At 71.5% G+C, this 461373-nt stretch carries 422 protein-coding genes, 5 tRNA genes, 8 pseudogenes and 2 riboswitches (1 of these 437 running past the window's edge); of the genes and pseudogenes, 254 read left to right on the forward strand and 181 right to left on the reverse strand.

Annotated features, from left to right (window positions below):
• Nucleotides 1-30: 30 nt before the first annotated feature.
• Genes O7629_RS02740 through O7629_RS02750 form a run of 3 tightly spaced genes read right to left on the reverse strand, consistent with a single transcriptional unit; the run spans nt 31 to nt 1860 of the window.
• A complete protein-coding gene (locus O7629_RS02740; protein WP_278167278.1) occupies nt 31-612 on the reverse strand; it encodes a DUF5709 domain-containing protein in 582 nt (193 codons plus the stop codon).
• A 28-nt stretch (nt 613-640) separates the two neighbouring features.
• Nucleotides 641-1108 (reverse strand): hypothetical protein, encoded by a 468-nt coding sequence (locus O7629_RS02745; RefSeq protein ID WP_278167279.1) that lies wholly within the window; start codon nt 1106-1108, stop codon nt 641-643.
• 2 nt (nt 1109-1110) lie between these two features.
• Complete coding sequence (locus tag O7629_RS02750; protein ID WP_278167280.1) at nt 1111-1860, reverse strand: ATP-binding protein; 750 nt, start codon at nt 1858-1860, stop codon at nt 1111-1113.
• Nucleotides 1861-2180: 320 nt separating this feature from the next.
• On the opposite strand from O7629_RS02750, the gene O7629_RS02755 reads away from it, so the two are divergent.
• Entirely contained in the window at nt 2181-3548 is a 1368-nt protein-coding gene (locus O7629_RS02755; RefSeq protein ID WP_278167282.1) for a glycosyltransferase, read from the forward strand.
• 131 nt (nt 3549-3679) lie between these two features.
• Here the strand turns inward: O7629_RS02755 and O7629_RS02760 are convergent.
• From O7629_RS02760 to aroA, 4 genes and pseudogenes are all read right to left on the reverse strand, one after another.
• Nucleotides 3680-4462: pseudogene (locus O7629_RS02760) on the reverse strand (hypothetical protein); the annotation flags it as partial.
• A gap of 84 nt (nt 4463-4546) precedes the next feature.
• Nucleotides 4547-5338: a histidinol-phosphatase gene (gene hisN / locus O7629_RS02765; RefSeq protein ID WP_123605243.1), complete on the reverse strand. Its 792-nt coding sequence runs from the start codon at nt 5336-5338 to the stop codon at nt 4547-4549.
• Nucleotides 5339-5404: 66 nt separating this feature from the next.
• Nucleotides 5405-6607 (reverse strand): ribosome small subunit-dependent GTPase A, encoded by a 1203-nt coding sequence (locus tag O7629_RS02770; protein WP_278167285.1) that lies wholly within the window; start codon nt 6605-6607, stop codon nt 5405-5407.
• A complete protein-coding gene (gene aroA, locus O7629_RS02775; RefSeq protein ID WP_278167287.1) occupies nt 6580-7878 on the reverse strand; it encodes a 3-phosphoshikimate 1-carboxyvinyltransferase in 1299 nt (432 codons plus the stop codon). The genes O7629_RS02770 and aroA overlap by 28 nt, the downstream gene beginning before the upstream one ends.
• A gap of 48 nt (nt 7879-7926) precedes the next feature.
• Here aroA and O7629_RS02780 point away from each other — a divergent pair, with 48 nt between their 5' ends.
• From O7629_RS02780 to O7629_RS02805, 6 genes are all read left to right on the forward strand, one after another.
• Complete coding sequence (locus O7629_RS02780; RefSeq protein ID WP_278167289.1) at nt 7927-8697, forward strand: SOS response-associated peptidase; 771 nt, start codon at nt 7927-7929, stop codon at nt 8695-8697.
• 251 nt (nt 8698-8948) lie between these two features.
• The gene (locus O7629_RS02785) at nt 8949-9344 is read left to right on the forward strand and encodes a WhiB family transcriptional regulator (protein ID WP_278167290.1); all 396 of its coding nucleotides are present in this window, start codon (nt 8949-8951) and stop codon (nt 9342-9344) included.
• A gap of 50 nt (nt 9345-9394) precedes the next feature.
• Nucleotides 9395-10108, forward strand: a complete 714-nt coding sequence (locus O7629_RS02790) for an alpha/beta family hydrolase (protein ID WP_278167292.1) — start codon at nt 9395-9397, stop codon at nt 10106-10108.
• Between the two features lie 450 nt (nt 10109-10558).
• Complete coding sequence (locus tag O7629_RS02795) at nt 10559-11260, forward strand: sigma-70 family RNA polymerase sigma factor (protein WP_278167294.1); 702 nt, start codon at nt 10559-10561, stop codon at nt 11258-11260.
• 5 nt (nt 11261-11265) lie between these two features.
• On the forward strand, nt 11266-11550 hold the full coding sequence (gene rsrA, locus O7629_RS02800; RefSeq protein ID WP_278174373.1) for a mycothiol system anti-sigma-R factor: 285 nt from the start codon (nt 11266-11268) through the stop codon (nt 11548-11550).
• A 347-nt stretch (nt 11551-11897) separates the two neighbouring features.
• A complete protein-coding gene (locus O7629_RS02805) occupies nt 11898-12113 on the forward strand; it encodes a biotin/lipoyl-binding carrier protein (protein ID WP_123605236.1) in 216 nt (71 codons plus the stop codon).
• A gap of 68 nt (nt 12114-12181) precedes the next feature.
• Here the strand turns inward: O7629_RS02805 and O7629_RS02810 are convergent, their stop codons facing one another.
• Entirely contained in the window at nt 12182-13918 is a 1737-nt protein-coding gene (locus O7629_RS02810; protein ID WP_278174374.1) for a tetratricopeptide repeat protein, read from the reverse strand.
• A gap of 348 nt (nt 13919-14266) precedes the next feature.
• On the opposite strand from O7629_RS02810, the gene O7629_RS02815 reads away from it, so the two are divergent.
• From O7629_RS02815 to O7629_RS02840, 6 genes are all read left to right on the forward strand, one after another.
• Nucleotides 14267-15337, forward strand: a complete 1071-nt coding sequence (locus tag O7629_RS02815) for an SIS domain-containing protein (RefSeq protein ID WP_278174375.1) — start codon at nt 14267-14269, stop codon at nt 15335-15337.
• A 40-nt stretch (nt 15338-15377) separates the two neighbouring features.
• The gene (locus O7629_RS02820) at nt 15378-16895 is read left to right on the forward strand and encodes a PAS domain-containing sensor histidine kinase (protein ID WP_278167295.1); all 1518 of its coding nucleotides are present in this window, start codon (nt 15378-15380) and stop codon (nt 16893-16895) included.
• Between the two features lie 355 nt (nt 16896-17250).
• The gene (locus O7629_RS02825) at nt 17251-18942 is read left to right on the forward strand and encodes a nitrite/sulfite reductase (RefSeq protein WP_278167296.1); all 1692 of its coding nucleotides are present in this window, start codon (nt 17251-17253) and stop codon (nt 18940-18942) included.
• A 19-nt stretch (nt 18943-18961) separates the two neighbouring features.
• Nucleotides 18962-19126 carry a hypothetical protein gene (locus tag O7629_RS02830; protein ID WP_278167297.1) on the forward strand — a complete coding sequence of 55 codons (165 nt, stop codon included), beginning with the start codon at nt 18962-18964 and terminating at the stop codon, nt 19124-19126.
• The gene (locus O7629_RS02835; RefSeq protein WP_278167298.1) at nt 19123-19884 is read left to right on the forward strand and encodes a phosphoadenylyl-sulfate reductase; all 762 of its coding nucleotides are present in this window, start codon (nt 19123-19125) and stop codon (nt 19882-19884) included. The genes O7629_RS02830 and O7629_RS02835 overlap by 4 nt, the downstream gene beginning before the upstream one ends.
• Complete coding sequence (locus tag O7629_RS02840; protein WP_278167305.1) at nt 19866-20624, forward strand: CbiX/SirB N-terminal domain-containing protein; 759 nt, start codon at nt 19866-19868, stop codon at nt 20622-20624. Before O7629_RS02835 ends, O7629_RS02840 begins: the two co-directional genes overlap by 19 nt.
• An 85-nt stretch (nt 20625-20709) precedes the next feature.
• On the opposite strand, the gene O7629_RS02845 is transcribed toward O7629_RS02840, so the two are convergent.
• Nucleotides 20710-20967 carry a WhiB family transcriptional regulator gene (locus tag O7629_RS02845; RefSeq protein ID WP_123605230.1) on the reverse strand — a complete coding sequence of 86 codons (258 nt, stop codon included), beginning with the start codon at nt 20965-20967 and terminating at the stop codon, nt 20710-20712.
• A 425-nt stretch (nt 20968-21392) separates the two neighbouring features.
• Nucleotides 21393-22343: a diacylglycerol kinase family protein gene (locus O7629_RS02850; protein ID WP_278167306.1), complete on the reverse strand. Its 951-nt coding sequence runs from the start codon at nt 22341-22343 to the stop codon at nt 21393-21395.
• A 42-nt stretch (nt 22344-22385) separates the two neighbouring features.
• On the opposite strand from O7629_RS02850, the gene O7629_RS02855 reads away from it, so the two are divergent.
• Nucleotides 22386-22775: a hypothetical protein gene (locus tag O7629_RS02855; RefSeq protein WP_278167307.1), complete on the forward strand. Its 390-nt coding sequence runs from the start codon at nt 22386-22388 to the stop codon at nt 22773-22775.
• Between the two features lie 49 nt (nt 22776-22824).
• Here O7629_RS02855 and O7629_RS02860 read toward each other — a convergent pair whose 3' ends face one another.
• Entirely contained in the window at nt 22825-23238 is a 414-nt protein-coding gene (locus O7629_RS02860; RefSeq protein WP_278167309.1) for an ATP-binding protein, read from the reverse strand.
• 183 nt (nt 23239-23421) lie between these two features.
• Nucleotides 23422-23829: a superoxide dismutase, Ni gene (gene sodN, locus O7629_RS02865; RefSeq protein ID WP_123605226.1), complete on the reverse strand. Its 408-nt coding sequence runs from the start codon at nt 23827-23829 to the stop codon at nt 23422-23424.
• 109 nt (nt 23830-23938) lie between these two features.
• On the opposite strand from sodN, the gene O7629_RS02870 reads away from it, so the two are divergent.
• From O7629_RS02870 to O7629_RS02880, 3 genes are all read left to right on the forward strand, one after another.
• On the forward strand, nt 23939-24268 hold the full coding sequence (locus O7629_RS02870) for a S24/S26 family peptidase (RefSeq protein ID WP_278167312.1): 330 nt from the start codon (nt 23939-23941) through the stop codon (nt 24266-24268).
• Nucleotides 24269-24408: 140 nt separating this feature from the next.
• Nucleotides 24409-25575, forward strand: coding sequence for an NADP-dependent malic enzyme (locus O7629_RS02875; RefSeq protein ID WP_278167314.1), 1167 nt, complete (start codon nt 24409-24411; stop codon nt 25573-25575).
• 54 nt (nt 25576-25629) lie between these two features.
• Nucleotides 25630-26592 (forward strand): zinc-binding dehydrogenase, encoded by a 963-nt coding sequence (locus O7629_RS02880; RefSeq protein ID WP_278167316.1) that lies wholly within the window; start codon nt 25630-25632, stop codon nt 26590-26592.
• Between the two features lie 25 nt (nt 26593-26617).
• On the opposite strand, the gene O7629_RS02885 is transcribed toward O7629_RS02880, so the two are convergent.
• On the reverse strand, nt 26618-27577 hold the full coding sequence (locus tag O7629_RS02885; protein ID WP_278167318.1) for a chlorophyllase: 960 nt from the start codon (nt 27575-27577) through the stop codon (nt 26618-26620).
• A gap of 136 nt (nt 27578-27713) precedes the next feature.
• Here O7629_RS02885 and O7629_RS02890 point away from each other — a divergent pair, with 136 nt between their 5' ends.
• Nucleotides 27714-27878: a hypothetical protein gene (locus O7629_RS02890; protein WP_278167320.1), complete on the forward strand. Its 165-nt coding sequence runs from the start codon at nt 27714-27716 to the stop codon at nt 27876-27878.
• Between the two features lie 28 nt (nt 27879-27906).
• Here O7629_RS02890 and O7629_RS02895 read toward each other — a convergent pair whose 3' ends face one another.
• From O7629_RS02895 to O7629_RS02925, 7 genes are all read right to left on the reverse strand, one after another.
• Nucleotides 27907-29025, reverse strand: coding sequence for an acetate kinase (locus tag O7629_RS02895; protein ID WP_278174376.1), 1119 nt, complete (start codon nt 29023-29025; stop codon nt 27907-27909).
• Between the two features lie 5 nt (nt 29026-29030).
• Nucleotides 29031-31094 (reverse strand): phosphate acetyltransferase, encoded by a 2064-nt coding sequence (pta, locus tag O7629_RS02900; protein WP_278167322.1) that lies wholly within the window; start codon nt 31092-31094, stop codon nt 29031-29033.
• 80 nt (nt 31095-31174) lie between these two features.
• Entirely contained in the window at nt 31175-31351 is a 177-nt protein-coding gene (locus tag O7629_RS02905; RefSeq protein ID WP_199757927.1) for a DUF6104 family protein, read from the reverse strand.
• A 13-nt stretch (nt 31352-31364) separates the two neighbouring features.
• Nucleotides 31365-35264, reverse strand: coding sequence for a multifunctional oxoglutarate decarboxylase/oxoglutarate dehydrogenase thiamine pyrophosphate-binding subunit/dihydrolipoyllysine-residue succinyltransferase subunit (locus O7629_RS02910; protein ID WP_278167324.1), 3900 nt, complete (start codon nt 35262-35264; stop codon nt 31365-31367).
• Between the two features lie 226 nt (nt 35265-35490).
• Nucleotides 35491-36318: an ABC transporter permease subunit gene (locus tag O7629_RS02915; protein ID WP_278167325.1), complete on the reverse strand. Its 828-nt coding sequence runs from the start codon at nt 36316-36318 to the stop codon at nt 35491-35493.
• Nucleotides 36315-37229 (reverse strand): ATP-binding cassette domain-containing protein, encoded by a 915-nt coding sequence (locus O7629_RS02920; protein ID WP_278167326.1) that lies wholly within the window; start codon nt 37227-37229, stop codon nt 36315-36317. Before O7629_RS02920 ends, O7629_RS02915 begins: the two co-directional genes overlap by 4 nt.
• 26 nt (nt 37230-37255) lie before the next feature.
• Nucleotides 37256-38014 carry a hypothetical protein gene (locus O7629_RS02925; protein ID WP_278167327.1) on the reverse strand — a complete coding sequence of 253 codons (759 nt, stop codon included), beginning with the start codon at nt 38012-38014 and terminating at the stop codon, nt 37256-37258.
• Nucleotides 38015-38117: 103 nt separating this feature from the next.
• Between O7629_RS02925 and O7629_RS02930 the strand changes: the two genes are divergently transcribed.
• From O7629_RS02930 to O7629_RS02975, 10 genes are all read left to right on the forward strand, one after another.
• Nucleotides 38118-38903, forward strand: coding sequence for a GNAT family N-acyltransferase (locus tag O7629_RS02930; protein WP_278167328.1), 786 nt, complete (start codon nt 38118-38120; stop codon nt 38901-38903).
• Entirely contained in the window at nt 38903-39868 is a 966-nt protein-coding gene (locus O7629_RS02935; RefSeq protein ID WP_278167330.1) for a lysophospholipid acyltransferase family protein, read from the forward strand. The genes O7629_RS02930 and O7629_RS02935 overlap by 1 nt, the downstream gene beginning before the upstream one ends.
• An 89-nt stretch (nt 39869-39957) precedes the next feature.
• The gene (locus tag O7629_RS02940) at nt 39958-40659 is read left to right on the forward strand and encodes a response regulator transcription factor (protein ID WP_278167332.1); all 702 of its coding nucleotides are present in this window, start codon (nt 39958-39960) and stop codon (nt 40657-40659) included.
• Nucleotides 40656-42272, forward strand: coding sequence for a HAMP domain-containing sensor histidine kinase (locus O7629_RS02945; RefSeq protein WP_278167334.1), 1617 nt, complete (start codon nt 40656-40658; stop codon nt 42270-42272). Before O7629_RS02940 ends, O7629_RS02945 begins: the two co-directional genes overlap by 4 nt.
• Nucleotides 42273-42334: 62 nt before the next feature.
• Nucleotides 42335-43900 carry a trypsin-like peptidase domain-containing protein gene (locus O7629_RS02950; RefSeq protein ID WP_278167335.1) on the forward strand — a complete coding sequence of 522 codons (1566 nt, stop codon included), beginning with the start codon at nt 42335-42337 and terminating at the stop codon, nt 43898-43900.
• A gap of 103 nt (nt 43901-44003) precedes the next feature.
• A complete protein-coding gene (locus O7629_RS02955) occupies nt 44004-44459 on the forward strand; it encodes an SRPBCC family protein (protein WP_278167336.1) in 456 nt (151 codons plus the stop codon).
• A gap of 127 nt (nt 44460-44586) precedes the next feature.
• Complete coding sequence (locus tag O7629_RS02960; RefSeq protein ID WP_278167337.1) at nt 44587-48066, forward strand: cyclic nucleotide-binding protein; 3480 nt, start codon at nt 44587-44589, stop codon at nt 48064-48066.
• Between the two features lie 84 nt (nt 48067-48150).
• A complete protein-coding gene (locus O7629_RS02965; protein ID WP_233606460.1) occupies nt 48151-48306 on the forward strand; it encodes a hypothetical protein in 156 nt (51 codons plus the stop codon).
• Nucleotides 48307-48410: 104 nt separating this feature from the next.
• Nucleotides 48411-49253 carry a hypothetical protein gene (locus tag O7629_RS02970; RefSeq protein ID WP_278167338.1) on the forward strand — a complete coding sequence of 281 codons (843 nt, stop codon included), beginning with the start codon at nt 48411-48413 and terminating at the stop codon, nt 49251-49253.
• Nucleotides 49254-49377: 124 nt separating this feature from the next.
• A complete protein-coding gene (locus O7629_RS02975) occupies nt 49378-50748 on the forward strand; it encodes an ABC transporter ATP-binding protein (RefSeq protein WP_278167339.1) in 1371 nt (456 codons plus the stop codon).
• Nucleotides 50749-50791: 43 nt separating this feature from the next.
• Here the strand turns inward: O7629_RS02975 and O7629_RS02980 are convergent, their stop codons facing one another.
• Nucleotides 50792-52375 (reverse strand): serine/threonine-protein kinase, encoded by a 1584-nt coding sequence (locus tag O7629_RS02980; protein WP_278167340.1) that lies wholly within the window; start codon nt 52373-52375, stop codon nt 50792-50794.
• Between the two features lie 203 nt (nt 52376-52578).
• Here O7629_RS02980 and O7629_RS02985 point away from each other — a divergent pair, with 203 nt between their 5' ends.
• The 5 genes from O7629_RS02985 to O7629_RS03005 all read left to right on the forward strand — a co-directional run bounded on the left by O7629_RS02985 (nt 52579) and on the right by O7629_RS03005 (nt 59677).
• Complete coding sequence (locus O7629_RS02985) at nt 52579-53415, forward strand: patatin-like phospholipase family protein (RefSeq protein WP_123607137.1); 837 nt, start codon at nt 52579-52581, stop codon at nt 53413-53415.
• Nucleotides 53415-54437 (forward strand): 1-acyl-sn-glycerol-3-phosphate acyltransferase, encoded by a 1023-nt coding sequence (locus tag O7629_RS02990; protein WP_278167341.1) that lies wholly within the window; start codon nt 53415-53417, stop codon nt 54435-54437. The genes O7629_RS02985 and O7629_RS02990 overlap by 1 nt, the downstream gene beginning before the upstream one ends.
• A 10-nt stretch (nt 54438-54447) precedes the next feature.
• Nucleotides 54448-54768: a divalent-cation tolerance protein CutA gene (cutA, locus tag O7629_RS02995; protein WP_123605207.1), complete on the forward strand. Its 321-nt coding sequence runs from the start codon at nt 54448-54450 to the stop codon at nt 54766-54768.
• A 124-nt stretch (nt 54769-54892) separates the two neighbouring features.
• Nucleotides 54893-58408 carry a hypothetical protein gene (locus O7629_RS03000; protein WP_278167343.1) on the forward strand — a complete coding sequence of 1172 codons (3516 nt, stop codon included), beginning with the start codon at nt 54893-54895 and terminating at the stop codon, nt 58406-58408.
• Nucleotides 58409-58651: 243 nt separating this feature from the next.
• Nucleotides 58652-59677, forward strand: a complete 1026-nt coding sequence (locus tag O7629_RS03005) for an acyl-CoA desaturase (RefSeq protein WP_278167345.1) — start codon at nt 58652-58654, stop codon at nt 59675-59677.
• 298 nt (nt 59678-59975) lie between these two features.
• On the opposite strand, the gene O7629_RS03010 is transcribed toward O7629_RS03005, so the two are convergent.
• Nucleotides 59976-60752 carry a hypothetical protein gene (locus tag O7629_RS03010; RefSeq protein WP_278167346.1) on the reverse strand — a complete coding sequence of 259 codons (777 nt, stop codon included), beginning with the start codon at nt 60750-60752 and terminating at the stop codon, nt 59976-59978.
• Between the two features lie 239 nt (nt 60753-60991).
• Entirely contained in the window at nt 60992-61825 is an 834-nt protein-coding gene (locus O7629_RS03015; protein WP_278167348.1) for a hypothetical protein, read from the reverse strand.
• 98 nt (nt 61826-61923) lie between these two features.
• Here O7629_RS03015 and O7629_RS03020 point away from each other — a divergent pair, with 98 nt between their 5' ends.
• Together O7629_RS03020 and O7629_RS03025 are read left to right on the forward strand one after the other, a co-directional pair.
• Nucleotides 61924-62217: a 4a-hydroxytetrahydrobiopterin dehydratase gene (locus tag O7629_RS03020; RefSeq protein ID WP_278167350.1), complete on the forward strand. Its 294-nt coding sequence runs from the start codon at nt 61924-61926 to the stop codon at nt 62215-62217.
• Between the two features lie 74 nt (nt 62218-62291).
• Nucleotides 62292-63407 carry an FHA domain-containing protein gene (locus tag O7629_RS03025; RefSeq protein ID WP_278167351.1) on the forward strand — a complete coding sequence of 372 codons (1116 nt, stop codon included), beginning with the start codon at nt 62292-62294 and terminating at the stop codon, nt 63405-63407.
• Nucleotides 63408-63419: 12 nt separating this feature from the next.
• Here the strand turns inward: O7629_RS03025 and O7629_RS03030 are convergent, their stop codons facing one another.
• Genes O7629_RS03030 through O7629_RS03040 form a run of 3 tightly spaced genes read right to left on the reverse strand, consistent with a single transcriptional unit; the run spans nt 63420 to nt 64522 of the window.
• Nucleotides 63420-63869 carry a Uma2 family endonuclease gene (locus tag O7629_RS03030; RefSeq protein ID WP_278167353.1) on the reverse strand — a complete coding sequence of 150 codons (450 nt, stop codon included), beginning with the start codon at nt 63867-63869 and terminating at the stop codon, nt 63420-63422.
• On the reverse strand, nt 63859-64146 hold the full coding sequence (locus O7629_RS03035; RefSeq protein ID WP_278167355.1) for a hypothetical protein: 288 nt from the start codon (nt 64144-64146) through the stop codon (nt 63859-63861). Before O7629_RS03035 ends, O7629_RS03030 begins: the two co-directional genes overlap by 11 nt.
• Nucleotides 64136-64522: a hypothetical protein gene (locus O7629_RS03040; protein WP_278167357.1), complete on the reverse strand. Its 387-nt coding sequence runs from the start codon at nt 64520-64522 to the stop codon at nt 64136-64138. Before O7629_RS03040 ends, O7629_RS03035 begins: the two co-directional genes overlap by 11 nt.
• Before the next feature lie 142 nt (nt 64523-64664).
• Here O7629_RS03040 and O7629_RS03045 point away from each other — a divergent pair, with 142 nt between their 5' ends.
• From O7629_RS03045 to O7629_RS03070, 6 genes are all read left to right on the forward strand, one after another.
• Entirely contained in the window at nt 64665-65438 is a 774-nt protein-coding gene (locus O7629_RS03045) for a helix-turn-helix transcriptional regulator (RefSeq protein WP_278167358.1), read from the forward strand.
• Complete coding sequence (locus O7629_RS03050) at nt 65425-65619, forward strand: DUF397 domain-containing protein (protein WP_278167360.1); 195 nt, start codon at nt 65425-65427, stop codon at nt 65617-65619. Before O7629_RS03045 ends, O7629_RS03050 begins: the two co-directional genes overlap by 14 nt.
• Before the next feature lie 227 nt (nt 65620-65846).
• Nucleotides 65847-66209, forward strand: a complete 363-nt coding sequence (locus tag O7629_RS03055) for a hypothetical protein (RefSeq protein ID WP_278167362.1) — start codon at nt 65847-65849, stop codon at nt 66207-66209.
• The gene (locus O7629_RS03060; protein WP_278167364.1) at nt 66209-66910 is read left to right on the forward strand and encodes a nucleotidyl transferase AbiEii/AbiGii toxin family protein; all 702 of its coding nucleotides are present in this window, start codon (nt 66209-66211) and stop codon (nt 66908-66910) included. The genes O7629_RS03055 and O7629_RS03060 overlap by 1 nt, the downstream gene beginning before the upstream one ends.
• Nucleotides 66907-67101: a DUF397 domain-containing protein gene (locus O7629_RS03065; RefSeq protein WP_278167365.1), complete on the forward strand. Its 195-nt coding sequence runs from the start codon at nt 66907-66909 to the stop codon at nt 67099-67101. The genes O7629_RS03060 and O7629_RS03065 overlap by 4 nt, the downstream gene beginning before the upstream one ends.
• A gap of 14 nt (nt 67102-67115) precedes the next feature.
• Complete coding sequence (locus tag O7629_RS03070; protein WP_278167367.1) at nt 67116-67634, forward strand: GNAT family N-acetyltransferase; 519 nt, start codon at nt 67116-67118, stop codon at nt 67632-67634.
• 23 nt (nt 67635-67657) lie between these two features.
• Here the strand turns inward: O7629_RS03070 and O7629_RS03075 are convergent, their stop codons facing one another.
• The gene (locus O7629_RS03075) at nt 67658-68221 is read right to left on the reverse strand and encodes a Uma2 family endonuclease (RefSeq protein WP_278167368.1); all 564 of its coding nucleotides are present in this window, start codon (nt 68219-68221) and stop codon (nt 67658-67660) included.
• A 292-nt stretch (nt 68222-68513) separates the two neighbouring features.
• Between O7629_RS03075 and O7629_RS03080 the strand changes: the two genes are divergently transcribed.
• The 3 genes from O7629_RS03080 (at nt 68514) to O7629_RS03090 (ending at nt 70332) form a co-directional block, all read left to right on the forward strand.
• A complete protein-coding gene (locus tag O7629_RS03080) occupies nt 68514-68867 on the forward strand; it encodes a helix-turn-helix transcriptional regulator (protein ID WP_278174377.1) in 354 nt (117 codons plus the stop codon).
• The gene (locus O7629_RS03085) at nt 68821-69720 is read left to right on the forward strand and encodes an ImmA/IrrE family metallo-endopeptidase (protein ID WP_347403654.1); all 900 of its coding nucleotides are present in this window, start codon (nt 68821-68823) and stop codon (nt 69718-69720) included. Before O7629_RS03080 ends, O7629_RS03085 begins: the two co-directional genes overlap by 47 nt.
• Nucleotides 69721-69981: 261 nt before the next feature.
• Entirely contained in the window at nt 69982-70332 is a 351-nt protein-coding gene (locus O7629_RS03090) for a hypothetical protein (RefSeq protein WP_278167371.1), read from the forward strand.
• Between the two features lie 40 nt (nt 70333-70372).
• Here the strand turns inward: O7629_RS03090 and O7629_RS03095 are convergent, their stop codons facing one another.
• On the reverse strand, nt 70373-70624 hold the full coding sequence (locus tag O7629_RS03095; RefSeq protein ID WP_278167372.1) for an SRPBCC domain-containing protein: 252 nt from the start codon (nt 70622-70624) through the stop codon (nt 70373-70375).
• A gap of 24 nt (nt 70625-70648) precedes the next feature.
• Here O7629_RS03095 and O7629_RS03100 point away from each other — a divergent pair, with 24 nt between their 5' ends.
• Nucleotides 70649-70807 (forward strand): hypothetical protein, encoded by a 159-nt coding sequence (locus O7629_RS03100; protein WP_278167373.1) that lies wholly within the window; start codon nt 70649-70651, stop codon nt 70805-70807.
• A gap of 51 nt (nt 70808-70858) precedes the next feature.
• Here O7629_RS03100 and xylB (O7629_RS03105) read toward each other — a convergent pair whose 3' ends face one another.
• Nucleotides 70859-72244, reverse strand: a complete 1386-nt coding sequence (xylB, locus tag O7629_RS03105; protein WP_278167374.1) for a xylulokinase — start codon at nt 72242-72244, stop codon at nt 70859-70861.
• A gap of 104 nt (nt 72245-72348) precedes the next feature.
• On the reverse strand, nt 72349-73272 hold the full coding sequence (locus O7629_RS03110; RefSeq protein WP_347403655.1) for an oxidoreductase: 924 nt from the start codon (nt 73270-73272) through the stop codon (nt 72349-72351).
• 103 nt (nt 73273-73375) lie between these two features.
• On the opposite strand from O7629_RS03110, the gene O7629_RS03115 reads away from it, so the two are divergent.
• Nucleotides 73376-74200 (forward strand): helix-turn-helix transcriptional regulator, encoded by an 825-nt coding sequence (locus O7629_RS03115; protein WP_278167375.1) that lies wholly within the window; start codon nt 73376-73378, stop codon nt 74198-74200.
• Between the two features lie 38 nt (nt 74201-74238).
• On the opposite strand, the gene O7629_RS03120 is transcribed toward O7629_RS03115, so the two are convergent.
• Nucleotides 74239-75417, reverse strand: coding sequence for an MFS transporter (locus O7629_RS03120; protein ID WP_347403712.1), 1179 nt, complete (start codon nt 75415-75417; stop codon nt 74239-74241).
• Entirely contained in the window at nt 75414-76043 is a 630-nt protein-coding gene (locus O7629_RS03125) for an XRE family transcriptional regulator (protein WP_278167377.1), read from the reverse strand. The genes O7629_RS03120 and O7629_RS03125 overlap by 4 nt, the downstream gene beginning before the upstream one ends.
• A gap of 124 nt (nt 76044-76167) precedes the next feature.
• Between O7629_RS03125 and O7629_RS03130 the strand changes: the two genes are divergently transcribed.
• Complete coding sequence (locus O7629_RS03130; RefSeq protein WP_278167378.1) at nt 76168-76467, forward strand: SelT/SelW/SelH family protein; 300 nt, start codon at nt 76168-76170, stop codon at nt 76465-76467.
• Between the two features lie 103 nt (nt 76468-76570).
• Entirely contained in the window at nt 76571-76945 is a 375-nt protein-coding gene (locus tag O7629_RS03135; protein ID WP_278167379.1) for an NPP1 family protein, read from the forward strand.
• A gap of 66 nt (nt 76946-77011) precedes the next feature.
• Here O7629_RS03135 and O7629_RS03140 read toward each other — a convergent pair whose 3' ends face one another.
• A complete protein-coding gene (locus O7629_RS03140) occupies nt 77012-77182 on the reverse strand; it encodes a type II toxin-antitoxin system Phd/YefM family antitoxin (RefSeq protein WP_278167380.1) in 171 nt (56 codons plus the stop codon).
• Between the two features lie 31 nt (nt 77183-77213).
• Here O7629_RS03140 and O7629_RS03145 point away from each other — a divergent pair, with 31 nt between their 5' ends.
• Together O7629_RS03145 and O7629_RS03150 are read left to right on the forward strand one after the other, a co-directional pair.
• Complete coding sequence (locus O7629_RS03145; RefSeq protein WP_278167381.1) at nt 77214-78422, forward strand: transposase; 1209 nt, start codon at nt 77214-77216, stop codon at nt 78420-78422.
• A gap of 53 nt (nt 78423-78475) precedes the next feature.
• A pseudogene (locus tag O7629_RS03150) lies at nt 78476-78904 on the forward strand (NPP1 family protein); the annotation flags it as partial.
• Nucleotides 78905-79147: 243 nt separating this feature from the next.
• Here the strand turns inward: O7629_RS03150 and O7629_RS03155 are convergent.
• Nucleotides 79148-79321 (reverse strand): hypothetical protein, encoded by a 174-nt coding sequence (locus tag O7629_RS03155; protein WP_278167382.1) that lies wholly within the window; start codon nt 79319-79321, stop codon nt 79148-79150.
• Between the two features lie 237 nt (nt 79322-79558).
• Here O7629_RS03155 and O7629_RS03160 point away from each other — a divergent pair, with 237 nt between their 5' ends.
• Entirely contained in the window at nt 79559-80146 is a 588-nt protein-coding gene (locus O7629_RS03160; protein ID WP_278174380.1) for a hypothetical protein, read from the forward strand.
• A 100-nt stretch (nt 80147-80246) separates the two neighbouring features.
• Here O7629_RS03160 and O7629_RS03165 read toward each other — a convergent pair whose 3' ends face one another.
• From O7629_RS03165 to O7629_RS03175, 3 genes are all read right to left on the reverse strand, one after another.
• Nucleotides 80247-80735, reverse strand: coding sequence for an SRPBCC family protein (locus O7629_RS03165; protein WP_278167383.1), 489 nt, complete (start codon nt 80733-80735; stop codon nt 80247-80249).
• A gap of 24 nt (nt 80736-80759) precedes the next feature.
• Complete coding sequence (gene prfH / locus O7629_RS03170; RefSeq protein ID WP_278167385.1) at nt 80760-81380, reverse strand: peptide chain release factor H; 621 nt, start codon at nt 81378-81380, stop codon at nt 80760-80762.
• 124 nt (nt 81381-81504) lie between these two features.
• Entirely contained in the window at nt 81505-82332 is an 828-nt protein-coding gene (locus O7629_RS03175; protein ID WP_278167386.1) for a DUF72 domain-containing protein, read from the reverse strand.
• Nucleotides 82333-82567: 235 nt separating this feature from the next.
• Between O7629_RS03175 and O7629_RS03180 the strand changes: the two genes are divergently transcribed.
• Together O7629_RS03180 and O7629_RS03185 are read left to right on the forward strand one after the other, a co-directional pair.
• Nucleotides 82568-83257 (forward strand): HNH endonuclease family protein, encoded by a 690-nt coding sequence (locus O7629_RS03180; RefSeq protein ID WP_278167387.1) that lies wholly within the window; start codon nt 82568-82570, stop codon nt 83255-83257.
• A gap of 67 nt (nt 83258-83324) precedes the next feature.
• Nucleotides 83325-83963 carry a hypothetical protein gene (locus O7629_RS03185; protein ID WP_278167388.1) on the forward strand — a complete coding sequence of 213 codons (639 nt, stop codon included), beginning with the start codon at nt 83325-83327 and terminating at the stop codon, nt 83961-83963.
• Nucleotides 83964-84054: 91 nt separating this feature from the next.
• On the opposite strand, the gene rocD is transcribed toward O7629_RS03185, so the two are convergent.
• The 3 genes from rocD to O7629_RS03200 form a co-directional block, all read right to left on the reverse strand.
• Nucleotides 84055-85269 (reverse strand): ornithine--oxo-acid transaminase, encoded by a 1215-nt coding sequence (gene rocD, locus O7629_RS03190; protein ID WP_278174381.1) that lies wholly within the window; start codon nt 85267-85269, stop codon nt 84055-84057.
• Nucleotides 85269-86078: a dimethylargininase gene (gene ddaH / locus O7629_RS03195; RefSeq protein ID WP_278174382.1), complete on the reverse strand. Its 810-nt coding sequence runs from the start codon at nt 86076-86078 to the stop codon at nt 85269-85271. Before ddaH ends, rocD begins: the two co-directional genes overlap by 1 nt.
• A 313-nt stretch (nt 86079-86391) precedes the next feature.
• Nucleotides 86392-87030, reverse strand: a complete 639-nt coding sequence (locus O7629_RS03200; protein ID WP_278167389.1) for a hypothetical protein — start codon at nt 87028-87030, stop codon at nt 86392-86394.
• A gap of 168 nt (nt 87031-87198) precedes the next feature.
• On the opposite strand from O7629_RS03200, the gene O7629_RS03205 reads away from it, so the two are divergent.
• Nucleotides 87199-87714, forward strand: coding sequence for a MarR family transcriptional regulator (locus tag O7629_RS03205; RefSeq protein WP_278167390.1), 516 nt, complete (start codon nt 87199-87201; stop codon nt 87712-87714).
• Here O7629_RS03205 and O7629_RS03210 read toward each other — a convergent pair.
• Nucleotides 87676-88443 carry an MBL fold metallo-hydrolase gene (locus O7629_RS03210; protein ID WP_278167391.1) on the reverse strand — a complete coding sequence of 256 codons (768 nt, stop codon included), beginning with the start codon at nt 88441-88443 and terminating at the stop codon, nt 87676-87678. The genes O7629_RS03205 and O7629_RS03210 overlap by 39 nt on opposite strands.
• A 113-nt stretch (nt 88444-88556) precedes the next feature.
• Here O7629_RS03210 and O7629_RS03215 point away from each other — a divergent pair, with 113 nt between their 5' ends.
• Complete coding sequence (locus O7629_RS03215; RefSeq protein ID WP_278167392.1) at nt 88557-89405, forward strand: DNA-formamidopyrimidine glycosylase family protein; 849 nt, start codon at nt 88557-88559, stop codon at nt 89403-89405.
• Between the two features lie 10 nt (nt 89406-89415).
• On the opposite strand, the gene O7629_RS03220 is transcribed toward O7629_RS03215, so the two are convergent.
• The 4 genes from O7629_RS03220 to O7629_RS03235 all read right to left on the reverse strand — a co-directional run bounded on the left by O7629_RS03220 (nt 89416) and on the right by O7629_RS03235 (nt 93690).
• Nucleotides 89416-90060, reverse strand: coding sequence for a DUF1707 domain-containing protein (locus O7629_RS03220; RefSeq protein ID WP_278167393.1), 645 nt, complete (start codon nt 90058-90060; stop codon nt 89416-89418).
• A 64-nt stretch (nt 90061-90124) separates the two neighbouring features.
• Complete coding sequence (locus O7629_RS03225) at nt 90125-91504, reverse strand: FAD-dependent oxidoreductase (RefSeq protein ID WP_278167394.1); 1380 nt, start codon at nt 91502-91504, stop codon at nt 90125-90127.
• 1 nt (nt 91505) lies between these two features.
• A complete protein-coding gene (locus O7629_RS03230; protein ID WP_278167395.1) occupies nt 91506-92780 on the reverse strand; it encodes a glutamate--cysteine ligase in 1275 nt (424 codons plus the stop codon).
• Between the two features lie 121 nt (nt 92781-92901).
• Nucleotides 92902-93690, reverse strand: coding sequence for a hypothetical protein (locus tag O7629_RS03235; RefSeq protein WP_278167396.1), 789 nt, complete (start codon nt 93688-93690; stop codon nt 92902-92904).
• Between the two features lie 430 nt (nt 93691-94120).
• On the opposite strand from O7629_RS03235, the gene O7629_RS03240 reads away from it, so the two are divergent.
• Nucleotides 94121-95539, forward strand: coding sequence for a carbohydrate-binding protein (locus O7629_RS03240; protein ID WP_278167397.1), 1419 nt, complete (start codon nt 94121-94123; stop codon nt 95537-95539).
• Here the strand turns inward: O7629_RS03240 and O7629_RS03245 are convergent.
• Nucleotides 95514-96644 (reverse strand): aldo/keto reductase, encoded by a 1131-nt coding sequence (locus O7629_RS03245; RefSeq protein ID WP_278167398.1) that lies wholly within the window; start codon nt 96642-96644, stop codon nt 95514-95516. The two genes, O7629_RS03240 and O7629_RS03245, sit on opposite strands and share 26 nt — an antisense overlap.
• Nucleotides 96645-96732: 88 nt before the next feature.
• On the opposite strand from O7629_RS03245, the gene O7629_RS03250 reads away from it, so the two are divergent.
• The 4 genes from O7629_RS03250 (at nt 96733) to O7629_RS03265 (ending at nt 100954) form a co-directional block, all read left to right on the forward strand.
• The gene (locus O7629_RS03250; protein WP_278167400.1) at nt 96733-97344 is read left to right on the forward strand and encodes a TetR/AcrR family transcriptional regulator; all 612 of its coding nucleotides are present in this window, start codon (nt 96733-96735) and stop codon (nt 97342-97344) included.
• A 264-nt stretch (nt 97345-97608) separates the two neighbouring features.
• Nucleotides 97609-98826, forward strand: coding sequence for a hypothetical protein (locus O7629_RS03255; RefSeq protein ID WP_278167401.1), 1218 nt, complete (start codon nt 97609-97611; stop codon nt 98824-98826).
• An 83-nt stretch (nt 98827-98909) separates the two neighbouring features.
• Nucleotides 98910-99407, forward strand: a complete 498-nt coding sequence (locus tag O7629_RS03260; protein ID WP_278167402.1) for a DinB family protein — start codon at nt 98910-98912, stop codon at nt 99405-99407.
• Between the two features lie 140 nt (nt 99408-99547).
• Nucleotides 99548-100954 (forward strand): cellulose binding domain-containing protein, encoded by a 1407-nt coding sequence (locus O7629_RS03265; RefSeq protein WP_278167404.1) that lies wholly within the window; start codon nt 99548-99550, stop codon nt 100952-100954.
• Nucleotides 100955-101015: 61 nt separating this feature from the next.
• Here the strand turns inward: O7629_RS03265 and O7629_RS03270 are convergent, their stop codons facing one another.
• From O7629_RS03270 to O7629_RS03290, 5 genes are all read right to left on the reverse strand, one after another.
• Nucleotides 101016-102989, reverse strand: a complete 1974-nt coding sequence (locus O7629_RS03270) for a heavy metal translocating P-type ATPase (protein WP_347403713.1) — start codon at nt 102987-102989, stop codon at nt 101016-101018.
• Between the two features lie 431 nt (nt 102990-103420).
• On the reverse strand, nt 103421-104113 hold the full coding sequence (locus O7629_RS03275; protein WP_278167408.1) for a DedA family protein: 693 nt from the start codon (nt 104111-104113) through the stop codon (nt 103421-103423).
• A gap of 61 nt (nt 104114-104174) precedes the next feature.
• Nucleotides 104175-105242, reverse strand: coding sequence for a LacI family DNA-binding transcriptional regulator (locus tag O7629_RS03280; protein WP_278167409.1), 1068 nt, complete (start codon nt 105240-105242; stop codon nt 104175-104177).
• Between the two features lie 246 nt (nt 105243-105488).
• On the reverse strand, nt 105489-105953 hold the full coding sequence (locus O7629_RS03285; protein WP_347403656.1) for a hypothetical protein: 465 nt from the start codon (nt 105951-105953) through the stop codon (nt 105489-105491).
• On the reverse strand, nt 105946-106314 hold the full coding sequence (locus O7629_RS03290) for a hypothetical protein (protein ID WP_278167410.1): 369 nt from the start codon (nt 106312-106314) through the stop codon (nt 105946-105948). Before O7629_RS03290 ends, O7629_RS03285 begins: the two co-directional genes overlap by 8 nt.
• A 199-nt stretch (nt 106315-106513) precedes the next feature.
• On the opposite strand from O7629_RS03290, the gene O7629_RS03295 reads away from it, so the two are divergent.
• From O7629_RS03295 to erm, 4 genes are all read left to right on the forward strand, one after another.
• A complete protein-coding gene (locus O7629_RS03295) occupies nt 106514-107197 on the forward strand; it encodes a hypothetical protein (RefSeq protein ID WP_278167411.1) in 684 nt (227 codons plus the stop codon).
• Between the two features lie 28 nt (nt 107198-107225).
• Nucleotides 107226-108146: a Gfo/Idh/MocA family oxidoreductase gene (locus tag O7629_RS03300; RefSeq protein ID WP_278167412.1), complete on the forward strand. Its 921-nt coding sequence runs from the start codon at nt 107226-107228 to the stop codon at nt 108144-108146.
• A gap of 28 nt (nt 108147-108174) precedes the next feature.
• On the forward strand, nt 108175-108303 hold the full coding sequence (locus tag O7629_RS03305) for a hypothetical protein (RefSeq protein ID WP_278167414.1): 129 nt from the start codon (nt 108175-108177) through the stop codon (nt 108301-108303).
• A gap of 206 nt (nt 108304-108509) precedes the next feature.
• Nucleotides 108510-109379, forward strand: coding sequence for an ErmE/ErmH/ErmO/ErmR family 23S rRNA (adenine(2058)-N(6))-methyltransferase (gene erm, locus O7629_RS03310; protein ID WP_278167416.1), 870 nt, complete (start codon nt 108510-108512; stop codon nt 109377-109379).
• A 33-nt stretch (nt 109380-109412) separates the two neighbouring features.
• Here the strand turns inward: erm and O7629_RS03315 are convergent, their stop codons facing one another.
• Together O7629_RS03315 and O7629_RS03320 are read right to left on the reverse strand one after the other, a co-directional pair.
• On the reverse strand, nt 109413-110768 hold the full coding sequence (locus tag O7629_RS03315) for an Hsp70 family protein (RefSeq protein WP_278167418.1): 1356 nt from the start codon (nt 110766-110768) through the stop codon (nt 109413-109415).
• The gene (locus tag O7629_RS03320; protein WP_278167420.1) at nt 110752-112830 is read right to left on the reverse strand and encodes an Hsp70 family protein; all 2079 of its coding nucleotides are present in this window, start codon (nt 112828-112830) and stop codon (nt 110752-110754) included. The genes O7629_RS03315 and O7629_RS03320 overlap by 17 nt, the downstream gene beginning before the upstream one ends.
• 384 nt (nt 112831-113214) lie before the next feature.
• On the opposite strand from O7629_RS03320, the gene O7629_RS03325 reads away from it, so the two are divergent.
• Nucleotides 113215-113805 (forward strand): TMEM165/GDT1 family protein, encoded by a 591-nt coding sequence (locus O7629_RS03325; RefSeq protein ID WP_278167421.1) that lies wholly within the window; start codon nt 113215-113217, stop codon nt 113803-113805.
• Nucleotides 113806-113880: 75 nt separating this feature from the next.
• Nucleotides 113881-114273, forward strand: coding sequence for a cupin domain-containing protein (locus O7629_RS03330; protein WP_278167422.1), 393 nt, complete (start codon nt 113881-113883; stop codon nt 114271-114273).
• Between the two features lie 46 nt (nt 114274-114319).
• On the opposite strand, the gene O7629_RS03335 is transcribed toward O7629_RS03330, so the two are convergent.
• The 7 genes from O7629_RS03335 to O7629_RS03365 form a co-directional block, all read right to left on the reverse strand.
• On the reverse strand, nt 114320-114742 hold the full coding sequence (locus O7629_RS03335) for a hypothetical protein (protein ID WP_278167423.1): 423 nt from the start codon (nt 114740-114742) through the stop codon (nt 114320-114322).
• A 21-nt stretch (nt 114743-114763) separates the two neighbouring features.
• Nucleotides 114764-115315 carry an ATP/GTP-binding protein gene (locus tag O7629_RS03340; RefSeq protein WP_278174383.1) on the reverse strand — a complete coding sequence of 184 codons (552 nt, stop codon included), beginning with the start codon at nt 115313-115315 and terminating at the stop codon, nt 114764-114766.
• Nucleotides 115316-115376: 61 nt separating this feature from the next.
• Nucleotides 115377-115892, reverse strand: a complete 516-nt coding sequence (locus tag O7629_RS03345) for a DUF742 domain-containing protein (protein ID WP_278167424.1) — start codon at nt 115890-115892, stop codon at nt 115377-115379.
• Nucleotides 115889-116365, reverse strand: coding sequence for a roadblock/LC7 domain-containing protein (locus tag O7629_RS03350; RefSeq protein WP_278167426.1), 477 nt, complete (start codon nt 116363-116365; stop codon nt 115889-115891). The genes O7629_RS03345 and O7629_RS03350 overlap by 4 nt, the downstream gene beginning before the upstream one ends.
• Nucleotides 116362-118962 carry a nitrate- and nitrite sensing domain-containing protein gene (locus tag O7629_RS03355; RefSeq protein ID WP_278167427.1) on the reverse strand — a complete coding sequence of 867 codons (2601 nt, stop codon included), beginning with the start codon at nt 118960-118962 and terminating at the stop codon, nt 116362-116364. Before O7629_RS03355 ends, O7629_RS03350 begins: the two co-directional genes overlap by 4 nt.
• A 34-nt stretch (nt 118963-118996) precedes the next feature.
• Complete coding sequence (locus O7629_RS03360; RefSeq protein ID WP_278167428.1) at nt 118997-120175, reverse strand: hypothetical protein; 1179 nt, start codon at nt 120173-120175, stop codon at nt 118997-118999.
• Between the two features lie 446 nt (nt 120176-120621).
• Nucleotides 120622-122028: a trehalase family glycosidase gene (locus tag O7629_RS03365; RefSeq protein ID WP_347403657.1), complete on the reverse strand. Its 1407-nt coding sequence runs from the start codon at nt 122026-122028 to the stop codon at nt 120622-120624.
• 248 nt (nt 122029-122276) lie between these two features.
• On the opposite strand from O7629_RS03365, the gene O7629_RS03370 reads away from it, so the two are divergent.
• Nucleotides 122277-123011 (forward strand): aldo/keto reductase, encoded by a 735-nt coding sequence (locus O7629_RS03370; protein WP_278174386.1) that lies wholly within the window; start codon nt 122277-122279, stop codon nt 123009-123011.
• An 83-nt stretch (nt 123012-123094) separates the two neighbouring features.
• Here O7629_RS03370 and O7629_RS03375 read toward each other — a convergent pair whose 3' ends face one another.
• The gene (locus O7629_RS03375; RefSeq protein ID WP_278167429.1) at nt 123095-124219 is read right to left on the reverse strand and encodes a cellulose binding domain-containing protein; all 1125 of its coding nucleotides are present in this window, start codon (nt 124217-124219) and stop codon (nt 123095-123097) included.
• Between the two features lie 92 nt (nt 124220-124311).
• Nucleotides 124312-125085 carry an IclR family transcriptional regulator gene (locus O7629_RS03380; RefSeq protein ID WP_278167430.1) on the reverse strand — a complete coding sequence of 258 codons (774 nt, stop codon included), beginning with the start codon at nt 125083-125085 and terminating at the stop codon, nt 124312-124314.
• A gap of 64 nt (nt 125086-125149) precedes the next feature.
• On the opposite strand from O7629_RS03380, the gene eda reads away from it, so the two are divergent.
• The 4 genes from eda (at nt 125150) to ctaD (ending at nt 130285) form a co-directional block, all read left to right on the forward strand.
• On the forward strand, nt 125150-125848 hold the full coding sequence (gene eda / locus O7629_RS03385; protein WP_278167431.1) for a bifunctional 4-hydroxy-2-oxoglutarate aldolase/2-dehydro-3-deoxy-phosphogluconate aldolase: 699 nt from the start codon (nt 125150-125152) through the stop codon (nt 125846-125848).
• A gap of 89 nt (nt 125849-125937) precedes the next feature.
• Nucleotides 125938-127065 (forward strand): sugar kinase, encoded by a 1128-nt coding sequence (locus O7629_RS03390; protein WP_278167433.1) that lies wholly within the window; start codon nt 125938-125940, stop codon nt 127063-127065.
• 177 nt (nt 127066-127242) lie between these two features.
• Complete coding sequence (locus O7629_RS03395; RefSeq protein WP_278167435.1) at nt 127243-128358, forward strand: FAD-dependent monooxygenase; 1116 nt, start codon at nt 127243-127245, stop codon at nt 128356-128358.
• A 166-nt stretch (nt 128359-128524) separates the two neighbouring features.
• Nucleotides 128525-130285 (forward strand): cytochrome c oxidase subunit I, encoded by a 1761-nt coding sequence (gene ctaD, locus O7629_RS03400; RefSeq protein WP_278167436.1) that lies wholly within the window; start codon nt 128525-128527, stop codon nt 130283-130285.
• Nucleotides 130286-130427: 142 nt separating this feature from the next.
• Here the strand turns inward: ctaD and O7629_RS03405 are convergent, their stop codons facing one another.
• The 4 genes from O7629_RS03405 to O7629_RS03420 form a co-directional block, all read right to left on the reverse strand.
• Nucleotides 130428-131624, reverse strand: coding sequence for an MFS transporter (locus O7629_RS03405; protein WP_278167437.1), 1197 nt, complete (start codon nt 131622-131624; stop codon nt 130428-130430).
• A gap of 81 nt (nt 131625-131705) precedes the next feature.
• On the reverse strand, nt 131706-132290 hold the full coding sequence (locus O7629_RS03410) for a nicotinamidase (RefSeq protein WP_278167438.1): 585 nt from the start codon (nt 132288-132290) through the stop codon (nt 131706-131708).
• Nucleotides 132291-132368: 78 nt separating this feature from the next.
• Entirely contained in the window at nt 132369-133658 is a 1290-nt protein-coding gene (locus O7629_RS03415) for a nicotinate phosphoribosyltransferase (RefSeq protein WP_278167439.1), read from the reverse strand.
• Entirely contained in the window at nt 133655-136330 is a 2676-nt protein-coding gene (locus O7629_RS03420) for a LuxR family transcriptional regulator (protein WP_278167440.1), read from the reverse strand. The genes O7629_RS03415 and O7629_RS03420 overlap by 4 nt, the downstream gene beginning before the upstream one ends.
• A 173-nt stretch (nt 136331-136503) precedes the next feature.
• Between O7629_RS03420 and O7629_RS03425 the strand changes: the two genes are divergently transcribed.
• From O7629_RS03425 to O7629_RS03530, 22 genes are all read left to right on the forward strand, one after another.
• Nucleotides 136504-138030 carry a hypothetical protein gene (locus O7629_RS03425; protein WP_278167441.1) on the forward strand — a complete coding sequence of 509 codons (1527 nt, stop codon included), beginning with the start codon at nt 136504-136506 and terminating at the stop codon, nt 138028-138030.
• A 49-nt stretch (nt 138031-138079) separates the two neighbouring features.
• The gene (gene clpS, locus O7629_RS03430; protein ID WP_278167442.1) at nt 138080-138370 is read left to right on the forward strand and encodes an ATP-dependent Clp protease adapter ClpS; all 291 of its coding nucleotides are present in this window, start codon (nt 138080-138082) and stop codon (nt 138368-138370) included.
• A complete protein-coding gene (locus O7629_RS03435; protein ID WP_278167443.1) occupies nt 138367-138876 on the forward strand; it encodes a DUF2017 domain-containing protein in 510 nt (169 codons plus the stop codon). The genes clpS and O7629_RS03435 overlap by 4 nt, the downstream gene beginning before the upstream one ends.
• Before the next feature lie 89 nt (nt 138877-138965).
• Nucleotides 138966-139457, forward strand: coding sequence for a M67 family metallopeptidase (locus O7629_RS03440; RefSeq protein ID WP_278167444.1), 492 nt, complete (start codon nt 138966-138968; stop codon nt 139455-139457).
• Nucleotides 139458-139518: 61 nt separating this feature from the next.
• A complete protein-coding gene (locus tag O7629_RS03445; protein ID WP_278167445.1) occupies nt 139519-139836 on the forward strand; it encodes a MoaD/ThiS family protein in 318 nt (105 codons plus the stop codon).
• 10 nt (nt 139837-139846) lie between these two features.
• Nucleotides 139847-140812, forward strand: a complete 966-nt coding sequence (locus O7629_RS03450; protein ID WP_278167446.1) for a pyridoxal-phosphate dependent enzyme — start codon at nt 139847-139849, stop codon at nt 140810-140812.
• 260 nt (nt 140813-141072) lie between these two features.
• Nucleotides 141073-141819, forward strand: coding sequence for an MBL fold metallo-hydrolase (locus O7629_RS03455; RefSeq protein WP_278167447.1), 747 nt, complete (start codon nt 141073-141075; stop codon nt 141817-141819).
• A 98-nt stretch (nt 141820-141917) separates the two neighbouring features.
• The gene (locus tag O7629_RS03460; RefSeq protein WP_278167448.1) at nt 141918-143069 is read left to right on the forward strand and encodes a glycosyltransferase family 1 protein; all 1152 of its coding nucleotides are present in this window, start codon (nt 141918-141920) and stop codon (nt 143067-143069) included.
• Nucleotides 143070-143186: 117 nt separating this feature from the next.
• A complete protein-coding gene (gene rph / locus O7629_RS03465; protein ID WP_278167449.1) occupies nt 143187-143915 on the forward strand; it encodes a ribonuclease PH in 729 nt (242 codons plus the stop codon).
• Nucleotides 143912-144541, forward strand: coding sequence for an RdgB/HAM1 family non-canonical purine NTP pyrophosphatase (gene rdgB, locus O7629_RS03470; protein ID WP_278167450.1), 630 nt, complete (start codon nt 143912-143914; stop codon nt 144539-144541). Before rph ends, rdgB begins: the two co-directional genes overlap by 4 nt.
• A 122-nt stretch (nt 144542-144663) precedes the next feature.
• A complete protein-coding gene (locus O7629_RS03475; RefSeq protein ID WP_278167451.1) occupies nt 144664-146388 on the forward strand; it encodes a glycosyl hydrolase in 1725 nt (574 codons plus the stop codon).
• Between the two features lie 181 nt (nt 146389-146569).
• Nucleotides 146570-148507, forward strand: coding sequence for a hypothetical protein (locus tag O7629_RS03480; protein WP_278174387.1), 1938 nt, complete (start codon nt 146570-146572; stop codon nt 148505-148507).
• A gap of 111 nt (nt 148508-148618) precedes the next feature.
• On the forward strand, nt 148619-149167 hold the full coding sequence (locus O7629_RS03485; RefSeq protein WP_278167452.1) for a DapH/DapD/GlmU-related protein: 549 nt from the start codon (nt 148619-148621) through the stop codon (nt 149165-149167).
• On the forward strand, nt 149160-150908 hold the full coding sequence (locus O7629_RS03490; protein ID WP_278167453.1) for a lipopolysaccharide biosynthesis protein: 1749 nt from the start codon (nt 149160-149162) through the stop codon (nt 150906-150908). The genes O7629_RS03485 and O7629_RS03490 overlap by 8 nt, the downstream gene beginning before the upstream one ends.
• A gap of 46 nt (nt 150909-150954) precedes the next feature.
• On the forward strand, nt 150955-152199 hold the full coding sequence (locus O7629_RS03495; protein WP_278174388.1) for an O-antigen ligase family protein: 1245 nt from the start codon (nt 150955-150957) through the stop codon (nt 152197-152199).
• On the forward strand, nt 152196-153695 hold the full coding sequence (locus O7629_RS03500; RefSeq protein WP_278167454.1) for a lipopolysaccharide biosynthesis protein: 1500 nt from the start codon (nt 152196-152198) through the stop codon (nt 153693-153695). The genes O7629_RS03495 and O7629_RS03500 overlap by 4 nt, the downstream gene beginning before the upstream one ends.
• 7 nt (nt 153696-153702) lie before the next feature.
• Nucleotides 153703-154605: a sulfotransferase domain-containing protein gene (locus tag O7629_RS03505; protein WP_278167455.1), complete on the forward strand. Its 903-nt coding sequence runs from the start codon at nt 153703-153705 to the stop codon at nt 154603-154605.
• Nucleotides 154602-155939 (forward strand): hypothetical protein, encoded by a 1338-nt coding sequence (locus tag O7629_RS03510; RefSeq protein WP_278167456.1) that lies wholly within the window; start codon nt 154602-154604, stop codon nt 155937-155939. The genes O7629_RS03505 and O7629_RS03510 overlap by 4 nt, the downstream gene beginning before the upstream one ends.
• A 366-nt stretch (nt 155940-156305) precedes the next feature.
• Entirely contained in the window at nt 156306-156788 is a 483-nt protein-coding gene (locus O7629_RS03515) for a UDP-N-acetylglucosamine--LPS N-acetylglucosamine transferase (protein WP_278167457.1), read from the forward strand.
• Nucleotides 156789-156864: 76 nt separating this feature from the next.
• Complete coding sequence (locus tag O7629_RS03520) at nt 156865-157488, forward strand: glycosyltransferase (protein WP_278174389.1); 624 nt, start codon at nt 156865-156867, stop codon at nt 157486-157488.
• On the forward strand, nt 157485-158408 hold the full coding sequence (locus O7629_RS03525; RefSeq protein WP_278167458.1) for a glycosyltransferase family A protein: 924 nt from the start codon (nt 157485-157487) through the stop codon (nt 158406-158408). The genes O7629_RS03520 and O7629_RS03525 overlap by 4 nt, the downstream gene beginning before the upstream one ends.
• 476 nt (nt 158409-158884) lie before the next feature.
• Nucleotides 158885-160153, forward strand: coding sequence for a DUF4143 domain-containing protein (locus tag O7629_RS03530; protein WP_278167459.1), 1269 nt, complete (start codon nt 158885-158887; stop codon nt 160151-160153).
• Between the two features lie 102 nt (nt 160154-160255).
• On the opposite strand, the gene hutH is transcribed toward O7629_RS03530, so the two are convergent.
• The 7 genes and pseudogenes from hutH to O7629_RS03560 form a co-directional block, all read right to left on the reverse strand.
• Nucleotides 160256-161797 (reverse strand): histidine ammonia-lyase, encoded by a 1542-nt coding sequence (hutH, locus tag O7629_RS03535; protein WP_278167460.1) that lies wholly within the window; start codon nt 161795-161797, stop codon nt 160256-160258.
• Entirely contained in the window at nt 161785-162969 is a 1185-nt protein-coding gene (gene hutI / locus O7629_RS03540; protein ID WP_278167461.1) for an imidazolonepropionase, read from the reverse strand. The genes hutH and hutI overlap by 13 nt, the downstream gene beginning before the upstream one ends.
• Entirely contained in the window at nt 162969-164288 is a 1320-nt protein-coding gene (locus O7629_RS03545; protein ID WP_278167462.1) for a formimidoylglutamate deiminase, read from the reverse strand. Before O7629_RS03545 ends, hutI begins: the two co-directional genes overlap by 1 nt.
• Nucleotides 164289-164344: 56 nt before the next feature.
• Nucleotides 164345-165637 carry an allantoate amidohydrolase gene (locus O7629_RS03550; RefSeq protein WP_278167463.1) on the reverse strand — a complete coding sequence of 431 codons (1293 nt, stop codon included), beginning with the start codon at nt 165635-165637 and terminating at the stop codon, nt 164345-164347.
• A pseudogene (hutU, locus tag O7629_RS03555) lies at nt 165634-166815 on the reverse strand (urocanate hydratase); the annotation flags it as partial. The pseudogene hutU and the gene O7629_RS03550, both read right to left, overlap by 4 nt.
• Nucleotides 166816-166929: 114 nt before the next feature.
• A pseudogene (locus tag O7629_RS33585) lies at nt 166930-167385 on the reverse strand (urocanate hydratase); the annotation flags it as partial.
• Nucleotides 167386-167406: 21 nt separating this feature from the next.
• Nucleotides 167407-168330 (reverse strand): MurR/RpiR family transcriptional regulator, encoded by a 924-nt coding sequence (locus O7629_RS03560; RefSeq protein ID WP_278167465.1) that lies wholly within the window; start codon nt 168328-168330, stop codon nt 167407-167409.
• 131 nt (nt 168331-168461) lie between these two features.
• On the opposite strand from O7629_RS03560, the gene O7629_RS03565 reads away from it, so the two are divergent.
• Nucleotides 168462-169331, forward strand: coding sequence for an MOSC N-terminal beta barrel domain-containing protein (locus O7629_RS03565; protein ID WP_278167466.1), 870 nt, complete (start codon nt 168462-168464; stop codon nt 169329-169331).
• A gap of 129 nt (nt 169332-169460) precedes the next feature.
• Nucleotides 169461-170450, forward strand: coding sequence for an expansin EXLX1 family cellulose-binding protein (locus tag O7629_RS03570; RefSeq protein WP_278167467.1), 990 nt, complete (start codon nt 169461-169463; stop codon nt 170448-170450).
• Here the strand turns inward: O7629_RS03570 and O7629_RS03575 are convergent.
• The 3 genes from O7629_RS03575 to bcp form a co-directional block, all read right to left on the reverse strand.
• On the reverse strand, nt 170436-171002 hold the full coding sequence (locus O7629_RS03575; protein WP_278167468.1) for a GNAT family N-acetyltransferase: 567 nt from the start codon (nt 171000-171002) through the stop codon (nt 170436-170438). The genes O7629_RS03570 and O7629_RS03575 overlap by 15 nt on opposite strands.
• A gap of 44 nt (nt 171003-171046) precedes the next feature.
• Nucleotides 171047-171120, reverse strand: a tRNA-Leu gene (locus O7629_RS03580).
• Between the two features lie 86 nt (nt 171121-171206).
• Nucleotides 171207-171698, reverse strand: coding sequence for a thioredoxin-dependent thiol peroxidase (gene bcp / locus O7629_RS03585; protein ID WP_278167469.1), 492 nt, complete (start codon nt 171696-171698; stop codon nt 171207-171209).
• A 133-nt stretch (nt 171699-171831) separates the two neighbouring features.
• Between bcp and O7629_RS03590 the strand changes: the two genes are divergently transcribed.
• The 4 genes and pseudogenes from O7629_RS03590 to O7629_RS03605 all read left to right on the forward strand — a co-directional run.
• Complete coding sequence (locus O7629_RS03590; protein ID WP_278167470.1) at nt 171832-172575, forward strand: energy-coupling factor ABC transporter permease; 744 nt, start codon at nt 171832-171834, stop codon at nt 172573-172575.
• On the forward strand, nt 172572-172967 hold the full coding sequence (locus tag O7629_RS03595) for a PDGLE domain-containing protein (RefSeq protein ID WP_278167472.1): 396 nt from the start codon (nt 172572-172574) through the stop codon (nt 172965-172967). Before O7629_RS03590 ends, O7629_RS03595 begins: the two co-directional genes overlap by 4 nt.
• Nucleotides 172968-172973: 6 nt before the next feature.
• A complete protein-coding gene (gene cbiQ / locus O7629_RS03600; protein WP_278167473.1) occupies nt 172974-173744 on the forward strand; it encodes a cobalt ECF transporter T component CbiQ in 771 nt (256 codons plus the stop codon).
• 41 nt (nt 173745-173785) lie between these two features.
• Nucleotides 173786-174553 (forward strand): annotated as a pseudogene (locus O7629_RS03605) (ABC transporter ATP-binding protein); the annotation flags it as partial.
• On the opposite strand, the gene O7629_RS03610 reads toward O7629_RS03605, so the two are convergent.
• From O7629_RS03610 to O7629_RS03620, 3 genes are read right to left on the reverse strand one after another with little or no spacing between them, the layout of a single operon-like run.
• Complete coding sequence (locus tag O7629_RS03610) at nt 174533-175684, reverse strand: hypothetical protein (RefSeq protein WP_278167474.1); 1152 nt, start codon at nt 175682-175684, stop codon at nt 174533-174535. The pseudogene O7629_RS03605 and the gene O7629_RS03610 sit on opposite strands and share 21 nt — an antisense overlap.
• Before the next feature lies 1 nt (nt 175685).
• Nucleotides 175686-176396: a thioredoxin domain-containing protein gene (locus O7629_RS03615; protein WP_278167475.1), complete on the reverse strand. Its 711-nt coding sequence runs from the start codon at nt 176394-176396 to the stop codon at nt 175686-175688.
• A gap of 32 nt (nt 176397-176428) precedes the next feature.
• A complete protein-coding gene (locus O7629_RS03620; protein ID WP_278167476.1) occupies nt 176429-176893 on the reverse strand; it encodes a MauE/DoxX family redox-associated membrane protein in 465 nt (154 codons plus the stop codon).
• Between the two features lie 180 nt (nt 176894-177073).
• On the opposite strand from O7629_RS03620, the gene O7629_RS03625 reads away from it, so the two are divergent.
• Both O7629_RS03625 and O7629_RS03630 read left to right on the forward strand, forming a co-directional pair.
• Entirely contained in the window at nt 177074-178729 is a 1656-nt protein-coding gene (locus tag O7629_RS03625) for a copper resistance protein CopC (RefSeq protein ID WP_278167477.1), read from the forward strand.
• A gap of 13 nt (nt 178730-178742) precedes the next feature.
• The gene (locus tag O7629_RS03630) at nt 178743-179579 is read left to right on the forward strand and encodes a YcnI family protein (protein WP_278167478.1); all 837 of its coding nucleotides are present in this window, start codon (nt 178743-178745) and stop codon (nt 179577-179579) included.
• On the opposite strand, the gene O7629_RS03635 is transcribed toward O7629_RS03630, so the two are convergent.
• The gene (locus O7629_RS03635) at nt 179533-180723 is read right to left on the reverse strand and encodes a glycosyltransferase 87 family protein (protein ID WP_278174390.1); all 1191 of its coding nucleotides are present in this window, start codon (nt 180721-180723) and stop codon (nt 179533-179535) included. The two genes, O7629_RS03630 and O7629_RS03635, sit on opposite strands and share 47 nt — an antisense overlap.
• 174 nt (nt 180724-180897) lie before the next feature.
• Here O7629_RS03635 and orn point away from each other — a divergent pair, with 174 nt between their 5' ends.
• Together orn and O7629_RS03645 are read left to right on the forward strand one after the other, a co-directional pair.
• Nucleotides 180898-181488 carry an oligoribonuclease gene (gene orn, locus O7629_RS03640; protein WP_278167479.1) on the forward strand — a complete coding sequence of 197 codons (591 nt, stop codon included), beginning with the start codon at nt 180898-180900 and terminating at the stop codon, nt 181486-181488.
• A gap of 129 nt (nt 181489-181617) precedes the next feature.
• Nucleotides 181618-181693, forward strand: a tRNA-His gene (locus O7629_RS03645).
• 98 nt (nt 181694-181791) lie between these two features.
• Here the strand turns inward: O7629_RS03645 and O7629_RS03650 are convergent.
• Both O7629_RS03650 and O7629_RS03655 read right to left on the reverse strand, forming a co-directional pair.
• A complete protein-coding gene (locus O7629_RS03650; RefSeq protein ID WP_278167480.1) occupies nt 181792-183108 on the reverse strand; it encodes an Ig-like domain-containing protein in 1317 nt (438 codons plus the stop codon).
• 222 nt (nt 183109-183330) lie between these two features.
• Nucleotides 183331-184611: an Ig-like domain-containing protein gene (locus O7629_RS03655; RefSeq protein ID WP_278167481.1), complete on the reverse strand. Its 1281-nt coding sequence runs from the start codon at nt 184609-184611 to the stop codon at nt 183331-183333.
• 186 nt (nt 184612-184797) lie between these two features.
• Here O7629_RS03655 and O7629_RS03660 point away from each other — a divergent pair.
• The 3 genes from O7629_RS03660 to O7629_RS03670 all read left to right on the forward strand — a co-directional run bounded on the left by O7629_RS03660 (nt 184798) and on the right by O7629_RS03670 (nt 186795).
• Nucleotides 184798-184873, forward strand: a tRNA-Lys gene (locus O7629_RS03660).
• A gap of 276 nt (nt 184874-185149) precedes the next feature.
• Entirely contained in the window at nt 185150-186250 is a 1101-nt protein-coding gene (locus O7629_RS03665) for an XRE family transcriptional regulator (protein ID WP_278167482.1), read from the forward strand.
• Nucleotides 186247-186795, forward strand: a complete 549-nt coding sequence (locus O7629_RS03670) for a hypothetical protein (protein WP_278167483.1) — start codon at nt 186247-186249, stop codon at nt 186793-186795. The genes O7629_RS03665 and O7629_RS03670 overlap by 4 nt, the downstream gene beginning before the upstream one ends.
• 140 nt (nt 186796-186935) lie before the next feature.
• Here O7629_RS03670 and O7629_RS03675 read toward each other — a convergent pair whose 3' ends face one another.
• The 4 genes from O7629_RS03675 to O7629_RS03690 form a co-directional block, all read right to left on the reverse strand.
• Complete coding sequence (locus tag O7629_RS03675; protein ID WP_278167484.1) at nt 186936-188051, reverse strand: type I restriction endonuclease; 1116 nt, start codon at nt 188049-188051, stop codon at nt 186936-186938.
• A gap of 377 nt (nt 188052-188428) precedes the next feature.
• Nucleotides 188429-190984, reverse strand: a complete 2556-nt coding sequence (gene valS, locus O7629_RS03680) for a valine--tRNA ligase (RefSeq protein ID WP_278167485.1) — start codon at nt 190982-190984, stop codon at nt 188429-188431.
• Nucleotides 190985-191098: 114 nt separating this feature from the next.
• Nucleotides 191099-194731: an AAA domain-containing protein gene (locus tag O7629_RS03685; protein ID WP_278167486.1), complete on the reverse strand. Its 3633-nt coding sequence runs from the start codon at nt 194729-194731 to the stop codon at nt 191099-191101.
• The gene (locus O7629_RS03690) at nt 194731-195108 is read right to left on the reverse strand and encodes a hypothetical protein (protein WP_278167487.1); all 378 of its coding nucleotides are present in this window, start codon (nt 195106-195108) and stop codon (nt 194731-194733) included. Before O7629_RS03690 ends, O7629_RS03685 begins: the two co-directional genes overlap by 1 nt.
• Before the next feature lie 249 nt (nt 195109-195357).
• On the opposite strand from O7629_RS03690, the gene O7629_RS03695 reads away from it, so the two are divergent.
• Together O7629_RS03695 and O7629_RS03700 are read left to right on the forward strand one after the other, a co-directional pair.
• Nucleotides 195358-196335: a trypsin-like serine protease gene (locus O7629_RS03695; RefSeq protein ID WP_278167488.1), complete on the forward strand. Its 978-nt coding sequence runs from the start codon at nt 195358-195360 to the stop codon at nt 196333-196335.
• A 172-nt stretch (nt 196336-196507) separates the two neighbouring features.
• On the forward strand, nt 196508-196951 hold the full coding sequence (locus O7629_RS03700) for a carboxypeptidase-like regulatory domain-containing protein (protein WP_278167489.1): 444 nt from the start codon (nt 196508-196510) through the stop codon (nt 196949-196951).
• A 27-nt stretch (nt 196952-196978) separates the two neighbouring features.
• Here O7629_RS03700 and O7629_RS03705 read toward each other — a convergent pair whose 3' ends face one another.
• Entirely contained in the window at nt 196979-197809 is an 831-nt protein-coding gene (locus O7629_RS03705; protein ID WP_278167490.1) for a TrmH family RNA methyltransferase, read from the reverse strand.
• Nucleotides 197810-197918: 109 nt separating this feature from the next.
• Here O7629_RS03705 and O7629_RS03710 point away from each other — a divergent pair, with 109 nt between their 5' ends.
• Complete coding sequence (locus O7629_RS03710) at nt 197919-198737, forward strand: phytanoyl-CoA dioxygenase family protein (protein WP_278167491.1); 819 nt, start codon at nt 197919-197921, stop codon at nt 198735-198737.
• A gap of 478 nt (nt 198738-199215) precedes the next feature.
• On the forward strand, nt 199216-200520 hold the full coding sequence (locus O7629_RS03715) for an RICIN domain-containing protein (RefSeq protein WP_278174391.1): 1305 nt from the start codon (nt 199216-199218) through the stop codon (nt 200518-200520).
• 152 nt (nt 200521-200672) lie between these two features.
• Here O7629_RS03715 and O7629_RS03720 read toward each other — a convergent pair whose 3' ends face one another.
• Complete coding sequence (locus O7629_RS03720) at nt 200673-204227, reverse strand: ThuA domain-containing protein (protein WP_278167492.1); 3555 nt, start codon at nt 204225-204227, stop codon at nt 200673-200675.
• 535 nt (nt 204228-204762) lie between these two features.
• Here O7629_RS03720 and O7629_RS03725 point away from each other — a divergent pair.
• From O7629_RS03725 to O7629_RS03750, 6 genes are all read left to right on the forward strand, one after another.
• A complete protein-coding gene (locus O7629_RS03725; RefSeq protein ID WP_278167493.1) occupies nt 204763-206253 on the forward strand; it encodes a sugar ABC transporter ATP-binding protein in 1491 nt (496 codons plus the stop codon).
• Complete coding sequence (locus O7629_RS03730; RefSeq protein WP_278167494.1) at nt 206250-207224, forward strand: ABC transporter permease; 975 nt, start codon at nt 206250-206252, stop codon at nt 207222-207224. Before O7629_RS03725 ends, O7629_RS03730 begins: the two co-directional genes overlap by 4 nt.
• A 2-nt stretch (nt 207225-207226) precedes the next feature.
• A complete protein-coding gene (locus tag O7629_RS03735; RefSeq protein ID WP_278174392.1) occupies nt 207227-208204 on the forward strand; it encodes an ABC transporter permease in 978 nt (325 codons plus the stop codon).
• Between the two features lie 10 nt (nt 208205-208214).
• On the forward strand, nt 208215-209396 hold the full coding sequence (locus O7629_RS03740; protein WP_278167495.1) for a substrate-binding domain-containing protein: 1182 nt from the start codon (nt 208215-208217) through the stop codon (nt 209394-209396).
• Between the two features lie 32 nt (nt 209397-209428).
• A complete protein-coding gene (locus tag O7629_RS03745) occupies nt 209429-210307 on the forward strand; it encodes a sugar phosphate isomerase/epimerase family protein (protein WP_278167497.1) in 879 nt (292 codons plus the stop codon).
• Nucleotides 210308-210509: 202 nt separating this feature from the next.
• Nucleotides 210510-212255, forward strand: coding sequence for an RICIN domain-containing protein (locus O7629_RS03750; RefSeq protein WP_278167498.1), 1746 nt, complete (start codon nt 210510-210512; stop codon nt 212253-212255).
• A 27-nt stretch (nt 212256-212282) separates the two neighbouring features.
• Here O7629_RS03750 and O7629_RS03755 read toward each other — a convergent pair whose 3' ends face one another.
• The 7 genes and pseudogenes from O7629_RS03755 to O7629_RS03785 form a co-directional block, all read right to left on the reverse strand.
• A complete protein-coding gene (locus tag O7629_RS03755) occupies nt 212283-213614 on the reverse strand; it encodes an MFS transporter (protein WP_278174393.1) in 1332 nt (443 codons plus the stop codon).
• Nucleotides 213615-213642: 28 nt separating this feature from the next.
• A complete protein-coding gene (locus O7629_RS03760; RefSeq protein ID WP_278167499.1) occupies nt 213643-214845 on the reverse strand; it encodes a cytochrome P450 in 1203 nt (400 codons plus the stop codon).
• Between the two features lie 46 nt (nt 214846-214891).
• Complete coding sequence (locus O7629_RS03765; protein WP_278167500.1) at nt 214892-215614, reverse strand: DUF5825 family protein; 723 nt, start codon at nt 215612-215614, stop codon at nt 214892-214894.
• A gap of 91 nt (nt 215615-215705) precedes the next feature.
• Nucleotides 215706-217565: pseudogene (locus O7629_RS03770) on the reverse strand (RiPP maturation radical SAM C-methyltransferase); the annotation flags it as partial.
• Between the two features lie 97 nt (nt 217566-217662).
• The gene (locus O7629_RS03775; RefSeq protein WP_278167501.1) at nt 217663-217821 is read right to left on the reverse strand and encodes a hypothetical protein; all 159 of its coding nucleotides are present in this window, start codon (nt 217819-217821) and stop codon (nt 217663-217665) included.
• Between the two features lie 5 nt (nt 217822-217826).
• Nucleotides 217827-219659 carry a prolyl oligopeptidase family serine peptidase gene (locus O7629_RS03780; RefSeq protein WP_347403714.1) on the reverse strand — a complete coding sequence of 611 codons (1833 nt, stop codon included), beginning with the start codon at nt 219657-219659 and terminating at the stop codon, nt 217827-217829.
• A gap of 170 nt (nt 219660-219829) precedes the next feature.
• On the reverse strand, nt 219830-220258 hold the full coding sequence (locus tag O7629_RS03785) for a hypothetical protein (RefSeq protein WP_278167503.1): 429 nt from the start codon (nt 220256-220258) through the stop codon (nt 219830-219832).
• 573 nt (nt 220259-220831) lie between these two features.
• Between O7629_RS03785 and O7629_RS03790 the strand changes: the two genes are divergently transcribed.
• The 7 genes from O7629_RS03790 (at nt 220832) to O7629_RS03820 (ending at nt 232791) form a co-directional block, all read left to right on the forward strand.
• Nucleotides 220832-222160: a hypothetical protein gene (locus O7629_RS03790; RefSeq protein ID WP_278167504.1), complete on the forward strand. Its 1329-nt coding sequence runs from the start codon at nt 220832-220834 to the stop codon at nt 222158-222160.
• Entirely contained in the window at nt 222157-224037 is a 1881-nt protein-coding gene (locus tag O7629_RS03795; RefSeq protein ID WP_278167506.1) for an AAA family ATPase, read from the forward strand. Before O7629_RS03790 ends, O7629_RS03795 begins: the two co-directional genes overlap by 4 nt.
• Before the next feature lie 47 nt (nt 224038-224084).
• Nucleotides 224085-224588 carry an FHA domain-containing protein gene (locus O7629_RS03800; protein ID WP_278167507.1) on the forward strand — a complete coding sequence of 168 codons (504 nt, stop codon included), beginning with the start codon at nt 224085-224087 and terminating at the stop codon, nt 224586-224588.
• Entirely contained in the window at nt 224585-225331 is a 747-nt protein-coding gene (locus O7629_RS03805; protein ID WP_278167508.1) for a protein phosphatase 2C domain-containing protein, read from the forward strand. The genes O7629_RS03800 and O7629_RS03805 overlap by 4 nt, the downstream gene beginning before the upstream one ends.
• Nucleotides 225332-225342: 11 nt before the next feature.
• Nucleotides 225343-227376 (forward strand): protein kinase, encoded by a 2034-nt coding sequence (locus O7629_RS03810; RefSeq protein ID WP_278174394.1) that lies wholly within the window; start codon nt 225343-225345, stop codon nt 227374-227376.
• A gap of 111 nt (nt 227377-227487) precedes the next feature.
• Nucleotides 227488-230172, forward strand: a complete 2685-nt coding sequence (locus tag O7629_RS03815) for a CHAT domain-containing protein (RefSeq protein ID WP_278167510.1) — start codon at nt 227488-227490, stop codon at nt 230170-230172.
• A gap of 63 nt (nt 230173-230235) precedes the next feature.
• Nucleotides 230236-232791, forward strand: coding sequence for a CHAT domain-containing protein (locus O7629_RS03820; protein ID WP_278167512.1), 2556 nt, complete (start codon nt 230236-230238; stop codon nt 232789-232791).
• Nucleotides 232792-232835: 44 nt separating this feature from the next.
• On the opposite strand, the gene O7629_RS03825 is transcribed toward O7629_RS03820, so the two are convergent.
• Nucleotides 232836-233912, reverse strand: coding sequence for a LacI family DNA-binding transcriptional regulator (locus O7629_RS03825; RefSeq protein WP_278167513.1), 1077 nt, complete (start codon nt 233910-233912; stop codon nt 232836-232838).
• A gap of 220 nt (nt 233913-234132) precedes the next feature.
• Here O7629_RS03825 and O7629_RS03830 point away from each other — a divergent pair, with 220 nt between their 5' ends.
• Nucleotides 234133-235500: a PHB depolymerase family esterase gene (locus O7629_RS03830; protein ID WP_278167514.1), complete on the forward strand. Its 1368-nt coding sequence runs from the start codon at nt 234133-234135 to the stop codon at nt 235498-235500.
• 63 nt (nt 235501-235563) lie between these two features.
• Here the strand turns inward: O7629_RS03830 and O7629_RS03835 are convergent, their stop codons facing one another.
• Both O7629_RS03835 and O7629_RS03840 read right to left on the reverse strand, forming a co-directional pair.
• A complete protein-coding gene (locus tag O7629_RS03835) occupies nt 235564-235998 on the reverse strand; it encodes an Imm1 family immunity protein (protein ID WP_123600277.1) in 435 nt (144 codons plus the stop codon).
• Nucleotides 235995-236798 carry a DddA-like double-stranded DNA deaminase toxin gene (locus tag O7629_RS03840; RefSeq protein WP_278167515.1) on the reverse strand — a complete coding sequence of 268 codons (804 nt, stop codon included), beginning with the start codon at nt 236796-236798 and terminating at the stop codon, nt 235995-235997. Before O7629_RS03840 ends, O7629_RS03835 begins: the two co-directional genes overlap by 4 nt.
• Before the next feature lie 129 nt (nt 236799-236927).
• On the opposite strand from O7629_RS03840, the gene O7629_RS03845 reads away from it, so the two are divergent.
• Entirely contained in the window at nt 236928-238223 is a 1296-nt protein-coding gene (locus O7629_RS03845) for a Gfo/Idh/MocA family oxidoreductase (protein WP_278167517.1), read from the forward strand.
• 12 nt (nt 238224-238235) lie between these two features.
• Complete coding sequence (locus O7629_RS03850; RefSeq protein ID WP_278167519.1) at nt 238236-239330, forward strand: Gfo/Idh/MocA family oxidoreductase; 1095 nt, start codon at nt 238236-238238, stop codon at nt 239328-239330.
• Nucleotides 239331-239441: 111 nt separating this feature from the next.
• Here the strand turns inward: O7629_RS03850 and O7629_RS03855 are convergent, their stop codons facing one another.
• Together O7629_RS03855 and O7629_RS03860 are read right to left on the reverse strand one after the other, a co-directional pair.
• Nucleotides 239442-240398, reverse strand: coding sequence for a DUF559 domain-containing protein (locus tag O7629_RS03855; RefSeq protein WP_278167521.1), 957 nt, complete (start codon nt 240396-240398; stop codon nt 239442-239444).
• Between the two features lie 266 nt (nt 240399-240664).
• Nucleotides 240665-241315: a hypothetical protein gene (locus tag O7629_RS03860; RefSeq protein WP_278167522.1), complete on the reverse strand. Its 651-nt coding sequence runs from the start codon at nt 241313-241315 to the stop codon at nt 240665-240667.
• 44 nt (nt 241316-241359) lie between these two features.
• Between O7629_RS03860 and O7629_RS03865 the strand changes: the two are divergent.
• Nucleotides 241360-241598 (forward strand): annotated as a pseudogene (locus tag O7629_RS03865) (GntR family transcriptional regulator).
• Nucleotides 241599-241624: 26 nt separating this feature from the next.
• On the opposite strand, the gene O7629_RS03870 reads toward O7629_RS03865, so the two are convergent.
• The 3 genes from O7629_RS03870 to O7629_RS03880 are packed head-to-tail and all read right to left on the reverse strand — an operon-like array spanning nt 241625 to nt 244109.
• Nucleotides 241625-242086: a type II toxin-antitoxin system VapC family toxin gene (locus O7629_RS03870; protein ID WP_278167523.1), complete on the reverse strand. Its 462-nt coding sequence runs from the start codon at nt 242084-242086 to the stop codon at nt 241625-241627.
• The gene (locus O7629_RS03875) at nt 242070-242702 is read right to left on the reverse strand and encodes a hypothetical protein (protein ID WP_278167524.1); all 633 of its coding nucleotides are present in this window, start codon (nt 242700-242702) and stop codon (nt 242070-242072) included. Before O7629_RS03875 ends, O7629_RS03870 begins: the two co-directional genes overlap by 17 nt.
• Before the next feature lie 3 nt (nt 242703-242705).
• On the reverse strand, nt 242706-244109 hold the full coding sequence (locus tag O7629_RS03880; protein ID WP_278167525.1) for an IS701 family transposase: 1404 nt from the start codon (nt 244107-244109) through the stop codon (nt 242706-242708).
• A 367-nt stretch (nt 244110-244476) separates the two neighbouring features.
• On the opposite strand from O7629_RS03880, the gene O7629_RS03885 reads away from it, so the two are divergent.
• From O7629_RS03885 to O7629_RS03935, 11 genes and pseudogenes are all read left to right on the forward strand, one after another.
• Nucleotides 244477-244623, forward strand: coding sequence for a hypothetical protein (locus O7629_RS03885; RefSeq protein ID WP_278167526.1), 147 nt, complete (start codon nt 244477-244479; stop codon nt 244621-244623).
• 325 nt (nt 244624-244948) lie between these two features.
• The gene (locus tag O7629_RS03890) at nt 244949-245554 is read left to right on the forward strand and encodes a DUF4956 domain-containing protein (protein ID WP_278167527.1); all 606 of its coding nucleotides are present in this window, start codon (nt 244949-244951) and stop codon (nt 245552-245554) included.
• A complete protein-coding gene (locus tag O7629_RS03895; RefSeq protein ID WP_278167529.1) occupies nt 245551-246411 on the forward strand; it encodes a polyphosphate polymerase domain-containing protein in 861 nt (286 codons plus the stop codon). The genes O7629_RS03890 and O7629_RS03895 overlap by 4 nt, the downstream gene beginning before the upstream one ends.
• A gap of 266 nt (nt 246412-246677) precedes the next feature.
• A pseudogene (locus O7629_RS03900) lies at nt 246678-246875 on the forward strand (chitobiase/beta-hexosaminidase C-terminal domain-containing protein); the annotation flags it as partial.
• 114 nt (nt 246876-246989) lie between these two features.
• A complete protein-coding gene (locus tag O7629_RS03905; RefSeq protein ID WP_278174395.1) occupies nt 246990-248615 on the forward strand; it encodes a CotH kinase family protein in 1626 nt (541 codons plus the stop codon).
• Nucleotides 248616-248735: 120 nt separating this feature from the next.
• Nucleotides 248736-249566, forward strand: coding sequence for an IS5 family transposase (locus tag O7629_RS03910; RefSeq protein ID WP_278167530.1), 831 nt, complete (start codon nt 248736-248738; stop codon nt 249564-249566).
• Nucleotides 249563-249970, forward strand: a complete 408-nt coding sequence (locus O7629_RS03915; RefSeq protein WP_278167531.1) for a hypothetical protein — start codon at nt 249563-249565, stop codon at nt 249968-249970. Before O7629_RS03910 ends, O7629_RS03915 begins: the two co-directional genes overlap by 4 nt.
• Nucleotides 249971-250128: 158 nt before the next feature.
• Nucleotides 250129-250548: a cold shock domain-containing protein gene (locus tag O7629_RS03920; protein ID WP_278167532.1), complete on the forward strand. Its 420-nt coding sequence runs from the start codon at nt 250129-250131 to the stop codon at nt 250546-250548.
• A 219-nt stretch (nt 250549-250767) separates the two neighbouring features.
• Nucleotides 250768-251880, forward strand: a complete 1113-nt coding sequence (locus O7629_RS03925) for an endo-1,4-beta-xylanase (protein WP_278167534.1) — start codon at nt 250768-250770, stop codon at nt 251878-251880.
• 393 nt (nt 251881-252273) lie between these two features.
• The gene (locus tag O7629_RS03930) at nt 252274-253080 is read left to right on the forward strand and encodes a polysaccharide deacetylase family protein (protein WP_278167535.1); all 807 of its coding nucleotides are present in this window, start codon (nt 252274-252276) and stop codon (nt 253078-253080) included.
• On the forward strand, nt 253077-254018 hold the full coding sequence (locus tag O7629_RS03935; RefSeq protein WP_278167536.1) for a glycoside hydrolase family 16 protein: 942 nt from the start codon (nt 253077-253079) through the stop codon (nt 254016-254018). Before O7629_RS03930 ends, O7629_RS03935 begins: the two co-directional genes overlap by 4 nt.
• Nucleotides 254019-254048: 30 nt before the next feature.
• Here the strand turns inward: O7629_RS03935 and O7629_RS03940 are convergent, their stop codons facing one another.
• The 5 genes from O7629_RS03940 to O7629_RS03960 are packed head-to-tail and all read right to left on the reverse strand — an operon-like array spanning nt 254049 to nt 260912.
• On the reverse strand, nt 254049-256415 hold the full coding sequence (locus tag O7629_RS03940; RefSeq protein WP_278167537.1) for a hypothetical protein: 2367 nt from the start codon (nt 256413-256415) through the stop codon (nt 254049-254051).
• A complete protein-coding gene (locus O7629_RS03945) occupies nt 256412-257767 on the reverse strand; it encodes a hypothetical protein (RefSeq protein ID WP_278167538.1) in 1356 nt (451 codons plus the stop codon). Before O7629_RS03945 ends, O7629_RS03940 begins: the two co-directional genes overlap by 4 nt.
• Entirely contained in the window at nt 257764-259077 is a 1314-nt protein-coding gene (locus O7629_RS03950) for a glycosyltransferase family A protein (protein WP_278167539.1), read from the reverse strand. Before O7629_RS03950 ends, O7629_RS03945 begins: the two co-directional genes overlap by 4 nt.
• Nucleotides 259077-260036 carry a glycosyltransferase gene (locus O7629_RS03955; RefSeq protein WP_278167540.1) on the reverse strand — a complete coding sequence of 320 codons (960 nt, stop codon included), beginning with the start codon at nt 260034-260036 and terminating at the stop codon, nt 259077-259079. Before O7629_RS03955 ends, O7629_RS03950 begins: the two co-directional genes overlap by 1 nt.
• 3 nt (nt 260037-260039) lie before the next feature.
• Nucleotides 260040-260912, reverse strand: coding sequence for a glycosyltransferase (locus tag O7629_RS03960; RefSeq protein ID WP_278167541.1), 873 nt, complete (start codon nt 260910-260912; stop codon nt 260040-260042).
• A 471-nt stretch (nt 260913-261383) separates the two neighbouring features.
• On the opposite strand from O7629_RS03960, the gene O7629_RS03965 reads away from it, so the two are divergent.
• Complete coding sequence (locus O7629_RS03965; RefSeq protein WP_278167542.1) at nt 261384-263216, forward strand: glycoside hydrolase family 6 protein; 1833 nt, start codon at nt 261384-261386, stop codon at nt 263214-263216.
• A 120-nt stretch (nt 263217-263336) separates the two neighbouring features.
• Here the strand turns inward: O7629_RS03965 and O7629_RS03970 are convergent, their stop codons facing one another.
• From O7629_RS03970 to O7629_RS03980, 3 genes are all read right to left on the reverse strand, one after another.
• Nucleotides 263337-263648: a hypothetical protein gene (locus O7629_RS03970; RefSeq protein WP_278167543.1), complete on the reverse strand. Its 312-nt coding sequence runs from the start codon at nt 263646-263648 to the stop codon at nt 263337-263339.
• A 153-nt stretch (nt 263649-263801) separates the two neighbouring features.
• A complete protein-coding gene (locus O7629_RS03975) occupies nt 263802-264404 on the reverse strand; it encodes a hypothetical protein (protein WP_278167544.1) in 603 nt (200 codons plus the stop codon).
• A 10-nt stretch (nt 264405-264414) separates the two neighbouring features.
• Entirely contained in the window at nt 264415-265029 is a 615-nt protein-coding gene (locus O7629_RS03980; protein WP_278167545.1) for a hypothetical protein, read from the reverse strand.
• Between the two features lie 335 nt (nt 265030-265364).
• Between O7629_RS03980 and O7629_RS03985 the strand changes: the two genes are divergently transcribed.
• The 4 genes from O7629_RS03985 to O7629_RS04000 are packed head-to-tail and all read left to right on the forward strand — an operon-like array spanning nt 265365 to nt 269334.
• Nucleotides 265365-267953, forward strand: coding sequence for a nitrate- and nitrite sensing domain-containing protein (locus O7629_RS03985; protein WP_278167546.1), 2589 nt, complete (start codon nt 265365-265367; stop codon nt 267951-267953).
• A 23-nt stretch (nt 267954-267976) separates the two neighbouring features.
• Complete coding sequence (locus O7629_RS03990; protein ID WP_278167547.1) at nt 267977-268375, forward strand: roadblock/LC7 domain-containing protein; 399 nt, start codon at nt 267977-267979, stop codon at nt 268373-268375.
• Nucleotides 268365-268751 carry a DUF742 domain-containing protein gene (locus O7629_RS03995; protein ID WP_278167548.1) on the forward strand — a complete coding sequence of 129 codons (387 nt, stop codon included), beginning with the start codon at nt 268365-268367 and terminating at the stop codon, nt 268749-268751. The genes O7629_RS03990 and O7629_RS03995 overlap by 11 nt, the downstream gene beginning before the upstream one ends.
• Nucleotides 268732-269334, forward strand: coding sequence for an ATP/GTP-binding protein (locus O7629_RS04000; RefSeq protein WP_278167549.1), 603 nt, complete (start codon nt 268732-268734; stop codon nt 269332-269334). The genes O7629_RS03995 and O7629_RS04000 overlap by 20 nt, the downstream gene beginning before the upstream one ends.
• Here the strand turns inward: O7629_RS04000 and O7629_RS04005 are convergent.
• Genes O7629_RS04005 through O7629_RS04020 form a run of 4 tightly spaced genes read right to left on the reverse strand, consistent with a single transcriptional unit; the run spans nt 269313 to nt 272964 of the window.
• Nucleotides 269313-270023, reverse strand: coding sequence for an LUD domain-containing protein (locus O7629_RS04005; RefSeq protein ID WP_278167550.1), 711 nt, complete (start codon nt 270021-270023; stop codon nt 269313-269315). The two genes, O7629_RS04000 and O7629_RS04005, sit on opposite strands and share 22 nt — an antisense overlap.
• Nucleotides 270016-271506 carry a lactate utilization protein B gene (locus O7629_RS04010; protein WP_278174396.1) on the reverse strand — a complete coding sequence of 497 codons (1491 nt, stop codon included), beginning with the start codon at nt 271504-271506 and terminating at the stop codon, nt 270016-270018. Before O7629_RS04010 ends, O7629_RS04005 begins: the two co-directional genes overlap by 8 nt.
• 50 nt (nt 271507-271556) lie before the next feature.
• Nucleotides 271557-272291: a (Fe-S)-binding protein gene (locus tag O7629_RS04015; RefSeq protein WP_278167551.1), complete on the reverse strand. Its 735-nt coding sequence runs from the start codon at nt 272289-272291 to the stop codon at nt 271557-271559.
• 4 nt (nt 272292-272295) lie between these two features.
• On the reverse strand, nt 272296-272964 hold the full coding sequence (locus O7629_RS04020; RefSeq protein ID WP_278167552.1) for a GntR family transcriptional regulator: 669 nt from the start codon (nt 272962-272964) through the stop codon (nt 272296-272298).
• A 167-nt stretch (nt 272965-273131) separates the two neighbouring features.
• Between O7629_RS04020 and O7629_RS04025 the strand changes: the two genes are divergently transcribed.
• The 3 genes from O7629_RS04025 (at nt 273132) to O7629_RS04035 (ending at nt 277889) form a co-directional block, all read left to right on the forward strand.
• Nucleotides 273132-274202 (forward strand): lactonase family protein, encoded by a 1071-nt coding sequence (locus tag O7629_RS04025; protein ID WP_278167553.1) that lies wholly within the window; start codon nt 273132-273134, stop codon nt 274200-274202.
• A gap of 256 nt (nt 274203-274458) precedes the next feature.
• A complete protein-coding gene (locus tag O7629_RS04030; RefSeq protein ID WP_278167554.1) occupies nt 274459-276162 on the forward strand; it encodes a substrate-binding domain-containing protein in 1704 nt (567 codons plus the stop codon).
• A gap of 272 nt (nt 276163-276434) precedes the next feature.
• Nucleotides 276435-277889 (forward strand): sugar transferase, encoded by a 1455-nt coding sequence (locus O7629_RS04035; protein ID WP_347403715.1) that lies wholly within the window; start codon nt 276435-276437, stop codon nt 277887-277889.
• A 58-nt stretch (nt 277890-277947) separates the two neighbouring features.
• On the opposite strand, the gene O7629_RS04040 is transcribed toward O7629_RS04035, so the two are convergent.
• A complete protein-coding gene (locus O7629_RS04040) occupies nt 277948-279162 on the reverse strand; it encodes an ROK family protein (RefSeq protein ID WP_278167555.1) in 1215 nt (404 codons plus the stop codon).
• Nucleotides 279163-279236: 74 nt separating this feature from the next.
• Between O7629_RS04040 and xylA the strand changes: the two genes are divergently transcribed.
• On the forward strand, nt 279237-280424 hold the full coding sequence (xylA, locus tag O7629_RS04045; protein ID WP_278167556.1) for a xylose isomerase: 1188 nt from the start codon (nt 279237-279239) through the stop codon (nt 280422-280424).
• Between the two features lie 50 nt (nt 280425-280474).
• Complete coding sequence (gene xylB, locus O7629_RS04050; protein ID WP_278167558.1) at nt 280475-281893, forward strand: xylulokinase; 1419 nt, start codon at nt 280475-280477, stop codon at nt 281891-281893.
• 382 nt (nt 281894-282275) lie between these two features.
• Here the strand turns inward: xylB (O7629_RS04050) and O7629_RS04055 are convergent, their stop codons facing one another.
• The gene (locus O7629_RS04055) at nt 282276-282551 is read right to left on the reverse strand and encodes a hypothetical protein (RefSeq protein ID WP_278167560.1); all 276 of its coding nucleotides are present in this window, start codon (nt 282549-282551) and stop codon (nt 282276-282278) included.
• Nucleotides 282544-282930 carry a hypothetical protein gene (locus O7629_RS04060; RefSeq protein WP_278167562.1) on the reverse strand — a complete coding sequence of 129 codons (387 nt, stop codon included), beginning with the start codon at nt 282928-282930 and terminating at the stop codon, nt 282544-282546. Before O7629_RS04060 ends, O7629_RS04055 begins: the two co-directional genes overlap by 8 nt.
• A gap of 189 nt (nt 282931-283119) precedes the next feature.
• Here O7629_RS04060 and O7629_RS04065 point away from each other — a divergent pair, with 189 nt between their 5' ends.
• On the forward strand, nt 283120-283905 hold the full coding sequence (locus O7629_RS04065; protein WP_278167563.1) for a helix-turn-helix transcriptional regulator: 786 nt from the start codon (nt 283120-283122) through the stop codon (nt 283903-283905).
• The gene (locus O7629_RS04070; RefSeq protein WP_278167564.1) at nt 283896-284081 is read left to right on the forward strand and encodes a DUF397 domain-containing protein; all 186 of its coding nucleotides are present in this window, start codon (nt 283896-283898) and stop codon (nt 284079-284081) included. Before O7629_RS04065 ends, O7629_RS04070 begins: the two co-directional genes overlap by 10 nt.
• 167 nt (nt 284082-284248) lie before the next feature.
• On the opposite strand, the gene O7629_RS04075 is transcribed toward O7629_RS04070, so the two are convergent.
• Nucleotides 284249-284842, reverse strand: coding sequence for a TetR/AcrR family transcriptional regulator (locus O7629_RS04075; RefSeq protein WP_278167566.1), 594 nt, complete (start codon nt 284840-284842; stop codon nt 284249-284251).
• An 80-nt stretch (nt 284843-284922) separates the two neighbouring features.
• Between O7629_RS04075 and O7629_RS04080 the strand changes: the two genes are divergently transcribed.
• A complete protein-coding gene (locus O7629_RS04080; RefSeq protein ID WP_278167568.1) occupies nt 284923-285777 on the forward strand; it encodes a DUF2306 domain-containing protein in 855 nt (284 codons plus the stop codon).
• Nucleotides 285778-286153: 376 nt separating this feature from the next.
• Here the strand turns inward: O7629_RS04080 and O7629_RS04085 are convergent, their stop codons facing one another.
• On the reverse strand, nt 286154-286519 hold the full coding sequence (locus O7629_RS04085) for a hypothetical protein (protein ID WP_278167569.1): 366 nt from the start codon (nt 286517-286519) through the stop codon (nt 286154-286156).
• A 70-nt stretch (nt 286520-286589) separates the two neighbouring features.
• Between O7629_RS04085 and O7629_RS04090 the strand changes: the two genes are divergently transcribed.
• A complete protein-coding gene (locus tag O7629_RS04090) occupies nt 286590-287993 on the forward strand; it encodes an MFS transporter (RefSeq protein ID WP_278167570.1) in 1404 nt (467 codons plus the stop codon).
• On the opposite strand, the gene O7629_RS04095 is transcribed toward O7629_RS04090, so the two are convergent.
• From O7629_RS04095 to O7629_RS04135, 9 genes are all read right to left on the reverse strand, one after another.
• Nucleotides 287962-289650 carry an alpha-amylase family glycosyl hydrolase gene (locus O7629_RS04095; protein ID WP_278167572.1) on the reverse strand — a complete coding sequence of 563 codons (1689 nt, stop codon included), beginning with the start codon at nt 289648-289650 and terminating at the stop codon, nt 287962-287964. The two genes, O7629_RS04090 and O7629_RS04095, sit on opposite strands and share 32 nt — an antisense overlap.
• 113 nt (nt 289651-289763) lie before the next feature.
• Entirely contained in the window at nt 289764-290786 is a 1023-nt protein-coding gene (locus O7629_RS04100; protein ID WP_278167573.1) for a LacI family DNA-binding transcriptional regulator, read from the reverse strand.
• Nucleotides 290787-290836: 50 nt separating this feature from the next.
• Nucleotides 290837-291805: a carbohydrate ABC transporter permease gene (locus O7629_RS04105; protein WP_123600331.1), complete on the reverse strand. Its 969-nt coding sequence runs from the start codon at nt 291803-291805 to the stop codon at nt 290837-290839.
• 5 nt (nt 291806-291810) lie between these two features.
• Nucleotides 291811-292875 (reverse strand): sugar ABC transporter permease, encoded by a 1065-nt coding sequence (locus O7629_RS04110; protein WP_278167576.1) that lies wholly within the window; start codon nt 292873-292875, stop codon nt 291811-291813.
• An 89-nt stretch (nt 292876-292964) separates the two neighbouring features.
• Entirely contained in the window at nt 292965-294311 is a 1347-nt protein-coding gene (locus O7629_RS04115; RefSeq protein ID WP_278167578.1) for an ABC transporter substrate-binding protein, read from the reverse strand.
• A 163-nt stretch (nt 294312-294474) separates the two neighbouring features.
• A complete protein-coding gene (locus tag O7629_RS04120; protein ID WP_278167580.1) occupies nt 294475-294933 on the reverse strand; it encodes a TspO/MBR family protein in 459 nt (152 codons plus the stop codon).
• A gap of 186 nt (nt 294934-295119) precedes the next feature.
• Entirely contained in the window at nt 295120-295263 is a 144-nt protein-coding gene (locus tag O7629_RS04125) for a GPGG-motif small membrane protein (protein WP_199757467.1), read from the reverse strand.
• Nucleotides 295264-295312: 49 nt separating this feature from the next.
• On the reverse strand, nt 295313-296002 hold the full coding sequence (locus O7629_RS04130) for a metallophosphoesterase (RefSeq protein ID WP_278174397.1): 690 nt from the start codon (nt 296000-296002) through the stop codon (nt 295313-295315).
• A 29-nt stretch (nt 296003-296031) separates the two neighbouring features.
• A complete protein-coding gene (locus O7629_RS04135; RefSeq protein ID WP_233605682.1) occupies nt 296032-296322 on the reverse strand; it encodes a hypothetical protein in 291 nt (96 codons plus the stop codon).
• 263 nt (nt 296323-296585) lie between these two features.
• Between O7629_RS04135 and O7629_RS04140 the strand changes: the two genes are divergently transcribed.
• Together O7629_RS04140 and O7629_RS04145 are read left to right on the forward strand one after the other, a co-directional pair.
• Nucleotides 296586-297269 (forward strand): dTMP kinase, encoded by a 684-nt coding sequence (locus O7629_RS04140; protein ID WP_278167582.1) that lies wholly within the window; start codon nt 296586-296588, stop codon nt 297267-297269.
• A gap of 435 nt (nt 297270-297704) precedes the next feature.
• Nucleotides 297705-298703 carry a sigma-70 family RNA polymerase sigma factor gene (locus tag O7629_RS04145; protein ID WP_278174398.1) on the forward strand — a complete coding sequence of 333 codons (999 nt, stop codon included), beginning with the start codon at nt 297705-297707 and terminating at the stop codon, nt 298701-298703.
• Nucleotides 298704-298827: 124 nt separating this feature from the next.
• Here O7629_RS04145 and O7629_RS04150 read toward each other — a convergent pair whose 3' ends face one another.
• A complete protein-coding gene (locus tag O7629_RS04150) occupies nt 298828-299754 on the reverse strand; it encodes an NlpC/P60 family protein (RefSeq protein ID WP_278174399.1) in 927 nt (308 codons plus the stop codon).
• Nucleotides 299755-299797: 43 nt separating this feature from the next.
• A riboswitch (cyclic di-AMP (ydaO/yuaA leader) is annotated at nt 299798-299944 on the reverse strand.
• A 459-nt stretch (nt 299945-300403) separates the two neighbouring features.
• Between O7629_RS04150 and O7629_RS04155 the strand changes: the two genes are divergently transcribed.
• Nucleotides 300404-300940 carry a DUF6232 family protein gene (locus O7629_RS04155; RefSeq protein ID WP_278167583.1) on the forward strand — a complete coding sequence of 179 codons (537 nt, stop codon included), beginning with the start codon at nt 300404-300406 and terminating at the stop codon, nt 300938-300940.
• A 47-nt stretch (nt 300941-300987) separates the two neighbouring features.
• Here the strand turns inward: O7629_RS04155 and O7629_RS04160 are convergent, their stop codons facing one another.
• Nucleotides 300988-301869 carry a helix-turn-helix transcriptional regulator gene (locus O7629_RS04160; RefSeq protein WP_278167585.1) on the reverse strand — a complete coding sequence of 294 codons (882 nt, stop codon included), beginning with the start codon at nt 301867-301869 and terminating at the stop codon, nt 300988-300990.
• A 246-nt stretch (nt 301870-302115) separates the two neighbouring features.
• Here O7629_RS04160 and O7629_RS04165 point away from each other — a divergent pair, with 246 nt between their 5' ends.
• Nucleotides 302116-302331, forward strand: a complete 216-nt coding sequence (locus tag O7629_RS04165; RefSeq protein WP_278167587.1) for a DUF397 domain-containing protein — start codon at nt 302116-302118, stop codon at nt 302329-302331.
• 126 nt (nt 302332-302457) lie between these two features.
• Here the strand turns inward: O7629_RS04165 and O7629_RS04170 are convergent, their stop codons facing one another.
• A complete protein-coding gene (locus O7629_RS04170) occupies nt 302458-302787 on the reverse strand; it encodes a DUF3817 domain-containing protein (protein ID WP_278167589.1) in 330 nt (109 codons plus the stop codon).
• A gap of 26 nt (nt 302788-302813) precedes the next feature.
• Nucleotides 302814-303248 carry a hypothetical protein gene (locus tag O7629_RS04175; protein WP_278167590.1) on the reverse strand — a complete coding sequence of 145 codons (435 nt, stop codon included), beginning with the start codon at nt 303246-303248 and terminating at the stop codon, nt 302814-302816.
• Between the two features lie 151 nt (nt 303249-303399).
• Between O7629_RS04175 and O7629_RS04180 the strand changes: the two genes are divergently transcribed.
• Together O7629_RS04180 and O7629_RS04185 are read left to right on the forward strand one after the other, a co-directional pair.
• Entirely contained in the window at nt 303400-303759 is a 360-nt protein-coding gene (locus O7629_RS04180; RefSeq protein ID WP_278167591.1) for a DUF6158 family protein, read from the forward strand.
• A gap of 3 nt (nt 303760-303762) precedes the next feature.
• Nucleotides 303763-304092 carry a hypothetical protein gene (locus O7629_RS04185; protein WP_278167592.1) on the forward strand — a complete coding sequence of 110 codons (330 nt, stop codon included), beginning with the start codon at nt 303763-303765 and terminating at the stop codon, nt 304090-304092.
• A 51-nt stretch (nt 304093-304143) separates the two neighbouring features.
• Here the strand turns inward: O7629_RS04185 and O7629_RS04190 are convergent, their stop codons facing one another.
• Nucleotides 304144-304347 (reverse strand): hypothetical protein, encoded by a 204-nt coding sequence (locus O7629_RS04190; RefSeq protein WP_278167594.1) that lies wholly within the window; start codon nt 304345-304347, stop codon nt 304144-304146.
• Between the two features lie 6 nt (nt 304348-304353).
• Nucleotides 304354-304566, reverse strand: a complete 213-nt coding sequence (locus O7629_RS04195; RefSeq protein WP_278167595.1) for a hypothetical protein — start codon at nt 304564-304566, stop codon at nt 304354-304356.
• Between the two features lie 140 nt (nt 304567-304706).
• Between O7629_RS04195 and O7629_RS04200 the strand changes: the two genes are divergently transcribed.
• The gene (locus tag O7629_RS04200) at nt 304707-304997 is read left to right on the forward strand and encodes a GlsB/YeaQ/YmgE family stress response membrane protein (protein WP_123600346.1); all 291 of its coding nucleotides are present in this window, start codon (nt 304707-304709) and stop codon (nt 304995-304997) included.
• Nucleotides 304998-305132: 135 nt separating this feature from the next.
• Here the strand turns inward: O7629_RS04200 and O7629_RS04205 are convergent, their stop codons facing one another.
• Nucleotides 305133-306218 carry a 3-deoxy-7-phosphoheptulonate synthase gene (locus O7629_RS04205; RefSeq protein WP_278167596.1) on the reverse strand — a complete coding sequence of 362 codons (1086 nt, stop codon included), beginning with the start codon at nt 306216-306218 and terminating at the stop codon, nt 305133-305135.
• Between the two features lie 364 nt (nt 306219-306582).
• Here O7629_RS04205 and O7629_RS04210 point away from each other — a divergent pair, with 364 nt between their 5' ends.
• The 4 genes from O7629_RS04210 (at nt 306583) to O7629_RS04225 (ending at nt 310797) form a co-directional block, all read left to right on the forward strand.
• Nucleotides 306583-307737, forward strand: coding sequence for an alkaline phosphatase PhoX (locus O7629_RS04210; protein WP_278167598.1), 1155 nt, complete (start codon nt 306583-306585; stop codon nt 307735-307737).
• 56 nt (nt 307738-307793) lie between these two features.
• Entirely contained in the window at nt 307794-308039 is a 246-nt protein-coding gene (locus tag O7629_RS04215) for a hypothetical protein (protein WP_278167600.1), read from the forward strand.
• Between the two features lie 125 nt (nt 308040-308164).
• Complete coding sequence (locus O7629_RS04220; protein WP_278167601.1) at nt 308165-309457, forward strand: pitrilysin family protein; 1293 nt, start codon at nt 308165-308167, stop codon at nt 309455-309457.
• Nucleotides 309454-310797, forward strand: coding sequence for a pitrilysin family protein (locus O7629_RS04225; RefSeq protein ID WP_278167602.1), 1344 nt, complete (start codon nt 309454-309456; stop codon nt 310795-310797). The genes O7629_RS04220 and O7629_RS04225 overlap by 4 nt, the downstream gene beginning before the upstream one ends.
• Before the next feature lie 26 nt (nt 310798-310823).
• On the opposite strand, the gene O7629_RS04230 is transcribed toward O7629_RS04225, so the two are convergent.
• Entirely contained in the window at nt 310824-311888 is a 1065-nt protein-coding gene (locus O7629_RS04230) for a hypothetical protein (RefSeq protein WP_278167604.1), read from the reverse strand.
• Nucleotides 311885-312304: a PadR family transcriptional regulator gene (locus O7629_RS04235; RefSeq protein WP_278167605.1), complete on the reverse strand. Its 420-nt coding sequence runs from the start codon at nt 312302-312304 to the stop codon at nt 311885-311887. The genes O7629_RS04230 and O7629_RS04235 overlap by 4 nt, the downstream gene beginning before the upstream one ends.
• 294 nt (nt 312305-312598) lie before the next feature.
• Here O7629_RS04235 and O7629_RS04240 point away from each other — a divergent pair, with 294 nt between their 5' ends.
• The 4 genes from O7629_RS04240 to O7629_RS04255 all read left to right on the forward strand — a co-directional run bounded on the left by O7629_RS04240 (nt 312599) and on the right by O7629_RS04255 (nt 315088).
• Nucleotides 312599-312868 (forward strand): hypothetical protein, encoded by a 270-nt coding sequence (locus O7629_RS04240; RefSeq protein WP_278167607.1) that lies wholly within the window; start codon nt 312599-312601, stop codon nt 312866-312868.
• A gap of 10 nt (nt 312869-312878) precedes the next feature.
• Nucleotides 312879-313190 carry a TraR/DksA C4-type zinc finger protein gene (locus tag O7629_RS04245; protein WP_278167609.1) on the forward strand — a complete coding sequence of 104 codons (312 nt, stop codon included), beginning with the start codon at nt 312879-312881 and terminating at the stop codon, nt 313188-313190.
• A 120-nt stretch (nt 313191-313310) separates the two neighbouring features.
• Nucleotides 313311-313937 carry a GNAT family N-acetyltransferase gene (locus tag O7629_RS04250; protein ID WP_278167611.1) on the forward strand — a complete coding sequence of 209 codons (627 nt, stop codon included), beginning with the start codon at nt 313311-313313 and terminating at the stop codon, nt 313935-313937.
• 125 nt (nt 313938-314062) lie between these two features.
• Nucleotides 314063-315088 (forward strand): aspartate-semialdehyde dehydrogenase, encoded by a 1026-nt coding sequence (locus O7629_RS04255; protein ID WP_278167613.1) that lies wholly within the window; start codon nt 314063-314065, stop codon nt 315086-315088.
• A gap of 51 nt (nt 315089-315139) precedes the next feature.
• On the opposite strand, the gene O7629_RS04260 is transcribed toward O7629_RS04255, so the two are convergent.
• Nucleotides 315140-316225, reverse strand: coding sequence for a PP2C family protein-serine/threonine phosphatase (locus tag O7629_RS04260; protein WP_278167614.1), 1086 nt, complete (start codon nt 316223-316225; stop codon nt 315140-315142).
• A 212-nt stretch (nt 316226-316437) separates the two neighbouring features.
• On the opposite strand from O7629_RS04260, the gene O7629_RS04265 reads away from it, so the two are divergent.
• Together O7629_RS04265 and O7629_RS04270 are read left to right on the forward strand one after the other, a co-directional pair.
• Nucleotides 316438-316854 (forward strand): CBS domain-containing protein, encoded by a 417-nt coding sequence (locus O7629_RS04265; RefSeq protein ID WP_278167615.1) that lies wholly within the window; start codon nt 316438-316440, stop codon nt 316852-316854.
• Nucleotides 316855-317011: 157 nt separating this feature from the next.
• Nucleotides 317012-318319 (forward strand): NAD(P)/FAD-dependent oxidoreductase, encoded by a 1308-nt coding sequence (locus O7629_RS04270; protein ID WP_278167617.1) that lies wholly within the window; start codon nt 317012-317014, stop codon nt 318317-318319.
• Nucleotides 318320-318334: 15 nt separating this feature from the next.
• On the opposite strand, the gene O7629_RS04275 is transcribed toward O7629_RS04270, so the two are convergent.
• Genes O7629_RS04275 through O7629_RS04285 form a run of 3 tightly spaced genes read right to left on the reverse strand, consistent with a single transcriptional unit; the run spans nt 318335 to nt 320174 of the window.
• The gene (locus O7629_RS04275; protein ID WP_278167619.1) at nt 318335-319018 is read right to left on the reverse strand and encodes an ABC transporter permease; all 684 of its coding nucleotides are present in this window, start codon (nt 319016-319018) and stop codon (nt 318335-318337) included.
• The gene (locus O7629_RS04280) at nt 319015-319839 is read right to left on the reverse strand and encodes an ATP-binding cassette domain-containing protein (protein ID WP_278167621.1); all 825 of its coding nucleotides are present in this window, start codon (nt 319837-319839) and stop codon (nt 319015-319017) included. The genes O7629_RS04275 and O7629_RS04280 overlap by 4 nt, the downstream gene beginning before the upstream one ends.
• Nucleotides 319836-320174, reverse strand: coding sequence for a PadR family transcriptional regulator (locus O7629_RS04285; protein ID WP_278167623.1), 339 nt, complete (start codon nt 320172-320174; stop codon nt 319836-319838). Before O7629_RS04285 ends, O7629_RS04280 begins: the two co-directional genes overlap by 4 nt.
• A 118-nt stretch (nt 320175-320292) precedes the next feature.
• On the opposite strand from O7629_RS04285, the gene O7629_RS04290 reads away from it, so the two are divergent.
• Both O7629_RS04290 and ahcY read left to right on the forward strand, forming a co-directional pair.
• A complete protein-coding gene (locus O7629_RS04290) occupies nt 320293-320958 on the forward strand; it encodes an NADPH-dependent F420 reductase (RefSeq protein ID WP_278174400.1) in 666 nt (221 codons plus the stop codon).
• 114 nt (nt 320959-321072) lie between these two features.
• Entirely contained in the window at nt 321073-322542 is a 1470-nt protein-coding gene (gene ahcY / locus O7629_RS04295) for an adenosylhomocysteinase (protein ID WP_278167624.1), read from the forward strand.
• A gap of 27 nt (nt 322543-322569) precedes the next feature.
• Here ahcY and O7629_RS04300 read toward each other — a convergent pair whose 3' ends face one another.
• Nucleotides 322570-324021, reverse strand: a complete 1452-nt coding sequence (locus O7629_RS04300; protein WP_278167626.1) for a glycoside hydrolase family 3 N-terminal domain-containing protein — start codon at nt 324019-324021, stop codon at nt 322570-322572.
• Nucleotides 324022-324200: 179 nt separating this feature from the next.
• Here O7629_RS04300 and O7629_RS04305 point away from each other — a divergent pair, with 179 nt between their 5' ends.
• The 4 genes from O7629_RS04305 to O7629_RS04320 all read left to right on the forward strand — a co-directional run bounded on the left by O7629_RS04305 (nt 324201) and on the right by O7629_RS04320 (nt 327641).
• Complete coding sequence (locus O7629_RS04305; RefSeq protein WP_278167628.1) at nt 324201-325376, forward strand: ROK family transcriptional regulator; 1176 nt, start codon at nt 324201-324203, stop codon at nt 325374-325376.
• Between the two features lie 85 nt (nt 325377-325461).
• Complete coding sequence (locus tag O7629_RS04310; protein WP_278167630.1) at nt 325462-326259, forward strand: ABC transporter ATP-binding protein; 798 nt, start codon at nt 325462-325464, stop codon at nt 326257-326259.
• A 12-nt stretch (nt 326260-326271) separates the two neighbouring features.
• Nucleotides 326272-327162 carry a ribokinase gene (locus O7629_RS04315; protein WP_278167632.1) on the forward strand — a complete coding sequence of 297 codons (891 nt, stop codon included), beginning with the start codon at nt 326272-326274 and terminating at the stop codon, nt 327160-327162.
• 71 nt (nt 327163-327233) lie between these two features.
• Entirely contained in the window at nt 327234-327641 is a 408-nt protein-coding gene (locus O7629_RS04320) for a YccF domain-containing protein (RefSeq protein WP_278167634.1), read from the forward strand.
• A gap of 104 nt (nt 327642-327745) precedes the next feature.
• On the opposite strand, the gene O7629_RS04325 is transcribed toward O7629_RS04320, so the two are convergent.
• Both O7629_RS04325 and map read right to left on the reverse strand, forming a co-directional pair.
• Nucleotides 327746-328381, reverse strand: a complete 636-nt coding sequence (locus tag O7629_RS04325) for an SRPBCC family protein (protein ID WP_278167635.1) — start codon at nt 328379-328381, stop codon at nt 327746-327748.
• A 100-nt stretch (nt 328382-328481) separates the two neighbouring features.
• On the reverse strand, nt 328482-329255 hold the full coding sequence (map, locus tag O7629_RS04330; RefSeq protein WP_278167637.1) for a type I methionyl aminopeptidase: 774 nt from the start codon (nt 329253-329255) through the stop codon (nt 328482-328484).
• 77 nt (nt 329256-329332) lie between these two features.
• Here map and O7629_RS04335 point away from each other — a divergent pair, with 77 nt between their 5' ends.
• Nucleotides 329333-329599: a helix-turn-helix transcriptional regulator gene (locus O7629_RS04335; RefSeq protein WP_278167638.1), complete on the forward strand. Its 267-nt coding sequence runs from the start codon at nt 329333-329335 to the stop codon at nt 329597-329599.
• 3 nt (nt 329600-329602) lie between these two features.
• Here the strand turns inward: O7629_RS04335 and O7629_RS04340 are convergent, their stop codons facing one another.
• Complete coding sequence (locus tag O7629_RS04340; RefSeq protein ID WP_278167639.1) at nt 329603-330370, reverse strand: hypothetical protein; 768 nt, start codon at nt 330368-330370, stop codon at nt 329603-329605.
• Between the two features lie 4 nt (nt 330371-330374).
• On the reverse strand, nt 330375-331004 hold the full coding sequence (locus O7629_RS04345; protein WP_278167640.1) for a DUF6232 family protein: 630 nt from the start codon (nt 331002-331004) through the stop codon (nt 330375-330377).
• A gap of 94 nt (nt 331005-331098) precedes the next feature.
• Between O7629_RS04345 and O7629_RS04350 the strand changes: the two genes are divergently transcribed.
• From O7629_RS04350 to O7629_RS04365, 4 genes are all read left to right on the forward strand, one after another.
• The gene (locus tag O7629_RS04350) at nt 331099-331872 is read left to right on the forward strand and encodes an enoyl-CoA hydratase-related protein (RefSeq protein ID WP_278167641.1); all 774 of its coding nucleotides are present in this window, start codon (nt 331099-331101) and stop codon (nt 331870-331872) included.
• Between the two features lie 168 nt (nt 331873-332040).
• Nucleotides 332041-333663, forward strand: a complete 1623-nt coding sequence (locus tag O7629_RS04355; RefSeq protein WP_278167642.1) for an acetolactate synthase — start codon at nt 332041-332043, stop codon at nt 333661-333663.
• A 159-nt stretch (nt 333664-333822) separates the two neighbouring features.
• Nucleotides 333823-334902 (forward strand): ATP-binding cassette domain-containing protein, encoded by a 1080-nt coding sequence (locus O7629_RS04360; RefSeq protein WP_278167643.1) that lies wholly within the window; start codon nt 333823-333825, stop codon nt 334900-334902.
• A complete protein-coding gene (locus tag O7629_RS04365) occupies nt 334899-335714 on the forward strand; it encodes an ABC transporter permease (protein WP_278167644.1) in 816 nt (271 codons plus the stop codon). Before O7629_RS04360 ends, O7629_RS04365 begins: the two co-directional genes overlap by 4 nt.
• A 39-nt stretch (nt 335715-335753) precedes the next feature.
• Here O7629_RS04365 and O7629_RS04370 read toward each other — a convergent pair whose 3' ends face one another.
• The 3 genes from O7629_RS04370 to O7629_RS04380 are packed head-to-tail and all read right to left on the reverse strand — an operon-like array spanning nt 335754 to nt 336933.
• Entirely contained in the window at nt 335754-336179 is a 426-nt protein-coding gene (locus O7629_RS04370) for a PLD nuclease N-terminal domain-containing protein (RefSeq protein ID WP_123600376.1), read from the reverse strand.
• A 36-nt stretch (nt 336180-336215) separates the two neighbouring features.
• Nucleotides 336216-336551, reverse strand: a complete 336-nt coding sequence (locus O7629_RS04375) for a DUF202 domain-containing protein (RefSeq protein WP_278167645.1) — start codon at nt 336549-336551, stop codon at nt 336216-336218.
• Nucleotides 336544-336933, reverse strand: coding sequence for a DUF202 domain-containing protein (locus tag O7629_RS04380; RefSeq protein ID WP_278167646.1), 390 nt, complete (start codon nt 336931-336933; stop codon nt 336544-336546). Before O7629_RS04380 ends, O7629_RS04375 begins: the two co-directional genes overlap by 8 nt.
• A gap of 33 nt (nt 336934-336966) precedes the next feature.
• On the opposite strand from O7629_RS04380, the gene O7629_RS04385 reads away from it, so the two are divergent.
• The 3 genes from O7629_RS04385 (at nt 336967) to O7629_RS04395 (ending at nt 339349) form a co-directional block, all read left to right on the forward strand.
• Entirely contained in the window at nt 336967-337371 is a 405-nt protein-coding gene (locus tag O7629_RS04385) for a hypothetical protein (RefSeq protein WP_278167647.1), read from the forward strand.
• 221 nt (nt 337372-337592) lie between these two features.
• Nucleotides 337593-338372 (forward strand): electron transfer flavoprotein subunit beta/FixA family protein, encoded by a 780-nt coding sequence (locus O7629_RS04390; protein ID WP_278167648.1) that lies wholly within the window; start codon nt 337593-337595, stop codon nt 338370-338372.
• A 14-nt stretch (nt 338373-338386) separates the two neighbouring features.
• A complete protein-coding gene (locus O7629_RS04395) occupies nt 338387-339349 on the forward strand; it encodes an electron transfer flavoprotein subunit alpha/FixB family protein (protein WP_278167649.1) in 963 nt (320 codons plus the stop codon).
• Between the two features lie 60 nt (nt 339350-339409).
• On the opposite strand, the gene O7629_RS04400 is transcribed toward O7629_RS04395, so the two are convergent.
• Together O7629_RS04400 and O7629_RS04405 are read right to left on the reverse strand one after the other, a co-directional pair.
• Nucleotides 339410-340138 carry an anti-sigma factor gene (locus O7629_RS04400; RefSeq protein ID WP_278167650.1) on the reverse strand — a complete coding sequence of 243 codons (729 nt, stop codon included), beginning with the start codon at nt 340136-340138 and terminating at the stop codon, nt 339410-339412.
• Nucleotides 340092-340778, reverse strand: coding sequence for a sigma-70 family RNA polymerase sigma factor (locus tag O7629_RS04405; protein ID WP_278167651.1), 687 nt, complete (start codon nt 340776-340778; stop codon nt 340092-340094). The genes O7629_RS04400 and O7629_RS04405 overlap by 47 nt, the downstream gene beginning before the upstream one ends.
• Nucleotides 340779-341031: 253 nt before the next feature.
• On the opposite strand from O7629_RS04405, the gene O7629_RS04410 reads away from it, so the two are divergent.
• The 12 genes from O7629_RS04410 (at nt 341032) to O7629_RS04465 (ending at nt 355024) form a co-directional block, all read left to right on the forward strand.
• Nucleotides 341032-341868 (forward strand): DUF4397 domain-containing protein, encoded by an 837-nt coding sequence (locus O7629_RS04410; protein ID WP_278167652.1) that lies wholly within the window; start codon nt 341032-341034, stop codon nt 341866-341868.
• A gap of 50 nt (nt 341869-341918) precedes the next feature.
• Nucleotides 341919-342515, forward strand: coding sequence for a class F sortase (locus O7629_RS04415; RefSeq protein ID WP_278174401.1), 597 nt, complete (start codon nt 341919-341921; stop codon nt 342513-342515).
• A gap of 58 nt (nt 342516-342573) precedes the next feature.
• The gene (locus O7629_RS04420; protein ID WP_278167654.1) at nt 342574-343770 is read left to right on the forward strand and encodes a cysteine desulfurase family protein; all 1197 of its coding nucleotides are present in this window, start codon (nt 342574-342576) and stop codon (nt 343768-343770) included.
• Between the two features lie 62 nt (nt 343771-343832).
• Entirely contained in the window at nt 343833-344906 is a 1074-nt protein-coding gene (gene mnmA, locus O7629_RS04425; RefSeq protein ID WP_278167655.1) for a tRNA 2-thiouridine(34) synthase MnmA, read from the forward strand.
• Between the two features lie 59 nt (nt 344907-344965).
• Complete coding sequence (locus O7629_RS04430; RefSeq protein ID WP_278174402.1) at nt 344966-346012, forward strand: methionine synthase; 1047 nt, start codon at nt 344966-344968, stop codon at nt 346010-346012.
• A gap of 89 nt (nt 346013-346101) precedes the next feature.
• A complete protein-coding gene (locus O7629_RS04435; protein ID WP_278167657.1) occupies nt 346102-346263 on the forward strand; it encodes a hypothetical protein in 162 nt (53 codons plus the stop codon).
• 111 nt (nt 346264-346374) lie between these two features.
• Nucleotides 346375-348561, forward strand: coding sequence for an NAD-dependent DNA ligase LigA (gene ligA / locus O7629_RS04440; protein ID WP_278167659.1), 2187 nt, complete (start codon nt 346375-346377; stop codon nt 348559-348561).
• A 239-nt stretch (nt 348562-348800) separates the two neighbouring features.
• Nucleotides 348801-350996 (forward strand): EAL domain-containing protein, encoded by a 2196-nt coding sequence (locus O7629_RS04445; RefSeq protein ID WP_278167661.1) that lies wholly within the window; start codon nt 348801-348803, stop codon nt 350994-350996.
• An 81-nt stretch (nt 350997-351077) separates the two neighbouring features.
• A complete protein-coding gene (gene gatC / locus O7629_RS04450; RefSeq protein ID WP_278167662.1) occupies nt 351078-351377 on the forward strand; it encodes an Asp-tRNA(Asn)/Glu-tRNA(Gln) amidotransferase subunit GatC in 300 nt (99 codons plus the stop codon).
• 3 nt (nt 351378-351380) lie between these two features.
• On the forward strand, nt 351381-352859 hold the full coding sequence (gene gatA / locus O7629_RS04455) for an Asp-tRNA(Asn)/Glu-tRNA(Gln) amidotransferase subunit GatA (RefSeq protein ID WP_278167663.1): 1479 nt from the start codon (nt 351381-351383) through the stop codon (nt 352857-352859).
• 43 nt (nt 352860-352902) lie between these two features.
• Nucleotides 352903-354408: an Asp-tRNA(Asn)/Glu-tRNA(Gln) amidotransferase subunit GatB gene (gene gatB / locus O7629_RS04460; protein ID WP_278167666.1), complete on the forward strand. Its 1506-nt coding sequence runs from the start codon at nt 352903-352905 to the stop codon at nt 354406-354408.
• Nucleotides 354409-354493: 85 nt separating this feature from the next.
• Nucleotides 354494-355024, forward strand: a complete 531-nt coding sequence (locus tag O7629_RS04465) for a hypothetical protein (RefSeq protein WP_278167667.1) — start codon at nt 354494-354496, stop codon at nt 355022-355024.
• Nucleotides 355025-355050: 26 nt separating this feature from the next.
• Here the strand turns inward: O7629_RS04465 and O7629_RS04470 are convergent, their stop codons facing one another.
• Together O7629_RS04470 and O7629_RS04475 are read right to left on the reverse strand one after the other, a co-directional pair.
• A complete protein-coding gene (locus O7629_RS04470; protein ID WP_278167669.1) occupies nt 355051-355245 on the reverse strand; it encodes a DUF397 domain-containing protein in 195 nt (64 codons plus the stop codon).
• The gene (locus tag O7629_RS04475) at nt 355236-356027 is read right to left on the reverse strand and encodes a helix-turn-helix transcriptional regulator (RefSeq protein ID WP_278167671.1); all 792 of its coding nucleotides are present in this window, start codon (nt 356025-356027) and stop codon (nt 355236-355238) included. Before O7629_RS04475 ends, O7629_RS04470 begins: the two co-directional genes overlap by 10 nt.
• Before the next feature lie 183 nt (nt 356028-356210).
• Between O7629_RS04475 and O7629_RS04480 the strand changes: the two genes are divergently transcribed.
• Both O7629_RS04480 and O7629_RS04485 read left to right on the forward strand, forming a co-directional pair.
• Nucleotides 356211-356558 carry a hypothetical protein gene (locus tag O7629_RS04480; protein ID WP_278167672.1) on the forward strand — a complete coding sequence of 116 codons (348 nt, stop codon included), beginning with the start codon at nt 356211-356213 and terminating at the stop codon, nt 356556-356558.
• Entirely contained in the window at nt 356551-356907 is a 357-nt protein-coding gene (locus O7629_RS04485) for a hypothetical protein (RefSeq protein ID WP_278167674.1), read from the forward strand. The genes O7629_RS04480 and O7629_RS04485 overlap by 8 nt, the downstream gene beginning before the upstream one ends.
• A gap of 144 nt (nt 356908-357051) precedes the next feature.
• Here the strand turns inward: O7629_RS04485 and O7629_RS04490 are convergent, their stop codons facing one another.
• Entirely contained in the window at nt 357052-358734 is a 1683-nt protein-coding gene (locus tag O7629_RS04490; RefSeq protein WP_278167676.1) for a metallophosphoesterase, read from the reverse strand.
• A 44-nt stretch (nt 358735-358778) separates the two neighbouring features.
• Entirely contained in the window at nt 358779-359966 is a 1188-nt protein-coding gene (locus O7629_RS04495; RefSeq protein ID WP_278167678.1) for a PQQ-dependent sugar dehydrogenase, read from the reverse strand.
• Between the two features lie 219 nt (nt 359967-360185).
• Here O7629_RS04495 and O7629_RS04500 point away from each other — a divergent pair, with 219 nt between their 5' ends.
• On the forward strand, nt 360186-360485 hold the full coding sequence (locus tag O7629_RS04500) for a DUF1540 domain-containing protein (RefSeq protein ID WP_123600394.1): 300 nt from the start codon (nt 360186-360188) through the stop codon (nt 360483-360485).
• Nucleotides 360486-360595: 110 nt separating this feature from the next.
• On the opposite strand, the gene O7629_RS04505 is transcribed toward O7629_RS04500, so the two are convergent.
• Nucleotides 360596-361630: a hypothetical protein gene (locus O7629_RS04505; protein ID WP_278167680.1), complete on the reverse strand. Its 1035-nt coding sequence runs from the start codon at nt 361628-361630 to the stop codon at nt 360596-360598.
• 314 nt (nt 361631-361944) lie between these two features.
• On the opposite strand from O7629_RS04505, the gene O7629_RS04510 reads away from it, so the two are divergent.
• Entirely contained in the window at nt 361945-362871 is a 927-nt protein-coding gene (locus tag O7629_RS04510) for a 2-hydroxyacid dehydrogenase (RefSeq protein WP_278167681.1), read from the forward strand.
• Here the strand turns inward: O7629_RS04510 and O7629_RS04515 are convergent.
• Nucleotides 362865-363311: a PH domain-containing protein gene (locus O7629_RS04515; protein ID WP_278167683.1), complete on the reverse strand. Its 447-nt coding sequence runs from the start codon at nt 363309-363311 to the stop codon at nt 362865-362867. The two genes, O7629_RS04510 and O7629_RS04515, sit on opposite strands and share 7 nt — an antisense overlap.
• A 190-nt stretch (nt 363312-363501) precedes the next feature.
• Between O7629_RS04515 and O7629_RS04520 the strand changes: the two genes are divergently transcribed.
• Nucleotides 363502-366174, forward strand: a complete 2673-nt coding sequence (locus O7629_RS04520) for a bifunctional diguanylate cyclase/phosphodiesterase (RefSeq protein ID WP_278167685.1) — start codon at nt 363502-363504, stop codon at nt 366172-366174.
• A gap of 47 nt (nt 366175-366221) precedes the next feature.
• On the opposite strand, the gene glyA is transcribed toward O7629_RS04520, so the two are convergent.
• A complete protein-coding gene (gene glyA, locus O7629_RS04525) occupies nt 366222-367487 on the reverse strand; it encodes a serine hydroxymethyltransferase (RefSeq protein WP_278167686.1) in 1266 nt (421 codons plus the stop codon).
• A gap of 67 nt (nt 367488-367554) precedes the next feature.
• Nucleotides 367555-367640: riboswitch (ZMP/ZTP riboswitch) on the reverse strand.
• 171 nt (nt 367641-367811) lie between these two features.
• Complete coding sequence (locus tag O7629_RS04530; RefSeq protein WP_278167687.1) at nt 367812-368831, reverse strand: LacI family DNA-binding transcriptional regulator; 1020 nt, start codon at nt 368829-368831, stop codon at nt 367812-367814.
• Nucleotides 368832-369197: 366 nt separating this feature from the next.
• Between O7629_RS04530 and O7629_RS04535 the strand changes: the two genes are divergently transcribed.
• From O7629_RS04535 to O7629_RS04560, 6 genes are all read left to right on the forward strand, one after another.
• Entirely contained in the window at nt 369198-370478 is a 1281-nt protein-coding gene (locus O7629_RS04535) for an extracellular solute-binding protein (RefSeq protein WP_278167688.1), read from the forward strand.
• Between the two features lie 124 nt (nt 370479-370602).
• Nucleotides 370603-371571: a sugar ABC transporter permease gene (locus O7629_RS04540; RefSeq protein ID WP_278167690.1), complete on the forward strand. Its 969-nt coding sequence runs from the start codon at nt 370603-370605 to the stop codon at nt 371569-371571.
• Nucleotides 371572-371681: 110 nt separating this feature from the next.
• Nucleotides 371682-372524, forward strand: coding sequence for a carbohydrate ABC transporter permease (locus O7629_RS04545; RefSeq protein WP_278174403.1), 843 nt, complete (start codon nt 371682-371684; stop codon nt 372522-372524).
• Between the two features lie 56 nt (nt 372525-372580).
• On the forward strand, nt 372581-375127 hold the full coding sequence (locus O7629_RS04550; protein WP_278167691.1) for a glycoside hydrolase family 2 protein: 2547 nt from the start codon (nt 372581-372583) through the stop codon (nt 375125-375127).
• On the forward strand, nt 375124-376098 hold the full coding sequence (locus O7629_RS04555) for an ROK family protein (protein ID WP_278167692.1): 975 nt from the start codon (nt 375124-375126) through the stop codon (nt 376096-376098). The genes O7629_RS04550 and O7629_RS04555 overlap by 4 nt, the downstream gene beginning before the upstream one ends.
• Nucleotides 376099-376132: 34 nt before the next feature.
• Complete coding sequence (locus O7629_RS04560; RefSeq protein ID WP_278167693.1) at nt 376133-378154, forward strand: cellulase family glycosylhydrolase; 2022 nt, start codon at nt 376133-376135, stop codon at nt 378152-378154.
• Between the two features lie 92 nt (nt 378155-378246).
• Here the strand turns inward: O7629_RS04560 and O7629_RS04565 are convergent, their stop codons facing one another.
• Both O7629_RS04565 and O7629_RS04570 read right to left on the reverse strand, forming a co-directional pair.
• Nucleotides 378247-378432 carry a DUF397 domain-containing protein gene (locus O7629_RS04565; protein WP_278167694.1) on the reverse strand — a complete coding sequence of 62 codons (186 nt, stop codon included), beginning with the start codon at nt 378430-378432 and terminating at the stop codon, nt 378247-378249.
• Complete coding sequence (locus tag O7629_RS04570) at nt 378429-379214, reverse strand: helix-turn-helix transcriptional regulator (protein WP_278167695.1); 786 nt, start codon at nt 379212-379214, stop codon at nt 378429-378431. Before O7629_RS04570 ends, O7629_RS04565 begins: the two co-directional genes overlap by 4 nt.
• 449 nt (nt 379215-379663) lie before the next feature.
• On the opposite strand from O7629_RS04570, the gene O7629_RS04575 reads away from it, so the two are divergent.
• The 4 genes from O7629_RS04575 to O7629_RS04590 all read left to right on the forward strand — a co-directional run bounded on the left by O7629_RS04575 (nt 379664) and on the right by O7629_RS04590 (nt 383491).
• Complete coding sequence (locus tag O7629_RS04575; RefSeq protein WP_278167696.1) at nt 379664-380533, forward strand: hypothetical protein; 870 nt, start codon at nt 379664-379666, stop codon at nt 380531-380533.
• Between the two features lie 37 nt (nt 380534-380570).
• Complete coding sequence (locus tag O7629_RS04580; protein WP_278167697.1) at nt 380571-382112, forward strand: sigma-70 family RNA polymerase sigma factor; 1542 nt, start codon at nt 380571-380573, stop codon at nt 382110-382112.
• Between the two features lie 99 nt (nt 382113-382211).
• A complete protein-coding gene (locus O7629_RS04585; protein ID WP_278167698.1) occupies nt 382212-382787 on the forward strand; it encodes a GNAT family N-acetyltransferase in 576 nt (191 codons plus the stop codon).
• Nucleotides 382788-382867: 80 nt separating this feature from the next.
• Entirely contained in the window at nt 382868-383491 is a 624-nt protein-coding gene (locus O7629_RS04590; RefSeq protein WP_278167699.1) for a hypothetical protein, read from the forward strand.
• 36 nt (nt 383492-383527) lie between these two features.
• On the opposite strand, the gene dinB is transcribed toward O7629_RS04590, so the two are convergent.
• Together dinB and ilvD are read right to left on the reverse strand one after the other, a co-directional pair.
• Entirely contained in the window at nt 383528-384805 is a 1278-nt protein-coding gene (gene dinB, locus O7629_RS04595; protein ID WP_278167700.1) for a DNA polymerase IV, read from the reverse strand.
• Nucleotides 384806-384915: 110 nt separating this feature from the next.
• A complete protein-coding gene (gene ilvD / locus O7629_RS04600) occupies nt 384916-386763 on the reverse strand; it encodes a dihydroxy-acid dehydratase (protein WP_278167701.1) in 1848 nt (615 codons plus the stop codon).
• 150 nt (nt 386764-386913) lie between these two features.
• Here ilvD and O7629_RS04605 point away from each other — a divergent pair, with 150 nt between their 5' ends.
• The 6 genes from O7629_RS04605 to serA all read left to right on the forward strand — a co-directional run bounded on the left by O7629_RS04605 (nt 386914) and on the right by serA (nt 396311).
• The gene (locus O7629_RS04605) at nt 386914-389241 is read left to right on the forward strand and encodes a bifunctional diguanylate cyclase/phosphodiesterase (protein WP_278174404.1); all 2328 of its coding nucleotides are present in this window, start codon (nt 386914-386916) and stop codon (nt 389239-389241) included.
• Nucleotides 389242-389438: 197 nt separating this feature from the next.
• On the forward strand, nt 389439-391325 hold the full coding sequence (locus O7629_RS04610; RefSeq protein ID WP_278167702.1) for an acetolactate synthase large subunit: 1887 nt from the start codon (nt 389439-389441) through the stop codon (nt 391323-391325).
• A 49-nt stretch (nt 391326-391374) separates the two neighbouring features.
• Complete coding sequence (gene ilvN, locus O7629_RS04615) at nt 391375-391890, forward strand: acetolactate synthase small subunit (RefSeq protein WP_123600415.1); 516 nt, start codon at nt 391375-391377, stop codon at nt 391888-391890.
• Between the two features lie 103 nt (nt 391891-391993).
• A complete protein-coding gene (ilvC, locus tag O7629_RS04620) occupies nt 391994-393007 on the forward strand; it encodes a ketol-acid reductoisomerase (protein ID WP_278167703.1) in 1014 nt (337 codons plus the stop codon).
• A gap of 177 nt (nt 393008-393184) precedes the next feature.
• A complete protein-coding gene (gene mpgS, locus O7629_RS04625) occupies nt 393185-394420 on the forward strand; it encodes a mannosyl-3-phosphoglycerate synthase (RefSeq protein ID WP_278167704.1) in 1236 nt (411 codons plus the stop codon).
• A 292-nt stretch (nt 394421-394712) separates the two neighbouring features.
• Nucleotides 394713-396311, forward strand: coding sequence for a phosphoglycerate dehydrogenase (gene serA, locus O7629_RS04630; protein WP_278167705.1), 1599 nt, complete (start codon nt 394713-394715; stop codon nt 396309-396311).
• Nucleotides 396312-396374: 63 nt separating this feature from the next.
• On the opposite strand, the gene O7629_RS04635 is transcribed toward serA, so the two are convergent.
• Nucleotides 396375-396743 carry a hypothetical protein gene (locus O7629_RS04635; RefSeq protein WP_278167706.1) on the reverse strand — a complete coding sequence of 123 codons (369 nt, stop codon included), beginning with the start codon at nt 396741-396743 and terminating at the stop codon, nt 396375-396377.
• Nucleotides 396744-396989: 246 nt separating this feature from the next.
• Nucleotides 396990-397913 carry an FAD:protein FMN transferase gene (locus O7629_RS04640; RefSeq protein WP_278167707.1) on the reverse strand — a complete coding sequence of 308 codons (924 nt, stop codon included), beginning with the start codon at nt 397911-397913 and terminating at the stop codon, nt 396990-396992.
• Nucleotides 397914-398132: 219 nt separating this feature from the next.
• On the opposite strand from O7629_RS04640, the gene O7629_RS04645 reads away from it, so the two are divergent.
• Both O7629_RS04645 and O7629_RS04650 read left to right on the forward strand, forming a co-directional pair.
• Entirely contained in the window at nt 398133-399164 is a 1032-nt protein-coding gene (locus tag O7629_RS04645) for a 3-isopropylmalate dehydrogenase (RefSeq protein ID WP_278174405.1), read from the forward strand.
• Between the two features lie 360 nt (nt 399165-399524).
• Entirely contained in the window at nt 399525-400622 is a 1098-nt protein-coding gene (locus tag O7629_RS04650) for a branched-chain amino acid aminotransferase (RefSeq protein WP_278174406.1), read from the forward strand.
• Between the two features lie 60 nt (nt 400623-400682).
• Here the strand turns inward: O7629_RS04650 and O7629_RS04655 are convergent, their stop codons facing one another.
• Both O7629_RS04655 and O7629_RS04660 read right to left on the reverse strand, forming a co-directional pair.
• Nucleotides 400683-401423: a tyrosine-protein phosphatase gene (locus tag O7629_RS04655; RefSeq protein ID WP_278167708.1), complete on the reverse strand. Its 741-nt coding sequence runs from the start codon at nt 401421-401423 to the stop codon at nt 400683-400685.
• A gap of 97 nt (nt 401424-401520) precedes the next feature.
• Nucleotides 401521-401982, reverse strand: coding sequence for a PRC-barrel domain containing protein (locus O7629_RS04660; protein WP_278167709.1), 462 nt, complete (start codon nt 401980-401982; stop codon nt 401521-401523).
• A 336-nt stretch (nt 401983-402318) separates the two neighbouring features.
• On the opposite strand from O7629_RS04660, the gene cimA reads away from it, so the two are divergent.
• A complete protein-coding gene (gene cimA / locus O7629_RS04665; protein ID WP_278167710.1) occupies nt 402319-403923 on the forward strand; it encodes a citramalate synthase in 1605 nt (534 codons plus the stop codon).
• Between the two features lie 55 nt (nt 403924-403978).
• On the opposite strand, the gene O7629_RS04670 is transcribed toward cimA, so the two are convergent.
• The gene (locus O7629_RS04670; protein WP_278167711.1) at nt 403979-404986 is read right to left on the reverse strand and encodes an endonuclease/exonuclease/phosphatase family protein; all 1008 of its coding nucleotides are present in this window, start codon (nt 404984-404986) and stop codon (nt 403979-403981) included.
• Nucleotides 404987-405191: 205 nt separating this feature from the next.
• Here O7629_RS04670 and O7629_RS04675 point away from each other — a divergent pair, with 205 nt between their 5' ends.
• The 5 genes from O7629_RS04675 (at nt 405192) to arfB (ending at nt 409658) form a co-directional block, all read left to right on the forward strand.
• Nucleotides 405192-406238 (forward strand): MoxR family ATPase, encoded by a 1047-nt coding sequence (locus tag O7629_RS04675; RefSeq protein WP_278167712.1) that lies wholly within the window; start codon nt 405192-405194, stop codon nt 406236-406238.
• Nucleotides 406235-407239: a DUF58 domain-containing protein gene (locus O7629_RS04680; RefSeq protein ID WP_278167713.1), complete on the forward strand. Its 1005-nt coding sequence runs from the start codon at nt 406235-406237 to the stop codon at nt 407237-407239. The genes O7629_RS04675 and O7629_RS04680 overlap by 4 nt, the downstream gene beginning before the upstream one ends.
• Nucleotides 407239-408201 carry a VWA domain-containing protein gene (locus O7629_RS04685; RefSeq protein WP_278167714.1) on the forward strand — a complete coding sequence of 321 codons (963 nt, stop codon included), beginning with the start codon at nt 407239-407241 and terminating at the stop codon, nt 408199-408201. Before O7629_RS04680 ends, O7629_RS04685 begins: the two co-directional genes overlap by 1 nt.
• An 85-nt stretch (nt 408202-408286) precedes the next feature.
• Nucleotides 408287-409183, forward strand: a complete 897-nt coding sequence (locus O7629_RS04690; protein WP_278167715.1) for a trypsin-like peptidase domain-containing protein — start codon at nt 408287-408289, stop codon at nt 409181-409183.
• 46 nt (nt 409184-409229) lie between these two features.
• Nucleotides 409230-409658, forward strand: coding sequence for an alternative ribosome rescue aminoacyl-tRNA hydrolase ArfB (gene arfB / locus O7629_RS04695; RefSeq protein WP_278167716.1), 429 nt, complete (start codon nt 409230-409232; stop codon nt 409656-409658).
• Between the two features lie 34 nt (nt 409659-409692).
• On the opposite strand, the gene O7629_RS04700 is transcribed toward arfB, so the two are convergent.
• Nucleotides 409693-411237, reverse strand: coding sequence for a S8 family serine peptidase (locus O7629_RS04700; protein ID WP_278167717.1), 1545 nt, complete (start codon nt 411235-411237; stop codon nt 409693-409695).
• Nucleotides 411238-411513: 276 nt separating this feature from the next.
• On the opposite strand from O7629_RS04700, the gene O7629_RS04705 reads away from it, so the two are divergent.
• The 14 genes from O7629_RS04705 to O7629_RS04770 all read left to right on the forward strand — a co-directional run bounded on the left by O7629_RS04705 (nt 411514) and on the right by O7629_RS04770 (nt 430360).
• The gene (locus tag O7629_RS04705) at nt 411514-415017 is read left to right on the forward strand and encodes a diguanylate cyclase (RefSeq protein ID WP_278167718.1); all 3504 of its coding nucleotides are present in this window, start codon (nt 411514-411516) and stop codon (nt 415015-415017) included.
• A complete protein-coding gene (locus O7629_RS04710) occupies nt 415014-415523 on the forward strand; it encodes a hypothetical protein (protein WP_278167719.1) in 510 nt (169 codons plus the stop codon). The genes O7629_RS04705 and O7629_RS04710 overlap by 4 nt, the downstream gene beginning before the upstream one ends.
• 65 nt (nt 415524-415588) lie before the next feature.
• Complete coding sequence (locus O7629_RS04715; protein WP_278167720.1) at nt 415589-416491, forward strand: 3-methyladenine DNA glycosylase; 903 nt, start codon at nt 415589-415591, stop codon at nt 416489-416491.
• 193 nt (nt 416492-416684) lie between these two features.
• Nucleotides 416685-416873 (forward strand): thiazolylpeptide-type bacteriocin, encoded by a 189-nt coding sequence (locus O7629_RS04720; RefSeq protein ID WP_278167721.1) that lies wholly within the window; start codon nt 416685-416687, stop codon nt 416871-416873.
• Between the two features lie 80 nt (nt 416874-416953).
• Nucleotides 416954-417142 (forward strand): thiazolylpeptide-type bacteriocin, encoded by a 189-nt coding sequence (locus O7629_RS04725; RefSeq protein ID WP_123600435.1) that lies wholly within the window; start codon nt 416954-416956, stop codon nt 417140-417142.
• Between the two features lie 142 nt (nt 417143-417284).
• Entirely contained in the window at nt 417285-418214 is a 930-nt protein-coding gene (locus tag O7629_RS04730) for an ABC transporter ATP-binding protein (protein ID WP_278167722.1), read from the forward strand.
• 1 nt (nt 418215) lies between these two features.
• Nucleotides 418216-418971 (forward strand): ABC transporter permease, encoded by a 756-nt coding sequence (locus O7629_RS04735; protein WP_278167723.1) that lies wholly within the window; start codon nt 418216-418218, stop codon nt 418969-418971.
• Entirely contained in the window at nt 418968-421691 is a 2724-nt protein-coding gene (locus O7629_RS04740) for a lantibiotic dehydratase (protein ID WP_278167724.1), read from the forward strand. The genes O7629_RS04735 and O7629_RS04740 overlap by 4 nt, the downstream gene beginning before the upstream one ends.
• Nucleotides 421684-422877: a lantibiotic dehydratase C-terminal domain-containing protein gene (locus O7629_RS04745; RefSeq protein ID WP_278167725.1), complete on the forward strand. Its 1194-nt coding sequence runs from the start codon at nt 421684-421686 to the stop codon at nt 422875-422877. The genes O7629_RS04740 and O7629_RS04745 overlap by 8 nt, the downstream gene beginning before the upstream one ends.
• Nucleotides 422877-424886, forward strand: a complete 2010-nt coding sequence (locus tag O7629_RS04750; protein WP_278167726.1) for a hypothetical protein — start codon at nt 422877-422879, stop codon at nt 424884-424886. The genes O7629_RS04745 and O7629_RS04750 overlap by 1 nt, the downstream gene beginning before the upstream one ends.
• 2 nt (nt 424887-424888) lie before the next feature.
• Complete coding sequence (locus tag O7629_RS04755; protein ID WP_278167727.1) at nt 424889-426874, forward strand: TOMM precursor leader peptide-binding protein; 1986 nt, start codon at nt 424889-424891, stop codon at nt 426872-426874.
• Nucleotides 426875-426882: 8 nt separating this feature from the next.
• A complete protein-coding gene (locus O7629_RS04760; protein WP_278167729.1) occupies nt 426883-428088 on the forward strand; it encodes a nitroreductase family protein in 1206 nt (401 codons plus the stop codon).
• Entirely contained in the window at nt 428085-429869 is a 1785-nt protein-coding gene (locus O7629_RS04765; protein WP_278167730.1) for a thiopeptide-type bacteriocin biosynthesis protein, read from the forward strand. The genes O7629_RS04760 and O7629_RS04765 overlap by 4 nt, the downstream gene beginning before the upstream one ends.
• 146 nt (nt 429870-430015) lie before the next feature.
• On the forward strand, nt 430016-430360 hold the full coding sequence (locus tag O7629_RS04770; RefSeq protein ID WP_278167731.1) for a winged helix-turn-helix domain-containing protein: 345 nt from the start codon (nt 430016-430018) through the stop codon (nt 430358-430360).
• A gap of 11 nt (nt 430361-430371) precedes the next feature.
• Here O7629_RS04770 and O7629_RS04775 read toward each other — a convergent pair whose 3' ends face one another.
• A complete protein-coding gene (locus tag O7629_RS04775) occupies nt 430372-431733 on the reverse strand; it encodes a radical SAM protein (RefSeq protein ID WP_278167732.1) in 1362 nt (453 codons plus the stop codon).
• A 174-nt stretch (nt 431734-431907) separates the two neighbouring features.
• Nucleotides 431908-432099 (reverse strand): hypothetical protein, encoded by a 192-nt coding sequence (locus O7629_RS04780; RefSeq protein WP_278167733.1) that lies wholly within the window; start codon nt 432097-432099, stop codon nt 431908-431910.
• Between the two features lie 213 nt (nt 432100-432312).
• On the opposite strand from O7629_RS04780, the gene O7629_RS04785 reads away from it, so the two are divergent.
• Nucleotides 432313-432906 carry a helix-turn-helix domain-containing protein gene (locus O7629_RS04785; RefSeq protein ID WP_278167734.1) on the forward strand — a complete coding sequence of 198 codons (594 nt, stop codon included), beginning with the start codon at nt 432313-432315 and terminating at the stop codon, nt 432904-432906.
• Between the two features lie 49 nt (nt 432907-432955).
• On the opposite strand, the gene O7629_RS04790 is transcribed toward O7629_RS04785, so the two are convergent.
• Entirely contained in the window at nt 432956-434155 is a 1200-nt protein-coding gene (locus O7629_RS04790; protein WP_278167735.1) for a hypothetical protein, read from the reverse strand.
• Nucleotides 434156-434352: 197 nt separating this feature from the next.
• Here O7629_RS04790 and O7629_RS04795 point away from each other — a divergent pair, with 197 nt between their 5' ends.
• From O7629_RS04795 to O7629_RS04805, 3 genes are all read left to right on the forward strand, one after another.
• Complete coding sequence (locus O7629_RS04795) at nt 434353-435156, forward strand: fumarylacetoacetate hydrolase family protein (protein WP_123600448.1); 804 nt, start codon at nt 434353-434355, stop codon at nt 435154-435156.
• A 78-nt stretch (nt 435157-435234) separates the two neighbouring features.
• Nucleotides 435235-435309: transfer RNA gene (locus O7629_RS04800), tRNA-Gln, on the forward strand.
• Nucleotides 435310-435421: 112 nt separating this feature from the next.
• Nucleotides 435422-435494: transfer RNA gene (locus O7629_RS04805), tRNA-Glu, on the forward strand.
• A 156-nt stretch (nt 435495-435650) separates the two neighbouring features.
• On the opposite strand, the gene O7629_RS04810 is transcribed toward O7629_RS04805, so the two are convergent.
• Complete coding sequence (locus O7629_RS04810) at nt 435651-436337, reverse strand: IclR family transcriptional regulator (protein ID WP_123600449.1); 687 nt, start codon at nt 436335-436337, stop codon at nt 435651-435653.
• A gap of 49 nt (nt 436338-436386) precedes the next feature.
• Between O7629_RS04810 and leuC the strand changes: the two genes are divergently transcribed.
• The 3 genes from leuC to O7629_RS04825 all read left to right on the forward strand — a co-directional run bounded on the left by leuC (nt 436387) and on the right by O7629_RS04825 (nt 439366).
• The gene (leuC, locus tag O7629_RS04815; RefSeq protein ID WP_278167736.1) at nt 436387-437844 is read left to right on the forward strand and encodes a 3-isopropylmalate dehydratase large subunit; all 1458 of its coding nucleotides are present in this window, start codon (nt 436387-436389) and stop codon (nt 437842-437844) included.
• 37 nt (nt 437845-437881) lie between these two features.
• The gene (leuD, locus tag O7629_RS04820; RefSeq protein WP_278167737.1) at nt 437882-438469 is read left to right on the forward strand and encodes a 3-isopropylmalate dehydratase small subunit; all 588 of its coding nucleotides are present in this window, start codon (nt 437882-437884) and stop codon (nt 438467-438469) included.
• 237 nt (nt 438470-438706) lie between these two features.
• A complete protein-coding gene (locus O7629_RS04825; RefSeq protein WP_278167738.1) occupies nt 438707-439366 on the forward strand; it encodes an HU family DNA-binding protein in 660 nt (219 codons plus the stop codon).
• Between the two features lie 141 nt (nt 439367-439507).
• Here the strand turns inward: O7629_RS04825 and O7629_RS04830 are convergent, their stop codons facing one another.
• The 5 genes from O7629_RS04830 to cofC all read right to left on the reverse strand — a co-directional run bounded on the left by O7629_RS04830 (nt 439508) and on the right by cofC (nt 445605).
• Nucleotides 439508-440404, reverse strand: a complete 897-nt coding sequence (locus O7629_RS04830; RefSeq protein WP_278167739.1) for an NUDIX domain-containing protein — start codon at nt 440402-440404, stop codon at nt 439508-439510.
• Nucleotides 440392-441921, reverse strand: coding sequence for a CYTH and CHAD domain-containing protein (locus O7629_RS04835; RefSeq protein ID WP_278167740.1), 1530 nt, complete (start codon nt 441919-441921; stop codon nt 440392-440394). The genes O7629_RS04830 and O7629_RS04835 overlap by 13 nt, the downstream gene beginning before the upstream one ends.
• An 83-nt stretch (nt 441922-442004) precedes the next feature.
• Nucleotides 442005-444152, reverse strand: a complete 2148-nt coding sequence (locus O7629_RS04840; protein WP_278174407.1) for an RNA degradosome polyphosphate kinase — start codon at nt 444150-444152, stop codon at nt 442005-442007.
• 519 nt (nt 444153-444671) lie between these two features.
• Nucleotides 444672-444869, reverse strand: a complete 198-nt coding sequence (locus tag O7629_RS04845) for a cold-shock protein (RefSeq protein ID WP_278167741.1) — start codon at nt 444867-444869, stop codon at nt 444672-444674.
• A gap of 1 nt (nt 444870) precedes the next feature.
• Nucleotides 444871-445605: a 2-phospho-L-lactate guanylyltransferase gene (gene cofC, locus O7629_RS04850; protein ID WP_278167742.1), complete on the reverse strand. Its 735-nt coding sequence runs from the start codon at nt 445603-445605 to the stop codon at nt 444871-444873.
• Nucleotides 445606-445742: 137 nt separating this feature from the next.
• Between cofC and O7629_RS04855 the strand changes: the two genes are divergently transcribed.
• The 6 genes from O7629_RS04855 to O7629_RS04880 all read left to right on the forward strand — a co-directional run bounded on the left by O7629_RS04855 (nt 445743) and on the right by O7629_RS04880 (nt 450382).
• The gene (locus tag O7629_RS04855) at nt 445743-446483 is read left to right on the forward strand and encodes a lysophospholipid acyltransferase family protein (RefSeq protein ID WP_278167743.1); all 741 of its coding nucleotides are present in this window, start codon (nt 445743-445745) and stop codon (nt 446481-446483) included.
• Nucleotides 446480-447484, forward strand: a complete 1005-nt coding sequence (locus O7629_RS04860; protein WP_278167744.1) for an NAD(P)H-dependent glycerol-3-phosphate dehydrogenase — start codon at nt 446480-446482, stop codon at nt 447482-447484. Before O7629_RS04855 ends, O7629_RS04860 begins: the two co-directional genes overlap by 4 nt.
• Nucleotides 447485-447524: 40 nt before the next feature.
• Nucleotides 447525-448652, forward strand: coding sequence for a cystathionine gamma-lyase (locus tag O7629_RS04865; protein WP_278167745.1), 1128 nt, complete (start codon nt 447525-447527; stop codon nt 448650-448652).
• Between the two features lie 64 nt (nt 448653-448716).
• Entirely contained in the window at nt 448717-448977 is a 261-nt protein-coding gene (locus tag O7629_RS04870) for a hypothetical protein (RefSeq protein ID WP_278167746.1), read from the forward strand.
• Nucleotides 448978-449337: 360 nt separating this feature from the next.
• Nucleotides 449338-449811 carry an NUDIX domain-containing protein gene (locus tag O7629_RS04875; RefSeq protein WP_278167747.1) on the forward strand — a complete coding sequence of 158 codons (474 nt, stop codon included), beginning with the start codon at nt 449338-449340 and terminating at the stop codon, nt 449809-449811.
• Nucleotides 449812-450034: 223 nt separating this feature from the next.
• A complete protein-coding gene (locus O7629_RS04880; RefSeq protein WP_278167748.1) occupies nt 450035-450382 on the forward strand; it encodes a hypothetical protein in 348 nt (115 codons plus the stop codon).
• Between the two features lie 759 nt (nt 450383-451141).
• Here the strand turns inward: O7629_RS04880 and O7629_RS04885 are convergent.
• The gene (locus O7629_RS04885) at nt 451142-451342 is read right to left on the reverse strand and encodes a DUF397 domain-containing protein (RefSeq protein WP_278167749.1); all 201 of its coding nucleotides are present in this window, start codon (nt 451340-451342) and stop codon (nt 451142-451144) included.
• Entirely contained in the window at nt 451339-452214 is an 876-nt protein-coding gene (locus O7629_RS04890; RefSeq protein ID WP_278167750.1) for a helix-turn-helix transcriptional regulator, read from the reverse strand. The genes O7629_RS04885 and O7629_RS04890 overlap by 4 nt, the downstream gene beginning before the upstream one ends.
• Nucleotides 452215-452634: 420 nt before the next feature.
• Here O7629_RS04890 and O7629_RS04895 point away from each other — a divergent pair, with 420 nt between their 5' ends.
• The 3 genes from O7629_RS04895 to O7629_RS04905 form a co-directional block, all read left to right on the forward strand.
• On the forward strand, nt 452635-454371 hold the full coding sequence (locus tag O7629_RS04895; protein WP_278167751.1) for a LamG domain-containing protein: 1737 nt from the start codon (nt 452635-452637) through the stop codon (nt 454369-454371).
• Between the two features lie 99 nt (nt 454372-454470).
• Nucleotides 454471-461259: a polymorphic toxin-type HINT domain-containing protein gene (locus tag O7629_RS04900; protein WP_278167752.1), complete on the forward strand. Its 6789-nt coding sequence runs from the start codon at nt 454471-454473 to the stop codon at nt 461257-461259.
• Nucleotides 461260-461373, forward strand: the beginning of a protein-coding gene (locus O7629_RS04905; protein ID WP_278167753.1) for a DUF4262 domain-containing protein. Its footprint extends 417 nt past the window's final position; the window shows 114 of its 531 coding nt (coding positions 1-114); it begins with the start codon at nt 461260-461262; its stop codon lies beyond the right edge, outside the window.

The raw sequence follows: 461373 nt of genomic DNA on the forward strand, positions 1-461373 counted from the left end.
CGGGCGGTCGGCCGACCGGCGACGCTGCGGTCAGCGGTCGATCGGGTGGTCCTCGGGGGCCTCGGTCTCGTGCACCGCCAGCTCCTCGGCACTGGCCCCACCACCGGCGGCCCCGGCGTCGGCCGCCACCGAGTCCGGTTCCTCGTCGGTGTGCGCTCCCTCGTCGGCTTCCACCAACCGTCCCACCATCCCGTTGTCCGCCCCACCGAGCCGGCCGTGGTCGTAGAGCGAGACCGGTGAGTCCGGATCCGAGTACGGGCCGGGGTCGAGCACGTCGGCGTCGCGTTGCGCCTGGGCGGCGGCCTGTTCGCTGTTGGCCTCGTCGCCGAGCGCCTGGTCGACCGGCCCGCTGAGTGGATCGTCCACCGGCCTGCCCAGCGCCTCCCGGGCGAGTTTGTAGTCCAACGACTCCCCGTCGAGCTGCTCCTGGGCGGTGTTGCCGAAGTGGTCCACCGCCACCGGCACGTCACCCGGGATGCTCTCCGGGTCCGGGCCGTCGGCCTCGCGGCCGCTGGCCACGTCGTCGTACGCGGTCGAGTCGTCGTCCGCGGTCTGCGGGATTCCTTCGGACTCCGGGTCGGAAACCGGCCGGGGGAAGTCGTCTGTACGCATGCCGTCCCATTACCCGGGTCGGTGGCGGTCACACACCTGGTTGGGGCGGGTCGGGGCGGCGTCGCTCCGGCGGCGGGCTGTCGTCACCGTCCGCGCCGGTCGGCACGGCCGGGTCGCCGACCGGCGCCGCCGGCGTCGCCGTGGTCCGACCGGCCGGCACCTGGTACGGGTGCGAGGCGGTGGTAGCCGATGATCCGCTCACCACGTCGGCGGCGAACTCCTCGTCCGCCGGTCGTCCCGGGTGGTACCCGAGGTCGGTTCCGGGCCGTTGGCCGGCCGGCGCCACCGCTGGCCGTACCCGCACCGGCCCGGTGGCCGCCGGGCGCGTCGCCGGCTGGTCCATCGCGGCTTCGGCCGTCGGCTGGTCCACGGTCGGCCCCGTCGTGACGTCGGTTCCGCCGGACCTGGTCCGCCTGCCGACCAGGTAGCCGACCGCCACCCCGGCCAGCAGCAGGGCGAGCCGGGCCGGGCCGGTCGAACTGTCGCGCCGTACCACTGTCAGTCTCCGTCCTGTGGATGGTCCGCCGGATCGATGGCTGCCCAGACGAGTTTGCCGCTCCGCAGCCGGGTGCAGCCCCACCGCCGCGCCACCGAGTCGACCAGCAGCATGCCCCGACCGCCCAGCGCGGTCGGGGCCACCGGCCCCGGCCCGGCCGGGGTGGGCAGGCCGTCCGAGCCGTCGCGCACCGACATCCGCAGTCGGCCGTCCCGCAGACCGATCCGCACCGACATCGGCGTACCGGCGTGCACCACCACGTTGTTCACCAACTCGGTGAGCGCCACGGCGGCCGGATCGACCAGCTGCGGCAGCTCCCACCGGCGACAGCCCTCGGCGAGCAGCGCCCGCGCGGTCCGCGCCGCTCCGACGACCGGATCCAGCTCGGCGCTCAGCGGCGCGGCCGGTGGCGCGCCGGCGATCAGAGCCTCCGCCAGCGTGACGTCGGGCAGTACGGTCAGCCCCGCCGCGGACCAGGCCGGGCCGGTGCCGGGCGGCGCGGCGCAGCAGACGAAGCCGCCGGCCGGCCAGTCGGCGACCGTCCGGGCGACCTCGCCGAGCCGCAGCAACGCGCCGGGCGCGACGTCGCGTACCGCGGAGACGTCCACCGCAACCGGGGCCGCCCGGTCCGCCAGACAGTCCAGCAGCGCCGTTCGGACGTCGTCGACCGCGTGCCGGTCCAGCACCCCGACCAGCCGGATCACCGGATCGGTCGGGTCGCACTCCAGCGCGCATCGCAGGTCGGTAGGCACGTTCCTCCTCCCGGCGCCCCGCACCGGCCCGGCACTGCGGACATCAGCACCGGTCGTCCGCCGCCCCGACGTACCCGTTGGGCGGAAGCGGCTGCTCTGCGTCCCAGTCGCTGCCATGCGTACGGGTACCCCGATTTGGGCGTGTCATACCACCGGTGTGGGTCGTCGCACCTCACCCGTGGCTCTCACCCGAGGGTGGTGCTCGTCGGAACCGGAGGAATCCTCGTACCGCAGGGGTTAGAAAGAACCGCTAGCACCCGTGACGAGCAACGGAGGTGAAGATGCGCGTCGGTCTGGTGTCTGCCCACGATGGAGCTGCGATGGGCCACCCCGTACACCGTGACCTCGCACAGCGTGACCCCGGACGTCTCGACACCGCCGGGCAGCCGGTCACCGGCACCCGGCAGCACATCGCCCGGCTCGCCACCGAACTGGCTGCTCTCGGTCACGAGGTCCGGGTCTACCAGCGGCGGACCGGGCCGGACGAGCCGGACGGCGAGTCGTCGGACGGCTACCAGGTGATCCGGGTGCCGGTCGGTCCGCCGACCCGGCTGGGCACCGCCGAACTGCTGGCCCACCTGCCGGAGTTCGGTCGCTGGCTGGCAGGTCAGTGGGACGACGGGGAGTGGAAGCCGGACGTGGTGCACGGGCACTTCTGGCCGGGTGGTCTCGCGGCGGCCAGCGCGGTCGGCCGCAGCCGGATCCCGCTGGTGCAGACCTTCCACAGCATCGGTAGTCAACAGCAGCGGCAGTTGGGTCCCGGCTACCAGGGTCCGCGGCAACGGATCGCGCTCGAGCAGGCGCTGTGCCGGGTGGTCGACGCGGCCGTCGCGCAGTGCACCGAAGAGGTGGACGAACTGGCCCGGATGGGACGCGACCGCGCGTCGGTCGCGATGATCCCACCTGGGGTGGACACCACCCGGTTCGCGCCGGACCCCGCGCCGCCGGTACGGCGGCGTCGCCGGCTGCTCGCCGTCGGCGACCTCACCCCCGGCTCCGGGCATGACGAGCTGATCGGCGCGCTCCGGCTGGTCGGCGACGTCGACGTGCTCATCGTCGGCGGGCCCGACCGGGCCGAGCTGGCCGGGCACCCGGACGCCCGGCGGCTGCGGGACGTGGCCACCCGGTACGGGGTGGCCGACCAGATCGAACTGCTCGGGGCGGTGCCGGCCGGGGAGATGCCGCAGCTGTACCGGTCGGTCGACGTGGTCGCCTGCACCAGCCGGTACGTGCCGGTCGGCACGGTGGCGTTGGAGGCGATGGCGTGCGGCGTGCCGGTCGTGGGGTACGCCCACGGCGGGGTGGCCGACTGCGTGGTGGACGCGGTGACCGGTCGGCTGGTGCCGCCCGGCGACGTCCGGGCGCTCGGCGTCGCGCTGCGGCGGCTGCTCGCCGACGAGGCCGAGCGGTTCGCGTACGGGCACGCGGCGGTCGACCGGGTCCGGTGCCGGTACGGCTGGGACCGGACCGCCGCCGCCATCGAACGGCTTTATCAGCGGGTGCTCGGGTCGCGCCACGGCGGCCCGGTGCCGGCCGGGTCGAGCGGCGTCGTCTCCGGGCAGTTGCCCGACGGTGATTCGGTCGAGCCGGTCGACGTGGAGATCGATCTGGCGGCGATCGATGCGACCGCGCCGGCGGAGGCGACCGCACCGGCGGAGGCGACCGCCACGCCGGTCCGGGCCGGCTGACCGGTGCTGTTCCGGGCCGGCTGACCGGTGCTGTCGATGTCTGGCCCGACGCTGACCCTGACCGACCGGCCTGTCTGACCCGGGCCGCCGGCCCAGGCCGGCTGCGCGGTCTCGGGTGCGTGCTGAGTCGTCGCGTACCGGGTCAGACCGAGCACGGCGGCCAGCGTGATGAGGAAACCGACCGCGGCCAGCCACTCGCGCCCGGGCCAGATCTTGTCGTTGAGCAGCAGCAGGCCGACGATGGCGGCCGGTACCGCGCCCGCCGCGTCCATCGCCGCGATGGCGGCGGTGACCGAACCGCGCTGCATCGCCAGGCCGATCAGCCACTGACCGATGGCTGAGTGCACGATCAGCAGGTAGAGCAGCGGTTCGGTGACCAGGTCGCGGTAACTGGCGGTGCCGGCGAGCGGCCGGGAGGCGACTGCGGCGGCGGAGAAGGCGAACCCGGCGAGCAGTCCGAGCAGGACGGCCGCGGCCGGGCCGTGGAGTCGGGCCGCCCCGGCACCGAGGGCGGCGATCAGCAGGCCGGCGAGGGCGATGACGGCCACCGCACGGGGGCCGAGCGGGTGCGCCGGCGCGGGTCGGGCGGCGACGACCAGCGCGGTTACCCCGACCAGCAGCAGCACCAGCAGGACCACCTCGGCGGTCGGCAGCCGCCAGCCCAGGGTCAGTACCCCGAGCAGCGCGGTCACGCCGAGGGCGGCGGCCACGCTCGCCTGGACCAGGAACAGCGGCAGGTCCCGCCGGGCGAGGAAGGCCAGCACGAAGGCGAGGCACTGGCAGCCGAGGCCGATCAGGTACACCGGCTGCCGGACGAGTCGCAGCAGCAGACCGGGGTCGAAGCAGTGGCGGACCGTGGTGCGGGCGGCGGCCACCGCCTGAAAGAGGTGTGCGACGCCGTAGGTGGCGATCATCGCCGCGAGAAAACACCAACCGGTCGACGTCACCCGGCGAGGATAGACGGTCGCTCGATTTGCTCCACCTGAGACCGGCTACGGTCAGCTGAGCCGGTGCAGCAGGTCGGAGTGCAGCCTGCCGTTGCTGGCCACGGCGCTGCCGCCGGCCGGGCCGGCCCGGCCGGTCAGATCGGTGAAGGTGCCACCCGCCTCGGTGACGATGGGGATCAACGCGGCCAGGTCCCACAGCGACAGCTCCGGTTCGACCATCGCGTCCACCGCGCCCTCGGCGACCAGCATGTAGCCGTAGAAGTCCCCGTAGGCCCGGCTGCGCCACACCGACCGCATGATGTCCAGCATGGCCGGTAGTCGCCCGGACTCCTCCCAGCTGGTCAGCGAGGAGTAGCAGAAGCTGGCGTCGGCGAGGCGGCGGACCCCGGAGACCTGGATCGCGGTCGCGGCGGCCGTGTGCCGTCCTGCGTACGCTCCGTGACCGATCGCGGCCCACCAGCGTCGGCCCAGCGCCGGTGCCGAGACCAGGCCGACCACCGGCTGGTCCCCTTCCATCAGGGCGATCAGCGTCGCCCAGACCGGTACGCCCCGGATGAAGTTCTTGGTGCCGTCGATCGGGTCGATCACCCACTGCCGGTTGCCGGGTCCCGCCGCCGCGACCGACGCGCCGAACTCCTCACCCAGCACGCCGTCGCGGGGTCTGGTCCGGGCCAGGGTGGCGCGCAGCGCCTTCTCTACGGCGGTGTCCGCGTCGGAGACCGGTGTGAGATCCGGCTTCGCTTCGACCCGCAGGTCGAGCGCCCGGAACCGGGCCATCGACATCGAGTCTGCGGTGTCGGCGAGTAGATGGGCGAGGGAGAGATCGTCGGCGTACCGGGCCATGGCGGGAAAGGTATCTGATTACTCACCGCAATGGTCGGATGTCCCACCGCGTAGGGTTCGGCCCGCTCACTCGCGGGTCGCGGTACGGCCGGTCTCGGTATCCCCGGACCGCGAGTCCAACAGCCGCCGGTACGACGCCAGCCGGCGCGGATCGGCGTTGCCGGCCGCCACCCAGCCGGCCAGCCGGCACTGGCCGGCGTCGCCGGTGTGCTCGCAGTTCGGCGGGCAGTCGAGGCTCCCCTCGACCAGGTCGGCGAAGCCGTGCAGCAGGCTCTCGGCCGACACGTGGGCCAGCCCGAAACTGCGTACGCCGGGCGTGTCGACGATCCATCCGGGGTCGCCGGCCGGAACGACCCGTGCGTCGGCCCGACTCCCCGTACCGGCACCGTCGTCGGCCGAGGTGTCGGCATCGTCAGGCGACGCGCCGGGGTACGGCAGCCGCAGGGCTACCGCGCTGGACGAGGTGTGCCGTCCCCGGCCGATCGCGCTGACCGTGCCGACCGCTCGCAACGCCTCCGGCACGAGCCGGTTGACCAGCGTGCTCTTGCCCACCCCGGAGTGCCCGACCAGCACCGAAAGTCGACCGGCCAGGCGGTGCCGCAGGTCGGCCAGGTCACTGCCGGGTCGGCACAGCACGTACTCCAGGTCGAGGTCCCGGTAGTAGTCGACGACCGGCGCCGGGTCGGCCAGGTCGGCCTTGGTCAGGCAGAGCAGCGGGTCGATCCCGGCGTCGAACGCGGCGACCAGGCAACGGTCGATGAACCCGGTCCGGGGCGGCGGGTCGGCCAACGCGCTGACGATCACCAGTTGGTCGGCGTTGGCGACGACCACCCGCTCCAGCCGGCCCTCCGGGGTGGTCTCGTCGTCGTCGGCGGTACGGCGCAGCACCGAGGCCCGTTCGTCGATCCGGACGATCCGGGCGAGACTGCCGGCGTCACCCGAGACGTCGCCCACCAACGCGACCCGGTCGCCGACCACCACCGCGCGCCGACCGAGCTCCCGGGCCCGCATCGCGGTCACCACCGGCGGCGGGTCGGCGACCGGCTGCGGAGCCTGCGGGCCGGTGAGTACGCAGCCGTAGCGGCCCCGGTCGACCGTGACCACGAAACCGTCGACCGCGTCGTCGTGCGCCGGCCGGGTGCGGGTACGCGGCCGGGACGACCGGCGCGGTCGTACCCGCACGTCGTCCTCGTCGTACTCCCTGCGCCTGCCGGCCAGGATCTGCTCCTCTCCCGTCGCGGTCAGTTTCCTGCCGCCACCGCCGACCATAGTGCCGGAAACTCCGGCAGCGTCTTGGCTGTGCACGCGACGTCGGTCAACTCGACGCCCGGCACCGCCAGGCCGAGCACGGCGGCGGCGTGCGCCATCCGGTGGTCGTCGTAGGTGCGAAACACCGCGCCGTGCAGCGGTTTGGGGGCGATCTCCAGCCCGTCGGGCAGCTCGGTCACCGCGGCGCCGAGCCCGGTCAGCTCGGCGGCGAGTGCCGCCAGCCGGTCGGTCTCGTGTCCACGGATGTGGGCGACGCCGGTCAGCCGCGACGGCGCGTCGGCGAGCGCGGCGAGCGCGGCGAGCACCGGGGTGAACTCGCTGACCTGGCGCAGGTCGACGGTGACGCCGTGCACCGTGCCGGTGCCCCGGACGGTCAGCCCGTCGGCGTCGACCGTGGCCGAGCCGCCGAGCTGCTCGATCAGTTCGATCAGCTGGCCTACCGGTTGGGCGCTCCGCGTCGGCCAGTCGGCCAGCGTCACCGTGCCGCCGGTGACCAGCGCGGCGGCGAAGAAGGGCAGCGCGCCGGACAGGTCGGGCTCGATCGGCCAGTCCCGCCCGCGCAGTTCGCCCGGCTCGACCCGCCAGGTCCGCGGCACCGAATCGTCCACCACCGCGCCGGCGGCGCGCAGCATCTCGACGGTCATCGCGATGTGCGGGGCGGACGGCAGCACCGCCCCGGTGTGTCGGACCAGCACCCCACCGGTGAACCGGGGCGCGGCCAGCAGCAGGCCGGAGACGAACTGGCTGGACTTCGAGGCGTCGACCTCGACCGCACCGCCGGGGACCTGTCCGGTGCCGTGCACGGTGATCGGCAGCCCGCCGGTCGGCGCGGCGTCGATGCGCAACCCGAGGTGGCGCAGACCGTCGAGCAGCGGGCCGAGCGGGCGGGCCCGGGCTTGCGGGTCGCCGTCGAAGGTGACCGGACCGTCGGCCAGCCCGGCCACCGCCGGCAGGAACCGCATGATGGTGCCGGCGAGACCGACGTCGACGTGTGTCGGGCCGTGCAGTGCGGCCGGGACGACCGGCCAGCGCTGCGCGGAGCCGGTCTCGATCCCGGTGCCCATCGCGGCCAGGCCGGCGGCCATCAGCGTGGTGTCCCGGGCCCGGAGCGGGCGGACGACGCCGCCGGGGGCGGTGCCGAGCGCGCTCAGCACCAGGGCGCGGGCGGTCATCGACTTCGAGCCGGGCAGTCGGAGGGTGGACCGGATCGGCCCGGCGGCGCGGGGTGCGGTCCATGGCTGGTGCGGCGGGACACTGCTGAGTTCAGGCACCCGTACAGTGTGCCAACCACGCCGGGCCGACCAACTAGCCTGGGCACCATGTGTGGGCGGTACGCGACCACGCGCAGCGCGGCGGATCTCTCCGCGTTGTTCGAGGCGCTGGACGACACGGGCGGCTCGCTGGCGGCCGACTACAACGCGGCACCCACCGATCCGGTGCCCATCGTGCGGCTGTCCCGGGGTGACCGGACCGATCAGCCGCAGCCGGCCGCCGAGCCGGCGGCCGCCCGACGGGTGGTGAGCGTGGCCCGGTGGGGCCTGGTGCCGCCGTGGGCGGCCGACCCCCGGATCGGCACCCGCATGATCAACGCGCGGTCGGAGACGGTCGCGTCCAGTAGGGCGTTCGCGCCCTCGTTCGCCCGTCGTCGCTGTCTGGTGCCGGCCGACGGCTGGTACGAGTGGGTACGCCCGGCCGGTGCCCGGCGCGGTGGCGGGCAGCCGTACTTCATGACCCCGGTCGACGGCCGGGTACTGGCGTTCGCCGGTCTCTGGTCGGTTTGGGGCCGGCCGGACCCAATGATCACGAGCAGTGTGATTACCACCGCGGCGGTCGGGCCGTTCGCCGAGGTTCATGATCGAATGCCGCTGTTGCTGCCGGAGGACCGCTGGGCCGAATGGCTCGACCCGGAAGTGGACGGCACCGCCCTGCTGGCTGCGCCGGATGACAATTACCTCGACCACATCGAGATTCGGCCGGTGGGTACGGCGGTCGGCAACGTCCGTAACAACGGCGCTGAACTGGTGCGACGGGTCGCTCCGGGGAGCGGGTCGGGGCCGGCCGGTCCGGCGCCGCATCCGGAGCTCTTCTGACCCTGCGGATGGTACCGCTCCCAGGCCCGGCGGTGACGCGGGGGTCCTACTTTCGGTGATCAGCCGACCACGCGGGCGGGGGTTTGCCAGTGTTGGGACCGAATCGCCGGGACGTATTTTCCCCAGAATCGATGCAGGCCCTTGTCTATGCCTGCCGAAGTGCGATAGAAACCAGCGCCGACAGTGGATTCCGATTCGCCGCAAACCAACGACGTTGATCAATGTCTAAGATCCCACGGGGGAGGTGGGTAATGACACGGGCGCGAATGCCCCGTCCACATGAGGTCGCAGCCGCGCGGCGCGACCCCAGGCTGCTCACAGCGATGGCGGAACGCCGCCTCGACGAGGCCTGGCGGACTCGCGGGGTCTGTCAGAGCGTCGACCCGGAGACGTTCTTCCCCGCGCCGAGCGAACCGGCCGACGCCGCAGTCGCGCTCTGCCGTACCTGCCCGGTCCAGGGGCCGTGCCTGGCCTGGGCGCTCGACGCCGGGGACAGCCACGGCGTCTGGGGGGCGACGACCCCGCGGGAACGCCGGGCCATGCAGGTGGCCTGGCGGGGCTCCGGTGGTGGTCCGGATCCCGGTCCGGTCGACGAAGCCGGCCCGCCGGTCCGCGACCGGTTACTCACCCTGGTGCCGCTGAGCTGATCGGGGCGTTGCCAGGCGGGTACGCCCGGCGGTCACGGCACAATGGTCCGGTGAAGCGAAGCGACCCGGACCAGCCGAAGGCGATGGACCCGGGGGAGCCGGTGGGTCGGGGCGAGCCGGCCGACCCGGGCGCACCGGTGGGCCCGAGCGCTGACCGGCGGTCGGTGCCGACGCCGCGCGGCACCGCCTGGGTCGACCTGACGGTGCCGTCGGTGCCCCCGGCCGGTCTGCTGGTGCTCGGGCACGGTGCCGGCGGTGACGTGACCGCCGCCGACCTGTCGGCACTGCGCTCGGCGGCGTCCCGGGCAGCGGTGGCGGTGGCCCTGGTCACCCAGCCGTACCGGGTCGCCGGTCGGCGGGCTCCCGCGCCGGCGCACCACCTGGACGAGGCCTGGCGTGCCGTGGTCGCCGAGGCGGTCGCCGGATTCACCCCCGCGCCACCGCTGATCGTCGGCGGACGGTCCAGCGGCGCGCGGGTGGCCTGCCGTACGGCTGCGGCGGTGCACGCCGACGCGGTCGTTGCCCTCGCCTTCCCGCTGCACCCGCCCGGGCGGCCGGAGCGGACCCGGGCGGACGAACTCGACACCGGCCGGCCGACCCTGGTGGTGAACGGCGATCGGGACCCGTTCGGGGTGCCGCCCCCGGCGGCCGGCCGCGACGTGGTGATCCGGCCGGGTGAACGGCACGATCTGCGGGTCGACCCGGCCGGCACGGCCGACGTGGTGGTCGACTGGCTGGTCCGGCACGGCTGGGCGGGCCGGTGACCGCACGCCCGGGCCGTGTCCGGTGTCCGGTACCCGTCGTTGCATCGGGTGTCCGCGACGCCGAGCCGGCGTCCGGAACGCCGCGGTGGCGACACCGCCGCGGGAACTCCCAGGCCCTTCCCGGTTCCGGAGCCCGTCACCGGGTTCCGGGGCCGGGACGGGTTGGAATGCGCTACCACCCGGCCCGCGTTACTACCCCGGGAGCTCAGTCTCGACGAAGGGGTGGAACCGGTGCGCATCCACATACGCGGCGCGACGCAGCCCGCGGGCCAGCACGACGGGGGCCGTCGGCTGCGGGACGCCTTCGAATGGTCACCCGAGTTGCGGACCCTGGAAGGGCTTGCCGCGCCGGGGCCGTCCCGACCCCATGGACCGGTCCGGCCGGCGTCAGCCGCCCGACGGGTCGGTGAGCCGACCCCGCGCCGGACAGGTCAGCCTGTCACCCGACCGGTGAGTACGGGCACACCTGGTCGAACCGCGACGGCCGGTCAGCCTTTGCGCGTATCCTCGGCGGGACAGTCGAGGGGGGACGAGCGGTTGACCCGATCAGAGCGGACAGACGAGCGGCGCGCGCGGTTCGAGCGTGACGCGTTACCCTTCGTCGATCAGTTGTACGCGGCCGGGCTGCGAATGACCCGTAACCCGGCCGACGCCGAGGACCTGGTGCAGGAGACATACCTGAAGGCGTTCTCCGCCTTCCACCAGTTCGAGGAGGGCACCAACCTCAAGGCCTGGCTGTACCGCATCCTGACGAACACCTACATCAACTCCTACCGTCGGCGGCAGCGCCAGCCGGTGCAGGCGCCGACCGAGGAGATCACCGACTGGCAGCTCGCCGCCGCCGAGTCGCACACCTCCAGCGGACTGAAGTCCGCCGAGACCGAGGCGCTGGAGCGGCTGCCGGACAGCGACATCAAGCAGGCCCTGCAGCAACTGCCCGAGGATTTCCGGCTCGCCGTCTACCTTGCCGACGTCGAGGGCTTCTCCTACAAGGAGATCGCCGACATCATGGGGACTCCGATCGGGACGGTCATGTCCCGGTTGCACCGCGGGCGGCGGAATCTGCGCGGGATGCTGGAGCGCTACGCCACCGATCGCGGCCTCAACCGGGTCCGCTCGACCAAGCCCGCCGCGGCCGGCCAGGAGGTGTGACGATCGTGCAAGGCGGTGACTCGTTCGACCAGGACTGCCGTCAGGTGCTCGCCGAGGTCTACCTCTACCTGGACCTGGAGTGTGCCGAGGAACGGCGGGAACTCATCCGGCACCACCTCGACGAGTGCTCCCCGTGCCTGCGGGAGTACGGCATCGAGCAGGAGGTCAAGGCGCTCGTCGCGCGTTGCTGTGGCAACGAGACGGCGCCGGCCGAGTTGCGGGACCGGCTGCGCGCCAAGCTCAGCGAGTTCGTGTTCGACACGGACTCGCGGGAGTACCTGCCGGACTGACCCTGCTGCGGGTCGCCGGTCGGGTGGCCCGACCGGCGACCCACCGGCATCAGGAGTTGGGGCGCTTGCCGTGGTTGGCGGCGCTCTTCTTACGTGCCTTCTTCTTACGAGCCTTCTTGGCCATCGGTCCTCCCGTCGGACGGTGTCTCCCGTAGACCGGGAGCTGACCCGTTGATGCTAGGCCGGTCCGGCGAGCGGCATGCGCGACGGGCACGTCATTGGATACCTTTCGCATGTCGCAACCGGCACATGCGGGACGGGCCGGTGGTTACGGGACGGGCCGGCCGGTGGGCCGGCGCGAGGGACGGGCCGGCCGGTGAGCCGGGCGTACGGAGGAGGGCCGGCCGATGGCCGAAGAGATCCGGGCCGAGATGGTAGCCAACGTCTGGAAGGTGGTGGCCGCCGCCGGCGACACCGTTTCCGACGGCGACACCCTGGTGATCCTGGAGTCGATGAAGATGGAGATCCCGGTGGTCGCCGAGTCCGACGGGGTGGTGCAGAAACTCGCCGTCGACGAGGGCGACGTGGTCCAGGAAGGCGACCTGATCGCGGTCATCGAATAGGTTTCTCGCGGCCCGGTCGATTTCTTACGGACCGGTCGGACGGGGGATCGCGTTCGGCCGGACGGGGATCAGGCTCGGCCCAGCAACCGACGGATCAGACCGGGCCGGCGCTGGCGTGGGATCCGCGCCGACCGGCCGGCGATCCGGCGTGCCGTGCTGGCGGTGTCCGGGTCCAGCTCCGGGGTGGCCAGGGCCAGGTGGGCCAACGACCACAGGATCGGCACGGTACGGTGCCCGGCGACCTCCACCGCGTCGGCGAGCCGCTCCGCCACCACCCGGGCCACGTCGGGGCGTACCTCCGGATCCACCCAGGCGGCGGTGACCAGGGCGAACAGTGCGGCCTCGGCGGCCCAGTCCTCGACGCCCCAGGCCACGTCGACGAGCACCCGGCGCCGGGTCGAGTCGGGCCAGGGTTCGTCGGTGCGGTGGTGCAGCATGCCCAGGCAGGCCCACACCTGCACGCACCGCAGCCAGCCGGCCGGGTCGGTGCCGGCCGGATCCGCTGGCGGCGGTGGGTGTACCAGCAGGCCGAGCAGGTCGTCGGCGTCGAGGGTGGCCAGGATCACCGCGCTGTCGTACGCGGCCGGCGGATGGTGCCAGACCGGCTGGGCGATCTGCCGGATTCGCTCGCACGCCTGCGGTGACGGGTGGTCCAGCGCCGGGTCGGCCTGCCAGCCGGCGTAGCGCCAGAGCTGCCGTACCGAGGTGCGGCGTGGCTGACGGGGATCCGGTGTCGGGGTCCGCTCCACGGTGACCGGTAGCCCGGGCAGGGCCGTGCCGAGCAGCCGCATCGCGCTGGGCGGCTCCGGCTGGCGCAGCGACAGCCGGGTCGGCACCAGCCCACGGGTGAGTGCCCGTTCGAGAGTGGCGACCACCGGTCCGCCGGCCGCCGGCAGCCGGGCCAGCCAGGGCCGGTCGTGACAGCACTCGGCCAGGTCATGGTGTTCGTGCGAGTCGTCCGGGTGGTCCCGCTGGAAGTCCGCCAGGGCGATCAGATGGCGTAGGTCACCGTCCCGGCGGTAGCGCAGCCGGTACGCGGTGTGCACCGCGCAGTCGAAGGTGGGGTTGCGGGCCAGCGCCCGCTCGATCCAGTCGATCGCCTCGTCGAGGCGTCCCGCGTCGGCGAGGGTGCCGGCGATGTCGGCGTAGATGGACAGGTCGTCCGGGTCGTGGGCGCTCGCTCGGCGCAGGGCGGCGATCGCCGCACCGGTGCGCCCGGCGCTGCGGTACGCGTACCCGAGCCACACCTCGGCCAGCTTGGACGGCTCGGCGCGGACCCCCTGGCTCGCCCAGTCGAGCGCGGTGGCGATCTCCCCGAGCCGCCGGGCCAGCGCTGAACTGGCGCCGAGCAGCAGGCCGTGGTCGGGGTGTGCGGCGGTGGCGTGCCCGGCGAGCCGCAGGTACGGCAGCAGGGGCGGCCGGTCGGCGGCGGGTACCGGGTCCGGCACGCTGGCGCAGATCTGCATCAGCACGATGGCGATCTGGTCCGGGTCGAGCCGGGCCGGCAGGTCCTCGGCGCCGACCCAGGGCACCCCGGCCCAGTCCACGGTCGGCGCGTGCCCGGTCGCGGCGGCCAGCAACTCGAGCCCTTCGCCGGCCCGGCCGGCGGCGGCCAGCAGATGCGCCCGGGCCACCACGGCACCGATGAAAACCTGCTCGTCCAGTGGGAACAGGTCGAGACCTCCGCCGGTGCGCGCAGCCAGCCGGGTGAGCATCTCATGCACCTCGGGCATGGTCGGCGCGTGCGTGATCGCACCGGCGACGTGGTCGGCGGCGTGCCGGTAGTCACCCTCGTCGAGTGCCATCCGGGCCAGTGCCAGCTCGCCCTCGGCCGCCAGCCGCGGGTCGTGCAATCCCTCGGACACGTTCTTCCGATCCTCGTAGCGTGATCGTCCCCCCTGGCTCCGGCAGCCTAGGGCACGAAGCGCCAAACGTCGCACCCTGCGCATTACTGCTCGCTTCATTGCGTCACGTGGCAGAAAAGTGCAAGAATGCTCACTGTTCGAGCGGGATCGCGCAGACAGGGAGGCGTCGTGACGCAGCGGAAGCCGGTGTCGGACCAGCCTGGGACGGCTGACCGGGCAGCTGACGGGGCACGGGCAGCTGACCGGGCAGGCACCGCCCGGCCCGGTACCGCCCGGCCCGGTGCCGGGATGGCCGCCGACATCGCCGAACAGCCGGCCGGCTACGCCCGGCTGCTACAGCCGGCGTACGCCGACCCGATCGCCGAGGTGGCGGCGGCGATCGCCGCCCGCCGCCCACGCCACGTGGTGTTCACCGCCCGGGGCACCTCCGACCATGCCGCGCTGTACGCCGCGTACCTGACCGAGATCCGGCTCGGGCTGCCCGCCGGGCTGGCCTCACCGAGCGCCGTGACCCTCTTCGGCGCCCGCCCCGACCTGCGGGACGCGCTCGTCGTCGGGGTCAGCCAGAGCGGCGGCTCACCGGACCTCGCCGAGGTGCTGGCGGTGGCCCGGGAGCAGGGCGCGCTGACCGTGGCGGTGACCAACACCCCCGAGTCGCCGCTGGCCGCCGCCGCCGAGCTCACCGTCGACATCGCCGCCGGCCACGAGCGGGCGGTCGCCGCCACCAAGACGTACACCGCCGAGCTGCTCGCCTTGCTGATGCTGGTCGAGGGGATCCGCGCCGGCGACGGGACGCTGCCGTCCGACGAGCGGGCCGCCCTCGACGCCCTGCCCGGGCTCGCCGACCGGGTGCTGGCCGATCCCACCGCCGCCGAGCTGGCACCGCGCTACCGGTTCGCTGCCCGGCTGGTCACGACCGGGCGCGGGTACGGCTACCCGACCGCGCGGGAGACCGCCCTGAAACTGATGGAGACGTCGTACCTGCCGGCGCTCGCCTTCTCCGGAGCCGACCTGCTGCACGGCCCGCTGGCGATGACCGACCCCGACGTGCCGGTGCTGGCCGTGGTCGGCTCCGGGCCCGGTGGCACCGCCATGCGCGACGTGCTGCGCCGGCTCGGTGAGCGGCGGGCCGACGTACTCGCCATCGGGGCCGGTGCCGCCGCCATCGGTGCCGGCCCGGCCGGCCCGGCTGCGGTGACCGGCCCGGCCGCAGTGATCGGGGTGCCCGACGTCGACGAGCGGTACGCGCCGCTGCTGGACATCCTGCCCGCGCAGCAGTTGGCCCTGGCCCTCGCGCTGGCCCGGGGCGAGGACCCGGACGCGCCCCGTGGGCTGGCCAAGGTCACCTCCACCCGGTGACGGCTGTGCCCGCCCCGCCGCCGCATGGCAGGCTACGAGGGTGTCCACCCTGCGTGATCTCGTCGAGGAGCACACCTCCCTGGGGCCGGTCGACATCGACCACCTGCACCGGCTCGCCGGGGAGTGGCAGCTACTCTCCGACCTGTCCTTCGCCGACCTGCTGCTCTGGGTGCCGGTCGACGCCGACAGCTCGTTCCTGTGCGTGGCCCAGGTCCGGCCCACCACGGCGCCGACCGCCTACCAGGACGACCAGGTCGGGCGGACGGTGGACGGCCCGGAGGTGGCGCACCTGACCATCGCCTACGACCAGGGTCGGATCTGGCGCGAGGGCGACCCGGTCTGGTACGGCAACACGCCGGCCCGGCACGAGGCGATGCCGGTCCGGATGCGCCCGGCCGTCGGGGAGACCGGGCGGGTGATCGCGGTGGTCGGCCGGGACACCAACCTGTCCACCGCCCGCACCCCCAGCCAGCTCGAACTGAACTACCTGACCACCGCCGACGACCTAGCCCAGATGGTCGCCGACGGCACCTTCCCGCCGGCCCGGCACCCGGGCGAGACCACCTCGGCGCCCCGGGTCGGCGACGGGCTGATCCGGCTGGACGCCAGCGGCAAGACCACGTACGCCAGCCCGAACGCCCAGTCGGCGTTTCGCCGCCTCGGCTTCTCCGCCCACCTGGTGGGTGAGGACCTCGCCGCGCTGTGCCACCGGCTCGCCGACGACCCGCTGGAGGGCACCGACGCGGCCAACCGGATGCTGGCCGCGCTGCGCGGCGAGGCGCCGGCCCGCAAGGAGATCGAGGCCCGTGGCGCCACCATGCTCACCCGGGCGCTGCCGTTGATGCCGGCCGGCGTGCCGATCGGTGCGCTGGTGCTGGTCCGCGACATCACCGAGGTACGCCGCCGGGACCGGGCGCTGATCACCAAGGACGCCACCATCCGGGAGATCCACCACCGGGTGAAGAACAACCTGCAGACCGTTGCGGCGCTGCTGCGGCTGCAGGCCCGTCGGGTGGAGCAGCCGGCGGCGCGGGCGGCCCTGGAGGAGTCGGTACGCCGGGTCGCCTCGATCGCCCTGGTGCACGAGACCCTCGCCATGTCCAGCGACGAGGCGGTCGAGTTCGACGGCATCCTGGACCGGGTGGCCAGCGCCGCTACCGAAGTGGCCGCCACCGAGGTCGAGGTGGTCATGCGCCGGGAGGGCACGTTCGGCGTACTGCCGGCGGAGATCGCCACCTCGCTGGTGATGGTGCTCAACGAGCTGCTGCTCAACGCGGTCGAGCACGGCTTCCCACCGGCCGGCGAGGGCGGCGGGGCGTCGCAGCCGGCCGCCGAGGTGGTGGTGACCGTGCACCGGTTCCGCAAGCAGTTGCACGTGACGGTGGTCGACAACGGTCGGGGACTGCCGGCCGAGTTCGACGCGACCGCGGGCGGCCGGCTCGGCCTGCAGATCGTGCGGGCCCTGGCCACCGGCGAGCTGCGCGGCACCATCGAGCTGCGCAACCGGGCGGGCGGCGGCACCGAGGCGGTGCTGGTGGTCCCGCTGGCCCGCAGGTGACTCCCTGACCCCCCATCGGCCGCAGCGGACTCCCTGACCCCGCCGGCCGTAGGTGAGCCGGCCCACAGCCCGCCCGTCATGTGGGACGTCGGCTACGGTGCGCTGGTCTGACCGGTACGGATGTGGCAACATTCGTGCCATGACCGCTGCCGTTGAGCGCCGCTTCGTGGCCCGCCGCCACGTCGATTACGGTCGCGTCCGCAGCGCCATCTGTCCGGCCGACTGAGGCACGCCCGACCTTTTTGTGTTCCGGGCGGCATCCCGCGCCGGCCTCCTCCCTGGCCCAGTCGTCGACGACGACGCAGGCGCCCGTGCCGCCCACCGAGATCGACCCGCAGACACGGAGGACGCCGCGATGGCGCGCAGCAGCACCCCGACCCGACCCGGCCGCCGGCGCGGCGAGGGGCAGTGGGCGCTCGGGCACCGCGAGCCGCTCAACCCCAACGAGCGAACCAAGAAGGACGACGATCCGCTCAACGTCCGGGCCCGGATCGAGACCATCTACGCCCACCGGGGCTTCGCCTCGATCGACCCGGCCGACCTGCGCGGCCGGTTCCGCTGGTGGGGCCTGTACACCCAGCGCAAGGCGGGCATCGACGGCGGGCGCACCGCCGTGCTGGAGCCGCACGAGCTGGAGGACGAGTACTTCATGCTCCGGGTGCGCATCGACGGCGGCCAGCTGAACCTGGCCCAGCTGCGTACCATCGCCGACATCTCGCAGCGGTACGCCCGGGACACCGCCGACGTCACCGACCGGCAGAACATCCAGCTGCACTGGATCCGGGTCGAGGACATGCCGGCGATCTGGAAGGCCCTGGAGGACGTCGGGCTGGAGACCACCGAGGCGTGCGGCGACTGCCCGCGGATCGTGCTCGGCAGCCCGGTCGCCGGCGTCGCCGCCGCCGAGAAGATCGACCCCACCCCGGCGATCGACGAGATCGTCCGCCGGTACGTGGGCAGCAAGGAGTTCTCCAACCTGCCCCGCAAGTTCAAGTCGTCGATCTCCTGGCTGGCCGACACACCGTACGAGGTCAACGACATCTCGTTCGTCGGCGTCGACCACCCCGACCACGGCCCCGGGTTCGACCTGTGGGTCGGTGGTGGGCTGTCCACCAACCCGATGATCGCCCAGCGGCTCGGCGTCTGGGTGCCGCTGGCCGAGGTACCCGACGTGTGGGCCGGCGTGGTCGGCATCTTCCGCGACTACGGCTACCGCCGACTGCGGCACCGGGCCCGGCTGAAGTTCCTGGTCGCCGACTGGGGCACCGAGAAGTTCCGCGAGGTGCTGGAGAAGGAGTACCTGGGCCGGACCCTGCTGGACGGGCCGGCTCCGGAGCTGCCGGCCAAGCCGATCGACCACATCGGGGTGCACCCGCAGGCCGACGGCCGCCGCTACGTCGGAGTTGCCCCGGTGGTCGGGCGGGTCTCCGGCAGCCAGCTCGCCGCCCTGGCCGACCTGGCCGCCGAGCACGGCTCGGACCGGGTGCGGCTCACCCCGTACCAGAAACTGCTGGTGCTCGACGTCGCGCCGGACCGGGTCGAGTCGCTGGTCACCGGGATGCGCGCGATCGGGCTGGAGGCCCGGCCGTCCACCTGGCGGCGCGGCACGATGGCCTGCACCGGGATCGAGTTCTGCAAGCTGGCCATCGTCGAAACCAAGCGGCGCGGTGAGGAGCTGGTGGCTCACCTGGAGCAGCGGCTGGCCTCGGCCGGTCTCGCCGAGGACGCCGACATCTCGATCCACATCAACGGCTGCCCGAACGCCTGCGCCCGTACCCAGGTCGCCGACATCGGGCTCAAGGGCCAGTTGGTCGTCGGGCCGGACGGCCAGCAGGTCGAGGGTTACCAGATCCATCTCGGCGGTGGCCTGGGCATGGCCCAGGGGCAGACCGCCGGCTTCGGGCGCAAGGTGCGAGGGCTCAAGACCACCGCCGACGAGCTGCCCGAGTACGTCGAACGGGTGGTCCGCCGCTACCTGGCCGGCCGTACCGACGGCGAGACGTTCGCCAGGTGGGTCGTCCGGGCCGACGAGGAGGAGTTGCGATGAACGAGCGAGGTGAGGTGCGGTGAGCACCGAGACACGCGCGGCACCGCTCTACTGCCCCTACTGCGGGGAGGAGAACCTCCGCCCGCACGCCGACGCGCACACCGCCTGGGAGTGCCACGCCTGCGCCCGGGTCTTCACCGTCAAGTTCACCGGACTGCTGGCCCGCAAGGGGGTGTCCCGATGAGCCCGGTGCTCGCCGCGGACCTGAACCTGATCCGGCTCGGTCCGGCCGCCGACCAACCGCCGACCCGGCGCAGCCCCGCCGAGCTGCGGGCCCTCGCCGAACGCGCCGGCCGGGAGCTGGACGGCGCTCCGGCCGAGGAGATCGCCCGGTGGGCGGTGCGGACCTTCGGCGACCGGTTCTGCGTGACCAGTTCGATGGCGGACGGGGTGCTGGCGCATCTGGTCTCCCGGGTGGCGCCCGGCGTCGACGTGGTCTTCCTCGACACCGGGCTGCACTTCCCGGAGACGCTGCGGGTCCGCGACCAGGTGGCCGCGACCATGCCGGTGAACCTGCGGTCGATCCGGCCCCGGATGACCGTCGGCCAGCAGGACGGCGAGTTCGGTCCCCGGCTGTTCAACCGGGCGCCCGACGAGTGTTGCGCGCTGCGCAAGGTCGAGCCGCTGGAGCGGGCGCTCGGCGACTACGATGCCTGGGCCGCCGGGCTGCGCCGTGACGAGTCGCCGACCAGGGCGAACACCCCGGTGGTCGGGTTCGACGCCCGACGCGGCCGGGTCAAGGTGAATCCGATCGCGGCGTGGACCCAGGCGGACGTGGACGCCTACGTGTCCCGGTGGAACATCCCGGTCAACGAGCTGTTCAAGCAGGGTTACACCTCGATCGGCTGCTGGCCGTGCACCCGGCGTACCACCGCTGGCGAGGACCCACGGGCCGGCCGTTGGGCGATGTTCGAGAAGACCGAGTGCGGTCTGCACGTGTGACCGGGCCGATCGTGCTGGTGGCGCACGGCAGCCGGGACCTGCGGGCGGCGACGGCGACCCGGGCGCTGGTCCGGGCGGTCGCTGCGGCCCGGCCGGGGGTCGACGTCCGGGCGGCGTACCTGGACCACGCCGGACCGCGTCCCGGGGCGGTGCTGGCCGACCTGCAGGCTGCCGGCTATCCGGCGGCGACGGTGGTGCCGCTGCTGCTGACCGAGGCGTTCCACGGCCGAGTGGACATTCCCGAGGTGGTGCGGGCCGCGTACCGGGACGGGCTGCGGATGCCGGTGACGACGACCCAGGTACTCGGCCCGTCGGTCGGCTCCGGCGCGGTGGACCCGCTGTTGACTGCCGGGCTGCGGCGGCGACTCGCCGAGGCCGGCACCGGCTGGGACGCCGTGGTGCTCGCCGCCGCCGGCACCCGGTCGGCTCCGGCCCGGGAGACGGTGGCGGTGGCCGCGACGGCGTTCGGTGCCGAGGTCGGGGTGCCGTGCGTCGAAGGGTTCGCGTCGGCGGCGCCGCCGACCGCCGGGGCGGCGGTCGAGACCCTGCGTGCGGCGGGTGCCCGGCGGGTCGCGGTGGCCGCGTACTTCCTGGCACCCGGCCTGCTCTACGACACGGCGATGGCGTCGGCCCGGCAGGCCGGCGCGGTCTGTGTGGCGGCGCCCCTGGCCGGCGCGCCGGAACTGGCCCGGCTGGTGCTGCGGCGGGTCGACCGGGCGGCCGCGCCGGCGCCGGTCTGAGTGCGGTCGCCGCAGCGCAATGTACGACGGCGCCCCGGAGTCAGTTCCGGGGCGCCGTACGGACGTCGCTTGGTGGTCGGGTGGGTCAGGCAGTTTGAGCGCGCAGGACGCGCAGTCCGCCGCGACGCTTGACGGCGCGCCGCTCCTCTTCGCTCATCCCGCCCCAGACGCCAGCGTCCTGTCCGGACTCCAGCGCCCACTGCAGGCACTGGTCGGTCACGGAGCAGCGCCGGCAGACAGCCTTGGCCTGCTCGACCTGCAGGATCGCGGGGCCGGACGTCCCGATCGGGAAGAACAGCTCCGGGTCCTCGTCGCGGCAGACAGCATGGTGACGCCAGTCCATGGCGGCAACACTCCTCATTCTGGATCGGTGGCGGTAAATGCTCCGGTCTTTCTTTATGCGCCCGCGCAGTCGGCCACAACGGAATGCATCCGTCGGATCGGCAGCGCGTTAGCAGGCGTAAGCCTGTGGAACGTTGCTCCTAGCTGCCGCGTGGCGAGCGCATCCAGGCAACGTCCCGGGGTGAATCGGTCCGCTTGTGAATACTTTCACGAACCCCTGCGATGTCAAGAGCAGCGCTCAGAAAAAGTCCAATCGGGTGAGCAACGTCACGACCCTTTTGTCCGTTTTCTGACGCTCACCGACACCCGGAGTGCGACAGTCAAGAATCAATGTAGTACGGTCCGCCCCGCAGTGCAGGCATTTCAGCCACGTGTCTTCCGTGCCTCCGGTCACGCTCCGCAGTCGAAGCTCAGTTACGGAGCGTGTCAGAAGACCACCCGCAAGGCCTCTCGGACCGCCGTGAAACGGACTTTGAGCCGCTCCCCGAGATAATCGCCGTCGAGTTGAAAGGCCTGCGGTTGTGTTGCGGATAGCGTAAATTCGGACAAATCGTGCAGGCGGACGAGCTGGCGGCCGCGCGGATCCGGTCGGCTGGCGGCGACCTGGGCCAGAGTGCGGGTGGTGCTCGGCACATGCAATTGGCGAAGCGCCATCACGTCCAGGCCGAGATCGAAGGACGCCTCCGGATTCGGATTGATCGCCCGTTCACCTATGAACGTCCACGGCGCGGTGTTCTGGACCACGACGGTGGCGAGTTCGGCCGCCACCGGCTCGCCGGCCCGCTCCAACCGGATCGCCGGATGCCGCCGGTCCATGCCAATGAAGAACTCGCTGACCATCGAACGCAGGTAGAGCCCGACGGTCGACCGGCGCCCGCGCAGCCGGGCCCGCTCGACCTGCCGGATCACCGCCGCGTCCAGCCCCAGCCCAGCGCAGAAGGTGAAGTACCGGTCGTCGGCGCGGCCCAGACCGACGGTACGGAACCGCCCGGACCGCAGACCCTCCAGCAGTACGCTCGTCGCCTCCGGCCACTGCGGCGGCAGCCCCACCGCACGAGCGAAGACGTTCGTCGAGCCGAGCGGCACCACCGCCAGTGCCGGCAGCCGGTCCGCCGCCGGACCCGGCAGCGTCTCCCTCGCCGGAGCAGACGTCATCAGGCCGTTGACGGCCTCGTTCACGGTGCCGTCGCCGCCCAGCGTGACCACCACGTCAAAGCCGTCCTCAGCGGCCGCCCTGGCCAACGCGACGGCATGCCCGCGCCGGTGGGTGGACGCCACCGACAGGTCGACTTCGCTGCGCAACGCCCGGACGATCACGTCCCGGGTGCGCTCGCTGGTGGTGGTGGCCTTCGGATTGACCACCAAGAGGGCCCGCATGGGCGGCACTTTATCGCGAGCCGTCGCGGGTATCGTGACGCCGTGACCATCGACGCACAGCCCACACCGGCGACCCTGCGGTGGGCGGTGTGGGCGTTGGCCGGGGAATCGGTGGCCGTCGGGCTGGTCGCCGGCTACCTCGCGTACCAGGACGTCACCAGCACCGCGACCGACCTCGCCTCGGCGCTGATCGTCACCGGGTTCGCCGTCGGCGGCGCGGTGCTGCTGGCGGTGCTGGCCCGTGCCGTGGCCCGCCGCCGCAGCGCGGCGCGGGCACCGGCCATCGTCGCGCAGTTGATGCTGCTACCGGTCGGCTATTACATGATCGTCGGCGGCCTGGCCTGGCTCGGCGTGCCGCTGATCGGGCTCGGGCTGGTGGTGACCGCTCTGCTGGTGGCCCCACCGACGACCCGGGCCTTCGGGCTGGAGTGACCAACCGAACACCGGCGGGACGGCCGCCGGTGGAGAACTCCTGCGGGGGTCAGCGGCCGCCGGACCGGCGGGTGAGCAGTCTGATGCTGGCCTGGCCGCTGCTGGCGGTCGCCGACGCCGAGCTGGTCAACGCCCGGAGCACCTTCCAGGCGAAGGAGGAGTCCGGTGGCAGCCGGGCATCGCGTACCGTCGCGACGGCGACCTCGACGGTCAGCGCGTCGTCGGTCACCGAGAACCGGCACTGCAGGTCCGCGTCGCGGGTGGCGACGGCGAGCAGCATGGCGCAGGCCTCGTCGACCGCGATCCGCAGATCCTCGATCTCGTCCAGCGCGAAGTGCAGGCGTGCGGCCAGCCCGGCCGTCGCGGTACGCAGCACGCTCAGGTAGCCACCGTCGGCAGGCACGGTGAGCAGCACCACGTCATCATCGACGGTCGGCTCGGATTGTGTGACCAGCGAACTCATCCCGGATACCCCCGCGTGGACTCTACCGGTTGACGTCTATCCCTGCGGTGTCATCCGGAGCGATTCGTCGTCCGACCGAGCCGGGCGGGTGGTACGCGGCACCTACCACGGCCTCGGCGGGGCGGCCCGTGCCCGGCGGACCCGGCCGGCCGGTGCGCGATGCGCACCGGCCGGACCGACGGATCACGCCTGCTTGGTCTCCCAGAAGATCTTCGCGATCTCGTCGATCTTGACCAGCAGCTCGTCCGCCTTGGCCGGGTCGACCGACGCCTTGGTCCCGCCGCCGCCACCGGCGAGCTTGGTCGCCTCGTTGAACAGCTGGTGCAGCTGCGGGTACTTCTCGAAGTGCGGCGGCTTGAAGTAGTCGGTCCAGAGCACCCACAGGTGGTGCTTGACCAACTCGGAGCGCTGCTCCTTGATGATCAGCGCCCGGGTGCGGAACTCCGGGTCGGTGTTCGCCTGGTACTTCTCCGCGATCGCCTTGATGGATTCGGCCTCGATCCGGGCCTGCGCCGGGTCGTAGACGCCACAGGGCAGGTCGCAGTGGGCGCTGACCACCGTGCGCGGAGTAAACATGCGTAGAAGTCGCATCAGGACCCTCCGTGTGTTGGCCGGCGGCACGATCGCCGGCACGCGTAAGCTGGAGGATGATCCTCCCTGGCGACCCTATCGCGCATCGGGCTCGCGGACCGGGCGGGAGGTGCAAGTGCTTTCACCACTGTTCGCCGTGCTCGTGCACGGACCGTCGATGGCCCCCACCTTGCGGCACGGCGACGCGCTGCTGGTCCGCCGGGGCGGGCGGACGGTCCGCCCGGGGGACGTGGTGGTCGCCACCTTCCGGTCCCGTCCTGGACTGCTGGTGGTCAAACGAGCGGTACGGGCCGAATCCGGCGGTTGGTGGTTGCGCGGGGACAACGATCTGGTCACCGACGACTCGCGCGCCTTCGGGGTGGCCGACGTGCGTGGCCGGGTGCTGTGTCGCTACTGGCCGCGGCCACGCCGGGTGGGCCCGGGTCACCGACTGCTGTGAACCACTTCGCAGGAAACCGCGCTGTGTGACACTATGCTCGACACGGAATCCGGGTGACCCCCGCAGCGCCTTCGCCGGTCAACGCTGACCTCGCGCCGAGCCGGCGGCTATTTATCACGCTCAACGGCTCTGGAGTCACCATGTCTACTGTGGCAATTTCTGACCCGGTCTTCGACCTGCATCGGGGCGGCAAGATGGCGATCACGCCCACCGTCGCACTGGCCGACCGGGACGACCTTTCACTCGCGTACACGCCGGGGGTGGCCCGGGTGTGCGAGGCGATCGCCGCCGATCCGACCCTGGTCGACGACTACACCTGGGTGTCGCACACGGTCGCGGTGGTCACCGACGGCACCGCGGTGCTCGGCCTCGGTGACATCGGCCCACGCGCCGCGATGCCCGTCATGGAGGGCAAGGCGGTGCTGTTCAAACAATTCGGCGACGTCGACGCGGTGCCGATCTGCCTGGACACCCGGGACATCGACGCGATCGTGGCGACGGTCACCGCCCTGGCGCCATCGTTCGGCGGGATCAACCTGGAGGACATCAGCGCGCCACGCTGCTTCGAGATCGAGCGCCGCCTCGACGAGGCGCTGCCGATCCCGGTCTTCCACGACGACCAGCACGGCACGGCGATCGTGGTGCTGGCCGCCCTGCGCAACGCGGTGGCCCTGCTGGACCGCAAGCTCGGCGACCTGCGGGTGGTGGTCAGCGGTGCCGGCGCGGCCGGCGTCGCGGTGACCCGGATGCTGATCGCCGGCGGCGTCGACCCCGCGAAGACCGTGGTCTGCGACTCGCGCGGCATCATCCACTCTGACCGGGCGGACCTCACCGGGGTCAAGGCCGAGTTGGCCGCGATGACCGCCGCCTGTGCCGGTGGCATCGCCGACGCGCTGGTCGGCGCCGACGTGCTGATCGGCCTCTCCGGCGGAAAGATCGACGAATCGGCGGTCGCCGGCATGGCACCCGGCGGGATCGTCTTCGCGCTGGCCAACCCGACGCCCGAGGTCCACCCGGAGATCGCCCACCGGTACGCCGCCCTGGTGGCCACCGGCCGCAGCGACTTCCCCAATCAGATCAACAACGTGCTGGCCTTCCCCGGCGTGTTCCGGGGTGCCCTGGACGCCGGTGCCACCCGGATCACCGAGGGGATGAAGGTGGCCGCCGCCGACGCGATCGCCGGCGTCGTGGCCGACCTGCTGCAACCGGAGGCGTTCGTGCCGTCGGCACTCGATCCTCGGGTCGCGCCGGCGGTCGCCGCAGCGGTCGCCGCCGCCGCCCGCCGCGACGGCGTCGCCCGCCGCTGACCTGCGGTGCCGGCCGGAACGCACGGCGCGCCGGCCGGCACCACGGCTGCTAGCGTGCGGTGCATGCGAGCTGTCTTCGCCTCGACCGTCGACGCCGACGACCCGCTTGCCGCGCTGCGCGTCGGTGAGCTGCCCGAACCGGACCTGCCCGCCCCGGACTGGACAGTGGTCGAGGTCCGGGCCAGCTCCCTCAACCACCACGACCTGTGGTCGCTGCGCGGCGTCGGGCTGCCCGCCGACCGGCTGCCGATGATCCTCGGCTGTGACGCCGCCGGGGTCGACGACGCCGGCAACGAGGTCGTCGTCCACTCGGTGGTGCCCGACCCGGCGGACCCGCGCGGCATGTCGATCCTGTCCGAGCGCTACCCGGGCACGTTCGCCGACCGGGTCGCGGTGCCCCGGTCGAACCTGACCCCGAAACCCACCGAGCTGACCTTCACCGAGGCGGCCTGCCTGCCCACCGCCTGGCTGACCGCGTACCGGATGCTGACCACCCGGGGCCGGGTCGACCAGGCCGAGTCGGTGCTGGTCCAGGGGGCGGGCGGTGGGGTGGCGACGGCGGCCGTGGTGCTGGCCGTCGCGTTGGGCAAGCGGGTCTACGCGACCAGCCGGGACGCCGGAAAGCGGGAGCGGGTCGCCGCGCTCGGTGCCACCGCCCTGGCGCCGGGCAGCCGACTACCGGAGCGGGTCGAGGTGGTGATCGAGACCGTCGGCGCGGCCACCTTCGACCATTCGATGAAGTCCGCCGCGCCCGGTGCCCGGATCGTGGTGTCCGGTGCCACCAGCGGCCACCTGCCCGCCGTCGACCTGCGCCGGGTGTTCGCCATGCAGCTGGAGATCCTCGGCACCTCGATGGGTACCCCTGACGAGCTGCGGGATCTGCTGGCGCTGTGCGCGCAGCGGGGCATCCGGCCGGTCGTCGACACCGAGTACGCCTTCAGCGAGGTACGCGACGCATTCACCCGGCTGCACGCCGGCGGCACGTTCGGCAAACTGGTGCTCGACCACCGGCGCTGACGGGCCGGGTCACCGACGGGCCGGGTCAGAGCTGGTTGTCGAAGACGGCGACCCCGGCCGGCGGGTCGTCGGCCAGCCGCTGCCGGGCGGCGTCGTCGCCGTACAGCGTCCACCGCAGGAAGTCGGTGCTGGTGCCGAGCACCACGTCGTACGCCGGGTTGCCGGGCCGCAGCAGCGACTGACCGTGGTCGCCGTCGGGCAGGCTCAGCATCGCCTTCGGCCACGGCACCCGGTCGTACGCCGCCTTGCCCGACGCGTACGACACCACCTCGTCCAGCTCGCCGTGGATGAACAGCTGCGGTGCGGCGGCCCCGCTGAACGCCGTACCGACGCCGAGCGCGCTGCCGGCCAGCACGACGCCAGCGTCCAGCCGGTCGTCCCGGGCGGCGGTGAACAACCCGACGGTGGTGATACCACCGGCCGAATGCCCGGCGGCGGCGACGCTTTCGAGGTCGAGCCGGCCGGCGAACTCGTCACCGTCGCGGCCGTCGAGCGCCAGCAACTCGTCCAGTACGTGCGACGCGTCCGCCGGCTGGTTGAGCACGTCCAGCGCGTTGCCGCCGGAGCCGCCCTGACTGGTGAACGGGTAGGTCGGGGCGGCGACGACGAACCCGGCCGCCGCCCACTCGGACAGCACCGTACGGTAGTCGGCCGGCTTCCCGCCGAGGCCGTGGCTGAACAGCACCACCGGGTACCGGCCGTCTCCGCCGACCGGGTACCAGACGGTGACCGGCAGCGGCCGGTCACCGCGGTTCAGAGCAAGGGTGCGGGTCCCGACGTCGAGTCGCCGCGTCGGTGCCGGTCGGCCGGGCCGCTGGTCGGGCTGCGTCGATGTCGAGTCAGGCTGTCCCGTCTCGGCGGCGGGCTGCGTCGACGTCGGGGCGTCGGCCACCGGACCGGGCACGGCGGTGCCGCAGCCGGTCAGCGAGGTGGTGAGCAGACCGACGGTGAGCAGGCCGGCTACCGCCGGACGGAAGTCACGCATTGGACGATTGTTACCGGCATCCGCCGGGTCGACCACCGGCATCCGCCAGGTCGGTGACCGGCGTCCGCCGGGTTGATCACCGGCTCGCGCCGGCCGGTCGTGGCAGCGTCCGGCCGACTTCGCTAGGGTCTTCGTCATGTCTGACGAGTACGTCGATCCGAGCGGCAACACCGAGGCCTTCCGGGCCTTCCAGACCTCGCCGCCGCCGGTCGCCGACCAGCCGTCCCGGCTGCCGCTGATCATCGGTGTCGCGGTGGCGGTGGTGATCGTGGCCGCGATCGCCCTCTGGCTGGTGCTCTGATCCTTCTCCGGCCCCGCGGCGGCCAGGATCAGCCGTCGGTCAGCACCGCCCGCGTCTGACTGGCGATCTCGTACTCCTCGTCGGTGGGGACCACCCACACCTGCACCGGCGTGCCGTCCGGGGAGATCATCCGCTCGCCTTGGCCCTCGTCGTTGCGCCGCGCGTCGACCTGGACACCGAGCCGGTCGAGCCCGGCCAGCGCCGCCGCCCGCACCGGCCCGGCGTTCTCGCCGACCCCGGCGGTGAAGACGATCGCGTCGACCCGACCGAGCAGCGCGTGGTACCCGCCGACGTAGAACCGGATCCGGGCACAGTAGATGTCGAAGGCGAGCCGGGCCGCCGGATCCCCGTCGGCGCGTCGGCGCAGCACCTCGCGCATGTCGCCGGCCCCGGTCAGCCCGACCAGGCCGCTGCGCTGGTTGAGCAGCCGGTCGACGTCGGCGGTCGACCAGCCGGCCACCCGTTCCAGGTGAAACACCACCGCCGGGTCGAGGTCGCCACTGCGGGTGCCCATCACCAGACCCTCCAACGGTGACAGCCCCATCGAGGTGGCCACGCTGCGGCCACCGGCCACCGCGCAGGCGCTGGCCCCGTTGCCCAGGTGCAGGGTGATCACATCGACGTCGGCCGGTGCCCGGCCGAGCAGGGCGGCGGCCCGCCGGGACACGTACGCGTGCGAGGTGCCGTGGAACCCGTACCGGCGGATGCCGTACCGCTGCGCGACGTCGGCGTCGATCGCGTAGCTGGCCTGCTCCGGCGGCAGGGTGCGGTGGAAAGCGGTGTCGAAGACCGCGACCTGCGGCACACCGGGCAGCAGCCGGCGGGCCTGGGCGATCCCGGTCAGGTTGGCCGGGTTGTGCAGCGGAGCGAGCGGCACCAGCCGCTCGATCTCGGCGACCACCTGGTCGGTGATCAGCGTCGGCTCGGCGAACCGGACACCGCCGTGCACCACCCGGTGCCCGACCCCACCGAGCCCGGTCAGGTCGACCCGTTCGGCCATCAGCCGCAGCGCGGCCGCATGGTCGGCCGGCCCGCCACCGGGCTCGCCGATCCGTTCCACGGTGCCCTTGTCGACCACCTTGTCGCCGTCGAAGAGCTGGTATTTCAGCGACGACGAGCCGCAGTTGAGCACCAGGATCCGGGCCACGTCGCTCATCGCGCGGCCGCCTGGATCGCGGTGATCGCCACGGTGTTGACGATATCGGGCACGGTGGCTCCCCGGGACAGATCGTTGACCGGCCGGCGCAGACCCTGCATGACCGGCCCGACGGCGACCGCACCGGCCGAACGCTGCACCGCCTTGTAGGTGTTGTTGCCGGTGTTCAGGTCGGGGAAGACGAAGACGGTGGCCCGGCCGGCGACGTCGCTGCCGGGCAGTTTGGTGGCGGCGACCGTTGGGTCGATCGCCGCGTCGTACTGGATCGGGCCCTCGACCAGCAGGTCCGGGCAGCGCTTGCGGACCAGGTCGGTGGCGGCGGCGACCTTGCGGACGTCGTCGCCGCTGCCGGAGGTCCCGGTGGAGTAGGACAGCATGGCGACCCGTGGCTCGATGCCGAACCGGGCGGCGGTCTGCGCCGAGCTGACCGCGATGTCGGCCAACTGGTCGGCGTCCGGGTCCGGGTTGACCGCGCAGTCGCCGTACACCAGCACCCGGTCGGCGAGCAGCATGAAGAACACGCTGGACGCGACCGACACGTCCGGCAGCGTCTTGATGATCTCGAAGGCGGGGCGGATCGTCGCGGCGGTGGTGTGGGTGGCCCCGGAGACCATGCCGTCGGCGTGCCCGACGTGCACCATCATCGTGGCGAAGTAGTTGACGTCGCCCATCACGTCGTGCGCCAGCTCCCAGGTGACGCCCTTGTGCCGGCGCAGCTCGGCGTACCGGGACGCGAAGTCGTCGCGCCACGGGCTGACCGCCGGGTCGACGACGCCGACCCCGTCGATCTGCACGCCCAGCTCGCGGGCCCGGCGGCCGATGTCGTCGGCGTCGCCGAGCAGGGTCAGGTCGGCGACGCCGCGCCGTAGCAGGATCTCGGTGGCCCGCAGGATCCGCTCGTCGGTGCCCTCCGGCAGCACCAGCCGGCGGCGGGCGGCCCGGGCCCGGTCGATCAGCGCGTACTCGAACATCATCGGGGTGACCCGGGCCGACCGGGTCACGTCCAGCCGGCGGGCCAGCTCGGTCGTGTCCACGCTGGACTCGAAGGCGCCGAGCGCCGCCTCCACCTTGCGAGGGTTCGCGGTGCTGGGCCGGCCGGAGATCCGTCCGGCGGTGGCGACCGCATGGAAGCTGTCCGCCGGTGCGGACAGCACCGCCAGGTTGGTGCCGAGCCGCTCCACCAGGCGCATCGCCCGCGGGTCGGGCCGTTCGCCCAGGGTCAGCGCCACCCCGGCCAGCGACACCAGCCCGGCGGCGTGCGCCGCGCTGACCGCGACCAGCAGGTCCGCCCGGTCGCCAGGGGTGATCACCAGTGCGCCGTCGACGAGATGGTCCAGCAGCACCGGCACGTGCGCCGCGCCGACCACGAAGTCCAGCACGTCACGGCTCAAGGCGGTGTCGTCGCCGGCCAGCACGGTGGCGTCGAGGGCGCCGGCGACCTCGGCGACGGTCGGTGCGGAGACGGCCGGGATCTCCGGGATGGCGTAGACCGGCACCGGCAGCGTCGGCGTCACCACCCCGGCGTCGACCCGGTTCGCGATCACCGCCAGCACCGTCGCACCGAGCTCGGTCAACGAGTGGTACGCGCTGCGGGCCGCGCCGGCGACCTCGGCGGTGTCCCGACGGATCCCGTCGACGAGAGCCACCACCACGCTGCCGAACTCGGTGGCCAGCCGGGCGTTGAACGCCAGCTCGCGGGGGAGACCGCCGTTGTCGCCGGTGTCGTCGAAGTCGCTGCCGATCACCAGCACCGCCGGGCAGCGCCGCTCCAGTTCGCGGTACCGGTCGACGATCCGGGAGATCAGCTCCTCCCGCCGGCCGTCGGCGACCAGCTCGGCCGCCTCGGCGTAGCTGGCCCCGTACAGCTGGCCGTCGGGCAGGTCGATCCGGTAGCGCTCACGCAGCAGGGTCAGGGTCGCGTCCGGGCCGGCGCCGGCGAGCAGCGGCCGGAACACCCCGATCCGTTCGACCCGGCGGGACAGCAGCTCGGCCAGGCCGAGGGCGACGGTGGACTTGCCGCCACCGGGGCCGAGACCGGCAAGGTAGACACTTCGCGCCACCGCCCCAACGTACAAGGCGCAGGCGCCCGGAGTCTGGTGACCTTGGTCCCGGCCCGGGTGGGTCCAGCGTCAGCTGGTCGTCAGTCGTCCTCGTCGTCGAGCCGGGCCAGCCAGGTGGCGAACCGTTCCACCGGGGTCTCGAACTCCGGGTGCAGGTCGACGAAGTCACGCAGCCGTTCGGCGAGCCAGGAGATGGCCACCTCCTCCTCGCCGCGGCGCTGCGCCAGTTCCTCGATGCCCCGGTCGGTGAAGTACACGTGTGCCCCCCGGTCAGCGTCGCGGCAGCGCGGCGTCGATCAGCGCGGACTGCTCGACGTCGTGCAGCTTCGTCGAGCCGACCGCCGGCGCCGCCGCCGCCGGCCGGGAGATCCGCCGCAGCCGTACGCCGTCGAGATGCTCCAGCAGGTTGAGCGCGACGAACGACCAGGCACCCTGGTTGGCCGGCTCCTCCTGGACCCAGGCGAAGTCCTCGGCGTTCGGGTAGCCGGCAAGCGCCGCCCGGATCTGCTCCACCGGCAGCGGGTACAGCTGCTCCATCCGGACGATCGCGGTGTCGGTGTCGAGCTGACCGTTGCCGCCGGCGACCGCGTGCCGTTCGGCACGGGCCTGCAGCAGGTCGTAGTAGATCTTGCCGGTGCACAGCAGCACCCGCTTGACCGCCTCCGGCCGGCCGTCGGCCACCGGGTCCGGCAGCACCGGCTGGAAGGTGCCGGAGGTGAAGTCGGCGACAGAGGAGACGCAGAGCTTGTGCCGCAGCAGCGACTTGGGGGTGAACACCACAAGTGGCTTGCGCTTCGGCGACAGAGCCTGCCGGCGCAGCAGATGGAAGTAGTTCGCCGGGGTGGACGGGATCGCGACGCGCATGTTGTCCTCGGCGCACATCTGCAGGTAACGCTCCGGACGCCCGGACGTGTGGTCCGGGCCCTGACCTTCGTGGCCGTGCGGCAGCAGCAGGGTCAGTGCCGACCGCTGCCCCCACTTGACCTCGCCGGAGGAGACGAACTCGTCGACGATCGACTGGGCACCGTTGACGAAGTCGCCGAACTGCGCCTCCCAGAGCACCAGCGCCTCCGGGTTCTCCACCGAGTAGCCGTACTCGAAGCCCATCGCCGCGTACTCGCTGAGCAGTGAGTCGTGCACGAAGAACCGCGACTCGTCGGTGACCAGACTGGCCAGCGGCAGGTAGTCCCGCCCGGTGCGGGCGTCGACCACCGAGGCGTGCCGCTGTACGAAGGTGCCACGGCGGGAGTCCTGGCCGGCCAGCCGGACGGTGACGCCGTCGGCGAGCAGCGTGCCGAACGCGACGATCTCGCTGAAGCCCCAGTCGATGTCGCCGGAGACCGACATCTTCGCCCGCCGCTCCAGCAGCTGCTGGATGCGCTTGTGCGGGGTGAAGCCCTCCGGCAGGTCCACGTGCGCGTCGCCGACCGCCCGCACGGCGGCGGCGTCCACCGCGGTCGCCACCTGCGGCTCCGGCTCCGGCTGACGGCTGGGCAACCGGCTGGTAGCCGAGGTGGCGGCGTCCCGGGTCGCCTTGAACACCTGCTCCAGCTGGGTCTGGTAGTCGCGCAGCAGCTCCTCGGCGTCGGTGATGGTGATGTCACCCCGGCCGATCAGCTCCTCGGTGTAGAGCTTGCGGACGCTGCGCTTGGAGTCGATGATCGCGTACATCAGCGGGTTGGTCATCGACGGGTCGTCGCCCTCGTTGTGCCCGCGCCGCCGGTAGCAGACCAGGTCGATCACGACGTCCTTGTTGAACGCCTGGCGGTACTCGAAGGCGAGCCGGGCGACCCGGACCACCGCCTCCGGGTCGTCGCCGTTGACGTGGAAGATCGGCGCCTGGATCATCCGGGCCACGTCGGTGGAGTAGAGCGACGAGCGGCTGTGCTCCGGCGCGGTGGTGAAACCGACCTGGTTGTTGACCACCACGTGCACCGATCCGCCGGTACGGTAGCCGCGCAGCTGCGACAGGTTGAGCGTCTCGGCGACCACGCCCTGCCCGGCGAACGCGGCGTCACCGTGTACCAGCAGCGGCAGGACGGTGTAGCCCTCCAACTTGAGGTCGATCCGGTCCTGCTTGGCCCGGACGATGCCCTCCAGCACCGGGTCGACCGCCTCCAGATGCGACGGGTTGGCGGTCACCGACACGGTGATGCCGTGCTCGCCGTCCGGGGTGGTGAACTTGCCGACCTGACCGAGGTGGTACTTGACGTCCCCGGAGCCCTGAGTGGACTTCGGGTCGAGGTGCCCCTCGAACTCGGAGAAGATCTTCTCGTACGGCTTGCCGACGATGTTGGCGAGCACGTTGAGCCGGCCCCGGTGGGCCATGCCGATGACCACTTCGTCGAGGTCGGCCCGGGCCGAGGACTGCAGGACCTCGTCCAGCAGCGGGATCAGCGACTCGCCGCCCTCCAGTGAGAAGCGTTTCTGCCCGACGTACTTGGTCTGCAGGAAGGTCTCGAACGCCTCGGCTGCGTTGAGCCGGTTGAGGATGTGCTTCTGCTCGGCCGCGTCGGGCTTCTCATAGCCGCGTTCGATGCGTTCCTGGATCCAGCGGCGCTCCTCCGGATCCTGGATGTGCATGTACTCGATGCCGACCCGACGGCAGTAGGAGTCGCGCAGCACGCCGAGGATCTGCCGCAGCTTCATCCGCTGCTGGCCGGCGAAGCCGTCCACCGGGAAGGTGCGGTCCAGGTCCCACAGGGTCAGGCCGTGCTGCAGCACGTCCAGGTCCGGGTGCTTGCGGATCTTGAACTCGAGCGGGTCGGTGTCGGCCATCAGGTGCCCGCGCACCCGGTACGCGTGGATCAGCTCGTTGACTCGCGCCGTCTTGTTGATCTGCCCCTCGGAGCTGACCGCCACGTCGCGCACCCAGCGCACCGGCTCGTACGGGATCCGCAGCGCGGTGAAGAGCTGGTCGTAGAAGCCATGCTCGCCGAGGATCAGCTCGTGCATGGTCTTGAGGAACTCGCCGGACTGCGCACCCTGGATGATCCGGTGGTCGTAGGTGCTGGTCAGCGTGATCACCTTGCTGACCGCCAGGTCGGCGAGGGTCTCTTCGGACATTCCGGCGTACGGGGCCGGGTACTCCATCGCGCCGACGCCGATGATCGCCCCCTGCCCGGTCATCAGCCGGGGCTGGGAGTGCACCGTGCCGATGCCGCCCGGGTTGGTCAGCGAAATCGTGGTGCCGTTGTAGTCGTCCATGGTCAGCTCGCCCCGGCGGGCGCGGCGGACCACGTCCTCGTACGCCTGCCAGAACTGCCGGAAGTCCATCTGCTCGCACGCCTTGATCGACGGCACCACCAGGGTCCGGGAGCCGTCCGGCTTGGCCAGGTCGATGGCGATGCCGAGGTTGACGTGCTCCGGCGCGACCATGTTCGGCTTGCCGTCGATCTCGGCGAACGAGTTGTTCATCTCCGGGTGCTCGACCAGCGCCCGGACCATGGCGTACCCGATCAGATGGGTGAAGCTGACCTTACCGCCACGGCCCCGGGCCAGGTGATTGTTGATCACGATGCGGTTGTCGACCAGCAGCTTGGCTGGGACCGCGCGCACGCTGGTCGCGGTCGGCACCGCCAGCGACGCGTCCATGTTCTGCACGATCCGGGCGGCGACCCCGCGCAGCGGCGTCTGCCGGCTGCCGCCGGCCATCGAACCGTTGCCGGCGGGTGCCTTGTCTGCTGCTGCCTTGTCCGCTGGTGCCTTGGTCGCCGTTTTGGTCGCGGCGGACCGGCCGCCGGTGGACTTGCCGGCGGCGGTCTTTCCGGTGCTCTCCGTGCCGGCGGCCGGCCTGGTCGGTGCTGCCTTGCCCGCCGGTGCCGTCCTGCCGGTCGGCGCGTTCGCCCGGGTGGGGCTGCTCTTGGCCGCGGCGGGCTCGGCCGCCCGGCGGGTGGTCCCGCGACCCGGCGCGGACGCTTCGGTCTGCTGGACGGACCGCGCGGCCGGCGCGTCGGTGCCGGCCCGGGCGGCGGCCGTGGTCGCCGTCGCGGCGGCCGCCTCGGTCGGCGAGGCGACCTGCTCGGGGCTGTAGTCGGCGAAGAAGTCGTGCCAAGCCGGATCTACGCTGGCGGGATCGGTGAGATACTTCTGGTACATCTCATCGACGATCCACTCGTTCGGGCCGAAGCCCGCCAGCGGATTGTCCTGCGAAGTCTGCTGGGTCGACACGGCCGGTAATCGCCTCTTTCACGCGGTCGGATTTGTCACGCGGGGGACGCCACCAGGGTCGGGGCGCTGGTCGGGGACGGCTACCAGGCTACGCCGTACGCCGACGGGCGGCATTGTCGCATGCGGCTCGTGTCACTTTTCACAACGGTTGCCCCAGCCGTACCGGCCGGCACGGCGGTTGCCGTACCGGCCGGAATGGCAGGTCAGTAGTGGTATGCCCGACCGGTCAGGAGATGTCCCGACGGCGGGTGATCACCGTACCGACGATGCCGGTCAACAGCGCGTAAGCGATCAGGATCAGCGCACCGGTCCACCGGGGTGGGCTGTCCGGCAGGTCGGTGCCGGCGACCATCAGCTGCGACGCGATCGAGGGCACCAACCACTGCAGGTCACTGATCCAGTCGCCGAACCGGGACGCCAGCGTGGCCAGGATGATCGCCGTGCCGAGGTAGCCACCCAGGTAGAGCAGGATCGCCGAGACGGTGGCCCCGAGCTGGCTGCGGATCAGCACTCCGAAGCCGACCCCGAAGATCGCCCACAGCAGGTAGGCCAGGCCGTTGAGCCCGACCGCCTCCCAGACCGCGCCCGAGCCGAACTCCGGACCGATGTCGAAGGTGGCCAGCACCAGCGCGCCGGCGATCAGGTTGACCACCGTGGTGATCAGCCAGAAGACGAAGCCGAGCAGCGACGCGGCGGCCAGCTTCGCCAGCACCACCTCGGTACGTCGAGGGCTGGTCAGGAAGGTCGTGGTCGCGGTCTGATGGAAGTACTCGTTGGTCACCACGATCACACCGAGCAGCATCACGACCAGCAGCCCGAAGAACTGGCCGTTGGTGTAGAGGTTGGCCGCCAGCGCCGGCGCCTCACTGACCGCGCTGAGCACCTCGTCGTTCTCCGGCGTCGTCGGGCCGAACCGTTCCGGGTCGGACAGCACGCTGGTCTGCACGTAGTTGACCAGCAGGGTGACCGCCCACAGCGGCAGGTAGATCAGGCCGAAGACCCACCAGGTGGCGGTGGTGGTGATCTTGAGCAGCTCGCTGCGTACCAGGTTCATCGGATGGCCGCCTTCGCGCTGGTCAGTTCCAGGAAGACCCGTTCCAGGTCGGGTCGTTCGGTGCTCAACTCGTGCAGCTCGACGCCCTCGGCCAGCGCGGTCCGGCCGACCGTCGGCGCGTCCACCCCGACGACCAGCAGCGCACCGTCCGGCGCGGTCTGCACCGTCGCCTCGGCCCGGCTCAACGCCGCCGTCAGCTTCTCGCCGTGCGGCGTGCGGACCCGGATCGTCGGGGCACCGGACATCGAGGCCATCACCTCGGCGACCGGACCGTGCCGGACCAGCCGACCAGCCGCGATGATCACCACGTCGTCGGCGAGCAACTGCATCTCGGCCAGCAGGTGGCTGGAGACGAGCACCGTACGGCCCTGCGCGGCGAACGACTTGAGCAGGTCACGCATCCAGCGGATCCCCTCGGGATCCAGGCCGTTGGCCGGCTCGTCGAGGATCAGCACCTTCGGATCGCCCAGCATCGCCGCGGCGATCCCCAGCCGTTGCCGCATGCCGAGCGAGTAGCCCTTGAACTTGCGCTTCGCGGCCGGCGTCAACCCGACCAGGCCGAGCGTCTCCTCGGCGCGGCGCAGCGGGAACCCGGCGGCGGCGCAGATCACCCGCAGATGGTTGATACCGGAGCGGCCCTTGTGCGCGCTGGACGCCTCCAGCACCGCGCCGACGTGCCGCAGCGGATCGGTCAGGTCGGCGTACCGCCGCCCGCCCACGGTGGCATGACCGCTGGTCGGCGTGACCAGGTTGAGCATCATCCGCAGGGTGGTCGTCTTGCCGGCCCCGTTCGGGCCGAGAAAACCGGTCACCCGCCCCGGCTCCACGGTGAACGACAGATCGTCGACCGCGCGGACGTTGCGGTACTGCTTGGTCAGCCCGGAGACGACGATGCGTCCGTCCTCCGACATGTGGCTCCTCTCGTCACACCGCCCCGTCATCCGGCGGCGGGGCCGGCGATGGCGATCCAGGTCGCCCGGGCCGCCGCCAGCGGTTGTCCCGCAGCATCGTAGAGCGTCGTGCGTACCTCGGCCTTGCGGCCGCTGGTTCCGAGCAACTCGCCGACCACCACGCAGCGTTCGCCCGGTGCCGGCAGCGCGGCCACCGTCGCGGTCATCCGGCCCAGCAGGTACGGCCGGTCGGGGGCGAGCACCGTCCAGCCGCCGGGGCAGTCCAGCGCGGCCCAGACCGTCGGCACCGTACGGTCGTCCGGCACGACGAACGGCGCGGCGGTGCGTCCGTCACCCACCGGCCCGGGAAACACCCGCAGACCGTCGGGGTGCCGTGGGCCGCAGACGTAGCAGTCCGGGAACGGATGCGCGTCGTGGCCCGGGTACCGGGCGCTGGCGGCCTCCGCCGTGGCCAGATCGACCGGCGGTACGGTCGGCCCGCCCACCGGGCCGCCCGAGCCGTCGACCGGGCCGGTCAGGCCGTCGATCGGGCCGTCGACCGCCTCGGCCTCGGCGATCAGCGTCACCGGATCCGCGCCGGCCTCCACCCGCAGCGTGTCCTCGGCCGGGCGGACCACCCGCAGTTCGGTGTCCAGCGGCGGCGGCCGGCGCAGGGTCACCCGGACCGGTCGACCCCCGACCACGGTGGCCGGCTCGGCGCGCAGCAGCGCCTGGGCGAACCGGCCGGCCGCGTACCCGCCGTTGGCGGAGCCGGTCGGGCCGTTGAACCGGGCAGAGATCAGCACCGGACCATCCTCGCAGTCGGTCGCCACCGCCGTTCACCGGATCGACACCGGTGCCATCCGCTGTCGACACGTCGACGGTTCCGGGGCACCTTACACACATCTCATGGCCGTGTTGCTGACCGCCGCCACCCCAGCCAGGACCAGCGAGTATGTCGTCTCCGTCGCCGACGACCCCGATCAGGTCGCCGCCGCGCAACGACTGCGTCGCCAGGTGTTCGCCGCCGAGTTCGGTGCCGGTTCCGACCCCCGCTCCGGCGGGGTGGACGCCGACCGGGACGTGGACGGGTTCGACGAACACTGTGACCATCTGATCGTCCGGCACGGCCGGACCGGTGCCGTGGTCGGCACCTACCGGCTGCTGCCGCCGGACCGCGCCGCCCGGCTCGGCCGCTGGTACGCCGACACCGAGTTCGACACCAGACCGCTCCGGCTGATCGGTGACCACCTGGTGGAGGCCGGCCGGGCCTGCGTGCACCCCGACCACCGGGGCGGCGCGGTGATCAACCTGATCTGGGCCGGCATCGCCCGCTACCTGCGGGAACGTGACCTGCGCTGGCTGGGCGGCTGCGCCTCGGTGCCACTGCACGACGGCGGGGCGAGCGCCCACGCGGTCTGGCGCACGGTCCGGGACGGGCACCTGGCCCCGCCGCTGCTGCGGGTGCGGCCCCGCCGCCCCTGGCTCGCCGAACCCGAACCGCCACCCGCACCGGTCCTGCCGAGGACCGGTCGGGTCGGCATGCCGCCGTTGCTGCGCGGCTACCTGCGACTCGGTGCCTGGGTGTGCGGCGAACCCGCGTACGACCCCGACTTCGCGGTCGCTGACCTGTACGTGCTGCTGTCGCTGGACCGGACCGATCCCCGTTACCTGCGTCACTTCCTGGAGCTGTGATGGCACCGCGACCGCTCGGCAGGTCACCGCGACCCCTCGGCAGGTCACCGCGACCGCTCGGGCACGGCACCTTCTGGCGACCCCGATCCGGGTGCGGTGCCGGCTGCCTGCCGCCCCCGCCCACCGTGCCCGCCGCCGACCGGCTCACCCGGCTGACCCGGCTGACCGGCGTGCTCGGCATGCTCGCCGCCGGGCTGGTCCTGCTGGTGCTGCTGCCGCTGCTCACCCGGCGGCTGCGTCCGGTCGCCGGGCGGCTGTGGGCCCGCGGACTGCTGCGTACGCTCGGCGTCCGGCTGCGGCTGGTCGGCCGGCTGCCGGCCCGGGCGGCGCTGCTGGCCGCCAACCACGTCTCGTGGCTGGACACCCTGGCCATCCTCGCCGTCACCCCGGCCCGGCTGCTGGCCAAGCGGGAGATTCGCGGCTGGCCGGTGATCGGCGCGCTGGCCCGGGTCGGCGGCACCCTGTTCATCGACCGAGACCGGCCCCGTACGCTGCCCGGCACGGTCGCCGACGTCGCCGCAGCGTTGCGCGCCGGCCACCAGATCGCGGTGTTCCCGCAGGCCACCACGACCTGCGGCACCGCCGGCCGGGCCACCTCCGCCGGCCGGTGCAGCTCCGGTGCGCCGCGCCCGGCACCGTTCCGCCCCGCGCTGTTCCAGGCCGCCCTCGACGCCGAGGTGCCGGTCGTCCCGCTCACCCTGACGTACCACTTCGCCGGCCCGGCCGGGCCGGCGGCGACCGGGGTGGCAGCGACCGGGCCGGTGCCGACCAGCGTGGCGGCGTTCATCGGGGACGAGGCGTTGTGGCCGTCGGTACGGCGGGTGCTCGGGCTGCGGGATCTGGTGGTGACGCTGGACGCCGGCGCACCGCTGCCGCCGGACCGGTCCCGGCACCGGCGGGCACTCGCCCGGCTCGCCGACCGCGACCCGGCACCGACCCGCTCTGCCCTCGACCTCGTCGGCTGAGGTCACTCGTCCCGGACGTCGAGCTCACTCTCAGCTGATTGTCAGCGGCTCCCCAGGCCGAACCCAGACCGATCCGGGATGATGCGGTCATGACCGCATCGCAGACCGAGGCGAAGCTGCTCGTCGTCGAGGACGACCCGAACATCCTCGAACTGCTCTCCGCCAGTCTGCGGTTCGCCGGATTCGACGTCACCACCGCGACCAGCGGCAGCGCCGCGCTGAACGCCGCCCGCGAGCGCCGGCCGGACCTCGTGGTGCTCGACGTCATGCTGCCCGACCTGGACGGCTTCGAGGTGATCCGGATGATGCGGGAGGCCGGCACCCGTACCCCGGTGGTCTTCCTCACCGCGCGGGACGCCACCGACGACAAGATCCGCGGGCTGACCCTCGGCGGCGACGACTACGTCACCAAGCCCTTCTCACTGGAGGAGCTGACCGCCCGGATTCGGGCGGTGCTGCGGCGTACCAGCAACGGCGGTCAGACCTCCTCCCGGCTCACCTTCGCCGACCTGGAACTGGACGAGGAGACCCACGAGGTCTACCGGGCGGGCAACCGGGTGCAGCTGTCACCGACCGAGTTCAAGCTGCTGCGCTACCTGATGCTCAACGCCAACCGGGTGCTGTCCAAGGCGCAGATCCTCGACCACGTGTGGAACTACGACTTCCGGGGCGACGACAACATCGTCGAGTCCTACATCTCGTACCTGCGCCGCAAGATCGACAACACCCAGCCCCGTCTCATCCACACCCTGCGTGGCGTCGGCTACGTGCTGCGCAAACCAGCGGCGTGAACAGGCCGACGCTGGCAACCGCCCCGGTGACAGGCTGGCTGCGCGGCGTACCGCTGCGGGTCAAGCTGGTCACGTCGGTGCTCAGCCTGGTCCTCACCGCGCTGCTGGTGATCAGCGTGAGCAGCGCGTTCTTCCTGCGCAGCTACCTGGTCGACCAGATCGACACGGACCTGCGCGACTACGTCGTGAAGCTGCGCGACGACGTGAGCAAGGCGCAACGCCTGCCGGTGTGGGACCAGCCCGCCTCGGTCGACGCCCCGCTGCCGACCAACTACCTGGTGGTCGTCTCGTACCAGGACGGCCCGCTCGGCGGGCCCTACTACGACGACGACCGGATCGCCACCGGCGAGCTGCCGCGCTGGCCGGCCGACTGGGACGGCTTCGCCGCGCTGCAGGGCGAGCCGAAGACCGTGTACGCCCGCAACGGCGCCCCACGCTGGCGGATGCTCTACGCGTCGCTGCCCACCGGCGACGTCATCGCGGTCGGGCAGAGCCTCGTCGACGTCGACCGGGCGGTCAGCCGGCTGGTCTGGATCGACATCCTGGTCGGTATCGGAGTGGTGACGCTGCTGGCACTGGCCGGTGCCGCGATCGTACGGACCAACCTGCGGCCGCTGGTCGAGATCGAGCAGACCGCGGCGGCCATCGCCGCCGGTGACCTGAGCCGGCGGGTGCCCGACCCGGAGCCGGGCGCGCACGTGCCGCAGACCGAGCTGGGCCGACTGTCCCGCACGCTCAACGCGATGCTGACCCAGATCGAGGCGGCGTTCACCGCGCGGGCGAGTTCTGAGTGGGCGGCCCGGATGGCCGAGGCGTCGGCCCGGGAAGCCGCCGTCGCGGCCCAGTCCTCGGAGACCCGGGCCCGCCGGTCCGAGGAGCGGATGCGCCAGTTCGTCGCCGACGCCTCGCACGAGCTGCGTACCCCGTTGACCACCATCCGCGGCTTCGCCGAGCTGTACCGGCAGGGGGCCGCCGCCGCGTCGCCGCAGGAAGCGGCCCGGCTGGTCCGCCGGATCGAGGACGAGGCGGCCCGGATGGGTCTGCTGGTGGAGGACCTGCTGCTACTGGCCCGCCTCGACCGGGAACGCCCGTTGGATCTGGCGCCGGTCGAGCTGCCGGTGCTGGCCAGCGACGCGGTGCAGGCGGCCCGGGCGGTCGACCCGCAGCGCCGGGTGGAGCTGGACATCGGGCCCGGTGCCGGCCGGCTGGTGGTGCTGGGCGACGACGCCCGGCTGCGTCAGGTGATCGGCAACCTGATGACCAACGCGATCAACCACACCCCGGCCGACACGCCGGTCACGCTGCGGTTGCGGGCCACCGAGCCGGGGTTCGCCACGGTCGAGGTGGCCGACGAGGGGCCCGGTCTCACCCCGGAGCAGTCCGAACGGGTCTTCGAGCGGTTCTACCGGGCCGACGCCGCCCGTACCCGCAGCACGGAGCGGCCGACCGGCACCGGACTCGGGCTGGCGATCGTCGCCGCCCTCGTCGTCGCCCACTCGGGCACCGTCGAGGTGCACAGCGAGCCCGGCCAGGGTGCCACCTTCCGGGTCCGGCTTCCGCTGGCCGACACCGACCTCGCCGACACCGAATCCATCGACGATGGCGAATCATGATTTTCAGCAAAGCCTCAGCCGCAAATCAGGTGCGTCAAAGTGCCGGGGGGCAATCTGAATACATGAGCGAGCACGAGACCACGCCGCCGGCGGAGCCGTCGGACAAGGCTCAACCGCCGGCCAGCCCTTGGCAGGCCCCTGCCGCGTCGGGCCAGCCCGACCCGGCCACCGGTCGTTCGTCCACCGACTGGACGCCGACCAACCAGCCGTACGCCGGCTCACCCGCACCGGCCCAGCCCGCGCCCAACTCACCCGCAGCTGAGGCGCCCGCGTCGGCTCAGCCCGCGTCTGAGGCGCCCGCGTCGGCTCAGCCCGCGTCTGAGGCGCCCGCGTCGGCCCAGCCCGCGTCGGCCCAGCCGGTCACCGGACCGCCGCTCGGCGGCCAGCCGCAGGCCGGCCCGTACGCCCCCGGCTACGCCCAGGTGCCGTACGGGCCCGGCCAGCACGGGCAGTGGAGCCACGGCCAGCCGTACGCCGGCCACGGCTACAGCCAGCCGCACGTCAGCTGGTCGCCGCCGCCCGGCGCCGCCGCCCAGGCTGGCGCCCAGCGACCGCCGAACCGGGTCGGTCGGATCGTCGCCGGCTCGGCGGTCGTCCTCGCCCTGATGCTCGGCTCCGGTGCGGTCGGCGGTGCGGTGGTGGCCGCCTTCGACAACGGCAGCGCGGCGCCGGCGGTGCAGACCGGCAGCAACGGCGGCGGCAGCGCGGCACCGGTGATCGACCGCTCGTCGCTCGCCGAGATCGCCGACGCCGTCCAGGACAGCGTGGTGTCGATCTCCACCGGCTCCGGTGAAGGCTCCGGCGTGGTGCTCAACGCCGAAGGCTTCATCCTGACCAACAACCACGTCGTCGAGTCGGCACGCGGCGGATCGGTCACCGTGTACTTCGCCGACGGTGGCTCCGCGTCCGGCAGCGTGGTCGGCACCGACGCGCGTACCGACCTGGCCGTGGTCAAGGTCGACGACGTGGACGGGCTGTCCCCGGCGACCCTCGGCGACAGCAGCACGATGCGGGTCGGCGACACCGTACTGGCCCTGGGCAGCCCGCTGGGTCTGCAGGGTTCGGTGACCGCCGGGATCATCAGCGCGCAGGACCGCACCATCTCGGTGGGTGGCGGCCAGCAGCAGAGCCCGTTCGGCGGCGGCGGTCAGGTCAGCTCGATGTCCGGGCTGCTGCAGACCGACGCCCCGATCAACCCGGGGAACTCCGGTGGAGCCCTGGTCAACACCAACGGTGAGGTGATCGGGATCAACACCGCGATCGCCACCTCCGGGCAGGGCGAGGGCAACATCGGCGTCGGCTTCGCGATCCCCAGCAACAAGGCCAAGGACGTGGCCGAAGCGCTGATGGCCGGCGAGGAGGTCAGCCACCCGTACCTCGGGGTGAGCGTGACCGCGGCCGACGGCGGCGGCGCGTTGATCGCAGCGGTCGAGGACGGCAGCCCGGCTGACCAGGCCGGCCTGGCCCAGGGCGACGTGGTCGTGCAGATCGGCGACACCCCGGTGAACGACTCGGACGACCTCGTCGCGGCGGTGCAGTCCGGCCAGGTCGGGGAGCAGATCGAGATCACCTACGAGCGCGACGGCGAGGCGCGGACCGCCTCCGCCACCCTCGTCGACGCGCCGTGACCACGACATGACGACAGATTGACTTGCCTCCCCAGAAAAGAGCGGCGGGTGGTGTGACCAAGGGGGTTGGTCACGCCGCCCGCCGTTCGCTAGCTTCCCTGACGTGCGCACCGAGACCTTCACCGACCGGTTCACCGTCGCGGCGGCACCGGACCGGGTGCACGCCCACCTGGCCGACCCGACCAACCACGTCGGGCTGTCGCCGCTGATCGTCGCGGTGCGTGACATCGAGTCGAGCACCGACGCCGACGGCCACCCCGTGCTGCGGTACGTCGCGGTGGAGCGGTTCAAGATCGTCGGACCGCTGCGGTACGACAACATCCTGCACGTCCGACAGACCGAGACCGATCCGGGCCGCCGGCTCGTGATGCAGGTACGCAGCCCGGCGCGGGTGTCGGTGCGGTTCGTGATGGAGACTGAGCCCGACGGCACCGGATCGGCGGTCACCGTCACTGTGAGTCTCACCATGCCGACCCTGCTGCGCTCCTATGTGGTGCGCACGGCCAGACGGGTGCAGATGTTCCGGGCCCGTACCCTGGCCGAAAGGATGAGCGGCTGACCCCGGCGTAGTCGATCGACGAGACTTTTTCCGCACGACATGCTGTCCGAAAGCGGTCGAGCAGTCGCGTGCGGTCGACAAGGCGGTCTAACCTGCAGCCGCGAGTAGCGGCGGAGGAGCAGGCACAGTGACGGTCGTCGAGACCAGGATGAGCGTGTGGGAGGCCCTGGCCGGCCGGGCACCGGGCCAGCCGGTCGCCCCGGCCGACGCAGGCCTGTGGGACGCCGTCGTCGAACGGCTCAACCCGGCCCGGGCCCGGCCGGTGCTGCGGTCCGGCATCGAGCACGTCGAGCTGACCTCGGTACGCGGGATGCCGTACGTGATGCTCCGCTCGCCGGACGGTCGCGGTGGTGCCTGCTACCTGCGGCTGGCCCCGGACGAGTGGCGGCTCGCCCAGCTGATGGACGGCAGCCGTACGGTGGCCCGGCTGGTCGCCGAGTTCGCCCGGATCGCCGGCCGGCTCGCCCCCGACCAGGTCACCCGGGTCGTCGCCGACCTGGCCGGCAACCGGATGCTCGCCGAGTTGCCGGTCGACGCGTTCCGACCGCTGGCCCGGGTGCACCGCCGGCCGTGGCCGCTGCGGTTCGGTCGTACCCTGCTGGCCGTGGCGCAGGGCCGGCGTACCGTGCTGGCCGACGTCGACCCGCTGGTCGGCGCCCTCTACCGGGGCGGCGGCCGGTTCCTGTTCACCCGGCTGGCGGCGGTGCTGCTGGCCGTCGTCGCGCTGGTCGGGTTCGCCGCGTTCTGCTGGACCTGGTGGCGCGGCGAGCAGGCGGTCTTCCTCACCGGCGGGTCGTACGCGGCCGGCGCGGCGGTGCTGCTCGGGTTGAACGTCGTCGCCCTCGCCTGCCACGAACTCGGCCACGCCCTGGCCACCAAACACGCCGGCCGCCGGGTGCCGGCCGCCGGATTCCTCATCTACTTCGGCATCCCGTCGGTCTTCGTCGACACCACCGACGTCTGGCTGGCCGGCCGCCGGCAACGGCTGATCACCACCGCCGCCGGGCCGGCCGCCGGGCTGGTGCTGGCCGGCGTCGCCGGCATCGTCGGGCTGATCTTCCCGGCCGCCGCGCCGTGGACGTTCAAACTCGCCTTCGCCTGGTATCTGAACGCCCTGTTCAACCTCAACCCGTTTCTTGCCCTCGACGGCTACTACCTGTTGATGGACTGGCTGGAGATCCCGAACCTGCGCACCCGTGGCCTGGCCTACGTCGTCGGCCGGCTGCGCCGGCGCGGCCCGCGCTGGTCGGCGCTGGACCGGGAGGGCCGGCTGGTCGCCCTGTACGGGATGCTCGCCGTGCTCTGGGTGGTGATCGCGGTCAACCTGTTCTGGCGGATCTGGACCGACCGGGTCGCCGGCCTGGCCCTCGGCCTGTGGCGGTCCGGCTTGCCGGCCCGGCTGCTGCTCGCCGCGGTGGTCGCCGGTCTGGCCGCCCCGCTGGTCTACCTGGCGGCCGGCTGGCTGGCCCGGCGCTGGCGGCGGCTGCGCGGCGCGTTCGCCGAGCGGCGGCACGCCAGCGACACCCCACGGCGGCTGGACGCGCTGCGCGCCAGCGCGCTGCGGACGCTGCCGGCCAGCGCGTTGAACCGGCTCGCCGCCCAGGCGCGCTGGGTGCACCCGCGTACCGGTCAGCAGCTCGTCGCCGCCGGCGCCGCCCAGCCGGCGGTCTACGTCGTGGTCGACGGCGCGGTGGAGGGCCGCGCGCCCGGCGATCCGGCCGGCACGGTCCGGCAGCGGCTCGGACCGGGCGGTCTGGTCGGCCTGGCCAGCGCCCTGACCGGTACGCCGGCCACGCTCACCTGGCGTACCGCCGGTACGACGCTGTTGGCGCTGCCGCCGACGGCGGTCGCCACGGTCGTCGGCCCGCTGCCCGGTCCGCCGCCGGCCGATCGGTCCGCCGCCGAGTCGCTGTTCGCCGAGACCCCCGCGCTGTCCGGGCTGACCCCGGAGGACCGGCTGGGACTGGTGTCCCGGGCCCGGCCGGTGTCGTTGCCGCCCGGCGCGCCGGTCCGGCTGTCCGGCCCGTACGACGCGGTGGTCCTCGAATCGGGCGTGATCGCCCTGATGGACGGCCTCGAACTGCGCCGAGGCACGATGATCGGCCCGGTCGGCGCCGACCCGCCGGACGTGGTCGCGACCACCCGTACGCAGACCCGGCTGTGGCAGTTGCCGGCCGTCGCCGGGCTGCCGATGCTGCTCGGCGCGGCACCGTCGCAGGTGGCCGAGGCCGCCGCGGCGACGGTACGCGGAGGTCCGCCGACCAGCGGCGTGCATCCGCCCGCCGACTATCCGCCGCTGGCCGCCCCGCCCGGCCCGCCACCACCGGGGGACGCCGACGACCGGGTGGACCGCCGGTTCGAGCGCCGGCTGTGGTGGCTGGTGCTGCTCCTGCTGCTGTTCGCGTTGCTGATCAGCGGCGGCAACCTGATGCCCGGACCGGCCTGGGCGGAAATGCCGGCCGACCGGGCGCTGCTGCGGGCCGAGCGGGGCACCGTCGAGGTACGCACCGCCGGTGGGCGGCTGCTGACGTTGCGCGACGGTGCGGCGGCGTACGTCGCCGAGGGGGACCGGATCGAGGTCGCCGACCGGTCGGCCGGTGAACTCGTCTTCCGTGGCGGGGCCGCCACGGTGCTCTGCGCCTGGGTCGAAGCCGAGGTGGGGGCGCTGCGGAGCGTCGGCACCCGGCCGGTCGCGCCCAGCGGGGAGCTGACCCTGGACCGGGGCCGGATCCTGGCCGACACCGCCAGCGTCTCCGGTGCCTTCCGACCATTGGCGATGACCGTGATCAGCCAGGATGCCGTACTCGCCAACCGGGGTGAGGCCTGGTTCGCGGTGAACGCCGGAACGGCCCGGGTGTCGCTCGGCGAGGTGCGGCGCAACGGGGTGTCCCTGCGGGCCACCGGGGAGCAGCTCGGCTGCGGTGACGGCCGGGTGGTCGACCCGCCCGGCGGTACGCCGAGCGCTCCCGCGCCGGGCGCCACGAGTGGATCACCGACCGTGCAGAGCCCGTCGCCGGATCTCTCCGCGACCAGCCAGCCGACGCCGGCCCCGGCGCCGAACCCCGGCGTGACTCGCCAGCCGCAGCCGCAGCCGACCACCCCGGCCACGCCGCCGAGCCCGCCCGGCCCGCCGCCGACCAGCGCCCCGCCGCCGACCACGGCAGCGCCGACGACCGATCCGCCGACGTCGTCGCCGACCAGAACGCCGCCGCCGACCAGCGAACCACCGCCGACCACCGAGCCGCCCCCGAACGAGCCCCCGACCATTTTCTGGGAGATCCAGCCGCAGGGCCGGATCACCCAGCTGGTCAACAACGAACCCTGCAGCGATCACCCGACCAGCGTGCGCTGGATGGTGGTGGTCTCCGACGACGCACCCGACGGGCTGACCGTCGTCGCGCGGCAGAGCGGACCAGTGGAGAAGACGGAGACCTTCAGCGGCGCCGGGACACACAGCGGCTCCATCGGTCCGGTGGCCAGCCGGCAGGGCGCCGGAGGGATCGTGACGATCACGGTCACCGTCACGGACAGCGGAGGACTCAGCCGCCAGGTGGAGAGCAAGGTAGAGGTCGTCGACTGCGGGAATGAACCCGGCGTTGTGACGTAGAGATCGATCCGAGCGGAGATACAGGTGCTTTGTTGGTTCTGCCCGAAGGCGGCCCGGGGTGGTTGCCGGTTCTGCGGCCGAGGCGTGTGTGAGGACCACGCCCGTTTCGGGCCGTACCTGCTGGAGGTGCACCGGTCGGAGCGCCGGGGCCGGGCGGAGGGGTTGGTCGTCGAGGACGCGTTGCAGTGCGGCACCTGCCGGCCCAGGCCGCAGCCCGTACCGATGCCGGAGCTGGACTGACGGCGGACCGTCCGGTCACCGGTGGCCCGCGCCGGCCGCTGCCGGGCTCGTGGCGGATGGCCGTCGCGGACTACCCTGGAGCGACATCGACGAGGGGAACGGCGATGAGTGACTTCGACACCGTGCTCGAACGCCTGCTGACCGACCCTGGCTTCGCCGCCGGGCTGGCCGCCGACCCGACGACGGCGCTTGCTGGCTATCAGCTCACCGCAGAGGAGCAGGAGCTGCTGCAGACCCAGATGGGCGGTGCCGCGACCGGCCCGACAGCGGCGGTGGAGACGCGGGCGAACCAGTCCAGCGCGTTCGGGCTGCTGAGCCCGTTGACCGGGATGATGGGCGGCTTCGGCGACATCGGCGCGGCGGCCGGTGCCGTCGACGAGGCTCTCGGCTCTGCCGGTGCGCAGAGCGGCTTCGGTTCGGCTGGAGCGCAGAGTGGTTTCGGCTCCGCCGGGTCCGGCGGTGGGCTCGGTTCGGCCGGTGCGCAGAGCGGCTTCGGCCCGGCCGAAGCGGACAGCGGTTTCGGGGCCCGGCCGGACGCGGTCGGCCCGTCGGCGCCGGAGCGGCCCGCCGGATTCGGCCCGGCGCCCCAGCAGGTCGAGCCGGCGGTGCCGGAGGACTACCGGACCCGGGTGGACGTCGACGGCGACGGCGAGTGGGACCGGCACATGGTCCGGGGCCGAGCGGACGGCGGGGTGGACATCCTGGTCGACCGGGATGGCGACGGCCGGGTCGACTTTGTCGGCCGCGACGACGACGCCGACGGTCTGGTCGACTCCGCGGCGTACGACACCGACGGTGACGGGTTCTTCGAACAGACCCACTACGACGACGACGGCGACGGGTGGCTCGACCGCAGCGTCACCAACCAGCCGCCGAGCACCGAGCCGCCCCCGGTCGGTGGTGGGTTGATCGGCGACAACCTGCGGCTCCCGGAGGAACTGGGCTGACCTTCCCGGCGGCGGCCGCCAGCAGCGGTGCCGACGACCGCTCACCGGCGGGCGTGGGCCGTCCGCCGACAGGGACTGGCGCCGATGGCCGCCGGGCCTGACGATGGGGTCAGGAGGTGATCGCGTGGTCGCCATCGCCACCGACCGACTGACGAAGGTCTTCGACGACGGCACCGTCGCAGTCGACGGGGTGAGTCTCGCGGTCCCGTCCGGCCAGTTCCTGGTGCTGCTCGGGCCGACCGGATGCGGCAAGTCGACGATCCTGCGGCTGGTCGCCGGGCTGGAAACGCCGACGTCCGGGCACGTGCTGATCGACGACCGGGTGGTGGACGGCTGGTCGGCGCAGCGACGACAGGTGTCCATGGTGTTCCAGGACTACGCGCTGTACCCGCATCTGACGGTCGCCCAGAACATCGCCTTTCCGCTGCGTATGGGTCACGGCCCGGCGGTGGAACAGCGGATCCGGCAGGTGGCCGCCGAGCTGGGCATCGCCGAGCATCTGCACCGGCAGCCCGCCGTGCTGTCCGGTGGGCAACGTCAGCGGGTCGCCATGGCCCGGGCCATCGTGCGCCAGCCGAAGGCGTTCCTGCTGGACGAACCGCTGTCCAACCTGGATGCCGGGCTGCGGGCCGAGTTGCGTGCCGATGTGACGGCGCTGGCCCGCCGGCACGGGGTGACCACCGTCTACGTGACCCACGACCAGACCGAGGCGCTGACCATGGCGGACCAGCTCGCGGTGCTCCGCAAGGGCCGGCTGCAGCAGATCGGGCCGCCGGAGCAGGTGTACGGTGACCCGGCGAACCTGTTCGTCGCGGCGTTCCTCGGCACCCCACGGACCAGTCTGCTGCAGGGGGCGGTCTACGCCGAGCCGGACCGGGTGGTGATCGACCTCGGTTCGCAGGTGCTGGAGTTGCCGGTGGGTGACGCCCGGGTGGCCCGGCTGGCCGAGCACCACACCGAGCGGGTCACCGTGGCGTTGCGGGCCGACGCGCTGTACCCCGTACCGCCGACCGGCGCTGACCCGGCGCGGCCCGCCGGCCCGGACCCGGCCGGGTCCGACCGGATGCTGTCGGTCACCCTGCGCGGCACAGTCCGGGCGGTGGAGAACCTCGGCCACGAGGCACTGGTCTGGGTGGACACCGGCGGCCTGCCCACCTCCCCGGCCGAGTCGCAACTGGATCTGCCGGATCCGCAGACCCACCTGGCCGAGCTGCTGGCCGAGGATCCGCCGCCCCGGCACCAGCTGCGGAAGACCATCGCCCGGATGATCCCGCAGCAGCGCCGTCCGGACCCGCCGGCGACCGCTCGGACCCGGTACGGCTTCTACCCGGTGTACGAGCCGGATCCGTCCGACCCACCGGACGGTGACGGTGACGTCGTGGTTCGGGTGCCGGCGACGGCACCGCCGCAGCCCGGCGAGACGATGACCATGGCGCTGGACCTGGACCGGCTGCTGCTGTTCGACCGGTCCGGGCACCGCATCCGCCTGCACTGACGCGCCTGTACCGCGACCCGGTTGGTGCCGTGGCGGCCGGCGGTCAGACGGCGGCACCGGCCAACTGGTCCAGTGCCGAGTCCAGCTCGTCGGCGTACGCGTAGGTGATCGCGCCTTCGTCGGCGCGGATCCGCACCTTGCGGCGCAGCTGGTCGACGTCCCGGTCGATGTCGGCGGTGCCACTGGTCAACGAGGTCCGCAGGTTGCGGACCAGGTTCTGCAGGTCGAGGCCGGCGTCGCGGCGGATCGCGCCGTCCGCCAGCCCGTCGTCGATCACCTGACCGAGCAGAGTGATCGCCTCGTCGACGGTCGGAACGACCGGCCCGGTCGGTGCCGGTGCGGTGTCGGTCGCCGCAGGGGTCGGCGCGGCACCGGTGGCGGGCGCGTCGGTGGGCGGTGCGTCCGCCGACGGCCCCGGCTGGGTCGGCTGTGCCGGCGGGGCGGGATCGGCGGGCGTACCGGTGGACTGCGGTTGCCCGGCGGGCGGCGGATGGTCGCTGCCCGGCCGCCGCAGCACCTCGGGCTGCAGCAGCAGGATCACGGCGACCGCTACGGCGCCGACCACCAGTAGCGTGGCGACCCTGGAATCGAGCCGGCCGAACCACCGTCGACCGTCGACAGCCGGCGGCCCGGCGTCGGCGGCCGGTATTGCGGGGTCGGGGGCGGGTATTCCGGGGCCGGGGTCCGGCGGCCCGGCGTCGGCGGCCGGTGTTTCGGCGTCGGCGGACGGCGCAGCGTCGGACCCGGCCATCGTCGGCAGGGTCATCGTCGGCGCGAGCATGGTCGCCGCCTGCGGATCGGCCGGTAGCAACTGGTCCCGCAGCGCGGCGCCGACCTGGTGCGCGGTGGGGCGGCTCAGCGGGTCCCGGGACAGGCAGCGCAGGCAGATCTCGGCGACCGGGGTGGGCAGTCCGGGCACCGTCAGCGGCGGGATCTCCTGATCGAGTGCGCGGTGCAGGTCGTCCCACGTGTCGGCGGGGTACGGCACCCGGCCGGTGAGGGTCTCGTAGAGCAGGACGCCGAGCGAGTAGACGTCGGTGGCGGGCTGTGCCGGTCGGCCGTCGAGGCGTTCCGGCGCCACGTACGCCGGGGTGCCGAAGGTCTCGCCCTCCTCGTCCTCGTCGGGGGCGCCGATCTGGGTGGCGATACCGAAGTCGAGCACCTTGGCGCCGATCGAGGTCATCATGATGTTCGCCGGGGTGACGTCGCGGTGCACGATGCCCAACCGGTGCGCGGCGGCCAGTGCCTCGGCTACCTGGGCGCAGGTCTCCACCGCCGCCGGCCAGGTCAGCGGGCCGGCGGTGAGCCGGGCGTCCAGCTCCTCGCCGGACAGCAGCTCCATCACCACGAACGCGGTGACGGTGCCGTCCGGTGCGACCGCCTCGCCGTAGTCGTGCACCGCGGTCACGTGTGGATGGATCAGCTGGGCGGCGGACCGTGCCTCCTCCCGCACCATGGTGCGGAACCGCGCGTCGGCGGCCAACGACGCGGCGAGCACCTTGACCGCGACCACTCGGTCGAGCACCTCGTCGCGGGCGCGCCAGATGACCGACATGCCGCCGGCACCGATCCGGTCGATGAGACGGTATCTGCGGGCGAGCAGTTCGCCCGCTTGCAGCGATGCCATCGTTGTCGCACCTGCCTGGGGAGTGGAGGTCGTATCAGGCTGCGCGAATTGGCACGTCCTGTCAACGGCACGTTAAACAGGCGAACATTTATCATTTAACCCGACATAGGTCAGGATTGCCGATGAGCCGGTAATACCGACCGAGCCCCGGCGGTGAGCCGACCCCGACCGGCGGCGATCGGGCCCGTGCCAGGATGAACGCCATGGTCAACGGTCCGGTCGCCTTCGTACTGGGCGGCGGCGGGGTGCTCGGCGCGGTCGAGGTCGGCATGCTGCGCGCCCTGTTCCGCTCCGGCATCGAGCCCGATCTCGTCGTCGGCACCTCGATCGGCGCCGTCAACGGCGTACTGGTCGCCGCCGACCCCTCCGAGGCGGTCACCCTGCGGCTGGTCCGGCTCTGGGCCTCCCCGGAGGCCAGCGAGGTGTACGGCGACTCGATGGCCCGCCAACTGCGCCGGTTCGCCGCCCGTACCCACCTGCACTCGCCACGGCCACTGCGCCGGCTGCTGGAGGCCGAACTGGGCGACACCACCACCTTCGCCGACCTGGCCGTGCCGTTCCACTGCTGTGCCGCCAGCATCGAACGCGCCGCCGAACACTGGTTCGACACCGGCCCGGTGGTGCCGGCAGTGCTCGCCTCGGCCGCGGTGCCCGGCCTGCTGCCCCCGGCCGAGATCGACGGTGAGCACTTCATCGACGGCGGGATCGTCAACTCGATCCCGATCGGCAAGGCCGTCGAAGCCGGGGCGAAGCGCGTCTTCGTGCTCCAGGTCGGCCGGATCGAGCGGCCACTCAGTGCGCCCCGGCGGCCCTGGGAGGTCGCCCAGGTCGCCTTCGAGATCGCCCGCCGGCACCGGTTCGCCCGGGAACTGGCGGCGCTCGGTCACGATGTGGAGGTGCACGTACTGCCGACCGGTGGGGGAGAGACACGTGACGACACACCCTGGGCGTACCGGGACATGACTGCTGTCGGCCGACGGATCAGCCGCGCCTACACCGCCTCCCGGCGCTACCTCAAGACCAACGTGGCCGGCTGCTGATGCCGCTGCCACCCCGCTGGGTACGCCGGACACTGCTCGCCCCGGCGGTACCGCTGCTTGCCGCAGCGGTGCTCACCACGCTGCCGTTCTGGATCTTCCTGGCCGCCGCCGCCTCGCTGCTGGTGCCCGGCCGGCTGCGGGTGTTGCGACTGTTCTGGGTCGCCGTGGTCTATCTGCTGTGGGACACCGCCGCTCTGATCGCCCTATTCGGACTCTGGCTGGCCTCCGGCTGCGGCTGGAAGATCCGCAGCCCGGCCTTTCAACGCGCCCACTATGTGCTGACCGGTTGGTTCCTGACGTTCTTCTTCTGGCATGCCCGCTGGGCGTTACGGCTGAGTATCGACGTGGTCGGCACCGATCCGGACACCGCGCTGCCCGGCCGTCCCGAGTTGGTGGTGTCCCGGCACGCCGGCCCGGGCGACTCGTTCATCCTGATCCACGGCTTGGTCAACTGGTTCGACCGGGAGCCGCGGATCGTGCTCAAGGAGACCCTGCAGTGGGATCCGGCGATCGACGTGCTGCTCAACCGGCTGCCCAACCGGTTCATCGCCCCTGGTGACCGGCGCGCCGAGCCGGTCGAGACCCAGATCGCGCATCTGGCGACCGGGCTGGACGCCAACGACGCGTTCGTCATCTTCCCCGAGGGCGGCAACTTCACCCCGGGCCGGCGCAGCCGGGCGATCGAGCGGCTGCACGCGTTGGGACTGCACGGGATGGCGGCCCGCGCCGAGTCGATGCGGCACGTTCTGGCACCGCGCCCCGGCGGCCTGCTCGCCGCGCTGGACGCGGCCCCGGACGCGGGCGTCATCTTCGTCGCGCACACCGGTCTGGACCGGATGCTGACCGGCGCCGACGTGTGGCGGGAACTGCCGATGGACAAACGGATCGTGATGCGGTTCTGGTCGGTGCCGCCCGAGGAGATCCCGGCCGGCCGTGACGAACGCATCGAGTGGCTCTACGACTGGTGGGCGCGGATCGATTTGTGGATCGAGAAGAACCGCTCGGACACCTTGAGGGCGTAGGGTTCGCCCTGTGGATCAAATCTCCGTTGTGACGACGGTGGTGGATGCCCGTTCGGTCGCCGAGGTGCTTGCCGCATCCGCGGTGGCCGGCCGGTTCGCCGCCTGCGCCCAGATCGGTGGTCCGGTGGCCAGCACCTACTGGTGGGAAGGCCGGGTGGAGACCACGAAGGAGTGGTCTGTGCAGTTCAAGACCGCCACCGACCGTAGCGACCCACTGGTCACCTATCTGCGCACCGCGCACCCCTACGACGTACCCGAGATCCTGGTTGCCGTCATCGAAGCCGGCAATCCCGATTACGCCCGGTGGGTGTACGACCACACCCGTCCCTGAGTCGTTCCTCAGTCGTCCATTCGTGGTCGGCTGGTCCTGAACCGTCCGTACCCGAGTCGTCCGCTCGGTCGGACTGAGTACCCGCACTCTGTCGGTCACCCGGCCGGGCGACGACGATGCGGTCATGAGCAGTACCGCGAAAGCCCACTACCCGTGCCCAGCCTGCGGCACGCCGGCGAGCCTCGCCGCCGGCTGCCCGGGCTGCGGCCGGGGGCCCGACCCGGTCGCCGCCGAGGTGATCCGGCTCGACGGCGAGATAGCCGGGCTGGCCGCCCGCGTCGAACAGGCCAGGTCCGCGTGGGCCACGCTGAGTGGGCAGTTGCACGCCGCGCAGGTCCGCCGGCAGCAGTTGGCGGTCCAGGTGCAGGCAGCGGTACGGGCGACGACCGTCCCACCGGCCCGACCGGCCGCCGCGCCGGCCGCCGCGCCGGCCGCCGCACCAGCCGCCGCACCGGCCGCCGCGCCAGCCGGCCCGCCACCCCGGCCGGAGACCTCAACCCGTACCGTGCAGACCATCCTCTTCGTCCTTGGTGGACTGCTACTCGGCACCGCCGCGATCGTCTTCACCGCGGTCGCCTGGGCCAGCGTCGGCGTCGGCGGCCGGGCCGCGATCCTGGCCGGCGTCACCGCCGTACTGCTCGCCCTGCCGCCGCTGGCCACCTGGCGCGGCCTGCGCGGCACCGCCGAGACGTTCGCCGCGCTCGGCCTGCTGCTGGTGTTGCTGGACGGCTACGCCGCCCGCTACGTCGACCTGTTCGGCGCCGCCGACCTGCCCGCCGCCCGGTACGCCGCCGTGACCTTCGCGGTCACCGGACTGGTCGCCGCCGGCTACCACCTGATCACCGGACTGGCCGCGGCCCGCTTCGCCGCCCTGCTCGCCGCGCAACCCGTGCTGCCGCTGCTCGCCGTCGACCTGCGCGCCGACGCCGCCGGCACCACCCTGCTGCTGCTCGGCACCGCCCTGGGCACCCTGGCGATGATCGCGCTCACTCCGCCGGCCCGGCTGGCGCTGCGGATCACCGGCTGGGTGGCCGTCGGCCTGGCGCTGACCGCCGCCGGGATCGCCGCCCTGGCCGCCGTCATCCTCGGCCACCCGTCCGGCGCTCCCGCCCTGGCCGGGTTGCCGCTACTGGCGGTCGCCGCCGTGCTGGTCGTCGCCGGCCGGCTCACCGGCGTACCGGCGCTGCTGGCGATCAGCCTGGCCGGGCTGGCGCCGGCGGTGACCATCGCCGTGGTCCGGGCCGGCACCGAACCGGCACCGTCGCGGGCTCTGGCCATCGTCGCCGGCACCACCGTCGGGCTCGCCCTTGCCGGCCGTTACCTGCGTGGCCGGCTGCCGGCGGTGGTCCGTACCGGGCCGTGGGCGGGTGCGCTGCTGGTGACCGGGCTGCTCGGGGTCGGCGTACTGCTGACCGCTCTGGCCGTCGCCGTCGAAGCCATCGCGGCGGCCCGCCCGCTGTGGCGGGCCGGCGCCGGCCCGGTCGACGCGCCCGGCGACTGGCAGTTGCCGTTCGCCGTCGTCGCGGTCACCGGCGCGCTGATCCTGCTGCTGCCCCGGGCGGTCCGGCCGGTGCTGCTCACCGTCGGCGCCGCCACCGGGCTGCTGACCGTACCGGCGGCGATCCCGGTGCCGTGGTGGGCGGTCGCCGCCGCCGGCCTGGCCGGTGGGGCGGTGGCGGCGGTACGGGCCGCCCGGTCCCGGCATGCCGTCGTCGCGTTGCCCAGCGCGGCCGTCGCCGCCCTGCTGACCGGCCACGCGCTGCTGGTCAGCGCCGGCCGACCGGCCGTTGCCACGACCGCCGTCGCGGTCGTCGTCGGCACGGCGCTCGCCGTCGCCGCCGTCGCCCGCCGCGCCGTGCGACGACCCGAAGCCCGCTGGTGGCAGGCCCCGATCGGCGGCCTCGGCGTCGCCGTCGCGGTGGCCGGCTGGCCCGCCCTCGTCGCGCTCGCCGTGCACACCCTCGACACGTCGACGGGCTGGCCGGCCCGCGCCGGAGCGGCCGCCGCCATCGGGCTGCCGGTCGCGCTGGTCGCGCTCCGCCGCTGGTGGCCCGGATACCTCTGGTACGCCGGGGCGGCGCTGCCGGTCACCGTCGTCGGCACCCTCGTCGCCCCGACCGTCGGCACCGTGCCGTACGCGCCGGGGGAGTCCACCGGCGGGTACGTCGCCGCGGCGGCGCTGCTGCTGGCCGTCGCCGCGACCCTCGTCCCCCGTGGCGTGCTGCGGTTGCTGCTCACCGGCGCCGCCGCGGCGCTGGCGCTGCCGGCGGCAGTCAGCACCCTGCCGGTGCTGGCGTCGCTGCTGCTCACCCCGTACCGCTGGCTGGACGCCAGCTGGGCCGGCGTACCGGCCGGGACCGGACTCAGCCCGACGCTGCCGGTGTCGGTCCCCGCCGCCGGGGCAGTCACCCTGGCCGTGCTCGCCGCCGCCGTCACCGTGGCCGCCGTGGCCGGGCACCGGGCGCGGTACGCGGTGCTGGCCGGCGGCCCGGTCGCCTTCGTCGCCATGCTGGCCGCCCTGGCCAGCGCCGGTACGCCGTGGCCGGTGGTGCCGGCACTCAGCCTCGCCGCCGGACTCGCCGGGCTGGTGGTCGCCGCCCGGTCCACCGCCGCACCGCAGATGGCGGTCACCATGCTGGTCGGCGCCCCGCTGACCGGGGCCGGGTTGGCCGGTCTGCTGCCCACCCGGGTCAGCACCCTGACCGCGTTGGCCACCGTGGTGGCGTGCGCCGCCGGAATCGGCGCGGCGGGTCGCCGTACCCCGGTGCGGGTGGCTGCCGGGGTCGTCGCTGTGGTCGCCGGCGGTGTTCTCGCCGCGACCGCGGTGCGCGCCGCCGACCTGCCGGTCCGGGTCGGTGGGTACGCGGTCCTCGCCGTCGCCGCGCTGGCCCTGGCCGTCGGTGCGGTACTGACCCTCCGGTCAGCCACCGGGGGCGTACGGGGGCGGGCCGAGTCGATCGGAGTCGAAGTGGCCGGGCACGCCGCCGCTGGCGCGGCCCTGCTGATGACGGTCGGCTCGGCCCGGTACGCCGCTGGGGTCTGCACCCTGTGGGGCGTCGTGCTGGGCGCCCGGGCCCTGCTGGCGACCACCCACCCGGTGCCGCAGCCCGGGGGATGGCTGGCCGTGCCGCACCAGCCGTGGGCGCTGGCCATGACGGCGCTGGCCAGCGAGATCGTCGCCTGGTGGCTGCTGCTGAGCAGTGCGCAGGTGGCGCTGACCGAGGCGTACACGCTGCCGCTGGCCCTGGCCGCGCTCGGCGTCGGCTGGCTGACTCTGCGCGCCCACCCGCAGCGTTCCAGTTGGCTCGGGTACGCCCCCGGCCTGGCCGCCGCCCTGCTGCCCAGCCTCGGCTCGGTGCTGGTCGCCGACGGTCAGCCGGTGCGTCGGCTCCTGCTCGGGGCCGGGGCGGTGGCGGCGGTGCTGCTCGGTGCGGCGCACCGCCGGCAGGCCCCAGTCATGATCGGCGGTGCGGTGCTGGCGGTCCTCGCGGTGCGGGAACTCGTCGCCGTCTGGGACCTGCTGCCCCGGTGGAGCTTCCTGGCCGTCGGCGGCCTGGCGTTGATCACTCTGGCGGTCACCTACGAGCGCCGTCGCCGGGACCTGCGCAGACTGCGTACTGTTGTCGGCCGGATGACCTGACCGGGAGGGGGCTAGCGTCACCCGGGTTCCGGGGGCAGACAGGATTACCCTGCGCCACGGATGCCCGCAGACTGGAAACGCCGTCGGTCCTGCAAGCCCTGGTCCTGCAAGCCCCGGCACCAGCCACCCCGGCACCAGCTACCACCCCTGGCACGGCCACAATTTTCTGGCACGGCAACCACCCCGGTACCGCCACCCCCGAATCGCCGGCCCACGGGCCGGGTTAGCCACGGAAGGCATTCGATGACTGCTGCCGCACCCACCCGTACCAGCCCCCGCCCGCGGGGCAGCGACTACGCCGACCTGTCGCGGCGGGTGAGTCAGGTCGGGCTGCTGGACCGCCGACCAGCCTGGTACGCCGCCCGGATCGTGCTGACCGTCGGGGCCTACCTGGCCGGCTGGGCGGTGCTGCTGGTCGGCGGGGACAGTTGGTGGCAGCTGCTGACCGCCGTCGGGTTGGCGGTCGCCGCCACCCAGGTGGCGTTCCTCGGCCATGACGCCGGACACCGGCAGATGTTCCGCACCCGTCGGGCCAGTGAGACCGCCGGCCTGCTGCTCGGCAATCTCGGGGTCGGGCTCGGCTACGGCTGGTGGATGGACAAGCACACCCGGCACCACGCCAACCCGAACCACGTAGACGACGACCCGGATGTCGGAGCCGGAGCGCTGGTGTGGACCGAGGAGCAGGCCGCCGCGACCCGGGGCTTCGGCCGCTGGCTGGCCCGCCGGCAGGCGTACCTGTTCTTCCCGATGCTGCTGCTCGAAGGCCTGTCGCTGCGGGTGGCCAGCATCCAGGCGGTGATCAACGGCCCGGTGAAGCGGCGCGCCGTGGAGGGGGCGCTGCTGGCGGTGCACACCGCCGCGTACCTCGGGATCGTCTTCGCGGTGCTGTCGCCGGTGCGGGCGGTGGCCTTCATCGTGCTGCACCAGGCGCTGTGGGGTCTCTACATGGGGTGCGCGTTCGCGCCGAACCACAAGGGGATGCCGATGTTCGGCCCGGACGACGACCTGGACTTCCTGCGCAAGCAGGTGCTGACCTCCCGCAACGTGCGCGGCGGCTGGTTCGTCGACCTGCTGCTCGGTGGGCTCAACTACCAGATCGAGCACCACCTGTTCCCCAGCATGCCGCGGCCGCATCTGCGGTACGCCCAACCGATCGTGCGCGGCTACTGCCAGGAACGCGACCTGCCGTACACCGAGGCCGGGCTGATCGACTCGTACGCCGAGGCGCTGCGCCACCTGCACTCTGTCGGCCAGCCGCTGCGCTGAGTCGGCCGGCTGCCGCCGCTGCGTTGAGTCGGCCGGCTGCCGCCGCTGCGTTGAGTCGGCCGGCTGCCGCCGCTGCGTTGAGTCGGCCGGCTGCCGCCGCTGACCCACCCGGCTCCGCTCCCCGCCGTACCCATGATCAGTTGATGAAAATTCGGTCTGCTGCCGGCGTGTCGCCCAGCTCAGCATCAAGTGATCATGATGACCGCTGGGTAGCAAGCGCGGGGCCACCCCAGTGGGTGGCCCCGCACCGTCGGTCGGCCTAGCGCTGCCTGCCGGTCGGCCTAGCGCTGCCTGTCGATCAGACGTCGAACAGGTCCAGCATGTCGTCCGACATGTCGATGATCTCGCCGTCCGGCTTCTCGACGGTCACCGGCTCGCCGAAGTTGGCGTACCCGATGGTGATGGTGCCGGAGGTGGCCGACACGCTCTCCAGGTCGATGACCATCTCGACCAGCCGGCCCTCGGCGTCGAGCGTCGCGGTGAACGGCACCGCCTTGGCGGCGTCACCCAGATCGGCGAGCATCTCCTCGTCGGCGCCCGGCGACTGGGTCATGTCGATCGAGCCGGCGATCTCGGTGTCGGTGGACCACTCGGCCTCGGCGACGCTGCCGATCAGCTCGGCCGGGTCACCGGTCGGCATCATGCTGAAGCCGGCACCGGCAGGAAGCTTCGAGGTGTCCGACTTCATCCACACGTCGGCGAGCTCGTCCATGTCCGTGCCGCCGAGCTGCATGTAGATGTCGGTGCCGAGCTGGCGAAGAACGATCTTCACCGTGTCGCCGTCGGCACCCATGTTGATCTCGATGTTCGACTTGTCACCGGCGGGGTCGACGTCGCCGACGACCTCCATCAGGACGCCGTCGGTCTCGGTGCCCAGGCTCATGGTGAGCCGGGCGCTCTCCTCGGTGCTCTTCCCAGTGGCGGCGGCGATCGCCTCCGTGGCGTCACCCCGGTTGTCGGCGGCACCGGCCTCGGCGCTGCTGCCGGTCGCGGGTGCGTCGGTGTCAGCCGTGCCGCCGCAGCCGGAGACCGCGAGCGAGAGCGCGGCGACGACGCCGATTCCGGCATGCGTCAACCGTCGAATGTGCATGGAAATGTTCCGTCCCCTCGTGAATGCAGCCGGCGGGAGAACGCCACGACGGTGGCGTCTTCGACGTTGTGCCGTACCACTGCGGTAGGGCTTCCGCCGGCTGATGCCGCGCCAGCCTACCGGTCGGGTCCGGTCCGGGGTGGACCGCTGGCGAGCGGTGCGCGGTCCGGTGTGATCGGTGCGCGGCCCGGTGCCGGTCGGTGCGCGGTCCGGTGCCGGTCGGGTCACTCGTCGAGCGCGGCTACCATCGCCTCCGGCATCGGCACGATCTCGCCATAGGTGGGGGCCTCGATGGTCTCGGCCCGGCCGAAGTTGCCGAGGCGCAGCCAGATCGTCGGCACCTCAGGCAGCTGCTGCTCGTCGCCGAGAGACAGGTCGACGAGCCGGCGCTCCCTGTCGATGGCGGCGGTGAACGGCACGGCGCGGATCATGTCACCCAGCTCACCGGAGTCGCCGAGGTCACCGGAGTTGCCGAGGTTGGGCAGGGCCACAGAGGACCATCCGGTCAGGTCGACGGTGCCGGCGATCACGTTCTCCCCGGTCCACTCGGCAGCGGTGACGCCGCGGAGCAGACCGTCCGCGCCGATCAGGTCACCCCTGGCCATCGTGTCGAGGGTGCCCCCGGGTGGTAGGTTCGCCCGCTCGGTGTGGAACCAGACTCCGGCCTGCTCTCCGCTGCCGCTCATCAGGTAGAAGTCTTCTTCCAGCAGGATCATGGTGATCATTACCGTGGACCCGTCCTCCTGGAAGTAGGACTCGACCTTGATCCGTTGGTTCTCCGGGTCGATCTCGGCGTGCGCCTCGGTCGTCTCGCCGGACCGGCCGGACATGACGAACCGCACCCTGGCGGGCTGCTCCTGGGCCTTGCCGATCGCGGCGGCCAGCGCCTGCGTGGCGTCGCCGTGGTCGTCAGCCCGGTCGTCGGCGGAGCTGGCCGAGGCTGTGGCCGTCGGGTCCGGGTCGGTGGCGGGGCCCGACCGGCCACACCCGGTGACGATGAGGGCGAGTGAAACAACAAGCCCGCCGACAATTGCAGTGGTTTGCCTCGTTTGTGGCATTTATGCCTTCTCAAACAGGAATGACTGATGCCGAGACAACCTACTCGCCGCGACCCGCGTGCCGATCAGCTGGGCGAGACAGACGGTAAGGTCACCGCATGGCAGAGGTGCTGGACACCGCACAGGTGCAGGCCGCGCTCGCGGAGCTGACGGACTGGGTGGGCGACCCCGAGGCGATCGCCCGTACCGTTTCGTTGGCGACCTTTCCCGACGCGGTCGCCGTGGTGACCCGGGTGGCGATCACCGCCGAGGAGATGGACCACCACCCGGACATCGACATCCGGTGGCGGACCCTGACCTTCCGGTGCCGCACCCACTCGGCCGGCGGCACCACCGCCCTGGACATCGAGTTGGCCCGCCGCATCGACGAGATCGTCGCGGCGCAGGGCTGACGGGGGAGCGGACACGGTGACATTCCAGACCGGGAGAGGTACGCGGTGGGATTCCTGACCGGGGGAGGTACGCGGTGAGATTTGAGGTCAGCAAGGTGCTCGACGCGATCGAGCGCCGACTCAGCACCGATCCGGCGACCGCACGCGCCGTCGTGGACCTGGCCGAGGTCGTCCGGTACGTCGACTTCGACAACGGCCGACCGGCCAACATGCTGCGCCTCGGGCAGCTGATCGACGCCCTCGGCCGCAGCGTCGCCGAGGAGAACGTCCCGGTGTACGTGGTCGTGCACCGCGGCCTGCTCTCCGACGCCGACCTGACCTCCAACGAACGGATGGTCGCCCGCCGGTGGTCCGACGACGGCCTGGTGGAGGTGCTCGCCGACCCCGCCGACCGGCTGCTGGAGGTCGCTGAACTGCTCGGCCTGCCGGTGCTCAGCCGCCACCGGTTCGACGGCATGCGCGGGCGTTACCAGTGGCTCAATCAGCCTGGCCGGCTGCTCGCCCCGCTGCCCGGCCACGGCGGCCCGGCGCTGACCGCCCGCGCCGGCGGCGGCAACACACCGGCGACCGCTGAACCGTCGCCGGCCGGTGCCCAGCTGCTGGCCCGGCTGTGGAGCTGCCCCGACCCGGAGTGCGCGCTGTTCGGCCGGATGCGGGTCGGCCGCCCCGGCGGGCAGCCGCCGCCGACGCTGCGTACCGGCCAGCCGACCTGCCCCCGGCACGGGGAACGGCTCACCGAGACGGGTGCCCGCCCGCCGGCCGAGGTGCTGTCGATCCGGATCGACGGCATGGTCCGGCAGCGGTTCGTCGTCTCCGCCGACCACCCGATGGTGGTCGGCCGGGCACCCGAACGCGGCGAAGGCATCATGCTCGGCCAGTGGCTCACCGAGGAGGCGCGGCGCTGGATCAGCCGCAGCCACGTCCGGTTCGAGCTGCACGGCAGGGACCTCGTCGTGCAGGACGTCAGCACCAACGGCACCGGCGTACGGCCGGGTGGCTCGCCTGACGACGACGAACGCCGCACCATCAAACGCCAGGCCCGGCCGCTGCAGGCCACCGACGTCGTCGAGCTCTACCCGGGGGTGCACATCGCCCGGTCGAAGGTCTGGGCCACCGGTGGCGTGGCGAACCCGACGTCGGTGATGGCAGACGCGCCGACCATGGCGCTGCGAATGATGGACCGCCCCTGACCCCTGTCTCGCTCAGCCGAGGTGGTCGGCCGGGGACGTCTGTAGCAGCCAGGCCAGCGGCATCTTGGCGCTCTCCTGGTAGGTGCCGTGCGCGGCGAGCCGGTGCAGGGTGACGGTCTGCGCGCCGTCTCGGTCGACCACCCAGTACTGGGGGATGCCCGCCGAGGCGTACTCGCGGACTTTTGTCACCGCGTCGATGCCTTCCGAACCGGGCGAGACGATCTCGATCACGAGCACGATGTCTGCCACCGCTGACCAGACGCTCCTGGGCGGAGGCTTTTGCCAGACGCTGATGTCCGGGATCCTGCCCCCGTCGCCGTCTGGCCCGGGGATCCGGACCCCAGCCGCCTGAAGAACCTGCTCTGCCGGCCAACCCGCCATGATGAACCAGGCGCACAGCCGGCTGGCGGTCATCGCGTGCGCGGAGTCGAGCGGTACGGCCGGCGTGTGTTCAGTGCTCATGAGGCTGATTGTCGTAGGTCTCGCCGTTGACGGGGCGGGGGCGCTCGACGACACCGGGGCGGGTCAGCGCGCTCTTGTAGACCGCGATCGCCACCATCCGGCCGTCCCGGCCATTGGCGACGACGGTGCCGATGAGACCGACGACCTGCGACTGCTCCTGGTCGAGCCCGTAGCGGATGTCGGCGACCCGGACGATCATCGACCGGTCGGCGTACACCCAGTCGGCCTTGCCGAGGCGCAGCGTGTCGCCGACACGGAGCAGTTCGTTACGCGACATCGTCACCATCCCCATTCCCATCGGCTTCGTCGTCGGGGGTCACCGGAGGCCACAGGCCGGCGAAATAGAGTACGGCCATCACCCGTCGGGCCTTTCCCGGATCGTGCCGGCGCAGCACCGCGAGCGCCTTCGTGAACGGCTCGCAGAGCGCGGCGGAATTGCACACCCGGCATTCGGCGAGTCGGCTCGGCAGATGGGTGCTGACGATCTCCCGCGCCCGCCGTACCACCGGGTGATCAACTGACAGGCGGACGCTGTTCGGCAGTGGCGGCCGGTTCGGCGTCGGATCATGATCCTTTTTCCCGCCGGGTGGCGTGCCGATCGAGGTGTAGCGGGCGAGGCGGGGTGTGCCGCCGATTCCGTCGTTGCGCAACACGTGATCTCCCTTGCCGTCGTCGAAGCGCCTGTGGCGATTTCCACCCTGGACTGTGCGACCTCGACACGGAATACTCAGTTCACCGATTGCCGTGCGTCAGTCATTCCAGCGCGTACCAGTGGATTCCAATGGAGGCCAGGAGATGAGTGAACTTCAGGATCTGTTGCGCAGTGAGCGCCTCAAGCGCAATCTGACCCAGGCCCAGGTGGGTGAGGCCATCCGGGTCAGCAATTCCCTCATCGGCGCGTTCGAGACCGGCAAGTCGATCCCGCTGCCGGACACCGCCGTCGACCTCGACCGCATCTACGAGACCGGCAACCAGATCCAGCGGCTGTCCCGGACCGCCCGGGAGGACGCGCAGGCCCTGTGGCTGCGCTCCTGGCTGGAGAGTGAGCGCCGGGCGCTGGTGCTGCGCTCGTTCCAGCCACTGGTGATCCCGGGGCTGCTGCAGACCGAGGCGTACGCCCGCGCGGTCCTCGCCGCCGGCACCCGCACCCGGCGGCGGCTCGACGAGGCGCTCGCCGTTCGACTGGAACGCCAGTCGGCCACGCTGGACCGCGACGAGGACATCCAGTTCACCTCGATCATCGCCGAGGCGGTGCTGCGCGTGACCGGCGCGTTCATGAAGGACCAGTTGGAGCACCTGGTCGACATCGGCCACCGTCCGGATGTGCAGATCCGGGTGCTCCCCGCCGATGTCGGCATGCACGTCGGGCTGGCCGGCGCGTTCGTCATCGCCTGCCTCCCCAACGACCGACGGATCGGCTACCTCGACGACCATCTCGGTGGCCGGATCGTCACCGAGGCTCAGGACGTGCTCGACCTGGAACAGTCGTGGGATGCTGTGTCGGGACTGGCGCTCACCGTCAGCCAGAGCCGCGATCTGATCGTGAGGATGATCGATGAACACGAGTGAGCCGATCTGGCGCAAGTCCAGCCGCAGCAGCCCGAACGGTGGCGACTGCGTGGAGGTCGCCGACAATCTGCCGGGCCGGGTGCTGGTCCGGGATTCGAAGGACCGGGCCGGTGGCACCCTGGCCTTCGCGTCGGCCGCCTGGTCCGTCTTCGTCGCCCACACCCCGTCAGCCGTACGCTGACCCACCCCCACCGCCGCCCCACCCAGCCCACGGGCATGTGCACTCCGCCGACCGGCTCGCCCTCATCTCATCAGCGGGCGAGCCGGTCGGACACCATCGAGTGCCCGGTGGCGGGACAATGCTGGTGTGGCAGCGTGTGCTGACGGCGCGTTGGCGGTGAGCCGAGCGCGCCGTCGTTATGATTCGTCGTAGTCGACGATGTGTTGGCCAGGATCGGGGACTGGGACGTGGACGAGTTCAGCAGGGCGGGGCGAGGCGCGCCAAGCGGGTCGCGTTACGCCGACCAGCGTCCGTACGTGGTCAGCGACCACCTCGACGATCTGCATGGGCCGGTCAGTGGGCAGATTACGTTGAGTAAGAGCCTCGACTGGTCGGGGCGAGCGCGGTACGACCTCACCAACCCTCGCCGGCTCGCCAGCATGTACGAGACAGTGCTCCGCGAAGCCACGACAGTGGATGACCTTATTCAATGGTTGGACGGCCCGACGCTGGTCCGCCTCTGGCCTACGCTGGTCCTGCCTCCACAGGTCCGGCAGGCGTGGGAGTCCAAGCACCAGGTTCTCGCGCATGCCCGGCAGGCCGCCGCGTAGTGCCGCACGAGACTCACCCACTCCATCGACAACTGGCTGAAATCGGTCTGCGGGCGGGCGGACCCTTCGGCTTCGCGTTGGCCGGCGGCCATGCTGTGGCAGCGCATGGGATCCTCGATCGGCCGAGTGAAGACGTCGATCTCTTTTCCGACTGGCAGCGTCGCGCCGACTTTCCCCAAGCTGTTGACGTCCTCATCGCTGCCTACGAAGCCGAAGGATTCAACGTCACCGTCGATCTTCGGCTGGACACTTTCGCTCGACTGCACATCAGTCACGGCGATTCCCCAGGCGAGCAGCACCGCGTCGAACTTGTCGCGAACTGGCGCGCGCAACCGCCCGTCGAGATGCAGATCGGCCCGGTGCTCCACCCTGACGATGTGATGGCAGGCAAGATGGACGCGCTCTACAACCGCGCGGCAGCACGCGACTTCCTCGACATCGACGCCGCCGTAACACGTGGCCGGTACACCCATGACAAGCTCTGCGCGCTCGCCGCAGACGCAGATGCTGGCTTCGACCAGCAGCTCTTCGCGCAGATGCTCGGCTCGATCGCTCGGTTCGATGACCAGGACTTCATCGACTACGGGCTCGACGCCAACGATGTGGCCGCATTGCGTGACCGGTTCAGCACCTGGCAGGCTCGGATCCGGGCCCAGCTCTCCGGAGTCGCACCGCGATCTGAACGTGAGGATGATCGATGAACGCGAGTGAGCCGATCTGGCGCAAGTCGAGCCGCAGCAGCCCGAACGGCGGCAACTGCGTGGAGGTCGCCGACAACCTGCCGGGCCGGGTGCTGGTGCGCGACTCCAAGGACCGGGCCGGTGGCACCTTGGCCTTCGCGCCGGCCGCCTGGTCCGCCTTCGTCGCCCACACCCCGTCAGCCGTACGCTGACCATCGGGGCCGGCATGCGCCCGCCGGAGCTTCCGTCGACGCCGGTCGGCCTGACGCCGGTCGACCGGTCGCACCGTGCGGTGCTCGGCAACCTGGGGCAGCTCTACCGGTACGACCTTGCCGAAGCGTATCGCCACCTGCCGAACGCGGACGGCACCTACCACAACCGCCGTCTCGACCGCTTTCTGGCCGGCGCGGATCCGGACACTCGGGCGTGGCTGATCACAGTGGCGGGAGAGCTTGGCGGATTCGTCATGGCGGGCCGGGCGGATGAGATTGCCTTGATCAACGATTTCTTCGTGGTCCGGCCGTTGCGGCGGACTGGGGTAGGACGTGTGGCGGCTGGCCAGGTCATCGCCGAATGGCCGGGCCGGTGGAGGATCGCCTTCCAGGCGTACAACCCTGGGGCGCAGGCGTTCTGGCAGCGGGTGGCGACCGACGCGGTGGGACCGCACTGGCACCGGTCCGAGGTGGCGTCGGTGCCGGGCGCACCTGCGGATATCTGCCTCAGCTTCGACACGTTGCGCCGATGACTGACCGGGTCACCTGTGCGGCGCTAGAAGTCGAGCAGGGCGTCGGTCGTGACGTCGATCGGGAACGGAAGGTCGGAGGTCAGCCGCTGTCCGTCTGCGGCGACCGAATGTTCGACGTAGTGCTCGCCCTCCAGCCGGAACAGTCGCAGCGTAAGTGCTTCGTACTCGACCATGTCGGGCTCGACGAGTAGGTACCAGCCGATCCGCGCGGCCGCGTAGAACTGCATCTTCTGTACGCGGTCGGTGGCGACACTGCTCGGCGAGGTCATCTCGCCGGCCAGGACGACCTCGTGTGCGTCGGCGACGCCACCGAGTCGCCCGACCTTCGCCACCACCAGGTCCGGGATCACGATCCGGTTGGCGGCCAGTCGTACGTTCACCGCCTCGTATGCGCGCAGACCCGCCGACCGCGCGGCCGGCCGGATCGCGGTCAGGAGGAGGAACGAGATGTCCTGATGGGGTCGGTCCGGTGTCGGGTGCACCCACAGCCCGCCGTCGATCAACTCGATCCGGTTTCGGGTCTCCCCGAGCGCGAAGTACTCGGACTCGGTCCACGGCTCGGGGTGATCAAGTGCGGCAACGCTCATCGGCAGACTCATTTCCTGACGGAGGCTGCCACAAGCCTCCCACCACCGCGTGCCGCCGAGCCGGCGATCGTCGGCGAGTCGAGTAGGTCAGGCCCGGGATAGCCACGCCCTGACGGCGCTCCTGACCACTCGGGTGGCGGGTCAGATGTCGGCCGGCCGCCACGAGGTCGATGCAGCGCCGGGCTCTGGGAGGGTGGGTGGCTGTGACGGTGGTACAAGACGGGAGGCCCTGAGCAGAGGTAGACTGAATCACTGCGCGGGAAATTGATTCAAGTCGGGAGGGGTGGCGGCAATGAGTACTGGTGCCCGGATCGAGCGTGCCCGGATCGCCGCTGGTCTGAGTCAGCGAGCTCTCGCCGAACGTTCAGGCGTCTCGCAGTCGACCCTGTCGCGCATCATCTCCGGCGACCGGGTGGCCAAGATGCCCGAGATCGTCACTATTGCCTGGGCCACCGGACACACCGTCGCTCAACTCACCGGGGCGGTGGCGGTGGCGGACCGGGTCCAGTTCGCGGCCAGGGCGACCGGTGGTTCGGACATGGAAGGGATGAGGCAGGCCCTACTAGGGTTTCTGGAGCTCGATGACTATCTTCACCAATATGCCATCCCGGCCGTCAGCGACATCGGTTCCGGGCGTGACACCTGAAGCACAGGGACGCGCGGCGGCCAGCCGTTTCCGCCTGGAGCACCACCTCGGGATTCAGCCGCTGGGTGATCTCGTCGCGGTCATTGAACAGGCCACCGGCGTCGATGTGGCGGTCCTTGACGCTGGACCGGATGAACACGGTCTGACCATGTGTGACCCGGCCCACGGCACTGTGTTCATCGGCGTCGCCCGGACCCGGCACCCGATGCGGCAGCGCAGCACGCTCGCCCACGAGCTCGGCCACGTGCAGTTCGGTGACTGGGCGGCAGACGGTGCCGGCAGCTGCGGCCAGCGGTCGCCGGTGGAGGTTCGGGCCGATGCTTTCGCCCGGCACCTGCTGCTGCCGCTGGACGGTCTGCGGCAGTTCCTCGCGGACCTGCGGGTGACCGATCGGTCCGTGCTGTCCGCCGTCGTCCAGCGCTACCTGGTGTCTCCAGCCGTTGCCGCCATCGCCTTGGAGCAGGCCGGGTACATCGACGCGGGCAGGAAGGCGGAGTGGATGGGAGTGACGACCCCCCAACTCGCTGTCCGCTTCGGATGGATCGACCAGTACAACGCACTACAGGCTGACTCGAACCGACGGCGGGCGCCACAACGACTACTGTCCCGGGCAATCGAGGGTTACGCGGCAGGTGTGCTCTCCGCCCAGGTCATCGCCAACCTGCGCGGAGTCGCCCTCGAAGCAGCCGAAGTGGAACTGGCCGAGGCTGGGATCGGGCCTGCGCCCCAGCGGACGATCTGGGCTGATCCGGCGAACCTGCCGGATGTCGGAGTCGATTTGACGGAGCTCGACGATTACCTCCGCGACGCGGGCGACGGTGAGGAGTGGGCCACGGAGACAGGGAAGCAATGAGCCCACGGCCGATCATCGATGCAGGCCCTGGTCTGAACTTCCTGTCGATCAACAAGGAACGGCTCCTCATCGGTGTCCTCGGGCCGTTGAGTGCCCCGGAGACGGTGCAGGACGAGGTGCTGCGCAAGGCGCGGGCGGACCCACGATTCCGTACGGCAGGCAGTGCGTGGCGCAAACTTACGCCACGGTGGATCCAGGTGCTGTCTGACGATGAGACGCCGGAACTCGCGGTGGCCGTACGCCCGGATTACCCAGCAACCAATGCAGAAACGGATGCAACAGCCGAGGGATCTGGGCGAGATCATGGTGGTAGCGCATGCTGTCGTCGCAGCAGAAGCGGGCGAAGCGATGTCCGTGCTCATCGACGACGGAGCGGGAGCCCGGATCGCAGCCGCTGAAATTGGTCGGTTGCGACAGCTCCATGCCGCCGGGCGGCCAGTTGGGTCGATCCGCCTGGTCAGCACGCTGACGGTGCTGCAGCGGGCGGCCGGTACGCAACATATTCCCGACCGGGCCGCCATGCGTGACATCTACCAGCGTCTCCGTGGCTTGGACGACGGGCTGCAGCCGATCGAGGCGACGCCACTGCTGTCTCCCAGCCATTGGGCGTGACCGGCCTCGGCCGGTCGGCGCAGGTTACTGCTCCGCGTAGTTAGTGCTCGACGTACGTGGCGAGGTTCGCCAGCGAGGAGGCGAGGCCGGCGGCGTGGTCCGCCGCGCTGATGCCGGCCGGTACGTCCTCGGCGCGGATCGCCACCCGAGTGCCGCCGTCGACGGCGGTCGCTTCCCAGGTCATCGTCATGGTGCCGGCGTACGCGGGATCGTCGGCGACGAAGTCGACGGCCTGCACGACCCGTACGCCGGGGACGATGTCGACGAAGCGGGCGCCGTCGACCGCGTCCACCGGATCGGTCAGACGTCGAACGTCATGAACTACCGGATGGTCGCCAAGGACACCATCGAGGAGAAGGTCATGGCGTTGAAGCAGCGCAAGGCCGAGCTGTTCAGCAGTGTGCTGGACGGGGGCGAGTTCGCCTCCGCGCAACTGTCCGCCGCCGACATCAGGGACCTGCTCGACCTCGACTGAGCCGACCTGGCACCGGGGACCGGATCGGGCCGGCGCGCGCGGCGGCCGGCGTCAGGTCAGCAGCGGCAGCGCCCGGTCGCGGACGTCGACGTAGCGTTCGTGCACCTGCGGGGTGGCGGCGGCGGTGACCTCCTCGGCCTCGACCGGCCACTGTGGCGGCTCGGCGGCACCGGACAGCGCCCAGGCCGCCTGCCGGGCCGCGCCGAGCGCCACGTACTCGGCCGGGCGCGGCACGCTCACCGGCGCGCCGAACAGTGCCGGCGCGATCGCCCGTACCGCCCGGGACTGGGCCGCGCCGCCGACCAGCAGCACCCGGTCGACCGGCACGTGCTGGGCGCGCAGCGCGTCGAGGGCGTCGGCGATGCCGCCGAGCATGCCCTCCACCGCCGCGCGGGCCAGGTTCGCCGCCGACGCGTTCGCCCGGGTGATCCCGGCCAGCAGGCCGCGCGCGTCGGGCAGATTCGGGGTGCGTTCCCCGTCGAGGTACGGCAGCAGCGTCAACCCGCCCGCACCCGGCGACGCCGACAGCGCCAACTCGTCCAGCTCGGCCAGCGACCGGCCCAGCAGGTCGGCGACGGTGACCAGTACCCGGGCCGCGTTGAGCGTGCACACCAGCGGCAGGAACCGGCCGGTCGCGTCGGCGTAGCCGGCCACCAGCCCGCTCGGATCGGCGGTCGGCACCTCACTCACCCCGGACACACATCCCGAGGTGCCCAGCGACACCACCACCTCACCGGGGCGCAGGCCGACGCCGAACGCCGTACCCATGGTGTCGCCGGTGCCGGCCGACAGCAGCGCGCCGGACGCGGTCTCACCGACCACCTCCGCCGGACCGGCGACCCGGGGCAGCGCCACGTCCCGGCCGAACGCGAGCCGCACCAGGTCGCGCCGGTAATCCTCGGCCGCCGCCGACCAGTAGCCGGTGCCGGAGGCCTCACCCCGGTCGGTCGTCGGCGCTCCGCCGTCGGCGCGCAGCCGGTGGGTGAGCCAGTCGTGTGGCAGCAGCACCGTCTCCGTCCGGGCCGCGAGCTCCGGCTCGGCGCGGGCGAACCAGCGCAGCTTGGTCACTGTGAAGCTGGCCACCGGCACCAGGCCGACCGCGTCGGCCCACGCCTTCGGGCCGCCGAACTCGTCGGTGAGGTCGACCGCGGCCTGCGCCGACCGGGTGTCGTTCCACAGCAGGGCGTCCCGGATCACCTCGCCGGCGTCGTCGAGGCAGATCATGCCCTGCTGCTGCCCGCCGACGCCGATTGCGGCGACCCCGTCCAGCAGCCCGGCGCTGGCCTGCTCCCAGGCGGCCCACCACACGCGCGGGTCGACCTCGGTGCCGTCCGGGTGCGGCGCGCGGCCCTCGCGCAGCACCTCACCGGTGTCCGCGTCGCAGACCACGACCTTGGTCGACTGGGTCGACGAGTCGACCCCGGCAACTAGCGTCAACGCACACCTCGCACGTGTCGAGCCCTACGGTCAGCCGAGGTCGACCTTACGCCCATCGATGAACTGGTCCAACGGTGATTCCTGCGGCGGGTAGAGAGCGGCGGTCAGAGGTACGTGACGCCGGTGAGCCGGGCCGCCGCCGCCCACATCCGGCGGCCGTTGCCCGGATCCCGGGCCTGATCGCTGGCCCGCACCTCGGTGACCGGGCCACGGACCTCCTGGAACCCGCCCGGCCCGAAGAACTGCCCGCCCCGTACGCCGGGGGCGGTCGCCGCGTACAGCTGGGGTCGGGCCCCGGCCTCGACGTCGCTGACGATGAGTGAGGTGAGCCGGCTTGCGGTGCGCATCAGCCGGCCCCGGTCGGCCATAGCGCGCGGGGTCAGGTTGGTACGGGTCATGCCGGGATGGGCCAGCACGCTGACCACCGGCGACCCGGTGGTACGCAGCCGGCGGTCCAGCTCCAGGCCGAGGATCGTGCCGACCAGCTTCGACAACGCGTACGCCCGGTTTCCGTTGTAGGAACGCTCCAACATCAGGTCATTCAGGTCGAGATTGCGCCATTTGTGAACAATCGATGACACGGTGACCACCCGGGGCTCCTTGCCGGCGACCAGCCGGTCCAGCAGCAGGCCGGTCAGCGCGTACGGCCCGAGCGCGTTGGTGCCCACCTGCAGGTCGAACCCGTCCACGGTCAGCGGCGGTCGCGGGCCGGTCAACACCAGCCCGGCGTTGTTGACCAGCAGGTCGAGGTTGCCGGTGAAGTCGGTGGCGAAGGCCCGGATCGAGGCGAGTGACGCCAGATCCAGCCGGCGTACCTCGACGTCGGCGCCCGGCACCTCGCGCCGGATCGCGGCGGCTGCCTCCTCGCCGGCCGCCACGTTGCGTACCGCCAGCACGACGGCGGCCCTGTGCCGGGCCAGCTCCAGCGCGGTGACCCGCCCCACGCCGGAGTTCGCCCCGGTCACCACCGCGCGCCGGCCGTGCTGGTCGGGGATCTGCTCTTCAGTCCAGTTCCGTATGTCCTGCATGACCGCCGACGCTAGGTAGCCGGACGGGCTGCTGGAGAGACCTGGCGAACCTGGGACCACGGGACCTACCCTGCGGGGTGCGTCGACCGGCACACTCGATGGTGTGACGAGCACGGTCTACGCCCGCGAGCTGGCCGACTTCCTGCGTCAGCGGCGGTCCCGGCTGCGGCCGGAGGAGATCGGACTGGCACCCGGCCCGCGTCGGCGGGTCGCCGGGCTGCGCCGCGAGGAGCTGGCGCTGCTCGCCGGGGTGAGCACCGACTACTACCAGCGGCTGGAGCAGGGCCGCGACGTTCGCCCGTCCGACGACGTGCTGACCGGCATCGCCCGCGCCCTGGCGCTCAACGCCGAGGAGACCCGCCACCTGCGGGCGCTGGCCCGCCGGGCGCAGCAGCCCCCGAAACCACGACGGCGTACCAGGGAAACCGTCCCGGAGAGCACCCACCGGCTGCTGCACAGCCTGCACACCCCGGCCGTGGTGGTCAGCCGGCATCTGGACCTGCTGGCCTGGAACGCCATGGCCGCCGCCCTCTACCCGGGTATCGGGCCGACCAACGCGCTGATCGACATGTTCGAGCATGCCGAGGCGCACGGCCGCTGCCCCGGCTGGGAGGAGACGGTGCTGGACTACCTGGGCTTCCTGCGGGCGGCGGTCGCCGCCGACCCGGAGCACCCGCGCGCCCGGGAGATCGTCGGCACGCTCAGCATCCGCAGCGAGGAGTTCCGCCGGCTCTGGGCCCGCCACGACGTACGCGAATCGGTCAGCGGCAGCAAGACGTTCCCGCATCCACAGGTCGGTGAGCTGCGGCTGGACTGGGACGCCTACACCCCGCCGGGGCGCACCGGCCCGATCCTGATCGTCTACACCGCCGCGCCGGGCAGCGCCGACGCCGAACGGCTGCAACTGCTCAGCGCGTACGCGAGCTGACGTCGTACGCGAGCTGACGTCGTACCCGAGCTGACGTCTCACTGGGTGACGGGTACTGCCGGGTCGGGTCGGCGGCGGGCGAGTAGTAGCAGGCCGAGCGTTCCCACGTAGAGCAGGGCGCCGACCGCGTACGGCATCCGGTAGCCGGCGTGCTGGGCGGCGCCGAGGACCGGGCCGGCGAGCAGTGCGCCGGTGGGGATGGCGTTCGAGTAGAGGGTGGAAGCCCGCCCCTGGTGCCGGGGCAGCATGTCCTGCATGTAGGTGATGCCGAGGCCGCCGAGCGCGGCGATCGACGCCGCGTTGAGCAGCTGCGCGACCAGCAGCGGCCACACCTGGTGCGAGACCGCGACCACCGTCATGTACGCCGCCCCGCAGCCGGCGCCGACGAGCAGCAGCCGGTGCACCGGGAGCCGGGTGGACAGCCAGCCGAAGCCGAGAATCAGCGGGATCTCCAGCCCGGCACACAGGCCAAGTAGCAGACCCGCGGTCCCGACACCGGACCCAAGCTCCCGGGTGACGTGCAGCGGCAGGGCCTGGATGGCGAGGTTGCTGGCGGACCAGGTCAGCACGAACGCGGCGACGCTCAACCAGATGGTCCGGCGGGGGGCGTCCGCCCCGTACCGCTGGGTGTCCCGCAGCTCACCGACGTCCGGGCGACGACGGTGCCGGAAGGCGAGCAGGACGACGCCGGCGGCGACGGCGTACACCACGGCGGACGCGGCGTAGGTGAGCCGGAACCCGCCGGTGGTGAGCAGCAGCGACGCCAGCGGCGGGCCGGCGACCCAGGCGATGGAGAACAGCGTACGGAAGGTGCTCATCGCCATCGCGATTCGCGCGGACCCGGCCAGCGCCTCCCGGGCGTAGGCGAACATCTGCGGGACCATCACCTGCGCCGACGCGGTCAATGTGACCGTGATGAGCAGAAAGACCGGGAAGTCCCGTACGACCGAGGTGAGCGCGCTGGATAAACACCCGGCCGATGCGGCGGCGACCAGCAGCCACCGGCGGCTCGGCAGCCGGTCGGACAGCCGTCCGACCACGGTGGCGATCACCACCGCCGAGACCGGGGCGGCGACCAGGCACAACGCGATCTGTCCGGCGCTGGCCCGGACCGCGTCGTCGAGGAACAGGGTCAGGTACGGCGAGGCCATCGCGGTCGACAGACCGACGGCGACGCAGACGAAACCGAGCGCGGCCCAGATGCGTACGCGGTTCAGGGCCTACCACCATTCCTGGCCCGCTCCCCGGTCCGCTCCCGCGCTCGCTCCCGGGGGCGGGCGCGCAGGTGGGCGCGTTCGCCCTGTTGGCCGAAGAGGCTGAGGAACTCGACCGGCTCGTCACCGACCGCGCCGAACCAGTGCGGCACCCGGGTGTCGAACTCCGCCGCCTCGCCGGGGGAGAGGATCAGATCGTGCTCACCGAGCAGGACACGCAGCCGCCCGTCGAGGACGTACAGCCATTCGTAGCCTTCGTGGGTCTTCAGCTCAGGCTCGCGGCGCGGGCTGCGTGCCGGGATGATCAGCTTGTACGCCTGGATGCCGCCCGCCCGCTGGGTGAGCGGAAGGACGGTCATCCCGTGCCGGGTGACCGGCCGCAGGTGGATGCGCGGGTCGCCGGTCGGTGGCGCGTCGACCAGCTCGTCCAGGCTGACACCGTGGGCGCGGGCGAGGGGCAGCAGCAGCTCCAGGGTGGGCCGGCGGGTGCCGGATTCCAGCCGGGACAGGGTGCTCACCGAGATGCCGGTGGCGGCCGACAGCTCGGCGAGGGTCGTCTCGCGCTGTTTGCGCAGCGCCCGCAGCCGGGGGCCGACCGAGTCGAGAGCATGGTCGAGGTCGTCGTCCATGCCGCCCAGTTTGCCAGACCAGCAAGGGCATTTGCCGGTACGGTGGCCCGCCCGACGGTGCCCTGCCGGACATGCCCGGCACCGACCTTGTCGACCCGGTGTCCGGCGCAGGCATACTCGGTTGGTGACCACTACCAAACAGCCACGGTTGGAGATCGAGTACTGCACGCAGTGCCGTTGGATGCTGCGCGCCGCGTGGACAGCTCAGGAGCTGCTCACCACATTCGCGCTGCGGCTCGGTGAGGTGGCGCTCGTGCCGGGCACCGGCGGGGTGTTCGAGGTCCGGCTGGACGGTGAGACGATCTGGTCGCGCGGGGAGAGCGGCTTCCCGGGAATCCCCGAGCTGAAAAGACTGGTACGGGACCGCATCGCGCCCGACTTCAGCCTTGGCCACACCGACCGGGCCCTGCCGCACGGGCTCTGATCCGCCGCTCGGCTGTGCACCGTACGGCCACCGGTAGTCAACTCCTTGGATATCGACGTCGACCACAATACGCTGGTCACTTCGGTCATCCAGGGAGGCCGCCTTGCACCATTCCGCCAGCCTGAACCGTACGGCGATCCGCAGCCGGACCTGGATCGCCGCCGCAGCGCTATCCACCGCGCTGGTCGTCGCTCCCGCCACGGCCGCGCGGGCCGCGAACCTGCCCAACCTGCCCCAGTCCGCCGGCGGCTACGAGCTGACGTTCGCGCCGGCCTACGACTACGACGGCGACGGGTGCTACCCGGTCGCGGCGATCGCCCCCGACCGCACCCTCAACGGCGGACTGAACACCACCGGGGCGGTCAACGGCAACTGCCGCGACCAGTCGGATCTCGACCGGACCCAGACGTACGCCAGGTCGAAGTGCAACAACGGCTGGTGCGCCATCGTGTACGCGAGCTACCGGAATGCGGGCTAGTGCTCCGGCCTTCAGGCCGGGGGTGAAGGACCGTGCTGGGAGGGCCGCCATGGCCCGGGCAGTGCCCTAACCCGGCCGGTTCTGCCGCTGGTTCCACCACTCGTAGGGCACCAGCACGGCGCGCGGCTCCCCGGACTTGGTGATGATCGTGTGCTGGCCTGCGTAGTGGGCGGCGTCGACCAGTTTCCCGAGTTCGGGTCGGGCGTCGCGGGCACCGATGGTCTGCGGCTCGTCCATTCGGCGAGGGTACCGGGTGTAAACTGTGTACATGCAGCTTCGGTACAACTTTCGTCTCTATCCCACCCCGGGGGAGCAGGCGGCGTTGTCCCGGGCGCTCGGCTGCGCGAGGGTGGTGTTCAACGACGGGCTCAGGCTGCGTCAGCAGGCATACGAGCAGGGCTTGCCGTACGTTTCGGACGCCGACCTGTCGAAGCGGGTCATCACACGGGCCAAGGCGACGCCGGAACGGGCGTGGCTGGGCGAGGTGTCGTCGGTCGTGCTTCAGCAGGCTCTCGCGGATCTAAACACCGCGTACCGCAACTTCTTTGCCTCGGTCACCGGCAGGCGCAAGGGCCGCAAGGTGGCCCGGCCCCGCTTCCGGTCCCGCAAAGACAAGCGGCAGGCGATCCGGTTCACGAAGAACAGCAGGTTCAAGGTCTGCGACAACGGTCGCCTGCGGTTGCCGAAGATAGGTGACCTGGAGGTGCGCTGGTCGCGGTCGTTGCCGTCCGAGCCGTCGTCGGTGACGGTGGTCAGGGACACGGCCGGACGGTACTTCGCCTCCTTCGTGGTGACCACGCCCGGGGACGAGGCGCTGCCGCCGGTCGACTCCGAGATCGGGATCGACCTGGGCCTGACGCACTTCGCCGTCATGTCGGACGGTGCGAAGGTCACCGCACCCAGGTTTCTGCGGCGAGCTGCCCGCAAGTTGAAGCGCCTGCAGCAGGCACTGTCGCGCAAGCAGAAGGGGTCGAACCGGCGCAGGAAGGCCGTCGTCAGGGTTGCTCGGGCGCACTCCCGGGTGGCCGACACCCGCCGGGACTGGCAACACAAGCTGTCCACGACGTTGATCCGCGACAACCAAGCGGTGTACGTCGAGGACCTCGCTGTTGCCGGGTTGGGTCGTACAAGGCTGGCCAAGTCGGTGTACGACGCCGGCTGGGCGCAGTTCACGACCATGTTGGAGTACAAGGCCGCCCGGTACGGGCGCACGTTCGGCCGGGTGGACCGTTGGTTACCGTCGACCCGGATGTGCTCGGTGTGTGGCCGGGTCAACGACAAGATGGCGCTCGACGTCAGGTCGTGGTCCTGTCCCTGCGGGGCCGTTCACGACCGGGACGTCAACGCCGCACGCAACATCAAGGCCGCCGGACGGGCGGACTTCAACGACCGTGGAGCGCAGGTAAGACCGGCACCCGTGCCGGCACCGCGCCGAGAAGCGGTAACCCATCGGGAGTTCACCCCTTCGGGGGTGTAGCAGACCGGAATCCTCTTCCTTCAGGAAGAGGAGGACGTCAATTCGAGAAGGACCAGGTCCTGCCGGGCTGCTGCGGTCACCGGCACGACTGGGAGCACGTCGTCTCCTGGGTGAACCAAGCGTCGGACCGGGTCGACTACGTGTCCCGGACGGTGCACGGCGAGGTGCAGACCTATCCGCGATCCTCGGTGCGGTTCGACGGCACGCATCCAAAGGTCGTCTACCACAAGGAAGGCGCCTTCGGCTCGCACAACTTCCGGCCGGCGGACAGCAACGACGACCCGCCGGAGAACCACTACGGCACCTGGCGGTTTCCGCCGGTCGTCGACTGGAGCGGCTGGCCCAGCACGGCGCTGCGGGACCGGTTGATGACCGCCGACTTCGGCTCCGCCAGCATCAAGATCACCGATCAGGACGACCGGTTCCGTAACCTACTGAACAGGTCGAAGCCGGCAGGTATCCCCTTCGACCCGTGGGCTTGACCCATTTTGAACCATGATGTGCTGCGGTACATCCTGATGCCGCAGGTGCATCTTGATGCACCTGTGGCATCAGGTTCGCGCCTAGGCCAACCAGCCCTCAGCGGGCTGTACGAGGGCTCTGGTGCGGCCCGGTCTTCCGCCACGTCGCCAGTGGGGCTTGAAGCGTTCAGGCTGCCTTTGGGTGCCAAAGGTGACGCTGCGCGCCGAACGTGCGCGGTTCCTGAGGCTCAGCCCGGCTGAGGCTCAGGCCGGGCATGGAATGATCCGGTGGGCGGGGTCGTTGTGCATGGTCGCGCCACGCACTCCGGCCCGCAGCCGCCAGGCGGCAGTCAGGCTCCGTGCCGGCCCGGTCAGTGGATCGGGTCGGTGGGCCCGGTCGGGAATCGTCGGCGGGTCGGCGTGGTTGTACATGGTCACGGCGCGCAGCAGCGCACCCGCGCCCCACCCCCTGGGGCGTGCCGGAGCCGCCGCGAGCCGATGACCGACCCGGTACCGCGCCGCACCCCGCACCCCGCACCACAGACGACCCGTACCGCGTCTGAGATCCCGTACCACCCGGATGACCGTTTACCGCGCACCCGCCCGCCCGTGACGGCTGCGCCCCCTCGGAAAACGGAAGGTGGACCCCCCATGACCACGATCATCACCCGCACCCTGCGTACCAGCCTGCGGACCACCGCCCTCGGCATCGCCGGGCTGACCCTGGCCGGCGGCGCAATCGCCGCCCCCGCCCTGGCCGCCGACCACGCCCCCACCGCCCTCGCCGCACCCGTGGCCGCCGCCAGCAGCGACAGCGTCGACACCGACAAGCTGACCCCGCACGGCGTGCAGGGCGAGCAGTCCCGAATCGACCTGTCCAGCGAGCAGACCGACAACGTCAAGGGCATCATCGCCGCGACGAAGAAGGCCGGCATGGACGAGCGGGCCGCCGTGGTCGCCATCGCCACCGCCCTGCAGGAGTCCAAGCTGGAGAACCTCGGCCACCTCGGTGACCGCAACGACCACGACTCGCAGGGCCTGTTCCAGCAGCGCCCCTCCTCCGGCTGGGGCACCGTCGAGCAGATCACCGACGTCGAGTACTCCACCACCGCGTTCCTCAACGGGCTCAAAGCCGTCGACGGCTGGCAGGACATGCCACTGACCCAGGCCGCCCAGACCGTGCAGGTGTCGGCGTACCCGGACCACTACGCGCAGTGGGAGACCCAGGCCGCCGAACTCGTCGCCCAGCACTGGAACAGCTGACCCGAGACACCCGGAAGCCCAGCGTGAGGGCCGGACCCCGTACCCCGGGGTCCGGCCCTCACGCTGCGTCGGGCCCCGAGGCGCTGAGAATCGACCGGGATCAGTCGGACAGTGACCGGCGGGCGGCGGCGACAACCTCCGGATCGGCGCAACCGGCCGCGTAGCCGGCGATGCGGCGGCGGATGTCGCGGCCCAGCAGCCACACCCCGACCCGGTCGGCGATCGGGCGCAGCGGCGCCGGCCGGCAGCGGAAGCTGTACCGCCAGGTCGCCACCGTGTGACCGGGCTCGGAGGCCGGGGCGAACCGCCAGCCGCCGGCGAACATCTCGAAGAACCACGGCCCACGGACCATCTTCATGCCGACGTTGGTCGGCGGAGCGTACGAGACGTACTCGCTGATCATCGTCAGGCCGTGCCGGGACCGGGTGAAGGTGCGGACGCCCTTGCCGGGGCGGGTGGCACCGTTGACGAAGTGCTGTGCCCGGATGAACGGGTCCCAACGGTGCCGGACCGGCGTGGTGGTCTGGGACACCGCGAAGGCGAGATCCGGCGGTACGGGGACGGTGACCGCTGCTTCTACCACAGGCATCGGCCCATCATCGGCCACCGGCGGTCAGGTGCGGCGCGGGCGCTCGATTCGGACGGGATTGCCTCTCACCAGTGCGTCGTGCATCCGCCAGCGATCGGTCTCCATCGCTTGCGACGCCACCAGGTCACCGTGTTCGAGCCGGTCGCGGAGCAGCCGCAAGGCGATGCGACGGTTCAGTTGCGATCGCCGTTCCGTGTCGACCACGACCACCAGCCCGGACGGCCGGTGGGTGGCCCGCACCGCCGTGCTGGCTTTGTTGCGGTGCTGGCCACCGGGCCCGCCGGTGCGGCAGGCGACGATATCGACGTCCGCTTCCCGGAACACGGTCGGGGTCGGGCTGGCCTGGCACGGCTGGGCGGTGACGTACCAGTTCTTCCGGCCATGCCCGGTCCGGTAAGGGCTCGGTGCCTGCCAGCACAGGGTGCCAGTCCAGGAGGTGGCGAACTCCTCGGTTCCACTACCGCCGATGCGGACCAGCGCCGACCGGTAGGTGCCCGGCCGGTCGCCGCCGACGGTCCGGGCCCGGCGGGTGGTCAGCCGCTGGGCGGCGGCGTCGGCTTCCAGCCGGCACAGCAGTTGGGCCACCGCCCAGGAGCATTCCTGTGGACCACGCCCGGCGGACAGCAGCAGGGACGCGGTCGTCACCGCTGGCCCCGGCCACGGCGCAGGGCGTCGGCGCGGGACATTTTGCTGCCGGCTCCGTGCGCCACCGAGTAGTTGGCGTCCGGTCCGGCGTGCGGGTCAACCGATGTGGTCCGAACGACGCAGGTCAGAACAGGGTCAGCGGCTGTGCCGGGATCGGCTCGGGCAACGGGTCGAGTTGCGGCAGTGCGGCCCGTACCTCGTCATGGAAGCGGCGGGCCAGGGTCGGCGCGTCGGCGTTGTCCGGGGTGTGGATGAACACCGTGGGCGAGCGGCCCTGCCGCAGCCAGGACACCGATGCCTCGACCCAGTGCCGCCAGCCGGCGACGGTCTGCTCGACGTCGTCGCGGCCGAGGTAGCGCACGATCGGCCGGTCGGTCAGTGCCCGGGTGCGCAGCGGGGCGCGGGGCTTCTTGATCCACGCGTCGCGTTCGGCGTCGCTGGTCGGCTCGGCGGCGAAGAACGTCGTGGTGTCGAACGGAACCCACTCGGCGTCGACGTCGCTCAGTACCCCTTCGAGTAGCCGGGTCGCGGCCGGGTCGGTGAAGAACGCCGGGTGGCGGACCTCGACGGCGTACCGGTGATCGCGGGGGAGTCGGCGCAGGAAGCGGGCCAGGGCGGGCACGTCGTCGGGGCCGAACGACCCCGGCAGTTGGGCCCAGATCGCATGGGTACGCGGTCCGAGGGGTGCTATCGCGTCGAGGAAGGCGTTCAACGGCTCGTCGGCGTCGGTGAGCCGGTGTTCGTGGGTGACGGTCTTCGGCAGTTTGAGCACGAAGCGAAAGTCGGGGTCGGTCTGCGCCGCCCAGGTGGCGGCGGTCTCCCGGGTCGGGGTGGCGTAGAAGGTGGTGTTGCCTTCGACGGCGGTGCACCAGGCGGCGTAGTGGCGTAGCCGTTCGGCCGGCGGCAACGGGTGCGCGATCAGTCGCCCCTGCCAGGACTTGTGCGTCCACATAGCACAGCCAACGTGCAGCCGGGGTCTGGTCGGCGACGGGGAGGCGGTGTCGGTGTTCGGCACGGCGACAACGATAGAGCCACCCGGTTGGAGCGCTGGACTTAACGCCGTATTCATCGACCTGTCTTGATCAAGGTAATTGAGAAGCTTAGATTCCCGGTGTCGACCTGCCCGCCGTACCCCCAGGCCGGAGCACCCGACCCGGCCGCGGTGGGCAGCGACGCCAGGAGCTCCCATGGCCCGCCGCACCGTCAGCGCCCGTCCCCCAGCCAGCGTCCGCCCCACCATCGGTGTCCGTCGTGCCGTCAGCGCCGCCGTGGCCGCGACGATCGCGGTCATCGTCTCGCTCACCCTGACCGCTGTCCCCGCCCAGGCCACGCCGCCCAACATCCCGTCGTACAGCACGGCGCTCAGCCGGCTGAACTCGCTGACCGTGGCCGCCGAGTCGCACCAGTCGAGCTACAGCCGGTCGTTGTTCCCGCACTGGATCACCATCACCGGCAGCTGCAACACCCGGGAGCAGGTGCTCAAGCGCGACGGCAGCAACGTCGTGGTCAACAGCAGTTGCTACCCGACCTCCGGGTCCTGGTACAGCCCGTTCGACGGGGCCACCTGGACGCAGGCGTCGGACGTCGACATCGACCACATGGTGCCGCTCGCCGAGGCGTGGCGTTCCGGTGCCTGGGCCTGGTCCACCGCCCGGCGTCAGACGTACGCCAACGACCTCGGCGGGCCGGAGCTGTGGGCGGTCACCGACAACGTCAACCAGGCCAAGGGCGACAAGGACCCGGCCGACTGGCAGCCGCCGCTCGTCTCGTTCCGTTGCACCTACGCCCGGGCCTGGATCCAGGTGAAGTGGTACTACGACATGACAGTGGACAGCGCGGAGAAGTCCGCCCTGTCCGGCATGCTGGCCACCTGCTGACCCGGCGGCGTACTGGCCACCCGCTGGCCTGACCGACCTGTCGGGCAACCCGGCTACCCTGCCCCGCATGAGTCTTGCGGTAACGGTCGGGATCACCACGGCACTGTCCGGCATTGACGACGAGGGGGCGGCGCGTAGCCGCGCCGCCCTCGACCAGTTGAGCGCCGCGCTGGCCGCCGAGGGCGTCAGCTGGCAGGAGCAGTACGTCGCGGCGGTGCCGTCGACCCGGCCGCACCTGCGTAGCCTGCCGACCAGCTGGCTGCACCAGCTGCGCCGGGTGCTGGCCCTGGTGGATCTGGGCCGGCCGGTCACCCCGATCACCGACGCGAGTGGGCTGATCGCGGACCGGGAGCTGATCGACGATCAGGCGTCGATGCTGGAGTCGCACCTGCTGTGCCACTCCGACACCGCCGGCTACTACGTGCCGGCCGATCTCGGCGACCCGGTGTTCCTGCCGGCCGAGGCCGGGGTGGCCGGCGGCGGCATCGTCGGGTCGGGTCAGGGTCTGCTCGCCGAGCTGCGGCGCTGCGCCCCGGCGATCGGCGTCCGGCTGGACCCGGCTGGGGACCTGCCGGACACCGAGGCGGCCCGGCTGTTCGCGGTGCCCGACGGCACCGACTTTTCCGCCGAGACGCAGGCGTGGCTCACCCTGCACGAGGCGTGCCGGGCGAGCATCTCCTGCGGCCGGGCCATCGTGTTCCACTGACTGACCCGGAATTTGACCCCGACCCTGACCGTGCCGCTGGACGACCGGCTTCCGGCCGGGCGGCGCATCGCCCCCCGGCCGGCCGGTGTGCTCAGCGCAGCACGTGGGAAAGCTGTTCGATGGCGAAGTCCACGTCGGACGCTTCGACGACCAGCGGCGGGGCCAGCCGGATCGTCGCACCGTGGGTGTCCTTGGCCAGTACGCCCCGATCGGCGAGCCGTTCGCAGGCCTGCCGACCGGTCGTCCGCCGTGGGTCCAGGTCCAGCCCGGCCCACAGCCCGCGACCGCGGACGGCGAGCAGTCGGCCGTCGTCGCGCAGCGCGTCGAGCCCGGCGTGCAGCCGGGCCCCCAGCTCCGCCGAGCGCCGCTGGTACTCGCCGGTGGCCAGCAGCCGGACCACCTCGGTGGCGACCGCGCAGGCGAGGGCGTTGCCGCCGAACGTCGAGCCGTGCTCGCCGGGGCGCAGCACCCCGAGCACCGGTCGGTCGGCCACCACCGCCGACACCGGCACGATGCCGCCGCCGAGCGCCTTGCCCAGGATGTACATGTCCGGCACCACGCCCTCGTGGTCGCAGGCGAACGTCGCCCCGGTGCGGCCCAGGCCAGACTGGATCTCGTCGGCGAGCAGCAGCACGTCGTTGCGGGTGCACAGGTCCCGTACCCCGGTCAGGTAGCCGTCCGGCGGCACCACCACGCCCTGCTCGCCCTGGATCGGCTCCAGCAGCACCGCGACGCAGGTCTCGTCGATCGCGTCGGCCAGCGCGGCGAGGTCGCCGTACGGCACGATCCGAAACCCCGGGGTGTACGGCCCGAAGCCGTCGCGGGCCTCGGCGTCGGTGGAGAAGCTGACGATCGTCGTGGTCCGGCCGTGGAAGTTGCCGTCGGCCACGACGATGGTCGCCTGACCGTCCGGTACGCCCTTGACCTGGTAGCCCCACTTGCGGGCGACCTTGATCGCGGTCTCCACCGCCTCGGCGCCGGTGTTCATCGGCAGCACCATGTCCTTGCCGCACAGCTCGGCCAGCTCGCGGCAGAAGTCGGCGAACCGGTCGTGGGTGAACGCCCGGCTGGTCAGGGTGAGCCGGTCCAGCTGGGCGTGCGCGGCGGCGGTCAATGTCGGATGCCGGTGGCCGAAGTTGAGCGCCGAGTAGCCGGCCAGGCAGTCCAGGTAGCGTCGGCCGTCGACGTCGGTGACCCAGGCGCCGGCGGCCTCGCTGATCACCACCGGTAGCGGGTGGTAGTTGTGCGCGGTCCAGCGTTCCGCGTCCCGTACCGCCCTCGGTGTCCGCAGCATCCCGTCGACGATCATCGGCTCGACCCCCTCAGCTCCAGGGTGCAGCATTTCGGGCCGCCGCCGGCCTTGCGCAGCTCGGACAGGTCGACCCCGATCGGGTGATAGCCGCGTTCGCGCAGCGCCGCCGCCAGCCCGTCGGCCTGCACCGGCAGCACGACGTGCCGGCCGTCGCTGACCGCGTTGAGGCCGAACGCGGCGGCGTCGGCCAGGCTGGCCGTGACGGCGTCCGGGAACAGCCGGCGCAGTACCGCCTGGCTGCCGGGGGAGAACGCCTCCGGCAGGTACGCGATGGTCCGCTCGTCGATCACGGCGAGCGCGGTGTCGAGGTGGTAGAAGCACGGGTCGACCAGTTGCAGGGTGACCACCGGGCGGCCGAACACCTCCTGGGCGTGGGCGTGCGCGGCGTGCGAGGTGCGGAACCCGGTGCCGGCCAGCAGGTAGTCGCCGACCACCAGGAAATCGCCTTCGCCTTCGTTGACGTGTTTGGCCTCGTGCACCGGGAAGCCGGCCTGCTCCAGCCAGTCGCGGTAGGCGGGCGCCTCGTCGGCCCGCTGCGGCTCGCGGAACTGCACGGCCAGCGCCCGGCCGTCGATGACGGTGGCGCCGTTGGCGGCGAACACCATGTCGGGCAGGCCGGGCAGCGGCTCGATCTCGTCGACCGTGTGGCCCAGTTCCAGGTACGTCCGGCGCAGCTGGTCCCATTGCGCGATCGCCAGCTCCCGGTCGACGGGGCGGGCCGGGTCCATCCACGGGTTGATCGCGTATTCCACGGCGAAGTACGTCGGCCGGCACATCAGGTACTGCCGGTGGGTGGCGTGCATCGTCATGCGACTGGCTCCTGGGGTCGAAGGCGCGCCTCGGCGGTGGCCGTGGGCTGGCGCTTGTTCTCCACGCTAAGGGCTGGGACCCGCAGAAACCATTGTCAGGAGTTGCTTGTAGCGGCGAATCATTGCGTCATTGCCGAGTACCACATGTGTTTTGTTGCGTACACATGCTTTCGGGGGGCGACCACGCCGTCGCCCCCCGAAGATGCGGTGCCCGGTGAATCACCGGTCCGGTCGGCCCTCTTGCGGTGAACCACCGCTGCCAGGGCCCTGTGGGCGGTGAACCACCGTCCCGACTCACGATTGCCCGTCAGAAGATTCCGACAAACTGTGAGTCAAGCCACTGCCGTACCTGCTGCACCATGTCGGTCTCGGTGGTCAACCAGCTCAGCGCGCCGGTCAGCGCCAGGCTGCCGATGATCATCGTCCCGAGGGCGAGGACGATGCCCATCAGCGCCTCGGTCCGGCCGGCGATGTGCCGGCGGGCCGTCGCCGAGATCCCGCCGAGGCCGGTGGCGAGGGCGATCACCCCGATCGCGATGCCGTACGGTGCCAGCGGTCCGGACAGCACGAACAGCGCGCCGGTGACCCCGGTGATCAGGCTGACGGTGGCGAGCAGGCTGGCCCGGGGCCGGGGGCCGGCCGGTGCCGGCGGGGGAGCCGGCCGGGGGTCGCTGCCCTCCCGGGTGGGCGGCTCGGGGCGCGGTCCCGGCGGTGTCGGCCGGGTGGCCGGGTCGGTGACCCCGGCCCGCGTGCCGCCCCGGGTCGTGTCGGCTCGCGTCGTGTCGGCCCGGGTCGTGTCGGCCCGCGTCCTGTCGGCCCGGGTCGTGTCGGCCTCTGCGGCGTCGGCCGTGCCGGTCGCGGTCGCGGTGGTAGCGCCGGTCGGTGGCGGGTTGTCCGCCGGCCGCGTCGGCTCCGTGCGCCGGGACAGCGAGGGAATCCTGACCATGACAGACCTCCTTATCGGTACGCCGGACCGCACTGCGGCTGCGCGGGTCTCCGGCGGTTGTCGGCTTGCAGTACCCGGATGTCCGGTCCGCCACACCAGTCACGGTCAAGCGGGTGGCGATACCCTCGGACGGTCAGGTTCCGATCATGGGCGGGTGTAGCGGTGACGGTGAGGCCAGCAGGACCGGAAGCGGATCATAAAACGCGCGGTCCCGACGATCCGCCGGAGCTCACGGACTACTTCCGTCAGCTGCTGTGGCAACGGCACATCGTCGGTCTCTGCCGCGCCGGGGCTGCGGCGACCCGCATCGGTGAGGCCGCCGCCGCGCGTACCGGCCGTAACCTCACCCAGTTCCTGGTGCTGGGCATGCTCGACGCCACCGGTCCCCGTTCCCAGCAGGAGCTCAGCGACGGGCTACGGACCGACCGGACCACGATGGTCGGTACGGTCGACGCGTTGGAACGCGCCGGTCTGGTCACCCGCCAGCGCAATCCGACCAACCGGCGGGCGTACATCGTCACCATCAGCCCGGCCGGTCGGGCGGCCCTCGCGACGATCTCGGCCGACGCGGCGACCCTCGAGACCCGGTTCTTCGAGCGCCTCACCGCCGACGAGCGGAACCAGTTGGTCGGCCTGATCGGCAAGCTACTGATCGGTGCCGACGCCGGCCCGACGACGGGTTAGTCGGCCGCGCCCGGCCAACCGGCTGAGCCGCTTCTCCTCCCTTGCCGCCCAGCGGGCGACCCGGCGCGGGTCGAGCGGGCCGCCGTGCCCGACGTGCAGCGTCGCCGGGCCGAGGGCCAGCATCCGCCGCAGGCTGGCGAGGTTGCCGACCGGGTCATCGTGGAACGGCGGGTTGGCCGGCCGGCTGCCGAGCAGGCCCAGCATCGAGCTGGCGACCAGGTCTCCGGCGACGAGGTCGCCGTCGTCGGTCAGCACTGAGATCGAACCGGCGGTGTGGCCCGGGGTGGGCACGATCCGGCCGGCCACGCCGTAGTCGTCGAGCCGCAGTTCGCCGTCGATCAACAGGTCGGGTTCGACCGGCCGGACCGGTCGGTCGAGCACCCCGGTACGCATGATCAGCCGCCCGGTCGGTCCGGTCGGCAGATACGGCCGCCGGCTCGCGCCGGCCCGGTACTGGGCCAGGTCGGCGACGTGCCCGGCGACCGGTGCCCCGGTCAGCTGGTGCAGTCGGGCGGCGGAGCCGAAGTGGTCGGTGTGCCCGTGGGTGAGCACGATCAGTGCCACCTCGGAGGGGTCCACCCCGTGGCGGATCAGACCGGTGTGGATCTTTCCGGCGCTGCCGGGCATTCCGGCGTCGACGACCACCGGTCGGCGGCCGAGCAGGAGATAGGCGTTCACGCTCCGGTTGCCGGTGACCGGGATCGGCAGCACGGTGGTGGGGGTGGGCACGGGACCTCCGAACAAGCGACGAGGTAATCGTCAGGTGATCAACAGTTGACCAACATACAATCAGCTGGGTCTGATCATGGTCAAGCCGACTGCGGCCGATAGGCTCTGCTGCCATGCCCGAAGGCCACACCATCCACCGGCTGGCCGCCCACCACCACGCCGTACTCGGCGGAGCACAGGTCGTCGCGACCAGCCCGCAGGGTCGGTTCACCGCTGGCGCCGCCCGGCTCACCGGCGCCACCCTCGCCGCCACCGAGGCGTACGGCAAACACCTGCTGCACCACTACCAGGGTGGTCCGGGCGGCGGCATCCTGCACGTGCACCTGGGCCTCTACGGCACCGTCGCCGACGGGCCGGGACAGCCGCCGGCACCGGTCGGGCAGATCCGGCTGCGGCTGGTCGGCGGGCCGGCAGCGACAGCCGGCGCAGCCGCCCGACAGCACTGGCTGGACCTGCGCGGACCGGCCGCCTGCGAACTGCTCACCGAGGCGGAGGCCGACGCCCTGCGCGACCGGCTCGGTGCCGATCCGCTGCGCGACGACGCCGACCCGGACACTGCCGGCGGCCGGATCCGGCGCAGCGCCAGACCGCTCGGCGCGTTGCTGCTCGACCAGACGATCGTCGCCGGGGTCGGCCTGGTCTACGCCACCGAGGTGCTGTTCCGGGCCGGGATCGCGCCGACCATGCCGGGCCGGCGGCTGACCGCCGACCAGTGGCAGCGGATCTGGGCCGACCTGGTCACCCTGATGCGGATCGGGGTGCGCCGGGGCCGGATCGACACCGTACGCGACGAGCACCTGCCGGAGGCGATGGGCCGGGCACCGCGCAACGACCGGCACGGCGGCGAGGTGTACGTCTACCGGCGCGCCGGCCAACCCTGCCTGTGCTGCGGCGCCACCGTGGCCGCCGGGGTGCTGGCCGCCCGGAACACCTACTGGTGCCCGACCTGCCAACCGGGCTGAGCCGCCGTCGTCACCACCATTTGCGCTTCGGCGGCCGCACCACGACCGAGCCGAAGATCACGTTGCAGACCAGCTGGATGACCGGGGCACCGGGCCGGGGCGGTGCGGTCAGCTTCGACTTCTTGTCACCGAACACCGCCGTGCCGGTCATCCGGACGTCGACCCCTTCCGGCACGTACACGGTGACCGAGCCGAAGATGGCAGTCGCCTCGATAGTGGTCACCTGATGCTGGATCTGGGCGTCCTGCAACTCGATCTTGCAGTCGCCGAAGACCGCCCGCGCCTCCACCCGGTCCGGCACCAGCCAGTGTCCCTTGCGCACCTCGTCACCGAAGATCGCCACCATCCGCTCCGCCGGGGCGGGCGGCGTCGCGCCGCTGCCCGGCACCGCCGGGTACGCCGGACCGCGCGCCGCCAGCGCACCCGGCCCGGCGGCGGCCGGCAGCCCACCCGACGACTCGGTGGGCAGGTCGGCGGTGAGCCGGGCCAGCTCACCCCGGGTCTTGGCCTGATGCGCCTCGGTGGCCCGGTCGGCGTACTCGTCGAGGGTCAGCCGGCCTTCCGCGGTCGCCTGGCCGAGCAGCTCCACCACCTGCTCCCGCTCGGCGTCGGAGACGCGCAGGTGATCGCCGCTGGGATGGGTCGCCGGGTCCACCCGCCAAGCCTAACGGCCACGCCCAACGGCAACCGCCACCCGCCCGGTCCGCGCGGGCGCCGGCTCACGGGGTCTCGGCGACGGCGTCGTTGGCCCGCCGGGCGGCGACCAGCACCGGATCCCAGACCGGCGAGTACGGCGGGGCGTAGCCCAGGTCGAGGGCGGTCATCTCGGCCACCGACATCCGGTTCCACACCGCGACGGACAGCACGTCGATCCGCTTCGCCGCCTCCGAGGTGCCGACGATCTGCCCACCCAGCAGCTGCCCGGTGTGCTGCTCGGCGATCAGCTTTATCGTCATCGGGGCGGCACCGGGGAAGTAGCCGGCCCGGTTGTTCGACTCCACGGTGGCGCTCACATAGGCGTACCCGGCTTTCGCCGCCTCGCGTTCGAGCAGTCCGGTGCGGGCCACCTCCAGGTCACAGACCTTGGTGATCGCGGTGCCGATCACCCCGGGGAAGGTGGCGTAGCTGCCGCCGATGTTGATCCCGGCCACCCGGCCCTGCTTGTTGGCGTGGGTGCCCAGCGGGATGTGCACTGGCTGGCCGCTGACCCGGTGGAAGGTCTCGACGCAGTCGCCGGCCGCCCACACGTCGGGCACCCCGACCACCCGCATCTGCAGATCGGTACGGACGCCGCCGGTGACGCCGATCGGCAGGCCGGCCTGCTCGGCGAGCCCGGTGTTCGGCCGTACACCCAGACCCAGCACCACGACGTCGGCCGGCACCGCGCCGTCGTCAGTCAGCACCTCGCAGACCCGCCCGTCGCGTTCGTGCAGGCCGGTGACTGACACGCCGGTACGTACGTCGATGCCGAGCGCGACCAGCGCCGAGCGGACCAGCGCTCCCATGTCCGGGTCGACGGTGGACATCGGTTGCGGGCTGCGCTCCACCAGGGTCACCGCCAGCCCGCGCCGGATCAACGCCTCGGCCATCTCCACCCCGATGTACCCGCCGCCGACCACCACCGCCCGGCGCGGCGCCGGTTCCTGGTCGAGCCAGTCCCGCAGCGCCGCGCCGTCGTCGAGGGTCTGCACCCCGAACACGCCGGCGGCGGCGTTGCCCGCCCACGGCGGCTGCGCCGGCGCCGCTCCGGTGGCGTACACCAGGGTGTCGAACGGCTCGCGGACCTCCCGTCCGCCGTCGCCGAACGACGTGGCCACCACCTCCCGCGCGGCCAGGTCGATCCGGGTGACCTCGTGCCGGATGCGGACGTCGATGTGGTGGTCGCGGCGGAACGTCTCCGGGTCGCGGACGATCAGCTCCTGCGGGTCGTCGACCAGGCCGGAGATCCAGTACGGGATTCCGCAGGCCGAGTACGAGGTGAACCGGCCCCGCTCGAACGCGACGATGCTCAGCTCGTCGGGGCCACGCAGTTGCCGGGCCTGAGACGCGGCCGACATGCCGGCCGCGTCACCACCGATCACCACCATCCGTTGCGCCATCTCACATCTTCTCCAGTCGGGTCCGGTCGGACCAGGTCAGCGGTCCGGCGGTCGGTCCGGCGGGGGGATCGGCGGCCGGCCCGGCGGTCGGCCCGGCAGGGGGATCGGTCACGTGCGGCGGTGCCGGGATGATCGACCTGCTGCGGGTCTGCGCGGCCAGATAGTCCACCACGGCGCCCAGGTCGCCGCTGCCGGCGTGCACGGCCCGCTGCCGGGCCGCCCCGGTGCCCCGGGCCCGCAGCCGGCCCAGCAGCGAGTTCACCAGCGCGACATCGCCGTGCCGGTCGAGCTCGGGGCGGACGGTGTCGACCAGCCGGCGCAGCAGATGCCAGCCGGGACGCAGCGCGGGTGCCCCGGTGGTCAGGTCCACGGCCTGCCCCTCCAGCCCGTCGTGCGCGGCCCGCCAGTGGGCGGCGACCAGCACATGATGCTCCACGTCGACCGGTGGCCGGTCCTGTTCCACCGCGGTGAGCGCGGTGCCGACCAGACCGCGGACCAGCGCGGCGAGCAGGATCGTGTCGTCCAGGCTCGGGCAGACGTCGCCGATGCGGACCTCGACGGTGGGGTAGTGCGCCGACAGTCGGGCGTACCAGTGGAGCATCCCTTCGTCCAGGATGAGACCGGCGGTGGTCAAGTCGTCGACCAGCGACCGGTAGTGCTCGTACGAGCGTAACCGTGGGGCCGGGGCAACCGCCGGCCAACGCTGCCACATCACCGACCGCCAACTGGCGTACCCGGTGTCGACGCCGTGGAAGAACGGCGAGTTGGCGGTCGTCGCCTGCAGCACCGGCAGCCACGGGCGGAGGTGGTTGAGCACCTGTACGCCGACCTGCTGGTCCGGGACCGCGACGTGCACGTGCAGCCCGTTGGTGCCCGGGCCGGGCAGCAGCATCCCGTACCGTTCGACGATCCGGTGGAAGCGTGGGTCGTCGACCACGTCGGGCTGCGGTCCGGCGACCGGTGCGGTGCCGACGGCGATCAGCCGGACACCGGCCCGCTCGGCGGCGTCGGCGACCCCGGCGCGCAGCGTCCCGAGAGTACGCCGCAGCGCCCGTAGGTCCAGGCCGGGTGGACTGCCGATTTCGATCTGGCTGGTCTGGAACTCCCGCTGCACCTGCCCGCGCAGCTCCGGCGGGATCTCGGCGAGCACCGCCGCGACCGCCGGTGCGGCGGCACCCGACCGGCGGTCGACGAGCAGGAACTCCTCCTCCACACCGACGGTCAGCGCGTCGGGCCGGTGCCGGGCCGGCGCGGCGGCGACAGTACTGCTGGTCATCGGGCCATCCTGCGCCTTCGGGCGACCCGGCGGTACGGCTTTGCGGTGCCGCCGGCCGCGCCGGTCGGCTCAGGGTTCGCGGGTGGGCGGTCGGTTCAACGTTTGCGGGTGGGCGGTCGGCTCAGCGTTCGCGCCGGGGTGGCCGGGGCAGCGGCAGGTCGTGCCGACCGGCGATCAACTCCTGGACCCGGATCTTGGCCAGGATGATCGGTTGCCGGTAGCGGCGCTCGCGGTCGGCGGACCTGGCTCGCCGCCACTCGGCCCAGCGGCTCTCGCCCCGGTAGAACCAGCGTGCCCAGGGCGCGTGCGGCCGGGCCAGCCGCAGCGCGCCGACGATCAGCAGGACCGGCAGGAACAGTCCCAGCAGCCCGGTCCAGATCTTGCCCTTGAGCAGGGTGATCGCTGCCAGCACCAGGTTGATCACGATGAGCGCGGCGCCAGCGAACTGTGCCGGGTCGGTCTCGCCGGTGAGGAATTCGTTGGCCCCCAGCGGTCGCAGGCCGAGTAGCAGCAGCCCGGAAACGGCGACCGCCACGAAGACCGCGTCGATCGAGGTGCGGCCGCGCTCCGACCAGTAGACGTCGCTCAGATGCAGCAGCAGGGCGAACTCGTCGAGCACCAGCGCGGCGCCGACGCCGAACAGCGCGGCCGCCACCGCTCGCCACCCGGTCGTCTCCACCGGGATCGCCAGCCCGGCAACCCCGGCGACCAGCATGAAGACCACCCCGAAGACGACGTGATGGATGTGCAGGTCGCCCCGGGTGACGTTGCCTGGCCACCAGCGCACCTGGGCCCGGATCATCCGGACCGAGAAGCGGATGAACGCGAAGCCGAGGACGACGCCGACGAAGAAACAGAACAGCGGCAACCGGCCGGTCGAGACGATGGTCTGCTCGAACCAGCCGTTCACCGGACTCCTCCATGCGACCCGCGCACCCTGTCTCCTTATCCACTGCTATGCAGGGATTTACCTGACTTTACGAGCTGTCCGGCCTGGCCGGACGGTGTCTCCAAGGGTGCCGGTGGTCCGGTCGCCGCCCCCGCCGAGGCTGCCGGATCGGTTCAGAGCCAGTTTCCACGCCGGTTGCGACATCGACATCGGTTGACAAGTCCGGCCTTCCGACGTACAACTCCTGAGAGCGCTCTCCCAGATTGTTGAGCGGTCCCCGACCGTCCCCATCAGTCCTGATGTCCCAAGACCGAAGATCGACAACCGCACCGGAGAGAACGCTCTCAGCCGGTCGACGGCATCTGCCCTGACCCGGACCAAGAATCGGCGACCGGCCACCCCCCCAGCAGCAGGCCGTGACCGGCCCATACCCCCAGCAGAGAGGCCAGTGATGAACTCACCCCCGCGACGCCCTCGTCGCCGCATCCGTACCCGGATCGTCGCCGCCGCAGCCGCGCTCACCGCGACCGCCGTCGTCACCTCGGTCACCGCGCACGCCAACGCCGCGATCCCGCCCACCCCCAGCGGCTGGGACCTGGTCTGGAGCGACGACTTCACCGGCGCCGCAAACACCCTGCCCTCGTCGGCCAACTGGATCATCGACACCGGCACCAGCTACCCCGGCGGCCCGCCGCAGTGGGGCACCGGCGAGATCCAGACCTACACCAACAGCACCGCCAACGTCCGGCACGACGGCAACGGCAACCTGCGGATCACCCCGATCCGCGACGGCGCCGGCAACTGGACCTCGGCCCGGATCGAGACGGTACGCAGCAACTTCAAGCCGCCGTCCGGTGGCGTGATGGCGATCGAAGGCCGGATCCAGGTGCCGAACGTGACCGGGGCCGCCGCCTCCGGCTACTGGCCGGCGTTCTGGGCGCTCGGCTCGCCGTACCGGGGCAACTACCAGAACTGGCCGGCGATCGGCGAGTTCGACGTGATGGAGAACGTCAACGGGCTGAACAACGTCTGGGGCGTACTGCACTGCGGCGTCGCTCCGGGCGGACCGTGCGACGAGTTCAACGGCATCGGCGGGTCCCGGGCCTGCCCCGGCGCCTCCTGCCAGTCGGCGTTCCACACCTACCGCTTCGAGTGGGACGCCAGCGCCAGCCCGCAGCAACTGCGCTGGTACGTCGACGGACAGCACTACCACACGGTCACCCAGGGGCAGATCCCCGAGCCGCACTGGTCCAACATGACCACCCACGCCGGCTACTTCATCCTGCTCAACGTGGCGATGGGCGGTGCCTTCCCGAACGGGGTCGCCGGCTCCACCACGCCGACCGCGAACACCGTCTCCGGCGTACCGATGCTGGTCGACTACGTGGCGGTCTACACCCGCGGCGGGTCGAACCCGCCGCCCACCACGCCACCGCCGCCGACCACGCCGCCGCCCGGCGGTGGGGTGAACGCGTACGCCGCGATCCAGGCCGAGTCGTTCAACGCCCACAACGGGGTCGGGACCGAGGCGTGCAGCGAGGGCGGCCAGAACATCGGCTGGCTGGCCAACGGCGACTGGGCCCGCTATGACAACGTCGATTTCGGCTCGACACCGCCGCGTGACTTCGTCGCCCGGGTCGCCTCCGGTGCCGGTGCCGGGGTCAGCGGCCTGGTCCAGGTCCGCATCGGCAGCCCGACCGCCGCGCCGATCGGCAGCTTCGCCGTCGGTGACACCGGCGGCTGGCAGTCCTGGCGGACGGTGCCCGGCAACGTCTCCGGGGTGACCGGCCGGCAGACGGTCTACCTGACCTTCAGCAGCGGACAGCCGAACGACTTCGTCAACGTCAACTGGTTCCACTTCCGCCGCTGACCTCGACGGGGAGCCCGGCCGATCGACCCGCTTCGGTGGGGCGAGCCGGGCTCCCCTGGCCCGCGATGCGCGCGAGCGGCGACGGGTTCAGCCTGGCGAAGCCCTCCTGCCGCTGGTAAGGGAAGTACGGGTAGGGGGCGGTACGGCTGCTGACGGCGTCGAGCCGGGTCACCTGTTCGGGCGTCAGGGACCATCCCACGGCGTCGATGTTCTGCCTCAACTGCGCCTCGTCCCGGGCACCGATGATGACGGTGGCCACGGTGGGCCGTCGCAGCAGCCAGTTGACCGCGATCTGCGGCACCGCCCGACCGGTCTCGCGGGACAGTTCCTCGAGCACGTCCACGACGCGGAACAGGTGCTCGTCGTCGACCGGCGGACCGTAGGCGGCGGTCGCGTGCAGCCGGCTGGTGGGCGGTGGTGGTGTGTCGCGGCGGATCCGGCCGGTGAGCCGTCCCCAGCCGAGTGGGCTCCACACCACGGCTCCGACGCCCTGGTCGAGGCCCAGCGGCAGGAGTTCCCACTCGTAGTCCCGACCGATGAGTGAGTAGTAGACCTGGTGTGCCACGTACCGGCGGCGGTGGTCCCGGTCGGCTGCGGCGAGGGACTTCATCAGCTGCCAGCCGGCGAAGTTGGAGACGCCGAGATAGCGGATCTTCCCGTCGCGTACCAGGTCGTCGAGGGTCGCGACGACCTCTTCGACGGGTGTCGCGGCGTCGAACGCGTGCAGCTGGAACAGGTCGATGTGGTCGGTGCCGAGCCGGCGCAGCGCCGCGTCGACCGACCGGATGAGCCGCGTGTGTGAGGTTCCCGCGTCGTTCGGGCCGTCGCCGGTCGGCAGGCCACTCTTGGTCGAGATCAGCACGGCGTCGCGCCGGCCCTTGATCGCCTGCCCCAGCACCTGTTCGGACGCCCCGTCGGAGTACACGTCCGCGGTGTCGAACATGGTCACTCCGGCGTCGAGGCAGATGTCCACGAGGCGTCGTGCCTCGCGGGCGTCCGTGTTGCCCCAGGCACCGAAGAGTGGTCCGGAGCCGCCGAAGGTGCCGGCTCCGAAGCTGAGGGCGGGCACGGTTAGCCCGGATGCTCCGAGTCGTCGGTACTCCACGGTGGTGTCCTCCTTTAAAGGAACTGTGGTTCCGTTAGTGTGCGCTAGATTAGCAGCCAGTCGCCGCTAAGGAAACTGGAGACCCGTTATGACCGTCGGTGCGATCCGACCCGGCGGGCGGACCGCCCGGGTCCGCGCCGCCGTGCTCCGCGCTGCCGGTGACGCGCTCGTCGAGCACGGCTTCGACCGTCTCGACCTCGCCGACGTGGCGCGCCGCGCCGAGGTGGGCAAGACAACGGTCTACCGCCGCTGGGGCACGGTCGCCGGCCTCGTCGCCGACCTGCTGACCGACATGGCGGAGCAGTCACTGCCGCGGGCCGACACCGGATCGCTGATCGAGGACCTGCGGGCCAACGCCCGGCTCGTGCAGCGCACCCTGGTCGATCCGCGGCAGGGTGCCCTCTTCCGGGCGGTCATCGTCGCCGCGACCTGCGACCCTCGCGCCGCCGAGGCGCTGCACCGCTTCTACGCCGTCCGCATCGCCGAGTGGGCACCCTGCGTGGAGCAGGCCGTACGGCGGGCGGAACTGCCTCAGGGCACGGACGCCGCCGAGGTCATCCGCGCCGTCTCGGCACCGCTCTACTACCGGCTGCTCGTCAGCGGAGACCCGGTCGACGAGGCAGCGGCGGACCGGGCCGCCGAAGCGGCGGTGGCAGCGGCCCGCGCCGGCGTCTACGCGCCTGCCGGTGGTCTCAACTAGAAACAGGTCGGCCCAACCGAAATAGGCGTGACGCGCCAACTGTCAACAGCCCGACGCTCGGGGTCGTAAGTGCGACATCGACGGAGTCGTCGAATTGACAGATAGTTATTCCTGGATGGGTGCCGTCAATTCCGCGTATCTTTTGCTCAGGGTTCCCTCAGAAATTCATTATGGTTTCGCGGAGTTTCGACTCGGATAGGCATCCATGCTGGAGCTAATTCCACACAGCGGAAGAGACCGTCAATCTTCGAGGAGAACAGAATCATGACCAAGACTGCCATCGGACGTTCGGCCGCAGGCGCCGTCCACCGTCGGAGCCGTGCCACCGCGCTGCTGGCCGCGTCGTTCGCCGGCTGCCTGCTCGGCGCCGGCCTCGGCGCCGGCGCCGCGCACGCCGCACCGCTGCCCGGCTGCGGCATGGCGGCGGTGTTCGACACCGAGATCCACTGGGGTAGCAGTTCCAATCCGTGGCACGGCGACGCCGATCTGCACCTGCTGCTGGACAACCGGAAAACCATCGTCGACGGCGAGACCGTCCCGGCGGGTACGCGGCTGACCTGGGCCGGCCCGAATGGCAATGCCGACATCACCTTCGGTGCGGACGGTACGTTCACCGGCAGTGCCCGGTTCCCGGGTGAGGGTGGCGTCGGCTACCGGGGCACCCTCGCGGCGTCCACCCCGGTGGCCTGCGACGAGCCGGCGACCTACGCCGCTGAGATCCACTGGGGCAGCAGTTCCAACCCGTGGCACGGCGACGCCGAGACGACGATCATGGTGAAGAACCGGCGGACCATCGTGGACGCCGAGTCGGCTTCCGCAGGCACGCAGTTGACCTGGGCCGGCCCGAATGGCAATGCCGACATCACCTTCGGCGAGAACGGAATGTTCACCGGCAGTGCCCGGTTCCCAGGTGAAGGCGGAGTGGGCTACCGGGGCAGCCGCAAGGCGGTCTGTGACGTGGCGGTGTTCGACACCGAGATTCACTGGGGTAGCAGTTCCAATCCGTGGCACGGCGACGCCGATCTGCACCTGCTGCTGGACAACCGGAAAACCATCATCGACGGCGAGACCGTCCCGGCGGGTACGCGGCTGACCTGGGCCGGCCCGAATGGCAATGCCGACATCACCTTCGGTGCGGACGGTACGTTCACCGGCAGTGCCCGGTTCCCGGGTGAGGGTGGCGTCGGCTACCGGGGCACCCTCGCGGCGTCCACCCCGATGATCTGCGACGACGCAGCGGTCTTCGCGACCGAGTACCGGCTCTCCCCACTGCCGTGGACCGCGGACACCGACCTGACCGCGATGATCAGCAACCGCCGGGTCATCGTCGACGACCAGACCATCCCGGCCGACACGACCCTGACCTGGACCGGCCCGCAGGGTGACGCCAACATCACCTTCCGGGCGGACCGCGACTTCGCCGGCACCGTCGAGTACCCGGGCACGCCCATCGAACTGCGCTACCGCGGCACCGCCCGCTGACCCAACCCCGCCGGCCCCGTGGCACCCGCTGCCACGGGGCCGGCCTCGCGCCCGTACTCCCGGTCGGCTGGGATGCTTCGGGCATGCCTTCCTACCCGCCGACGTTCGCCGACCAGGTCGTCACCCAACCGCTGCGCGCTCAGTTCGAGGCGTTCCTCGACGAGCACCGCAGCGCACTCAACCGCTGTCTGGACGGGCTGACCGAGGAGCAGGCCCGCCGATCGTTGGTCGCCTCCCGGACCACGCTGCTGGGTCTGGTGAAGCACGCGACCTTCGTCGAGAAGGTCTGGTTCGACGAGGCCGTGACGTGCCGGCCGCGTACGGAGCTCGGGCTGCCCGCGACGGCGGACGAGTCGTTCGTCCTCGCTGCCGACGACACGATCGCCAGCGTCCAACGCGCCCACCGCGAAGCCTGCGAAGCGTCCCGCCGGGCGACGTCGTCCCTGGAGTTGGACGACATCCTGCACGGCAACCGGCGAGGTCCGCTTCCGCTGCGCTGGGTGTACCTGCACGTGCTGCGCGAGCTCGCCCAGCACTGCGGGCACGCGGACATCCTCCGCGAGCAGCTCGCCGACGAGTAGTACGCGCCCACCGGCCGCCGCGCACCGGGCCTGTCCGCCGCCGCCCACCGGCCTCCGCCCTCCATCCCTTGCCAGGGTGTTTACAAAACTGTTAAGAGTCTTAATAATTGCCGCACTGGTGCTTCGAGGGAGGGATGTCGATGAAACCCGTACGGATAGCCGCCCCGGTGCTGGCTGCGGTCCTCGCTGCCGCAGGGGTGATCTGGGCGGCCGGCCCGGCCCTGGCCGCCGGCCCCACCGCGACCTTCGTGAAAACCTCCGACTGGGGCAGCGGCTGGGAAGGCAAGGTCACCGTCGCCAACGGCGGCGCCACCGCCATCACCGCCTGGACCGTCGCCTTCGACCTGCCGGCCGGCACCACGGTCGGCACCTACTGGGACGCCCTGCTCAGCGTCTCCGGGCAGCGGTTCACCTTCACCAACCGCAGCTGGAACGGCCACCTCGTGCCGGGCGCGTCGGTCTCGTTCGGATTCCTCGGCAGCGGGCCGGGCAGCCCGACCAACTGCACCCTCAACGGTGCGCCCTGCGGCGGCCAGCCGCCGCCGACCACGGCCCCACCCACCACCGCGCCACCGACTACCGCGCCACCCACGACTGCGCCCCCGACGACGGCACCACCTCCCACCACGCCGCCGCCGACCGACGACGGGCTGCCGGAGCACTTTCTCACCGGGTACTGGCACAACTTCGACAACCCGGCCGTCGAGCTGCGGCTACGCGACGTGCCGGCCGAGTACGACCTGATCGCGGTCGCCTTCGCCGAGGCCACCAGCACCCCCGGCGCGGTCAGCTTCGGCATCGACCCGGGTCTGTCCGCCTCGCTCGGCGGCTACACCGACGCACAGTTCAAGGCCGACGTCGCCACCCTGCACCAGCGCGGCAAGAAGGTGATCATCTCGATCGGCGGGGAGACCGGCCGGGTCGCGGTCAACGATCCCGCGTCCGCCACGGCGCTCGCCGACAGCCTGCACCGGCTGATCCAGGACTACGGCTTCGACGGTGTCGACATCGACCTGGAGAACGGGCTCAACCCGACCTACATGGCGCAGGCGCTGCGCGCGCTGCGCAGCCGGACCGGGCCGGGGCTGATCATCACGATGGCACCGCAGACCATCGACATGCAGTCACCGTCGGTGTCGTACTTCAAACTGGCGCTGGACATCCGCGACATTCTGACCGTGGTGCACACCCAGTTCTACAACTCCGGGTCGATGCTCGGTTGCGACCAGGCGTTCGCCTACAGCCAGGGCACGGTCAACTTCATGACCGCACTGGCCTGCCTGCAACTGGAAGCGGGCCTGCGGCCCGACCAGGTGGCTCTCGGCCTGCCGGCAGGTCCGGGAGCGGCCGGCGGCGGGATCGTCGCCCCGACGATGGTCAACCAGGCACTCGACTGCCTGGCCCGGGGCACCAGCTGCGGCAGTTTCCGGCCGCCGCGCACGTACCCCGGCATCCGGGGTGCGATGACCTGGTCGATCAACTGGGACGTGACCAACGGCAACGGGTTCGCCCGTACCGTCAAGCCGCACCTGGCGACGCTGCCCTGACCGGCGGCCCGGCCACCCGCGCGGGTGGCCGGACCGGACGACCCGGCCCGGCCACCCGCCGCTACCCCTCGTCCGGGGCGAGCTGCACCCGGCGGAGCAACTGCGCGTTGAGGGCGACCACGATGGTGGACGCGGACATCAGGATCGCCCCGACCGCCGGGCTCAACGTCAGCCCGGCCCAGGCCAGCACGCCGGCGGCGAGCGGAATCGCGACGACGTTGTAGCCGGCGGCCCAGCCCAGGTTCTGCAGCATCTTGCGGTAGGAGGCCTTCGACAGCCGGATCACCCCGGTGACCCCGCGCGGGTCGGACGAGGCGAGAACGACTCCGGCGGACTCGATCGCGACGTCGGTGCCGGCCCCGATCGCGATGCCGACGTCGGCACGGGCCAGCGCCGGGGCGTCGTTGACGCCGTCGCCGACCATCGCCACGGTCAGCCCTCGGGCCTGCAGATCCGCCACCGTCTTGTCCTTGTCGGCGGGCAGCACCTCGGCGAAGACCTCGTCCACGCCGGACCGGAAGCCGAGATCGGCAGCGACCGCCTCGGCGACCGGCCGGGCGTCACCGGTGATCATCATGATCTTGTCGATGCCTTGTCGGCGCAGTTCGGCGATTGCCTGCCGGGCCTCGGGCCGGACCTCGTCGGCCAGCCCGATCGCACCGAGCACCTCGGCGCGGCCGCCGTCGAGCCGCAGCAGATGCAGTACGGCGGCACCACGCTCCGACCAGCCTTCGCTGGTGGCGGTCAGCTCCGGCGGGACTGAGGCGTCGAGTTCACCCAGCAGCGCTGGGCCGCCGACGGCATAGTGGGTGCCATCCACGTTTGCCTGCACGCCCCGGCCGGTCAACGACCGGAAGTCGGTCGCGGCGCTCATCGGACCGCGTCCGGTGGCGGCGGCCACGATGGCCCGGGCCAGTGGGTGCTCGCTGTCGGCTTCCACCGCTGCGGCCAGCCGCAGTACGTCGTCCTCGGTGTGCCCAGGTGCCGCCGCGACCCCGGTGACGGTGTGCGCGCCCCGGGTCAGGGTGCCGGTCTTGTCGAACAGCACCGCGTCCACGGTCCGCATCCGTTCCAGGGCCAGCCGGTTCTTGACCAGGATCCCGGCCTTGGCCGCCACGGCCGTCGACAACGCGATCACCAGGGGGATCGCCAGGCCCAGGGCGTGCGGGCAGGCGATCACCAGTACGGTGACCGTCCGTACCACGGAGTCGTCGAGGCTGCCGAACGCCCACCAGGCGGCGAAGGTCAGCACGGCGGCGGCCATCGCTACGTAGAACAGCAGGGCGGCGAACCGGTCGGCGAGCATCTGGGCCCGGCCGCTCGAGGCCTGGGCCTGTGCGACGAGGCGTTGGATGCCGGCCAGGGCGGTGTCCTCGCCGACGGCCTCGACCCGTACCCGGACAGCCGAGTCGGTCGCGACGGTGCCGGCCACCACCGGGTCACCGACGCGTCGGTGCACCGGCCGGGACTCTCCGGTGATCATCGACTCGTCCATCTCCGCTTCGCCGTCGGTGATCCGCCCGTCGGCGGGCACCCGGGCACCGGAGCGCACCAGCACCAGATCCCCGGCCCGCAGGTCGGCCACCGTGACCTGCTGGACCTGCCCGTCGTCGGCGACCCGTTCCGCGTCGTCGGGCAGCAGCGCGGCCAGCGCGGACAGCGCCCCCTGCGCCTGGCCGATCGCCTTCATCTCCTGCCAGTGGCCGAGCAGCATGATCGTCACCAGCGCTGCCAGCTCCCACCAGAAGTCCAGGTCGAAGGCGCCGATGCTGGTGGCCAGCGAGGCCAGGTAGGCAACGGTGATGGCCATCGAGATCAGCAGCATCATGCCGGGCGCGCGGTCGCGGACCTCGCGTACCCCGCCGACCAGGAACGGCCAGCCGCCGTAGAAGAACACCACCGAGCCGAGCACCGGGCCGACCAGGGACATACCGGGAAAGTCCAGCGAGTAGCCGAACCAGTCCATCACCATGTGACTGGTGACCACGACTGGCACGGTCAGCGCGAGACTCAGCCAGAACTTGCGGCGGAACATCTCCGGGTCGTGCCCCGCGTGCTTGTCGTGCCCACCATGGCCACCGTGCCCACCATGGCCACCGTGGCCGCTATGGCCACCGTGCTTGTCGTGGCCGGTGTGCTCGTCGTGTCGGGTTCCATCCGTTTCCACGTCGCCACAATACCCCCTAGGGGTATATCCGCAAGGGGTTTCATGAACCTCGTGGTCGACCTGTGCCACAGCGGGTTGGACGGGAGGCCCGGCGGTGGTTACGCGTCGGCCGACACGGACGCCGCGACGATGTACGCCCGGAGACAACCATGTGGGTTCCCTCGATGCCCGTGGTCATCCGACGCAGACTCGTCCCCCGCGCGGCTCCGGGGAACCCAAGGTGTCTCCGGACGGGTACCTCGTCCCGATGGGGTCACGCTGAGTCAATTGCTCGGGGCCTTATCGTCACCACCGACAGCTCACCGGCTGAACCGCCCCGGGCGATCAGGGCGACGGTCGGCGGCCGCCGCCGCCCGGCGGCGGCGGCGCCGAACCTGGCCGACCACCCAGTAGACGACCAGTCCGCCGAGCAGTACGAAGACCGCCACGTCGAACCAGCGGCTGTACCGCTCGACCTGTTGCCACTGTGAGCCGAGCGCGAACCCGGCGCCGACGAACAGCGCGTTCCACACCCCGCTGCCCAGCGTGGTGAAGGCGCTGAACTGGGTCAACGGCATCCGGTCGGCACCGGCCGGCACCGAGACCAGGCTCCGCACGACCGGCACCATCCGGCCGAACAGCACCGCCCACCGCCCGTACCGGTCGAACCACCGGTCGGCCTTGTCCAGGTCCTCCAGATCAACCAGCGGCACCTTGTCCAGCCAGCGTCGCAGCCGTGCCTCGCCGATCGCCGCGCCCAGCCAGTAGAGCAGCAACGCGCCGGCCAGTGAGCCGAGCGTCGCCCCGACCCAGACCCCGACCAGGTTCACCCGGTCCTGACTGGCCAGGTAGCCGGCCATCGCCAGCACCACCTCGCTGGGGATCGGCGGGACGACGCTCTCCAGCGCCACCAGCAGGCCGACCCCGAGCTCACCCAGCCGGGCGATGACATCGGCCACCCAGCCGGTCAGCCCGCCGATCTGGTCCGGTGGGGTGTCGACGGTGACGGCCATGGCGCTCCCTGCGTCGAGGTAAGCCCATCGGGTACCCGGCGGCCGGTGGCGCTACACCTGCTCAACGACCGGCTACGCCCTCATCCGGGTACCGACCGGCTACGCCCTCATCCGGGTCAACCATTGCCGACGGGCGTCGACGTACCGAACTCTCCCGCACCTGCAGCTTGGTGGGCAGGGTGACGGTGGTCGCGGCCCGGTCGGGGTCGGCGATCCGCTCGATGAGCAACTGGGCGGCGGTCTCTCCCAACTGGTACGTCGGCTGGGTCACGGTGGTCAACGCGGGCCGTACCAGATGCGCCCACGGCAGGTCGTCGAAGCCGACCACACCCATCTCCGCCGGCACCGGGATGCCCTGGTCGACCAGGCACTCCACCGCACCGACGGTCATCAGGTTGTTCGCCGCGAACAGCGCATCCGGTCGCGGTCGTAGCCGCAGCAGCTCCGTCATCGCCCGGTAGCCACCGTCGGAGCGGAAATCGGCATGGCGGACCAGCTCCTCCTGGTACGGCTGCCCGGCATCGGCCAGTGCCCGCTGGTAGCCGCCCAGCCGTCGGCAGGCGGTCCAGACGCCGCGTCGCCCGGTGATGCAGGCGATCCGCCGGTAGCCGGAGTCGAGCAGGTGCGTGGTGGCCAGCCGGGCGCCGTGCTCGTTGTCCACCAGTACGGTGTCGATCCGGCTGCCGTGCAGCTGCCGGTCGACCACCACCACCGGCACCCGGGCGGCGGTGAGCTGCCCCAGATCGGCGGCCGGCCCGGACGGGGCGATGATCACCCCGGCGACCTGTTCGGCGAGGACGGCGTTCAGGTAGCGGGTTTCCTTGGCCGGATCCTCGTCGGTGTTGCACAGCACGACCGAGTAGCCGGCCTGCTGGGCGAGGTCCTCGACGCCGCGGACCAGGGCGGTGAAGAACGGGTTGCCGATGTCGCTGATCACCACCGCCCACAACGTGGTCCGGCTGCGGCGCAGGTTGCGGGCCACCGCGTTGGGCCGGTAGTCCAGCTCGCGCATTGCCCGCCGGACCCGGTCCGCCAGCGCGGGATCCACGTTGGTGTGGCCGTTGACGACCCGGGAGACGGTAGCTGGGGAGACCTCCGCTTTCCGCGCAACGTCATAGATGGTCGCCATCGTTCATCGCCCTCTTCACTTGCTCCCGACCCGGGGGTGCCGGTCACGGACCCGGGACGATGATTACAGACCGGGTACGGAGCGCGATGGTCCACCAGTTCGGACATCCAGGACGTAACGCATGCAGTCCGGCGCTGAGCTGCTATGCAATGACCGTCCACTGTCGGGATACCGACACCCGTGGCGGGCTCCACACCGGACGCCGGCCAGCCGGCGTCCGAACCAGCCCGAGCGTCGGCGGCCGAACTACGCCGTCGCGTCGGCGTCCGGACCTGCCGAGGTTCGGCTGCGCCGCAGCCACAGCAGCCCGATCACCGGCAGCACCAGCGGGATGTAGCCGTACCCGCTGCCAAAGCCCGACCAGACCGTCTCGTCCGGAAACGCCGCCGGCACCGCGAGACTCGCCGCGCCGATGCCGAGTACGCCGACCAGCTCCACCGTGCAGCAGCCGTACGCGATCCGCCGGCCGACCGGGCCATCGATGATCAGCCCGGCGGCCGCCACCAGGTACACCACTGCGGCGAAGGCGGAGAGCAGATACGCCACCGGCGCCTCGCCGAACCGGGTGGCGATCTGCACGCCGGCCCGGGACGAGGCGGCGATCGCGAAGAGAATGTAGACGCCGATCAGCACCCGGCCCGGCCCGCTGCGGGTCCGCGCCGTCCGCTCGGTGCGCGCCGTCCGGCCATCCGTCGACGTCGGGTCAGCCACCGCCGACCGCCGTCCAGGTCTGCTGCAGCCGGACCACCAGCACCGGGATCACCAGGGCGAAGACGCCGACGGTCAACGAGCCCCACCGGGTCGGCTCCATCCGACCCAGCACCCCCGCCATCGGCGGCAGGCTGAGCGTGGTGATCAGGTAGCCGGCGAAGACCGGTGGTTCACCGGGACGCTCCCCGCCGACCAGCGCCACCACGGCGGCCACGGTCAACGCGAGCAGAGCCACCTCGACCACCGCCAGCCCGCCGTACTGGATCAGACCCGGCGGCCGGTCCAACGCCGCGCAGAGCAGCGCCCAGCCGGCGACGGCCAGCGCCCCGACGATGACCACGGCGGCGATCGGCCCGTTCACCGCCGCACCACCGGCTCAGCTGCCACAGTCACGCCGAACACCCTACTCACCAGCTACCGCGACCCGTCGAGGTGCGTCCCGGCGGGCTCGCGAGGCGTTACCGGGCGACCCGATCCGCCGTGTCCGGACGGTGGCTCTCGGTATCAGTCGGAGTCTATAGTCAGTCCCGGACGGTCCGATCCACCCTGGGGAGGGCGTGGTGGTTGGCGTCGGCATCTGGGGCCTCCTGATCGCCAGCTGTCTCGTCTTGCTCGCCCTGCTCGCGCTGGCCGCGTTGGCCGCCCGCGCGGCGGAGCACCCGGCCGACCGGCGGGCGCTGCGGGCCGAAGCCGACGAACTCGCCGCCGAGGCGCAGGCCATCGCCGTCGCGGCCGACAACGCCCGGACCGCCGCCGACCAGCTGCGCGACCGGGCGGCCGCCGCCGAGCTGGCCCGCGACGACGCCTGGCAGCGGCAGGAAACCGCCGGCCGGGCCTATCAGCAGGCGTTGCTCGCCGACCAGGAGGACCGGCCGGCGGCCGTCGTCACCGGTGCGCCGCTGCCCGCCGAGCACGGGCGCGACGTCAGCCGGGCCGCGCTCACCGCGTACCGCCGGGGCGACATCTCGGTGCAGCAACTGCGTACGGTGTGGCGACGGGCCGGTGGCGCGCCGCCGGATCCGACGGCGGCCGACCGGGCCGACCGGGCCGTCGACCGGCACCGCGTCCGCGACCAGGCGGCCCGCCGGGAGTACGACGTGGTCGCCGCCGCCGCACGTCGGGCCGTGGAAGCGGCCTACATCGCCGAACTGAGCGCCGCCGCGCTGGCCGAGGAGGCGGCGGCCGCCGCAGCCGACGCCGAGGAGGCCCGCTACGTCGCGGACCGGGCCGAGCGGTCACACTGAACTCCGGTCGACGAAGGGAAACGCGGCGATGGCATTGCGGTTCGGTCTGTTCGGCACCGGGCACTGGGCGGCCGAGACCCACGCGGCCGGGCTCGCCACGCACCCCGGCGCGGAGCTGGTCGGGGTCTGGGGACGGGACCGGGCGAAGGCCACGGCGCTGGCGCAGCGGTACGGCGTCGCGCCGTACCAGGACGTGGACGCGCTGCTCGCCGACGTTGACGCGGTCGCCGTCGCCCTGCCGCCCGACGTACAGGCCGGGATCGCGGTCCGCGCCGCCGACGCCGGCCGGCACCTGCTGCTGGACAAGCCGCTGGCGCTGACCCTGCCGGACGCCGACCGGGTCGTCGCAGCGGTCGACCGGCGGGACGTCGCCTCGGTGGTCTTCTTCACCAGCCGGTTCAACCCAGCCATGATCGACTTTCTGGCCCGGCCGGCCGACGGTGCCTGGCACGGTGCCCGGGGAGCGCTGTTCGCAGCCATCTCCGAGCCCGGCAATCCGTACGGTGCCTCGCCCTGGCGGCGTACCTACGGCGGGCTGTGGGACATCGGCCCGCACGTGCTGTCGGTGCTGCTGCCGGTGCTCGGCCCGGTCGCCCGGGTCGCCGCGATGCCCGGCCCGGCCGGCGGGGTGCACCTGCTGCTGCGGCACACCGGCGGGGCCACCAGCACGCTGTCGCTCAACCTGGACGGCCCGGTGGCGGCGAAGACCTTCGACGTCACGTTCTTCGGTGAGCCCGGGATCGTGCCGGTGCCGCACCGGGACGTGACCACCGGGCAGGCGTTCCACGCGGCCATCGACGCGCTGCTCAAGCAGGTCACCGCCGGGGCGCCGGGGCACCCGTGCGACGTACGGTTCGGCCGGCAGGTGGTGGCCGTCCTGGCCGCCGCCGACACCGCCCGGGCCGAGCAGCGCACCGTCGACGTCCCGGCTGGAAAACCGGTCGCCTGAGCGATGCCCGCCGGTTAACCTGCCAGGCGTGTCGACCACCTTCCAGGCGCTGATCCTGACCGGCGGTACGCCGGCCGGGTGGTGCCAGTTGCTGACTGCCCGCCCGCGTGCCCGGCGTCCCGTCCTGGCCTGCGGCCAGTTCGCGCCCGGCAGCTGACCGGCAGCTGACCGGCACTCCGCCGGACACCAGCGCTGCCGATCCCGATCCCCCGTCGGCCCACCGACGGGTACCCGTCGCGCGCGAAGCACCCCGCCCCGGCCAGGGCGGTCCGAGTCCTGCCCTTTCTGGACCGGCCGCCGGACCGGCGGCCGGTCCGTGAACCGCCGAGCCGGACCCTGCCGGCCGGCAGACTGGACCTGGCCGTGCCTCGCCACCACCGCAAACCTGACCCGACGGGCAACTTCGACCCGACCAGAAACCTTGACCCGACCCGGGTCGGTGCCGCCACCGGCGGCGCCCGGACCCGTCGGGTCTACTCGCAGACCTTCCTGCACGACCGGTCGGCCATCGACCGGGTGGTCCGGGCCGTACGGCCCACGCCCGGTGAACTGACCATCGAGGTCGGTGCCGGAACCGGGCAGCTGACCCGGGTGCTCGCCCGGGCGCTCGCCCGGGTCGACGGCCGTCTCCTGGCGTACGAGGTCGATCCGAATCTCAGCGCGCGCCTGGCCCGCCGGTGCGCCGATCTGCCGAACGTGACGCCGGCACCCGGCGACTTCCTGGCCGCCGAACCGCCGGCCGAGCCGTTCGCGGTGGTCGGCAACATCCCGTACGCCGCCACCGCGCCGATCGTGCGGTGGTGCCTGCACGCGCCCCGGCTGCGCGCCGCCACCCTGGTGACCCAGTTGGAGTACGCCCGCAAACGCACCGGCGACTACGGTCGATGGAGTCTGCTCACCGTCCGTACCTGGCCGGAGTTCGACTGGCGGCTGGCCGGTCGGCTGCCGCGCACCGCGTTCCGGCCGGTGCCCCGGGTGGACGGCGCGATCCTGCGGCTGGCCCGCCGACCGGCGCCGCTGGTGCCACCGGCCGCGATCGCGGCGTACCAGGGGCTGGTCGAGCTCGGGTTCAGCGGTGTCGGCGGTTCGGTGCCGGCGTCGCTGCGGCGTGGCTTTCCCGCCCGGCGCGTCGACGCGGCGCTGCGGGCCACCCGGATCCCGGTCGACGCCCTGGCCGGCGAGATCTGGCCGGAGCAGTGGCTCACCCTGTTCCGGCTGATCACCGCCCGCTGACCCGTCGCCCGGTGGCGGTGGTGCCTTACCGCCTCAGCCGGTGGCCAGCGCCAGCCACTGGTGGCTGGTGACCTCGGCGCTGGGCGGCACCAGCAGCCGGTCGAGTGTGCCCGGCGTCGCGGCCACCAGATCCCACAGCGCGCCGCCGGGCAGCCGGACCCGGGCCAGCGGGGTGCCCGCCGGATACGGCTGGCCCGGCACCACCAGCCAGCGATGTAGCCGCGCGGACCCGCCCGGGATGCCGAACGACAGCGGAACCATTGCGGTGGTCTCCGTCGACGCGCGGATGGTCCGTGGGCCACTGCGCGGCAGCCACCGGGCGGCACCGTGCACGGTCGCCAGCTCCGGCTCCTCCACCTGACGCAGCGGGCGCTGGAAGGCGTCGTGTACCGCCTGCGCCACGGCAGGCATCCGGGCCCCGCCGCCGACCAGCAGCACCGATCCGATGCTTGCCGGTGGCACCCCGACGGCGGCCAGCATCTGCCGGCAGCAGGCGATCGTGCGGTCCAGCAGCGGGGCCACCAGCTGCGCCAGGTCCGCTCGGGTCAGCCGGTACGCCGGGGTGTCCGGCAGCAGGAAGTCCTCCACCGCCGGGGTGTCGCTGAGCTGGTGCTTGATCCGGTTCGCGAAGTCGGTGACCGCCATGCCGAGCCGCAACGTGGCCGGGGCGGACTGGCTGGCTGCGGCACTGGCCAGCAGCGGCGCCAGCCACTGCTGGCCGTCGGCGTGGATCCGTCCGGCCAGCAGCGCGTCGATGTCCCGGCCGCCGCAGTCGTCGATCGCCGCGTGTCCGAGCACCTCGTGCCAGCGTTCGTCGATGCGCACCAGTGCCGTGTCGAAGGTGCCTCCGCCCAGGTCGTAGACCAGCACCAGCTCGCCGGGGACCGGCGGTGGGCCGGCGACCGGGGCGAACGCGGCCGCGACCGGCTCCGGCAGCAGCTCGACCGGGCCGAGACCGGCCGCTTCGGCCGCGGCGATCATCTGCGCGCGACGCGGGTCGTCCGGGCCGTACGACGCCGGAACCGTCACCACGGTCCGGTGCACCGGGGCGCCGTACCGCCGCTCGGCCTCCGCCCGCAGCGCGGTCAGCACCGCCGCGACCTGCTCGATCGGCCGGAACCGGCGGTCGCCGAGCGTCATCGGCACATCGGCGGCCATGCCGCGTTTGAACTCGGCGGCGTACGCGGTCGGCTCGGACCGCTTCCGCCGCTCCGCCAACGCGCCGACGATCATGCTCTGGCCGTCCCAGTGCACCGCCGACGGCCAGGTCGGCGCGCCGGTGACCGGGTCCGGTACCAGCTCGCCGGTCTCACCGGTGACCACCATCGCGGCGGAGGAGGAGGTGCCGAAGTCGACCACCAGGACGGGCTGGTCAGACATCCCAGACATCGATCAGGCTCCGCTCGTTGGACTCCCAGTTGGCCAGCAGGTGCCGGCTGTCGGCGCTGAACCCGACCCGGACCCGCTGCCCGGTGCCACCCAGCACCCGGAACAGCTCCTGCCCGGTCGACGTGTCCTGCAGGACCACCGCGGCGATGCCGTCGAGCGCGTCGGCGACCGCGGCCCGTAGTTGCCCGTCGGCGCTGACCGCAGCCGTGCCGAACCCTTCCCGCCGGCTGTGCTCGGCGAACTCCGGCATCCGCTGCTCCCACCGGTCGTCGGTGATCCGGTCGATCTGGCTGCCGGTACGCAGGTCCCACAGGGTCGTCACGGTGCGCCGGTACCGACCTACCGCCTTCGCCCGGCCCTCGGCCGCCGCCCGCCACCCGGTCTCGTCGATCAGCACCCGGTGCGGCTCGCCCGGGTCGCGGAACCGGGCGCTGAGCTTGCCGGTCTCGATGTCCCACACCGAGATGAACCCGTCCGTGGCCCAGGCCACCACCGCGAGCCGGCCGTCCGGGTCGACGAACACCCGGCCGGTCGGCTGTGCGCCGGCGGTGTGCTCCGGGCGGAACTCGGCGCGGACCATGTCGTCGGCGATCGCCCGGAGCCGGACCAGCCGGGCCGCCGGGTCGCACTCCACCAGATGCTCGCGGTCCGGGGTGAGCAGCCAGCTGCCGGTGGACTCCAGGTGCCGCCGCCGGGGCGGCGGCTGGCGCTGCAGGGCCACCGCGTCCTTCGCGGTGGCCACCACCAGGACCGGGCCGACCAGGTCGCCCGGGTACGCCTGCTGGCCCAACTGCCGGCCGTGCTGGGCGGCGGTGAGCTCGAAGACCCGCTCGTCGGGGGTACGGATGTGGGCGAGCACCGCCCCGGCCGGGTAGGGCTCGCCCGGCGGCACGCACCAGCGCAGCAGCCGGGCCCGACCGCCCGGGATCTCCCACGAGGTCGGCTCGGTGCGCCACCGCTGAGGCTCGGCGGTGACGGTGCGACCGCTGGCGCCGGCCGCGAACCGGGCCGCGCCGCGCAGCACCGCCAGCTCCGGGTCCGGGCCGCAGCGCAGCGGCCCCGGCGACCCGGCGTCGATGATGCCGAGGCCGGACCGCAGCGTGGTGTGCACCGCCGGCAGGTAGGCGTTGCCGCCGGCGACGACCACCGCGGCCAGGTCGGCCGGTGCGGCGCCGACCGCGCCCAGCACACCTGCGGCGCCCTCCACCAGCCAGCGCAGCGCCGGTTCGGCGAACGCGTCCAGCCAGGCCCGGGTCAGCCGGTACGGCGGGGTGAGCGGGGTGAGGTGATCGACCACCTCGTCGGCGTCGACCAGTTGGTGTTTGAGCCGGCGGGCGAAGTCGATCGCCTCGTGGTAGGCGCGCAGCCCGGCGTCACCGGGTGCGGCGAGCATCGGCTCCAGCCAGGCCCGCCCCTCGGTACGCAGGTCGTTGATGAGCAGCGCGTCGAGCTCCTGCCCGGCCGGGCTGGTCTGCTGAGCGAGCTGGACGGTGTGGCTGCCGTACACCTGCACCAGCGCGACGGTCCAGGTCGCGCCGAGGTCACAGACCAGCACCAGCGCGCCGGCCGGCAGGTTGTCGCCGGTCGTCGGGTCCAGCGCCGCCGCCACCGCGCTGTCGATCAGTTCCACGTCGCGGAACCCGGCGGCCGCACCGACGGCGAGCATCGTGTCCCGACGGGGATCGCCGGGCAGGTAGTCCGCCGGCACGGACAGGGTCAGCCGGTCGATCTGACCGACGTACAGTTGGCGAACCTCGTTGGCGACCACGGTGAGGTACGCGGTGAGCGCCTCGGCGCCGGTGACCTCCCGGTGTTCCAGCCACATGGCCGCCTGGGCGTCGACGGCCCGGCGTGGCCCGTCGATGTACCGCCGCGGCATGGCCCGCTTACGTACCTCGGACGGGGTGCCGACCAGAAATCCCTCGTCCGCCAGACACACCGACGACGGCCAGCTGGTCGCTCCGCTGGCCGGTTCCTTGACCAGGGTCGTCTGGTCCGCGACGACCAGCGCCACCCGGGTGCCCGAGGTGCCGACATCGACCACCAGGATCGGCTCGGTCATGTTCCCGCCCTCACCACAGCAGTTCGGCGATTGATCGTCCTGAAAGTTCCGGGACAGTGTCCGTGAGTGCCGCCGTCACGTCCACCCTGGGCGATGTGCGCGGTACGCCACGGACAGGGGTGAACGTAACGGAAACTGGTCGCGTTGGTGGACCCGCCCCCGTGTGTTCGGTCACCAACCGCGATCGTCGCTGCTGGAACCGCTAGACTCGGCGACTGCGAAGGGGAGTAGCTCCCAACATCGCGGTCGACACACTGGTGCTGCGCACCCGGCCGCGGCGACCCGGCGGTACGTCGTCGGGTGGGCGAGACCTTCGACCCAGGCTGCAGCAGCCGGGTCGAGGTCCGCGTGCCACGATCCGGCCCCGACCGGATGAGAGGCACCATGGACGGCTTCCTTGCGGCGACCGCGATCAGCTTCGGCGTGATCTTCGTCGCCGAGCTGGGCGACAAGTCACAGCTGATGGCGTTGACCTTCGCCACCCGATTCAGGACCTGGCCGGTGCTGATCGGCATCACCGCGGCCACCGCCGTCGTGCACCTGGTGTCGGTCGCCCTCGGATACGGCCTCGGCGTGGCCCTGCCCACCGGCTGGATCGCGCTGGCCGCCGCACTGGCGTTCATCGGGTTCGGCTTCTGGACGCTGCGCGGCGACACCCTCACCGACGAGGAGTCCCGCCGGGCGCAGCGGACCACCAGGACGGCGGTGATCGCCGTGTTCACCGCCTTCTTCCTGGCCGAGCTGGGGGACAAGACGATGCTGGCGACGATCACGTTGGCCACCCGGCACGGCTGGTTCGGCACCTGGCTCGGCTCCACGCTCGGCATGGTCGCGGCCGACGCGCTGGCCATCGTGGTGGGCCGGCTGCTCGGCCGGCGGCTTCCCGAGCGGGTGATCGCGTACGGGGCGGCCGCGCTGTTCTTCGCGTTCGGCTGCTGGCTGCTGGTCGAGGCGGTCGTCGAACTGGCCGCCTGACCCAGCGCCCGTCGATGTCGGCCGGGAGCGCGGCAACACGCGTACCGACGGCCGGTCCTGGGTACGTTGAGCGGTATGCAGCACTTCACGATCGCCACCGTCGCTGAGCAGAGCCCCGACTTCCGCCGGGTGCTCTGGACCGGTGAGCACTCCCAACTTGTGATCATGACCATTCCGCCGGGCGGCGAGATCGGCGAGGAGGTCCACGAGGACATCGACCAGATCCTCACCTTCGTCAGCGGTGTCGGCGAAGCGCTGGTGGCCGGCGAGCGGCAGGCCGTCGCCGCCGGTGACCTGGTCGCCGTGCCGGCCGGCACCAAGCACAACTTCGTCAACACCGGCCCCAACCCACTGGTGCTCTACACCGTCTACGGTCCGCCGGAGCACGCCGACGGTGCGGTGCACCACACCAAGGAGGAGGCGGACGCGGCGGAGGCGTCCGGCCAGGACGAGCCGCCCACGTCGTGACGGCGGCCTCCGCCGTACACCTCGGCCACCCGGCGACGAGGCCGGTTCAGCCCTCCGTCGCCCCGTTGAGCAGTGACGGATCGCGTCGGATCAGCTCTGCCAGGCGGGCCGCCGGACCGTCCTGGGCGGGCTGTCCGCGCGGCGGCCACTCCGGTGGGCGCCCGGCGGTCGGCACCCCGGGCGCCGCCGGGTCGCCGGACGGCGGGTTCGGCCCCACCGCAGGCGTACCGCCGTCGACCGTCACCTGCACCCGGCCGTCCCGGTTGCCGACGGTGAGCTGCACGGCCTGACCGCCGTCGGTGAGGTGGACCGTCGCGGTCAACCCAGGGTGGCGCTCGACCACCTGCCGGACCGCCGCAGCGATCTCGTGCGCCGCCGACGCCGTCCGGTCGTTGCCCTGGCTGACCCGCTTCTGCAGCTGGTCGCGTCGGGCGAGCCGGGCGAGCGCGTCGTCCAGGTCACCACGCATCTGTCCTCCTCTGCTACCACCTCAGGATGGCTGACTCCGTACCGCTCGGTCCAGCGCCCGGTCCAGGACCACCAGCAGGGCGTCCCGGACCGACAGTCGGTCGCGGGCGTCGTACGCGACGACCGGAACGGCCGGGCCGGTCGCCAACGCCCACCTGACCTCGTCAATGCTATGACCAAGGCGGCCGTTGAAGGTATTTACTCCCACCACGAACGGCAGCCCGGCCCGCTCGAAGTAGTCGACGGCGGGGTAGCAGTCGTCCAGGCGTGAGCTGTCCACCACGACCAGTGCGCCCAACGCCCCTCGGGCCAGGTCGTCCCACATGAACCCGAAACGGGTCTGACCCGGGGTGCCGAACAGGTACAGCTTCAGACTCCGGTCGATCGTGACACAGCCGAAGTCCATCGCGACGGTCGTGGTGGTCTTGCCGGACTCTGTGCCGGGATCGTCGACCCCGACGGAGACGGCGGTCATCTCCGCCTCGGTGGTCAGCGGGACGATCTCGGAGATGGCTCCGACGGTGGTGGTCTTGCCGACCCCGAAGCCACCCGCCACGACGATCTTGACCGGGATCGGCGCGGTCCGGGGTGCGGCGCGGTGCCGGGCTGTCGGGGGCGGTCCGGCGGTCGGACGGTCAGGAGATGGCACGTAGTCCACGGATCACTCGCAGGATGGTGTCGGCATCGGCAGGGGCGTCGACGTCGGGTACGTGGACGTCGAGATGGGCGGAGGCGCGGAGGTCGCCGACGAGCACCCGGGTCACCCCCAGGTGCAGCCCCAGCCGGGCGGACAGTTCCGCGACGGAGATCGGGTCGGCGGCGAGCGAGATGATCGCCCGCAGTTCAGGGGCCAGGCCGGATACCGAAGGGCCGGGGTCGAACAGGTCCGGTACCCGGGCGGTCACCTGCGTCTCCAGGTTGATGTCCGGGTCCGCCCCGGTGACCCGGCCGGCGGTCAGCACGAACGGCCGCAGCGTCGTCGGCGCGGCGTCGCCGTCCGACCGGTCCGGCCCGCCGCCGTCGGACTCGCCGACGCCGGGCAGACCCCCGCCCGCCGCCGGGGTGTCACCCGACGGCGGGGTACGCAGGTAGGGGCGGATCCGCGGCTGCGGATCGACCGGCTCGTCCGCCCCGTACGGCGGTCGGGTCACGACTGGACGGAGTTCTTCAACTCGGCGATCAGCCGGGGAGTGAGCGGGCCGCCGGCGCGCCCGGCGAACAGGGTCATCTCGTAGGCGACGGTGCCAAGGCTGGCCGAGCGGTCGGCGATCACCCCCAGCACCGACCCGGAGCTGATCGAACTGACCAGCAGGTAGCCGTCGGCCATATCCACCACCACCCGGTTCAGCGTGCCGAGCGAGTACCAGTTCGCCGCACCACCGGCCAGGCTGGTCATGCCGGACACCACCGCCGCCAGCCGCTCGGCGTTGGCCCGGTCCTTGATCGCGGACATGGCCATCAGCAGTCCGTCGGAGGAGACCGCGATGGCTTCGCGGACCCCGGCTGTACTGGATGTGAACGAGTCCAGCAGCCAGTTGAAGGTCTGCGCTTCGGCGCTCAGCGAGCCGTTGCCGGCCGGGGCCGTCGGGCGTTCTGCGGTGTCCGGCGTGTAGGGACTGTTCATCCGTGCGTTCCTTTGCTGCCGTGCTGGAAGGTGGTGGTGATCTCGGTGAGCGCGCGCTGTACGCCCGTCTCGAATTCGTCCAGGGACTCCTTTGCCTGCTGTGGGTCCGGTGGCCAGGGCTGGCGGTTGCCGGGGGATGCGCTGGCCGGCGGCGGGTCGGGCAGGCTCGCGCCGGGCACCCGCTGGGTGAGGCGGTCCGACCCGGCGACCGTCGAGTCCTGCGCCACTTCCCGCTGTGCCCGCCGTACCCCGGCCTCGAACTCCTCCAGCAGCGCTCGTGCGGCGACCGGGTCGGCCGGTGCGTCGCTGAGCGCCGCCGGTCCGCCGCCGACCGGGTGCTGGGCGCCGGGAACGCGTTGCCGCAGCGGCCCACGTCCGACCGGCTCGGCGGCCGGCGCCGCCGTTGGCTGGTCCGGCGCCCCGGCCGGTTCGACCGCCGTGCCGAACGCGTTCCACGGGGTGCCGGTGCCAAGTGACCGGGTGGCCCGCTGCACCGCCGACGAGTCGAAGCTGGCGCCGGAGCCGTCCGGTCCGCCGGTGCGGACGCTGGCCCGGGCGACGGTCCGGTCCGGACGGAGCCCGCTGGCGCCCGTCGGCGTCGCGGCCGCCGGCCGGTCCCCGGGCGGGGTGTCCCCGGGCGGTCCGCCCGGTGTGGTGCCGATCAGCACCGCGTCGGCCGGGACCGTACCGGGCAGCGGCGCGATGGTGGGCGCGACCGCTGGTGACCGGCTGGTGGAACCGGCGGCCATGGCCGGTCCAGGGGCGGCGGTGGCCGGCACGATCAGATCGGGTCCCAAGTCGACCGTGACCGTGACCCCGCCGCCCGGCGTGGCGGTCAGTTCGACATCCATCGCATGCCGGCGGGCGAGCCGGCCGACCACGAACAGTCCGAGGACCTCGGTCGGTACCAGGTCGAGCCGTTCCCGTCGGGTCAGCCGGGCATTCTCCTCGGCCAGTCGCTCCGGGGACAGCCCGAGCCCTCGGTCGATGACGCTGACCCGCAGACCGTCGTCGAGCGGCCCGGCGGTCACGGTCACCCGGGTGTGCGGTGGCGAGAAGACGGTGCCGTTCTCCATCAGCTCGGCAAGTAGCAGCACCAGGTCGGCGATGACCGACGGCTGCAGGGCGTACCCGGCGGGTGCCTGCACGTCGACCCGGGTGTAGTCCTCGATCTCACCGAGCGCGAGTCGGATGACGTCGGAGACCGGCAGTGGGGCCATGTGCTCCTCGGCGCCGGTCGCACCGGAGAGCACCACCAGGCTGCCGGCGTTGCGCCGTAGCCGGCTGGAGACGTGGTCGAGCCGGTAGAGATGCTGCAGCCGACGCGGGTCGGTCTCCTCTCGCTCCAGCCGGTCGATGATCGCCAACTGGCGGCCCACCAGGTTCTGCGTCCGCCGTCCGACGTGGCCGAACATCTGTGCCACGTTGCGTCGGCTCGACACCTGCCGCTCGACGAGCCGGGCGGCGGTCTGCTGGACCCGCTCGAAGGCGCGGGCCAGGTCGCCGATCTCGTCGGTGGCGGTCACCTCGACCGGGTCGAGGCGTACCGGGTCGGGGCGTTCCGACTCGTCGTCGGCCACCCGTACCAGCTCCGCCTCGGCGATCCGGGCGACCCGGTCGGCCGAGAAAGTGAGCCTGGCCAGCGGCTGGGCGACCGATCGGGCCACGTACAGGCTCAGCGCGACGACCACCAGCAGGACCAGCAGCGCCCCGGCCACCACGCCGTACGCGGTGAACAGAACCTGTTCCTGCCGTCGGGTCACGTCGACCGTGACGTCGATGACGATCTTGCGCTCGACGAACCGGCCGAGGGCGATCAGTGACTCCAACGACGGGAACAACGTGGCTGCGGACAGACCGGCCAGCACCTGCGCCGGGTCGACCGGGGAGCCGTTCTGCGTGCCGGCCTGTGACGCGTCGCTGAATCCGCTGCCGAGCCGCTGGTCGAGCGCCTCCTCGACCAGGCTGTAGAGGGCCACCTGGTCGGCGGTGGCGAACCGGCTGAACCGGGCGGCGTGCTCCTGAGTGGTGACCAGGCTCAGCGCGTACCGGGTGGCGGCCTGCGGGTCGCGGGACCCGACCACCAGCAGCATGTGGGCCGCCCCGGCGCTGATCGCGGCGTCCAGCCGCAGCGCGGCGTCCAGCGCCACGATCTGGCGTCCCTCGGGGGTGGCGACGTCGGCCGAGTCGACCAACTTCAACCCGTCGAGCAGCCGCTCGATGAGATCGCCGTACGCGGTCATCACCTGATCGCTGTCGGCGGTGCGGTCGCGTACCGCGGCCCGGACCTCGGCGAGGCCGTCCACCGCGTCGACCGCCGCGGCCAGCTCGGCGTCGAGCTGGCCACCCAGCTCGGCCCGGATGTCGGCGATCCGGTCGGTGACGGCCGCCTCGTGCAGCACCAGCCGGGACCGGTCCACGCTGTCCAGCAGGTAGCCGATCGCCAGCAGACGTTCCTGCTGCAGGTCCTGGGCGAGCGAGCCGATCTGGCCACCGGCCTGCACGGTACGGACCGTGTCGGCGGCCCGGCCGGCCAACGCGGCGCGGTCGATCACGATCGGCACCGCCAGGGCAGCGACCGCGATCAGCGGGATCATGACCAGCAGGGCCAGTTTTCCCCGGATCCGGAGCCTATCGAGCAGCAACGGTCGGCCCCCATCGTCCGGTGCCCGGGGCAGCGGTGCCGGCGGGCGAGCCGCCGTGCGCCGTCGGGTCGAGTTCCGGCCAGCGGGTCGGCTGGTCCGCCGTGTCCGGCCGGGGCTCGGCCGGTCCCGGCGGGTGGCCGGTCCCGGCGTGGCCGGCCGCACCGGTGCCGGGCTGGCCGGCGGCCGACGCGGGCTGGCCGAGGTAGGCCATGACCATCGGGGCTACGGCCAGGGCGAAGGCCACGACGAGGGCGCCGACCGAGGCCCACTGGCCGCGTTGCAGGGCGCTGATCCGGTCGGCGATCAGACCGTCCAGCTCGGCGAGCATCGTGCCGGCGAGTTCGGCCGCCGCCACCTGGGCGTCGCCGCGGAGCCCGATGAGCGGATCGAGATCGGGCAGCGCGGCCCCGCCGCCCGGTGTGTCGGCCCCGCCCCCGGACACGACGTCCGCGGTGTTCACCGCGGCGGCGGCCGCGGCGAGGGCGTCCATGCTGCGTCGGAACCGGTCGACCTGGGTGAGCAGGTTGCTGCTCATCGTCCGGCTGTCGGTGCTCTCCACCGCGGCCTGGACGTTGTCGGCCAGGTCGTTGGCGGGGGAGAGCACGTCGCTTGCCGCGCTGATCAGCTCGACCAGCGCCAAGGGCCGGTCCTGCGCCGGCCGGGTGGGCAGCAGCACGGCGAGGTCCGCGAAGCGTCCGGTGGCGACGATCGCCTCCGGCAACTCCTCGGCCGCGCCGTCCTGCAGGTGGTAGGCGTCGCCTTCCGGATCCCTGATCAGGTTCGAGCTCTCCCGCACCCGGTCGTACTGGGCCAGCAGCAGGTCGGTGGCCTGGCGGTACGCGTCGAAGGCTTCGGCCGGCCGGCTGAACTGCCGGTCCGACAGGGATTCCACGGTGGAGCGGAGCGTCGCCCACCGTTGCTGGGCCCGTAGTGACGCGCCGATCCGCTGGTCGACCTCGGTGACCGCGTCGAGGGCCCGGAGCAGCGCCTCGTCGTTGACCGGCTGACCGGCGACGGCCGCTGACTGCGCGTCTACCAGGGCCACGGTCAACTCGTTGAGCGCGCCGAGATACGCCACGCCCTCGCGTTCGTGTTCGGCGAAGGCGATGTCCGCCGAGGTGCCGCGCCACAGCTGCGTGAACAGCACACAGACGGGTACGAGCATCAATACGGTGATGGCTGATCGGAGCAGTGCCCCGTCGAGCCATCGCTTCCGGCGTACGGCGTCCTGTGCGGGTCGCCGTACGGCATTGTGTGCAGGTTGCATCGCCCACCCCCCTGGCGGTAGCAGCGAATTACGGCGGACAGCGTCGAGTGCGCAGGATCGCGTCGTTCGTGCGGCCCGCCGGCAGGGAAAGATAAATGCCCTGCCGGCGGGCCGGAACCATCCGTGAGGCCGCCAGTCGCGCACCGTACGGTCGACTCGACCGTACGGTGCGAAGACAGCTACGAGCAGTGACAATCCGTCGTTCAGCAACCGTTTTCTGTCTGATTTGGGCCTTATGTCAGAATCAACGGTATCTGCGGGTGGTCAGCCGAATGGGTATTGGTATCGGGCAGACTGTCGGATCGGCGCTGGTCGACACGGCTTACCCTACTACCGGGTAACGGCTAATCGACCGGACCGCTGACCGGCGGAACCGTCCCTTCGCCAAGCAGATCGAGCACCAGCGCCGCAGTCCAGCTGAAAGCCGCTGAGCCGACCCCGTCGCCGGTCTCCGGGTGGAAATACTCGTAGTAACCGGACCGGCGGACCAGTTCCAGCATTGCGTCACGCAGCGTTTCGGCCTGATCCAGATGGCCGTGCTCCCGAAGTCCCCGGCGGAGCAGCCAGTTGATGTTGATCCACACCGGTCCGCGCCAGTAGCGCACCGGGTCGAAGTCGGCAGCGGACCGGTCGTAGCTGGCCACCGGCATCGACGCGGACAGCCCGAACCGGTGCGACTCGGCCGTCGCCACCAACGCCGCGACTCGGTCCGGCGGTAGGTCGGGCAGGATCAGCGGGACCAGCCCGCTCACGCAGCGTGCCGGACTGAGCCGTCCGGTCCGGACATCCCGGGCGTGGTACATGCCGGTCTGCGGGTTCCACAGTTGGTCGTCGACCGCCCGGGTGATCCGCGCGGCTCGGTTCAGGTGGACCGCCGGGTCGGCGCCGATCACGGCGGCGATCCGGGCGAGCGCGTGTTCGGCGGCGGCCAGCAACGCGTTGAAGGTCGGACACTCGACCACGAAGTCGTGGCGGGCGGCGAGCTCGTCGTCCCGGTAGCCGCCGTCGCGGTACGCCAGCGCCAGCGCGACGAACCGGGCGTAGTCCTCATCGGTCGGCCGGTGGGCCGCCGCGGCCACCCGGTTGTCGTGCCGCTGCCGCCCGACGAGCACGCCGAGGTCGGCCGGTACGGCGGCCAGCGCCGCGTCCCAGGCCGGGCTGTTGTCCAGGCCGGACTCCCAGGGGTGCACGATGCTGGCCAACCCGTCCCCGCTGGCGTCGCGACAGCTCGACAGATAGTCCTGGGCGGCGACCAGCCGTGGGTAGAACCAGCGCAGCTCAGCTTCTGCCTGCGGCCCCGGCGCCCGTTGGTAGATCTCCCAGACCGCGAGGGCGTGGGCGGGTGGCTGGACGATGCCGGTGCCGTCCGGGTGTCCGGGACGGCGCAGTGGCACCTGCCAGAAACCCGGTCCGGGAAAGTAGTCGCGTTCGGCGACGTCGGGATCGAAGACGATGTGCGGGACCCGTCCGTCCGGCCACTGCGCCAGGAACAGGCTGCGCAGGTCGTGCCAGGCCCGATCGGGGTCGATCCGGGCCAGGCCGATCGCGATGAACGCCGCGTCCCAGCTCCATTGGTGCGGGTAGAGGGTGCGCGACGGCACGGTGTGGTTGCGCGACCAGTTGGCGTCGAGTACGGCTCTGGCCATGTGCCACAGGTCGGCGGGCGTGCGTTCGGTGAGTTGTCCGGCCGGCGGCCGGTCCGCGACCGGGAGGCTCGCCATGGCCGTGTGGGCGGTGCTGATACTGCTCATTCTTCCGTCCTGGTCAATCTCCTGCCGGGCCGTCGGCCAGGCAGGAACCACCGCCAGCGGTGGGGTGGTAACGACGAATGTACGCGCGGTGAACAGCATGTGCCCTTGTCGTAGACGGCGGTAGGGTCTGTCGGCTACCGGACGATGAGTCGTCCGGTCAAGGAATACGGGCAGGTCGAAGGGGGTAGGCGGGGAGGATGGCAACGCATGGTGAGCAAGCTGTGGCAACTTTGCCGTCCGGGGCCGGGATGCCGCTGCTCGGGTTCGGCACCTGGCAGGCGTCGGGCGACGCCGGGTACCGGGCGGTCCGGGCGGCGTTGGACGCCGGCTACCGGCACGTCGACACCGCCACGATGTACGGCAACGAGGCCGAGGTCGGCCGGGCGATCAAGGACAGCGGAATCGCCCGAGACGAGATCTTCGTCACCACCAAGCTCCCGCCCGAGCGGGTCGGACAGGAGGCGGAGACGCTGGCCGCGAGCCTGGCCGCGCTGGGCACCGAGTACGTCGACCTGTGGCTGATCCACTGGCCACCGGCCGGTGGCGCCGGCGTGCCGACCTGGCGCGAGTTCGTCGCCCACCGGGACACCGGTGCGGTCCGGGCGATCGGTGTCTCCAACTACGGCCTCGACCAGATCGACGAACTGACCGAGCGGACCGGGGTGGTGCCGGCGGTCAACCAGGTGCCGTGGGCACCGGCGATGCATGATCCGCGGACGGTGGCCGAGCACCGCGACCGCGGGGTGGTACTGGAGGGGTACAGCCCGTTCAAGAACACCGACCTCGCCGACCCGGTGCTGGCACGGGTCGCCGCCGCCCACCAGGCGAGCCCGGCCCAGGTGGTGCTGCGCTGGCACATCCAGCACGGCATCGTGGTGATTCCGAAGTCCGTCACGCCGGAGCGGATCCGCACCAACGCCGACGTCTTCGGCTTCACCCTCTCCGCCGACGAGATGGCCGCAGTCGACGCCCTGCGCGACTGAGGCCACGATGCCCCGGGGCGGTGCGGGCCGGCCGCGGTGGGGGGCCTCACCCCCCACCGCGGCCGGCCCCGGCGTTTTGCGGATCAGCCGGTGGTGCAGGTGGTGCCGTTGAGGGTGAAGCTGTTCGGTGAGGAGTAGCTACCGCTGTAGCTGGCCTGGTAACCGAACGAGGCGGTCGCCCCAGGGGCCAGCGTGCCGTTCCAGCCCACGTTCCGAGCGGTCACCGACGATCCGCTCTGGGTGACGGTGGCGTTCCACGAGTTGCCGACCGTCTGCCCGCCCGGCAGTTGGTAGGCCAACGTCCAGCCGTTGATGGTGCCGCCACCGGTGTTGGTGACGCGTACGTCGGCGGTGTAGCCGTTGTTCCAGGTGTTCGCCGTGTAGCTGACCCGGCACCCGCCACCACCGGGCGGCTGACTGGTCGGTGGGGCGGTGGTCGGCGGTGCGCCGCCGGTGGAGACCGAACCGGAGAAGGAGTTCACCCCGAGGCCGACGCCGCCGTTCCACGGCTCGAAGCCGGCCTGGACGCTGGTCAGGTACCAGGAGTTGGTGATCTGCCCCCGGGCCCGGACGTCGGCGATGAAGTCGAGCACGTTGAAGCTCCAACTGGTGATCGACGACGGGGCCAGGTAGGACACCACGTTGTTGGAACCGTTGCTGCCGGTCCAGACCTGCCAGCTGCGGCCGGCGACGGTGGCGTTGCCGACCGGTGATCCGATCGGCTGGATGGAGCCCTGCCGGTGAAACCAGATCATGATCTCCATCTGGCTGACACCGTTGGTGCGCGGGGTCGGGTCGAGCCAGATGTCGTACGAGGCGTTGTACGTCCCGTTGCCGACGTACTGGTAGTTGATGCTGGTCGGTGCGTTGCTGATCCGGCTCACCTGGACCGGCAGGTTGGTGCCGGGGGAGCAGTTGGTGTAGTGGCAGCCGTAGAAGATCGACGGGTACGACACCGGTGCGCCGTTGGTCGGCGAGCTGCCTTGCTGCGAGGTCACCGAGAAGCCGGTGTCGGTCACGTTGATGCACTGTTCGGCGGTGGTGCCCCAGCGGTTGTTCTGCACCACGTAGCGACCCTGGATGGTGGTGCTGCCGTACTGTTCGCAGATTCGCGTGTCGGCCTGGGCTGGCGTAGCGGCGACCACGGTGACGAGGCCGCCGGTGAGCAGCAGTACGGCTGCGGCGGCGGCGCGGATCGGACGTCTCATGGTTCTCCTTAGACCGTGGAGACGGCGGGTAGGAACCAACGTCGCGGGAGCGCTCCCATCACGGTAGATCACATCGACGTGCATGAAAAGAGTCAGTGGGAGATCAGCCCGCGGGCGGCGGCCACCTGGTCGGCGGCGGCCCGCAGCGCCTCGACCATCCGGGCTTCGCCGGCGGCGTCGATCCGGTTCGCCGGGACGGACAGGCTGATCGCGTCGCCGGCCGGCCGGCGCAGCGGCATCGCCATCGCCAGGCAGACGATCCCCTCGGTGTTCTCCTCCCGGTCCACGGCCCAGCCCTGGGCGCGGACCTCGGCCAGGGCGGCGTGCAGGGCGGCCGGGTCGGTGATGGTACGCCGGGTCATCCGGCGCAACGGCCAGCTCAGCAGCTGGTCGACGGTGTCGTCCGGATGTTCGGCGAGCAGCGCCTTGCCCAGTGCGGTGGCGTGTGCCGGCAGGTGCCGGCCGATCGCGCTGTACAGCCGCAGCGGGTGCACCGACTCGCGCTTGGCCAGGTAGACCACGTGCGGGCCGTCCAGCCGGCCGAGATGGACGGTCTCACCGAACTGCCCGGCCAGCGCGTCGAGTACGCCGTCCAGCAGGCTCACGGCGTTGTCGGCGGCCAGGTACGCCGCGCCCACCTGCAACGCCCGTACGCCCAGGCCGAACCGGGTGCCGGTGGGATCGGTCTCCACCCAGCCGCGATGCATCATCGTGCGCAGGATCCCGTGCAGGCTGCTCTTCGGGATCTGCAGGATCCGCGCCAGTTCGCCGAGTGATCGGCGGTCGGGGGTGGCGGCCAGCGCCTCCAGTACCTCCAACGTCCGGCCGGCGGACTTCACCGGCTGGAAACCCTCCTGCGCCGCCATGGCGGTCACTCTAACCAGCGCCGCACCGGTTGACAGCGATGCGCCACCGAGTATGGTCACGTACGTGACCGATGTTCATGATGCTGAACGTGAGTCAACCGGCCGCGAGACCGACCGGGGCGCGCACGACGGCGGCGACGTCGTCTCGGTGATCGGTGCGGGGCGGATCCTTCCGGTGGTCGTCCTGGCCGATCCGGCCGGTGCCGCGCCACTGGCCGAGGCGCTGCTCGCCGGCGGGCTGCGTACCGCCGAAGTGACCTTCCGTACCCCGGCGGCGGCGGACGCCATCGCGGCGATGGCCGGGCACCCCGGCATGCTGGTCGGTGCCGGCACCGTGCTCACCGTCGAACAGGTCGACCGGGCGGTCGACGCCGGCGCCCGGTTCGTGGTCAGCCCTGGTTTCGGACCGGCCGTCGTGCGCCGCTGCCAGGAGCTCGACCTGCCGGTCTTCCCCGGGGTGTCCAGCGCCACCGAGATCCAGATGGCCCTCGACGCCGGGCTGGACACGGTCAAGTTCTTTCCGGCCGAGCAGCTCGGCGGGGTGGGCATGGTGTCCGCGCTCGCCGCGCCGTTCCGGTCGGTGCGGTTCATCCCGACCGGCGGGGTGAGCCCCGCCAACGTCGCGGACTACCTGGCCCACCCGGCGGTCCTCGCCGTCGGCGGCACCTGGATGGTCGCCCCCCGCCTGCTCGACGCCGGCGACTGGGCCGAGGTGACCCGGCTGACCGGGGCCGCGGTCGCCGCCGCCCGTGCCGCCGACTGACCGGCCCGACCCGGCGTGGAACCGACCTTGACCAGGACCGGTTCGACCGCGATCAGGACCGGTCCGACCGTTGACTGAGGAGTCGTGAGATGGCCGAACAGCACCCCGCCGACCGCGCCCCGCTGCACCCCCGGCCGGCCGCCGACTGTCGCTACGACCTGATCTCGCTCGGCGAGGTCATGCTGCGGCTGGACCCGGGGGAGGGACGGGTGCGCACCGCCCGCAGCTTCCGGGCCTGGGAGGGCGGCGGCGAATACAACGTCGCGCGAGGGCTGCGCCGCTGCTTCGGCCTGCGTACCGCGGTCGTCACCGCGTTCGCCGACAACGAGGTCGGCCGCCTGCTGGAGGATCTGGTGCTGCAGGGCGGCGTCGACACCGCCTACGTGCGCTGGCTGCCGTACGACGGGATCGGCCGGACCGTCCGCAACGGGCTCAACTTCACCGAGCGCGGCTTCGGGGTGCGCGGCGCGGTCGGCACCTCCGACCGGGGCAACAGCGCGGCCAGCCAGCTGCGCCCCGAAGACGTCGACTGGGACCACCTGTTCGGCACGCTCGGCGTGCGTTGGCTGCACACCGGCGGCATCTACGCGGCCCTGTCGCCGACCACGCCGGACACGATCGAGGCGGCGATGACGGCCGCCCGCCGGCACGGCACGATCATCTCCTACGACCTGAACTACCGGCCCAGCCTGTGGAAAGCGGTGGGCGGACAGCCCCGGGCGCAGGAGGTCAACCGGCGGCTGGCCGGCTACGTCGACGTCATGATCGGCAACGAGGAGGACTTCACCGCGAGTCTCGGGTTCGCCGTACCGGACACCGACGAGAGCCTCACCGACCTGGAGGTCGCCAACTTCCAGCGAATGATCACCGAGGTGACCGGGGCGTACCCGAACTTCAAGGTGGTGGCGACGACGCTGCGTACGGTGCGTTCCGCGACGGTGAACGACTGGGGTGCGGTCGCCTGGTCGGCACCGACCGGTTTCGTGTCCGCCACCCACCGGCCGGGCCTGGAGATCCTGGACCGGGTCGGCGGCGGTGACAGCTTCGCGTCCGGCCTGGTCTACGGCCTGTTGGAGCAGGGCGACCTGGCCGTCGCGGTGGAGTACGGTGCCGCGCACGGAGCGCTGGCGATGACCACCCCAGGGGACACCTCGACGGCCAGCCTCAAGGAGGTGGTGGCGCTTGCCGGTGGCGGTGGGGCGAGGGTGCAGCGCTGAGGGTCCCGCCGGCACCGCTGAGCCGTTAAGATTTCCACCAGTGGATGTTGACCGGCGCCGTGGCGGGTGGCATTCGCGGGGAGCAAACAGGGCGGGATGGGCCTACCGCGGGCGGTGTTGCTGGCAGTAGTCTCTTGGCTTCAATGAGTGTCTATTCCCCCGGAGGCGGCGCGGACCATGGCTCAACCACCCGTGCGCGTGCTCGTCGTCGGTGCCAGCGTCGCCGGGCTGGCCGTCGCCCGGGCGCTGCGGCTGGCCGGCATCCGGCCCGATCTGGTGGAGAAGCTGGCCCCGACCGTCGTCGCCGGCGCCGGGATCTTCCTGCCCGGCAATGCCATCCGCGCGCTGCGCGAGCTCGGGCTGGACAATCCGTTGCGCCCGCTCGGCGCGGTGATCCGGCGGCAGCGGTTCCTCGACGCCACCGGCGCCGAGCTGTGCTCGGTCGATCTGGAACAGCTGTGGCAGGGCGTCGGGCAGTGTCGGGTGCTGCCCCGCGCGGACCTGCACCAGGTGCTGCTCACCGGCGCCGGCGGGGAGGTGCGGTACCACACCGAGGTGTGTGACGTGGAGGTTGGCGACGAGACCACCAAGGTCGCCTTCGGCGACGGCTCCTACGCCGAGTACGACCTGGTCGTCGGTGCGGACGGGCGTCGGTCAGCGGTCCGTCGACTGGCCGAGATCGGTGGCGCGCCGCACCCGGTCGGCCAGATCGCCTACCGCAGCGTGGTCAGCGGCGGTCCGGAGATCACCGAGTGGACCGCACTGCTCGGGCAACGGTCCGGCATCGCGCTCGCCCCGATGGGCTACGGCCGGGTCTACCTCTACGCCGACGAGCCGCTGCCGGCCGGCTCCGCCCCGCCCGCCGACCCGTTGGTCCGGCTCCGCCAGCTCCTCGGCGACTACGGCGGGCCGGTGCCAGCGGTCCTCGACGCGGTGGAGAAGGTACAGGTGGCCGTCACCGACGAGGTGGAGCTGGGCGGCTGGTCCCGAGGCAACGTGGTGCTCGTCGGGGACGCCGCCCATGCGACCGCACCGACCCTGTCCCAGGGGGCGGCGATGGCGTTCGAGGACGCGCTGGTCCTGGCCGAGGAGCTACGTGCCGCGCCGACGGTCGTCGAGGCGCTCGCCAGGTACGAGAGCCGGCGTCGGCCGCGTACCCAGTGGGTGCTGGACCGGACCCGGGACCGGGACCGGACCCGCGACGTCGCCCCGGTCCTGCGCGACCCGGTGCTGCGGGCCAAGGGCGGCACGATCTTCCAGGAGCACTACCGGTTGCTCGTCGACCCGGTGTGACTCGACCCGGTGTGACTCGCCCCGGTGTGAACCGTCCGGCAGCCCGCAGCGGTGCAGGCACCCGGCGTGCGGACCGGCGGTGAACGGGGACTATCCTGCCTGCGAGGCACGGCCAGCGGATCATCAACCCGGGCGCCGTGGGATTGACGAGAACCGGAGGCCATTCGTGACCACCGTCGCACCGAAGCCGATCGCCAGCCGGCCCTTCCCGGTCCGCAGGCCGGTCCGCGGCTCGGCCATGGCGCGGCTGCTGCGCACGACCGACGCGAAGCAGATCGGGATCATGTACATGATCACCGCCTTCGCGTTCTTCATGATCGGTGGCCTGATGGCTCTGATCATGCGTGCGGAGCTGGCCCAGCCGGGGATGCAGTTTCTCTCCCCGGAGCAGTACAACCAGCTGTTCACCATGCACGGCACGATCATGCTGTTGTTCTTCGCGACGCCGATCGTGTTCGCCTTCGCCAACTACGTTACGCCGATCCAGATCGGTGCGCCGGACGTTTCCTTTCCCCGGCTGAACAGCTTCGCCTACTGGCTGTACCTGTTCGGTGGCACTTTGGCGATGGGTGGCTTCCTGACCCCGGGCGGCGCCGCCGACTTCGGCTGGTTCGCGTACACCCCGCTGAGCAGCGTCGAGCACTCCCCGGGCGTCGGCGCCAACATGTGGATCGTCGGACTGGCGATCTCCGGTCTGGGCACCATCCTCGGCGCGGTCAACATGATCACCACGATCCTGACCCTGCGCGCGCCGGGCATGACCATGTTCCGGATGCCGATCTTCACCTGGAACATCCTGGTCACCAGCCTCCTGGTGATCATGGTCTTCCCGCTGCTGGCCGCCGCGCTGTTCGCGCTCGCCGCCGACCGCATGCTCGGTGCCCACGTGTACGCGCCGGAGACCGGCGGGCCGCTGCTGTGGCAGCACCTGTTCTGGTTCTTCGGCCACCCCGAGGTGTACATCGTCGCGCTGCCGTTCTTCGGCATCATCAGCGAGATCATCCCGGTCTTCTCCCGCAAGCCGATCTTCGGCTACAAGGGTCTGGTGGCCGCCACGATCGCGATCGCCGCGCTGTCGATGAGCGTCTGGGCGCACCACATGTTCGCCACCGGCGCGGTGCTGCTGCCCTTCTTCAGCTTCCTGAGCTTCCTGATCGCGGTGCCGACCGGCATGAAGTTCTTCAACTGGATCGGCACCATGTGGCGGGGGCAGATCAGCTTCGAGACGCCGATGCTCTGGTCGATCGGCTTCCTGGTCACCTTCCTCTTCGGCGGTCTGTCGGGTGTCCTGCTGGCCAGCCCACCGATCGACTTCCACGTCTCGGACTCGTACTTCGTCGTCGCCCACTTCCACTACGTGCTGTTCGGCACGATCGTGTTCGCGGTCTTCGCCGGCATCTACTTCTGGTTCCCGAAGTTCACCGGACGGATGCTCGACGAGCGGCTGGGCCGGGTGCACTTCTGGCTGACCTTCGTCGGCTTCCACACCACCTTCCTGGTGCAGCACTGGCTCGGTGCCGAGGGCTTCCCCCGCCGGTACGCCGACTACCAGGCGATCGACGGCTGGACCACACTCAACATGATCTCCACGGTCGGCTCGTTCGTCACCGGCATCTCCACCCTGCCGTTCCTGTACAACGTGTGGAAGTCGTACAAGGCCGGACCGCTGGTCGAGGTCGACGACCCGTGGGGCCACGGGAACTCGTTGGAGTGGGCGACCAGTTGCCCGCCACCGCTGCGCAACTTCGACCGGATGCCCCGGATCCGCTCCGAGCGACCGGCGTTCGACCTGAAGTTCCCGGAGCTGGCCGCCGGCCACCACTCGGTCGCCGGCCCGCCGGAGGGCGGTGCCAAACCGCTGACCAGCGAGTCGGACGGCGGTGCCACATACCAGGAGGACACCGCCAGCAACGTCGACCGGCGCTGACCCACTGGCCGGCGCTGACCGAGCGGCCGGCATTGACCCACTGGCCGGCGCTGAACCACTGGCCGGCGCTGACCCACGAGCGACCTACGACGCGGCCCCGGGCGACATCGCCCGGGGCCGCGTCGGGTGTTCGGGCAGCCCGTCACCGCGGTGCCGGCACCCGGTCCGGCACCGGCCGGCGGCGCCACCGCATCGCGACCATCGGCAGCGCCAGCAGCAGCCCCGCCGCACCGATCGCCACGAACCCCCACGTCGGCGTACTGGCGTCGATCACTGCACCGGTCAGCGGCGCCCCGACGGCCATGCCCACGGTCAACGCCGAACCATGCAGACCCATCGCCTCGCCGCGTACCGCCGCCGGGGCCAGCCGGGCGACCGCGTCGGACGTGGCGGCGATCGTCGGCGCGCAGAGCAGCCCGGCCGGGGCCAGGGCCAGGGCCAGCGTCCACCAGTGCCCGGCCCCGAGCCCGACCGGGACCGTGGCGGCGGCCAGCGCGACCATCAACCAGACCGGCGGCACCGGATGCCGGGTCGCGCCGTAGGCGAACCCGCCGACCAGGGAGTACGCCCCCCAGCCGACGAGCACGACGCTGGTCCAGGCCAACTGGTCGCTCTCCCGCAGGGCGGCGATCAACGCCACGTCGGTGCCGCCGAGCACCAACGTCGACGCCGTGCCGACCGCGAGCACCCCGAGTAACTGCGGGGTCAGCCAGTCCCGGCGGGCGATCCGAGCGCCAGTCCGGTCGGCTTCCTCGTGCCGGGCCCGGATCGGCGGGTCGACGACAAACAGCGCCAGCCCGGCGGCGACCAGGCCAGCGCCGACCGCGACCATCGCGATCCGGGGGGAGACCGCGGTGGCGAGCAGCACCGCCAGGGCCGGTCCGACCATGAAGGAAAGCTCGACCGACATCGAATCCAGGGCGTACGCCGGACGGCGCTGCTCCGCCGGGACCAGCGCGGCCAGCGACTGCCGGATCACCGAGAACACCGGCAGGCTGAGCAGGCCGGCGACGACCGCGGCGACCAGCAACGCGGGGTACGGCAGCGCCTGCGCCACGGTCCAGAAGACGCCCTGGGCGGCGACCGAGACGGCCAGCGCCGGACGTAACCCGCGTCGGTCGACCAGCCGACCCAGCAGCGGTGCGCCGATCGCGGCCCCGATGGTCAACGCGGTACCGGCCAGACCGGCGGCGGCGTACCCTCGGCCCAGGCCCAGCACCACGTACAGGGTCAGCGCCACACCGGCGGCGGTGTTCGGCATCCGGGCCAGCACCGACAGGGCGAGCAGCCGGGCCACCCCGGGCAGCGCGAGCGCCTGCCGGTAAGGAGTCAGATTCATCGGCGGTGTTACCTCCGGCAGGCATCCTGCCCGCCGGGTACGACACCGGCCAGCCGATATCCGGGCCGCCTGTCCGGCGGGTCAGGCCGGACGCAGCACCGGGGAACCGGTCAACGTCACCCCGGCGGCCCGCATCGCGTCCACCGCCACCTCGGTGGTGTCCCGGGCCACCCCGGCGGTCAGGTCGAGCAGCACGGTGGTGTCGAAGCCGGCCCGGGCGGCGTCCAGCGCGGTCGCCCGTACGCAGTGGTCGGTGGCGATGCCGACCACGTCGACCCCGGTGATACCGCGTTCCCGCAGCCAGTCGGCCAGGCCGGTGCCGTCGTCGCTGTGGCCCTCGAAGCCCGAGTAGGCCGCCGCGTACTGGCCCTTACGGAAGACTGCCTCGATCCGATCGGTGGCCAGCCCGGGATGGAACTCGTCCCCGCCGGTGCCCACCACGCAGTGCGCCGGCCAGGTGTCGACGAAGTCCGGCGGGTCGCCGAAGTGCGCGCCGGGGTCGACGTGGTAGTCCTTGGTCGCCACCACATGCCGCCACCGCTGCTGCGGTGCCTCGGCGACGGTCCGGGAGATCGCCGCCGCCACGTCGGTGCCGCCGCCCACCGCGAGCGAGCCACCTTCACAGAAGTCGTTCTGTACGTCAACGATGATCAGTGCCCGGTGCATGCTCGTCGTCCTCCTGCTACTGACTTCTGAACGGTCGGTTACCGGCCGCTACCGGTCGCGCCGGTCGCGGCCCGGCGGTCACTGGTCGGCGGGCACGACGGTCACCGGGATGGCCGGATCTCCGGCGGACAGTTTCAGCCCTTCCCACGGTATCGAGATCAGGCAGCGGCGCAGGTGCTCGCGGGACTCGTCGAGGGTCGGCCGGGTCAGCGCCTCGCCAGCGGCGACAAAGGACCGTTGCAGCACCCGGTCACCGTTGGCCCGGTCCGGCACCCCCTGCGAGACGACGATCTCCTCGATGGCGGTGCCGGTCGGCTTGTGCCGGCGTACCGCCACCTTCCGGCCCCCGACGGTGGCCTTGTTCTCGGAGCGCTTGACCACCGGCCGGCCGTCGACCTCGACCAGCTTGTAGACCAGCCGGGCGGTCGGCGCGCCGGACCCGGTCACCACGGCGGTGCCGGCACCGTACATGTCGACCGGCTCGGCGGCGAGCGAGGCGATCGCGTACTCGTCGAGATCACCGGAAACGATGATCTTGGTCTCGGTGGCACCGAGCGAGTCGAGCAGCTCCCGGGACTGTTGCGCCAGGACCGACAGGTCACCGGAGTCGATCCGGATCGCCCGCAGGTCCGGCCCGGCGACCTCGATCGCGTTACGGATGCCCTGGCTGATGCTGTAGGTGTCGACCAGCAACGTGGTGTCCCGCCCGAGCGTGGCCACCTGCGACGCGAACGCCGCCCGTTCGTCGTCGTGCAGCAGGGTGAACGCGTGCGCCGAGGTGCCCGCCGTCGGGATGCCGTACCGGGCACCCGCCGCCAGGTTGGACGTGGCCGCGAAACCGGCCAGGTACGCGGCCCGGGCCGCCGCCACCGCCGCCTCCTCGTGGGTGCGCCGCGAACCCATCTCGATCACCGGCCGGCCGCGGGCGGCGGTCACCGCCCGCGCCGCCGCCGCCGCGATCGCGCAGTCGTGGTTCAGCACCGACAGCACCAGAGTCTCCAGCAGGACGCACTCGGCGAACGTGCCGGAGACGGTGAGGATCGGCGAGTTCGGGAAGAACAACTCTCCCTCGGCGTACCCGTCGACGTCCCCGGTGAACCGGTAGTCGGTCAGCCACTGTGCGGTGCCGGCGTCGACCACCGCGCGGTCCCGCAGGTGTCGGACGGTCTCCGCGTCGAAGCGGAAGTCCCGGATCAGGTCGACCAGCCGACCGGTGCCGGCCACCACACCGTACCGGCGGCCGGTCGGCAGCCGCCGGGCGAAGACCTCGAACACGCAGTGCCGGTGCGCGCTGCCGTCAGCCAACGCGGCGGCGAGCATGGTCAGCTCGTAGTGGTCGGTCAGCAGAGCAGGGCTGGAGCTGGTCACCTGGCTACTGTACGGCCGCCCGGCCGGTGCGGCCCGGCCTGGCCCGGTGGCCCCGGCTCGTCGGGCAGGGCGCGCACCGCCTCGGCCAGCTCGGCACGCCCGGTCACGCCGAGCTTGCCGTACGCCCGTTGCAGATGGTTCTCCACGGTGCGGGGCGACAGGAACAACCGCTGGGCGATCTCCCGGCTGGCCACGCCGGCCGCCGCCAGCTTCGCCACCTGGTGCTCCCGGCCGGTCAGGTTGGGCTGGCCGGCCAGCAACGCCGGGGTACGCACGTCGACGCACTGGCCGAGCGACCGGCCGAGCAGCACGTTGGTCTGCCCGGTGACCGGCGACCGGGCCAGCCGCTGCCGCCGTACCGCCATCGCGGCGGACTCGGCGGCGAACAGGTGCAGCCCGAGGCCGGCGAAGCCGCTGGCGGCGCGCAGCAGGGCACCGTACGGTCCGTCGGCGGCGCCCTGTGCCTGGCGCAGGACCAGCGGCGGCAGTGGGCCTTCGACCACCTTGGCGAGCTCGGTCAGCCGGTCCACCGCCAGGTCGGCCCGGTCCAGCCGGACCAGGTCGTGCAGCACCATCACCTCGTGGCCGGCGAAACCGTCGGTACGCAGCCGGGCCGCCAGCTCCCGCAGCATGCCGACCGCGCCGGTGACGTCCCCCTCGGCGACCGTCACCCAGCAGCGCGCCTGTTCCCGCCACGGGTACAGGATGGCCATTCCGGGTGTCTGCGCCCGGTCCGAGTCGGCCATCGCCGCGGCGGCCTGGGCCGCCTCGCCCCGCAGGGCGGCCGCGTGTGCGCGTTCGGCGTGGGCCAGCCCGGCGTACACCCGGCCGGTGGCCAGCGTGGCGCACGCCTGCAGGCTGTGTCGCAGCGCGTCGTCGAGCCGGCCGCGCAGCCGGGCGGCCTGCGCCCGGATCACCGACAGGTATCCGGACCCGAGCCGGAAGTCACCGGCGTCGGCCAGGTCGGCGAACTCCTCGGCGACGATCGCCTCGATCCCGGCCAGGTCACCGGCGAGCACCAGCCGGGTGCCGCGGGCGAGTTCCAGCGCCAGCTGCAGGTAGGGAAGTTCGGTACGCCAGTGCGGCGCGTCGGCCTCGACCCGGGCGATGGCCCGGCCGCTGCCGGTCAGGTCGCCCTGTGCGGCCTGCAGGTGGGCGATGGTGCACTGGGCCAGCCCGTGGGCGGCGTGACTGGCCGCCGGCCGGTCGAGTACGGCGCGGGCCAGCCGCAGCGCGGCGTCACACTCCAGCCGGTGCAGCCGCATGATCGCCTCGAACGAGTCGACCCGGACCCGCTCGGCCGGGTCGGTCAGCTCGCGGGCACCGGCCGCCAGGTCCTCTAGCGTCGACTCGTTGCCGAGCCCCCAGTAGGCAACCAGTCCCAGCACCATCAACCAGCGGCTGCGTCGTTCGTCGGTGGTGACCTCGTCGCGGACCGCCTCGATGGTGGCCAGGGCCCGCTCCGGCTCGTCGCGGAACATCAGGATGGTCGCCCAGAGCTCGGCGGCGTCGAACCCGCCGCCGGCGTCGAACGCTCGGGCGGCCAGCCGGTCCGCCAGTGGGACGTCGTACCCGGCGAACGCCCGGCCGGCCGCGCTGAGCAGCATCGCCGGGTCGTCGGCGGTGTTCGACTCGAGCCGCCAGACGGCGACCCGCAGTAGATCCTCCCGGCGGCGCGCCCCTACTCCGTCCACGAGCGAAGCGAGCTGCGCCTGCAGCCGCTGCGCCCGGGTGACCGGGCACCGGCGGCGTACCACCTCGCCGTACAGCGGATGGGCCATGTGCACGTCCTGCCGGCGGTCGGCGACGTCAACCCGGATCAGTCCGCGTTCCTCGGCGGCCTCCACGTCGGCGTGCCGGCTGGTCCGCAGCAGCAGCCGCAGCCCGATCGGCTGGCCGAACGCCACCAGCTCGACGACGCCACGGACCGGCGGGCTGAGCTGGCCGATCCGGGTGTCGATCAGGTCAGTCAGGCTCGGTGCCAGCTCCAACCGGCCGGTCCACCGCCACACCCCGTACGTCTGGGTCAGCTCCTGCCCGGACTGGGCGGCGATGACGAGCTCCCGCAGCAGCAGCGGGTTTCCCTCGGACAGCCGCCACAGCCGTTCGGCCGAGGCCGGGTCCAGCGGCCCACCGAGCAGTTCCATCAGCAGGCCAGTGCTGTCGACGACGTCCAGCGGCGCCAGCTCGTCGTGTACCACCAGATCGTCGGCCCACAGTGCCCGGATCGGCAGCGGCACCGGCTCGCCGCGAAGCAGCGTACCCAGCACAGTGGCCTGACCGGAGCGGGCGATCAGGTTCGTCACCGCCGCCGAGGAGGGGTCGAGCAGATGCGCGTCGTCGATGGCGAGCACGATCGGCCGGCCCGCTGCCCGTTGTCGCAGCGACTCGACGGCCCACCGCAGTAGCGCCGAGGGGGACAACCCGGGTGGCTGGTCCGCCGGGAGCACCTGGGCGAGGCCAGCGAACGGTAGGCCGGCGGCGCTGACGCTGCCCGAGGCGAACCAGACCGCGTACGTCTCGGTCGGCAGTCTACCTACGACTTCACGTAACAACCGGCTCTTGCCGATCCCGGCGGAGCCACTGAGGATCAGGCCGCGACCGCCGTCGGTGGCGGCGGCGAACAGCCGGTCGAGCTCTTCGGACCGTCCCACGAAGCTCCACAGGCCCATGGCAGGGGAGCATATAGAACGGTTGCCAAGGGGGAAGGGCCGGTCACGGATCGCAGTTGAGTATGAAGTGTTCGATCAGTTGAGTAGCGATAGTCGTCGCTGCGTAAGTGATTGTGCACGTAGCGTCGGTGTACTGGTATTTCGTGGCGATGACGCCCGAAGGAGCTCATCTTGTGGAGTCCGTGACAGTACCGTCGAATCGCCCGGCCACCCGCGCCGCCGCCCGCGTTCCCCGGCAGCGCAGGCAGCCGCGCGGCCCGGGTGACCTGGCTGTGGATTTGCCGATGGCCGCCCCGGTGCCGCCGCCCCCACCGGCCGACGAACCGGTCGCGGCCGTCGTGGTCGGAGCCGCCGCCAGTAGCCGCTCGGCCGTACTGACCGCGTTTCTCGACGGTGAATCGCTGCCCGACCTGCGTCCGCCCGAGAGTTTCCTGGTCGTCCGGCACGGTACGGTCGAGCGGATCGCGGCATTTCTGCCCGGCTGGTCGCAGCCATGGATCGTCCCGGCGCGGTCAGCGCGGTCGGCGCGGTCCGGTGCCGGCCTGGCCCTGCCCCGTCCACCGCGCCGGGTCGAGGTGATCCGGCCGGATGCCTCGCTGCGCCGGCTCAGCCTGGTCGATTCGCCCGACCTGGAGACGCTCCGGTCGGCCGGCGCGACGGTGCTGCTCGACGCGGCGGTACGCGGCGGCGCGCTGGTCTTCGTGGTCGGTGCCGGGCCGCCGCCCGGGCAGATCGAACACGAACTGCTACGCCGGGCGCTGGGTGCCGGTGTCGCGGTGTTCGTCGCTATCACCGCGGCCGGCGTACAGAGCGCGGGCGAGTCGTTCCAGCGGGCGGAGCTGCTCGCCGCTGTTCCGGAGCTGGAACAGGCACCCTGGCATTCGGTCGACGCGGCAACCGGCGATGCGGTGTTTCTCCGCCGGGAGGTGACCGACTGGGCAGCCCGGGAGGCGCTGCACCGGGCCGGCGCCGGTCTGGCCGATCAGCTGGCGTTCGACGAGCCACTGACACTGCCGTCCGGCGGGCCGGCAGTCGACTGGTCCGAGCGGCTGGACCGGGTGGTGCGACGGATCGGCCAGCGGGTGCGGCACACCCTGGCGATCGAGTTGGCCAACCTGCACCTGGCTGCCGTCCGCGAGCTGTTGTTCGGCGGTGGACCGGCCGGGATACCCGGCTTCCTGGACCGCGAGCTGCTGACCCTGTCGTTGCACGCCAGCGCGGCCTGTGCCGTGGGCGTGGACGACGCGGTGGACGAGGTGGTCGAGCAGGTGTTCGGGTCCGACCCGGCACAGCGGCTCGGACCGCTGCTGCGCGAGCAGCTCCGCGGCCGGCTGCTCGGGGATCCGCCAACGGCGGTCGCGGAAGGACTCCTGACGACCGCCGCGGGCCGGTGCGAGCCGGTGCCATCCACCGTCGCCGGGCCGTCCACCGTGGTGGTGGATGTCTTCGCCGCGTACCCGGTGCAGCGGTCCCGGTGCACCGTGCCGCCGATCGGCGTCGCGCTCGCCGCCGACTGCTGGCATCCGCGCGGTGGACCTTCCGGGATGGCGCCGGACCAGGCCCGGTCCTGGATCCAGCAGGCGCTGCGGGCGGTGGAGATCGCGCTGTCCCAGGAGATCGCGTTGCGGTTCGCCGCGGTACGGCGTGGCCTGGCCAACCTGTTGGCTGATGCGATCGACAGCGGCGACGCGCCGGGCTGACCGCGGTGGGCGTTGTCCGCCCCGGCCCCACCGGTGGCACGATGGGGGAATGGCGGCTCCCCAGGTTGCTCCGGTCGAGACGCCGGACACGGTCGAGATGCCAGGTGACGAACGCCTGTGGGTGACCATCGTCTGGGACGATCCGGTCAACCTGATGACGTACGTGACCTGGGTCTTTCAGAAGTTGTTCGGGTACAGCCAGGCCAAGGCGGAGGAGTTGATGCTCGACGTGCACAACAAGGGCCGGGCGGTGGTGTCCAGCGGGGCCCGCGAGCGGATGGAGCTCGACGCGTCCCGGCTGCACGCCTACGGGCTCTGGGCGACGGTCGACCGGGCATGAGCATGTTCCGGCGCCGCAACGGGCGCGTCGTCGCCGTCTTCTCCCCCGACGAGGTACGGGTGTTGCGCAAGGTCGCCGGTGAGGTGGTGGGCCTACTCACCGACGGGTTCGAACGGGACGACCCAGTGGTCGACCGGCTGTTTCCGGACACCTACCCGGACGATCCGGCGAGCTCGGCGGAGCTGCGGCGGTACACCGAGAGCGACCTCAAGACGGCAAAGATCGACCAGGCGGGCGCGGTGCTCGCCGCGTTGCCGGCCGACGCCGACGACACGGGCGCGGAGGTCCGCCTGGACGGCGAGGCGGCCGAGGCGTGGCTGCGCGCGATCAACGACGCCCGGCTGGCGATGGGCGTCCGGTTGCAGGTGCGGGCCGACACCGATCTCGGCGCTGAGCTGGCGGCGGCCGAGCGGGACGATCCGTCGTCGAGCCGGCTGTTCCAGCTGTCGGTCTACGCCTATCTGGGCTATCTGCAGGAGTCCCTGCTCGGCGCGTTGCTCGACTAGCGTCGACGAGTGTCGACGAGTGCGGCCAGCGTGACGACCGCCACGGGCCGGCCGGGCCGGAGAAGCGGAGAAGGCGGTAGGCTGGGGTGGTGCTGAGCATCGACCGGTCGATCATCGACGCGATCGTCGCCCATGCCCGCCGGGACCACCCCGACGAGGCGTGCGGCGTCGTCGCCGGTCCGGCCGGCTCGGACACGCCGACCCGGCACATCCCGATGCAGAACGCGGCCCGCTCGATGACGTTCTACGAGTTCGACTCGATGGAGCAGTTGCATCTGTGGCGGGAGATGGACGACCGGGACGAGGAGCCGGTGGTGATCTACCACTCGCACACCGCGACCGAGGCGTACCCGTCCCGCACCGACGCGGCGATCGCCGGCTGGCCCGAGGCCCACTACCTGCTGGTCTCCACCCGTGACCCGGAGGTCACCGAGATCCGGTCGTTCCGCATAGTGGACGAGGTGGTGACCGAGGAGCCGGTCAATCTCATTGACGCCGGTGTCGACCCGCACGCGGTGCAGTCGTACCTGTTCGGGCAGACCCCGACCACGGTCGACTACGAGTGTTCGTCCGGCCGCTGACCCCTGGCGCCGTACCGCACCGCAGTCTGGTCCGACCTACCGTTGCAATAGGAGCACGTCAATGTCTATCGAAGTTCGCGTCCCCACCATCCTGCGCAGCTACACCGGCGGCGCCAAGGTCGTCGAAGGCAACGGGGACACCCTCGCCGCCCTGTTGGACGACCTCGACGCCAAGCACTCCGGCCTACGTGGCCGGCTGGTCACCGACGAGGGCAACCTGCACCGGTTCGTCAACATTTACGTCAACGACGAGGACGTCCGGTTCCTCGGCGCGCTCGAGGCCAAGGTCGCCGACGGGGACACCGTGACGATCCTGCCCGCGGTTGCCGGCGGCGCGGGCGACGTCGCCTCGGCCGCCACCAGCACCGTCAGCGGCTGAGCGGCCCGCCATGACGCGCTACGACAGTCTGCTCGACGCGTGTGGCGGCACCCCGCTGGTCGGCCTGCCCCGGCTCTCCCCGGTGGTGCCCGACGGGGCACCACCGGTACGGCTGTGGGCCAAGCTGGAGGACCGCAACCCGACCGGCAGTGTCAAGGACCGGGCGGCCATGTTCATGGTCCGCGCCGCCGAAGAGGCCGGGCGGCTCCGGCCCGGGGACACCATCCTCGAACCCACCAGCGGCAACACCGGCATCTCACTCGCCATGGTGGCGAAGCTGCGCGGCTACCGGCTGGTCTGCGTGATGCCGGAGAACGTCTCCGCCGAACGGGTCCAACTGCTCCGGATGTACGGCGCCGAGATCATCTTCTCGCCGGCCGCCGGCGGCTCCAACCAGGCGGTGGCCACCGCCAAGCAGATCGCCGCCGAGCACCCCGACTGGGTGATGCTCTACCAGTACGGCAACAGCGGCAACGCCCAGGCCCACTACGAAACCACCGGGCCGGAGCTGCTGCGCGACCTACCCACGGTCACCCACTTCGTCGCCGGGCTCGGCACCACCGGCACCCTGATGGGTACCGGGCGCTACCTGCGGGAGAAGGTCGACGGCATCGAGGTGGTCGCCGCCGAGCCCCGCTACGGCGAGCTGGTGTACGGGTTACGCAACATCGACGAGGGCTACGTGCCGGAGCTGTACGACGCGAACGTGCTGACCCGGCGGTTCTCGGTGGGTACCCGCGACGCGGTGCTGCGGACCCGGCAGCTGGTCGAGGTGGAGGGGCTCTTCGTCGGCTTCTCGACCGGCGCCGTACTGCACGCCGCGCTCGCCGTCGCGCACGAGGCGGTCAAGGCCGGCCGCCGCGCCGACGTGGCGTTCCTGGTCGCCGACGGCGGCTGGAAGTACCTCTCCACCGGTGCGTACGGCGGCACGCTGTCCGACGCAGAGGAAGCGCTGGAAGGTCAGCTCTGGGCCTGAGTCGCACCGGTCGGCGCGGTCTGCGGCCTGCTGCTCCGGTGCAAATGATTGGTTGCGCTATGGGCGATCCTGGGGCGGGTTGTCGAAGTCGCTCCAGTTGTTCGCGCTTCGGTGTCACGTTGACGACAAGTTGCAGCGGATCTTTCATTCCGCCGCTGGCTGCGGCGTAGGCTGCCGAGCGTGGCAGAGCCGCTGGTGGAGATCTTCGATGGCATGAACGGCGCATCGCCGGTGTCTCACCGCGACCGTGGGAACAGTTGATGCGTCTGACCGTACTCGGCTGCGCCGGGAGTTTCCCCGGGCCCGAGGCCGCCTGTTCGGCCTACCTGATCGAGGCGGACGGGTTCCGCCTGCTCGTCGACTTCGGCTCAGGTTCGCTGTCCGCCCTGCAGCGGTACGCCGGCCTGCACGCGGTCGACGCGATCCTGCTCACCCACCTGCACTGCGACCACATGCTCGACGCCTGCACCTACGTGGTGGTGCGGCGCTACGCCCCGGACGGCCCGTACCCGCCGCTGCCGGTCTACGCCCCGGCCGGCGCGCCCGACCGGATCGCCACCGCGTACAACATCAGCGGCGAGCCGGTCGACGACGTCTACACCTTCTACGGACTGCAGCCCGGCAGCTTCCCGATCGGCCCGCTGCAGGTCACCGTCGACCGGGTCAACCACCCGGTGGAGACCTACGGGGTACGCGTGGAGCACGGCGACCGGGTGCTGACCTACTCGTCGGACACGGCACCCTGTGAGGCGCTGCTGCGGCTGGCCCAGGACGCGCACGTCTTCCTCTGCGAGGCGAGCTACCTCGACGGGGTGGACAACCCGCCGGACCTGCACCTGACCGGCCGGGAGGCCGGGGAGGCCGCGACCAAGGCGGGGGTCGGCCGGCTGCTGCTGACCCACCTGGTCACCGCCTGGGGCAGCGAGGCGTCGACGTTCGAGGCGGCGGCGTCGAGCTTCGACGGGCCGGTCGAGATCGTCCGGGCCGGCGCCCGTTACGAGGTCTGACCGGCAGACATCGGCCAACCGCTCTCTTGCCGCAGAGTTCGCCCGCTGGTCAACGCGGCGTAGCCTCGGCCACCCGCACGGGCGAGACCGTGACACCCATGCGCGTCGCGATCGTCACCGAGTCCTTCCCGCCGGACCTCAACGGGGTGGCGCACTCCGTGGTGCGGGTCGCCGAACACCTGGTCGCCCGCGGGCACGAGCCGTTGGTCGTCGCACCGGCGCCGGCACCGGCCGCCGCCGAGCGGGCGGAGGCCGGCGCCCACCCGTACCCGGTGGTCCGGGTGCCGAGCCTGCCGGTGCCGCTCTACCGCAGCTTCCGGCTCGGCCTGCCGAGCCGCCGGCTCACCGAGGTGCTGGCCGACCACGCCCCGGACGTCGTACACCTGGCCAGCCCGTTCGTGCTCGGCGCGCGAGGGCTGACGGTGGCCCGCCGGTTGCGGCTACCCACCCTGGCGGTCTACCAGACCGACGTGGCCGCCTACGCCCGCGCGTACCACCTCGGGTGGAGCGTGGCGACGGTCTGGCGCTGGCTGCGCGAGATCCACAACGCCGCGGACCGCACCCTGGCGCCGTCGACCGCCGCGGCCGCCGACCTGACCGCCAACGGCATCGACCGGGTACGCATCTGGGGCCGCGGCATCGACCCGGTCCGGTTCGCCCCGGCCCACCGCTGCGAACGGACCCGCCGCGAGCTGGCCCCCGGCGGTGAGACGCTGGTCGGTTACGTCGGCCGGCTCGCCGCCGAGAAGCGGGTGGACCTGCTCGCCGAGACCAGCCGGCTGCCGGGCGTACGGGTCGTGGTGGTGGGTGACGGACCGGCCCGTAAGGAGTTGGAACGCGCCCTGCCGGCGGTCCGCTTCCTCGGTGCCCGGCACGGCCGGGACCTGGCCCGGCTGTACGCCAGCTTCGACGTGTTCACCCACACCGGGCCGCACGAGACGTTCGGTCAGACCGTGCAGGAGGCGCAGGCCAGCGGCGTACCGGTGGTGGCGCCGGCCGCCGGCGGGCCGATGGACCTGGTGACGCCCGGGGTGACCGGGCTGCTGGTGCCACCCGGTGACCCGACGGCGCTCGCCGGGGCGGTCGCCGGGCTGGTCGCCGACCCGGCCCGTCGGGCCCGGTACGGCCGGGCCGCGCGGGCCGCGGTCGCCGGCCGCACCTGGGCGGCGATCGGCGACGAGCTGATCGAGCACTACCGTGCCGTGCTGGACGTACCCGGCGTCGTGGCCCGCCTGCCGGTCGCCGCCTGAGCGGACCGGTCCGGTCTGTGACCCGGGCGGTTTCGCGCCGCAGGGTGCCGACGGGGCCCGGGCGGTCCGGTGTGACCCGGACGGGGCCCGCAGCGGCGCGGCACATAGGCTCTGCGCATGGCACGACCCGACGGACGCACCCACGCTCAGCTACGACCGGTGACCCTGACCCGCAACTGGAGCATGCACCCGGAAGGGTCGGTGCTGGTCGAGTTCGGGCAGACCAAGGTGCTCTGCACCGCGAGCGTCACCGAGGGGGTGCCCCGCTGGCGGAAAGGGTCCGGACTGGGCTGGGTGACGGCCGAGTACGCCATGCTGCCGCGGGCGACCACCACCCGGTCGGACCGGGAGAGCGTCAAGGGCCGGCTGGGCGGCCGGACCCACGAGATCTCCCGGCTGATCGGGCGCAGCCTGCGCGCCGCCGTCGACCTGAAGGCGCTCGGGGAGAACTCGATCGTGCTGGACTGCGACGTGCTGCAGGCCGACGGCGGCACCCGGACCGCCGCGATCACCGGCGGTTACGTCGCGTTGAACGACGCGGTCAGCTGGCTGGCCGACCGCAAGGCGCTCAGCGGCAAGCCGGACCGGGTGATGCGGCGCTCGATCGCGGCGGTCAGCGTCGGCGTGATCGACGGCGAACCGCGGCTGGATCTGTGTTATCTGGAGGACGTCGCGGCCGACGTGGACATGAACGTGGTCTGCACCGGCGATGGGGACTTCGTCGAGGTGCAGGGCACCGGCGAGGCGGCGGTGTTCGGCCGGGACCAGCTCGACGCCATGCTCGACCTGGCGGTCGCCGGCTGCGCCGAGCTGACCGCCGCGCAGCGTAAGGTGCTGGACCGGTGAGCGCGGCACCGGCCGGGCGTACCCGGCTGCTGCTCGCCACCCGCAACGGCAAGAAGCTGACCGAGCTGCAGCGGATCCTGGACACCTCGCTCGGTGCCCACCGGGTCGAACTGGTCGGGCTGGCCGACCTGGAGCCCTACCCGGAGGTGCCCGAGTCCGGTCTCACCTTCGGCGAGAACGCGCTGCTCAAAGCCAGGGAAGGCTGCCGGTACACCGGGCTGCCGACGGTCGCCGACGACTCCGGGCTGGCCGTCGACGCGCTGGGTGGGATGCCCGGAGTGTTCAGTGCCCGGTGGTCCGGCCGGCACGGTGCCGACCTCGCCAACCTGAAGCTGGTGCTGGCCCAGCTCGCCGATGTGCCGGACGAACACCGGGCAGCGTCGTTCGTCTGCGCTGCGGCCCTGGTGCTGCCCGGCGGCAAGGAACACCTGGTCGAAGGACGCCAGTCCGGCCGGCTGTTGCGCGCCGGTCGCGGCGACGGTGGCTTCGGTTACGACCCGATCTTTCTCGGTGACGGCCAGGACCGGACCAACGCCGAGCTCAGCCCGGCTGAGAAGGACGCGATCAGCCACCGTGGCAAGGCATTCCGGTTGATGGCGAAGGTCGTCGCGAAGACCCTCGGATGACGCCGGTAAATTTAATTAGTGCTTAGATCTCTGGTTACGCGGCGTACATCTGAGCTCACCCCCGTTAGGCTCGCGCGGCAAGCTCATGCCACAGGGGGGCTGTTTTCTTGAGTAGACACAGATTGAGCGACGCCATCGCGCGTACCGGGTCCGGCCGCCGCCGGCTCATCGTCGGCGGCGTGAGCGCCGCGCTGCTGGCCGGCATGGTGGTCACCGCCCTGCCGTTGCTCGCCGACGACGAGGTCACCGTTTCGGCCACCGCGGACACCACCGCCACCGACGTGCCGCAGGACGGTGACAACGGGGCGAAGACCACCCTGGCCACCTGTCCCGCGCTCTGCGAACGCAACCCGCGGGGGGCCCGGGACGCGATCGTCGAGTTCACCGTCGACGAACTGCCGAAGACCGTCCGCAACCTGCGGGTCCGTCTGCAGTTGTACTCCTGGCAGGACCTGGACGCGCAGGTCACCGCGTACCGGACCGCAGTGGACGCCCGTCAGCCGCGGCCGTCGCTGGCCGGGGCGGACGGGATCGCCCGGACCGTCGACCGGGCACTCGCGACGCTGCCGACGGTCCGTAAGGGTTACAACGAGTGGGACGTGTCCGCGCAGGTCGGCGGCAACGGCACCTACACGTTCGCGCTGCGCCAGACCGGGCTGAACCAGCGTGTCTACTGGCCGTCGGTCGAATACCGCGACCAGTCGATCCGGCCCCGGCTGGTGATCAGCTACGAACCGGCGGCGGACGCGCCCAGCACTCCGCCACCGGCTGCGGCGCCCACTCCGTCCGCGCCGCCGAGCGCGCCGGTGCCGACCACCGCGGCCCCGTCGGCGTCCGCGTCGGCGTCCGCTTCGCCGACCGTCGCGCCCAGCGCGTCGGCAAGTCCGCCGGCCCCCGGCGCCGGCTGCGGCTCGGTGTCGGACCTGCTGGTGCCCGCCTGCGGTGCCTGGTGGGGGATGTACTCGCCGACCAGCGCCGCGAAGGGCTGGAACCACGGTGGTGCGGTCGCCGAGGTGGAGGCGCAGGTCGGGCGCAAGTTCGACATCGTGCACCGCTATCACGACTTCTCGAACGCCGGCAGCAACGGGGCGTTCCCTGACAAGTTCGAGCAGGAGCAGATGCGCGGCGGCCGGTTGATGTTCTTCGCCTGGGAGTCCCGGATCTTCTCCTCCGGCACCACGTTGAGCTGGCGGGACGTCTACAGTGGCCGGTATGACTCGGTGATCGACGACGTGGCCGGCCGGATCAAGGCGACCGGGGTGCCGGTGTTCATGGGCTTCGACCACGAGCCGGAGGACGAGCCGGCCAAGGGCAGCGATGCCGACTTCGTACGGGCCTGGCGGCACGTGCACCAGCGCTTCGCGAAGGCCGGCGCGGACAACGCGGTCTGGGTGTGGGTGATGATGGGCTGGTCGGGCCATTACGACCGGTACGCCGGTCTCTACCCGGGTGACGCCTATGTGGACTGGGTCGGCTACGACCCGTACAACTTCTACGCCTGCAACGGTGGCAAGACCTGGAAGGACCCACACACCACGGTCGGCGGGTTCTACCGGTGGCTGGACGAGCACCGCATCGGCGTGGGTAAACCCCGGATGCTGGCCGAATTCGGCAGCAACTTCCACCCGGACGACCCGGCAGCCAAGCAGCGGTGGTTCGAGCAGTTCCCGGCCGCGATCAAGGCGCATCCGAAGATCAAGGCGGTGGTCTACTTCAACTCCGCCGGATCGACGAGCACATCGGCCACCTGCAACATGACGATGAACCACAACCCGTCGGCGCTGGCCGGATTCACCAGGGCCGGCAAGGATCCGTACTTCCGGCAGCCGTTGCCGGGCCGGAGTTGACCTGGTAGGACGTTCCGCAAAACTGGTAGAAACCCGATCGGCCGCCGTCCGATCGGTGGATGTCTGACCCGGCTGGGGTTGGCGCACGCTGTCTGAGACAATTTCCCATCTGGAGGGAAGCGTGAACCAATCCCAGCCTGGCTGGCGTCTGTCCAGCGGCCGTCGCGTGTGGGCATCGTCCCTGGTCGCGACCGCTGTAGTGCTGACACTGATCATCGACGCGACGGCTGCGGGCGCCGCCGTCGTCCCCACCCCGGCTCCGGCCACTCTGGTCTCGACCAACCCGGCGGACCACACTCCACATGCCCGCAACGGCGAGGCCCGAGCGTTCGCCGAGATCGGTGGCGTGATCTTCGTCGGTGGCACCTTCACCGAGATCCGGCCGACCAGTTCGGCGACCTGGCAGGCCCGGCCGTACCTGTTCGGCTACCAGCGGTCCACCGGCGCGCTGGTCGCCGGCTTCCAGCCCGACCTGGACGGTGCGGTGAACTCCCTCGAGGTCACTCCGGCCGGTGAGCTGATCGTCGGCGGGGTCTTCCGCAACGTCAACGGAGAGGCCCGCCGCAATCTGGTCGCCCTCGACCCGGCGACCGGTGCCACGGTGTCATCCTGGGAGGGCCGCTCCGACGGCGGAGTGGTCCGCGACATGGAGGTCAGCGGCGACTGGCTCTACATCGGTGGCGCGTTCAACTGGGTCAACGGCACCCAGCACGCCGGGCTCGCCCGGCTGGACGTGGACACCGGCGCGATCGATCCGACCTTCGCGGTCGACATCGCGGTCGGCCGGCACGACGTGCCGCCGTACGTGTGGACGCTCGACGTCGCGCCCGACGGCGACACGCTGGTCTTCGGCGGCAACTTCCGTGAGGTCGACGGCCTGACCCGGGAGCAGATCGCGATGGTCGACCTGACCGGTACCCCGACCCTGGTCGACTGGGACAGCAACCACCGGTTCGCGCCGAACTGCTCCTGGCGGACCTTCACCCACTACGTGCAGGACATCAGCTTCGGCGACGACAGCAGCTACTTCGTCGTCGGCACCAACGGTGGCTCGGGCTGGCCGACCGCGTACTGTGACGCGCTGGCCCGCTACGAGACCGCCACCCGGGGCAGCGGCCTCAACGCCACCTGGCTCAACTTCACCGGCAATGACACCATCACCTCGGTGGTGGTCCGCGACGGCATCGCTTACACCGGTGGGCACTTCCGCTGGCTGAACAACCCGAACCGCAGCGACAACGCTGGCGACGGCGCGGTCGACCGACTCGGTATCGGTGCGGTGACGGTGGCGACCGGAATGCCGGTCAACTGGAACCCGCGACGCAGCGGCGGATCGGCGCTGCCGGCCGGTGCCAGCAGCTGGGGTTCCGCGGTACCGGTGCTCTGGTTCGGCTCCGACGGCCTCTACTTCGGCCACAACTCCGACGGCATGGGCAACGAGTACCACGGCCGGCTGGGTATGTTCCCCGACGCGGGCGGGCGGACCATCGTGCCGCGTAACCCACCGACCGACAGCACCGGCTACCTCTACCTGGCGGCGGCCAACGGCGACCTGACCAAGGTACCGTTCGACGGGGCCACGCTCGGCGCGGCGACCATCACCAACCAGCCCAACCTGGTCGACGCCGGCGCGGTGTGGCGGGTGCACGACCGAATCTTCTGGGCCCGCCCGGTCGCCGGCACCGAGACCGGCAGCCGGCTGGACATCTCGATCTTCAACGGCAGCAGCGTCGGCGGGCCGTGGGAGAGCTCGGGCTACAACTCCTGGTTCGACGCGTTGTCGCTGAACGCGGCGTTCTACCTGGACGGCCGGCTCTACTACACCCGCTCCGGCAGCGGCAACAACCAGCTGTTCTACCGGTACTTCGAACTCGACGGCAACTATCTCGGCGCCACCGAGTTCACCGTGCCGACCGACGGCGTCACCTGGAGCTCGGTCCGTGGCATGGCCTGGGTGGCCGGCAGCATCGTGTTCGGCTCGTCCGACGGGCGGCTGCGAGCGGTGCCGTTCGATCCGACCGCCGACGTCGCGGTGGCCGGCACCTCGGTGACCGTGCTGGCCGAGCCCGACCCGGCGCTCGACTGGACCAACCGGTCGATGTTCTTCGCGGCCGAGTGACCTGGCGGTAGACCGCCCGGTGACCGGAGGTGGGCCGGCGGCAGCACCGAGGCTGCCGGCCCACCGGCCATTTTGTATGGTGAGGCATCGTTGCACAGGGGAGGCGGACCGGTGGGGTCGAGCACACGTCGGCACGGCGCGTTGCTGCGGGTGTTGTTCGCCGTCAAACGGACCTACTACCAGCTGCGCTATCCCCGGCTGCGGCTCGGCCGGGACGTCGAGATCCGGGGCCGGGTCCGGCTGCGCCGAGGGGTACGGGTGACGATCGGCGACCGGACCCGGCTCAACAAGCTGGTCCGCTTCGCCGGCACGGGTGAGGTCACCGTCGGTGCCGACTGCCTGCTCAACGCCACCTGGATCGGCAGTTGGACCAGCGTCGAGGTCGGCGACCGCTGTCTGCTGTCCGACTGTGAACTGATGGACAACGACTTCCACAATCTCCCGCCGCAGCTGCGGCACGCACCGCCCGGCCCGGCGACCCGGGCACCGATCGTCGTCGGGGACAACGTCTGGATCGGGGCGCACGTCCTGGTGATGAAGGGCGTCCGGATCGGCCACGACAGCGTCGTCGGGGCCGGCACGGTGGTTCGCGTCGACGTACCTGACCGGGTCGTCGTGATCGGCAATCCGCAGCAGATTGTGAAGAAGTTCGATGAGTGACCAGCCAGCCCGGACCGTGACCCTCACCGACCTGCTGCGGATCCCGAGTCTGCGGTGGATGACGGTCGTCGCGGGTGCCGCGACCGGCCTGCTGTTGGCGATCGGCTACCTGGTGGTGGCCCCACCCGCCGCCTCGGCCACCGCGGTCGTCGCGGTCCGGCCGGTGGTCACCGACGCCTTCACCTATCCCGGGGCCGGTGCCGACCGTTCGGTCAACATGAACGTCGAGAGTGGCATCGCGGCCAGCACCGAGGTGCTTTCCCGGATCGCCGAGGCCCGGTCCTCCGACGTCGTGGAGGTCCGCCGGGCGCTGGAGATCGAGGTCCCCACCGGCGGCCAGATCCTACGGTTCACCTACTCGACCGGCACGGTCGACGACGCCGTCGACACCGTGAACCTGGCTGCCGCCACCTACCTGCAGGTCCGCCAGGAGATGTACGAGCGGCAGCGGACCGACATGCTGGCCTCCTACGACGAGAGCATCGTCAAGGTCGCCGAGCAGCAGGACGCGGCGCAGAGTCGGGTCGCCAACGCGAACAGCACCCCGGCGGCCGACGCCGCGCTGGCCGAGTTCGGCTCGCTGAGCAACCAGCTGACCGAGCTCAACGCGGCCCGTACCGAGATCGCCGCGATCGACGTCACGCCCGGCTGGATCACCCAAAGTGCCCAGCAGCAGCTGTCCACCGACGGTCCGCCCGGGATCCTGTACCTGGTGGCCGGTCTGCTGGTCGGCGCGGTGCTCGGGGTGCTGCTGACCTACCTGCGGGAGTCGGTGGACCGGCGGATCCGCAGCGAGGCGGAGGCCAGCGAGGTCGCCGGGCTGCCGCTGCTGGGCACCGTACGCCGCCGCGGGTTGCGGGTCGACGCGCGTACCGTCGATGCCGACGTCCGGTACGTCGGCATGGCCATCGCCGAACAGCTCCGCCAGGCGGTCCGTACCCCGGTGGTGGTGATCTCGTCGCGCAACCGGGAGGACACCACCCCGATGACCGCGAGCCTCGCCGTCGCACTCGCCGCCGACGGGCGGGACGTCTACATCGGCGACGACAGTCACCGGGTGACCGCGCTGCGCGACGCGCTGCTCGCCGACCGGCGCCGGGTGCCGTCCGGGCCGTTCGTGCCGGCCCAGCCGGGTGGCGCGGCACCGGCCCAGTCGGGTGCTGCGGCACCGACCCAGCCGAATGCTGCGGCACCGGCCCAGTCGGGTGGCGCGGAGCAGCGTCCCGGCGACAGCGGCGACCCGGAGAGCACCCTGATCTTCTCCCTGCCCAACGTCGACCAGGACCGCACGGTGATCCTGCCCCGGGTGACCGACACGGCGGACGCCCCGGCGGGTCCCGCCCGGCGCCCGTCACCCCGGCCGACCCCGGGTACCGGGCAGTCCCAGCCGTCGGGCGGGGACCGGTCGGCGGCCGGCGATCGCCCGGCCGGTGACGGCGGCCCGGTGGTGGCCACCATCCCGGTCCGTACGCTGCCGGCGGACGCGCTTACCGTCGGGGCCGGCATGGTCCGGATCGGCCTGTACGCCCAGGCACCGCGCGACGGGGGGATCGTGCTGTTCAACGCCCCACCGGCCGAGTCGGACGAGCGTGGCGTGCGGGAGGCGCGGACCGGCACCGCGATCGTCGTGGTCGAGCGGGACCGTACCCGGCTGGCCGACCTGCGTCGGTTGACCGACCGGTTGCGCGCCGCCGGGGCCGAGCCGCTCGGCTTCGTGCTCACCGGCAGCGGCCGTGGTTGACCAGGCCCGGCACCCCCCGGCGCTGCCGATCTGGCCGCTGTGGCTGATGTTCGGCCTGGTGCCGGTCTGGTGGCTCAGCGGGCTGTTCTACTTCGGCTGGCCGGTGTTCGGCGCGCTGCTGCTGATCGTCATGTTCGTCCGGGGACGGATCCCGTTGCCCGCCGGCGCCGGGCTCTGGCTGGCCTTCCTGGCCCTCGTGGTGGTCAGCGCCACCCAACTGGCCGACGTCGGCGCGCTGCTCACCTTCACCTTCCGGTTGTTGTTCTACGTCACCGCGATCGTCGTCTGCTGCTACGTGTACACGATGGCGCGGGAGCGGGACGCGTTGACGGTGGTGCTCGGCCCGCTGTGCGCGTTCTTCGTCGCCCTGGTGTTGCTCGGCTGGCTCGGCCTGCTGATGCCCCGGTTCGGCATGGTCACCCCGTTCGAACTGGTGCTACCGGGTGGGTTGTCCGGCAACCCGTTCATCCGGGACATGGTGCACGCCCAGGCGACCGAGTACAGCGCCCGCTCGACCAATCCGATCTTCCGGCCGGCGGCCCCGTTCGCCTACACCAACACGTTCGGCAGCACGTTTGCCATCACCCTGCCGGCGGTGGTGGCCTGCCTGCTGCTCGGTGCCCGAGGGCCGGCCCGGACGGTCCTGCTGGTCGCCCTGCCGTTGTCGCTGCCGCCGGCGTTCCTGACCCTCAACCGGGGCATGTTCCTCAGCCTCGGCGTCGGGCTGGCCGTGCTCGGCCTGCGGGCCGCGGCCCGGGGCAACGTCAAGGCGTTGGCGTCCATGCTCGGGATGCTGGCCGTCGGCGGGCTGGTCACCCTGTTCATTCCGATCGGCGAACTGATCGAGCGCCGGGTGAGTGTCAGCGACACCAACACCGACCGGCTGTCGCTCTACCTGGAGGTGCTGCGCTGGGTCCAGCGGTCGCCGCTGCTCGGTTTCGGTGCACCGGTGCAGGTCGACACGGTCACCGCCGACGCGCCGATCGGCACCCAGGGCCAACTGTGGGCGGTGCTGTTCAGCCACGGTATTCCGGCGTTGGTCTGCTTCATCGGCTGGTTCGTGATCGTCGGGCTCCGCTGCTGGCCGGCCCGGACGGCGGCCGCGCAGTGGCTCTCCGTCGTGCCACTGATCGGCCTGGTCCAACTGCCCTTCTACGGACTGGTCAACCAGAACCTGACTGCGATCTTCTACGTCGCCGGGGTGGCGTTGGTGCTCGTCGACCGGGAACGTCCGGGCCGCCCGCCCAGTCAGCGTCCAGTCCCGCAGCCTCTGGCCGGGGCCGTACGGTGACCGCCGCCACCGATCAGCGGGAGACCCGGCGTAGCGCCCGCAGCGGCGCCATCGGACTGGCCGGCGCGGCGGTCAGCGGGCTGTTCGGCTTCGTCCTGGCGGTGGTCATCACCCGCGGCTACGGGCCAACCGGCGCGGGCGCGTTCTTCGCCGCCGTCGGACTGCTCACCGTGGCCACTGCGGTCTGCACCCTGGGGGCCGAGACGGGACTGCTCTGGGCGTTGCCCCGGCGCCGTACCGGCGCCACCGGGGACGCCGCCCGGATGCTGCCGGTGGCGTTGCTGCCGCCGCTGGTGTTCGCCATCGTGGTGGCCGTCGTCGGGCTGCTGGTCGCCCCGCAGCTCGCGGACGGCCTGTTCGACCGGGCGAGCACGGAGACCGTACGCCTGGTTCAGCTCTGCGCGGTCGGGTTGCCGGTGCTGGTCGCCACCGGTCTGATGCTCGCGGCCGTACGCGGAGTCCGACCGATCGGCGGCTACGTGGCGGTGCAGTTCTTCCTGCTGCCGATCGGCCGGCCGGTGCTGGTCGGCCTCGCCGCGCTGGCCAGCGGCGCAGTGCTGCTCGGGTTGGCCGGCTGGCTGGTGCCGGCGCTGGCCGCCCTGCTGGTCTGCGCCGGTCTGGTCGCCGGACCGCTCGGTCTGGGGCGCGGCGCCCGACTGCGTGCCGGGTCGGCGGACTGGCGTGGCTTCTGGCGGTTCGCGCTGCCGAGGGCCGGCTCGGCCGCCATCGACGCGGGCAGCATGTGGATCGGGGTGCTGCTGGCTGTCGCGCTGGCCGGGCAGGCCGAGGCGGGCATCTTCGGCGCGGTCGGTCGGTACATCCTGGCCGGGCAGCTCGCCCTGCAGGGGCTGCGGGTCGCGGTCGCGCCGCAGCTGTCCCGGCTGCTCGGCGCGGACCGGCCGGCCGAGGCGGCGGCGGTGCACCGGCAGACCACCAGCTGGGCGATCGTGCTCTCCTGGCCGGTCTATCTGCTGCTGGCGGTCTTCGCGCCGGGTTTCCTGAGCATCTTCGGGCCGGAGTTCGCCGCCGGCGCCACGGCGATGACGGTGCTGGCGGTCGCGATGCTGGTGAACGTCGCGGTCGGCAACGTGCAGACGTTGTTGCTGATGAGTGGTCACAGCGGCCTGCACCTGGTGGCCACGCTGGTGAATCTGACGGCGACGGTGTCGTTGGCGTTCTGGCTGGTGCCCCGGCACGGGGTGCTCGGCATGGCGGTGGCCTGGGCCACCGGGATCGTGCTGGAGAACCTGATCGCGGCGACCGCCGCCCGGCTGGTGGTCGGGCAACCACTGGTGGACCGCCCGGTGTCGGTGGCGGCGGCGGCGACGTTGGCCGGCGTCGGGGCGGTCAGCGTGGTCGCGGTCGCTGCGGCCGGCCGGGACGTGGCCGGCCTCGGTACCGCGTTGGCTCTGGTCGGCGCGGTCGTGATCGTAATGTCGGCGCTGCCGGGTGTGCGGCGCCGGGTGTGGCGCAGCGTCAGACAGAGAGGTGGGTGAGACGGCCATGGCGTCCATCAGGGACCGCATCAAGCAGGCGGTACCGACCCAGGTGACCGACCGGGTACGCGAGTCGATGGTGCACTACGGAGTACGTACCAGTCACCGTCGCCCGCTGCCGGACTTCCTGATCATCGGCACGAAGCGCGGCGGCACCACGTCGCTGTGGAACTACCTGATCCAGCATCCGCTGGTACCGCGGCTCTTCCCGGCCTGGAACACCAAGGCCACCCACTACTTCGAGGAGCACTGGTCGCGGGGGGAGGCGTGGTACCGGTCGCACTTTCCCACCGAGCGTCAGCGCGCCGCGCTGACCGCCCGGTACGGCGGCCCGGTCCGTGCCGGTGAGGCCGCTCCGCTGTACATGTTCCACCCGACGGCCGCCGAGCGGGTCCAGCAACTGCTGCCCCAGGTACGGCTGATCGTGCTGCTGCGCGATCCGGTGGAGCGGGCGTACTCGCACTGGAAGGAGCGGCGGACCGAGGGCAAGGAGCCGCTGGACTTCCCGCAGGCGTTGGCGAGCGAGCCGGAGCGGACCGCCGGTGAGCGCGACCGGCTGATCGCCGACCCGAACTACTTCTCCGAGCCGTACGACTGGTACACCTACCGGGCGCGCGGGCGCTACCTGGAGCATCTCGAGCCCTGGCTGGACCGGTTCGACCGCGCCCAGTTCCTCTTCCTGACCAGCGAGGAGTTCTACCGCGACACCCGGTCGGCCTATCTGCGTACCCTCGATTTCCTCGGCCTGCCCGGGCATGAGCTGCCGACGTTCAAGGTGTACAACGACCGCCGGTCGGCGCCGATGGACGACGCGCTGCGTGCCGAGCTGACCGCCTACTACCAGCCGCACAACGAGGCGCTGGCGCAGCGGCTGGGGTTGCGGCTGGACTGGGCCGGGTCGCCGCGATGACCGGCACCGACCCGCGTCGCCGCGACGACGGTCTCGGCTGGGTGACCCGGGCGGTCTTCCCGGACGAACGGGTGCGGCTGACGCTGCTGCCGGCCGGGGCGTCGCAGCCGGCGCTGGATCCAGCCGACCGGCTGCTGGCCCGGTACGCGGTGGTGCCGTCGCCGGCCCGGGCCCGGTTCCTGTTGCCGTTGGGGCCGCGTCGGGTGACCGCCGCCTCGGTCTGGGCGTACAACGCGCTGCGCCCGCTGCGGGTGCGGCTGCCCCGGGCGTTGCTCGGTCTGGCGGCCCGGACCGGGGTGCTGCAGGTGACCCGGCCGGCGGTGCTGACCGTGTCGGCCGGGCCGGAGCCGGCCGGGCAGTTGACGCTGGTCGACCATCTGGCGGCGCACTCCGGCGGGGCGCGCTGGTACGCGGCGATCGGGGTCCGTCCGCCGGACCCGAACCACAAGCCGACGGTGCAGCTGTTCGACGAGGCCGGCCGGCCACGCGGCTACGCCAAGATCGGTTGGAACGACGCCACCCGGGAACTGGTCCGTGCCGAGGCCGCCGCGTTGGCGGCGGTGGCGCCGGTCGCGGGGGTGGGCGACCATCCGGTGGTGCCGAGGTTGCTGGCCGCAGGCGAGTGGTCCGGTCAGGCGGTCACCGTCGTCGAACCGCTGCCCGCCGACGTGCGGGGGGTCGGGGTGGGCGAGCCGCCGCAGGTCGCGGCGGTGCTGGCGGTCGCCCGGCGGGGTGGTGCGCCGGCCGCGCCGCGGCCGCTGGCCGGCTCGGCATTCCTGGACCGGCTGCGGCGGACGGCCGCTGCGGCCGCCAGTGACCCCGACGGTACGGCGGCGGCCGGTCGACCCGACGGTACGCCGGCGGCCGGCGGGCCTGCCGCCGGCGCCGCCGACCCGCTGGCCGGACGCCGGCTGGCAGCGGCGGTGGAACGGCTGGCCGAGCGGTTCGAACAGGTGCGGGTCGAGTTCGGTCACTGGCACGGCGACTGGGTGCCGTGGAATCTCGGCCGGTACGCCGGCCGGCTGGTCGCCTGGGACTGGGAGCACAGTGGCCCCGAGGTACCGGTCGGCTTTGACCTGGCGCACGATGCCTTCCAGCGCAAACTGGTGCTCGACGGGGCTCCGGCGGCGAGCGCGGCGGCTGCTGTGGACGCCCAACTGCACCGGCTGGCCCCAGCGTTGGGTGTGGACGCCGAGCGGCGGCGGCTGATCGTCCAGAGTTACCTGATTGAGATGTGGCTACGGACCTGGCGGCTGGCGGCTGGCGGCGCCGGTTGGAATCCGGCGCTGCACCCGGCGCTGCTGGACGTGATCGAGCAGCGGGGCGCCGACTGACAGTTGCCCTGGATCGTCTCATATATTGAGACACCTTTGTCGTGTGCCCGACGTCAGGATTGTCGATCATGTGATTGCCAGCTTGTCGGCGGTGGCGCCGGGGGTCTGCTTACCTACTAATCCTATCGAACGGATAGAAGATCTCTCACATTCTTGGGCACGGATAGTAACTGCTTGTTGGAATGCTCAGTTGTCGGACGGTTTCGGTGTGTAGTTGCGAACTGTGGTGATCGGGGATGTTGTCGCAGGTCAAGTGGATCGACGGGAAGGTGTCAAGCGACCTCCGCCAATTTTCTTTCCGGCCGTGGTCGCATATATTGTTAATCCAAACAGCGGTTGGCCGGCTAGTGAACTCTGGGGGCGTCTGTGGCCAACAACGTGCCTGACGTTGACAGTGCACCCACGCTCCTGCTCGTCGGCTCGAGCGGTGGTCACCTCGCGCAGTTGCTTGCGCTCGAGCCGTGGTACGTCAACCGAACCCGGTGCTGGGTGACCTTCGACACGCCGGACGCCACGTCGCTGTTGCGTGGCGAGGATGTCATGTGGGCGCACCATCCGACGACCCGGAACCTGCGGAACCTGGTCCGCAATGCCCGGCTCGCCGCGCGGATCTTCCGGCGGCGGCGGGTCGCCGCCGTGATCACCACCGGTGCCGGAGTGGCCTTTCCCTTCGTGTTTCTTGCCTGGTTGCGCGGGGTGCCGGCGATCTACATCGAGGTCTATGACCGCATCGACACGGCGACGCTCACCGCGCGGCTGTGCCGCCCTTTCCTGTCGGCGATGCTCGTGCAGTGGGAGGAGCAGCGGCGCCAGTACCCGGAGGCGACCGTCGTCGGCAACCTGCTATAACTGTGCGCATTTATAAACGACGATGACATGTCAACGTAACAAGAGTAGAAGTGGCCAGGTCAAGGAGTTGATCGTGGTGGAATCCGCGTTGTCGAACACCGGGCCGACCAGCGTCGCCGCACGAATCCCCCGGCAGCGCGGTGGGTCGCGTACCGGCACCATCCTGGTCGCTGTCGGAACCGACCGGCACCGGTTCGACCGGCTGATCGGCTGGCTGGAGGACTGGCACGCCGCTGCCGCCGACCGAGCCGAGCTGATTGTGCAGTACGGGCACAGCCGGGCACCGGAGCTGGCCGGGGCGATCGACTTTCTCGACCACGACGCCCTGCAACAGGCTATGCAGCGGGCCACCCTGGTGGTGTGCCACGGCGGCCCGGCGACCATCCTCGAAGCCCGTCGGCACCGGCATCTGCCGATCGTCGTACCCCGGGATCCCACTCTGGACGAGCACGTCGACGACCATCAGATGCTGTTCGCCCGCCGGCTGGCCGACGCCGGGCTGATCCGGCTCTGCCAGTCGCGTACGGCGCTGTTCGAGGCGCTGGAGGCCGGGCTGCGCGCCCCGGCGAGCTTCGGCGTCACCGCCGACGCCGGCACCGACACGGCACGACTCGCGGCCGTCGCCCGGGTCGGCGAGATCATCGAAGGGCTGATCTCGTCGGCGAACCCGCGCCGCGTGCTCAGCCGGCGGTCGCGTTGACCGCCGGCCGGGCCCCGACGATCAGCGTCGTGGTCCCCACCCGGGACCGGCCCGAGCTGCTACGCGAGGCCATCGCCGCGATTTGCGAGCAGGACTATCCGGCACCTGTCGACGTGGTCGTGGTCTACGATCAGTCCACCCCGGACACCACGCTGGCCAGTGACGACCCGCACCGGCCGGTCCGGGTGATCAGCAACGGCCGGACCGCCGGCCTGGCCGGTGCCCGCAACAGCGGCATCCTGGCCGCGACCGGCGAGCTGGTCGCGTTCTGTGATGACGACGACCGGTGGCTCCCCGGCAAGCTCGCCGCCCAGGTCGACGAGCTGCTCGCCCACCCGGACGCCGAGTTCGTCAGCTGCGGCATCCAGGTCAGCTACGACGGCACCGTCAACGACCGGGTGCTCGACCTCGACAGCGTGTCGCTCGCCGCGCTGCTGCGGGACCGGATGACCGAGCTGCACCCGTCGACCTTCCTGATCCGCCGCGCGGCGCTGGTCGACGGCTTCGGGCTGGTCGACGAGGAGATTCCGGGCAGCTACGCGGAGGACTACGAGTTCCTGCTCCGGGCCGCCCGCAGCGCGCCGCTGCGCAACCTACGTACGCCGTACGTGCTGGTCCGCTGGCACAAGCGGTCCTATTTCGCGCAGCGCTGGGACACCATCGCCACCGCCCTGCAGTGGCTGCTGGACCGCTACCCGGAGTTCGCCACCGAGCCGGCCGGCGAGGCCCGGGTCGCCGGACAGATCGCCTTCGCCGAGGCCGCGGCCGGGCACCGCCGCGGGGCGATCCGCTGGGCCCGGCACACCCTGGCCCGCAACCCGCGCGAGCCGCGCGCCTACCTCGCCCTCGCCGTCGCCAGCCGAGCGGTACGGCCGGACCTGGTGCTCCGTACCCTGCACAAGCGCGGCCGGGGCATCTGACACCGGTACGTGCCGCCCTGCTCGCCGGTGTCCACTAGGTCGCCTTTGGAGGTTGATTGGTGGGGTTCGCCGCTGCCGTTGGTGCTTGATTCAGTTCGTACTCAGATTCTTCCCATATTTACGCTCTGGCGTCTTTTGGTGACGCTGTGGTCGCCGTAGGGTGCTGGCTACCTGTGTTGATCTTCGGGGTGGCTATGTCGGATCGTCGGGCTGGTCGGGTGTGGTTGTCGGGTGTGCCGTGCCGGGTCGCTGGGGTGACGGTGGTGGTGGCGTCCGCGTTGGTGGCTCCGCAGGAGGTGGCTGCGCCGGTGGGGACGGCGGTGGAGCCGGAGGTGGCCCAGCGGTCGGTGCCGGTGGCGGAGCATGTGCCGGCTGGGGTGGACGGCGAGGCGTCGCTGGCGGATTTGCCTGCGATTGGCAGACTAGAACCTCTGCGATTGGCAGACTATGGGTCCTGCGTTTAGTAGAGTGCCTCTGTGGTCGAGTATCGGCGCCGCGTCCTGGACGGCACGCTGGATGAGCTTCAGCCGCATCTTCGTGCCTTGTCGATCCACGGGCCGAAGGGGGTTGGGAAGACAGCGACGGCGATGCAACGAGCCGCGTCGGTCATCGATCTCAGTCTGGCCGCCCAGCGCGAGATCGTCACGGCTGACCCGTCGATCCTGACCCGGCTGCCGGGGCCGGTGCTGGTGGACGAGTGGCAGCGCCTGCCCGAGGTGTGGGACTACGTGCGGCGTGCCGTCGATGCCGGCTCCCCGCCCGGTCACTTCATTGTCGCTGGAAGCTCGGCACCGCGGGGCGCAGTCGTCCACTCCGGTGCCGGGCGGATGGTGCCGATGCGGATGCGGCCGCTGAGTCTGGCCGAGCGGGCCATCGAAACGCCGACCGTGAGCCTGGCGGCGCTGCTGGCGGGCGACCGCGTCGTCGGCGGTGCCACCAAGCTCCGGTTGACGGACTATGTCGAGGAGATCGTGGCGTCGGGCTTTCCTGCCATCCGTGGATTGCCGCCTCGGGTGCGTCGAAGGGAGTTGGACGCGTACCTGGACAACGTCGTCCAGCGGGAGTTCCCCGAGCAGGGCTATCCGGTTCGCCGGCCGGCCGTGCTGCGTGCGTGGCTAGCCGCGTACGCGGCCGCGACATCAACCACGACGGCGTACTCGAAGATTCTCGACGCGGCAACCGCCGGGCTGGCGAACAAACCGGCCAAGGAGACCACCCTCGCCTACCGCGACGCCCTGACATCACTGTGGCTACTCGATGCGATACCGCCGTGGATTCCCAGCCACAACCACCTGGACCGGCTCGGCCAAGCGGCCAAACACCACCTTGCCGACCCAGCGTTGGCTGCCCGGCTGCTCGGGCTCGACGGCGCCGCGCTGTTGCGCGCCGAGCAGGGCAGCACGGACCGGCCAGAAGGCACGATCCTCGGCGCGCTCTTCGAGCACCTCGCCGCGCTGAGCATTCACACCTACGCAGAGGCCGCGGAGGCCCGAGTTGGTCATCTGCGCACCCGCAACGGCGATCACGAGGTGGACCTGATCGTCCAACACGCGGACGGCCGAGTGCTGGGTGTCGAAGTCAAGCTGGCCGATCGCGTCGAGGACGCCGACACAAAGCACCTGCGATGGCTCCGCGACCGCATCGGCAAGGAGCTGATCGATGGAATTGTCGTGTACGCGGGCGAACACGCCTTTCGGCGCCGCGACGACATCGCGGTCGTACCGCTGGCCCTACTCGGCCCGTGACCCTGAACGAGGCACCATCCGGCGCGGGTCGGCGGCAGCGACGTCATGCGCGAGCAGCTCACCCACCTTGTGTCCAGCAGACAGGCGAACGTCACCGTCTGGTCAGTGCAGGGGGCCGATCTCGGATTCGATCGCGGTGCGCAGCTCCCGGCCGGCGACCACGTCTCGGACGGCTTCCAGCACCGGGGCCAGGAAGATGTCCGGCCCCGGCTGACCGGCCAATGCGCCGACCAGCTTCACCGCCGCCTGGCCGGCCGGCGACGGCCGTAACGGGGCGCGCAGCTGCAGACCGCGTACCGCCGCCAGCAGCTCCACCGCCAGCAGGCTGGTCAGGTTGTCCAGCACGGTACGCAGCTTGCGGGTCGCCGCCCAGCCCATCGACACGTGATCCTCCTGCATCCCGGAGGTCGGCACCGAGTCCACCGAGGCCGGTGCGGCCAGCCGGCGGTTCTCCGCGACGATGCCGGCGGCGGTGTACTGGGCGATCATCAGCCCGGAGTTGACCCCGGCGTCCGGGGACAGGAACGCCGGCAGGCCCCGGGACCGGTTCACGTCCAGCAGCCGGTCCACCCGGCGTTCGCTGATCGACCCGACCTCGGCGGCCGCGATGGCCAGGAAGTCGGCGGCGAAGCCGAGTGGCGCGCCATGGAAGTTGCCGGTCGACTCGACCCGTCCGTCCGGCAGCACCACCGGGTTGTCCACCACCGACCGCAGCTCCCGGCCGGCGACCGTGCCGGCGAACGCCAGCGTGTCCCGGGCCGCCCCGGCCACCTGCGGCGCGCACCGCATCGAGTACGCGTCCTGCACCGCGTGCAGCAGATCGTCGCGGTGCGAGTCCATCACCGCCGAGTCCTGCAGCAGCCGGTGGATGTTGCCCGCCGACACGCCCTGACCGGGATGCGGCCGGATGGTGTGCAGGTCGGCCTGGAACGGCCGGTCCGAGCCGAGCATCGCTTCGATCGCCAGCGCGGCGGTGACGTCGGCCATGGTGAACAGGTGCCCGGCGTCCTCGACCGCCAGCAGCAGCATGCCGAGCATCCCGTCGGTGCCGTTGATCAGCGCCAGCCCCTCCTTGGCGGCCAGCTCCACCGGGGCCAGCCCGGCCCGACGCAATGCCACGGCGCCGTCGACCCGGTCCCCGGTGTCCGGGTCCCGCGCCCAGCCCTCGCCCATCAGCACCAGCGCGCAGTGCGCCAACGGCGCCAGGTCACCGGAGGCACCGAGCGACCCGTGCTCCGGCACCCACGGAGTGATCCGATGGTTGAGCAGGTCCAGCAGCGCCTGCGCGAGCAGCGGACGCACCCCGGAACGACCCAGCGCCAGCGACCGCACCCGCAGCACCAGCATGGCCCGGACCACCTCGTCGGGCATCGGCGCGCCGACCCCCGCCGCGTGCGAACGGATCAGCGCGTGCTGCAGCTCCGAACGCCGGTCCGGTGCGACGAAACTGCTGGCCAGCGCACCGAACCCGGTGGAGACGCCGTACACCGGGCGGCCGTCGCGTTCGATCGACTCGACGATGTCGCGGCTGCGGGTCATCGCCGCGACCGCACCGGGGCTCAACTCGACCCGTGCCCCGTCCCGGGCCACCGCCCGCACCTGTGCGGCGGTCATCCCGTCCGGTTCGATCGTCACAGTGGACATGTCGGTACTCCGTCGTGCAGGACCTGATGGATCAGCGGCACACCCGGCCGGTAGGCCAGGTGCAGATGGGACGGTGCCTCGAGCAGCAGCAGGTCGGCGCGGGCACCCGGGCGCAGCACGCCGACGTCGGCGCGGCGCAGCGCTCGGGCACCGCCGGCGGTTGCCGCCCAGACCGCCTCCGCCGGGGTCATCGCCATTTCCCGGACCGCCAGCGCCACACAGAACGGCATCGACGTGGTGTACGACGAACCCGGGTTACAGTCGGTGGCCAAGGCCACTGTGGCGCCGGCGTCGAGCAGCCGGCGGGCGTCCGGGTACGGCGACTGGGTGGAGAACTCCGCGCCCGGCAGCAGCGTCGCCACCGTTGACGACCCAGCCAGCGCGGCGACGTCCGCATCGGACAGATAGCTGCAGTGGTCGGCGCTGGCCGCCCCCAGCTCCACCGCCACCGCCACCCCAGGGCCGGGACCCAGCTGGTTGGCGTGCACCCGTAACCCCAGGCCGGCCGCGGCCCCGGCGGCCAGCACCGCGCGGGCCTGGTCGGCGTCGAACGCGCCGCGTTCGCAGAACACGTCCACCCAGCGGGCGTACGGGGCTGCGGCGGCCAGCATCGGGCCGGTGACCAGATCGACGTAGCCGTCGGGGCGGTCCGCGTACTCGGCCGGCACCACATGGGCGCCGAGGAACGTCGTCTCGTCGGTGAACTCCGCCGCCACCCGCACCGACCTGGCCTCGTCGGTGACGCTGAGCCCGTACCCGCTCTTGATCTCGATCGTGGTGCTGCCCTGCCGCAGCGCCTCACGGCGCAGCCGCCCGACGGTGCAGCGCAGCTCGTCGTCGCTGGCGGCGCGGGTCGCCGCCACCGTGGTCCGGATGCCGCCGCCGTCGTAGCGGACCCCGGCCATCCGGGCGGCGAACTCGCCCGCCCGGTCCCCAGCGAAGACCAGATGCGCGTGACTGTCCACGAAACCGGGCAGGCCGGCCCGGCCGCCCGCGTCCAACCGCCGGTCGGCGGCCGGTGCGTGCGCCGCGCGCCCCACCCAGGCGACCCGGTCGCCGTCGACCAGCACCGCCGCGTCGGTGAGCAGCCCAAGCGGCCCGCCGTCGTGCGCAGGGTCGTTGGTGACCAGCTCCCCGATGCCGGTCACCAGCAGCGTGCCGCCCGCCGCCATCACCGGGTCAACGCCCGGATCGCGGCGACCAGTTCGGTCGGTACGTCGACGTGCAGATGCCGGCCGTCGGCGACCACCGGACGGCCGTCGACCACCACGTCGGTGACGTCGGCGGCGGTCGCCGCGAACACCAGCCCGGCCGGGTCGACCCCGGCGGTCCGTACGCTGTCGCATCGGACGGTGACCAGGTCGGCGCGGGCGCCGACCGCGATCCGGCCGGCGTCGGCCCAGCCCAGCGCGGCGTGCCCGGCTCCGGCGGCCATCGAGATCAGCTCGCCGGGGGAGAAGTGCCCCCGCCGGCCGGTACGCAGCCGCTCGTGTGTCTCCACCGCCCGTGCCTCCTCGAACAGGTCGACCACCGCGTGGCTGTCACTGCCCACGCTGAGCGTGACCCCGGCGGCCGCCAGCGGGCCGGCCGGGCCGATCCCGTCGGCCAGGTCCCGCTCGGTGGTCGGGCAGAGGCAGACCCCGGCCCGCGCTCCGGCCAGCAGCGTCACGTCGGTATCGGTCAGGTGGGTGGCGTGCACCGCGGTCGTCGTCGGGCCGAGCACCCCGGCGTCGGCCAGCAGCGCCGTCGGGGTCCGACCGTACCGGGCCAGACAGGCCGCGTTCTCCGCCGGCTGCTCCGACAGGTGCACGTGCAGCGGGGCACCCCGCTGCGCCGCCGCCCCGGCGACGACCGGCAGCTCGGCGGCCGGTACCGCCCGTACCGAGTGGACCGCCGCGCCGGCCCGGACGTGGTCGCCGGTGGGCCGCCACCCGGCGGACCGGTCCGCCCAGTCGGCCGCGTCGGCGTCGCCGAACCGGCGCTGCACCCCGGCCAGCGGTGCCCCGTCCACCCCGGCGGTCAGGTAGCAGGTGTCCAGCAGGGTGAGTCGCAGCCCGGCGTAGGTGGCGGCCTGCGCGAGCGCGTCGGACATCACGTTCGGCTCGGCGTAGCGCCGGCCCTGCGGATCGTGGTGCAGGTAGTGGAACTCGCCGACGCAGGTCACCCCGGCGAGCGCCGCCTCGGCGTACACCGCGCGGGCCAGCGCCAGGTAGCTGTCCGGGTCGAGGCGCCCGGCGACCGCGTACATCCGGTCCCGCCAGGTCCAGAAGCTGCCCCGGTCGTCGTGGGTCCGCCCGCGCAGCGCCCGGTGGAAGGCGTGCGAGTGGGTGTCGGCCAGGCCGGGCAGGGTCACCCCGGCGAGCCTCGGTACGCCCGGCGGTGCCGCCACCCCGGCGGTGACCGCGGTGAACCGGCCCGCCTCGGCCTCGATCAGCACCCCGGCCGCCGGGGCCGGCCCACCCAGCCAGGCGTGTTCGGCGTACCACCTCATCCGCGCCGCCCCGGTTGCCGGCACCTTCGTCCGGGCCGCCCGATCCGCCGGCCGCCTCATTCGCCGGCCAGGTCGGCCAGCGCGGCGGCGAGGGCCCGCACCCCGGCGGCGCAGTCGTCGTCGGTGGCGTGCTCGTCCGGGGCGTGCGACACCCCGGTCGGATTCCGTACGAAGATCATCGCCGTCGGCACGTGTCCGGCCAGGACGCCGGCGTCGTGCCCGGCGGCGGTTGGCAGCACCGGCACCGCGCCGGTCGGCAGCACCGGCACCGCGCCGGTCCGCCGCGCACCCACCGCCATGGCGATCCGGTCGGTCAGGTCCGGGTCGAAGGCGACCGGCGGGCTGTCCGACTCGCGGACCACCGCCACCGACGTACCGTCCGCCTGTGCCCGGGCCGCCGCGTCGGCCCCGACCGCCTCGACCAGCGTGGCCAGTGCGGTGGTGTCGGCGGCCCGCGCGTCCAGCCAGGCGTGCACCTGGGCCGGGATCGCGTTGGTGGCGTTGGGCCGCACCGAGATCCGGCCGATGGTGGCGTGCGCGCCCAGCCGGCGGGCCTGCGCATCGGCGGCGAGTACGGTGTGCGCGCAGGTCAGCATCGGGTCCCGGCGGTCGACCATCCGGGTGGTGCCGGCGTGGTCGCCGGACCCGGTGAACTCCAGCCGCCACCGGCCGTGCGGCCAGATAATGCTGGCCACCCCGACCGGGGCGCCGAGGTCGACCAACGCCCGGCCCTGCTCGACGTGCAGCTCGACGAAGACCCCGATCCTGGCCAGCCGGTCCGGGTCCGGTCCGGCCGCCGCCGGGTCGGCGCCGGCCGCCCGCATCGCCTCGGCCACCGTCACCCCGTCGGAGTCGGTCAGCGCCAGCGCGTACTGCGCAGACACGCCGCCGGTGAGCAGCCGCGATCCGAGGCAGGCCAGGCCGAACCGGCCCCCCTCCTCCTCGACGAACGCGGCGACGGTCACCGGCCGGGCCGGGGTGAACCCACGGTCCCGCAGCTCGTCGACGGCGAGCAGCGCCGACACGATGCCCAGCGGCCCGTCGTAGCCGCCGCCGTGCGGCACCGAGTCGAAGTGGCTGCCGGTCACCACCGCCGGGGCATCGGGGTCCACACCAGACGGTACCCAGTCGGCCCACAGGTTGCCGTTGCCGTCGGCCCGCACCGCAAGCCCGCGTCGGACCGCCTCGGTGGTGAACCACTCCCGGCAGGTCAGCTCCGCCGCCGACCAGGCGTAGCGCAGGTAGCCGCCGGTGCCCGGGTCACGGCCGATGTCGGCCAGCTGCGCCCACATCGCCCGGAACCGTTCGACCAGCGGATCAGCGGCGGTCACCGGGGCCGGGCCGGTCATCGGCGGCCCATCGGCACCGGCAGGTCGTGCGCGGCGGCGATCTGACCGGCCAGCTGGTAGCCGGCGTCGACGTGGCGCAGCACCCCGGTCGCCGGGTCGTTGCGCAGCACCCGTTCGATCTTCTGCCCGGCCAGCGCCGACCCGTCGGCGACGCAGACCTGACCGGCGTGGATCGACCGGCCGATGCCGACCCCGCCGCCGTGGTGGATGCTCACCCAGGACGCGCCGCTGGCCGTGTTGACCAGGGCGTTGAGCAGTGGCCAGTCGGCGATCGCGTCGGAGCCGTCGGCCATCGCCTCGGTCTCCCGGTACGGCGACGCCACCGACCCGCAGTCCAGGTGGTCCCGGCCGATCACCACCGGGGCGGCCAGCTCACCGCGGGCCACCATCTCGTTGAACCGCACCCCGGCGAGTTCCCGTTCGCCGTACCCGAGCCAGCAGATCCGGGCCGGCAACCCCTGGAACGCGACCCGTTCGCCGGCCAGGCGGATCCAGCGGGCCAGCGCCTCGTTGTCGCCGAACAGGTCGAGGATCGCCCGGTCGGTGGCGGCGATGTCGGCCGGGTCGCCGGACAGCGCCGCCCACCGGAACGGGCCTTTGCCGGCGCAGAACAACGGCCGGATGTACGCCGGCACGAAACCGGGGAAGTCGAACGCCCGGTCGTAGCCACCGAGCCGGGCCTCGTCGCGGATAGAGTTGCCGTAGTCGAACACCTCCGCGCCGGCGTCGGCGAAGCCGACCATCGCGGCGACGTGCCGGGCCATCGACTCGCGGGCCCGCTGCGTGTACTCCTGTGGTGCCCGGCCGGCGTACGCCGCCGCGTCGGCCAGCTCGACCCCTTCCGGCAGGTAGCTCAGCGGGTCGTGGGCGCTGGTCTGGTCGGTGACGATGTCGATCTCGACGCCGTCGGCGAGCAGCTGCGGGAAGACGGTCGCCGCGTTGCCGACCACGCCGACCGACAGCGCCCGCCGGTCCCGCCGGGCGGCCTGGGTCAGGGCGACCGCCTCGGTCAGCGAGCCGGCGACGGTGTCCAGGTAGCCGGTGGCGACCCGGCGGGCGAGTCGCTGCGGGTCGACGTCGACGATCAGGCACACCCCGCCGTTCATGGTGACCGCGAGCGGCTGCGCGCCGCCCATCCCGCCGCAGCCGGCGGTCAGGGTCAGCGTGCCGGCCAGCGACGCGGCGCCGACCCGGTCGATCCAGGCCGGCGGCGCGGTCGGGTCGGTGACCTCGGCGGGAGCGCCGTCGGCCGCCAGTTTGGCGTCGGCCGCCAGTTTGGCGTCGGCCGCCAGTTTGGCGGCGACCGCCGCGAACGTCTCGTAGGTGCCCTGCAGGATGCCCTGGGTGCCGATGTAGATCCACGAGCCGGCCGTCATCTGCCCGTACATGGTCAGGCCGAGCTGTTCCAACCGGCGGAACTCCGGCCAGGTCGCCCAGTCGCCGACCAGGTTCGAGTTGGCCAGCAGCACCCGGGGCGCCCATTCGTGGGTGCGCAGCACGCCGACCGGCCGGCCCGACTGGACCAGCATCGTCTCGTCGTCGGCCAGCTCGGTCAGCGTCGCCACCAGCGCGTGGTAGGACGGCCAGTCCCGGGCCGCCCGGCCGGTGCCGCCGTACACCACCAGGTCGTCGGGGCGTTCGGCGACGTCCGGGTCGAGGTTGTTCATCAGCATCCGCAGCGCGGCCTCCTGCGGCCACCCCTTGGCGGTACGGGTGGCGCCGCGCGCCGCCCGGATCAGCTCAGCCATGTCGCGGTCCCTTCCGGGTAGTCAGCCGATGAAGACGTTGCGCTGGGCGGCGGAGCGCTCGAACTGCTCCAGCCGGCGCTGTGCCTCACCCGGTGCCGCGTCGCAGATCGCCTGCAACAGCACCATCGCCAACGCCATCGGCGCGGCGTGCAGGTCGAACACCAGCTGGTCGCCGACCGGGGCGGGCAGCACCAGGTCGGCGTGTTCGGCGGCCGGGCTCAGTAGGGAGTCGGTGATCAGCACCACGGCCAGGCCGACGGCGCGCGCCTCGACCAGCGCGTCGACGGCCTCCCGGGGGTAGCGGGGCAGCACGATGGCCAGCAACGCGGTCGCGCCGGCCTCCCGGGTCTGCTCCAGGCGCTCCGGAAGCAGGCTGCCGCCGCTGTCGAGCACCCGTACGTCGGGGCGGACCTTGGCGGCGAAGAATCCGAAGTAGGTGGCCAGTGGTGCGGCGGCCCGCAGTCCCAGTACCGGCAGCGGGGTGCTGCCGGCCAGCAGGGTGCCGGCGGCGGTGAGTCGGTCCCGATCACCCAGCTGGTCGGCGAGCGTGCTCAGATGCCGGGCCTCGGCGCGTACCGCGCGCTGCATCTCGTTGTCGGCGGCGTAGGCCCGCCGCCCGCCGCGCCGGGACTCGCCGCGCGGTGCCGGCAGGCCGGCCGCGCCGCCGGCCTGGCCGGTGCCAGCCGGGTTGACGGCGAACTCCCGTAGCCGGCGGCGCAGCGCCGGGTAGCCGTCGTAGCCGAGCGCCATCGCGAACCGGGTGACCGACGGCTGGCTGACCCGGGCCAGCTCGGCGACCTCGGCGGCGGACAGGAACGCGGCGGAGCCGGCGTGCTGCACCAGGCTGTGTGCGATCCGTCGTTGGGTGGGGGTGAGGCGGACACCGGTGAACAGGTCGAGCACCCGTTCGGCCGAAGCGGCCGGGACGACCTCGCTGTCATTCACCATGACACTGTATGCAATATTTCATTCAGCCGGCAACGGTGGCCGCGACGGCACCGGCGGTCGCTGTGGTAGAACCAGCGCGTGGAACGCCTGCCGCCGCATCGCAACCCGGTCCGTACCCGGCCGCCGTCGTGACCGGCGTACGAGTCGCCGCCCTCCACACGTACCCGGTCAAGGGGTGTCGCCGCCTCGACCACGACGATGCCCAGGTCGAGCCCTGGGGCCTGGCCGGGGACCGACGCTGGATGATCATCGACCCGGACGGAGTCGGCATCACCCAGCGGGAGGCCCCGGCCCTGGTCCACATCCGCCCCCAGCCCGTCGCCGGTGGACTCACCCTGCACACCGCCGGCCGGCCGACACCGGACGTCCCCCCACCGGTCGCGCCCACACTGGATGTTTGCGCACCGGTCGCCGGCCCGCCGGTGCAGGTCCGCGTCTTCCGGGCCAAGGCCCCGGTGCCGGCCCGGCTCGCCGAAGCCACCGCACACGCCTGGATCAGTGCGGTCATCGGCCGACCGGCCCGACTGGCCTGGCTGGCCGACCCGACGGTACGGGCGGTCAACCCCGACCACAGCCGTCCCGGTGACACGGTCAGCTTCGCCGACGGCTACCCGGTGCTGCTGACCAACGCGGCCTCCCTCGACGCGGTCAACGACTGGCTCGTCGAGTCGGGCGACCCGGCCGCGCCGTTGCCGATGCACCGGTTCCGCCCCAACGTGGTGATCAGTGGAGCGCCGGCCTGGGCCGAGGACGGGTGGCTGGGGCGTCGGATCCGGATCGGCGACGTCACCTTCCGGGTGGCCAAGGCCTGCACCCGCTGCGTCGTCACCACGACCGACCAGGACACCGGCGAACGCGGCCAACAGCCGCTGCGGATCCTCGCCCGACATCACCGTGGGCCGAAGGGCGTCCTGTTCGGGATGAACATCATTCCGGACGGCACCGGACGAGTCACCGTCGGCGACAACGTGGTGGTTGCGGCCGGTCCCGACTCTTAGGTCTCACTTAGGACCGTTGCCCGGGTACGTCGCAGTACGGCAGCATCACCGGACGTGACCGACGACGGACCCGCCTCCCATGCCCGCCGGCCTCGGGCCGGCCGGTCAACCTGGGCCGGTGGGTCAACCTTGGCCGGCCGGTCAACCTGGACCGGCCGGACCCGCTGGCTGGCCGGCGGTGCGGCCGCGGCCGGGGCCGGCCTGCTCGGCCTGCTGCTGGCCGCCCAGGTCGGAGCCAGCCCGGCCTGTGCGGCACCACCTGTCGGCGGCGGCACCCATCAGGGCAAGGCCACCTTCTACGACGCGCAGGGGCAGGGCGGCAACTGCTCGTTCGACAGCGCCCCGGCAGACCGGATGTACGTCGCGCTCGGCCCGGCCGAGTACGCCGACGCCGCCGCGTGCGGCGGGCACCTCGACGTCACCGGTCCACGCGGCACCGTCCGCGTCGTCGTCATGGACCAGTGCCCGGAGTGCGCCGTCGGTCACCTCGACCTGTCCCGGGAGGCGTTCGCCCGGATCGCCGACCCGGTGCGGGGCATCGTCGACATCAGCTACCGGGCGGTGGTCGACCCGCCGACCGGGCCGCTCGCGGTGCGGGTCAAGGAGGGCTCGTCGCAGTGGTGGTTCGCGGTGCGGGTCACCGACCACGGCAACCCGCTCGCGACCGTCGAGGCCCGAACCGGATCGGAGTGGCGCGGACTTGTCCGGCACGACTACAACTACTGGCTCGCCGACGACGGGCTCGGCCCCGGCCCGTACTCCCTGCGGGTCACCGACGTGTACGGCAACCGGGCGACCGTGCCGGGGGTCCAGTTGGCCCCGGGGCGGACCCAGCAGACAGACGTGCGGCTGTACGGCAGCGGATCGGGTTCCAGCTCCGGCTCCGGGTCGTCCGGGTCGTCCTCGGCCGTCGGCGGCTCCGGTACCGACCGGTCCGGTGACCGGTCCACGGCGCCGCCTACGTCGACCGCCGAACCACCGTCGCCAGGTCCAACGCCCACCAGGTCGGCCTCGCCGGGTCCGTCGCCAACCGCCGGTGCAGCGGGTCTCGGCGCGGCCGCCAGCCCGTCGACGGTGCCGGCTGCGGCTCCTGCCGACCCGCCGTCAGTCTGCGGCTGACCAGTTCGCCGGTGCGCCGCTCAGCTCCCGCCACATGATTATCTCGTCCCGGTCGTCGCCGTCAGCGACCCGCAGCGCGCCCGGCAGCCGGCCCACCTCCCGGTAGCCGCACCGCTGGTAGAACGCCGGCAGCCCGTGCCCGTCGCGGATGGTGACCTGCAGCGCGGACAGACCCATCGACCGGCCGACCCGCTCCGCCTCGGCCATCAGGGCCAGCCCGTAGCCGCGCCCCTGCCGGTCCGGTGCGACCACCACCCGCTTGAGCACCCGCCAGTGCTCCTTGAGGTCGAACCGGTTGCTGGTGACGAAGACGAACGCGGCCAGCCCGGCATCGTCGTGGCCGACGAGCAGCCGGTCGACGCCGGCGGCGACCCCGGCGAACGCCGCCTCGGCGGTCGGACGCACGTCGGCGACGGTCACCGGGGCGACGAACCCGACCGCGCCGCCGGCGTTGGTCGCGTCCGCCCAGAGCGCGATGATCCGCTCGCGCAGCTCGTCGACGAGCGGCGGATCAAGAACGAAGCCCAGCCGTACGGAGAGCGGGGGAATCATCGCGGTGTGTCGACTCCGGGTGGGCCTGAGTGCCAGGCGCTGGGTAGGGCCGGCGGGACTTGAACCCACACTGGTGCGATCCTAAGTCGCATGCCTCTGCCAATTGGGCTACGGCCCCGAGCGCTTCTAGGTTACGTGCCGAGGACAGGCTAGCCGAATCCCGGTCGGCCGGAGCCGGAGCCAGGGCCGGGGCCGGTTGTTGCGTCAGTCGAGGCCGAGGTCGCGGCGGAGCTTGGCGACGTGGCCGGTGGCCTTGACGTTGTACAGCGCCCTGGTGATCCGCCCGTCGGCGTCGATCACGAAGGTCGACCGGATCACCCCGGTGACCGTCCTGCCGTACAGCTGCTTCTCGCCGTAGGCGCCGTACGCGGTGAGCACGGTCTTGTCCGGGTCGGACACCAGCGGGAAGGTGAGCCCGTCGCGCTCGCGGAACTTGGCGAGTTTCTCCGGTTTGTCGGGAGAGATGCCGACCACCTCGTAGCCGGCGGCCTGCAGTCCGGCGAGCGAGTCGCGGAAATCACATGCCTGCTTCGTGCAGCCCGGGGTCATCGCCGAGGGGTACGCGTACAGCACCACGTTGCGCCCGCGTAGCTCCTTGAGGGACAACTGGTCGCCACTGTCGGTCGGCAGGGTGAACTCCGGGGCGGAATCGCCTGGCGCGAGGCGGACCGGCCCGCCGGTGGCAGCTGAGGTCATGGCCGGAGCCTACTCCGAGGCCGTGGGCCGGGTCGGACCGCCAACCGTGATTAGTTGCATGCCCTATGCAAGAGCAGCGATAGCGAAATAGGCTGGCTGCGCACGAACGGATTGCCCAGCCGGGAGGAACCAGGTGGACCCCCTCGCACTCCACATCCAGAACGGGGTGCTCAACGGCCCCGTAGCGATCAGCTACGCCGTGCTTGCCGCGGTGGCCTTCGGGTACTGCATGGTCCGCGGCCGCCGGGACCTCGACGACCGGCTCGCCCCGATGGCCGGCCTGGTCGCCGCGTTCATCTTCGCCGTCCAGATGCTCAACTTCCCGGTGCTGCCCGGGGTCAGCGGCCACCTGCTCGGCGGCGCGCTGGCCGCGCTGCTGGTCGGCCCGTGGGTCGGCGCGCTCTGCGTGTCGATCGTGCTTATCGTGCAGGCACTGCTGTTCGCCGATGGCGGGGTCACCGCGATCGGCCCGAACGTCACCAACATGGCGCTGGTCGGCACCGCCGCCGCGTACGGGCTGATCTTCGTCCTGCTGCGGCTACTGCCGCGTACCCCGACCGGGCTGGCGGTCACCGCGTTCGTCGCGTCGGTGGTCAGTGTGGTCGCCGCCGCGTTGAGCTTCGTGCTGCAGTACGCCATCGGCGGCACCACGCAGCTGCAGGAGTTCGGCCTCGGTCAGGTGCTGGCCCTGATGACCGGCACCCACGTCCTGATCGGCGTGGGTGAGGGGTTGATCGCCGCGGTCACCGTGCTGACCGTCGCCCGGACGCGCCCGGACCTGGTGTACGCCCTGCGCGGACTGCGCCGCCCGAGCACGCCGAGCACACCGGCCGCTCCCACCACCACCCAGCCCGTGTCCACCGGAGGTGCCGCATGAAGCGCAACACCGGTTTCGTCCTGGCCGGTCTGTTCGTCTCGCTGCTGCTGGCCGGCGTGGTCAGCAACTTCGCCTCCGGCTCGCCCGACGGGCTGGACTCGGCGTCGACCCAGGGCTGCGAACTCGACGGCGAGGAGATCGTCGGCGGGGCCTGCATGGGCTCCGGCGCGCAGGACCACGAGCTGGCCGACAGCCCGTTCGCCGACTACGGCCTGACCGCCGTGGACAACGGTTTCGTCGGTACGGCGGTCGCCGGCGCGGTCGGGGTGCTACTCACCTTCGCGGTCGCCGGTGGGCTGTTCTGGCTGACCCGCAGCCGCCGGCCGGCTGCCGGGACACCGGCCGCCGAGGCAGCGGCCATCGAGGCGCCGGCCGGCGGACCGAAGAGCTGACCAGCGGTGGGAGCCGGGCACACACAACTGCTGCACCTGGAGCGGGACAGCCCGGTGCACCGGCTCCCGCCGGAGACGAAGATCGCCGCGATGCTGGCGTTCACCCTGGTGGTGGTGGCGACCCCGCGCGAGCGGCTGTGGGCCTTCGGCGGCTATCTGCTGCTGGTCGTGGCGGTCGCCGTCGTCGCCCGGGTGCCGGCCGGCTGGCTGGCCCGGCGGTCGCTGATCGAGGTCCCGTTCGTGGCCTTCGCGTTCGCGTTGCCGTTGCTGGCCGGCGGTGAACGGATCCCGGTCGCCGGTCTGAGCCTGTCCGTCGAAGGCCTCTACGGCGGCTGGAACATCCTGGCCAAGGCCACCCTCGGGGTGCTCGCGTCGCTACTGCTGGCGGCCACCACCACCAGCCGTGACCTGCTGGTCGGGCTGGACCGGCTGCGCTGCCCGTCGATCGTCACCCAGATCGCCACGTTCATGCTGCGCTACGTCGACGTGCTGGTCGACGAGGCCCGGCGGATGCGGATCGCCCGGATCTCCCGGGGTGACGACCCGCGTTTCCTCTGGCAAGTACGCGGTTTCGCAGCCGGCGTCGGTGCGTTGTTCCTCCGGGCGTTCGAGCGCGGCGAGCGGGTGTACCTGGCGATGATCTCCCGCGGTTACACCGGTCGGATGCCGGTCGCCTGGCAGGCCACCGGCGGTGCCACGGTCGGCCAGTGGATGCTGGCCGCGTCGGTGCCGGTGACGGCGGCTACCATCGCCGCCGTGGCGGTGTTGTCGCGGTGAGCGATCCGATCGACGCCGGTTCGACACGGCCTGTCGGCCCGGTGCCGCCTGCCGGTCCGGTGCCGCCTGTCGGTCCGGTGCCGCCGTCGCTGCGGGTGCGTGACCTGCGGTTCAGTTATCCGGACGGGCATCCGGCGCTGTACGGGGTGGATCTGACCGTGCCGGCCGGGGCCCGGGTGGCTTTGCTGGGGCCTAACGGTGCCGGCAAGACCACCCTGGTGCTGCACCTCAACGGCGTACTGCGGGGCGGGTCCGGCCAGGTCGAGGTCGGCGGGCTGCCGGTGGACCAGCGGCGGGCGACGCTCGCCGAGGTGCGCCGCCGGGTCGGCATCGTCTTCCAGGATCCGGACGACCAGCTGTTCCTGCCGACGGTCGCCGAGGACGTGGCGTTCGGCCCGGCGAACCTGGGGCTGCGTGGCGCCGAGCTGGCGGCGCGGGTCGACGAGGCGCTCGACGCTGTCGGGATGGCGCAGCACCGGGACCGGTCCCCGCAGCACCTGTCGTTCGGTCAGCGGCGGCGGGTGGCGGTGGCGACGGTGCTGTCGATGCGTCCGGAGATCCTGGTGTTGGACGAGCCGTCGTCGAACCTCGACCCGGCGGCCCGCCGTGAGCTGGCCGAGATCCTGCACCGGCTGCCGGTGACGATCCTGATGGTCACCCACGACCTGCCGTACGCGTTGGAGCTGTGCGACCGGTCGGTGATCCTGGACGGCGGCCGGGTGGTGGCGGACGGTCCGACCACCGAATTGCTCGCCGACGCGGAACTGCTGGCCCGGCACCGGCTGGAGCTACCGTTGGGCTTCGACCCGCTGCTCGCCGCGCGCCAGCTCGCGACCGTCCGGGCCGACACCCTCCGGGCCGTCGCCGGCGGCCCGACCGACGCCGCCCGGGCCGGTGACGGGCTCCGCGCGTAGGCGTAGCACCGCGCCGAGCGTCACGGCGGCCCCGCTGACCAGGACGGCGGCGACCACGATCCGCGGCCACCAGGCCGGTCCGGGCACCGGGGCGATCGCCCGGGTGAACACGGCGGCGTTGGCCGCCCCGGCGAAGATCGCCAGGCAGGTGCCGGTCAGGGCGAGGGCCAGCTCGGCACCGGGCCGGCGGCGTGCCGCGTACCCGGCGGCAGCCAGCGCGGCCAGCCCGGTCAGCAACGCCCAGACCGGCCCGTCGAGCAGCGCGCTGAGGAGGCTGGACGGCCCACCGGTGCCGGATTCGACGGCGCGGGCGATCGCATAGCCGACCGCGGCCGCGCCGCCGACGGCGAGCCCGCCGGCGGAGACCAGCTGTGCGGTCCACCGGCCGCGCCGGGCGGTGGCCACCAGAGCGACCGCCAGCAGTACGGTGCCGAGCAGCGTGCCGCCCCACCAGCGAAGCGGGTCGGGCGGCGGGATCCAGTCCAGCGTGCCGCGCAGCTCGACCGGGGTGACGCCGTCGCGCAGCGGCACCACCCAGTCGCGTACCCGGTGCACCTGGTCGGGTGCGGCCCGCACCACGTCCGGCGGTGCGGCGTCCAGCCAGTAGGTCCGCTGGTCGTGCCAGCGGACCACCGGGCGGTCGGCGATCCGTCGCCAGTCCGGCGGTGCGGCCGGATCGGCGTCGGCGGGCACCGGGGTGTCGCCGGACAGGGTCTCGTTCTGGTACGCGGTGGGGGAGCGCCGGTTCTGGTAGACCCCGTCCGGTCGGATCTCCAGGTACGGCTCCCCGGTGTAGCCGAGCACCTCGATCGGCCGGCCGCTGTGGTTGGTCAGCTCGAGCCGGGCACCGGCCTCGACGACCCGTACGGTGAGCCCGTCGACGGCCGGCACGGTGCCGGTCACCGCCACCCGGTAGTCGGTGGCCGCGGGGGCATCCGCGCCGTGCGCGGCGGCCGGCGTCGCGGCACCGGTGAGCAGCACCGCCGCCACGCCGGCGAACACCGCCAGCCGTCGGGTGAACAGCACGTCAGCCGGCCGCGTCGACGGCGGCGGTGATGGCCTCGGCGCTCGATGCGACGGTCTCGCCGTCGACCATCACGGTCGGGGTGCCGCTGACCCCGGCCCGGCCGGCCTGCTCGGTGACGTGGGCCGGCCAGCCGGCGTAGGTGTCGTCCCGGACGCACTGGCCGAAGCTGCCGGTGTCCAGCCCGACCTCACCGCCGATGGCGATCAGCTGCTCCTCGCTGAGCCCGGGGCCGCCCTCGGCCGGCTGCTGCTCGTAGAGCGCGGCGGCGTACTCCTCGAACTTGCCGCCGGCCGCCGCGCAGCCGGACGCCGCCGACGCCCGCGTCGAGTACGCGTCGTCGCTGAGCCGGTCGAGGATCGCGACGGGGTGGAACACGAGCGTGATCCTGCCATCCTCGACGAGCTGGTCCAGGGTCGGGCCGACCTGCTGTTCGAACTGCCGGCAGGCGGGGCAGAGGAAGTCGGCGTAGAGGTCGACGGTGACCGGGCCGTCGCCGATCGGGATGCCGGAGTCGTCGGCGACCGCACCGGGCGGCGCGGTGTACTCGCCGCCGCGCTGGGTCTGGTAGACGGCCCAGCCGATCATGCCGGCGAGGACCAGCGCCACCACGGCCGCCACCGACGTCCAGATGGCGCGCTGGCGCCGCCGCTCCCGGGCCAGCTGTTCGCGGACCACCCGGGCTGCCTTCTTCTGCTCCACTCGCCGGCTCATCGCCGTCACCCGCCGATCTACCTGAAAGATGACTATCTGTTGCTGTTTACCCACGAATCTGTCGACAGTGCCGTGCGCGGCCACCACACCAGGAACCCGGCGAGCGCCAGGAACGCAAGGTCGCGGGCGATCTCCGGGCCGTACGCGGGGGTCTGCCCGGCGGCCAGTTCACCGCCGACGCCGAAGCAGCCGCAGTCGATCCGCAGCCCGCGCACCCACGCGGAGGTGATGCCGGCGATGAAGACGACCAGCAAGCCGGCTGAGACGACCGCGCAGAGCCGGGTGGCCAGCCCGATCAGCAGCAGCACCCCGAGCGCCAGTTCGACGAAGGGCAGCGCGGCGCCGATCACCATCGCCAGGTCGTACGGAAAGACCTGGTAGGCGTTGACCGCCCGGCCGGACCCGGCCAGGTCGGTGACCTTCGATCCGCCGGCGAACAACCAGACGGCGGCCAGCCCGAGGCGGACGGCGGCACCGATCCAGGGTCGTACCCTCATATCTGTTAGTCGCTGCGCACCCGGTGCCGAGTTCCACGGCGACGCGACATCAAACCGGAAAATCCGATGTCGTACGTCACACCGGGCATCGCGGAACTTCGGCCACCGACCAGCCGACCAACCACCAATGAGGGGAGGCCGGGTCGCGCGGACCCAGGCGGACCGGCGAGCATATTGCCCATGACTGCCGCAACGAATAGATGGACGTCGCGTCTCGCGGCCATCGCCGGCCTGCTGCTGGCGGCGCTGCCCGTGGTCCTGCTACCCGCCGCAGCGCCGGCCAGCGCGCACGCCGTCCTGGTCAGCACCAGCCCGGTGACCGACTCGGTGCTGCCGAACGCCCCGGCCGAAGTGGTGCTGACCTTCTCCGAATCGGTGCGGCAGGTCCCCGACCGGGTACGGGTGATCGCCCCGGACGGGCAGCGGGTCGACCAGGGCGAACCTGTCTTCGACGGCGCGGTGGTCACCGTCGGCGTCGAGCAGCAGACGTCGCGCGGCACCTACCTGGTCAGCTACCGGGTGATCTCCGCCGACGGACACCCGGTCAGCGGCGGCTTCACCTACTCGGTCGGCGCACCGTCGGCGGTGCCCACCGACGACGGCGGCGCCGACACCGATCCGCTGGTCAGCGGGCTGCTCCAGGCGGCCAAGTTCGTCGGGTACGCCGGGCTGCTGCTGATCGTCGGCCCGGTGCTGGTGCTGAGCATGCTCTGGCCGCGCAGGCTCGACCGCGGCGGGCCGGGCCGGGTGATCTGGGCCGGGCTGGGACTCGTCGCGGCATCCACCCTGGCCACCATCTGGCTGCAGGCACCGTACGTCACCGGCGGCGGGATCGGTGACGCCGACGGCGCGGCGCTGCGCGACGTCCTCGGCAGCGGGATCGGCGCCGCGCTGCTGGTCCGGCTCGGGGTGCTGGCCGCCACGGCGGTGCTGCTGCGGCCGTTCCTGGCCGGCTCGGAAGGCCGCAGTGACCAGATCCTGCTCGGCGTCCTGGCCGTCATCGGGGTGTTCACCTGGCCACTGGCCGGACACCCGAGCGCCTCGCCGGTGCCGGCCGTCTCCGTCGTCATCGACGCCGTACACCTCAGCTCGATGGCGGTCTGGCTCGGCGGTCTGGCGATGCTCGCGGTGTTCCTGCTCCGGCAGGCCGAGGAGCGGGAACTCGCCGCGATCCTGCCGATCTGGTCGCGCTGGGCGGCGTTGGCGGTCTGTGCCCTGCTGCTGGCCGGTACGGTGCAGGCGCTGATCGAGGTGGGCACCCTCGAGGCGCTGTTCGGCACCACGTACGGCCGGTTGCTGCTGGCCAAGATCGGCCTGTTCGGGCTGGTCCTCGGGGTGGCGGCGTACTCGCGGCAGCTGGTGCGCAACCGCAGCGCCGCCGGCCGTCCCGGCCGGATGCGGCAGGCGATCGTCGCCGAACTGGCCGTCACCGCCGTGGTGCTGGCGGTCACCGCGGTGCTGGTGCAGACCACCCCGGCCCGGACCGCCATCGGCGAGGACCTGCGGGCCGACAGCGGCTACTTCTCCACCACGCTGAACAGTGACATCTACTCGCTGCAGGTCGAGGTGGACCCGGCCCGGCGGGGCAACAACTCCGTCCACCTGTACGCCTACACCGAGGACAACCGGCCGCAGCCGGTGATCGAGTGGCAGGCCACGGCGGCGTTGCCGGCCAGCGGGGTCGAGCCGATCGAGATCCCGCTGCTGCCGCTGACCGACAACCACGCCACCGGTGAGATCAGCCTGCCGGCGGCGGGAGACTGGGAACTGCGGATCACTGTCCGGATCTCCGACATCGATCAGGCGACCGTCTCCACGACGGTGGAAATCAACTAGAAAGGGCTACTTCATGCTCCGTCACCGACGCACACCGGTCCGCGCCACGGCGCTCGCCGGTGCGGCCGTCCTCGTCGGCGTCCTCGGCCTGGCCGCCCCGGCGGCCGCGCACATCACGGTCAACCCGTCGCAGGCCACCGTCGGCGACTACGCCCGGCTGGCGTTCCGGGTGCCGAACGAGAGCGACGAACACAGCACCGTCGAGGTCGAGGTGGTCCTGCCGGAGGACGCGCCGGTCGCCTCGGTGTCGCTGGCCAGGGTGCCGGGCTGGACCGCCGACGTGCAGGTGGCGCCGGTGGACCCACCGCTGGAGGTGCACGGGGCGCAGATCACCGAGGCGGTGTCCCGGATCGTGTGGACCGCCGACAGCCCGCAGGACGGGGTGCAGCCGGGTGAGTTCGTGGAGTTCCCGGTCTCCCTCGGCCCGCTGCCCGAGGCCGAGCAACTGGTCTTCAAGTCGCTGCAGACCTACTCCGACGGCACCGTGGTGCGGTGGATCGAGGTTCCGGTGCCCGGTGAGGAGGAGCCGGCCACCCCGGCCAGCGTGCTCACGTTGACCTCGGCTGAGGAGGACAGCCCGGCCGTCGGCGGCGGCGGTCAGGAACCAGTCGACGACGAGGCGCCGGCCGACGACGCCGCGACCGGCAGCGACGCCGGCGAAAGCGACACCGGCGGCAACGGTGCCGCGCTCGGGGTGGGGATCGTCGGGCTGCTCGCCGGCCTCGGCGGGTTGGCACTCGGCGGGCTGGCGTTCGCCCGGACCCGCCGCCCGACGCCTGCTCCGGCACCTGTCCCAGCGGCCGCTACCCGCCCGGAGTCGACGTCGGGTGGCGGCGGATCGGCAGACTGACCAGCAACACCGCGGCCGCCAGCACGTACAGGTTGCGCAACACGAAGGTGGCCGGATCGTCGGTCGGCACCTTCGCGTGCCCCCAGTCGATCAGTGACACGACACCGACGACCAGCGCCGCGAAGATGACCGCCGCCAACGCCACCGACGCCGCCGGTCCGGCGGCCCGGACTCCGCGCCGGGCCGCCGCCGGCTGCGGCCCGGCGGCGACCAGCGGGCGGTCCGGCAGCGCCGCGTCGAGGAGCACGATCAGCGCCGGGACGAACCAGTAGACGTGGTGCGGCCAGGTGATCGGTGCGATCAGCGCGGCCACCAGACCGGTCAGGGTCAGCCCGGCCAGCTCGTCGCCGGCCCGTACCGCACGGGCCGCGCGCCACAGCCCGTAGCCGGCGGCGACGGTCACCAGCACCAGCCAGACCAGCCGGTCCGGCTCGGCCGGAGCGGCCAGCCGGGCGAGTAGCCCTTGCAGCGACTGGTTGCCGGTGTAGTCGCTGCGCCCCACCCGGTCGGTGCTCCACAGCTCGGTGAACCAGAACCGCCACGACTCCGCCGGGGCGACCGCCGCGGCGAGCCCGGTGGCGGCCGCCGCCGCCAGGCAGGACACCAGCGCCGCCCGCCACCGGCGGGTGACCAGCAGGTAGACGATGAAGATCCCCGGGAACAGCTTGATCGCCGTCGCCAGGCCGATGCCGACGCCGGCCCAGCGGGACCGCTTCGGTACGGCGAACAGCAGGTCGGCCAGGATCAGCACGACCAGCAGCATGTTGATCTGCCCGAGGAAGATCGTCTCCCGGGTCGGCTCGATCAGCACCACCAGCGGTACCGCCAGACCGGCCAGCCACCAGCGCGGCAGACCGCGCCGGCGGGCGATCGGGGTGACCAGCCAGACCGTGGTGACCACCACCGCCAGCAGCGTGCCGACGGTGAACACGGCGGCGGCGGTCCCGGCGCCCACGGCCGCGAACGGGCGCAGCAACAGCGCGGTGAACGGGGGATAGGTGAAGTAGAGCTGGCCCTGCACGATGTCGGGCTGAACGTAGTCGTACAGCGGGTTGCCGTCGGCCCACCAGCGCATCGCGCTCAGGTAGATCTTCAGGTCGTAGAAGTCGTGCCGGTTGCCGTACCAGATCAGGGCGGCGATCACGGCGGCGCTGAGCGCGACGACGACCGCGACCCGGCGCGGCGTGCGGGATCTGTCGTCGACGGGACGCGGCGCGGGGCCGTCCGGGAGGGTGTCGGCGGGCACGCCCGCGAGCCTAGCGGGGGCCGCCGCCGGTGACCTGGCAGGCTGCTGGACGGTGCCGCGTAGGCTGTCCGCGTGGCGGATCTTCTTGTCTGGATCGACTGTGAGATGACCGGGCTCGACCTCGGCAGGGACGCGTTGATAGAGGTGGCCGCGTTGGTCACCGACTCCGACCTCAACGTGCTCGGTGACGGCGTCGACCTGGTGATCCACGCCGACGAGGAGGCACTGGCCGGGATGCCGGACGTGGTGCGGGAGATGCACGCCAAGTCCGGGCTGACCGAGGAGGTGCGGCGTTCGGCGGTCACCCTCGCCGAGGCGCAGGACCGGGTGCTGGAGTACGTGACCAGCTTCGTGCAGGAGCCGAAGACCGCGCCGCTGTGCGGCAACTCGATCGCCACCGACCGGGGGTTCATCGCCCGAGATATGCCGCGACTCGACTCCTACCTGCATTACCGCATGATCGACGTTTCGTCGATCAAGGAGTTGTGCCGCCGGTGGTACCCCCGGGTCTATTTCGGGCAGCCGGCCAAAGGGCTGTCGCACCGGGCGCTGGCGGACATCCGGGAGAGCATCCGGGAGCTGGAGTACTACCGGCGGTCGATCTTCGTGCCGTTGCCCGGCCCGGACGTCGACGCGGCCAAGGCGATCGCCGCCGGCCTCTGACCGCCGCCGAATGACCGGCCGCTGGATGGCGGCTGGGCCGGCCCGGCGGAACCCGCTCGACGTGATGCCCGCCGGTAGGGCTATCATTGGTCGGCACCCCACGCGGCAGTCTGCCGGGTGTGGTTCTTGGTGGCTGTAGCTCAGCAGGTAGAGCACCGGGTTGTGGTCCCGGGTGTCGAGGGTTCAAGTCCCTTCAGTCACCCCATACCGAAGCGCCCGGCCAGGGAGATCCTGGCCGGGCGCTTTCGCTCGGTGCCGGTCGTCGTCCGGGGCGGGCCGGGTGCCCGACCCGGACGGGACGGGTCAGCCCTGCGGGTCCGAGCCGGTTGCGGATCCGCCGGCGGCACCGCCCGGCGTCGACTCGGTGGACTCCGGCTCGGACGTCGCCGGCTCGTACGGCAGAGCGCTGCCTTCGACGAGCTCGTCCCAGCTGAGGTTCCACACGGTCCAACCGTTGCCGTTGGCGAGTTGGACCTCGGTGCCCTTGACCGTGACCGGGTCACCGACCTTGGTCTGGTTGAACAGCCACTTGGCGTTGTCCATCGACATGTTGACGCAGCCGTGTGACACGTTGCGTACCCCCTGGTCGGCCACCGACCACGGGGCAGCGTGGATGAACTCGCCGCCCCAGGTCAGCCGCTGGGCGTACTCGATGTCCGTCCGGTAGCCCTCCTCCGGGCCCAGCTCCTCGTACGTGTCGAAGACGGTCTCCTTCAGCTTCTCCATCACGATCATGGTGCCGCTGGAGGAGGGCGTCTTCGGCTTGCCGAGACTGACCGGGATCTCCTTGATCGTCTCGCCGTCCTTGGTGACCACCATCGTCTTGCTGGCGTTGTCCACCGTCATCACCAGCGCCGCACCGACCTCGGCGTCCACGGTCAGGTCGTTGCGGCCGTACCAGCCGTCGCCCATCGGTAGGCCACCGGTCTGCGCCTTGTAGAACAGCTGGGTGCCGGCCTGCCAGAACTCGCGTGGCCGGAACTGGACCTCGGTGGGGCTCACCCAGTACCAGATGCCCTCCTGGGCGGGCTCGGTCTCGACGCCCAACCGTCGCTGCACGTCGTCGCGGTAGTCCTGCGGGATGTCCCGGCTGAACCGCAGGATCAGTGGCATCGCGACGCCGACCACGTTGCCGTCGCCCAGGAAGCTGGACACCCGTACCTGGTTGCCCGGCTGGGCCATGGTCCGGAAGTTGTGGCTGGTCACGGTGGTCTCGCCGTCGTCGCCGGTCACCGTCACCGTCGCGGTGTACGCGGCGTCGTACTCCAACTGCCCGTTTGGCAGGAAGACGGTGCCGTCGGCATCGACCTCGCCCGGCACCGGGTTGCCGTCGGCGTCGGTCAACTCCACCGTGGTTTGCGCCGCCTCGGTCGTGGTGAACGTGATCGCCGTCGACGCGGGCACGTCGGTGGCGTCGGCGGCCGGCTCGGTGATCGTCGCCTGGGCCTGTGGGCTCGGGTCGGCCTCCGTGCCGCCCTGCCAGGTGGGGGCGTCGCCGGCGCCGGTGCAGGCACCGGTGAGGGCGAGCGCGGCGGCGAGCGCGACGGCCGTGACAACCCGCGGTACGGGCGGTCGCGCCCGCCCGGTGCGCGGCTTTACCTGGAAGCGGCTGACTCGCATGATCCCCTCACGAAGTTCGGTCCCCGGATCCCATCGTCCATCAAAGACGCAGTGGGGCAACTCCCGGGTTCGTGCCTCAACGTATGCAACATCGACACGGCTGACCGATATTTCCCGGATCATCCGGTCCGTTCGGCCAGCCGTGTCTCGTTCATGCGTATTTGGCAGTTATTCAGATGTCATACTGTGCCGATCTGACGCCGACCGGCACCGCATCGACCGTCACCCGGACGTTGCTGTCGGTACCGGCGTCGGTGCCGTCGGTGTCGGTGAACCAGCCCCTGCCGGCTGCAGATCGGCCGGAACCGGCAACGCACTACCTTTGACGAACTCGTCCCAGGTGAGGTTCCAGGCGGTCCAGCCGTTGCCGTCCGCCAGCTCCCGCTCGGTGCCCTTGACCGTGATCGGGTCACCGACCTTCGTCTGGTTGAACAGCCACTCGGCGTTGGCCATCGACAGGTTGACACAACCGTGTGACACGTTGCGTACCCCCTGGTCGCCGACCGACCACGGGGCGGCGTGGATGAACTCGCCACCCCAGGTGATCCGCTGGGCGAACGAGATGTCCGTCCGGTAGCCCTCCTCCGGGCCCAACTCGGCGAAAGTGTCGAAAACGGTCTGTTCCTGCTTGTCCATCACCACCATGGTGCCGCTCGACGACGGCGTACTCGGCTTGCCGAGACTGACCGGCATCTGCTTGACCAGCTTGTCGTTCTTGAACATCGACAGCTGCTTGGTGGCGTTGTCGACCTCCACGGTCACCTTGTCGCCGATCTTCGCGGTGGCGCCCCGGTCCATGTCCCCGTACCGGCCGTCACCGGTCGGATGACCATCCAGCGCGATCCGGGCGGTCACCGTCGTGCCGGCCTGCCAGAAGTCCGGAGCCCGGTAGAACGCCTGGGTACCGTTGGACACCCAGTACCAGGTGCCCGGCTGTGGCGGGTCGGTCTTGACGAACATCCGCTTCTGTACGCTGGCCCGCTCCTGCTCCGGGATGCCGGGGAAGAACTCGACCACCACCGGCATCGCCACCCCGTACGTCCGTCCGTCGAACAGGTAGAGGCCGGTGCCGGTCTGCGACCCGGACTTGCCCATCGTGGTGAACGACGTGGTCTTGGTCTCCTCCTCCCCGGTGCTGCTGGTCGCGACGACAGTCGCCGTGTACTTCTTCTGATTCTTGAGTGGTTTGTCCGGCACCCAGGCGGTGCCGTCCTCCCGCATACTGCCGCTGACCTCGCCGCCACCGTCCTCGACGAGGGTCACCGAGGTGACCTCCCCGCCGCTCACCGTGGTGCCGATCTCCGTGCTGATCGGCAGGTTCTTCGCGTCCGCCTTCGGCGCGATGGCGAACTCGAACGGCTCCGGCGGGGGTGTCGGACTCGCCGTGGCCACCTGGCCGTTGACGAATCGTGGCGTCTTGTCCGATCCACACCCTGCCAGTGCCGCCGGTGCGATGACTGCCAGTGTCACCGCGACCGACCAACCCCTCCTGACCTTGTGCATGCCAGTCCCCGTTCCTTGTTCCGTCCCTGCCGACATCGTGCATCACCCGCCATGCCCTTCGTGCCTGATCCGGAAGGGTGCCAGATCCGCGCACATGGGCAGGTCCGCCGGACAGACGGCTCGTTGCCGGCAACTGGTTGGAAGCCGGACGGCCGGACATGCTAGGGTTGCCCGCGTTGTCAGCGAGCGCCGCTAGCTCAACTGGCAGAGCAGCGGACTCTTAATCCGCGGGTTGTAGGTTCGAGTCCTACGCGGCGTACCAGACACCAAGGCCCCGAACAGGCGGTTTCCGCCCGGTCGGGGCCTTTTGCCGTACGCCGTACGGCCGGCTGGGTGCTCGCCGGGCTGGCGGACTCTCGGCGGCAGCCCGGCGAGCCAGCCACCCCGGTGTCGTACGTCGGTTGCGTGTCTGATGTGCAGGCTTGGCGGTACGAGCGCGGCGGCGCGCGGACAACGCTGGGAGGATCTAGGGCCATGGTCGGCGTTCGGAAACCCCTGTGTCGACCCGTTCCGGCTCGAGGTGTGCGATTATCGCACCATGGCTGGGGAACAGCAGGACTGGCACCGCATCGGCGAGCAGGTCCGGCAGGCGCGTCTGTCGGTCGGCATATCGCAGCAGGACCTTGCCGATCGCGTGGGGCTAGATCGAACCATGCTGGCCAAGGTTGAGGCTGGTAGCAGGCGCCTCGACGCGGTGGAGTTGGCACGACTGTCCCGTGCGCTCGAGGTGTCGATGGAGTATCTGATCGAGCCGCAGCCAGCGGTGCTGTCCCGACGGTCTGCGGTACTGACGGAAGAGACGGACACCGAGGCGGCGCGGTCTTCTGAGCGCTTGGAGATCGCCCTGGTCGGCTGGCTGCGCGATGTGCAGCAGCTGGTAGACATCGGCACTCTCCAGACGGTTCCGCTACTTCGTTACCCGGGTACGGTGACATCCGAGACTGATGCGAGGCAAGCAGCGCACTGGTTGCGGCAGCAACTTCATCTTGGCGATGAACCGGTGGGTAGCATCACGGAGATCTGTGAGCGTGCAGGGCAGTGGGTCCTTGTAGCTGATCTGCCAGGCGATGGCGCGTCCCTCATCCAGGGGGAGGTGGCTGTTGCGGTTGTGAGCGCACAAGGTGATCCTGGCCGTCGACGAGCTACCGCCGCACACGAGCTTGGACATTTGGTTATTGGGGACGAATACTCCAGTGATCTGGGAGTCAGCACGTCTCGCGCGGAGCGCGAAGGGGTGATCGACGCATTCGCTGCTGAGTTGCTGTTACCGCTCAACGCCATGGCCGGATCCCCGAACGATGGGCGCGTGAGCCGGGACCTGCTGATTAATTACGCCGCTCGGTACCGCACCTCCTGGGTATTGGCATTACGTCAGGCTGAGCAGGCCGGGGTAATTGATTCCGCGACCCGTCGGGCTTGGACCTTCCCGCGGCCCACTCGGGCAGAGTTCATGGAGGCTCTAGGCTGGGTGCCTCAGCCCGATCTTGCCTCGGTGCGCGTGTCACCGGGCTATGCGCATGCGGTGATCGAGGCGTGGCGGGCCAGTCGAATCACTCGGGCCAGGGCGGTCGAGTTGATGTATGGCCAGATCACTGATGCGGACCTGCCTGATGAGGATGACCTGGAGACCGCTCCGTGAGTCTGCCGATGCCGCCGGGTTCGGTCCTTGTGCTCGATGCGATGCTCTTGCATCACTTTGCCCTTGCTGACCGGTTGGAGGTCCTGCGCGATCTGCTTATGGATGCTGACTGCTGGACAACGCAGGTGGTCATGGAAGAGTTGCGGTCGGGAGCCGTAAACCGACCAGAGCTGATGGCTGCATGTGAGGTGGACTGGCTGAAGCGAGCTCAGCTGGACACTCTTGATGAGATTCGATGCTTCACCGTATGGGTCAAAAGACTTGGTGCTGAGGAGCGCAATCTCGGTGAGGCATCCGTTCTCGCTGCTGCTGAGCTGCGGAGAGGTATCGCAATCACGGATGATCGGCAGGCCACCAAGGTCGCCCGTGCCTACCGGGCAGAAGTGCATGGCACGATCTGGCTTCTCGCGGCAGCTTGTCGGACCGGCAAACAGACTGAGGTGGGTGCGGGCAACCTCATCGACGCCTTGAGAGCGACGAGTGCTCGTCTACCCTGCTCGGGTGCAGACTTCTCGGCCTACGCCCGTAGGCATCACCTGCTATAAGACGTCTACGCGAGACCGGAGTCGGAGTCTTTCCAGCGCCTGCCGGGGAGAGCGCAGGTGTCGCTCTCGCCCGGCAGGCGCCTGCGGTTGCCTCGCGCCCGATCCTGCCTCGAACCAGGCTGTCGGGTTCGAGTCGAGTCTCAGCGGTTCTTGTCGCCCCCGTCACCCATGAATGCCCTGACCGCAACCCGTATCGCTTCCGCATGCAGATAGATGTCGTCAAGCGAGCTGATCAGATGGCGGGTCTCTGTCTTGTCGGCATCGAAGGTTCCGATATACTTCCGGGCCTTTCCGTTGAAGTGCAGTCGCGCTATGGGCTTGCGGTTGTTGTCGTCGAGAATGATCGCGAAGTATGACTTCGCATCGCGGCCTACGACGCGTTGGGGCTTGACGTCGCTACACGCGATCGCCTTGACGATCTGATACCCGGTCAATTCCTCGAGTGTGGTGTCGACCTCCGTGTCGCGTGCGACATCGCCGAGTGCAACCTCCTCGCTTTCGAGTGCCTCGGGATGCCCCCCAGTAGCCTGCTTGGGAGGGTTCGCGTGGAGTGCGCCTTTCAGTCGTTCGTTCACCTGATCCCTGATGAACTGGGAGGCGGCCTTGGCGACAATTGGCCGGAACTGCTCCCGTCTTTTTTGGGTCAGCGAGCCCTCGTACACCTTGGCTGCGAAGAATCTGATCCACTCGTCTTCGGGCTCCTCGAACTGCTTTGCCATCGAGCGCTTGAACTGTCCGAGGTACTTCAGTTCCTCCGCTGCACTGATGATGGAATCGAGATCGAAAACTTCTTTTGTAAGCTTCCGCAACTCCGGCAGGAGGGTGTCGTCGATGTCCTCCAAGTCGAATATGAGGAAGGGCTTGGTGTCCATCTTGTTGGGTGCGTCAAGGTCGGTGTAGAAGTGGTAGACCTGACCGTTGGTGAGGATGGCGATACGGGCGTTCGTGACGGAGAAGTACCGGTAGAGCTGCGATGCGTGTTCGATCTTCAGGGGGTCGCGTGGTTGCTTGCATTCGATGAGAATCTGCACCTCGCCGGCGTGCATGATCGCGTAGTCGACCTTCTCGCCCTTCTTGGTTCCGACGTCAGCGGTGAACTCCGGTATGACCTCCAGCGGGTCGAATACGTCGTAGCCAAGAATCATCGAAATGAACGGCATGACGAAAGCGTTCTTGGCGGCTTCTTCCGTCTGAATCGCATCCCGTTGATTGCTGACCTTTGTGGCGAGGGCGGCGACCCGTTCATCGAATTCCATGAAGCAGACTCCTTGTCGTCGGGTGGATGGAAGGGCGCTAAGGATTACTGGAAGTTCTTTGCTTGTTATTGGACGTCCCTGGCGTCGACCGGATTTTACCGGCCGGTTGCGGGGTGCGATGCCCCGAAAAGGGGCCGGGCGATCCCACTTTCCGTCAGTTCGGTGCGTCGGAAAGGGTAGGTTTGCAAGGCTCCTGGTTATGGCTAAGATGCGCTACCCACATGAGCCCTTCACGAGTGACCACAGGCCAAGCCCTCGATCCGCAGGGCGTAGGTTCACGTCCTACACGGGCGTACCTGACGACAAGGCCCCGACCAGGCTCTTTCGCCCGGCCGGGGCTTTATTCGAACTCCTACTACTGGTACGACTGCTCGCTGCTACACCGTCACCTGGGTGCTCAGGCCCGGCTCGCCAGCTTCCTCGGTGTCGAGCGAGGCGACCCGGCCGGCGGCACGCAGATCCTCCGCGACGTCGCCGAGTGCGACCAGCATCGCCGGCTCGGCACGGACCAGGACCTTCGACACGTTCGCCCGCATAGACAGCTTCGCTTCCGACTTGGCCTTGCGGATCGCGGCGATGACCTGGCTGGCGACGGTCAGCGCCGTCGAGTCGGCACCATCGGCCGCCGCCCGCAGCTCGTCACCCGTCGGCCAGGCAGCCCGGTGCACCGTGCCGGTGTGCCACCAGGACCACACCTCCTCGGCGACGAAGGGTAGGAACGGCGCGAACAGTCGCAGCAGCGTGGCCAGAGCGATGGTCAGCGCGGCGCGGGCGGACTCGGCTGGGGCGGAGCCGCGTTCGCCGTACCCCCGGCTCTTGGCCAGCTCAAGGTAGTCGTCGCAGAACCGCCAGAAGAACTGCTCGACGCCTTCCAGGGCGCGGGCGTAGTCGTAGCCGTCCAGCGCGGCGGTGGCGTCCTCGACCACGCTGGCCAGCTCCGCCAGCATCGCCCGGTCCAGCGCTTCGGTCACGGTGGCCGACTCGGCGGGAGCGCCCAGGCCGAGCACGAACCGGCTGGCGTTGAGGATCTTCATCGCCAGCCGGCGACCGACCTTCATCTGCCCGGTGTCGAACGCGGTGTCGGTGCCCGGGCGGCCGTTGACCGCCCAGTAGCGGGCCGCGTCGGATCCGTACTCCTCCAGCAGCGCCAGCGGAGTGACGACGTTGCCCTTGGATTTCGACATCTTCTTGCGGTCCGGGTCGAGGACCCAGCCGGAGATCGCCGCATGCGACCACGGCAGGCTGTCATGCTCCAGATGCGACCGTACGACGCTGGAAAACAGCCAGGTCCGGATGATCTCGTGCGCTTGGGGCCGCAGGTCCATCGGGAACACCCGCAGGAACAGGTCGTCGTCGGTGCCCCACTTGCCGGCGATCTGCGGCGTCAACGAGGACGTGGCCCAGGTGTCCATGACGTCCGGGTCGCCGACGAAGCCACCGGGGGTTCCCCGCTGCCAGGCCTGGTAATCCGGCGGAGTGTCCACGCTCGGGTCCACCGGCAACGCCGTCTCGTCGGGCAGGATCGGCTGGTCGTGGACCGGCTCGCCATGCTCGTCGAGGGGGTACCAGACCGGGATCGGCACCCCGAAGAACCGCTGCCGGCTGACCAGCCAGTCCCCGGTCAGGCCGCCGACCCAGCCTTCGTAGCGGGCCCGCATGTACTCCGGCTGCCAGGCCAGCTCCCGGCCCCGGTCCAACAGGGCCTCCCGCAGATCGGTTTCCCGGCCCCCGTTGCGCAGGTACCACTGCCGGGTCGTGACGATCTCCAGTGGCTTGTCGCCGCGCTCGTAGAACTTCACCGGATGCGTGATCTTCTCTGGCTCACCGACCAGCTCGCCGGACGCGCGCAGCAGCGCCACCACCCGTTCCCGGGCGGTGTGCATGGTGGCCCCGACCAGTTCGGCGTAGGCCGCGCGTGCCTGCGGGTCGTCCAGGCCGGGCGGCGGGTCGGCCAGGACCCGCCCGTCCCGGCCGACGATCGGCCGGGTGGCCAGCTGCAGCTCGCGCCACCACAGCACGTCGGTCAGGTCGCCGAAGGTGCAGATCATGGCGATGCCGGTGCCCTTGTCGGGGGCCGCGAGCCGGTGCGCGGTGACTGGGACCTCGATCCCGAACAGCGGGGTACGGACGGTGGCGCCCACCAGGTCGCGGTACCGCTCGTCATCCGGATGCGCCACCAGTGCCACGCATGCCGGCAGCAACTCCGGCCGGGTGGTCATGATGTGCACCGGGCTGCCGTCCGGCCGGTGGAACGCCACCCGATGCTGCGCCCCGGGCCGCTCCCGGTCCTCCAGCTCCGCCTGCGCGACCGCGGTCCGGTACGTGACGTCCCAGAGCGTCGGCGCCTCGGACAGGTACGCCTCACCGCGCGTGACGTTGCGCAGAAACGCCCGCTGCGACACCCGCCGCGCGTCGGCGTCGATGGTCTGATAGGTCAGCTGCCAGTCGACCGACAGCCCCAACCGCCGCCACAGCTGCTCGAACACCTGCTCGTCGGCGACCGTCAACCGCTCACACAACTCGATGAAGTTGCGCCGGGACACCTGAATCTCCGACTTGCCTGGCTGTTCCGGCGGGGTGAAATCCGGGTCGTACGGCAGTGAGGGGTCGCAGCGCACCCCGAAGAAGTTCTGCACCCGGCGCTCGGTGGGCAGGCCGTTGTCGTCCCAGCCCATCGGGTAGAACACCGCCTTGCCGCGCATCCGCTGATACCGGGCGATGACGTCGGTGTGGGTGTACGAGAACACGTGACCGACGTGCAGCGACCCGCTGACCGTGGGCGGCGGTGTGTCGATGGAGTACACCCCGGCTCGGTCGGCGGACCGGTCGAACCGGTATACGCCCTGCTCCTCCCAGCGACGCGCCCACTTGTCTTCCAGCCCGTTCAACGACGGTGCCGACGGAACGGCGAAGCCCGCAGAGGTGTCAGCCATAGCTGGTCATGCTACGGTCGGCCGCCGCCCGCCCGGCAAGGAATTTCCTGCTCCCGGTCGTGGCGGCAGCATCTCAGCGACGTACGTGGAACCCGGGCGGGCGGGCAGTGGAATTCAACTGCTCGGCCAACCATCCAGTTGACCGAGCTGCTCGGACAGTTCCGTAGCCACCTGCTCCGGTTCGGCCAGGCAACGCCATGCGGGCACCCGGCGGACGGTGCCGTGGTGGGCGGCGACGTCGAGGCGGGCGAGGACCTTGCGCAGGGCGCGACCGGACGGATCGCCGGCCGGGTCGTCGACGTAGACGGCGATCTCCCGACCAGCCTGCCGGATGACGAGATCGGCGGTCTGCCCGGCCACGGCGACGTCCCGTTGTACGGCGACCCCGGCCTCGCGCAGGGCACGGTGCAGCTGATCGGCGGGCCCCGGGGCGGCGTCCGGCAGCGCTGCGGTCGACCTGTGGCCGAGGGCCACGGCGGTGAGCAGGCCCCGTTGGCCCGACCACCACGACCGGTCGCCGACGACGACGAGCTGGGACCGGGCCCGGGTGATGGCGACGTTCCACAGGTTCGTCTGGTGGGCGAGCCAGTCCCGGGTGCGGTCACCGATGCCGTGGGCACCGACCGGTGAGACGACCATGATGTCGCGTTCGCTGCCCTGGAACCGGTGGATGGTCGCGCAGAGCAGGTTCTCGGACAGGTCGGCGGCATAAAGCGCGGACTTCAGGCCGCGCTGCTGCGCGGCGAGCGGTGTGACTACTCCGATGGATGCCTCCGGGAAGGCCGCGCGAAGCTCGGCCACTTCGGTCACCACCGCCGCGATCTCGACGTCGTTGCGTCCGGACCCGGTCGGTCCGTAGCTGTACGTGCCCGGCACGTCGCGCCACCGTACGGCCGGTTCGGCGGGCGCGGTCAGTCGGGCCGGATCGGTCAACACGGTGAGCCGGCCCTGGTACACCTCCCGGTTCGGGGCGTCGACGATGTCCGGGTGGCAGCGGTAGTGCTCGTCGAGCAGATAGGCCGTGCCGGCCGCTGCGGCGAACGCGTCGTACGCCGAATGGCGTGCGTAGCGCAGCCGTCGGGTGTTCAACCATTCGGTGCCCAGCCCGGCCTTGACCTGTTCGGCGAGATCGTCGGCGTCGGTAAGCTCGACGACGGGCGGCAACTGCCGGGGGTCACCGATGATCAGTGCCCGTTTGGCGCGGTACAGCATGGGCAGGATCGCCGGTACGGTGCACTGCGCGGCCTCGTCGATCACGACGAGGTCGTACATCGCCGGTTCCCGCCGCATCCATCGCACGGAGAGCGCCGTCACGGCCCAGCCCGGCAGCACCCGGAGCAGCTCCGGAAAGTAGGCCCAGCTGTCCGGCTTGGCCTTGGCCATCTCGTCGGCCCGGTTCTGCAGCAGCCGGGCCCCGGACGTCACCCGATGAGCGATCTGGGCGCGCAGCAGTTCGATGCTGCGCCTGGGCCGCTCGACGCCGATGAGTTCGGTCAACCGCTGCCAGGACGTCTCGGCAGTGGGCAGCGCGTCGGCCTGGCGCCGACAGTCCCGCCACCGCAGCTCGATGACGGCACGTTCACCGAGGGTCCGGATGGCATCCGGGTCGTCGGCGCCGTGCCGACGTAGCCGCCAGCGGTACCACCAGCCGAGCCACCGGCTGTTCAGGGCACGGTCAGTGAGTTGGTGCAGCCGCGCGAGCGCCGCGTCGTCGTCCGGCAGCTCGACCGCTGCGGCATCGCGGCCGGCCCGGTGCTCGTGGCCGGCCCGGTGTTCGCGGCGCAGCCCCGGTCGGCGCTCGGCCGCGAGGTCGGCCAGGTCGCGTTCGAGCAGCCGCTGATCGTCCAGGCTCTGCCGCAGGCCGTTGATTTCGTCGGCGATCAGGTGGAGTTCGTACAGCGGTGTCCGATCGTCGGGCGCCAGGTGGCTTTCGGCCGGCGGGTACGCGGCGAACAGGTCGGCGATGTGCTTCGGCTCCTGCAGCCGATGCTCCTTGTTCCCGGTGCGCAGCACCAGCCCGGGACCGACCAGCTCGCCGACCCGGCCGAACACCGCGTCCACCGCCTGGTTGCTGGTGGAGCCGATCAGCACGCTCTGGCCGGCGGCGGTGGCGGTGGCGAGCAGCGCGGTGACCAGTTGGCTCTTACCCGTCCCCGGTGGACCCTGCGCGACGGTCAACGGCTGCGACATCGCGGCCCGGATGATCTCCTCCTGCGCCTCGTTGGCCGGAGCCAGTGCGACGGTCGCGATCGGTGCCGGAGCCTCCTCGCCCGGGCCCGCCGCGAGGGTTGCCAACGCCGTCCGGTCGATGAGCCGTGGATTCTTGATCATGCTCTGCAGGTCGACGACGAGTTGCTGCTGCGGTGAGGCCGTGGCGTCGACGGAGTAGAGCAGCGCGGCGTTCTGCACCCGGTCGAGTGGCCCGGGTCGCGGTGGGCCGACCAGCGCAGTCGGGTCGAGGTCCGCCACCGGAGTCATACCGAACGTCTTCATCAGCAGGTCGACGGTGGCGGTGAGGGCCGCCGGGTCACCGGGTACGAAGACCTGCTCGACCCGTTGCAGCAGTTCGTCGGACTCCACGTCGGACAACTGCAGCAGGTCGAGCAGCGCCGGGCCGGGCCGTGGCGGGAAGCAGGCGTGCACGACATTGTCGGTGCCCACCGTGACGTCGCAGATCAGTAGCGGCGTCAACCGTACCGGCTGCTGCCTGGCGGGTCGGACCGCGACGACCGGATAGCCGTACTGCAACTCCTTGCCGTCGTCGCGGGCCCGGGCGGCCAGCGCGGATGCCCGGCCGGTCAACCGGACCGGCGAGGCCGCCGTGAACACCGCCTCGGCACCCGCCGGTGCCGGAACGTACGTGCTGACCGCCTGCGGGTCGATGAAGGACCGCAGGGCGGCCGAGCGCTCCATGCAGTTGACGTAGTAGGTGATCAGGCGGCGCCACTGGTCAGCGTCGAACGGGGCGTCGTCGGCGGGGCTGGTCGGGCCGGTGTCAGGTCGCGCCTGGGCGGCCGCCGAGTCCGGCGCGGTGACCAGCCGGATGGGTTCGGTCACCCCCTCGCTCGATTCGACCGGCGAGTGCTGCCGACGTCGGGCCATCTCGGTCATCGCGTAACGGGCGAGGTCGTTGGTGGTGACCCAGCCGTCGGCGGATCCGCCGGCCGCGCCGCGCAACCCCTCGAGCAGCACCTCGGTGAACACCGACGGCCGATCGGGCCCTTGCGCCTTTGCCGCCTTCATGTGCGTGCTGGAGGTCAGGACGAAGGTGCCTCGTTCGCGCTTGCCCCGGCGAGGTTCCTCCCGTACGCCGCCCCGGAACCTGTGCCGTGCGGTGAAGGCTCCGGAGAAGCAACAGTCGAGCAGGACGACCTTCTGACTGGCCTTGGTGTTGTTCAGCAGATGCCGCAGGGTGCCGTCGACGTCGAAGGCGGTGGCGTGCAGCTGTCCGGCGTGGGAATCCGTGGCGGTGAGAAACAGCGACTCCCGGTCCTCGTGCAGCACGCCGTGTCCGGAGTAGTACAGCAGGGCCAGGTCGTCTCTGCCACACCGGCCGTAGAATTCCTCGACGACCTGGCGTAGGTGTGCGACCGGCAGGTCCAGTTGGGCGTCGACGGTGTCGAAGCCGCCGCTGCCGTCGAGTAGCGTCTTGAGCTGGGTGACGTCCTGGCGTACCGAGGGCAGTGCCGGGAGTCGCCGATCGGCGTGGTAGCTGGCTGTGCCGAGCAGCAGCGCGTGCCGGCCCATCAGCGGTGGCCCGCTTCGATCGCGGCCCGTACCGTCTCGATCAGTTCGGCGGTCTCTCCCCGGGTGGGCTGGTCGATCGTCAACTCGACGTCGCCGACGCGCAGCTGGACGCGGCGGCCGGTGTGGCGTTGCAGGAACGCCGCGATCACATCGACCAGCGACTGTACGTATGAGGGGTCGACGCTGGTCAGTACGGTGACGGCTGCCAGGGCCAGCTCCGCGATGCCTTTGCTCGCCGGACCGGGGGCGAGCGGAATGCGCCGTACCTCCCCGACCTCACGAAGATCGTCTGCCAACTCCTCGGTGAGCTGGTCGAGAACGAAATCGTCATCGCCGGTCAGCGGTGTGAAAGTGACCTCGACACGTACCTGCGACACGCAGCCTCCTCCTGTTTCGCGACGAGAAGGCTACGGAGTCGCCGATGCGGCCGGGCGCGTCTGTCGGCTATCCGATCGTGCCGACAACCGGTCGATGCCTGCCGCCCGATGGTCTCATCGACTGTCGTCGAATAACTGTTGGTTCAAGGACAGAAGCCTCGCCGGTCGGGAGAAGACGATGATGATTCACCTATGGGAATACGTCCGAGTAGAGACCACCGGACACCCACCTCATCATCGGGAGGTTCCATGGACAACATGGCACGCCGGACGCTCGGTGTCCTCGTCGCGACGGCGGCGTTGGCGCTGGCTGCCGCGGCGACACCCGCCGCGGCCACACCCACCAGCACTGTCGACATGGTCACCCCGGTCTCCGACACGGGCGAAACCATCAACCCGGCGGTCCTCGCCGAGCGGATCGACGAGACGATGGTACGGGCCACCCGTCCGGCGGCGCGGCGCGGCGCTGACGGGACGGACCGGGTGCCCGCCGCTGAGGTCGAAGGCAAGACCGAGCCGGGCGAGATCGGCATCAGCAGCATCATCGGTACGGACAACCGTTACCAGACGACCCCGGCGGACTGGTGGCCGGCGAGCTCCACGGTCCAGATCACCCGTACCTCCGGTGGCGTCACCCGGGGACACTGCACCGGTTGGATGATCGGTGCCGACACGCTGATCACCGCTGGGCACTGCGTCTATCCCCGTAACGGCACCGCGTGGTACCCGCGCAACGAGTTCACCGTCTGGCCGGGACGCGACGGCGGTTCCACGCCGTACGGCTCGTGCAGCGTGGCCAGCCTGCACTCGGTCGGGGGATGGGTGAACAGCTTCACCAACGGCTACGACTACGGTGCGATGAAGCTCAACTGCACGGTCGGCAACAGCACCGGAACCTTCGGGTTCATGTGGACCTCCGCCAGCCAGAACGGCACGTCGACCTACAACCGGGGGTACAGCGGGGACAAGTCCTTCGGCACCCAGTGGGCCAGCTCCGACCAGATCCGGGTGACCCAGTCCACCGAGCTGTTCTACCATCACGACACGGTCGGCGGTAACAGCGGCGGACCGGTCTACACGTATGCGGTCACCGATTGCGGCCCCTGTGCGGTGGCGGTACACGCGCACGGCTTCCACGGCAGCGGCGCCCCGAACAACAACCACAACAGCGGACCGCGCATCACCGAGCCTGTGTTCAACAACTTCCTCTACTGGCGCGACCTGTAGTACGACGGACGGCCCTGTCCGGTGACCGCACAACCCGGTCGCCGGACGGGGTCGGCACGGCGGCGACGCCCAGCACCTCGCCACAGGTTCTTGATACTCTGTGTGATCGAACAATGGCGTGATGCGAAGACTGGCCATGAAACGACGACTGGCCGCGAAACGAGGACTGGCCATGAAACCAGTACGACGAGCGCTTCTGCCGGTGCTGTTCGTCAGCTTGCTGGTGGCGGGCTGCGCGACCGAATCATCGCGTTCGTCCGAGCCGTCGGCACCGACCAGCCCGGATGCCCCGGTCTCCGACCAGCGGGACGTTTCCTCGGCGTCGCCGGGTTCAGCGGCCGGTCGGGGTACGGCGATCATCGAGGTACGGAACCCGGCGGGTGAACCGTTGCCGGTGATCCCGGTGGAGGTCCGTACGGTCGACTGGCCGATGCCCGCAGAACTGTCCGAGGACATCGCCCGGATGACCGACGCGCGTGGTGAGTACACCTGGACCGATCTGCCACCGGGGGAGTACGAATTCACCGTACGGATTCCGGGCGAGGACGTCGCCGCGACCCGGCGGGTGACGGTGGTGGCCGAAGAAATCAGCCGGGTGCCGATGACCCTCGGCTGATCAGCAGCCGGTCCGGCTGCGTACTCGTCAAGGTACTGGCCGGCTGTGTGGCAGGTGCGTCCCGATTCGCTGGCGGGCCGATTCGTACAGCACGACAGTCGCGGCGGTCGCCGCGTTCAGGGAGCTGGCGGAGCCGACCATGGGAATCCGGACGAGCTGGTCGCAGGCTGCCCGCCAGCCGGCGCTGATGCCGGTGGTCTCGTTGCCGATCACCGTCAGCGTCGGCTGCGTGAAGTCGTGGTCGGCGGCCACCCGATCGCCGCGCTCATCGGTCGCCACGATGCCGATGTCGATGCCGCCGGCACGGATGTCAGCGACCCAGGACAGAACGGTCTGGTGGGTGGGCACCCGGACCACGGGCAGGGCGAACAGTGAGCCGGTGCTCGCCCGGACCGCCTTCGGGTCGTACACGTCGGCCGCGTGGCCGGTGACGATGACCCCGGATGCGCCGAACGCGTCCGCGGAGCGGATCAGGTTCCCGATGTTGCCGGGGCTGGTGGGCCGATCGAACACGACGACGTACATGGTCGGTCCGACCGGGATGCGGCGCAGGTCGTCGTCGGCGATCGCGACCACGGCCAGCAGTTCGGGGACCGTGTCCGCCTTGCCACCCAGTTCGTGCATCAGCTCCCGGGTGACGGCGATCTTCTCGGCCGGGACCGTGTCCAGGGTCCGGCGTGCCCAGTCGGACAGGTGGCAGCTGTCGGCGTGCAACAGCTCGCGGATCTGCCAGCCGTGTTCGAGTGCCATGCTGATCGGGCGTACGCCCTGCACGAGGAGTTCGCCGCGCCGCTGCCGCTTGCTCCGGTTGCCGAGGAGAGCTTCCCACTGTTGAAACCGCGCATTGCGGCTACTCACCCGCAGACCCACGGGTCGGAAACTACGGCCGATGCCGGCGGCGTCGCCCGACAGAACCGGTACAGAACATGTCGGTTGGTCGGGAGCGGTGCTGTCGCACGATGGGGGCATGGACGACACGACCCTGGTGTCCCGCTTTCTCCGCGACGGCTTCGTGAAGCTGCCGGGTGCCGTCGCGCCGCGCGTGGCCGCGGACTGCGCGCGGCTGCTGTGGCGTGAGACCGGCTGCGAACCGGACGATCCGGCGACGTGGACGCGGCCCGTGCACTGGGTGGCCGGCATGGCACAGGGCCCGTTCGCCGCCGCACCCAACTCGCCTTACCTGCATCACGCGTACGACCTGCTCGTCGGCGAGGGACGCTGGGAGCCGCGGTACTCGCTCGGCACGTTCCCGTTGCGCTTTCCGCACGACAGCGAGCCGGACGACGCGGGCTGGCACATCGAGGGGAGCTACCTGCCGGAGGGCGAGAGCTGGTACTTCACCAATGTTCGCTCCCGGGGCCGGGCGCTGCTGATGCTGTTCCTGTTCAGCGAGGTCGGTGCGGATGACGCCCCGACCCGGATCCGGGTCGGCTCGCACCTCGACGTGCCGAAAGTGCTGGAGAAGTACGGGGAGAACGGAGCGAGCGGCCTCGCTCTTGCACCCGAGCTGGTGGCGGCATCCGAGCACCGGCCACTCGCCATCGCCACCGGGTCCCCGGGGGACGTCTACCTGTGCCATCCGTTCCTGGTGCACGCGGCGCAGCCGCACCATGGGGCGCGGCCACGTTTCATGGCCCAGCCACCGCTGATGCCTGCGGCTGCGTACGAACTGGAGCGGGCCGACGGCGCGTACTCACCGGTGGAGACCGCGATCCGCTGGGGGCTCGGCCGGGACACTCCCGGCCCGTGCGGGGAAGACACAGACGTACCGACGCAGTGGCTGTGATCGATAACATCGCGGGCTATCCGGTGAGCCGGATGCTTGTTCCGTAGGTGAGCGGCCCGAGCCTTGTCCGACGAGGACACCTGTTTCGCCAGTCCAGACACTCTGAGTATCCCCGGCGGTCGATCGATCCGATCGACGTCGGTCGTTTGACGTATGACGTCGTGAGCGTTAACTTCTGAGGTAGCGGGTCAGGTGGCTGCCGGGAGCCTGCTGACACACCGCCGCGGTCTGCCGGGGCCTGCTTCGATCGTGGGCTCAGCGCGCCGCACCGCGCGCGGACTCTTTCCGTGCGACGTCCAACGTGCTGACGTCACCACCACAAGGGCGCCGGCACATCCCCTGAATCCCACGCGCATCCGTCCGCTCGTGGGTGATCCGATCGAAGGAGTGGATCATGAAGTCTGTCAGTGCTGCACGTCCGGAATCTCCATCCAGACGTGGCTGGCGGTCGGCGGTGGCCGCAGCGGCCACCCTGGCCATGACGGCAGGCGCGCTCATCACCGTGAACGCGGCGCCCGCCGCCGCGGCCACGGTGGACACCAGCGCGTGGTACGTGCTGGTCAACCGCAACAGCGGCAAGGCATTGGACGTGTACGGGTTGGCCACCGACGACGGGGCCCGGATCAGCCAGTGGTCCCGCAACGACGGCGCCAACCAGCAGTGGCAGTTCGTCGACTCCGGCGGCGGCTACTACCGGCTGAAGTCCCGCCACTCCGGCAAGGTCCTCGACGTCTACGAGTGGTCCACCGCCAACGGCGCGGCCATCGTCCAGTGGACCGACCACAACGGCACCAACCAGCAGTGGCGCCTCGCCGACTCCGACGGCGGCCACGTCCGGCTGATCAGCCGACACAGCAACAAGGCCCTCGAAGTCCAGGGCGCGTCGACCGCCGACGGCGGCAACATCGTCCAGTACGACGACTGGGGCGGCGCCAACCAGCAGTGGCAACTCGTCCGCGTGGATGGCGGCGGTGACCCGCCGCCACCTGGCGACAGCGGGTGCGGCAGGGCTCCGACACTGTCCAGCGGCACCCACACGATCCAGAGCAACGGCCAGAACCGCCAGTTCATCCTGCGGGTGCCGGCCAACTACAACAGCAACAACCCGTACCGGCTGATCTTCGCCTTCCACTGGCGGGGCGGCACCATGCAGGACATCTCGTCCGGCGGCACCAGCGGGGCTGCCTGGTCCTACTACGGCCAGCAGGAACAGTCGAACAACAGCGCGATCCTGGTCGCACCCCAGGGATTCGGCAACGGCTGGGCGAACAACGGCGGTGAGGACGTCAGGTTCGTCGACGACATGATCAGGCGGATCGAGAGCGGCCTCTGCGTCAACCCGCGACAGCGCTTCGCGCTCGGCTTCAGTTGGGGCGGCGGGATGAGCTACGCCCTGGCCTGCGCGCGGGCCGACGTCTTCCGGGCCGTCGCGGTCATCTCCGGAGCGCAGATCAGCGGGTGCAGCGGCGGTAGCCAGCCGATCGCGTACTTCGGGCTGCACGGCATCTCGGACAACGTCCTCAGCATCGGCCAGGGCCGTTCGCTGCGGGACACCTTCGTCCGCAACAACGGATGCACCTTCCAGAACCCGCCGGAGCCGGGCGCTGGCAGCCGTACCCACATCACCACGGCGTACTCGGGATGCCGGGCGGGGTATCCGGTTCAGTGGGCGGCGTTCGACAACGGGCACATGCCGGGCCCGGTGGACGGGACGTACGCCGAAAGCGGCGTGACGACCTGGACCAAGGGCGAGATCTGGCGCTTCTTCGCACAGTTCTCCTGACCCCGACCGGCCACCTGACTGGCGGCCCCGACCCCAACGCGGCTCGCCGCTGGAGCCGGACGACAGCCGCCACTTCCAGTCACCTGGAAGTGGCGGCTGTCGGGTGTCCGGTAGGTAACCGCTTCACGGACTACCGCGGCCGCCGCGGCGCGTCAGGCCGGGCTGAACCGCCACTGCTGGTTGAGGCCCTGGTGGCAGTTCCACTGGATGAGGCGCGCGCCGTCGCCGGTGGCGGCACCGTTGACGTCCACGCACAGCCCACTCGGCACGCTCCGCAGCGTGTAGACCCCGGTGGTGCCGGTCGGGGTCGCGGTGAACCGCTGCTGGCTGCTGTTGGTACAGGTCGCCTGCTGGAGGAAGGCACCGGCGCTGGTGGATCCGCCGATGACCTCCGCGCACTTGCCGCTGTGGACGGCCTTGAGGTAGACCGCACCGCCACCGGCGTCCACGGCCTGCCACTTCTGGTTGTTCCCGCCGGTCGCCGCCCACTGGTGGATCTGAGCGCCGTCGGCGGTGGAGACGCCGTTGACGTCCATCAACTTGTTGCTGTGCTGCGCGGCGATGGTCCACGTCCGGCCGGCGACCCCGTCACCCGGCGGATCGTCCGGCTGGCCGACTCCGGCTCCGCCGAAGGTGAACGAGTCAAGGTCGAACCAGTTGTTCGAGCTTCCCTTGAACACCATGTAGAGGGTGTGGGTGCCGGCGAGTGGGGCGACGTTCACCGGGGACGTGGACTGGTAGTTGTCCCAGCCTCCGGTGCTCGGAACCGGTGTGGTGGCCAGCAGCGTGCCGGTCGGCGAGTCGGCGCGCAGTTCGATCGAGCCGCCGCCGGACGGCGACGACAGCCGGTACCTGACGTCGGTGATACCGGACAGGCTCATCGGGGTGAACGCCACCCAGTCGTTGTTGGAGATGTCCCCGATGCGCTTGCCGCTCTCCGCCCCGGCCTGATCGATGACCCGGGTGCCGGACTGGCTGCTGTAGTACTCGGCCTGCTTGTGCTTCGGCTGGAGGATCACCTTCGCGTAGCCGGTGAGCGGTGCGGCCCCTCCGTCGCCGCCGTCGTCGGTGTACCGGGCGTTGAGCGCGTAGAACAGGTTGGCTCCGTCGGGATGCCCGCCGAGCAGCTCGGTGGGGATCGTTCCTGAGCAACCCGGGTAGTCCGTGGTCTCGTGTTCATGGTCGTCGTGCCCGAGCGCCGGGTTGACCAGCACATCGTCGCAGTCGACCGGTGCGCCGCCCGGGTCGGAGACGTCGACCGTGTACGACACCTCGTCACCGAAGGTGAGCATGCCGCCGTTGGCCGGGGTGGTGATGGTGACCACCGGCGCGCTGTTGCCGACGGTGATGTTCACGTTGGCGAAGGCGGTCCGGCCGGTGTTGTCGGTGACCGTCAACTGCGCCGTGTAGTTGCCGTTGCTGGTGTAGACGTGCGACGGGTTGGCCGCGGTCGAGGTGCCGCCGTCGCCGAAGGTCCACTGGTAGCTGATCGTGTCGCCGGGGTCGGGGTCGGCCGATCCGGCGCTGCTGAACTGGACCGTCAGCGGCGCGTACCCGCTGGTCGGCGTACCGGTCGCCTTGGCGATCGGTGACCTTCCGCCCTGGATGTAGTCGATGCGGTAGAGACCGGAGTCGTTGTTGCCGCCACCGAAGTTGCTGCCCCACTCCAGCAGGTAGAGCGAGCCGTCCGGACCGAACTCCAGGTCCATCGGCTTGTTGAACTCCGCGCTGGGCAGGAACGGGTTGGTACGGGTCACCGCTGTCGCGGAGTCGAAGTGCACCTCTTTGACGTAGCTGCGTGACCACTCGTAGAAGAAGTGCACGCCGTCGTAGTAGGGCGGGAACTTCGTGTCGGACGGGTTCGCGGCGTCGTACCGGTAGACCGGCCCGCCCATCGGCCCGGAGCCGCCGGCGCCGAGCTCCGGGAAGGTCGGCGAGGTGCCGTAGCCGTACCACATGTTGGGTGCGACGACCGGACGGAGGTTGGTCAGGCCGGTGTTGTTGGGTGAGTTGTTGACCGGCGCGTTGCAGTTGAACTTCGCGCCGACGACGCCGGTGTCCGGATTGTACGGCGCGTAGGGCTGGTTGTCGCCGTGGCAGAACGGCCACCCGTAGTTGCCGGGCGACTTGATCACGTTCAGTTCGACCAGACCCTCGGGGCCGCGGTTGGTGGTGGGCGGGTTGCGGTCGGGCCCGTAGTCGGCCAGGTACACCCAGCCGTTGTCCGGGTCGATCGAAAAGCGGAAGGGGTTGCGGAAGCCCATCGCGTAGATTTCCGGTCGGGTCGACGCCGTCCCCTGGGGGTAGAGGTTGCCTGCCGGGATGCTGTAGCCGCCGCCGGCCGACGGCCTGATGCGCAGCAACTTTCCACGCAGGTCGTTGGTGTTGCCGGCGGTCCGGGCGGCGTCGAGCATGTGCCTGCCCGGCCGCCAGTCGAGCGGGGCGTAGCCCTGCCAGTTGGGGTCGAGGTTCGGCGCGACGTCGTCGCCGGTGCCGATGTAGAGGTTGCCGTCCGGCCCGAAGCTGATGTACCCGCCGGTGTGGCCGGGCTCGGCGAACGTCCGGTCCCGGTACGCCGGGATGTCGATGATGGTGACCTGGCTGGACATGTTCAGCGTGTCGCCGGTGAGGGTGAACCGGGACACCCGGTTGATGTCCGTGGAGCTGCTCGCCGGCGAGTGGTACAGGTAGACGTACCCGTTGCTGGCGAAGTCCGGGTCCAGCGCGATTCCTGTCAGTCCGTCCTCGCCACCGGTGTAGACGCTGAGGGTGCCGGCGGTGACCGTGCTGTTCGAGCTCGGCTTGAAGATCTTCACCTGGCCGCCGCGTTGGACGTAGAGCACGCGGCCGTCGGGCGCCACCGCCAGCGCCATCGGGTCGACGGTGTTGCTGTCCAGGGTGCGCTTTTCGAAGTTGTTCCAGACGGTGCCGCCGCAGTCGCCGGGCTCGTTGCCGGCGGCCCACTTCACGCCGCCGAGCACGTGGTCACGGAAGAGGGTCTCGCTGTACGACTCGACGGCATGTCCCATGGCGGTGGCCCAGACCCGACCGCCTCCGACGTTACGGCACCAGGAGATCGGGTGGTCCGGCCCCATCGCCTGGGAGCCCGGGTTGTACGTCCGTTCGTCGGCGGTCACCAGGACGTGCACGGCGCCCCGCGGGTTGGCGTTGAAGTTGTACCACTCCTCACTGCGATTCCAGCGGTCCGGCAGGTCGGCCGTCGACGGGTGCGCCTTGTCGGCGACGATGGCGGTGCCCGGCAGCACCCCGGGGGAGTGTTCCGTCATGTGTACGCCGCCGTTGACGGTCTGGTCCCACCACGGATACTCGCCCTCGATGTTCATATCGGTGGCGTTGTGCACGGCGGCGATGCCCTTGCCGCTGGCGAGGTACCCCTCTACGGCCTGGCGTTGGGCGGCCGAGGTCCAGATCATGCCGGAGGTCTGGAACATGATGAGGACGTCGAAGGTGGCCAGGTTGGCTGGGGTGAAGACGTTCGAGTCCTCACTGTGTACCAGTTCGAAGTTGTTGGCCGCCGCCTGTTGCTGAAACATGGCGATCCCGGCGGGGATCGAGTCGTGTCGGTATCCGACGGTCTTGCTGAACAGCAGGGCGCGGAAGGTCGGGGCCGCCGACGCCGGGTTCACGAGCGCGAGCGCCAGTATCAGGCCGGCGATCAGTCCGATGATGGGTGTGTTGCGACGCATGCCGTCTCCTCGTTGGGGGCGGGCAACAGTGGGGTGCGACCACGGGCCGGCCACCTCCCACCACCCGTCGGGCGGTTGCGCGGGTGCGAGGGCACGAGGGCCCGCTCCGGGGGGCGTCGTGCCGTCCGTCATTCCGGCGACTGGTACGCCGAATCTGACGCAACGTGATGATGGGATGGGGTGTGGCCTGCGGTCTGCCAGCGGTCATTTGATGCTGGTCGGTGAGCTGATCATCGATGTTAACGACAACATGCGCTGATGCCCTTCAGCGCGCTGGTGGCCCGGCAGCCCGCTTGGGTCGCGACGCCACGGCCGAGCGGTCGGCCGGGAGTCGCTGTGGGTTCAGGGATTGCGAACTCATTCCCAAGCACCTATCTTCATACGTGTGATGTTTCGTGTGTGTCAAGGAAAACTTGAGCACGACAACACCGAGTCCTGCTCTGAGCATTGAGGGCGAGGTCATTGCATTGACAGAAGGTGATCGACGCCAGACGAGACGACGCCGCGACAACTACTATCCGTAAGGATTTCGACGATGGTGGACCGACGCCCGGCGTCGTTGCTCGCTCTGCGGGGCATCAGCAAGTCCTTCCTCGGGACGCGGGTTCTCGACGGCGTCGACCTCGATGTCGCGCCGGGCGAGGTCCACGCGGTCGTCGGTGAGAACGGCGCCGGGAAGTCCACCCTCATGAAGATCGTCTCGGGCGGGTACGCCCCCGACGAGGGCTCCGTCGAGTTCGCTGGACGACGGTGCGTGTTCGCCGGACCGCGTGATGCCCAGCGGGCCGGGATCGGCATCATCCACCAGGAGTTCAACCTGCTGCCGGAGCGCACCGTCGCGGAGAACGTGTTCCTGGGCCATGAGCCGCTTCGCCGCGGTCTGGTCGACCGTCGGCAGATGCGCGCCCGGACCGAGAGACTGCTGGCCTCCGTCGGTGAGCGGGTGCTGCCGGTCGACACTCCGGTGGGGCGCCTCGGCGTCGCCCAGCAGCAGGTCGTCGAGATCGTCAAGGCGCTGGCCCTCGACGCCCGGCTGCTCATCATGGACGAACCCACCGCAGCCCTGGCCGACCACGAGGTGGAGCTGCTCTACCGACTGGTGCGTCGGCTGCAGGACCAGGGGATCGGTCTGCTCTACGTCTCGCACCGGCTCACCGAGGTCTTCGACCTGTCGAGCCGGATCACGGTTGTCAAGGACGGCCGCCGGGTGGACACGCTGCGCACCGCCGACACCACCGCCGAGGAACTGGTACGGCTCATGGTCGGTCGGGAGATGTCCACGCTCTACCCCGACCGCGCCGGGGCCGGCGACGGCGCCGTGCGGCTCGCCGTCCGGGGCGGGGGGAACCGGAAACTGCGGGATATCGACCTGCACCTGCGCGCCGGTGAGGTGCTCGGCGTCGGTGGCCTCCAGGGCTCGGGGCGCTCGGCGCTGGCTCGCGCGCTGTTCGGCGCGGTTCCGTTCACCACCGGTGAGGTCACGCTCGACGGCGTACCGGTGCGGTTGCGCTCCCCACGGTCGGCGACACGGGCCGGTATCGCCTACGTCACCGAGGACCGCAAGGGCGAGGGCATCGTCGCCCGACAGTCGGTGCTCGACAACGCGTTGCTCGCGGTCCGGGCCGTGCCGGGCGGCCGGGCCGCCCGGGTCCGTGAGTTACTTGCCGCCGTCGATGTCCGGGCCGCCGGCGAGGACCAGGAGATCCGTTTCCTGTCCGGCGGCAATCAGCAGAAGGTCGTCCTGGCGAGATGGCTCGCGGTGGACCCGGTGGTCCTGCTCTTCGACGAACCGACCCGCGGCATCGACGTCGGCGCCAGATCGGCGATCCACCATCTCGTCCGTCGGCTCGCCCGCGACGGTGCCGCCGTGCTGATGATCTCGTCCGATCTGCCTGAGCTGATCGGTATGAGTGACCGGATGATCGTCATGCGCGACGGTCGGATCGCGGGTGAGCTGCCCGCCGGCGCGACCGAGCCCGACGTCCTCGCCCTCGCGGTCGGGGCCGGGCGGGAGACGCCCGCGTGACCGCCCCCGCACTGTGGTCCGCTCGACGGTCCGTACCCGGCGTCTTCGTGGCACTCGCCCTCACCCTGGTCGCCGGCTGGCTGGTCGTCACGATCGACGGAGGCCAGCTGTTCAACCAGTCCACGACGGTGAGCCTGCTGCACGTCGCCGCCGGGCTGGGGCTGGTGGCGGTCGGCCAGACCCTGGTCGTCCTCGGCGGTTCGCTCGACCTCTCCGTGGCGTACGTGGTGAGCCTGAGCACCCTGGTCGCGGCGGAGACGATGAACGGCCGCGACGGCGGGCTGCTGCCCGGCATCGGCCTGGCGCTCGCCGTCAGCGCCGCCATCGGGCTGTGCAACGGACTGCTCGTCACCCGGCTGCGGATCAACGCGTTCATCGCGACACTGGGCGTCGGACTGCTGCTCAAGGGCTATCTCGACAACGGCTACGACGGCCCGGCCGGCAGCACCTCACCGGCGCTCGTGCAGACCCTCGGATACCAGCGGGTCGGTCCCGTTCCGGTGTCCTTCCTGCTGCTGATCGCGGTCACCGGGGCGTGCTGGTTCGTCCTTTCCCGGACCCGGTTCGGCCACCACCTGGTCGCGGTCGGCGGTGACCCGCAGGTCGCCAGACTCTCCGGCGTCCGCAACGACCGAGTCCTGGTCACCGCCCATGTGATCTGCTCGCTCTGCGCCGGGCTCGCCGGGATCTACCTGGCCAGCCGGCTCGGCTCGGGCGCGCCCCGGGTGGGTACCGAGGGCCTCTACGACCTGGAGTCGATCGCCGCTGTCGTCATCGGGGGCACCGCCCTCGCCGGTGGACGCGGTGGCGTCATCGGCACCGTCGGCGGCGTACTGCTGCTCGCCAGCATCGACGCCATCTTCAACCAGCTCGAGGTCGACGCCTTCTTCAAACAGGTGATCCGGGGCGCCGTGATCATCGTCGCCGTGGCCGTCTACGCCCGCCGGACGCTGGGAAAGGCGGCCTGGTGATCATGCAGATCGTCCAGCGTCGCCCCGGGTTGCCGCGCTGGGCAGGTGCCGGCGGTGTGCTGCCCATCCTCGCGATACTCGTGGTGCTGCTGATCCTCGTCACCGTCCGGCAGCCCGACTTCCTGGCTCCGGCGTCGCTGATGTCGTTCCTCGGCCGTTCGGCGCCGATCATCCTCCTCGCCGCCGGGCAGTACTTCGTGATCGTCTCCGGCGAATTCGACCTGTCGGTCGGCGCCCTGGTCACCGCGCAGGTCGTGGTGGCCGCCCGGATCATCGACAGCGATCCCACCCGGACCTGGCCGGCGGTGCTGGTGCTGCTCTTCGGCGGTGCATTCGTCGGGCTGGTCAACGGTCTGATCACGACGCGCCTGCGGGTGCCTTCGTTCATCACCACCCTCGGCATGTTCCTGATCCTGGTGGGCGCGGTCTACCTGTGGTCCAACGGCGCGCCCAAGGGCGGGTTCTCCGAAGAGTTCCGCCAGTTCGGCCGGCGTGCGGTCGAGGACGTGCCGGTACTGGGCCGGGTCCCGTACTCCCTGATGGTCCTGCTGGTCCTCGCGGCGCTGGCCGTGCTGCTGACGCGCTCCGACTTCGGCCGGATCCTGATCGCCGTCGGGGACAACCCCCGCACCGCGCACCTCAGCGGGGTGCGGGTCCGGCGGGTAGGCACCATCGCCTTCATCCTCAGCGGCCTCGCGGCAGCCGTCGCCGCCATCCTGATCGGTGGCTACAGCGGCGTCTCCTTCCAGGCCGGTGCCGGCCTCGAGTTCGGGTCCATCACCGCGGTCGTCCTCGGCGGGGTCGCGTTGGGCGGCGGTCGTGGGTCGGTCGTCGGCGCGATGCTCGGTGCGGTGACCCTCGAACTGCTGTTCGCCCTCATGAACTTCTACGGCGTCTCCGGCGCACTCAGACCGACCGTCCAGGGCGCCATCATCCTGTTCGCCGTGGCGGTCGCTACCCGACGTTCCTCGTCGAGATAAGGGGATCCTGGTGAAACGTCGCATGACCGCGCTGTCCGCGGTGGCCCTGCTCGCCCTCGCCGGCTGCGCGACGGATCAGCCGACCGCAGCCAGTTCCGGCGGATCGTCGGCGCCGGCAACAGGCACCGGTGACCAGTCGAAGTTCTTCGTACAGGCCGACTACGACAACGAGCTGGCGCTGCTCGACGCCACCCCGACCGGCCCGGCGGACAAGCCGTGGGAGCAGGTGCTGGACCCGACGATGGTGGACACCGCGAAGTACGCCAAGGCCGGTCCGTACAAGATCTGCTTCTCCAACGCCGCGCTGAACAACCCGTGGCGGCAGGTCGGGTTCAAGACCATGCAGGCCGAGGTGGAAGCACAGGCGGACCTGATCAAGGAGTTCGTCCACATCGATGCCGAAGGCAAGGACCAGAAGCAGATCGCCGACATCAACGACCTGCTCGGCAAGGACTGTGACGCGCTCATCGTCTCGCCGAACACCACCGCCACGCTCACTCCGGCGGTCGAGGCGGCCTGCCGTACCGGTCTGCCGGTCATCGTCTTCGACCGGGGCGTGGACACGGACTGTCCGGTCACGTTCATCAACCCCATCGGCGGGTACGGCTTCGGCCATGTCAGCGCCGAGTTCGTCAGCCAGCGGATGACCCCGGGCGGCAAGCTGCTCGCCCTGCGTATCCTGCCCGGCGTCGACGTGCTGGAGACCCGCTGGTCCGCGGCGAAGGTCGTCTTCGACCAGGCGCAGGTCGACGTCGTAGGAGTCGAGTTCACCGACGGCGACCCGGCGAAGACCAAGAAGATCGTCGACGACTACATCCGGCGGTACGGCACGATCGACGGTGTCTGGATGGACGCCGGCGCGGTCGCGGTCGCCGCGGTCGAGGCGTTCCAGGACGCCGGCAAGCCGGTGCCACCCATCAACGGCGAGGACCAGCTCGACTTCCTGCGGATGTGGAAGGACAACGGCCTCACCGCGATCGCCCCGACCTACCCGACCTACCAGTGGCGTACGCCGATCATCGCCGCCCTGCGGATCCTCGACGGCCAGCAGGTGTCCAATCCGTGGAAGCTGCCGCAGCCGACGATCACGGAGGAGAATCTAGACAGCTACCTCGACCCGGACATGCCGCCGCTGCACTACGCGATGTGCGGCTGCACCGGCCTGCCGGGCTACCCGCAGCGCTGGAAGTAGGCCCGGTGTACCAGATCGGGGTGAACCCCTGGGTGTGGACCTCTCCTGTGGACGACGTGGCCCTGGCCGAGCTGCTGCCCCGGATCGCCGGGTTCGGCTTCGACGCCGTCGAACTGCCGATCGAGCAGCCCGGCGACTGGGATCCACGCCGTACCCGGGATCTGCTCGCGGAACTCGGGCTGACCGCGGCGGGCGTCTGCGCGGTCACCCCACCCGGCCGGGACCTCGTCGACGCCCCACCGGCGGTGGTCGAGGCGACAGTGGCCTACCTGAAGGGCTGCGTCGACAGTGCGGCCGCCGTCGGCGCGCCGACCGTCGGTGGGCCGGTCTACGCCTCGGTGGGTCGGACCTGGCGGATGACCCCGGCCGCCCGCGCCGCCTGCTACGCGGAATTCCGCCGAGCCCTGGCCCCGGTCGCCGACCATGCCGCCGCCCACGGCGTGTCGATCGGCGTGGAAGCGCTGAACCGCTACGAGACGAGCGTGGTCAACACGATCGATCAGGCGGTGGAGCTGATCGACGGCCTACCGCCGAACGTCGGGCTCATGATCGATACCTACCACATGAACATCGAGGAGGCCGATCCGTACGCGGCGGTCGCCGCCGCGGGTGCGCACATCAAACACGTCCAGGTCAGTGGCACCGATCGGGGGGCTCCCGGCGCTGACCACCTGGACTGGCCCCGGTTTCTCGCCGCGCTGGTCACGACCGGGTACCGGGGCGCGATCTGTATCGAGTCGTTCACCCCGGAGAACGAGACGATCGCGACCGCCGCGTCGATCTGGCGGCCCCTCGCCGCGTCGCCAGACCGGCTCGCGCTCGACGGCCTGACCTACCTTCGGCAGGCCCTGCGGTCCGTACCCGGACCGCCACCCGTCGGCCGACCCGGCGCGGGCGGTGATCACCAGTAGGTTCGTGACGGTGCTGGCCAACTGATCACTAGGGATTCACCTCGATCATCCCTGCCCACGCTCGCCCGCACGTATCATGCGAACGATCCACCATGAGCACTCTGTGCCCTTGCGTCGGGCTCGGACGGTGCCTCTATCTGGTGCTGGCTGGCATCTGGTGCTGGCTGAAAGGTGTGAGATCGGTGCCGAACGAGGCGATGCGATGCGTATCTCGATGAGGAGTCAGTTCCGGATCCTCACCGGGGCGGCCATGGGCCTGGTCACGATGGTTGCCCTGACCGCCTCGGTGGCACCCAGCCCGGCCGACGCCGGTGAGCCGCTGCCCGGCACCAGGGTGTCCGACGCGGATCTTCGCCTGCTGACCGAGGCCGCCACGTCGTGTCCCACCTTGACCCCGGCGCGGCTCGCCGGTCAGGTGATGGTCGCGTCCCGGTTCTCGGGGATGCCGGTCGAGGCGGTGCGCTCGGTCGGCGGGCAGGGCGTCGCCGGTCTGGTGCCGACCGTGTGGGAGAAGTGGGCCCCCTGGGAGGAGGCGCGGCCGGCTGACCGGGAAGCCAGCGTCACCGCCCTCGCCCGCCACATGTGCCAGCTGGTCGGCCAGCTCCGGGTGCTGCAGATCGACGGCGACCGGTGGCAGCTGGCGTTGGCGGCGCACTGGGTCGGCATGGAGCCGGTCGTCGATGCTGGTGACGTCCCGGCCGGTGCCCAGGAGTACATCGACACCGTGGAGCGGTACGCCATCTGGTACGCGTTGCAGCCGGAGTTCGGTGGCAGTGGTGACGCGGCGCCCGAGACGTTCGTACCGGCCGTCGTGCGGGCCGCCACCGACGCCGCGCCGTCGCCGGTGCCGGATGCGTATCTCGAACTGATCCAGGCTGCTGGTGCGGTCTGCCCGCAGCTGCCTCCGGCTCGGGTCGCCGCGCAGCTCATGGCGACCTCCGCGTTCGACCCGCAGCGGCTCGGCCCGTTGGGCGAGCAGGGCATCGCGCAGTTCCTCCCCCAGATGTGGGTGACCTACGCACAGCCGTCGGCGACGGCGTCGCCGTGGACCCCGGCCTCGGCTGTTCCGGCTCTCGGCCAGGCCATGTGCGCCCTCCTGGAGGCCATACCCGGAACCGGACCAGACGACTATCCGCTGGCACTGGCGGCGTTCCTCCGCGGCGACCCGACGATCCGTACGCTGGCCGAGGTGCCGGGCGGCGACGGGATCCTGGCCCTCGCCGAGCAGGTGAGCCGCTTCGAGACCGAGTACGCCAAGGATCCGAGGTTGGCCCCACCTGCCGCTGCCTCCCCCTCGCCGAGCCCGACCACCACGCCCAAACCCAAGGCCGAGGCAACCACCGGCGCCCCGAGCGCGCCAACCGCTCCGTCGGAACCACCCGCGCAGCCAGCGCCGACGGCGCAGACACCGAAGCCGAGCGCCTCCGACCAGCCGCCGGTCAAGGCCACGGATGCCGACGGGACCAACCGTGCGTACGGCCCGTTCTTCGTCTACAACCTGGCCACCGAGATGTGCCTGGACATTCCGGGGATCGGTGCCGGACCACGCGACGGACCGATCCTACAGAACCTCTGCTACGTGCACACCCAGGACAACCAGGAGTATGCCTTCGTCCCGCGCCGGGTCGACTCCGCCGGCAACCAGTTGTACTGGATCCGTAGCATCACCTCCCAGTACTGTCTGGACCTGCCCGGCCTCGGCTCGGTCCCGGCGGGAACCAGGGTGTACGAGACCGGCTGCTTCGACGACGAGAACCAGTACTGGCGACTGCAGCCGACGGTGAGCTCCGGCGACACCCAGTTCTACCGGCTGGTCAACACCGCCTCGAACCTCTGCCTCGACGTGCGCGGCTCCGGGACCGGTGGACTGGACGAGAACATCGAAGTGACTGTCTGTAGAGGAAACGACGACCACGACTGGGCACTGATCCGGCGGGTGAACTGGTGACCTGGCCACCGGCCCGGGCGGCCGCTGTCACCCCTGCCGCAGCTCGCGGCGGGACAGGCCGAAGGCGAACGCGGCCAGCAAGGTCGCCCCGGAGGCCAGGAAGACCGCCGTGCTGCCGTACCTGTCGACCACCAGGCCGGCGGCCACCGTGGACAGCGGGAACAGGCTCAGCGCGGCGAAGACGATCGCGCTCATCACCCGGCCCAGCAGGTGCGGCGCGGTGCTCTGCTGCATGGTGGTGATCACCAGTACGTTCGTGACGGTGCTGGCCAGACCGGCCACCACCAGGGCCACCACCGCGCCGAGGTAGCCGGCGAACGGCACGGCGGCGATCGCCAGGCCCAGCACCATGCCGGCGACCATCGCCGTCGCGCCACGTCGGGGCAGCCCGGCCAGGCCGGCGGAGAACAGCCCACCGACCAGCGAGCCGGCGGTGAACGCGGCCAGCAGCCCACCCAGCCCGCCCGCGCCGGCGGCCAGCTCGCCGTTGCTGAGCGACGGCAACCCGATCCGGACCATGCCGCCGACGGTCAGGTTGGCGGCGGCGGTTACCAGCAGTACGGTACGCAGCAGCGCCGACTCGCGTAGCAGCCGCCAGAACCCGACCGGCGGTGCGTCCGACGGCGGTGCGCCACCGTCCGGTCCCGCCCTGCCCGGCTGCGGGCCGTCGTCGTCGACCGGCGGCGGTGGCGGTGGCGCTGTGCCCCGCGCGACGCCGCCGATCATCGCCAGGCAGACTGCCGAGACGGCGAACGTCGCCGCGTCCACGCCGAACGCCACCGCCGGGGAGAGCGCCGCCACGACGAGCCCGGCCACCCCGGGGCCGATCATCCCGGCCGTGAAACTCGCGGTGCTGTGCAGCCCATTGCCGGCCTGCAACTGATCGGCCGGCAGCAGCCGTGGGGTGATCGCGTAGGCAGCCGGCTGGAACAGGCCCGCGCCCAGGCCGGTGCCGGCGACCAGCACCGCGATCACCGGTACGGACGGGTTGTCGGCGACGGCGGCCGCGACGATGCCGGCGGTGAAGACGACCCGGCTCAGGTCGGAGATCAGCATCACCCGCCACGGCCCGATCCGGTCGGACAGGATCCCGCCCAGCGGTGTCGTCGCCAGCCGGCACACCCCGTACCCGGCGACCAGCAGGCCCAGCTCGCGCCCACCACCGCCGAGCTGGTAGACGAGGAACGGCAGAGCGACGGCGTGGAAGGCGTCGCCGAACACGGACACCAGTTCGGCGGCGAACAGCAGGCGGTAGCCGCGCGAGCGCAGCGGCGCGAAGCTGAGTCGCGGTCGGAACCGCCGGGCCGCTGTCCCGGCCGCCGCAGTCTCAGTCGTCGAATCAGGCGCCGAGTCGGTCACTGACTCAGTCACGGAGTCGGTCACGGAGTCAGTCACCGAGGGCCACCGGCAGCGATTCCAGCCCTCGGAGCATGATCGTGTTCCGCCACGGCAGTTCGTGCTCGTCGGCGGCGAGTGTCAGCCCGGGGTACCGGTCCAGCAGGGCGCCGAGCGCCAGCTCGCCTTCGAGCTTGCCGAGGAACGCGCCGAGGCAGCGGTGCAGACCGTGGCCGAACGCCAGGTGTCCGGGGTCGCCCCGGTCCAGGATCAGCCGGTCGGGGTCGGGGAACCGGTCCGGATCCCGGTTGGCGCCGCCGAGCGAGACGAGCACGAGCTCACCGGCGGGAATCCGTACCCCGTCGATGTCGACCTGCTCGGTGGTGAACCGCAGTGTCGCCATGCTGACCGGCGATTCGTAGCGCAGGAACTCGTCGATCGCGGCCGGCAGCGCCGGTCGGTTCGCCAGCAGCCACCGTAGCTGGTCGGGGTGGCGCAGCAGGGCGAGCGTGGCGGTGCCGAGCAGGTTGACGGTGGTCTCGTGGCCGCCGATCAGCAGTAGGAAGACCATGCCGACGATTTCGTCGTCGGTGAGCTCACCGGCGTCCCGGGCGGCCAGCAGGCCGGTCAGGATGTCGTCGCCGGGATGGGCCCGTCGGTGCCGCAGCTGCCCGCCGATGTAGTCGGTCATCTCACCGAGGGCGGTGGCGAAGTCCGCTGGGTCGTCGCTGTGCGTGAGGATCGCCGTCGACCAGGCGCGGTACGCGGCGCGGTCCTCGGCCGGGAAGCCGAGCAGCTCACAGATGATCAGCATCGGCAGCGGGAAGGCGAAGTCCTTCACCAGGTCCACCGTCCGGCGTCCGGCGATGTCGTCGAGCAGCGACGTGGTGATCCGGTCCACCATCGGCCGCATGGCGGCCACCCGCCGGGCGGTGAACGCCGCGTGGATGAGCCGCCGCAGCCGGGTGTGGTCCGGCGGGTCGCTGTTGAGCATGTGGACGACGTCACCGCCGAGGGTGACCCCGGCCACCCGGTCGTCGGCGAGTGCCTGGGCACGCCGGGCGTCCTGACCGAATCGTGGATCGGCCAGCGCCGCCCGTACGTCCCGGTACCGGGCGATCACCCACATCGGCAGCCCTTCGTCGCTGTGCAGGATCGACACCGGGCCGTTGGACCGGATCCGGGCCAACGTCGGGTACGGGTCGGCGATGTACGGCACCTCGGGCTGCGTCGCCGTACCGGTCACGGTGTCCATGTCCCTCCTCGCGGAGACGGTCGGTGAAAGGAGATCTGGGTGGTGCTCATACCGCCAGCGCCGGGAACGGCCAGCGGTACGCCGGGGTCGGCAGCCACCACAGCTGCCCGGCCTGTGCCGCGATCAGCCGGGCGTCGGTCAGGTCCCGGCGCACCGGCGCGGGCACCTGCCCGGCCGGTACTCCTTCGGTCAGCTGCCCGATGGCGACCAGATGCTCCGGTTCGTCGATGGTGAACAGCTCCAGCGCACCGGCGCGGCGGTCACGGACCTCGACGAACCCGGGCCCGCGCCGGAACACGCACTTGCCGAGGAAGAACGAGTCCCGCCAACCGCGTACCGCCTGGTCGTCGGTGCTGCTGGCGCCGCCGTCCACCCGATCCGGTGGGAACAGATGGTCGAACATGCCCTGTCCGGCGCAGCCGTCGTGGCAGCGGGCCACCCAGTCGACCGCGATGGCGCGGGCGGTGAGCTCCCGGATCAGCACCAGGGCGCGGGCGGAGGCGACCCCGGCGTCCAGGCACAGGTCGACCGGGGCGGGCAGCCGGGCATGCCGTACGCCGGCCCGGTGCAGGTCCGCAACCAGCGGCCGCCACGCACCGGCGACCCGCCGGGTGCCGAACGACATCCCGGTTACCTGGGCCGCGTCGGGCAGATAGTCGCGGGACAGCGCGATCTCGATCGCACACCCGGTCCAGTCGGCCGGGCCGGTTGACCGGGGCGGGCTGCTCGGGCTGGTCTGGGTGGTGACGTCAGCCGACGACGACGGCATGCGGCTCCTCCTCGCTCTGCCCGGCCGTGCCGGTGCCCGGTTGCCCGCCGCTGCCGCCGGCTGCGTCCCCGGCGGTGCCTGCGGCGGCCCTCCGGCGGTGGTCCGTCCGGGCCAGCATCTGGTTGTCGGACTCGACCGCGAGATGCACCTGGTAGCCGTCGTCGTGGAACAGGATGCCCAGCGCCGACCAGCGGTCCAGCAGCGGTTCGACGACCGCCGCTCCGCCGGGCACCTTGGCGGCGAGCGTGGCGGCGGTACGCGGCTGATCGAGCAGCCGGAACAGGGCGATCTCCGGTGCCGTGGTCAGCTCCAGCACGGTCCAGTCGTAGGCGGCGCGTTGGCTCACCAGCACGATCCGGTCCGGCAGTTCCTGACAGGTGAGTCGGCTGACCGGGTACTGCGCCTGCCAGGTGGCCAGGGCCGCGTCGAGCTCGGCGGCCTGGGTCCGGTCGATGCCGTGCGGCACCGACGTGAAGATGTACGCCAGGTCGGCGAGTTCCGCCTCGGGCAGCCGGTAGATCTCGGCGTACTGCGGTGCCGGTCGCAGGGTGGCGAATCCCAGCTCCGGGCGGTCGAAGTAGGGGCTGAACCGTTCGATGGCGATCCGGGCGGCCCCCATCGGCGGCTCCAGGTGGTGCAGTGCCGGCAGTTGGTCGACGATGCTGGTGTAGTCCCGCGCCGTCTCGCCGGGGAACCCGTACAGGTAGTTCCAGCTGGCCGTCACACCGGCGCTCTGCGCGTCGCGCAGTGCCCGCACGTTCTGGCAGCCGGTCACGCCCTTGTCCATCAGCCGCAGCACGTGGCTGCTGAGGTTCTCCACGCCCGGCTGGACCTGCACCGCGCCGGAATCGTTGAGCTGCTGGAAGTGTCGTCGGCGCAGATTGGCCTTGACCTCGAAGTGCAGGCGGACGTCGTACTCCGATTCGGCCAGGCGTTGCAGCACCGAGTCGAAGTAGGCCATGTCGAGGATGTTGTCGACCACGATGAAGTCGAGCAGCTGGTGGCGTCGGGCGAGGTCGAGGACCTCGTCGAGGAAGCGGGCCGGGCTCTTGCTGCGGAACTGCATGAACGACCCGTTGAGCCCGCAGAACGTGCAGTGGTGTTTCTCGCCCCACCAGCAACCTCGGGAGCCTTCGACGACCAGCCGGGGCGCTACCCAGTCGGCTGCCGCCGACGTGTCCAGCCGGTCCAGGTAGCCGGTGTAGTCGGGCGCGACGATGTCGCCGGGCGGCAGCGGTCGCGACGACATCGGGTTGGCCCGGGCGACGCCGTCGGCGTCGCGCCAGCACAGCCCGGAGATGTCGGCGAGCCCCGATGAGCCGATCCGGCCGGACCCGTCGGCCGAGTTGAGGGCGGCGAGCAGTTGCGGGAAGGCGACCTCGCCTTCGCCGCGTACCACGTAGTCGACGTAGCGGAAGTTGCGGTGCAGCGCCGCTCCCTGCGGACCGTCGCAGTTGGCCCCGCCGAACACGATCCGGGTGCCGGGCCGTGCCTGCTTGACCAGACGGGCGACGGCGAGGCTGGCGGCGTTCTGCTGGAACGTGGTGGTGAATCCGACGACGTCCGGCGCGGCGTCGGCCAGTTCGGCGGCGAGTTCGCGGATGAAGCCGGGCACCAGCCGGTGCATCGCCCGGGTCAGTGCGATCTCGGTGTCGGTCGAGCCGCCTTCGGTGAGCAGCCGGGCGTACGGGTCGAACGGGCGCTCCTCGTCGTCGAGCAGCCCGGAGAAGACCCAGTCCCCGGCGCCGAGGAAGTAGGAGGACTCGGAGAAGTAGCGGTAGTCGGCCAGCGTGAAGTCGGCGACCCCGGTCACCCAGTCGACAAAGTCGATGTTGGCGTAGCGGACCTGCACGTCGTGACCGGCCCGACCGGCCGCCGCGCGCAGGATGCCCAACGCCAGTGACGGCACGTCGATCGACCCCCACGGCATGTGCAGCAGGACGACTTTCACTTCCGGCCCCTCTCCGACGGTGGTGGGCGTCGTTCCGGAGCGGCAGGCGCTCTCGCTCCGGAACGACGCCGTCGATCGTGCGCTCAGCACGGACCTGTCACTCGCTGGCGGGTGCCTTGTCGGCCGCCGACTCGGTCACGTCGTGCCGCCTGGCCGGGACTGCCCGGTCCATGTCGAGGAGCATCTTGACGATGACCGCCCCGCGCTCCCGCTCGCTGGTGGTGATCGGGTCGTGACGTACGCTGCGTCGCTTCATACCATTCACCTCCCTTCCTGGCTGGCTGTCAGGTACGGACGACCATCCACTGCGATCGTCCGGCTTCGGTCCGGTCGCAACGCCGCGTCGGCGTACCGGAGCAGTTCGTCGAAGGTCCGGGTCTGGCCGGCCGCGTCGCCGTGGTGGCCGCCGGGCATCCAGTGCAGTCGGTGCGGTACGCGCCGGTGCCGCAACGCGGCGACGTAGCGGCGGATCTGGTCCGGCGGGCAGCGGTCGTCATCGGTGGCGGCGGCGATGAACAGCGGCCCGCGGACCCGGTCCAGGTAGGTCGTCGGGTCTGCGGCGCGGTACCGCTGCGGTACGTCGTCGGGCCCGCCGCCGAACAGTTCGTCGTCGACCTCACGCAGCGCAGCGGTGGCGCCCCGGTGCGCCGCCGGGTAGTCGGCGATCGGGCAGACGGCGAGACCGACCGTCCAGTCGGCCGGCGCGACGCCCATCGCGAGCAGCACCAGATAGCCGCCCCACGAGTAGCCGCACAGCCCGGTCCGGCCCGGTTCGGCCACGCCGAGGTCGAGCAGCTTGCGGCGTACGGCGGACAGGTCCTCCAGCTGCGCCAGCCCGACCCGGTGGTTGAAGTCCCGTTGCCACCGTGGCCCGTACCCCGTTGATCCCCGGTAGTTGGTGCGCGCCACCGCGTAGCCGGCGCGTACCAGCAGCTCCACCCTCGGGTCGTAGGCGTCCCGGTCGTGCAGGTACGGCCCGCCGTGCACCAGGAACAGCGTCGGCCACGGTCCGGTGCCGGGCGGGGTGGCCAGGAAACTGTGGATCCGCCCGTACGGCTGGTCGGTCCACAGTTCGGTGCGCCCGGCGGGGGCGGCGGGGTGGTCGGCGGGTCGGGTCCGGCGGGCCGGCTGCGCGGTGGCCGTACCGGGGTGGGCGACCAGCCGGCGGGGTGGCACCGAGTCGCTGGTCCAGATGTAGTGGATCGCGCCGTCCGGGGCGACGGTCAGGTCGAGGACGGTGCCGGGTGGGGTGGCGACGGTGGTCTGCTCACCGGTTTCGGGGTCGGCCAGCAGCAGCCGGCTGCGCCCGGCCCGGTCGTGCTGGACGAGGATCCGCCCGTCGTCGCCGTACCAGTGGGCGGTGATCTCCGACTCGTATGACAGTCCCTGGGACAGTTCGATGCCGCGGTCGCGCCGCCACATGCCGATCTGGTACCGGTCCGGCGTCTCGACGACGATCAGCAGTTCCGGATCGGGTCGGTCGCCGGGGCGGAACTCCAGGGCCCAGATCCGCTGCTGGTCGCTGCCGGCGACGGTGTCGGTCCGCCCGTCGGTGAGCCGTACGACGCTGACCGCCGTCGCGGTGTCGGCCCGGGCGGCGAGCGCGACGGTGTTTCCGTCGGCGGCCAGGTCGACCAGGGCGGTGTAGCCGGCGTTGACCGCCACCAGATGACCTGGTCCGCCCGGTTCTCCCACGTAGCAGCGGGTCTGCCGGCCGGTGCCGACGCAGACGGCGGCGCGGCGGCCGGTGGCGTCGAAGGCGATGCCGTGCTGCCGGCCGGGTGGCAGCCCGGTCAGCGCCAGCGGCGGCGGAGCGGCCGTGTCCCGGCCGGTCGCCGGCTGGCCGGGGTCGACCGGCTGGCGGCGCCAGACACCGACGTCGGTCCGGTCCGCGTCGAACCACCAGAAGTGCCGGCCGTCGGGCTCGATGTCGCAGGCGGACACCCCGTTCGGTGCGGCAGTGCGGACCTGACGTCGATTTGTCTCGATGTTCCAGGCCAGGACCTGGGTAAGGTCACCGTCGTCGTGCAACTCGACGGCCCTGGTCGGCTGGTGCGCAGCGAAGGCAGGTACGTGTGGTGTGTTCACAACCACCCCGATCGGGTCGCGTGCCACACCGAGCGTAATTGATCCGCTTCTATTGGTAAAGAAGATGTTCGACTGTCGGCTGAATCACCTGGTCACCGGCGCGGCCGGCACCCGAGGCGGGACTCTGCCTGGGTGCCGGAGGGATCCGTCGGGACCGTCGCGTCACGGTCGACCAATCACTGCCATCCGGCGCCACCCGGTGCCGGGCTGCCGGGCGCCGGGCCGCCGGGTGCCGTGGGGCGCGGCGTCTGCGCGGCGAGCATCCGCTGATTGTGCTGTTCCACGCCCTGCGTCGCCAGTAGCGGACCGACGATGGTGTAGGTGAGCCAGGTCAGGAAACCGGTCACCCAGCCGATCAGGATGAACGTGAGCAGGATGTTGATGCCCTGGAAAACCCAGTAGGAGATCATCATGATCAGGCCGAGTGCGGTGCGGCCCGCGTACATGTTGCCGACTCCGAAGATACCGAGCAGGCCGAGCACGATTTCCAGCACGACGGCGGTGCCGCTCGATTTCATGGTCAACATCGCCGCGTAGTTCGGCTGCTGCGGCCCAGCGACGACGTAGATCTGAGCCGGCGGCGGGCCGCTCGGCGGACGAGTCATCTCGAGAGGGCGGGGCTGATAAGGGTCCGGCACCGGTGCGGGGAGATCCGGGCGAGGTGGCGGGGGGTCGCTGCCGTCGTTTCCGGTGGCGGGCATCGGTCCGTACGGGTCGGCTCGGTCGGGTCGCTCGACGAGGTATCGGTCCTGATCGGGGCGATAAGGGTCCTGAGTCACCTTCGCAGTATCTCGACGAATCGTGTTCCACCGGAAGTGGCCGTTCAGCGGAATGAAGGGTAATAGTACGTACGGAAAGAGCTCGGTCGGCGGTGTGCGGCGTCCATTCGGCCCAGGTTTCGCAGGTCACGGCAAATCGGCAAAGATCTCTGTGTGAAGCGCCGGCCATAATGATCATGCGGCGGTATGGGTATGGACCGTCCTGAGGACACCCGCTACGTACTTGTGCGCACCCCTGGGCGCCGGCCGGACGATTGTGCCCTGGTAGTACCGCGTGCCAGTCTTGGCAATCGCGATCGGACACATCCGGATCGCGCCTGTCCCGGCCCGGACCGGGGTGGTATTCCGGCCGACGTCGGATGAACTCGGGCAGAAGCGTGCTGATCAGGAGAACGGAACGTGCCGTGCGGGTTTGAGTTGGGGCTCGTCGTCCCGAAGGTGGGGCTGGTCGCCGCCTCGGTGGCGGGCCCTGTCGCGGTGGCCGGGCTGGCCGTCGGAATGACCTGGGCGGTGGGGCGGGCCGCCGACTCGCTGATCGAACGGCAACAACGCGCATTGGCGGCGAGTTTCCACGTCGAACGGGCAGCGGACCGGTACGAGGCGGTGCGGCACCGGGCGGAGCGCGCCCGTACCGAGTTCGGGGCCGAGATCGATCTGCCGTCGGAGCTGCCCCGCCGATCCGCCGGTGCCGACCTGGCCCGGGCCGCCGCGCTGGCGGACGACCTGCTGGCCCGGACCGCAGCGGCGGAGCAGACCCTGCACGCGCAGTTGGGCGCGGCCCGCGCCCGCCGGATCGTCGCCCGGGTGCGGCAGGCGATCGCCGACGGTACGGTCACTTCCCGCACCGAACCAGGCCCTGACCCGGCACTCGGGTCACCCGGGCCCGGCCGACAGCGGCTGGCCGAGCTGGCCGAGCTCGGTGCATCCCTGCGCCGGGTGCTGTCCCGACTCGACGCCGCCGCGCCCGACGCCGTGGTAGGGCAGCTGGAGCAGTGGGCCGAGCAGGCGCTGCGGGCACCGTCCCCGGCCACCGCCCGGCGGTTGCTGGACGACCTGCGGTACTCGGTGGAGAAGGCGAACCAGGAGGTGGCGGCCCGTCGCGCCCGGCTGGCCACGCTCGCCGCCCCGCTGCGGGAACGGGCCGGCCCGGCCGTCACCGCGATGCACGCCCGGCTCGCCGCCGCGGCCGACGACCCTCGACCCGACTGGCCGGGCCTGACCGCGGCGATCGACGCCGCCCTGGCGGACGCCCGCGACGCCGCCGACCGCGTGCAGGTGGCGACCACCCGGACCTACACCGCGTGGGCGGTACGGGAGTCGCTGCAGCAGCTCGGCTACACGGCGGAGCAGGGCTTCGACGCCCGGCTCGCCGGGGACGGGACGGCCCACCTCACCCGACCCGACTGGCAGGACCTCGCCGTCCGGATCGTCCAGCGCCCCGGCGACCAGCACACCCCCCAGCGACAAGATCTCCACCTTGACCTGGTCGCGCCTCGCGACGGCGAGCCGGACTTCGGCGTGGCGGTACGGGACCAGTGGCAGGGCTCGGTCACCGCGCTGACGCCCGCGTTGCGGGAGCGCGGTTTCGACGTGCGGGTCGACGATCGCGGCGCTGACGGTGGCCCGCACGTACACCCGGTCGACGCGCAGGCCTACCCCTTCGACCGCGCCGACCGTTCGCGCCGCGACCGGCGGCGCGAGCCCCGACTCCGGCAGCGGCGGTCATGACCGGCTGGGACGACCGGACGTACCCGGTCTGGTTGCGGGAGGTGAGCACCGCACTGTCGATCAACTCGCAGGTGGTGCTCTACGGCAACGTGCGGGACCAGTTCCTGCTGCCGGGACGGTCCGGACCGGAGCTGTGCGACCTGCGCCGGGCGGTGCATCGGATGCTGCGTGCCGAGGGCTACCCGACGCTTGCGGTGGCCGACGCGATCCGTGGCGTGGGCGTAGTGGCCGAACCGGACGTTGCCGCCACCACCGACGGCCGGGACGGTACGGCGAACCCGGTGGCCGGCCCGGCTCCTCGCCCGCCGGCAATCAAGATCGGCCCGTGGCGTGGTGCCGGACCGGACCTCGACCGCGTCGCGGACCTGCTCACTCAGACGGCCGAGGCGCAACAGCGGCAAGCGGTCCTGGTTGACTACGCCTCCCATCTGGTGCTGGACGCAAACCGGCTGGAGCCGGGTGAGCACCACTTCTTCGCCCGGTGTCTACGGCTGGCCCGCTCGGTCTACCCCAGGCCGGCCCCGCCGGACCCACGACCGCTCTACAACCCGGTGATCTGGGTCGTCGAGAACGAACGCGACCTGCCGCTGTGGCTGACCGCCGGCAACGAGGACATCCGCAAGATCGCCGTACCGCTGCCCGACCTGGGTGTCCGCCAGGCCGCGGCGACCCTGCTGGCCGGCGTCCTGCCCGGATACCCCGAGGCCGGGCCGGACGACCGTCGGGAGGTGGAGAAGCGGCTGGCCGAGCTGACCCAGGACATGCCACTGCGCAGCATGATGGCCATCGCCCGACTGGCCATGCGGATGGGCACCAGGCTGGACGACATCGACGAGGCGGTCCGCTGCTACCGGGTCGGCGTGTACGACAACCCGTGGCGGCAGGCGCATCTGCGGGACCGGTTGCGCGACGCCACCGGCAGCATCGGCGCCCGGGTGCGCGGCCAGCGGGAAGCCATCCAGCACTCGGTGGACATCGTGATCCGGGCGGTGCTGGGGCTCTCCGGAGCGCACGCCGGCAACTCGTCGCGTCCGCGTGGAGTGCTGTTCTTCGCCGGGCCGACCGGGGTGGGCAAGACCCAGCTGGCGAAGGAGCTCACCCAGCAGATCTTCGGCGACGAGCGGGCGTACACCCGGTTCGACATGAGCGAGTTCTCCGCCGAGCAGGCAGCGGACCGGCTGATCGGTGCCCCGCCGGGGTACGTCGGCTTCGACGCGGGCGGCGAGCTGACCAACGCGGTCCGGGAACGGCCGTTCAGCCTGCTGCTGTTCGACGAGGTGGAGAAGGCCCACCCCAGGATCCTGGACAAGTTCCTGCAGATTCTCGACGACGGCCGGCTCACCGACGCCAGCGGCTCCACCGTGTACTTCTCCGACACCGTGCTGGTCTTCACCTCGAACCTGGGCGTCTCGGAGCAGGAGTACGCGCTGCACGCCGCCGCCGAAGCCGGCGGCCGGGCGTTTCCCCGCCAGGAGCTGGAACAGCGGGTCCGCGCCGCGGTGAACCGGCACTTCGTCAGCGAACTCAACCGGCCGGAGCTGCTCAACCGGCTGGGCGACAACATCGTCGTGTTCAACTTCATCACCCGTGCCGCCGCCGAGGAAATCTTCTCCGTTCTGCTCGACCACATCGCCCAGCGGCTGCGCAAGGAGCATCAGCTTCACCTCGAGCTCGCCGAACCGGTACGGCGCCAACTTCTCGACGGAGCCACCGCCAACCTCACCTTCGGTGGTCGGGGCATCGGGTCGTACCTGGAAAGCGCGCTGGTGAACCCGTTGGCCCGGGAGCTGTTCAACCGCGACCACCCGCGCGGAGAGCGGGTGGTGGTCACCTCGCTGCAGCGCCGCGACGACACCTACCAGATCGGACTGGCCTGACCCTCTCCTCTGGAGTTGACGGCCGGAGTATCCACGAAAGGAGTCTGATGACACCGAAGCTCATCTGCCCGGGGTGCTCCCGCGTCGTCACCGACGGGCCGCCGTACTGTCCCACCTGCCTGCTGACGCTGGAGCCACTGCCGCCCGACGACCCGGCGCGGGAGCCGGCGGAGCCGGCCGACCCGGTGGCTGCCGCGCCGGCTGTCGGCGACGCGCCGACGCCCAGCCCTGCCACGGCGGTCGACCGGGCGGCGGCGGTGCTCTTCTTCCCCTGGGGAACGGTCGAGTTGGCGGCCGGACGTACCCTCGCCGTCGGCAGGGAGAGCTCGCCGTTCGCCGCGGAGCTCACGAGTTACGACAACGTCTCCCGCCGGCACGCGGAGATCAGCGCCACCGGCACCGGCCTGACCGTGACCGATCTGCAGTCGGTGAACGGCACCTTCGTCAACGACCAGCGGATCACCCCCGGCGAACCGGTCCCGGTGCGGCCCGGGGACCGGGTCCGGTTCGCCGCCAGGCTCGTGGTGCGGGTAGAGCGGTCCGAACGGTGAACCGGGTCGAGGTGGTCGGGGTGACCCACCGGGGTCGGGTGCGTCCCGCCAACGAGGACACCATCGCCGTCGCCGGTTTCCTGTCGGCGGTTCCGGAGGGCGAGCCGGTGCGCCTGACCGTCTCGTCCACCCGCCCGGTGACCTGCCTGGTCGCGGACGGGCTGGGTGGGCACGCGGATGGCGCCCGGGCGTCCCGCCTGGCCGCCCAGGTGATCGTCGACGCGAGCCCGACCTTCGCGGACTCCGCGGCGATCGTGGCCGCCGTGCACCGCGCCGACGCCAATCTGTACGCCGAGTCCGGGCACCCTCTGCCACGGGGCGCGATGGGCACCACCGTGGTTGTGCTCACCGTGTCCGGTGCGGACGCCACCTGCGTCAACGTCGGGGACAGCCGCTGCTACCTGCTGCGTGACGGTCTCCTCGTACAGCTATCCCGGGACGACTCGCCGCCACCGTCCCGGCCGGGCCCGGCGGCGCCCACCGGCCGGGTGACCCAGACGCTCGGCGGTCGCCTGACCCCAGCCCCGATCCACCCGCACGTACAGCGGCTTTCCACCATCGCCGGCGACCGGTTCCTGTTGTGCAGCGACGGGCTCACCGACTACCTGCCGGTGGACGACGTGGAGAACTGCCTGACCGGCGGTGGCCGACCGGACGACGTCGTCCGGGACCTGCTGCGCCGCACCCTCGACGCGGGCGGTGGCGACAACGTTTCCGCTCTGCTCGTCACGATTCTGGAGTAGCCGTGGACGACATGCACAGTGAAGCGGGCAACGAGCGCGCCGCCGGGCCGCTGAGCCCGCCGACCAGCCGGGACGATCTTCCGGTGACGACGGTCGACCAGCCCGCGACCAGCCGGGACGATCTTCCGGTGACGACAGTGGATCAGCCCGCGACCACCCCCGACGAGCCGACCGGACGGTACCGGCGGGTGAACCTGCCACCGGCCCTGCTCGACCGGTACTTTCCAGACCGGGACCTCGCCGCAGGCGGCGAGGCGGACCTGATGCTGGTCCGGGACCGGATCAGCGGCACACCGGCGGTCATCCGGATCTACCGTCGCGGTGACGCCGTCGACAGCGCCACCCTGGACATCCTGCGGCGGGCGGACCGTCAGCACCTGATCAGCCTGCTGGACTGGGGCCGGAGCGACGGCGTGCTCTGGGAGGTCCTGGAGTACGCGGCCGGCGGGTCGCTGGCGGACCTGCGTCGCGAGCGCCCCGGGCCGTGGACCGACGGGCAGGTCCGCGAGGTGCTCGACCAGCTCCTGCCGGCTCTGGAGTACGTCCACTCGTTGCAGCTGGTGCATCGGGATCTCAAGCCGGACAACGTCCTGGTCCGCTCGGTCGAACCGTTCGACCTGGTACTCGCCGACTTCGGTCTGACGACCATGGTGGCGGCGACCCACGAGATGCGCCAGACCACCTCCCGTACGTTGGCCTACGCCGCTCCCGAGGCGGCCGCCGGCGACACCTGGGCCGGGTTGGACTGGTGGGCGCTCGGGATTCTTCTGGTGGAACTGCTTACCGGGCGGCACCCGTTCCAGCGGCTGGACGGCAGCTGGATGGACGACCGGATGATCGCCCGGGAGATGGCCGTCCGGGAGATCGACCTGAGTCTGATCCGTGACGAGCGGTGGCTGCTGCTGTGCCGAGGGCTGTTGACCCGCGCCCCGGAGCAGCGCTGGGGTGCCGCGCAGGTGCGCCGGTGGTGCGCCGGCGGGGCACCCACCGTCGCCGGCCCGAGCGGCCCGGTCTTCGTCTTCGCCGACACCGCCTACAGCTCGCCGCAGGAGTTGGCCGACGCGTTCCGTCGCCGGTGGACCGACGCCCGGCGGCTCCTTGCCGGGCAGGCGTACCGGACCCCGCAGTTCCTGGCGTTACGGGACTGGGCCGCCACCTGCCAGCTGACCGCAGCGGTGCGCGCCCTGGACGAGCCGAGCCGGCCGGACCGGGCGGTCACCCGGCTGATCCACGCCCTGGACCCGGAAGGGGTGGCCGTCTACTGCCAGCGCCCGATGGACCGGGACAGCCTGGTCCAGCTGGCCCAGCAGGCGATCGAAGGCCCCGGCGCGGCCCGGGACATCATCGTCGGGCTGCACGAGGACGGCATCCTAACGGTGCTCGACGGGCGGCCCGGCTGTGCCGGCTACGCACTGATCGACTCCCGGTGGCGGCGGCTCGGCGAAGGTTTCACCTTCCGGGCGCGGGAGCTGGATCCGTCGTTGACGAAGTCGCAGCGCGCGATGTACCTGGCGATGCTGCTGCTGGCCGCCTTCCCCGGCCAGGACCAGATGTACGCCAGGCAGGCCGAGGCCGCAGCGGCCGACCCGGACGCCCGGGCGCAGGCGTGGTTCGCCGCGCTGGCCGACCAGGACATCCCGGCGGAGTCCCGCCCCGCCCACCACATCATGTTGCTGCACCTGGCACCGCTGGCTGCCGACCGGACGGCCCGGCAGCGGGCGGACCGCGAGATCCGGCAGGCTGAGGAGGCCCGGCAGCGGACGCTCAGCCGGCGACAGACGCTGGACGTCCGCAGTGGTCCGCTCGCGGTGGTCTGCGGTGCGCTCGCCTGCTGGCTGGCGCGCCCTGAACCGGTGCCGCTCGGCCCGGTGACCGCGCCATGGTGGCTGCTCGCTGGCGTCGCGATCGCGGCGACGTTCTACCTCGGCTACCGGGCCCGGCGTGGTGGGCGCAGGAAGACCTCCTTCGTGGCCTTCGGCTGCGGGGTGATCGCGGTGCTGCTGCTCTACAACGGCCTGGGCGGGCAGCTGCCGCTGCCCGGGTGAGCCGCCGGCGGCCCTGACGGCCGCTGGACCGTCCGGCCCGTCAGTAGCTGGTCCGTCAGTAGCCGGTCCGTCAGTAGTCGGTGGAACGGCGCGTTGACCGCGGGAGGGGTGATGACCGCGATGGCAGAGCGACCGTACGGTGCCGGTGAATTGGACGCCGCACTGGCCGAGCTGCAGCGGCTCCCGCCGGGCGACCCACGTTGGCCGACTGTCCGGTCCCTCGTCCGGCAACGCCAGCTGGCCGAACAGATCCGGGCGGTTGCCGACCGGTATTCGGCGGCCAAGGGGCGGTATCCGGGGGATCTGCTCCGGGAGCTGGACGCGCTCGCCGCACCGGCAGCCGAGTTTCCTGGCGTTCTGATGCTCTATCACACGGTGCGGGCGGTACTGGCCACGGCCCGCACCGTGCAGGACGGCGACTCCTCAGCCGCGACCGGAGCGGCGGACGTGAACGCGGCGTTGATCGCCGCCGACCGGTTCGCCCAGCAGCTGCGGGCGACGGCGGAACGGTACGGGCGGGGCCTGAACGAGGTCGACGCCCGCCTGGCACGCGATCTGCCGGGGATCGAACGGCAGCTGCGCGCGCAGCAGATCATGCTGGGCCTGGCGGCGAGCAGTGGGCCGGGCCGGGATGACGAGTTCCTACGATTGCTGGAACAACTGCACGACCTGCTCGACCAGCCGGGCGTCCGCGCCGAGCAGCGGGCCATGGCGTCGGACGCAAAGCTGGCCGCCGCCCTGCTGGCCGGCATGACCGGTGACCAGTGGCAGTGGGACGCGGCCACCGGGCTCACCGACGAGCAGCTGGCACCGTTACGGGCCCGGGCCCGGACCTCGCACGAGCGCGATCCGCTGCAACCGGACCGTCTGCTCTACGGTCTCGCCCTGCTGATGACCAGCGCGACGGATCCTGGCCGGCTCGACGAGGCGGTCGGTGAGTTCCACGCCGCGGCGGCTGCCACGTCGGCTCGATCTCCGTTCCACGCGGCGATCTTCGCCGCTTTCGCCGGAGTCGGCCTGTTCCGACGGGCCGAGCTGGCCGGCAATCAGGAGGCCTGGGACGCGGCCCGCGAGACGCTGGACGCCGCCCGGCGGCTGGCCGGCGGACCGCAGCATCCGCTGTGGCCGGTCATCGGCGAGCTGCTCGGCGTGACCGAACGACATCGGGGGCAGTGGACGGACGCCCAGCAGACCGAGCTGGCCGGGTTGGACCGGTACGCCTGGCAGGTGCTCCTGCAGCCCGACGTCACCGCCGCGGCCGAACTCGCCCGGTACGCGGCGGGAAAAGCGATCGAGCTGGCCCATCGCAACGTTTCTCAGAACGCCGTCGCCGAGGCGGTCCGGGCCCTCGAATCGGGGCGTGGACTGATCCTGCACTCCGCCACCGAGCTGCGCTCGGCCAGCGACCGGTTGACCAGCGCGGGCCGTGCCGATCTGGCCCGACGCTGGCTGGCCGCCACCGACGCGGCAGGGCTGGACGGCGCGCCGGCGGAGCTACGTCGGGAGGTGCTGACGGCGCTCACCGACAGCCCGGGAGACCGGGCAAGCGACGCGCTGCTGCACCCGCCCGGGCTGGCCGAGATCCGCTCGGCCCTGGCCGCCCTGGAGCTGGACGCACTGGTCTACCTGGTGCCGGCGCCTGCTCCCGCGTTCGGTGCGGCGGTCATCGTGCCCGTGGACGGGCCACCACTGGCGGTCCTGCTACCCAATCTGGTGACGCAGCGGCCGCCGGACGTCGAGCGCTACCTGCGCGCGGTGACCGACCGGGACGTCGTTCTCGCCGAGCCGCACCGGGAGTTTCAGGTGCAGGAGGCGGACGCCCGGCTCGGCGACAGCCTGGCCGGGCTCTGCGACTGGGCGTGGTACGCGGTGATCGGCCCGGTGCTGGCGAACTGCCCGCCGGGGCGGGCGGCGGCGTCCGTGTCGCCGGCCCGGACGCCGCGGCTGGCACTGATCCCGGTCGGGGAGCTGACCCGCGTCCCGTGGCAGGCGGCCCGCCGCCCGGACGGGGTGTACGCCCTCGAACTGGCCGAGTTCTCCCAGGCGGTCTCCGCCCGGATGCTGTGCGAGGTCGCGGCGCGTCCACCGGTACCAGCGCGCCCGGTCGGCTTGATCGTCGGAGACCCGGACACCGCCGACCGGGCGGCCGACCTGCCGTACGCGCGGGCCGAGGCGTACGCCGTCCAGCAGTCCTTCTACCGTGGCGGCCGGTACGTCGGTCGCCGCCCGGACGGCTCGGTGAGCCGGTCGGGCCAGGGCCGCAAGGCCGAGGTCCGCGACTGGCTGTTGTCCACCGCCCCGGCGGACGGCGTGATGCTGCACCTGGCCTGTCACGGCGTCATTCAGGTCGAGCCCGGGGCGGCCAGCTCCTATCTGCTGTTGGCCGACGGGGAACGGCTCAGCGCCGAGGAGATCATCGCGAGCCTGGCGCTACGTCCGGACCGGCAGATCGGGCTGGTCGTGCTGGCCGCCTGCCGTACCGGTGTCTCCGGCCGCGGCTACGACGAGGCGTACAGCCTCGGCACCACCTTCCTGGCCGTCGGTGCCCGTGCCGTGCTGTCCACCCAGTGGAGCATCCCGGACGGCGCTACCTCGGTGCTGATGTTCATGTTTCACCACTTCCTGATGGTCGAGCGACGGACGGTCCGGGACGCACTTCGCCAGGCGCAGCTCTGGATGCTCGACCCGGACCGGCGGCCGCCCGCTGCCATGCCGGCCGTGTTGCGCCGGCAGCTGCGGGTGTCGGATCCGGCGGCGGTCGTCGCCTGGGCCGGCTTCACCCACTGGGGCCATTGAGAGAGGCAACCGTCCCGTCGGCGCCGACCGGCGGGCGGGCACTGGCGGAGAGTGAGGACCACGGTGTCGACGTACGACGAGGTCATCGCCGGACTGCAGGCGAAGCTGGCAGCCCGGTCCGGGCCGGAGCGGAGAAACGTGTTGCGTGAGCTGGCCGCCGCCCACATCGGCCGGTACCGGCTCAGCCCGGGAAACCCGGCGGGGCTGCCCGATCTGACCGCCGCAATCGACGCTTGGCGGGAGATCTACACGGGTCTGGAGTCCGACGATCCGCAACGCCATCCGTACGCCGGGGTGCTCGGGCTGTACCTCACGGTCCGGGACCGGGCACACACCCGGTCCTCGGCCGATCGAAAACAGGCGATCGCGTTCCTGGAGGAGGCGCTCAGCTATCCGCAGCAGTCGCCGACCGCGTTGGCGATGTACCGGTTCAGCCTGGCGCAGTACTACCTGATTGAGACGATGAACCAGTTCGACGCCGCGCAACGGGGCGGGTCGGCCTTCCGGACCGGGGCTTCTCCCGAGTCCAGGGCCGTGGCCCGGCGCACCGTCGAACTGCTGCGTCTCGCCGACGAGGAGCTGAGCGGAGCGAACGAGCAACTCGCCTCCGCTGTGACGCCGTTGCTGACGACGGCGCAGGCGTGGTGGGACCTGCTGGAGTCCCTGGGGAACGGCTTCGGCGACATCGACTTCCCCCGGATGGCGCGGGCGATGGCCGCAGTGCAGCAGTTGAACAACGACGTCCTGTCGGGGGCGGGCGGATTGCCCGCCGGGCCGACTGGCGCGGGGCCGGCTCATACCGCCGGCGGCCATCTGGCCGACCCGTGGCCGTCGGTGGCGGACCTGCTGTCCCAGGTCTCGCCGCGGGACTTCCCGACCCTGGTGGTACGGGGCGAAGTCGACGACGAGCCGCTGACAGCACCACCCGCGCAGCCGATGCCCGTAGCGGCCGTCGACCTCACCGCACTGCGGCGGGAGCTGCTGGCGACGCTGGCCGGCGCGGCAGCCGTCGCACCGGCGGAGGCGGAGCCGACGGCAGCCGGGCCGGTGCAGGACGAGGCAGGGCTGTTGCAGGACGAGGCCGGAACGACGCAGGACGACGCCGTGGCGGAGCTGCTGGCGTCACTGTGGCCCGCGGACGGTCCGCTGCCGGCGACGACCGTGATCGACCGGGCGGTGGCGTTGGCGACCACCCTGGTCGGCGAAGGAGAGCCCGAACCGGCGGCCGCCGCAGTCGACCGTCTGCTACTGGCCACCACGCTGTTTCTGCGGGACCGCGACGACGACGGCGGCGGTTGGGGCGAGACCCGCCGCTCCGGCGACGTCCATGCTGGCACCGACCTGCGGGGGGCGGCCGGACATCTGTTGGCGGCCACGGCCGGTCTGCCGTGCGGACACCCGGTCGCCGCGCTTGTCCCGCAGGCGTTGGGCGTGCTGCTCGACCGGTGCGACTCGCTGCCCGGCGTGCTCGGTTCCGCTGACCCGATGCCCGTCGTCAACGCGGATCCGGCGACGGACCCGGCGGCGGTCGGTGCCGTCGCCGCAGCGACCCGCGATCTCGGAGCCGACCTGCTGGTGCAGCTCTGCCTGCTGCCGGCTGGGGCCCGGCCCGGCGTACCCCGGGTGGGGCTGCTCCTGCTGCATCCGCAGCCGGCCCGGGTCGACCTGGTCGGTCCGGTGCCACTTCCCGGCCGACCTGACGGCCTGCCGGGCGGCGAGTTCGGTGCCTGCCTGCGGGCGGCCCTCGGCGAGCGGACCACACCGGGACGGGTGCTGCTGGTCGTCCCCGACGAGCTGGTCCGGCACGCGTGGTCGGCGGTGCGCGACGAGACCGGCCGCCACCTCGTCGCGGACCTCACGATGTCGTACGTCGCATCCGGCCGACAGGTGATCGAGTTGGCCGGGCGGCGGCAGCTGCCAGCCACGCACACCCCGGTCTTTGTCGCCAACCCCCGGGGCGACCGGGAATGGGCGAGCGTCGAGGCGATGGAGCTGCGCCGGCTGTTCCACCCACGGTCCGTCGGGCTGGGCCGGGTCGTCGAGCAGTCGGACGGGGCGGGTACGCCGGCCCAGCTGCTCGCCTGGCTGCCCGGCCCGGACGGTCCCGGCACCGGGTTGCTGCAGCTCGACTGCGGTCTGGTCGACGTCCCGGCGGGCGACGGCGTCGGCAGCGCCCCCGCGTTGGAGCTGGGGACAGCCGACGAGCCGGCCGTGCTCACCGCCGAGAGCATCCGGCAGCAGGGGCGACGCCGGCCGGTGGGCTCGCCCGGCGGTGTGGCGGTCCTGCCGGCCGCCGCCAACCCCGGGGCCGCGATCCGGTTGGCGGACGCGTTGCTGGCCGCCGGGCTGACCGGGGTGATCGGCTGGTCGTGGCCGGTGCCGCAGCCGGTGGCGGCGCTGATGCTCGTCGTCCTGCACGGCAAGCTGATCGACGAGCGGCTGCCGGCGGCCGAGGCGGTCACCGCGGTACGGCGGTGGATGCTCGACCCCGACCGGCGTGGCCCGGTGGCCGGGGCGGCGGGCCACGCCGCGACCATGGCCGGAACCGATCTCACCGATCCGGTCTTCTGGGCGGCCATGTGGCATCGCGGCTCGATCCGGGTGCCGGACGAGTCGTAGCGGTAGCCCGTCAACAGCCCGTCAACGGGGGTCAGCCGGCGGGGTCAGCCCGGTGGCGCGGCGGTGCTGCCCCGGACGACGAGAGTAGTGCCGATCTCCACCCGGTGTTGCGGCAACACGCCACCGTTGGCCAGCGCGAGTACCATCCCGGCGGCGGTCGACGCCATCTCGGTCAGCGGCTGGCGCACGGTGGTCAGCGGTGGGCAGCACCAGCGGGCGTTGTCGATGTCGTCGAAGCCGACCACACTCAGGTCGTCCGGGATGCGCAGGCCGAGCCGCCAGGCTGCACTGTAGACGCCGAGGGCCTGTAGGTCGTTGCCGCAGATCACCGCCGTCGGCCGGTCGGGCCGGTCGAGCAGGTCACGCCCGTGTGTCTCACCGTCCTCGAAGAAGAACCGGCCGCTGCGGACCAGGTCGTCATCCAGCCGTACGCCAACCGCCGCCATCGCCGCCCGGCAGCCCTCCAGCCGCGCGCGGGCGCCGAGCATGTTGAGCGGGCCGCTGATCACGGCGATCCGGCGGTGCCCGAGGTCGAGCAGATGGCGGGTCGCGGTGATGCCGCCGTTCCAGTTGGTGGCGCCGACCGACGGGGTCGGGTGGGCCGGTTCGCCGACCGGGTCCAGGGCGACCAGGGGGATGGCGCTGGCGGCCAGCTGGGCGTGCTGCTCCGGAGTGAACGCGGAGTAGACGGCGATCACCCCGACCGGTCGGCGGGCCAGCAACTGCTCGGCCCAGGACCGGCCCGGTTCGGTGCGGCCCTGCACCTCGGTGAACCCGACGGCGAGCTCGTTGGTCCGGGCGACCAGCTCCACCCCACGCAGGATCTCGATCGCCAGGTGGCTCTCGAGTTGATAGAAGACGACCTCGATGCCGGCGGTCGGGGAGGCCGAGCCGGGCCGCTGGTAGCCGTGCTCGCGGACCAGTGCCTCGATTCGGCGGCGGGTTTCCAGGGCCACTCCGGACCGTCCGTTGAGCACCTTCGAGACGGTGGGTTTCGAGACGCCGGCCAGCTCGGCGATCGTCGCGACGGAGAGATCGCCACGGCGGCGTCCGCGTCGCTGACCTTCCGGCGGCCTGCCGGTCGCCGGTGGGTGGTCCGGGTGGGTGGGGGCGTGGTCCACGACCGATTCGCCAACCTTCCGCTTGATCTGGGGGCGTCGCCCGGCTCATGCTACGGAGTGTCGAAGCGTTTCTATGCACATGTCTCGATGTTGGTTCGACGCCGACCTTGAATCTCGAACCGTTTCTATCGATACTAGTAACTGTTTCGAGCCGGAGTAAAGCGGGAGCTTGGGCAGCCCCGCGTCGGACCCAATTCTGCGTGCGTTCCGGAGGAACCACATGAGACTCATGGCCAAGATGCTGGCCGCCACCGCCGCAACCGTCACCGCTGCGGCGGCCGCACTTACCTTCGCGGCACCCGCTTCGGCGGCCACCCTGACCGAGGTCACCAACTTCGGCACCAACCCCAGCAACCTGCGCATGTACCTGTACGTGCCGGACCGGGTGGCGCCCCGTCCGGCGATCCTGGTCGCGATGCACTACTGCACCGGCACCGGCCCGGCGTTCTACTCCGGCACCCAGTACGCGTCCCTGGCCGACCGGTACGGCTACATCGTCATCTACCCGTCGGTCACCCGCAGCAGCCAGTGCTTCGACGTCTACTCTCCGCAGGCGTTGACTCGCGGCGGCGGGAGTGACCCGGTCGGCATCCGGTCGATGATCAGCTACGTGGAGCAGCGCTACAACGCCGACCCGGACCGGATCTTCGCCACCGGTACGTCCTCCGGCGCGATGATGACCAACGTGATGCTCGGCGTCTACCCGGACGTCTTCGCCGCTGGCGCGTCCTTCGCCGGGGTGCCGTTCACCTGCTTCGCCACCACCGGCGGTTCCGAGTGGAACAGCCAGTGCTCCGGCGGGCAGATCGTCCGTACCCCCCAGCAGTGGGGCGACGCCGTCCGCAACAGCCTGCCGGGCTACTCCGGCCCGTGGCCCCGGATGCAGATCTGGCACGGCACCAACGACGACACGCTGCGCTACCCGAACTTCGCCGAGCAGATCAAACAGTGGACCAACGTGCACGGGCTGAGCCAGACCCCGACGTACACCGACAGCCCGCAGGGCAACTACACCCGCACCCGGTACGGCAGCTCCGGCCCGATGGCCCCGGTCGAGGCGATCAGCATGCAGGGCGTCAGCCACAACATTCCGGTCGACGCCGCCCAGGTGATCCGCTTCTTCGGTCTCGACGGCACCGCTCCGCCGACCACGGCCCCGCCGACGACCGCCCCACCGACCACGGCACCGCCCACCACCGCGCCACCGACCACGGCCCCGCCGACGACGGCACCGCCCACCACCGCGCCGCCGACCACGCCGCCGCCGTCCGGGGCCTGCCGGGTCACCTACGGGGTGAACGCGTGGAACAACGGGCTGGTCGCCTCGGTGACCATCGCCAACACCGGCAGCAGCGCGATCAACGGCTGGTCCCTGGCGTTCACCCTGCCGGCCGGGCAGACCATCATCTCCGGCTGGAACGCGACGTACTCGCCGACCAGCGGCGCGGTCACCGCCCGCAACATGTCCTACAACGCCACCATCCCGCCGAACGGCTCACAGAGCATCGGCTTCCAGGCCACCCACTCCGGCAACAGTGGTAGGCCCAGCTCGTTCACCCTGAACGGCACCCCCTGCGCCGTCGCCTGACGTGCGCCACGGTGGTGGGGCGTCCGACCGGGCGGACACCCCACCACCCGTGCCGTGCGTCGTTCAGCCACCCAGCCAGTGCAAGGGTGGCTGCTCCCCGGTGCGTAGATAGTGGCGGGCTGCTTCGCGGGCCTGTGCCGTGGCGATCCTGGTACGTATGGGCGGCAGCTCGGCCCAGTCGCCGTAGACGTCGAAGGCAACCGGGGCGTCCGCAGGTTCGACGTCAGGGTCGACGGCGTACCGGTTGCCGGTGCCGTGCGGTTGACTGCGGTCCAGCCAGTCGACGAAGGACCGGTCAGGATGCCCGACGCCGATCATGATCGCGCCATGCCGGGTGGGACGGTGGATCTGCACCGCGTACGCGACGCCGTCCTCGGCGGCCTGCCGGTGCACCTGGTCGAGGACCATGTCGAGCTCTTCGACGGTCGACACCTCGACTTCGCGCCCGCGATCGGGCTCCTCCACGGACGGCCCGTCCCACGACACCACGTAGCTCATCGCCGGATACCTTCCCCCGTGCCGGTGTAGACACGCTGCAAGGTGGCGCTGTCGCCGTCCCACAGGTACACGGCCAGTCGCTTCCCTTCGGGTATCAGTCCGGGCAGAACCTCGTCACATCCGACGTATTCGCCCCGGGTTACGCAACTCGGCTTGTTTACTACCAGCGTCGCCTCGGTGGGACTGCCAGGTTTACGGAGGGCGGCGGCAGCGTGTGCTTCGACGTGTTCACGAGTGACTTGCGCCAATGCATGCCAGTCTGTGCGGATTCCTGCCCGAGCGTCCGGCACTCCGCCGCTGCGGAGGGCTCCTCCTCCCTGTGTCAACGGCGGTGAAATCATCTGCTTACCACTCGCATCGTAGAGCAGGCCATGGGTCGGACCCTTCTTGCCGCGACGTGGGAGTTGCCGGCTCGCGTCCTGGAGCCACTGGGGAGCCTTGGCTCCGGCTGTCTCGCCGCGTCCGGTCGACGTGCTGTCGTTCGACGCACCATGATGGCCGTCCTTGCTGGTCTGGCGGGCAACCCCGGCGGCTAGATCGAATCCGAGGATTCGCCCGTAGGCGACGACTCCCAATGCGCTGGCATGAGAAAGTTTTTCGGCTTCGCCGATTCGTCGGATCGAAGTCGTGATGGTCATGATCGTGTCGGCTACGGCTTGATGCCGGCTGTTGCGGGTGATCGTTTCCAGCTGGGATCGAGAGAATTCAAGATCGCGGCGAATGACCGCCAACCGCTGAGTCTCGGCGGCAAGATCCTTAAGGACGTCTTGGAGTCGGGCGCGGACCGCTGCGAGACTCATGGGATCTTCTCCAAGCCGTACGGCTCAAGGTGATCACAGTGATGTCCCCGTCTGCTATCGAGACTAGGGATCGACCCGGTCGACGGTCAAGGCCGGTTTTTCTATTGTGTATGATCTTCTTGTCAGTCAATGCCGTTGATCGTTTTCGACTGGGTGATGGGTTCCGGAGACCCGCAGGAGCAGCCACCGCGGTGGTACGCGGCGCCGACGGGACGCCCGATCGGTGGCTCGCGTGATCCGTACGAGATGGAGGACGGCATGCTCAAGGTGGGAATCATCGGTGCGGGCGGCATCGCCGGTACGCACATCGCCGGTTACCAGGAGTTCGGGGAGGACTGCCGGATCACCGCCGTCTGCGACGTGACCCTGACGAAGGCGCGGGAGCGCAGGACGGCCTTCGACCTCACCGATGCCCGCGTCTACGACGATGCCGGGGCCCTGCTCGCCGCCGAGGAGTTGGACCTGGTCAGCATCGCGACGCCGCCGTCGACGCACGCCGACCTCACGATCGCGGCCCTGCGTGCGGGCGTCAACGTCCTGGTGGAGAAGCCGATGGCTCCGTCGTTGCAGGAGTGCGACGCGATGATCTCGGCCGCGACGGAGTCGGGCAAGCTGCTGTCGGTCGTCGCGCAGAATCGGTTCCGCGACGACATGGCCACCTTGAAGGCGGTGCTGGACTCTGGTCTGATCGGGCCGGTGTCACACGTGCAGGTCAACTCGTCCTGGTGGCGGGGCCGGCCGTACTACGACCTGTGGTGGCGGGGGACCTGGGCGTCCGAGGGCGGTGGCTGCACCCTCAACCACGCCATCCACCACATCGACCTGACCATGTGGATGCTCGGACGCCCGTCGGCGGTCACCGCGATGCTGGTCAACTCACAGCACGACAACGCCGAGGTCGAGGACCTGTCCGTCGCGATCCTGCAGTACGACCGGGCGCTGGCCCAGCTCACCAGCTCGGTGGTGCACCACGGCGAAGAACAGGAAATCGTCGTTCAGGGCGCGTACGCCCGGGTTTCCCAGCCGTGGCGGGCGGTGGCCGAGACCAGTGCCGCGAACGGATTCCCCACCCCGGGTGGCAACCCGGACCTGCTCGCCGACCTCGACGCTCTCGCGCAGGCGCACCGGCCGCTGGCGCACGTCGGGCATACTGGCCAGATCGGCGACGTCCTGCGTGCGGTCCGCGACGGGGTGGCACCTGCGGTGAGCGGCACCGACGGACGCAACGCGGTCGAGCTGGTCACCGCGATCTACGAGTCGGGGATCGAACGCCGGCCGGTGACCCTCCCGCTGTCCCCGGACGATCCCTACTATCAGCGCGGCACCCTGGTACGGCGTGCGCCGCGGTTCTTCGAAAAGACCGCCACGGTGCGGGACCTGCCCGGTGCCATCACCGTCGGCGGCACGGCCGCCCACGACAACTGAGGAGACCGACACGTGACGACGGTCAGTGGGGCGACGTACGCTCCGGATCCCGTACCGACCCCGGTGGTGGCACCGGGGGAGTTCGTCTTCGCCGCGATCGGCCTCAACCACGGACACATCTACGGCATGAGTACCGGCCTGCTCGGTGCCGGCGCCACCCTCAAATGGGTGTACGACCCCGACCCGGCCAAGGTCGACGCGTACCGCCAGAGGTTTCCGCAGGCGCGGGTGGCGCGTCACGAAGCGGAGATCCTCGACGACGACACGGTCCACCTGGTGGCCGGTGCCGCCGTCACCTCGCAACGGTGCGCCCTCGGCCTGCGGGTCATCGCGGCCGGCAAGGACTACTTCACCGACAAGGCCCCGCTCACCACCCTGGAACAGCTGGCCGACGCGCGCGAGGCGACCGCGCGCACCGGACGCAAGTACGCGGTCTACTACTCGGAGCGGATCCACGTGGAGGCGGCGGTGCTGGCGGGTCAGCTCGTCCGCCGGGGTGCCATCGGCCGGGTGGTGCAGGTCATGGGCCTGGGGCCGCACCGCCTGTCCGCCGCCGGCCGCCCGGACTGGTTCTTCGTCAAGGAGAAGTACGGCGGCATCCTCTGCGACATCGGCAGCCACAACGTCGAACAGATGCTGTACTTCACCGGCTCGACCGACGCCGAGATCAGCCACTCCACCGTCGGCAACTTCAACCACCCGCAGTACCCGGAGCTCGACGACTTCGGCGAGCTGGGCCTGGTGCTGAACAGCACGGCGACCGGCTACTGCCGGGTCGACTGGTTCACTCCCGACGGGTTGCGCACCTGGGGTGACGGGCGCACCTTCATCCTCGGCACCGACGGCTATCTTGAGCTGCGCAAATACGTCAACGTGGCGACCGACTCCGACTCCGGCCCCGGTCACGTCTTCCTCGTCGACGGCACAGGCGAGCACCATCTGGTCGCCGCCGGCCAGGTCGGCTATCCGTACTTCGGCCAGCTGATCCTCGACTGCCTGCACCGGACCGAGAACGCCATGACCCAGGAGCACGCGTTCAAGGCGGCTGAGCTCAGCATCCGTGCCCAGCAGCAGGCCAGGGTGATCCGCCACGTCGCGGACCGCTGACGTTCGGGCCGTCGGAGGCGGTCGAGTCGGTGTCACGATGTGAGGCTGGGATACCTGACCCGAGCCGGGTTCGGTATCCCAGCCTCACACCGTGGGGGAGGGCACCGGCGGTCACCTTCGTTCGGCAATGGCCTGCCGGACAGTTCGGACTAGTTGGTCCTTTTGTCGGAGTACGTCGTCTGCCGTGAACCGCAGCACCAGCCAGCCGGCTGCCCGCAGCGCGTTCAAGCGACCCACGTCGCGGCGGAACGTCGCCCGCTCCCGGTGGTGATCACCTTCGTACTCGATGGCGATCCGCCACTGCGGATAGGCCAGATCGACCCGGGCCAGGAGACGCCCGCGCCGCCTCGCATCAGATGCCGCTGCGCCAGTTCTGGCGTCCGGCGTCAGGTCAGAGGCGGGGAGTCGGATCTCGTACTGCGGCGTCGGGCGGGGCAGGCCGGCATCGTGCAGCAGCAGGCGCAGCCGCGACTCCATCGGCGACTCGCTCAGCGCCTCGACGAGGGGCAGGAGTTCCCGTACCCGCCGCACGCCGGGCAGGCCGGCGTGGAAGTCGACGTAGCTTGCCAGTGCTTCGCGGCGCAGCACCCGGCTGTGCAGTAGCGCGTCAACGGCGGCCAGCGCGTCGGCGCGCGGCAGCGATCTGGCCAGGTCGAACGCCGTACGGACCTCAGTGGTCAGCGGTATCCCGCCGAACAGCCATGTCACGTCCTCGCGGCCGAGTGACCGGTGGACGACGGCCAACCGCGGGTGAGGGCCTGGCCGCGCCGAGCGGGGCAAGGTGACGTGCACCGGGCTGCGGTGCGGCAGCAGGTCGACACCCCAGAGGTACGCGGCGCTCAGGCCGCTGACCGCGCCGCCCGCAGGCATCTTCACCGCCGCCGCCTCGCACCACATCCGGTGGTCGCCATCATCGAACGCTGCTGCTTGGACGTACACGTCGGCAAAGAGCCGACGCCAGGCGGGGCCGGTCAGACTGCGTTTGGTGAGCAGCCCGGCAGCTACCGCGTCGCTGCCAGAGAACGGTCTCAGGCGCAACTCGCGAGGAATCCGGGCGACACGGGGCATCGGACTACTGTGCCGTCAGCGTTAGCGCTTTGCTGTCCCGGCGACGGGTTACGTCACCGATCCGACTGCACGCCACGATGTGAGGCTGAGATACCTTATCCAGCAGGAATAACGTATCTCAGCCTCACATTGTGATGGGAACCATTCACGTTGCTCGATGGCCAGCCGGCGTAGCCGCTGCCACAGTGCCAGACGATCCCCGCCCAGGCGGTTTGGCGCCGAGGAGAGCGGTGACCCTCGCGTGGAACTACAGAAAGACTGTAGTTTCACGCGACCCCGTCGCACGAAACTACAGTTGATGGATGATGATCTGGGGCGCTCTCCGGGCGCTCGACCGTCCCGAAGTCGCCCTCCGGCTCGCTGCTGATGATCTCCAGCAGTGCCGGGTCGTGGTATATCTCCGCCGTATGCTGCCACTGCGTGAGCAGAGTGGCCGTTGAGTCGAGCGCTGCCAGCGTTCTTCCGCCCCGAGCCAGGGCGCCCAACTCCGCGATCAGCTGGTCGACCTCGGAGTCCGGGAGAGATTTCACCCAGGGCAGCATCTCCGCGAGATCCCGCCGAGCATCGCCAAGGGGTGTCGGTGTCACCTGCGCTCCTTCCCGTGAACGCACCGCGAGCGTGCCGAGCGTCAGCACCACGGTCGCTGCCACGGCGGCCAGCGCCAACGCCATGGCCGGCTGGTCACGCAGGACCGGGTAGTCGATCATTGACATGAATGCCTCGTCATGGCCGAGTTGCGTCGTCGCCAGCAACGCCGCCACGGTCGCGAGCAGCACCACCGCCCAGCGGCGTACGGCAACCGGCAGCGCCGACACCGCGACGAGGCTGAACAACGCGATCAACGTCAGAGCGCCGGACCCGATGCGCGCCACTGGAATGGTGCTGATCGCCACGGTGTCGCCGAATCGATCCGCCACCAGCGGCGCGCCAGCGGTGCTGAGCGATGCACACAGCTGTACCTATGCCGTACGCCCAGCCGCTTTGGCGCCAGATCAGGGATGATCTGCGGGCGAAGATCCGGGCTGGGATCTACCCTCCGGGCAGCAAGCTTCCGTCGGTCCGGCTGCTGGCCGACGAGTACGACACTAGTCATATATGACCGTCCGCCGTGCCGTCGACTCCATGATCGAACTGGAGGAGCTTGTCGGGCGAACGGGCATCGGTGTCTTCGTGGCTGAGCAGCCCGAACAGGACCCGTAGCAACTGTCGAACTGCTACCAAGTGAGTCACTGTTCTGTGAAGAGATCCGGTCCGCCGTAGGTGTACGGCTCGTCGACCCAGACCCCGTCGACGCTCTGGCCCTGCGGAAACCCCTTATCGTAGGTCATCATGGTGTCCGCCTGTCCGACAACTGCGGAGGCCAGATGGATCGCATCGAAGTTCTTCAGCTTGAAGCGCCGTACCATATCCCTCGCCTTCACAGCGACCTCGCGATCGAACTCGATCATGAGGAAGCGGGGGTTGTCGACGAGGGAGCGTGCCTGCTTGTCCTTGGCCGCGTCGAACGACGCCCTTCCCTGGCCGCGCACTTTCACCAGGCTCAGCGGCGAGATCATGATCGTCAACTGGCCAGCGTCGGACAGCGCCAGGAGGCGTTCGATCGGCTCGTATCCCGGATATCGAGTCAGGACGTAGATCAAGCCGCAGGAATCAAGGTAGACGCTATCTGGCTTATCGGGCCTGCTCACGCACTTCCTCCAGGTAGGCGAGAGGACTGAGCCCACCGGTCAGGTCTTGGTCTGCGCCGACGAGTCCTAGTAAGGGGGGAGCATCCGCCACCGCCGGCAGGATTTCGATGCTGGTGGCCTTCATCCCCAGGATCTGGCCTGCCGCGTTGCGCTTGATCCGACCACGGACCGCAGCGTTGTGCCCGAGTGCCTGCTTCGCGGCTTCGACGAGCTGCGGCGGCAGGTCAACTTTGATCCGGCCTTCTCCACGGGGCGACCAGAGACCAAGGAAAGGCTTTGTGCGCACGCTCATCGAGTCGATCGAGCCAGACACCGAGCCGATTGACTCTCGGCGTACCTTAAGCGCCCGGTCGAGGTTGACCGAAGCGCGCCGGGTGACGGCTACCGACTTGCGGACCTGGCCGTCGACGATGAGGGAGAGCTTCATCCCCGTGTCGGGCGTCGCCCCGAGGCGGCCGGCAAGCCGGCGCGCGGTGCGCGCCGCATTGACGCCCCAACCATCGGGCAGCAGCTCCGCACCTTCGACCTGCTCGAAGCCATCGACAGCGCGAACGTTCAGCGCGTCCAGTTCGTCGTAGGTTGCGCCCGGCCCTGGCTCTAGTACGGCAGCCGCCATTTGCTAGTTGACCAGGGCGTAGTCGCGGTTGAGGCGGGTGCGTTGGTGGTGCCAGCGGGCGCGGGCCTGGTGCCGGCGTCGCCAGGTGAGCCAGTCGATGGCGTGGTCGGGTGATTGTGGGCGGTGGAGGGCGTCGGCGAGGAGACGTCCGATCTCGGGCACGGTCAATGGGATCAGTCCGGGCTCGGCCGGTGGCGGCTGGTCGGGTGTGGTCGGCGGGGGTGCCTGGCTGTCGGTGCGGTGGCGTAACTCGGCGGCGGTGACCGCGCAGACCGCGAGGGCGGCCATGACCAGCACGGTGTGCCGGGCGATCGCACCGTGCAGGCGGGCCTGGCACTGGTCCAGGCCGAAGTGGTCCTTGCCGAACTCGAAGCATTCCTCGACCGGCCACCGCAGCCCGGCGGCGCGGACCAGCCGCGACACGACCGCCGGCTGCCCCTCGGGCACGTAGCAGTAGTGGAACGCCAGTTCACCGGTGGCCAGGTGACGGCGCACGAGGAGATGGTGCCGGGGCGAGGCGGTGGCGATCCACGCCCACGCGTACCAGCGGTGTCCCTTCGACCCGGCACCGGCCGAGCGGACCTGCCAGCCCCGACCGGCCCCACCGACCAGCAGGTCAACGGCTTGCGCGCTGGTCAACCGGTCACCCGACGGCGTCCGGACCATGAACGTGGAGGCGACCCGCAGCACGTACGTCTGCCCGCGGGCTTCGAGGAACTCCCTCAGGTCGGTGCAGTTGCCGTAGACCTCGTCACCGCAGATGACGTCGAAGGTCAGCTCGTCGGCGTACGCGTGAGTGCACAGGTCGATCGCGAGTTGGCCCTTCGTCCGGAACCCCAGCCCCGGAGGCAGCCCCGTGCGGGCGGCGGTGTCCGGGTCGGTGATCTGCTCGGCGGGGATCCACTGCCGGGCTGCGATCAGGGCGTGGCCGGTCCGTTCCCGCACATACGCCAGGTGCACGGTGTTGATGCCGTTGGCGACCCGACCAGCGCAGCCCATGTACTGCCGTTTCACCCCGGCCGTCCCGGTGCCGTGCTTCGGCTGTCCGGTCTCGTCCAACGCCCCGACCGCCAGCCCACGCCGCCGCCGGCGGCCGGCAGCGGTGTCCAACCCGGCGGCCGCGTACCGCCGCACCTCGCCGGCCACGCCTTCGGTGTCCCACACCGCCCGGTTCAACAACCGCTGGGTCCGGTCCGGCGTGGCGTCCCCGACATGCTCGGCGATGGTCCACCCGTTGCGTTTCGGGATGCTGCTGACCAGCGCCGACATGTACCGGCCGACGTGCCGCCACGTCCGCGCCTGGACGAAACACGACCGCACCCGTTCCAACAGGTTGCCCTGTGCGCGTACCGCCCGGTCAGCCGCTACCCTGGCAGCAGCAGCCGCCTTCGATCTTGTAGTCCTCACAAACACATGATCAACAGGCGGCTGCGTCTACGTTGCACCACCCCTGCCGACGCGTCCTACCTGGTTACAGCCCTAATGGCGGCTGCCGTACTAGGGGAGCTAGCGCTGCTCGTACGCTCCCCAGCCCCAGTCGGGCAAAGGTCCAGGTGCTTCTCGGCACCCGCCGCTGACCGACAGGTCGTCTCCGGTCGGCGTCTTCCAGGTCTGCGAGCAGGTCAAGTACCTCTTCCAGGCGTACCAGAGCCTGCCGAGCGTCCATGCCCCCGACGGGGCCGCCCAGCGTCACGTCCAGCTCCGTGCGCACTGAGTTAGCTTCGCACACCAGAATGGCCAGCGCGGTGACCGACATCATCCCGGCCTGAGGTGAGTGATCAGCTCACGCCCGGGGACCGGCCGGGTACGCGGCACCAGTCGGTCGGCCCGGAAGCAGTGCGGCCGCTACGGCGTCCGCCTCGTCCCGGATGTGCTGAGCCGCGCCGCCGGTCAGTTCTTTGTCGCGCTGCGGCACGCCTGACCCAGGGCTGAAAGTTACGACGCCCGGTTGGGTGCGGTTGCCAGCGGACAGGTCTGGCACCATCGGCCGCTACCAGGGATTTCGTGCGCCTGATCGGGCGGTGGAGATCGGGGTCCGAATCGGGCAGTGGTGACAGCCCTACCCAGACCACCTCAACAGGCATTGACGTCAATCGATGGGATGGCTACCGTTTCGAGAGAGTTCCCGAAAGTTTACCGGAAGTTCCGGCGTCGTTCGTCTGCCGTCCATACCTGCCCAGCCGGGCGGTGTGGCCGGCCGGCAGGACGCGTCGGCGTCCGACAGCGACCCAGGAGGAACGAACGAGATGACGCAGCTCGTCCTGTTCGCGATCGACATCGGCGCGGTGGCGCTGCTCGTCTTCGGGCTCTACTTCCCGCGCCACCGCCGTCGGGACCTCGTCGTGGCCTACCTCGGGGTCAACGTCGGCGTCCTGGCGGTGGCGAGTGCGTTGAGCGCCAGCAACGTCGGCGCCGGGCTCGGCCTCGGGCTCGCGCTGTTCGGCGTACTGTCGATCATCCGCCTGCGCTCGACAGAGCTGGACCAGCACGAGGTGGCCTACTACTTCTCCGCCCTGGCGCTGGGCATCCTCGGCGCGTTGAGCACCACCTCGATCTGGCTCAGCGCCGGCCTGATGGCCCTCATCCTGGCGGTGATGTTCCTCGGCGACCACCCACGGCTGCTGCGGCACTACCGCCATCAGATCATGGTGCTCGACTCGGCGGTCACCGACCAGGTCGCCCTGGTCGCGCAGCTGGAGCAACTGCTCGGCGCCCGGGTGCACGGCGCCACCATCCAACGGCTCGACCTGGTCAACGAGACGACCATCGTGGACGTACGGTACTCGCTGGCCGGGCGGCGTACCGCCCCAGCTGCGACGGGTGCTCCGGCCGCGGCGGGAGCGGGCCGATGACGACGCTCGCGATCGCCGCCGCGCTCGGCGAGATGCCTCCGGTCGACCTGGCCGAGCTGATCGAGTGTGCCGCGTTGCAGACCAGGGTGGACCGCAAGTACGTCGTGCCGCTGACCGCACTGCCGTCGTTGCTGAGTCAGCTGCCCGCCGGCACCCGGGTGCTGGACATCGACGCGGAGCGGTCGTTCCGCTACGAGTCGGTCTACTTTGACACGCCCTGGCTGGCCAGCTACCACTGCGCCGCCTACCGCCGTCGTCGGCGGTTCAAGGTGCGCACCCGGACCTACCTCGACTCCGGCGACTGCTGGCTCGAAGTCAAGATCAACGGTGCCCGGGACAGCATCACCAAGCATCGACTGCCGTACCTGTCACAGGACCGCAGCACGGTCGGTCCCGGCCGCGAGTTCGTCGATGAGGTGCTCTCCCGGGAGGCCATCCCGGCGGACGGTGACTTCGCCCAGACCCTGGTCACCAGCTACCGGCGCAGCACGCTGCTGCTGCCGGCCACCACCAGCCAGCGCTTCAGCCGGGTCACCATCGACACCGAACTGCGCTGGCAGTGCGGGTCGGCGAGTCTGACGCTGCCGCAGGTCGCCGTCGTCGAGACGAAGTCGAGCGCGGCGGCCGCGGCCGCCGACCGGCTGCTGTGGCGCGGCGGCATCCGACCGATGCGCATCTCCAAGTACGCGACCGGCCTGGCCGCGCTGCGGCCGGACCTGCCGGACGGCCCGTGGCGGCGTACCCTGCGTCGGCACTTCTGCGGCATCCCTGCCCCGTCGGGTCGGCCGCCGGGCCCGGCGACGCAGGCGGCGCCGAGCGTCGTGCGCCACATCGAACAGGAGGCATCGTGCGTCTAACCGTCGATAGCACCGGGGCCGCGACGGCGGCCGTCCGCGCCGTGGGAGTCGCGGTCGCGGCCACTCTGGTCGCCGGGCTGCTCGTCTCCCACTCACCGCCGGCCGGCGCCGAACCCGTCGCCGGCAGCGACCGGGGTACCGGCGTCGACCAAACCGGCGTTGACAAGACCGGCAGCGGCCAGTCTGGCAGCGGACCGCTCGCCGTGGCCGACCAGATCGCGGCGGCCGACGCGGCCGAGGACCTGGTCGGCGACATCCAGTTCTCGGTGCCCAGCGGCACCTTCCAGGGCGAGGTCGCGGTGTCGCTGAGCACCACGGTCAGCGGCGCGCAGATCCGTTACACCACCAACGGCCAGCTGCCGACCGCACAGTCCACGCTCTACTCCGGGAACGCGCTGCGCTTCACCGGCACCACCCAGCTGCGGGCCCAGGCGTTCGTCGGCGGCGTGGCCTCCGGTGAACCCGGCACCGCGATGTACGTCGCCCGCGCCGTCACCACCAATCACGACCTGCCGGTGGTCGTCGTCGACACTTACGGTGCCGGCCGGCCCGCCCGAGAGTACTTCGACTCGTCCCTGATGATCTTCGACCCGGGCAGTGGCACGACAGCGTTGAACGGCACCCCGGCGGTCGCCACCCGGGCCGGATTCCGGCTGCGTGGCCAGTCGTCGTCGACGTTCGAAAAGACCCCGTACCGGATCGAGTTCTGGGACAACGACGACGATGACGCCGACTACCCGGTGCTCGGCATGCCCGCCCAGTCGGACTGGGTGCTGCGCGGCCCTTTCCCGGACAAGTCGCTGATCCGCGAGGCGCTCGTCTACGACCTGGGCCGGGAGATGGGTCTGTACGCCCCGCGCTACCGCTTCGTGGAGTTCTACCGGAACACCGACGCCACGCCGGTCGGTGATGACGACTACATGGGCGTCTACATGATCGTCGAGACGATCAAGAACTCGAAGGAGCGGCTCGACCTCAAGCAACTCGACGAGGACGACCTGACGCTGCCGAAGATCACCGGTGGCTACATCTGGAAGTTCGAGTGGATGGCCGCTGAGGAGCCGACGCTGCCCTGCACCGGGCCGGCCGCCACCTGCTGGAACTACCTGGAGGTCGCCGACCCCGACCCGCTGCAGCCCGAGCAGGCCGACTGGTTGCGCGGCTATCTGCAGCAGTTCCACGACGTGCTCCGGGCACCCAACTTCGCCGACCCGGAGACCGGCTACCGGGCGTACATCGAGGTCGGCACGTTCATCGACCAGATGATCCTCAATGAGCTCAGCCGGGAGATGGACGCGTACATCCGCAGCGCCTACTTCTACAAGGACCGGGACACGAAGATCTTCGCCGGACCGCTGTGGGACTACGACCTGACCTTCGGCGTCGGTGGCTTCTTCCAGAACGACCAGACCGCTGGCTGGCAGTACCAGCAGATTCGCCAGCCGGTGGCGAACGACTGGTTCAACCAGTTGATGCGCGACCCGGCGTTCGTGAACGAGGTCCGGCTGCGCTGGCAGTCGTTGCGGCGCGGTCTGCTCTCCGACGCGTCGCTGCGGGCCCGGATCGACGCCCTGGCCGCACCACTGACCAACGGTGCGCAGCGCAACTTCCAGCGGTGGCCGAACCTGACCTCACCGATGATCGGGTTCTTCTTCACCCCGACCGCGCCGACCTGGCGCGGCCAGGTCGACTACATGCGGGACTGGATGCTTCAGCGGGCGGCCTGGTTGGACTCCACGGCCGGCTGGGGTGGACCGACCAACACACCGCCGCCGACGACCGCACCCCCGACCACCCCGCCCCCGACCACCCCGCCCCCGACCACCCCGCCCCCGACGACGCCGCCCCCGACCACCCCACCGCCGCCCACGACCGCGCCGCCGCCGACCACGGCGCCCCCCGGATCGGCCTGTACGGCGACGTACTCGGTGACCAGCCAGTGGCCGGGCGGTTTCCAGGGTGAGGTGCGGGTGACCGCCGGGTCCGCACCGATCAGCAACTGGACGGTGAGCTGGACCTTCACCAACGGTCAGACGGTCAGCCAGGCGTGGAACGCCACCGTCACCAGCCAGGGGGCCTCAGTCACCGCCCGGAACGTGGCCTACAACGGGGCGCTCGGCCCCGGGGCGAGCACCAGCTTCGGCTTCCTGGGCTCGTGGAACGGCACCAACGGCACACCTGCGGTGAGTTGCACGGCGAGCTGACCGGGCCGGCACCCGTGTGAGAGGCCGGTTCGCTAGGTCTTGTCCATTGTGGGTTGATCTGATCGTGCGGATGTGAACGTTGGTCGTAACCAGTGAGGACGTGACCGCGTTGGGTCGATCATGGTTGAACGCGCGGCGTATCCGAGTGACCTGACCGACGAACAGTGGGCGGTGATCGGACCGTTCCTGCAGGCGTGGAAGACCCGCCACCCGTCGGTGTCCGGGCACCAGGGCCGCTACGAGCTGCGGGAGATCGTGAACGCGATCTTCTACCAGAACCGGACCGGCTGTCAGTGGGCGTACCTGCCACACGACCTGCCGCCGAAGTCGGCCACGTACTACTACTTCGCCCGGTGGCGTGACGACGGCACCGACCAGGTCATCCACGACCTGCTGCGCTGCCAGGCACGGGAGAAGGCCGGCCGTACCGAGGACCCGACCGCGGTCGTGCTGGACACCCAGTCGATCCGCGTGGCCAACAATGTGCCCGCCGCGACGACCGGCAAGGACGCGGCCAAGAAGGTACCGGGGCGGAAACGGGGCCTCGCCGTGGACGCGTTGGGGCTGGTCATCGCGGTCGTGGTCACCGCCGCGTCGGTCACCGACAACGCCATCGGCATCCGGCTGCTCGACCGGGTCGTCACGCACACCCCCACCGTGACCCGCGCGTGGGTCGACGCCGGGTTCAAACAGGACATGGCGCTGCACGGCGCCGTCCTGGGTGTCGACGTCGAGGTCGTCAAACGCGCCGACACCCGACCCGGGTTCGTACCGGTCCGCAGACGCTGGATCGTCGAACAGACCCTCGGCACCCTGATGCTGCACCGCCGTCTCGTCCGCGAGTACGAGAGCAGACCGGAGTCCAGCGTGTCACGCACCTGGTGGGCGTCCACCGCGAACCTGGTCCGCCGACTCACCGGCACCAGCACACCCACCTGGCGGCAGCGGTGAACCTCACCACGGTCCTCGACCTGATCACCCACCGGGAAACCACCGCCGGCCAGCAAGCCGACCGGCTCCGCGAGCAGATCGTCACACTCACCGCCGAACTCGGCCGCGTCGACAGCGAACTGGCCGCCCTGGCGACCACCCGCACCACCCTGCGCACGCTCGCCGCCGCCGAGTTCACCGCCGACGACCCGACGATCGCCAGCACCCCCTACCAGCAGATCCTGGAAGTCCTCGCCACCGCACCCGCCGGCATGCGGGCGAAGGGCATCTGCATCGCGCTCGGCGTCGAGCCCTCACCGAAACACGTCGAAGGCACCCGCGCGAAGCTCAAACGCATGGTCAACCGCCAGATCCTCACCGAAGACGAACCCGGAGTATTCACTCTCGCCCCGAAAAGGACGTAATCTTCCGAACTGCCCTCTGACGATACGTACCCGGCATCCATGCCTGCGCTTGGTATGGTGCCGGGTACGTGTCGGTTGCGGTCGTGGTAGTGGTGGTCCGGGGTGCCGTGGTGGGGTGCCGTAGCGGTCGCGAACGGGGTCGGTGAGGAGGCTGCGGTATGGGTGCCGGTCGGGTGGTCAGGTTCGATGAGGGGCGCGGCTACGGGTTCATCGCCCCGGACGACGGTGGCGACGACGTCTTCGTGCACGCCGGTGAGCTCACGCAACGTGGCATCCGGGTGGCGACCGGCACCCGGGTGTCGTTCAAGGTGATCGACGGCGGTCGCGGTCCCAAGGCGTACGACGTCGAGATCATCGATGATGCCACCGCTCCCACCGGGGGCGTGGTCAGCCGGGCGGCGGGCACCTCCGGCGAGGGCGGCGACGACGAGCTCTGCGAGATCTTCTCCGAGCCGGAGTACCTGCAGCGGATCACGGAGCTGCTGCTGTCCGACGCGCCCTACCTCACCGGTGCGCAGATCGTCGAGTTGCGTGGCCACCTGCTGCGGTTCTCCCGCAAGTGTGGCTGGGTCGACTGACCATCTGGTCGCACTTCGCCGCCTGACGGCGTCCTCCGGCCCGCCACCCTCCGGCCTGCCCGGCCTGCCACCTTCGCATCCAGGGTTGACTATGGCCTCCGGCGGCCATAGGTTCCAATCAACTTACGGAAGTATTCCGGAAACCACCGTCCTGGTTTCGGGTGCTTTTCGGCCTCGTCGTCCCGGGTGCTTCCGCCGCACTGTCCTCGGAAGGATGCCATGAAGGCGACCCGCATACTCGCCGCTGGCGTACTCTCCGTGGCCATGATGGCTACGGTTGGTGCCAGCGCTTCCGCGACCTCCCACTCCGGCCGCCCGCCCGTCGGCGGCCCACCCGTCACCGACCAGTCCCTGCGCGGCCTGGCCAAGTGGAACAAGCTGCAGGTCGGCACCGCGGTCAACATGACCGCGTTGGCCGAGGACGAGACCTACCGCGACCGGATCGCCACCGAGTTCTCCAGCGTCACCGCCGAGAACGTGATGAAGTGGGAGACGCTGGAGCCGGTGCGGGGCGAGCGCGACTACGGGCCCGCCGACGAACTGGTCGACTTCGCCCGCCGCAACAAGCAGGTCGTCCGTGGGCACGTCCTGGTCTGGCACAACCAGAATCCGGCCTGGCTGACCGAGGGCGTCGAGTCCGGTGAGATCGACGCCACCGAGCTGCGGCAGATCCTGCGCGAGCACGTCACCGAGACGGTCCGCCACTTCAAGGGTCGGATCCACCAGTGGGACGTGGCCAACGAGATCTTCGACGACAACGCCGAGCTGCGGGACTCGATCTGGCTGCGCGAGCTCGGTCCGTCCTACATCGCCGACGCGTTCCGCTGGGCGCACCGGGCCGACCCCACCGCGAAGCTGTTCCTCAACGACTACAACGTGGAGGGCATCAGCGCGAAGAGCACCGCCTACTACGACCTGGTCCGGGAGCTGCGCCGGCAACGGGTTCCGGTGCACGGCATGGGGATCCAGGGCCATCTCGGGATCCAGTACGGCTTCTGGTCGGCAACCGCCGTCGCCGAGAACCTGCGCCGGTTCGAGGCGCTGGGGTTGGAGACCGCGGTGACCGAGGCGGACGTCCGGATGCCGATGCCGACCGACGTGATCAAGCTGCAGTCGCAGGCACAGGGTTACAACACCCTGCTGCAGGGTTGCCTGTTGGCGGACCGGTGCAACTCGTTCACCTTCTGGGGCTTCACCGACAAGTACTCCTGGGTACCGGACTGGTTCGACGGCGAAGGTGCGGCGAACATCCTGGACGAGGAGTACCAGCCGAAGCCGGCATACGACGCGGTCCGGGCGACTCTCGGCCTCGCGGTGCCAACGCGCCGATGACCGCCCCGGGACCGTCCACTGGACAGCACCCTGGTAGCCCTCGGCATTGATTGACCGCTGTACCGTCCGGCCGTAGCCTGACCGACAGAACAGCCGAAAATACCGGACAGATCCCGGAAGTTTCACGGCTGTTCCAGCTGGTCCAATGCTCCCCAGTGCCGGACCAACGACCACCGGCCGTGGCTGCCCTGGCGAACTCCGACCCCAGTCAGTTCAGCCACGGCCGGTTCGGCGGTCGCCGCCGAGCACGGCCGGCGACAAGAAGCAGGGCGGCGACAAGGAGCAAGGGGCGAGAAGCAGGTTTGCCCCGCGTAGGCCGGGTAGACAGCCCGGATGACCGGGTCCGAGCCTCTGGCGTACAGCTCCACGGCACGCCCGAGCGCCGTGCGACCGGTGCTGCCCGTGTTGATGTACCACTCGATCTCTACTGCGGCCCGAGGGCCATTGCGGTCACTCGCCGTCGGACCGGCCCGGTTCGCCGAGCAACTCGCCGCGCTCGCCGACGCCGGCTACCGGATGGTCGGCCTCAGCGAGGCGCTCGACCTGCTCGACGACGCGGCGATCGACCGCAACCGGCCGGCTCCGTCGATGGTCGCGCTCACCTTCGACGACGGGTACGCCGATTTCCTCACCCGGGCGCTGCCGCTGCTGGATGCCGCGAACGCCCGGGCCACCCTCTACCCGTCGGTCGGGCACCTCGGGCAGTACGCCGACTGGCTGGGCCAGTGGGCCGACGAGTTCGGCCCGCTGCTGGACTGGACCCAGTTGGACGAGGTGGCCGGGTCGGGCCGGGTCGAGATCGGCTCACACGGTCTGCTGCACCATCCGCTCGATGTCCTGCCGCCGCAGCGGGCGGCGGAAGAGATCGTCGTCGCCCGGGACCGTCTCGAACAGCGGTTCGGCACCCCGGTCCGGTCGTTCTGCTACCCGCACGGCTACCACGACTGGCGGGTCCGGGCGGCGGTCCGCCGGGCCGGGCACGACAACGCGTGCGAGGTGGGCCGACGGCGGTACCGGCCGGGCGACCGGCGGCTCGCCGTACCCCGGCTGCTGCCGACCGGTGACCACGACGCCGCCGCGCTGCTCGACCTGGTCCGCACCGGCGGACCTCGGATGGTGCCGCAGGCGAAACGACTGGCCCAGCCCGCCTGGCGGCTGACCCGGCGGGTGGCCCGGCGGGCCGGCCGCCAACTGACGTGACGGCCCGCCATTGGTGGCGGCGCGGCGGCCCCCTCGCGGTCGCGGCCGCCCTTGCCGCGCTGGTACTGGCCTTCGGGGTGGTGGTCCCGCTGCTGCAGCACCGCGCCGACCAGCCGGACCAGACCGGCCAGCCCGACCAAACCAGTCAGCCCGACCAGCCTGACGGGACCGGCCAGCCGGATTCCGGCGGTGGCCCGCCACCGGCCGGGCCGCCGCCCACCACGGCCGGCGGTGACCGGACGATGAACCCGTCCGGGATCGCCCTGCCCACCGGTGATCTGCCCGGCTGGCGGCAGATCTTCGTCGACGACTTCGACGGCACCGAGCTGAGCGACGACTGGTTCGCCTACTCCGGACAGCCGGACGGTGATCCGGGCGGCTGGTTCGACCCCGGCCATGTGTCGGTCGGAGCCGGCATGCTCACCATCGGCGGCTGGCGGGAAGCCAGCCGGGGCAACATCTACGTCACCGGCGGGGTATCCAACCGGCGGGCGGTGACCCGCAGCTACGGCCGGTACGACATCCGGTTCCGGATGGACCAGGGCACCGGGATCGCGTACGCGCTGCTGCTCTGGCCGGGCGACAACGTCTATCCGCCGGAGATCGACATCGCCGAGGACAACGGCAAGGGCCGGGACCGGATGTACGGGGTGCTGCATCCGGTGACCGGCGACCGGATCGGGCATGACGTCGGCGGCGACTTCACCCGCTGGCACACCGCCGGTCTGGAGTGGAGGCCGGACCGGCTGATCTACACCCTGGACGGCGAGCCGTGGGCGACAATCACCGGCGACCAGGTGCCGGACGAGCCGATGGCGCTGGCTCTGCAGAGCCAGGCGTGGTACTGCGGGCACACCTGGGAGGCCTGCCCGGACGAGACCACACCGGACGTGGTCAACCTGCAGATCGACTGGGTCGCCATCTACGCTCCGGCCTGACGCCCGGCAGGGCGTCCGCTGTCGGCACCGTCACCCGGCGTACCGGTAGACGGTGACGTCGTCGCTGCGCTGGAAGACCGACCAACCGTCCCGGCCGTCGAGCAACCGCTCCAGGCGGTCCAACGAGCCGGGCGGGAAGTAGCCGAAGTAGTCGGACTGCCGGCGCATCCCGTCGCTGACCACCAGGTACGCCGGGTCGCCGGTGAACGAGCCGAGGAACTGCTCGATCGCCGGCAGGTGCTCGCCGTCCAGCGCGGCGCCGCGCAACTGCGCACCGACCACCAGGTCCGGCTCGCCGGCCGGCACATCGGTGTTGAACTGCGGGTACGCGGCCGTCAGCCGACTGGGAAAGTTGGACGTGGCGACCGCGATGGTGGCACCGGGCTCGGCGGCGGCGTACAGCTGGCGGGCGGCGGCCACCTCGTCGGCGGTCTGCCGGTCCACGGCCAACTGCCCGTGCCGACCCTGCACCGTACCGAGGGCGAAGCCGCCGAGCGCCACAGCGACCGCCACCGCCGCGACCGGCCCCAGCCACCGCCGACGCCGGCCAACCCGACGCTGGTCGGCGCGGTCAACCCGACGCTGGTCGGCGCGGTCGAGCTGACGGTCGGCCCGGTCGACCACCGCGCGGGCGATCAGGAAGGCGCACCACGGCGCGGAGAACAGGAACACCCGGTAGATCGCCTCGCCGCCGTAGCTCTGCGCCGCGAGCAGGACGAACGGCGTGGCGGCCAGCAGCGCCGGCACCAGCACGGTACGCAGCCGGCGACGGTACGCCAGCACCGCCAGCACGGTCAGCGCCCAGACGGTCAGCGCGAGCGTACGGACCACGATCGCCGAGAACGCCTGCCCGGTCGAACCCCAGCTCTCGGCGTTGCCGGCGGCGTTGGCGAAGATGTCGAACCCGTCGAAGACGCCGAACGCCTCCGACACGAACCCGAACCGGGGCAGCAGGTAGCCGAGCACGACCGCGCCCATCGCCAGCGGCAGCCAGCGGGGCCGGACCAGCCGCAGCGCGGCCAGCACGGCCACCTGCGCCACTACCAGGTACGGCGACAGCTGGTGGGCGGCGGTGAGCACGGCCAGCAGCGCCAACGCCGCCACTGTCGCCCAGCCCCGGACCCGGCGGTCCGGTCCATCGCGGCGGTCCGATGCGCTGCCACCGGCCGGCGAGCGCAGCCAGGTCAGCACGATCAGCAGCACCCCGAGGCTGAGCAGGAAACCGAACGCCTGCGGGGACAGGTAGTCCTCTTCCACCCAGTTGACCGCGAAGAACCCGAACACAGTCAGGTACGCCACCCGCCGGTCGTCGGCGAGGGTACGGGCGATGGCGTACAGCACCGGGGCGGCGGCCAGGTTGAAGAAGACCGGCGACCAGTCGGCCAGCGTCGCCGGTGCGATGCCACCGGCCGCGCCGAGCTGAGCGGCACCGGCGAACAGCGCCGGCCACTGCTGGTAGATGTCGGTCGCGGCGTCGACCGGGTTGCCGGCCGCGATGAGGTCGATCACCCCGAGGTGCTTGTACGTCCAGGCGTACTGCGGTTGGTCGAGCAGCAGCGGGGTGGTGCCGTGCAGCAGCACGACCAGCAGCACCAGGTAGCCGGCGGCGGCCAGCCCGCGCCCGGTGGCCCGGTCGGCCGCGGTCGTTCGGTCGGCAGCGTTAGGCCGGTCGGCGGCGGGCCGCAGCCCGGCCAGCGCGGCGACGAAGCCGGCGACGGCGAGCGCCAGCGCGGCCAGGAAGATCGGACTGACGGTGCCGAGCAGCCCGAAACCGCCCACCTGGGCCACATCGGTGTGGGACATCGCGATCCACCACAGCGCCAACGCCGCACCGATCACAACGGCATGCGCCAGCAGCGGCCGCCGTGCGACAGCCGGCCGCCCGGCGAGGCCCGCCCGCCGGGCGTGCGGCCACCGTCGGACCGGCCCGGGGCGGGAACCGTGGCCGTGGCCCGCTCGCCCGGCCCGGAGCAGCCCGGCGGCGCTGACGGCCGCCACCGCCACCGCCATCGCGGCGACGGCCAACCTGGGCTGCCACCAGCCGGCCCAGACCGATCCGGTGGCCACGGCCGCGTACCCGGCCAGGCTGGCGAGTACGGTCGTCGCCCACCGGGTCGCCGCCGGCCGGACGGTCAGGTGGCTGAGCAGCGCGGCACCGGGGCCCAGGGCGGCGAACGCGACCGCGGTCGGGGCCTGCCACGGGCCGCCGGCTGCCAGGCCGAGCAGCGCCAGGACCGCGACGACCAGACCGGTGCGCGCCTGACCGGTCCGGCCGTCCACGGCAGGTACGCCGTCAACGGCCGGCGCGGTGTCGACACCAGGCGCGGTGTCGACAGCCGGTCCGGCTGCCGGTGCCTGGGGGAACGGGCGGACGGGACGCAGGGCGAGATCGGTCATCCGGCACCTCCGGTGTCGGCGGTAACGGTCTCGGACTCGGCGGTACGTCGGGCCCAGGCCGGGGCGTTCGTCACGTCGCCGGTGGCCCGGTAGCGGCGGATCAGCCCGGGAAGCAGCACGATCGCGACCGCAGCCTGTGCCATACACAGCGCGGCGGCCGGCGCGATGATTCCGACCCGGGGCAACCCGACCCAGCTGACCAGCAGAAACGCGGCGATGCCGACCGACTGCACGGTCACCACCGGCCACATCCGCTTCTCCATCATCGCGAACGCGCAGTAGAGCAGGATCACCCCGGTGAACGGCAGCGACAGCCCGATCAGCCGTAGTGTGTCGGCGCCCTCGGCGGCGTACTGCCCGCCGAGCAGCCGCAGCAGCGGCCCGGCCGCCCCGGCGAGCACGGCGGCACCCGGCAGCACAACGGCGGCGACCAGCAGGACCGCCCGGTCGACATGTGCCCGGGCCGCCGCCGCGTCGCTGGACGCGGTGACCACGAACGAGGTGACGACGTTCCACAGCAGCGTGCTGCCGGCCACCCCGATCACCCACGGGATGTAGAAGTAGGCGCTGGCGGTGGCGCCCAGCACGCTGGCCACCAGCACCGGCGGCAGGTACGCGACGGCGTTGGTGAGCAGCCCGTTGACGTACTCGGCGGAGGCGAAGCCGAGCAGCTCCCGCCGGGCCGGGGCCGGTGCCTCCGGTGCGGTGCGGGCGTGCGCCGGGGCGAGCCGGGCCAGCACCCACCAGTTGACCCCGAGCATGGTCGCCAGCATCGGCGCCGACCAGGCGAGGAGCATCCCGTCGCCGGCGGCGGTGCCGGCCAGCAGCGGCAGCAGCGCCACCTTGGCGGTGGACGCGACCACGTTCTTCGCCGGTACGCTGCCGGCCCGCCGCAGCGCGGTCAGCACCCCGTCGGTGATGAAGAAGATCGCCGTGCCGACCACGGCGGCGACGAAGAACAGCCGCTGCGTCGGCGCCGGGCCGATGATGCCGGTGCCCATGCCGAGGGCCAGGAACCCGCCGCTGAGCAGCAGGGACATCGCCGCCGACGCGGCGTATCCGGTGAGCACCAGCCGGCGGGTGTGCCGGCCGGCACCGGGCAGGAACCGGGCGTACAGGTTGATCAGGTTGAGTTGGGCGAGCCCGGCCAGCAGCGTCATCGCAGACACCGCCGCCGACGCCCGGCCGACCGCCTCCGGCGCGAACCAGCGGGCGGCCACCACCCAGAACACGAACCCGAGCGCGGCGCTGGCCACCGTGGAGGTCATCAGCGCCGCCGCGCTGCGCAGCAGCGCCGGGCGGCGGACCACCACCACCGCCGGTGGCGGGACGGTCGTGCCGGCGGCGGTCACGGCCAGCCCCGCATCCGACGGCGCAGCCGCCGGTCGGCCATCCGGCTGCGCAGGTACGCGACCGGCCCGGCGAGCAGCCCGCGCCGGTTGGCGCCGACCAGCTCGCGGGGGAAGTCGTCGCGTAGCCCGGCCAGCCGCTGCCCGTCACCGCCGCCGAACGTGTCGCGCAGCGCGGTCGGAGCGAGCCGCAGCAGCGGTCCGAGCAGCCGAGGTTCGCGCAGCAGCAGGCTGGTGTAGGCGGCGGTCAGCCCGGTGCCGTAGCCGACCAGCTGGTTGCGCAGCCCGGCCAGGTCGCTGCGGTGGTGGTGCCAGACCAGGGCGCTGGGCTGGTAGGCGACGGTGCCGTCGCCTACCAGCACCTGCATCAGGGCCAGGGTGTCCTCGGAGCCCATCGCCGGGGTGCCGGCGCCGAGCGCGGTGTCGAAACCGCCGATGCGCTCCAGCACGCCGGGTCGGAAGGCCATGTTGCCGCCGGCACCGAACGGCGGCAGCGGGTAGAGCGGGCTCTGCCGGTGCGCGGTGGCCGGGGAGAACACGTCCGGCGTGAAGCCACGGCCCTTGCTGTGCCCGCCGTACTGCTCGAACCACAGCTGGGCGTCGGTGGCGAGTTCGGCCGGCACGATGGCCCCGGTGACCGCGTCGGCCTGCGGGTGGTCGGCCAGGGCGCGGGCGATCTCGGCGAGCCAGTGCGGGTCGGCCACCTCGTCGTCGTCGATCCAGGCGACGATCTCGCCGACGGTGGCGCGCAGCGCCCGGTTGCGGGCGTGCGACAGCCCGGGGCGGGGTTCGCGGATGTAGTCGACCGGCACTGCGCCGCCGTCGGCGGTTGCGCCGCCGCCGTCGGCGGCCCGGGCGACCACCCGGACGGTCGCGTCGCTGACCGGCGCGTTGTCCACCACCAGCACCCGGAACCGGGGGTACTGCTGGGCCAGCACGCTGTCCAGGGTGCGGGCCAGCCCGGCGGGCCGTTCCCGGGTGCAGACGACCACGGTGATGTGCGGCGCGTCGTCGAGCACCTCGGCCCGCCGGGTCAGGTAGCCGGGTTCGGGCCGGTCGGCCGGGGGGATCTCCCGGTCGGCGGCGGCGGCGAGGTCCGCGCCGGTCAGCCCGTGCGGCGGTACGTCGAGCAGCAGCGCGCCGATCGGCTGGGTGAACTGCCGGACCAGCAGCCAGGCGCGTTCCACCCGCCGGCCGGCCGGGTCGGTCCCGGGGACGTCCGGGAACCGGTCGGTGACTTCCAGGTCGATGACGGTGGCCGGGATCCGGTCCGTGGTGCCGGCCGGGAAGTGGACGGAGGTACGCGGGTTCATCAGGCGGCTCCGATCGGTGGGGGTGGGGACGGAGTCTGGGTGGTGCGGCTGGCGAGTTCGGTCAGTGCGCCGGTGGCCGCGGCGGCGGTGCCGGCGAGGATGGCGCCGGCCCGGGCAGCGTGCCGGTGGCCGCGCCCGCGCAGGGCCGCGCCGATCTCTCGCAGTAGCGCGGCGGGCAGCGTACGGCGCAGGTAGTCCTGCTCGGCGCCGAGGCTGGGCGCGCCGTCGAGCAGCCCGGCCATCATGATCTTGCCGCGGCCTTCGGCGTGGCAGCGGCGCAGGAAGTAACGGAAGGTGCTGTGCCTGACGGGTACGCCGTGCGAGATGACCGCCTGCGGCACGTACCACCACTGCCCGCCGGTGACCGCGGCCATCCGCAGGCAGAGTTCGGTGTCCTCGGGCCGCGCCCGGTTGCCGACCTTGCCGAAACCGGTGCGGAAACCGCCGGCGGCAAGGAACGCGTCGCGGCGTACCGCCATGCTGGCCGACCAGACGTTGCGCACCGGTCCGGGCCGGACCGGCTGGCCGGCGTACGAGCCGCCAACCGCCCACCGGAACTCGGCGGGGAACCAGCCGGGCTGGTGCCGTTCCCAGGCGGGTTCGATGGCGCCGCCGGCCCCGATCACCTTGGGGTCGGCGAACGCGGCGACCAGCCCGGCCAGCCAGCCGGGGTGGGCGACGACGTCGTCGTCGAGGAACACCACCAGGTCGCTGCCGGCATGCTGAGCGCCGGTGTTGCGGTTGCCGGAGACACCCCGCTCGTATGCGTTGTCGAGCACGGTCACCGCGGGCAGTTCCCGGCGGATCCGGTCGGCGAGCGCCGGGTGATGGTCGACCACCACGATGATCTCGGCCGGCTCGAGGTCCTGCCGGCGGACGGATTCGACGGCGGTACGCAGCCCGGCGAGCCGGTCCGGGTGGTGGGTCGGTACCACCACGCTGACGGTCGGTCGACGCATCGCTCAGCCCTCCTCGGCGGTCACCGGTACGGCGGTGGTCCGCTGCCGGCGGGGCTGCCGGCGGTTGCGGCGCAGCCGGCGTTCGCGGCCGAACTCACTGAGGATGGTGCGCAGCACCCGGGTGCCGTCGCGCACCGTGTCGAGGTTGCTCTCGCCGTGGATCCGCAGGTGCTCGATGCTGGGCACCTCGGTGATCCGCAGCCCGTGGGCGGCGACCCGGACGTTGATCAACGTCTCGATCTCAAAGCCGTCGCCCCACAGCTTGCCACCGTCGGCAGGTCCCGGGGTGGCCGGGTCGGGCAGGTCCAGCGTCGGGACCACGCGCCGCCAGAAGGCGTTGTAGCCGTAGCACAGGTCGGTGAACCGGGTGCCGAACAGCAGGTTGACCATCCCGTTGAGACCTTCGTTGCCGAGCCGGCGCAGCGGGGTGATGTCGTGGCTGCCGCCGCCGGCCCGGAAGCGGGAACCCTTGGCGAAGTCGGCTCCGGCGAGCAGCGCGGCGACGAAGCGCGGGATCTCGGCCGGGTCGGTCGACCCGTCGGCGTCGATCATCACCACGATGTCGCTGGTCGCTGCGGCGAAGCCGCAGGCGAGGGCGTTGCCCTTGCCGGTACGGGTCTGCTGGACGATCCGCACCGCCGGCCAGAGTTCCCGGGCGACCTGCACCGTACGGTCGACCGAGCCGCCGTCGACGACGACGACCTCGTCGACGTCGCGGGGGAGCCGGGCGAAGACGTGCGGCAGGTTCCGTTCCTCGTTGATGGTGGGGATGACGACGGTCACCGACGGCAGGTGCGGGCCGGGTCGGGTCGGCGGCGGGGTCGGGTGCGGCGCTGCCGGGGTCGGGTGCACGCGGGTGTTGGCGTAGACGGACATGCCGGTGTCCTCCGGGGGGTGGGGGGAGGGTGCGGGACACCAGGCGACGCGGGGCCGTTCGCGAGCCGCCCGGACTGACTAGCGGTCCATCACCGGGGGTCAACAACCTGATATGCCGGTTATTTCGGGCGTCGCGCAGGTCGGTGGGCTGGGTCACATCCGACGCGGCGTAGTTGGTTCGACAAGGGCCGGCATCAGGGTGGCGCCGGGCGTGTGCGCTGAGCAGTGCCGGGTGGGTTCGTCACCGGCAGGTTTCCGGGCGGTTGCGGTGGGAGCGTTCCCATGACATGATGATGATCGATTGGCGCTGCGGAGCCAGCCAAGCACACCTGTTTCGCCGAGGGCAACCGGATCTTCCGGCCGGCGATTCGACCGCCGAGTCGTCCATCCGACGACAGGTGGCGCACCGACCTCACCAGGGTCCCGGCCGACGTGCCGGTGACCAGTTATGTCGCGAGGAGACAACTCCGCATGAACCTGAACCCACTACGCGGCGCTGGGCGCTCGCGGATGCGTCGCGGGCTGTCCGCGGCCGCCGCGGTCGTACTCGGCTCCGGTGTGCTCGTGGTCGCGGCCACCCAGGCCAGCGCTGCGGCCGGGTGTCGTGTCAACTACTCGGTCAACCAGTGGAACACCGGATTCACCGCCAACCTGACCGTCACCAACCTCGGTGACCCGCTGAGCAGCTGGGCCCTGGAGTGGGATTACTCCGGCAACCAGCAGATCACCCAGGCGTGGAACAGTGAATTCACCCAGAGCGGCAACCGGGTGACTTTGCGCAATGCGCCGTGGAACGGTTCGCTGGGTACCAACGCCAGCGTCAACCCCGGCTTCAACGCGAGCTACTCCGGTACCAACACCGCGCCCACGGTGTTCCGGCTCAACGGCGTCGCCTGCACCGGTCAGGTTGTCGGCACCACGCCGCCGGCCACCACCGCGCCGCCGACGACTGCGCCGCCCACGACTGCGCCGCCGACGACTGCGCCGCCCACGACGGCCCCGCCGACGACCGCGCCCCCGCCCACCTCCCCGCCGCCGGGTGGGCCGCGGGTGGACAACCCGTACGTGGGTGCGGATGTGTACGTGAACCCGATCTGGAGTGCGAACGCGGCGGCTGAGCCGGGTGGTAGCCGGATCGCGGACGAGCCGACGGGTGTGTGGCTGGACCGCACGAGTGCGATCTACGGCAACAACAGCCCGACGACGGGTGACATGGGTCTGGCGGACCATCTGGACGAGGCGGTGGCGCAGGACGCGGCGAACGGTAGTCGTCCGTTGGTGTTCCAGGTGGTGATCTACAACCTGCCGGGTCGGGACTGTGCGGCGTTGGCGTCCAACGGTGAGCTGGGTCCGGACGAGATCGACGCGTACCGGGACGACTACATCGATCCGATCGCGGAGATCGTGGGTCGGGCGGAGTACCGGAATCTGCGGATCGTGGCGGTGATCGAGATCGACTCGCTGCCGAACCTGGTGACGAATGTGGGTTCGCGGGCGACGGCGACGCCTGAGTGTGACGTGATGCTGGCGAACGGCAACTACGTGACCGGTGTCGGTTATGCGATCTCGCAGTTGGCGGATGTGCCGAATGTGTACAACTACATCGACGCCGGGCACCACGGTTGGATCGGCTGGGAGGACAACTTCGGGCCGAGCGCGGATCTGATTGCGGAGGCGGCGAACGCGTCAGGTGCGTCGCCGTCGGATGTGCACGGGTTCATCACGAACACGGCGAACTACTCGGCGTTGCGCGAGCCGTACATCACGGTGGACTCGACGACGCGTCCGTCGACGTGGATCGACTGGAACAACTACAACGACGAGCTGTCGTTCGCGCAGGCGTTCCGGCAGCGGTTGGTGCAGGCCGGGTTCCCGTCGGGTGTCGGCATGCTGATCGACACGTCGCGTAACGGCTGGGGCGGTCCGGACCGACCGACCGGTCCGAGCAGCGCCGGTGATGTGAACACCCGGGTGGACGAGTCGCGGATCGACCGGCGGTTCCAGAAGGGGAACTGGTGCAACCAGTCGGGTGCGGGTCTGGGTGAGCGTCCGACTGCGGCGCCCGCTTCGGGTATCGACGCGTACGTGTGGATCAAGCCGCCGGGTGAGTCGGACGGGTCGAGCTCGGAGATCCCGAACGACGAGGGTAAGGGCTTCGACCGGATGTGTGACCCGACGTACACGGGTAACCCGCGGAACAACAACAACATGAGTGGTGCCCTGCCGAACGCGCCGGTCTCCGGGCACTGGTTCTCGGCTCAGTTCCAGGAGCTGATGGCGAACGCGTACCCGCCGTTGTCGTAAGGCTGGACGTAACGCTGAGCGGGGCCCGGTGCCGGACACGGCACCGGGCCCCGCCCCATTTCGGCCGTTGCCACCCGGCGGGACAGCACCCGGCGGGTCAGGGCACGGCGGGTCAGCGGATCAGGGCACGGTGCGTTCGATTGCTGCGGCACCGTCGTGTTCCAGCTCCCGACGTGCCCGCTCCACCTGCTCCGGGCTGCCGTCACCGCCCTTGGCCACCGCGAGGTCCTCGGCGTCCCACGCCTGCTCGGCACCGGTCCGCACCCGGGCCGGACCGGACTGGCCGTCCGGTGGCCGGAAGTCCGGACTGTCCTGCTCGGTGTCCGGGTCGGTGACCAGCAGCGGCACCGTGGTGTCGTCCTCGACTGCGGCGGCCACTGCCGGTTCTTCCTCCAGCGGCACCCGGCCGATCGCATTGTCCCGGTCTGTCATGGCTGCCCCCTCCCGTCGGAGCCGTCGAGGAACCGGGTACCCGGGGCAGCGGCGAATATGTGCGGGCGTCGGCCGGCGGAAATGCACCGCGACCTCCGGTGCAGTTGGCACCGGAGGTCGCAGAGATCGGCAAGGTCGGGTTCTGGCGACGGATCAGATCGACAGCACCTTGTCCAGCAGGTCCCGGTAGCGGCGGACCGCCATCCGCAGTTGCTCGGTGTCCTCCGGACCGGCGTCGGTCCACCCGCCGAGTTCGTCGCGCTGCGCGGTCAACGCCGCGGTGAGCGCCTCGACGGCCTCGGTCACCAGGTTCTGTGCCTCGCCCGCTGCGGCGTGCGGGTCGTCGACGAACCGCAGCTGCACGTCCCGCCACCGGTCCCGGAACGCGTCCGCCTGCTCCGCCGCGAAGACTCCCGCCGGCGCCGGCTGCCCGGTCTGCTCCGGTTCGCCGCCGTCGCCCACCTGTACGGTGTCGTCGTCGCTGGGGTCGCGCGGCTCGTGTAGCCGCTCCGGGCCGGCCATCGCCGAGGCCGCGACCGCGCCGCCGACAGTGGCGGCGCCGAACGCGGTCGGCTGTTCCACCGGCTCGTGGTGGACCGGCTCGTTCCGCTCGGGCGTCGCCACGCCGGAGACGACCTCGGTGCGGTCCGGGTCCACGTACCCGTCGCGGCCGTGACCGGCGTCCGGCCGGCCCGGTCCGCCGTGCGGGGTGATGACCTCGGTACGTTCGTCGTGCCACTGATCGGTGCGGGTCATGTGTCTCTCCTCAGCGGGTCGAAGCTTCCGTCGGGGTCGAGGCTTGCTCGGTCGGGGTCGAGGCTTGCTCGGTCGGGGCCGCGGTGGGCACGGGGTCCTCGCCGAGCAGCTCGGCGAAGAGCGCCCGGTAGTGGACCACGGCCTGACGCAACTGCTCGGTGCTCGCCTCCCCGCGCTCGTTGGCCAGATGGATCTCGTGCGCCTCGCGGTACCTGCCGAGCGTACGGGCGTGCTCCACGGAGAGCTGAGCCACCTGCTCGTCGTAGTCCCCGGTCGGGTAGCCGAGTTCGGCGATCAGCCGGGTGAGCAGTTCGTCGGCGTCGCCGACCGCGGCGCCGGGTGCGTCGACGAACCGGGTCTGCACGTCCGCCCAGGCGGCGGCGTAGCGGGTGCGGGACGTTTCGGACAGCGGGGTCAGGGTCAACTCGGCGTGCCGGCGTTCCCGTTGCCGGAGCTCGCGCTCGGCTGCGCTGCGGCTGTCCTGCTCGGCGACGACCCGGTCGTACTCCGGACCGAAGGTGCCACGCAGGTCGTGGCGCCGCCGCCACCGGGTCCCGAGCAGGGCGAGCGCCGCGAGCACGACGAGAAGTACGGCGGCGATGAGGACGATCTCGATGGGCGACATGGTTGTTCCTCCTTCTCACCCTGGTATTCCCGCTCGACCCGGATCCTCAATCCAGGTTTGTCACATTTCCTTGACGATCTCGTCGGCATCTGATCCGGATCGCCCGCCGGGATGGTCCGCTGCAGGTCGCGACGACGACCGTGGATGCTGCCGCATGCGGCCACTTTCGGTACGCTCCGTGCCCACAATCGACCGCTGAGTGCCTCTGGTAGTGCCTGAGCCGTTAATTACGTATCCTTCCGGAGGCGCCGGACACGACTGACCATCCACTCACCCGGACCGGTCGGTTCGCATCCGCCGCGCCAGCTCAGCCACCACCGCGCCGGCGAGGTCTGATGAATACCCGCAACTGGTCGATCCGCTCGAAGATCGTTGCGCTGGTCGCTGTCCCGATCGCCGCGCTGCTGGCGCTGTGGATCTTCGCGACGTCGTTGACCGTCGGCCCGGCGCTGAGCCTGCTGGGTGCCCAGGCACTGCTCGACGACGTCGGCCGCCCCGGCGAAGCGGTGGTGGCCGAGCTGCAGCGGGAACGCCGACTCTCCGTGGTGTACCTGTCCCGCGCCGATGGGCAGAACGCGCTGCGCGCCGGTGACCTGCGGCAGTTGCGAGACCAGTGGGAGGCCACCGACGCGGCGGTCGACGAGTTCCGGAGCTCCGCTCGCGGCGACGAACCGCCGACGGATCCGTCTGTGCTGGACGAGCGGATCGCGGCGACCCTGTCCGAGTTGGAGCTGCTGCCGTCCGGCCGAGGGTTCGTCGAACGTCGGGAGATGGACGCAGCCGGCGCGCTGGGCCTGTACAGCGGCATCGTCGACACCGCGTTCCAGATGTTCGCAGCGTTGGCCGGGCTGCCGGACAACGAGATCAACCGGCAGGCGCGGGCGCTGACCGACATCGGCCTGGGCCGCGACCTGCTCGGCCGGACCGACGCTCTGCTCGCCGGGGCCTTCGCCGCCGGCGAGCTGACCGCCGCCGGCCACCTGCAGTTGGTGCAGATCGTCGCCAACCAGCGGTTCCTGTTCGACCGGGCGGTGGCCGAGCTGCCGGACCCGGACAGCCGGACCTACCACCAGCTCGCCGCCGGTGACGACTACACCGGGCTGCGGCAGATGCAGGACACGCTGATCGCCGGTGGGCCGGCCGAGGACGGGCTGCCGGTTTCCGAGTCCCGCTGGCGGGCCAGCTACCAGCTGGTCCAGGAGCAGCTGCGCGACTTCGAGCTGCTCGCCGCCGACGCGCTGGCCGAACGCAGCATGCCGACCGCGATCACCATCCTGGCCCGGCTCGCCGGGGCCGGCCTGGTCGGCCTGGCCGCGGTGATCGTCTCCGTGGTGATCTCGCTGCGGGTCGGCCGGTCGTTGATCCACCGGTTGACCGGGCTGCGCGCCGCCGCCCTGGAGCTGGCCGGCGAGCGGCTGCCCGGGGTGGTCGCCCGGCTACGCCGTGGTGAGGACGTCGACGTCGTCACCGAAGCCCCGCCGCTGGAGTACGGCGCCGACGAGATCGGCCAGGTCGGGCACGCGTTCAGTGAGGTGCAGCGGACCGCCGTACGGTCGGCCGTCGAGGAGGCGGCGCTGCGTCGCGGGCTGAACGAGACGTTCCTCAACATCGCCCGACGCAGCCAGACGCTGCTGCACCGGCAGCTGGCCGTACTGGACCGGATGGAACGGCGCAGCACCGACCCGACGGAGCTGGAGGACCTGTTCCGGGTCGACCACATGGCGACCCGGATGCGCCGGCACGCGGAGGACCTGGTGATCCTCGCGGGAGCGGCACCGGGCCGGGGCTGGCGCAACCCGGTGCCGATGGTCGACGTGATCCGGGGCGCCGTCTCCGAGGTCGAGGACTACGCCCGGGTGCACGTCACGACCGTGGAGGCCGCGGCGGTCGCCGGCCGGGCCGTGGGCGACGTCATCCACCTACTGGCCGAGTTGATCGAGAACGCCACGTCCTTCTCCCCGCCGCAGACCCGGGTCACCGTCATCGGTCAGAGCCTGCCCAACGGGTACGCGGTCGAGGTCGAGGATCGGGGTCTCGGCATGGAACCGGACGCGATCGAGGACGCCAACCAGCGCCTCGCCGAGCCGCCGAACTTCGACCCGCACAACAGCGCCCGGCTCGGCCTGTTCGTCGTCGCCCAGTTGGCGGCCAAGCACGGCGTACGGGTCCGGCTCCGGCCGTCACCGTTCGGCGGGATCACCGCCGTCACGCTGATCCCGGCGGAGCTGGTGGTGCCCGAGTCCGAGGTGCTGGCGCTGCCGTCCAGTCGGCCGCCTACCGCACTGACCACGGTCCGGCAGACTCCCACGCCGGACGCGCTGGCCACCCTCCGGCCGAGCCCCGAGCCGGACGCGTTGACCGCCCTCCGGCCGAGCCCGAGCCCGGGACCGGACCCGGCCGGCCGACCGACCCCCGAGCCCGCAACGGAGCCGACCGGGGTTCAGCTGCCGGCCCGCCGCCGTCCCACCACCCTGCCGACCCGGCGGTCCAGCGGCGCCGGCGCGACCACCGAGGACGGCCTGCCGCGCCGGGTACGCCAGTCCAGCCTGGCGCCCCAACTGCGCCAGGCACCCGATTCGTCCGGGGCCGACGGTCAGCCGCTGCGGGAAGCCCCGCAACGGTCACCGCAGGAGGTGCGGTCCCTGATGTCCGCGTTGCAGGCGGGAACCGCCCGGGGCCGGCAGGCGGCCGGCCTGCCGGCGGCCGGGCAGCCGGGTGGTACCGGCGACACGACGCCGATCGTCGACGGCGGCCCGGTGCTGCCGGTCGGCGACGGCACCCCCGGTTCCGGCGACGAGCCGGCTTCCGTGGCATCGGAACCGTCCCCGACCGGGTCGACCGGCCCGGTCCGGGGCACCGCGACTCCGCCTCCGGGCGCGGTGCTGCCGCCCCCGGCGACGGAAGAGTCGGAGAGGGAGCTGTAGCTGTGCACACCATGCGGCATGCGATGAACCTCGACTGGCTGCTCGACGACCTCGTCGACCGGGTCCCGACCGCGCAGCAGGCCGTCGTGCTGTCCGCCGACGGCCTGCTGATGGGCGCGTCGCGAGGGCTGACCCGGGAGGGTGCCGAGCACATGGCGGCGATGGCCGCCGGCTTCCAGAGCCTCGCCAAGGGCGCCAGCCGGCACTTCGGGTCGGGCCCGGTACGGCAGACCGTGATCGAAATGGAGTCGGCGTACCTGTTCGTCACCGCGGCCGGGCACGGGGCCTGCCTGGCGGTGCTCAGCGCGGCCGACGCGGACATCGGCCTGATCGCGTACGAGATGGCGATGCTGGTCACCAGGGTCGGGCAGACTCTCAGCGCGCCGAGCCGGACACCTGCGGCGCAATCCGATGCGGGGTGACCCGGCCGGACCCCACGACTGGCTGGACTCCGACGCCGGCCCGGTGGTCCGTCCGTACGCGGTGACCGGTGGTCGGGTGCAGCCGACCGGTGCCACCTTCGACCTGCTGGCCTTCGTGGTGGCGAAAGCCCCGGAGGGTGCCGGCGCCGAAGTTCCGCTGCAGCCGGAACATCGGCGCATCGTCGGGCTGGCCCAGCAGCCGGTCTCGGTCGCCGATCTGGCGGCCGACCTTGATCTCGCGCTCGGTGTGGTCCGGGTCCTGCTCGGGGACCTGCTCGCCGCCGGACTGATCGCCCTCTACGAACCCCCGGCTTCGGCCGCTCACCCCCACGACGACATACTCAAGGCGGTGGTCAATGGACTCCGTGCGCTCTAACCGGCATCAGCCCTCCCGACGGGTCCCACTCGCGCTGAAGATACTCATCGCGGGCGGTTTCGGCGTCGGGAAGACCACCCTGGTCGGCGCGGTCAGTGAGATCCGGCCGCTGCAGACCGAGGAGGTGCTGACCAGCGCCAGCCTGGGCACCGACGACACGTCCTGGGTGGAGGGCAAGAACACCACGACCGTCGCGATGGACTTCGGCCGGATCACCATCAACGATGATCTGCAGGTCTATCTGTTCGGTACGCCGGGGCAGGACCGGTTCTGGTTCCTCTGGGACGAGTTGGCGTTCGGCGCGCTCGGTGCGGTGGTGCTGGCCGACACCCGCCGGCTCGCCGACTGTTTCCCGTCGGTCGACTACTTCGAGCAGCGGGGCACGCCGTTCGTGGTCGGGGTCAACTGCTTCGAGGGGGCGCAGCAGTTCAGTCAGGACTCGGTGCGCCGTGCGCTCGACCTCGACCCGGACGTGCCGATCGTGCTGTGCGACGCCCGCAACCGTGGCTCGGGCAAGACGGTGCTGATCGCGTTGGTCGAGCATGTGGCGTACCTGCGCGGTCAGCCGGTGCCGGCGGGCTGACCTGCCGCCGGTTGCCGGCCGGTGTCGACCAGCACGACGTCGAGCCGGCGCGGCCCGTGCACCCCTTCCACCCGGTTCAGCTCGATGTCGCTGGTGGCGGACGGCCCGGAGATCAGCGTGATCGGTCGGGTCGGGTCGGCCAGCCGGGCCAGCGCCGCCGGCACCTCGGCCACCACCTGGTCGGTCCGGACCACGCAGACGTGGTGGTCGGGCACCAGGGTGAGCCGGCGCGGGCCCTGCGCCGGCCCGGTGTCCAGCAGCACCGTCCCGGTCCGGCCGATCGCCACCGCGCAACCGGTCAGCGCGGCCAGGCCGGGCTGGTCCAGGTCGGTGACGGACAGTGGTCGGGTCGGGCCGTCGCGCAGTACCTCGGCGGTGCAGCCGCCCAGCCAGTCGTCCGGCAGGTCCTGTGGCACCGCGACCCGGCGTACCCCGGTGAGTACCTCGGCGATCCGGTCGGCCAACCGGTCCGGAACGCACCGGTGCACCGTCGCCCGGTAGTCGACCAGCCGGTCCACCAACAGCGCCACCGGGTCCACGCTGGTCTGGTCGGCGCTGGTCTGGTCGGCGCCGGCCGGGTCCGCGCCGGCTGTCCGGTAGTCGCGTGGCACCCGCACCGGCAGCGGTGCCGGCTGGTGGTCCCGCGCCGTCCGCAACCGGGCCAGGACCTCGGTACGCGCGTCAGCCACCCCGCTTCCTCCCGTCCTCGTGCGGTCCGGCGCTGTCGTCCTGCGGTCCGGTCATGTCGTCGGAGCGGGTCAGCCACCAGTCACGGAAACTCTGCCGGGGTGGCACCGGCGCGTCCCGGCTCGCCGTCCAACCGGCCAACGGCCACGGCAGTCGGCGGACCGTGCCGCGCCGCCCGGCGACCAGCCGGACCGGGGCGGCGGCCCGCCGGGCGGCGCGCAGCGCGGCGGCGTACCGCCGGCGGTCGCGCATCACCCAGGACATCGCGCCCATCGCGGCGCGCTCGGCGGACGGGCGCCGGCGGGCCTCGTCGACCCCACGCTGGCGCAGGTGCACCAGCACCTGCGGGATGTCGATACGTACCGGGCAGGCGTCGAAGCAGGCACCGCAGAGGGTCGAGGCGTACGGCAGGGTCCGGTTCGCTCCGGCCCGGGGGCCGGTGAGCTGCGGGGAGAGGATCGCCCCGATCGGCCCCGGATACACCGAGCCGTACGCGTGGCCACCCACCCGCTCGTAGACCGGGCAGACGTTCAGGCAGGCGGAGCAGCGGATGCAGCGCAGCGCCTGGCGGCCGACCGGGTCGGCGAGGGTGTCGGCCCGGCCGTTGTCGAGCAGCACGATGTGCAGCTGCTGCGGCCCGTCGCCGGGGGTCACCCCGGTCCACATCGAGGTGTACGGGTTCATCCGTTCGCCGGTCGACGAACGCGGCAGCAGCTGCAGGAAGATCTCCAGGTCCTGGAAGGTCGGGACGATCTTCTCCACCCCGACCACCGAGATCATCGTCTGCGGCAGGGTCAGGCACATCCGTCCGTTGCCCTCGGACTCGACCACCACCAGGGTGCCGGTGCGCGCCACGGCGAAGTTCGCCCCGGAGATCGCCACTCGCGCGGAGAGGAACCGTTCCCGCAGGTGGCGGCGGGCCGCCTCGGCCAGCGCTGGCGGGTCGTCGGTGAGGGTGGTCAGGTCGACACCGGGCATCCGGCGGGCGAAGATCTCCCGGATCTGCGTCCGGTTGTAGTGGATCGCCGGGACCAGGATGTGCGAGGGTGTGTCGCCGGCCAGCTGGACGATGAGCTCGGCGAGGTCGGTCTCGATCGCTTCGATGCCGGCGGCCGCGAGGGTCTCGTTGAGCCCGATCTCCTGGGTCACCATCGATTTGATCTTGACGACCTGGTCGGCGCCGGTCCGCCGGACCAGGTCGGTCACCACCCGGCCCGCTTCGGCCCCGTCCCGCGCCCAGTGCACCTGGGCCCCGGCGGCGGTGGCCGCCGCCTCGAACTCCTCGAGCAGCTCGGGCAGGCGGGCCAGCACGTCGTCCTTGACCGCCGCCCCGGCGACCCGCAGCGCCTCCCAGTCCGGCAGCTCGGCGACCATCCGTTCCCGCTTGCCCCGGATGGTGCGGGTGGCCCGGTGCAGATTGGCCCGCAGTTGGGCGTTGCCCAGCTCGCGGGCCGCCGCGGTGGGAAACGGCAGCCGGGCGGTCACGTTGCCGGTGCCGCTGTCGTTGCTGCCGCTGGTGCTGGTGCTGGTGCTGGTCAATTCGGCTCCTCCGCCGTGCCGGCCAGGATCTGCGCGTAGTGCACCGCCCGTACCGGTGCCCGGGACCGGGCCAGCCCGCCGCCGATGTGGGCCAGGCACGAGTTGTCTGCCGCCGCCAGGTAGCGGGCACCGGTGCCGCGTACCGCCCGGCACTTGTCGGCCAGCATGGCGCTGGAGACGGCGGCGTTGCGCATCGCGAAGGTGCCGCCGAAACCGCAGCACTCCTCGGCGTCCGGCAGGTCGAGCAGGTCGATCCCGCGGACCGCGCGCAGCAGCCGCAGCGGCCGGTCACCCAGCCGCAGCATCCGCAGCCCGTGACAGGTCGGGTGGTAGGTGACCGGGTGCGGGAAGCTGGCTCCGACGTCGGTGACGCCGAGCACGTCGACCAGCAGCTCGGACAATTCGTACACCCGGGGTCGCAGCTCGTCGACCGCAGCGGCGAGCGCCGGGTCGTCGGCGGCCAGCCGCGGGTACGCGTCGCGGACCATCGCCACGCACGAACCGGACGGCGCGACCACCACCGAGTGGTCACGGAACGTCTCGACGAACCGGCGGACCAGGGGTATCGCCTCGGCCCGGTATCCGCTGTTGCCGTGCAGTTGCCCGCAGCAGCTCTGGTCGAGCGGAAAGTCGACAGTGTGCCCGAGCCGCTCCAGCAACTGCACGACGGCCCGTCCGGTGCCCGGGTAGAGCACGTCGTTGACGCAGGTGACGAAGAGTGCGACACGCATCGGGTCAGCCCTGCCGGAAGAAGGGGAGGTGGCGTTGCCGGGCGGCGAGTAGATGCTCGCGTACCGCTGTCTCGGCCCGGTCCGGGTCACCGGACGCCACCGCGTCGACGATCCGGTGGTGTTCGGCCCCGCTGGTGCGGTAGTGCGTCGGCGGGAAGTGCAGCCGGAACAGGTGCAGGTGTGGCCGGAGGCGGACGACCGCGTCGTGCAGCATCCGGTTGCCGGACTGTTCGGCGAGCAGGTTGTGGAACCGGGCGTCCTGGGCGGTGAAGGCGGCGATGCTCGCGTAGCCCTGCGCGCCGGGCACCGGACCGGGCAGGGCGGCGGCCTCGCGGAGCAGACCGAGGACGGCCGGTTCGGCGGTCGCCGACCGGGCGGCGGCCCGTCGGGCGGCGGCGGTTTCCAGGATCAGCCGCATCTCGACGAGTTCGTCGAACTCGTCGCGGGTAAGCAGTGGCGTGGCGGTGTATCCGACCAGTGGGCGCTTGCGGACCAGCCCGTCGGCTTCCAGCCGGGCGAGCGCCTCGCGCACCGGGGTGGGGGAGACCTGCAGATCGCGGGCCAGGGCGTCGATGTTGATCCGGGCGCCCGGGGCGACCACGTGGTCCATCACCTGGGCGCGGACGGTCTCGTACACGTCGTCGGTGAGGGTGAGACGACGCGCTGGCCGCACGGGACCCTCCTCGGTGCTCGACCCGCGGGCTGTCGACCCTGGTTGCCTGGCTCGGCAGCGGGTAGATCAAAGATCCTATAGGATCGTTCGGATTGAATCGAGCGTCCGACGTCGGCGGCCCGGGTTTCGGCCGAGCCGGGCCGACGCGGACGGCGGAAGGGAGTCCGGTGCGCGTAGCGGAGCCGAATCCGGCGGCAGAGACGATCTACCTCGGCTGCTACACGGCCGAGGGCGGTGGGAACGGGACCGGGGTGATGGTCGCCCGACGGGACCCGGCGACCGGCCGGCTCAGCGAGCCGACGCTGGCCGCCGAGTGTGCCTCGCCGTCGTTCCTCGCCCGGCACCCGCGCCGTCCGGTGCTGTACGCGGTCAACGAGGTCGACGAGGGCACCGTCAGCGCCTGGTCGGTCAACGGTGACCGGCTGCGTCCGCTGGGTAGCCAGTCCACCGGTGGGTCGAGCCCGTGCCACCTGGCGTTCGTCGCGACGGGTGGGCATCTGGTCAGCGCGAACTATGTCAGCGGCAGCGTCGCGGTGCATCCGGTCGACGACGACGGGGCGCTACTGCCGCGTACCGATCTGCAGACGCATTCGGGCACCGGGCCGCGACCCGACCGGCAGGAGGGCCCGCACGCCCACATGGTCTCCCCGGACCCGGACGATGCCGGGCTGTACGTCGTCGACCTGGGCACCGACGCCGTGCACCGCTACCTGCTCGACCTGGCGACCGGCACGCTGACCGAGCCGGACCCGGCAATGGCGGCGACGCCGGGCAGCGGCCCTCGGCACCTCGCCCGGCACCCCGACGGCCGGTGGGCGTACCTGGTGGGGGAGCTGGATGCCAGCGTTACGGCGTACGAGATCGACGGGGCCGGCGGGCTGACCGAGCGTGAGCGGGTGCCGGCGAGCGAGTCGTCCGCCGGTGCGGCCGGCGGGGCGCAGCCCGCCGAGATCGCGGTCGGGCCGGGCGGCCGGTTCCTCTACGTCGCCAACCGCGGCCCGGACACCGTCGCGGTCTTCTCCCTGGCCGCCCCCGACCAGCCGAGGTACGTCACCGAGGTGCCTTCCGGCGGCCACTGGCCGCGCCACTTCGCGATCGTCGGCGATCATCTGTACGTCGCCAACGAGCGGTCGGACTCGGTGGGCGTGTTCGTGATCGACCCGTCGGACGGGGTGCCGGCCCCGGTCGGCGACCCGGTCCCGGCGCCGACGCCGACCTGCGTCCTGCCGGGTTTCTGAGGACTGTGCGGCTGATGCCCGGCTCGTGACGCGACGGGCTGTTTGTCGAGGTCGACAGCATCCTGCCGGACTTCTCGAAACGTACGGAAGTGGCGTGGCTACCTGAAGTCACCAATTTCCATTCAAGTGTTTCTCCTCCGTAACTTTCGTCCGAACGTACCTGGCACGGTGGCCTGCTCATCCGGAGTATGGGACCGTGCCAGGCCGCCATCGGATGCGACGTCGGGTTCGCGGAGCAGGCGCCATCGCAGCGGCGATGGCGCTTGTCGTCGTCACCGCCGGGGTCTGGTTCGGCTACCAACGTCTCACCGCCCCGTCCTGCTCCGGGGCGTTGCCGCTGGTGGTCTCCGCCGCACCGGAGATCGCGCCCGCCGTGCAGGCGGCGGCGGACCAGTGGCGGGCCGAGGGCGGCGCGCTCGGTGACACCTGCGTCGCGGTCCAGGTCGCCGCATCCGACCCGGTCGACGTGGCCGCTGTGGTGGCCGGGCAGCACGGTGTCGCGCTGGCCGGGGTCGGTCAGGCCAGCGGTACGGCGATCGCGCCGGACGTATGGGTGCCGGATTCGTCAACCTGGCTGCTCCGGCTGAGTTCGCTGGCCCCCGGGTTCACCCCGGCCAACAACGAGTCGGTGGCCCGTAGCCCAGTGGTGGTCGCGATGCCCGAGCCGGTGGCTACCAACCTGGGCTGGCCCGACCAGCAGCTGACCTGGACCGACCTGCTGCAGCAGATCACCACCGGCACCGAGCTGCGGACCGGCATCGTCGAACCGACCCGCGACGCGGCCGGCCTGTCCGGCCTGCTCGCCCTCGGTGAGGCGGCCGGCGAGGCGGGAGCGAACGCCCAGCAGGCGACCACGGCGGCGCTGCGCGCCCTGGCCACCGGCCGGTCCGCGCTGCGGGAGGACCTGATCGCCCGCTTCCCCCGGTCGGCCGATCCCGCGTCGGTCGCCTCCGCGCTCGGTGCCGCCGCCCTGTCCGAGGAGGACGTGATCGAGTACAACGCCGCGCAGCCGCCGATCGCGCTCGCGGCGCTGTACCTGGAGCCGGCGCCGATGTCGCTCGACTACCCGTACGCGGTGCTGCCCGGTGCCGACCCCGCGAAGGCCGCGGCGGCGGCCGCCTTCTACTCGGTGCTGACCGGTGCCGGATTCCGTAACCGGCTCGGTGATCAGGGTCTACGGGCGCCGGACGGCACCTGGGGTGCCGGCTTCAGCGCGCCCCAAGGGGCACCCAGCCCGGCCGGTACCGCACCGGCGACCGTCACCCCGGACTCCGGCGGTACGGCGGCCGGTGGTCTGGACCCGGTGGTGATCGACCGGACCCTCGCCACCTGGACGTCGGTCACCCTGCCCGCCCAGATGCTCGCGGTGATCGACGTTTCCGGTTCGATGCTGGAGCCGGTGCCCACCGCGGACAACGTCTCCCGCGCCGATCTCACCCGGGAGGCGGCCCGCCGAGGGCTCGGTCTGTTCGACGATTCGTGGGCTCTCGGACTGTGGATCTTTTCCACTGAGCTGGACGGCGAGCAGGACTGGCGGGAACTCGTACCGATCAGTCCGTTGAGTAGCAGTCGGGCCGAGTTGGAAGCGTCGCTGTCGGAGGTCGTGCCGAAGCGAAACGGAAATACCGGTTTGTACGACACGACGCTCGCCGCTTATCTGGCGGTGCAGGACGAATGGGCAGCCGGGCGTGTCAACTCGGTGGTCATCTTCACTGATGGTAGGAACGAGGACGACAGCGGGTTGACCCAGGATGAGCTGTTGGCCGAGTTGGCCGAGACGGCTGATCCACAGCGGCCCATCCAGGTGATCTACGTTGGCATCGGCGACGGGGTGAGTCAGGAGGAACTGGAGTCGATCACCAATACCACCGGTGGCGGGGTGTTCGTAACCGAGGATCCGGCCAACATCGGTGACATCTTGCTCAAGGCGATCGCTCTCCGCCCGACAACCGTGCGCTGAGTCGGTGATGTGGCGGTTCGAGAGGTTTTGTCGAGTCACCGAGTGACTGAGGGTTGTGAAATGGCTCCATATTGTACCTCTATTGTGGAAGCCCTCTGGCCGACTGACGGTAATCTGTCGCAAGCTTCGGCCGTGCCGGATGGTGGGCCAAGATATCGGGGTGCCGTGGCACCACCGGTACCAACGACGGGCCAGCGAGGTGCCCGGGGTCTGCGTCGACTCGAGCAAGCTGGGGAGGGCTAGTGACGTCGGCGACTTTGGTCAACGCTGCGGTGGTGCAACCGGAATCCACACCGGGAGCGCCCACCGCAGTGCTGCACGCGCGACAGCGTGCCTACATTCGGGCGATCGCCGCCCTTGACATCGGCGTGCTCTGCGCCGCCGTGCTGGCCGGCTACCTGGTGCGCTTCGGCGCCGAGGAAGCCACCGGCGCGGACCTACCGTACGTCCTGACGACCCCGTGTCTGATGATCGCGTGGCTGGCCTCGCTGAAGTTGCTGCGCTGCTACGACGACCGGGTGCTCGGCTACGGCGCCGACGAGTACCGGCGGGTGATCACCGCCAGCCTGCGGCTGGCCGGCACCGTGGCGATCATCGGCTACGTCGCCAACGTCGGGATCAGCCGGGGCTTCCTGGCGGTGGCCTTCTCGGTCGGCACCGTCGGTCTGGTCGCCGGCCGGTTCGGTGCCCGTAAGTACCTGCACCGCCAGCGGGCCACCGGGACGGGGTGGTTCCGCAAGGTGCTGGTGGTCGGGGACACCCCGCACGTGCTGGAGCTGGTGCACACCCTGCGGCGGGAGCCGTACGCGGGCTACCGGGTGGTCGGCGCCTGCATCCCGGACGCGCTGCTGGCCCCGGTGCCGCAGCGGCTCGGTGACGTGCCGGTCGCCGGTTCGTTCCGCAACATCCCGGACGCCGCCGCCGCGACCGGCGCCGACACCGTCGCGGTCACCGCGTCGGGGGAGCTGACCGCCACCCGGCTGCGCCGGCTCGGCTGGCAGTTGGAGGGCACCGGCATCGACCTGGTGCTGGCCCCGGCGCTGACCGACGTGGCCGGTCCGCGGATCCACACCCGGCCGGTCGCCGGGCTGCCGCTGATCCACGTCGAGGCACCCGAGTTCCGGGGCACCCGCAAGCTGGTCAAGGGCTTCGTCGACCGGTCGGTGTCGCTGCTGGCGGTGACCCTGCTGCTGCCGATCCTGACCCTGCTCGCCCTGGCGATCAAGATCGACAGCCGAGGCCCGGTCATCTTCAAGCAGGTCCGGGTCGGCCAGGGCGGGCGGGAGTTCCACGTCTACAAGTTCCGCACGATGGTGGTCGACGCCGACAAGCTGCTCGCCGAACTGGCGGCCAAGAACGAGACCGACGGGCTGATGTTCAAGATGCGCGACGACCCGCGTATCACCCGGGTCGGCAGGTTCCTGCGCAAGTACTCGCTCGACGAGCTGCCACAGCTGGCGAACGTACTGTTCGGCCACATGAGCCTGGTCGGTCCGCGACCGCCGCTGCCGTCGGAGGTGGCCCGCTACGACGGCGACGTCGCCCGCCGACTGCTGGTCAAGCCCGGGATGACCGGCCTGTGGCAGGTCAGCGGCCGGTCCGACCTGTCCTGGGAAGACGGCATCCGGCTCGACCTCTACTACGTGGAGAACTGGTCGCTGGCCAGCGACCTGACCATCCTGTGGAAGACCTTCGGCGCGGTCGTCAACGGCCGCGGCGCGTACTGACCTGGGCCTTGACACCAACTGGCCCTGATCGCGGCGCGTACTGACCTGGCCGTCGGCGTCAGCCGGCGGCCAGCCAGGGTGCCGGGTGGTCGCGTACCGCCCGGACCACCGCGCCGGCCGCGCCGGTCGCCGCCGCCTCGGCACCCAGCAGCGAGGCCCGGACGGTCACCGGCGACCAGCCGACGGTCAGCACCCGTCGGCCGATCTCCGCCTCGACGACCGGCGACAGCCACGGTGCCAGCGGCGCGTAGATGCCACCAAGCACGATGGTCTGCACATCCAGCAGGTTGACCACCCCGGCGAGCACCACGCCGAGCGCGGCGGCCGCCGCCGTCAACGCCCGGCGGACCTGCGGTTCGGAGCGTGCCGCCCGATCGGCGACCTGCCGCAGCGCCTCGGTGGCGGTCAGCCCCTGCCCGGCCAGGCCGGCCGAGCGCAGGATCGCCTCCTGCCCGGCGTACTGCTCCAGACAGCCGCGTGCCCCGCAGCGGCAGCTCGGCCCGTCCGGGCGGACCGCGAGGTGGCCGAGCTCACCGCTCCACCCCCGGGTGCCCCGGAACAGGCGGCCGTCCAGCACGATCCCGGCACCGATGCCGATCTCACCGGAGACGTAGACGAAGTCGGCCGGCTCGCCGTGGCGGGCGTGCAGCTCACCCAGGGCGGCGAGGTTGGCCTCGTTGTCCACGGTCAGCGGTACGTCGGCGAGCGGGCCGCCGTCGGCGGCCAGCACGGCGGCAACGTCCACGTCGTGCCAGCCGAGGTTCGGCGCGAGCCGGACGAGCCCGTCCCCGGTCACCAGCCCGGGTACGGCCAGCGCGGCGCCGGCCAGCGGGAGCTCGCGCACCTGCGGCGCGGTGAGCACCTCGTCGGCCAGCGCGGCGAGCCGGGCCAGCACCAGCTCCGGCGGGTGCGGCCGTTGATCCGCCGGTAGCACCGCCCGATGGCGTACCGTTCCGGACAGATCCACCAGGCAGGCGGCCAGGTAGTCGACGTTGATCTCCAGGCCGAGACCGGCCGGGCCGTCGGCAGCGAGTGCCAGCCCGGTCGCCGGCCGGCCGGCACCCGTCCTGGGCACCGGCGCGACCTCGGTGAGCAGGTTGCCGCCGATCAGCTCGTCGACGAGCGCCGAGACGGTGGCCCGGGTAAGCCCGGTCGTCGCGGCGATCTCGGCGCGGGATGGTGGGCGCTGGGCGGCGGCGACCTGGCGGACCACCAGCCCGAGATGGTGCTCGCGCAGACCAGCCTGGCGGAGCGGGGATTCTGGCGTGCGCATGGCCTTGACAATGCCACACGCCGGGAAAATAATTCAATCACTAAACAAATCTGTCGTGTTACGCGGAGGTCACCATGACAGTCCAGCCCACGCCGGCCGACAAATTCTCCTTCGGGCTCTGGACCGTTGGATGGCAGGCCCGCGACCAGTTCGGCGACGCCAGCCGAGGCCCGCTCGACGCCGTCGAGGCGGTGCACCAGCTCGCCAACCTCGGCGCCTACGGCATCACCTTCCACGACGACGACCTGATCCCGTTCGGCTCCGACTCGGCCAGCCGCGACCAGCACATCGCCCGGTTCCGCAAGGCCCTCGACGAGACCGGCCTGGTGGTGCCGATGGTCACCACCAACCTCTTCGGCCACCCGATCTTCAAAGACGGCGGCTTCACCAGCAACGACCGCTCCATCCGGCGGTTCGCGCTGCGCAAGGTGCTGCGCAACATCGACCTCGCCGCCGAACTGGGCGCGAAGACCTTCGTCATGTGGGGCGGCCGGGAAGGCTCCGAGTACGACCACGCCAAGGACATCCGGGCCGCGCTCGACCGCTACCGGGAGGCCGTCGACCTGCTCGGCCAGTACGTCCTCGACCGCGGCTACGACCTGCGCTTCGCCATCGAGCCCAAGCCCAACGAGCCGCGCGGCGACATCCTGCTGCCCACCGTCGGGCATGCGCTCGCGTTCATCTCCAGCCTGGCCCACCCGGAGCTGGTCGGCCTCAACCCCGAGGTCGGCCACGAGCAGATGGCCGGGCTCAACTTCACCCACGGCATCGCCCAGGCCCTGTGGCACGGCAAACTGTTCCACATCGACCTCAACGGCCAGCGCGGCGTCAAGTACGACCAGGACCTGGTCTTCGGCCACGGCGACCTGCTCAACGCGTTCTCCCTGGTCGACCTGCTGGAAAACGGCGGCCCCGACGGCACCCCCGCCTACGACGGCCCCCGGCACTTCGACTACAAGCCGTCGCGCACCGAGGACTACACCGGCGTCTGGGCGTCCGCCGCCGCCAACATGCGCACGTACCTGCTGCTCAAGGAGCGGGCCGCCGCGTTCCGGGCCGACCCCGAGGTGCAGGAGGCCCTGGCCGCCAGCAAGGTCCCGGACCTCGCCGTGCCCACCCTCAACCCCGGCGAGACCTACACCGATCTGCTCGCCGACCGGGCCAGCTTCGAGGACTTCGACCCAGAGGCCGTCGCCGAGCAGGGCTTCCACTTCGTCCGGCTCAACCAGCTCGCGGTCGAGCACCTGCTCGGCGCCCGCTGATCCCGTACCGTCCAACGCGAAACCACCCGACCCCTCCTGGAGGACCAGCCGTGACCCTCGTCGCCGGCGTCGACTCGTCGACCCAGTCGTGCAAGGTGGTGATCCGCGACGCGGACACCGGCAAGCTGGTCCGCGAGGGCCGGGCGGCGCATCCGGACGGCACCGAGGTGCACCCGGACGCCTGGTGGGCGGCGCTGCAACAGGCCGTCGACGCGGCCGGCGGGCTGGACGACGTGTCCGCCGCCGCCGTCGCCGGCCAGCAGCACGGCATGGTCTGCCTGGACGAGACCGGCCAGGTGGTCCGGCCGGCCCTGCTGTGGAACGACACCCGCTCGGCCGGTGCCGCCGCCGAACTGATCGACGAGTTCGGCGGCGGCACCGCCGGCCGGCAGGCCTGGGCCGACGCCGTCGGCCTGGTGCCGGTGGCCAGCTTCACCATCACCAAACTGCGCTGGCTGGCCCGCACCGAGCCGGCCGCCGCCGACCGTACGGCCGCGGTCTGCCTGCCGCACGACTGGCTGACCTGGCGGCTGGCCGGCACCGGCGACCTGGCCGCGCTGCGCACCGACCGCAGCGACGCCAGCGGCACCGGCTACTGGTCAGCGGCGACCGGCCAGTACCGCCCCGACCTGCTCGAACACGCCTTCGGCCGGACGCCGCTGGTGCCGACCGTGCTCGGCCCCACCGACCCGGCCGGCGCGCTGCGCTCCGGTGCCCCGCTCGGCCCCGGCGCCGGTGACAACGCTGCCGCCGCGCTCGGCGTCGGCGCCCGCCCCGGCGACGTGATCGTGTCGATCGGCACCTCCGGCACCGTGTTCAGCGTCGCCGACACCCCGGCCGCCGACCCCAGCGGCACGGTCGCCGGCTTCGCCGACACCACCGGTCGGTTCCTGCCGCTGGTCGCCACCCTCAACGCCGCCCGGGTGCTCGACGCCGCCGCGAAGATGCTCGGCGTCGACCACGAACGGCTCGCCGAGTTGGCGCTGAGCGCGCCGGCCGGCGCCGACGGGTTGGTGCTGGTGCCGTACCTCGAAGGGGAACGCACCCCGGACCGGCCGACGGCCAGCGGCTCGCTGCACGGGCTCACCCTGGCCAGCAGCACCCCCGCGCACCTGGCGCGGGCCGCCGTCGAGGGCATGCTCTGCGCGCTCGCCGACGGCCTGGACGCCCTCATCGCCCAGGGCGCGGCCGTCAACCGGGTCATTCTGGTCGGCGGCGGGGCGCGCTCTGCGGCGGTACGCCGGATCGCGCCCGAGGTGTTCGGCTGCCCGGTGCTGGTTCCGCCGCCGGGGGAGTACGTCGCCGACGGTGCCGCCCGGCAGGCCGCCTGGCTGGCGCTGGGCACCCCGGACGCGCCGGACTGGACCCCGGCCGACACCGAGGAGTACGCCGCCGACGCGGTGCCCGCCATCCGCACCCGGTACGCCGAGGCGCGCGATCACGTCCTGAACCGGGTCACCGCCGGCTGAGCTCGCAGCGGAGCCCTCCCCTGGGCATCGCAGGTGTGGAGCTGGACCCCGGGGCGCAGCTTCCCGGATCTCCCGTCCGAGACACCCGGTCGGGGGTTGCCGGCCCCCCTCAGGGTCCCAAAGACCGGTGGGAAGTGCTGCGCCCCGGGGTGTTCAGTGGGACGCTGTCCGTCAATTTCCATCCTGGACTGCCACCCTCAGTCGACGGAAGATGGATCACCACCCGGAGTGACTCGGTGGTGACGGGAAGGGTTGCGGGTGGGGTCGGGAGTGCCGGTGGCCGGCGCGTGGCGTCCGGTGTTGAATTGAGGGGCGCGAAGGTCTATGAGCGGCAGCAGGTTTCTGGTAAAGGAACTCCGGCGGTTACGTGAAGCGGCGGCGCTCAGCAAGGACCGGGCGGAAGCCTCCGGTCCGTCTTGATCACAACGCCCGGCCGGCCGAGCACGTCCTTGAACGCTTGGACCCCGACCGCCTTGCCGTCGCGGTCAGGCTCCTCGTCGTTGATCTCCCGGCCGTAGAGCAGCACCCACGAGCGCCACTCGGGGGAGGGCCAGACCTCCTGGACTCGGAGCCGGACCGGGCGCTTGCCGTCCAAGTGGTCGCACTGCCGCAGCGCCACCAGATCACCGGGGCACACCAGAGCTTCATCGTCAGGCATCGTCCGACGCTCCGTACGACTCGGCGGACTCGTCCTGGTCGTCGTGCGGGTATCCGGCGGGCATCAGCCCGGAGAGATGCAGTACGGCTCGGATCCGCCGGGCGCTACTGGGGTCCCACCGATCCAGGATGGCGATCGCCCGCAGGAACGGCCGGCAGGGGCCGGGCACGCCGCCGCACCGGTGACACTCGCCGGTGGTTCGGTTCGGGATGTGGGTACGGGCGGTCGAGTTCGCGTCGTGGACCGCCCGGGACAGCTTGGGCGACCGGGTGAGTCGGTCCGGCGGGTCCGGAATGGACGCTGCCGAACCGTCCGCAGATCTGAACGAGATGTATCGGGCGAGGCGGGGAGTTCCGCCGATGCCGTCGTTCCTGGGCACTGTTCCCCCTTCGGGTGGAGACGATCGGGGTATCCGTCGATTTCCACCCTGGACTGCCAGCCCCACTCGGCGGAAGATGAATGGCGACCGAGGGTGACTAGGTGGCCACGGGGCTCTGACGGGTGACTCCAGGGAATGTCCGACACCGGAGAGTGGTACGCCGTGTTGAATTGGGGGATGTGAACGTCTATGTCTGCGAGCGAGTATCTGATAGGGGACCTTCGGCGGATCCGGGAGTTGCTGGGTCTCACCCAGGAGGCCTGGGGCGAGCGCATCCACTTCTCCGCATCGCACGTCGGGGCGGTGGAGCGTGGCGAGCGGCCGGCGCTCCCGGATTACCTCACTGCAGTGGACCGGGCGCACGGCACCGCGTTCATGAAGTTCTATCGGGAGTTCATCCGTGGCGAGTGGACTCCGGTGTGGTACCGCCCGTTCGTCGAATACGAGAGTCGCGCGAAACTGCTGCGGATCTTCCAACCGATGGTGATGCCCGGCCTGCTGCAGACCGAGGCGTACGCGCGCGCATTGTTGCAGGCGCTCAACACCAAGCCGGAGGAGCTTGAGCCGACGTTGGCTGCCCGACTGGACCGCCAGGAGATCGTCACCCGGGCCACCAACGCCTGCCGGCTGGTGGTGGTGCTCGACGAGATCGTGCTACGCCGCTCCGTGGGCGGGTCGGAGGTGATGCGCGACCAGTTGAAGGCGATCGCCGACGCCAACCAGCGGCAGAACGTGCAGGTGCACATCGTGCCGTTCGCCACCGGTGGCTATCCCGGGGTGCTCGGGCCGATGGTGCTGGCGACCGTGGACGGCCGGACGGTCGGCTTCCTCGAAGGCCACCTGGAAGGGCGGTTGATCGAAGCCACGGATGCCACCGAGGCGCTGGAAGAGGACTGGGAGACGATCCGGGGGTACGCTCTGCCCGGCCAGCAGTCCCAAGAGATGATCATGGAGGCGATCGAGACATGGAGCTGACCGAGGCGCGTTGGCGCAAGAGCACCAGATCCGACTCGGCGAACTGTGTCGAGGTGGCCGACAACCTGCCAGGACGCGTCTACGTCCGGGACACCAAGAACCGTGACGGCGGTACGTTGACCTTCGCCCCGTCGTCCTGGTCGAGCTTCGTCGAGCTGGCCAAGACGTACGCCTGAGATTCTGCGAACCCACTCCGGCCATCCGTAGCCGGAGTACATAGAGCCCCGGGACCCCGCGCCAGTCGCCACGGTCCCGGGGCTTTCTCTGCGTTCGTCGAGGTGAGGCTGACGCACGTTAAAACACGGAAATAACGTGCGTCAGCCTCACCTCGACGACGTCAATCTCAGCCGGCCGGGTCGCGCAGGATCGCCGCGAACGTGTCTCTGATCAGCTGGTCCGACGGGGCGTCCAGGCCGAGTTTCTTCAGGCCACCGGTGAGACGCAAGGTCGTCAGGCCGTGGACGGTGCACCAGATGGTGCGGGCCAGAGCGGTGGCGGACTGACCGGCGGGCAGGAAACTCGCCTCCTGCGCCTCGGTCACCGCGTCGACCAGGGGCGCGAAGGTGTCAGGCCGTACCTCGGCCCACGACCAGTACCGGAACATCATGCCGAAGATTGCGCTGTTCTCCTCGGCGAAGCGCAGGTACGCGGCGACCAGGCGGATGATGCGGTCGGCGGGGTCGGTTGCCTGCGCGGCGGCGGCGCGCTGGGCAGCACCGAACGCGTCGTACCCCTCGTCACGCAGCGCGGACAGCAGCGCCTCGCGGTCGGTGAAGTGCCGGTACGGCGCTGCGGAGCTGACGCCGACCCGCCGGGCCAGCTCATTGAGGCTGAAGCCCTCCGCGCCGCGTTCGGCCAGCAGCTCTCGGGCACCGGCGAGCAGCGCATCGCGTAGCGCTCCGTGGTGGTACGTCCGGCGAGTGGCCCCAGCTGCCATGTTGACGACATTAACATCAGGCCGTATGTTGACGTCACTTACATTGTGAATGGCACTTACATACTCGCCAGGGGGCGGTCATGAGCGACACGGCAGTGGTGGCGTCACCACCGGTGCGGACGAACAGGGGTAGACCGGTGCGGCGGTCCCGTACCGGCTGGACGGCGGTGCTGTTGACCTCGCTCGCAATCGGCGGGTTCTCGTTGTACACCTACGCCAGCGCCGACCTGCGCGCCCTCGCCGACGACGGTGCCGGGCTGGCCGGCACCTACGTGGACGCGCCGCTGCCGGTCCGGGTGGCGTTCTTCGTCCACGTCGCCCTCGGGTCGCTCGCGCTGCTGCTCGGGCCGTGGCAGTTCTCCCAGCGGCTGCGCCGCCGCTGGCCGGCGGCCCACCGCTCGGTCGGCATGGCGTACCTGCTCACCGTCAGCGTTGCGGCGGTGAGCGCACTGGTGATGCTGCCGTTCAACCAGGCCCGGATGGTCGGCTTCTTCGGGTTCGGCGCAGTCGCGCTGCTCTGGGCATTCACGGCGTGGCGCGGCTTCGACACCGCGCGGCGGCGGGACCTGCGCCAGCATCAGGCCTGGATGATTCGCAACTACGCGTTGACGTTCGCCGCTGTCACCCTGCGCTCGTGGGTCGGTGTCCTCATCGTGGTCCAGTTGCCGTCCGCCGGGCCGGACGCGGATCCGGACCTGCTGTTCGAGACCGCCTACGCCGCCGTGCCGTTCCTGTCCTGGTTGCCCAACGTGATCGTCGCCGAATGGCTGATCCGCCGACGCGGGCTGCCCTCCTACCGGCTCGTCGACCGGTCCCCGGACCAGGGCGCGCCCTGCACGAATGCCGAGATCGTCCAGAGGCTCAAGGCCCGGAACAGATCTGCTGGTCCACTGACGTCTGAGATCGTCGAGGCAGTGCAGAACAGCCGGCGATGATCGTCATCGATTCCTCCGCCATGGTTGAGGTCCTTGTCGGCCGCCAGGTCGATGAAGAGCTGTTCGACGCATTCCGAGATGACCTGCATGCTCCGCACTTGCTGGACGTCGAGGTTCTTTCCGAGAACTCGAACCCACAGTTGCCGAACAGGCGCGAACGGACCATTACACGTTCACTATCGAGCGTTACGATCTTGCCGGGCTCGCGGACCGTGTCTGGCAGCTCCGCAACAACCTTACGACCTACGATGCCTGCTACGTGGCGCTCGCCGAGGCCTTGACGGTGCCGATGTACACCTGCGACCACAAGCTCGCCCGCAGCGGTCACGGCGCGGAGGTCAGAGTCTTTCCGCGCAGTAAGTAAGGCGCACTCGGATCAGGTGTGTCGTGTCGGAGTCGCGTCTGGCATGGGCAGCATGGTGCCGGTGGTGACGAGTTCGGGGAAGGTGCCCTCCCAGAGTCGTCGCAGTTGGGGTGGCAGCCAGAGGGCGGGCCAGAGTTGCCGGAGCAGGTCGGCGTTGAGCCAGATGTTCAGGTCGTCGACCGTGGCGGCCTCGTTCAGCACCACCTTGTACATGCTGGCGAGGCGAGCGGGGCGGCCCAGGTCGTACTCGGCGTCGCCGGACCAGTCCAGATGGTGGGGAAGGGTGACCACGCCCTCGGTCGGGCCGGCCAGCGCGATGAGGGTGTCCGGCACGACGTACGGTTTGCGGTCTCCGTACGGGCGGTAGTCCGCTGGCATGCTGGGCATTCTCCTCGGCTGACGGTGGCCCGCGCACCGATCGACGGCGTGCTGATCCATACTCGTCGGCATGACGCTGACCGGTGGGCGGGCGCACCGCATCTACAGCGTCGTCGTGTTCATCGTGCTCGCCTCGCTGGACAACGTGGCGATCGGCCTGGTCCCGCCGCTGTACGGCAGCATCGCCGACACGTACGCCGTACCGGAAGGGGCGATCGGCGCGGTCACCGCCGCGACCTTCCTGGTCAGCGCGATCGCCGCAGTCGGCTGGGCGTACGTCGGCGACCACGGCAACCGCAAACCGCTGCTGATGGCCGGTACGGTGATCTGGGGCCTCGGCGCGGCCGGTACCGCCCTCGCCGGCAGCTACCCGCTGTTCTTCGCCGCGCAGCTGGTCGCCGCCGTCGGGCTCGGCGCGGTCGCCTCGGTCGGGTTTTCCGTGGTCAGTGATCTGATCACCCCGGCCCGACGGGGTCTGGTGATGAGCTTCTGGGGGCTGTCGCAGGGCGTCGGCACGCTGGCCGGCACCCTGCTCGGTGGGCTGCTCGGGCACGCCGACTGGCGGCGGCCGTTCCTGGTGCTCGCCGCCGCCGGGCTGGCAGCCACGGTGGCGTACCTGTTCACCGTCGACGTGCGGCGCGGGCAGAGCCAGCCGGAGCTGGCCGACCGGTTCGCCGCCGGCGGCGAGTACGAGCACCGGATCAGCCGGGCCGACCTGCCGACGATCGCCCGGCGGCGGACCAACATCTGGCTGGTGGCGCAGGGGCTCACCGCGCAGGTCGCGTTCGGCTCGCTGGTGTGGCTGCCGGCGCTGTTCCGGGCCCGCGCCGAGGAGCAGGGCTACACCGCCGGTACGGCGATCATCGTCGGCAGCGTCTTCGCCACCCTGTTCCAGCTCGGCGGGGCGCTGTCGATCGTCGGTGGGCTGGTCGGCGACCGGCTGCAACGGCGTACCCCCCGGGGCCGGGCCCTGGTCGCGGCCGTCGGCATCCTCGCCGCGGTGCCGTTCTACCTGGTGTTGTTCTTCGTGCCGATGCGCATCGACGTGCCGGACGGCGCGGGTGCCGGTGCGGTGACCGCCGCCGTGCTGGGCGGCGTGTTCACCGAGCCGACGATCGGGCTGAGCTTCCTCACCGCGCTGCTCGCCCTGGCGTTGACCTCGGCGAACTCGCCGAACTGGTTCGCGTTGATCGCCGACGTCAACCCGCCGGAGCACCGGGGCACCGTCTACAGCCTCGGCAACCTGGTCAACGGGGTGGGGCGGGCGACCGGCAACGCGCTGCTGCCGGTCGCCCTGCGGGCGGTCGGCGGCGTCGTCCCACCGCCGTTGAACTACGCCGTCGGCCTGGCCGTGTTCCAGCTGTTCTTCATCCCGACCGGGATCATGTACTGGCTGGCGTCCCGGTCGGCGCCGGGCGACATCGCCGACGTGCACACCCTGCTCAGCGAACGCGCTGCCGGGCCCAGACGGTGACGTCGGTCGGCACCCGCCCGCTGCCGTTCAGCGGACCGCTGGCGATCAGCGGCTCGGTGCCCGGCGGCAGCGACACCGGTTCGGCACCGAAGTTCGTCACCACGGTCACCTCGTCGGCGCAGTAGGCGAGTACGTCCTCCGGCGACTCCAGCCACCGCAGCCGGCCGGCGCCGAGCCCCAGCTCGCGGCGCAGTCGCAGCGCCGTCCGGTACAGCTCGTAGGTCGACCCCGGCACGTCGCGCTGCCGGTCGAGGGCGTACTCGGCCCACACCGGCGGCTGCGGCAGCCAGCTGGCGTCGGTCGGCCCGAACCCGTACGACGGGCTGTCCGCCTCCCACGGGATCGGCACCCGGCAGCCGTCCCGACCCCGCTCGGTGTGGTCGGTGCGCCGCCAGGTCGGGTCCTGCCGGACCTCGTCCGGCAGCGTGGTGTGCTCCGGCAGACCCAGCTCCTCACCCTGGTAGAGGTAGGCCGAGCCGGGCAGCGCCAGCATCAGCAGGGTGGCGGCGCGGGCCCGGCGCAGCCCCAGCGCGGTGTCCGGCTGCGGGTCGTTCGCGCCGATGCCGCGCGGCCGGGCCGCGCCGATCGGCAGCGCCAGCCGGGTGGCGTGGCGCAGCACATCATGGTTGGACAACACCCAGGTGGTGGGCGCGCCGACCTTGTCGGTGGCGGCCAACGAGCGTTCGATCACCGTACGCTGCGCCTCGGAGGTCCACGCCGCCTCCAGGTACTCGAAGTTGAACGCCTGGTGCATCTCGTCCGGTCGGACGTACGCGGCGAGCCGCTCCGCCGGCTGCACCCACGCCTCGGCGACCAGGATCTGCTCCCCGGGGTGCTCGTCCAGCACCGACCGCCACTGCCGGTAGATGTCGTGTACGCCGTCCTGGTCCCACATCGGCGGGCGGGGCTGGTCGACGTGGTCGCCGGAGGTGGTTTCCTCCGGGTAGTGCCAGTCGGCCAGGTCGGCCTGCTTGACCAGGCCGTGCGCCACGTCGACCCGGAAGCCGTCGACGCCCCGGTCCAGCCAGAACCGCAGGATGGCCACGAACTCGTCGCGGACCTGCGTGGAGTCCCAGTTGAGGTCGGGCTGGCCGGCGTCGAACAGGTGCAGGTACCACTGGCCCGGCGTACCGTCCGGGTTGTCGGTCCTGGTCCAGGCCGGGCCGCCGAAGACGGACCGCCAGCTGTTCGGCGGCTGTTCCCCGTTCGGGCCGCGGCCGTCGCGGAAGATGTACCGGTCCCGGGCCGGGCTGCCCGGCTCGGCGCCGAGCGCCTCGACGAACCAGGGGTGTGCCGACGAGGTGTGGTTCGGTACCAGGTCGACGATCACCCGCAGCCCCCGGTCGTGGGCCTCGGCGATCAGCCGGTCGGCGTCGGCGAGCCGGCCGAAGATCGGGTCGACGTCGCGGTAGTCGGCCACGTCGTAGCCGGCGTCGGCCTGCGGCGACGGGTAGAACGGTGACAGCCAGATCGCGTCGACGCCGAGGGCGACGAGATCGTCCAGCCGGGCGACGACGCCGGGCAGGTCACCGATGCCGTCGCCGTCGGAGTCGGCGAACGACCGGGGGTAGATCTGGTAGATGACCGCCTCCCGCCACCAGTCGGTGCCGGTACGGTTCCCGGCACCGTCACGGGTACGGGTCGATGGCGTGTTCACCAGTATGCTCCTCAGTTCAGCTCGGTTGGCGGGGTTTACCTGCTGCCAGGAACGTCTCTGTCAGCAGGCTTACCAGTGCCTCGTACGTGGGTCTACCAGGTCGGCCGGTGCGGTTACCCGGTTTCCCGGGGTGGCGCGGTCGACTCGCGGACCACCAGTCGGGTGGGCAGGGTCACCGTGTCGGTCGGCTCGGCGGCGGTGCCGGCCAGCGGGCCGAGCAGCGTACCGGCGGCCAGCCGGCCCTGCTCGGCGGCGGGTTGGGCGACGGTGGTCAGCCCGACCACCCGGGCCACGTCGTGGTCGTCGATGCCGATCACGCTGACGTCGGCCGGCACCCGCAACCCGGCCTGCCGCAGCACGGCGATGGCGCCGAGCGCCATCTCGTCGCAGGCGGCGAAGATCGCGGTCGGCACCGGGCCACGGCGCAGCAGTTCTGCCGTGGCCAGTCCGCCGCCGGCGATGGTGAAGTCGCCCTCCACGTCCAGTGCCGGGTCCGGGGTGAGACCGGCCGTGACCAGTGCTTCCCGGTAGCCGCGGCGGCGGTCCAGGTGAGCGGTGAAGGCCAGTTCTTCACCGGAGTTGCCGGAGATGTGGGCGATCCGCCGGTGCCCGAGCCCGATCAGGTGGCCGGTGGCGGTCCGGGCGGCGGCCACGTCGTCGATCCGGATGCTGGGCCAGCCGGGCACGCCGGTGCCGGAGCTGACCGTGACCCCCGGCATGCCCAACGCGGAGATGGCGGCGAAGTCGGTCCGGCGCAGCGGGGTGGCGACCAGCATCAGCGCGTCCACCCGGTGGCGCAGGCTGGCGGTGTGCAGCATCCGCTGCCGGGCGTTCTCCCGCCCGCCGAGGTTGTACAGCAGCAGGTCGTAGCCGGCTTCCTGCAGCGTGTCCTCGGCGGCTTCGACGACGGTGCTGAAGAACCAGCGGGTGATCCGGGGCACCACGACCGCGACGGCCCGGGTCTTGCCGCCGGCCAGCCGCGACGCGCTGGGCGAGGCGATGTATCCGAGTTGCGCGGCGGCGTCGAGGACCCGCAGCCGGGTCGCCTCGGTGACCGTCGGCAGGCCCCGCAGGGCCCGCGAGACGGTCGCCGTGGAGACCCCGGCCAGCCGGGCGACGTCGTCGATTCTGGTCATGGATCATCACCTCGCCCTCCGCGCGGTCGCGGCCGGCGTCGCCCTCGCGGTCAGCCCTTGACGCTGCCGGCCAGCAGCCCTCGGACGAAGTACCGCTGCAGGGAGAGGAAGACGATCAACGGCACGATGATCGAGACGAAGGCGCCCGAGGTCAGGCGTTGCCATTGATCACCTCGGGTGCCGGCGAGTTCGGCCAGCCGTACCGTCAGTGGTGCCACCCGACTCTCGCCACCCGCGAAGATCAACGCGACGAGCAGGTCGTTCCACACCCAGAGGAACTGGAAGATGCCGAACGCGGCCAGCGCCGGGGCGATCAGCGGCAGCACGATGGTCCGGAAGATCTTCGGGTGGCTGGCCCCGTCGACCCGGGCCGCCTCCATCAGGTCCTTGGGCAGCTGCGACACGAAGTTGTGCAGCAGGAAGACGCCCAGCGGCAGCGCGAAGCAGGTGTGCGCGAACCAGACCTGGACGTAGCGTTCGTAGCTGTCCAGCCCCCAGGGCGGGGTGATGGTGACGCCGCCGATGGTGGTGCCCTGCGAGAAGAACCGCAGCAACGGCACCAGCGCCATCTGCAGCGGCACGATCTGCAGCGCGAAGATGCAGATGTAGATCAGGTCCCGGCCGCGGAAGTTGATCCAGGCCAGCGCGTACGCGGCCAGTGCCGCGAAGGCCAGCGGGAACAGCACCGACGGGATGGTGATCACCAGCGAGTTGACGAAGTAGCTGGACAACTGCCCGGACGACGAGGACCGGCCGAACAGCACGTCCTGGTAGTTCTGCAGAGTGACCTGCGGGTTGGTGAAGAAGGTCCACCAACCGGTGGTCCGGATCTCCTCGGCCGGTCGGAACGAGGAGACGAACAGACCGAACGTCGGGATGGTCCAGATCACCGCGATGACGATCGCGACGATCGTCGCTGTCGGAGTGTTGAGCCGCTTACGTACCCGGCCGACCCGGGTACGGGGCCGTTCCTCCCCGCTGCTGGCCGGAGCGGCCACGGGGGGCGTGGTGGTGGTCACGGGTGTCACACCTCCCGCTGCTTGCGCAGGTTACGGATCTGGTAGATGACGATCGGGATGACCAGCACGAACAGGAACACCGCCAGGGCCGAGCCGTAGCCGTTCTGGCCGTAGCGGAACGCCTGGTTGTACATCTCGTTGGCGATCACACCGGTGTCGTAGTTGCCGTTGGTCATCGTCCGGACGATGTCGAAGACCTTCAGGGTGGCGATCGAGATGGTCACCACCACGACGATCAGCGCCGGGCGGATGCTCGGCATGGTGACCCGCCAGAACATCTGCCAGGCGTTCACCCCGTCGAGGCGGGCGGCTTCGATGATGTCGGCCGGGATCGCCTTGATCGCGGCGGAGAGCACGACCATCGCGAATCCGGCCTGGATCCAGATCATCACCACGATCAGCAGCAGCGTGTTCAGTGGCGCGTTCAGTTGCAGCCAGCGCTGCGGTTCCCAACCGAACAGGGTGACCAGGTAGTTGAGCAGGCCGTACTGCTCCTGTTCGCCGCCCCGGTACGCGTAGACGAACCGCCAGATGATGCTGGCGCCGACGAAGGAGATCGCCATCGGCATGAAGACCAGCGACTTGGCCAATGCCTCGAACCGGGCCTTGTCCACCATGATCGCGTAGAGCAGGCCGATCGCGGTCGCCACCGTCGGCACCAGGATCACCCAGATCAGGGTGTTGGTCAGCACCTGGATGATCTCGTCCTGGGAGAACATCCACCGGTAGTTCTCCAGACCCACCCAGTTCTCGCTGCGTCCGTCCATGAACGACAGGACGGTGGTGCGCAGCGCCGGAATGACCAGCCCGATCCCGAGCAGCAGCAGGGCTGGCAGCAGAAAGAACAGGCCGAACAGGCCTTCGCCGCCGCGTCGGGGTCGGCCGATCGGCACCGATCCGCCACCACCACCGGCGCTGGCCGCGATCAGCCGCTGCTCCCGTCGGCGGGCGAACCAGCTCGGCACCGCGTCGAGCAACAGCAGCATGCCGCCGACGATCACCACGAACGCGATCAGGCCGTACAGCAGCATCAACAGCTTCGGGTACTGCTCAGCGAAGTCGAAGTACATCCGCCCTCCCAACGGATCGTCGACCGGAGCCAGCTATGGTGCGGCCGGCCCACCCCCGGTGTGATCGTGGGTGGGCCGGCCGCGTGATGTCAGCTGGTCGGCCAGGAGCCTTCGATGTAGTCGAGGGTCTCTTCGGTGCTCTGGCCGCTGAGCCAGTCCACCATGCCGCGCCAGAAGGTGCCGGCGCCGACCGCGGCCGGCATCAGGTCCGAACCGTCGAAGCGGAACGTGGTGTTCTCGTCCTGCAGGATCTCCACGGAGAGCCGGTCGATCGGGTTCTCCACGTTGGCGATGTCCAGCCCGCTGTTGGCCGACACCCAGTTGCCGAGCGAGGCCCGGCTGTTGGCGTACTCCGGCGAGGCCAGGTAGGTCTGCACCGCCTGGACCTCGGGCCGGTCGGCGAAGGCCACGGTGAACTCGCCACCGCCGAGGACCGGCTGGCCGGCGCTCGGGTCGTTGGTCGGGAAGTAGAACGCGAAGACGTCGCCGTCCTCGGCCACCTCGGTGCCCTCCGGCCACTGGTTGGCGTAGAAGCTGGCCTGCCGGTGCAGCGCGCAGTCACCGTCGAGGATCGGCACGCCCGCCTCCTGGAACGCGGTCGCGGTGATGCTGGAGACGCCACCGAAGCCGCCGTTGACGTACTCCTCGTTCTTGAGGATCGAGCCGGCCTGGTCGACGGCCTCGGCGACCCGCGGGTCGTTGAACGGGATGTCGTGGGTGGTCCACTGGTCGTAGACCTCCGGCGTCTGGGTCCGGAGCATGATGTCCTCGATCCAGTCGGTGGCCGGCCAGCCGGTGGCGTCACCGGACTCGACCCCGACGCACCACGGCTTGGTGCCGGTGGCGGCGACCTCGTCGCTGAGCGCGATCAGCTCGTCCCAGGTCTCCGGCACGGTCCAGCCGTTGTCGGCGAACATGCTCGGCGAGTACCAGACGAAGGACTTGACGTTGGAGCCGAGCGGAGCGCCGTAGAAGGTGCCGTCGACCGTGCCGTACGCCAGCCAGTCCTCGCTGTAGTTGGCCTCGGCCATCGCCTTGGTCTCGTCCGAGGCGGCCTGCAGCTGGCCGGCCTCGGCGAACCGGCCGAGCAGGCCGGGCTGCGGGATGAAGGCGATGTCCGGCGGGTTACCGCCGTCCACCCGGACCTGCAGCTGGGCTTCGAACTCGCCACTGCCCTCGTAGCGGATGTCGATGCCGGTGCAGTCGACGAACTCGCTCCAGGACTGCTCGAGCAGGTCCGCCTCGGCGTCACGGATCGAGGCGTAGATCGTCACCTCGGTGCCGTCGTTGCCCTGGTAGTCACTGTATGGGGCGCATTCCTCGGACTCCGGGTCCGCACTGGTGCCGCTGTCGGAAACACACGCCGTCGAGGCGAGGGCCAGCCCGAGCACGCTGGCGAGCGCGAAGGCCTGGCGTGGTCTGGTGAAGACCGCCATGGAGCGTTCTCCCTTCCTAGCCGGCGGGCCCCGCGTCCCTGCGGTCTGGCTGCGCCGGTCGGTTGCTGTCTGGGCGTCTTCACATGTAAGCGCTTGCAATGGAAGCGCGTCCAGTCCTGACCAGCTACGAGCCAGTAACGATTCGGAAACCTTGACCCGCTACTCAGCTGTTGAGCTGCCAGATGGACAGGTTCAGCGCGGCGGCGAAGGTGACCCAGCCCCAGTACGGGACCATCAGCAGAGCGGCCGGTCGCCAGACCCGCCAGAACAGCACCACGGTGGCGCCGACGAGCAGCCAGAGGAGCACGATCTCGACGAACGCCAGACCGTACCGGCCGGCGGCGAAGAACAGCGGTGTCCAGGCGGCGTTGAGCACCAGCTGGGCCAGCCAACTGGCGATCGCCAGGCCGACACCGGTCCGCCGCCAGACGGTGAACCCGGCGACGGCGATCAGCACGTACAGGATGGTCCAGACCGGGCTGAACAGCCAGGACGGCGGTGCCCAGGACGGCTGGACCAGTTCGGCGTATCGGGAACCGGCGTCGCGGGCGGCGAACGCCCCGACCGCCGCAGCCGCCGCCACCAGGCCGAGGAACACCGGTAGACCCCACCACGAGCGCATGGCGACTCCAGGGAACAGCAGATCGGGGAGCGCGTAGCGACTCCAGGGAACAACAGGTCAGGCCGGGGCCGCCGTTGCCGGTCCGCGGTGGGGAGGACCGGGCCGGTTCCGGCGGCCCCGGCAGGCGCGGGGTCGATGTGGTCAGGTCGATGTCGGTCGAGAGGGCCGGGGGTACGCCCGGCACCGTCAAGCGAACAGGCTCACGCCACCGGGACCGACCAGCAGCCCGACGACGATCAGCACGATGCCCCAGAGCAGCTGCCGGCGGAACAGCGCGAGAACGCCGGCGACGACCAGGACGACTGCGAGAATCCAGAGAAGTAGCTCCATGGTCGCTGGGTACCCTTGCGCCCGGCGACGGAAACCTTCACCGGTCTGGTCAAGCGACCGACCCGGCGAGCGAATAGACGCTGTACGCCTGTTTGATCACTGGATGGGCGACGTTGCGGACCCGTACCCCACCGGGTGTGGTGCCCCGTTCGCTGCCGAAGTGGGCGTGGCCGTGCACCGCGAGGTCGGTCGGTGCCGCGTCGATCGCCTCGGCCAGCAGGTAAGAACCGAGGAACGGGTAGATCTCGGGCGGCTCGCCGGTGAGCGTCTCCGGCACCGGTGAATAGTGGGTCAGCGCTATCCGTACGTCGCAATCCAGCCCGACCAGCGCCGCCCGTAGCCGATCCGCAGCGTCCGCCGTGGTGGCGACGAACGCTTTCATCTCCGGCTCGCCGAACCGGCTCGCGCACCGCCCGGCGAACCCGCCGCCGAACCCTTTGACCCCGGCCACCCCGAGCCGGCCGCCGGGGCAGTCCACCACCACGCCGTCGCCGTCGAGCACCGTGACCCCGGCGTCGCTGAGTATCCCGACCAGCTGCGGCACCTGGTCACAGTGGTGGTCGTGGTTGCCGAGCACCGCCACCACCGGGACCGCCAGACCGCCGAACTCGTCGGCCACGCACCGCGCCTCCGACTCCGTGCCGTGCCGGGTCAGGTCGCCGGCCAGCAGCAGGACGTCGGCCCGGTCGCCGAGCTGCGCCAACGCCGGGCGGAACCGGCCCAGCACGTCGCTGTCCATGTGCACGTCTCCGACGGCCGCGACGCGGATCACGACAGCTCCTCCGTCTCGGTCGGCGCGGTGGTCCGGCTGACGACGATGTCGACGATCAGGCGTACGCCGGGGAAGCGCTCGGCCACCAGCCGGACGATTTCCGCCCGCCGGTGGGCGCTCTCGACCTCCCCGCACAACACCAGGCTGTGGTCCCGGCGGGACACGCCCACCCCCTGCTCGGCGATGTCGGCGTGCTCGCTGAGCAGCCGCTGCACCGCCGCCTCGGTGTAGCCGTCGAGCCGGTCCGGCCCGGTCTGTCGCGTCGACTGCCCCGATGTCCGGGTCATCTCCCCACCTCCTGGCTGTCGTCCGGTGCCCGTCGGTGGCCTACCCGTTCCCGGCCGGTTCGTGCCTGCAGGCACAGCGCGTCACAAGGGGTGAACGGGGTGGCGACGTGCACGTGCTCGCTACCGTTGGGAAGGTGCTCGTCACAGTGACCCATGCGCCACCACCGTCACCGTCCCGGCCCGCGCCTCGCCAGCCGTCGCCCGTACAGTCCACGTCGTCAGCCGTGCCGCCATGCCCGCCACCGGACCCCGCAGGGAGCACAGTGGACGCCGATCCGGCCTGGTCGCCGCCGGCCGGGCTGCGACGGATCGCGTTGGTGGGCATCGACGGGGTCGGCAAGACCACTCAGGCGCACCTGCTGGCCGAGGCGCTGACAACTGCCGGCCGGCCCGCCCGGTACTGGCGCAACGCTGGCGGCCGACGCTGGCTCGACCGGTTCGCGGTCCGACTCGGACGCCCGGACGCCCGACGGATGGTCGGCCGTGGCGGGCTGATGTTCCTCGAGGCGTTGCTGCGCTGGCTCGCGATCGCCCGGTCGGTGCTCGGCTCACGCCGGGCGATCGCGGTGATGGACCGGTACGCGGTCTGCCAGTACGCCAGCATCCGCACCCACGGCGCAGGCCGCTGGGAGCGGCTCGCCCGGCTGGCCTACCGGGTGTTTCCCCAACCGGACGTGACGTTCCTACTCTTGCTGCCGCCCGCCGAAGCGGCCCGGCGGATCGACGCCCGGGGCACCGACCACGAGTCGCTGGAGTTCCTGGCGACCAGCGCGGCCGCATACGGGTCGCTGCCGGAGGCCGCCGGGTTCGTGGTCATCGACGCCCGGGGTACGGCCGCCCAGGTCGCCGCAGTGATCCGGCAGCGGCTGACCGAATGGCGGCCGGACGACGGCCGTCCAGCCGGCGCCTCGTGGCGGCCGGATCCAGACGATTCGCGTGCGTCGTGACCCGCAGGCCGGTGTCTGTCGGGAGGTGATGAACCGTGCACCCCGCTCGGGCCGTACTCCTGGCCAGGACCAACCAACCGGCGTTGGCCAGGACCAACCGACCGGCGGGCAGTGACGAGGATCGCAGGAGGGGTAGTGACGGGAATCGCTGCGCCCTGCCCGGTGTCGTGGTGTGCTGGGAGCCTGCCACACCCCGCCGACCTCAGTGAATCGGGCAGTCGGCCGGCCCGACGCAGCGCGGCGATCGAGGAGCCTGGCAGGAAACGCCAATCCTGTTCACAGCAATTATTCAGGCAATCGTGTCAGCTTCGACTCACGAGACGGAATCCCTGACGCGTCTCATCTGTTGTGCAGGTGTCGGCGCCATACGGCGGGGCCTGCCACATCAGGTTCGCCGGATCGGAGGCGGACGTGACGGGGGAGAGGCTGATGGAGATGCGCATCGCAGGTGACAGGGCACGACGTGGGGTTAACGAGGGGACCGTGAGCAACGTGGAGAAGACGATGGCTTTGCGGACCGACGAGGTCGCCGAGGAGCGGGACCTCGTTGGCGTCTACCTGCATGAGATCTCCCGCACGCCGCTGCTCGATGCGGCCCGGGAAGTCGACCTCTCCAAGGCGATCGAGGCCGGTCTGTACGCGGAGCACCTGCTGGAGCAGGGCGTGCCGCGGGCCGGGGTGAGCCGCGAGGAGTTGGAGCGGCTGGTCGTCGAGGGTGAACGGGCCAAGGACCTGTTCATCCGGGCCAACCTGCGCCTGGTGGTGTCGATCGCCCGCCGCTACGTCCGGTCCGGGATGCCGATGCTGGACCTGATCCAGGAGGGCAACACCGGTCTGGTCCGCGCGGTGGAGAAGTTCGACTACGAGCGTGGTTTCAAGTTCTCCACCTACGCGACCTGGTGGATTCGGCAGGCCATCAGCCGGGCGATCGCCCAGCAGGAGCGGACCGTACGGCTTCCGGTGCACCTGGTCGAGGACGTCAACCGGATGCGCAACGTGGCCCGGCAGTTGACCCGTGAGCTCGGTTCGGACCCGGAGCCGGAGCAGATCGCCGCCTCGCTCGGCGTGCCGGTCGAGCGGGTGCACGAGCTGGTGCGGTGGTCGCAGGACACGGTGTCGCTGGACACCCCGGTCGGCGACGACGGCGACACCAACCTGGGCGACCTGGTGGCCGACAGCGACGCACCGTCGCCGGAGGACATCGTGCTCACCGGGTTGGAGCGGCAGCGGATCGAGGGCCTGCTCAACCACCTGGACGACCGGTCCGCCGGCATCATGCGGGCCCGGTACGGCCTGGAGGACGGGCGGGAGCACTCGTTGACCGAGGTCGCGTCGCGCTTCTCACTGTCCCGGGAGCGCATCCGTCAGCTGGAGATTCAGGCGCTGGGCCGGCTGCGGGAGCTGGCCCGGGCGGAGGGGCTGCAGGCGGCCTGACGAATCGGCTGCAGGCGACCTGATCCGCCGATGAACTGACAGCGCCCACCGACGAACTGACGACGGCCCGGCATCCGCGCTCAGCGGATGCCGGGCCGTCGGCGGTGTCGGGCGAGCGACCGGGTCAGCGGACCCGGCCGTAGCCGTACGGCGGCATCATGTCCACGCTGGCCAGCTCGACGGTGCGGCCGAAGGTGGGTGCGTGGATCACCTGGCCGCCGCCCACGTACAGGCCGACGTGGGCGAGACCGTTGTAGAACACCAGGTCACCGGGCTGCAGTGAGCCACGGTTGATTTTCGCGACCACGTCCCACTGCATCGCCGCGTTGTGCGGCAGACTCTTGCCGGCGGTACGCCACGCGGCGAGCGTCAGGCCCGAGCAGTCGTAACCGTTCGGGCCGCTGGCAGCCCAGACGTACGGCTTGCCGATGGCTCCGTACGCGAACTCGACGACCGAGCCGGCGGCACCGGACACCGACGGGACGGTCCCGGTGTACGACGAGCCGGTCTCGCTCGCGGCACCGTAGGCCCGTTCCCGCTTGTCCATCAGCTCGTCGATGTCGGCTTCGATGCTCTTCTTGCGGTCGGCGAGCTCCTTGACCTGGGCGTCCTGCTTCTCCAGGGCGGCCTGCAGCTTCTCCTGCTCGGCCAGGTAGGTCAGCTGGGTGCTGGTGAACTCGGTGAGCCGCTGCTGCCGGTCCCGGGCCAGGTGGTCGAGGGTGCCGAGCCGGTGGATGAAGCTGCCGGAGGTGCCGTCGAGCAGGGCGGTCGCGGTGCTCAACCCGCCGGTCTTGTACGCGTTGACCGCGATCTGACCGACCTCGGTCTGCGCCGCCGCGAGTTCGGCCTGCAGCGGGCCGAGCTTGGCGTCGATCTCCTCGGCCGCCGCCCGGGTGGCCTTGGCCTCCTCCCTGAGCCGGTTGTACGACTCGACGACCTTGGCCAGCTCTTCGGATTCCTTGTCGATCTGCTGCGTGAGCTCGCTGACCGTCGGCTGGGCGGTCGCGGCGGTCGCCGGTACCACCAGGCCGAGGCTTACGCCGGCCAGCATCAGGGTGCGCAGCAGAATCCGCGCTGTTGACAAGAACGCAGAACCCTTCTTCCTCGCCGCCTACCGGGTTAGCTGACGGATTCGGGCGGGAAGTTCGCCCTACCGCGGTGAACCGCGGATTCACCCCAGTTGCCGATGGGTCCCCGGATCGCAACCGTGAGATCACTGTTCGTAACGTCGGATAATCTCGGTACGGCGATTCGGCGGCACTGGACCGGCGTCACCGCTTCCCGGCGACTGGCGACCGGACCAGCCGGTCCAACTTAGCCGCAAGGGTCGCGACCCGGAAAGTGCTGCGATCGTGATCCGTGGCATGGAACTGGCTGGGGTCCGTTGACAGTTACTGGATGTGACGGTTGGCTGCTCTGGGCAACATTCCTATTGCCTTCGCGTGACCGGTCGACTGCGGTACGTCGTCATTGGACAGCGCCTGATCAATTGCGAATAATGCGTCATTAGTCGGTCTGCGCGGTTGTCGTCAGTAAGCTATCTGGATAAATAGGCGCAAAAGGTCTGATTCGCCATCCAGGACGCGGCCTGCCGTACGTCATTCTGCTAGGTGGCAGAATGACTACCTTCCATCGAGTAGCTTGCTGTTTGCACAATGGACCCGCAAGGTCAGCGCCGCACGAGCCCTTCGGAGGCAGCTATGCGTGCTACTCGCCAGACCCCACCCCGACGCGGTTCCCCGGTACCCGCCCCGTCCGGCTCCAGTGTCGGACGGACCTTCTACCGGCAGCCCGGCATCTGCGTGACCGGTGAATGGTTCGTCGTGGCCGGCCGGCGGTTCGCCGTCCGCGACCTCACCGAACTCCGGACCGCACGGGGCGCCCGCGACCGGCTCACCGGCCGGGTGATCGCGGTGACCGCCCTGACCCTGACGGCGGTCGCGGTGACCGTCGGCTACACCCGCGGGCTGGACGAGGTCAGTGCGGGGGCCTACCTCGCCATGCTGGCGGCTGCGTTCGTGCCGGTGGCGGTCGCCTGGCTCGGCGACCGGCTGCGGCCGCGGGCGTACGAACTCTGGGGCCGTCACCAGGGACTGCTGTTGCTGCTGTTCAGCACCGACGACGAACGCCAGTACGGCCAGGTGAGCCGGGCGTTGATGCGGGCCCGGGAAATGTCCCGGCTGGCCGGTCTGTCCGAGCCGGTCACCATCGAACCGTGGGTGCCCGACCAGCGGTGAGCGGGCCCGACCGTCGCTGCGGTCGCCAGCGGGCTGGTCGACGTCGATCAGCCCGCGTCTCGCCCGTCCAGTTGACGGGCGAGGTCGTGCAGCATCGCCACCGAGTCGGCCGGTGACAGGGATTCTGCCCGTAGTCGGTCGAAGACATGCTGGTACGGCCGGACCTCGTCGGCCCGGTCGATGACCTCCTCGACCAGAGCGCTCTCCACGTACACCACGTCGGCGTCGGCCTGGTCGGCGAAGTGCAGGATGACGAACGGCCCGAGCACCGTGTTGCTTCCGGCGGTGAACGGCAGCACCCGGACCGTGACATGAGGTGCCGCCGACATCTTCGCCACATGCTGGAGCTGCTCGCGCAGCACCCGCGGGCCGCCGGTCATCCGGCGCAGCGCCGCCTCGTCGATGACCACCTCGATCTGCGGCGGATCGGCGCCGAAGAGCACCTCGTGCTGGCGGGCCAGCCGGATCTGCACCCGCCCTTCGATCTCGGCCGCCGGTACGTGGTGCGGGCCGTCGGCCGGGATCACGGCGCGGGCGTACTCCTCGGTCTGCAGTAGGCCGGGGAAGCTGATCGGCTGGAAGTACCGCAGTGCCGACGCCTCCGCCTCCAGGCCGATGTAGGCCGCGTAGGCGGCCGGTACCCGGTCCTTGTAGCCGCTCCACCAGGCGCGCCGTCGTGCCGCCCGGGCCAGCTCGACGAGCTCCTGCACCTGCTGCTGGTCGCGTACGCCGTACAGGTCCAGCAGGGCCTTGACGTCGTTGGTCGAGATGCTGACCGACCCCGACTCGATCCGGATCAGCTTCGACAGCGACCAGTCCATTTGAGCGGCGACGTAGTCCTGGGTCAGCGCGGCGGCCTCGCGTGCCCGGCGTAGCGCCGCACGCAGCCGGCGACGCCCGATGGTCGGGCCCTGGTGTCGGGCAGGCATGGGAACGCTCCGGGGGAGTGCCTTGCAGAGTGCCACCTGGCTGGTTGCCACCCTGTTGCACGCTACACCGCCGCCGTCAGGTCTGCTAAGGACGGCCGGCCCCTCCGCATGGTCCGGACGGCGGTTCCACTGGTTTTCGCGGTGTCGCCCAGTCGCGTCGGCAAGATCGGGGACTGATACAGTCCGCCCGATTGCCTGCGTGCTCTGATGGCAAATTTACCGATTTATCCTTATTAAGGAGTCTGGGTGACTGTGATCAGCACTGCCGGTCCGGCGTGGCGTAAGAGCCGCCGCTGCGAGGCGACGACCTGCGTCGAGGTAGCCGAGATCGGCCCGGCGGTCGGGGTGCGCAACTCCACCGACCCCGGAGTGCACCTGGAATTCTCGGCAGCCGCCTGGTCGGCATTCGTCGCCGGGCTGTCCGGTGCGCCGACCAGCTCCGGCGGCCACCCGATGGGTTGATCCGACGCCGCACGAGGCTCGGCTGCACGGCCGCCGACAACGTCGGCCGTACGCCCCGGCCAGGTCGGCCCGACGACGGTGCCGGCCCGGCCGGGGCGCTGTCAACCGGTCACCGCCCGCCCGGTGTCAGCCGGTGAACACCTTGTCCGGCTCGGTACGCGGTTGCTCGCTCGCCCAGCGGCTGACCACCCGCTCGGCGTAGAACGACACGAACGGCACCGTCCCGGCCAGCATGATCGCCAGGATCCGGCCGAGCGACCAGTTGGCCCGCCGGGCCAGGTCGAACGCGGCGACCAGATAGACCATGTAGAGGAACCCGTGCGCCGGCCCGACCGTCTCGACCACGATGGCCTGGTCGAACAGGTACTTCAACGGCATGCCGATCACCATCAGCAGGATCAGCACCACGCCGACCACGTACGCGATCAGCCGGTACCGGGTGAGTGCGCCTGACACTGTCGTCCGTCCTTCTCTCTCTCCGGTCAGCCCGGGTAGTCGCCGGCCCTGGCGTGCGGGTTCGCGTTCAGCCAGGCCAGGTAGTTGTTGTAGGCGGCCAACTCCGGGTCGTCCGGGCCGGGGGTGGCGGTCACGCCAGGGGCAGACCGGACCCGTACCGGTCGGCCGAACGCCGCCTCCCGCGATGGCGCGTTCACCGGTGTGTCGTTCCTCGGCGTGCCGTTGTCTGGCGTGCCGTTGTCCGGGCCGGGCACCGCCCGGTGGGCCTGCCGTATCTCGCGGACCCAGATGAACACCACGAACGCCGCGAAAACCGGCCATTCCACCGCGTACGCCCAGCTCAGCGTGTTGCCGGCGGCGGCCCGGCTGATCTGCCACCAGCCGAGCGCGAGGAAGCCCACCACCAGCGCCACCGCCGCCAGGTGCCGCAGGATCCACACCGGGGTCCACAGCTGCCGCATGCAGGGAAGCGTACCGGCCGGCCGTCGGCTTCTCCGACGAGCCGTCGTAGTCAGCTGCGTGGCCGCCCGGAAGCCAGCGCCCGGTGTTTGCCGCCGACCGGCCGGGGAACCCTACGACGGTAATGCCTCGTCGACTCCCCGGAGGCCGGAGATGACGGATTCAGCGCGGTACGGCAGCTACTCCCCGGCTGCGGCCGGTCGGCCCTTCGAGCCCCGCCCGGACCACCCGCCCGGCGGTGCCACCCGAACCTGGTCGGACCCGCCCGAACCGGGCGCCGAGACCTGGGTCGACACGGTCGACGAAACCGGAATCGACCCGGTCGAGCTGGCCGACGACGAACTGCTCCGCGAGATCGGCAGCCTGCACCGGACTCGGCTGGACACGCTGCGGCACGGCACCGACGCGGCGCTGGCCAACCATTTGCACCGTACCGCCGACCTGGAGACCGAGTACCTCACCCGGCACCCGGGCCGGGAGGTCGATGCCGCCCGGTTGCGGCACGGGGAGTGAGTCGTGCCCGCGTACGCCGAACGCGGTGTCTCCGCGCCCCCTGAGGTGGCGTTCGGCACCGCGACCGACCCCGACCGCAGGGCCGCCTGGTTGCCGGGGCCGCTGCGCCAGGTGCCGGCGGAACCAGCCCACGGCGACCACCTGCAGGCCCGGTGGTCGACGGCGGGCGGCCCGTGGACGGCTGTCGTGCAGGTGTACCCGGTGCAGGCGGGCGGTGCAATGCTCCGCCTGGAGCTGGACTCCGACCTGCCGCACGAGCAACTGACTCGGCTCGCCGACGAGACGCTGACCAGCCTGGTCCGGGCGGTCACCGACAACCTCAACGCCGGTTGACGGTCAGCCGGTAACGCCGGTTGACCGTCAGTCCGTAACGCCGGTTGCTCGTCAGTCGGCGGTGAACCCGGGCTTCTCCATCCCGGACCAGCCGCGGGGCGTCTCCGGCTCCCGGTCCCGGTCGGTCCCTTCGATGATGTCGTGGGAGACCGCCGTGTCGTCGTGCTCGCCGGCGAAGTCCGGGTCGTCCTCGGGTGGCTGTCCGTCCGGGGTCTGGCCGAGTGCGGCGGCCGACCGGTTCTGGTGCTCGTCCATCGGTGATCAGGCACCTTCCGTAGATGAATGCAGGACCTCTTCCGCCTCGTCCTGGGCGTATTCGCCTTCCGGCAGGGCATTGATCCTGGTCAGCAGGTGAGCGGGCAGCTCGGCGGCGACCGCCCGGCGGGCGATCTCGGCCCGGCTCACCCGTTCCTTGCCGAGGTAGATGTCGTCGAGCAGTGCGTACAGCTCGGCACGGGACGTCTCATCGGTCACCTCCGCCTGCTACCCCGCACGCGGCACGGCAAACGACGCTCCACGTACCGACCGGACCGCCGGGTTCATCCTGCCGACCGTCGGCGTTCCGCCCTCTCGGTCCGATCCGGGCACCTACGCTCGGGCCAGGAGGTGGACTCATGATCGGCACCATCTTGTGGGCGCTCGTCGCTGGCGCGATCATCGGCGCTCTGGGACGTCTGCTGCTACCCGGCCGGCAGAACATCTCAGTCTGGCTGACCATCGGGGTCGGAATCGCCGCCGCCCTGCTCGGCGGGGTGATCGCCGCCTGGCTGGGCATCGGCGAGACCGCCGGGATCGACTGGCTGCGACACGCGATCCAGGTCGCGCTGGCGGTGTTCTTCGTCTGGATCGCCGCGCGGGTGGCCGGCCACCGGCCGACCGACGCCCCGGGGCGCGCTACCCGCTGACCCGACGCCCGGGTCGGACTACCCGCTGACCCGACGCCCCTGGGTGCTCGGGCCACCCGCTGACTCCGCCTGAGGCCGGCCGGTGCGCCGGCTGCGGCCTGGCTCCGCAGCCTGGCCGCAGCCGAGCGCTGCAGGCTACCGCTGCGCGGCGGCCAGCGCCGCCCGGCGGTCCCCGACCGCCTTCGCCAGCCGCCCAAGGACCTGGGCGGTCTGGTCCCAACCCAGGCAGGCGTCGGTGATCGACTGTCCGTGCACCAGTTCCCTGGTCGGGTCCAGATCCTGCCGGCCGGCCACCAGGAACGACTCCAGCATCACCCCGACGATGCCCCGTTGCCCGGCGCCGAGCTGCCCGGCGACGTCCTCGACGACCAGCGGCTGCCGGCGGTGGTCCTTGCCGCTGTTGCCGTGGCTGGCGTCGATGACCAGCCGCTGCGGCAGTCCGGCGGCCCGCAGCAGGTCCAGCGCGGCGGCCACCGACTCGGCGTCGTAGTTGGGCTCACCGGCACCGCCGCGCAACACCAGATGGCAGTCGGCGTTGCCCCGGGTGTGCAGGATCGCCGGCGTCCCGGACATGTCGATGCCGGGGAAGACGTGCGGCACGGCGGCGGCCCGGATGGCGTCCACCGCGGTGGCGACGCTGCCGTCCGGGCGGTTCTTCATGCCGATCGGCATGGACAGCCCGGAGGACAGCTGCCGGTGGACCTGGCTCTCGACGGTGCGGGCGCCGATCGCCCCCCAGGCCACCGCGTCGGCGATGTACTGCGGGGTGATCGGGTCGAGGAACTCGCAGCCCACCGGCAGCCCGGCCCGCAGCACCTCGAGCAGTAGCGAGCGGGCGATCCGCAGCCCGGAGTTGACGTCCCCGGAGCCGTCCAGGCCCGGGTCGTTGATCAGACCTTTCCAGCCGACCGTCGACCGCGGCTTCTCGAAGTACACCCGCATCACGATCAACAGGTCGTCGGCGTGCCGTTCGGCGGCCGCGGCGAGCAGGTGCGCGTACTCAAGGGCGGCGGCCGGGTCGTGCACCGAACATGGGCCGACCACGACCAGCAGCCGGTCGTCCTGTCCGTCGAGCACGCCGGCGACGGCTCGTCGGCCGTCCAGCACCCGCGCGGTGAGCTGGTCGTCGAGGGGCAGCTCGTGGTGCAGCAGGGCCGGGGTGGTGAGCGGGACGACCCGGTCGATGCGCTGATCGGCGACGCGTCCGATGGAGGTGCTCATGTGGTGTCTGTTCCTTCCGCCAGTCTCCCTGGGGAGCCGGCGCCCCCAGCCGAGCCGGCTGCTCGTTGGCATACGAAAGGGCAGGGGCTCGATGCCCGCTGCCCTTGGCCGGCTCTGGTGGGGTGACGTCAGGTCAAGGCTGAGCCACCGGCACCAGGGCCGGCTGCCTAAACCATCGATACGTGCGCACCACGACGCACACTGTACCGGATCAGCCGCTGAGCGCCACCCCGGCCGGGGCCGGCAGTCGGGTGCCACCACCGGACTTCGGCCGGTTCTCGCCGTCTGTTAACCACGACCGGCATCCGTGGCCACCAGCGACACCTAGCTTCATCGATTGCCACAAGCATCGATGGAGGTCGAGATGGATCGTCGTAGCGTACTGCGTGCCACGGTGGTCGGCGCTGGTGCCGCCGCCTTCTCCGGCAGTCTCTGGACCGGCGCCTTCGCCGCACCTGCGCAACCCGGCGCCGGCCCGTACGGGCCACCCGGCAGCCCCGACGCCAACGGCATCGCGCTACCCGCCGGCTTCACCAGCCGGATCGTGGCCCGGTCCCGGCAGCGGGTCGGCGACACCTCGTACGTCTGGCACGACGCGCCGGACGGCGGTGCCTGCTTCGCCGCCGGGACCGGCTGGGTGTACGTCTCCAACTCGGAGATCTCCCGTACCGGCGGTGCCTCGGCGATCCGGTTCGACGCCAGCGGCGACGTCGTCTCGGCGTACCGGATCCTGGCGGACACCAACCGCAACTGCGCCGGTGGCGCCATGCCCTGGGGCACCTGGCTCTCCTGCGAGGAGGTGGCCCGCGGGTACGTCTACGAGACGTACCCGCTCGGCGGCACCGGCGCGGTCCGGCGCCCGGCGATGGGCCGGTTCTGCCACGAGGCCGCCGCCGCCGACCCGGTCCGCGGCGTGATCTACCTGACCGAGGACGAGAGCAACGGCTGCTTCTACCGGTTCCGGCCGGACACCTGGGGCGACCTGTCCACCGGCACCCTGGAGGTGCTGGTGGCCGGCAGCGGCACCAGCGGGCCGGTCAGCTGGGCCCGGGTGCCGGACCCGGACGGCGGCCCGATCGCCACCCGCTTCCAGGTCTCCGGCGCGAAACGGTTCAACGGCGGCGAAGGATGCCACTACGCCGACGGCGTCTGCTGGTTCACCACCAAGGGCGACAACCGGGTCTGGGCGTACGACGCGGTCGGCCAGCGGATCGATCTGGCCTACGACGACTCGCTGGTCTCCGGCACCCCGCCGCTGACCGGCGTCGACAACATCGTCGGTACGCCGGGCGGTGATCTGTACGTCGCCGAGGACGGCGGCAACATGGAGATCTGCCTGATCACCCCGGACGGGCGGATCGCGCCGTTCCTGCGGATCAGCGGCCAGTCGTCGTCGGAGATCTGCGGTCCGGCGTTCTCCCCGGACGGCGGTCGGCTGTACTTTTCGTCGCAGCGTGGCACCTCAGGTGCGTCCTCCGGCGGCATCACCTACGAGGTACGCGGCCCGTTCCGCTCCTGACCTACGTGGAGGGCGACATGCATGACTCGGCCGCCGCCCGGGTAATCCCTCGGCCCATGAACACTGACACCGACGACGACCCGTTCACCGGCCCACCACCACCGGGCGCCGCCACCACAGGTCAGGCGGCAGCCGACGGCGAAGCCGAGGCGGAGCGGATCGAATCGCGCGCCGGTCACCTGCTGCCGGAGGAGGAGGCGGCCGGCAGCGACGACCCGGTGCGTCAGGCCGCAGCCATCCTGGACGACTCCGACCGGCGCGAGCAGCCGCGTCCGCAGTCGGGCAGCGAGCCGCCCGGCTGACCCCGATGGCGCCGGCCGACCTTTGCCGGCAACGGTCAAGCCATTGACGGCAACGGCCAACCCTCGACGGCACCCGGCCGGCCCGGTGCGGCCGGCCGGGGCCCCGATCGGATAACGTCGGTCGCATGTCGCCCAACGGGTACCCCTGGCCGATCGAGACCACCCGGCTGGACAACGGCCTGCGGGTCGTCGTCAGCCCCGACTCCAGCGCGCCGGTGGTCGCGGTCAATCTCTGGTACGACGTGGGCTCGCGTCACGAGCCCTCCGGCCGGACCGGATTCGCCCATCTTTTCGAGCACCTGATGTTCGAGGGATCGGTCAACGTCGCCAAGACCGAGCACATGAAGTTGGTGCAGGGCGCGGGCGGCTCGCTCAACGCCACCACCAACCCGGACCGGACCAACTACTTCGAAACCGTCCCCGCCGAGCATCTGGCCCTCGCGTTGTGGCTGGAAGCCGACCGGATGGGCGGCCTGGTGCCGGCGCTGACCCAGGAGACGCTGGACAACCAGCGCGAGGTGGTCAAGAACGAGCGGCGGCAGCGCTACGACAACGTGCCGTACGGCGACGCCTGGCTACGGCTGCTGCCGCTGCTCTACCCGCCGGGGCACCCGTACCACCACGCCACGATCGGCTCGATGGACGACCTCAACGCCGCCGATCTGGCCACCTTCCAGGCGTTCCACGAGATGTACTACGCGCCGAACAACGCGGTGCTGACCGTGGTCGGCGACACCGACGCCGACGAGGTGTTCAGCCTGGCCGACAAGTACTTCGGTGGGATCGCCGCGCGGGTCGACATCCCGCCGGCACCGGACGGGCGTACGCCGGCGCCACTGGCCGGCCCGGTGACCGAGACGGTCACCACCGACGTACCGGCCGCCCGGCACTACTTCACCTACCGCACCCACCCGTTCGGAACCCCGGCGTACGACGTGGCGACCGTGCTCGGCACCGTGCTGGGCAGCGGCCGGGGCAGCCGGCTCTACCAACGGCTGGCCGACGGCGCCCGGATCGCGCAGCCCGACTACCTGGGTGCGTACGGTGTCGACCTGGCGCACGCGCCCGCACCGCTGATCATCACCGCGACCGCCCAGCCGACGGTGACCGCCGAGCGGCTCGCCGACGGCCTGATCGAGGTGCTCGACGAGGTGGCCCGCGACGGCGTCACCGACGCGGAGGTCGACCGGGCCAAGGCGCTGCTCACCACGGGCTGGTGGCGTCAGGTCGCCAGCTTCGAGGGCCGGGCCGACACCCTCGGCCGCTACGCCACCCAGTTCGGTGACCCGGCCCGCGCCGGGGACCGGCTGCCGGGCTGGCAGGCGGTCACCACCGAGGCGGTCAACGACGAGGCCGCACGCCTGTTGCGGCCGGACAATCGGGTCCAGCTCAGCTATCTGCCGGAGGGCGACCAGTGACGATCATCGCGCAGCGTCCCGGACCGGGCGCCGCCCGGCCGTACCGTTTCCCGGACGTGGTCCGGCGCAGCGTGGCCGGCGGCGAGATCGTCGCCGCCCACCTGCCCGGCCACCGGCTGGCGGTGGCGACCCTGCTGCTGGACGCCGGCGCCGGCCGGGAACCGGTCGGCCGGGAAGGGCTGGCCGGAGTGCTCGCCAAGGCTCTCGAAGAGGGCACCGAGACCCGGGACTCGGCCGCGTACGCCCTGGTCCTGGAGGGTCTCGGCACCGAGTTGTCTCTCTCCGCCGACTGGGACTCGTTCCGGGTCGGCGTGCAGGTCAGCACCGACCGGCTCGGCGCGGCCGTCGAACTGCTCACCGAGGCGGTCCGCACCCCCCGCCTGGATCCGTCCGATGTCGAGCGGGTCCGCGACGACGAGGCGACCGCGCTGCGGATGTACTGGGCCAACCCGGGGCCGCGGGCCGAAGCCGCGCTGCGCGCCGACCTGTTCGGTGCCGACCAGCGGCACGGCCGGCCGATGGGCGGCGACCCCGACTCGGTGGCGGCGGTGACGGTGGCGGACGTCGTCGACTTCCACCGTGCGTGGTTCACCCGGCCCGGAACCCTGCTGGTCGCCGGCGATCTGGACCTGATCGACCTGGACGCGCTCGGCGTGGCCGCCTTCGCCGGGGCGACCGGCTCGCCGTCACAGCCCGGACCACCGCTGCCGGTCAGTTTGCGGGACCATCGGCGGATCATCCTGGTCGACCGGCCCGGCGCGGTGCAGTCCACGCTGCGGCTCGGCCATCCGGCCCCGCACCGGGCCCACCCCGACTACGTGCCGATGACCCTGGCCAGCACCGTCCTCGGTGGAGCCTTCACGTCGCGGCTCAACCACCTGATCCGCGAGGTACGCGGCTACACGTACGGCATCCGGTCGGACTTCGGGATGTCCCGCCGGTTCGGTCGTTTCGCGGTCAGTTCCAGTGTGCAGACCGGGGTCACCGCGCCCGCCCTGATCGACTCGGTCGGTGAGGTGTCCCGTACCCAGGCCGACGGGGTGACCGAGGAGGAGCTGGCGGTGGCTCGGTCCTGGCGGGCCGGCCAGCTCTCGGTCGAGCTGCAGACCCCGCCGGCGATCGCCAGCGCCCTGGCGACGCTGGTCGTGCACGGGCTGCCCGACGACTACCACGCCCGGCTGCGCGACGAGCTGCTGTCGGCGACGGTCGAGCAGGTCTCCGCCGCCGCCGCCACCCACCTGCAGGCCGAAGGGCTGACCCTGGTGGTGGAGGGCGATGCGGCCAAGATCCGCGACGAACTGACCGCCTCCGGCCTGGGGGAGCTGCACGACGCCGACTGATCCGCACCGGGCCCGGGGTGTCGGGCTCAGCGCCGTCGCAGCAGGCGCAGGGTGCGGAGCAGGTGCACGCCCGCGTACCAGGCCGACCCGAGGCCGCCCGGCAGCGCGATGCCGTACGCCGCCCAGTAGTGGCCCTCAGCGGACCAGGCCAGGAATGCGCTGACCGCGAGGCTGAGCCCGGCGAGGCTGCCGATCAGCATGGCGGGTGCGGTGCGCCAGAACGGTACGCGTCGCTGCGGTTCGTGGTCGGCGAGCTCCCGGGCGTACTCCTCGACCGGACCGAACTCGCTGTCCGGGGTGGTGCCCTGAGCCGCAGCAAGGTGGTCGCGGGCCTGCCGGGCCAGCTCGCCGGCCCGCGCGGGGGTGAGGTCGTAGCGGCCGACCAGCAGGCCGGTGAGCCGGCGGAACCACGCGTCCAGGTCCCTGTCGTCGTTGTCGCGCCCCGCCGTACCCGGGGTGGGCGGGGTGTGCTCGATCGGCTGGCGCGGCTTCTTCGGCCCGCGCAGTTGCCACAGCAGCACCAGCAGTGACACCGCAGCGACCGCGAGAGCCGGGACGGGGAACACCGGCTCGCGGGGCAGCGCGAAGAATGCCGTCACGGCGAGCCCGGCCAGCAGCGCGACCAGGGCGAACGACGCGGTGGCCAGCCGTGGCCGGCCGGCGGCGCGCAGCGCGCCCGGTACGCCGCGGACGACGAACACCGCCAGGCCGAGGAAGGCCATCCCGGTCAGCGCCGCTGGGGTCGCGGAGAGGGTGAGGGTCCGCTCCAGCGCCGCGTAGAACAGCGAGCCGACGACCCCGGCCAGCGCCAGGGTGAACAGACCGCCGGACAGGTGGTCGCCCGGGGTGTAGCCGTCCCGGTCCGGATTGTCGCGCAGGTGCGCCGGCTGCTCCGCCGCCGCGACCATGGCGAACTCCTCAGGGGATCCGAACGCGTCGTACGGGCTCTGCCCGGTGTACGCGCAGTGTGCCTGCACGTCGGCGATGATCGGGTTCGCCAGGTGGTACCCGACGCCCCGGTCGCTCAGCGCGAGCCGGGCGGGTAGTTCCCACCGCTCGAAGGGTTCCGTCGTCGCGGTTGGTTCCGTCATGTCGGTCGTCCTCCCCGGCCGCTGTCCTGCGTCAGGTGTTGCTGGTCGTCCTCGCTGCCGTCGCCGCCGTTGTCGCCGTTGTCGGTCGCCGTGAGCAGCCACTCGAACGCGTCGGTGAACTCGGCCCATCGGGTGCGTTCGTCCGCCAGCCGTCGTCGGCCGGCCTCGGTGATCGAGTAGACCTTCCGGCCCGGGCCACCTTCGCCCGGCAGCCAGTCGGAGCGCACCGCCGATTCGGACTCCAGCCGGTTCAGCACCGGATAGAGCGCGCCACCGCGGATCGGGCCGAGCCCGAACTCGGCCAGCCGCTGTGCCAGCGCGTATCCGTGCCGGTCGCCTTCGGTGAGCGCGGCCATGATCGCCAAGCCGAGTCCGGCCCGGATCCAGTTCGCGGCCGGATCGGTCGCGCCGCCCATCGCGCACCTCCCTGCTCTGACTAGTCCGCAGCCGGATGTAAGTCGCTTCTCGACTAGTTGCATCTCAGACTAGCTCGCCTTTGCAACTGCCCGCAACCGCCAGCCACCCGAGCCCACGCCCCCCGGGCACCCACCCCCCGGGCCGCGCCCACCCCGCGATCTAGAAGGATCTGGCCGGTATATCGACCACGATCCTTCTAGATCGCGTCCGTCAGGTCCGCGCGGCCCGTCTGGTATGTCCGGTTAGGTAGTTAACGTGTTGGCTTTCCTGTCGGGGCGTCCTATGGTTGCCGGATGATCACTCCTGCGCAGCGCGACGGAGCCGTGACTGTCACGGCTCCGATCGGCGTGGGCATCGGCGTGCCGGGCGTCGTGGTGCCGGATGCCGTGGTGTGGGACGTCGTGGTGCCGGGCATCGTGGTGCCGGGTGCCGGCGTGCCCCGCGCCGCCGGCCGGCCGGGCCTGCCGCGCCCCACCGGCCGGGGTCCTCCGGACGGCCGTCGCACCATCACGACGACGGCCACCAGGGGCGAAGCGGACCAGCTTCGGCCCTTTTTCTATTGAGGGGGACCCGATGGGCACCGAACTGCACGGCACCCGCGGCAACGAATGGATCGAACAGGTGCGGGTGAAACTGGCCGAGCAGTTGGACACGCACCGGGCGCAGCTGACCGAACTCACCGCCGACACCGGTGACCCAGGCGAAGCGCACACCCGGGCCGCGCTGGTCGTCGCCGCCCGGCGCGGCTACGACCAGACCGTCGAGGCGCTGAACCGGATCGCCGCTGGCCGCTACGGCCGCTGCGACAGATGCGGTGGCGACATCCTCCGGGAACGGCTGGAGATCCTGCCGCACGCGCGGTACTGCGTACCCTGCACGCGCTGACCGCGACTTGCCCGCCTACCGACTCGCGGTCGGTAGGCGGGCAAATACATTCGAACCCGCGACGGTGTGTTGTCCGTTGTACCCGGGTGTCCGCAATGTGCCGCAGAGAGGCGAGCGCTGATGCCCCAGCTCCACACGTCGGTGATGATCCGGTACGCGACCTACACCGACACCCCGCAAGTGGCCAAGACACTGGTGGAGGCATTTCTGGACACCCCCGAGTCGTCCTGGCTGATCCCGGACCCGGTCGCCCGTCGCCGGGTCTACCAGCGGTTCTGTCCGGCGCTGATCGACTACGGGCTGCGCCAGGGCAGTATCTACCTCACTGAGGACTACAGCGCGGTGGCGGTGTGGCGTCCGTGCAGCCTGATCCTGCCCAACCCGGTCGAGTACGAGCAGCTGCTCGACGACACCTGTGGTGAGTACGCGTACCGGTTCCGGTTGCTGGACAACGCCCTCGCCGAACGACACCCGGTGGGCGAGCACCACTATCTGGCGTACCTCGGGGTCGCCCCGGACCGGCAGGGCTACGGCCTCGGTACGGCATTGCTGAACCACCGGCACGCCATCTTCGACACCGCCGGCAGCGCCGCCTACGTGGTGGCCAGCAGCCCCGGAGCCCGCGACCTGTACGCCCGGCTCGGCTACCGGCTCACCGCCACGGCCCCGTTCCACCTGCCCGACGGCGGACCGCTGCTCTGGCCGATGTGGCGGCAGCCGCAGCTGGCCCGCCGGCACCTGAACTGATCACGCGTACCTGATCTGACTGCGCGGGGGTACGCCGACGGGCCGGAAGGTGACGCCGGACAACTCGGTTCCGTCCCGGCCCGGCCCGTCGGTAACCTTCGCAGCATGAGGATCGGGGTTGCGATATGAGGATCGGGATTGTCGGCGCGACCGGGCAGGTCGGTAGCGTCATGCGGCAGGTACTGGAGCAGCGGGCGGTGCCCGTCGACGAGTTGCGGTTGTTCGCCTCGGCCCGCTCGGCCGGCCGGACCCTGCCCTGGCGCGGCGGCGAGATCGTCGTCGAGGACGCCGCCACCGCCGACTACCGAGGGTTGGACATCGCGCTCTTCTCGGCTGGCAAGGCCACCTCGAAGGAGCTGGCACCCCGGGTCGCGGCGGCGGGTGCCGTGGTGATCGACAACTCGTCGGCCTGGCGGATGGATCCGGACGTACCGCTGGTGGTCGCCGAGGTCAACCCGCAGGCCGCCGCCGACCGCCCGAAGGGCATCATCGCTAATCCGAACTGCACCACGATGGCGGCGATGCCGGTGCTGCGCCCGCTGCACGACGAGGCCGGCCTGGTCAGCCTGGTCGTCGCGACCTACCAGGCGGTCTCCGGCGCCGGCCTGGCCGGTGTCGCCGAGCTGGACGAGCAGGTCCGCAAGGTCGCCGAGGGGGCGGCGTCGCTGACCTTCGACGGCGGCGCGGTGGAGTTCCCGGCGCCCCGGTCGTTCGCCGCGCCGATCGCGTTCAACGTGCTGCCGCTGGCCGGCTCGATCGTCGACGACGGCTCCGACGAGACCGACGAGGAGCAGAAGCTGCGCAACGAGAGTCGCAAGATTCTCGGCATCCCCGAGCTGCGGGTGAGCGGGACCTGTGTCCGGGTGCCGGTGTTCACCGGCCACTCGCTGCAGATCAACGCCCGGTTCGCCCGACCGATCGACCCGCGGCGGGCGGCCGAGCTGCTGGCCGACGCGCCCGGCGTGGCGCTGTCCGACGTGCCGACGCCGCTGCAGGCCGCCGGCCAGGATCCGACGTACGTCGGCCGGATCCGGGTCGACGAGACCGTCGAGCACGGCCTGGCGCTGTTCTGCGCCAACGACAACCTGCGCAAGGGCGCCGCCCTCAACGCGGTGCAGATCGCCGAGCTGCTGATCGCCGCCGCAACCTGAGCCAGCTGACACACAACCGATCAGCCGTCACACCGCCGGAACGGGTCGTCGTCAGTCGGCGGCGACCCGTTCGGCGAGCAGCATCGCGGCGTCGTCGCTGATCTGGCCGCCGGCGTGGCGCTGCAGCTCAGTGACGACGCGGTCCAGCGCCTCCCGCCGGTCCGGCAGTTCCAGGCACGCGGTCACCCGGTCCGAGGCGAGGAACTCACCGCGGCCGTTGCGGGCCTCCACCAACCCGTCGGTGTAGAGCAGCAGCCGGTCTCCGACCTGCCACGGCCGGGTCAACCGGAGCGGGTCCGGCGCGTCGCGGCGCAGCCCCAGCGGCGGGTGCCGGTCGCCGGGCTCCAGGATCTCCAGCGTTCCGGCTGAGGTCCGCAGCGCCGGCGCCGGATGGCCACAGTTGATCACGGTCAGCGTGTCGTCGGTGAGCTGCACCAGGGCGGCGGTGACGAATTGCGCCGGTTGCCCGGTACCTATCCCGTCCCGGTACACCGCCTGGTCCAGATCGGCGGCGACGGCGGACAGTTCCGGCTGCACGAAGGCGGACTGCCGGAAGGCACCCATCACGGTGGCCGACATCTGGACCGCCTGCAGCCCTTTGCCGCACGCGTCCCCGATGATGATCCGGGTCCCGTACGGGCTGTCCACGACGGCGAACAGGTCACCGCCGACGTTGGCCGCCTCGGACGCGGACAGATACCGGGCGACCAGGGCGACATCGCCCAGCTGCGGGGGCGGTGCGCGCAGCACCGCCCGCTGCGCGACCTCGGCGATCTCGGTCATCCGGCGCAGCCGGGCCTCCCGCAGGTTCCGGGACCGGGCCACGTAGATCGACACGATGCCGACCGCGAAGACGACACTGCTGCGCAGCAGATGGTCCAGGCTGCCGAACATGCCGCTGGGTAGCCCGGCGACCAACGCGACGACGCAGGCGACCGCGGTGACCAGCGCGGTCCGTCGGGTCTTCTCGACGGCGGCGGCGAGCAGCGGGGCCAGCGACAGGAACCCGAGAACGACCGCGTTTGTCTGAGTCAGCACGTCGATGACGGTGATGACCGCGATCAGCGCCAACGCCAGCGGCATTCCGCGCCAGCGTTCGGTGCGGTGCAGCAACGACCGGTCGGCCGGGTGCGGCACCCGCGAATCCGGCAAAAGAGGCTTACGCCAGCTGACCCGGCGTGCCCACACGACGTGCTCCCTACCCGGCCTGCCCGCCCGTGCACCTCGTGCCGGCGCGGCCGTTTCGACCTGCGAGCGTAGCCGATCCCACCGACCGGGGGAGGGCGCTGGTTTTCCGCTCCCGACCCCGGGTACCCCGAAGACGGCGCCGACACCGAGAGGAGTGCGCGATGACGACCGTCGGAGAGTTCATGACAGCCCGGCCGTTCACCATGGACGCGAGTGACATGTTGACGGCGGCGGCGCGGCAGATGCGGGATGCCGACATCGGCGACATCATCGTCACCAACGGCAGCGATATCCAAGGAATCGTGACCGACCGGGACATCACGGTCCGGGCGGTGGCATCCGAGATGGATCCGTCGATGACCCAGCTCAGCCAGATCATCACCGAGGACGTGGTGGTCGTGTCGCCGTACGACGACGCGGTCGCGGCCGCGGAGCTGATGCGGACCTACTCGGTACGGCGGCTGCCGGTGGTCGACGACGGCCGGCTGGTCGGCGTCGTCTCCATGGGTGACCTCGCCGTCGAGTGGGAACCGGATTCGGTGCTGGCCGACATCAGCACCGACGACCCGAACAACTGACCACCGGACCGCCGCCGCGCCCACCGGGCCCGGTGAGCGGCACCGGAAACCCTCTGGTGGGTGTCCCCGACAGGTCTGCCCGGTCTCCCCGGCGCCCGGGTCCGGCAGACACGGGGACACCTGCTTGCGCTCTCACCCACCCCGATCGGAGATCAGTATGAAGCGACCACGCATCGTCATCGCGGGTGCCGGCTTCGCCGGCTACCAGGCTGCCCGTACCCTGTCCCGGCTGGCCCGGGGGTCCGCCGAGATCGTCCTGATCAACCCGACCGACTACTTCCTGTACGTGCCGTTGCTGCCCGAGGTCGCCTCGGGTGTGCTGGAGCCGCGCCGGGTCACCGTCTCGCTGCCGGACACCCTGCCCGGCGTGCGGGTGGTGCTCGGCGAGATCGACCAGATCGACCTGCCGGACCGGCGGATCTGCTACGTCGACGGCGAGGGCGACCGGGCCGAGTTGAGCTACGACCGGTTGATCGTCTCCATCGGCAGCGTCAACAAGCTGCTGCCGATCCCCGGCGTCAACGAGCACGCGCACGGCTTCCGGACCCTGCCGGAGGCGCTCTACCTGCGCGACCACCTCACCCGGCAGATCGAACTCGCCGACCTGAGTGACGATCCGGCCGAGCGGGCCGCCCGGTGCACCTTCGTCGTGGTCGGTGCCGGATACACCGGTACGGAGGTCGCGGCGCACTGTGTCTCCGCCACCGACCTGCTGGTCCGCCGGCATCCCCGGCTCGCCGGCCAGCAGGTGCGCTGGCTGCTGCTCGACCTGGCCGACCGGGTGCTGCCCGAGCTGGACGAGCGGATGTCGGTCACCGCGCAGAAGGTCCTCGACGCGCGGGGCGTCGAGACCCGGTTCGGCACCTCGGTCCGCGAGGCGACCAGCGACGGGGTGCGTCTGTCCGACGGGGAGTTCATCCCGACCCGGTCGCTGATCTGGTGCGTCGGGGTGCGCCCCGACCCGGTGGTGGACGAATTGGGACTGACCACCCTGAAGGGCCGGCTGGTGGTCGACGAGTTCCTCGCCGTACCGCAGCATCCGGAGGTGTACGCGTGCGGTGACGCCGCCGCGGTGCCCGACCCGAACCGGCCGGGCGAGGTCACCCCGATGACCGCCCAGCACGCCGTCCGGCAGGGCAAGCTGGCCGCGCAGAACGTCGCCGCGTCGTACGGGCACGGCTCGTTCCGCCCGTACCGGCACAAGGACCTGGGGTTCGTGGTCGACCTCGGCGGCGCGCAGGCGGCGGCGAACCCGCTGCACGTGCCGATCTCCGGCCCACTGGCCAAGGCGGTGACCCGGGGCTACCACCTGGCGTCGATCCCGGGCAACCGGATCCGGGTGGCGGCCGACTGGACGTTGGAGTCGTTGCTGTCGCGCCAGGGCGTGCAGCTCGGTCTGGTACCGCCGGCGGCGGTACCGCTGGACACCGCGTCGCCGGAGCTGGTGTACCCGGTCGGCCGCTGACCTGGTACGGAGCCGTCACCCGAACCGTAGGTGGGGTCGGCGGCGTAGCCGTACCCCGGTGGCGATCGCGACCAGGGCGACCATCGTGACCGCGACGACCGCGCCGTGCAGCAGCCCTCGGTCGAGGTAGCCGCTGTCGGTGTGGTCGATCGCGTAGGTGGCGATCTCCCGGCTGAACCAGAACGGCAGCGCCCGCGCGGCCGGGCTGGCCGGGTCCATCACCATCTGCAGCCCGACGATGGTCAGCAGGATCAGGGTGCCTTCCAGCTCGCGGGGCAGCACCGCGCTGATCGCCAGCCCGAACGGCACCGCCACGGCGACCATCACCAGCATGATCAGGCCGATCGCCCCGTGCCGTACACCGGGCTGGTCGAACAGCACCAGCAGGAAGTACGGCACGGAAAGCAGCACACCGACCGCCCACAGCGCCAGCAGTCGGCCGGCCCACAGCTGCGCTGGCCGGTAGCCGGTCAGCCGCAGCCGGGTCTCCAGATCACGGTTGGCGTTGCCGGCAAACAGCGCCGCCGTGCTCAGCGCCCAGCCGAGCCCGAGGCAGACGAACCGGATCGACTGCCCGGCGAAATCGCCCCGACGGGCCAGATAGAAGCAGAGCGGAAAGACCAGCAGGATCGCCAGTACGCCGCGTCGCCGGGACGTCTCGCGCAACGTCATCTCCGCCACGGTCAGCACCCGGCTCATCGACCGGCCTCCGTTCCGGTCAGGTCGAGCACCAGGTCGACCCGGTCGAGCTGGTTCAGCAGGTGGGTGACGACCACGACCGCCTTGCCGGCATCGCGCCAGCGCCACACCTGGTGCCAGAAGTCCAGGTAGGTGCCGCGGTCGAAGCCCTGGTACGGCTCGTCGAGCAGCAGCAGGTCCGGGTCGCCGAGCCCGGCCAGCACCAGGTTGAGCTTCTGCCGGGTGCCGCCGGACAGGTGCCGGGCCTGGACGGCGGCGGACGCGTCCCAGTCCAGGACCGCGGCCTGCGTCCGCCCGGCGGTACGCGACTGTGTCCGGCTGAGCCGACGGCCGGCACCGACCAGCGCGAAGTGCTCGTCCGGGTGCAGGAAGTCGCCGGTGCCGCCGGACTGCGGGCAGTAGCCGAGGGTGCCGTACACCCGGACCCGGCCGCTGTCCGGGCTGGCCAGGCCGGCGCAGATGCGCAGCAGGGTGCTCTTGCCGCTGCCGTTGGCACCGACCACGGCGGCGATCTCGCCGGCCCGGACGGTGAGTCGCACCCGGTCCAGTACGGTGTGTCGGCGGTACCGCTTGGTGACGTCCTGCACGTCGAGCCGGACCGGGCCCGGGTGGACGCGGCGCGGGATCTGAGCCGGCCCACCGACGCTGCGCGCCACGTCGGTGGCGTAGTCGGCCGGGGTGCCGAAGACCGCCAACGGCGCTTCGCCGCTGTCGTACAGGTGGGCCGCGGCCTCCGCGACGACGTGTCCGGCCAACTCGCGGTCGATGCCGTGTCGGTGCAGCTCGCCGGTCAGGGCGGCGAGCCAGGTCTGCTGGTTCACGAGGTGGTCACCTCCTGCAGGATCGTGTCGACACCGGTGGCGAAGGACCGCCAGTCGGCGGTGGTCTGGCGCAGCCGCTGCGCACCGGACTCGGTCAGCCGGTAGTACTTGCGGGCCGGGCCGCTGGTGCCGGCGCGCCATCGGGCGTCGACCAGGCCGGTCCGTTGCAGCCGGAGCAGTACGGGGTAGAGGGTGCCGCCCTTGATCGGCCCGAGCCCGGCCGCCTGCAGCGACTGGGCCAGCTCGTAACCGTACGACTCGTGCCGGTGCAGCGCCGCGAGCACACAGAGGTCGAGCACCCCGCGCAGCCACTGGCCCCGCCGTTCCTGATCCACGGCCAGAAAGATAGCAGCGCTATCTAGGTGGCGCCACAACCTACCCCGAGTTCGCTGGTTCCCGTGCGGCGCTGGTTTCCGTACGGCGCTGTTTCCGTGCCGGGCCGGCGGGTACCCGATCGACAGTGACGACCCGTCGGAGAGGGAGAGAATGATGGACATCGGCATCATCGGCGCCGGCAACGTCGGCTCGGCCCTGGCCCGGCGGCTGACCGAGGTCGGTCACCAGGTGACGATCTCCGCGTCCAGCCCGGATTCGCCGCGGCTGGCCGAGGCGACCACCGGCACCGGGGTGACCGCCGGCGACGCCGCCCAGGCGGCGGACGCCGAGCTGGTCGTGCTGGCGGTGCCGTACACCGGGATCGGTGACGCGCTCGCCGGGCCGGTCGCCGACGCGTTGGCCGGCAGCACAGTGATCGACGTGACCAATCCGCTCGGCCCGGACCACATGTCGCTGCGGGTCGGGCACGACACGTCCGCCGCCGAGCAGGTCGCCGAGATGGTCCCGGCGGCCAACGTGGTCAAGGCGTTCAACACGGTGCTCGCCCCGAACCACGCCCGGCCGGTTCTCGGCGGCGTCCGGCAGTCGGTGCCGGTCGCCGGCGACGACCTGGCCGCCAAGAAGACCGTCCAGGAACTCGGCACGCAGTTGGGCTTCGACACGGTTGACGCCGGCCCGCTGTCCAGCGCCCGCTACCTGGAGCCGGTCGCCGCGCTGCTCATCCAGGTGGCCTATGGCGGCGGTGCCGGTCCGACGGTCGGTTTCGCGCTCGCGCGCGACTGACGGCGGTCGAGCCCTCGGGTCGGGTGAACCGCAATCCTGGCCGTATGGTGGACGGGTGTCGTGCGTGCCGTGTCCGGCAGGACGGACGCATCCGTTGAGACCCGAGGAGTTCTAGTGACCGTCACTCTGACCGCCGACAGCGCCGGGTCGGTCAGCGACTTCAAGGTCGCCGACCTGTCCCTGGCGACCTTCGGTCGCAAGGAGATCGAGCTCGCCGAGCACGAGATGCCCGGGCTGATGGCACTGCGCCGTGAGTACGCCGCCCAGCAGCCGTTCAAGGGCCGCAAGATCGCCGGATCGCTGCACATGACCGTGCAGACGGCGGTGCTGATCGAGACGTTGACCGCGCTCGGGGCCGACGTGCGCTGGGTCTCCTGCAACATCTTCTCCACCCAGGACCAGGCCGCCGCGGCGGTCGTGGTCGGCCCGCACGGCACGGTCGACAACCCGCAGGGTGTCGCGGTGTACGCCTGGAAGGGTGAGACGCTCGACGAGTACTGGTGGTGCACCGAGCAGATGCTGACCTGGCCGGACGGCAGCGGGCCGGACTCGATCGTCGACGACGGCGGCGACGTGACCCTGCTGATCCACCTCGGCAAGCAGTTCGAGGAGGCCGGCGCGGTGCCCTCCACCGCGGAGACCGACTCGGTCGAGTACGGCATCATCCTGGAGACCCTGCGCCGCTCGCTGGTCGCGAACCCGACCAAGTACACCGAGATGGCCAAGCCGATCATCGGTGTCTCCGAGGAGACCACCACCGGGGTCAACCGTCTGTACGAGTTGGCCCGCGAGGGCAACCTGCTCTTCCCGGCGATCAACGTCAACGACTCGGTCACCAAGAGCAAGTTCGACAACAAGTACGGCATCCGCCACTCGCTGGTCGACGGGATCAACCGGGCCACCGACGTGATGATCGCCGGCAAGCTCGCGGTGATCTGCGGCTACGGCGACGTCGGCAAGGGCGCCGTGGAGTCGCTGCGCGGCCAGGGGGCCAGGATCGTGGTGACCGAGATCGACCCGATCTGTGCGCTGCAGGCGGCGATGGACGGCCTCGACGTGGTGACGCTGGACGACGTCGTCGACCGCGGCGACATCTTCATCACCACCACCGGCAACAAGGACATCATCCTGGCCGACCACATGGCGAAGATGAAGCACAACGCGATCGTCGGCAACGTCGGGCACTTCGACAACGAGATCGACATGGCCGGTCTGGCGAAGGTGCCGGGGATCGAGCGGATCAACGTCAAGCCGCAGGTCGACGAGTGGCGTTTCCCGGACGGCCACTCGGTGATCGTGCTCTCCGAGGGCCGGCTGCTGAACCTCGGCAACGCGACCGGTCACCCGAGCTTCGTGATGTCGACGTCCTTCTCCAACCAGGTGATCGCCCAGGTCGAGCTGTACGCCAAGATCGGCGAGTACGGCAAGCAGGTGTACGTGCTACCCAAGCATCTCGACGAGAAGGTGGCCCGGCTGCACCTGGACGCGTTCGGCGCCAAGTTGACCGTGCTGACCAAGGCCCAGGCGGACTACATCGGCGTGGACGTGGCCGGCCCGTACAAGCCGGAGCACTACCGCTACTGACCCGCACAGCGCGTCCGGTCTGGCCGCTCAGGCGGCCAGGCCGAGGGCCTCGGCGGCGGCCCGGCCGTTGGCGTGACTCGCACCGTAGGTGGTGACGAAGGCCCGTACTCCGGCCGGGCGCCAGGCCGACGGCCAGCCCATCTCCACCACCGCGACCGGGTGCCGGGCGGCCAGCCGTTCGACCAGGTCACCGGCGCCGGGCACCCGGTGCAGGTGCCGGCCGACCAGCACCAACGGCCGGCCGTCGGCGGCCGCCGCGACCTGCTCGGCGGTTACCTCGGCCGGTGCCACCCGCAGTTGCCGGGCGTTGCCGAGGTGCGGTCCGAGGCCCCACGGCACCCGGCCCTCGGCGATCGTCGAGCCGGCGGTCAGCTGCACCACCAGTGCGTCGGCCAGCCCGTCGAGGGTGCCTTCCACCCGGACGGCGCGGCGGGCGGCGGTGTACCCCAGGTCGGCCGGGCCGGCGGTCCCATCCGCCGCCGGCCAGACCACGGCGGCCAGCGCGGTCACCCGGTCGGCCGCCTGTTCGACCCGGCCGACCGGCAGCGTCCCGTCGCCGATCGCGGCGATGATGCCCGCCGCGACCCGTTCGACAAGTGCGTGGTCCACCCGGGCGCCGATGCAGAGCAGGTCGGCACCGGCGGCCAGGGCGGCGACCGCCGCCGGGACGATCCCACCGGCGGCCAGGGTGGCACCCCGCATCTCCAGCGCATCGGTGACGATCACCCCGGTGAAGCCGTACTCGTCGCGGAGCAGGCCGGTCAGCGCGGCCCGGCTGAAGGTGGCCGGCGCGTCGCCGGTCAACGCCGGGACCCGGATGTGCGCGGTCATGATCGCCGGGGTGCCGGCTTCGACCACGGCGGCGAACGGCGGCAGGTCCCGCCGGCGCAGCACCGCCATCGGTACGTCGACAGTGGGCAGTTCGAGGTGCGAGTCGGTGACCGTGGCGCCGTGGCCGGGGAAGTGCTTGGCGCAGCCGGCGACCCCGGCGTCGGCCAGCCCGGCGACGGCCGCCACCGCGTGCGTGGCGACCAGCGCCGGATCGGCCCCGAACGACCGGGTGCCGATGATCGGGTTGTCGTCGGCGGTGTTCACATCGACGGTCGGGGCCAGATCGAGGTTCGCCCCGCAGGCGGCGAGTTCGTCGCCGATCGCCCGGTAGACCTGCCGGGTCAGCGCCGGGTCGTCGACCGCGCCGAGCGCCGCGTTGCCGGGGTACGGGCTGCCGGTGGCGTGCGCCAGCCGGGTCACGTCGCCGCCCTCCTCGTCGATGGCGATCAGCACGTCGGCCCGGGCGGCCCGCAGCGCGTCGGTGGCGGCCCGCAGCTGTTCGGGTCGGTCCACGTTGCCGCCGAACAGGGTGTGCCCGGCGAGCCCGTCGCCGACCAGGTCGATCGCCCACTGCGGGACGGTGGTGCCGGGGTAGGCGGCGAGCAGGGTGCGCAGCGCCAGCCGCCGCAGCGCCGGGTCGTTCGGCATGTTCTCCCCCTCCGTGGCGTCTCCGCGGTCCGAGTGGCGCACCGGGGAGGCGCTGTTCGTTGCCGGTGAGTGCCGGGTCGTCCGACCGCCGAGGGTGTCACCGGCGACTACGCTACGGCTACTTCCGTTGCGGATGCCAAGATAATAGTTAACTTTCCTAAATGCTAGAGGACGACCACATGGGTTCCCCGCGCCTGCCCGGCACGCCCCGGCTGCTGCGAGCGCTCAACGACCGGGCGGCGCTGGAGCTGCTCATCGCCCGCGGACCACTCACCCGGGCCCAACTCGGCGAGCTGACCGGACTGTCCAAAGTGACAGCGTCGCAGCTGGTCGAGCGGCTGGAAGGACGCGGGCTGGTCACCCGGGTCGGCGAACAGGCCGGTGGCCGGGGCCCCAACGCCCAGCTGTACGCCGTACAGCCGGCCAGCGCGCACGTCGTCGGAGTCGACGTCGGACCGGACCGGGTGGTGGCCGCCTGCGCCGACATCACCGGATCGGTGATCGGCCGGGTCGAGCAGTCCACCAGGGACACCGACGACCCGGTCGGTGTGGTGCACAACGCGGTGGTGCAGGCCGCCAGCAGCGCCGAGACCCAGCTGGCCAGCGTACGGCGGGTGGTGCTGGGCACCCCCGGCCTGGTCGACCCGGCCAACGGCGACATCACCTTCGCGTACAACCTGCCGCGCTGGCACCGCGGCCTGCTCGCCGCGCTGCGCGAGGACCTGGACACCACCGTCGTTTTCGAAAACGACGTCAACCTCGCCGCCGTCGCCGAGGCACACGCCGGCGCCGCCCGCGACGTGCCCGACTTCGTGCTGGTCTGGGCCGGCGTCGGGGTCGGCCTGGCGATCATGCTCGGCGGCCGGTTGCACCACGGCAGCACCGGCGCGGCCGGCGAGATCGGCTACCTGCCGGTGCCCGGTGCGCCGATCCCGCGCGACGTCTCCCGCCGGGCCAAGCCGGCGTTCCAGCAGCTCGCCGGCGCCGACGCGGTCCGCGCGGTGGCCCGCGAACACGGGTTCCGGGCGGCCAGCGCGGGTGACGCGGTGCGGGCCGCGATCGCCGCCGGCACCCGGGGCGGGCCGTTGCTCGACGAGCTGGCCCGCCGGCTCGCGCTCGGTGTCGCCAGCAGCTGCGTGGTGCTCGACCCGCCGCTGGTCGTGCTGACCGGCGAGGTCGGCCAGGCGGGCGGCAGCGCTCTCGCCGAGCGGGTGCAGCACGAGGTCGCCGCGATCACCCTGGTCGCGCCCCGGGTGGTGGTCACCGAGCTGACCGAGGAGCCGGTGCTGCAGGGCGCCCTGCGGACCGCCCTCGACGCGGCCCGCGACGAGGTCTTCGGATCCACCGTGGCCTGACCCCGGGGACACCCGTCGGGTGGTGCCGGCCACCCCGGCGCGGCCAGGTGGGGCGGCACCACCCACGGCGTGATTGGATGGTCCGGTGCCTACCGTTGCTGACGACCTGGTGATCGAGCTCGACTCAGTGGGCGTGACCCGCTCCGGCACGGCCCTGCTGCAGGACATCACCCTGCGGGTGCAGCCCGACCAGCGGTGGGTGGTGCTCGGCCCGAACGGTGCCGGCAAGACCACCCTGCTCAGCCTCGCCGCCGGCCGGCTGCACCCGACGACCGGGACCGTCCGGGTCCTCGACGAGCAGCTGGGGCGCACCGACCTGGCGGAGCTGCGAACCCGGATCGGGCTGACCACCGCCTCCCTCGCCGAACGGATCCCCGGCACCGAGCGGGTGCTCGACGTGGTGCTGACCGCCGCCTGGTCGGTGGTAGGCCGGTGGCGGGAGCGCTACGACGAGCTCGACGTGGGTCGGGCGCAGGAGCTGCTCGGCCAGTTCGGCGTGGCCGGGCTGGCGCAGCGCGAGTACGGGACCCTCTCCGAAGGTGAACGCAAGCGGGTGCAGATCGCCCGGGCGCTGATGACCGACCCGGAGCTGCTGCTGCTCGACGAGCCGGCGGCCGGGCTCGACCTCGGTGCCCGCGAGGAGCTGGTCGGCCGGCTCGGGGTCCTCGCCCAGGATCCGCATTCCCCGGCGTTGATGCTGGTCACCCACCACGTGGAGGAGATCCCGCCGGGCTTCACCCACGCCCTGCTGCTGCGCGGCGGCACCGTCGTCGCGGCCGGCGAGCTGGCCGCCACGATCACCGGCGAGCACCTGTCGGAGACGTTCGGCGTACCGCTGGTCGTCGAGCGGGCGGGCCAGCGGTACACCGCCCGGGCCGCCTGAGCGGAGGACGTCGTGACAGCGCCGCGGATCGCGGTGGTCGGCAGCGCGAACATGGACCTGGTGGCGACCGCGCCGAGACTGCCGTCGCCGGGGGAGACCCTGCTCGGCACCGACTTCGTCACGGTGCCCGGCGGCAAGGGTGCCAACCAGGCGATCGCGGCGGCCCGCGCCGGTGGCGACTGCGTGTTCCTCGGCGCGGTCGGCTCGGACGCCTTCGGCGTCACCCTGACCGGCCGGATCGCCCGGTCCGGGGTGGACACGAGCCAGCTGCGGGTGGTGTACGGGTCGTCCGGCGTCGCGATCGTGATGGTCAACGCGGCCGGTGAGAACGCGATCGTCGTCACCCCGGGCGCCAACGCGGCGTTCCGTGGGCTCACCGAGCCGGAGCTGGCGGCGGTGCGGGACGCCGACGTGCTGGTGGCGCAGTTGGAGATTCCGCTGGAGACGGTGCTGGCCGCCGCGGCGGCGGCCCGCGAGGCGGGCACCCGGGTGATCCTCAACGCCGCCCCGGCCCGTGAGCTGCCGGCCGAACTGCTCGACGCGGTGGATCTGCTGGTGGTCAACGAGGCCGAGGCGCGGGCGATCGTCGGCGTCGGGCGGGAGGATCCGGCGGCGCTGTTGACGGTGGTCCGTCGGGCGGTGCTCACCCTGGGTGCCGAAGGCGCCTGGTTCGCCGACCGCGACGGTACGGTGCATCACGTGCCGGCCTTTCCAGTCGAGACGGTGGACTCCACCGCCGCCGGTGACGCGTTCACCGGCGCGCTCGCGGTCGCCTGGGGCGAGGGACGGGACCTGGTGTCCGCGGTCCGGTGGGCGTCGGCGGCCGGTGCGGCCTGCGTACGCCGCCTGGGGGCCTCGGTGTCGTTGCCGCAGCGCGCCGAGATCGACGCTCTGGCCGGCTGATCGACGCCCTGGCCGGCTGACTACCCGCGAAACGCCGGTGCCGGGTGGCGCGGATGCGGGATCATCGAGACATGCGAGTCATTCTCAACCTGCTCTGGCTCATCTTCGGCGGCGGCATCGTGCTCGGCCTCGGGTACGCGGTGGCAGCGCTCGTCTGCTTCGTACTGATCGTCACGATCCCGTTCGGAGTGGCGTCGCTGCGGTTGGCCTACTACTCCCTCTGGCCGTTCGGTCGGACGCTGGTCGCGAAGCCGGGGGCGGGGATCGGCTCCGGGCTGGCGAACATCCTCTGGGTGGTGCTGGCCGGCTGGTGGCTGGCGCTCACCCACATCGTCACCGGCGTGACGCTCTGTCTGACGATCATCGGCATCCCGTTCGGGATCGCCAACTTCAAGTTGGTGCCGGCGGCGTTCTGGCCGCTGGGCCGGGAGGTCGTCGACGTCGAGGATCTGCGTCGCCCAGGCCTGGTCCACGCCTGACCCGGCCGGCCAGCGGTCCCGTCCGGGTGTCGGGCGGGTGGTCGACGGCACCTGCTGGCGCCCCGTACATGCCCGAGTCCGTGTCAGTGGCGGCGCCGGGGCGGTCAGGCCGTGCCGGTGTAGAAGGCGGTCGTCCGCTCCGCAGCCTCGCCCGCCTCGGTCGGATCGGTGCCGGCGGCGACGCTCGCCGCACGCCACTGGTCGCTGCTGCGGGTGATGAACTCTCGCCCCTCGGCCGACGTGCTCCACGCCTCGACCGCCTGGGGGTCGACCGGCTGTTGCGGGGCCGCCAGGTGCAGGGTGAGCCCGATCAGGGCCAGGTCCCAGCCCACACCGGTGGCGCCGGGCCCGAACTGTGCCCACCGTTCGTCGTCGACGTGCGCCACGTGCTCCAGCTCGAACCGGGTCGTTCCGTCGGACAGCGGGCTCAGCCGTACCTCGATCCAGCTCACCTCGCCGCCGAACTCCCAGGTGGCGGCGAAGCTCTTCGGCGGGTCGCAGCGCTGCACCACACCCCCGGCGTTGCCTTCGAGCTGGTAGCGGCCGTGCAGTCGGAGCTCGCCGGAGACCGGCAGGAACCAGCGGGGGAGGCGTTCGGCGCTGGTGCAGGCGTCCCAGAGTTCGTCGACGCTTGCCGCGTAGGTGCGGGAGATGGTCTGCACCCGGGCGGTGCCCGCATCGAGGACCCGACTGCCGATCCGTCGTTCGACGGTGCTGATCTGCTCGTCAATGTCGATCATCGTCGCTCCATAGACGTGTGTGTCCACCGGTCGGAAGGTCCGACCGGTGGGCACAGTATCAGCAATATCTTATATAAGCTACTCGTGTTGCTTTCCGGGTTCAGGGTGTCGGGCGGCCGGTCAGGACTCGGGGCCCGGACGGTGTGATGGCGACCGTGTGTTCGGAGTGGGCGGTACGGGAGCCGTCGGCGGAACGGATCGTCCAGCCGTCCTCGTCGTACCTGATCTTGTTGGTGGAGTGACAGAACCAGGGTTCGATCGCGATGGTCAGGCCGGGATCGAGCCGCATCCCACGGCCGGCACGGCCGGTGTTGGCGACATGCGGGTCCTCGTGCATCGTGCGGCCGATGCCGTGACCGCCGAACTCGCCGTTGACGCTGTAGCCGTACGAACCGGCGACCTCGCCGATCGCGGCGCAGACGTCGCCGAGGCGCCCGCCGGGCTGGGCGGCGGCGATCGCCGCCGCGAGGGCGACCTCGGTGGCCTCGATCAGCCGCAGATCGGCCGGATCGGGGGTGCCGACGATGACGGAGACCGCGGAGTCGGCCACCCAGCCGTCGATGCCGACCGCCATGTCGATGCTGAGCAGGTCGCCGTCGCGCAGTACGTAGTCGTGCGGGAGGCCGTGCAGAACCGCGTCGTTGACCGACAGGCACAGTACGTTGCGGAACGGACCGCGGCCGAACGACGGGGCATAGTCCCAGTAGCAGGACTCGGCGCCGCGTTCGGCGATCCGCCGCCGGGCGTGGTGCTCGATGTCCATCAGGTTGACGCCGACCGCGGCGACACCGCTCAGTTCGGCGAGCAGTTCGCCGACAAACTGCCCGGTCACCGCCATCCGGTCGATCTCCTGGGCGGACTTGAGCTCGATCACGACAGCCTCCCTCTCCCTCTGCGGTATTTTTATACCACGCCGGTCCGAGGGCGCTCCGGAGAGCTATCCTGCTGGACATGGTCCGCCAACCGCTCACCGCCGAACAGATCGCCGCAGGCCAGCGACTCGGTGCCGCTTTGCGGGTCGCCCGGGCCGGCCGCAGCCTCGTCGAGGTGGCGCTGGCGGCCGGCATCTCCCCCGAGACACTGCGCAAGATCGAAGCGGGCCGGCTTCCGGCGCCGGCGTTCGGCACCGTCGTCCGGCTCAGCCAGGCCCTCGACGTCCCCCTCGGCGACCTGGCCGACGTCTGGCTGGCCGAGATACCCGTCCGTCAGGCGTCCTAGCGCTCACTCGCCCGGTGGCGGGGCCTCGTCCGCACCGAGCCGGTCCGCGCCCCGGCGGCGCAACATCCGCAGACCCGGGATGCCGGCCACCGCCAACTTCAGGTCCCGGGTCACCTCCAGCAGGTCGTGGATGTCCGGCCCGACCCGGTCCAGGGTGGCCAGGATCGGTAGCACGTCGGCCTTGAGATGCTGGGTCAGCCGGGGCAGCTCGTCGACCAGCCGCACCGCCGCGTCCACCTCATCCTCGCTCAACTGCTCGACGAAGTGCCGGGCCATCGGAGCGCCACGGCGCAGCGCCGGCTCGTACTCGCCGATAAGCTCGGCCGACCGCTCGGCGATCTCCTCGCTGCGCCCCACCACCCGACTGGCCCCCACCGCCACCCGGTCGGCGTCGGTGAGCAGCGTCTGCGCGGCGGCCGCCACCCGGGTCGCGGCCGCCACCGCGTCGGTCGCCGCCGTGGCGATCGTCTCCACCCGTAGGGTCGCCTCCTCCGCCTCCGCGACCACCCGTTCGCTGCGGTCGAGCAGCATCTCGACCCGGTCGACCACCGTGCCGACCCGTTGCACCAGAGCCTCGATCTCATCCAGTACGGCGAACGCGCGCGACGGCACGGCGGCGTACTCGGAGGTGAGTCGGCCCATCCGGGTCGCCACCTCACCGGCCTGGCCAGTGGCCCGCCCGGCCGCGCCGGTCACCGCACCGGCGACCTGCCCGACGGTGGATCTGGTAAGTGCGACAAGACTCGCCGGGGACGGCAGCGGGAGTGGCATCTCCCTATTGTGCGGCGCGCCGGCCACCACCGCTGGCGCGCCGGTCGGCGGAACCCGGCGCGGGCCGGGGCAGCGCCGGTCGGCCCGGTGTGGCTGGGCCCGGTGTGGCTCGGGCCGTTATGGCTCGGGCCGGAGCGGTTCGGCCCGGTGTTGCTCGGGCCGGGACGGGCGCTTGCGATGCCAGCGCGGCCTCGACCGCACGGCGTAGCGCGCGGTGGATGCGTCCCACCCGCAGCGCGTCCCGGTCGGACACCAGTAGCACCGGGGCGCCCCGTACCTCGGCCCAGAGTTCGAGCAGGTGCGCGCCCCGGTCGTAGGAGTCGTCGAGCAGCCCGAGCAGCAGGTCCGCGATCGGGATGATGACCAGCCCGACCAGGATCGATCCACCGATCAGCGCGATGGTGACGGTCGGCGAGGCGTTGATGGTCAGCGCGGTTGCCAGCCCGATGATCGCGGTCGCCACCGGGGCCAGGAAAGCGACGCCGACCATGCCCCGGCCGGCCAGGGCACTCCACGAGCGGGCACCCCGCCGCTGCCAGATCCGGTGCACCTGGGTGAGCGGATGTCGGTGCTGGTCCACCCGGATCTCGGTGGAGGTGATCCGTACGGATTTGTCATCGTAGTAGGTGATCATCCGTCTGCCCCCCTCACGTTGTGGATCACGTTACCCACTCTCCGGCGTTCGCCGTAGGCTGTCCCAGAACGCGACGTCGATGGGGAGGTCCGCCGTGCCGGAGCTGGTGCTGGTCGAGGTCGAGCAGGGGGTGGCCACGATTCGGCTGGCCCGGCCGCCGATGAACGCGCTGAACGCGGCGGTGCAGGAGGAGCTGCGCGACGCCGCGCGTACCGTCGCCGACGACGAGCGGGTCCGGGCCGTCGTGGTCTACGGCGGAGAGAAGGTCTTCGCAGCCGGCGCCGACATCAAAGAGATGGCCGACATGTCGTACGTGGACATGGCGGCACGCGCGGCGCAGCTGTCCAGCGCCTTCGACGCGGTCGCCCGGATCCCGAAACCGGTGGTCGCCGCGATCACCGGCTACGCCCTCGGCGGCGGCTGCGAGCTGGCCCTGGCCTGCGACTGGCGGGTGGTCGCCGAGGACGCCAAACTCGGCCAGCCGGAGATCAAACTGGGGGTCATCCCCGGTGCCGGCGGCACCCAGCGACTGGCCCGGCTGGTCGGCCCGGCGCGCGCCAAGGACATCATCCTGTCCGGACGGATGGTCGACGCCGCCGAGGCCGAGCGGATCGGCCTGGCCGACCGCGTCGTCCCGGCCGACCAGGTGTACGCGGCGGCACTCGACATGGTCCGGCCGTTCGTGACCGGCCCGGCCCAGGCGGTCAAGGCGGCCAAGTTGGCCATCGACGGGGGTCTGGAGATGGACCTCGCCTCCGGCCTGGCCTGGGAGAGTCAACTGTTCGCCGGCCTGTTCGCCACCGACGACCGCACCGAGGGGATGGCGGCGTTCGTCGCCAAGCGTAAGCCTGACTTCACCGGTCGCTAGCCCGTATCGGCCCTCGGCCGGCCCCTCCGCCGGCCCTTCGGCCGGCCCCTGAACCGGCTCGGTGCCGGCGGTGCCGGTCGCAGGTGGATGCCGAACGAAGTGACTGGGCGGTAACCTGCTCGGGGGCGCGCCGGCCGGGCGGGCCCGGGGCGACGGGAGGCATCGGCGATGGCGGAGCGGATCGAGGGACACGGCGGGACGTTGGCGCTGGCCGCCGCCCAGGCGTACGGCGTACGCGAGCTGTTCACCCTCTCCGGCGGCCACATCTTCCCGCTCTACGACGCCGCACACGCCGCCGACTTCCCGATCTACGACGTACGGCACGAGCAGACCGCCGTCTTCGCCGCCGAGGCGGTGGCGAAACTGCAGCGTCGTCCCGGGCTGGCCGCACTCACCGCCGGCCCCGGCGTCACCAACGGCATTTCCGGTCTGACCAGCGCCTTCTTCAACGCCGCGCCGGTGCTGGTGCTCGGCGGCCGGGCACCGGCGTTCCGCTGGGGGTCGGGCAGCCTGCAGGAGATCGACCACGTACCGCTGGTCGCCCCGGTCACCAAGCACGCCGCCACGGTCGCCGCGACCGACGACGTACCGGCCGCGGTCGGTGCCGCGCTGTCCGCCGCGCTCACCCCGCACCGCGGCCCCGCCTTCCTCGACCTGCCGCTGGAGGTTGTCTTCTCGACCGCCGAGGTGACCGCGCCGACCGCCGACGCGGTGCCGGTGGTCGAGCCCGACCCGGACGAGGTCGCCCGCGCGGCCCGGCTGATCGCCGCCGCCGACCGTCCGGTGATCGTCGCCGGCTCCGACGTGTACGCCGGGGACGCCGTCGCCGCGTTGCGGGAGGCCGCCGAGGCGCTGCAGGTGCCGGTCTTCACCAACGGCATGGGGCGTGGATCGCTGCCGCCGGGGCACCCGCTGGCCTTCGCGAAGGCGCGGCGGGTCGCGTTCGGTCGGGCCGACGTGGTGGTGGTGGTCGGCACCCCGCTGGACTTCCGGCTCAGCTTCGGTGACTTCGGCGCCGCCCAGGTGGTGCACGTCGTCGACGCGCCGAGCCAGCGGGCGACCCACGTACAGCCGGCCGTTTCGCCCGCCGGTGACCTGCGGCTGATCCTGTCCGCGTTCGCTGACCACTCCGGCGACCGGGCCGACCACACCGGCTGGCTGGCCGACCTGCGCGCCGCCGAGGAGCAGGCCAGGGCGCGGGACGCGGCGGAGCTCGCCGCCGAGTCCGACCCGATCCGCCCGTCGCGGATCTACGGCGAACTGCGGGCGGTGCTCGACCCGGATGCCGTCACCATCGGCGACGGCGGTGACTTCGTCTCGTACGCCGGCCGCTACCTGGAGCCGTCGGTGCCCGGCAGTTGGCTCGATCCCGGCCCGTACGGCTGCCTCGGCACCGGCATGGGCTACGCGATGGGTGCCCGGCTCACCTACCCGGACCGGCAGGTCTGCGTGCTGATGGGCGACGGCGCGGCCGGCTTCTCGCTGATGGACGTCGAGTCGCTGGCCCGGCAGAAGCTGCCGGTCGTGATCGTGGTCGGCAACAACGGAATCTGGGGGTTGGAGAAGCACCCGATGCGCGCCATGTACGGCTACGACGTCGCCGCCGATCTGCAGCCGGGGCTGCGCTACGACGAGATCGTCGGGGCGCTGGGCGGCGCGGGGGAGACGGTCACCAAGGCCGGCGACATCGGTCCGGCGCTGCGTCGGGCCTTCGACGCCGGGGTGCCGTACCTGGTCAATGTGTTGACCGACCCGGACGACGCCTATCCGCGCTCGTCGAACCTGGCCTGAGCGCTGGTCGGACCTGGCCTGAGCGCTGGTCGAACCTGGCCTGAGCGCTGGTCGGACCTGGCTCTGACGGATCGCCGACCCGATCTGGTCGGCAAATGCTTGGCGGAATGTCGGTCCTGTCGTTCATTGTGGGTCTGCAGACAAACGACAGGAGTGAGGATGTCGCACGCGATCTGGGCCGAGGGCCTGGTCAAGCGGTTCGGCTCGACGACCGCGTTGGCCGGGGTGGATCTCGCGGTCCGTACCGGCACCGTGTTCGGGCTGCTCGGGCCGAACGGGGCCGGCAAGACCACCGCGGTCCGGGTGCTCGCCACCCTGTTGCGGCCGGACGCCGGGCACGCCCGGGTGCAGGGCTTCGACGTGGTCGGCCAGGCTCACCAGGTCCGCCGGTCGATCGGCCTGACCGGGCAGTACGCCTCGGTCGACGAGACGCTGACCGGCGTGGAAAACCTGATCATGATCGGTCGGTTGCTGGGGTCGTCGCGGCGTGACGCGCGTTCCCGTGCCCGGCAACTGCTGGCCGAGTTCCAGCTCACCGACGCCGCCGACCGCGCGGCGAAGACCTACTCGGGCGGTATGCGCCGCCGCCTCGACCTGGCCGCCAGCCTGGTGGGACGGCCCCAGGTGCTGTTCCTCGACGAACCCACCACCGGGCTGGACCCGCGCAGCCGCAACGAGCTGTGGGAGCTGGTCCGTGGGCTGGTCGCCGGTGGTGTGACGGTGCTGCTCACCACCCAGTACCTGGAGGAGGCCGACCAGCTGGCCGACGAGTTGGCCGTGGTCGACCACGGGCGGGTGATCGCCGGCGGTACGCCGGAGGAGCTGAAGGCCAAGACCGGTGCCCAGGTCCTCGCGGTGCGCCCGACCGATCCGAAACAGTTGCCGACGGTGCTGACCACGCTGCGGGACCTGTCTGGCAACGAGCCGTCGTTGGCCCAGACCACGGTGACGGTGAGCACCGCCGATGCGGACCTGCTGCCGGCGGTGGTCCGCCGGCTTGACGAGTCCGGGGTGAAGGTCGGTGAGCTGGCGTTGCGCAGCTCCAGCCTGGATGAGGTCTTCCTGTCGCTCACCGGCCACCGGGCCGATCCGGGCTCCGGCGGCTCGGCGGCCGGCACCGGTTCTGCGGCGGGTACCGGCGGTTCGGAGGCCGGCACCGGCGAGCGGCCGACACCGGCGACCGGGCCGGCCGGTACGGGAGCACAGCCGACCGCCGCCACCATGGAGGGAATCCGTTGACCGCCACCACCGTCACCACGCCCGAACTGCCCGGGCGGCACCAGTGGGTCAGTCCGGTGGCCGGGCTGCGGCACACCGGCACCCTGGCCTGGCGGAGCCTGGTGCAGATCAAGCACAACCCGTTGGAACTGCTCGATCTCAGCGTCCAACCGCTGATGTTCCTGCTGCTGTTCACCTATGTGTTCGGCGGTGCGATCGCCGGCACGCCGGGGGACTATCTGACCTTCGCGTTGCCGGGAATCATCGTGCAGAACGCCCTTTTCGCGACGATGACCACAGGGTTCGGGCTGAACACCGACCTCACCAAAGGGGTGTTCGACCGGTTGCGGTCGTTGCCGATCGCCCGGTGGGCGCCGCTGGCCGGGCGCATTCTGGCCGACACCGTCAAGCAGGCTTGGTCGGTGCTGCTGCTGCTGGGTGTCGGGATGATCCTCGGCTACCGGGTCGAGGGTGGTCCGGTCGGCCTGCTCGGCGCGTTCGCGCTGATTCTGGCCTTCACACTGGCCGCGTCGTGGATCTCGGTGCTGGTCGGGGTGATGGTCAGCGAGCCGGAGAAGGTGCAGATCTTCGGCTTCATGGTGATCTTTCCGCTGACCTTCACCAGTAACGCATTCGTGCCGACCGAGACCATGCCGGGCTGGCTTCAGGCCTGGGTCGAGGTCAACCCGGTGACGATCCTCGCCGACGGCCTGCGTGGCCTGCTCAGTGGCGCGCCCGCCGCCGGCCCGGTCGGCTACTCGCTGCTCTGGGCAGCCGGCATCGCGGCGGTGTTCGCGCCGCTGGCACTCGCCCGGTTCAAGCGTCGGGTCTGACCTGACCATTCTCCGGGCGGGCCGCTCGGGTCGCCCGAGTCAGGCACCTGACTCGGGCCGGCGGTCCTCCCGGGGGTCTGCGGCGTCCCGGCGGCGCAGGTCGTCCTCCCGGCGGCGCAGATCCTCCTCCCACCGTTCGAAGAGCTCGCGATCCTGCTTCGACTTCTCAGCGTCGAGCGCGCGCAGGAACTCGGGATCGTCGTCGGGGGCCGCCGGGCGGTTGCGCGGTGGCGGGGTGCCGGTCGGTCGGGGGACGCCGCCGAGCGGTGACGGGCTGCCGAAGCCGGGCCGGCGGCTGAGGAACCAGGCGGCCGGCCCGAGGAGGGGGATGACGATGATGACCGGCACCCAGAGCAGGCGCGGCAGGGCGCGGACGTCACCTTTCTCCGCTGAGAGGCAGCTGATCAGCGCCACCGCCATGAGCACGACGTGGAGCATGAAGAGCAGGATGAACACGCGGGCCATCCCGCAATGATGCCCCGCCCGGCGGGCTCAGCCTAGTCAGCTGAGGATCAGGATGGCGCCGAGCACCGCGTAACCGGCGGTGACCAGCCCCAGCAGGGGCACCTCCGCGCTGATCTGTCCGGCTGCCGGACGTCGTGGGCCACTGGCGTGCCGGTAGGCGTAGCCGATCAGCCCGGCCCAACCGACCACCGCGAACAGCCCGAGGAGCATGGCGGCCCCACCCCGCTCTACTGCCAGCCGCATGGTCAGCGCCACCACCAGGGTGAGGGCCAGAGCCGACCGCCGCCAGGCCAGCCGGGTCCGTTCCGGCTGCAGCCCTGGATCGCGGGCCGGTGGGCCGTGCTGGTCGGCCGGCGGGTCGGGATCAGCCACTGGCCGCCTCGACCAGTACGACGATGGTCAACGCGGTGGCACCGACACCGACACAGATCGCGAGGAACGCCGGAAACCGGGACGCCGGTAGGTCGGTGCCCAGTCGCATGGCCCGCTCGGTACGGGCCCAGTGGTCGACCGCCCGCAGCGCGACGGTCCCGCCGAGCAGCAGCAGGGTCACCGCCAGCCCTTCCCGCAGGTGGACCACGGACAGCTCAGGCAGGAACTGCGCGATGGCCAGCCCGCCGGCGACCAACGCCAGGGCGGTCCGGATCCAGGCCAGGAAGGTCCGCTCGTTCGCCAGCGAGAACCGGTAGTCGGGCGCGGTGCCGACCCGGCGCAGCTCCTGAGGATCGAACCACCGGCGCAGCGCACTCCACACGTGGATCATTATCGCCGGCTAGACTCACTGTCTGTGGCCGAGCTGACCGATGACGAGCGCAGCACGCTGAAGACCGGCGCTTTCGGCGCCGTCTACCTGGTGTCGGCTGCGGACCCGGGGCTGGTGTCGATGGTCCGGGAGAGCTTCGCCGCCTCGGACGTGTTCGCTGGGACGTCGGGTCTGGTGAACGACGTGCTGACCAGCGGCGAGTTGCCCAAGTTGGCACGGGACACCCCGGAGGCGGTGGAGCAACTGGTGCTGCCGGCGCTGCGGCAGTCGGTGGCGGTGCTCACCGCGAAGGCCCCGCACGATCTGGAGCACTACCGGTCGGCGGTGACCGAGGCGGTCGACCGGGTGGCGCGGGCCGCGTCCGGGGTCGACCCGGCGGAGACGGCGATGATCTCCAAGATCAGGCAGGCGCTGGCTACTCCCTCCTGACCGCTCCATCCCCCTGACCGATCCGTCACCCCTGCTGACCAGGGCAGTCGTTCGGTCCGGTCGGCCTGTCGGCGGGGCCGTTTGGCCCTTGGCTACTTGCGGGTAACATAGTGGGTGGGGCATTCCACAGCGGTGCTCGGTTGACCGATCGTTAAGGAAAGCGGCAGGCTGCGCCGAGAGTGGTAGAGCAGCACCACCTACAGGAGGGGTGTCGAAGCGCGATGAACATCGTCGTACTCGTCAAGCAGGTGCCCGATTCCGGCGCGGAACGCGCCCTGCGCGGTGACGACAACACCGTCGACCGCGGGTCGGCCAACAACGTGATCAATGAGATGGACGAGTACGCGATCGAGGAGGCGCTGCGGCTGCGGGAGGCCAACGGCGGTGAGGTGACCATCCTCACCATGGGCCCGGACCGCGCGGCCGAGTCGATCCGCAAGGCGCTGTCGATGGGGCCGGACAAGGCGGTGCACGTCGTCGACGACGCCCTGCACGGCTCCTGCGCGGTCGCCACCTCCAAGGTTCTCGCCGCAGCCCTCGGCACCCTTGGGGCGGATCTGATCCTCTGCGGCGCGGAGTCCACCGACGGGCGGGTACAGGTGATGCCGCACATGCTCGCCGAGCGGCTCGGCATCGCCGCCCTGACCGGCGCCCGCAAGCTGACCGTCGACGGCGACACGCTCACCGTCGAACGGCAGAACGAAGAAGGCTACGAGGTGGTAAGCGCCACCACCCCGGCGGTGGTCTCGGTGTGGGACACCATCAACGAGCCGCGCTACCCCTCGTTCAAGGGGATCATGGCGGCCAAGAAGAAGCCGGTACAGAGCCTGTCCCTGGCCGATCTGGGCGTCGCCGCCAGCGAGGTCGGCTTCGACGGGGCGACCAGTGAGGTCGTCGAGCACCGCAAGCGCCCGCCACGGTCGGCGGGGCAGAAGGTCGTCGACGACGGCGAGGCCGGCGTACAGCTGGTCGAGTTCCTGGCGTCCGAGAAGTTCGTGTGAGCGGGGAGGTTGACATGGCTGAGGTTCTCGTTGTCGTCGAGGCCACCGGTGAGTTCGGCGTCAAGAAGGTCACCCTGGAACTGCTGACCCTGGCCCGCAAACTGGGCGGCGAGGTGTCCGCGGTGGTGCTCGGCGGGCCCGGCGCGGCCGCCGCGATGAGCGAAAAGCTCGGTGAGTACGGCGCCAGCAAGGTGTACGCCGCCGAGAGCGAGGAGATCGACGGCTACCTCGTCGCTCCGAAGGTGACCGTGCTGGCCGAGCTGATCGGCCGGGTGCAGCCCGGCGCGGTGCTGCTCGCCTCATCCCAGGAAGGCAAGGAGATCGCCGGGCGGCTCGCCGTACGGCTGGACAACGGCCTGCTGACCGACGTGGTCGACTTGGCCGCCGACGGCACCGCGACCCAGATCGCGTTCGCCGGCGCCACCATCGTCACCTCCCGGGTCACCCGGGGCCTGCCGCTGGTGACGCTGCGACCCAACTCGGTGGCGCCCGAGCCGGCCCCGGCCACCCCGCAGGTGGAGCAGCTGCAGGTGCAGGTCACCGACTCCGACAAGCTGGCCAAGGTGGTCGAGCGGGTCGCCGAGCAGTCCGGCTCCCGGCCGGAGCTCACCGAGGCTTCGGTGGTCGTCTCCGGTGGGCGCGGTGTCGGCAGCGGCGACAACTTCAAACTGGTCGAGGAGCTCGCCGACCTGCTCGGCGGCGCGGTCGGCGCCTCCCGGGCCGCGGTCGACTCCGGGTTCTACCCGCACCAGTTCCAGGTGGGGCAGACCGGCAAGACCGTCTCCCCGCAGCTGTACGTGGCGCTGGGTATCTCCGGGGCGATCCAGCACCGGGCCGGCATGCAGACCGCGAAGACCATCGTGGCGGTCAACAAGGACGGCGAGGCGCCGATCTTCGAGCTCGCCGACTTCGGTGTGGTGGGTGACCTGAACAAGGTGGTCCCGCAGGCAGCCGAGGAGATCCGCAAGCGCAAGTGACGTGATCCGTCGACGGCGGTGGCCGGGACCAACTGGTCCCGGCCACCGCCGTCAACGGTGTCAGCCGGACAGGGTGCCGCGCAGCAGGCTCTGCCCGGAGTGCGTCGGATCGTTGTCGTACTCCTCCGCCGAGACGTCCACCAGCCGGTAGGCGTCGAGATCGACGTTGGTCGGCAGCGGCATCAGCACGTCGGCGGCGTCGGCCAGGGTGCCGACCGGGAACATCTGCATCGTGTCCGGGTCGATCAGCCAGACCTGGTAGTAGCCGGCCGCCCGGGGCAGGCCGGAGACGTGCAGGTGCAGCCGGCCGTCGTCGAACACCCGGGCCTGCCCGCCCGCGTCGGCCGGGGCGTCGCCGAACGCGGCGAGCGCGGCACTGGCCACCACGTCGGCCTCCGGCTGGGCCGGGCTGACGAGCCGGACGACGGTCACCGTACCGACGACCCCCGCGACTGCGGCGGCGAGCGCGGTGACTACCGGAGCCCACCGACGAGCCCGGCGTCGCGGCCGCACCGCCACCGGCGCGGGCGCCGGAGCCGGCGGTGCCGAGGGCTCTGCCGGTGCCGCTGCGGCGTCGAGTTCCGACACGATGCGCTGCCAGACGTGTTCCGGCGGCTCGGGCAGATCGGCCAGGTCCTGGGTCTGCGCGCCGAGCCGGCCGATGTGACGCAACGTTTCCAGCTCGGTACGGCACGACGGGCAGTCAACGAGGTGACCGGACTCAGCGGCGTCCGCCGCAGTCTCACCGAGTGCCAGGAAGACCAGTCGGTCGTGCTCCAGATGCGGCACCGTCCACCTCCCATCGTCGTCGCAGACTCGCCATGCCCCGGCGGATGTGACTCTTGACCGTGCCGAGCGGAACCCCGGTCACCGCCGCGATCTGCTGGTGGGTCAGATCGTCGAAGAACGCCAACTCCAGCATCCGGCGCTGCTCGTCGGGCAGCGAGGCCAGCTCGTCGGCGATCACCAACCGATCCACCACCTGGGCCGGATCCGGGCTGACAGCCGGGGCGGCGGCCGTCGCCTGCCGTACCGAATCGGCGACCCGGTCCTCCCGCGACAGCGCCCGGATCCGGTCGACGACCTTGCGCCGGGCGATGCCGAGCAGCCAGCTGAGCAGCGAGCCCCGGGCCGGGTCGAACCCGTCACGACCCAGCCAGGCGGCCACGAACGTGGTCTGCACCACGTCCTCGGCGTCCGCCCGGGTCGCCAGGGTGCTGGCGGCCAGATGCAGTACGGCCCGGCCGTACCGGTCGTAGACCTGCCGTAACGCCTTCTCGTCGCCAGCGGCGAACCGCTGCGCCAGCAGTTGGTCGTCGGTGACAGAGCCCCTGGGCGCCGGGGTACGGCCGTCCCGGTGCCCGTCGTCGGTGTCCCCGCTCACCCGGGACATCGCCATCTGTACGGCATGCCTGACTGTAACTCCCACCGAAATCGCTCCGACCGCCCAGCCGTGCCGAGAACTCCAGGTCGTCAAGGGTTCGGCGACGGACCGCCAGCCGGATGCGGCGCAGACGCAGATGTGGTGGAGACGAATCCGTGGCGGAGACGAATCTGTGGAGGAGAACCAATCCGCGTCGGCTGCATCCGGACGACACCCGACGGTCGAATTCTGCACAGTGAGGCCGTTCGCCGAGGGCCCCGGCGGGCGGCGCAGTCGCAATCGTTCCTGAGGAGCAGAAATGCGAGCTACGTCAGCGCATCGGGCAGTTACCGGCACCGCAGCCGCAGTCGCCGCCTTCGTCGGGCTCAGCGCGGTGACCGCCACCCCGGCGTTCGCCGCGACGTCGGACGTCGCGGTGGTGCACGGCATCCCGGGCACCCCGGTCGACGTCTACGTCAACGGCGAGCGCACCCTGGAAAACTTCCAACCCGGCGACGTCGCCGGACCCCTCGCGCTGGAGGAGGGCTCGTACGATCTGGCCCTGACCCGCCCCGGCGAGCCGGTCGAGGACGCGATCCTGACCGCCGACGACGCTGCGGTACCCGGCGGCGCGAACATCAGCATCGTCGCGCATCTGGACGCCGACGGCGCGCCGACGATCACCCCGTTCGCCAACGACGTCTCGGCGACCGACGCCGGGCAGGCCCGGCTGATCGTCCGGCACACCGCGGCGGCCCCCGGGGTCGACGTGCGGGCCGGCGGCGAGCCGGTGTTCAGCAACCTGACCAACCCCAACGAGGAGTCGGCCGACCTGCCGGCCGGCGCCGTCACCGCCGACGTCGTGCTGACCGGAACCGACACGGTGGTGCTCGGGCCGACCGAGCTGAACCTCAACGAGGGCACCGCGACGATCGTCTACGCCATCGGTTCCGCGTCGGACGAGACCCTGGACATCGTCGCCCAGACGGTCTCCGGGCTGCACTCGGCACCGGATGGGGTGCCCAGCGGCACCGGTGGCCTGGCCGACACCGGATCGAACACCGGCTGGTACCTGGCCGCGCTTACCGGCGTACTGCTGCTGGTCGTCGGTGGCGGGCTGCTCGCGGCCCGGAACCGGGTCGCGACCCGCCGGTGACGGTCGACCGCACGACGGCGCCGGCGGCCACGGTCGCCGGCGTCGTCGCACTGCTCGTCGTGCTGGTCGCCGGCTGTGGTACCGGCTCCGAAAGCGTCGGTGCCGACCAGGTCCGGCGGCTGGCCAGCCCGTCTCCGTCGGCCGCGGCACCGGCTGCGACGGTGCCGGTCCGCCCCGGCGCGCTGCCCGGCCCGGCCGCCGTGCTCGCCCCGACCCGGCTCGCGATCCCGGCGATCGACGTCGTCGCCCGGGTGGCGCCGGTCGGTGTCGTCACCGACACCGGCGAGTTCGACGTGCCACCCAGTGTCGACGAGGTCGGCTGGTACCGGTTCGGCCCCGGTCTGGAGGCCGAGGCAGGGTCGGTGGTGATCGCCGGTCACGTCGACGGCGCGGGCCAGGGACCGGGAGCCTTCTTCCGGCTGCGGGAGCTGGCCGCCGACGACCGGATCGAGGTGGTCGCCGGCGACCAGGTCCGCGAGTTCCGGGTGGTCGGTCGGGAGGAGTACGACAAGTCGGAGATTCCGCTGGCGCGATACTTCGCCCGGGACGGTGCCGTCCGGCTGACCCTGATCACCTGCGGCGGTCCGTTCGACGAGACAGCCGGGCGGTACCGCGACAACATCGTGGTCACCGCCGTACCGACCTGACCGGTCGGGTCCGGCCGCCCCGTCGCCGGGCCCGACCCGGCGGATAGGCTTGCTGGTGATGGCTTATCTCGACCACGCCGCGACCACGCCGATGCTCGACGAGGCGGTGGAGACCTACGTCGCCACCGCCCGTCGGGTCGGTAACGCGTCGTCACTGCACGCCGCCGGACGGGCGGCCCGGCGTACGGTCGAGGAGGCCCGGGAGCGGGTCGCCGCCGCCCTCGGCGCCCGGCCGTCCGAGGTGATCTTCACCGCCGGTGGTACGGAGAGCGACAACCTCGCGGTCAAAGGGATCTTCTGGGCGCGGTTGGCGGCAGCTCCTGCCCGGCGGCGGATCCTGGCCAGCACCGTCGAGCACCACGCCGTACTCGACGCCGTGCAGTGGCTCGCCGAGCACGGGCAGGCCCAGGTGACCTGGCTGCCGGTGGACGCCACCGGTCGGGTCGACGCCGCCACCGTGCAGGCCGAGCTGGACGCCGCCGCTGACGAGCTGGCCCTGGTCACCGTCATGTGGGCGAACAACGAGGTCGGCACCGTGCAACCGGTCGCCGCCGTCGCGGCGATGGCCGCGCGGGTCGGCGTACCGCTGCACACCGACGCGGTCCAGGCGGTCGGCCAGGTCCCGGTCGACTTCGCCGCCAGCGGCGCCGCCGCGTTGACCGTCAGCGGTCACAAGCTCGGTGGCCCGGCCGGCGTGGGTGCCCTGCTGCTCGGCCGCGACGTCACCTGCACCCCGCTGCTGCACGGTGGTGGCCAGGAGCGCGACGTCCGCTCCGGCACGCTCGACACCGCCGGGATCGCCGCGTTCGCGGTCGCCGTCGAGGTGGCGGTGAAACGCCAGGCCGAGCACGCGGCGCGGGTCGGCGCGCTCCGCGACGACCTGGTCCGACGGGTACGCCAGGTGGTGCCGGACGTGATCTACAACGGGGACCCGGCCGACCGGCTCCCCGGCAACGCGCACTTCTCGTTCCCCGGCTGCGAAGGCGACGCGCTGTTGCTGCTGCTCGATGCCCAGGGCATCGCCTGCTCGACCGGCTCGGCCTGTTCGGCCGGGGTGGCGCAGCCGTCGCACGTGCTGCTGGCGATGGCCGACGACGACGAGCGGGCCCGCTCGTCGCTGCGGTTCAGCCTGGGCCACGACTCCACCGGGGCTGAGGTCGACGCGCTGGTGGCGGCCCTGCCCGGTGCGGTCGAGCGGGCCCGTCGGGCCGGCGCGGTCCGCAGCACGAAGCCGGTGCCGCCCGCCGCCGGCTGACCCGGCACCGCTGCGGGACTACCCTCGAGGGTGCGGCGACGATCAGGCAGGAGATGGGTACGGTGCGAGTACTGGCGGCGATGTCCGGCGGGGTCGATTCGGCGGTGGCGGCCGCCCGGGCGGTGGCCGCCGGGCACGACGTGACCGGCGTGCACCTGGCGCTGTCGCGCAATCCGCAGACGTACCGCACCGGGGCCCGTGGCTGCTGCACCGTCGAGGACGCCCGGGACGCCCGGCGGGCCGCCGACGTGATCGGCATTCCGTTCTACGTCTGGGACATGGCCGAGCAGTTCCACAGTGACGTGGTGGACGACTTCGTCGCCGAGTACGCCGCCGGCCGTACCCCCAATCCATGCCTGCGCTGCAACGAGAAGATCAAGTTCGCGGCGGTGCTGGATCGCGCGGTGGCGTTGGGGTTCGACGCGGTGGTCACCGGCCATCATGCCCGGCTCGGCCCCGACGGCCTGCTGCGGCGCAGCGTCGACGTGGCCAAGGACCAGTCGTACGTGCTCGCCGTGCTCAACCGGGCCCAACTGGACCGGGCGATGTTCCCGCTCGGCGACTCCACCAAGGCGCAGGTCCGGGCCGAGGCGGCGCGGTGCGGGCTGGCGGTGGCCGACAAGCCCGACTCGCACGACATCTGCTTCATCGCCGACGGCGACACCCGCGGATTCCTCGCCGACCGGCTCGGCAACGCCCCGGGCGACGTGGTCGACGCGACGACCGGCGCGGTCGTCGGCCGCCACGACGGGGCGTACGCGTTCACCGTCGGCCAGCGGCGTGGCCTGGGCATCGGGGTGCCCGCGCCGGACGGTCGACCCCGCTACGTGCTGTCGATCACCCCGACGAGCAACACGGTGACCGTCGGCCCGGCCGAGGCGTTGGACGTGGACACGGTGACCGGTGTCCGCCCGGTGTGGATCGGCGGGGACCGGCCGACCGGCCCGGTCGAGGCGATGCTCCAGGTGCGCGCGCACGGCTCGACCACCCCGGCGGTGGTCGAGCTGACCGATGCCGGCATGCACGCCCAGCTGCACCGGCCGGTCCGGGGGGTGGCCGCCGGCCAGGCGATGGTCGCCTACCGGCCCGATCCGGCCGGCGACGTGGTGCTCGGCTCGGCGACCATCGCCGGCTGACCGGTAGAGTCGGCGGACGTGACCGACGCGAGTGACCTGCCGTGACCGACGCGAGTGACCTGCCGGGACCGGAGCCGGCCGCCGCGGCGGCGGCGGCGGCGGCGGACACACCGTGGCCCTGGCCGCCGGGTGCCGCCAGCGGGATCGGATCGCTGCCCGGCACCGACGTCGCCGAAGCGCAACGGATCGTCCTCGGTGAACTGCCGGGCCTGCCGCACCTGCCCGAGCTGCCGGCCCGGGGGCCGGGCGCGGAGATGATCGGGCGCGGTGCCACCTTCCTGGTGGACCTGCCGGTCGAGCTGTACGCCGGTCGGTGGCGGGTCGCCGCCCGACCCGGCCGGGACCTGCGCCGCGCACTCGACCTGCGGGAACGGGACCTCGACCAGTTGACCGAGCAGGCCGACGGCTACACCGGGCCGGTCAAACTGCAGGCCGCCGGGGTGTGGACGTTGGCCGCCAATCTCGACGTCGGCCTCGGTGGGCGGCTGGTCCGCGACCACGGTGCCGTACGTGACCTCGCCGCCTCGCTCACCGAGGGCCTGCGGGAGCACGTCGCGGAGGTGTCCCGCCGGGTGCCGGGTGCGCGGCTGCTGCTCCAACTCGACGAACCCTCGCTGCCCGCCGTGCTGGCCGGGACGCTGCGCACCGACAGCGGTCTGCACACCTACCGGGCGGTCGCCGCCGGCACCGTCCGGGACCTGCTCGCCGAGGTGATCTCCGGCGTCGGTGTGCCGGTGGTGGTGCACTGCTGCGCCCCTGGGGTGCCGGTGGGTCTGCTGCGGGCAGCCGGAGCCGTCGCGATCGCCGCCGACCTGGAGCTGCTCACCGACCTGGACCCGGTCGGTGAGGCGATCGACGCCGGGATGGGGCTGTTCGCCGGGGTGGTGCCGGCGACCGGGGAAGCGACCGGCGCGGCGGCACCGGCCTCGGCGCGGGCGGCGGGACAGGTCCGTACCCTCTGGTCGAAGCTGGGGTTCCCGGCGGAGCGGGCCGCCGCCCAGGTGGTGGTGACCCCGGCGTGCGGGCTGGCCGGGGCGACCGTGCCGTACGCCCGGGCCGCGCTGGCCGCCTGCCGCGACGCCGGCCGGCGGCTGGCCGAGGGCTGACCCGGCCGGCGGCCGGCGGTGGAGTGCGGTGGGGTCTCGGCCGTGGAACACTGCCGCCCGGGGTGTGCCTACGGTTACCGTTGGTGGCGATGAGCTACCACGGTGACAGCGAGGGTGACCCGGCCGCCGGTCGGCGCGGCTGGTGGCGGATGTACCGCGGGTTGATCGTCGCCGTGCTGGTGGTGGTCTTCGTGCTGTGCTTCCTGTGGTGCGCCGGGGTGGCCGTGTTCAACCTCGTTGAAGGCGAGTGACCGGGCCGGCCCACCGCGCGGGTGACTGTTGCCGATCCGCCGGCCCGTACCCGCGAATGTCGGTGCCGACCGATACGGTGCGCAGGTAGATCCGAACACGGAGGTCAGCCGGTGTCCGAGGAAGTCGTTCCGCAGCAGGTCAGCGCCGCCCAGCAGGCGCAGGCCGGTGAGGAGCCCGACGCGGCCGCCCGGGAGCGGCACGCCACGCTCGCCGAGGAGATCGATCGCCACCAGTTCCGCTACCACGTCCTCGACGCGCCGGAGATCTCCGACGGGCAGTACGACCTGCTGATCCGGGAGCTGAACCAGCTGGAGGAGCGACACCCGTCGCTGCGCACGCCGGATTCGCCCAGCCAGCGGGTGGGCTACGCCTACGCCACCCAGTTCGCCCCGGTGAACCACGCCGAGCGGATGATGAGCCTGGACAACGCCTTCGACGACGATGAGCTCACCACCTGGGCCGACCGGGTCGAGCGCGACGCCGGTGGCCCGGTCAACTACCTGTGCGAGCTGAAGGTCGACGGCCTCGCGGTCAACCTCACCTACGAGCGGGGCGTGCTGACCCGGGCGGCGACCCGGGGCGACGGTCGGGTCGGCGAGGACATCACCCCCAACGTGCGGACCATCCGGCAGATCCCGGAGCGGCTGGCCGGAGAGGCACCCGAGTTGCTGGAGGTGCGTGGCGAGATCTACTTCCCGGTGGCCGCGTTCGACGAGCTCAACGCCAGCCTGGTCGCCCAGGAGAAGGCGCCGTTCGCCAACCCGCGTAACGCCGCCGCCGGCTCGCTGCGGCAGAAGGATCCCCGGATCACCGCCGGACGCGGGCTGCGCATGGTGGTGCACGGACTGGGGGCGCGCAAGGGTTTCGAGCCGGTACGCCAGTCCGACGCGTACCGGCAGCTGGCCGACTGGGGGCTGCCGATCAGCCAACGCTGGCAGGTGGTCGGCGACCGCGACGGGGTGCGTGACTTCATCGCCCACTTCGCCTCGCACCGCCATGAGGTGGAGCACGAGATCGACGGCGTGGTGGTCAAGATCGACGAGGTGTCGGTCCAGCGCCGTCTCGGCTCCACCAGTCGCGCCCCGCGTTGGGCGATCGCCTACAAGTACCCGCCGGAGGAGGTGAACACCCGGCTGCTCGACATCAAGGTCAACGTCGGACGGACCGGGCGGGTCACCCCGTACGCGGTGCTCGACCCGGTCAAGGTGGCCGGCTCGACGGTCGGCTTCGCCACCCTGCACAACGCCGGAGAGGTGGCCCGCAAAGGGGTACTGATCGGCGACATGGTGGTCCTGCGGAAAGCGGGCGACGTCATTCCCGAAGTGGTCAGCCCGGTCGTCGATCTGCGGACCGGCGCCGAGCGCGAGTTCGTGATGCCGACCGAGTGCCCGGAGTGTGGCACCGAGCTGCGCTACGAAAAAGAAGGTGACGCCGATATCCGGTGTCCGAATCTTGACTGCCCGGCGCAGTTGACCCGCAAGCTGGAGTACATTGCCGGCCGCAGTGTTCTCGACATCGAGGCGCTGGGGGAGCGGTCGGCGATCGCCCTGGTCGATTCCGGTGTCGTGCAGAGCATCGGCGACCTATTCGATCTTGACGCGGACCGCTTGTCCGGAGTCGAGTTCTTCTGCAACCAGAGCGGGGAGCTGACCGAGAACGCGAAGAAACTGCTGGCCAACCTCGCCGAGGCCAAACAACGGCCGCTGTGGCGGATCATCGTCGCGTTCTCCATCCGGCACGTCGGCCCGGTCGCCGCCCAGGCGCTGGCCCGCGAGTTCCGTTCGATCGACGCGATCGCCGCCGCGAGCCAGGAGCAACTGGTCGACGTCGACGGGGTCGGTCCGGTGATCGCCGCGGCCGCCGCCGACTGGTTCGCCGCCCCGCACGCTCAGGAGGTGGTCCAGCGCTGGCGTGCGGCGGGCGTGCGGATGGTCGAGGAAGCCGGTGACGACCGGGCACCGCGCCCGTTGGCTGGCGTCACCGTCGTGATCACCGGTTCGCTTGCCGGCTACTCCCGTGACGAGGCGGCCGAGGCGGTGCAGTCCCGCGGCGGCAAGGTCAGCGGCTCGGTGTCGAAGAAGACCGGCTTCGTGGTGGTCGGCGACAGCCCGGGATCGAAGTACGACAAGGCCGTATCACTGCGTGTCCCGGTGCTCGACGAGGCAGGCTTCGGGGTTCTCCTCGGGGAAGGGACGGACGCGGCCCGAGCGGTCGCCGTCAACGAACCGGACCAGCCGGCCGAGTCCGCCCAGCCTGCCGATACGGCCGGTACGGCCGAGCCCGCCGCCGCCAGCTAGCGGCGCTCCGGCGTCGGCGGGCCCGGACCATCGCCGGAGCTCCGACAATTGGCGGACGCCATTTCTCGACGGCCGGGAATCCCCGCGTCGGGCATTCGCCGACCGCGTCTCAAATCAGTCACGACCGCGCTTCGCTCCTGACCCGCCGGCCGTCCGTCCTTAAGGTGTAGGACGTCGGCGGGACGCCCGGCTCGCGCTGAGCCGGTGAAGCAGGCCACGGGAGCGCGACGGGAGGGCAGATGGAGGCCGCTGCATTGCGGAACTCCGTTCCTCCGGAACGCGCACCTGGGTTCTTCGGCTTTGTCGGCGGTGTGACCGCTGCGGCGCTCGCCGTCTGCGCCGTACCGTTGCTGAACCTGCCCGCCCAGATTTCCGACCTGCCGGCGGCATTCTGGCTGATGGCCCTGCTCGCGGTGGTCGGCGACGCCCGACCGTTCACCCCACCGGGCCGGCGGCGCCGATCCGAGGTCTTCCCGTCGGTCTGTTTCACCTTCGCCATCCTGCTCGCCTGGGGCCTCGGCCCGGCGGTCGCGGTGCAGGCCGTCGCGGTGGCGGTCTTCGCCTGGCGGGCCCGGCACGTGCCGTGGCGGGCCCTGTTCAACAGTTCGCAGTACGCGCTGGCGCTCGCCGCCGCAGCGGCGGTGGCCGGGCTGGCCGGGCCGGGCGCCTTCGCCGGCACCGCGGAGCTGGCCTGGAGCGACGTCGCGGTGGCGGTCGGCGCGGCGGCCGCCTGGTCGGCGGTCAACTACAGCACGGTCACCCTGGCGATCCGGCTGCGCTTCGGCGGCCGGTGGTGGCGGTCGGCCCGCCGTGGCATCGGCTTCGAGTTGTCCTCCACCGGATCACTGCTGCTGCTCGGGCCGGTGCTGGTCGTCGCCGCGCAGGTCGACCCGGCGCTGATCCCACTGGTGCTGGTGCCGCTGTACGCGGTCTACCGGATGGCCGCGCTGGCCAGCGAGCAGGAACGGTCGGCCCGGCTCGACCCGTTGACCGGGCTGGCCAACCGCAAGGCACTGATTGTCGAGATCGCCGATCAGGTGCCGGCACACGCCGACGCGCTCCGGCGCGGGGCGCCAGACTCCCAGATGGCACTGCTGCTGCTCGACCTGGACCGCTTCAAGCGGGTCAACGACGCGCTCGGGCATCTGGTCGGCGACCGGCTGCTGATCGAGGTGGGGCTGCGGCTGGCCATGGTGGTCCGGCCGCAGGACCTGGTGGTCCGGCTCGGCGGTGACGAGTTCGCCATCCTGGCCACCCGGCTCACCGGCGCGGACGAGGCGCGGGAGATCGCCGAACAGGTGGTGACCGCGCTCGCCGAGCCGGTCGCCCTGGACGGGCTGCCGCTGGACGTCGGCGGATCGGTGGGCATCGCCCTCTACCCCGAGCACGGCGGGGACTTCGCCACCCTGCTGCAACACGCCGACGTCGCGATGTACGACGCCAAGGACACCGGTGACGGCACCGCCGTCTACGCCGCCGAGTCGGACCACAACACGCCGGAACGGCTCAGCCTCCTCGCCGACCTGCGCCGGGTGCTCGACGTCAACGGCGCGCACGCGGCCGACCCGGGGCGGGAGGTCGACGACGTCGGTGAGATCACCATGTACTACCAGCCGCAGGTGGAGATCGCGACCGGCGAGGTGGTCGGGGTGGAGGCGCTGCTGCGCTGGCGGCATCCGCGCCGGGGCATGGTCGACCCGGAAGAGTTGATCAAGGTCGCCGAGCAGAGCGCCGTGATGCGCCTGCTCACCCGCCGGGTCGTCGACGACGTCGTCGAGCAGATCGCCAAGTGGGCCGCCGCCGGGATCACCATGCGGGCAGCCGTCAACGTCAGCGTCCGGGACCTGCACACCGGCGAGATCGCCGACCAGATCTCCGACCGGCTCACCCGCTACAACCTGTCACCGGAGCAACTCCAGTTGGAGATCACCGAGGGGGCGTTGATGGCCGACCCCCGGCGGGTACTGGCCACCATCTCGCGGCTCGACGCGATCGGGGTGGCGATCGCCCTGGACGACTTCGGCACCGGCTACTCGTCCATGCAGCACCTGCGCCGGCTCCCACTGTCCGAAGTCAAGATCGACCGCTCGTTCGTACTCGGCATGGCCGCCGACACCGACGACGCGGCCATCGTCCGCTCGGTGATCGAGCTGGCCCGGGCGCTCGGGCTGCGGGTGGTCGCCGAAGGCGTCGAGGACGACGCCTCCTGGCGGCGGCTGTACGCGCTCGGCTGCCACGTCGCCCAGGGCTGGTTCTACGCCCGGCCGATGCCCGCCGACGAACTGGTCAGCTGGCTGGCCCGGTACCGTCCACTGGTCCCCGGCCCGCGCGGCGTCCCACCCGGCCTGCCCGATGACTCGGCCGACGCGCCGCCAGACCGGCGGCCAGACCCGCCCGGCCCGCCCGATGACTCGGCCGACCCGCCGGAGAAATAGACTCGTCGGGTCCGGCCCGGTGCGCCACGCTGAGCGAGGATCCGGGGCCAACCGTTCGATCACCGTACGAAGGGGGCGCAGATGGCCGCCATCTCCCGCGAGGAGGTCGCGCACCTGGCGCGACTGTCGCGGCTGGCCGTGACCGAGGACGAACTGGCGACGTTCGCCGGCCAGCTCGACGTCATCCTGCAGTCCGTCGCCCGGATCGGCGAGGTCGCCGCCGACGACATCCCGCCCACCTCGCACTCGGTGCCGCTGACCAACGTGTTGCGCGACGACGTCGTCGTCCCCGGCCTGGACCGCGACGCCGCGCTCTCCGCCGCCCCGGACGCCGAGGACGGCCGGTTCCGGGTGCCGCGCATCCTGGACGAGGAGGTCTGAGTCATGTCCGAACTCACCGGGATGACCGCCGCTCAGCTGGCCGGGCTGATCGCCGCCGGCGACACCAGCGCCGTCGAGGTGACCCGCGCCCACCTGGACCGGATCGCCGGCGTCGACGAACGGGTGCACGCCTACCTGCACGTCGACGCAGACGGTGCGCTCGCCGCCGCGCAGGCCGTCGACACCGCCCGCGCCGCCGGGCAGCCGCTCGGCCCGCTGGCCGGCGTACCGATCGCGGTCAAGGACGTCGTCACCACCAAGGGTGTGCCGACCACCGCCGGGTCGAAGATCCTCGACGGCTGGCGGCCACCGTACGACGCGACGATCGTCGCCCGGCTGCGCGCCGCCGGCATGCCGATCCTCGGCAAGACCAACATGGACGAGTTCGCGATGGGTTCGTCGACCGAGTATTCGGCGTACGGGCCGACGTACAACCCGTGGGACCTGACCCGGATCCCCGGCGGATCCGGCGGCGGCAGCGCGGCCGCGGTCGCCGGGTACGAAGCTCCACTGGCGATCGGCACCGACACCGGCGGCTCGATCCGCCAGCCCGGCGCGGTCACCGGCACCGTCGGCGCCAAGCCGACCTACGGCGGCACCTCCCGGTACGGGCTGATCGCCTTCTCCTCCTCGCTGGACACCCCCGGCCCGTGCGCCCGGACGGTGCTCGACGCCGCCTTGTTGCACGAGGCGATCGCCGGGCACGACCCGCGCGACTCCACCTCGATCCCGGCCGCCGTGCCGCCGGTCGTCGAAGCGGCCCGCGCCGGTGCCTCCGGCGACCTGACCGGGGTGCGCCTCGGCCTGGTCACCCAGTTCGCCACCGGCGAGGGCGTCGAGCCGGGCGTGCTGGCCGCGTTCCGCGACGCCGTCGACGCGCTGACCAAGCTCGGTGCCGAGGTCGTCGAGGTCTCCTGCCCGCACTTTGACTACGCGCTGCCGGCGTACTACCTGATCGCGCCGAGTGAATGCTCGTCCAATCTGGCCCGCTACGACGGCGTCCGGTACGGGCTGCGCAGCGGCGACGACGGCAACCGGTCCCTGGAAGAGGTCATGTCGCTGACCCGCGACCAGGGCTTCGGTCCGGAGGTCAAGCGGCGGATCATGCTCGGCACGTACGCGCTGTCCAGCGGCTACTACGACGCCTACTACGGGCAGGCGCAGAAGGTGCGTACCCTGATCACCCGCGACTTCACCGCCGCGTTCGAGCAGGTCGACGTGCTGATCTCGCCGACGACGCCGTTCGTGGCGTTCCCGCTCGGGGCACGCACCGCCGACCCGTACCAGATGTATCTGGCCGACCTGTTCACCATCCCGACCAACCTGTACGGCGGCCCGGCCATCTCGGTGCCGTGCGGGCTGGCCGACGGGCTGCCGGTCGGGTTGCAGGTGATGGCGCCGACGATGGCCGACGACCGGATGTACCGGGTCGCGGCGGCCCTGGAGTCGGCGGTCGGCATCCTCACCCCGCCGGAGCTCTGAGCCGCGACGTGCCGACCCTGCGATCGAGAGTTGGAGCTGTGAGATGAGCACGACCGCGTTGCCCACGTACGAGGATGTCGTCGCCCGCTACGAGCCGGTGATCGGCCTGGAGACGCACGTCGAGCTGGGCACCAACACCAAGATGTTCTGCGGCTGCCCGACCGGGTTCGGCGCCGAGCCGAACACCCAGGTCTGCCCGGTCTGCCTGGGGCTGCCCGGCTCGTTGCCGGTGGCGAACAAGGCGGCGATCGAGGCGACGATCCGCATCGGGCTGGCACTGAACTGCTCGATCGCCGACTGGTGCCGGTTCGCCCGGAAGAACTACTTTTACCCGGACATGCCGAAGAACTACCAGATCAGCCAGTACGACGAGCCGCTGTGCGTGGACGGCTGGCTCGACGTCGAGGTCGACGGCGAGATCGTGCGCATCGGCATCGAGCGGGTGCACCTGGAGGAGGACACCGGCAAGACGCTGCACGTCGGCGGCGCGACCGGGCGGATCCACGGGGCGACCGAGTCGCTTGTCGACTACAACCGGGCCGGTATCCCGCTGGTGGAGATCGTCACCAAGCCGATCCCCGGCACCGGTGACCGGGCACCGCAGGTGGCCCGCGCGTACGTCACCGAGCTGCGGGACGTGATCCGCTCGTTGGGCGTCTCCGACGTACGGATGGAGCAGGGTTCGTTGCGCTGCGACGTCAACACGTCGCTGACCCCGGTCGGGCAGACCGAGTGGGGCACCCGCACCGAGACCAAGAACGTCAACTCGCTGCGGTCGGTGGAGCGGGCGGTACGCGCGGAGATGCTGCGCCAGGCGTCGGTGCTCGACGCCGGTGGCCGGATCGTGCAGGAGACCCGGCACTTCCACGAGGACAGCGGCGACACCACGTCGGGCCGGTCCAAGGAGACCGCCACCGACTACCGCTACTTCCCGGAGCCGGACCTGGTGCCGCTCGCCCCGGACGCCGCCTGGGTGGCCGAGCTGAAGGCGGGCCTGCCGGAGCTGCCCCGGGTGCACCGCAAGCGGCTGCAGGAGCAGTGGGGGCTGACCGACCACGACATGCAGTCGGTGGTCAACGCCGGTGCGGTCGAGCTGATCGAGCAGACCATCGCCGCCGGCACCACCCCGGCCGGTGCCCGCAAGTGGTGGCTGGGTGAGCTGGCCCGCCGGGCCAACGAGTCCGGTGTGGAGCTGACCGCGCTCGGGGTCACCCCGGCGCACGTGGCCGAGCTGCAGGGGCTGGTCGACTCGGGCAAGCTCAACGACAAGCTGGCCCGGACCGTCCTGGAGGCGGTGGCTGCCGGGGAAGGCACGCCGACCGAGGTGATGACCGCTCGCGGCCTGGAGGTGGTCTCCGACACCGGTGCGTTGACCGCCGCCGTGGACGAGGCGATCGCCGCCAACCCGGACATCGCGGCGAAGGTCCGCGACGGCAAGGTGGCGGCGGCCGGTGCGCTGGTCGGCGCGGTGATGAAGACGACCCGGGGCCAGGCGGACGCGCGTACCGTCCGGGAGCTGATCCTGTCCCGCCTCGGCGCGCAGGGCTGATGGTGGTGCGGTGCCGCCGCCCTGACCGATCGGCGGCATCGGACCTGGCCTATCGAAAAATGGTGCAGTCGGCTACTTTCTGTACATGCAGTGGGATGCCGAGTACGAGCGGGTGGTCGCGGAGTACACGGCGGGCCGCGACGTCGCTGAGCTTGAGCGACAGTACGACCTGAGCCGCGCCGAGATCGAATGGCTGGTCGCGGCCGCCGCTGCCGACCAGCGGTTGTCCGGGACTACCGGTCGGTCGACGTCAGCTGTGCCGGCACCGGACGTCGGCTCGGAGGTTCGCCGCAGGACTCCGCCGGTGCCGGTGATCATCGCCGTTGCCGGCTACGCACTCGGCGTCGCGCTGGGACTCGCGCTCGTCGTCCTCGGTGTGCTGATCGAGTTCTGGGCGCTGTCCATCGGAGGCGTGGTCATCGGAGCCATCTTCGGCTCGGTGATGCACGGACTGTGGCAGGGCCGACGCGGCTCGCTGATCACCGCGATCATCCTCGGCGTCGTGTCGGTGCCGGTCGGTCTGATCCTGGTGGTGCTCCTGCTCGTCCCCGCGTCCGCCCAGGCGTGGTTTGCACAGTCTGAGCGGACGCGGACGCGGACGCGCTCGGCGAGGTGACCGGACCCGGCGACCTGCCGGTCTGACTACCGGCCAGTGCGGCTGACGAAGGTCTGCCAGGCGGCGGGGGAGAAGGTGAGGGTGCCGCCGGTGCGGTCCTTGCTGTCGCGGACCAGGACCCGACCGGGCAGGTTGTCGGCGACTTCGACACATGCGCCGCCGGTGCCGTTGCTGCGGCTGCTGGTCCGCCAGGCCGGTCGAGGATCGGTGGTCACGCCCATCTGTCTGCCGCCTCCTGCATCAACGCCACGGACTGCTCGCTGGGCAGAGCGTACTCCCGCAGCGACTCCCAGGCATGCTCCAATCTGGTCAGATCGGCCTCCAGCTCGATGGTCTGGCCCTCCAACGGCCCGTCGAGGAAGCCCGCCGACCGACCCTCCAGGCTGGCCAGAATGAACGGGCCGTTCAGCCCCGGGTAGGCACCGACCCCGGCCGGCACCACCTGGAGCGAGATGTTGGGCCGGTCGCAGGCGGCGATCAGCGCCAGGATCTGCTCGCGCATCACCGCCGGGCCGCCGACCGCCCGGGTCAGCACCGCCTCGTCGATCACCCCGACGAAGCGGCACGGCCGCTCGGCCCGGTGCAGGATCTCCTGGCGGCTGAGCCGGTCGGAGACCGTGGTGTCGACGTCGTCGATCGCCACCCCGGCGTGGGTGAGCACGACGCGGGCGTAGGTCTCGGTCTGCAGCAGTCCGGGCACCAGCATCGGCTCGTACCAGCGCAGGATGATCGCCTCCCGTTCGTGGTCCAGCCACGGGCGCAGCCAGACCGGGGCCCGCTCGGCCCGCAGCAGCAGCGCGTAGAGGGTGCTGTAGTCGCAGTTGAAGACCCGGTCGATGGCGGCGAGGTAGTCGAGCCGGATCGGCCGGACGCCGCGCTCGATCGAGCTGACGTGCTGGGCCGACCAGTGCAGGGCCGCCCCCCACTGCTCCTGGGTGAGCCCGGCCAACTCGCGTCGCCGGCGCAGCTCCGCTACCAGATAGGCGCTTGCGGGTCCAGACATTCGCTTCCTCCAGCTCTCTACAGAATTGCTTTGCGGTGGGCAGGACTCGCCCAGGCCCGGATGCGGGTGGATACGGGTGTTCTGCCCATCTTCTATTGCCGGGATGGCGGAGTCCAGGGTGGAGGGGTGGGAAATTTGAGAAGGCGTCCATCGTTGTCCCGATGGGGGATTCATGGCGCAAGAATGAATGACAAAGATCAATTGCGAACGGTCGGCGTGGTACGTCGGCCCGGCGCGGTACGCCGGCCCGGCGTACTCGGCTGGATGTCGGTGCCGACCGGCAGCGCCGTGCCCGGCTACGTCGACCACCCGGTGATCGCCCGCGCTCGGCACCTGGCCGCGCTGCACCTGCCCGACCCGGTGACCGGGTGTCCGCGCTGCGGCACGATCATCTGTCCAGGGCTGCGGCTCGCGGTGGCCTACCTGGACCGGTACGACCGTGACGCCGCCCGGACCATCCGTCGGCTGCTCGCCTCGGTCGGCATCTGGCTTACCGCCGACCCGACGACCGGGGCGGGTGGCGATGACTGAGTCGACAAGATCGCCGCTGGTGCAGCCGTGGGACATCATCGAAATCGGCGCGAGCGACTATCTGAATGGCGACGGACCCCTGCGACTGAGGGTCATCCATGTCCGCGCCGATGCCGCCCACCCGAACATCGAATGGATTCACCTGCTCGGCACCCGACTGCACGGCAGCCGGGACGGTCAGATGATGATGGTGATGGTCCGCGCGGCGGCACTGCACCGCCCCGGCGCGGTCATCCGGCCAGGGCCGGCTCCCGGGACCAAGGTGCCCTTTCACGACCTGATGCCACAGGTGCATCGAGATGCACCTCCGGCATCAAGCTCCACTGGTACCTCAGGCCCACACGAATAGGCCGCGCGATCCTGGCTGGCGGCGCGGGCCGGGGCGCCGGTGAGCCGCTGACGGGACGCGATCTAGAAGGATCGTGGTCGATATACCGGCCAAATCCTTCTAGATCGCGGGGCTGGCGCGGCTCCGGCGGGGGTGGGCGTGGGCTCAGGAGGGGCTGGGTGCCGGGACCGTGGACGCAGCGGCAGTCGGAGTCGCGGACGGATCGGCGGTAGGAGTCGGCGACGCCGACGGGTCCGGATCCGGTTCCGGGCCGGCGACGACGTGCCGCTCCAGGGTCACCTGGGCCTGGCCGGTGCCGCCAATCCGGATGTCGTCGTGCGCCTGCAACTGGTGCTCGGCGTCGAAGTACAGAACCGTCATGGCCAGTGGCGTCGGCTCCTCGCCCTCCAGACCGCGCAGTCCGGCTCCGCCGGTCGAACCTTCCACCATCAGCCGGGTCGGCTGCTCACCGGGGATCTCGGCGAGCATCCGGACCTCCCGGTTGTGGGTGTGCCCGGCCAGCACCAGCGGCGTGGTGCCGGACAGCGGGCCGGCGGACACCGGGTCGTGCACCAGGGCGATGTCCACCGGTTCGTCGGTGCCCCGGATCGTCGCGGCAAGCTGCTCGCCGACCCCGATCACCTGGTCGGTGGCCGGCTTGGACAACCCGCCGTCGGCCGGGCTGGTCTGCTTGTCCGGGGTGAACCGGGGGTCGCCGATGCCGGCGATGGTCAGCCCGGCGACCTCGGTGACCTCGTTGTCCAGCACGATCGCGTTCGGCTGGCTGGCCACCGCCTCCTGGGTGCGGATCGAGTCGTGGTTGCCGCGGATGAACACGTACGGCACCTCCAGCAGCCCGATCGAGGCGACGTAGTTCGCCTCCGGCTCGCTGCCCCAGTCGGTGATGTCCCCGGTGTCGATCACCATGTCGATGTCGAACTGCTCGACCACGGTACGGATCACCGACCAGCCGGTCGGGTTGAGGTGCATGTCCGACACGTGCAGCACCCGGGTGGTGCCCTCGGCCGCCTGGTACACGGGCAGCGTCGACACGGTGGTGTAGATCCGGCTGACGTTGCTGACGATGTGCTGCAGCTGCTCGGCGTACTGGCTGTAGTTGGTGGCGATCCGCTGCACGTCACCGACCACCGCCGGGGCGTTGACCAGCAGACCCTCGTACCGTGGCTCCTCGATCGACTCCGGCCGGATGGTCGTCGCCGCGACGCCGATGCTGCCGCCGGTGATCAGCAGTGCCAGGGTGCCGGACCAGGCGACCCGGCGGGTGTCGCGGAAGACCAGCGCGGCGAGGACCAACGTGGTGAGCACGGCGACCGCGATGGTACGGATGCCGAGCCGCAGCACCCCCTCGGTGACGTCGCCGACCACGGTCTGACTGGCCCGGGTGATCGCGTTCGGGTCGTCGAGCAGGGCGAGGGTGCGGACCTGGTCGAGGGAGCCGAGCCGGATGGAGAGCTGGACCGGCCCTTCGTGGCTGTCCACGTGCAGCGCGCCGAGCGGCGGGATGGCCATGGTGGTGCCGCCGTCCACCGCCGGGGTCACCGTCATCTCGGCCCGGAACGGGCCGATGTCGACGTCGGCACGGGCCCCGAGCAGGACGCCGATGACGACTCCGGCGAGACTCACCGCGACGACTGCGAGCGCCACGCCGATCCGCCGGGTCGCCCGGGACCGCGCGGCCCGCCCGAATCCGCGACCGGCGGTACGGCTGACCGAGCCGAGCTGTCGCCCGGCGCGCGCCAGCCGCCGCCCAGGGCGGCCCGGCTGCTGATCCGGACGGCCCGGCTGCTGGCCGGGACGGCTCTGGTCGGCCGTCTGCTCGTCGCTCATGGTGAGATCATGCCTGTCTGATCGAGGGTGGGGAGGCGGGTGGGTCAGCTGCGCCCGGCTCCGCCGTCGGCGAAGACCAGCCGCAGGATACGGTCGTCCTCTGGGGCCGGTTCGCCCCGGCCGTCCTGGTTCGAGGTGGTCACCCAGACCGAGCCGTCCGGTGCCTGCACGACGGTGCGTAGCCGACCGTACTCCTCGGTGAGTAGCGCGCGGGGCTGGCCGAAGACCGTACCGGACTCGGTCAGCTCGACCAGCCACAGCCGTTCGCCGCGCAGACAGGCGGCGACCAGGATCCGGTCCACCACGGCCGCCCCGGAGCAGGAGGACTCCTCGGTCGGCCAGACGACCAGCGGGTCGACGAAGCGCCCGTCGCCGCCTTCGCCCTCGACCTGTGGCCAACCGTAGTTCTCGCCCGGCTCGATCAGGTTGATCTCGTCCCACAGGTTCTGGCCGAACTCGGTGGCGTACAGCCGGTCCTGGGCGTCCCAGGCGATGCCCTGCACGTTTCGGTGCCCCAGCGACCAGACCACCGAGTCGGCGAACGGGTTGCCGGGGGCCGGCTCGCCGTCCGGCGTCATCCGCAGGATCTTGCCGCCGAGGCTCTCCTGGTCCTGGGACAGGCCGGTGTCCGAGGCGTCGCCGGTGGTGGCGTAGAGGAAGCCGTCGGGCCCGAAGGCGAGCCGGCCGCCGTTGTGGATGCCGGAGAGCGGGATGCCGGTGACGATCGGTTCCGGTTCGCCGCCCAGGGTCAGCCGGGCGATCCGGTTGTCCTCGGCGGTGGAGTAGTAGATGAACACCGTCTCGTCGGTGGCGTACTCGGGGGAGACGGCGATGCCGAGCAGGCCGCCTTCGCCGCCGCTGTCGACCTGGTCGATGGTCTGCACCTCGGTGACGTCCAGCCCGTCCGGGCTCGAACCGGGCCCGACCTGCAGGATCTTGGCGCTGTCCCGCTCGGTGACCAGCGCTGCGCCGTCCGGCAGGAACGCCACCCCCCACGGCACCGCCAGTCCGCTGGCCAGCACGGTGACGGCCACCTGCTGGTCGACGCCGCCGCCGGTCGGCGTCTCGGTGGGGGCGGGGAAGGTGGGGGGCGCGCCGGCCTGGTCCGGCTCCGGCTCGCCAAAAGCGCAGCCGCCGGCGAGCAGCAGGGCGGTCAGGCTGGCGGCGGCGGTCGCTGTGGTCGCGGCGGCAGGGCGGCGCGACGAGCGGCGGTACGGCGGGCGAGCGTTCACCCGCACCAGACTAGCCCGCTGCCGGACATCCGCATCCGACGGCGTCCCGCGAGTGCTTAGGCAAGGGTATCCAAAATTGCGCCGGATGATGTTAGGTAAGGGTTCCCAAAATTGCGAGGATTGAATAAGCGCCATATATTCCATCGCAGTGGACTACGGTTTTCCCACAGTGGCGACGACGCTGCCACTGCCGGATGCTGCCGAGCTAGGAGGACCACCATGACCGCGATGATGGAGATGCCCCGGGTGCAGGAGTGCACCGCCGTGGAGTGCGCGTACAACCAGCACGAGGGCTGCCACGCCTTCGCCATCACCATCGGCACCGAGGCGGACAGCGCCAGCTGTACCACCTTTTTCGACATCTCGTCCAAGGGCGGCCTCGACGCGGTGATCGCCCAGGTTGGTGCCTGCAAGCGCGCCGACTGCCGGTTCAACGCCGAGCTGGAGTGCCGGGCTCCGGCGATCCGGGTCGGGCCGAGCCGGGAAACAGCCGACTGCATGACCTACGAGCCGGCCTGACACCGTCATAGGTCCGACCGGAATCGCAGCGGCACCGGTCCGTGGGCTCGTCCCACGGACCGGTGCCGCTTCCGCCCAACCGATACGGCTATTTCCGCACAACCACACGGCTATGAGCGGAATTCCGGGTAGTATTCTCCGCCCCAGGAGATCACGGTGTAGTCGACCTGTAGCGCGAGATTGTGATCGGTCCCGGCGGCGATGGTCCTGATCAGGGACAGGTACTGAGTGCAGGGCTCGAACCGCCTGACCCCGCAGACCCGGGTGGGAGTCAGCCGAAAAAGGTCGGAGGTGCCGTCACCGAGCTGGCCCCATCTGTTATAGCCCCAGGCCAGCACACCACCGCTGCTCAGCTGCGCCAAACTGTAGCCGGAGCCGGCATCGATGTGCCGGACCCCGTACAGGTATTGCGCGCAGGGTGCGATCTGCCCTGCCGCGCACACCCGTACCGGGGTGAGGCGCCTGATGGTGGTGCCGTCGCCGAGCGCCCCGGAGTTGCCGCCCCAGGTGACGACGCTGCCGTTGCCGAGCAGTGCCATGCTGTGCCCAAAGCCGGCTGCCACGGCCCGGACCGCGTTCAGGAACTGGCTGCACGGTGCGACCTGCCCGACCGCGCATACGCGTACCGGGGTGAGGCGGTCGATGGTGGTGCCGTCGCCGAGCTGCCCGGTGGTGTTGTTGCCCCAGGCGACGACGGTCCGGTCCCGCAGCAGGGCAAGGCTGTAGAACTCACCCGCCGCGATGGCTATCACGCCGGTGAGGAACTGGGTGCAGGGCGCGGTCTGGCCGACGGCACACACCTGCACCGGGGTCTCGCTCTGGTACCAGCCGTGGTCGCCGTTGCCGAGCTGCCCCGAGTCGCTCCAGCCCCAGGCGATGACGGTGCCGTCCGGGCGTAGGCCAAGGTTGTGCCCCCAGCCGGCGGCGATGGCGGTTACGCCACCGATCTCGTCCGGAGCCTGTCGGGTCCCGGCGTCGGCCCCGGAGGCGATGGCGGTGTCCGGCCGCTGCGCCGGTACGCCGTCGGCGTACCCGGCGGAGGCGTCCCCGATGGCCAGGATCATGGCCAGCACGGCCAGCACGGCACCGGCGGCCGACCTGCGGCGGCGGTTCACCCTGACGGCGAACATCGGGTCTGAGGTCATTCTTGCTGAGTGACTGTCCATCGCTTGCTCTCCGAAGCGAGATTCAGTAATGATGCCGGCGGAGCTCGAACGGAATGTGACCTGATCTCACTTTGTCGCTCGTGTACCCGGGTCGGGTATCGCGATGCGTCAGGGCGCCAGGGATTTGAATACAAATATAGAACGATGCAGCATGGTCGATAAAGTGGGTTGTCGAACGAGTAATGTACTCGCAAGTAGGTGGGTGTTCCTGCCTTGATCGGCCTCGTACCAGATGATCATGTGATGTCCGGCCTGTGCGGGCCGGACCCGGATGGCCCGCTATCGTCGGACCGGTGAAAGTCTGGATCCCCCACGCGCACGGCCGACAACTGCTCGGCCGGCTGCCCGACCAGGTGACCGTCGAGGTCGCCGCCGACCTCACCCAGTTGCCGTCCGACCCCGCCGGCGTGCGGTTCTGGGTGCCTCCGTTCCTGGCCCGGCCCGGAGCGGCGGAGCTGGCCGGCAAGATGCCGGACCTTCAGGTGGTGCAGTTGCTGTCCGCAGGTGCCGACGCCTGGGTGGGGCGGCTGCCGGAGCATTTGACGCTCTGCGACGCGCGCGGGGTGCACGACTCATCGACGGCGGAGTGGATCGCCGCCGCGATCCTCACCCACGTCCGCGACTTCGCCGGCTTCATCCGGGCGCAGACCCGCCGGGAATGGTCGTACGAGCGGTTCGCCCCGACCGACGAGCTGGCCGGGAAACGGGTCCTCATCGTCGGCGCCGGATCGATCGGTGCCGCGCTGCGCGCCCGGCTGACCCCGTTCGAGGTGGAGTTCACGCTGGTGGCCCGGACCGCCCGGCCGGCCGAACAGGTGCACGGCGTCGACGAGTTGCCCGCCCTGTTGCCGCACGCCGACATCGTGGTGCTGATCGTGCCGCTGACCGATCGGACCCGGGGGATGGTCGATGCGGCCACGCTGGCCGCGATGCGTGACGGCGCGCTGCTGGTCAACGCCGCGCGAGGCCCGGTGGTCGATACGGCAGCGCTCACCGCCGAGTTGTCCACCGGCCGGATCTGCGCCGTGCTCGACGTGACCGACCCCGAACCGCTGCCCGCAGACCATCCGCTATGGATGTTGCCGAACGTGGTGATCAGTCCGCACATCGCCGGGTCGGTACGCGGTCTGCTGCCGCGCGCGTACGCCCTGGCCGGTCGGCAGGTCACCCGGCTGGCCGCGGGCGAGCCGCTGGACAACGTGGTGGTGGACGGCTATTGAGTCGGCGGCGTGGCCGGCTCGTCGGTCGCGTCGGTCGGCGGAGTCGCCGGGTTGAGTGGGGTCGGCGGAGTCGCCGGGTCGAGCGGTTGCCCGCTGGCGGCGATCAGCCGGGGCAGGTCGTCGGCCCGTACCGCGGGCAGCCGTACCCGCTCGCCGTCGGTGAGCAGCGCCACCGCCCGGCCCTGCGGGTCGGCCGCCAGCTCGGCCACCCGCGACCAGCCGATCCGGCGCTGGCCGATCAGGGCCCGCACCCGGAGCCCGGCCGGGTCGGCATCGGTTCCGGAACGGACCGCCCAGATCGCGATCGCCAGCGGCAGCAGCAGGACCGGCAGCAGATACCAGCGGGCACTGGCCAGCGGCAGTGACCCGACGAACGCGATCACCGCCGCCAGCATGATCGCCTGGTGCGGCCGGAACCGGACAGTTACCCTGCGACTCATCCGACAATCCTGGCATCCGGCCGGTGGGCGTCGGCTGCCGGGTAGGTCGGGTGGCACCGGTGCGGAAACCCGACGGAAATCTCCGGTGACCGCCCCGTAACCCGGCGCCGGACTGGTTCGTTGTGACCGGCACAGAGGGCCGACCCGGCCCGGCTGTGCCCCGACCCCTTCCGTGGAGGCGACGGCCACCGTGCCTGAGGCGTTCCCCGAACCACCCCGTACCCGTCCCCGCCCCCATCGGGCCCAACCCCCCGGCTGGACCCTGCCCGCACAGGCCGGCGCCGCCGCGCTGCTGCTGACCGCCGGCGCGGCCGGCCTGCTGACCGCCCCCGTCGCGGTGCTCGGCGCGGTGCTGTTCGGCGTCGGCATGCCCGGTCTGCGGCTGTCGCGGATGGCCGTCACCGCGCACGCCCGTAGCGGCGACCTCCGAGACTGTCGCGGAGCCGGCCTGATCGCCGTGACCAGCGTCGGCGGCGCCACCGCGGTCTGCGTCGCCGCCTTCAGCCCGCCAGCGGCCCGGACCGGCCTGGCGCTCAGCGGGCTCGTCCTCGCCCTGGCCGGTCATCTTGCGGCGATTCTGCTGCTGCCGGGCGTCGCCGAGACCTGGCGGCTGCGGCTGCGGCGGGTGGTCGACGGGCTGAGCCTGGGGATCAGCCTGATCTTCGCCGGCTGGCTGCTGTCGCCGGTCGACACCGTGCCGTCGGCCGTGCTCTTCGTCGAGCTGAGCGTGATCGGGGCCGGGTCGATCATCGCGGTCACCGCCCTGGCGGTACGGAGGCAGCGTCCGTCGGTGCTGTACTGCGCCGGCGGCTCTGGCGCGGTGCTCATCGGGCTGGCCGCCCCGACGGTCTGTTTCGCGTACGGCACTGCGGGCTGGCTCTGGTGCCTGGCGATGGCCCCAGCGGTCGGCGGCATGCTGTTGCTGGTCATCGGGGCGCAGCGGGCGCAGCACGCGGGCTCCCAGCCGGTCACCCCGGCGCGCGGCCGGCTCACCGCGTATCCACTGTTGACGGTGCCGGCGGTGGTGGCCGCGCTGGCCGCCGCGTACCACGTGGCGACCCAGGGATTGTTCGACCGTACGTCGGTCCTGCTCGGTCTCGCGGTGATCCCGACGCTGGTGGTCCGGGAGATGATGGCTGCGGCCGACGTGCGGTCCTACGCCAGGCGACTGAGCATCCAGGAGGCGCATTTCCGGTCGTTGGTCTCCGGTGGCAACGATCTCACCCTGACCCTCGGCGACGACCTGCGGGTGCGGTGGCAGTCACCGGCCGCCGCGCGACTGTTCGGGCTGGCCGACGCACAGGTGCTCGGCCGACCGTTCATCGAGCTGATGCATCCGGAGGACGTCCCTGAGGTGATCACGGTGCTGACCGGCGTGGTGACCGGCCGGCTGGTACCGACCAGCCGGACCCCGCTGGTCACCGCCCGGCTGCGGGACGGCCATGGTCGGTGGCGGGACACCGAGTCCACCGTGTCCGACCAGCGGACGGTACCCGAGGTCGGAGCGCTCGTGGTGCATGTGCGCGACGTGGGGGAGCGGGTGCACCTGGAGCGGCGGCTGTACAAGCTCGGCTTCACCGACCAGCTGACCGGGTTGGCGAACCGCCGGGAGCTGATGCGCCAGATCGCCAACCAGCGGGACCTGCCCGGCCACCCCGGTGCGTTGCTGATCATCGACCTGCACGGGCTGGTCGGCGTCAACGAGCAGTACGGGCGGGAGGTCAGCGACGCGGTGCTGGTCGAGGTGGGGCGGCGGCTGCGGGACACGGTGGAGCCGGACGACGTGGTCGCCCGGCTCAGCGGCGACGAGTTCGCGGTGATCACCGTCGCCGGCCCGATGCTGGCGTACGGCACCGGGGCGCGGCTGGTCGCGGCGCTGCGCGAGCCGTGCCAGCTGCCCGGCGCGGTGGTTGCGCTGCAGACCAGCATCGGCATGGCCGAGGTGGCCGGCGGCGCCGGGGCGGACGATGTGCTGCGCCGGGCGGACCTGGCCCGCCGCCGGGCCCGCCAGCTCGGTCGCAACCGGGTCGAGTGGTACGACTCCTACCTGGAGGAACAGCTGGTCCGGCGGCTGGACCTGGAGCGGGAGCTGCCGGGCGCGGCCGAGCGGGGCGAGTTGGACGTGGTGTACCAGCCGGTGGTGGACCTGGTCGACGGCAAACCGGTGGGGGTCGAGGCGCTGCTGCGCTGGCGCAGCCCGGTGCTCGGCACGGTGCTGCCGGCCGAGTTGCTCGCCGTGGCGCGGGAACTGTCGCTGCTGGGCCACATCGGCCGGTGGGCGCGGGCCACCGCCTGCCGGCAGTTGGCGTCCTGGTCACGGGAGGGGCACGGGCTGTGGCTGTCGGTCAACGTCGCCCCGGCCGAGTTGGCCGCGACCACCTTCGTGGCCGACCTGATGGCCATGCTGGCCGCACAGGGCATCGGGCCGGAGCGGCTCGTCGTCGAGGTGGCCGAGTCGCTGGTCGCCGAGGAGCTGGCGGCTGCCGAGAATCCGCAGATCCTCGCGCAGTTGGCGAACCTGCGGGCGCACGGGGTGCGGATCGCGTTGGACGACTTCGGCGCCGGCCAGGCGTCGATCGCCCAGCTGCGGCGGCTGCCGCTGGACGTCGTCAAGATCGACCGGTCGCTGGTCGCCGGCTCCGGTGCCGGCCCGGACAGTGTCCACCCGATGCTGGAAGCGGTGGCTGGGCTGGGCCGGCGGTTCGGGCTGGAGATCGTCGCCGAGGGGCTGGAGACGGACGGTCAGGTGAGCCAGGCGCAGGGGGCCGGCTGCCGGTTCGGTCAGGGGTACGCCCTGGCCCGCCCCGCACCTGCGGAGCGGACCGAGGCGTACATCGCCGACTTCCCCACCCCGTCGCACTGACCCGGACGGCCGCAGACCAGGCGCGGGTGGGCGGAGCTCAGCGCAGGTCAGGCCGCGTAGCCGGGCATCGGGTAGCCGGCCAGCAGGTCGGCTACCTCCCCGGCGATCTGGTCGAGGGCGGCACCGTCGTCCTTGACCGCTGCGGTCACCGCGTCGTCCAGCCAGGCGGCGACCTGCGGCATCTGCGCCTCGGTCAGGCCGCGGGTGGTCAGCGCGGCGGTGCCCAGCCGGATGCCGGACGGGTCGAACGGCTTGCGCGGGTCGTACGGCACCGTGTTGTAGTTCAGCTCGATCCCAGCCCGGTCCAGCGCCTGCGCGGCCGGCTTGCCACCGACGCCCTTGCCGGTCAGGTCGGCCAGGATCAGGTGGTTGTCGGTGCCACCGGAGATCAGCTCGAAGCCCCGGTCGACCAGCGCGGCGGCGAGCGCCTTCGCGTTGGCGACCACCTGGTGGGCGTACCGGCGGAAGTCGTCGGTGTCGGCCTCGCGCAACGCGACGGCGATGCCGGCGGTGGTGTGGTTGTGCGGGCCGCCCTGCAGGCCGGGGAAGACTGCCTTGTCGATCGCGGCGGCGTGCTGTTCGGTGGTGAGGATCATCGCGCCGCGCGGGCCGCGGAGCGTCTTGTGGGTGGTGGTGGTGACCACGTCGGCGTGGCCGATCGGCGAGGGGTGCGCGCCGCCGGCGACCAGGCCGGCGATGTGCGCGATGTCCGCGACGAGCACCGCACCGATCTCCCGGGCGATCTCGGCGAAGGCCGGGAAGTCGATGGTCCGCGGCACCGCCGTACCGCCGCAGAAGATCACCTTCGGCCGTTCGCGGCGGGCCAGGTCACGTACCTCGTCGAAGTCGATCCGGCCGGTGTCGCGGGAGACGTTGTAGCGGACCGAGTTGAACCACTTGCCGGTGGCCGACACCGACCAGCCGTGGGTGAGGTGCCCGCCCATCGGCAGCGACATCCCCAGCACGGTGTCGCCGGGGGAGAGGAAGGCAAGGTAGACGGCGAGGTTGGCGGGGGAGCCCGAGTACGGCTGGACGTTGGCGTGGGCCGCCCCGAACAGCGTCTTGGCCCGCTCGACGGCGAGCGTCTCGATCGGGTCGACGAACTGCTGGCCCTCGTAGTAGCGCCGGCCCGGGTAGCCCTCGGAGTACTTGTTGGTCAGCACCGTGCCGCTGGCCTCCAGCACGGCGGCGGAGACGTAGTTCTCCGAGGCGATCATGCGCAGCTTGTCGTGCTGGCGGCGGGCCTCACCCTCGACGAGGGCGGCGAGCTCGGGATCGGTGGCGGTCAGTTGCGGGATCTGCGGTACGTGCACGACGTGCCCTCCTGGGGTCGGGCGGCTCCGCCGGCCGGGGACGCCCCCGGACATGACGGTGCCGTCGACGGTGCACCCAGGCGCGCGGCGCACGTCGATGGTCGCTCCCCGGTGGTCGGTTCCACCTCCGCTGCGCCAGTCACGTGACCGGTCCGAGCATAACCTGCGGTGGTCGGCGGGTCGGGGTGGACCCGACGGTACGCAGTGAGATTCGCGATTTTCGCACCGTTTAACGCTCCGGAAACTTAATCGGTTCACTGGCTGGCCACAGCAGGTCAGCTGGCGCGCGGCGGGGCGGCGCGTGGCGGGGCGCGGTGGGTCAGGTCAGCTGGCGCGCGGCGGGGCGGTGCTGCCACGCGGGGTCAGGTGCGGCGTCTCGTCCTGGTACGCCTGCGTCGGCTCACCGGCGATCGTCGCCAGCAGCTGCCGCGCGGCGTGCGCACCGTACGCCGGGATGTCGCGGCCCAGCGCGGTCAACGGCGGATGCACCAGGCGGCACAGCGGCGAGTCGTCCCAGGCAACGATCGATAGGTCGCCCGGCACGGCCAGCCCCATCTCCTGGGCCACCGCCAGGCCGGCGATCGCCATCACGTCGTTGTCGTAGATCACCGCGGTGGGGCGGGCCGCGGTGCTGATCAGCCGCCGGGTGGCCCGGGCGCCCTCCTCGCCGGTGTAGTCGGACGGCACCGTGACGCACTGGTCCAGCCCCAGCCGGCGGCAGACATCGGTGAACGCGCCCGCGCGGATCTCGGTGTGCAGCAGGCCGGGCAGGCCACCGATGCGGGCGATCCGGCGGTGACCCATCGCGACCAGGTACTCGACCGTCTCGACCAGGGCCGACGCGTCGTCGGACCAGATGCTCGGCAGCGAGCCGGTGTGTCCGGGGCCACCGATCACCACCGCCGGCAGTTGCAGCGACTCCAGCGCCGGCACCCGGTCGTCGTCGAGTCGCAGGTCGCAGAGGAACACGCCATCCACCCGGCGCTCACCCCACCAGCGCCGGTAGACCGCGATCTCGGCCTCGGTGTCGGCCACCACCTGCAGGGTCAGCGCGTACGACCGGGCGGACAGTTCGGCCTCGACGCCGCTGATCAGCTCCATGAAGAACGGCTCGATGCCGAGGATCCGGGCCGGGCGGCTCAGCGCCAGGCCGACGGCGTTGGCGGTGGCCCCGGACAGGGCGCGGGCGGCGCTGTTGGGGTTGAACCCGATCTCGGCGGCGATGGCGAGGATCCGCTGCCGGGTCGCCTCGGAGACCCCGGGCTGGCCGTTGAGCGCGTACGAGACCGCGCCCTTGGAAACGCCTGCTCGGCGGGCGATGTCGGCGATGGTCGGCCGTTTCACCGGCGGCGCTCCTTCGGGCTCGTTTCTGCTGGTCAGGGCGGTGCACCGGGCGGTGCGTCGAGCCGGGTGGCGGGCGGTGCGGTGGGTGGGTTCCGCTGGCCTTGCCCGGTTAAGTCTGCTGCCCGAAACGATATCCGGCGTCGGCCGGGCGTGGCGGCCGCCCCGCCGCCGGTGCGCAGAGTGCACCGGTGAGCTCTCTACCAAACACGATGTCGGCGTGACCGAGGTCACCAAGGTTACGGGTTGGCCACGGCGTTAACCCGCCATTGACACGTGCCGGGGTCACTCGTACCGTGGCTTCACTTATCCGGTTCAGTCGACGTTCCTCGATGTTGGGAGCGTTTCCAATTGTGTTCGGAGGATGGGATGAAGCGGCGTTGGACCCCTTGGACGCGTACGGCGGCGGTCGGCGCCGCCGGCGCGTTGCTGATCGCCGGCTGCAGTGGCGAACCCGGCGGCGGCAGCGACGACGACGGCACCACCCTGACCATCGCGTACTGGGGCGACTTCGGCCTCGACGACCTCAAGGCCGAGTACGAGGCAGAGAACCCGGGCGTGCGGATCAACCTCAACTCCGGTGAGTACAACGCTCAGCACGAGGACCTGCAGAAGAAGCTGATCGCCGGGTCCGGCGCCGCCGACATCGCCGCCATCGACGAGGGTTTCGTCGTCCAGTTCCGCGAGCAGGCCGACAAGTTCGTCAACCTGCTGGACAAGGGCGCCGGCCAGTACGAGGAGCGCTATCTCGACTGGAAGTGGCAGCAGACCCTGTCCGCCGACGGGGCCACCCAGATCGGTCTCGGCACCGACGTCGGCGGGCTGGCCATGTGCTACCGCACCGACCTGTTCGAGGCGGCCGGGCTGCCGACCGACCGGGACGAGGTCTCCGCCCTCTGGCCCGACTGGGAGTCGTTCGTCGCCACCGGCGAGGAGTACGTCGCGGCCAGCGGCAAGAAGTTCGTCGACTCGGCCACCAACATCTTCAACCCGGTGCTCGGCCAGCAGCCGGTCGGCCTCTTCGACACCAGCGAGAACCTGGCCATGGAAGGCGGTCCGAAGGTCGCCTTCGACACCGCCGCCGCCGTCGTCGGCGCCGGACTGTCAGCCAACCTCGCGGCCTTCTCCCCGGAGTGGAACAACGGCTTCGTCAACGGCGACTTCGCCGTGCTGGCCTGCCCGGCGTGGATGATGGGCCACATCCAGAACACCGCCCCCGACACCGCCGGCAAGTGGGACGTGGCGGCGATTCCCGGTGGCGGCGGCAACTGGGGCGGCTCGTTCCTAACCGTCCCGGCACAGAGCGAGAACGTCGACGAGGCGTACAAGTTCCTGGAGTGGCTGATCCAGCCCGAGCAGCAGATCGAGATCTTCAAGAAGGTCGGCAACCTGCCGTCGCAGCCGGCGCTCTACGAGGACCCGGCGATCGTCGAGTTCTCCAACCCGTTCTTCAACGACGCTCCGGTCGGCCAGATCTTCTCCGCGACCGCCGCCAACCTCACCCCGCAGTACCTCGGCCGCAAGAACGGTCCGGTCCGGGTCGCGGTGGAGAACGTCCTCAACCGGCTGCAGAGCGGTGACCTGGAGGGCAAGCCCGACGAGGCGTGGACGGAAGCCATCGCGGAAGCCGAAAAGGCGACGAACGCGTAACCGCTCGCGGGCCGCGAGCCGCGCGGGCGGGGGTGGGTCTCCGGCGGGAACCAAACCGGGTCGGACGCCCACCCCCCGCCACGCTGCGGGCCGGCCGTCGCACGGCTGAATCTGGAGGCAATCCATGTCCGCAACCCGCGCCGCACCACCAGCACCGCCACCCGACCCGACCTGGCGTAACCGGATGCACCGCTTCGACATGCGGTACATGCCGTACATCCTGATCTCCCCGTTCTTCCTCCTCTTCATCGCCTTCGGACTCTTCCCGATCATCTTCAACGGCGTGGTGGCGCTGCGGCACTGGCGGCTGGACAACGCCGACCTGACCGGCTGGGCCGGGCTGGCGAACTTCCGGCGGCTGTTCACCGACGACAGCTTCTGGAACGCGCTGTACAACACGTTCGGCATCTTCGTGCTGTCCACCGTGCCGCAGCTGTTCCTGGCCCTGATCATCGCGTCGCTGCTGAACCGCAAGCTGCGGGCGCAGACCTGGTTCCGGGTCGGCATCCTGCTGCCGTACATCACCCCGATCACCGCGTCGACGCTGCTGTTCGCGGTCTTCTTCGCCCGCGACTTCGGCATCGCCAACTGGGTGCTCGACGTACTGAACCTGCGCGGCGAGGCGCCGATCGACTGGCGGTCCAGCAAGGCCGCGTCCTGGGTCGCCATCGCCACCATGGTCAACTGGAAGTGGATCGGCTACAACGCGCTGATCTACCTGGCCGCGATGCAGTCGATCCCGCGCGACATCTACGAGGCGGCCGCGGTCGACGGCGCCGGCCCGTGGCGGCAGCTCTGGCGGATCACCGTACCGATGATCCGACCGGTGGTGGTCTTCACCGTGATCCTGTCCACCATCGGCGGGCTGCAACTGTTCACCGAGCCGATGCTGTTCGAGCAGAACTCGCAGGCCGCCACCGGGGGGTCCAACGGCCAGTTCCAGACCATCGCCCAGCTGATCTACAAGGTCGGCTGGAAGGACCTCAACCTCGGGTACGCCGCCGCGATGTCCTGGGCGCTGTTCCTGATCATCGTGATCATCGCGGTCGTCAACGCGCTGGTCGCCAACCGGCTGGGCGGAGGCCGCAAATGAGCACCAGCACCGTCGGCCGTTCCCCGGCAGACCACCCCGACCACCCCGGCCGGCCAGGTCAGGCCGGCGGCGGCCGGCCACCGAGCCGGCGACGGCGCAACGCCGCGCTGATGGGCCGTGCCCCGGCCAGTACGCCGGGCAGCTTCTGGAACTACCTGTTCCTCAGCCTGGTCATCCTGTTCTCCGCGTTCCCGCTCTACTGGATGGTGGTGATCGCCAGCGGCACCGACGCCGACCTGGCAAAGATCCCGCCGCAGCTGCTGCCCGGCGGCCAACTGCTCAACAACGTCAACGAGGTCTTCACCCTCAAGAACGTCTACTTCGTCCAGTCGTTGGGCAACAGTTTCGTCGTCTCGTCGATCGTGACGTTCTCGGTGCTGTTCTTCTGCTCGCTGGCCGGCTTCGCCTTCGCCAAGCTGCGGTTCGCCGGCCGCAACGCGCTGATGGTCGTCGTGGTGCTGACCCTCACCGTGCCCAACCAGCTGGGTGTGGTCGCCCTCTACATCCTGATGGGCGAACTCGGCTGGAACGGCACCCTGGTCGCGGTCATCGTGCCCGGCCTGGTCACCGCGTTCGGCGTGTTCTACATGCGGCAGTTCATCCTCGAAGCGGTGCCCGACGAGCTGATCGAGGCCGGTCGGATCGACGGTGCCACCACCCTGCGGATCTACTGGAGCGTGGTGCTGCCGGCGGTCCGCCCGGCGATGGCCGTGCTCGGCCTGCTCACCTTCGTGGCCACCTGGAACGACTTCCAGTGGCCGCTGATCACCCTCGGCGGCACCTACTACCCGACGTCGATGGTGGCCCTGTCCGACCTGGCCAGCGGCAACTACGTGCTCTACCGGCGGGTGCTCGCCGGTGCGTTCGTGGCGACCATCCCGCTGTTGATCATGCTCTTCATCGGTGGCCGGCAGATCGTCCGGGGAATCATGGAAGGCGCCGTCAAGAACTGACCGACCCGGAACCCGTACCGTGGCCCAGTCCCGATCCAGCACTAGTGAGGTATGGCATGAACTCCGTACGACCGCTCCACGAGGGCTGGACCGTACGACCCGCCGACGGGTCCGACGTACCCGACGACGTCGGTGACCGCAGCGTCCCCGCGGCCGTACCCGGCTGCGTCCACACCGACCTGCTCGCCGCCGGTCTGATCCCCGACCCCTACCTCGACGACAACGAGAACCGGCTGTCGTGGATCGGCCGGACCGACTGGGTCTACGAGACCACATTCGACTGGGTAGACCCGGGTGACCCCCGGGTCGACCTGGTCTGCGCCGGCCTGGACACCGTCGCCACCGTCACCCTCAACGACGTCGAACTGGGCCGCACCGCCAACATGCACCGCGGCTACCGGTTCGACGCCCGCGCGGCGCTGCACCCCGGGCGCAACACCCTGCGGGTGCGGTTCGACTCCGCGTACCGACACGCCGAAGCGGTCCGCGACCGGCTCGGCGACCGGCCCAACGCCTACCCGGAACCGTTCAACTTCATCCGCAAGATGGCCTGCAACTTCGGCTGGGACTGGGGCCCCAACCTGGTCACCGCCGGCATCTGGCAGGAGATCGGCCTGCACGCCTGGGCCGTCGCCCGGCTGGCCAGCGTCCGCCCGCTGGTCACCGTCGACCACACCAGCGGTACGGCCAGCGGTACGGCCAGCGGGTCGGCCGGCGACGATGGGCCCGGCGGTGGTGCGCCGGGCGGTGTCACCGGCCGGGTCGAGGTACACATCGACGTCGACCGCGCAGACGGTGCCGACGCCCCGCTGACCGTGGTCGCCGCCGTCGCCGGGGCCCGCGCCGAAGCGGTCGTCCCGGCCGGGCAGCGCAGCGCCGTCGTCACCCTCACCGTCGCCGAGCCCGAGCTGTGGTGGCCCCGGGGGTACGGCAAACCCGCCCGACACGCACTCGACGTCACGCTGCACCGGGCCGACGGCAGCACACTCGACACCTGGCAGCGGCACATCGGCTTCCGGTCGGTCCGCCTGGACACCACCGCCGACCCCGCCGGCAGTGCGTTCACCCTGGTCGTCAACGAGATGCCGGTCTTCGTCCGGGGCGTCAACTGGATCCCCGACGACGCGTTCCCCACCCGCGTCGACCGGGCCCGCTACGCCCACCGGTTCGGCCAGGCCGTCGACGCCGGCGTCAACTTCCTGCGGATCTGGGGCGGCGGACGCTACGAATCCGAGGACTTCTACGACCTCGCCGACGAGCTGGGCCTGCTCGTCGGGCAGGACTTCCTGTTCGCCTGCGCCGCGTACCCGGAGGAGGAGCCGATCGCCGGCGAGGTCGCCGCGGAGGCCCGTTACCAGGTCGCCCGGCTCACCCCGCACCCCAGTCTGGTGCTGTGGACTGGCAACAACGAGAACATCTGGGGCTGGCACGACTGGGGCTGGCAGGAGGTCCTCGACGGACGCACCTGGGGGCTCGGCTACTACCTCGACGTGCTGCCCGGCATCGTCGCCGAACTCGACCCGACCCGCCCGTACTGGCCGGGCAGCCCTTACTCCGGCCGCGACGACCTGCACCCCAACGACCCGGCGCACGGCACCATGCACATCTGGGACGTGTGGAACACCGACGACTACCTGAAGTACCGGCAGTACGTGCCCCGGTTCCTCGCCGAGTTCGGCTACCAGGGGCCACCCGCGTACGCCACCCTGCGCCGCGCGATCAGTGACGACCCGCTCGCGTCGGACTCGCCCGGCATGGCCCACCACCAGAAAGCCGCCGACGGCGACCGGAAACTGCGACGCGGCCTGGACGCGCACCTGCCCGCGCCACGCGACTTCGACGACTGGCACTACCTGACCCAGCTCAACCAGGCGCGGGCGATCGCCGTCGGGGTGCGGCACTTCCGCTCCCACCGGGGCGTCTGCATGGGCACCATCCTGTGGCAGCTCAACGACTGCTGGCCGGTCACCTCGTGGGCCGCCGTCGACGGTGACGGCCGGCGCAAACCCCTGTGGTACGCGCTGCGCGACGCCTACGCCGACCGGCTGCTCACCATCGAACCCCGCGACGGTGGACTAGCCCTGGTCGCGGTCAACGACACCGGCACCGACTGGCACCCGCAGACCGACGTCACCCGGCTCACCCTGGCCGGCGAACCACTGGCCAAGATCGGCTACCAGCTGGCCGTACCGGCCCACTCGGCGGTCACCGTGCCGCTCTACCCCGACCTGGCCGCCACCGACGACCCGCGCCGTGAGCTGCTGCTCGCCGACACGGCCGGGCAGCGGGCCTGGTGGTTCTTCGCCGAGGACAACGAGGTCGACTACCCGGTTGCCGGGTACGACGCGGCGGTCGAGCCGACCGACGGTGGGCTGCGGGTCACCGTCACCGCCCGGACCGTCCTGCGTGACCTGACCCTCTACCCGGACCGGCTCGACCCGGCCGCCGAAGTGGACCGGGCACTGGTCACCCTGCTGCCCGGCGAGTCGACGGAGTTCGTGGTCCGCACCGGGGCCGAGCTGGACCCGGCGGCGTTGACCAGCCGGCCGGTGCTGCGCTGCGTCAACGACATGGTCAACGACACCCCGGCGGCCGGCGCATGAGCGCCGGCCCGGCGATCGCCGGCCGGTCAGCGGCCGACCGCGCCCCCGGCCCGGTTCTCGCGATCGACGTCGGCGGCACCAAGCTGGCCGCCGCCGTCGTCGAACCTGACGGCACCATCGCCGTGCAGGGCGCGGTGCCGACCCCGGCCGGCGGGGACACCGCGACGGTCACCGCCGCCCTGCACCGGGTGGTCCGCCAGGTCGTCGGCGACCGGGACCCGGCTACGCTGACCGCGCTCGGCGTCGGCTCGGCCGGCCCGCTCGACCCGGCCGCCGGCACCGTCAGCCCGATCAACATCCACGCGTGGCGCGACTTCGGCATCCTCGATTCGCTGCGGCCGCTGCTGCCCGGTCGGCCGGCGGTGCTCGCCGGCGACGGGCACTGCATGGCGCTCGGCGAACACTGGCTCGGCGGCTACCCCGGCCGAGCCCTGCTCGGCATGGTGGTTTCCACCGGCGTCGGCGGCGGACTTGTCATCGACGGCCGAGTCCACCCGGGCGGCAGCGGCAACGCCGGCCACATCGGACACATCGTGGTGGACATGACCGGACCGCCCTGCCCCTGTGGTGGGCGCGGCTGTGTCGAGGCGATCGCCAGCGGTCCGGCGATGGTCCGCTGGGCCGTCGACCAGGGCTGGACGCCGGGGGAGCGGCCGGCCGACGCCCGTACCCTCGCCGAGGACGCCCGGGCCGGCGTACCGCTCGCCGTCGCCGCGTTCGGGCGGGGCGCGACCGCCCTGGCCGCCGCAGTGGTCTCCGCCACCGCGCTGGTCGAGCTCGACGACGTCGTCATCGGCGGCGGGGTGGCTGCCGCCGGTGACCTGCTCTTCGCTCCGCTGCGCGCGGCCGTGGCGGAGCTTGCCGGGCTCGACTTCGTCCGTCGGGTCCGGATCCACACCAGCAGCCTCGGCAACGACGCGGGGTTGCTCGGTGCCGCCGCACTCGCCCTGGAGGCCGCCGCGCGTCAGTGACCTCCACCGCTCCACGGTCAAGGAGAACCCCGCAATGCGCCCACGCTCCGCCGGCCTGCTGCTGGCACTGGCCGGACTGCTGCTGACCGCAGCGGCAGTCCCGGCCCAGGCCGCACCGCCGGCCCACCATCCCGGTCATCCCGGCAATCCCGGTACGCCTGGTCAGCCGACCGCCGGATTCGTCACCCGGCACGGCGACGACCTCACACTCGACGGCCGGAAGTTCCGGTTCGCCGGCAGCAACAACTACTATCTGATGTACAAGTCGCCGACGATGGTCGACGACGTGTTCGCCGACGCGAAGGCAGCCGGGTTCACCGTGCTGCGTACCTGGGGATTCCTCGACATCGGCAACGCCGACGGCTCCGACTCGGTCGCCGGCCCGGCCGACGGCGTCTACTTCCAGTACTTCGACGGCGAACGGTCGGCGTACAACGACGGCCCGGACGGCCTGCAACGCCTCGACTACGTCCTCGCCGTCGCCCGCGAAGCCGGCATCAAACTGGTGATTCCGCTGACCAACAACTGGCGCGACTTCGGCGGCATGGACCAGTACGTGCGCTGGCGCGGCGGGCAGTACCACGACGACTTCTACACCGACCCGGTGATCCGCGGCTGGTACAAAGACTGGATCAGCCATGTGCTGAACCGCACCAACACCATCACCGGGGTCAAGTACCGCGACGATCCGACGGTGATGACCTGGGAGCTGGGCAACGAGCCGCGCTGCAAGGGCTCCGGCGTCTACCCGCCGTCACCGGACTGCACCACCGACACGCTCACCGCCTGGGCCGACGAGATGACCCGGCACGTCAAGTCGATCGCTCCCCGGCAACTGGTCAGCGTCGGTGACGAAGGCTTCTTCTGTGACGATCCGACCAGCGCCGACTGGACCATCAACTGTGGTGAAGGCGTGGACAGCGTCGCGCTGAGCAGGCTGCCCGCCGTCGACGTCGTCTCCTACCACCTCTACCCGGACCACTGGGGCAAGGACGCCGCCTGGGGCACCGAGTGGATCACCCGGCACGCCCACGAGGCGAAGAAGGTCCGCAAGCCGGTGATGCTCGGCGAGTTCGGCATCCACGACAAGTCGACCCGCAACGTCGTCTACCGCGACTGGACCGACACGGCGATCGCTGGCGGCACCAGCGGTTTCCTCTACTGGATCCTCTCCGGTGTGCAGGACGACGGCAGCCACTACCCGGACTACGACGGCTACACCGTCTACTGCCCGAGCCCGGTCTGCACCACGCTGTCGAACGCGGGCGCGGCGGTGCGCGGTGACAAGCGGCCGTGGCCGCCGGTCGCCGACCACGACACCAGCACCGTCGAGTTCGGCCAGGTCGCGACGCTGCGGCCGGCGGCCAACGACATCGCCTGGCGGGGTACGGTGCGAGCCGCCACCATCGACCTGGACCCGACGGAACGCGGCCAGCAGAAGCAGGTGACCGTCGACGGCGGGGAGTTCGCGCTCGGCGGCGACGGTGCGGTGACCTTCACCCCGGCGGACGGCTTCGCCGGCCGGGCCACCGCCCACTACCGGGTGTGGGACCGGGCCTGGCGTGCCTCCAACGTCGCCGACCTGGTGGTCACGGTGAAACCGGACCCGGCCGGGGTGCAGACCCTGTTCTCGTTCGAGACCGGCACCGACGGTTGGGGGCCGCCGTCGTGGGAGCCGGGCATCGGCAGCGTCGCCCAGTCGGACGCGTTCGCCACCGACGGGTCGTACGGGCTGCGGGTCGACTCGGTCACCGGCGGCTGGTTCGGCACGTCGTTCGCCGAGCCGGTGGACCTGTCCGGCCGGGTGACCCTCAAGTACGACCTGCGTACCGACCCGTCGGTGGGCACCAACGCGGCGATCGCCGTGCAGACCGGGCCGTCCTACACCTGGTGCCAGTCGACGTTCACCTGGTTGAACCAGGACTGGACCGGCACCGCCGAGATCGACCTGCTGACCGAGATGTCGTGTGACGCCGAGGCGCTGGCCGACGTGCGGGAGTTCTACGTCTACGTCAACCCGGGCACCGTCCACATCGACAACGTCCGGGTCGAGTAGGACGGCGCGGTCACCGGTACGCGTCGAGCCCCGGCCCCCGTCGGCGTGGGGCCGGGGCTCGTCACGTCGTTGCTAACTGCTGGCCCAGCGGCTCAGCGGAGCGTGGGTGCCTCAGCGACGAACGACCGCCAGGCGGTCGGGCCGAAGGCGAGCGTCGGACCACCCTGGTCCTTGCTGTCGCGGACCAGGATGCGACCGGGAAGGTTGTCCGCCACCTCGACACAGTCGCTTCCGTTGCTGTTGCTGCGGCTGGACTTGCGCCACGCCGGCTCGGTCATAGTTCCTTCACCAACTTCAAGATCATGTCTCGCGACTGGTCGCGCGGCAACGCAACACCACTCAGAGCCTGCCAGGCCTGTTCGAGGGTGGCAACCCGCTTCGGATCGGTCACCAGGCGGCCCTCCAACTGGTCGTCGACATAGCCGACGGTGCCGCCGGTCTCGGCCATGCTGGCGAGCATGAACGGCCCGTTCTGCCCGGGATGCAAGCCGGCGGAAACCGGGGCCACCTGCACCAGCACCCGCGACCGGGTGCTCATCTCGGCGATGTGCTCCAATTGCTCCCGCATGATCACGGGGTCTCCCCGGCGAAGTCCGTCCTCGTCAATGATGAACTGACACACCGGCGGCTCCTCCCGCTCGAACACGGCGGCCTGTCGCGTCATCCTGAGAGCGAGGTACTCGTCGGCCTTAGCGGGAGTTAGCAGGCCGCTGTGCAGGATGGCCCGGGCGTACGCTTCCGTCTGGAGCAGTCCAGGGATGATCTGGCACTCGTACCGCCGAATCGCGGAGGCCTCCTGCTCCAACTCCGGTAGCGCCCGGAACCAGTCCGGTGGGATGCTCTTGCGGGCGTTCTCGGAGAGTTCCTTGATCAGCGGGGCGCTGCTGAACACCTGATCGATGTGGTCTGCCGTGTCGGGCATTGGTATCTGTCGACCGGTTTCGAACTTGGCGATCAACGACGTCGAGACGCTTAGTCGCTGCGCCAACTGCTCCTGTGTCATGCCGCCATTGAGTGAACGAAGAAACCTGAGCACCTGCGGAATGCCGTTGCTGCTCACTACTGCTCATCCTTCCGGCCCGTATTGGGGCAGCTTCCAGCCAGGAATCGACTGCCTTGCGTGCCGGTATCTTCTCCCGTCGTGCCCACATAGTCCAGGGTGGAGACGAAACTTGTATTGATCATCTTCGTCCAATTCCGTTCCGGATCGGAGATGCTCGTCGAGCTTGATGCCAGAGGTGAATCATGATGCACCTGTGGCATCAAGCTCGCGGAGACACCTTGGGTCCGGGGAGCTGGCACGGGCACTCCACCAGCAGGTCAGCCGCACATCTGGCTGACCCGTCGGCTGCGCATCCGGCCGACGGGTCGGCGAAAAAGTTGTTGGTCCTCGGCCGGCCGCCGCCTCTCACCCGTGTCCGGCGACGTCGCCGGACGTCCCGTGCCCCGGGCGGGCCGGGACCCGGGTGGGGCATCGACCCGCCCGGCACGGAGAGGCTGGAGGACCAGATGATCTACACGACCAAGTTCGGGGTGCTGGCGCGGCGGTCGACCTGGCGGTGGGGCACCGTCACGTTCGTCGCCGCCGCCGTCCTGGGCGTGCTGCTCGCGGCGGTGTTGGCGGCCTGCGGCCCGTCCGGGTCGGGGCGGATCGACGCAGCGTCGGACGGTGGCCAGGTGTCCGGGGCTGCCGGGCTCGGTGGCGCGCCGACCGGCGTCGGCGGCAGCGGGTCGGCCGGCAACGGCGAGCCGCAGACCGGCGGCAGCGGCGACGATGCCGACGACAGCGACCCGGGCGGCGGCACCGGCGACGGCGGTGGCGATTCTGACCACCCCAGCGGTGGGGGTTCCGGTGACGGCGGTGACGGCGGTGAACCGGAACCGCCGGTGCAGCCGGCCGCCGAGGACTGCGTGACGTACGACCCGGCGAACCTGACCATCGAGCAGAGCGGCGACGCGTGGCGGATGCGCGACGGCGGCCACGCCATCAAGCTCTTCGCCACCAAGACCGACGCCGAGGACGGCGTCAAGGTGGCGCGCAACTGGACCCGGCTCTGCTTCATCGGCCGGGACAACGACCGCGCCGACCGGCACCGCTACATCATCACCTACTTCCAGAGCCCATCCGGGCTGCCGTTCGGCCCCGCACCGAACTTCGACTGCATCACGTACGACCCGGCGGACCTGGCCGTGCACGGACCCGACGGCGACGGCTGGGGGCTGCGCGCCGCAGCCACCCCGCTGCTCTTCCTGGCCAGTGCGGCCGACGCCGAACGGGCCCGGCTGGTCGCGGCCGGCAACACCCGGCTCTGCCTCATCGGCCACGGCAACGGGCAGCCCGACCCGTCGCGCTACCAACTGGAGTATTGGCGACAGTGACGGTCCGGCCTCGACCGCGCCGCCTAGCATTGCCCGGGTGGACGATCGTGCCATCGTGGCCGCGCTGGTCGCCGGTGACCCGCGCGGCCTCGACCGTGCCTACCGCGTGTACGCCGACCGGCTGTACACGTACTGCCGGTTCCTGCTGCGCGACGCGGACGGCGCGGCCGACGCCGTCCACGACACGTTCGTCCTGGCCGGCCAGCGGGCGGCGCAGCTGCGCGACCCGGAGCGCTTGCGCCCGTGGCTGTACGCCATCGCCCGTAACGAGTGCCTGCGGGTGATCCGTGGTCAGCGGCGGCAGCTGCCGCTGGACGACGTGGGCGAGCTGCCCGCCACGCCGGTCGACCCGGTCACCGGGCTCGGTGCCGAACAGCTGCGGGAGCTGGTCCGGTCAGCGGCCGCCGGGCTGAACCCCGGTGACCGGCAGGTGATCGAGCTCGCCATCCGGCACGACCTGTCCGCCGCCGACGTCGGTGCCGTGCTGGGGGTTTCCGACAGTCACGCGCACGCCCGGCTGTCCCGGGCCCGGACCCAACTCGAACGGGCCATCGGCGCGTTACTGGTGGCCCGCACCGGTGCCGACGACTGCCCAACCCTCGGTGAGCTGCTGCGCGGCTGGGACGGCACGCTCACCGTGTTGCTACGCAAGCGGGTCAGTCGGCACATCGAGTCCTGCCCGACCTGCGCCGACCGGCGCCGCCGGCAGGTCAGCCCAGCCGCGTTGTTCTCCGCGTACGCGACCCTGCCGATGCTCGCCGTTCCGGCGGAGCTCTGGCCCCGGCTGGTGTCGACCAGTGCCGACGCCGGGCAGGCGGCGGCCCGGGCGCGGATCGAGCAGCGGGCCGGCCGGTTCGACCCGGCCACCGCCTTCCCCCGCCGAGGCGAGCCGCGCCGAGGTCGGCTGATGGCCGGCCTGGCGGCGGCCGCCGTGCTGGCCCTGCTGATCGGCGGTGCAGCGGTGGTGGTGGTGCCCCGGCTGGCCACGGTCGACGACACCGCCCGGTCGGCGCCGGCCGGGTCGCCAGGTCTGGCCGCGCCACCGACCACGCCGTCGGCCAGCAGCGCGCCGACAGCCGCCTCGAGCAGGCCGGCACCGACGACGCCAACGGCGACCGCGTCGGCCGGCGGCCCCGAGCCGACCGGCCCCGCCGGGCCGCTGCCGTTGACGGTCCAGGCCGAGGCGCAGGTCTCCTGCACCGGCTCCAGCCGCTACCAGTTGACCGTGGTCGCCACCGTCACCGGCGGCACCGTCGAGTCGGCGGTGCTCACCTGGACCAGCGGCGCGGCCGGTTCGACGCAGCCGCCGCCGACGGATCCGACTGCGGAACCGGGAACCGACCCGGAGTCGACTTCCGGCCCCGGTGCCGGCGGTCCGGGCGGCATCGCCGCGCCGGGCGGGGTGCCGCCGCGGGGCGGCGAGGTGGCGATGACCGTCTCCGGGGACACCGCCACCGGGCAGGTCTGGCGGATGGCCGTGGCGTCGGTCGACTGGCAGGTCGTCGTCGTGGCAGCTGACGGGCGGCGGGCCGGTGCCGGGCCGTACCCGGCCGCCAACCCGTGCCCGGTGCCGATCTGACCAGGGAAGACCGGCGTCGATGCGCCCGCCGGGCAAGGGTCTGTGACCGACGTCCTGCCCGGTCGACGTCACCTCGGCCGAGACGGCAGGATGTCCGGCATGCAACGTGACACCGACGGCGGCGACCGCTTCGACGACCGGGCCCGGATCTATCACCGGGCCGGCACCCAGGCGGACGTCCCGGCGGTCCTCGCGCTGCTCGACGACGCGGTCCGCTGGCTGGCCGAACACGGCCGTACCGGGCAGTGGGGGACCGAACCGCAGTCGACCGACCCGCGCCGGGTCGCGATGGTCACCGGGTGGGCGAAGGAGAGCGGCCTGGTGCTGGCCTGCGTGCCGGTCGGCGATGGTGGCGAGCGGGTCGTCGGGGCGCTCGCCGTCGGCACCGCCCGGTCCTACGTACCGCCGGTCAACGAGCCCGAGTTGTACGTGAACCTGCTGGTCACCGATCGGCGGTGGGCCGGTCACGGGATCGGCGGTGCGCTGCTCGACGAGGCCCGGCGGATCGCTGTGGAACGCGGCGCGACCCTGCTGCGGGTCGACTGCTACGCCGGTGGTGACCGGGCGCTGGTCCGCTACTACGAGCGGGCCGGGTTCACCGCCGCCGAGCCGTTCACCGTCGACCGGCCGGACGGCCCGTGGCCAGGCCAGATCCTCAGCCAGCGGATCCGCTGACCCCGACCTCAGCCGGTGGGGTCGCCGGACCGGGCGGTGCGGTGACGTGGGCCAGGGTCGATCCATGGCATGGTTTACCGATGGAAACGGCAGATCCCGTACCGGCGTCTGATGCTTCCCGGCCGTGGCTGGCCCGCCCGGTTGCGGTGCTCGGCGGTGTGGTCGCCGGGCAACTGTTGCTGGCCCGCAGTGATCAGGCCGCAGTGATCCTGACCAGTCTGCTGGCGTACCCGACGGGTTTCGAGTTCGACATCAGCGCGGTCCTGCGGGCCCCGGAGCCGGCTACCGCCGTCGACCCGACCACTGCCGTCGGGCTGGCGCGGGAGCAGACCGGTGCGTCGGGGCCGCCTCGGCCGCGTTCCCCGGTCGACGGGGTCGGCGGCTTGCAGGTGATGGTCCGGTTCGCCGACGGTACGGCGCTGAGCAGCCTGCACCGGAGCGCGTCGCCGGCCGACCGCGAACCGCCCGGCCCGTTGCTGTCACCCGTGGTGGCCAGCACCGACCAGCAGCGGCACGACGCCCGCTTCTGGGTGTGGCCGCTGCCGCCGGACGGTCCGGTGACGGTGGGGTGCGCCTGGCCGGCGCGGGACATCCCGCACAGCCGGGTGGAGGTCTCCGGTGAGTTGATCCGGCAGGCGGCGGCCGGTGCCGTCGAGCTGTGGCCGGCGGCACCGCCGGCCGACCCAGCGGTGTCGGCCGACTGACCGGAGGCCGGACGCTGGCCATCGTCGGTGGCCGGGTCAGTCCGGCAGCAGTGGGGCGGCGGGACCGAGGTCGCGGCCGAGCAGCACCGCCCGGTTGACCGCGCTGGACCCGAACCGGTCCCGGACCGCGTCGAGCGCGGCGTCCAGGCTCTCCTGCCGACCGGCCGGGCCGTCGACCGGCCGCGCGCCCGACTGGTCGGCCGGCCGACCGACGGAATGCCGCGCCGCTGCCTCCGGTGGAGCGTCGGCCGGTCCGAGGGGCAACGCCAACTGGGTCGCCTGCCCGTCGCCGAGGTTGCCGACCGAGACGCCGACCAGGGTCAGCCCGCGTTCGCGGATCATCGGTCCGGCGGCGGCCAGCAGGTCGCGGGCGGTGTCCAGGACGGTCGACGTCTGGTTGGTGGCCCGGGGCAGGGTGTGCGCGCGGGTGGCCCGGGTGAAGTCGCCGAACCGCAGCCGCAGGGTGACCGTCCGGCCGGTGCGCCCGGCGGCCCGCATCCGGCGGCCGACCCGGTCGACCAGCCCGGCGAGGATCGCGTCCACGTCGGCCGGGTCCCGGCTGGCCCGGCCGAGCGCCTGCTGGGAGCCGATCGAGCCGCGCCGGCCGCCGGTCTGGACCCGGCGCGGGTCCTGGTTGTGGGCGAGGGCGTGCAGGTGCCGGCCGGCGGCGGCACCGACGATGCTGACCAGCGCCGCCTCCCCGAGGCCGGCCACCCGGCCGACCGTGGTGATGCCGCGTTCACGTAGCTTGCCGGCGGTGACCGGGCCGACGCCCCAGAGCCGTTCGACCGGCAGCGGGTGCAGGAACGCCAACTCCTTGTCGGGCGGCACCACCAGCAGCCCGTCCGGTTTGGCGACGCCGCTGGCCACCTTGGCCAGGAACTTGGTCCGGGCCACCCCGACGGTGATCGGCAGTCCGACCTGGTCGCGGACCGCGACCCGCAGCCGGGCGGCGATGTCGGCGGGTGTGCCGACGAGCCGGCGCAGCCCACCGACGTCGAGGAACGCCTCGTCGATGGAGAGCGGTTCGACCAGCGGCGTGGTCTGCCGGAACACCTCGAACACCGCCCGGCTGGCCGCCGTGTAGGCCGCCATCCGGGGCGGCACCACCACCGCCTCCGGGCAGATCAGCCGGGCCCGCCGGGCGGGCATCGCGGTGCGTACGCCGCGTGCCTTGGCCTGGTAGCTGGCGGCCAGCACCACGCCGGCGCCGACGATCACCGGCCGGCCGCGCAGCCGGGGGTCGTCGCGCTGCTCGACCGAGGCGTAGAACGCGTCCAGGTCGGCGTGCAGGATGCTGGCCTCACCCGCCACCGCGCCATCATCGCACAAACGTTCGACGAACGGGTGTGACCTGCGGAGACGGTGCCGACGAGGCGGCGAATCACTGCGGGTGGCGGCGGATCACTGCGGGTGGCGGCGGGTCACTCCGGGACGAGGCGGTACGCGCCGTCGCTGGCCGAGGTGGCCATCGAGGCGTACGCCCGTAGCGCCGCCGACACCGGCCGCTGCCGGTCGACCGGGGTGTACGGGCGGTCCCGCTTCTCCTGGGCGATTCGGCGGGCCTGCAGTACCTCGTCGGGCACGTTCAGCTCCAGCCGCCGGGCCGGGATGTCGATGACGATCTCGTCGCCCGGCTCGACCAGGGCGATCAGCCCACCGGAGGCGGCCTCGGGGGAGGCGTGCCCGATGGACAGCCCGGAGGTGCCGCCGGAGAACCGGCCGTCGGTGATCAGCGCGCAGGCCCGGCCGAGGCCGCGCCCCTTCAGGAACGAGGTCGGGTAGAGCATCTCCTGCATGCCCGGCCCACCCTTGGGGCCTTCGTAGCGGACCACGACCACGTCACCGGCGACCACCTCGCCGGCCAGGATCGCCGAGACGGTGTCCTCCTGCGACTCGTACACCTTGGCCGGGCCGCGGAAGGTCAGGCAGTCGTCGGGCACCCCGGCGGTCTTGACCACCGCGCCCTGCGGGGCCAGGTTGCCGTGCAGGATCGCCAGGCCGCCGTCGGCGGAGTACGCGTGGGCGACGTCGCGGATGCAGCCCTGCGCCGCGTCGGTGTCCAGACTGGACCAGCGGTTGGTGGTGGAGAACGGCTCGGTGGTGCGCACCCCGCCGGGGGCGGCGTGGAACAGCTCGACCGCCTCGTCGGAGGCGCTGCCGCCCCGGATGTCCCAGTCGGCCAGCCACTGGGTCAGCGACGGCGAGTGCACGGCGTGCACGTCGCGGCGTAGCGCGCCGGCCCGGTCCAGTTCGCCGAGGATCGCCGGGATGCCGCCGGCCCGGTGCACGTCCTCCATGTGGTATTTCGGAGTGTTCGGGGCGACCTTGGCCAGGCAGGGCACCCGGCGGGAGATGTCGTCGATGTCGGCGACGCCGAAGTCCAGCTCGGCCTCGCGGGCGGCGGCCAGCAGGTGCAGCACCGTGTTGGTGGAGCCGCCCATCGCCACGTCCAGGGCGACCGCGTTCTCGAACGCGGCCCGGCTGGCGACGGCGCGGGGCAGCACCGAGGCGTCGTCGCCGTCGTACCACCGCTTGGCGATCTCCACGACGGTCCGGCCGGCTTCGACGAACAGCGATTTGCGGGCGGCGTGGGTGGCCAGCACCGAGCCGTTGCCCGGCAGCGCCAGCCCGACCGCCTCGGTGAGGCAGTTCATCGAGTTGGCGGTGAACATGCCGGAGCAGGAGCCGCAGGTCGGGCAGGCGGACCGCTCGATGGTGTCGAGCTGGTCGTCGGTGACGGCGTCGTTCGACGCGGCGATCATCGCGTCGATCAAATCGAGCTTGGCGTGCACGACGCCCTCGACGGCGACGGTCTTGCCGGCCTCCATCGGGCCACCGGAGACGAACACGGTCGGGATGTTCAGCCGCAGCGCGGCGAGCAGCATCCCCGGGGTGATCTTGTCGCAGTTCGAGATGCAGACCAGCGCGTCGGCGCAGTGCGCGTTGACCATGTACTCGACGGCGTCGGCGATCAGCTCCCGGCTGGGCAGCGAGTAGAGCATGCCGCCGTGGCCCATGGCGATGCCGTCGTCGACGGCGATGGTGTTGAACTCGCGGCCCACCCCGCCGGCGTCGGCCACCGCGTCGGCGACCAGCCCGCCGAGGTCCTTGAGATGTACGTGGCCGGGCACGAACTGGGTGAAGCTGTTGGCGATGGCGACGATCGGCTTGCCGAAGTCGTCGTCGGTCATCCCGGTGGCCCGCCACAGGGCCCGGGCGCCGGCCATCGTCCGACCGTGGGTGGAGGTCCTCGACCGCAGCTCAGGCATTCGACAAGTGTTACACCACGGTTGCCGGGCCGGCGGCCCCAGCCGTGTCGCGTTTCACGTGTCGGGATGTTTGCTGCCGGCAAACCCGCACCCCGGCACCACGGGCCGGCGCCGATCCGGCAGAGTTGTGCCGTGCACCTCCCCTCGGGCATGCAGGCGCTCGCGTTGGCGAGTGGGCTGGCGGCTGCGCTGGGCGCGGGATGGTTGTTCGTCGTGGCTCGCCGTCGGGACGGATCGTCGGACCGGGCCCACCGGCTGCTCGCGGTCGGCGCCGGGCTGACCACCGTCAGCGTGCTGACCGGGCTGGTCGGCGCCGTCACGATGACCGCCGAGTGGGACCGGCAACAGCCCCAGCGGAGCCTGCTCGCCACGGTCGTCGCGGTCGGCTGCGCGCTCGGCGGACTGCTGCTGATCTGGGGCCTGCTGCGGCTGCCGGGCACCGCCGGGCGGTCCGCGCCGACCGCGCGTCACCTGCTCGACTGCCTGGCGGTCGGTGCGGCGCTGTGGTTCACCGGCTGGGTGCTGGTCGCCCCACCGACCCGGCTGCTGGGCGCGGCGACCCCGACCGCCTGCCCGGCGATCCTGCTGGCTACCGCGACCGTCGCCGCGATCACCGGCGTGGCGGTGATGACCGCGCTGCACAGCGGCCGCCATCCGGCCGGCCCGCTGCTCGGCGGTGCGGGCACGGTGCTGATCGGGCTCAGCGGCATCGCTGCGGCGGCCGGCATCTGCCAGTACGGTGTGGGGCTCGTCCTGGCCGGTGCCGTCGGGTTGCCGGTCGGGCTGGTGCTGGTCTGGCTCGGTGGGGGACGGCCGGGGTGCGGCGGCAGTACGCCGGCCGGCCTGGTGCCGCGCGGGGCCGGGTACGTGTTCCTGCCGATGGTGGTGATGGCCGCCGCCGGGTTCTACCACGTGGCGAGCGGCGGCGAGTTCACCACCGTCGCGGTGGCGGTCGGCAGCCTGGAGGGCTTCATCCTGGTGGGCCGGCAGTATCTGGCCCTGCTCGACGTGCGTCGGTACGCCGCCCGGCTGGCGTCCAGCGAGGCCCATTTCCGCAACCTGGCCCACACCGACCCGTTGACCGGGCTGGCCAACCGGCGGGCGCTGCTGCACGAGCTGTACGACTGTGTCGCCGATCAGCGTCCCGGCGGGCTGCTCACCCTGGACCTGGACGGTTTCAAGACGGTCAACGACATGCGGGGCCACGACGTCGGCGATGCGGTGCTGATCGAGGTGGGCCGGCGGCTGGTCGCCGAGCTGGCCGGGGCGGGGTTGGCCGCCCGGCTGGGCGGTGACGAGTTCGCCGTACTGCTGTCGTACTCCGACCCGGAGCAGGCGCACCGCGTCGCGGTCCGGATCCTGCGCGCCCTCGACGAGCCGTACCCGCATGACAAGGGGCCGATCTACGTGTCGGCGAGCATCGGGATGGCCTGCTGTTCGACCGCGCAGGACGTACCGACGCTGCTGCGCAACGCGGACCTGGCGCTGCGCTCGGCGAAGCAGCGGGGCAAGAACCGGGTGGAGCGCTACGACGTCTCCTACGACCAGGCCCAGCGTCGCCGGGTCCGGCTGGAGCACGAGATGCGCGGCGCGATCGACCGCGGCGAGCTGCGGCTGGCCTTCCAGCCGGTGGTGGCGGTGCCGTCGGTACGGCCGGTCGGTGCCGAGGCGTTGATCCGTTGGCACCATCCGGAGTTGGGCAAGGTGCCACCGGACGAGTTCATCCCGCTGGCCGAGGAGTGCGGGATGATCAGCCGGCTGGGTGCCTGGGTGCTCGACGAGGCGTGCCGGCAGCTGTCCCGCTGGCTGGCCGAGGGGCACGACGTCTGGGTGTCGGTCAACGTGTCGCCGCACGAGTTGCACGCCCCGGAGTACGTGCTGCAGGTCGACGAGGCGTTGCGACGGCACCGGGTGCCGTCGCAACGCCTGGTGCTGGAGGTCACCGAACATGCCGTCGCCCGGGATCTCGCGGAGCTGATCCGCCGGCTGAAGGCGCTGCGCGCCACCGGGGTACGGATCGCCCTGGACGATTTCGGCGCCGGCTACTCGTCGCTCGGCCAGCTGCGGAACCTGCCGATCGACATTCTCAAGATCGACCACAGTCTGGTGGCCGAGCAGGGTCCGGTCGCGCCGCCGCTGCCGGGCCGGCGGGCGTTCGCGCCGATGGTCGACGTGGTGATGCGGCTCGGGCACCAGCTGGGTCTGGAGGTCATCGCCGAGGGCGTGACCAACCAGGCGGAGCTTGCCGTCGTGGTGGAGGCGGGCTGCCGGTTCGGGCAGGGCGCGCTGTTCGGGTGGGGGGTGCCGGCTGAGCATCTGGAGGCGATGCTGTCGGCGGCGACGTCGTCCGGTAACCGGCATGGAATCGGCGGTCGCCGCCGCTCCAGCGAAAATCAGCAGGCCAGCGCCGGTGCGGCATCGCTACCCGCCCAGGATGTGAGATCAGTTGACTCATCGCGTGAGATGCGTCAGGCTTAGCCCCATGTCGCTGACTCTGTCGTCTCGAGTACTTACCTGAGCGCACTCTCCGATCGAGAGTGCGCTGGCCCCGTGCATCTGCACGAGGGCCGTTTTTATTGCCAAATCCCTGCCGGTTCCGGCCGATCGGTCCCATCTGCCGGATACGCCGCCGAGACCCATGTCACGAGACCACTGAGCTGAAGGCCTGAATCGTCATGACGAGACCCACGCCCGAGACCCTCGCCCACCGCGCGCACTCGGCAGCGGCGGCCGCGCCGACCCCGGCCACCCTCGCCAACGCCGTGACCCCGCCGCCGGCCCCGCCGGTGCCGGTCTCCGGCGCGGGTTGCCTGGTCCGGTCCCTGGAAGCACTCGGCGTCGACGTGGTGTTCGGCATCCCCGGCGGGGCGATCCTGCCGGCCTACGACCCGCTGTACGACTCGACGGTGCGGCACATCCTGGTCCGCCACGAACAGGGTGCCGGGCACGCCGCGACCGGCTACGCCCAGGCCACCGGCCGGGTCGGGGTGTGCATGGCGACCTCCGGTCCGGGCGCCACCAACCTGGTCACGCCGATCGCCGACGCGTACATGGACTCGGTGCCGATCGTGGCCATCACCGGCCAGGTGGCCCGCCCGTCGATCGGCACCGACGCCTTCCAGGAAGCCGACATCCAGGGCATCACCCTGCCGATCACCAAGCACAACTACCTGGTGCAGTCGGGCGAGGAGATCCCCCGGGTGCTGGCCGAGGCGTTCCACCTGGCGGCCACCGGCCGGCCCGGCCCGGTGCTGGTCGACATCCCCAAGGACGTGCTGCAGGCCCAGACCACCTTCGCCTGGCCGCCCACGCTGGACCTGCCCGGCTACCGGCCCACCCTGCACCCGCACGGCAAGCAGATCCGCGAGGCGGCCCGGCTGATGGCCGGGGCCCGCCGCCCGGTGCTCTACGTCGGCGGCGGTGTGCTCAAGGCGCAGGCCACCGAGGGGCTGCGTCGGCTCGCCGAACTGACCGGCATCCCGGTGGTCACCACGCTGATGGCCCGGGGCGCGTTCCCCGACTCGCACCCGCAGCATCTGGGCATGCCCGGCATGCACGGCACCGTCGCGGCGGTGTACGCGCTGCAGAAGGCGGACCTGATCGTGGCTCTCGGCGCCCGGTTCGACGACCGGGTGACCGGCAAGCTGGACTCCTTCGCCCCGGGCGCGGCGGTGGTGCACGCCGACATCGACCCGGCCGAGATCGGCAAGAACCGTACCGCCGACGTGCCGATCGTCGGCGACGCCCGGCACGTCATCGACGAGCTGATCGAGGCGTACCCGGCGGCGGAGCGGGGCACCCCCGCCGGCCGCCCGGCGGCGCGGTCCGCCGGCCCGGCCGGCGACCGCAGCGACTGGTGGGCGCAGCTGGACGACCTGCGGGAGCGGTACCCGCTGGGCTACGACGAGCCGGACGACGGCACGCTGTCCCCGCAGTACGTGATCGAGCGGCTCGGCAAGCTGGCCGGACCGGACGCCATCTACGTCGCCGGCGTCGGCCAGCACCAGATGTGGGCCTCCCAGTTCATCTCCTACGAGAAGCCGAACACCTGGCTCAACTCCGGCGGGTTGGGCACCATGGGGTACGCGGTCCCGGCGGCGATGGGTGCGAAGGTCGGCCGGCCGGAGACGGTGGTCTGGGCGGTCGACGGCGACGGCTGCTTCCAGATGACCAACCAGGAGCTGGCCACCTGTGCCCTGGAGGGCATCCCGGTCAAGGTGGCGCTGATCAACAACGGCAACCTGGGCATGGTCCGGCAGTGGCAGACGCTGTTCTACGGCGAGCGCTACTCCAACACCGACCTGGGCACCCACAAGCACCGCATCCCGGACTTCGTCAAGCTGGCCGAGGCGCTCGGCTGTGTCGGGCTGCGTTGCGAGAACGCCGCCGACGTGGACAAGACCATCGCCGCCGCGATGGAGATCAACGACGTCCCGGTCGTGATCGACTTCGTGGTCGGTAAGGACGCCATGGTCTGGCCGATGGTCGCCGCCGGCACCAGCAACGATGAGATCATGTTCGCCCGGGACGTCCGGCCCACCTTCGACGAGGACGACCTGTGACGAGGACGACCTGTCACGACCCGGCCCATCCGATGATGACGAGGAAGAGATGACCAAGCACACGCTCTCCGTGCTGGTGGAGAACAAGCCCGGGGTGCTGGCCCGGGTGTCCGGACTGTTCTCCCGGCGCGGATTCAACATCGACTCACTGGCGGTCGGCGAGACCGAGAATCCCGAGGTCTCCCGGATCACCATCGTCGTCGACGCCGACTCGTCGCCGCTGGAGCAGGTGACCAAGCAGCTGAACAAGCTGGTCAACGTACTGAAGATCGTGGAACTCGACCCGGCGGTGTCGGTCGCCCGCCAGTTGCTGCTGGTCAAGGTCCGCGCGGACCGCGCGATGCGGTCGCAGGTGCTGGAGACGGTGAACCTGTTCCGCGCCCGGGTGGTGGACGTCGCACCGGACACCCTCACCGTCGAGGCCACCGGCACGTCCGACAAGCTGGACGCGTTGCTGCGTGATCTCGAACCGTTCGGCATCAAGGAGATGGTGCAGTCCGGTCTGGTCGCGATCGGGCGCGGCTCCCGGTCGATCACCACCGGACCGGCGCTGCGCGCCGCCTGACCGCCGGCCGGCGGCATCGGCTGCCGGCCCTGATGACCTGCGGCAGGCAGCTGCCGCCCGAGGAGAAGCCGGCCACCGTGGCCGGGCACACGAGAGGGAAGTCATGACCGCTGAGGTGTTCTACGACGACGACGCCGACCTGGCCGTCATCCAGGGGCGGAAGGTCGCCGTGCTGGGGTACGGCAGCCAGGGCCACGCCCACGCGTTGTCGCTGCGCGACTCGGGTGTCGACGTCGTGATCGGCCTGCCGGAGGGTTCCAAGAGCCGGGCCAAGGCGCAGGAGCAGGGGCTGCGGGTGCTCGGTCCGGCCGAGGCGTCGGCCTGGGCCGACGTGATCATGGTGCTGGCGCCGGACACCGCGCAGCGCTCGCTCTACGCCGAGGCGATCGCGCCGAACCTGACCGCCGGCAAGGCGCTCTTCTTCGGCCACGGGCTGAACATCCGGTACGGGTTCATCACCCCGCCGGCCGACGTGGACGTGGCGATGGTGGCGCCGAAGGGCCCCGGGCACCTGGTCCGTCGGCAATACGTCGACGGCAAGGGCGTGCCCTGCCTGGTCGCGGTCGAGCAGGACGCCAGCGGTGGTGCCTTCGGCCTCGCCCTGGCGTACGCCAAGGCGATCGGCGGCACCCGGGCCGGCGTGATCAAGACCACCTTCAAGGAGGAGACCGAGACCGACCTGTTCGGTGAGCAGGCGGTGCTCTGCGGCGGCGCGTCGGCGCTGGTGCAGACCGGGTTCGAGGTACTGACCGAGGCCGGCTACGCGCCGGAGATCGCCTACTTCGAGTGCCTGCACGAACTCAAGCTGATCGTGGACCTGATGTACGAGGGCGGCATCGCCCGGATGCGCTACAGCGTGTCGGACACCGCCGAGTACGGCGACTACTCCCGTGGCCCACGGGTGGTCGACGCCCGGGTCAAGGAGGAGATGCGCAAGATCCTCGCCGAGGTGCAGTCCGGGGAGTTCGCCCGGGAGTGGATCGCCGAGGACGACGCGGGCCGGCCGAACTTCGCCAAGTGGCGGGCCGAGGGCGCCGCGCACCCGATCGAGGAGACCGGGCGGAAGCTGCGGGGCATGATGAGCTGGGTCGACCGGCCGATCACCGAGACCGCCTGACGCCGGACAGAGCCCATCACCGACGGTGATCGGTGATGGGCTCTGTGCCTATCTCGGGGCGAGTTTCGTTACCGGAAGATTGCGGCTTCGGGTCGGTTTCGGGTAGTTGGTTTCCGACGCCGATAATTGACCTACGGTTACAGGTAGTTAATGGCCGCCTCGGGTAATGTGCCCCGCATGCGTCTGGAGCAATCGCACCGCACGGAGCGCTTCGGGGCCGTTCGCATCCATGAGCTTCAGCGTGTCATCGAGCTGGACTCGGGGGATGTCGCCGGTGACCGTGGCCGTGGGCTGGTCTCCCAGGAGGATATCCGGGCCGTCGAGCGGGACATGGTGGTGGTCATACCCTGCATGAATGAAACACGCAGGGTGATCGAAGGAGTGCTCTCCGGCATTCCGCACGACTGTCTGATCGTGCTCGTCTCGAACAGCGGCCGGCAGCCGGTGGACCGTTATGAAATCGAGGCCCATACCGTCGAGCAGTTCTGCCGGTCGGCGGACCGGCCGGCGATCACCGTGCACCAACGGGATCCAGGGCTGGCTGCGGCGATGAAAGCCGCTGGCATGCCGGAGCTGATCGACGAGAGCGGGCTGATCCGCACCGGCAAGGGCGAGGCCATGCTGATCGGCATGGCGGTCGCCGCGCTCACCGGGCGCCGGTACGTCGGCTACGTGGACGCCGACAACTACGTCCCCGGCGCGGTCCACGAATACTGCAAGGTGTACGCCGCTGGCCTGCACCTGGCCGACAGCCCGTATTCGATGGTCCGGATCTCCTGGCACTCCAAGCCCAAGCTGCGCGACGGCCGACTGTTCTTCAGTCGCCGGGGCCGCAGTTCGGAGATCACCAACGGGTTCCTGAACCGGCTGATCGCCGAGTACTCCGGCTTCGGCACCGAGGTGATCGCCACCGGCAACGCCGGCGAACACGCGCTCAGCCTCGACCTCGGCCTGCGGCTGCGGCTGGCCGGCGGTTTCGCGGTCGAGCCGTACGAGTACGTCGACCTGTTCGAACGCTTCGGCGGCATCCTGGACACCGACAGCCCCGAGGTGATGGCGCATTCGGTGCCGGTGCTGCAGGTGGAGACCCGCAACCCGCACTTCCACGACAACAAGGGCGAGGAGCACGTCCAGGGCATGCGGATGCAGGCGCTCAACGTGCTGTACCACTCCCCGGTGTGCCTGCCGGCGGTCCGCGAGGCGATCCTCGAGTTCATGATCGACCAGGGGGCTTTGTCGCCGGGTGCCGAGCCGCCTCGCGAACGGGTCTATCCGCCGGTCGGTTCGCTCGCCTTCGACCTGCTCTACGACACCCTGGAGGCGGAGGCCGGCACGTTCCGGCAGATCGGTGACGGCGGCATCGTCCGCAGCCGGATCCCCCGTCATCCGGTCAGTCCGGCACCGGCCGGCTGACGGTCCGGCCGGGGCGGTTGAGCGGGCCGGGGCGCCGGTTGAGCGGTCCGGCGGGGCGGTTGAGCGGCCGCCGCAACCCAGGGCGGAGTACGGCGTCGGTTGGCCGGGGGCGGGTGTTAGGTCTGATTTGTGAGGGCCCTCACCCCCGGCCCCGAGCCGCGCCGTCCACGGCTGCGCCTACGATCGCGGGTAGGCCGCCTCCGTGCCGGCGCGACACCCGGGCGGGGGAGCGTAGGGCGCAGAGCGGCGCCCCACCGCCGCAGATACCCGTCCCGGACGACTTTGAGGACCAATGAATCCTGTCGTACTGATCGCTGAAGAGCTCGCGCCCGCCGCAATCGACGTACTCGCTCATGACTTCGATGTCCGCCACGTCGACGGCACGGACCGTCCCGCCCTGCTCGGCGCGCTCGCCGACGCCCACGCGGTGATCGTGCGCAGCGCCACCCAGATCGACGCCGAGGCGCTGGCCGCCGCGCCCCAGCTGAAGGTGGTCGCCCGCGCCGGCGTCGGCCTGGACAACGTCGAGGTACCGGCCGCCACCGCCCGAGGCGTCATGGTGGTGAACGCACCCACCTCCAACATCGTCTCCGCGGCCGAGCAGGCGATCGCCCTGCTGCTCGCGGTGGCCCGCAACACCGCCAGCGCCAGCGCCGCGCTCAAGGCCGGCGAGTGGAAGCGGTCCAAGTACACTGGCGTGGAGTTGCAGGGCAAGACCGTCGGCGTGGTCGGGCTCGGCCGCATCGGCGTGCTGTTCGCGCAGCGGATCGCCGCGTTCGGCACCCGGCTGATCGCGTACGACCCGTACATCCAGCCGGCCCGCGCGGCGCAGCTCGGAGTTCGCCTGGTCGGACTGGAGGAGCTGCTCCGGGAGAGCGACTTCATCTCGATCCACCTGCCGAAGACCCCGGAGACGCTCGGCCTGATCGGCGAGAAGGAGCTGGCGATCGTCAAGCCCGGGGTCCGGATCGTCAACGCCGCCCGGGGCGGTCTCGTCGACGAGCAGGCGCTGGCCGACGCGCTGGCCGAGGGCCGGGTCGGCGGTGCCGGCGTCGACGTGTACGCGAAGGAGCCGTGCACCTCCTCGCCGCTGTTCGCCTTCGACAACGTGGTCGCCACCCCGCACCTGGGCGCCTCGACCGCCGAGGCGCAGGACAAGGCGGGTCTGGCCGTGGCCCGCAGCGTCAAGCTCGCGCTGCAGGGCGAATTCGTCCCCGACGCGGTGAACGTGCAGGCCGGCGGGGTGGTCGCCGAGGACGTCCGGCCGCTGCTGCCGCTGGCCGAGAAGCTGGGCAAGGTGTTCACCGCGGTGGCCGGGGTGGTCGCGGCCAGCGTCACCGTCGAGGTACGCGGCGAGGTCGTCGGCAACGAGGTGTCGGTGCTCAAGCTGGCCGCCACCAAGGGGCTGTTCAGCTCGGTGGTCGAGGAACAGGTCACCTACGTCAACGCGCCGCACCTGGCCGCCGACCGGGGCGTCGAGGTGGAGCTGGTCACCCACCCGGACACCGCCGACCAGCCCAACCTGGTCACCGTCCGGGGCGTGCTGCCCGACGGCGGTACGGCAAGTGTCTCCGGCACCGTGGTGCAGTCCGCCGGCCGGGACGTGGTCCGGCTGACCGAGGTCGACGGCTTCGACCTCGAGCTGTCCGCCGAGGGCATCCTGCTCTTCTTCCGGTACGCCGACCGGCCGGGCGTGGTCGGGACCATCGGCTCGATCCTCGGCGAGTCCAATGTCAACATCGCCGCCATGCAGGTGGCCCGGCGGTCCGCCGGTGGCGAGGCGCTGATGACCCTCACCGTTGACTCCGCCGTCGGCGCGGAGTCGCTGCACAACGCCGCCAGCTCGATCGGGGCGACCGCGGCCAGCGCGGTGGATCTGCGCGAGGAGTGACCTGCCGGACGTGTCGTCCGGCTTCGGCGGTTCGGGGACCCGCGTCCCCGAACCGCCGCCCGCTCAGCGGGTCGACGCGCTGGCCGGCGGCGGATAGACCGAGCCGTCCTGCGGATCGAGCAGCAGCAGATCGTGTTCCTGAGCCAGCCGTTCGATGGTGAGCAGCACCTCGTCGGCGCAGGTCTGACGCAGGTTCATCTCGACGTGGTCGGTTGCGGTATGTAATGGGACCTTTGCCCAGGGGCAGTCTTCTGTGGTGGAAGCGGCACCTTGATCCGGGTAACTGGCGGTCAGCGCGGCGTGGAAGGACGTGATCCGGCGGTCGGTCGCACCGTCGGCGTGCTCACCCTGCCGGCACAGTTCGTGTGCGGCGTGTACGTCCGCCGAGGTGGACTGATCGTCCAACGCCCATACGACTAGATCGAATGTCACGCCGCACAGCGTGCCATCCATCAGGGGGATCATTCCACCCAGTGCCGTGGCCGACAAGCAATGTCAGAGGAATTGGAACCTTGCGCCCGGTTGTGCGGAATCGATAGCGTGGCGGTGCGGTTGCTCAGGAGTTGCTCCGGCGCCGGTCGCGTCTTCGGGTGACGTTCCGGCCGGGCCGTGGTCTCTCGGGTGACTGCACCCCCGGTGCGCGAGCTGAGCGCACGTGTCGCCGGCCCGCTCCCGTGGTCATTTGCCGAGATCACGGGGGTGGGCCGCGCCAGGGGTCGATCTTCTTTCGCCGACCAGGTCCAGCACGTGGTAGCCGTCCACTGTGGGAAACCAGTCGCGGCCGGCGGGTCCGGCGGCGAACAGCGCGGTCGCGTAGCCGTCGGCCACCGCGAGGTCCGCGCCGATCACCATGGCGGCGCTGTCCCGCTCCACCACGGCCCCGGTGTGCGGGTCGACGACCTTTCGGCTGCCGGCGGTCAGTCCACTGGTCCCGATCGCTCCGTCCACCATGGTCACGGTGGTCGGCTGGCTGCCCGGCGTGGCGCCGGCCGGGCCGTCGCCGGTGTCTGCGGACCGCGGCTGCTGCAGGGCGATCCGCCACGGTCCGCCGTGCGGGGCGCGTCCGCGTACCACCAGATCGCCGCCGCTGACCACGGCGTAGTCGGTGATCCCGGCAGCGCGCAACCGACCAGCGGCCCGCTCGATGGCCCAGCCCTTGATCATGCCGGCCGGGTCGAACCCGCCGGGCACCGCCCACGGGTCGAACCAGCCCTCGGTGGCCACCCGCATCGCCTCGCACCGGTGCACGATGTCGGCCAGCGGCGGGTAGACCTCGGCCGCGACCTCACCCCGGCGCAGCAGCGAGACCAGGCTGTTCGGCCGCAGCGGACTGTACGTCACGTCGATCGCGCGCAGCTCCGCGACCGCGTCGCCGATCGCCTCGCTCAGCCCACGCCGGCCGATCCGTTCGCTGCCTACCAGAACGAGCTGGTACTCGGTGGTGGACGTGGCGACGGTGTGCCGGGCGACCAGCTGGCCGGCCGGGCGGCTGTCGTCGGCCGGCGCGGCGGTGCCGGACGACCCGGTCGGGGTGCCGGCTCCCGGCGTCGGACCGATCCGCAGATCGGGCGGTTCCGGCTGGGCGGCGCGGTACGCCAGCATCGTCGATTCTCCTTCGCCGGTGCCCGGATCCGGTCTTCACCTACAGTAGCCGTCCGAGGTAAGTATGGTGTTAAGCCCGGCTGTGTGCTCCCTGGGCGGCGCGGGACGCCGCGACCAGCGAGTAGCGTCCGTATTCTGGGACCGACGTACCGATTTCCGGGATGATCGCTTAACGTTCGCTAGGCGGTCGACGGAGCAGACGAGGGAGTTGACGTGGCGATGGCGCGGATCGCGGTCGTGGCCGGCGACGGCATCGGATCCGAGGTGACCGCGCAGGCCCGGAAGGTCATCGACGCGGTGCTGCCCGGCGTCGAGGCGACCGAGTACGACCTCGGGGCCGCCCGCTACCACCGCACCGGCGAGGTGCTGCCCGACTCGGTGCTGGACGAACTCGCCGATCACGACGCCATCCTGCTCGGTGCGGTCGGCGACCCCAGCGTCCCGCCCGGGGTGTTGGAGCGCGGCCTGCTGCTCAAGCTGCGGTTCGCCTTCGACCAGTACGTCAACCTGCGTCCGTCCCGGCTCTGGCCAGGCACGGCGAGTCCGCTCGGCGGCGTCAAGCCGGGCGAGATCGACTTCGTCGTGGTCCGCGAGGGCACCGAGGGCCTCTACACCGGCGCCGGCGGCACGATGCACCGCGACACCCCCGCCGAGGTCGCCACCGAGGAGAGCCTCAACACCCGGCACGGGGTGGAGCGGGTGATCCGGGACGCCTTCACCCGGGCTGCCCGCCGGGAGCGGCGCAAGGTCACTCTGGTGCACAAGACCAACGTGCTGACCCACGCCGGGTCGCTGTGGTCGCGGACCTTCGCCGCCGTCAAGGCCGACTTCCCGGACATCGAGACCGAGTACCAGCACGTCGACGCCGCGGCCATGTTCATGGTCACCCAGCCCCAGCGGTACGACGTGGTGGTCACCGACAACCTGTTCGGTGACATCCTGACCGACATCGCCGCTGCGGTGACCGGCGGCATCGGGCTGGCGGCCAGCGGCTGCATCAACCCGGAACGCCGCTACCCGTCGATGTTCGAACCGGTACACGGCTCCGCGCCGGACATCGCCGGCAAGGGCGTCGCGGACCCGGTGGCCGCCGTGCTCTCCGCGTCGCTGCTGCTCGACCACCTCGGTCACCCTGAGTCGGCCGAGCGAGTAGCCAGGGCGGTCGCGGCCGAGCTGGCCTCCCGCACTCCGGGAGCCGCGCTGCGTACCGCCGAGATCGGCGATCGGCTGGCCGCCCACGCCGTGGGCTGAGCCCAACCGGTCGACCCGCGTACCGCGCCGGTCGACCCTTGCCGGGGCCGCACCGCGCGCCGACCGCGCTGACCGGAGTCCGCCCACACCACGCGTGTCGGCGGGCCCAGGTCCGCGCCCGTCGCCGCCAAGCCGTCAGTCCGGTACAGCACCGTCGACTACGCAAAGCTGCGCAGCTCGACTCGTCTGCCCGGTGCCGGTTGGCGTACCGACCGTGCCTTCGCCGTGGGCACCCCTGCCGACGGCCAATCACCAGGTGGCGGACTTACCGGCCGCCGCGCCGGTTCCCGCTGAACGAACGTTCGGGGTAAGTTGCATGACACACAGCTTCGTCGCTTTCTCGCCATGGAGGTCAGCCCGATGATCGGCGGTGACAAACTCGAATTCGAGATCCGTCCGAATCCACACCCGGTAGCCGACGCGGAACGCGCCGCGCTGCTGGCCAATCCCGGGTTCGGTCAGATCTTCACCGACCACATGGTCACCGTCCGGTACGCCGAGGGCAAGGGCTGGTACGACGCCCGGGTGGAGCCACGGGCGCCGATCCCGATGGATCCGGCGACCGCGGTGCTGCACTACGCCCAGGAGATCTTCGAAGGACTGAAGGCCTATCATGCGGCGGATGGGGGAGTGACCCTGTTCCGGCCGGACGCCAACGCGGCGAGGTTCATTGCCTCCGGCGCCCGGATGGCCATGCCAGCCCTGCCGGAGCAGGTCTTCCTCGACTCGTTGCGGCACCTGATCACAATTGATCGACAGTGGATTCCGGCCGGCGATGACGGCAGCCTCTACCTGCGACCGTTCATGTTCGCCAGTGAGGTCTTCCTCGGTGTCCGGCCGGCCCGCGAATACCTCTACGCGGTGATCGCCTCGCCGGTCGGCTCCTACTTCTCCGGTGGGGTCAAACCGGTGACGGTCTGGGCGTCGTCGGTCTACACCCGGGCCGCGCCGGGTGGCACCGGAGCCGCGAAGTGCGGGGGTAACTACGCCGCCTCACTGGTGGCCCAGGCGGAGGCGATCGAGCACGGCTGCGACCAGGTGGTCTTCCTCGACGCGGTGCAACGGCAGTACGTCGACGAACTCGGCGGCATGAACGTCTTCTTCGTCTACGACGACGGTTCGCTGGTCACCCCGCCACTGACCGGCGCGATCCTGCCGGGCATCACCCGCGAGTCGGTGATCACCCTGGCCCGCCGGGCCGGTCACCAGGTCGTGGAACAGCCGGTCAGCCTGGCCCAGTGGCAGGCCGACGCGGCCAGCGGCCGACTGCGTGAGGCGTTCGCCTGCGGCACCGCCGCAGTGATCACGCCGATCGGCCGGGTCCGCTCGGCCGACGGCGAGTTCACCGTCGCCGACGGTGGGCCCGGGGAGGTCACCATGGCGCTGCGGCAGAGTCTGGTGGACCTGCAGCGGGGCCGGGGCACCGACCCGGACGGCTGGGTGCACCGGGTCTTCTGACCAGTGCCGTGACGCGGTGACCCGGGCCCGGCCCGGGTCACCGCGTCGGCTCGGCCCAGGTCACTGCGTCAACAGATGGGCGCGCAGCTCGGTGATCCGGTCTGCGGACAGCCCGGCGGTGCGCAGGTACCCCTCGACCGAGCCGTGCCGCTGCCGCAGCTCGGTGAGGAACGTCTGCATCGCCTCGGCCGGGCAGGAGAAGAACGGCACCGGCACCAGATGGTCGTTGCCGGCCTGGGTGCGCAGCCAGGCGAGCAGCCGTTCGCTGCCGGCGTTGCTCAACGCGTAGTCCTCGGCGATCACCGAATCCCGGACCCCGAGCAGGGACAGCGTCATCGCGCAGACCAGCCCGGTGCGGTCCTTGCCGGCCATGCAGTGCACCACCGCCGGTGCGGTCCGCGCCTCGGCCAACAGTGAGATCGCCGCGACGAAACCGTCCGCGGCCTGTTCGGTCAGATCGTGGTAGCGGTCAGCCAGGTAGCGGGCGGCACCCTGCTCCGGCTGGTAGGGGATCTCGCCCCAGTCCTGGTGCCGCAGGTGGATGTTGTGGTAGTCGAACCCGTCCGCCGGGGGGATTCGCCCGAACGTTTCGACCTCGTGCGGCCGGCGCAGGTCGATCACGGTCCGTACGCCGAGCGCGTCGAACGCCGCCGCGTCGTCGCCGTCGAGCCGGTGCGGCGAGTCGGCCCGGTAGATCCGCTGCCAGCGGACCGTGCGGCCGTCGAGCCCCGGGTAGCCCCCGATGTCACGGAAGTTGAACATGGTCGCGAAGGCCAACGAGCGGGTGGCGGCGGCAGTCATCGTTCTACGGTAGCCAGCCGGGCCGACACCGGTAAACGGTGCGGGTGGCCGGCGCCACGTGGCACCGGCCACCCGCACCGGGTGGGTCGTCACCGGGTCAGATGATCCGGCCCGGCGCCATCGGCGGGACCGGGGTGCCGGTGGCACCGCCGTAGTAGGCGCTCAGCTTGTCGCGGTACGCCGGATCCTTCGCGCTGGTCTCGTCGTACTCGGGGGCGTCCTTGATCTGGCCCTTGTCGCGGTCGACATAGACCTTCTGCGCGTCGTGGTCGACGTGGTTGACCACCCCGGCCGGCAGCATCACCTTCCGGCCGAAGATCCACGGCCCGGTGTCGACCACCAGATGGCTGCCGTCCACCTCCTCGGTGGCGGAGTCGATCCGGCCGATGCCACCGTCGGTCGCCTCGACGTGGTAGCCGGCCAGGTTGGCGCCGTCGACCCCCGCGTCGTCGCGGTAGCGCCACGGGTCGAACGTGCCGGCCGGGGTACCGCCCACGACGTCGCCCTGACCACCGGCCGGCCCCGTCAGCGCGGTGTGTTGCGGATCGAGCCTGTCCATCGGAGGTCACTCCTTCGCTCGGCGGAACTGACTGCGTCGTCGTCCCAGGAATACCCATGGCGCTCGATCGGTACACCTGACCTCGAACGATCCCGCTGTCCCGCGATGTGGATTCGACTACCGGTCCGGGCGCGGTCGGTGGCAAAGTACCCTGCGTGACTCGCCTCGTACTCATTATTGGCAGCTAGCGCGCCCGGCAACCGTCCGCCGAGCGCGCAGACCTCCCGCATCCGCGGGGGGTCTTTTTGTTGGCCGTACGAGGTCGGCCGGACGAGCGGGTGAGGACGGCCCGGCGCGAGCAGCGGGTGGTACGGGACGTCCGTCGAAAGGATCGAGATGACTTTCCAGGTCTATGACACGACTCTGCGCGACGGTGCGCAGCGTGAGGGCATCAGCTACTCGGTGGTCGACAAACTCGCCGTCGCGCGGCTGCTGGACGACTTCGGCGTCGGCTTCATCGAGGGCGGCTGGCCCGGTGCGATGCCGAAGGACACCGAGTTCTTCCGCAGAGCCCGCACCGAACTCGACCTGCGGCACGCCGTACTCGTCGCGTTCGGTGCCACCCGCAAGGCCGGCGTCAAGGTCGCCGACGACCCACAGGTACGGGCCCTGCTCGACGCCGAGACGCCAGCGGTCTGCCTGGTCGCCAAGTCCGACATCCGGCACGTCGAGCGGGCGCTGCGCACCACCGGCGCGGAGAACCTGGCGATGGTCACCGACACGGTCGCGCACTTCGTCGCCGAGGGCCGGCGGGTCTTCCTCGACTGCGAACACTTCTTCGACGGCTTCCGGCACGACCCGGCGTACACCGCCTCGGTGGTCAGCGCGGCGGCCGCCGCCGGCGCCGAGGTCGTGGTGATGTGCGACACCAACGGCGGGATGCTGCCGTCGCAGATCGGCGCGGCGATCGCCGACCTGGTCGACCGGACCGGGCTGAGCGCCGACCGGCTCGGCATCCACTGCCAGAACGACACCTCCTGCGCGGTGGCCAACACCATCGCCGCCGTCGAGGCCGGCGTCCGGCACTTCCAGGGCACCGCCAACGGGTACGGCGAACGCCCCGGCAACGCCGACCTGTTCGCCGTCGTCGCCAACCTGCAACTCAAGCTCGGGCTGCCGGTCCTACCGGACGGCTGCCTGGAACAGATGGTGCGCGTCTCGCACGCCATCGCCGAGATCGCCAACATCGCCCCCGACACCCACCAGGCCTACGTCGGGGCCGCCGCCTTCGCCCACAAGGCGGGGCTGCACGCGAGTGCGATCAAAGTGGATCCGTTGCTGTACAACCACGTCGACCCGTCGGTTGTCGGCAATGACATGCGGATCCTGGTGACCGAGATGGCCGGCCGGGCCAGCATCGAGTTGAAGAGCCGTGAACTCGGTGTCGACCTGGCCGGCCATCCGGACGCGCTGTCCCGGGTCACCAAGCGGGTGAAGGAGCTGGAGGCCGGCGGCTGGTCCTTCGAAGCCGCCGACGCCTCGTTCGAGCTGCTGGTCCGCTCCGAGCTGGCGGCCGACACCGGTGCCGTCACCACCCGGCCGTTCGCCCTGGAGTCCTACCGGGTGCTGGTGGAGCACCGCGAGGACGGCGCGGTGGTCTCCGAGGCCACCGTCAAGGTTCGGGTACGCGGCGAGCGGGTGATCGCCACCGCCGAGGGCAACGGCCCGGTCAACGCCCTCGACGAGGCGTTGCGGGTGGCGCTGCGCAGCCACTACCCGGACCTGGCCGAGTTCCGGTTGGCCGACTACAAGGTGCGGATCCTGGAAGGCAGCCAGGGCACCGGGGCGATCACCCGGGTGCTGGTGGAGACGGTCGACGGCAACGCCCGGGACTGGACCACCGTCGGGGTGCACGAGAACGTGGTGGAGGCCAGCTGGCACGCCCTGGTCGACGCGCTCACCTACGGACTGGCCCGCAGCCGGACCACCACCGGCGTCTGACCTGCCCGGCCGGGGCCACCGGTGACCTGCCCTGGCCCCGGGCGGGCGCTCCGGGTCAAGCGGCCGGCAGCACCAGCCCGGCGACGACCATCCGGTGGTCGCTGCCGGGCACCCGGTGCACGGTCACCGACCGCACCCCGATCCGGTCGTCCACCAGCACCCGGTCCAGCGTCACCGGCGGGATCGGGCTGCCGTCGTACGGCCCCCAGGTGCCGACCAGCCCGTCGCCGGTCGCGTCGGCGGCGTCGATGTAGCCGGTGGCGATCAGCCGGCGCAGCGCCGCGTGGTCCAGGGTGGCGTTGAAGTCGCCGGCCAGGATTCGCGGCGGGCCCTGCGGGTCGGGGCGGGGCTGCCCGGCCAGGTCGGCCCGCCACGACGACAGGGTGTGCAGCGCGAACGGCGCCATCGGGTGCGCCGACTCGACCCGCACCGGCCCGCTGCCCGGCGGGCGGACCGTGCCGTACGACTGGGCGAAGCCGCCCACGTTGCGCCGTACCCCGTCGTCGGTGACCGGCCAGCGCGCGTAGACCGCCGACCCGGTGGTCCCCACCTCCGGATCGGCCCGGCGGTACGGCAACAGGTCGCCGACGCCGAGCCGGTCCAGCTCGGCCTCGGCCGCCGGAGTGAACTCCTGCATCGCCAGCACGTCCACCCGCTCCCGGCGCAGCAACTCCATCAGCACCGTCAGGTCCGCCGCCCCGGCCAGCAGGTTCGCCGTGGCGACCCGGACCGTGACCCCGTCGGCGGCGGTCGCGGTCCGGCCGCCGTCCGGCACCGCCCGGGGCAGCACCGCGACGGCGAGCAGCACCACCGCCAGCAGCGCGGCGCCGCTCGCCCACCGCCGCCGGGACCAGACCGCCACCGCCAGCGGAACAACCGTCCAAGCCGCCACGTACGGGGTGAACGCGAGCAGCTGCACCAGCGGGCCGTACTCCCAGCCGGCCAGCCGCAGCACCGCCCAGAGCAGCCCCGGCAGCACCAGCGGCCACACCAGCCAACCGGCCGGCCGGCGCCGGGTGCTGGCCGGGGGCTGCGGGATGGGGCTGGTCTGCGGCGCGGTCACGCCGGAACGGTATCCGGTGTGTCCCGGTGTGGACGGGCCACCCCGGTCCGGTGTCGGTCGTACCACCCCGGCCGGTCAATCACCCGGTCGGAGACGGATCCCGGCGTTAGAACGGCCCGATCCGGGGCACCCCCCGGCCGGCGCCGCAGTGGCCCCGCACCGCGGGGCCGACCGGCGATTGGCGACCAGCGTCAAGGACGGTGCGATGACGACGACCGAGCCACAAGTCAGTACGGACCAGCCAGCCGACGCCACTCCGGCCGCGGCCGCGCTGGAGCAGGCGCTGTTCGAGGTCAAACGGGTGATCGTCGGGCAGGACCGGCTGGTCGAGCGGCTGCTCACCGCGTTGCTCGCCAACGGACACTGCCTGCTGGAGGGCGTACCGGGGATCGCCAAGACCCTCGCGGCGCAGACCCTCGCGGTCGCCGTCGGCGGCAGCTTCTCCCGGATCCAGTTCACCCCCGACCTGGTGCCCTCCGACATCGTCGGCACCCGGATCTACCGGGCGTCGACCGAGTCGTTCGACGTCGAGCTCGGACCGGTGATGGCCAACCTGGTGCTCGCCGACGAGATCAACCGGGCGCCGGCCAAGGTGCAGTCGGCGCTGCTCGAGGCGATGGCCGAGCGGCAGGTCTCGATCGGCGGCCGCAGCTACCCGGTGCCGGACCCGTTCCTGGTGCTGGCCACCCAGAACCCGATCGAGTCCGAGGGGGTCTACCAGCTTCCGGAGGCGCAACGGGACCGGTTCCTGATGAAGGTCGTGGTCGACTACCCGACCGACGAGGAGGAGCTCGGCATCCTCTACCGGATGGGGGTGGACCGTCCGCAGCCCCGCCAGGTGCTGGACGCGGCCACCCTGTGCACCATGCAGCAGCAGGCCCGGGAGGTGTTCGTCCATCACGCGCTCGCCGAGTACATCGTCCGGCTGGTGCTGGCCACCCGCCGCCCGCAACTGTTCGGGCTGCCGGAGCTGACCGGGCTGCTGGCGTACGGTGCCAGCCCGCGCGCCACCCTCGGCCTGGTCGCCGCCGCCCGGGGCCTGGCGTTGCTGCGCGGCCGCGACTACGTGCTGCCCGAGGACGTCCGGGAACTCGCCACCGACGTGCTCGCCCACCGGCTGGTGCTCTCCTTCGACGCGGTCGCGGACGGCGTCGACGCCGGGTCGATCGTCCGCCGGCTGATCCAGGTGGTCCCGCCGCCGCGGATCGCGCCGGCCCACGACCAGCGACCCGGACTGGCGGCTGTCGCGTGACCGGCGACGGCCCGCTCGGTCCGGCCACCCTGCCGGAGCTGACCCCACCGGAGACGCTGCGCCGGCTGGAGCTGACCGTCACCCGGCGGCTCGACGGCCTGCTGCACGGCCAGCACCTGGGCCTGCTGCCCGGTGCCGGCAGCGAACCCGCCGGCAGCCGGGAGTACCGGCCCGGTGAGGACGAGGTACGCCGGATGGACTGGGCGGTCACCGCCCGGACCACCGTGCCGCACGTCCGCGAGGTCGACGCCGACCGGGAGCTGACCTGCTGGCTGCTGGTCGACGGGACGGCCAGCATGGACTTCGGCACCGGCGAGCTGGAGAAGCGGGAACTGGCGGTGGCGGCGGTCGCCGCGGTCGGCTTCCTGACCGCCGGCACCGGCAATGCGGTCGGGGCGCAGCTGATCGGGGCGGGCGGCGTTCGCCGGTTTCCGGCCCGGACCGGCCGGGACCATCTGCTGCATCTGCTCCGTGCGATGCTCGCGGCGCCCCGGGTACCGGCCGGCGGGTCCGGCCGGGACGCGCCGCCGCCGCTGGCCGACGGGATCGACGGGATCCGGCGGGCGGCCACCCGGCGCGGGTTGGCGGTGGTGGTCTCCGACTTCCTCGACGGACTGCCGGACGACCCGGCCGGCCGGCCGGACTGGGAACGGTCGCTGCGCCGGCTCGCCGCCGGGCACCAGGTGCTGGCGATCGAGGTGACCGACCCCCGGGAACTCGACCTGCCCGACGTCGGGGTGATCACCGTCGAGGACCCGGAGACCGGCCGCCGCCGGGAGATCAGCACCGCCAGCCAGGACCTGCGGCGACGGTACGCCGAGGCCGCCGCCGAACAGCGTGGCCAGGTGGCCGGGGCGATCCGCCGGGCCGGCGCGGCCCATCTGGCGCTGCGCACCGACCGGGACTGGGTGGCCGACATCGTCCGGCACGTGCACCGCCAACGGCAACTGGCCGGCTGCCCACCGGCCCGTCCCGCCCCGGTACCGGCAGGAGGACTCTGATGACCTGGCAGTCCCCGGAGCGGCTGTGGCTGCTCGCCGCGGTTGCCGCGCTGGCCGGCGGTTACCTGCTGATGCAACGGCGCGGTGCCCGGTACGCGGTCCGGTTCACCAACCTGCGGCTGCTGGACCGGGTGGCACCGCAGCGTCCGGCCTGGCGTCGGCATCTGCCGGCCGGGCTGTTCCTGGCGATGCTGGCGCTGCTGGTGGCCGGGTTCGCCCGGCCGATGGACGAGGTCCGGGTGCCCCGGGAACGGGCCACGGTGATGGTGGCGGTGGACGTGTCCACCTCGATGCTGGCCAACGACGTACGACCGGACCGGCTCAGCGCGGCCAAACGGTCGGCGCACGAGTTCGTCGACGACCTGCCGGCGCAGTTCAACGTCGGCCTGGTGGCGTTCGCCGGCAACGCCTCGGTGCTGGTCGGGCCGGGCACCGACCGGGAGGCGCTGGGCGCCGGCATCGACCGGCTCGCCGAGGGGATCACCGGGGCCCAGGGCACCGCCATCGGCGAGGCGATCAAGACGTCGTTGGAGGCGATCCGGTCGCTGGACGCGCAGGCCGCCGAGGAGGTCCCGCCGGCCCGGATCGTGCTGCTGTCCGACGGGGCGAACACCTCCGGGCGGTCGCCGGAGTCGGCGGCGGCCGAGGCGGTGGAGGCCGGGATCCCGATCGACACCATTTCGGTCGGGACCGCCGCCGGATACATCGACTACGGCGGCGGCCGGCCGCTGCGGGTGCCGGTGGACGGCGAGAACCTCGAAGCGGTGGCCGAGTTGACCGGCGGCGCCTACCACGAGGCGGCCAGCAGCAGCCAGTTGAGCGCGGTCTACGCCGACATCGGCACCTCGGTCGGCTACCGGCTGGAGCTGGCCGACGTGTCGGCCCGGTTCATCGGATTCGGGCTACTGCTCGCCGTGGCCGCCGCCGGGACCTCGCTGTTGTGGTTCTCCCGGTTGCCCTGACCCGCGCCCGACCCGCGCCTGACCCGCGCCCGACCCGCGTCACCCCCGCGCCAGACCCGACCTGGACCTGTGGAGGAGGAGCCCAATGACTGTGCCTACCGGGTTGGGCGAGCCGCGTGGCCCGTGGTTCGTCTCGCCGGACGCGGACCGTTGGCCGGGGCTGGACGGCTCCGCCGTACCGCCGGCACCGAGCCCGCCGCGACGGTGGCGTCGCCGGCTGCTGACCGTCGCCGCGGTGCTCACCCTGTCGGCGGCGTCCGGCGGGCTGGCCGGCGCGGTGGTCGCCGGCTGGGGCGGCGACGCGGGACAGCCGGCGACTTTGCCGTCGCCGTCGGCCACCCCCGGGGTGTCGCCGGATCTGGTGGCGGCGGCGGCCAAGGTGCTGCCCGGCGTGGTGTCGGTCCAGGTCGAACGGGGCAGCATGATCTCCGGTGGGTCCGGCTTCGCGATCGACGACCAGCATCACATCATCACCAACGACCACATCCTGGACGGCGACAGCGAACCGGGGACTCCGCTCAACGGCCACCAGGTCAGCGTCGTCGCCCAGGACGGTCGGCGGATCGTCGCCGAGGTGGTCGGCCGGGACCCGGGCAGCGACATCGCGGTGCTGCGGGTGCCGTCGTCCGCCGGTCTTCGTCCGCTGGCCCTGGCCCAGCCCGGCGCCACCCAGGTCGGCGAGTCGGTCCTGGCGGTCGGCTCCCCGCTCGGCCTGTCCGGCACGGTCACCGCCGGGATCGTCAGCGCCCTGGACCGTGAGGTGATGCTCGGCAACGGCGGGCGGCAGACCGCGGTGCAGACCGACGCGTCGATCAACCCCGGCAACTCGGGTGGGCCGCTGGTCAACGTCGACGGCGAGGTGATCGGGGTGAACACCGCCATCGCCACGTTGGAGGGTGTCGGGTCGATCGGCATCGGCTTCGCCATCCCGATCCACCGGGCCGAACAGACGGCCGACGAGATCATCCGGCGGGGCGGCTGACCACCGCCCAGGTGGTCGGCGCCGAGGGCGGCGGTACTGTCGGATGATGGCGGCAGGCGAGATGCGGGTCACCGACTCGGTGGTGATCCCGGCGGGCGAGTTGACCGAGCGGTTCTCCCGTTCGTCCGGACCCGGCGGCCAGGGCGTCAACACGGCGGACTCGCGGGTCGAGCTGTCGTTCGACGTCGCCGGCTCGGCCGCGCTGCCGGCGTGGCTGCGCCAGCGGGCGGTGCAGCGGCTGGCCAACCGGCTGGTCGGCGGGGTGTTGACGGTCACCGCCAGCGAGCACCGCAACCAGTTGGCGAACCGGGCCGCGGCCCGGGACCGGTTGTCCGCACTGCTGCGCGAGGCGATCGCGCCGCCGGCACCGCCGCGTCGGCCGACCCGGCCGTCCCGGGCGGCGAAGGAACGGCGGATCAGCGACAAGAAACGCCGGGCGCAGACGAAGCGTCTGCGCCGCGGCGATCCTGACTGACCAGGTACGCGACCCGGTCAGCTATTCGGCCCGGTCAGCACCAGCAGGCGTTGGCCCAGCTGTCGGTGGACCAGAAGTGCGAGCCCCAGTCGCCCGGCGTCCACGATCCGGTGGACCAGAAGTGGCTCGACCAGGCGGGGTCCACCCACGACCCGGAGCCGTCCCAGGACGGCGAGGTCCAGACCGCGCCACCCCAGGTGCGACTGGCCCAGGAGGTGCCGGTCCAGCCGTCCGCGGCCATCCGGTGGCCCAGCCAGACGCCGCCGGTCCAGGCGGTCCGGGCCGCGGACTGGCTGGCCCAGGCCGGGCTGCTGAACGGGCCGAAGATGCTCTGCTCGCCCTGCAGTGTCACGTTGTTGCGGACCACTCTGCTGGTGCCCCGGGACGCGTCGATCGGGCCGCGGCCGTCGGACCTGGTCCACTGCTGCGGCTGCCACACCGGGGTGTAGGTCAGCGCCGCGTTCAGGTTGATGCTGCGTAGGCCGAGGTTCGCGCCCCCGCCGGTGGGCAGGAAGGTACCGCTCTCCACCAGCACCTGTTTGACCTCGTCGGCGGTGAGCCACGGCTTGGCCTGCAGCAGCAGCGCGGCGACGGCCGAGGTGACCGCGACCGCCTGCGAGGTGCCGGTGCCCCGGAACAGGGTGCTGCCGACCCGGGCGCCGGGATAACGGTTGTCGACGTTGGACCCTGGGTTGCGCAGCGACAGTACCGATTCGCCGGGGGCCAGCAGATCCAGTTGCCGGCCGGCCGTGGCGAGGTTGGTGAACGGCGCGAGTTCGTCGTCGGCGGTGGTCAGCGTGCCCTTGGTCAGACTGGCGCCGACCGTGATGACGTACGGGTTGGTCGCCGGATTGTCCAGCCGACCGAACCCGTTGCCGTCGTTGCCGGCGGCCGCCACGACCACGATCCCGGCGTGCCATGCCTGTTCGACGGCGAAGTGCAGCGGATCGGTCCAGAAGGCCGGGTTGCCGGCGGAGCCGTACGCCAGGTTCAGTACCCGGATCGGATGGGTGGGGTCGTGGTTGCGGTTGGCGACGACCCAGTCGACCGCCGCGATGACCTGTGAGACGTCGACCGCGCCGTTGGCCGTACCGACCTTGACCGAGGTCAGTTTCGCCTTCGGCGCCAGCCCGCGCGCGCCGCTGGTCGGATCGTCGCCGATCAGTACGCCGGCGAGGTGGGTGCCGTGCCCGTAGGTGTCGAGCCAGCGCAGATTCGTCGCCTGGGACTCGAAGGACAGGTCCGGGCCGTTGACCAGCCGGTTCGCCGGTAGGCCGGGGACCGGTACCACCCCGGTGTCGATCATCGCAATGCCGATCCCGGTGCCGTCCAGCGCCGCCGTCGCCGGGGTGTTCGCACCGACGATGCTGCGCACGTCGGCCAGCGAGGTGCCCTGGCCGATGCCGGGGGAGCCGTTCCACAGGCTGGCGAAGCCCCCGGCTGGTACACCGGCCGGTGCGCCGGCCGGCCGCGCCGCCGGCCCGCCGGCCACGGTGGCGGCGAGCACCACGACCGTCGACAGTGCAGCGATTTGTTTTCGGTATCCGCGCTGTTCGCGTACAGCGCTTATCGTCGGCACCGGTGCGATCCTCCTGACGAATAACAAGATCATGGCTACCGGTGGGTCCATCCGATAGGGACGCGTCCCCGGCACCACGGTGGACATGTTACGTAGCAGAAACCTCTCGGGTGAGAACGAACATCCTCCTATCGTGCAGGACGTGCGTCGGGCCGGTGGACTCCCATGCCCGGTGACTGACGGATAGCATCCAATTCGGTGGTGCCGTACACAGAGGGCACCCGTTAACCATGCCGACACGCCCGTCGGCCCACCAGGTCGCGGCAGGCGGGTCCGGTGACCCGGCACGCCGGTGGTGACGAGGGCGGTGAGACGTACGACGTGGCGGCGACCGATCCGGTCACGGGAGCCCGTCAGCGCGCATCCCTTGAGCCATTCCTCAGACGCCAGTTGAGCCGGGCGGGGCACCCCTGTGGGGTGTTCCTGTTCGACGTCGACTTCTTCAAGACCGTCAACGACGTCTACGGCCACCTGCGTGGCGACCGGGTGCTCCGCCAGCTCGCCGAGCGGGTCCGCGCCACCTGCCGGCCGCAGGACGTGCTGTTCCGGTACGGCGGCGACGAGTTCGTCGTCGTACTGCCGCAGACCGGACGCACCGAGGCGGTCCGGCTCGCCCTGCGGCTGACCGAACGGATCCGCAACACCGAGTTCTCCGGCGACCCGCCGCTGCATCTGACGGTCAGCCTCGGGGTGGCGACCGCACCCGCCGACGGCACCACCGCCGAGCACCTGCTGGACCACGCCGACCGACGCAACTACCTCGCCAAACGGCGGGGGCGCGACAGCGCGGTCGCCGACGACGTGGAAATCGCCGACGACACCGGATCCCGGCTGTGGGAACGCGACGAGGCGCTGCGCCGTACCCACGAGTTCCTGACCCGGCTGCAGGTGACCGGCCGTGGCTCGGCCCGAATCCACGGGCAGCGCGGTGCCGGGCACACCCGTTTCCTCGCCGAGACCGCCCGGCTGGCCGCGTTGCGCGGGTTCGCCGTGGTCACGGTGCCACCCGAGCCGGAGCCGCTGCCGCTGCCGGTCTTCGCCGACCAGGTTCTGCTGATCGCCGACCTCGCCGCCGTCGACCGGGTCCCACAGTTGCTGCGGGTCTGGTCCCGCCCGAGTCTGCTGCCCGCCGTGCTCGGGCTGGTGCAGGCCAGCACCGAAACGGCCCGGCCGGCCCGGCCGCCCGGACCCGTCGGTGCCGGCGAACCGGTCACGGTGACCGGTCCCGGCCCGCTGCCCGGTGTCGGTCCGGGTGGGGTGCACCTGCCGGAGCTGGAGCAGATCGAGCTGACCCCGTGGTCGCCGGCGACGACCCGGATCTGGTTGCGGACCGCGCTGCGCGGCGAGCCCAGCCGGACCCTGGTGAACTGGTTCGTCCGGCAGACCGGTGGGCTACCGGCCGCCGCCGACCGGGAGCTCGACCGGGTGCGTAGCCGCCGTGGTCTGGTCGGTTCCGGCACCGGCGGCTGGACGTTGAGCCCGGACCTGCTCGGCCGGCCACGGCGCCGGGTGCGGCTGCCGGCCCCGCTGACCCCGCTGATCGGCCGGGACCGCGACGTCGCCCGGATCGACGCGCTACTGGCGACCAGCCGGCTGGTCACTCTCGTCGGGGCCGGCGGGATCGGCAAGACCCGGCTGTCGCTGTCGGTGGCCGCCAGCCTCGCGGCCCGGTTCGACGACGGGGTGTGCTTCGTGGCGCTGGCCGCCAGCCGCACCGCGACGGAGGTGCTCACCGCGGTCGCCGCCGCGCTGGACGTGCCGGTGCGTGCCGGACAGGCGGTGCTGGACGCGGTGGTCGACCACACCGCGGACACCGAGTTGCTGCTGGTGCTGGACAACCTGGAACAGGCGCTGGCCGCCGGCCCGCCGTTGGGTCAGCTGCTGGCCGCCGCCGGTCGCGTTCGGGTGCTGGCCACCAGCCGGGAGCCGCTGGGTATCTACGGCGAACAGGTCTACCGGGTGCCGCCGCTGCCGCTGCCCCGGCTCGACGACCTGCCGCGCGGGGCGTCGGCCGCCGCCCGCGCGGTGGCGCAGCATCCGGCGATCGCCCTGTTCGACCAGCTCGCCCGGACGGCCGACGCGGACTTCAGGCTGACCGCCGACGCGCTACCGGCGGTCGCCGAGCTGTGCCGGAGGCTGGACGGCCTGCCGCTGGCGATCGAGCTGGCCGCCGCGCGTACCGACCAGTTGAGCCCGGCGGCGCTGTTGGACCGGCTCGGCCCGCATCTGGACCTGCTCGGCCCCGGGCCACGCGACCGGCCGGCCCGCCAGCGGACCCTGCACGGCACCGTCGACTGGAGTTTCGGCCTGCTGGAGCCCGCGCACCGGGACGTCTTCACCGCGGCGGCCGTCTTCACCGCCGAGCCGACGGCAGCTGCCGTGGCCGCCGTCGCCGGGCTGGGGCCGGTGGCCGGGGCAGGGCCGGTGGCCGGCGCCGGGTCCTCGGCCGTCGACGACGTCGCCGAAGCGTTGGAGGCGCTGGTCCGCAAGAGCCTGGTGGTGGCGGTGACCGGGCGGTCCGGCACCCGCCGGTACGCGATGCTGAACACCATCCAGACCCGGGCCCGGCAACTGTGCACCGCCGGGCAGCGGGCCCGGCAGCTGCGCAACCATCTGACGTACTGCGCCGGGCTGGCGGACCGGGCGGCCGCCGGAATGGCCGGGCCGGAGCAGAGCCGCTGGGCCGACGAGCTCGACCAGGAATACCCGGACCTGCGGGCCGCGCTGGAGCATGCACTCGCCACCGACGACCTGGCCACCGCGACTCGGCTGTGCCTCGGGTTGTGGCGGTACTGGCGCAACGGCAACCAGATCCGTGACGGCCGACAGTGGCTCGACCGGCTGCTCTCCGCCCCTGCCGGGTTGGCCGTGGAGCACCGCCGCCGACTGCTCTATCCGGCGGCGGTACTGGCCGCCACCCAGGACGACACCGCCACCGCCGCCCGACTCGGTGGGGAGTGCCTGCGCCTCACCGAGCAGGCCGGCGACGCCGAAGGCGTCGCGCAGGCCCGCAACATCCTCGGCGTCGCGGCGATGCTCGCTGGCCGGTACGACGAGGCCGGCGAACACTTCCGGTACGGCCTGGAGGTGTGGCGCGAGCTTGGGGCGAAGCCCGGCATGGCGATCGCGCTCGGCAACCTCGCCAAGGTCTGTCTGCGGGCCGGCGACATCGCCGACGCCGACTGGCACATCAACCAGTGCCTGGCGCTGGAGCGGGAGGCCGGCAACAGTCGTGGCGTACTGCTCGGGTTGACCTGTCTGGCCGAGATCCTGCTCGCCCGGCCGGACCCGGCCGGCGCGGCCGCCGTGGCCCGGGAAGCGCTCGACCTGGCCACCGGGCTGGGGGACCTGTTCGGCGAGGCAGTCGCGCTGCACCATCTCGGGCAGTGCGAGCTGGCCGGCGGGGACCGGCCGGCCGCGCTGCGGTTGTTCGTCGCGGCCCTGGAACGGCGGTTCGAGCTGGGGGACCGGGCGGACCTGTCCACCTCGTTGGAGACGGTGGCGGAGGTGACCGTCGACGACGATCCGGCCCTGGCGGTACGGATCCTCGCCGCGGTCGACTCGCTGCGGTACCGGTTCGGTCTGGTCGCGCCGGTGGCGGTGCAGCAGCGGCGGGACGCGGCACTGGCCGCCGCCCGGCGCGCGTTGAGCGGTGACTCGTTCGACGCCGCCTGGTACACGGGTGTGGCCACCCCGCTGGACCTGGTCGTCGACCAGGCACTGGACTGCGCACCGGAGGGACCCCGGGACCCGGCCACGGTGCTAGGGTCCCGGGGGTGATCGAAGCAGCTGTCCACCTTGCCGCCCAACCCCGTCTCGACACCCTGGTCACCGAGTGGCGTTCCGAGGCGCAGCGGCTGCGTACCGACTATGCCGGCACCGCGTGGCTCGGTGACCGTCCGGCGGACGACACCGGCCTGGCCGGCCCCGACTACACCCGCCGCGGCGTGGACGTGCAGCTGTTCCTGCCGGACACCCACTGGTACGCGGTCGACGCCCTGGACGACGTGGAGATCCAGGTGACCGGCGGGCTGGTGCAGGTGGCCGCCACCGCCCGGCAGACCCAGGGGCTGGTCGGCGCGCTCGCCGCACCGACGGTGGACTTCTTCGAGCACCCCGAGGGCGAGCCCGGTGTCGGGATCTGCCTGTCCCTGCGCGGCGAGATCTGGTCCAACCTGGGGCTGTCCTACCGGGTGAGTGTGCTCTGCCGGCCGGACGCGGTACTGCGGGCCGGCGGGCGGGCCGACGACGAGCCGGCCGACGACGAGCCGGTCGACGGGGACTGACCGGGTCGGCCTACCCGGGTCGGCCTACCCGGGTCGGCCTACCCGGGTCGGCCTACGCTGGTCGGGTGGTGACCGACACCCTGCTCGACCGGGCCACCTGGACCCGGCGCCGCGACGCGCACGCCGAGCGCGTCGACCGGCTGGTGGGCGGGCACCTGGAGCGCCGCCGCCGGGGCGAGTCTCATCCGGTCGCGGACTTTCTGTTCACCTACTACGCGTACCGGCCGGCGCAGCTGCGTCGCTGGCATCCGGGGGCGGGGGTGCGGCTCGCCGACACCGAGCCGGCGCAGTGGGGCCGGGACTACCGGGCGGTCCCGTGTGGTGACGGGGTGGCGGTCACGGTGGACACCGCCGGGCTGCTGGCCCGGCGCGGCGAGTTCGTGACCTGGGTACGGGACCTGCTGGCCCGTACCGCGACCCGGCCGGCGCACCTGGGCTGCTTCGGCCTGCACGAGTGGGCGATGGTCTACCGGCAGCCCGCCGACGAGGTCCGGCACCACCGGTGGCCGCTGCGGATGAGTCCGGCCGGCATCGCCGAGTTCGTCGACGGTCAGCGGATCCGGTGCAGCCATTTCGACGCGTACCGATTCTTCACCCCAGCGGCGCGGTCGCTGAACCTGCTCTCCCCGCAGCGCTCCAACCAGGCCGACTTCGAACAACCGGGCTGCCTGCATGCCAACATGGATCTGTACAAGTGGTCCTTTCGGTTGAGTCCGCTGGTCCCCGGCGAGCTGGTGGTGGACTGCTTCGAGTTGGCCCGTGACATCCGGGACCTGGACATGCGGGCCAGTCCGTACGACCTGCGGGAACTGGGCTATCCGCCGGTGCGGATCGAGACCGCGGCGGGTCGGGCCGAGTACGCGACGATGCAGCGGGATTTCGCCGAGCGGGCTGCGGTACTGCGGGGCCGCCTGTTGCGGTTTATCGCCCGATTCGATGGGTTTGGTCAGCTGAACCAGCCGAGCTGACATTTCCGACTCACCATCAGCTTTCTGTGCCAATCGTGGCCGCCTGCTGACTGCTGCCCTAATTCAGTCAACTCCAATGGTTGACCGGACCTAGACGTTCAACTAATCTCAAGCGCAGCAACAAGCTAGAACGTCAGGTGGAAGTCAAGGAGCGGCCCAGCGAACGGCTCCCGGGCCGACAAGGAGGTGCGCGATGTTGGCGGAACTGTCGACGTCCTGGGATGCCACCCAGGACTACGACCTGGACATCGACGTGGACGGGCTGGACCTCGGGCCACTCACCGTCACCGCGATGCGGGACTCGGTGGCACTGCCCGAGACCGGAGCGTCCTCGGCCGGCGACGGCGGTCGGGCCTCCTGCTCCTGCTGCTACGTCACCTGATCCACCGGGCGCCACCGTCGGCGCCGGTCACCGACGTCCTCGCCGACCGCGAGGCGAACCTCTCCCGAAAGGTGCATCACATGTCCGACGAAATCATCGACGTCGAAGACCTCGAGCTGGACGAGCTGTCGGTCAGCTCCATCCGCGACTCGGCCGCGCTGCCCGAGACCGGTGCCTCCTCCGGCTCGTCGAGCTGCAGCTCCAGCTCCTGCTGCGGCGCCAGCTCGTGCTGCGCCTCCTGCGCCGAGGTCGAGCAGTCGGCGCTCTGACACCACCGACCGCCCCGACCGAGGGCACCACCGGCAGTGTCAGGGATTGCCGGTAGCCGAGGCCGGGCGAATCACGTCAGTTCGATCGAGCGGAGGGGGCGCGGTGCGCCCCCTCCGCCCGTCACATGCCCAAGGAGTGCTCGTGGAAGTCTTCGCCCGTCTCGACAGTGTCACCAAGACGTACGGCAAGGTGGTCGCGCTCGACGCGGTCTCCCTCGTGGTGCCCGCCGGGGTCACCGCCGTGCTCGGCCCCAACGGTGCCGGCAAGTCCACCATGATCGAAATCCTCGCTGGTCTGCGCCGCCCCGGCTCGGGTCGGGTCGAGGTGCTCGGCGGGGACCCCGCCGACGTACGGATCAAGGGCCGCCTCGGCCTCACCCCGCAGCGCACCGCCCTGCCCTGGCGGCTCACCGTCGCCGAGACCCTCGCCCTGGTCGCCGCCCACTACCCGGACCCGGTGCCCCGCGCCGACCTGGTCGAGCAACTCGGCCTCGGCCCGTTCCTGACCAAGCGGTGCGGCAGCCTCTCCGGCGGCCAGCGCCGCCGGGTCGCCCTGGCCACCGCCCTGGTCGGCCGCCCCGAACTGCTCTTCCTCGACGAGCCGACCACCGGCCTGGACGCCGACAGCCGCGACGGACTGTGGACGGCGATCGCCGCCGTCGCCGCCGCCGGCAGCGCGGTGCTGCTCACCACCCACGACATGGCCGAGGCCGAACACCTCGCCGAACAGGTCGTGGTGGTCACCGGCGGGCAGATCGCCCGCACCGGTGCGGTGACCGAGGTGGTCGCCGAGGTCGGGCTGCACCTGGTCGACATCGAAGTGACCGGCGCGCTGCCGCCGATCGCCGTCTCCGGCCCCGCCGACCGGGTGGAGACCGTCGGCAACCGGACCCACATCTACACCGCCGACCCGGACGCCACCGTCCGGGCACTGGTCCGCGCCGAGGTGCCGTTCACCGGAATCCGGGTCGAGCGGGTCGGCCTGGAGGAAGCGATCCGCACGATCAGCCGGTCCACCGACCCGGGTGCCGTCACCCGGCCCGGGATCCGCGTTGCCGAGAAGGTGGCCTGACATGCGCTACGTCCTGCTGCACGCCCGCGCGCACGCCCTCGACACGCTGCGGATGCCCGCCTACTGGGCCCCCGCGCTGGGCTTCCCGCTGGTCTTCTTCCTACTGTTCGGGCTGGTCAACGCCAACCGCTTCGCTGACCTCGGGCTGGGCAGCGAGTACGCGATCACCCCGTTCCTGCTCTACACCACGCTCAACGTCACGGTCGCCTCGCTCGCCGCCGGCGTCGCCGCCGACCGGGAGAACCCGTGGGAACAGCGGCTGCGGCTGCTGCCGCTGTCCCCGCTGACCCGGTTCGCCGGCCGGCTGGTCTACGTCCTCGGCTTCAACGTGGTCAGCTGGATTCCGCTGCTGGTCGTCGCCGCTTTCACCACCGACCTGCGGCTGCCGCTGGCTGCCTGGCCGGTCTGGCTCGGCGCGGTGGTGCTCGGCGCCGTCCCGTTCGGCCTGCTCGGCATGGCGATCGGCTACCGGTTCGCCCCGCAGCCGGCGATGATGCTGGCCAACCTGCTGTTCATGCTGCTGGCGTTCTTCGGTGGGCTGTTCGTGCCGATCGACTTCCTGCCGTCGGCGCTGCACGCCGTGGTGCCGTACGTGCCCACCTACCAGTACCAGTACTTCGTGCTGGCGCTGATCGACCGGGCCGACCATCTGATCGGGCCGAGCTGGATCGCCTTCCTGCTGCTGGGCTGGACGGCCCTGTTCGCCCTGCTCGCCCGCGCCGCGTTCCGGCGCGACGAGGGGGTGCGGTACGGATGAGCGAGGCCGCCGTCGTCCCGGCCACCGCCGACCGGCGGCCGGCGACCGACCCCACCCTGGCACCGTACGCGCTGGTCCGGCTGGCCGCGTTGCCGTACCCGCCGACCCCGGACGGTGCCCGCGAGTTCCGTGCCGCGCTGCGCCGGCTGGTCGAACTGCGGTCGCGGATCACCGAGCTGGCCCCCCGGCTCGCCGACGCGCTCTACGCCAGCGCCGACGGGCACCCGGCCGACTTCCACCGCAAGGCGGTGCTGCCGCTGCGCCGCGACGTGCACAACGGACGGCTGCCCCGGCCGGACCGGGTCGCCGAACTCGGCGGCCTGCTCGACCGGGTGCCCGACCTGCCGGCCTGGCTGGCCGTCATGCGCGAGGCCGCGCAGGTGCGCGCCGAACTCGGTGAGCTGGCCACCGGCGCGCTCGGCGCGGAACGCGCCGCGCTCGCCGAGGTCTGCGCCGCCGAACCACTGCGCCGCGCGGTCACCCTCACCGGCGCCGACCTGCTTCGCGGGATCGACCGGGCGGCCGCCAGCGGGGCCAACCCGGACAGCCGGGCCCGCAAGTCCGAACCCAACGCGCTGCGGTACGCGCTGCGGGCCACCGCGAAGACCAGCCCGCTGTCCTGGTTCACCTACGTCGCCTGGGGCAACTGGACCGGGGCGTCAGAACCGGCCGGCGGTGCGGCACCGGCCGCTGGTGCCGCACCGGCTGACGGCGCCGGGGTCCCAGCCGGTGACGGGGACCCGATGGCCTCGGCCGGCGGGCAGCCGGTGGCCGTCGCCCAGGCCAACCGGACGCTGCTGGCCCGGCTGCTCGCCGCGGTGATCGCCGACCCCGGGTTGCGGGACACGGTGCCGCACCGGCTGGCCGCCGCGATCACCGTCACCGGCGACCAGTTGACGTTCCGTCGGGACCGCCCGGTGCAGGGCGTCGACCGGGTCATCTCGGTGTTGGAGGAGGAGGTGTCGCTGGCCTGCACCGGACCGCTGCGGCTGCTGCTCGACCGGACCCAGGCCGCCGGGCCGGCCGGCATCACCCCCGGCGACCTGGTCGCCGAACTGGCCCGCCGGCTGCCCGGCGGTCCGCCGCGGACCACCGCCGCCGCGACCCGCTACGTCGGGCAGGTGCTCGACGCCGGGCTGCTGCTCGCCGTCGAGCCCGTCGACCCGCAGGACCCGCAGGCCGTCCGGCACCTCGCCGACTGGCTGGACCGGCACCACCGCGGCGAGCTGGCCGACCTGCTCACCGCGATCGACGAGCAGACCAGCGGCTTCGGAGCCGTTGCGGCCGGTGACCGGGCCGCCGCCCTGGGCCGGCTGCGCGACACCTGGCGGTCGGCGTACCAGGCGGCGGGGTTGCCCTGGTACGACGCGCCGGTGCTGGCCGAGGACGTGGCGCTGCGGGAACCGGTCCGGCTGGACCGGCGCTACGGGCGGGCCGCCGCCGACCGGCTGCCCCGGCTGGCCGGGCTGGTCGAGCTGTTCGACCAGTACCTGCCGCTGCGTCGGCTGGTCCGGGACCGCTTCGTCGCCCGGTACGGCGTCGGTGGACGCTGCGAGCGCGCCGCCGACTTCTCCACCGAGATGAGCCAGGTGTGGCGGGCGTACAACCTGGTCTCGCCGTCCGGGGTGATCAACCCCGACCCCGAGTTCGCCGACCTGGTCACCCCGGCGCTGCGGGAGCTGGCCGACACCCGGGCCGGGCTGCTGGCGCGGATCCGGGCGGCGGCGCCGGCCGACGCGGCCGAGTTCACCCTGCCCGAGGAGATCGTCCGGGACGCCGCCGCCGCGCTGCCCGACTGGGTCAGCGCGCGGCCCGCCTCGTACGCGTTCTTCGTCCAGCCGGCCCGCCGCGACCGCGACGACCTGCTGGTGCTCAACCACGTGTACGCCGGCTGGGGCCGGTTCACCAGCCGGTTCCTGGACCTGGTGGCGCCGCAGGCGAAGACGCAGCTGGCTGCGCAGATCCGGGCCGCCGCCGGGCGGCACGCCCAGGTGGCCCAGTTCCGCCCGGTCACCGGATTCAACGCCAACCTGCACCCGTTGCTGGTCGACCACGAGGTGGGCGAGGACGGCCGGTGGGCCGACCTGCTCGCCGACCGGGTCGGGCTGCGCCACGACCCGGTCACCGACCAGGTGCGGCTGGTCCGCGACGACACCGGAGCCGACCTGGACGTGCTCTACCTCGGGTTCCTCGTGCCGTTCGTGATGCCGGACCGGACCGTACCGCTGCACTTCGACCTCAGCAGCGGACTGGTCGGCCCCGGCCTGCTGGCCCCGACCGGCGAGCTGGCCGGTGCCCGGCACCGGACCCGGCTGCGCTACCACGACCTGGTGCTCAGCCGGCGGTCCTGGACGTTGCCGACCGACGCCGCCGGGCGGCTGCGCGCCGACCTGGACGGCGACGGCGACGTGCCGTTCGACGCGGTCAGCAGCTGGCGGGCCCGGCTCGGCCTGCCCGCCGAGGTGTTCGTCGCCGCCGCCGGTGTCGACGTGCGCGGCGGCCCGGACGACTACCAGCGCTACCTGTCGCTGCCCAAACCGCAGTACGTCGACCTGGACAACGCTCTGCACCTGCGGAACCTGCCCCGGCTGCTGGGCCGCCACGAGGGACCGGTGCGGATCGAGGAGGCGCTGCCGGTGCCGGGGACCGGCAGCCCGCACGGGCGGGTCGTCGAGCTGGTCGCCGAAACCTATCGGAAGGGGTGGGGCGGCCATGACTGACGCCCTCGACATCGTCAGCTACTACTATTCGCCGACCAAGCTGCCGCTGCTGCGCTCGGCGGTGCTGCCGGCCGCCCGGTGGGCCGCCGAGCAGGGGGTCGCCGTACACCTGGAACGGCACTGGCTGCACGGCCCGCACCTGCGGATCCGGCTGGCCCGCCGCGACCAGGCCGATCCGGCGGACCTGGCGGTGGTCGCCGCCGCGGTCGCCCACCGGCTGCGCGGGCACCTCGCCGAGTGGCCCAGCACCGAGCAGATCAGCGTCGCCGACCTGCTGGCGCAGGCCGAACAGGCCGGCCGGATCGAACTGGTGCCGCCGCCGTACCAGCCGATCCACCCGGACAACACGGTCCGCGTCGAGCCGGTGGACGACACCGCGATGGCCACCCTGTTCGGCTCAGCTGAGGCCGTCGAGTGCCGCGCCGAGCTGCTGCGCCTCGGGGTGCCGGCGGTCAGCGCCGCCGCCGACCGGTTGGCCGCCGCCGGTGACAGCGCTGCCGCCCGGGTACGTACCTGCCTGACCGCGATGGCGCTGCACGCCAGCCGCTACCCGCTCGGGCTCGGCAACGGTCACCAGTCGTTCCTGTCGCACCTGGAGGAGTTCCTGGTGCTCAACGACCCGGACGGCCGGGTACGGGCGGCGTTCGACGCCCAGTGGCGGCGCTCCGCAGACTCGGCGACCGCCCTGGTCGCCCGGCTGGCCGCCCCGACGGACGCGCCGGAGCCGGAGTCGGGTGCCGGTCCGGCGGCGTCGGGGCTGGACCCGGCCGAACGCGGGTGGGAACAGTGGACGGTGTCCGCCGCCGAGGTGACCGGGGCCGCGTACCAGCGTGGTGAACTGCCCCGGGTGCCGGCGTTCAGCTACCTCGACCGGGCCGAGCAGATCGGCGACCCGGACACGGTACGCCGCTGGCATCCGGACCGGACCGAGTACAGCGAGTACCACCAGTTGCTGCGGCAGATCGATTTCGACCGGGTCCCGTACGAGCGGGAGTTCGTCACCTACCGGTTCGCCACCAACGTGCTGTACCTGCTGCTCGGTCTGCTGGACGTCCGGCCGACCGAGCGCTATCTGGCCGCCTACCTGCTGAGCCGGGCGGCGGAGCGGATCACCGGGATCACCTGGCAGGAACGGATCAACGGCTACCTGACCAGGCTGGCCGCGACCGCGCAGGAGGTGGCGTGATGAGCCCGCGACCCTCGACCGCCGAAGCCGGTCCTGTCGTGACCGTTCCTGCCGAAGCCGGTCCCGCTGCGCCGTCGGCGGCGGAGATCGTCGTGCGGCTGCGGCCGGTGGTGTTCGCCACCCCGACCGCCACCGGGGTGCACGTGCGCGGCTGGTCGTCGAGCTTCACCGTCAGCGGCGGCGCCGGGGTGTGGAAGGTGTGGCAGGTCCTCGCCCGGCACCTGGCCGGTGGGCTGACCCCGCAGCGGCTGGCGCAGCCGGCCGGGCGGCCCGAGGTGGACCGGGTCATCCGACTGCTCCTCGACCAGCTGCGGGAACACGACATGCTGGTCGAGGTGCCGGCCGGCTGGGGCGACCGGGAGGAACCGGATCTGCCGCCGGCCGACCTGGCCCGCTGGCTGGAGTCGGTGGCCGCCGACCCGGCGGCGGCTTGGCAGCGGCTGCGGTCGACCACGGTCACCGTCGCCGGCACCGGTCCGGTGGCGACGTCGGCGGCCCGCACGCTGACCGGCGCCGGCCTGGCCGTCGACCCGGTCGGCGGCACCGCTTTGGACACCGTGGTACGGGCCGGCGAGGCGGCGGTCGCGGCCCGCTGCCTGCCGGAGATCGGGTACGTGACCCCGGTGGCCACGCCGGACCAGGCGCTGGCCCACGGCGCGGCGGTCGCGGCCCGACTGTCCCGCGCGCCCGGCTCGGCGCTTGCGGATGCGCCCGGTCCGGTCCGGGCCGAGGCGGCCGGCCCGGCGCCTGCGGATGCGTCGGTGACACCGGCGCTGGCCGCGCTGATCGGGGCCGCCGCGGCGCACCGCATCGTCTGTGCCGTCGCCGGTCTGCCCGACCCGGCCGAGGAGGCGGCCACCCTGCCCGGTGGCGAACCGGCCGCCCCCGGGCCGTACTACCCGTCGGTCCTGGTCGCCCGGCTCGACCCGGTCCGGGCCACGTACCACCCGTGGCTGCCGGCGGCCCGGGTGCCGCTGCCCGGTGCGCCGTCCGACATCGACGCGGTCGGGCTGCGGCTGGAAGCGTTGAGCGATCCGGAGCTCGGCGTACTGCCGCCTGCGGTCCCCGGCGACCTGCCGCAACTGCCGGCGATGCTGGCCCTGGCCGGCCCGGCGCTGGGTGTCGCGGCCACCGCCGACGCCGCCCGGGTCGACGCCACCCTGCGGTACGCCGAGACCGTCCTCGGTCTCGGCGCACCGCGCGGCGACGGCGATGCGCGGGACGCCGGTGCCGAGGACGGTGCTGGGTCAGCGGCCAGCTGGACGGAGACGGCCGCGATCGGCGTCGACGCCCGGCACGCCAGCGGGGCGGCGCTGCGCCGGCTGGTGCACGCCGTGCACAGCCGGCTCGACACCGACCCGGTGCCGGAGGCCGAGTGGGCCGGCGAACCGGCGGCGCGCCGCTGGTGGAAGGCGCTCACCCTGCGGTTCGCCGTACCGGCGCGGGTGGTGGCCCGCCGATTGCCGGCCGGCGCGGTACACGCCGAGATCGTCACCGACGCCGGGCCGCTGGCCTGGGCGGTGGAGGCCACCGCCGCCGACGCGGTGGCGATGGCGGCGCTGGCCGCCACCGGCGTCGCCCAGGCCCGGGCCGCCGGCGTCGAGGTGCCGGCCGGGCCGGCGAGCCTGACCGGCGCGGCGCCGACCTGGCGGCCGGCCGACCAGCACCTGGCACCGTGGACGGACGACAGCTGGTACTGGCCGGCCGGGGTGATCGACAACGAGGAGCGGTTGCAGACGGCGCTGCGGGCCGCGCTCACCGCCGACGGCGCGACCCTGACCGTACGACCGGTGGTGCCGGTCACCGCCGACACCGGTCCCGCCGATGCGGGTCACGACGCCGACCTCGACGCCGACTCGGTCGTCCACGCGCTGGCCGTCACCGGCTTCGCGTCGCAGGGCTTTCGGTGGACGGTGGCTGCCACCGGCACCGCCGTGGACGTCACCGATGCCACCGATGTCACCGGGACCACTGTGGGCACCACCGCCACCGCGAGCCGAGGAGCCTAACCATGTCGACCCGTACCGTTGCGACCCCGACCGACGATCTCGCGGCGGCGCTGGCCGCCGCCGGTCACCCGGCCGTCCCGGTGCTGGACGCGGTGGCGGCGCTGGACGCCGCGACGGCGCTGGACGCGGTGGCGGCGCTGGACGCCGAGACGGTGCCAGGCGGCACCAGCGGTCGGACCGCGGTCGTCCTGCTTGACCACTGGACCCCGGCACTTGCCGCGCAGCTGAGCCGCCGGGCCTGGGAGACCGCCGCGACGGTCGTCCCGGTCCGCCTCGACGGCGGCCTGGTGCTGGTCGGCCCGGTGCTGCGGCCGAGAGCCGGCACCTGCCTGGCCTGCGCCGAGCAGGCCCGGCTGCGGGTGTTCGGGCCGGGCGTGCCGAGCCGGGACCCGCAGCTGCGGCAGGGCGGCGTCATCCCGCCGAGCCTGCTGCCGATGGTGGCCGGCGCGGTCGGCGACGCGCTGACCGACCCGGGCCGGTTGGACGCGACGGTAGTGGCGATCCGCACTGACCACGCCACCGTCAGCAGCCACCGGGTCCGGCCCCGCCGGCAGGGCTGCCGGATCTGCCGGCCGGTGCCGTTGGACACCCCACACGGTGCCGAGGTGCCGCTGACCGCCGCGCCGACCAGCGACCCGTACTCGCTGCGCGGCGACAACCCACGGACCAGCCGGGCCGCGTTGCGCGCCGAACTGTTCGACTGGCGGCACGGGCCGGTCGCCCACATGATCCGTACCGAACGGTCGCCGATGGCGCTGAGCACCAGCGAACTGTCCAGCGACACGGCGGTCCGCGAGGCCGGCTACGGCCGGGCGCGCAACTTCGCTGAGTCGGAGCGGATCGCCCTGTTCGAGGCGGTCGAGCGGGCCACCGGGATGCGGCCGCACCGGCGGCGTACCGCCGTCGAAGCGGCCTTCGCCGACCTCGGCCCGGACCGGGCGGTCGACCCGGCCCGGCTCGGCCTGCACGACCCGGCGCACTACGACCACCCGGCGTTCCGGATGGTGCCGTACACACCGCAGACCCGGGTGCGCTGGGTGCACGGCTGGTCACTGGACCGTCGCCGCCCGGTGCTGGTGCCCGAGCACGTCGCCTACTGGGGGCTGCACCGCAGCGACGGCCCCCGGTTCCTCTATGAGAGCTCGAACGGCTGCGGGCTGGGCAACAGCGCCGTCGAAGCCGCGCTGTACGGCATGTACGAGGTCGCCGAACGGGACGCGTTCCTGATGGCCTGGTATGCGCGGACCCCGCTGCGGCCGGTCGCCGTACCCGACGACGACCCGGTGCTGCCGCACCTGGTCGACCGGCTCGACACGGTCGGCTACGACCTGCTGTTCTTCGACGCCACCAACGACCTCGGGGTGCCGACCGTGCTGGCCCTGGTGCTGCACCGCGACCCGACCAGCGGCGCCCCGCAGGCGTTCTTCGCCGCCGGCGCCCACCCGGACCCCCGGTCGGCGCTGCGGTCGGCGGCGGCCGAGGCGGTGGTCGACGTGTTCAGTCTGCCCGAGGTGTCCCGCAACAAACCCGGCCATCTGGACTCGGACCGGCTGCAGGCGATGTTCGACGACCCCCGGCTGGTCACCGGCCTGGAGGAGCACGTCGCGGTGAACACCCTGCCGCAGGCCCGACAGCGGTACGAGTTCCTGCTCACCGGCGACGCGCCGGCGCACTGGCGGGACGTGTGGCCGGATCGACCGGCCCCGGTGACCGACCTCGCGGTGCTGCTCGGCGAGACCGTCGAGCGGTGGGCGGCACACGGCCTGGAGACGATCGTGGTGGACCAGACCGACCCGGCGACCCGGGACCGGCTGGGACTGCACTCGGCGAAGGTGATCGTCCCCGGCACGTTGCCGATGACGTTCGGCCACGTGCACCACCGCACCCGGGGCCTGGACCGGCTGCTGCGGGTCCCGGCCCAGCTGGGCCGGCTGCCGTCCGCACTTGACTACTCCGACCTGCCCCTCTACCCGCACCCGTTCCCGTGAGGTCGGCCATGTCGTCAAGCCAGTTCGCCGCGACGCTCGCGGAGGTGTACGCGCACGGCCCCGGCAAGGACGTCCGGCCCGCGTCGGCGCCGCCGTACCGTCGCCGGCCCACCGGTCCGGCCGTGCCGTTCGCCGAGCTGGCAGCGGTCGCCGGACCGACCGGTGCCCGGCTGGTCCGGACGCTCGGTACGGCGCTGGCGCCGCGCCGGTTCGAGCCGTGGAACGGCTTCAACGAGCACCGGGCGTACCCGTCGCCCCGGGCGGCGCACCTGGTCGACGTGCTGCTGCGGCGAGACGGTGCCGACTGGCTGGTCGATCCGGTCCGCGAACTGCTGTATCCGGCGTCCGCTGAGTCGCCCGTCGCAGCGCCGGACGGGCCGGTCGAGCTGGTGCTGCGGGAGCAGCCGACGCGGATGCCGGCCGGCTACGGCCGGCTCGCCGACGCGCTGGCCGCGCTGGAGGCCGGTCACGTCGCCGGCGCGCTCGCCGAGGCCGCCGCCGGCCACGGACTGCGGTACGCCGTCACCACTGCCACCACCACCGGCGGGCCATGGCTCACCGTCACGCTTGGACCGTCGACCGCCCCCACCTGGTCACGGCACCGGCTGCGGGCGGTACGCAGCTCCGGGCTGAGCCCACGCGGGTTCGGCGCGGACCCCCGGCCGCTGCCGGCGGAGGCGTTCGAGCGGCTGGTCGCCGCCGCGTACCGACCGCCGGCCGGGTCACCGGTGACCGGGGTGCGCCTGCGGCACACCCTCGCGGTCGGCAACGTCGCCGGCCGGGCGGCCGGCTGGTACCACCTCGACCCGGCCGCGACCGGGCGACCCGGGGCTGCTGCGCCGCAGCCGACCCGGCCGGGCGACGCGACCGGGCAGGTGCAGCGGGCGTACAGCTATCCGCGTACCGAGGTCGACGTCGCCGGCATGCCGCTGGCCTGGCTGGTCAGCGCCGACGTGCCGGCCGCCGTCCGCACCGGCGGCCCGGCGGCGTACCGACGGCTGCTGCACGCGGCCGGTGCCGCCGCCCAGCACGTCGGCACCGCCGCCGCCGAGGTCGGGCTGTTCTGCCGGCCGGTACGCGCGGTGCGGGAGGCCGCCGCCGAGGCGGCCGCCGGTCTGCCCGCCGGGCACGACCTGATCTACCTGTTGTTGATCGGCCGGTCACGGGTGCGTGACTTCGCCTACGACCTGAGCAACCCGGAGGTGTCGCCGTGACCGCACCGACCATCACCGTCACCACCACCCGCACCTGGGTGGGTCTGCACTGTTTCGCCTACTGGTCGCCGGCCGACCTGGACACCTTCCTGGCGGTGACCGTGGCGCCGCTGCTGGCCCGGCTGCGCGCCGACGGCGCGATCGCCGACTGGTTCTACATCCGCTACTGGGAGGGCGGGCCGCATCTGCGGATCCGAGTTCGGGACCCGCTGCCGGGCATCGGTGACCGGTTACGGGCGGAGCTGGCCGAACTCGCCGGCCAGGCACCGTACGAGGTGTTCACCATGGACAGTGGAAGCTACTACCGGCGGCTGGGCGGCAGCGCCGCCCGGTCGGCAGCCGGCTGGCACGACCACGGCGACGTCCGGGAGATCCCGTACCGGCCGGAGACCGCCCGGTACGGCGGACCGCAGGCGCTGCCGGTCGCCGAGGAGGTCTTCTGCCGGTCCAGCGAGATCGCCGCCCGGATCGTCGGCGCGGTCCCGCCCGGCCCGGCCCGGTTGTCCGTCGCCGCCGAGCTGGCCACCGCGACCGCCGCCGCGTTGGGCCTGGACGAGTTGGGTGCGGCCCGGTGGCTGCGCGGCCACGCCGCCGGTTGGCGGTGGCAGAACGAGGTGGCGATGCTGCCGGCCGCGGCGGTGCAGGGGCAGGCGGCCCGGGTGCTGGCCAGCCAGGGCGCCGCGCTGCGCCGCCGGTGGGACCGGACGGTGGCCCGGGTCGGCGCGCAGGGTACCGACGCCGCCGACCTGGCGGGGGATCGGTCGCCGGCCGGGTACTGGGCGCAGGTCGTCCGGGCCGCCCGCGACGCGTTGGAGGGGCCGGCCGCCGCCGGCCCGGCCGACCAGCGGTGGCGCTGGGTGTGGGGCTCCCAGCTGCACATGCTGTTCAACCGGCTGGGCATCCTGCCGGACGAGGAGCGGTCGGTGTGCTGGCTGGTCGCCGGGACGGCGCTGGCGCCGGGCGGGCCGACGGACTTCTTCGCCGACGGGGCGGCGGCCGCCGACCGCCGCTACCACGAGGCGAGCAAGTTTCTGCCGGGGATGTTGCAGACGCAGAGGCCGCGCGAGGCCGTCTCGGAACGGAGCGGGACCCCGTTCCGGTTCGGCGGCCGGCCGGTTCCTCTGCCCGCCGGGGACCCGCCGCGTGCCGCGCTCGCTGATGTGCTGCGCCGGCGGGTCTCCGGTCGGGGGCGGCTGACCGGGCCGGTCACCGCCGAGCAGCTGGGCACCCTGGTGTGGAGCGCGCACGGGGTGACCCATCGCAGCCAGGTGCCGCTGCCCAACGGGGAACTGTACGACTACGCCCACCGCCCGTACCCGAGCGCCGGCGCGGCGTACGCGGCGCGGATGCGGCTGATCGTGCGGGACGTCGACGGCGTCGCCCCCGGCGCGTACCACGTCGACGACCTCGACCGGCAGTTGTGGCGGCTCGGGCCGGCCCCGTCGGTGCCGGAGCTGGAGGCGTCGTCGATGTGGTTCGGGGCGGACGCCCTCGACGTCGGCGGGATCGAACTGGCCGAGGTGCCGGCGCTGCTGGGGCTCTACGTGCAGCTGGGTGAACTGCGGGAACGCTACGGGATGCGGGCGCTGCGGTTCGCGGTGGCGGAGGCGGGTCACCTGGCGCAGGCGCTGTCGATGGTGGCGGCGGCGAGCGGGCTGGCGCTCGGCATGATCGGCGGCTTCTACGACGACGTCGCCCACGAACTGCTCGGCCTGGACGGCATCGACGACGTGTTGGTCTACCTGCTGCCGGTCGGCCGTCTCCCGGGAGGTGCGCGGTGAGCCCCCGACCCGCAGACGGTGCCCGGCGTACGGACGGTGCAGCCCCCGACCGTCAGGGAACGTCGGGGGCTGTGTCCAGTGTGCCACGGCAACCGGGTTCTGCGCGACCGCCCGGCGGTACCGGTCCGCCGACCCCGGCGGTACGGGTGCTCGACGGTGTCAACCAGCTGCGTGCCGTCGCCGATCCGATCCGGCTGCGGGTGCTCGCGGTGCTCACCGCCGAGCCGGACCGTGCGCTGTCCGCCCGCCAACTGGCCCACCAGCTGGGCATCACGTTCAGCCTGATGCACTACCACCTGCGGGTGCTGTCCGAGGAGGGGATGATCCGGGTGGTCAACCAGCGGACCGACCAGGGCCGGGCGGAGCGGTACTTCCAGGCCGCGCAGTTGGCGCTGCGCTGGGACTTCCCACCGGCCGACCGGTCCGGTGACGACGCCGCGTCGGCGGACCGGCCGGGCGACGACGGGTCAGACGGGAAGCAGGCCCGGTGAGCAGCGGCGGGTCAGACGGGAAGCAGGCCGGATGAGCGGACGAACAGGTCGATCCGGCCGGCCAGGTTCTCCTTCATCGGTGGGCACGGTGCGCTGCCCTCCCGCCACAGTTTCGGGCAGGCACCGCCGCACACCGGCAGGATCGGGCAGCCCCGGCAGCCGGTCTCGCCAGCGCGCAGCCCGGTGTACCAGTCGTCGAACTGGCCGGCCGGCCGCAGCCGGTCGACCGGTGCCTGGTCCACGGTGTCCAGATGCTGTTCGGTGAAGCCGGGCACCAGCGGCTGTTCGGTGCAGGAGTAGATCCGTCCGTCCGGGGCGATCACCTCGCTGTGCCGGGACACGGCGGTGCACACCACCCGGACCGGGTGGGTGGGCAGCAGCCGGCAGTGCAGTCCGGCCGCGAGGTAGGCGGCGTACCAGCGCAGTTCGGTCTCGGCGGCCTGCTGCTGGCGCAGCCGTACCTCGCTGACGTCGTTGCCCCACGAGTGGACCGGTGCCGGGTAGAACCGGATCCGGGGGTCGGCGAGGCCGGCGTCGCGCATCGCCGCGGCGAACTCGTCGGCCCGGTCGGCGTTGTGCCGGCCGATGTTGGTCCGTACGGTCACCTGCAGTCCGGCCAGCTCCGGATCGGTGAGCACGGTACGCAGCGCGGCGGTGATCCGGTGGTAGGAGCTCTGTCCACTGTTCAGCGGCCGGGCGGCGTCGTGCACCTCCGCCGGTCCGTCGATGGTGATCTCCATCCGGTCGACCCGGCAGTCCAGGTGCAAGGTACGCAGCTTGCGGGCGTCGAGCAGGGCGCCGTTGGTGACCAGCATCGCCGAGTAGCCGACCCGGTGCCGGGCCGCGGCGGCCACGAACCGGGCGGACAGCGAGCGGAGTACGGCGTACCCCATCAGGGGTTCGCCGCCGAACCACCGCACCACCACGGTGTCGTGTTCGCCGCTGGCCATGGCGTGTTCGACCCGCGCGGCGATGGCGTCGCGGTGCCGGGTCGGCCGGGTGGCCGGGGTGTCCCGACGGTGCTCCTGCCCGCAGTAGTCGCAGCCCATGTTGCAGTAGCCGGTCGGCATCAGCACGAACTGCCGGTGCCGGGCACTGTCGGCCGCCTGCGCGCCGGCGTCGATCGTCGCGGCGGTTTCGTCGGTGTCGGCGGGCACCAGCAGGCCGAGTTCGGCGAGCCGGGCCTGTTCGTCGGCGGGCAGGCCGGCCGGGCCGGGGCCGTCGAGGAGGGTCCGCACGGTGCCGGTGTCGAGCAGGAGGGTACGGGCCCGTCCGGTGTGGAACACGGCGCGCAGTTGCCGGCCGGTCGGGTGCCGGTAGGTGGCCTGGCTGAACACGAGGTAGCGGCTGAGCACGAGGTCGGACTGGGCCATGAGGAGCCTTTCGGAGGGTCTCGACGAGTGGCTACCGGGGGCTACCGGGGTGGTGGACCATGGTGGACCGTGCGGCGGTGGACCATGGTGGACCGTGTGGCGGTGGACCGTGGGGTGCAACGTCACCGGACCCGGAGCGGTCGCTCCGGGTCCGGTGCTGGTGAGAGCTGCGGGTCAGCTGAAGGCGCAGGCGAAGTTGACGCTGGAGCTGTCGTCGCGCCCGCCGGTGCCGTCGGTGGGCAGCTCGAAGACGACCATGCTCTGGCTGGGTGTCTCGTCCGGCTGCTGGGCTTCTACAGCGGCCTGGGTGGCCGGGGCGGCGATGGCGATCGCGGCGACGACGGCGAAGAAGGGGTTGGTGGGCACGGTCGACCTCCGAAAGGGGAGCGGGGGTGGCGAAGAAAGTGGTGGCGCGGTGGGGTGACGTGGGCAGGTGGGGGTGGTGCCGGCCCGCGTGGTGAGTCGGTGGGATCGGGGGTGATACGATCTTGCTGACGTTCAAAATAAGCTGAGCGACGGACGGAAGTCAATCGTCGGGGTAGAATCAACCGTGGAACGTTGGTTGAACGGAGGTCTGCGGTGACTGAGCTGATGGCCAGCCGGGTGATCGAGGACGTGGCTACCCTCAAGGCGCTCGCCGACCCCATCCGGATGCGGGTGCTGGAGCTCGCGATGTCCGAGCCCGAGCGGACCTGGACCGCCAAGGAGCTGGCGAAGATCGTGGGCGTCGCGCCCACCAAGATCTACTACCACATCAACCAGCTGGAACAGCACCAGCTGCTGCACATCCGGGACACCCGGGTGGTCAACGGCATCATCGAGAAGCAGTACGGTGCCGGCCAGCTCAACCTGACCTTCCACCGCCGCTCCGGCGAGGAACCCAGCTCGGTGCACGAGGTCGTGGTCACCCTGCTGGACCAGATCAAGGACGAGATCGAGGCCGGACTGAACGCCGGCACCATCTCCGGCAGCAGCGAGGCGCCGGACCCGGTCCGGATGATGCTCAGCCGGGGGGTCGCCGAGATCCCCGCGGACCGGATCGCCGAGTTCCGTCACGAGCTGCAGGCCCTGATGCGGCGGTTCGAGCAGGCCGGTGTCGCCCGGGACGGCACCACCACCGGCGGGCACCGGTTCGCGATGCTGGTCGGCATGCACCCGCTCGGGCTGTCCTGACCCGGCTGCCGGGTTCACCCCGTCAGGCCGGGCCACCGGGGTCCGGCCGTCAGATCCACCGTACGGCGACCCCGGCGGAGAACGCGCCGCTACGCAGCTCCAACCGGACCGGGACCAGGTCGCCGCTGACCGTGAAGGCCAGCGGGACCAGCATCCGACCCCCGGGCGGCACCGGCTCGGCGAAGACGTCCCGGCCGCCGTTCTCCTGCCGGGTCGCCGCCTCGTCCACCCCGACCCAGTCACCGGTCGGCAGATACGCCCGCTGCAACGGCCCGTACCAGAACTGTTCGGTGTCGCTGCGGTTGCGCAGCCCGACCGTGGCGACACACCGCCGATCCTGCCCCTGCCCATCAACCGGCGCGCAGGCCATCCGGAAGACGGTGAATTCGAAGGCGGCCTCGGTCAGCAGCACCCCGAACCCGCCGGCCGGTGGCGCACCGATCCACCCGCTGGGCGGCTGGTTGGCCCGGTCCAGCACCTCGCTGCCGTAGCTGGCCACGCGTACCGCCGCCACCGCCAGCCCGGTCAGCATCGCCAGCAGCAGGCCGAACACCAGCGGCGTCGCCGGGCGCCAGCGGCGCTTCGGGGCGGCCGGCACCGCCGCCGGCAACCGCACCCGCCGCCCGGCCGGGGTGACGACCCGGCGTCGGTCGACCCGGCGCTCCCGCAGCCGGCGGTGCCACCCGTACCCGATCATCGCCACCACGACGAGTGCCGTCAGCCCGCCGATCAGCGGCATCGACGGGCGCTGCCACCAGGCCGAGTCCGCCGCCTCGATGCCGGCCGTCGGGGTCCACCGGGCGCTCGCGCAGTCGTACGGCCGCGCGGTGTCCCGCTCGTACGCGCAGACCGGGAAGGTCTGCGCGGTGCCGGCACCGCCCGGCCGGAACGACGCGGTGACCGTCTGCCCGCTGTTCGCCGGCAGGCTCAACTGCCAGGTGATCTCCGAGGCGTCGACCCGGCCGGCGGCGCCGACCGTGGCCACCGAGGTGGTGGTCGGTACGGCCATCCGCAGGGTGACGTCGACCGGGGACACCGTACGGTTGACCGCCTCGATCCGGTAGGTCGCCGCGCTCTGCCCGATCTCGTTGATCGTCACCGCGACCAGTTCCTGCCCCTCGGCCCGTGCCGAAGCAGCCCTCTCGGCCCACGCCGGGGTCGCGTCCGGTGCCAGGATCCCCCCGCCGACCACCAGAACGGCGCCGAACAGCCAGGCTCGCAGCGCGTGTCGCCACCATGACATCACCATCTCGTTTCCGCCCCCGACCCGAACGGTAGGTCGGCACCGGCCGTCCGGCCGGCAAAGCGCGGTTCCGCCACCTGATCCGGTGACCGGTGCTAGATTTCCGCCCCTTGTCGCGCCCGTTGTCGCCCTCGCCGTGACCGTTGTCGCCCTTTGCCCCTGACCGTCGGGGCGGCGCGGGGGCAGGACGATACATTGACCGGGTGCGTATCGCTCGTTTCGCCCATGGCAAGGGAATGTCGTTCGGGGTCGTCGAGGGGGAGCCGGGAGCCGGCCCCGAGGCGTTGACCGTCGCCGAGGTCGACGGCCACCCGTTCGGCAAGCTGACCTTCACGTCGCAGCGCTGGGCGCTGGCCGACGTCCGGCTGCTGTCGCCGATCCTGCCCAGCAAGGTGGTGTGCGTCGGGCGCAACTACGCCGACCACGCCGCCGAGCACGGTGCCGAGGTGCCGGCCGAGCCGTTGCTGTTCCTCAAGCCGTCGACCTCGGTGATCGGTCCACGGGACGCGATCCGGCTGCCCGCCCAGTCCCGGCAGGTGGAGCACGAGGCGGAGCTCGCCGTGGTGATCGGACCGCCCGGTGCCCGGCGCGCCGACCGGGCCGCCGCCGAGCGGGCGATCTTCGGCTACACCTGCGCCAACGACGTCACCGCCCGGGACCTGCAGCGGTCGGACGGCCAGTGGACCAGGGCGAAGGGCTTCGACTCGTTCTGTCCGATCGGACCGTGGATCGTCACCGGGCTGGACGTCACCGACCTGGAGGTCCGCTGCGAGGTGGGTCCGAAGCCGGACGAGATGGACGTACGGCAGCTGGGCCGGACCAAGCAGATGGTCTTCGACGTGCCGACCCTGGTGTCGTACGTGTCACACGTGATGACGCTGCTGCCCGGTGACGTGATCCTGACCGGGACTCCGGCCGGGGTGAGTGAGTTGACCGCGGGCGACACGGTGTCGGTCCGGATCGAGGGCATCGGTGAGCTGGCCAACCCGGTGGTCGCGGCGGACTGAGGCAAACCGCTGCGGTATCCCGATTTGGCGCGCACCATGGGGTCAGGTAGAGTTCTGTCCCGGTGCGGCGAGCACCGATGGGGTATGGGGTAATTGGCAGCCCGACTGATTCTGGTTCAGTTAGTCTAGGTTCGAGTCCTGGTACCCCAGCCACCGACGCCGGAAGGCTCCAGATGGCGTCGGGGTGCTGGTCTCTGTTAGAGTTCGGCACCGTGTCCAACAGGACACAGCAGCACGAAACGGTAGTTTGCACCAGGAAAGTTCTGGCCCCGTCGTCTAGCGGCCCAGGACGCCGCCCTCTCAAGGCGGTAGCGCCGGTTCGAATCCGGTCGGGGCTACAGCGCTCAAGGCGCCCTCCTCAGCGAGGGCGCCTTTTTCGTCGGCGGGTCACCGTCCGTCGCTGACCATCATGCCCGACCTGGCCCGGCCTGCGACGGGTTATCCGAAAACTGGGCCTGCTCAGAGCGTGGCGGGGCGCGGAGCCAATGCCCGGTTCAGAGCCCGGAGAGTCGTTGACCGGCGCGGACAACGGCCATGGCGTGCCGCTCACCCGGCCGGCGGCCGAGCCGCTCGATGGGCCCGGAGACGCTGACCGAGGCGATCACCCGGCCGGTGCGGTCCCGGATCGGCGCGGAGACGCTGGCCACCCCGGCCTCCCGCTCGGCGACGCTCTGCGCCCAGCCGCGCCGGCGTACCTCGGCGAGGGTACGGCCGGTGAACTTGCAGCGGGGCAGCAGCGGCATGACGGCCTCGGGCGGCTCCCAGGCCAGCAGGATCTGGGCGGCGGACCCGGCGGTCATCGGCAGCACCGAGCCGACCGGCACGGTGTCGCGCAGGCCACTGGCCCGCTCGGCGGCGGCGACGCAGATCCGCTCGTCGGCTCGGCGCAGGTACAGTTGGGCGCTCTCGCCGGTGGCGTCGCGCAACGCGGCCAGCAGCGGCTCGGCGGCGGTCAACAGCACGTCGGGCGCGGCGTTGGCCAGCTCACCCAGCCGGGGGCCGGGCCGCCACCGCCCCTGGGTGTCCCGGACCAGCATCCGGTGGATCTCCAGGGCCTGCGCCAACCGGTGCGCGGTGGCCCGGGGCAGCTTGGTCCGGTCGACGAGTTCGGCCAGGCTGGCGCCGTCCACGCAGGCCGCGAGGATCACCACCGCCTTGTCGAGAACGCCGACACCGCTCATACTGTGTCCCACAAGCCGAAACATACCTCCCAGAATTTAGGATGTCCAGATGGTGGGAGCCACTTCGAAGCAGACATCGCCCAGGACCCTGGCCGAGAAGGTCTGGGACGCGCACGTGGTGCGATCCGCCGCGGGCGAGCCGGACCTGCTCTACATCGACCTGCACCTGCTGCACGAGGTCACCAGCCCGCAGGCCTTCGACGGGCTGCGGATGGCCGGCCGGCCGGTGCGCCGGACCGACCTGACCCTCGCCACCGAGGATCACAACACCCCGACCGGGTACGCCGACCCGGCGTTCAACAGCCGGCGCGGCGACCTGCTGACCATCAGCGACCCGACATCGCGTACCCAGATCGAGACGCTGCGCCGCAACTGCGCCGAGTTCGGCATCAAGCTGCACGCCCTGGGCGACGACAACCAGGGCATCGTGCACGTCATCGGCCCGCAGCTGGGCCTGACCCAGCCCGGCATGACGATCGTCTGTGGCGACTCGCACACCGCGACCCACGGTGCGTTCGGCGCGCTCGCCTTCGGCATCGGCACCAGCGAGGTCGAGCACGTGCTGGCCACCCAGACGCTGCCGCAGTCCCGGCCGAAGACGATGGCGGTCACCGTCACGGGCGAACTCGGCCCGGGGGTCACCGCCAAGGATCTGGTGCTGGCGCTGATCACCAAGGTCGGTACCGGCGGTGGTCGCGGCTACGTGGTGGAGTACCGGGGCGAGGCGATCCGCCGGCTCTCCATGGAGGGCCGGATGACGGTGGCGAACATGTCCATCGAGTGGGGTGCCAAGGCGGGCATGGTGGCGCCGGACGAGACCACCTTCGCCTACCTCAAGGGCCGGCCGAACGCGCCGCAGGGCGCCGACTGGGACGCCGCCGTGGCGTACTGGTCCAGTCTGGCCACCGACGAGGGGGCGACGTTCGACGCCGAGGTGATCCTGGACGCCAGCGAGATCACGCCGTTCGTGACCTGGGGCACCAACCCCGGGCAGGGCGCCGCGCTGAGCGCCGTCGTGCCCGACCCGGAGCAGTTCGACACCGACGCGGAGCGGGTCGCCGCCCGACGGGCGCTGGAGTACATGGACCTGCGGCCGGGCACCGCGCTGCGCGACGTGCCGGTCGACGTGGTCTTCGTCGGCTCCTGCACCAACGGCCGGCTGGAGGACCTGCGGGCCGCCGCCGACGTGCTGCGCGGGCGCAAGGTCGCCGACGGGGTACGGATGCTCGTGGTGCCCGGGTCGGCCAAGGTACGGGAGGCGGCCGAGAACGAAGGGCTGGACAAGGTCTTCGCCGACGCCGGTGCCGAGTGGCGCTTCGCCGGCTGCTCGATGTGCCTGGGCATGAACCCGGACACGCTCAAGCCGGGGGAGCGCTCCGCCTCCACCTCCAACCGCAACTTCGAAGGCCGGCAGGGCCGGGGCGGGCGTACCCACCTGGTGTCGCCGCCGGTCGCCGCCGCCACCGCCGTGGTGGGCCGGCTGGCCGCGCCGGCGGACCTCAACTGACCGCCGCTGGACACGCACCACGAGACGGGATCACGACATGGACAAGTTCACCGTGCACACCGGGACCGCCGTCCCGCTGCGCCGATCTAATGTAGATACCGATCAGATCATCCCGGCGGTGTACCTCAAGCGGGTGACCCGGACCGGCTTCGCCGACGGTCTGTTCAATGCCTGGCGCGAGGATCCAGGATTCGTTCTGAACAATCCTTCGTATTCCGGAGCATCCATTCTCGTCGCTGGCCCTGAGTTCGGCACCGGGTCATCGCGTGAACACGCGGTGTGGGCGCTGCGGGACTGGGGCTTCCGGGCCGTGCTGTCCCCCCGCTTCGGCGACATCTTCCGTGGCAACGCGCTCAAGGAAGGTCTGCTGCCGGTCGAGTTGGAAATGCCCGCCATTGAGGAATTGTGGTCGCTGGTCGAGGCCGACCCGGCTGCCGAGGTGACCGTCGACCTGGCCACCCGGGAGGTCAGGGCAGGTGCCTCCGGCTGGTCGTTCCCGATCGACGACTTCAGCCGGTGGCGGCTGATGGAGGGATTGGATGACATTGGACTGACCCTGCGTCACGAGTCGGCCATCACCGAGTATGAGCGCGGGCGGTTGTCGTTCAAGCCCGTCGTGGCATAGCGCACAACCGTCGAGCCGGCCCCTTCCCAACGGGTTCCCGACGCCGATTCCGCCCCCATCCGGTGGCCCACCAACCGTCCGGCTATACCAACCGGTCGGCTCGGGCCACCGGTTGGGGGCGAATCCGTTACGACACAAGGACTTTTTTCCGGCAGATGTTTGTGTCCTGCCGGTACAGGGCATACCGTGCGCGCAGAATGGCTCGTTGAGTCCAGTTGCACATACGGGAGGGAACTCGTGAACAAGGCAGAGCTCATCGATGCGCTCGCTGCTCGCCTGGGAGACCGCAAGACGGCGACGACGGCGCTCGACGCCGTCTTGGCCGAGGTTCAGTCGGCGGTCACCAAGGGCGACCGGGTGGGTATCACCGGTTTCGGGGTGTTCGAGAAGCGCGTCCGGGCGGCGCGAACAGCGCGCAACCCGCGTACCGGCGAGTCGGTGAAGGTCAAGAAGACCTCGGTGCCGGTCTTCCGGCCCGGCGCGGGCTTCAAGGACATGGTGGCCAGCGGCAAGGCGCCGAAGGCCACCGCGGCCAAGTCGACCGCGGCGAAGGCCACGGCGACGAAGGCCACCGCGGCCAAGTCCACGGCGGCCAAGAGCACCGCCCGTGGCGCGGCGAAGTCCACCGGTACGGCCGCCAAGTCGACCGCCACCAAGGCGCCGGCGAAGCGGGCGGCCGGCGGTACGGCGAAGAAGACCGCCGCTGCCAAGACCACCCGGTCCGCGGCGGCCGCGCCGGCCAAGAAGTCCGCAGCCAAGAAGACCACCGCGACCCGGTCCACCGCGGCCAAGTCGACGGCGGCGAAGTCGACCGGGGCGAAGTCGACGGCGGCGAAGAAGTCGCCGGCGAAGAAGGCCCCGGCGCGCAAGTCCACCGCCCGTAAAACCACCCGCTGAGCCGTCCGGCCACACCGGCCGGACACCACCAGCGCGAAGGCGCCCACTGGCCAGTACGGCGGTGGGCGCCTTTCGTATGCGACAGGGCCGCTGGAGCCGGTCCGCTGGGCCGCCGCAGCCGGCCCGCTGCCGGCCCGGCCGCTAGAGCCGGTCCGCGCCGACCAGCCGGTCCCCGGCGAACGACAACAACCAGCCGCCGCCCTTCGCGGTACGGTGATCCGCCGCCGACCGCCGGGTCAGCACCGTCAACGCGGCCGGGATCACCTTGCCCTGACTGCACACCGCAGCCGGCGTACCGGCCGCCGCCAGCTCGGTCAGCCGGCCTGCCGCCGCCAACGCGTTCTCGTCCGGCTGCTGGCCGGCGGCCGGCTCGTCGAACACCGACTCCACTTCGACCGGCAGGTCCAGCGCCTGCGCCAGCGGGGCGACCGTCTGCACACACCGCCGGGGCGACGCCGACAGCACCCGACGCGGCCCGGTCAGCACCAGCAACGCCGCCAACGCCTGCGCCTGCCGCAGCCCGGCGGTGTCCAACGGGCGGGCACTGTCCGGACCCGGCCAGGTGTCCCGACTGCCGGCGTGCGCGTGCCGCACCAGGGTGAGCGTCGCGGTCACCGGCGGCAGCTGCGCGAACCCGTGCAACACCCCGACGTCGTGCCGGTACGTCAACCGCTGCCGCGCCTGCCCCAACGGCAGCCAGCACAACTCGTCGACCTCGTCGGCGGCATCGACCGGCACCGGCCCGGACGACGCCTGCACCGCCCGCATCGACCAGTAGTCGACGACCTTCAGGTTGCCGTCCGGCATGGTGTACCGGATCGACGGCAGCCGCACCTGCGGCACCGCCCGGATCCCGGTCTCCTCACCGACCTCCCGCACCGCCGCCGCCAACGGATGCTCCGCCGGCTCCAGTTTGCCCTTCGGCAGCGACCAGTCGTCGTGCCGGGGGCGGTGCACCAGACACACCTGCACCGCCCCGGTGTCGTCCGTCCGCCACACCACGCCGCCGGCGGCCCGGACCTCGGTCACGGCAGCCACTTCGTCCGCTGCCCCGCCGACGCCCGCTCCCAGGCGGCGGCGAACTCCGCCCGCGCCGCGCGGATCGCGGCCCGTTCCCGTTCGACCAGCCGGCCGACGGTCACCGCCAACTCGTGGTCGTCCGGATGCTCGGCCAGCACCCCCTGCCAGGTCTCGGCGGCCACCGCCGCGTCCTGGTGCTCGCCGAGCAGGTTCTGCACCTTCGACAACGCCTTCGCCAGCTTCGCCGCGCCACCGCCGATCACCGGTGCCACCGCGTCCACCGCGTACCGGGCCTTCTTGCCGTTGATCCGCACCGCGTGCCAGCGCTCGTCGGAGGCGTCCAGGGTCAGATCGGCGGCACCGTCCACACCGCTGCCGCCGTACGCCAGCCGGCGCCACGGCTTGGCCACCAGCCGAGGCAGCACCTCGGTCGCCGGGCCGGCCGCCGCCGGGGTCAGTCGCGGCTCCCGGGCCGCCTGCACCAGCATCTCCACCAGGGCAACGTACCGGTCCGAGCGCAGCGCCGCGTCCACCTCGGCCAGTGCCGCCGCCTGCCGGTCGGCGAGCGTCGCGTCGATCAGCTCGACCGCCGCGGACGGCAGCGGCGCCAACGGGTCCGCCCCGGCAGTACGCCGCAACCGGTCCCGCAGCACCTCGGCGTCGCGGGCACCGCCGAGCACCCCGGCGACCCACTTCAGCTCGTCGCGCAGCGCACCCGCCCACTCGCGGTCCACCAACGCCCGGAAGGTCCGCAGGTCGCTGCGCAGCCGCCGGCACCCGACCCGCATCTGGTGCACGGCGGTGTCGTCGTCGCCGACCGGGGCGTGCAGCCGCACCAGCGGGTCGTGCGCCAGGATCCGGGCGACGCCGTCGCGGACCGCCCGGGTGACCACGTCGGCGGCGGTCGGCTCGGCCGGCAGGCCCTCGACCGCGGGTAGTTCCGCCGGCCCGGCGGCGGCCGCGCCCAACGCCCGTACGTGCTTCGGGGTGAACCCGCCGGCGGTCGCCCCCGCCGCGACCAGGTCGGCCTCCACCCGGTCCAGCAGCGACCGCTTGGCGGCCTTCAGCTCGACCTCCACCTCGCGGAACCGCGACCGGACAGTCTTGCCGTCCAACACCGACACCGCGTCGTCGGCCAGCTCCACCAGCAGCGCGTCGTCGGCGTCGCGCAACTCCAGCACCGTGCGTACCGTGCGCACCGTCGCGGCCGGCGTCAGCTCCACCCCCCGCGAGTACGCGGTGACCAGCCACACCAGCTCCGTCGGTGGCTTGCCGCGCTTACCGGACCGGCTGATCTCATGCCGTACGCCCGGCGCGTCGGCGGGCAGCTTCACCGTCCACGGCTTCGAGTCGCCGACCCGGTGGCGCAGCGACACCCCGGCGCGGGCCAGCCGCAGATCCGGGGTGTCGTAGTAGGTGGCGGTCAGCTTCACCGCCGGCTGCTGCACCAGCCGGCCACCGTCCGGCAGACAGCCGGACAGGTCCGGCACGGTGAAACCCGGCTCGACCTCGTACTTACGTTCCTCCTCCACCATCGGGCCAGCCTAGCGCCGCCCGCCCGGGGCCGCCGCTGTCGCTGAACCGCCGCCGGCCGGCCGACGGCCGGTGACAGCAGGAGCTATTTGCCGGTGCCGATGAACCGTCGGAGCAGCCGCTCTTGCAGATGCACCAGCGGCCGTTCGTCGGTCGACCGGTGCCGGCTCCAGGTGCCGTCCGGGTGCAGCTCGAACGACTCGCAGTCCGGGCTGAACGCGTCGCTCATCAGCTGGTCCAGCTCGGCGCGGGCCACCGGGTCGGTCACCTGCACCAGCGCCTCCACCCGGCGGTCCAGGTTGCGGTGCATCAGGTCGGAGGAGCCGATCCAGAACTCGACGTCGCCGTCGTTGCCGAACCGGAACACCCGGGAATGCTCCAGGAACCGGCCGAGGATCGACCGGACCCGGATGTTGTCCGACAGCCCCGGCACCCCGGGCCGCAGCGTGCACATCCCCCGGATCAGCAGATCCACCTGTACGCCGGCCTGCGACGCCCGGTACAGCGCGTCCACCAGCTCCTCGTCGACCAGCGAGTTCACCTTGATCTGGACCAGCCCGCCCCGGCCGTCACGGACGTGGGCGACCTCCCGGCCGATCCGCTCGATCAGCCCGCTGCGCACCCCGTGCGGGGCGACCAGCAGCCGCCGGTACGCGGTCTGGCGGCTGTAGCCGGTCAACACGTTGAACAGGTCGGTCAGGTCCGCGCCGACCTCCGGGTCGGCGGTCAGCATGCCGAAGTCCTCGTACAGCCTGGCCGTCTTCGGGTGGTAGTTGCCGGTGCCGATGTGGCAGTAGCGGCGGATCTGGTTGCCTTCCTGGCGTACCACCAGGGCGGTCTTGCAGTGGGTCTTCAACCCGACCAGGCCGTACACGACGTGACAGCCGGCCCGTTCCAGCATCCGCGCCCAGCCGATGTTGGCCTGCTCGTCGAACCGGGCCTTCACCTCGACCAGCACCACCACCTGCTTGCCGGCGGCGGCCGCCTCGATCAGCGCGTCGACGATCGGCGAGTCGCCGCTGGTGCGGTACAGCGTCTGCTTGATCGCCAGGACGAGCGGGTCGGCCGCCGCCTGCTCGATGAACCGCTGCACACTGGTGGAGAACGAGTGGTACGGGTGGTGCACCAGGATGTCGCCGTCGCGCAGGGTGGCGAAGACGCTGCGTGGCACCTCGCCCTCGACCAGCCGCGGGTGGGTGGCCGGCACGAACGGGCGGTCCTTCAGGTCCGACCGGTCGGAGCTCTCGTAGACCTGCCACAACGCGGACAGGTCCAGCAGCCCCGGCACCCGCAGCACGTCGTGGCTGTCCATGTCCAGCTCGCGGACCAGCAGGTCGAGCATGTGGTCGGAGATGGAGGCGGCCACCTCCAGCCGCACCGGCGGGCCGAACCGGCGCTGGGCGAGCTCCCGCTCCAGCGACTGCAGCAGATCCTCGTCGCGGTCCTCGTCGACTTCGAAGTCGGCGTTGCGGGTCACCCGGAACAGGTGGCACTCCACCACCTGCATCCCGGAGAACAGCTGGCCGAGCTGGGCGGCGATCAGATCCTCGACCGGCAGGAACCGGGCACCCAGCCCTTCCTGGCTGACCACCACGAACCGGGGCACGTTGTTCGGTACCTTGATCCGGGCGAACAGCTCCGGACCGCCGTCCGGGTCACGGACCGCGACGGCCAGGTTCAACGACCGGCTGGAGATGTACGGGAACGGGTGCGCCGGGTCGACGGCCAGCGGGGTCAGCACCGGGAAGATGTGCTCCCGGAAGTAGGTGCGCAGCCCTTCCCGCTCGCCCGTGCTCAGATCGCTCCACCGGATCAGGTGGATGCCCTCGGCGGCCAGCCGGGGCCGGACCTCCTCGGTGAAGCACCGGGCGTGCCGGGCGACCAGGCCGGCGGTCTTCGCCGCGATCAGCTCCAACTGGGTACGCAGCGGCAGCCGGTCGCCGCCGCGTACCGGCAGCCCGGCCTGCAGCCGGCGCTTGAGCCCGGCGATGCGGACCATGAAGAACTCGTCGAGGTTGCTGGCGAAGATGGCCAGGAACTTGGCCCGCTCCAGCAGTGGGGTCTGCGGGTCCTCGGCCAGCTCGATCACCCGGGCGTTGAAGTCGAGCCAGGACAGCTCCCGGTTGAGGAACCGGTCGTCGGGCAGCGGCTGGCGGGCCAGCGTGGCCGGCTCGTCCGGCTCGGCCGGTTCGGCGGTGTCCGACACCGGGTTTGCCGGGTCGGGGGCCTGCACCGGCAGCGGCGCGGCGGGCGCGTCGGTCGCGGACTCGGCCACCGCCTGCGGTGCCGGCTCGGTGGTCTCCGGCGCGGCCACCGCCTCCGGTTCTGCGGTCTCCGGTGCCGGTTGGGGTGCCGCCTTGGTCCGCCGGCTCGCGGCTCGCGGGCTGCCCGCCGCCGTTGCACCGGCCCGGGTCCGTTTCGCCGCCGTGCCCGCTGACTTGCGGGCGGTGCCGGCCGTCGACTTGCGGGCGGTGCCGCCGGCCGATTTCCGGGCGGTGCCGGTCGAGGCCTGGCGGGCGGTGCCGTTCGACGACTGGCGGCGGGCCGGCCGAGCAGGCCGAGGCGTCGCGGTCGCGCCGTCGTCGGCAGCGGGCTGGTCGGCGGCAGACTGGTCGGTGCCGGCGGGCTGGTCAGCGGTGGGCTGGTCGGCTGCGCGGCGCGGACGGGCGGCGGCGCGCCTGGAGGGGGCGGGCGTCACCCGGTAATCATGACCTGATCACGGTGAACTTGGCATGAATTCGCCCGGCTCCAGCTAGCCGAATGTGGGCAACGTGACGCGGTTAACGTGCCCGGACTCGTCACGCTCGATGCGTACCCGCTGACCCAGCCGCAGCAGCCGCAACCCGGAAGCGTCGAACGCGGCCGCCGGGAACGACAGCTCCGCCCCGTCGTCGAGCAGCACTGTGCCGCTGCGGGTCGCCGGATCGAAGGTCGCCACCGTGCCCTGCATCTCAGCTCACCGACCTGTGTCGCATGTCAGCACGGTACCCGCTGGCGTACAGCGCGGCGGTGTGCCGACCCAGGCCGAGCCGGGCCGCGTCGGCGAGGTCGGCGGCGGTGTCCACGTCGCGGCGCAGCGTCGGCCAGTCCCCGCCGCGCCGGACGGCACCCGACCGTTGATGCCGTACCGCCGATCCGGCGCCGAAACCAGGCCGTAGCGCGGTGCCGACGGCGGCCGCCAGCAGCACCGTCCCGGTGCCGGCGGCATCCGGGACGAACCAGCGGTCCACGCCGGCCCCGACGGCGGTGTCGAGGGCGCTGACGGTGCCGATGCCGGTGTCGAGGGCGGCGGCCAGCTCAGCCGGCCGCAACGCCGGCAGGTCCGCGGTCAACGCGGCGACCGGCCGGCCCGCGTCGACCGTCGCGGCCCCGTGCGTCACCGCCGCGTTCAGCCCGCTCACCTCCGGTGCGCCGACCTCCGGCGCGTCGAGGTCTGGGGCGGCGAGTTCCGGGTCGGCGACGGTACGGGCCCCGAGCGCGCCCAACGTGGCGGTGGCGGCCGGATCCGAGGTGACCACCACCACCTCGGCGACCAGCGGGCAGGCCAGCGCGGCGGCGACGGTGTCGCGGGCCAGGGCCAGCGCCAGTTCCTCATGCGGTACGCCGTCGAGCGCACCCCGCAGCCGGCTCTTCGCCACCGCGAGCCGCTTGACCGGCAGCACCACCGACCAGGTCGCGTTCCGCACCGCTCCATCCTGCCGGCTGGGCTCGCATTGGCTCTGGCCGGGTCGGACAGGGCATGATTCGCTGCGTCGGTCGGCAAGACGGCGGTCGGGGTGTGGTGACCCGGTGGTGGCCAGGGTGCGGTGACGAGGAGGATCGGGTGGCGCGGCGGAAACTGGGCTTCTGGCGACGCTTCATCGTGATGGTGGTCAAACCGACCCTGCTCGTATGGACGAAGCGGACCTGGTCCGGGATGCAGCACATCCCCGGCACCGGTGGGGTGATCGTCGTCGCCAACCACATGTCGCACGCCGACCCGATGGTCATCGGCCATTTCCTCTACGAGGCCGGCCGCTGGCCCCGGTTCCTCGGCAAGGCCAGCCTGTTCACCATCCCGGTCATCGGGCGCTGGCTGCTCAAGGTGAAGCAGATCCCGGTGCACCGGGGCAGCGTCGACGCGATCAAGTCGCTGGAGGCGGCGATCGTCGGCGTCGACGAAGGCGGCGCGTTGGTGATCTACCCGGAGGGGACGACCACCCGCGAGCCGGACCTGTGGCCGATGCGTGGCAAGACCGGCGCGGCCCGGCTGGCGTTGACCACTGGAGCCCCGGTCGTGCCGGTGGCGATGTGGGGTCCGCAGCAGATGTACGACCCGCGGACCGGAAAACTGAACCTGCTGCCCGGCCGGAAGGTGACCGTCACCGCCGGTGAACCTTTCGACCTGAGCAGATGGGCCGGGGTCGAGCCGACCCGGGCGGTGCTGGAGGAGATCACCGAGACCATGATGCTGCGGCTGCGGGACATGGTTGCCGAGATCCGGGGCGGCGAGGCCCCACCGCTGTACGCCCCGAGCGCCCGCCGCAACAACCGGACCACCGGCACCCCGGAGCCGGGACAGTGACCGGGACCGGCCGGGCCGTCGTCCTGGGTGCCGGCTCGTGGGGGACCGCGTACGCCAAGGTGCTCGCCGACGCCGGGGCCGACGTGGTCCTCTGGGCCCGGCGCGAGCAGGTCGCCGCCGCGATCCGCGAGTACGGCACCAACCCCGACTACCTGCCGGCGGTGCGGCTGCCCGACCGGGTCACCGCCACCAGCGACGCCGCCGAGGCGATCAAGGGCGCAGGGCTGGTCGTGCTCGCCGTACCGTCGCAGACGCTGCGCGGCAACCTGGGTGACTGGGCCGCGCACATCGGCCCCGACGCGACCCTGGTCAGCCTGATGAAGGGGATCGAACTCGGCACCACCAAACGGATGAGCGAGGTGATCGTCGAGACCACCGGGGTCGGCCCGGACCGGGTCGTGGTGGTCTCCGGCCCCAACCTGGCCGCCGAGATCGCCGCCGAGCAGCCGGCCGCCAGCGTCGTCGCCGGCACCGACACCGCGCGCACGGCCGCCGTGCAGCAGGCGATGCTCACCGGCTACCTGCGGCCGTACACCAACGACGACGTGATCGGCTGCGAGCTGGGCGGGGCGGTGAAGAACGTGATCGCCCTGGCGTACGGCATCGCCACCGCGATGCGCCTCGGTGACAACACCAAGGCCACCCTGATCACCCGGGGGCTGGCAGAGACGGCCCGGCTGGGGGTGGCGCTCGGTGCCGACCCGCTGACCTTCTCCGGGCTGGCCGGCCTCGGTGACCTGGTCGCCACCTGCTCGTCGCCGCTGTCGCGCAACCGGACGTTCGGCGAGCACCTGGGCCGGGGGGAGACCCTGGAACAGGCGCAGGCCGCCACCCGGCAGACCGCCGAAGGGGTGAAAAGCTGCCTGTCGATCCGGGACCTGGCCCGCGCGCACGGGGTGGAGATGCCGATCACCGAGCAGGTGGAACGGATCTGCCACGAGGGCCTGGACCCGCGTACCGCGTTGACGCTGCTGATGACGCGGGCCACGAAACCGGAATAGGCTCTGCCGCCGGCCGGCGACCTTGGTCAGGATGAACGGCATGACCGCCACTTCCCGCGACCCGGGGTACGGCGACGGCACCCGGTGTGTCGCAGCCGGGCTGCCCGAGCCGACCCCCGGCCAGCCGTTCCTGCCCGGCCCGGTGTTCGCCGCCCCGTACCACCTGGACCCGGTGACCGGGCCGTCGCCGGACCGCGACGGTTATGCCCGGGAGGACAACCCGACCCGGCGGGCGCTCGAATCGGCCATCGGTGACCTGGAAGGCGGCGACACCCTCGTCTTTGCCAGCGGCCAGGCGGCGATCACCGCGCTGCTGCTGACCACGCTGCGCCCCGGCGACACGGTGCTGCTGCCCGCCGACGGCTACTTCACCGTACGGGCGTTGGCCGCCACGGTGCTGGAGCCGATCGGCGTGACCGTGCGGCTGATGCCGACCGCCGGGCCGTACCCGGACTTCGCCGGGGTGCGGTTGGTGCTGCTGGAGACCCCGGCCAACCCGGGGCTGGACGTCTGCGACGTCGCCGCGCTCGCGGCGGCGGCGCACGACGCCGGGGCGCTGGTCGCGGTCGACAACACCGCGCCGACCCCGCTCGGGCAGCGGCCGTTGGACCTGGGGGCGGACATCGTGGTCGCCTCCGGCACCAAGGCGCTGACCGGCCACTCCGATCTGCTGCTCGGCTACCTGGCCACCCGCTCGCCGGAGGTGCTGGCCGATGCGACGCGGTGGCGCAAGCTGACCGGGTCGGTGCCGGGCCCGTTCGACTGCTGGCTCGCCCACCGGTCATTGGCCACACTGGACCTGCGGCTGGCCCGCCAGTCAGCCAACGCGGAAGCGGTCGCCGCCGCGCTGGTCGGGCGTGGTGACGTCACCGGCGTACGCTGGCCCGGCCTGCCGACCGATCCGTCGTACGCGGTCGCGGCGGCCCAGATGCGCCGCATCCCGGGGATCGTGTCGTTCGACCTGGGTGACGCCGACCGGGTCGGCCGCTTCCTGACCGCGTCGAAGCTGGTGTCGGCGGCCACGTCGTTCGGTGGTCTGCACACGGCCGCCGATCGGCGGGCCCAGTGGGGCGACGACACGCCACCGGGCTTCGTGCGGCTCTCCTGCGGCATCGAAGACACTGTGGACCTGGTACGCGACATCACCGCCACCCTGGACGCTACCTGACAGACTCGGTCCCGTGGGAGCCAGCGCGTGGGAAGCGGGATCCGGGTGATGGAGCAGGAGCCGCGTGGCGGTCCGCCGTCCGGCTACCGGCGACTGGCGACTGGCGGTCTACCGGCTGAGCGTCTGGTTTCTGCGGTCGATGGCTGTGGCGTTGCCCTGCATCTTCATCTGGCCGCAGGTCTGGTTCGTGTTGCCAATCGTCATCGTGTTCGGGCTGATCGTGACGTTGCCGCTGCGCTACCTGGCCCACTTCGAATGGAGGATGCCGATGCTCGACCTCGACGCGTCGATGCTCAAGGACGCGTTGGACGCACGGTACTGGTGAAATCTGGGATAGAGGTGCGGTCATGTCGAGCCTGTTAGTGGTAGCTACACTGCTCCTGGGGACCAGCCTCATCGGGGCGGGCTTCGTCATCCTCCTTATCGGACGTGTGCCAGTGCCGGCTGGCTTTCAGCGCCGGGATCTCGGATTGATGTACCTCCTTCCGGGGATAGGAATTGTTCTGCTGCAAGCCGCGAGGTTCGCAGGCGGCACTGTGGCGCTCCTCTTCTTCCTCGCTGGGCTTGGGGTAGTCATCTGCGGCGGCACGTTGGCGATTTTCTGCTCATGGCTGGCCTGGGGCAGGGGCCGGCGAGAAGATTCCCGTACTCCCGCGGCGGATGGACCGCGATCTCTGAAGGCGTCGTGACTCGCCGGCGTGACTACTACCGCGACCCGGCCGCGCCGAGGGCGAACAGGATCGTCCCGGGCGGTTCAGCGATTGTCACCGACGACTGCGGTCGGGTGCTGATGCACCGACGCGCCGACTCCGGCAACTGGTCGCTACCCGGCGGCACGATGGAGGTCGGCGAGACACTGCAACAGTGCGTCGTCCGAGAAGTGAAGGAGGAGACGGGCCACGACATCGAGATCACCGCGCTGATCGGCGTCTACACCGACCCGGCGCATGTGATCGCGTATGCGGACGGCGAGGTGCGCCAGGAGTTCACCGTCACCTACCTCGGCCGGATAGTTGGCGGGACGATTCTGGTCAGCGACGAGTCTACCGAGGTGCGGTTCGTCGATCCTGCCGAGTTCGCCGACATTCCCATCCACGACACGGTACGGCTGCGGCTGCGGCACCACGCTGAGCAGCGCGACACTCCGTACCTCGGATAGAAGGGGGCGAGGGCAGGCGACGCTGAGTCAGCGGGCTGGTCCAGCTTGCCGGCTGGTGACCGGATTGTGTTAGCGGCTTGTGATACCGCCTTTACAGGTATGGGGTGGATCTCTAGTGTCGGACGGACATGCACAATAGCCACGCGGGTCCCAAGTGGATGCTGTCCATGTGTGCTGCCGTCCCGTCCGAGCCGTCCACTCGAGTTGGGAGGTGGGTTGAGCGGTGAGTTCCTCGGATGATCCTGCTTGGCGTGTGCGCGGAGCTTGGGCCTACTGGCGCGCGTTGATCATCATGCGGTTCTTTCTGCTTGCATTCTTGGTCATCTTTGCCGTGATTCTGGCGTTGTTACTGGGAGGGCCGGTGGAGGTGCTGATGTCAGTTTTCTTCGCACTGATCTTGACGGTCGGTCTCGGAATCTTTCTGGGGATGTTTTCTATCCGTCCGGTGTACCGTCGCATTGAAGAAACATCGTACTTTGCGGACATGGACATATTTGAACGTGGGCCAAAACTGTTCGGCATGGTCGTGCGCGACCTCTTTGCCTTTAACAGGTGGCGGCCCAGGCCTTGAGTGAGTGTTTGCGATAGGTGTCGGACGGCGTGTCCTTCGGTGAGGGTGGTGTGGCTAAAACCTGGATCATCAAGCGCTGGAAATGGTGGTGAAACTCGATGTCAGATCTCCATGGTAACGGATATCGTAGCACGACTATGTATAGGATGATGATTTGGGGGATCAGGGGCTTCTTGGTGTGCTTCCTGGCTGGTCTATTCCTGATTGCAATATTGGAGCTGGTAGTCGCGTCTGAGGTCATTGGCATCATGGTGGCGGGTTGTGTCTTTGGGGGTGTAATTTCGTTCGCAACGGCGTTTATTCCGCTGACAAGATTCTCTGCATTGATACGGGAAAACGGTGGAATGCAGATCGATGGGCAGCTGCCATTTTTGCGCCATCTGATATCCGACCTGTGGCGGATGGGGTGGCGCCGCTGAAGCATTGTGGGAAAGGTGGTCGGGTTGGTGACCGATCTGGCGCAGGTGTTGGCCGACTCCCGTGGGGAGCAGTAACCCGACTTGGCTCAGACCTGCACTCCGTACCGCATCGTGAGGTGTCGTGACTCGCCAGCGTGACTATTACCGTGACCCGGCCGCGCCGAGGGCGACCGGGATCGTCCCTGGCGGTGCGGCGATCGTCACCGGCGGTCGCGGTCGGGGGCTGATGCACCGACGCGCCGACTCCGGCAACTGGTCGCTACCCGGCGAGACTGTTCTGGTCAGCGACGAGTCCACCGAGGTGCGGTTTGGACCCCGGCGGGGTGCAGGCGGTGTGCGGTCAGGCGGTGATGGTGCCGGTCTTGGTAGCGGCGACAAAGGCTGACCAGTTGGCGGGGGAGATGGTCAGGACCGGGCCGGTGGGGTCCTTGGAATCGCGTACGCCGATCACGCCGGCCAGCCCGTCGGCGACCTCGACACAGGCACCCTGGCTGTTGGATCGGCTGCTCTTGCGCCAGGTGGCACCGGTCAGGTCGGTCATGGCTCGTACTCCTTCGCCGTGTCCAGCAGCAGCGCCCGCGACTCGGCCTCGCTCAGCGCGGCCGACCGGATGTCGTGGTAGACCCAAGCGTACCGGTCGCTCTCGGTCTGTTTGTCGAGGAAGAGCGCGCCGGTGATCGACTCCTGGTAGACCGTGGTGGGCTCGTACTGCTCGGGAAAGTCCAGGATGGTGAACGAGCCGCCGGTCAGCACCCCGGCGTGCAGATCGGAGGAGAACGGCAGGACCCGGACGGAGACGTTCGGCAGCCGGCCGGCGTCGGCGAGCCGGCGCACCTGTGCCGCCATGATCTGGCGCGACCCGACGACGCGGCGCAGCACCGCCTCGTCGACGACGACGTCGAACTCGGGAGCCTGTGGCTCCAGCCGGGTCAGCAGCCGGGCCCGGCCCAGCCGCACCGTGACCCGGTCGGCGATCTGGTGACGGGGCACGCCGTCGACGTCCTTGGTGAAGATCGCGGTGGCGTACTCCCGGGTCTGCAAGAAGCCCGGCACCAGCTGACTCTGGTACTCGCGGATCCGGCTGGCGGCCTCCTCCAGGCCCACGTACAGCTCGAACCACGACGGCAGGCTTGCGTAGTCGTGCCACCAGCCCTTCTCCCGGGTCTTGGTCGCCAACGCGGCAAGGATCTCGGTGGTCTCCTCCTCGACGCCGTACAACTCGCAGAGCAGCACGACGTCGCCGGAGCGGACCGGGACCTCGCCGCGCTCCATCCGCCACAGCTTCGTCGCCGACCACTCCAGCTCGCTGGCCACCGACGTCTGCGGCAGCTGGGTCAGCCGCTCGCGCAGTTGACGCAGCTCCCGGCCCAGTCGTCGGCGCGGTACGGACGAGTTCAACACGGACGGGGACATGGCTACCACCTCCTGGGATGCTCGACCCGACCCATCCTGCCGTCACTAGTGGACTTATGAACTCCGTCGATCGGTGGACGAGTGGCTCGGCTCAACGTCGACGGGTTTTCGTCAGAGTTGTACGCGTGGCCGGTCGTACCCGACTGATGACTCTGTGTCGCTCGATGTCCAGTGAGGGAGGTTTGTGGTAGCGGATTGTGATGCCCCCTTTACAGATACGGACGTGGATCTCTAGGGTCGGACGTACATGTCGCATAGCCACGGGGGTCCCTAGTGGATGCTGCCCAGACGCCGCCGATCCGTCCGAGCCGCCCACGACATCGCTGGCCACAGATCCTGGCCGCCACCGCCACCGCCACAGCCGCCGCACTGACGCTGAGCACACCCGGGCCGGCGGTCGCCGATCCACCCGGAGACCCGGTGCCGGCGCCGACCGTGACCTCGGTCGACTACCCCGACGACGGCGTGTCGCACGGCGGTCGGGACGTCGCGGGTGAGTTCACCTTCAGTACGTCGTCGCCCGACGTCGTCGCCTACGTGTACGGCTGGAGCAGCCCGGCAGGCACCACGGTGACCGTCCCCCCCGGGGCGAGCGTGACGTTGACCCTCACCCCACCGGGCGAGGGACCCAACGCCCTGCACGTCTACGCGCGCAACGAGTACGGCCGGCCCAGCCCGACGACGACGTACCAGTTCCTGGTCACCTCGCGATCGTCGCCGATCGGGCACTGGCCGCTGATCGACACCAACAACGAGCGCTTCCGTGCCCGCTCAGGCGGTCCCGACCTGGTCCCGAGCGGCGACGTCACCTGGGCACCGGACACCTACCTGATCGAGGCGAGCACGCCGGCTTTCGACGCAGTCGCCGAAGACCCGGTCGGCGTCCCAGGCGCGGCCACCGCAGCCGTGTCCGCGCTCGACACCTCGGGTTCGTTCAGCGCCGCCGCCTGGGTCCGGCCAGCCGACCTGTCTGGCGATCGCACCGCCGTCGGTGCCGACGGGACCGGTGCCGGTGGCTTCCAGTTGGGCATCCGCCAACTCGGCGACCCGCCGGCTCCGCACTGGGCGTTCACCGTGCCGACAGGTACGGCAGCATCGAGTCCGCTGATCTCCGCGTACCGTCCCGCGCCGATCGCCGCTTCCGACGTCGACCACTGGACCCACCTGACCGGCGTCTTCGACGCCGACGAGCAACTGCTTCAGTTGTACGTCAACGGAGCCTTGGCAGCTGAGGCCGCGTTCGCGGCTACCCCGTGGCAGGCGGCTGGACCGTTCACGGTGGGCCGAGGCTTCAGCGACGGCGCACCGGCGCAGTGGTGGTCCGGCGGCGTGACGGACATCCTGCTGTGGAGCCGGGTGGCGGACCTGGAGGACCTGCACGGACGCTTCTCCGATCCCGGTGACACGCTTCCTGAGCTGTTCGGGGTGCTGACGCCGAGACAAGTTGGGCTGTGGGGGTTCGACTACTCGGCTGACTGCTGGTGCGGTGACGAGTTCGACCTCGGCTCCTGGGGCCGCAACCTGTACCTCGCCGGCTGGGACACCGTGCCGGCGACCTCGGGGTTCGTCCACGACTCCGGTGCCCCGACCGGCCACGCGGCCTGGTTCGACGGGACGAGCGGGTACGCCTCGACCACCAGCCCGTACGATCCGGTCCCGCGCCCGGTGCTGCGTACCGATCATTCCTTTGGGGTGTTGCTCTGGGCCCGTCTCGACGGTGACCCGGCAGATCCACTGCCCGGCAGTGATGCGGTGGTGCTCGCCCAGGGCGGCGACGAGACGGACGCGTTCCAGCTTGGATACCGGGCCAGCGACGGGCGGTGGGTGTTCCGGCTGCGTGGAGCGGACGACGCCGACCTGCCCGACCTGGCCGTCGCCGCGAGTCCGGCTGCGGCGGTACCCGGCCAGTGGACGCATCTCGCCGGGGTGTACGACGCGGGCTCGGAGACACTCACCCTCTACATCGACGGCGTGGCCGGTGACCCGGTGGCGGTGCCTGCGCCACCGAGTTGGACCGCGCCCGGGTCGCTGACCGTCGGGGCCGGGGCAGGACCTGCGGGGCTGACCGGCTTCTTCCCTGGCCGGGTGAGCCGCATCGAGGCACACTCCGGCCCGGTCCCGGCCTGGCTGATCACCGACCGCTACACCCGTCCATAACTGATCACACACGCCAGCCGACCACTCCATGTCGGTCGGTGATGGTGTGTCCACCACGTTGCTGGCAGTCTGTTGCCTTGATTCTGGGGAGTGGCGCTGATGTCGGGTCGTCGGGTCAACCGGTTCTGGTTGTCGGGTGTGCGTCGCCGGGTCGCTGGGGTGACGGCGGTCGTGGTGGTGGCGTCGGCGTTGGCGGCTCCGCAGGCGGTGGCGGCGCCGGTGGGGACGGCGGCGGAGCCGGATGTGGGCCAGCGGTCGGTGCCGGTGGCGGAGCATGTGCCGGCGGGGGTGGATGACGAGTCGTCGGTGGCGGATTTCGCGCCGGTGCCTCCGGTGTGGCCGCAGGCGGCGTCGGTGGTGGCGGATTTGTCGTCTGGGTCGGCGGCGGTGGATGTGGGTGGTCTGCCGGTGGTGTTGTCGGCTCCGGAGCCGGTGGGTGACGTGTTGTCGGGGCGGGTGCGGGCTGATTGGGCGGATGCGTCGGAGGTGCCGGACCGGGTGCGGGTGGAGGTGGTGGATCCGGTTGAGGCGTCGGCGGCGGGGGTGGCGTTGGTGGTGCGGGTGGCGGTCGAGGGTGAGTCGGTGGCCGGTGGTGGGGTGCGGTTGGAGTTGGACTATTCGGGGTTCGCGGGGGCGTTCGGTGCGGCGTGGGCGTCGCGGTTGCGGTTGGTGGGGTTGTCGGAGTGTGCGTTGGTGGAGACGTCGGATCCTGAGTGTGCCGGGCCGGTGGGGTTGGGTTCGCGGAATGATCCGTTGGTGGGGCGGATCGGGGCGGATGTGGAGTTGTCCGCTGGCGGGGCGGGGGCGGGTCGGGCCGACGCCGCTGTTTCTGGTGGTGGTGCGGTGGTGGGGTTGCTGGCGGCGGGTGACGGGGAGACGGGGTCGTTCAAGCGGACGTCGTTGGGGCAGTCGGCGTCGTGGCAGGCGGGCCAGTCGGGGGGTGGGTTCTCGTGGTCGTATCCGTTGGAGGTGCCGCCGTCGCCGGGTGGGTTGGAGCCGGAGGTGTCGTTCGGGTATTCGTCGTCGGCGGTGGATGGTCGGACGAACGGGGAGAACTCGCAGCCGTCGTGGATCGGTGAGGGTTGGGATTTCCATCCGGGGTTCATCGAGCGGTCGTACCGGACGTGCAGTGATGATCTTGAGGGGTTTCCGGCGCATTACACGAACGCGACGCCGGATCCGTGTTGGCGGGAGCCGAACGCGAAGCTGGTGTGGCGGGGGCAGTCGACGGAGATCGTGCTGGGTGACGGGGACGGGAAGTGGCGGCTGGCCAACGATGACGGTTCCCGGATCGAGTTGTTGACCGGCCGGCATGGTTACACGCACAACGGTGAGGCGTGGCGGTTGACCACGACGGACGGTACGCAGTTCTACTTCGGTCGGCAGCGGTTGCCGGGGTGGAACGCGGGGGATCGTGAGACGAACTCGGTGATGGGGCAGGGTGTTTTCGCGAACCACACGTGGGAGCCGTGTTACCGCTCGGACGGTTTCTACTATTCGCGGTGTTTCATGGCGTACCGGTGGAATCTGGATTATGTGGTGGATGTCCACGGGAACTCGATGTCGTACTGGTACGACCGGGAGTTGAGCCGGGCGGGGATCACCGGGACGGGCACGTATCAGGTGCAGTACGACCGGGGGAGTGCGCTGCGGCGGGTGGAGTACGGCACGGTGGCCGGTGGTGAGGCGGACACGGTGAACCCGCCGATGCGGGTGTTGTTCGCGGTGGGTGACCGGTGTCTGTCGTCGTGTTGGAACGGGAGTTCGCCGAACACGGCGAGCTGGCCGGACACGCCGTGGGATCTGCAGTGTGACGCGGCGCCGTGCAACAACAACATCGGGCCGTCGTACTTCACGGCGAAGCGGTTGACGTCGGTGACGACGCAGGTGCGGGTCGGCGGGGTGTATCAGGACGTGGACCGGTGGGACCTGAGTCACGGTTTCCCGTCGACGAACGAGTCGAGCGCGTTGAATCCGCCGTCGTTGTGGCTGTCGGGTATCCAGCGGACGGGTCTGGCCGGTGGGCAGGTGGCGTTGCCGCAGGTGACGTTCGGCGGGACCCGGTACGCGAACCGGACGGATCACAACGTGTCGGCGGCGGTGCCGGTGACGAACAAGTACCGGATTACCGAGATCAACACCGAGTCGGGTGGGCGGATCGAGATCACCTATGAGGGTTCGGACTGCACGGTGTCGTCGCAGGCGGATCCGGACCACAACTCGAAGCGGTGTTTCCCGCAGTACTACAAGCCGGACGGGTCGCCGGCGGGGTGGTCGTGGTGGAACAAGTACCGGGTGACGCAGGTGGTGGAGCGGGACCTGGTCGGCGGTTCACCGGCGGTGACGCACAGCTACGCGTATTCGACGGCGGGGGCGACGTCGACGGTGTTGTGGCATCACAACGACGCGGATGTGTGGTCGCGGTCGTTGCCGTTGCGGACGTGGTCGGATTTCCGTGGCTGGCCGACGGTGACGGTGACCACCGGCACCGGGAGTGGGCATCAGACGCAGTCCCGGTACCTGTATTTCCGGGGGATGCACCGGGACCGCACCGACGCCGGTCCCGGCACGAGGTGGGTGACGTTGACCGGCACGGACGGCGCGGTGCACGGCGACGACTGGTGGCGGGCCGGTTTCCTGTACGAGCGGATCGACTACGCCGCCCCGGGCGGGCAGCAGCTGAACCGGACGATCCAGCAGGTGGCCGGCTACGCCACCTCCCTGCGTGAGGAGGATCCGGTCCACGCCCAGCCGGCCACCTGGCAGTCGGTGATCTCCCGGGTCGTCACCACGATCGGGTACACGTGGCTGGAACACGATGGCACGTGGCGGCACACCCGGACCGTCGACACCTGGGACACCACCTACGGCACCCTGATCTCCTCCGACGACCGAGGTGACGTGTCCACCCTCGCCGACGACGTGTGCACCCGGTACACGTACGCCCGCAACACCGGCGCCCCGTGGCTGATCGACACCGCGTCGCGGGTGGAGACCGTCGCGACGCCGTGCGGCAGCACCCCGTCCTACCCGGACGATCTGCTGTCCGACACCCGTTTCTACCGCGACGGCGCCACCAGCCACAGCACCGCGCCGACCCGGGGCCTGGTCACCAAGGTCGAGACAGCGCGGTCCCACGACGGCACTACCCCGACCTACCTCACCACCGGCACCACCACCTACGACGCCCACGGCCGGCCGTTGACCGTCACCGACGCCCTCAACCGGACCACGACCACCGCCTACACCCCGGCGTCCGGTGCGCCGACGACGGCCGTCACGGCCACCAACCCGCTCGGTCACGACGCCACCACCACCCTCGACCCGCGTCGTGGCCTGCCGACCGAGGTCAGCGACATCAACGACAAAGTCTCCACCGGCGTGTACGACCCCCTCGGCCGGCTGACCACGGTGTGGGCCCCCGGCCGGCCCACCACCGAGACACCCGACCTCGAGTACGCGTACACGATCACCAAGACCGCGCCCAGCCACATCCGGACCCGCGCCCTGGGACCGAACGGCAACCAGATCGACAGCTACGACATCTACGACGGGCTGCTGCGGCCCCGGCAGACCCAGGTGACCGCCCCGGACGGTAAACGCACCATCAGCGACACCCAGTACGACGTACGCGGCCAGACGGTCAAGACGTCGATGTTCTACAACGACGCGTCCGGGCCGACCGGCACCCTGGTCACCTTCGCCGACACCGCCATCGAGTCGCAGACCCGCACCGTGTACGACGGTGCCGGCCGGCCCACCCGTACCCAGCTGTGGTCGGCGAACACCCTGCAGTGGGAGACCGTCACCGGCTACGACGGTGACCGGGTCACCCTCGACCCACCCACCGGCGGCACCCCCACCACCACACTCGTCGACGCCCGGGGCCGGCAGACCGCCCTACGCCAACACACCGGCTCGTCGCCGACCGGCGCCTACGAGGAGACCAGCTACGGCTACAACCCGCGTGACGAGCTGACCACGGTCACCGACCCGGCCGGGAACCAGTGGACCTACACCTACGACCTGCTCGGCCGGCGTACCGGCACCGTCGACCCCGACGCCGGCACCTCCACCAGCACCTACGACAACGCCGACCAGCTGGTCACCACCACCGACGGCCGCGGCGAAACCCTCTGGTACGGCTACGACAACCTTGGCCGCCGTACCGAGCTGCGCGACGACACCTCCACTGGCGCACTGCGGGCGTCGTGGACGTACGACACCCTTGAGCTCGGTCAGCTGACCTCCGCCACCCGCCACCACAATGGTGACGCCTACACGACGGCGGTCACCGGCTATGACGACGGCTACCGGCCCCTCGGCGCCACGGTCACCATCCCGGCCGCCGAAACCGGGCTGGCCGGCACCTACACCACCAGCCACACGTACCACGACAACGGCACCCCGGCGACCACCAGCCTGCCCGCGATCGGCGGCCTGCCCGCCGAAACCCTCACCTACGGCTACCACACCGCGTCCGGCCTGCCCACCACCCTCACCACCGGCACCGACACATTCGTCTCCGCGACCAGCTACCACTACGACGGCAGCATCGCCCAGCGCGTCCTCGGCACCGGCGGCACCCGTATCCGGGTGTCCTCACCGGTCGAGACCGCGACCCGCCGTCTCGCCGCCTCGCAGGTCGACACCGAACACCCCACCACCCCCGACACGTGGGACGACGCCGCCACCACCAGCTACACCTACGACCCCGCCGGCAACGTCACCTCGATGGCCGGCACCACCGCCGGTGTCGCAGACCAGGCCGAATGCTTCACCTACGACCACCTCCGCCGCCTCACCCAGGCCTGGACCGAAACCACCCCCACCTGCACCACCCCGCAACGCACCGGCGCCGACCCCTACCGGCAGGCCTTCACCTACGACACCACCGGGAACCGACTTACCGCGACCACCTGGACCGCGACCGGGTCGACGACCGCCACCTCCACCTACCCCACCCCGGGCAGCCCCCAACCCCACGCCGTCACCGCCGTCGACCACACCGGCGACACCACCCGCACCGACACGTACGCGTACACCACCGGCGGGCACACCCAAACCCGCACCGTCGACGGTGTCACCCAGACCCTCACCTGGGACGCGGAAGGCCGCCTCGCCACCACCACCGAACCCGGCCTGGACACCACCAACATCTACGACACCTCAGGGAACCGGCTCATCCGCCGCGACACCACCGGCACCACCCTCTACCTCGGCCACACCGAACTCCGCCGCACCACCAGCAACGGCCAGATCGACGGCACCCGCCACTACCAACACGCCGGCGCCACCATCGCCGTCCGCACCGTCACCGGCCTCACCTGGCTCATCCCCGACCACCACGGCACCAACCAGATCAGCATCGACCCCACCACCCACGACCTCACCCGCCGCCGCACCCTCCCCTTCGGCGACACCCGCGGCACCCCACCCACCGCCTGGCCCGACGACAAAGGCTTCGTCGGCGGCACACAAGACCCCAACAGCCTCACCCACATCGGCGCACGCCACTACGACCCCACACTCGGACGGTTCATCTCCGTCGACCCCATCATGGACCCGGCCGACCCCCAGCAGATGCACGGCTACGCCTACGCCAACAACAACCCCACTACCTACTCGGACCCCACCGGTCTGTACATCACTGGAGACAACGACGGTCACGTACGGTCCTATGGGAAAAAGAACGGCAAACACGTCACCAAAAACTACACGCCGAAAAGTGCGTCGCCGGAGTCCTACGAAAAAGTAACGGTTGTTGCGAACCAGAATTATCGTGTCGAGACCAACGGGTTCGGTCAGGTTTTCCTGAACGACTACCCCATCCCCTCGGGCGGACCCGACGCCGCTGAGCTAGTGGGATACCTGGCAGAGCACTGCCAAGGTGACCGGTGGTGTCACGGTGAGTTCCATTGTGGGAATTACTTGAGTTGCGACCAGATGAACACATACCTGGACGCAAATGCCGTTTTGTATCAGATTTGTACGAAAGGCTACTGTAGCAATGACTTTTGGGAAAAGGTGGCCGACGACAACATTATTTTGGTCGGACTCGTGCATGGAATGTTCGAAGGGTTGGGGGCCGTCGGTGGCGGTGGTCGTAGGATAAAGACTGGCTTGCCGCTTCACAGTGACTTCCGATACTATTTGAGTGCCTGCAAGAATAGTTTCGCTTCGGCGACATTGGTCCTCATGGCAGACGGAAGCACCAAGAAGATCGAGCAGGTGGAGGTCGGCGACATGGTGCTGGCGACCGACCCTGAAACCGGCCGGACTGCGCAAAAAAGTGTCACCGACACGATCACGGGAGATGGCGACAAAAGCCTCGTTGCTGTAACAATCGAGTCAGATAAGGGCAATCCGGGAGCCGAAGGTAAAACCCTGATTGCTACCGACCGGCACCCATTCTGGCTTCCAAAACTTGATAAGTGGGTGGATGCTGATGATCTCGAAATCGGACAATGGCTTCGCACCTCCACTGGCACCTACGTGCAGATTTCGGCGATCAGCCGGTGGGTCGAGCGCCGCACCGTCTACAATCTAACCGTCGCCGACATCCATACATACTATGTGCTCGCCGACAACACGCCGGTACTTGTGCACAACTGCCCGGTCGCTCCAGGGGGGCGCCCCGGCAAGGATTTCACTCCTGCCGAGAAAAGGGCAGTGTGGGACGAGAATGGAAATAGTTATGGTGTGAATGTTTGTGAGCGTTGTGGCGTAGAGGTTTCGAAGCCGAGAAAATCGGAGCGCGGTGTCACTCCACCCACCAACGAAGGGCAGGTTGATCATATCGTACCCAAGTCCCGTGGCGGGTCGGGCGACAGGTCGAACGGACAGTTGCTATGTCGTTTATGCAACCGGGAGAAGTGGGATAACTAGATGCAGACAAAGTGGCCGCATGACGAATCCTGTGAGCTTTGTGGTGTTGAGCGTGAGTCAAAAATAAAGGCCGCTGGTCGGCGTGCTGGCCTGCTCGCAAACATACGCAATTAC

This window comes from Solwaraspora sp. WMMD792, assembly GCF_029626105.1.
GTDB lineage: Bacteria > Actinomycetota > Actinomycetes > Mycobacteriales > Micromonosporaceae > Micromonospora_E.

Bases quoted from the DNA above. Each gene is read 5' to 3' on its own strand.
- O7629_RS04750 (WP_278167726.1), top strand. From the start codon at position 422,877: ATGAGCCCGCGACCCTCGACCGCCGAAGCCGGTCCTGTCGTGACCGTT.
- O7629_RS03225 (WP_278167394.1), bottom strand. From the start codon at position 91,504: ATGGCGCAACGGATGGTGGTGATCGGTGGTGACGCGGCCGGCATGTCG.
- ddaH (WP_278174382.1), bottom strand. From the start codon at position 86,078: ATGCACGCCACCCACCGGCAGTACCTGATGTGCCGGCCGACGTACTTC.
- O7629_RS03710 (WP_278167491.1), top strand. From the start codon at position 197,919: ATGGACGACACGACCCTGGTGTCCCGCTTTCTCCGCGACGGCTTCGTG.
- O7629_RS04090 (WP_278167570.1), top strand. From the start codon at position 286,590: ATGACGCTGACCGGTGGGCGGGCGCACCGCATCTACAGCGTCGTCGTG.
- O7629_RS04180 (WP_278167591.1), top strand. From the start codon at position 303,400: ATGACGGATTCAGCGCGGTACGGCAGCTACTCCCCGGCTGCGGCCGGT.
- O7629_RS03140 (WP_278167380.1), bottom strand. From the start codon at position 77,182: ATGGACGAGCCGCAGACCATCGGTGCCCGCGACGCCCGACCCGAACTC.
- O7629_RS03270 (WP_347403713.1), bottom strand. From the start codon at position 102,989: ATGTTCCGCCGCAAGTTCTGGCTGAGTCTCGCGCTGACCGTGCCAGTC.
- O7629_RS04135 (WP_233605682.1), bottom strand. From the start codon at position 296,322: ATGACCCGGACATCGGGGCAGTCGACGCGACAGACCGGGCCGGACCGG.
- O7629_RS02755 (WP_278167282.1), top strand. From the start codon at position 2,181: ATGGGCCACCCCGTACACCGTGACCTCGCACAGCGTGACCCCGGACGT.
- O7629_RS02935 (WP_278167330.1), top strand. From the start codon at position 38,903: ATGGCACCGCGACCGCTCGGCAGGTCACCGCGACCCCTCGGCAGGTCA.
- O7629_RS02785 (WP_278167290.1), top strand. From the start codon at position 8,949: ATGACACGGGCGCGAATGCCCCGTCCACATGAGGTCGCAGCCGCGCGG.
- O7629_RS03810 (WP_278174394.1), top strand. From the start codon at position 225,343: ATGCACAGTGAAGCGGGCAACGAGCGCGCCGCCGGGCCGCTGAGCCCG.
- O7629_RS03965 (WP_278167542.1), top strand. From the start codon at position 261,384: ATGAACCTGAACCCACTACGCGGCGCTGGGCGCTCGCGGATGCGTCGC.
- O7629_RS02980 (WP_278167340.1), bottom strand. From the start codon at position 52,375: ATGGCATCGCTGCAAGCGGGCGAACTGCTCGCCCGCAGATACCGTCTC.
- O7629_RS04890 (WP_278167750.1), bottom strand. From the start codon at position 452,214: ATGTCCCCGTCCGTGTTGAACTCGTCCGTACCGCGCCGACGACTGGGC.
- O7629_RS03675 (WP_278167484.1), bottom strand. From the start codon at position 188,051: ATGGAATTCGATGAACGGGTCGCCGCCCTCGCCACAAAGGTCAGCAAT.
- O7629_RS02885 (WP_278167318.1), bottom strand. From the start codon at position 27,577: ATGCGTGACTTCCGTCCGGCGGTAGCCGGCCTGCTCACCGTCGGTCTG.
- O7629_RS04740 (WP_278167724.1), top strand. From the start codon at position 418,968: ATGAGCGAGGCCGCCGTCGTCCCGGCCACCGCCGACCGGCGGCCGGCG.
- O7629_RS04305 (WP_278167628.1), top strand. From the start codon at position 324,201: ATGGGTTCCCCGCGCCTGCCCGGCACGCCCCGGCTGCTGCGAGCGCTC.
- O7629_RS03985 (WP_278167546.1), top strand. From the start codon at position 265,365: ATGAATACCCGCAACTGGTCGATCCGCTCGAAGATCGTTGCGCTGGTC.
- O7629_RS03490 (WP_278167453.1), top strand. From the start codon at position 149,160: ATGAGTGACCAGCCAGCCCGGACCGTGACCCTCACCGACCTGCTGCGG.
- O7629_RS04200 (WP_123600346.1), top strand. From the start codon at position 304,707: ATGATCGGCACCATCTTGTGGGCGCTCGTCGCTGGCGCGATCATCGGC.
- O7629_RS04505 (WP_278167680.1), bottom strand. From the start codon at position 361,630: ATGACCTCAGACCCGATGTTCGCCGTCAGGGTGAACCGCCGCCGCAGG.
- O7629_RS04775 (WP_278167732.1), bottom strand. From the start codon at position 431,733: ATGGCCCAGTCCGACCTCGTGCTCAGCCGCTACCTCGTGTTCAGCCAG.
- O7629_RS03765 (WP_278167500.1), bottom strand. From the start codon at position 215,614: ATGCCGTCGTCGTCGGCTGACGTCACCACCCAGACCAGCCCGAGCAGC.
- O7629_RS04130 (WP_278174397.1), bottom strand. From the start codon at position 296,002: ATGGACAGCGACGTGCTGGGCCGGTTCCGCCCGGCGTTGGCGCAGCTC.
- O7629_RS02825 (WP_278167296.1), top strand. From the start codon at position 17,251: ATGGCGCGCAGCAGCACCCCGACCCGACCCGGCCGCCGGCGCGGCGAG.
- O7629_RS04490 (WP_278167676.1), bottom strand. From the start codon at position 358,734: ATGAGCGACGAGCAGACGGCCGACCAGAGCCGTCCCGGCCAGCAGCCG.
- O7629_RS04755 (WP_278167727.1), top strand. From the start codon at position 424,889: ATGTCGACCCGTACCGTTGCGACCCCGACCGACGATCTCGCGGCGGCG.
- O7629_RS04540 (WP_278167690.1), top strand. From the start codon at position 370,603: ATGTCCGCAACCCGCGCCGCACCACCAGCACCGCCACCCGACCCGACC.
- O7629_RS04645 (WP_278174405.1), top strand. From the start codon at position 398,133: ATGGCGCGGATCGCGGTCGTGGCCGGCGACGGCATCGGATCCGAGGTG.
- O7629_RS03370 (WP_278174386.1), top strand. From the start codon at position 122,277: ATGCCGCTGCTCGGGTTCGGCACCTGGCAGGCGTCGGGCGACGCCGGG.
- O7629_RS03230 (WP_278167395.1), bottom strand. From the start codon at position 92,780: ATGACCAGCAGTACTGTCGCCGCCGCGCCGGCCCGGCACCGGCCCGAC.
- O7629_RS02990 (WP_278167341.1), top strand. From the start codon at position 53,415: ATGCCGCTGCCACCCCGCTGGGTACGCCGGACACTGCTCGCCCCGGCG.
- O7629_RS03815 (WP_278167510.1), top strand. From the start codon at position 227,488: ATGACCGCGATGGCAGAGCGACCGTACGGTGCCGGTGAATTGGACGCC.
- O7629_RS03420 (WP_278167440.1), bottom strand. From the start codon at position 136,330: ATGGGCCTGTGGAGCTTCGTGGGACGGTCCGAAGAGCTCGACCGGCTG.
- O7629_RS03995 (WP_278167548.1), top strand. From the start codon at position 268,365: ATGCGGGGTGACCCGGCCGGACCCCACGACTGGCTGGACTCCGACGCC.
- O7629_RS04865 (WP_278167745.1), top strand. From the start codon at position 447,525: ATGACCGCCACTTCCCGCGACCCGGGGTACGGCGACGGCACCCGGTGT.
- O7629_RS03990 (WP_278167547.1), top strand. From the start codon at position 267,977: ATGAACCTCGACTGGCTGCTCGACGACCTCGTCGACCGGGTCCCGACC.
- O7629_RS03665 (WP_278167482.1), top strand. From the start codon at position 185,150: ATGGCTGGGGAACAGCAGGACTGGCACCGCATCGGCGAGCAGGTCCGG.
- O7629_RS03840 (WP_278167515.1), bottom strand. From the start codon at position 236,798: ATGAGTCTCGCAGCGGTCCGCGCCCGACTCCAAGACGTCCTTAAGGAT.
- O7629_RS04735 (WP_278167723.1), top strand. From the start codon at position 418,216: ATGCGCTACGTCCTGCTGCACGCCCGCGCGCACGCCCTCGACACGCTG.
- O7629_RS03895 (WP_278167529.1), top strand. From the start codon at position 245,551: ATGACGACGCTCGCGATCGCCGCCGCGCTCGGCGAGATGCCTCCGGTC.
- O7629_RS04275 (WP_278167619.1), bottom strand. From the start codon at position 319,018: ATGAGCCGGGTGCTGACCGTGGCGGAGATGACGTTGCGCGAGACGTCC.
- O7629_RS03075 (WP_278167368.1), bottom strand. From the start codon at position 68,221: ATGAGCGTTGCCGCACTTGATCACCCCGAGCCGTGGACCGAGTCCGAG.
- O7629_RS03020 (WP_278167350.1), top strand. From the start codon at position 61,924: ATGGCAGAGGTGCTGGACACCGCACAGGTGCAGGCCGCGCTCGCGGAG.
- bcp (WP_278167469.1), bottom strand. From the start codon at position 171,698: ATGACCTCAGCTGCCACCGGCGGGCCGGTCCGCCTCGCGCCAGGCGAT.
- O7629_RS03410 (WP_278167438.1), bottom strand. From the start codon at position 132,290: ATGCACCGGGCACTGATCATCGTTGACGTACAGAACGACTTCTGTGAA.
- O7629_RS03035 (WP_278167355.1), bottom strand. From the start codon at position 64,146: ATGTCGCGTAACGAACTGCTCCGTGTCGGCGACACGCTGCGCCTCGGC.
- O7629_RS03300 (WP_278167412.1), top strand. From the start codon at position 107,226: ATGGCATTGCGGTTCGGTCTGTTCGGCACCGGGCACTGGGCGGCCGAG.
- O7629_RS03365 (WP_347403657.1), bottom strand. From the start codon at position 122,028: ATGAGCAGTATCAGCACCGCCCACACGGCCATGGCGAGCCTCCCGGTC.
- O7629_RS03080 (WP_278174377.1), top strand. From the start codon at position 68,514: ATGAGTACTGGTGCCCGGATCGAGCGTGCCCGGATCGCCGCTGGTCTG.
- O7629_RS03760 (WP_278167499.1), bottom strand. From the start codon at position 214,845: ATGGACACCGTGACCGGTACGGCGACGCAGCCCGAGGTGCCGTACATC.
- O7629_RS03325 (WP_278167421.1), top strand. From the start codon at position 113,215: ATGGACGGCTTCCTTGCGGCGACCGCGATCAGCTTCGGCGTGATCTTC.
- O7629_RS04155 (WP_278167583.1), top strand. From the start codon at position 300,404: ATGCGTGCTACTCGCCAGACCCCACCCCGACGCGGTTCCCCGGTACCC.
- leuD (WP_278167737.1), top strand. From the start codon at position 437,882: ATGGACAAGTTCACCGTGCACACCGGGACCGCCGTCCCGCTGCGCCGA.
- O7629_RS02875 (WP_278167314.1), top strand. From the start codon at position 24,409: ATGTCTACTGTGGCAATTTCTGACCCGGTCTTCGACCTGCATCGGGGC.
- O7629_RS04565 (WP_278167694.1), bottom strand. From the start codon at position 378,432: ATGACCGAGCCGGCGTGGCGCAAGTCCAGCCGCAGCAACAGCAACGGA.
- O7629_RS03495 (WP_278174388.1), top strand. From the start codon at position 150,955: ATGTTCGGCCTGGTGCCGGTCTGGTGGCTCAGCGGGCTGTTCTACTTC.
- O7629_RS03070 (WP_278167367.1), top strand. From the start codon at position 67,116: ATGCGCCCGCCGGAGCTTCCGTCGACGCCGGTCGGCCTGACGCCGGTC.
- ilvN (WP_123600415.1), top strand. From the start codon at position 391,375: ATGACCAAGCACACGCTCTCCGTGCTGGTGGAGAACAAGCCCGGGGTG.
- O7629_RS04790 (WP_278167735.1), bottom strand. From the start codon at position 434,155: ATGGTGATGTCATGGTGGCGACACGCGCTGCGAGCCTGGCTGTTCGGC.
- O7629_RS04420 (WP_278167654.1), top strand. From the start codon at position 342,574: ATGGCTTATCTCGACCACGCCGCGACCACGCCGATGCTCGACGAGGCG.
- O7629_RS03550 (WP_278167463.1), bottom strand. From the start codon at position 165,637: ATGACCGGCCCGGCCCCGGTGACCGCCGCTGATCCGCTGGTCGAACGG.
- O7629_RS04080 (WP_278167568.1), top strand. From the start codon at position 284,923: ATGAGCGACACGGCAGTGGTGGCGTCACCACCGGTGCGGACGAACAGG.
- O7629_RS04760 (WP_278167729.1), top strand. From the start codon at position 426,883: ATGTCGTCAAGCCAGTTCGCCGCGACGCTCGCGGAGGTGTACGCGCAC.
- O7629_RS03775 (WP_278167501.1), bottom strand. From the start codon at position 217,821: ATGAAGCGACGCAGCGTACGTCACGACCCGATCACCACCAGCGAGCGG.
- O7629_RS04515 (WP_278167683.1), bottom strand. From the start codon at position 363,311: ATGAGTCGCAGGGTAACTGTCCGGTTCCGGCCGCACCAGGCGATCATG.
- O7629_RS03910 (WP_278167530.1), top strand. From the start codon at position 248,736: ATGGTTGAACGCGCGGCGTATCCGAGTGACCTGACCGACGAACAGTGG.
- O7629_RS03255 (WP_278167401.1), top strand. From the start codon at position 97,609: ATGACCAAGACTGCCATCGGACGTTCGGCCGCAGGCGCCGTCCACCGT.
- O7629_RS02950 (WP_278167335.1), top strand. From the start codon at position 42,335: ATGAGCGAGCACGAGACCACGCCGCCGGCGGAGCCGTCGGACAAGGCT.
- O7629_RS02770 (WP_278167285.1), bottom strand. From the start codon at position 6,607: ATGGTCGGCGGTGGCGGCAGGAAACTGACCGCGACGGGAGAGGAGCAG.
- O7629_RS03450 (WP_278167446.1), top strand. From the start codon at position 139,847: ATGACGCGCTACGACAGTCTGCTCGACGCGTGTGGCGGCACCCCGCTG.
- O7629_RS02845 (WP_123605230.1), bottom strand. From the start codon at position 20,967: ATGGACTGGCGTCACCATGCTGTCTGCCGCGACGAGGACCCGGAGCTG.
- rph (WP_278167449.1), top strand. From the start codon at position 143,187: ATGGCACGACCCGACGGACGCACCCACGCTCAGCTACGACCGGTGACC.
- O7629_RS04485 (WP_278167674.1), top strand. From the start codon at position 356,551: ATGACTGAGTCGACAAGATCGCCGCTGGTGCAGCCGTGGGACATCATC.
- O7629_RS03280 (WP_278167409.1), bottom strand. From the start codon at position 105,242: ATGGCGACCATCTATGACGTTGCGCGGAAAGCGGAGGTCTCCCCAGCT.
- O7629_RS02835 (WP_278167298.1), top strand. From the start codon at position 19,123: ATGAGCCCGGTGCTCGCCGCGGACCTGAACCTGATCCGGCTCGGTCCG.
- O7629_RS04555 (WP_278167692.1), top strand. From the start codon at position 375,124: ATGAGCGCCGGCCCGGCGATCGCCGGCCGGTCAGCGGCCGACCGCGCC.
- O7629_RS03615 (WP_278167475.1), bottom strand. From the start codon at position 176,396: ATGAGCCGGCGAGTGGAGCAGAAGAAGGCAGCCCGGGTGGTCCGCGAA.
- O7629_RS04240 (WP_278167607.1), top strand. From the start codon at position 312,599: ATGATCACTCCTGCGCAGCGCGACGGAGCCGTGACTGTCACGGCTCCG.
- O7629_RS02915 (WP_278167325.1), bottom strand. From the start codon at position 36,318: ATGAACCTGGTACGCAGCGAGCTGCTCAAGATCACCACCACCGCCACC.
- hutH (WP_278167460.1), bottom strand. From the start codon at position 161,797: ATGTCCACTGTGACGATCGAACCGGACGGGATGACCGCCGCACAGGTG.
- O7629_RS04610 (WP_278167702.1), top strand. From the start codon at position 389,439: ATGACGAGACCCACGCCCGAGACCCTCGCCCACCGCGCGCACTCGGCA.
- O7629_RS04075 (WP_278167566.1), bottom strand. From the start codon at position 284,842: ATGGCAGCTGGGGCCACTCGCCGGACGTACCACCACGGAGCGCTACGC.
- O7629_RS03100 (WP_278167373.1), top strand. From the start codon at position 70,649: ATGAACTACCGGATGGTCGCCAAGGACACCATCGAGGAGAAGGTCATG.
- O7629_RS03330 (WP_278167422.1), top strand. From the start codon at position 113,881: ATGCAGCACTTCACGATCGCCACCGTCGCTGAGCAGAGCCCCGACTTC.
- O7629_RS03960 (WP_278167541.1), bottom strand. From the start codon at position 260,912: ATGTCCGTCTACGCCAACACCCGCGTGCACCCGACCCCGGCAGCGCCG.
- O7629_RS03200 (WP_278167389.1), bottom strand. From the start codon at position 87,030: ATGGTCAGGATTCCCTCGCTGTCCCGGCGCACGGAGCCGACGCGGCCG.
- O7629_RS03955 (WP_278167540.1), bottom strand. From the start codon at position 260,036: ATGCGTCGACCGACCGTCAGCGTGGTGGTACCGACCCACCACCCGGAC.
- O7629_RS03320 (WP_278167420.1), bottom strand. From the start codon at position 112,830: ATGACCGAGCCGATCCTGGTGGTCGATGTCGGCACCTCGGGCACCCGG.
- O7629_RS03375 (WP_278167429.1), bottom strand. From the start codon at position 124,219: ATGAGACGTCCGATCCGCGCCGCCGCCGCAGCCGTACTGCTGCTCACC.
- O7629_RS03625 (WP_278167477.1), top strand. From the start codon at position 177,074: ATGACTGCCGCAACGAATAGATGGACGTCGCGTCTCGCGGCCATCGCC.
- O7629_RS03260 (WP_278167402.1), top strand. From the start codon at position 98,910: ATGCCTTCCTACCCGCCGACGTTCGCCGACCAGGTCGTCACCCAACCG.
- serA (WP_278167705.1), top strand. From the start codon at position 394,713: ATGAATCCTGTCGTACTGATCGCTGAAGAGCTCGCGCCCGCCGCAATC.
- O7629_RS03800 (WP_278167507.1), top strand. From the start codon at position 224,085: ATGACACCGAAGCTCATCTGCCCGGGGTGCTCCCGCGTCGTCACCGAC.
- O7629_RS02890 (WP_278167320.1), top strand. From the start codon at position 27,714: ATGTCTGACGAGTACGTCGATCCGAGCGGCAACACCGAGGCCTTCCGG.
- O7629_RS02930 (WP_278167328.1), top strand. From the start codon at position 38,118: ATGGCCGTGTTGCTGACCGCCGCCACCCCAGCCAGGACCAGCGAGTAT.
- O7629_RS04370 (WP_123600376.1), bottom strand. From the start codon at position 336,179: ATGGCCCGCGTGTTCATCCTGCTCTTCATGCTCCACGTCGTGCTCATG.
- O7629_RS03380 (WP_278167430.1), bottom strand. From the start codon at position 125,085: ATGGCGGCGCAGGAGGGTTTCCAGCCGGTGAAGTCCGCCGGCCGGACG.
- O7629_RS03395 (WP_278167435.1), top strand. From the start codon at position 127,243: ATGGCTCAACCACCCGTGCGCGTGCTCGTCGTCGGTGCCAGCGTCGCC.
- O7629_RS03090 (WP_278167371.1), top strand. From the start codon at position 69,982: ATGCAGAAACGGATGCAACAGCCGAGGGATCTGGGCGAGATCATGGTG.
- O7629_RS04725 (WP_123600435.1), top strand. From the start codon at position 416,954: ATGTCCGACGAAATCATCGACGTCGAAGACCTCGAGCTGGACGAGCTG.
- ilvC (WP_278167703.1), top strand. From the start codon at position 391,994: ATGACCGCTGAGGTGTTCTACGACGACGACGCCGACCTGGCCGTCATC.
- O7629_RS03620 (WP_278167476.1), bottom strand. From the start codon at position 176,893: ATGAGGGTACGACCCTGGATCGGTGCCGCCGTCCGCCTCGGGCTGGCC.
- O7629_RS04885 (WP_278167749.1), bottom strand. From the start codon at position 451,342: ATGACCGACCTGACCGGTGCCACCTGGCGCAAGAGCAGCCGATCCAAC.
- clpS (WP_278167442.1), top strand. From the start codon at position 138,080: ATGGCGGCTCCCCAGGTTGCTCCGGTCGAGACGCCGGACACGGTCGAG.
- O7629_RS03715 (WP_278174391.1), top strand. From the start codon at position 199,216: ATGACGGCAGGCGCGCTCATCACCGTGAACGCGGCGCCCGCCGCCGCG.
- O7629_RS03240 (WP_278167397.1), top strand. From the start codon at position 94,121: ATGAACTCACCCCCGCGACGCCCTCGTCGCCGCATCCGTACCCGGATC.
- O7629_RS03145 (WP_278167381.1), top strand. From the start codon at position 77,214: ATGCAGCTTCGGTACAACTTTCGTCTCTATCCCACCCCGGGGGAGCAG.
- O7629_RS03165 (WP_278167383.1), bottom strand. From the start codon at position 80,735: ATGCCTGTGGTAGAAGCAGCGGTCACCGTCCCCGTACCGCCGGATCTC.
- O7629_RS04325 (WP_278167635.1), bottom strand. From the start codon at position 328,381: ATGATCGACATTGACGAGCAGATCAGCACCGTCGAACGACGGATCGGC.
- O7629_RS03750 (WP_278167498.1), top strand. From the start codon at position 210,510: ATGCGTATCTCGATGAGGAGTCAGTTCCGGATCCTCACCGGGGCGGCC.
- O7629_RS02815 (WP_278174375.1), top strand. From the start codon at position 14,267: ATGGCCGCCGACATCGCCGAACAGCCGGCCGGCTACGCCCGGCTGCTA.
- O7629_RS04205 (WP_278167596.1), bottom strand. From the start codon at position 306,218: ATGAGCACCTCCATCGGACGCGTCGCCGATCAGCGCATCGACCGGGTC.
- O7629_RS03125 (WP_278167377.1), bottom strand. From the start codon at position 76,043: ATGGACGACGACCTCGACCATGCTCTCGACTCGGTCGGCCCCCGGCTG.
- O7629_RS04660 (WP_278167709.1), bottom strand. From the start codon at position 401,982: ATGGACAGGCTCGATCCGCAACACACCGCGCTGACGGGGCCGGCCGGT.
- O7629_RS04465 (WP_278167667.1), top strand. From the start codon at position 354,494: ATGCAGTGGGATGCCGAGTACGAGCGGGTGGTCGCGGAGTACACGGCG.
- O7629_RS04255 (WP_278167613.1), top strand. From the start codon at position 314,063: ATGAGGATCGGGATTGTCGGCGCGACCGGGCAGGTCGGTAGCGTCATG.
- O7629_RS04550 (WP_278167691.1), top strand. From the start codon at position 372,581: ATGAACTCCGTACGACCGCTCCACGAGGGCTGGACCGTACGACCCGCC.
- mpgS (WP_278167704.1), top strand. From the start codon at position 393,185: ATGCGTCTGGAGCAATCGCACCGCACGGAGCGCTTCGGGGCCGTTCGC.
- O7629_RS04395 (WP_278167649.1), top strand. From the start codon at position 338,387: ATGGCTGAGGTTCTCGTTGTCGTCGAGGCCACCGGTGAGTTCGGCGTC.
- gatB (WP_278167666.1), top strand. From the start codon at position 352,903: ATGAGCACGACCGCGTTGCCCACGTACGAGGATGTCGTCGCCCGCTAC.
- O7629_RS03890 (WP_278167527.1), top strand. From the start codon at position 244,949: ATGACGCAGCTCGTCCTGTTCGCGATCGACATCGGCGCGGTGGCGCTG.
- O7629_RS03855 (WP_278167521.1), bottom strand. From the start codon at position 240,398: ATGCCCCGTGTCGCCCGGATTCCTCGCGAGTTGCGCCTGAGACCGTTC.
- O7629_RS03795 (WP_278167506.1), top strand. From the start codon at position 222,157: ATGACCGGCTGGGACGACCGGACGTACCCGGTCTGGTTGCGGGAGGTG.
- O7629_RS03545 (WP_278167462.1), bottom strand. From the start codon at position 164,288: ATGAGGTGGTACGCCGAACACGCCTGGCTGGGTGGGCCGGCCCCGGCG.
- O7629_RS03700 (WP_278167489.1), top strand. From the start codon at position 196,508: ATGAAACCAGTACGACGAGCGCTTCTGCCGGTGCTGTTCGTCAGCTTG.
- O7629_RS04605 (WP_278174404.1), top strand. From the start codon at position 386,914: ATGCAGGCGCTCGCGTTGGCGAGTGGGCTGGCGGCTGCGCTGGGCGCG.
- O7629_RS04845 (WP_278167741.1), bottom strand. From the start codon at position 444,869: ATGCAGGGCACGGTGGCGACCTTCGATCCGGCGACCCGCAGCGGCACA.
- O7629_RS03735 (WP_278174392.1), top strand. From the start codon at position 207,227: ATGCAGATCGTCCAGCGTCGCCCCGGGTTGCCGCGCTGGGCAGGTGCC.
- O7629_RS03575 (WP_278167468.1), bottom strand. From the start codon at position 171,002: ATGATTCCCCCGCTCTCCGTACGGCTGGGCTTCGTTCTTGATCCGCCG.
- O7629_RS03510 (WP_278167456.1), top strand. From the start codon at position 154,602: ATGACCGGCACCGACCCGCGTCGCCGCGACGACGGTCTCGGCTGGGTG.
- O7629_RS04575 (WP_278167696.1), top strand. From the start codon at position 379,664: ATGATCTACACGACCAAGTTCGGGGTGCTGGCGCGGCGGTCGACCTGG.
- O7629_RS04250 (WP_278167611.1), top strand. From the start codon at position 313,311: ATGCCCCAGCTCCACACGTCGGTGATGATCCGGTACGCGACCTACACC.
- O7629_RS04110 (WP_278167576.1), bottom strand. From the start codon at position 292,875: ATGTACTTCGACTTCGCTGAGCAGTACCCGAAGCTGTTGATGCTGCTG.
- O7629_RS04245 (WP_278167609.1), top strand. From the start codon at position 312,879: ATGGGCACCGAACTGCACGGCACCCGCGGCAACGAATGGATCGAACAG.
- O7629_RS03045 (WP_278167358.1), top strand. From the start codon at position 64,665: ATGAGTGAACTTCAGGATCTGTTGCGCAGTGAGCGCCTCAAGCGCAAT.
- O7629_RS04545 (WP_278174403.1), top strand. From the start codon at position 371,682: ATGGGCCGTGCCCCGGCCAGTACGCCGGGCAGCTTCTGGAACTACCTG.
- O7629_RS03355 (WP_278167427.1), bottom strand. From the start codon at position 118,962: ATGATCCCGCTGATCGCGGTCGCTGCCCTGGCGGTGCCGATCGTGATC.
- O7629_RS02920 (WP_278167326.1), bottom strand. From the start codon at position 37,229: ATGTCGGAGGACGGACGCATCGTCGTCTCCGGGCTGACCAAGCAGTAC.
- O7629_RS04040 (WP_278167555.1), bottom strand. From the start codon at position 279,162: ATGCGCACGCCAGAATCCCCGCTCCGCCAGGCTGGTCTGCGCGAGCAC.
- O7629_RS03905 (WP_278174395.1), top strand. From the start codon at position 246,990: ATGATCTTCGACCCGGGCAGTGGCACGACAGCGTTGAACGGCACCCCG.
- O7629_RS04470 (WP_278167669.1), bottom strand. From the start codon at position 355,245: ATGGGCGTGACCACCGATCCTCGACCGGCCTGGCGGACCAGCAGCCGC.
- gatC (WP_278167662.1), top strand. From the start codon at position 351,078: ATGGCCGCCATCTCCCGCGAGGAGGTCGCGCACCTGGCGCGACTGTCG.
- hisN (WP_123605243.1), bottom strand. From the start codon at position 5,338: ATGGCCCGGTACGCCGACGATCTCTCCCTCGCCCATCTACTCGCCGAC.
- O7629_RS03980 (WP_278167545.1), bottom strand. From the start codon at position 265,029: ATGTCGCCCATCGAGATCGTCCTCATCGCCGCCGTACTTCTCGTCGTG.
- O7629_RS04390 (WP_278167648.1), top strand. From the start codon at position 337,593: ATGAACATCGTCGTACTCGTCAAGCAGGTGCCCGATTCCGGCGCGGAA.
- leuC (WP_278167736.1), top strand. From the start codon at position 436,387: ATGGTGGGAGCCACTTCGAAGCAGACATCGCCCAGGACCCTGGCCGAG.
- O7629_RS03405 (WP_278167437.1), bottom strand. From the start codon at position 131,624: ATGAATCTGACTCCTTACCGGCAGGCGCTCGCGCTGCCCGGGGTGGCC.
- O7629_RS03785 (WP_278167503.1), bottom strand. From the start codon at position 220,258: ATGACTCGTCCGCCGAGCGGCCCGCCGCCGGCTCAGATCTACGTCGTC.
- O7629_RS04085 (WP_278167569.1), bottom strand. From the start codon at position 286,519: ATGCCAGCGGACTACCGCCCGTACGGAGACCGCAAACCGTACGTCGTG.
- O7629_RS04300 (WP_278167626.1), bottom strand. From the start codon at position 324,021: ATGCCGAACGACCCGGCGCTGCGGCGGCTGGCGCTGCGCACCCTGCTC.
- O7629_RS04335 (WP_278167638.1), top strand. From the start codon at position 329,333: ATGGTCCGCCAACCGCTCACCGCCGAACAGATCGCCGCAGGCCAGCGA.
- O7629_RS03315 (WP_278167418.1), bottom strand. From the start codon at position 110,768: ATGTCTGGGATGTCTGACCAGCCCGTCCTGGTGGTCGACTTCGGCACC.
- O7629_RS04650 (WP_278174406.1), top strand. From the start codon at position 399,525: ATGATCGGCGGTGACAAACTCGAATTCGAGATCCGTCCGAATCCACAC.
- O7629_RS04445 (WP_278167661.1), top strand. From the start codon at position 348,801: ATGGAGGCCGCTGCATTGCGGAACTCCGTTCCTCCGGAACGCGCACCT.
- O7629_RS03630 (WP_278167478.1), top strand. From the start codon at position 178,743: ATGCTCCGTCACCGACGCACACCGGTCCGCGCCACGGCGCTCGCCGGT.
- O7629_RS03250 (WP_278167400.1), top strand. From the start codon at position 96,733: ATGACCGTCGGTGCGATCCGACCCGGCGGGCGGACCGCCCGGGTCCGC.
- O7629_RS03015 (WP_278167348.1), bottom strand. From the start codon at position 61,825: ATGCCACAAACGAGGCAAACCACTGCAATTGTCGGCGGGCTTGTTGTT.
- O7629_RS04215 (WP_278167600.1), top strand. From the start codon at position 307,794: ATGAACACTGACACCGACGACGACCCGTTCACCGGCCCACCACCACCG.
- O7629_RS03030 (WP_278167353.1), bottom strand. From the start codon at position 63,869: ATGAGCACTGAACACACGCCGGCCGTACCGCTCGACTCCGCGCACGCG.
- O7629_RS03110 (WP_347403655.1), bottom strand. From the start codon at position 73,272: ATGCAGGACATACGGAACTGGACTGAAGAGCAGATCCCCGACCAGCAC.
- O7629_RS02810 (WP_278174374.1), bottom strand. From the start codon at position 13,918: ATGGCACTCGACGAGGGTGACTACCGGCACGCCGCCGACCACGTCGCC.
- O7629_RS04360 (WP_278167643.1), top strand. From the start codon at position 333,823: ATGTCGCACGCGATCTGGGCCGAGGGCCTGGTCAAGCGGTTCGGCTCG.
- O7629_RS04535 (WP_278167688.1), top strand. From the start codon at position 369,198: ATGAAGCGGCGTTGGACCCCTTGGACGCGTACGGCGGCGGTCGGCGCC.
- O7629_RS02985 (WP_123607137.1), top strand. From the start codon at position 52,579: ATGGTCAACGGTCCGGTCGCCTTCGTACTGGGCGGCGGCGGGGTGCTC.
- ilvD (WP_278167701.1), bottom strand. From the start codon at position 386,763: ATGCCTGAGCTGCGGTCGAGGACCTCCACCCACGGTCGGACGATGGCC.
- O7629_RS04720 (WP_278167721.1), top strand. From the start codon at position 416,685: ATGTTGGCGGAACTGTCGACGTCCTGGGATGCCACCCAGGACTACGAC.
- O7629_RS04675 (WP_278167712.1), top strand. From the start codon at position 405,192: ATGACGACGACCGAGCCACAAGTCAGTACGGACCAGCCAGCCGACGCC.
- O7629_RS03725 (WP_278167493.1), top strand. From the start codon at position 204,763: ATGGTGGACCGACGCCCGGCGTCGTTGCTCGCTCTGCGGGGCATCAGC.
- O7629_RS04585 (WP_278167698.1), top strand. From the start codon at position 382,212: ATGCAACGTGACACCGACGGCGGCGACCGCTTCGACGACCGGGCCCGG.
- O7629_RS04590 (WP_278167699.1), top strand. From the start codon at position 382,868: ATGGAAACGGCAGATCCCGTACCGGCGTCTGATGCTTCCCGGCCGTGG.
- O7629_RS04015 (WP_278167551.1), bottom strand. From the start codon at position 272,291: ATGCGTGTCGCACTCTTCGTCACCTGCGTCAACGACGTGCTCTACCCG.
- O7629_RS04745 (WP_278167725.1), top strand. From the start codon at position 421,684: ATGACTGACGCCCTCGACATCGTCAGCTACTACTATTCGCCGACCAAG.
- O7629_RS03455 (WP_278167447.1), top strand. From the start codon at position 141,073: ATGCGTCTGACCGTACTCGGCTGCGCCGGGAGTTTCCCCGGGCCCGAG.
- O7629_RS04230 (WP_278167604.1), bottom strand. From the start codon at position 311,888: ATGACGGAACCAACCGCGACGACGGAACCCTTCGAGCGGTGGGAACTA.
- O7629_RS03390 (WP_278167433.1), top strand. From the start codon at position 125,938: ATGGCCGAACAGCACCCCGCCGACCGCGCCCCGCTGCACCCCCGGCCG.
- O7629_RS03185 (WP_278167388.1), top strand. From the start codon at position 83,325: ATGAGTCTTGCGGTAACGGTCGGGATCACCACGGCACTGTCCGGCATT.
- O7629_RS04685 (WP_278167714.1), top strand. From the start codon at position 407,239: ATGACCTGGCAGTCCCCGGAGCGGCTGTGGCTGCTCGCCGCGGTTGCC.
- O7629_RS03350 (WP_278167426.1), bottom strand. From the start codon at position 116,365: ATGAACAGTCCCTACACGCCGGACACCGCAGAACGCCCGACGGCCCCG.
- valS (WP_278167485.1), bottom strand. From the start codon at position 190,984: ATGGCTGACACCTCTGCGGGCTTCGCCGTTCCGTCGGCACCGTCGTTG.
- O7629_RS03175 (WP_278167386.1), bottom strand. From the start codon at position 82,332: ATGTGGACGCACAAGTCCTGGCAGGGGCGACTGATCGCGCACCCGTTG.
- O7629_RS03065 (WP_278167365.1), top strand. From the start codon at position 66,907: ATGAACGCGAGTGAGCCGATCTGGCGCAAGTCGAGCCGCAGCAGCCCG.
- O7629_RS03275 (WP_278167408.1), bottom strand. From the start codon at position 104,113: ATGGCCGTCACCGTCGACACCCCACCGGACCAGATCGGCGGGCTGACC.
- O7629_RS02970 (WP_278167338.1), top strand. From the start codon at position 48,411: ATGAGTGACTTCGACACCGTGCTCGAACGCCTGCTGACCGACCCTGGC.
- O7629_RS03180 (WP_278167387.1), top strand. From the start codon at position 82,568: ATGGCCCGCCGCACCGTCAGCGCCCGTCCCCCAGCCAGCGTCCGCCCC.
- O7629_RS03655 (WP_278167481.1), bottom strand. From the start codon at position 184,611: ATGCACAAGGTCAGGAGGGGTTGGTCGGTCGCGGTGACACTGGCAGTC.
- O7629_RS03445 (WP_278167445.1), top strand. From the start codon at position 139,519: ATGTCTATCGAAGTTCGCGTCCCCACCATCCTGCGCAGCTACACCGGC.
- O7629_RS03460 (WP_278167448.1), top strand. From the start codon at position 141,918: ATGCGCGTCGCGATCGTCACCGAGTCCTTCCCGCCGGACCTCAACGGG.
- O7629_RS04235 (WP_278167605.1), bottom strand. From the start codon at position 312,304: ATGGGCGGCGCGACCGATCCGGCCGCGAACTGGATCCGGGCCGGACTC.
- O7629_RS03835 (WP_123600277.1), bottom strand. From the start codon at position 235,998: ATGAGCTACGTGGTGTCGTGGGACGGGCCGTCCGTGGAGGAGCCCGAT.
- O7629_RS04320 (WP_278167634.1), top strand. From the start codon at position 327,234: ATGCGAGTCATTCTCAACCTGCTCTGGCTCATCTTCGGCGGCGGCATC.
- O7629_RS04690 (WP_278167715.1), top strand. From the start codon at position 408,287: ATGACTGTGCCTACCGGGTTGGGCGAGCCGCGTGGCCCGTGGTTCGTC.
- O7629_RS03650 (WP_278167480.1), bottom strand. From the start codon at position 183,108: ATGCGAGTCAGCCGCTTCCAGGTAAAGCCGCGCACCGGGCGGGCGCGA.
- O7629_RS04345 (WP_278167640.1), bottom strand. From the start codon at position 331,004: ATGATCACCTACTACGATGACAAATCCGTACGGATCACCTCCACCGAG.
- O7629_RS04030 (WP_278167554.1), top strand. From the start codon at position 274,459: ATGGCGCTTGTCGTCGTCACCGCCGGGGTCTGGTTCGGCTACCAACGT.
- O7629_RS03975 (WP_278167544.1), bottom strand. From the start codon at position 264,404: ATGACCCGCACCGATCAGTGGCACGACGAACGTACCGAGGTCATCACC.
- O7629_RS04190 (WP_278167594.1), bottom strand. From the start codon at position 304,347: ATGGACGAGCACCAGAACCGGTCGGCCGCCGCACTCGGCCAGACCCCG.
- O7629_RS04210 (WP_278167598.1), top strand. From the start codon at position 306,583: ATGGATCGTCGTAGCGTACTGCGTGCCACGGTGGTCGGCGCTGGTGCC.
- sodN (WP_123605226.1), bottom strand. From the start codon at position 23,829: ATGCGACTTCTACGCATGTTTACTCCGCGCACGGTGGTCAGCGCCCAC.
- O7629_RS04160 (WP_278167585.1), bottom strand. From the start codon at position 301,869: ATGCCTGCCCGACACCAGGGCCCGACCATCGGGCGTCGCCGGCTGCGT.
- O7629_RS02740 (WP_278167278.1), bottom strand. From the start codon at position 612: ATGCGTACAGACGACTTCCCCCGGCCGGTTTCCGACCCGGAGTCCGAA.
- O7629_RS02940 (WP_278167332.1), top strand. From the start codon at position 39,958: ATGACCGCATCGCAGACCGAGGCGAAGCTGCTCGTCGTCGAGGACGAC.
- O7629_RS04265 (WP_278167615.1), top strand. From the start codon at position 316,438: ATGACGACCGTCGGAGAGTTCATGACAGCCCGGCCGTTCACCATGGAC.
- O7629_RS02860 (WP_278167309.1), bottom strand. From the start codon at position 23,238: ATGAGTTCGCTGGTCACACAATCCGAGCCGACCGTCGATGATGACGTG.
- O7629_RS04070 (WP_278167564.1), top strand. From the start codon at position 283,896: ATGGAGCTGACCGAGGCGCGTTGGCGCAAGAGCACCAGATCCGACTCG.
- O7629_RS03950 (WP_278167539.1), bottom strand. From the start codon at position 259,077: ATGAACCCGCGTACCTCCGTCCACTTCCCGGCCGGCACCACGGACCGG.
- O7629_RS04340 (WP_278167639.1), bottom strand. From the start codon at position 330,370: ATGCCACTCCCGCTGCCGTCCCCGGCGAGTCTTGTCGCACTTACCAGA.
- O7629_RS03085 (WP_347403654.1), top strand. From the start codon at position 68,821: ATGCCATCCCGGCCGTCAGCGACATCGGTTCCGGGCGTGACACCTGAA.
- O7629_RS03360 (WP_278167428.1), bottom strand. From the start codon at position 120,175: ATGCTCGTACCCGTCTGTGTGCTGTTCACGCAGCTGTGGCGCGGCACC.
- O7629_RS03875 (WP_278167524.1), bottom strand. From the start codon at position 242,702: ATGGCGGCTGCCGTACTAGAGCCAGGGCCGGGCGCAACCTACGACGAA.
- O7629_RS04410 (WP_278167652.1), top strand. From the start codon at position 341,032: ATGCGAGCTACGTCAGCGCATCGGGCAGTTACCGGCACCGCAGCCGCA.
- O7629_RS04115 (WP_278167578.1), bottom strand. From the start codon at position 294,311: ATGGCGGTCTTCACCAGACCACGCCAGGCCTTCGCGCTCGCCAGCGTG.
- hutI (WP_278167461.1), bottom strand. From the start codon at position 162,969: ATGGCGGCGGGCGGCACGCTGCTGGTGACCGGCATCGGGGAGCTGGTC.
- O7629_RS04000 (WP_278167549.1), top strand. From the start codon at position 268,732: ATGGACTCCGTGCGCTCTAACCGGCATCAGCCCTCCCGACGGGTCCCA.
- O7629_RS03595 (WP_278167472.1), top strand. From the start codon at position 172,572: ATGAAGCGCAACACCGGTTTCGTCCTGGCCGGTCTGTTCGTCTCGCTG.
- O7629_RS04835 (WP_278167740.1), bottom strand. From the start codon at position 441,921: ATGGTGGAGGAGGAACGTAAGTACGAGGTCGAGCCGGGTTTCACCGTG.
- O7629_RS03720 (WP_278167492.1), bottom strand. From the start codon at position 204,227: ATGCGTCGCAACACACCCATCATCGGACTGATCGCCGGCCTGATACTG.
- O7629_RS04150 (WP_278174399.1), bottom strand. From the start codon at position 299,754: ATGCTGGCCGGCGTAAGCCTCGGCCTGGTGGTACCGGCGACCGCCGCG.
- O7629_RS03265 (WP_278167404.1), top strand. From the start codon at position 99,548: ATGAAACCCGTACGGATAGCCGCCCCGGTGCTGGCTGCGGTCCTCGCT.
- O7629_RS03435 (WP_278167443.1), top strand. From the start codon at position 138,367: ATGAGCATGTTCCGGCGCCGCAACGGGCGCGTCGTCGCCGTCTTCTCC.
- O7629_RS03695 (WP_278167488.1), top strand. From the start codon at position 195,358: ATGGACAACATGGCACGCCGGACGCTCGGTGTCCTCGTCGCGACGGCG.
- arfB (WP_278167716.1), top strand. From the start codon at position 409,230: ATGGCGGCAGGCGAGATGCGGGTCACCGACTCGGTGGTGATCCCGGCG.
- O7629_RS03000 (WP_278167343.1), top strand. From the start codon at position 54,893: ATGAGCAGTACCGCGAAAGCCCACTACCCGTGCCCAGCCTGCGGCACG.
- O7629_RS03845 (WP_278167517.1), top strand. From the start codon at position 236,928: ATGCCGTTGATCGTTTTCGACTGGGTGATGGGTTCCGGAGACCCGCAG.
- O7629_RS04640 (WP_278167707.1), bottom strand. From the start codon at position 397,913: ATGCTGGCGTACCGCGCCGCCCAGCCGGAACCGCCCGATCTGCGGATC.
- O7629_RS04480 (WP_278167672.1), top strand. From the start codon at position 356,211: ATGAATGACAAAGATCAATTGCGAACGGTCGGCGTGGTACGTCGGCCC.
- O7629_RS03970 (WP_278167543.1), bottom strand. From the start codon at position 263,648: ATGACAGACCGGGACAATGCGATCGGCCGGGTGCCGCTGGAGGAAGAA.
- O7629_RS02850 (WP_278167306.1), bottom strand. From the start codon at position 22,343: ATGCGGGCCCTCTTGGTGGTCAATCCGAAGGCCACCACCACCAGCGAG.
- O7629_RS04125 (WP_199757467.1), bottom strand. From the start codon at position 295,263: ATGGAGCTACTTCTCTGGATTCTCGCAGTCGTCCTGGTCGTCGCCGGC.
- O7629_RS04500 (WP_123600394.1), top strand. From the start codon at position 360,186: ATGACCGCGATGATGGAGATGCCCCGGGTGCAGGAGTGCACCGCCGTG.
- O7629_RS04655 (WP_278167708.1), bottom strand. From the start codon at position 401,423: ATGACTGCCGCCGCCACCCGCTCGTTGGCCTTCGCGACCATGTTCAAC.
- cimA (WP_278167710.1), top strand. From the start codon at position 402,319: ATGACTTTCCAGGTCTATGACACGACTCTGCGCGACGGTGCGCAGCGT.
- O7629_RS04120 (WP_278167580.1), bottom strand. From the start codon at position 294,933: ATGCGCTCGTGGTGGGGTCTACCGGTGTTCCTCGGCCTGGTGGCGGCG.
- O7629_RS03685 (WP_278167486.1), bottom strand. From the start codon at position 194,731: ATGGGCCGGCACGCGCTGCTGCTCGGCACAGCCAGCTACCACGCCGAT.
- O7629_RS04220 (WP_278167601.1), top strand. From the start codon at position 308,165: ATGTCGCCCAACGGGTACCCCTGGCCGATCGAGACCACCCGGCTGGAC.
- O7629_RS03505 (WP_278167455.1), top strand. From the start codon at position 153,703: ATGGCGTCCATCAGGGACCGCATCAAGCAGGCGGTACCGACCCAGGTG.
- O7629_RS04900 (WP_278167752.1), top strand. From the start codon at position 454,471: ATGTCGGGTCGTCGGGTCAACCGGTTCTGGTTGTCGGGTGTGCGTCGC.
- O7629_RS03920 (WP_278167532.1), top strand. From the start codon at position 250,129: ATGGGTGCCGGTCGGGTGGTCAGGTTCGATGAGGGGCGCGGCTACGGG.
- O7629_RS03925 (WP_278167534.1), top strand. From the start codon at position 250,768: ATGAAGGCGACCCGCATACTCGCCGCTGGCGTACTCTCCGTGGCCATG.
- O7629_RS03005 (WP_278167345.1), top strand. From the start codon at position 58,652: ATGACTGCTGCCGCACCCACCCGTACCAGCCCCCGCCCGCGGGGCAGC.
- O7629_RS04175 (WP_278167590.1), bottom strand. From the start codon at position 303,248: ATGCGGCAGCTGTGGACCCCGGTGTGGATCCTGCGGCACCTGGCGGCG.
- O7629_RS04810 (WP_123600449.1), bottom strand. From the start codon at position 436,337: ATGAGCGGTGTCGGCGTTCTCGACAAGGCGGTGGTGATCCTCGCGGCC.
- O7629_RS02805 (WP_123605236.1), top strand. From the start codon at position 11,898: ATGGCCGAAGAGATCCGGGCCGAGATGGTAGCCAACGTCTGGAAGGTG.
- gatA (WP_278167663.1), top strand. From the start codon at position 351,381: ATGTCCGAACTCACCGGGATGACCGCCGCTCAGCTGGCCGGGCTGATC.
- O7629_RS02780 (WP_278167289.1), top strand. From the start codon at position 7,927: ATGTGTGGGCGGTACGCGACCACGCGCAGCGCGGCGGATCTCTCCGCG.
- O7629_RS03830 (WP_278167514.1), top strand. From the start codon at position 234,133: ATGAGACTCATGGCCAAGATGCTGGCCGCCACCGCCGCAACCGTCACC.
- O7629_RS03940 (WP_278167537.1), bottom strand. From the start codon at position 256,415: ATGACCGATCTCGCCCTGCGTCCCGTCCGCCCGTTCCCCCAGGCACCG.
- O7629_RS04100 (WP_278167573.1), bottom strand. From the start codon at position 290,786: ATGACCAGAATCGACGACGTCGCCCGGCTGGCCGGGGTCTCCACGGCG.
- O7629_RS04475 (WP_278167671.1), bottom strand. From the start codon at position 356,027: ATGTCTGGACCCGCAAGCGCCTATCTGGTAGCGGAGCTGCGCCGGCGA.
- xylA (WP_278167556.1), top strand. From the start codon at position 279,237: ATGACAGTCCAGCCCACGCCGGCCGACAAATTCTCCTTCGGGCTCTGG.
- O7629_RS04560 (WP_278167693.1), top strand. From the start codon at position 376,133: ATGCGCCCACGCTCCGCCGGCCTGCTGCTGGCACTGGCCGGACTGCTG.
- O7629_RS04435 (WP_278167657.1), top strand. From the start codon at position 346,102: ATGAGCTACCACGGTGACAGCGAGGGTGACCCGGCCGCCGGTCGGCGC.
- O7629_RS03335 (WP_278167423.1), bottom strand. From the start codon at position 114,742: ATGCGTGGTGACCTGGACGACGCGCTCGCCCGGCTCGCCCGACGCGAC.
- O7629_RS04355 (WP_278167642.1), top strand. From the start codon at position 332,041: ATGGCGGAGCGGATCGAGGGACACGGCGGGACGTTGGCGCTGGCCGCC.
- O7629_RS04270 (WP_278167617.1), top strand. From the start codon at position 317,012: ATGAAGCGACCACGCATCGTCATCGCGGGTGCCGGCTTCGCCGGCTAC.
- O7629_RS04145 (WP_278174398.1), top strand. From the start codon at position 297,705: ATGCGCATCGCAGGTGACAGGGCACGACGTGGGGTTAACGAGGGGACC.
- O7629_RS04065 (WP_278167563.1), top strand. From the start codon at position 283,120: ATGTCTGCGAGCGAGTATCTGATAGGGGACCTTCGGCGGATCCGGGAG.
- O7629_RS03050 (WP_278167360.1), top strand. From the start codon at position 65,425: ATGAACACGAGTGAGCCGATCTGGCGCAAGTCCAGCCGCAGCAGCCCG.
- O7629_RS03215 (WP_278167392.1), top strand. From the start codon at position 88,557: ATGCCCGAAGGCCACACCATCCACCGGCTGGCCGCCCACCACCACGCC.
- O7629_RS04055 (WP_278167560.1), bottom strand. From the start codon at position 282,551: ATGCCTGACGATGAAGCTCTGGTGTGCCCCGGTGATCTGGTGGCGCTG.